416 protein-coding genes, 5 tRNA genes and 3 pseudogenes (2 of these 424 running past the window's edge) are annotated in these 461,373 nt (G+C 65.8%); 156 read left to right on the top strand and 268 right to left on the bottom strand.

From position 1 onward, the window contains the following. The 6 genes from NY08_RS04740 to NY08_RS04765 form a co-directional block, all read right to left on the bottom strand. Window positions 1–8,346, bottom strand: partial view of a non-ribosomal peptide synthetase gene (locus NY08_RS04740; protein ID WP_082073694.1) — the 5' portion only. The gene continues 18,420 nt to the left of window position 1, outside the view; the window shows 8,346 of its 26,766 coding nt (coding positions 1–8,346); the start codon lies at window positions 8,344–8,346; its stop codon lies beyond the left edge, outside the window. Window positions 8,347–9,012: 666 nt separating this feature from the next. Continuing rightward, window positions 9,013–10,605: an apolipoprotein N-acyltransferase gene (lnt, locus tag NY08_RS04745; RefSeq protein ID WP_082073695.1), complete on the bottom strand. Its 1,593-nt coding sequence runs from the start codon at window positions 10,603–10,605 to the stop codon at window positions 9,013–9,015. After that, window positions 10,595–12,148: an amidohydrolase gene (locus tag NY08_RS04750; protein WP_082073970.1), complete on the bottom strand. Its 1,554-nt coding sequence runs from the start codon at window positions 12,146–12,148 to the stop codon at window positions 10,595–10,597. Before NY08_RS04750 ends, lnt begins: the two co-directional genes overlap by 11 nt. Window positions 12,149–12,207: 59 nt before the next feature. Continuing rightward, window positions 12,208–12,744, bottom strand: coding sequence for an FxsA family protein (locus NY08_RS04755; RefSeq protein WP_045195169.1), 537 nt, complete (start codon window positions 12,742–12,744; stop codon window positions 12,208–12,210). Window positions 12,745–12,825: 81 nt separating this feature from the next. Further along, complete coding sequence (locus NY08_RS04760; protein ID WP_045195171.1) at window positions 12,826–13,482, bottom strand: response regulator; 657 nt, start codon at window positions 13,480–13,482, stop codon at window positions 12,826–12,828. 16 nt (window positions 13,483–13,498) lie between these two features. Then, complete coding sequence (locus tag NY08_RS04765; protein ID WP_045195173.1) at window positions 13,499–14,662, bottom strand: sensor histidine kinase; 1,164 nt, start codon at window positions 14,660–14,662, stop codon at window positions 13,499–13,501. Between the two features lie 17 nt (window positions 14,663–14,679). Here NY08_RS04765 and NY08_RS04770 point away from each other — a divergent pair, with 17 nt between their 5' ends. The 3 genes from NY08_RS04770 to NY08_RS04780 are packed head-to-tail and all read left to right on the top strand — an operon-like array spanning window position 14,680 to window position 18,358. Next, entirely contained in the window at window positions 14,680–15,447 is a 768-nt protein-coding gene (locus NY08_RS04770; protein WP_032398089.1) for a TSUP family transporter, read from the top strand. Next, window positions 15,429–16,985, top strand: a complete 1,557-nt coding sequence (locus NY08_RS04775) for a TldD/PmbA family protein (protein ID WP_045195175.1) — start codon at window positions 15,429–15,431, stop codon at window positions 16,983–16,985. The genes NY08_RS04770 and NY08_RS04775 overlap by 19 nt, the downstream gene beginning before the upstream one ends. Continuing rightward, window positions 16,982–18,358 (top strand): metallopeptidase TldD-related protein, encoded by a 1,377-nt coding sequence (locus tag NY08_RS04780; RefSeq protein ID WP_045195177.1) that lies wholly within the window; start codon window positions 16,982–16,984, stop codon window positions 18,356–18,358. Before NY08_RS04775 ends, NY08_RS04780 begins: the two co-directional genes overlap by 4 nt. A gap of 16 nt (window positions 18,359–18,374) precedes the next feature. Here NY08_RS04780 and NY08_RS04785 read toward each other — a convergent pair whose 3' ends face one another. From NY08_RS04785 to cobN, 3 genes are all read right to left on the bottom strand, one after another. Continuing rightward, window positions 18,375–18,800 carry a VOC family protein gene (locus NY08_RS04785; protein WP_032398478.1) on the bottom strand — a complete coding sequence of 142 codons (426 nt, stop codon included), beginning with the start codon at window positions 18,798–18,800 and terminating at the stop codon, window positions 18,375–18,377. 83 nt (window positions 18,801–18,883) lie between these two features. After that, window positions 18,884–19,264 (bottom strand): PPOX class F420-dependent oxidoreductase, encoded by a 381-nt coding sequence (locus NY08_RS04790; RefSeq protein ID WP_045195179.1) that lies wholly within the window; start codon window positions 19,262–19,264, stop codon window positions 18,884–18,886. Between the two features lie 18 nt (window positions 19,265–19,282). After that, window positions 19,283–22,888, bottom strand: a complete 3,606-nt coding sequence (gene cobN / locus NY08_RS04795; RefSeq protein ID WP_045195181.1) for a cobaltochelatase subunit CobN — start codon at window positions 22,886–22,888, stop codon at window positions 19,283–19,285. Between the two features lie 232 nt (window positions 22,889–23,120). Between cobN and cobG the strand changes: the two genes are divergently transcribed. The 3 genes from cobG to cobJ all read left to right on the top strand — a co-directional run bounded on the left by cobG (window position 23,121) and on the right by cobJ (window position 26,436). Then, on the top strand, window positions 23,121–24,251 hold the full coding sequence (gene cobG / locus NY08_RS04800) for a precorrin-3B synthase (protein WP_045199735.1): 1,131 nt from the start codon (window positions 23,121–23,123) through the stop codon (window positions 24,249–24,251). Between the two features lie 68 nt (window positions 24,252–24,319). Next, the gene (locus NY08_RS04805; protein ID WP_045195183.1) at window positions 24,320–24,946 is read left to right on the top strand and encodes a precorrin-8X methylmutase; all 627 of its coding nucleotides are present in this window, start codon (window positions 24,320–24,322) and stop codon (window positions 24,944–24,946) included. Next, complete coding sequence (gene cobJ / locus NY08_RS04810) at window positions 24,943–26,436, top strand: precorrin-3B C(17)-methyltransferase (protein ID WP_045195185.1); 1,494 nt, start codon at window positions 24,943–24,945, stop codon at window positions 26,434–26,436. Before NY08_RS04805 ends, cobJ begins: the two co-directional genes overlap by 4 nt. Here cobJ and NY08_RS04815 read toward each other — a convergent pair. From NY08_RS04815 to NY08_RS04825, 3 genes are read right to left on the bottom strand one after another with little or no spacing between them, the layout of a single operon-like run. Next, on the bottom strand, window positions 26,419–27,183 hold the full coding sequence (locus NY08_RS04815) for a cobalt-precorrin-6A reductase (protein WP_045195186.1): 765 nt from the start codon (window positions 27,181–27,183) through the stop codon (window positions 26,419–26,421). The genes cobJ and NY08_RS04815 overlap by 18 nt on opposite strands. Further along, complete coding sequence (cbiE, locus tag NY08_RS04820) at window positions 27,162–28,436, bottom strand: precorrin-6y C5,15-methyltransferase (decarboxylating) subunit CbiE (RefSeq protein ID WP_235387105.1); 1,275 nt, start codon at window positions 28,434–28,436, stop codon at window positions 27,162–27,164. The genes NY08_RS04815 and cbiE overlap by 22 nt, the downstream gene beginning before the upstream one ends. Next, the gene (locus NY08_RS04825; RefSeq protein WP_045195188.1) at window positions 28,409–29,167 is read right to left on the bottom strand and encodes an SDR family NAD(P)-dependent oxidoreductase; all 759 of its coding nucleotides are present in this window, start codon (window positions 29,165–29,167) and stop codon (window positions 28,409–28,411) included. The genes cbiE and NY08_RS04825 overlap by 28 nt, the downstream gene beginning before the upstream one ends. A gap of 45 nt (window positions 29,168–29,212) precedes the next feature. Between NY08_RS04825 and NY08_RS04830 the strand changes: the two genes are divergently transcribed. Further along, the gene (locus NY08_RS04830) at window positions 29,213–29,626 is read left to right on the top strand and encodes a TIGR03618 family F420-dependent PPOX class oxidoreductase (RefSeq protein ID WP_045195190.1); all 414 of its coding nucleotides are present in this window, start codon (window positions 29,213–29,215) and stop codon (window positions 29,624–29,626) included. A gap of 19 nt (window positions 29,627–29,645) precedes the next feature. Here the strand turns inward: NY08_RS04830 and NY08_RS04835 are convergent, their stop codons facing one another. Then, the gene (locus NY08_RS04835; RefSeq protein ID WP_032398474.1) at window positions 29,646–30,224 is read right to left on the bottom strand and encodes a nucleotidyltransferase family protein; all 579 of its coding nucleotides are present in this window, start codon (window positions 30,222–30,224) and stop codon (window positions 29,646–29,648) included. Beyond that, window positions 30,221–31,363 carry a M24 family metallopeptidase gene (locus tag NY08_RS04840; RefSeq protein WP_045195192.1) on the bottom strand — a complete coding sequence of 381 codons (1,143 nt, stop codon included), beginning with the start codon at window positions 31,361–31,363 and terminating at the stop codon, window positions 30,221–30,223. Before NY08_RS04840 ends, NY08_RS04835 begins: the two co-directional genes overlap by 4 nt. A 27-nt stretch (window positions 31,364–31,390) precedes the next feature. On the opposite strand from NY08_RS04840, the gene NY08_RS04845 reads away from it, so the two are divergent. Beyond that, the gene (locus tag NY08_RS04845) at window positions 31,391–32,368 is read left to right on the top strand and encodes a 5'-3' exonuclease (protein ID WP_045199738.1); all 978 of its coding nucleotides are present in this window, start codon (window positions 31,391–31,393) and stop codon (window positions 32,366–32,368) included. 19 nt (window positions 32,369–32,387) lie between these two features. Here NY08_RS04845 and NY08_RS04850 read toward each other — a convergent pair whose 3' ends face one another. The 7 genes from NY08_RS04850 to pafA all read right to left on the bottom strand — a co-directional run bounded on the left by NY08_RS04850 (window position 32,388) and on the right by pafA (window position 41,032). Beyond that, complete coding sequence (locus tag NY08_RS04850; protein ID WP_045195194.1) at window positions 32,388–33,296, bottom strand: DUF4333 domain-containing protein; 909 nt, start codon at window positions 33,294–33,296, stop codon at window positions 32,388–32,390. Between the two features lie 94 nt (window positions 33,297–33,390). After that, a complete protein-coding gene (locus NY08_RS04855; RefSeq protein WP_045195196.1) occupies window positions 33,391–36,165 on the bottom strand; it encodes a DEAD/DEAH box helicase in 2,775 nt (924 codons plus the stop codon). Between the two features lie 27 nt (window positions 36,166–36,192). Further along, window positions 36,193–37,164, bottom strand: a complete 972-nt coding sequence (gene tatC, locus NY08_RS04860) for a twin-arginine translocase subunit TatC (RefSeq protein ID WP_032398078.1) — start codon at window positions 37,162–37,164, stop codon at window positions 36,193–36,195. 110 nt (window positions 37,165–37,274) lie between these two features. Next, a complete protein-coding gene (tatA, locus tag NY08_RS04865; protein ID WP_045195198.1) occupies window positions 37,275–37,541 on the bottom strand; it encodes a Sec-independent protein translocase subunit TatA in 267 nt (88 codons plus the stop codon). 86 nt (window positions 37,542–37,627) lie between these two features. Beyond that, entirely contained in the window at window positions 37,628–38,623 is a 996-nt protein-coding gene (locus tag NY08_RS04870) for a helix-turn-helix transcriptional regulator (RefSeq protein WP_032398076.1), read from the bottom strand. Then, window positions 38,620–39,612 carry a helix-turn-helix transcriptional regulator gene (locus NY08_RS04875; protein WP_032398075.1) on the bottom strand — a complete coding sequence of 331 codons (993 nt, stop codon included), beginning with the start codon at window positions 39,610–39,612 and terminating at the stop codon, window positions 38,620–38,622. The genes NY08_RS04870 and NY08_RS04875 overlap by 4 nt, the downstream gene beginning before the upstream one ends. 61 nt (window positions 39,613–39,673) lie before the next feature. Further along, on the bottom strand, window positions 39,674–41,032 hold the full coding sequence (gene pafA, locus NY08_RS04880; RefSeq protein ID WP_176459280.1) for a Pup--protein ligase: 1,359 nt from the start codon (window positions 41,030–41,032) through the stop codon (window positions 39,674–39,676). 98 nt (window positions 41,033–41,130) lie between these two features. Between pafA and NY08_RS04885 the strand changes: the two genes are divergently transcribed. After that, on the top strand, window positions 41,131–42,600 hold the full coding sequence (locus tag NY08_RS04885; RefSeq protein WP_045195200.1) for a bifunctional phosphatase PAP2/diacylglycerol kinase family protein: 1,470 nt from the start codon (window positions 41,131–41,133) through the stop codon (window positions 42,598–42,600). 33 nt (window positions 42,601–42,633) lie between these two features. On the opposite strand, the gene prcA is transcribed toward NY08_RS04885, so the two are convergent. From prcA to arc, 5 genes are all read right to left on the bottom strand, one after another. Then, on the bottom strand, window positions 42,634–43,407 hold the full coding sequence (prcA, locus tag NY08_RS04890) for a proteasome subunit alpha (protein WP_032398072.1): 774 nt from the start codon (window positions 43,405–43,407) through the stop codon (window positions 42,634–42,636). Next, window positions 43,404–44,345, bottom strand: coding sequence for a proteasome subunit beta (prcB, locus tag NY08_RS04895; RefSeq protein WP_045195202.1), 942 nt, complete (start codon window positions 44,343–44,345; stop codon window positions 43,404–43,406). Before prcB ends, prcA begins: the two co-directional genes overlap by 4 nt. After that, window positions 44,342–44,536, bottom strand: coding sequence for a ubiquitin-like protein Pup (locus NY08_RS04900; protein WP_008716348.1), 195 nt, complete (start codon window positions 44,534–44,536; stop codon window positions 44,342–44,344). The genes prcB and NY08_RS04900 overlap by 4 nt, the downstream gene beginning before the upstream one ends. Window positions 44,537–44,730: 194 nt before the next feature. Beyond that, a complete protein-coding gene (gene dop, locus NY08_RS04905) occupies window positions 44,731–46,230 on the bottom strand; it encodes a depupylase/deamidase Dop (protein ID WP_032398070.1) in 1,500 nt (499 codons plus the stop codon). An 82-nt stretch (window positions 46,231–46,312) separates the two neighbouring features. Then, window positions 46,313–48,076: a proteasome ATPase gene (gene arc, locus NY08_RS04910; protein ID WP_045199741.1), complete on the bottom strand. Its 1,764-nt coding sequence runs from the start codon at window positions 48,074–48,076 to the stop codon at window positions 46,313–46,315. Between the two features lie 184 nt (window positions 48,077–48,260). Between arc and NY08_RS04915 the strand changes: the two genes are divergently transcribed. Continuing rightward, window positions 48,261–48,746 (top strand): hypothetical protein, encoded by a 486-nt coding sequence (locus tag NY08_RS04915; protein WP_045199743.1) that lies wholly within the window; start codon window positions 48,261–48,263, stop codon window positions 48,744–48,746. 34 nt (window positions 48,747–48,780) lie between these two features. Here the strand turns inward: NY08_RS04915 and NY08_RS04920 are convergent, their stop codons facing one another. After that, a complete protein-coding gene (locus NY08_RS04920; RefSeq protein ID WP_045199744.1) occupies window positions 48,781–49,647 on the bottom strand; it encodes a tRNA (adenine-N1)-methyltransferase in 867 nt (288 codons plus the stop codon). A gap of 358 nt (window positions 49,648–50,005) precedes the next feature. Here NY08_RS04920 and NY08_RS04925 point away from each other — a divergent pair, with 358 nt between their 5' ends. Together NY08_RS04925 and NY08_RS04930 are read left to right on the top strand one after the other, a co-directional pair. Further along, window positions 50,006–50,845: a RecB family exonuclease gene (locus NY08_RS04925; protein WP_032398468.1), complete on the top strand. Its 840-nt coding sequence runs from the start codon at window positions 50,006–50,008 to the stop codon at window positions 50,843–50,845. Continuing rightward, on the top strand, window positions 50,842–51,654 hold the full coding sequence (locus NY08_RS04930; RefSeq protein WP_082073696.1) for a thioesterase family protein: 813 nt from the start codon (window positions 50,842–50,844) through the stop codon (window positions 51,652–51,654). Before NY08_RS04925 ends, NY08_RS04930 begins: the two co-directional genes overlap by 4 nt. A gap of 69 nt (window positions 51,655–51,723) precedes the next feature. Here NY08_RS04930 and hisG read toward each other — a convergent pair whose 3' ends face one another. The 4 genes from hisG to metH are packed head-to-tail and all read right to left on the bottom strand — an operon-like array spanning window position 51,724 to window position 57,178. Beyond that, complete coding sequence (gene hisG, locus NY08_RS04935) at window positions 51,724–52,575, bottom strand: ATP phosphoribosyltransferase (protein ID WP_045195208.1); 852 nt, start codon at window positions 52,573–52,575, stop codon at window positions 51,724–51,726. Window positions 52,576–52,621: 46 nt separating this feature from the next. After that, a complete protein-coding gene (locus NY08_RS04940) occupies window positions 52,622–52,885 on the bottom strand; it encodes a phosphoribosyl-ATP diphosphatase (RefSeq protein WP_032398466.1) in 264 nt (87 codons plus the stop codon). 50 nt (window positions 52,886–52,935) lie between these two features. Further along, window positions 52,936–53,616 carry an HAD family hydrolase gene (locus tag NY08_RS04945; RefSeq protein WP_032398068.1) on the bottom strand — a complete coding sequence of 227 codons (681 nt, stop codon included), beginning with the start codon at window positions 53,614–53,616 and terminating at the stop codon, window positions 52,936–52,938. Continuing rightward, window positions 53,609–57,178, bottom strand: coding sequence for a methionine synthase (gene metH, locus NY08_RS04950; RefSeq protein WP_045195210.1), 3,570 nt, complete (start codon window positions 57,176–57,178; stop codon window positions 53,609–53,611). Before metH ends, NY08_RS04945 begins: the two co-directional genes overlap by 8 nt. A gap of 173 nt (window positions 57,179–57,351) precedes the next feature. Between metH and NY08_RS04955 the strand changes: the two genes are divergently transcribed. The 8 genes from NY08_RS04955 (at window position 57,352) to NY08_RS04990 (ending at window position 69,986) form a co-directional block, all read left to right on the top strand. Next, window positions 57,352–58,254 (top strand): PAC2 family protein, encoded by a 903-nt coding sequence (locus tag NY08_RS04955; RefSeq protein WP_045199747.1) that lies wholly within the window; start codon window positions 57,352–57,354, stop codon window positions 58,252–58,254. A 100-nt stretch (window positions 58,255–58,354) separates the two neighbouring features. After that, on the top strand, window positions 58,355–58,702 hold the full coding sequence (locus NY08_RS04960) for a hypothetical protein (RefSeq protein WP_045195212.1): 348 nt from the start codon (window positions 58,355–58,357) through the stop codon (window positions 58,700–58,702). Beyond that, a complete protein-coding gene (nirB, locus tag NY08_RS04965) occupies window positions 58,702–61,191 on the top strand; it encodes a nitrite reductase large subunit NirB (RefSeq protein ID WP_045195214.1) in 2,490 nt (829 codons plus the stop codon). The genes NY08_RS04960 and nirB overlap by 1 nt, the downstream gene beginning before the upstream one ends. Then, window positions 61,188–61,487: a Rieske (2Fe-2S) protein gene (locus NY08_RS04970; RefSeq protein WP_032398064.1), complete on the top strand. Its 300-nt coding sequence runs from the start codon at window positions 61,188–61,190 to the stop codon at window positions 61,485–61,487. Before nirB ends, NY08_RS04970 begins: the two co-directional genes overlap by 4 nt. 158 nt (window positions 61,488–61,645) lie before the next feature. Then, on the top strand, window positions 61,646–63,121 hold the full coding sequence (locus NY08_RS04975; protein WP_327205213.1) for a TIGR02677 family protein: 1,476 nt from the start codon (window positions 61,646–61,648) through the stop codon (window positions 63,119–63,121). Continuing rightward, a complete protein-coding gene (locus NY08_RS04980) occupies window positions 63,118–64,569 on the top strand; it encodes a TIGR02678 family protein (protein WP_045195218.1) in 1,452 nt (483 codons plus the stop codon). The genes NY08_RS04975 and NY08_RS04980 overlap by 4 nt, the downstream gene beginning before the upstream one ends. 4 nt (window positions 64,570–64,573) lie before the next feature. Next, a complete protein-coding gene (locus tag NY08_RS04985) occupies window positions 64,574–68,758 on the top strand; it encodes a TIGR02680 family protein (RefSeq protein ID WP_045195220.1) in 4,185 nt (1,394 codons plus the stop codon). Beyond that, complete coding sequence (locus tag NY08_RS04990) at window positions 68,748–69,986, top strand: DUF2399 domain-containing protein (protein ID WP_235387106.1); 1,239 nt, start codon at window positions 68,748–68,750, stop codon at window positions 69,984–69,986. The genes NY08_RS04985 and NY08_RS04990 overlap by 11 nt, the downstream gene beginning before the upstream one ends. Window positions 69,987–69,998: 12 nt before the next feature. Here NY08_RS04990 and mshC read toward each other — a convergent pair whose 3' ends face one another. From mshC to NY08_RS05015, 5 genes are all read right to left on the bottom strand, one after another. Next, window positions 69,999–71,240, bottom strand: a complete 1,242-nt coding sequence (gene mshC / locus NY08_RS04995) for a cysteine--1-D-myo-inosityl 2-amino-2-deoxy-alpha-D-glucopyranoside ligase (protein WP_032398059.1) — start codon at window positions 71,238–71,240, stop codon at window positions 69,999–70,001. Window positions 71,241–71,264: 24 nt separating this feature from the next. Next, window positions 71,265–72,038 (bottom strand): SCO1664 family protein, encoded by a 774-nt coding sequence (locus NY08_RS05000; protein ID WP_179272770.1) that lies wholly within the window; start codon window positions 72,036–72,038, stop codon window positions 71,265–71,267. A 35-nt stretch (window positions 72,039–72,073) separates the two neighbouring features. Then, complete coding sequence (locus tag NY08_RS05005; protein ID WP_032398057.1) at window positions 72,074–72,664, bottom strand: DUF3090 domain-containing protein; 591 nt, start codon at window positions 72,662–72,664, stop codon at window positions 72,074–72,076. A 135-nt stretch (window positions 72,665–72,799) separates the two neighbouring features. After that, the gene (locus tag NY08_RS05010) at window positions 72,800–73,507 is read right to left on the bottom strand and encodes a histidine phosphatase family protein (RefSeq protein WP_045195221.1); all 708 of its coding nucleotides are present in this window, start codon (window positions 73,505–73,507) and stop codon (window positions 72,800–72,802) included. A 61-nt stretch (window positions 73,508–73,568) separates the two neighbouring features. Further along, the gene (locus NY08_RS05015; protein WP_371828408.1) at window positions 73,569–74,399 is read right to left on the bottom strand and encodes an undecaprenyl-diphosphate phosphatase; all 831 of its coding nucleotides are present in this window, start codon (window positions 74,397–74,399) and stop codon (window positions 73,569–73,571) included. Between the two features lie 211 nt (window positions 74,400–74,610). Here NY08_RS05015 and NY08_RS05020 point away from each other — a divergent pair, with 211 nt between their 5' ends. From NY08_RS05020 to NY08_RS05035, 4 genes are read left to right on the top strand one after another with little or no spacing between them, the layout of a single operon-like run. Further along, window positions 74,611–75,543 (top strand): aldo/keto reductase, encoded by a 933-nt coding sequence (locus tag NY08_RS05020; protein WP_045195223.1) that lies wholly within the window; start codon window positions 74,611–74,613, stop codon window positions 75,541–75,543. 35 nt (window positions 75,544–75,578) lie between these two features. After that, window positions 75,579–76,586, top strand: coding sequence for an ABC transporter substrate-binding protein (locus NY08_RS05025; protein ID WP_045199751.1), 1,008 nt, complete (start codon window positions 75,579–75,581; stop codon window positions 76,584–76,586). Further along, window positions 76,583–77,650: a FecCD family ABC transporter permease gene (locus NY08_RS05030; protein WP_045195225.1), complete on the top strand. Its 1,068-nt coding sequence runs from the start codon at window positions 76,583–76,585 to the stop codon at window positions 77,648–77,650. Before NY08_RS05025 ends, NY08_RS05030 begins: the two co-directional genes overlap by 4 nt. Continuing rightward, a complete protein-coding gene (locus NY08_RS05035) occupies window positions 77,647–78,489 on the top strand; it encodes a heme ABC transporter ATP-binding protein (RefSeq protein ID WP_045195227.1) in 843 nt (280 codons plus the stop codon). Before NY08_RS05030 ends, NY08_RS05035 begins: the two co-directional genes overlap by 4 nt. Here the strand turns inward: NY08_RS05035 and NY08_RS05040 are convergent. Further along, window positions 78,464–78,829, bottom strand: coding sequence for a hypothetical protein (locus NY08_RS05040; RefSeq protein WP_052683718.1), 366 nt, complete (start codon window positions 78,827–78,829; stop codon window positions 78,464–78,466). The two genes, NY08_RS05035 and NY08_RS05040, sit on opposite strands and share 26 nt — an antisense overlap. A gap of 161 nt (window positions 78,830–78,990) precedes the next feature. Between NY08_RS05040 and NY08_RS05045 the strand changes: the two genes are divergently transcribed. From NY08_RS05045 to NY08_RS05055, 3 genes are all read left to right on the top strand, one after another. Beyond that, window positions 78,991–80,016 (top strand): YncE family protein, encoded by a 1,026-nt coding sequence (locus NY08_RS05045; RefSeq protein ID WP_045195229.1) that lies wholly within the window; start codon window positions 78,991–78,993, stop codon window positions 80,014–80,016. A gap of 93 nt (window positions 80,017–80,109) precedes the next feature. Next, window positions 80,110–80,331, top strand: a complete 222-nt coding sequence (locus NY08_RS05050) for a DUF5703 family protein (protein ID WP_032377864.1) — start codon at window positions 80,110–80,112, stop codon at window positions 80,329–80,331. Between the two features lie 94 nt (window positions 80,332–80,425). After that, the gene (locus NY08_RS05055; RefSeq protein WP_032398462.1) at window positions 80,426–81,496 is read left to right on the top strand and encodes a quinone-dependent dihydroorotate dehydrogenase; all 1,071 of its coding nucleotides are present in this window, start codon (window positions 80,426–80,428) and stop codon (window positions 81,494–81,496) included. Window positions 81,497–81,542: 46 nt separating this feature from the next. Here the strand turns inward: NY08_RS05055 and NY08_RS05060 are convergent, their stop codons facing one another. Then, entirely contained in the window at window positions 81,543–82,070 is a 528-nt protein-coding gene (locus tag NY08_RS05060) for a YbhB/YbcL family Raf kinase inhibitor-like protein (RefSeq protein WP_032398050.1), read from the bottom strand. A 16-nt stretch (window positions 82,071–82,086) separates the two neighbouring features. Then, complete coding sequence (locus NY08_RS05065; protein WP_082073972.1) at window positions 82,087–83,418, bottom strand: M20/M25/M40 family metallo-hydrolase; 1,332 nt, start codon at window positions 83,416–83,418, stop codon at window positions 82,087–82,089. A gap of 203 nt (window positions 83,419–83,621) precedes the next feature. Between NY08_RS05065 and NY08_RS05070 the strand changes: the two genes are divergently transcribed. From NY08_RS05070 to NY08_RS05085, 4 genes are all read left to right on the top strand, one after another. Beyond that, window positions 83,622–83,708 (top strand) — tRNA-Leu (locus tag NY08_RS05070). A gap of 144 nt (window positions 83,709–83,852) precedes the next feature. Beyond that, entirely contained in the window at window positions 83,853–85,313 is a 1,461-nt protein-coding gene (locus NY08_RS05075) for an SDR family NAD(P)-dependent oxidoreductase (RefSeq protein ID WP_032398049.1), read from the top strand. Between the two features lie 105 nt (window positions 85,314–85,418). Continuing rightward, window positions 85,419–86,915 carry a glutamate-cysteine ligase family protein gene (locus NY08_RS05080; RefSeq protein WP_045195231.1) on the top strand — a complete coding sequence of 499 codons (1,497 nt, stop codon included), beginning with the start codon at window positions 85,419–85,421 and terminating at the stop codon, window positions 86,913–86,915. Between the two features lie 44 nt (window positions 86,916–86,959). Continuing rightward, window positions 86,960–88,225, top strand: coding sequence for a saccharopine dehydrogenase family protein (locus NY08_RS05085; RefSeq protein WP_045195233.1), 1,266 nt, complete (start codon window positions 86,960–86,962; stop codon window positions 88,223–88,225). A 10-nt stretch (window positions 88,226–88,235) separates the two neighbouring features. Here NY08_RS05085 and proP read toward each other — a convergent pair whose 3' ends face one another. Beyond that, on the bottom strand, window positions 88,236–89,741 hold the full coding sequence (proP, locus tag NY08_RS05090; protein WP_045195235.1) for a glycine betaine/L-proline transporter ProP: 1,506 nt from the start codon (window positions 89,739–89,741) through the stop codon (window positions 88,236–88,238). A 204-nt stretch (window positions 89,742–89,945) separates the two neighbouring features. On the opposite strand from proP, the gene NY08_RS05095 reads away from it, so the two are divergent. Together NY08_RS05095 and NY08_RS05100 are read left to right on the top strand one after the other, a co-directional pair. Continuing rightward, window positions 89,946–90,416 (top strand): OsmC family protein, encoded by a 471-nt coding sequence (locus tag NY08_RS05095; RefSeq protein WP_045195237.1) that lies wholly within the window; start codon window positions 89,946–89,948, stop codon window positions 90,414–90,416. A gap of 8 nt (window positions 90,417–90,424) precedes the next feature. Beyond that, complete coding sequence (locus NY08_RS05100; protein ID WP_235387212.1) at window positions 90,425–91,489, top strand: nucleoside hydrolase; 1,065 nt, start codon at window positions 90,425–90,427, stop codon at window positions 91,487–91,489. Here NY08_RS05100 and meaB read toward each other — a convergent pair. Genes meaB through mutA form a run of 3 tightly spaced genes read right to left on the bottom strand, consistent with a single transcriptional unit; the run spans window position 91,466 to window position 96,659 of the window. Beyond that, the gene (gene meaB, locus NY08_RS05105) at window positions 91,466–92,500 is read right to left on the bottom strand and encodes a methylmalonyl Co-A mutase-associated GTPase MeaB (protein ID WP_045195240.1); all 1,035 of its coding nucleotides are present in this window, start codon (window positions 92,498–92,500) and stop codon (window positions 91,466–91,468) included. The genes NY08_RS05100 and meaB overlap by 24 nt on opposite strands. 2 nt (window positions 92,501–92,502) lie before the next feature. Beyond that, on the bottom strand, window positions 92,503–94,773 hold the full coding sequence (gene scpA / locus NY08_RS05110; RefSeq protein ID WP_045195242.1) for a methylmalonyl-CoA mutase: 2,271 nt from the start codon (window positions 94,771–94,773) through the stop codon (window positions 92,503–92,505). Next, complete coding sequence (mutA, locus tag NY08_RS05115) at window positions 94,770–96,659, bottom strand: methylmalonyl-CoA mutase small subunit (RefSeq protein ID WP_045195244.1); 1,890 nt, start codon at window positions 96,657–96,659, stop codon at window positions 94,770–94,772. Before mutA ends, scpA begins: the two co-directional genes overlap by 4 nt. Before the next feature lie 170 nt (window positions 96,660–96,829). On the opposite strand from mutA, the gene NY08_RS05120 reads away from it, so the two are divergent. From NY08_RS05120 to NY08_RS05130, 3 genes are read left to right on the top strand one after another with little or no spacing between them, the layout of a single operon-like run. Continuing rightward, entirely contained in the window at window positions 96,830–97,546 is a 717-nt protein-coding gene (locus tag NY08_RS05120; RefSeq protein ID WP_045195246.1) for a TVP38/TMEM64 family protein, read from the top strand. A gap of 31 nt (window positions 97,547–97,577) precedes the next feature. Next, the gene (locus NY08_RS05125; protein ID WP_032398042.1) at window positions 97,578–98,177 is read left to right on the top strand and encodes a hypothetical protein; all 600 of its coding nucleotides are present in this window, start codon (window positions 97,578–97,580) and stop codon (window positions 98,175–98,177) included. Continuing rightward, complete coding sequence (locus NY08_RS05130; RefSeq protein WP_045195249.1) at window positions 98,174–98,683, top strand: hypothetical protein; 510 nt, start codon at window positions 98,174–98,176, stop codon at window positions 98,681–98,683. The genes NY08_RS05125 and NY08_RS05130 overlap by 4 nt, the downstream gene beginning before the upstream one ends. Window positions 98,684–98,696: 13 nt before the next feature. Here the strand turns inward: NY08_RS05130 and NY08_RS05135 are convergent, their stop codons facing one another. The 3 genes from NY08_RS05135 to NY08_RS05145 are packed head-to-tail and all read right to left on the bottom strand — an operon-like array spanning window position 98,697 to window position 101,181. Further along, window positions 98,697–99,881: an SPFH domain-containing protein gene (locus tag NY08_RS05135; RefSeq protein ID WP_032398040.1), complete on the bottom strand. Its 1,185-nt coding sequence runs from the start codon at window positions 99,879–99,881 to the stop codon at window positions 98,697–98,699. A gap of 4 nt (window positions 99,882–99,885) precedes the next feature. Continuing rightward, complete coding sequence (locus tag NY08_RS05140; RefSeq protein WP_032398457.1) at window positions 99,886–100,317, bottom strand: NfeD family protein; 432 nt, start codon at window positions 100,315–100,317, stop codon at window positions 99,886–99,888. Between the two features lie 54 nt (window positions 100,318–100,371). Further along, window positions 100,372–101,181, bottom strand: a complete 810-nt coding sequence (locus NY08_RS05145) for a DUF3097 domain-containing protein (RefSeq protein WP_045199757.1) — start codon at window positions 101,179–101,181, stop codon at window positions 100,372–100,374. 76 nt (window positions 101,182–101,257) lie between these two features. Here NY08_RS05145 and NY08_RS05150 point away from each other — a divergent pair, with 76 nt between their 5' ends. Then, window positions 101,258–102,085: a hypothetical protein gene (locus NY08_RS05150; protein WP_200893169.1), complete on the top strand. Its 828-nt coding sequence runs from the start codon at window positions 101,258–101,260 to the stop codon at window positions 102,083–102,085. Between the two features lie 34 nt (window positions 102,086–102,119). On the opposite strand, the gene NY08_RS05155 is transcribed toward NY08_RS05150, so the two are convergent. The 8 genes from NY08_RS05155 to NY08_RS05190 all read right to left on the bottom strand — a co-directional run bounded on the left by NY08_RS05155 (window position 102,120) and on the right by NY08_RS05190 (window position 110,973). Next, window positions 102,120–103,196: a ferrochelatase gene (locus NY08_RS05155; RefSeq protein ID WP_094648011.1), complete on the bottom strand. Its 1,077-nt coding sequence runs from the start codon at window positions 103,194–103,196 to the stop codon at window positions 102,120–102,122. Between the two features lie 100 nt (window positions 103,197–103,296). After that, a complete protein-coding gene (gene inhA, locus NY08_RS05160; protein ID WP_032398037.1) occupies window positions 103,297–104,121 on the bottom strand; it encodes an NADH-dependent enoyl-ACP reductase InhA in 825 nt (274 codons plus the stop codon). Between the two features lie 73 nt (window positions 104,122–104,194). Continuing rightward, window positions 104,195–104,917 (bottom strand): 3-oxoacyl-ACP reductase FabG1, encoded by a 723-nt coding sequence (gene fabG1 / locus NY08_RS05165; protein WP_032398036.1) that lies wholly within the window; start codon window positions 104,915–104,917, stop codon window positions 104,195–104,197. 66 nt (window positions 104,918–104,983) lie between these two features. Beyond that, window positions 104,984–105,976, bottom strand: coding sequence for a VWA domain-containing protein (locus NY08_RS05170; RefSeq protein ID WP_045195255.1), 993 nt, complete (start codon window positions 105,974–105,976; stop codon window positions 104,984–104,986). Beyond that, on the bottom strand, window positions 105,973–106,962 hold the full coding sequence (locus NY08_RS05175; protein ID WP_032398034.1) for a DUF58 domain-containing protein: 990 nt from the start codon (window positions 106,960–106,962) through the stop codon (window positions 105,973–105,975). Before NY08_RS05175 ends, NY08_RS05170 begins: the two co-directional genes overlap by 4 nt. After that, the gene (locus NY08_RS05180; protein WP_094657285.1) at window positions 106,959–108,206 is read right to left on the bottom strand and encodes an AAA family ATPase; all 1,248 of its coding nucleotides are present in this window, start codon (window positions 108,204–108,206) and stop codon (window positions 106,959–106,961) included. The genes NY08_RS05175 and NY08_RS05180 overlap by 4 nt, the downstream gene beginning before the upstream one ends. Window positions 108,207–108,464: 258 nt before the next feature. Further along, window positions 108,465–109,991, bottom strand: coding sequence for an NlpC/P60 family protein (locus tag NY08_RS05185; protein ID WP_045199758.1), 1,527 nt, complete (start codon window positions 109,989–109,991; stop codon window positions 108,465–108,467). 439 nt (window positions 109,992–110,430) lie between these two features. Continuing rightward, entirely contained in the window at window positions 110,431–110,973 is a 543-nt protein-coding gene (locus NY08_RS05190) for an Rv1476 family membrane protein (RefSeq protein ID WP_032398033.1), read from the bottom strand. A gap of 348 nt (window positions 110,974–111,321) precedes the next feature. On the opposite strand from NY08_RS05190, the gene NY08_RS05195 reads away from it, so the two are divergent. Next, window positions 111,322–114,132: an aconitate hydratase gene (locus NY08_RS05195; protein ID WP_032398032.1), complete on the top strand. Its 2,811-nt coding sequence runs from the start codon at window positions 111,322–111,324 to the stop codon at window positions 114,130–114,132. Between the two features lie 113 nt (window positions 114,133–114,245). Next, the gene (locus NY08_RS05200; RefSeq protein ID WP_045195258.1) at window positions 114,246–114,812 is read left to right on the top strand and encodes a TetR/AcrR family transcriptional regulator; all 567 of its coding nucleotides are present in this window, start codon (window positions 114,246–114,248) and stop codon (window positions 114,810–114,812) included. 6 nt (window positions 114,813–114,818) lie between these two features. Here the strand turns inward: NY08_RS05200 and NY08_RS05205 are convergent, their stop codons facing one another. Beyond that, window positions 114,819–116,450 carry an ABC-F family ATP-binding cassette domain-containing protein gene (locus NY08_RS05205; protein WP_032398030.1) on the bottom strand — a complete coding sequence of 544 codons (1,632 nt, stop codon included), beginning with the start codon at window positions 116,448–116,450 and terminating at the stop codon, window positions 114,819–114,821. 150 nt (window positions 116,451–116,600) lie between these two features. On the opposite strand from NY08_RS05205, the gene NY08_RS05210 reads away from it, so the two are divergent. From NY08_RS05210 to ku, 3 genes are read left to right on the top strand one after another with little or no spacing between them, the layout of a single operon-like run. Next, entirely contained in the window at window positions 116,601–117,389 is a 789-nt protein-coding gene (locus NY08_RS05210; RefSeq protein ID WP_045195260.1) for an SDR family oxidoreductase, read from the top strand. After that, a complete protein-coding gene (locus NY08_RS05215) occupies window positions 117,386–118,531 on the top strand; it encodes a lycopene cyclase family protein (RefSeq protein WP_045195263.1) in 1,146 nt (381 codons plus the stop codon). The genes NY08_RS05210 and NY08_RS05215 overlap by 4 nt, the downstream gene beginning before the upstream one ends. Before the next feature lie 51 nt (window positions 118,532–118,582). Then, the gene (ku, locus tag NY08_RS05220; RefSeq protein ID WP_045195265.1) at window positions 118,583–119,524 is read left to right on the top strand and encodes a non-homologous end joining protein Ku; all 942 of its coding nucleotides are present in this window, start codon (window positions 118,583–118,585) and stop codon (window positions 119,522–119,524) included. A 21-nt stretch (window positions 119,525–119,545) separates the two neighbouring features. Here the strand turns inward: ku and NY08_RS05225 are convergent, their stop codons facing one another. Genes NY08_RS05225 through NY08_RS05255 form a run of 7 tightly spaced genes read right to left on the bottom strand, consistent with a single transcriptional unit; the run spans window position 119,546 to window position 125,938 of the window. Further along, a complete protein-coding gene (locus NY08_RS05225) occupies window positions 119,546–119,926 on the bottom strand; it encodes a metal-sulfur cluster assembly factor (RefSeq protein WP_045195266.1) in 381 nt (126 codons plus the stop codon). Beyond that, window positions 119,923–120,420 carry a Fe-S cluster assembly sulfur transfer protein SufU gene (gene sufU / locus NY08_RS05230; RefSeq protein ID WP_045195268.1) on the bottom strand — a complete coding sequence of 166 codons (498 nt, stop codon included), beginning with the start codon at window positions 120,418–120,420 and terminating at the stop codon, window positions 119,923–119,925. Before sufU ends, NY08_RS05225 begins: the two co-directional genes overlap by 4 nt. After that, on the bottom strand, window positions 120,421–121,713 hold the full coding sequence (locus NY08_RS05235) for a cysteine desulfurase (RefSeq protein ID WP_045195269.1): 1,293 nt from the start codon (window positions 121,711–121,713) through the stop codon (window positions 120,421–120,423). It abuts the gene before it with no gap. Window positions 121,714–121,715: 2 nt separating this feature from the next. Then, entirely contained in the window at window positions 121,716–122,492 is a 777-nt protein-coding gene (gene sufC, locus NY08_RS05240) for a Fe-S cluster assembly ATPase SufC (RefSeq protein ID WP_032398023.1), read from the bottom strand. A gap of 42 nt (window positions 122,493–122,534) precedes the next feature. Further along, window positions 122,535–123,725, bottom strand: a complete 1,191-nt coding sequence (gene sufD, locus NY08_RS05245; RefSeq protein ID WP_144407439.1) for a Fe-S cluster assembly protein SufD — start codon at window positions 123,723–123,725, stop codon at window positions 122,535–122,537. Between the two features lie 24 nt (window positions 123,726–123,749). Continuing rightward, on the bottom strand, window positions 123,750–125,195 hold the full coding sequence (gene sufB, locus NY08_RS05250) for a Fe-S cluster assembly protein SufB (RefSeq protein ID WP_032398021.1): 1,446 nt from the start codon (window positions 125,193–125,195) through the stop codon (window positions 123,750–123,752). Continuing rightward, window positions 125,192–125,938, bottom strand: a complete 747-nt coding sequence (locus tag NY08_RS05255; protein WP_317810418.1) for a helix-turn-helix transcriptional regulator — start codon at window positions 125,936–125,938, stop codon at window positions 125,192–125,194. The genes sufB and NY08_RS05255 overlap by 4 nt, the downstream gene beginning before the upstream one ends. Window positions 125,939–126,274: 336 nt before the next feature. Between NY08_RS05255 and mptB the strand changes: the two genes are divergently transcribed. The 4 genes and pseudogenes from mptB to NY08_RS05275 all read left to right on the top strand — a co-directional run bounded on the left by mptB (window position 126,275) and on the right by NY08_RS05275 (window position 130,723). Further along, on the top strand, window positions 126,275–127,927 hold the full coding sequence (gene mptB / locus NY08_RS05260) for a polyprenol phosphomannose-dependent alpha 1,6 mannosyltransferase MptB (protein ID WP_094638043.1): 1,653 nt from the start codon (window positions 126,275–126,277) through the stop codon (window positions 127,925–127,927). Next, window positions 127,924–128,867: pseudogene (locus NY08_RS05265) on the top strand (ABC transporter ATP-binding protein). The gene mptB and the pseudogene NY08_RS05265 overlap by 4 nt, the downstream one beginning before the upstream one ends. Before the next feature lie 2 nt (window positions 128,868–128,869). Further along, window positions 128,870–129,664, top strand: a complete 795-nt coding sequence (locus NY08_RS05270; protein ID WP_371828407.1) for an ABC transporter permease — start codon at window positions 128,870–128,872, stop codon at window positions 129,662–129,664. 72 nt (window positions 129,665–129,736) lie between these two features. Then, entirely contained in the window at window positions 129,737–130,723 is a 987-nt protein-coding gene (locus tag NY08_RS05275; protein ID WP_045195273.1) for a COX15/CtaA family protein, read from the top strand. A gap of 139 nt (window positions 130,724–130,862) precedes the next feature. Here NY08_RS05275 and NY08_RS05280 read toward each other — a convergent pair whose 3' ends face one another. Next, window positions 130,863–131,234 (bottom strand): hypothetical protein, encoded by a 372-nt coding sequence (locus tag NY08_RS05280; RefSeq protein ID WP_045195275.1) that lies wholly within the window; start codon window positions 131,232–131,234, stop codon window positions 130,863–130,865. A gap of 135 nt (window positions 131,235–131,369) precedes the next feature. Between NY08_RS05280 and NY08_RS05285 the strand changes: the two genes are divergently transcribed. Continuing rightward, the gene (locus NY08_RS05285) at window positions 131,370–132,335 is read left to right on the top strand and encodes a quinone oxidoreductase family protein (protein ID WP_045195276.1); all 966 of its coding nucleotides are present in this window, start codon (window positions 131,370–131,372) and stop codon (window positions 132,333–132,335) included. 23 nt (window positions 132,336–132,358) lie between these two features. Here the strand turns inward: NY08_RS05285 and NY08_RS05290 are convergent, their stop codons facing one another. Then, window positions 132,359–133,366, bottom strand: coding sequence for a heme o synthase (locus NY08_RS05290; RefSeq protein ID WP_045199760.1), 1,008 nt, complete (start codon window positions 133,364–133,366; stop codon window positions 132,359–132,361). A 409-nt stretch (window positions 133,367–133,775) separates the two neighbouring features. Here NY08_RS05290 and tkt point away from each other — a divergent pair, with 409 nt between their 5' ends. Genes tkt through pgl form a run of 5 tightly spaced genes read left to right on the top strand, consistent with a single transcriptional unit; the run spans window position 133,776 to window position 140,210 of the window. After that, window positions 133,776–135,875: a transketolase gene (gene tkt / locus NY08_RS05295; protein WP_045195279.1), complete on the top strand. Its 2,100-nt coding sequence runs from the start codon at window positions 133,776–133,778 to the stop codon at window positions 135,873–135,875. Between the two features lie 3 nt (window positions 135,876–135,878). Further along, the gene (gene tal / locus NY08_RS05300) at window positions 135,879–137,003 is read left to right on the top strand and encodes a transaldolase (protein WP_045195281.1); all 1,125 of its coding nucleotides are present in this window, start codon (window positions 135,879–135,881) and stop codon (window positions 137,001–137,003) included. A 6-nt stretch (window positions 137,004–137,009) separates the two neighbouring features. Continuing rightward, window positions 137,010–138,566, top strand: coding sequence for a glucose-6-phosphate dehydrogenase (zwf, locus tag NY08_RS05305; RefSeq protein WP_032398013.1), 1,557 nt, complete (start codon window positions 137,010–137,012; stop codon window positions 138,564–138,566). After that, a complete protein-coding gene (gene opcA, locus NY08_RS05310; RefSeq protein WP_176459282.1) occupies window positions 138,563–139,471 on the top strand; it encodes a glucose-6-phosphate dehydrogenase assembly protein OpcA in 909 nt (302 codons plus the stop codon). The genes zwf (NY08_RS05305) and opcA overlap by 4 nt, the downstream gene beginning before the upstream one ends. Then, window positions 139,464–140,210 (top strand): 6-phosphogluconolactonase, encoded by a 747-nt coding sequence (gene pgl / locus NY08_RS05315; RefSeq protein ID WP_032398011.1) that lies wholly within the window; start codon window positions 139,464–139,466, stop codon window positions 140,208–140,210. The genes opcA and pgl overlap by 8 nt, the downstream gene beginning before the upstream one ends. 223 nt (window positions 140,211–140,433) lie before the next feature. On the opposite strand, the gene ppc is transcribed toward pgl, so the two are convergent. From ppc to rpe, 15 genes are all read right to left on the bottom strand, one after another. After that, complete coding sequence (gene ppc / locus NY08_RS05320; protein WP_032398010.1) at window positions 140,434–143,265, bottom strand: phosphoenolpyruvate carboxylase; 2,832 nt, start codon at window positions 143,263–143,265, stop codon at window positions 140,434–140,436. A 51-nt stretch (window positions 143,266–143,316) separates the two neighbouring features. Then, a complete protein-coding gene (secG, locus tag NY08_RS05325; protein ID WP_032398009.1) occupies window positions 143,317–143,550 on the bottom strand; it encodes a preprotein translocase subunit SecG in 234 nt (77 codons plus the stop codon). A 112-nt stretch (window positions 143,551–143,662) separates the two neighbouring features. Beyond that, the gene (tpiA, locus tag NY08_RS05330) at window positions 143,663–144,448 is read right to left on the bottom strand and encodes a triose-phosphate isomerase (protein WP_045195282.1); all 786 of its coding nucleotides are present in this window, start codon (window positions 144,446–144,448) and stop codon (window positions 143,663–143,665) included. Between the two features lie 3 nt (window positions 144,449–144,451). Next, on the bottom strand, window positions 144,452–145,663 hold the full coding sequence (locus NY08_RS05335) for a phosphoglycerate kinase (protein ID WP_032398007.1): 1,212 nt from the start codon (window positions 145,661–145,663) through the stop codon (window positions 144,452–144,454). Window positions 145,664–145,668: 5 nt separating this feature from the next. Further along, window positions 145,669–146,688: a type I glyceraldehyde-3-phosphate dehydrogenase gene (gene gap / locus NY08_RS05340; protein ID WP_032398006.1), complete on the bottom strand. Its 1,020-nt coding sequence runs from the start codon at window positions 146,686–146,688 to the stop codon at window positions 145,669–145,671. A gap of 120 nt (window positions 146,689–146,808) precedes the next feature. Beyond that, on the bottom strand, window positions 146,809–147,792 hold the full coding sequence (gene whiA / locus NY08_RS05345) for a DNA-binding protein WhiA (protein ID WP_032398005.1): 984 nt from the start codon (window positions 147,790–147,792) through the stop codon (window positions 146,809–146,811). Beyond that, window positions 147,783–148,808 (bottom strand): gluconeogenesis factor YvcK family protein, encoded by a 1,026-nt coding sequence (locus NY08_RS05350; RefSeq protein ID WP_032398004.1) that lies wholly within the window; start codon window positions 148,806–148,808, stop codon window positions 147,783–147,785. The genes whiA and NY08_RS05350 overlap by 10 nt, the downstream gene beginning before the upstream one ends. Further along, window positions 148,805–149,755 (bottom strand): RNase adapter RapZ, encoded by a 951-nt coding sequence (rapZ, locus tag NY08_RS05355; protein WP_371828397.1) that lies wholly within the window; start codon window positions 149,753–149,755, stop codon window positions 148,805–148,807. Before rapZ ends, NY08_RS05350 begins: the two co-directional genes overlap by 4 nt. Then, the gene (gene uvrC / locus NY08_RS05360; RefSeq protein WP_032398449.1) at window positions 149,755–151,845 is read right to left on the bottom strand and encodes an excinuclease ABC subunit UvrC; all 2,091 of its coding nucleotides are present in this window, start codon (window positions 151,843–151,845) and stop codon (window positions 149,755–149,757) included. The genes rapZ and uvrC overlap by 1 nt, the downstream gene beginning before the upstream one ends. A 71-nt stretch (window positions 151,846–151,916) precedes the next feature. Next, a complete protein-coding gene (locus tag NY08_RS05365) occupies window positions 151,917–152,375 on the bottom strand; it encodes a PH domain-containing protein (protein WP_045199762.1) in 459 nt (152 codons plus the stop codon). A 29-nt stretch (window positions 152,376–152,404) separates the two neighbouring features. Further along, complete coding sequence (gene ribH, locus NY08_RS05370) at window positions 152,405–152,902, bottom strand: 6,7-dimethyl-8-ribityllumazine synthase (protein WP_032398003.1); 498 nt, start codon at window positions 152,900–152,902, stop codon at window positions 152,405–152,407. After that, window positions 152,899–154,152 carry a bifunctional 3,4-dihydroxy-2-butanone-4-phosphate synthase/GTP cyclohydrolase II gene (locus NY08_RS05375; protein ID WP_045199764.1) on the bottom strand — a complete coding sequence of 418 codons (1,254 nt, stop codon included), beginning with the start codon at window positions 154,150–154,152 and terminating at the stop codon, window positions 152,899–152,901. The genes ribH and NY08_RS05375 overlap by 4 nt, the downstream gene beginning before the upstream one ends. Window positions 154,153–154,238: 86 nt before the next feature. Beyond that, window positions 154,239–154,850: a riboflavin synthase gene (locus NY08_RS05380; protein WP_032398002.1), complete on the bottom strand. Its 612-nt coding sequence runs from the start codon at window positions 154,848–154,850 to the stop codon at window positions 154,239–154,241. After that, window positions 154,851–155,882 carry a bifunctional diaminohydroxyphosphoribosylaminopyrimidine deaminase/5-amino-6-(5-phosphoribosylamino)uracil reductase RibD gene (gene ribD, locus NY08_RS05385; RefSeq protein WP_045195284.1) on the bottom strand — a complete coding sequence of 344 codons (1,032 nt, stop codon included), beginning with the start codon at window positions 155,880–155,882 and terminating at the stop codon, window positions 154,851–154,853. Beyond that, window positions 155,882–156,556 (bottom strand): ribulose-phosphate 3-epimerase, encoded by a 675-nt coding sequence (rpe, locus tag NY08_RS05390; protein WP_032398000.1) that lies wholly within the window; start codon window positions 156,554–156,556, stop codon window positions 155,882–155,884. Before rpe ends, ribD begins: the two co-directional genes overlap by 1 nt. A 36-nt stretch (window positions 156,557–156,592) precedes the next feature. On the opposite strand from rpe, the gene NY08_RS05395 reads away from it, so the two are divergent. After that, window positions 156,593–156,982, top strand: coding sequence for an MmcQ/YjbR family DNA-binding protein (locus NY08_RS05395; RefSeq protein ID WP_045195286.1), 390 nt, complete (start codon window positions 156,593–156,595; stop codon window positions 156,980–156,982). A gap of 33 nt (window positions 156,983–157,015) precedes the next feature. Here the strand turns inward: NY08_RS05395 and NY08_RS05400 are convergent, their stop codons facing one another. From NY08_RS05400 to NY08_RS05410, 3 genes are all read right to left on the bottom strand, one after another. Then, the gene (locus tag NY08_RS05400) at window positions 157,016–158,485 is read right to left on the bottom strand and encodes an RsmB/NOP family class I SAM-dependent RNA methyltransferase (RefSeq protein ID WP_032397998.1); all 1,470 of its coding nucleotides are present in this window, start codon (window positions 158,483–158,485) and stop codon (window positions 157,016–157,018) included. Then, window positions 158,482–159,405 (bottom strand): methionyl-tRNA formyltransferase, encoded by a 924-nt coding sequence (gene fmt, locus NY08_RS05405; protein WP_045195288.1) that lies wholly within the window; start codon window positions 159,403–159,405, stop codon window positions 158,482–158,484. The genes NY08_RS05400 and fmt overlap by 4 nt, the downstream gene beginning before the upstream one ends. 86 nt (window positions 159,406–159,491) lie before the next feature. After that, window positions 159,492–160,214 (bottom strand): PadR family transcriptional regulator, encoded by a 723-nt coding sequence (locus NY08_RS05410; RefSeq protein ID WP_442970835.1) that lies wholly within the window; start codon window positions 160,212–160,214, stop codon window positions 159,492–159,494. Between the two features lie 298 nt (window positions 160,215–160,512). Between NY08_RS05410 and NY08_RS05415 the strand changes: the two genes are divergently transcribed. Further along, complete coding sequence (locus NY08_RS05415) at window positions 160,513–162,222, top strand: diguanylate cyclase domain-containing protein (protein WP_235387111.1); 1,710 nt, start codon at window positions 160,513–160,515, stop codon at window positions 162,220–162,222. On the opposite strand, the gene NY08_RS05420 is transcribed toward NY08_RS05415, so the two are convergent. The 17 genes from NY08_RS05420 to NY08_RS05500 all read right to left on the bottom strand — a co-directional run bounded on the left by NY08_RS05420 (window position 162,138) and on the right by NY08_RS05500 (window position 180,471). After that, complete coding sequence (locus NY08_RS05420; RefSeq protein ID WP_045195292.1) at window positions 162,138–162,989, bottom strand: cyclase family protein; 852 nt, start codon at window positions 162,987–162,989, stop codon at window positions 162,138–162,140. The genes NY08_RS05415 and NY08_RS05420 overlap by 85 nt on opposite strands. Window positions 162,990–163,068: 79 nt before the next feature. After that, window positions 163,069–165,036, bottom strand: a complete 1,968-nt coding sequence (locus NY08_RS05425) for a primosomal protein N' (protein WP_200893202.1) — start codon at window positions 165,034–165,036, stop codon at window positions 163,069–163,071. Window positions 165,037–165,183: 147 nt separating this feature from the next. Next, the gene (gene metK, locus NY08_RS05430; protein WP_032397994.1) at window positions 165,184–166,398 is read right to left on the bottom strand and encodes a methionine adenosyltransferase; all 1,215 of its coding nucleotides are present in this window, start codon (window positions 166,396–166,398) and stop codon (window positions 165,184–165,186) included. Between the two features lie 182 nt (window positions 166,399–166,580). Continuing rightward, complete coding sequence (coaBC, locus tag NY08_RS05435; protein WP_144407315.1) at window positions 166,581–167,831, bottom strand: bifunctional phosphopantothenoylcysteine decarboxylase/phosphopantothenate--cysteine ligase CoaBC; 1,251 nt, start codon at window positions 167,829–167,831, stop codon at window positions 166,581–166,583. Between the two features lie 23 nt (window positions 167,832–167,854). Then, window positions 167,855–168,160: a DNA-directed RNA polymerase subunit omega gene (gene rpoZ / locus NY08_RS05440; protein WP_032377808.1), complete on the bottom strand. Its 306-nt coding sequence runs from the start codon at window positions 168,158–168,160 to the stop codon at window positions 167,855–167,857. 72 nt (window positions 168,161–168,232) lie between these two features. Beyond that, a complete protein-coding gene (gene gmk / locus NY08_RS05445) occupies window positions 168,233–168,844 on the bottom strand; it encodes a guanylate kinase (protein ID WP_032397992.1) in 612 nt (203 codons plus the stop codon). Between the two features lie 5 nt (window positions 168,845–168,849). Next, complete coding sequence (gene mihF, locus NY08_RS05450; protein WP_045199768.1) at window positions 168,850–169,170, bottom strand: integration host factor, actinobacterial type; 321 nt, start codon at window positions 169,168–169,170, stop codon at window positions 168,850–168,852. Window positions 169,171–169,380: 210 nt separating this feature from the next. Then, window positions 169,381–170,211 carry an orotidine-5'-phosphate decarboxylase gene (gene pyrF, locus NY08_RS05455; RefSeq protein ID WP_200893170.1) on the bottom strand — a complete coding sequence of 277 codons (831 nt, stop codon included), beginning with the start codon at window positions 170,209–170,211 and terminating at the stop codon, window positions 169,381–169,383. Beyond that, complete coding sequence (gene carB, locus NY08_RS05460; RefSeq protein WP_045195298.1) at window positions 170,208–173,549, bottom strand: carbamoyl-phosphate synthase large subunit; 3,342 nt, start codon at window positions 173,547–173,549, stop codon at window positions 170,208–170,210. The genes pyrF and carB overlap by 4 nt, the downstream gene beginning before the upstream one ends. Beyond that, a complete protein-coding gene (gene carA, locus NY08_RS05465) occupies window positions 173,549–174,679 on the bottom strand; it encodes a glutamine-hydrolyzing carbamoyl-phosphate synthase small subunit (RefSeq protein WP_032397989.1) in 1,131 nt (376 codons plus the stop codon). Before carA ends, carB begins: the two co-directional genes overlap by 1 nt. Then, window positions 174,676–175,182 carry a PH-like domain-containing protein gene (locus NY08_RS05470; protein WP_045195300.1) on the bottom strand — a complete coding sequence of 169 codons (507 nt, stop codon included), beginning with the start codon at window positions 175,180–175,182 and terminating at the stop codon, window positions 174,676–174,678. The genes carA and NY08_RS05470 overlap by 4 nt, the downstream gene beginning before the upstream one ends. A gap of 4 nt (window positions 175,183–175,186) precedes the next feature. Further along, window positions 175,187–176,503 carry a dihydroorotase gene (locus NY08_RS05475; protein ID WP_045195302.1) on the bottom strand — a complete coding sequence of 439 codons (1,317 nt, stop codon included), beginning with the start codon at window positions 176,501–176,503 and terminating at the stop codon, window positions 175,187–175,189. Then, window positions 176,500–177,447 carry an aspartate carbamoyltransferase catalytic subunit gene (locus NY08_RS05480; protein ID WP_045195304.1) on the bottom strand — a complete coding sequence of 316 codons (948 nt, stop codon included), beginning with the start codon at window positions 177,445–177,447 and terminating at the stop codon, window positions 176,500–176,502. Before NY08_RS05480 ends, NY08_RS05475 begins: the two co-directional genes overlap by 4 nt. After that, a complete protein-coding gene (gene pyrR / locus NY08_RS05485) occupies window positions 177,444–178,031 on the bottom strand; it encodes a bifunctional pyr operon transcriptional regulator/uracil phosphoribosyltransferase PyrR (protein WP_032397985.1) in 588 nt (195 codons plus the stop codon). Before pyrR ends, NY08_RS05480 begins: the two co-directional genes overlap by 4 nt. 139 nt (window positions 178,032–178,170) lie before the next feature. Continuing rightward, window positions 178,171–178,725, bottom strand: a complete 555-nt coding sequence (gene nusB / locus NY08_RS05490; protein ID WP_045195309.1) for a transcription antitermination factor NusB — start codon at window positions 178,723–178,725, stop codon at window positions 178,171–178,173. A 1-nt stretch (window position 178,726) separates the two neighbouring features. Continuing rightward, entirely contained in the window at window positions 178,727–179,290 is a 564-nt protein-coding gene (efp, locus tag NY08_RS05495) for an elongation factor P (protein ID WP_027496978.1), read from the bottom strand. A gap of 77 nt (window positions 179,291–179,367) precedes the next feature. Then, a complete protein-coding gene (locus NY08_RS05500; protein ID WP_045199771.1) occupies window positions 179,368–180,471 on the bottom strand; it encodes a M24 family metallopeptidase in 1,104 nt (367 codons plus the stop codon). 106 nt (window positions 180,472–180,577) lie between these two features. Here NY08_RS05500 and NY08_RS05505 point away from each other — a divergent pair, with 106 nt between their 5' ends. Then, window positions 180,578–181,237: a B-4DMT family transporter gene (locus NY08_RS05505; protein ID WP_045195314.1), complete on the top strand. Its 660-nt coding sequence runs from the start codon at window positions 180,578–180,580 to the stop codon at window positions 181,235–181,237. Between the two features lie 90 nt (window positions 181,238–181,327). Here NY08_RS05505 and aroB read toward each other — a convergent pair whose 3' ends face one another. The 13 genes from aroB to NY08_RS05570 form a co-directional block, all read right to left on the bottom strand. Next, entirely contained in the window at window positions 181,328–182,440 is a 1,113-nt protein-coding gene (gene aroB, locus NY08_RS05510) for a 3-dehydroquinate synthase (protein WP_032397983.1), read from the bottom strand. A gap of 14 nt (window positions 182,441–182,454) precedes the next feature. Next, window positions 182,455–183,006: a shikimate kinase gene (locus NY08_RS05515; RefSeq protein WP_032397982.1), complete on the bottom strand. Its 552-nt coding sequence runs from the start codon at window positions 183,004–183,006 to the stop codon at window positions 182,455–182,457. After that, window positions 183,003–184,190, bottom strand: a complete 1,188-nt coding sequence (gene aroC / locus NY08_RS05520) for a chorismate synthase (RefSeq protein ID WP_032397981.1) — start codon at window positions 184,188–184,190, stop codon at window positions 183,003–183,005. Before aroC ends, NY08_RS05515 begins: the two co-directional genes overlap by 4 nt. 12 nt (window positions 184,191–184,202) lie before the next feature. Beyond that, the gene (locus tag NY08_RS05525; RefSeq protein ID WP_045195316.1) at window positions 184,203–184,775 is read right to left on the bottom strand and encodes a prepilin peptidase; all 573 of its coding nucleotides are present in this window, start codon (window positions 184,773–184,775) and stop codon (window positions 184,203–184,205) included. A gap of 121 nt (window positions 184,776–184,896) precedes the next feature. Beyond that, a complete protein-coding gene (locus tag NY08_RS05530) occupies window positions 184,897–185,736 on the bottom strand; it encodes a shikimate dehydrogenase (protein WP_442970800.1) in 840 nt (279 codons plus the stop codon). Further along, window positions 185,711–187,123, bottom strand: a complete 1,413-nt coding sequence (locus NY08_RS05535; protein ID WP_045195320.1) for an endolytic transglycosylase MltG — start codon at window positions 187,121–187,123, stop codon at window positions 185,711–185,713. Before NY08_RS05535 ends, NY08_RS05530 begins: the two co-directional genes overlap by 26 nt. Further along, window positions 187,120–187,650 carry a Holliday junction resolvase RuvX gene (gene ruvX, locus NY08_RS05540; protein WP_373453912.1) on the bottom strand — a complete coding sequence of 177 codons (531 nt, stop codon included), beginning with the start codon at window positions 187,648–187,650 and terminating at the stop codon, window positions 187,120–187,122. Before ruvX ends, NY08_RS05535 begins: the two co-directional genes overlap by 4 nt. A 5-nt stretch (window positions 187,651–187,655) precedes the next feature. Continuing rightward, window positions 187,656–190,325: an alanine--tRNA ligase gene (gene alaS, locus NY08_RS05545; protein ID WP_045195324.1), complete on the bottom strand. Its 2,670-nt coding sequence runs from the start codon at window positions 190,323–190,325 to the stop codon at window positions 187,656–187,658. A gap of 42 nt (window positions 190,326–190,367) precedes the next feature. Beyond that, on the bottom strand, window positions 190,368–191,753 hold the full coding sequence (locus NY08_RS05550) for a replication-associated recombination protein A (protein WP_082073975.1): 1,386 nt from the start codon (window positions 191,751–191,753) through the stop codon (window positions 190,368–190,370). A gap of 73 nt (window positions 191,754–191,826) precedes the next feature. After that, window positions 191,827–192,996 (bottom strand): kinase, encoded by a 1,170-nt coding sequence (locus NY08_RS05555; protein ID WP_045195326.1) that lies wholly within the window; start codon window positions 192,994–192,996, stop codon window positions 191,827–191,829. A 155-nt stretch (window positions 192,997–193,151) separates the two neighbouring features. Continuing rightward, entirely contained in the window at window positions 193,152–194,051 is a 900-nt protein-coding gene (locus tag NY08_RS05560) for a transglutaminase family protein (RefSeq protein WP_045199773.1), read from the bottom strand. After that, entirely contained in the window at window positions 194,051–196,747 is a 2,697-nt protein-coding gene (locus NY08_RS05565) for a circularly permuted type 2 ATP-grasp protein (RefSeq protein WP_082073699.1), read from the bottom strand. The genes NY08_RS05560 and NY08_RS05565 overlap by 1 nt, the downstream gene beginning before the upstream one ends. Window positions 196,748–196,875: 128 nt before the next feature. Then, window positions 196,876–200,265, bottom strand: coding sequence for a transglutaminase family protein (locus tag NY08_RS05570; protein ID WP_045199777.1), 3,390 nt, complete (start codon window positions 200,263–200,265; stop codon window positions 196,876–196,878). A gap of 206 nt (window positions 200,266–200,471) precedes the next feature. On the opposite strand from NY08_RS05570, the gene NY08_RS05575 reads away from it, so the two are divergent. Both NY08_RS05575 and NY08_RS26020 read left to right on the top strand, forming a co-directional pair. Further along, the gene (locus NY08_RS05575) at window positions 200,472–201,074 is read left to right on the top strand and encodes an RDD family protein (protein ID WP_235387115.1); all 603 of its coding nucleotides are present in this window, start codon (window positions 200,472–200,474) and stop codon (window positions 201,072–201,074) included. A gap of 127 nt (window positions 201,075–201,201) precedes the next feature. Then, on the top strand, window positions 201,202–202,287 hold the full coding sequence (locus NY08_RS26020; RefSeq protein WP_045195328.1) for a hypothetical protein: 1,086 nt from the start codon (window positions 201,202–201,204) through the stop codon (window positions 202,285–202,287). Window positions 202,288–202,355: 68 nt separating this feature from the next. Here the strand turns inward: NY08_RS26020 and aspS are convergent, their stop codons facing one another. Then, window positions 202,356–204,140 carry an aspartate--tRNA ligase gene (aspS, locus tag NY08_RS05585; RefSeq protein ID WP_045195330.1) on the bottom strand — a complete coding sequence of 595 codons (1,785 nt, stop codon included), beginning with the start codon at window positions 204,138–204,140 and terminating at the stop codon, window positions 202,356–202,358. 169 nt (window positions 204,141–204,309) lie between these two features. On the opposite strand from aspS, the gene ypfJ reads away from it, so the two are divergent. Continuing rightward, window positions 204,310–205,227: a KPN_02809 family neutral zinc metallopeptidase gene (gene ypfJ, locus NY08_RS05590; RefSeq protein ID WP_045199780.1), complete on the top strand. Its 918-nt coding sequence runs from the start codon at window positions 204,310–204,312 to the stop codon at window positions 205,225–205,227. 9 nt (window positions 205,228–205,236) lie between these two features. Here ypfJ and NY08_RS05595 read toward each other — a convergent pair whose 3' ends face one another. Then, entirely contained in the window at window positions 205,237–206,265 is a 1,029-nt protein-coding gene (locus NY08_RS05595; protein ID WP_045195332.1) for an Rv2578c family radical SAM protein, read from the bottom strand. A gap of 125 nt (window positions 206,266–206,390) precedes the next feature. Here NY08_RS05595 and NY08_RS05600 point away from each other — a divergent pair, with 125 nt between their 5' ends. Further along, window positions 206,391–206,861 (top strand): DUF3237 domain-containing protein, encoded by a 471-nt coding sequence (locus tag NY08_RS05600; RefSeq protein WP_032397972.1) that lies wholly within the window; start codon window positions 206,391–206,393, stop codon window positions 206,859–206,861. Window positions 206,862–206,868: 7 nt separating this feature from the next. Here the strand turns inward: NY08_RS05600 and NY08_RS05605 are convergent, their stop codons facing one another. The 3 genes from NY08_RS05605 to NY08_RS05615 are packed head-to-tail and all read right to left on the bottom strand — an operon-like array spanning window position 206,869 to window position 209,478. After that, window positions 206,869–207,522, bottom strand: coding sequence for a hypothetical protein (locus NY08_RS05605; RefSeq protein WP_045195334.1), 654 nt, complete (start codon window positions 207,520–207,522; stop codon window positions 206,869–206,871). Then, window positions 207,512–208,783 (bottom strand): histidine--tRNA ligase, encoded by a 1,272-nt coding sequence (gene hisS, locus NY08_RS05610; protein ID WP_032397971.1) that lies wholly within the window; start codon window positions 208,781–208,783, stop codon window positions 207,512–207,514. Before hisS ends, NY08_RS05605 begins: the two co-directional genes overlap by 11 nt. A gap of 2 nt (window positions 208,784–208,785) precedes the next feature. Then, a complete protein-coding gene (locus NY08_RS05615) occupies window positions 208,786–209,478 on the bottom strand; it encodes an MBL fold metallo-hydrolase (RefSeq protein ID WP_045195335.1) in 693 nt (230 codons plus the stop codon). Window positions 209,479–209,670: 192 nt separating this feature from the next. On the opposite strand from NY08_RS05615, the gene NY08_RS05620 reads away from it, so the two are divergent. Continuing rightward, on the top strand, window positions 209,671–210,534 hold the full coding sequence (locus tag NY08_RS05620; protein WP_045195337.1) for a peptidylprolyl isomerase: 864 nt from the start codon (window positions 209,671–209,673) through the stop codon (window positions 210,532–210,534). Then, window positions 210,531–211,328 (top strand): peptidylprolyl isomerase, encoded by a 798-nt coding sequence (locus NY08_RS05625; protein ID WP_045195339.1) that lies wholly within the window; start codon window positions 210,531–210,533, stop codon window positions 211,326–211,328. The genes NY08_RS05620 and NY08_RS05625 overlap by 4 nt, the downstream gene beginning before the upstream one ends. A 67-nt stretch (window positions 211,329–211,395) precedes the next feature. Here NY08_RS05625 and NY08_RS05630 read toward each other — a convergent pair whose 3' ends face one another. From NY08_RS05630 to NY08_RS05685, 12 genes are all read right to left on the bottom strand, one after another. Further along, a complete protein-coding gene (locus tag NY08_RS05630; protein WP_200893171.1) occupies window positions 211,396–213,888 on the bottom strand; it encodes a RelA/SpoT family protein in 2,493 nt (830 codons plus the stop codon). Between the two features lie 72 nt (window positions 213,889–213,960). Further along, complete coding sequence (locus NY08_RS05635) at window positions 213,961–214,491, bottom strand: adenine phosphoribosyltransferase (protein WP_373453533.1); 531 nt, start codon at window positions 214,489–214,491, stop codon at window positions 213,961–213,963. 5 nt (window positions 214,492–214,496) lie between these two features. Further along, entirely contained in the window at window positions 214,497–216,200 is a 1,704-nt protein-coding gene (locus NY08_RS05640) for an ABC transporter substrate-binding protein (RefSeq protein WP_045195342.1), read from the bottom strand. A gap of 26 nt (window positions 216,201–216,226) precedes the next feature. Further along, window positions 216,227–217,408: a protein translocase subunit SecF gene (secF, locus tag NY08_RS05645; protein ID WP_045195344.1), complete on the bottom strand. Its 1,182-nt coding sequence runs from the start codon at window positions 217,406–217,408 to the stop codon at window positions 216,227–216,229. A 1-nt stretch (window position 217,409) separates the two neighbouring features. Further along, window positions 217,410–219,185, bottom strand: coding sequence for a protein translocase subunit SecD (secD, locus tag NY08_RS05650; protein WP_179275665.1), 1,776 nt, complete (start codon window positions 219,183–219,185; stop codon window positions 217,410–217,412). A 161-nt stretch (window positions 219,186–219,346) separates the two neighbouring features. Next, entirely contained in the window at window positions 219,347–219,757 is a 411-nt protein-coding gene (yajC, locus tag NY08_RS05655) for a preprotein translocase subunit YajC (protein WP_045195346.1), read from the bottom strand. A 138-nt stretch (window positions 219,758–219,895) separates the two neighbouring features. Continuing rightward, window positions 219,896–220,924, bottom strand: coding sequence for a Holliday junction branch migration DNA helicase RuvB (ruvB, locus tag NY08_RS05660; RefSeq protein ID WP_045199784.1), 1,029 nt, complete (start codon window positions 220,922–220,924; stop codon window positions 219,896–219,898). Between the two features lie 54 nt (window positions 220,925–220,978). After that, window positions 220,979–221,584 (bottom strand): Holliday junction branch migration protein RuvA, encoded by a 606-nt coding sequence (ruvA, locus tag NY08_RS05665; RefSeq protein ID WP_045195348.1) that lies wholly within the window; start codon window positions 221,582–221,584, stop codon window positions 220,979–220,981. Then, window positions 221,581–222,198, bottom strand: coding sequence for a crossover junction endodeoxyribonuclease RuvC (ruvC, locus tag NY08_RS05670; RefSeq protein WP_032397961.1), 618 nt, complete (start codon window positions 222,196–222,198; stop codon window positions 221,581–221,583). Before ruvC ends, ruvA begins: the two co-directional genes overlap by 4 nt. A 107-nt stretch (window positions 222,199–222,305) precedes the next feature. After that, the gene (locus NY08_RS05675; protein WP_032397960.1) at window positions 222,306–223,064 is read right to left on the bottom strand and encodes a YebC/PmpR family DNA-binding transcriptional regulator; all 759 of its coding nucleotides are present in this window, start codon (window positions 223,062–223,064) and stop codon (window positions 222,306–222,308) included. Window positions 223,065–223,152: 88 nt separating this feature from the next. After that, window positions 223,153–223,755 carry a pyridoxal 5'-phosphate synthase glutaminase subunit PdxT gene (gene pdxT / locus NY08_RS05680; RefSeq protein ID WP_045195350.1) on the bottom strand — a complete coding sequence of 201 codons (603 nt, stop codon included), beginning with the start codon at window positions 223,753–223,755 and terminating at the stop codon, window positions 223,153–223,155. Beyond that, entirely contained in the window at window positions 223,752–224,603 is an 852-nt protein-coding gene (locus NY08_RS05685) for an acyl-CoA thioesterase (protein ID WP_045195353.1), read from the bottom strand. Before NY08_RS05685 ends, pdxT begins: the two co-directional genes overlap by 4 nt. Before the next feature lie 41 nt (window positions 224,604–224,644). Here NY08_RS05685 and NY08_RS05690 point away from each other — a divergent pair, with 41 nt between their 5' ends. Then, window positions 224,645–225,295 (top strand): hypothetical protein, encoded by a 651-nt coding sequence (locus NY08_RS05690; protein WP_235387117.1) that lies wholly within the window; start codon window positions 224,645–224,647, stop codon window positions 225,293–225,295. 10 nt (window positions 225,296–225,305) lie between these two features. Here NY08_RS05690 and pdxS read toward each other — a convergent pair whose 3' ends face one another. The 9 genes and pseudogenes from pdxS to NY08_RS05740 all read right to left on the bottom strand — a co-directional run bounded on the left by pdxS (window position 225,306) and on the right by NY08_RS05740 (window position 233,485). Then, window positions 225,306–226,247, bottom strand: coding sequence for a pyridoxal 5'-phosphate synthase lyase subunit PdxS (gene pdxS / locus NY08_RS05695; RefSeq protein ID WP_082073976.1), 942 nt, complete (start codon window positions 226,245–226,247; stop codon window positions 225,306–225,308). 184 nt (window positions 226,248–226,431) lie between these two features. Next, window positions 226,432–227,457: an NUDIX hydrolase gene (locus NY08_RS05700; RefSeq protein ID WP_032397957.1), complete on the bottom strand. Its 1,026-nt coding sequence runs from the start codon at window positions 227,455–227,457 to the stop codon at window positions 226,432–226,434. A 22-nt stretch (window positions 227,458–227,479) separates the two neighbouring features. Further along, a pseudogene (locus NY08_RS25445) lies at window positions 227,480–228,580 on the bottom strand (glycosyltransferase family 4 protein); the annotation flags it as partial. Beyond that, entirely contained in the window at window positions 228,577–229,482 is a 906-nt protein-coding gene (locus NY08_RS05715; protein WP_045195359.1) for a phosphatidylinositol mannoside acyltransferase, read from the bottom strand. The gene NY08_RS05715 and the pseudogene NY08_RS25445, both read right to left, overlap by 4 nt. Further along, window positions 229,479–230,162: a phosphatidylinositol phosphate synthase gene (gene pgsA, locus NY08_RS05720; protein WP_032397954.1), complete on the bottom strand. Its 684-nt coding sequence runs from the start codon at window positions 230,160–230,162 to the stop codon at window positions 229,479–229,481. The genes NY08_RS05715 and pgsA (NY08_RS05720) overlap by 4 nt, the downstream gene beginning before the upstream one ends. Before the next feature lie 25 nt (window positions 230,163–230,187). Then, window positions 230,188–230,730 carry an HIT family protein gene (locus tag NY08_RS05725; RefSeq protein ID WP_045195361.1) on the bottom strand — a complete coding sequence of 181 codons (543 nt, stop codon included), beginning with the start codon at window positions 230,728–230,730 and terminating at the stop codon, window positions 230,188–230,190. A 2-nt stretch (window positions 230,731–230,732) separates the two neighbouring features. Then, the gene (gene thrS, locus NY08_RS05730) at window positions 230,733–232,793 is read right to left on the bottom strand and encodes a threonine--tRNA ligase (protein ID WP_045195363.1); all 2,061 of its coding nucleotides are present in this window, start codon (window positions 232,791–232,793) and stop codon (window positions 230,733–230,735) included. A 102-nt stretch (window positions 232,794–232,895) separates the two neighbouring features. Further along, a complete protein-coding gene (locus NY08_RS05735) occupies window positions 232,896–233,297 on the bottom strand; it encodes a TIGR02611 family protein (RefSeq protein WP_045199790.1) in 402 nt (133 codons plus the stop codon). Window positions 233,298–233,413: 116 nt separating this feature from the next. Beyond that, window positions 233,414–233,485, bottom strand: a tRNA-Val gene (locus tag NY08_RS05740). Window positions 233,486–233,728: 243 nt separating this feature from the next. Between NY08_RS05740 and NY08_RS05745 the strand changes: the two genes are divergently transcribed. From NY08_RS05745 to NY08_RS05775, 7 genes are all read left to right on the top strand, one after another. Then, window positions 233,729–233,800 (top strand) — tRNA-Gly (locus tag NY08_RS05745). Window positions 233,801–233,817: 17 nt separating this feature from the next. Beyond that, window positions 233,818–233,888 (top strand) — tRNA-Cys (locus NY08_RS05750). 37 nt (window positions 233,889–233,925) lie between these two features. After that, window positions 233,926–234,000: transfer RNA gene (locus NY08_RS05755), tRNA-Val, on the top strand. Window positions 234,001–234,126: 126 nt separating this feature from the next. Further along, window positions 234,127–234,411 (top strand): hypothetical protein, encoded by a 285-nt coding sequence (locus tag NY08_RS05760; RefSeq protein WP_235387118.1) that lies wholly within the window; start codon window positions 234,127–234,129, stop codon window positions 234,409–234,411. Next, window positions 234,404–235,111: an alpha/beta hydrolase family protein gene (locus NY08_RS05765; protein WP_032397951.1), complete on the top strand. Its 708-nt coding sequence runs from the start codon at window positions 234,404–234,406 to the stop codon at window positions 235,109–235,111. Before NY08_RS05760 ends, NY08_RS05765 begins: the two co-directional genes overlap by 8 nt. 16 nt (window positions 235,112–235,127) lie before the next feature. Beyond that, complete coding sequence (locus tag NY08_RS26230; protein WP_032397950.1) at window positions 235,128–235,580, top strand: hypothetical protein; 453 nt, start codon at window positions 235,128–235,130, stop codon at window positions 235,578–235,580. Then, entirely contained in the window at window positions 235,577–236,104 is a 528-nt protein-coding gene (locus NY08_RS05775; protein ID WP_045195364.1) for a GNAT family N-acetyltransferase, read from the top strand. The genes NY08_RS26230 and NY08_RS05775 overlap by 4 nt, the downstream gene beginning before the upstream one ends. 7 nt (window positions 236,105–236,111) lie before the next feature. Here NY08_RS05775 and zapE read toward each other — a convergent pair whose 3' ends face one another. Then, the gene (zapE, locus tag NY08_RS05780) at window positions 236,112–237,125 is read right to left on the bottom strand and encodes a cell division protein ZapE (RefSeq protein ID WP_032397948.1); all 1,014 of its coding nucleotides are present in this window, start codon (window positions 237,123–237,125) and stop codon (window positions 236,112–236,114) included. A 34-nt stretch (window positions 237,126–237,159) separates the two neighbouring features. Between zapE and NY08_RS05785 the strand changes: the two genes are divergently transcribed. From NY08_RS05785 to NY08_RS05805, 5 genes are all read left to right on the top strand, one after another. Next, the gene (locus NY08_RS05785) at window positions 237,160–237,948 is read left to right on the top strand and encodes a pyrimidine reductase family protein (protein ID WP_045195366.1); all 789 of its coding nucleotides are present in this window, start codon (window positions 237,160–237,162) and stop codon (window positions 237,946–237,948) included. Window positions 237,949–237,994: 46 nt separating this feature from the next. Next, a complete protein-coding gene (locus NY08_RS05790; RefSeq protein ID WP_045195368.1) occupies window positions 237,995–239,557 on the top strand; it encodes an alpha/beta hydrolase in 1,563 nt (520 codons plus the stop codon). A gap of 62 nt (window positions 239,558–239,619) precedes the next feature. Beyond that, window positions 239,620–240,858 carry a glycosyltransferase family 87 protein gene (locus NY08_RS05795; protein ID WP_032397945.1) on the top strand — a complete coding sequence of 413 codons (1,239 nt, stop codon included), beginning with the start codon at window positions 239,620–239,622 and terminating at the stop codon, window positions 240,856–240,858. A 27-nt stretch (window positions 240,859–240,885) separates the two neighbouring features. Then, complete coding sequence (gene msrB / locus NY08_RS05800; RefSeq protein ID WP_045195370.1) at window positions 240,886–241,314, top strand: peptide-methionine (R)-S-oxide reductase MsrB; 429 nt, start codon at window positions 240,886–240,888, stop codon at window positions 241,312–241,314. 28 nt (window positions 241,315–241,342) lie between these two features. Next, entirely contained in the window at window positions 241,343–241,801 is a 459-nt protein-coding gene (locus NY08_RS05805; protein WP_045195371.1) for a MaoC family dehydratase, read from the top strand. Here NY08_RS05805 and NY08_RS05810 read toward each other — a convergent pair. The 5 genes from NY08_RS05810 to hemE are packed head-to-tail and all read right to left on the bottom strand — an operon-like array spanning window position 241,779 to window position 247,940. Further along, complete coding sequence (locus NY08_RS05810; protein ID WP_158462510.1) at window positions 241,779–244,100, bottom strand: molybdopterin-dependent oxidoreductase; 2,322 nt, start codon at window positions 244,098–244,100, stop codon at window positions 241,779–241,781. The two genes, NY08_RS05805 and NY08_RS05810, sit on opposite strands and share 23 nt — an antisense overlap. A 13-nt stretch (window positions 244,101–244,113) precedes the next feature. Continuing rightward, window positions 244,114–244,818: an HAD family hydrolase gene (locus NY08_RS05815; RefSeq protein WP_032397942.1), complete on the bottom strand. Its 705-nt coding sequence runs from the start codon at window positions 244,816–244,818 to the stop codon at window positions 244,114–244,116. Beyond that, a complete protein-coding gene (gene hemQ / locus NY08_RS05820; protein WP_032397941.1) occupies window positions 244,815–245,510 on the bottom strand; it encodes a hydrogen peroxide-dependent heme synthase in 696 nt (231 codons plus the stop codon). Before hemQ ends, NY08_RS05815 begins: the two co-directional genes overlap by 4 nt. 4 nt (window positions 245,511–245,514) lie before the next feature. Next, on the bottom strand, window positions 245,515–246,870 hold the full coding sequence (locus NY08_RS05825; RefSeq protein ID WP_045195373.1) for a protoporphyrinogen oxidase: 1,356 nt from the start codon (window positions 246,868–246,870) through the stop codon (window positions 245,515–245,517). Next, window positions 246,867–247,940: a uroporphyrinogen decarboxylase gene (gene hemE, locus NY08_RS05830; RefSeq protein WP_045195375.1), complete on the bottom strand. Its 1,074-nt coding sequence runs from the start codon at window positions 247,938–247,940 to the stop codon at window positions 246,867–246,869. Before hemE ends, NY08_RS05825 begins: the two co-directional genes overlap by 4 nt. Window positions 247,941–248,065: 125 nt before the next feature. On the opposite strand from hemE, the gene NY08_RS05835 reads away from it, so the two are divergent. From NY08_RS05835 to NY08_RS05850, 4 genes are all read left to right on the top strand, one after another. Next, a complete protein-coding gene (locus NY08_RS05835; RefSeq protein WP_032397938.1) occupies window positions 248,066–248,665 on the top strand; it encodes a DUF3000 domain-containing protein in 600 nt (199 codons plus the stop codon). A 40-nt stretch (window positions 248,666–248,705) separates the two neighbouring features. Further along, window positions 248,706–249,986 carry an HRDC domain-containing protein gene (locus NY08_RS05840; protein ID WP_045195378.1) on the top strand — a complete coding sequence of 427 codons (1,281 nt, stop codon included), beginning with the start codon at window positions 248,706–248,708 and terminating at the stop codon, window positions 249,984–249,986. Between the two features lie 72 nt (window positions 249,987–250,058). After that, window positions 250,059–251,285, top strand: coding sequence for a thiolase family protein (locus NY08_RS05845; protein WP_045195380.1), 1,227 nt, complete (start codon window positions 250,059–250,061; stop codon window positions 251,283–251,285). After that, entirely contained in the window at window positions 251,282–253,387 is a 2,106-nt protein-coding gene (locus NY08_RS05850) for a 3-hydroxyacyl-CoA dehydrogenase NAD-binding domain-containing protein (protein ID WP_045195382.1), read from the top strand. Before NY08_RS05845 ends, NY08_RS05850 begins: the two co-directional genes overlap by 4 nt. Before the next feature lie 21 nt (window positions 253,388–253,408). Here NY08_RS05850 and NY08_RS05855 read toward each other — a convergent pair whose 3' ends face one another. Beyond that, a complete protein-coding gene (locus NY08_RS05855; protein WP_235387119.1) occupies window positions 253,409–254,344 on the bottom strand; it encodes an SDR family NAD(P)-dependent oxidoreductase in 936 nt (311 codons plus the stop codon). Window positions 254,345–254,436: 92 nt separating this feature from the next. Between NY08_RS05855 and NY08_RS05860 the strand changes: the two genes are divergently transcribed. From NY08_RS05860 to NY08_RS05880, 5 genes are all read left to right on the top strand, one after another. Further along, the gene (locus tag NY08_RS05860) at window positions 254,437–255,291 is read left to right on the top strand and encodes a helix-turn-helix domain-containing protein (RefSeq protein ID WP_052683719.1); all 855 of its coding nucleotides are present in this window, start codon (window positions 254,437–254,439) and stop codon (window positions 255,289–255,291) included. Further along, complete coding sequence (gene sigJ / locus NY08_RS05865) at window positions 255,288–256,298, top strand: RNA polymerase sigma factor SigJ (protein ID WP_082073700.1); 1,011 nt, start codon at window positions 255,288–255,290, stop codon at window positions 256,296–256,298. Before NY08_RS05860 ends, sigJ begins: the two co-directional genes overlap by 4 nt. Further along, on the top strand, window positions 256,295–257,041 hold the full coding sequence (locus NY08_RS05870; RefSeq protein WP_032397934.1) for an SDR family oxidoreductase: 747 nt from the start codon (window positions 256,295–256,297) through the stop codon (window positions 257,039–257,041). Before sigJ ends, NY08_RS05870 begins: the two co-directional genes overlap by 4 nt. 223 nt (window positions 257,042–257,264) lie before the next feature. Next, window positions 257,265–258,662: a sugar porter family MFS transporter gene (locus NY08_RS05875; protein WP_045195386.1), complete on the top strand. Its 1,398-nt coding sequence runs from the start codon at window positions 257,265–257,267 to the stop codon at window positions 258,660–258,662. Between the two features lies 1 nt (window position 258,663). Continuing rightward, window positions 258,664–258,933, top strand: a complete 270-nt coding sequence (locus tag NY08_RS05880) for a YciI family protein (protein WP_032397932.1) — start codon at window positions 258,664–258,666, stop codon at window positions 258,931–258,933. Here the strand turns inward: NY08_RS05880 and NY08_RS05885 are convergent. Continuing rightward, window positions 258,903–260,276 (bottom strand): glycosyltransferase 87 family protein, encoded by a 1,374-nt coding sequence (locus tag NY08_RS05885; RefSeq protein ID WP_144407316.1) that lies wholly within the window; start codon window positions 260,274–260,276, stop codon window positions 258,903–258,905. The two genes, NY08_RS05880 and NY08_RS05885, sit on opposite strands and share 31 nt — an antisense overlap. Before the next feature lie 172 nt (window positions 260,277–260,448). On the opposite strand from NY08_RS05885, the gene NY08_RS05890 reads away from it, so the two are divergent. Then, complete coding sequence (locus NY08_RS05890; RefSeq protein WP_045195388.1) at window positions 260,449–260,631, top strand: hypothetical protein; 183 nt, start codon at window positions 260,449–260,451, stop codon at window positions 260,629–260,631. Here the strand turns inward: NY08_RS05890 and dxs are convergent. Further along, complete coding sequence (gene dxs, locus NY08_RS05895) at window positions 260,618–262,498, bottom strand: 1-deoxy-D-xylulose-5-phosphate synthase (RefSeq protein ID WP_032397931.1); 1,881 nt, start codon at window positions 262,496–262,498, stop codon at window positions 260,618–260,620. The two genes, NY08_RS05890 and dxs, sit on opposite strands and share 14 nt — an antisense overlap. Window positions 262,499–262,677: 179 nt before the next feature. Here dxs and glsA point away from each other — a divergent pair, with 179 nt between their 5' ends. Continuing rightward, the gene (gene glsA, locus NY08_RS05900; RefSeq protein ID WP_045195390.1) at window positions 262,678–264,504 is read left to right on the top strand and encodes a glutaminase A; all 1,827 of its coding nucleotides are present in this window, start codon (window positions 262,678–262,680) and stop codon (window positions 264,502–264,504) included. A gap of 42 nt (window positions 264,505–264,546) precedes the next feature. Here glsA and NY08_RS05905 read toward each other — a convergent pair whose 3' ends face one another. Both NY08_RS05905 and NY08_RS05910 read right to left on the bottom strand, forming a co-directional pair. Continuing rightward, the gene (locus NY08_RS05905; protein ID WP_032397929.1) at window positions 264,547–265,305 is read right to left on the bottom strand and encodes an anti-sigma factor; all 759 of its coding nucleotides are present in this window, start codon (window positions 265,303–265,305) and stop codon (window positions 264,547–264,549) included. After that, entirely contained in the window at window positions 265,302–266,057 is a 756-nt protein-coding gene (locus tag NY08_RS05910; RefSeq protein WP_032397928.1) for a sigma-70 family RNA polymerase sigma factor, read from the bottom strand. The genes NY08_RS05905 and NY08_RS05910 overlap by 4 nt, the downstream gene beginning before the upstream one ends. A 180-nt stretch (window positions 266,058–266,237) precedes the next feature. Between NY08_RS05910 and NY08_RS05915 the strand changes: the two genes are divergently transcribed. Beyond that, window positions 266,238–267,206: a daunorubicin resistance protein DrrA family ABC transporter ATP-binding protein gene (locus NY08_RS05915; RefSeq protein ID WP_045195392.1), complete on the top strand. Its 969-nt coding sequence runs from the start codon at window positions 266,238–266,240 to the stop codon at window positions 267,204–267,206. After that, the gene (locus NY08_RS05920; RefSeq protein ID WP_032397926.1) at window positions 267,203–268,042 is read left to right on the top strand and encodes an ABC transporter permease; all 840 of its coding nucleotides are present in this window, start codon (window positions 267,203–267,205) and stop codon (window positions 268,040–268,042) included. The genes NY08_RS05915 and NY08_RS05920 overlap by 4 nt, the downstream gene beginning before the upstream one ends. 14 nt (window positions 268,043–268,056) lie before the next feature. On the opposite strand, the gene NY08_RS05925 is transcribed toward NY08_RS05920, so the two are convergent. Continuing rightward, window positions 268,057–268,578 carry a CGNR zinc finger domain-containing protein gene (locus NY08_RS05925; RefSeq protein WP_045195393.1) on the bottom strand — a complete coding sequence of 174 codons (522 nt, stop codon included), beginning with the start codon at window positions 268,576–268,578 and terminating at the stop codon, window positions 268,057–268,059. A gap of 25 nt (window positions 268,579–268,603) precedes the next feature. Between NY08_RS05925 and NY08_RS26235 the strand changes: the two genes are divergently transcribed. After that, entirely contained in the window at window positions 268,604–268,765 is a 162-nt protein-coding gene (locus NY08_RS26235; protein ID WP_176459288.1) for a hypothetical protein, read from the top strand. Window positions 268,766–268,781: 16 nt separating this feature from the next. Here the strand turns inward: NY08_RS26235 and NY08_RS05935 are convergent, their stop codons facing one another. Together NY08_RS05935 and NY08_RS05940 are read right to left on the bottom strand one after the other, a co-directional pair. After that, window positions 268,782–270,053 (bottom strand): class I SAM-dependent RNA methyltransferase, encoded by a 1,272-nt coding sequence (locus NY08_RS05935; protein ID WP_045195397.1) that lies wholly within the window; start codon window positions 270,051–270,053, stop codon window positions 268,782–268,784. Beyond that, a complete protein-coding gene (locus NY08_RS05940; protein ID WP_045199809.1) occupies window positions 270,050–272,047 on the bottom strand; it encodes an APC family permease in 1,998 nt (665 codons plus the stop codon). Before NY08_RS05940 ends, NY08_RS05935 begins: the two co-directional genes overlap by 4 nt. 176 nt (window positions 272,048–272,223) lie before the next feature. On the opposite strand from NY08_RS05940, the gene NY08_RS05945 reads away from it, so the two are divergent. Together NY08_RS05945 and NY08_RS05950 are read left to right on the top strand one after the other, a co-directional pair. Continuing rightward, the gene (locus tag NY08_RS05945) at window positions 272,224–272,889 is read left to right on the top strand and encodes a potassium channel family protein (protein ID WP_045199811.1); all 666 of its coding nucleotides are present in this window, start codon (window positions 272,224–272,226) and stop codon (window positions 272,887–272,889) included. 49 nt (window positions 272,890–272,938) lie between these two features. After that, entirely contained in the window at window positions 272,939–273,598 is a 660-nt protein-coding gene (locus NY08_RS05950) for a potassium channel family protein (RefSeq protein ID WP_032397923.1), read from the top strand. On the opposite strand, the gene NY08_RS05955 is transcribed toward NY08_RS05950, so the two are convergent. Both NY08_RS05955 and NY08_RS05960 read right to left on the bottom strand, forming a co-directional pair. Beyond that, the gene (locus NY08_RS05955) at window positions 273,572–274,222 is read right to left on the bottom strand and encodes a DUF3159 domain-containing protein (RefSeq protein WP_032398421.1); all 651 of its coding nucleotides are present in this window, start codon (window positions 274,220–274,222) and stop codon (window positions 273,572–273,574) included. The two genes, NY08_RS05950 and NY08_RS05955, sit on opposite strands and share 27 nt — an antisense overlap. Before the next feature lie 109 nt (window positions 274,223–274,331). Next, the gene (locus tag NY08_RS05960) at window positions 274,332–274,709 is read right to left on the bottom strand and encodes an OB-fold nucleic acid binding domain-containing protein (RefSeq protein WP_032397922.1); all 378 of its coding nucleotides are present in this window, start codon (window positions 274,707–274,709) and stop codon (window positions 274,332–274,334) included. A gap of 121 nt (window positions 274,710–274,830) precedes the next feature. Here NY08_RS05960 and NY08_RS05965 point away from each other — a divergent pair, with 121 nt between their 5' ends. Then, entirely contained in the window at window positions 274,831–275,553 is a 723-nt protein-coding gene (locus NY08_RS05965) for an alpha/beta fold hydrolase (protein ID WP_235387120.1), read from the top strand. Here NY08_RS05965 and NY08_RS05970 read toward each other — a convergent pair. Further along, window positions 275,535–276,377 (bottom strand): DUF3710 domain-containing protein, encoded by an 843-nt coding sequence (locus NY08_RS05970; protein WP_045195399.1) that lies wholly within the window; start codon window positions 276,375–276,377, stop codon window positions 275,535–275,537. The genes NY08_RS05965 and NY08_RS05970 overlap by 19 nt on opposite strands. A gap of 64 nt (window positions 276,378–276,441) precedes the next feature. After that, on the bottom strand, window positions 276,442–276,894 hold the full coding sequence (dut, locus tag NY08_RS05975) for a dUTP diphosphatase (protein ID WP_032398419.1): 453 nt from the start codon (window positions 276,892–276,894) through the stop codon (window positions 276,442–276,444). A gap of 220 nt (window positions 276,895–277,114) precedes the next feature. Here dut and NY08_RS05980 point away from each other — a divergent pair, with 220 nt between their 5' ends. Then, window positions 277,115–277,579: a DUF3093 domain-containing protein gene (locus NY08_RS05980; RefSeq protein ID WP_045199816.1), complete on the top strand. Its 465-nt coding sequence runs from the start codon at window positions 277,115–277,117 to the stop codon at window positions 277,577–277,579. Between the two features lie 72 nt (window positions 277,580–277,651). On the opposite strand, the gene NY08_RS05985 is transcribed toward NY08_RS05980, so the two are convergent. Further along, on the bottom strand, window positions 277,652–277,954 hold the full coding sequence (locus NY08_RS05985) for a DUF4193 domain-containing protein (RefSeq protein ID WP_027496891.1): 303 nt from the start codon (window positions 277,952–277,954) through the stop codon (window positions 277,652–277,654). A 544-nt stretch (window positions 277,955–278,498) separates the two neighbouring features. Between NY08_RS05985 and cei the strand changes: the two genes are divergently transcribed. Further along, a complete protein-coding gene (cei, locus tag NY08_RS05990) occupies window positions 278,499–279,179 on the top strand; it encodes an envelope integrity protein Cei (protein ID WP_045199819.1) in 681 nt (226 codons plus the stop codon). A 15-nt stretch (window positions 279,180–279,194) separates the two neighbouring features. Here cei and NY08_RS05995 read toward each other — a convergent pair whose 3' ends face one another. Next, window positions 279,195–280,082 (bottom strand): inositol monophosphatase family protein, encoded by an 888-nt coding sequence (locus NY08_RS05995; protein ID WP_045199820.1) that lies wholly within the window; start codon window positions 280,080–280,082, stop codon window positions 279,195–279,197. Between the two features lie 187 nt (window positions 280,083–280,269). Between NY08_RS05995 and ppgK the strand changes: the two genes are divergently transcribed. Together ppgK and NY08_RS06005 are read left to right on the top strand one after the other, a co-directional pair. Then, window positions 280,270–281,091 (top strand): polyphosphate--glucose phosphotransferase, encoded by an 822-nt coding sequence (gene ppgK / locus NY08_RS06000; RefSeq protein WP_045195401.1) that lies wholly within the window; start codon window positions 280,270–280,272, stop codon window positions 281,089–281,091. A gap of 159 nt (window positions 281,092–281,250) precedes the next feature. Further along, window positions 281,251–282,582, top strand: a complete 1,332-nt coding sequence (locus tag NY08_RS06005) for an RNA polymerase sigma factor (RefSeq protein WP_032397920.1) — start codon at window positions 281,251–281,253, stop codon at window positions 282,580–282,582. A 69-nt stretch (window positions 282,583–282,651) separates the two neighbouring features. Here NY08_RS06005 and NY08_RS06010 read toward each other — a convergent pair whose 3' ends face one another. Both NY08_RS06010 and NY08_RS06015 read right to left on the bottom strand, forming a co-directional pair. After that, window positions 282,652–283,011, bottom strand: coding sequence for a DUF952 domain-containing protein (locus NY08_RS06010; RefSeq protein WP_032397919.1), 360 nt, complete (start codon window positions 283,009–283,011; stop codon window positions 282,652–282,654). Window positions 283,012–283,039: 28 nt separating this feature from the next. Continuing rightward, window positions 283,040–283,966, bottom strand: coding sequence for an EamA family transporter (locus NY08_RS06015; RefSeq protein WP_045195403.1), 927 nt, complete (start codon window positions 283,964–283,966; stop codon window positions 283,040–283,042). 233 nt (window positions 283,967–284,199) lie between these two features. On the opposite strand from NY08_RS06015, the gene NY08_RS06020 reads away from it, so the two are divergent. Beyond that, window positions 284,200–284,394 (top strand): DUF7455 domain-containing protein, encoded by a 195-nt coding sequence (locus NY08_RS06020; protein WP_027496884.1) that lies wholly within the window; start codon window positions 284,200–284,202, stop codon window positions 284,392–284,394. A gap of 113 nt (window positions 284,395–284,507) precedes the next feature. Here NY08_RS06020 and NY08_RS06025 read toward each other — a convergent pair whose 3' ends face one another. Further along, a complete protein-coding gene (locus NY08_RS06025) occupies window positions 284,508–286,247 on the bottom strand; it encodes a DEAD/DEAH box helicase (RefSeq protein ID WP_032397917.1) in 1,740 nt (579 codons plus the stop codon). A 190-nt stretch (window positions 286,248–286,437) separates the two neighbouring features. Between NY08_RS06025 and NY08_RS06030 the strand changes: the two genes are divergently transcribed. Continuing rightward, window positions 286,438–287,550 carry a YihY/virulence factor BrkB family protein gene (locus tag NY08_RS06030; RefSeq protein ID WP_045195405.1) on the top strand — a complete coding sequence of 371 codons (1,113 nt, stop codon included), beginning with the start codon at window positions 286,438–286,440 and terminating at the stop codon, window positions 287,548–287,550. Here NY08_RS06030 and NY08_RS06035 read toward each other — a convergent pair. Beyond that, entirely contained in the window at window positions 287,523–287,759 is a 237-nt protein-coding gene (locus NY08_RS06035) for a DUF3039 domain-containing protein (RefSeq protein WP_032398413.1), read from the bottom strand. The two genes, NY08_RS06030 and NY08_RS06035, sit on opposite strands and share 28 nt — an antisense overlap. A 93-nt stretch (window positions 287,760–287,852) precedes the next feature. Here NY08_RS06035 and NY08_RS06040 point away from each other — a divergent pair, with 93 nt between their 5' ends. From NY08_RS06040 to NY08_RS06050, 3 genes are all read left to right on the top strand, one after another. Beyond that, the gene (locus tag NY08_RS06040) at window positions 287,853–288,221 is read left to right on the top strand and encodes a DUF3099 domain-containing protein (RefSeq protein ID WP_032397916.1); all 369 of its coding nucleotides are present in this window, start codon (window positions 287,853–287,855) and stop codon (window positions 288,219–288,221) included. 34 nt (window positions 288,222–288,255) lie between these two features. Further along, complete coding sequence (locus NY08_RS06045; RefSeq protein WP_045195406.1) at window positions 288,256–289,749, top strand: N5-glutamine methyltransferase family protein; 1,494 nt, start codon at window positions 288,256–288,258, stop codon at window positions 289,747–289,749. Between the two features lie 178 nt (window positions 289,750–289,927). Next, window positions 289,928–290,899, top strand: a complete 972-nt coding sequence (locus NY08_RS06050) for a sigma-70 family RNA polymerase sigma factor (RefSeq protein WP_032377730.1) — start codon at window positions 289,928–289,930, stop codon at window positions 290,897–290,899. 127 nt (window positions 290,900–291,026) lie between these two features. Here the strand turns inward: NY08_RS06050 and NY08_RS06055 are convergent, their stop codons facing one another. After that, entirely contained in the window at window positions 291,027–293,684 is a 2,658-nt protein-coding gene (locus tag NY08_RS06055; RefSeq protein ID WP_144407442.1) for a bifunctional acetate--CoA ligase family protein/GNAT family N-acetyltransferase, read from the bottom strand. A gap of 64 nt (window positions 293,685–293,748) precedes the next feature. Further along, window positions 293,749–295,017, bottom strand: coding sequence for an acetoin utilization protein AcuC (locus NY08_RS06060; protein WP_045195413.1), 1,269 nt, complete (start codon window positions 295,015–295,017; stop codon window positions 293,749–293,751). Window positions 295,018–295,202: 185 nt separating this feature from the next. Here NY08_RS06060 and NY08_RS06065 point away from each other — a divergent pair, with 185 nt between their 5' ends. Both NY08_RS06065 and galE read left to right on the top strand, forming a co-directional pair. Further along, entirely contained in the window at window positions 295,203–295,889 is a 687-nt protein-coding gene (locus NY08_RS06065) for a metal-dependent transcriptional regulator (protein WP_032397915.1), read from the top strand. A 46-nt stretch (window positions 295,890–295,935) separates the two neighbouring features. Continuing rightward, window positions 295,936–296,916, top strand: coding sequence for a UDP-glucose 4-epimerase GalE (gene galE / locus NY08_RS06070; protein ID WP_045195416.1), 981 nt, complete (start codon window positions 295,936–295,938; stop codon window positions 296,914–296,916). Window positions 296,917–296,956: 40 nt separating this feature from the next. Here the strand turns inward: galE and NY08_RS06075 are convergent, their stop codons facing one another. From NY08_RS06075 to NY08_RS06090, 4 genes are all read right to left on the bottom strand, one after another. Continuing rightward, window positions 296,957–298,072: a DUF4192 domain-containing protein gene (locus NY08_RS06075; RefSeq protein ID WP_045195417.1), complete on the bottom strand. Its 1,116-nt coding sequence runs from the start codon at window positions 298,070–298,072 to the stop codon at window positions 296,957–296,959. Window positions 298,073–298,223: 151 nt separating this feature from the next. Continuing rightward, entirely contained in the window at window positions 298,224–298,934 is a 711-nt protein-coding gene (locus NY08_RS06080) for a DUF5642 family protein (RefSeq protein WP_082073702.1), read from the bottom strand. A 112-nt stretch (window positions 298,935–299,046) separates the two neighbouring features. Beyond that, a complete protein-coding gene (locus NY08_RS06085; RefSeq protein ID WP_045195419.1) occupies window positions 299,047–299,679 on the bottom strand; it encodes an MBL fold metallo-hydrolase in 633 nt (210 codons plus the stop codon). Further along, entirely contained in the window at window positions 299,676–300,761 is a 1,086-nt protein-coding gene (locus NY08_RS06090) for an S-(hydroxymethyl)mycothiol dehydrogenase (protein ID WP_045199824.1), read from the bottom strand. Before NY08_RS06090 ends, NY08_RS06085 begins: the two co-directional genes overlap by 4 nt. Before the next feature lie 163 nt (window positions 300,762–300,924). Here NY08_RS06090 and sthA point away from each other — a divergent pair, with 163 nt between their 5' ends. The 4 genes from sthA to NY08_RS06110 all read left to right on the top strand — a co-directional run bounded on the left by sthA (window position 300,925) and on the right by NY08_RS06110 (window position 307,324). Further along, the gene (gene sthA / locus NY08_RS06095) at window positions 300,925–302,340 is read left to right on the top strand and encodes a Si-specific NAD(P)(+) transhydrogenase (RefSeq protein ID WP_045195421.1); all 1,416 of its coding nucleotides are present in this window, start codon (window positions 300,925–300,927) and stop codon (window positions 302,338–302,340) included. A 183-nt stretch (window positions 302,341–302,523) separates the two neighbouring features. Then, window positions 302,524–303,468: a proteasome assembly chaperone family protein gene (locus tag NY08_RS06100; RefSeq protein ID WP_032397909.1), complete on the top strand. Its 945-nt coding sequence runs from the start codon at window positions 302,524–302,526 to the stop codon at window positions 303,466–303,468. Between the two features lie 228 nt (window positions 303,469–303,696). Next, a complete protein-coding gene (locus NY08_RS06105; protein WP_032398408.1) occupies window positions 303,697–304,737 on the top strand; it encodes an alpha/beta fold hydrolase in 1,041 nt (346 codons plus the stop codon). A gap of 70 nt (window positions 304,738–304,807) precedes the next feature. Beyond that, window positions 304,808–307,324, top strand: coding sequence for a DEAD/DEAH box helicase (locus NY08_RS06110; protein ID WP_045195424.1), 2,517 nt, complete (start codon window positions 304,808–304,810; stop codon window positions 307,322–307,324). Here NY08_RS06110 and NY08_RS06115 read toward each other — a convergent pair. Next, the gene (locus tag NY08_RS06115) at window positions 307,311–308,249 is read right to left on the bottom strand and encodes a hydrogen peroxide-inducible genes activator (RefSeq protein ID WP_045195426.1); all 939 of its coding nucleotides are present in this window, start codon (window positions 308,247–308,249) and stop codon (window positions 307,311–307,313) included. The two genes, NY08_RS06110 and NY08_RS06115, sit on opposite strands and share 14 nt — an antisense overlap. Window positions 308,250–308,404: 155 nt before the next feature. On the opposite strand from NY08_RS06115, the gene NY08_RS06120 reads away from it, so the two are divergent. The 3 genes from NY08_RS06120 (at window position 308,405) to NY08_RS06130 (ending at window position 310,282) form a co-directional block, all read left to right on the top strand. Next, on the top strand, window positions 308,405–308,992 hold the full coding sequence (locus tag NY08_RS06120; RefSeq protein WP_032397906.1) for a peroxiredoxin: 588 nt from the start codon (window positions 308,405–308,407) through the stop codon (window positions 308,990–308,992). A 1-nt stretch (window position 308,993) separates the two neighbouring features. Further along, window positions 308,994–309,533, top strand: coding sequence for a carboxymuconolactone decarboxylase family protein (locus tag NY08_RS06125; RefSeq protein WP_032397905.1), 540 nt, complete (start codon window positions 308,994–308,996; stop codon window positions 309,531–309,533). A 77-nt stretch (window positions 309,534–309,610) separates the two neighbouring features. Continuing rightward, complete coding sequence (locus tag NY08_RS06130; protein WP_045195428.1) at window positions 309,611–310,282, top strand: PhzF family phenazine biosynthesis protein; 672 nt, start codon at window positions 309,611–309,613, stop codon at window positions 310,280–310,282. Here the strand turns inward: NY08_RS06130 and NY08_RS06135 are convergent. Beyond that, entirely contained in the window at window positions 310,272–310,916 is a 645-nt protein-coding gene (locus NY08_RS06135; protein ID WP_032397903.1) for a hypothetical protein, read from the bottom strand. The genes NY08_RS06130 and NY08_RS06135 overlap by 11 nt on opposite strands. Before the next feature lie 38 nt (window positions 310,917–310,954). Between NY08_RS06135 and NY08_RS06140 the strand changes: the two genes are divergently transcribed. Continuing rightward, on the top strand, window positions 310,955–311,185 hold the full coding sequence (locus NY08_RS06140) for a hypothetical protein (RefSeq protein WP_032397902.1): 231 nt from the start codon (window positions 310,955–310,957) through the stop codon (window positions 311,183–311,185). Here NY08_RS06140 and NY08_RS06145 read toward each other — a convergent pair. After that, a complete protein-coding gene (locus NY08_RS06145; RefSeq protein WP_045199825.1) occupies window positions 311,169–312,419 on the bottom strand; it encodes an aminotransferase family protein in 1,251 nt (416 codons plus the stop codon). The two genes, NY08_RS06140 and NY08_RS06145, sit on opposite strands and share 17 nt — an antisense overlap. Before the next feature lie 14 nt (window positions 312,420–312,433). Continuing rightward, the gene (locus tag NY08_RS06150) at window positions 312,434–313,096 is read right to left on the bottom strand and encodes a Pr6Pr family membrane protein (protein ID WP_235387121.1); all 663 of its coding nucleotides are present in this window, start codon (window positions 313,094–313,096) and stop codon (window positions 312,434–312,436) included. Between the two features lie 68 nt (window positions 313,097–313,164). On the opposite strand from NY08_RS06150, the gene hrpA reads away from it, so the two are divergent. Then, window positions 313,165–317,061 (top strand): ATP-dependent RNA helicase HrpA, encoded by a 3,897-nt coding sequence (gene hrpA, locus NY08_RS06155; RefSeq protein ID WP_045195431.1) that lies wholly within the window; start codon window positions 313,165–313,167, stop codon window positions 317,059–317,061. A gap of 12 nt (window positions 317,062–317,073) precedes the next feature. On the opposite strand, the gene nrdR is transcribed toward hrpA, so the two are convergent. Both nrdR and NY08_RS06165 read right to left on the bottom strand, forming a co-directional pair. Further along, on the bottom strand, window positions 317,074–317,538 hold the full coding sequence (nrdR, locus tag NY08_RS06160) for a transcriptional regulator NrdR (protein WP_008716872.1): 465 nt from the start codon (window positions 317,536–317,538) through the stop codon (window positions 317,074–317,076). Window positions 317,539–317,638: 100 nt separating this feature from the next. After that, entirely contained in the window at window positions 317,639–318,049 is a 411-nt protein-coding gene (locus NY08_RS06165) for a hypothetical protein (RefSeq protein ID WP_045195433.1), read from the bottom strand. A 384-nt stretch (window positions 318,050–318,433) separates the two neighbouring features. Between NY08_RS06165 and lexA the strand changes: the two genes are divergently transcribed. After that, entirely contained in the window at window positions 318,434–319,117 is a 684-nt protein-coding gene (lexA, locus tag NY08_RS06170) for a transcriptional repressor LexA (RefSeq protein WP_032398406.1), read from the top strand. 77 nt (window positions 319,118–319,194) lie between these two features. Here lexA and NY08_RS06175 read toward each other — a convergent pair whose 3' ends face one another. The 3 genes from NY08_RS06175 to ptsP all read right to left on the bottom strand — a co-directional run bounded on the left by NY08_RS06175 (window position 319,195) and on the right by ptsP (window position 323,514). Further along, window positions 319,195–320,337, bottom strand: a complete 1,143-nt coding sequence (locus NY08_RS06175; RefSeq protein WP_045195435.1) for an acyl-CoA dehydrogenase family protein — start codon at window positions 320,335–320,337, stop codon at window positions 319,195–319,197. Window positions 320,338–320,489: 152 nt separating this feature from the next. After that, the gene (locus tag NY08_RS06180; RefSeq protein WP_200893172.1) at window positions 320,490–321,761 is read right to left on the bottom strand and encodes a uracil-xanthine permease family protein; all 1,272 of its coding nucleotides are present in this window, start codon (window positions 321,759–321,761) and stop codon (window positions 320,490–320,492) included. Window positions 321,762–321,783: 22 nt separating this feature from the next. Further along, entirely contained in the window at window positions 321,784–323,514 is a 1,731-nt protein-coding gene (gene ptsP / locus NY08_RS06185) for a phosphoenolpyruvate--protein phosphotransferase (RefSeq protein WP_235387122.1), read from the bottom strand. Window positions 323,515–323,684: 170 nt separating this feature from the next. Between ptsP and NY08_RS06190 the strand changes: the two genes are divergently transcribed. From NY08_RS06190 to NY08_RS06205, 4 genes are read left to right on the top strand one after another with little or no spacing between them, the layout of a single operon-like run. Beyond that, a complete protein-coding gene (locus tag NY08_RS06190) occupies window positions 323,685–324,452 on the top strand; it encodes a DeoR/GlpR family DNA-binding transcription regulator (protein ID WP_032397896.1) in 768 nt (255 codons plus the stop codon). Further along, complete coding sequence (locus NY08_RS06195; RefSeq protein ID WP_032397895.1) at window positions 324,449–325,459, top strand: 1-phosphofructokinase family hexose kinase; 1,011 nt, start codon at window positions 324,449–324,451, stop codon at window positions 325,457–325,459. Before NY08_RS06190 ends, NY08_RS06195 begins: the two co-directional genes overlap by 4 nt. Before the next feature lie 9 nt (window positions 325,460–325,468). Then, window positions 325,469–327,514, top strand: a complete 2,046-nt coding sequence (locus NY08_RS06200; RefSeq protein ID WP_045195436.1) for a PTS fructose transporter subunit IIABC — start codon at window positions 325,469–325,471, stop codon at window positions 327,512–327,514. Between the two features lie 43 nt (window positions 327,515–327,557). Further along, window positions 327,558–327,815: an HPr family phosphocarrier protein gene (locus tag NY08_RS06205; RefSeq protein ID WP_032397893.1), complete on the top strand. Its 258-nt coding sequence runs from the start codon at window positions 327,558–327,560 to the stop codon at window positions 327,813–327,815. 21 nt (window positions 327,816–327,836) lie between these two features. Here the strand turns inward: NY08_RS06205 and NY08_RS06210 are convergent, their stop codons facing one another. The 5 genes from NY08_RS06210 to NY08_RS06230 form a co-directional block, all read right to left on the bottom strand. Continuing rightward, the gene (locus NY08_RS06210; protein WP_327205207.1) at window positions 327,837–328,892 is read right to left on the bottom strand and encodes a hypothetical protein; all 1,056 of its coding nucleotides are present in this window, start codon (window positions 328,890–328,892) and stop codon (window positions 327,837–327,839) included. 41 nt (window positions 328,893–328,933) lie between these two features. Continuing rightward, window positions 328,934–330,484: a GTPase HflX gene (hflX, locus tag NY08_RS06215; protein WP_200893173.1), complete on the bottom strand. Its 1,551-nt coding sequence runs from the start codon at window positions 330,482–330,484 to the stop codon at window positions 328,934–328,936. Between the two features lie 78 nt (window positions 330,485–330,562). Beyond that, window positions 330,563–331,432, bottom strand: a complete 870-nt coding sequence (dapF, locus tag NY08_RS06220; RefSeq protein ID WP_045195437.1) for a diaminopimelate epimerase — start codon at window positions 331,430–331,432, stop codon at window positions 330,563–330,565. A 24-nt stretch (window positions 331,433–331,456) separates the two neighbouring features. After that, window positions 331,457–332,386 carry a tRNA (adenosine(37)-N6)-dimethylallyltransferase MiaA gene (gene miaA / locus NY08_RS06225; protein WP_045195439.1) on the bottom strand — a complete coding sequence of 310 codons (930 nt, stop codon included), beginning with the start codon at window positions 332,384–332,386 and terminating at the stop codon, window positions 331,457–331,459. Beyond that, on the bottom strand, window positions 332,379–333,101 hold the full coding sequence (locus tag NY08_RS06230) for a class III extradiol dioxygenase subunit B-like domain-containing protein (protein WP_045199837.1): 723 nt from the start codon (window positions 333,099–333,101) through the stop codon (window positions 332,379–332,381). Before NY08_RS06230 ends, miaA begins: the two co-directional genes overlap by 8 nt. Window positions 333,102–333,253: 152 nt before the next feature. Here NY08_RS06230 and NY08_RS06235 point away from each other — a divergent pair, with 152 nt between their 5' ends. Then, complete coding sequence (locus NY08_RS06235) at window positions 333,254–334,741, top strand: DUF349 domain-containing protein (protein WP_045195440.1); 1,488 nt, start codon at window positions 333,254–333,256, stop codon at window positions 334,739–334,741. Window positions 334,742–334,778: 37 nt separating this feature from the next. Here the strand turns inward: NY08_RS06235 and NY08_RS06240 are convergent, their stop codons facing one another. Both NY08_RS06240 and miaB read right to left on the bottom strand, forming a co-directional pair. Continuing rightward, window positions 334,779–335,366: an Rv2732c family membrane protein gene (locus NY08_RS06240; RefSeq protein WP_032398401.1), complete on the bottom strand. Its 588-nt coding sequence runs from the start codon at window positions 335,364–335,366 to the stop codon at window positions 334,779–334,781. Beyond that, window positions 335,363–336,880: a tRNA (N6-isopentenyl adenosine(37)-C2)-methylthiotransferase MiaB gene (gene miaB, locus NY08_RS06245; protein WP_082073983.1), complete on the bottom strand. Its 1,518-nt coding sequence runs from the start codon at window positions 336,878–336,880 to the stop codon at window positions 335,363–335,365. Before miaB ends, NY08_RS06240 begins: the two co-directional genes overlap by 4 nt. Window positions 336,881–337,162: 282 nt before the next feature. Here miaB and NY08_RS06250 point away from each other — a divergent pair, with 282 nt between their 5' ends. From NY08_RS06250 to NY08_RS06265, 4 genes are all read left to right on the top strand, one after another. Continuing rightward, window positions 337,163–337,891: an amino acid ABC transporter ATP-binding protein gene (locus NY08_RS06250; protein ID WP_170944851.1), complete on the top strand. Its 729-nt coding sequence runs from the start codon at window positions 337,163–337,165 to the stop codon at window positions 337,889–337,891. A 53-nt stretch (window positions 337,892–337,944) separates the two neighbouring features. Continuing rightward, complete coding sequence (locus tag NY08_RS06255) at window positions 337,945–338,778, top strand: glutamate ABC transporter substrate-binding protein (RefSeq protein WP_045195442.1); 834 nt, start codon at window positions 337,945–337,947, stop codon at window positions 338,776–338,778. Window positions 338,779–338,863: 85 nt separating this feature from the next. Beyond that, window positions 338,864–339,541, top strand: a complete 678-nt coding sequence (locus NY08_RS06260; protein ID WP_045195444.1) for an amino acid ABC transporter permease — start codon at window positions 338,864–338,866, stop codon at window positions 339,539–339,541. Further along, the gene (locus NY08_RS06265) at window positions 339,541–340,413 is read left to right on the top strand and encodes an amino acid ABC transporter permease (protein WP_032397888.1); all 873 of its coding nucleotides are present in this window, start codon (window positions 339,541–339,543) and stop codon (window positions 340,411–340,413) included. Before NY08_RS06260 ends, NY08_RS06265 begins: the two co-directional genes overlap by 1 nt. Before the next feature lie 89 nt (window positions 340,414–340,502). Here NY08_RS06265 and NY08_RS06270 read toward each other — a convergent pair whose 3' ends face one another. The 5 genes from NY08_RS06270 to NY08_RS06290 form a co-directional block, all read right to left on the bottom strand. Continuing rightward, window positions 340,503–341,054, bottom strand: coding sequence for a regulatory protein RecX (locus NY08_RS06270; protein ID WP_045195446.1), 552 nt, complete (start codon window positions 341,052–341,054; stop codon window positions 340,503–340,505). Window positions 341,055–341,066: 12 nt separating this feature from the next. Then, complete coding sequence (gene recA / locus NY08_RS06275) at window positions 341,067–342,104, bottom strand: recombinase RecA (protein ID WP_008716921.1); 1,038 nt, start codon at window positions 342,102–342,104, stop codon at window positions 341,067–341,069. 194 nt (window positions 342,105–342,298) lie between these two features. Then, complete coding sequence (locus NY08_RS06280) at window positions 342,299–342,490, bottom strand: DUF3046 domain-containing protein (protein WP_032397886.1); 192 nt, start codon at window positions 342,488–342,490, stop codon at window positions 342,299–342,301. Between the two features lie 10 nt (window positions 342,491–342,500). Beyond that, entirely contained in the window at window positions 342,501–343,673 is a 1,173-nt protein-coding gene (locus NY08_RS06285; protein ID WP_200893174.1) for a glycosyltransferase, read from the bottom strand. A gap of 125 nt (window positions 343,674–343,798) precedes the next feature. Next, a complete protein-coding gene (locus tag NY08_RS06290) occupies window positions 343,799–344,395 on the bottom strand; it encodes a TetR/AcrR family transcriptional regulator (RefSeq protein ID WP_045199841.1) in 597 nt (198 codons plus the stop codon). Window positions 344,396–344,660: 265 nt separating this feature from the next. On the opposite strand from NY08_RS06290, the gene NY08_RS06295 reads away from it, so the two are divergent. Then, a complete protein-coding gene (locus NY08_RS06295; protein WP_045195449.1) occupies window positions 344,661–345,557 on the top strand; it encodes a diacylglycerol kinase in 897 nt (298 codons plus the stop codon). A gap of 18 nt (window positions 345,558–345,575) precedes the next feature. Here NY08_RS06295 and NY08_RS26240 read toward each other — a convergent pair whose 3' ends face one another. From NY08_RS26240 to pgsA (NY08_RS06320), 5 genes are all read right to left on the bottom strand, one after another. Further along, window positions 345,576–345,749, bottom strand: coding sequence for a hypothetical protein (locus tag NY08_RS26240; protein ID WP_032398397.1), 174 nt, complete (start codon window positions 345,747–345,749; stop codon window positions 345,576–345,578). A 98-nt stretch (window positions 345,750–345,847) separates the two neighbouring features. Continuing rightward, window positions 345,848–346,717: a phage shock envelope stress response protein PspM gene (gene pspM, locus NY08_RS06305; RefSeq protein WP_235387125.1), complete on the bottom strand. Its 870-nt coding sequence runs from the start codon at window positions 346,715–346,717 to the stop codon at window positions 345,848–345,850. A gap of 43 nt (window positions 346,718–346,760) precedes the next feature. Next, window positions 346,761–347,570, bottom strand: a complete 810-nt coding sequence (locus NY08_RS06310) for a PspA/IM30 family protein (RefSeq protein ID WP_037189526.1) — start codon at window positions 347,568–347,570, stop codon at window positions 346,761–346,763. A 144-nt stretch (window positions 347,571–347,714) separates the two neighbouring features. Continuing rightward, entirely contained in the window at window positions 347,715–348,056 is a 342-nt protein-coding gene (locus NY08_RS06315) for a helix-turn-helix domain-containing protein (RefSeq protein WP_032397883.1), read from the bottom strand. A gap of 252 nt (window positions 348,057–348,308) precedes the next feature. Next, window positions 348,309–349,001, bottom strand: a complete 693-nt coding sequence (pgsA, locus tag NY08_RS06320; RefSeq protein ID WP_235387126.1) for a CDP-diacylglycerol--glycerol-3-phosphate 3-phosphatidyltransferase — start codon at window positions 348,999–349,001, stop codon at window positions 348,309–348,311. Window positions 349,002–349,141: 140 nt separating this feature from the next. Here pgsA (NY08_RS06320) and NY08_RS06325 point away from each other — a divergent pair, with 140 nt between their 5' ends. Continuing rightward, window positions 349,142–349,729: an amino-acid N-acetyltransferase gene (locus NY08_RS06325; RefSeq protein WP_230597007.1), complete on the top strand. Its 588-nt coding sequence runs from the start codon at window positions 349,142–349,144 to the stop codon at window positions 349,727–349,729. 41 nt (window positions 349,730–349,770) lie between these two features. Further along, window positions 349,771–350,055, top strand: a complete 285-nt coding sequence (locus NY08_RS06330) for a YciI family protein (protein ID WP_045195454.1) — start codon at window positions 349,771–349,773, stop codon at window positions 350,053–350,055. An 86-nt stretch (window positions 350,056–350,141) separates the two neighbouring features. Here the strand turns inward: NY08_RS06330 and NY08_RS06335 are convergent, their stop codons facing one another. Together NY08_RS06335 and NY08_RS06340 are read right to left on the bottom strand one after the other, a co-directional pair. Then, window positions 350,142–352,829 carry a DNA translocase FtsK gene (locus tag NY08_RS06335; RefSeq protein WP_176459295.1) on the bottom strand — a complete coding sequence of 896 codons (2,688 nt, stop codon included), beginning with the start codon at window positions 352,827–352,829 and terminating at the stop codon, window positions 350,142–350,144. A 69-nt stretch (window positions 352,830–352,898) separates the two neighbouring features. Next, complete coding sequence (locus NY08_RS06340) at window positions 352,899–353,522, bottom strand: TIGR03085 family metal-binding protein (RefSeq protein WP_032397881.1); 624 nt, start codon at window positions 353,520–353,522, stop codon at window positions 352,899–352,901. Window positions 353,523–353,601: 79 nt separating this feature from the next. Here NY08_RS06340 and NY08_RS06345 point away from each other — a divergent pair, with 79 nt between their 5' ends. Then, a complete protein-coding gene (locus tag NY08_RS06345) occupies window positions 353,602–354,381 on the top strand; it encodes a sulfite exporter TauE/SafE family protein (protein WP_045195456.1) in 780 nt (259 codons plus the stop codon). A gap of 31 nt (window positions 354,382–354,412) precedes the next feature. Here the strand turns inward: NY08_RS06345 and NY08_RS06350 are convergent, their stop codons facing one another. The 3 genes from NY08_RS06350 to thyX all read right to left on the bottom strand — a co-directional run bounded on the left by NY08_RS06350 (window position 354,413) and on the right by thyX (window position 358,036). Next, window positions 354,413–356,167 carry a ribonuclease J gene (locus tag NY08_RS06350; RefSeq protein ID WP_032397879.1) on the bottom strand — a complete coding sequence of 585 codons (1,755 nt, stop codon included), beginning with the start codon at window positions 356,165–356,167 and terminating at the stop codon, window positions 354,413–354,415. Window positions 356,168–356,274: 107 nt separating this feature from the next. After that, window positions 356,275–357,183 (bottom strand): 4-hydroxy-tetrahydrodipicolinate synthase, encoded by a 909-nt coding sequence (gene dapA / locus NY08_RS06355; RefSeq protein WP_027496818.1) that lies wholly within the window; start codon window positions 357,181–357,183, stop codon window positions 356,275–356,277. Window positions 357,184–357,283: 100 nt separating this feature from the next. Beyond that, window positions 357,284–358,036 carry an FAD-dependent thymidylate synthase gene (thyX, locus tag NY08_RS06360; RefSeq protein WP_045195461.1) on the bottom strand — a complete coding sequence of 251 codons (753 nt, stop codon included), beginning with the start codon at window positions 358,034–358,036 and terminating at the stop codon, window positions 357,284–357,286. 140 nt (window positions 358,037–358,176) lie between these two features. On the opposite strand from thyX, the gene NY08_RS06365 reads away from it, so the two are divergent. Then, the gene (locus NY08_RS06365; protein ID WP_032397877.1) at window positions 358,177–358,656 is read left to right on the top strand and encodes a hypothetical protein; all 480 of its coding nucleotides are present in this window, start codon (window positions 358,177–358,179) and stop codon (window positions 358,654–358,656) included. A gap of 27 nt (window positions 358,657–358,683) precedes the next feature. On the opposite strand, the gene zwf (NY08_RS06370) is transcribed toward NY08_RS06365, so the two are convergent. The 4 genes from zwf (NY08_RS06370) to NY08_RS06380 all read right to left on the bottom strand — a co-directional run bounded on the left by zwf (NY08_RS06370) (window position 358,684) and on the right by NY08_RS06380 (window position 362,923). Further along, window positions 358,684–360,138 (bottom strand): glucose-6-phosphate dehydrogenase, encoded by a 1,455-nt coding sequence (gene zwf / locus NY08_RS06370; RefSeq protein WP_045195463.1) that lies wholly within the window; start codon window positions 360,136–360,138, stop codon window positions 358,684–358,686. Window positions 360,139–360,204: 66 nt separating this feature from the next. Beyond that, the gene (locus tag NY08_RS06375) at window positions 360,205–361,413 is read right to left on the bottom strand and encodes a winged helix-turn-helix domain-containing protein (protein ID WP_045195465.1); all 1,209 of its coding nucleotides are present in this window, start codon (window positions 361,411–361,413) and stop codon (window positions 360,205–360,207) included. Window positions 361,414–361,448: 35 nt separating this feature from the next. After that, window positions 361,449–361,565: an MFS transporter small subunit gene (locus NY08_RS26700; protein WP_441344239.1), complete on the bottom strand. Its 117-nt coding sequence runs from the start codon at window positions 361,563–361,565 to the stop codon at window positions 361,449–361,451. Next, a complete protein-coding gene (locus NY08_RS06380; protein WP_032397875.1) occupies window positions 361,562–362,923 on the bottom strand; it encodes an OFA family MFS transporter in 1,362 nt (453 codons plus the stop codon). Before NY08_RS06380 ends, NY08_RS26700 begins: the two co-directional genes overlap by 4 nt. Before the next feature lie 97 nt (window positions 362,924–363,020). On the opposite strand from NY08_RS06380, the gene NY08_RS06385 reads away from it, so the two are divergent. After that, on the top strand, window positions 363,021–363,503 hold the full coding sequence (locus NY08_RS06385; RefSeq protein WP_235387128.1) for a hypothetical protein: 483 nt from the start codon (window positions 363,021–363,023) through the stop codon (window positions 363,501–363,503). A 117-nt stretch (window positions 363,504–363,620) separates the two neighbouring features. Here NY08_RS06385 and NY08_RS06390 read toward each other — a convergent pair whose 3' ends face one another. Genes NY08_RS06390 through dapB form a run of 3 tightly spaced genes read right to left on the bottom strand, consistent with a single transcriptional unit; the run spans window position 363,621 to window position 365,308 of the window. Then, window positions 363,621–364,073, bottom strand: coding sequence for a flavodoxin family protein (locus tag NY08_RS06390; protein WP_032397874.1), 453 nt, complete (start codon window positions 364,071–364,073; stop codon window positions 363,621–363,623). A 6-nt stretch (window positions 364,074–364,079) separates the two neighbouring features. Beyond that, window positions 364,080–364,499: a hypothetical protein gene (locus NY08_RS06395; RefSeq protein ID WP_045199853.1), complete on the bottom strand. Its 420-nt coding sequence runs from the start codon at window positions 364,497–364,499 to the stop codon at window positions 364,080–364,082. Between the two features lie 50 nt (window positions 364,500–364,549). After that, window positions 364,550–365,308 carry a 4-hydroxy-tetrahydrodipicolinate reductase gene (dapB, locus tag NY08_RS06400; protein ID WP_045195467.1) on the bottom strand — a complete coding sequence of 253 codons (759 nt, stop codon included), beginning with the start codon at window positions 365,306–365,308 and terminating at the stop codon, window positions 364,550–364,552. A 91-nt stretch (window positions 365,309–365,399) separates the two neighbouring features. Between dapB and NY08_RS06405 the strand changes: the two genes are divergently transcribed. Continuing rightward, window positions 365,400–366,188, top strand: coding sequence for an ABC transporter ATP-binding protein (locus NY08_RS06405; RefSeq protein WP_045195468.1), 789 nt, complete (start codon window positions 365,400–365,402; stop codon window positions 366,186–366,188). Between the two features lie 3 nt (window positions 366,189–366,191). On the opposite strand, the gene NY08_RS06410 is transcribed toward NY08_RS06405, so the two are convergent. The 7 genes from NY08_RS06410 to NY08_RS06440 all read right to left on the bottom strand — a co-directional run bounded on the left by NY08_RS06410 (window position 366,192) and on the right by NY08_RS06440 (window position 377,200). Further along, the gene (locus NY08_RS06410) at window positions 366,192–367,298 is read right to left on the bottom strand and encodes an alcohol dehydrogenase catalytic domain-containing protein (RefSeq protein ID WP_032397870.1); all 1,107 of its coding nucleotides are present in this window, start codon (window positions 367,296–367,298) and stop codon (window positions 366,192–366,194) included. A gap of 83 nt (window positions 367,299–367,381) precedes the next feature. Next, complete coding sequence (locus tag NY08_RS06415) at window positions 367,382–370,060, bottom strand: MGH1-like glycoside hydrolase domain-containing protein (RefSeq protein WP_235387130.1); 2,679 nt, start codon at window positions 370,058–370,060, stop codon at window positions 367,382–367,384. A gap of 24 nt (window positions 370,061–370,084) precedes the next feature. Further along, window positions 370,085–372,007: a putative nucleotidyltransferase substrate binding domain-containing protein gene (locus tag NY08_RS06420; RefSeq protein WP_045195470.1), complete on the bottom strand. Its 1,923-nt coding sequence runs from the start codon at window positions 372,005–372,007 to the stop codon at window positions 370,085–370,087. Beyond that, window positions 371,997–373,544, bottom strand: coding sequence for a GMC family oxidoreductase (locus NY08_RS06425; RefSeq protein ID WP_032397868.1), 1,548 nt, complete (start codon window positions 373,542–373,544; stop codon window positions 371,997–371,999). Before NY08_RS06425 ends, NY08_RS06420 begins: the two co-directional genes overlap by 11 nt. Window positions 373,545–373,556: 12 nt before the next feature. Beyond that, window positions 373,557–375,068, bottom strand: a complete 1,512-nt coding sequence (locus tag NY08_RS06430) for an APC family permease (protein ID WP_032397867.1) — start codon at window positions 375,066–375,068, stop codon at window positions 373,557–373,559. Between the two features lie 24 nt (window positions 375,069–375,092). Beyond that, entirely contained in the window at window positions 375,093–376,619 is a 1,527-nt protein-coding gene (locus NY08_RS06435) for an aldehyde dehydrogenase family protein (RefSeq protein WP_045195472.1), read from the bottom strand. Between the two features lie 50 nt (window positions 376,620–376,669). Beyond that, window positions 376,670–377,200, bottom strand: a complete 531-nt coding sequence (locus NY08_RS06440) for a DinB family protein (RefSeq protein ID WP_045199857.1) — start codon at window positions 377,198–377,200, stop codon at window positions 376,670–376,672. A 58-nt stretch (window positions 377,201–377,258) separates the two neighbouring features. Between NY08_RS06440 and NY08_RS06445 the strand changes: the two genes are divergently transcribed. Together NY08_RS06445 and NY08_RS06450 are read left to right on the top strand one after the other, a co-directional pair. Beyond that, window positions 377,259–377,513 (top strand): hypothetical protein, encoded by a 255-nt coding sequence (locus NY08_RS06445; RefSeq protein WP_032398387.1) that lies wholly within the window; start codon window positions 377,259–377,261, stop codon window positions 377,511–377,513. 125 nt (window positions 377,514–377,638) lie between these two features. After that, entirely contained in the window at window positions 377,639–378,559 is a 921-nt protein-coding gene (locus NY08_RS06450; RefSeq protein ID WP_045195475.1) for a YdcF family protein, read from the top strand. Here NY08_RS06450 and NY08_RS06455 read toward each other — a convergent pair. Further along, window positions 378,553–379,146: a TetR/AcrR family transcriptional regulator gene (locus NY08_RS06455; protein ID WP_045195477.1), complete on the bottom strand. Its 594-nt coding sequence runs from the start codon at window positions 379,144–379,146 to the stop codon at window positions 378,553–378,555. The genes NY08_RS06450 and NY08_RS06455 overlap by 7 nt on opposite strands. A gap of 76 nt (window positions 379,147–379,222) precedes the next feature. On the opposite strand from NY08_RS06455, the gene NY08_RS06460 reads away from it, so the two are divergent. After that, the gene (locus NY08_RS06460) at window positions 379,223–379,702 is read left to right on the top strand and encodes a DUF4188 domain-containing protein (protein ID WP_045195478.1); all 480 of its coding nucleotides are present in this window, start codon (window positions 379,223–379,225) and stop codon (window positions 379,700–379,702) included. Between the two features lie 3 nt (window positions 379,703–379,705). Here the strand turns inward: NY08_RS06460 and nuoN are convergent, their stop codons facing one another. The 14 genes from nuoN to NY08_RS06530 all read right to left on the bottom strand — a co-directional run bounded on the left by nuoN (window position 379,706) and on the right by NY08_RS06530 (window position 395,166). Then, window positions 379,706–381,268 (bottom strand): NADH-quinone oxidoreductase subunit NuoN, encoded by a 1,563-nt coding sequence (gene nuoN / locus NY08_RS06465; protein WP_045195480.1) that lies wholly within the window; start codon window positions 381,266–381,268, stop codon window positions 379,706–379,708. Next, entirely contained in the window at window positions 381,265–382,800 is a 1,536-nt protein-coding gene (locus NY08_RS06470; RefSeq protein ID WP_082073705.1) for an NADH-quinone oxidoreductase subunit M, read from the bottom strand. The genes nuoN and NY08_RS06470 overlap by 4 nt, the downstream gene beginning before the upstream one ends. Continuing rightward, on the bottom strand, window positions 382,797–384,668 hold the full coding sequence (gene nuoL, locus NY08_RS06475) for an NADH-quinone oxidoreductase subunit L (RefSeq protein WP_200893175.1): 1,872 nt from the start codon (window positions 384,666–384,668) through the stop codon (window positions 382,797–382,799). The genes NY08_RS06470 and nuoL overlap by 4 nt, the downstream gene beginning before the upstream one ends. A 13-nt stretch (window positions 384,669–384,681) precedes the next feature. Then, window positions 384,682–384,981, bottom strand: coding sequence for an NADH-quinone oxidoreductase subunit NuoK (gene nuoK / locus NY08_RS06480; protein WP_032397862.1), 300 nt, complete (start codon window positions 384,979–384,981; stop codon window positions 384,682–384,684). Next, window positions 384,978–385,739, bottom strand: coding sequence for an NADH-quinone oxidoreductase subunit J (locus tag NY08_RS06485; RefSeq protein ID WP_032397861.1), 762 nt, complete (start codon window positions 385,737–385,739; stop codon window positions 384,978–384,980). Before NY08_RS06485 ends, nuoK begins: the two co-directional genes overlap by 4 nt. Then, a complete protein-coding gene (nuoI, locus tag NY08_RS06490) occupies window positions 385,736–386,293 on the bottom strand; it encodes an NADH-quinone oxidoreductase subunit NuoI (RefSeq protein ID WP_032397860.1) in 558 nt (185 codons plus the stop codon). The genes NY08_RS06485 and nuoI overlap by 4 nt, the downstream gene beginning before the upstream one ends. Then, window positions 386,286–387,566: an NADH-quinone oxidoreductase subunit NuoH gene (nuoH, locus tag NY08_RS06495; RefSeq protein ID WP_045199862.1), complete on the bottom strand. Its 1,281-nt coding sequence runs from the start codon at window positions 387,564–387,566 to the stop codon at window positions 386,286–386,288. Before nuoH ends, nuoI begins: the two co-directional genes overlap by 8 nt. 26 nt (window positions 387,567–387,592) lie before the next feature. Next, a complete protein-coding gene (locus tag NY08_RS06500; RefSeq protein ID WP_045195482.1) occupies window positions 387,593–390,034 on the bottom strand; it encodes an NADH-quinone oxidoreductase subunit G in 2,442 nt (813 codons plus the stop codon). After that, on the bottom strand, window positions 390,031–391,332 hold the full coding sequence (nuoF, locus tag NY08_RS06505) for an NADH-quinone oxidoreductase subunit NuoF (protein ID WP_045195484.1): 1,302 nt from the start codon (window positions 391,330–391,332) through the stop codon (window positions 390,031–390,033). Before nuoF ends, NY08_RS06500 begins: the two co-directional genes overlap by 4 nt. A gap of 1 nt (window position 391,333) precedes the next feature. Then, entirely contained in the window at window positions 391,334–392,227 is an 894-nt protein-coding gene (nuoE, locus tag NY08_RS06510) for an NADH-quinone oxidoreductase subunit NuoE (protein ID WP_045195487.1), read from the bottom strand. Further along, on the bottom strand, window positions 392,224–393,522 hold the full coding sequence (nuoD, locus tag NY08_RS06515; RefSeq protein ID WP_032397857.1) for an NADH dehydrogenase (quinone) subunit D: 1,299 nt from the start codon (window positions 393,520–393,522) through the stop codon (window positions 392,224–392,226). Before nuoD ends, nuoE begins: the two co-directional genes overlap by 4 nt. Then, window positions 393,522–394,184, bottom strand: coding sequence for an NADH-quinone oxidoreductase subunit C (locus NY08_RS06520; protein WP_045195490.1), 663 nt, complete (start codon window positions 394,182–394,184; stop codon window positions 393,522–393,524). The genes nuoD and NY08_RS06520 overlap by 1 nt, the downstream gene beginning before the upstream one ends. Further along, window positions 394,181–394,735, bottom strand: a complete 555-nt coding sequence (locus tag NY08_RS06525) for a NuoB/complex I 20 kDa subunit family protein (RefSeq protein ID WP_032397855.1) — start codon at window positions 394,733–394,735, stop codon at window positions 394,181–394,183. Before NY08_RS06525 ends, NY08_RS06520 begins: the two co-directional genes overlap by 4 nt. A gap of 71 nt (window positions 394,736–394,806) precedes the next feature. Then, entirely contained in the window at window positions 394,807–395,166 is a 360-nt protein-coding gene (locus tag NY08_RS06530) for an NADH-quinone oxidoreductase subunit A (protein ID WP_032397854.1), read from the bottom strand. A gap of 274 nt (window positions 395,167–395,440) precedes the next feature. On the opposite strand from NY08_RS06530, the gene NY08_RS06535 reads away from it, so the two are divergent. Then, window positions 395,441–396,154 (top strand): aquaporin, encoded by a 714-nt coding sequence (locus NY08_RS06535; protein ID WP_052683956.1) that lies wholly within the window; start codon window positions 395,441–395,443, stop codon window positions 396,152–396,154. A 1-nt stretch (window position 396,155) separates the two neighbouring features. Here NY08_RS06535 and NY08_RS06540 read toward each other — a convergent pair whose 3' ends face one another. Both NY08_RS06540 and NY08_RS06545 read right to left on the bottom strand, forming a co-directional pair. Then, window positions 396,156–396,605, bottom strand: a complete 450-nt coding sequence (locus tag NY08_RS06540; RefSeq protein ID WP_045195494.1) for a hypothetical protein — start codon at window positions 396,603–396,605, stop codon at window positions 396,156–396,158. Between the two features lie 79 nt (window positions 396,606–396,684). Beyond that, the gene (locus NY08_RS06545) at window positions 396,685–397,329 is read right to left on the bottom strand and encodes an AMIN-like domain-containing (lipo)protein (protein WP_045195496.1); all 645 of its coding nucleotides are present in this window, start codon (window positions 397,327–397,329) and stop codon (window positions 396,685–396,687) included. Window positions 397,330–397,408: 79 nt separating this feature from the next. On the opposite strand from NY08_RS06545, the gene NY08_RS06550 reads away from it, so the two are divergent. After that, window positions 397,409–397,705, top strand: a complete 297-nt coding sequence (locus NY08_RS06550; RefSeq protein ID WP_230597004.1) for a hypothetical protein — start codon at window positions 397,409–397,411, stop codon at window positions 397,703–397,705. A 10-nt stretch (window positions 397,706–397,715) separates the two neighbouring features. On the opposite strand, the gene NY08_RS06555 is transcribed toward NY08_RS06550, so the two are convergent. Further along, window positions 397,716–398,147 carry a hypothetical protein gene (locus tag NY08_RS06555; RefSeq protein WP_045195498.1) on the bottom strand — a complete coding sequence of 144 codons (432 nt, stop codon included), beginning with the start codon at window positions 398,145–398,147 and terminating at the stop codon, window positions 397,716–397,718. Window positions 398,148–398,205: 58 nt separating this feature from the next. On the opposite strand from NY08_RS06555, the gene NY08_RS06560 reads away from it, so the two are divergent. Continuing rightward, entirely contained in the window at window positions 398,206–398,970 is a 765-nt protein-coding gene (locus NY08_RS06560; protein ID WP_045195500.1) for a 2-phosphosulfolactate phosphatase, read from the top strand. Between the two features lie 96 nt (window positions 398,971–399,066). Next, window positions 399,067–399,810 carry a polyprenol monophosphomannose synthase gene (locus NY08_RS06565; protein ID WP_032398379.1) on the top strand — a complete coding sequence of 248 codons (744 nt, stop codon included), beginning with the start codon at window positions 399,067–399,069 and terminating at the stop codon, window positions 399,808–399,810. Window positions 399,811–399,819: 9 nt separating this feature from the next. Here the strand turns inward: NY08_RS06565 and NY08_RS06570 are convergent, their stop codons facing one another. Beyond that, on the bottom strand, window positions 399,820–400,620 hold the full coding sequence (locus NY08_RS06570) for an SDR family oxidoreductase (RefSeq protein ID WP_045195501.1): 801 nt from the start codon (window positions 400,618–400,620) through the stop codon (window positions 399,820–399,822). Further along, window positions 400,617–401,291: a lysophospholipid acyltransferase family protein gene (locus NY08_RS06575; protein ID WP_045195502.1), complete on the bottom strand. Its 675-nt coding sequence runs from the start codon at window positions 401,289–401,291 to the stop codon at window positions 400,617–400,619. The genes NY08_RS06570 and NY08_RS06575 overlap by 4 nt, the downstream gene beginning before the upstream one ends. A gap of 52 nt (window positions 401,292–401,343) precedes the next feature. Here NY08_RS06575 and NY08_RS06580 point away from each other — a divergent pair, with 52 nt between their 5' ends. Further along, on the top strand, window positions 401,344–401,916 hold the full coding sequence (locus NY08_RS06580; RefSeq protein WP_045195503.1) for a TetR/AcrR family transcriptional regulator: 573 nt from the start codon (window positions 401,344–401,346) through the stop codon (window positions 401,914–401,916). Here NY08_RS06580 and NY08_RS06585 read toward each other — a convergent pair. The 4 genes from NY08_RS06585 to NY08_RS06600 all read right to left on the bottom strand — a co-directional run bounded on the left by NY08_RS06585 (window position 401,897) and on the right by NY08_RS06600 (window position 407,278). Beyond that, entirely contained in the window at window positions 401,897–403,288 is a 1,392-nt protein-coding gene (locus tag NY08_RS06585; RefSeq protein WP_179272755.1) for a M16 family metallopeptidase, read from the bottom strand. The genes NY08_RS06580 and NY08_RS06585 overlap by 20 nt on opposite strands. Further along, complete coding sequence (locus NY08_RS06590) at window positions 403,251–405,512, bottom strand: polyribonucleotide nucleotidyltransferase (protein WP_045195505.1); 2,262 nt, start codon at window positions 405,510–405,512, stop codon at window positions 403,251–403,253. The genes NY08_RS06585 and NY08_RS06590 overlap by 38 nt, the downstream gene beginning before the upstream one ends. Window positions 405,513–405,905: 393 nt before the next feature. Then, a complete protein-coding gene (gene rpsO / locus NY08_RS06595) occupies window positions 405,906–406,175 on the bottom strand; it encodes a 30S ribosomal protein S15 (protein ID WP_032397847.1) in 270 nt (89 codons plus the stop codon). 134 nt (window positions 406,176–406,309) lie between these two features. Further along, window positions 406,310–407,278, bottom strand: a complete 969-nt coding sequence (locus tag NY08_RS06600; RefSeq protein WP_176459297.1) for a bifunctional riboflavin kinase/FAD synthetase — start codon at window positions 407,276–407,278, stop codon at window positions 406,310–406,312. Window positions 407,279–407,381: 103 nt separating this feature from the next. Here NY08_RS06600 and NY08_RS06605 point away from each other — a divergent pair, with 103 nt between their 5' ends. Genes NY08_RS06605 through NY08_RS06620 form a run of 4 tightly spaced genes read left to right on the top strand, consistent with a single transcriptional unit; the run spans window position 407,382 to window position 410,798 of the window. After that, window positions 407,382–408,344: a metal ABC transporter substrate-binding protein gene (locus NY08_RS06605; RefSeq protein ID WP_045195508.1), complete on the top strand. Its 963-nt coding sequence runs from the start codon at window positions 407,382–407,384 to the stop codon at window positions 408,342–408,344. Continuing rightward, entirely contained in the window at window positions 408,341–409,168 is an 828-nt protein-coding gene (locus tag NY08_RS06610; protein WP_045195510.1) for a metal ABC transporter ATP-binding protein, read from the top strand. Before NY08_RS06605 ends, NY08_RS06610 begins: the two co-directional genes overlap by 4 nt. A 3-nt stretch (window positions 409,169–409,171) precedes the next feature. Beyond that, window positions 409,172–410,044 (top strand): metal ABC transporter permease, encoded by an 873-nt coding sequence (locus NY08_RS06615; RefSeq protein WP_045195512.1) that lies wholly within the window; start codon window positions 409,172–409,174, stop codon window positions 410,042–410,044. Between the two features lies 1 nt (window position 410,045). Continuing rightward, window positions 410,046–410,798, top strand: coding sequence for a metal-dependent transcriptional regulator (locus NY08_RS06620; RefSeq protein ID WP_371828393.1), 753 nt, complete (start codon window positions 410,046–410,048; stop codon window positions 410,796–410,798). A gap of 12 nt (window positions 410,799–410,810) precedes the next feature. Here NY08_RS06620 and truB read toward each other — a convergent pair whose 3' ends face one another. The 3 genes from truB to NY08_RS06635 are packed head-to-tail and all read right to left on the bottom strand — an operon-like array spanning window position 410,811 to window position 413,364. Beyond that, a complete protein-coding gene (gene truB, locus NY08_RS06625) occupies window positions 410,811–411,743 on the bottom strand; it encodes a tRNA pseudouridine(55) synthase TruB (RefSeq protein WP_045199866.1) in 933 nt (310 codons plus the stop codon). A gap of 35 nt (window positions 411,744–411,778) precedes the next feature. Continuing rightward, window positions 411,779–412,444, bottom strand: a complete 666-nt coding sequence (gene npt / locus NY08_RS06630) for a 4'-phosphopantetheinyl transferase Npt (RefSeq protein ID WP_045195515.1) — start codon at window positions 412,442–412,444, stop codon at window positions 411,779–411,781. Beyond that, window positions 412,441–413,364, bottom strand: coding sequence for a metallophosphoesterase family protein (locus tag NY08_RS06635; protein WP_045195517.1), 924 nt, complete (start codon window positions 413,362–413,364; stop codon window positions 412,441–412,443). The genes npt and NY08_RS06635 overlap by 4 nt, the downstream gene beginning before the upstream one ends. Before the next feature lie 242 nt (window positions 413,365–413,606). On the opposite strand from NY08_RS06635, the gene NY08_RS06640 reads away from it, so the two are divergent. The 4 genes from NY08_RS06640 to NY08_RS06655 are packed head-to-tail and all read left to right on the top strand — an operon-like array spanning window position 413,607 to window position 416,731. Then, entirely contained in the window at window positions 413,607–414,005 is a 399-nt protein-coding gene (locus NY08_RS06640; RefSeq protein WP_032398374.1) for a TOBE domain-containing protein, read from the top strand. A 10-nt stretch (window positions 414,006–414,015) separates the two neighbouring features. Continuing rightward, the gene (modA, locus tag NY08_RS06645; protein ID WP_373557299.1) at window positions 414,016–414,813 is read left to right on the top strand and encodes a molybdate ABC transporter substrate-binding protein; all 798 of its coding nucleotides are present in this window, start codon (window positions 414,016–414,018) and stop codon (window positions 414,811–414,813) included. Then, window positions 414,810–415,640 carry an ABC transporter permease gene (locus NY08_RS06650; RefSeq protein WP_045195519.1) on the top strand — a complete coding sequence of 277 codons (831 nt, stop codon included), beginning with the start codon at window positions 414,810–414,812 and terminating at the stop codon, window positions 415,638–415,640. The genes modA and NY08_RS06650 overlap by 4 nt, the downstream gene beginning before the upstream one ends. Beyond that, window positions 415,637–416,731, top strand: a complete 1,095-nt coding sequence (locus tag NY08_RS06655; protein WP_144407317.1) for a sulfate/molybdate ABC transporter ATP-binding protein — start codon at window positions 415,637–415,639, stop codon at window positions 416,729–416,731. Before NY08_RS06650 ends, NY08_RS06655 begins: the two co-directional genes overlap by 4 nt. Before the next feature lie 7 nt (window positions 416,732–416,738). Here the strand turns inward: NY08_RS06655 and NY08_RS06660 are convergent, their stop codons facing one another. The 8 genes and pseudogenes from NY08_RS06660 to rimP all read right to left on the bottom strand — a co-directional run bounded on the left by NY08_RS06660 (window position 416,739) and on the right by rimP (window position 425,084). Beyond that, window positions 416,739–418,067, bottom strand: coding sequence for an MATE family efflux transporter (locus NY08_RS06660; protein WP_045195521.1), 1,329 nt, complete (start codon window positions 418,065–418,067; stop codon window positions 416,739–416,741). After that, entirely contained in the window at window positions 418,064–419,062 is a 999-nt protein-coding gene (locus tag NY08_RS06665) for a DHH family phosphoesterase (RefSeq protein WP_045195523.1), read from the bottom strand. Before NY08_RS06665 ends, NY08_RS06660 begins: the two co-directional genes overlap by 4 nt. Window position 419,063: 1 nt before the next feature. Next, a complete protein-coding gene (rbfA, locus tag NY08_RS06670) occupies window positions 419,064–419,528 on the bottom strand; it encodes a 30S ribosome-binding factor RbfA (protein WP_032398371.1) in 465 nt (154 codons plus the stop codon). Window positions 419,529–419,629: 101 nt separating this feature from the next. After that, a complete protein-coding gene (locus NY08_RS06675; protein ID WP_032397837.1) occupies window positions 419,630–419,920 on the bottom strand; it encodes a DUF503 domain-containing protein in 291 nt (96 codons plus the stop codon). Between the two features lie 154 nt (window positions 419,921–420,074). Then, window positions 420,075–422,978, bottom strand: a complete 2,904-nt coding sequence (infB, locus tag NY08_RS06680; protein WP_045195525.1) for a translation initiation factor IF-2 — start codon at window positions 422,976–422,978, stop codon at window positions 420,075–420,077. A 220-nt stretch (window positions 422,979–423,198) separates the two neighbouring features. Next, window positions 423,199–423,411, bottom strand: a pseudogene (locus NY08_RS26705) (YlxR family protein); the annotation flags it as partial. 93 nt (window positions 423,412–423,504) lie between these two features. Beyond that, complete coding sequence (gene nusA / locus NY08_RS06690; RefSeq protein WP_045195527.1) at window positions 423,505–424,512, bottom strand: transcription termination factor NusA; 1,008 nt, start codon at window positions 424,510–424,512, stop codon at window positions 423,505–423,507. Continuing rightward, window positions 424,509–425,084, bottom strand: a complete 576-nt coding sequence (gene rimP, locus NY08_RS06695; RefSeq protein WP_045199871.1) for a ribosome maturation factor RimP — start codon at window positions 425,082–425,084, stop codon at window positions 424,509–424,511. The genes nusA and rimP overlap by 4 nt, the downstream gene beginning before the upstream one ends. Window positions 425,085–425,252: 168 nt before the next feature. Between rimP and NY08_RS06700 the strand changes: the two genes are divergently transcribed. Next, the gene (locus tag NY08_RS06700; protein ID WP_045195529.1) at window positions 425,253–425,756 is read left to right on the top strand and encodes a hypothetical protein; all 504 of its coding nucleotides are present in this window, start codon (window positions 425,253–425,255) and stop codon (window positions 425,754–425,756) included. Continuing rightward, window positions 425,753–426,193, top strand: coding sequence for a ferritin-like domain-containing protein (locus tag NY08_RS06705; RefSeq protein WP_032397833.1), 441 nt, complete (start codon window positions 425,753–425,755; stop codon window positions 426,191–426,193). Before NY08_RS06700 ends, NY08_RS06705 begins: the two co-directional genes overlap by 4 nt. Here NY08_RS06705 and NY08_RS06710 read toward each other — a convergent pair. Continuing rightward, window positions 426,156–427,610, bottom strand: coding sequence for a DHA2 family efflux MFS transporter permease subunit (locus NY08_RS06710; protein WP_045195531.1), 1,455 nt, complete (start codon window positions 427,608–427,610; stop codon window positions 426,156–426,158). The genes NY08_RS06705 and NY08_RS06710 overlap by 38 nt on opposite strands. 83 nt (window positions 427,611–427,693) lie before the next feature. Here NY08_RS06710 and NY08_RS06715 point away from each other — a divergent pair, with 83 nt between their 5' ends. Further along, complete coding sequence (locus NY08_RS06715; protein WP_045195533.1) at window positions 427,694–428,308, top strand: TetR/AcrR family transcriptional regulator; 615 nt, start codon at window positions 427,694–427,696, stop codon at window positions 428,306–428,308. 3 nt (window positions 428,309–428,311) lie between these two features. Here the strand turns inward: NY08_RS06715 and NY08_RS06720 are convergent, their stop codons facing one another. Together NY08_RS06720 and NY08_RS06725 are read right to left on the bottom strand one after the other, a co-directional pair. After that, window positions 428,312–430,036: an acyl-CoA dehydrogenase family protein gene (locus tag NY08_RS06720; protein ID WP_045195535.1), complete on the bottom strand. Its 1,725-nt coding sequence runs from the start codon at window positions 430,034–430,036 to the stop codon at window positions 428,312–428,314. A 75-nt stretch (window positions 430,037–430,111) separates the two neighbouring features. After that, the gene (locus tag NY08_RS06725) at window positions 430,112–431,863 is read right to left on the bottom strand and encodes a proline--tRNA ligase (RefSeq protein WP_032397830.1); all 1,752 of its coding nucleotides are present in this window, start codon (window positions 431,861–431,863) and stop codon (window positions 430,112–430,114) included. Window positions 431,864–431,932: 69 nt separating this feature from the next. Here NY08_RS06725 and yaaA point away from each other — a divergent pair, with 69 nt between their 5' ends. From yaaA to mgtE, 3 genes are read left to right on the top strand one after another with little or no spacing between them, the layout of a single operon-like run. Next, window positions 431,933–432,676 (top strand): peroxide stress protein YaaA, encoded by a 744-nt coding sequence (yaaA, locus tag NY08_RS06730; RefSeq protein WP_045195537.1) that lies wholly within the window; start codon window positions 431,933–431,935, stop codon window positions 432,674–432,676. Beyond that, entirely contained in the window at window positions 432,673–433,953 is a 1,281-nt protein-coding gene (locus NY08_RS06735; RefSeq protein WP_235387131.1) for a DUF2786 domain-containing protein, read from the top strand. Before yaaA ends, NY08_RS06735 begins: the two co-directional genes overlap by 4 nt. Then, window positions 433,926–435,272 (top strand): magnesium transporter, encoded by a 1,347-nt coding sequence (gene mgtE / locus NY08_RS06740; RefSeq protein WP_094638050.1) that lies wholly within the window; start codon window positions 433,926–433,928, stop codon window positions 435,270–435,272. The genes NY08_RS06735 and mgtE overlap by 28 nt, the downstream gene beginning before the upstream one ends. Window positions 435,273–435,285: 13 nt before the next feature. On the opposite strand, the gene NY08_RS06745 is transcribed toward mgtE, so the two are convergent. The 11 genes from NY08_RS06745 to mqo form a co-directional block, all read right to left on the bottom strand. Then, window positions 435,286–436,773: an MFS transporter gene (locus NY08_RS06745; protein WP_045195540.1), complete on the bottom strand. Its 1,488-nt coding sequence runs from the start codon at window positions 436,771–436,773 to the stop codon at window positions 435,286–435,288. A gap of 7 nt (window positions 436,774–436,780) precedes the next feature. Continuing rightward, window positions 436,781–438,016 (bottom strand): uroporphyrinogen-III C-methyltransferase, encoded by a 1,236-nt coding sequence (gene cobA, locus NY08_RS06750; protein WP_032398366.1) that lies wholly within the window; start codon window positions 438,014–438,016, stop codon window positions 436,781–436,783. An 11-nt stretch (window positions 438,017–438,027) separates the two neighbouring features. Beyond that, a complete protein-coding gene (locus NY08_RS06755) occupies window positions 438,028–439,710 on the bottom strand; it encodes an ATP-binding cassette domain-containing protein (RefSeq protein WP_045195543.1) in 1,683 nt (560 codons plus the stop codon). Between the two features lie 53 nt (window positions 439,711–439,763). Further along, window positions 439,764–441,431, bottom strand: coding sequence for a DUF7800 domain-containing protein (locus NY08_RS06760; protein WP_045195545.1), 1,668 nt, complete (start codon window positions 441,429–441,431; stop codon window positions 439,764–439,766). A 57-nt stretch (window positions 441,432–441,488) separates the two neighbouring features. Beyond that, window positions 441,489–442,505: a zinc-binding alcohol dehydrogenase family protein gene (locus NY08_RS06765; protein ID WP_045195547.1), complete on the bottom strand. Its 1,017-nt coding sequence runs from the start codon at window positions 442,503–442,505 to the stop codon at window positions 441,489–441,491. Between the two features lie 2 nt (window positions 442,506–442,507). Beyond that, window positions 442,508–442,894, bottom strand: coding sequence for a cobalamin biosynthesis protein (locus NY08_RS06770; protein WP_045195548.1), 387 nt, complete (start codon window positions 442,892–442,894; stop codon window positions 442,508–442,510). 13 nt (window positions 442,895–442,907) lie between these two features. Next, a complete protein-coding gene (locus tag NY08_RS06775; protein WP_045195549.1) occupies window positions 442,908–444,338 on the bottom strand; it encodes a cobyrinate a,c-diamide synthase in 1,431 nt (476 codons plus the stop codon). After that, on the bottom strand, window positions 444,332–444,952 hold the full coding sequence (gene cobO, locus NY08_RS06780) for a cob(I)yrinic acid a,c-diamide adenosyltransferase (RefSeq protein ID WP_032397822.1): 621 nt from the start codon (window positions 444,950–444,952) through the stop codon (window positions 444,332–444,334). Before cobO ends, NY08_RS06775 begins: the two co-directional genes overlap by 7 nt. A 9-nt stretch (window positions 444,953–444,961) precedes the next feature. Then, window positions 444,962–446,899, bottom strand: a complete 1,938-nt coding sequence (locus tag NY08_RS06785) for a magnesium chelatase subunit D family protein (RefSeq protein WP_045199874.1) — start codon at window positions 446,897–446,899, stop codon at window positions 444,962–444,964. Window positions 446,900–447,141: 242 nt separating this feature from the next. Next, window positions 447,142–447,618 (bottom strand): GNAT family N-acetyltransferase, encoded by a 477-nt coding sequence (locus NY08_RS06790; RefSeq protein WP_027496727.1) that lies wholly within the window; start codon window positions 447,616–447,618, stop codon window positions 447,142–447,144. Window positions 447,619–447,629: 11 nt separating this feature from the next. Next, complete coding sequence (mqo, locus tag NY08_RS06795) at window positions 447,630–449,198, bottom strand: malate dehydrogenase (quinone) (RefSeq protein WP_230597003.1); 1,569 nt, start codon at window positions 449,196–449,198, stop codon at window positions 447,630–447,632. A gap of 144 nt (window positions 449,199–449,342) precedes the next feature. On the opposite strand from mqo, the gene NY08_RS06800 reads away from it, so the two are divergent. Both NY08_RS06800 and mtr read left to right on the top strand, forming a co-directional pair. Then, window positions 449,343–450,383 (top strand): alpha/beta hydrolase, encoded by a 1,041-nt coding sequence (locus NY08_RS06800; RefSeq protein ID WP_045195551.1) that lies wholly within the window; start codon window positions 449,343–449,345, stop codon window positions 450,381–450,383. Beyond that, window positions 450,380–451,765, top strand: coding sequence for a mycothione reductase (mtr, locus tag NY08_RS06805; RefSeq protein ID WP_045195553.1), 1,386 nt, complete (start codon window positions 450,380–450,382; stop codon window positions 451,763–451,765). The genes NY08_RS06800 and mtr overlap by 4 nt, the downstream gene beginning before the upstream one ends. Before the next feature lie 6 nt (window positions 451,766–451,771). Here mtr and NY08_RS06810 read toward each other — a convergent pair whose 3' ends face one another. After that, complete coding sequence (locus NY08_RS06810; protein WP_045199878.1) at window positions 451,772–452,338, bottom strand: alpha/beta fold hydrolase; 567 nt, start codon at window positions 452,336–452,338, stop codon at window positions 451,772–451,774. A gap of 106 nt (window positions 452,339–452,444) precedes the next feature. Between NY08_RS06810 and NY08_RS06815 the strand changes: the two genes are divergently transcribed. Genes NY08_RS06815 through NY08_RS06825 form a run of 3 tightly spaced genes read left to right on the top strand, consistent with a single transcriptional unit; the run spans window position 452,445 to window position 454,419 of the window. Further along, window positions 452,445–452,807: a GntR family transcriptional regulator gene (locus NY08_RS06815; RefSeq protein ID WP_045199880.1), complete on the top strand. Its 363-nt coding sequence runs from the start codon at window positions 452,445–452,447 to the stop codon at window positions 452,805–452,807. Then, window positions 452,804–453,727, top strand: coding sequence for an ABC transporter ATP-binding protein (locus NY08_RS06820; RefSeq protein WP_045195555.1), 924 nt, complete (start codon window positions 452,804–452,806; stop codon window positions 453,725–453,727). The genes NY08_RS06815 and NY08_RS06820 overlap by 4 nt, the downstream gene beginning before the upstream one ends. Then, entirely contained in the window at window positions 453,724–454,419 is a 696-nt protein-coding gene (locus NY08_RS06825) for an ABC transporter permease (RefSeq protein ID WP_045195557.1), read from the top strand. Before NY08_RS06820 ends, NY08_RS06825 begins: the two co-directional genes overlap by 4 nt. Here the strand turns inward: NY08_RS06825 and NY08_RS06830 are convergent. After that, a complete protein-coding gene (locus NY08_RS06830; RefSeq protein WP_045195559.1) occupies window positions 454,403–455,938 on the bottom strand; it encodes a cobyric acid synthase in 1,536 nt (511 codons plus the stop codon). The two genes, NY08_RS06825 and NY08_RS06830, sit on opposite strands and share 17 nt — an antisense overlap. Further along, the gene (gene map, locus NY08_RS06835; RefSeq protein ID WP_045195561.1) at window positions 455,935–456,810 is read right to left on the bottom strand and encodes a type I methionyl aminopeptidase; all 876 of its coding nucleotides are present in this window, start codon (window positions 456,808–456,810) and stop codon (window positions 455,935–455,937) included. Before map ends, NY08_RS06830 begins: the two co-directional genes overlap by 4 nt. Window positions 456,811–456,948: 138 nt before the next feature. Between map and NY08_RS06840 the strand changes: the two genes are divergently transcribed. Further along, entirely contained in the window at window positions 456,949–457,821 is an 873-nt protein-coding gene (locus tag NY08_RS06840; protein ID WP_045195564.1) for a helix-turn-helix transcriptional regulator, read from the top strand. A 19-nt stretch (window positions 457,822–457,840) separates the two neighbouring features. On the opposite strand, the gene NY08_RS06845 is transcribed toward NY08_RS06840, so the two are convergent. From NY08_RS06845 to ispG, 3 genes are all read right to left on the bottom strand, one after another. Then, window positions 457,841–459,655, bottom strand: coding sequence for a penicillin-binding transpeptidase domain-containing protein (locus NY08_RS06845; RefSeq protein WP_200893176.1), 1,815 nt, complete (start codon window positions 459,653–459,655; stop codon window positions 457,841–457,843). An 82-nt stretch (window positions 459,656–459,737) separates the two neighbouring features. Next, on the bottom strand, window positions 459,738–460,574 hold the full coding sequence (locus NY08_RS06850; protein WP_045195567.1) for a GNAT family N-acetyltransferase: 837 nt from the start codon (window positions 460,572–460,574) through the stop codon (window positions 459,738–459,740). Between the two features lie 120 nt (window positions 460,575–460,694). Next, a protein-coding gene (gene ispG, locus NY08_RS06855) for a flavodoxin-dependent (E)-4-hydroxy-3-methylbut-2-enyl-diphosphate synthase (RefSeq protein ID WP_176459303.1) crosses the window boundary here: on the bottom strand, window positions 460,695–461,373 show its 3' portion. The gene runs 485 nt beyond the window's last position; only the last 679 of its 1,164 coding nucleotides appear in the window; its start codon lies beyond the right edge, outside the window; the stop codon is at window positions 460,695–460,697.

The following is a 461,373-nucleotide window of genomic DNA, read 5'->3' on the forward strand; positions in this document are numbered from 1 at the left end:
TGTGGCGTAACGGAATCCGGCTTCGATGCCGACCGGTGCGCCGGACGCGTCGAATTCCTCCGAGATCGTCAACTGCAGATCGAAGTTGGAAATGTCGTTGGGTAGCTCGATGCTCTCGATCGACAGTCCGGGCAACGTCACGGTCGGTCGGTCGGTCTGCTGGAACTCGAGCATCACCTGGAACAACGGCGCATGGGCAGTCGACCTCGCGGGATCGACCGCGTCCACCACCCGCTCGAACGGGACATCCGAATGCGTGAACGCGGCCAGGTCCACGGAGCGAACGTCCGAGAGCAGGTCCTCGAACCGCATCGAGCCGGGAACCTGAGTGCGCAGAACGAGGGTATTGACGAACATGCCGACGAGTTCGTCGAGTGCGGCGTCTCCTCGGCCCGAGATCGGCGTTCCGACCGAGATGTCCTCGGTACCCGAGAGTCGGGCCAGCAGTACGGCAAGAGCCGCGTGCACGATCATGAACGAGCTCGAATTATGTTCGGCGGCAACAGTAGCGAGGCGGGCATGAACCGAGGCGTCGATCTCGAACGTCACGCTGTCGCCGCGCAAAGAAGCCACCGCGGGACGCGGGCGGTCGGTCGGCAGCGTCAGAACCTCGGGGCTGCCCGACAGTGTCTCGACCCAGTAGGCGAGCTGCTTGGCCATCAACGACTCGGGATCGGACTCCGCGCCGAGGAACCGGCGCTGCCACAGCGCGTAATCGGCATACTGCACCGGCAACGGTTCCTGGCTGGGTGCATGCCCTGCGGCGCGGGCACTGTAGGACACCATCAGGTCGCGGGCCAGCGGGGCGCTCGAGAACCCGTCGGAGGAGATGTGGTGCACCACCATCACGAGCACATGCTCGTTCTCGCTGACCCGAACCAGTCGAACTCGCAGCGGAACGTCGGCCACGACGTCGAAGCCCGAGCCGGCGACGTCGGCGATCAACTCCATGACGTGGCGCTCGTCGTTCGCGAGGATCGGAGTCAGATCCGGCAGTGCAGATTCCACGTCGAGGATCGACTGCACCGGAGCGTCGTCGGTCAGCGGGAACATCGTGCGCAGCGACTCGTGTCGACCGAGCACGTCGGCGATGGCCGAGTGCATCGCATCGACATCGAGCGCGCCGCTCAGGCGCATGGCGAACGCGACGTTGTAGGCAGCCGATTCGGTGTCGTACTGATTGATGAACCACATCCGCTGCTGGGCCAGCGACAGGGGCACTGCATCCGGTCGCTCCTGCGGGACCAGCCGAGGGGCGGCTGCAGCGTCGTGCTCACCGAGTTCGATGCCTGCCGACAGCGCTCGCACGGTGGGGGCGTCGAACAGATCCCTGATACCGATATCGGTTCCGAGTGCCGCATTGATTCGCGCGACCAACCGCATCGCGATCAGCGAGTTGCCGCCGATTTCGAAGAAGCTCGACGTGACACTGACCTGGGCCATACCGAGCAGATCGCCGAAGACTCCGGCGACGATCTCCTCGACCGGGTTCTCGGGCCCGAAGAATTCCGATGCAGCGACAGTGAATTCGGGCGCAGGCAATGCCTTCCGGTCGAGCTTGCCGCTGGCGTTGACCGGCAGCGAGTCGAGTACCACCACGTGTGAGGGCACCATGTACCCCGGGAGGCGGCGCGCGGCCTCGGCCGTCAGATGCGCAGGATCGACGGCGTGGCCGGGCGCACCGACCACGTAGGCCACGAGGGTCTCACCGGTGTTCGGGTCCTTGTGCACCAGCGCGATTGCCTGTGCGACCGATTCGGATCGAAGGAGAACCGCTTCGATCTCGGGCAGTTCGATCCGGAGCCCTCGCAGCTTGACCTGAAAGTCCGTGCGGCCGATGTACTCGAGCTCGCCGTCGGCGCGCCAGCGCACCAGATCACCTGTGCGATAGAGCCTCTCGCCCGGCTCGCCGAACGGATCCGCGACGAAGCGATCCGCTGTCAGGTCGCCTCGGCCGACGTACCCGCGAGCGAGTTGCACACCGGCGAGATACAGCTCGCCGGGAGCACCGATCGGAGCCGGTCGCAACGACGCGTCGAGCACGTACAGACGCGTGTTCCACACCGGTGCGCCGATGGGAATCGAGACGGACTCGCGCCCGGTCACGTGGTAGTAGCTGACGTCGACTGCCGCCTCGGTCGGACCGTAGAGGTTGTGCAGTTCCGCGAGTGAGAACTGCGCGAACTGCGACGCGGTGGCAGGTGGAAGCGCCTCGCCGCTGCAGAAGACCAGTCGGAGCGAGACACATTCCGCAGCCCGTGCCCCTGCTGCGAACACCGCGAGCATCGACGGCACGAAGTGCGCCGTGGTGATGTGCTCCTGCGCGATGATGCGGGACAGATACACGGGATCGCGGTGTCCGTCGGGTTCGGCCACGACGAGCTTGGCACCGACCTGTAGGGGCCAGAAGAACTCCCACACCGAGACGTCGAACGTCGCCGGAGTCTTCTGCAGAACGGTGTCCGCAGGCTCGAGGTGATATTCGTGCTGCATCCACAGCAACCGGTTCACGATGGCCGAGTGAGTGACCGCGACACCCTTGGGCCGACCGGTCGAACCGGAGGTGTAGATGACGTATGCGGTGTTCGAGCCGTGCAGTCTTCCCAGTCGGTCCGAGTCGGTGATCGTGGAGTGGTCGCGATCGGAGACGTCGAGCAGATCGACGGCCAGGACCGGAGTTGCGACCGGGATGTTGATCCAGTCGCGACTGGTGGTGAGGATGCACACGGGCTGGGCGCTGGAGAGGACGTAGGACGACCGCTCGACGGGATGGTCCGGGTCGATCGGTACATAGGCACCACCGGCCTTGACGATCGCGTACATGCCGACGAGCAAGTCGATCGACCGGCGAATCGCAAGGCCTACATGGGATTCGGGTGTCACGCCGAGCGAGATGAGATGACGCGCGAGCTGATTCGCGCGTTCGTCCAGTTCGAGATAGGTGATGTGTTCGTCCTCGAACACGAGCGCTGTCGAGTACGGACTGCGCTGTACCTGTCGGTCGAACAGACTGCTGAGCGTCATGTCGGCGCCGCCGGCCGGAATCTGCTGGTGGACCGGAGGTTCGATCAGACGTGCGGTGTCGTTCCACTCGAACAGGACGAGTTCCCGCTCCGCGGCGGACAGAATGTCGATGTCTGCGGTGCGTACGTCCGTCGACGTTCCGATGGTCGACACGATCCGCAGGAAGCGATCGACGAACCGGTCGATGGTTTCGGGATCGAACAGATCCGTGGCGTAGGTGAAGGACGCCGACAGTGCACCGGACGGGTCGACGGGCTCCTGATCCACACGCAGCTGTAGATCGAATTTCGCCGTGTCGGTGCCGATCTCCTCGAACCGAACGGTGAGATCGGGCAGCTCCAACGTGACGGCTGCATTGTTCTGGAACTCGAGCAGAACCTGGAACAGCGGCGAGTGGTCGGTCGACCGCACCGGATCGAGTACGTCGACCAGACGCTCGAACGGGATGTCGGTGTTGTCGAAGGCGGCGAGGTCGGAGCGACGAGTGTCGGCGAGCAGTTCGGTGAAGGTCGCTTGCGGCTCGACCTGTGTTCGCAGAACGAGGGTACCGACGAACATGCCGACCAGGTCGTCCAGGGCCGCGTCGCCTCGACCGGCGATCGGGGTACCGACAGCGATGTCCTGAGTTCCGCTCAGCCGCGCGAGCAGGAGTGCAAGCGCCGAATGAACAACCATGAACAGGGTCGAGTCATGTTCGGCAGCAACCGAACTCAACCGTGCGGCGACGTCGGCCGGAATCGTGAACGGGGTGACGCTGCCGCGCATCGACTGCCGGATGGGACGCGGACGATCGAGCGGCATCGGCAATACGTCCGGCAGATCCGCCAGAGCCGACTGCCAGAATTCGATCTGCCGCGACGCCACCGAGGTGGAATCGCTCTCGTCGCCGAGAACGGCGTGCTGCCACAACGCGAAATCCGCGTACTGGACGGCGAGTGGCTCCCACACCGGAGCCGAACCGGCGGATCGGGCACCGTAGGCGACCATCACGTCTCGGGCCAGCGGTGCCATCGACGCACCGTCCGCCGCAATGTGGTGGACGACGATGGAGAGTACGAAGTCTTCCGAACCGGTCCTGTACAGCACCGCACGGAAGGGAAGATCGACCGTGACGTCGAATCCTGTTGTCGCGGCAGCACGGACGAGCGCATCGACCGAGCCGGCGTCGACGTCGACCACATCGAGGGGCAGGTTCGATCCGGTGACGTCTTCGACCGGTGTGATGACCTGGTTCGGCAGATCGCCCACGGTCGGGAACACGGTGCGGAGCGACTCGTGCCGGGACAGAACGTCGCCGACGGCCGCAGCCATCGCATCGACATCCAGTCGACCGGTCAGTCGCACGGTGAGCGGGATGTTGTACGCGGGCGAGGACACATCGAACTGGTTGATGAACCACATCCGCTGCTGTGCGAGAGACAGTGGGATCGAATCGGGCCGGTCCACGGCGACGAGCGCCGGACGGCGATGCAGCGATGCGCCCTTGGCTTCGGCGCGTTCGGACAGGGTCCTCACGGTCGGCGCCTCGAACAGGTCCAGCACCTTGAGATCGGTTCCGAGAGCCGAATTTACCCGAGCGATCAGACGCGTTGCCACGAGGGAGTTTCCGCCGAGATCGAAGAAGCTGTCGGTCACGCCGACCCGGTCGACCTCGAGAACGTCGCGGAACACGGTCGCCACTGCGGCCTCGTACTCCGTTTCCGCGGCCTCGAATGCACCCTGCGAACCGAGTTCGGGTTCGGGGAGTGCGTTTCGGTCCAGTTTGCCTGCGGGAGTGAGAGGAATGGACTCGAGCATCACGAACGCCGAGGGCACCATATGCGCAGGCAACACCGAACCGGCATGCTCGCGCAACGCATCCGCCTCGACCCCGGCACCGGCCACCGGCAACACATACGACACCAACACCGTTGCCCCAGCAGCACTCTCACGACCGATGGTGACCACGAAATCGACACCCGGCACCGCAGCCAACACCGAATCGATCTCACCCAACTCGATCCGGAAACCACGCACCTTCACCTGGAAATCGCTACGCCCCACATACTCCAACGCACCCGAAGCATTCCACCGCACCACATCACCGGTGCGATACATCCGCGAACCCGCACCACCGAACGGATTGGCCACGAACCGCTCCGCCGTCAAACCCAAACGCGCGTGATACCCACGAGCCAACGCCGGACCCGCCAGATACAACTCACCCACCACACCCACCGGCACCGGATTCAACCGCGAATCCAACACCACCTCCGCGAAACCGATCGTCGGCGAACCGATATCGACCGACTCCCCCACCACCAACGCCGACGAGATCGACGAAAAAATCGTCGCCTCCGTCGGACCGTACGCATTGAACATCCGCCGACCCGGCGCCCACCGCGCCACCAACTCCGGCGCACACACATCACCACCGGTCACCACCACCTCGACCGACTCCAACCCCACCGGATCCACCGACGCCAACGCCGCAGGCGTGACGAACGCATGAGAGACCCGCTCCTGCGCCAACAACGACGCCAACTCCACCCCACCGAACACCAACGGCGGAGCAATCACCATCGTCGCCCCACCCGAGAACGCCAACACGAACTCGAGAATCGAGGCATCGAAACTCGGCGACGCAAACGCCAACACCCGCGACGACGGACCCACACCGAACCGAACCCGCTCCTCGGCAGCCAAGTTCCCCACACCACGATGAGTGACCACCACACCCTTGGGCACACCCGTCGAACCCGACGTATAGATCAGATACGCCGCATCATCGAGCCGCAACACCCCCGAACGCTCGGCATCCAACACCGGAGCAGACGACCGAAACGCCAGATCCGCCACCACATCGGCATCATCGAGCACCACCCACGACACCCCACCCACACCCGACAACACACCCACATCGGCACCCAACGTCACACCCACCACAGCACCCGAATCGACCAACATGTGCTCGATCCGATCCACCGGATACTTCGGATCCACCGGCAAGAACGCACCACCAGCCTTCGCCACCGCCCACACCGCCACCACGGACTCCACCGACCGCGACAACGCCAACGCCACGAACGACCCCGGACCCACCCCACACGACATCAACATCCGCGCCAACCTCGACGACGCCGCATCCAACTCACCATACGAAACAGACCGCGACCCCGACACCACCGCAACACCACCGACACCAGCAACACCCACAGCACCAGCCAACAACTCCGGCAACACCACACCCGCCACAGACCGCGGCCCACGAACCGGAGCCAGGCGAGCGCGTTCGGCGGTGGACAGCAGGTCCACATCGCCGATCCTCAGATCCGGCTCGCCGATCACAGCGTCGAGCACGCGAACGAGGCGGCGGGCGAGCTGAGCCATGCTCGCGGCTTCGAACAGTTCTGTGGCGTAGTCGAAAACGACCGCGACATCGTCGGACTCGTCGACGGTGACTACCAGGTCCATGCCAACCCCGTCACGCGGCAGCGCGGACGGACCGAACCGGAGCGCAACCTGGGCAAGGGGGCTGTACGACTCCGAGCTCGGCAGACCGAGGGCCGTGACGACGTCCTCGAAGGACGTCTCCCCATGCGCCATCGCAGCATCGAAGTCGGTTCCGGACGCATCGACAAAATCGGCGAACGAGTGCCGAACGTCGGGTCGGGACCGCAGCACCACGGTGTTGCCGTCACCCGCAGGCACGGCGATCGACACGTCGTCGGTGTTGGCCAGTCGCGAAAGCAACACGGCGAGAACGGATTCGAGCACCACGAACGGAGTCGTGGAACGTTCGGCGGCCAACCGAGCCACTGCGGACCACGATTCGGATCCGATGGTCACCTCGTGGGATGCGCGAACATGACCGATGCGCGAGGGGCGCGAACGGTCGGTCGGAAGATCGAGGAGATCGGGGGCATCGGCGAGCCGGTCGGTCCAGTAGGCGAGCTGGGCTGCGGCGCGACGTCGACGTTGGCCTTCGCGTGCGCTGTCCGGATGTACGTCGACAACGGCGACATCGGGTCCGGCCGCGATGAAGGATTGCACCATGTCGACGAAACTCGAATGGTGTGCGGTGAGATCGTCGTCGTCGTACCGGTTGGGGTTGGCCCTGAAATCGACGAACGTCCTTGCCGGAGAACCGCTCTGATAGACGTTGACCAGAAGGTCCTCGACAGGACCCGAGGTCACGATGTTGAATTCGCCGACGATCGAGCCGAGTTCGATCTGCTGATGGAACAGCATCATGTTGACCATCGGGCCGGACAGTTGCTTGTCGCTGCCCGAAGCCGCCAGCTCACGCCGGATGTCCTCGATGCTGAAACGCTGGTGCCGCAGGGCCCCCATCAATTCGAGCTGGACCTGCTGAACCAGCTCGCCGACGGTCGCGTCCTGGGGCACATGGATCGGAATGGGTGCGACGTTGACGAGCATCCCACCGGATCGGCGAAGCAGCGCGGTGGTGCGCGCGGACACCGGGATGTTGACCGAGACGTCCTCCCGCCCGGTCATCCGCGAGAGGTAGCAGCCGAAGGCGGCGATGAACACCGCGGCCGCGGTTCCGCCCTTGGTCGCGTCGGACGCTTCGAGCTCGGTGACGACATCGTCGGGTAGAGCGACGCTGCGCAATTTACTGGCGGCGATCGTGCGCCCGGCAGTGTTGGACAGGGTGGCTCCGTCGTGGATGTCCGCGGCGCGAGCGGTCCAGTACTCCTTGTCCGTCTCGAAGCGAGACGACGTCCGGTATTCCTGATCGAGCTCGTAGAGCCGCCGAAGCTCGGCCGCCTTGTTGGGGGCAGGCTCGACGTGTTCGACGGCCGCGGTGTACAGGGCTGCGGTTCGATTGACGAGCGTCATCGCACCGTAACCGTCGAGTGCGACGTGATGAATCTTGCTGTACCAGAGGTTGCGATCGTCCTCGACCTGAATGATCCAGCTCTCGACGAGTGGATCGTGCTCCATGTCGACAGGCTGCACGTAGTTCTCGTCGATCCAGGCCAGCGCAGAGGTCATGGGATCGTCTTCGCCGCGCAGATCCAGGTAGTGCACGGACTGATCGATGGAGTGATCGACCATCTGGACCGGTTCGCCGTCCACCTCGGCCAGTCTCAGGTAGGCGGATTGAAATTCGTGTGCTGCGAGAGCCGACGCGTCCTGGAGAACGGCGATGTCCAGATCGCCACGGAGGTCGACGTATTGCGCGATACAGACCGGGACGTCAGGAGCCAGCTGTTGAGCGAACCACATGCCACGCTGAGCGGACGACAGCGGGAACCCGTTCTCGAAGCCAGGGCCGGTCGGAGGCGTCTGAGACCCACCGGTGATTGCGGCGCGCATTCAGATGCCCTTCGGCGGCACGGTCACGACGACGAAGGCCGACGTCGAGTCGATCGACTCGGAGCCCTCGGGTCGGTTGGGAGTGTCGAGCCGCGGCGGCCTGTGCGCGCGATTGAGCAATTCTGGCTTCCGTTCTGGTCTGCGTTCGTGTCGTTTCACACACGTTCGGTGGTGATATGGCTCTGTATCAATTCGTCACGCATCACCGATCGGATTGAAACAGGGAGAGAACCCGGTTCTACCGGATGGAACAAACCGTGAGTTCTACGAATGAGTGTGTGGTGACTCTCGAATCCATTGTCCTGTACGACACGAACTCCCCTCCCCGCCAGGCGTACGACACGCTCGACACTGTCGGCGTCGGTGCAGCGCTCACATACCAACGCGAGACTGTCGGTCATCCACTGGAAGTCGAGCCCGGAAATCCCGCGTCGAGCATCCCAGCGGCTTACAAAGATACAACATCGGCAAGGTTCTTTTGGACGGTAATCATAAGAACCATCGATCGCCGTCTCCAGCCTGTTACAGAAGTGACCGCGAGTGCCACTCGAACAGATGCTATTCGGTCGATCGAATGACTCCGCGTGCCGGGTCGAACGGCTTTGCCCTACTCGTATCCGACTCGGCGACGCGAAAAACCCACTGTTCACCGACTCGGCGATTGTTTCACGAGGTGGAACGGCGGCGCCCGGACAGAAGCGTTGCGCCGAGTGCTCCGACGGCTGCCAGACACAGCACCAGTTCCGATCCGACGCCGATTCGTGTCGCGACGGTGAGGGACTGTCGCAGTACGACACTGGACACCAGCACGTCAGGGGTGAACAGCGGCGTCTGCTGCAGAACGTGTCCGTCGGGCGACACGATCGCGCTGACGCCGCTCGTCGCCGCCACCACAACTGTTCTCCCGTGCTCGACGGCGCGCACTCTGGACATCGCAAGTTGTTGGTAGGTCATTTCGGTGTCACCGAAGGTCGCGTTGTTGGTGGGTATGGCGATGAACTCTGCGCCCGATCGGACCGATTCCTCGAGGGCGCGATCGAATGCGACTTCGTAGCACGTCGCTATTCCGGCCGCTATTCCCCCGGCGCGCACCACTCCATTTCCGTCGCCGGGGACGAAATAACCCGCTCGGTCGGCATATTCCGAGAACAAGCGGAAGAAACTTCGGAATGGCAAGTATTCGCCGAACGGTTGAATTATCTTCTTGTCGTGCCGCTCACCGGGCCCATCGGTACCGTTCCACGCAATCACCGAATTGGTGTTCGTGCCATCGGCATTGACCAGTACCGTGCCGACGAGAATCGGAGCCCCCACGGCCACCGACGCCTCTGTGATGAGAGTCGCAGCGTCGGCATTTCTCAACGGATCGATATCGGACGCATTCTCGGGCCATATGACGAGATCCGGAGCAGGCTGCCTGCCGGCCTCGACGTCAGCGGCCAACGTCATCGTCTCCCGCACGTGATTGTCCAGCACCGCTCGCCGCTGTGCGTTGAAATCCAGACCCAGCCGCGGAACGCTTCCCTGGACCGCCGCGATCGTCACCGTCCGTTCGTCGCCCTCCGGTGCGTCGTTGCTGTGCAGCGTCGGTAGCAGCATCAGCGCCACGATGGACGCCACCGTCGTTGCGGCGACCGGTCCGAGGTACGAACGCACTCCTCCTCGTCGACCGACCGCGAACAGCAGAGCAGCCGCTCCGGTTCCGGTCAGCGCCACCCCGAAACCGAGCAACGGTGCACCCCCGATGCTCGCCAAGGGAAGCAGCCAGCCCTCGGGTTGTCCGAATGCCAGTCGACCCCACGGAAAGCCACCGAAGGGAACACTCGATCTGAGCCATTCGGTCAGGCTCCAGGCCAATGCCATGGACAACGGCCACCATGCACTCCGTGCCGCCAACACCCCGAGCACTCCGAACAGGCCGACGAAGACCGATTCGGCGAGGGCGAGCGCCAGCCAGGGCATCGGTCCCACGTACACACCGATCCATGGGAGCAGCGGAACGAAGAATCCCAGACCGGCGGCACAGCCGTAGCCGAATCCCGCTTTCAGCGATACCGAACCACGGCCGCCGAAGCCGGTCAGAACGAGGGCCAGTAGCGCGATACCCAGCGGTGCCAGGAACCACAGGGTTCGCGGCGGAAAGCTCACGAATATCAGCGCACCACCGGCAACGGAGAGCGCAGTGGACAGTGCGGCCCGGCGCAGCCGCTCCGCCGATGACACCACCGTCTCGACACCCGAAGCGGACTCAGTTCTCATGGATGACCTGTCCGCGATGCACGGTCATCGAGCACCGTGGAGCCGTGGACGACGGGTCGAGACCGGGCAAGGGAGATACCCCCGCGCGTGGGTCCGTCGACCACCGTTGCACGCTGTCCTTGGGTGCTCGGACGACGAGCTCGTCGACCTCCCACACCGCAAAGGACGCGGGTGCCCCCGGCACCAATGTCCCTGCCAATCCGTCTCGGACTCCGCCCGCGCGCCATGCTCCGCGGGTGGAGGCCGAGAATGCGGCCCGGGGCGAGATGGCACTGCCCGGCGTGCGGTGATCGACCGCCGCCCTGACCGTCGCCCACGGATCGAGTCGGGTGACCGGCGCATCCGACCCGAACGCGAGCGACACCCCCGCCGACGCCAAGCGCGCGAACGGATGCAGCGCCGACGCCCGGTCTGCGCCGAGCCGTGCCGAGTACAACCCTTCCGTGCCGCCCCACAGTGCGTCGAACATCGGTTGCATGCTGGCGATCACGCCCCACGACGCCAATCTGTCGGCCTGTTCGGGTGCGACCATGGCCAGATGTTCGAGCCGGTGCCCGCACGCGGCGACGGCAGGAGTTCCGAGTTCGGCCACCACCTGCTCGAATGCAGTGACGGCAGCCGAAATCGCCGCGTCACCGATGACGTGGAAACCAGCCTGCACTCCTGCCGTCGTGCACGCCGAGATGTGTGCGGTGATCGCATCGACGTTCTCGTACGACACGCCCGATCCGGCATCGTCGGCGTACGGCGACGACAACCATGCGGTCCGCGACCCCAGCGAGCCGTCGACGAAGATGTCGCCGGCCAACCCGTGGGCACCGGTGCTCTCGAGAAGCTGTCGGGCCTGCTCGGCCGTCTCGACCAGCTCGCCCCAGTATCCGCGCACCTCCACTCCGTGTCGGGTGGACATCAGTTCACGGAAGTCGTCGATCCCCGACACGACCGGACCGGCACATTCGTGGACAGCGACGATTCCCTGCGCCGCAGCACTGTCGAGCGCAGCCGTTCGAGCCCGATCCCGGGTATCGGCCGTCATCATCGACCGCGCGGTCAGCCGGGCGAGGTGATGAGCGGCAGCGGTGAGCGGAGACTGCCCCGCGAAGCCGCTGGTCGATTCGATACCGGCGGCGGCAACGCGCAACGGCGTCGAGACGGCGGCCGAATGCGCATCGATGCGAGCGAGATACACCGGGCGCCCGGGCGCCGCCGCATCGAGGTCGGCTGTCGACGGTGCGCGACGTTCGGGCCACTCGGTTTCGTCCCACCCGTGTCCCCAGACGAGAGCGTCCAACGACGACGATGCGTGGTCGGCGAGCACCCGCATACAGTGTTCGAGCGAGATACAGTCGGACAGATCGAGTCCGACCAACGACAGCCCCAGGTCGGTGACGTGCACGTGAGTGTCCACGAACGCCGGTGCCACGAAGGACCCGGCCAGATCGGTGATGCGGACCCCTGGGTGGAGTGCTCGCCCGGTGCGATCCTCACCGATCCAACTGACGATTCCATCGGTCACGGCCATGGCGGTGGCGTCGGAAGCCATCGGACTGTAGATCCGTCCGCCGCAGAACAATTCGGTGGTCACGAACGACCAGTGTGCCCCTACCGGTGTGGCTTCCGGAAATCCCCACCGGCGGGATCGAACCGGTCCGCCTCGATCACCTGTCCCTCGAGGATCAGCGCAGAACCGGATGCATTCGGCGCGCGAGTACTCCTGTCGACGTCATCGTCGAGGATCTCACCGTCGATGACGGTGGGGCGCATGCGCCGAGTCGCGGTCGCAACCTGCGGCAACCAGCGTGCGGCGGCCCACATCACCGCTGGGCGTAGCAGCCACCTGGTCGGCGGGATCATCAACAGCAATCCGATCACCGTGGTCACCAGACCCGGCACGAACATCGCGACCGACCCTGCGGCGAAGAGAGCTCCATCGGCCACGGCTCCGCCGGCCGATCGTTCGCCTCTCGATGCCCTCTGCAGACCGTCCAACACGCGTCTGCCCTGCGATCGCACCAGCAGTGACCCGACCAGCGATCCGCCGATCAGCAACACCACTGTCCAGAGCACACCGAGTGCGCTTCCCAGGGCGACCAGCGCTGCGACCTCGACCACGACATAGAGTACGAACAGAGCGAGCATGACGGTCCTTTCTTCGCTTCATCGGTACAACGCGCGGGGCATCGAAATCGCTCCCGGTGTGACCGGTTTGCCGGGAGATTCTCAGGAACCCGGCCGCACGAGTCCGGTTTCGTACGCCAGCACGACCGCCTGGACTCGATCACGGACACCCAATTTCGTCAGAATTCGGCCGATGTGGGTCTTGATCGTCGCCTCGGACAGATGCAGTGCGGTCGCGATCTCCGCATTGGACAAGCCGGTCGCCAGGTGCACCAGCACCTCGCGCTCACGGCCGGTGAGAGCGTCGAGAACGGAGGCGTCGGTGGTCGACGGAGTCTGTGCGACGAACCTCGAGAGCAAGCGCTTGGTCACCTTCGGTGAGACGACGGCGTCGCCTGCGGCCACGCTGCGAATCGCGGAGACCAGGTCCTCCGGTGGAGTGTCCTTGAGCAGGAATCCACTGGCCCCCGCCCTGAGTGCACCGAGGACGTGTTCATCGAGATCGAAGGTCGTCATCACCAGAACCTTGGCGTCCGAACCGGATTCGGTGATGGTGCGGGTAGCGGTCACGCCGTCGACACCGGGCATCCGGACGTCCATCAGCACCACCGCCGGTGCCAGTCTCGCTACGGCTTCGACGGCACTTGCCCCGTCGGCCGCCTCCCCCACCACCTCGATGTCGTCCTGTGCCTCGAGCACCATGTTCAATCCCATGCGCATGAGTTCCTGGTCGTCCACGACGACAACGGTGATCGACACCGACCCAACCTAGCCCTCACTCGATCGGCAGCGTCGCCCGCACGAGCCAAGTGCCGTGTGGCGTCCGACCCGCATGCAGGGTTCCTCGAAGCACCGCTACTCGCTCACGCATTCCGAGCAGTCCGTGCCCACCGCCGTCCGCGGATGTCGGTGCGCCCGAGCCGGTGCCGTTGTCGGAAATCTCGACGGTGACCGCCTCCTCCTCGCGAACGACCTTGACGACGGCGCGCGGCGCATGGCCGGCGTGCCGGAGAACGTTGGTCAGCGATTCCTGGACCAACCGATGAACTCCGAGGCTGATCGCCGGGCTGATGTCGTCCAGATTTCCGGTCTGTTCGAGTTCGACGTTCAACCCGGCGCGACCCATCATCTCGACGACACGCGCCAGTCCCGCTGTCCCGTACTGGGGCATGTCGTCCGAGTCGGGCGACGTCCGCAGCAACGCGACCGTTCGACGCAACTCCGCGAGCGCCGACCGGCCCGTGGCGGAGATGTTGGCAACGGCCTGCTCTGCACGCTCGGGGTTGCGTCTGATCGCATACGAGGCACCGTCGGCCTGGACCACCATGACACTGACGCTGTGGGCAATGACGTCGTGCAACTCGCGTGCGATGCGCGTGCGCTCGGAGATCACCGCTTCTTCGGCGCGTCTGTCCCTGTCGTACTCGGCCACGACGAGACGGGCCTGCGTCGCTTCGTCGTATGCCCTGCGGGCACCGAGAAACTCCGCCGCAACCCACGACAGCGCGTACATCAGCGCGCTGAACAACAGCGTCGTGAAGACCGGTTGGTCGAACAGGTACAGGCTCGCGGCGGTGTACACAGCGAGCGCGGCGGCATAGATGCCGGCCTGGATTCGACCGACGTACGCAACCAGGGTGTAGAGCATGATCGGCAGGGCCAGAGCGGCCGGGTGACCGTTGTACGCATCGCCCGCCAGGCTGCCTGCTGTGTCGGAGGCGAGCGCGGTGACGAGAGTGAGCGCTGCGATCGAGCGCGGCAGACGGCGCCGCCATGCAACGGGAATCGTCAGCACCACCGAGAACACCAGGAACAACGGTGCGTTGAGACCGTCGACCGAGCTGACGAACACCAGAATGTCGAGGACGAACAGCCCGGCCGCCAGCAGGACGTCGGCCACGAACGGCTGCCCACGGAGCCACAGACTGAATCGACGCATGTGATTGAGTTTGCCGTATGACTGCTGCCGACTGGGGATTGCTGATGGTCGCTGCCACGGCCGCCGGTTGGGTCGACGCCGTGGTGGGCGGAGGTGGTCTCATCCTGCTGCCCGCCATCCTTCTCGTGGCCCCTCAGCTGACGCAGCAGGCGGCGCTGGCGACGAACAAGGCAACTGCCGTGTTCGGTACCGTCGCCGCCGTCGTCACCTTTTCGCGGAAGGTCCCGCTGAACTGGCCGGTGCTGATTCCGGCCGCCGTCCTTGCCGCCGTGGCCTCGGCCGCAGGCGCTGCTGCGGTGTCGTTGATCGATCGCGAGCTGTTCATCCCGATCATCATGGTCGTCCTCGTCGGTGTGGCCGTACTGGTCACCTGCCGTCCGACCATCGGCCGAACGGCGGCACCGTCGCCGCCGACCCATCGCAAGGTTCTGATCGTCATCGGCTGCGCAGCCGCCGGAATCGGCTTCTACGACGGCATTCTCGGGCCCGGCACCGGAACGTTCCTCATCATCGCCTTCGCCACGCTGCTCGGTACCGAGTTCGTGCGCAGCGCCGCGATGGCCAAGGTGATCAACGTCGGGTCCAACGTCGGTGCCCTCGCCTTCTTCGCGGTCACCGGCAGCGTCTACTGGCAACTCGGAGCGGTCATGGCGGTGTGCAACGTGTTCGGTGCCGTCCTCGGGTCGCGTACAGCGGTCGCCCGCGGTGCCGGATTCGTGAGAATCGTCCTGCTCGTCGTGGTGGTGGGGATGGTCGTCCGACTCGGATGGCAACAATTCGGCTAGCGTCTTCAGGCGTGACGAGACAATCGGATCGGTCGGTCGACGCCGACTTCCTGGCTCTGCCCCTGCAGGCCCTCGCGGACGCCGCCCTGAGCACGGCACGGACCGCCGGGGCAACGCACGCCGATGTTCGCGTGCAGCGCTCGACGACTCAGTCGATCTCGCTGCGCGACGGCTCCGTTCAATCCGCCGTCGACGCCGGGGAGATCGGTCTCGCCGTGCGGGTCGTGGTCGACGGGACCTGGGGTTTCGCATCGCACGCCGAACTCGGCACCGACGCAGCCGCAGCCACGGCCCGGAGCGCAGTCGAGGTGGCCACAGCGCTGCGCGCACTCAATCGTGAACGCGTGGAACTCGCTGCCGAGCCGGTGTACTCGAACGCAACGTGGGTGTCGGAGTACGACATCGACCCCTTCGAGGTACCCACCGCCGAGAAGGTGTCACTGCTCGCGGAGTATTCGTCCCGGCTGGCCGCGTCGGATGGCGTCGACCACGTCACCGCCTCGGTTCTGCAGGTCAAGGAGCAGTCGTTCTACGCGGATCTGGCCGGCAGCAGCATCACTCAGCAGCGGGTTCGACTCCATCCTCAGTTCGAGGCCACCACCGTGGATCGATCCGCCGGTGCGTTCGAGACCATGCGTACCCTCGCGCCACCGGTCGGACGAGGCTGGGAGTACCTGGGTGAGAACGGCACCTGGGACTGGGCCGACGAGCTTGCGCGGATACCCGAATGGTTGGCCGAGAAGGTGAAGGCACCGTCGGTCGTGGCAGGACCGACGGATCTCGTCATCGATCCGACCAACCTGTGGCTCACCATTCACGAATCGATCGGGCACGCAACGGAATACGATCGGGCCATCGGCTACGAGGCTGCTTACGCCGGCACCTCGTTCGCGACTCCGGACCAGCTGGGTACGTTGCGCTACGGATCGCCCGTCATGCACGTCACCGCGGACCGAACCGAGGTCAACGGTCTGGCCAGCATCGGCTGGGACGACGACGGAGTGGCATCGCAGAAATGGGATCTGGTGCGCGGCGGGACGTTGGTCGGCTACCAACTCGACCGAGTGTTCGCCCCGAAGCTCGGTCTCGAGCGGTCCAACGGGTGCTCGTACGCCGATTCTGCGCATCACGTGCCGATCCAGCGTATGGCGAACGTGTCGCTGCAGGCCGACCCCGACACCGATCGATCCACAGCCGACGTCATCGGTGAGGTGGAGGACGGCATCTACGTCGTCGGCGACAAATCCTGGTCGATCGACATGCAACGGTACAACTTCCAGTTCACCGGCCAACGCTTCTACCGAATCCGCAACGGCGTGCTCGACGGCCAGGTGCGTGATGTGGCGTACCAGGCGACCACCACCGAATTCTGGGGTTCGATGGAACTGCTCGGTGGACAGTCCACGTGGCGACTCGGCGGCGCATTCAACTGTGGCAAGGCCCAACCCGGGCAGGTTGCCGCCGTCAGCCACGGCTGCCCCGTCGCGTTGTTCCGCGGCGTCAACGTCCTCAACACCCGATCGGAGGCAGGCCGATGATCGCTCCGCAGCTCGTGATCGAACGTGCACTCGCCCGCGCGAGTGTCGACGACACCATCGTGATCGTCACCGACTCCAGTGACGCAACGTTGCGGTGGGCCGGAAACTCCATGACCACCAACGGAATCGCCACCTCGCGGCGTTGGGAGGTCATCTCGATCGTGCGCGGGGCGGACGGCACTCGAGTCGGTACCGTGTCGTCGACGAGTGTTGACCCGGACGACATCGAGGCGGTGGTGCGGGCGAGCGAATCGGCAGCACGATCGGCAGAGACCGCGGAAGACGCGATGCCGCTGCTGCCTTCGGATTCGGTCGGGTCCGCCTCCGGATCGGAGAACTGGGACCGCAGTGCGACGCACACGTCGATCGACGTGTTCGGGTCGCTGGCAACGGAATTGAACGTCGGATTCGACGGCGAGGACACGCTGTACGGATTCGCGCAGCACACCGTCGACAACGTCTGGCTCGGAACCTCGACCGGTGTGCGCCGTACGTTCACCCAACCCACCGGATCGGTGGAGATCAACGGCAAGCGATCCGGGGCGAGCGCTTGGGTGGGCACAGGAACAACCGACTTCCGGGACGTCTCGGTCCGAACGATGTTGGCGGAACTGTCCACCCGACTCGGCTGGGCCCGGAACACCGTCGAACTGCCCGCCGGTCGGTACGAGACTCTGCTGCCCCCGTCGGCGGTGGCCGATCTGATGATCTACCTGATGTGGACCATGGAAGGCCGCGGAGCGCAGGAAGGCCGCACCGCTCTCTCGCGGGCCGGGGGAACGAGAGTCGGTGAGAAACTCACCGACCTGCCGCTGACGCTGTACTCCGACCCACGCGCATCCGGACTCGAGTACGCGCCGTTCGTGATCGCCGGCTCGTCGAGTGATGCGGTATCGGTGTTCGACAACGGCATGGACATCGAGCGGGTCGACTGGGTGCGCGACGGTTCGGTCGCGGCCCTGTCCTACCCGCGTGCCGCCGCGCAGAAGTTCGGCGCACCCGTCGCGGTGCCGGGCAACAATCTCGTCATGACCGGCGGCACCGATACTCGGCTGGACGAGATGGTTGCCGCAACCGAGCGGGGCCTGCTGCTGACCACGCTCTGGTACATCCGAGAGGTCGATCCCACCTCGCTGCTGCTCACCGGGCTGACCAGAGACGGGGTCTACGCCATCGAGGACGGTCGGATCACCGGCGCAGTGAACAACTTTCGCTTCAACGAGAGCCCGCTCGATCTGTTGCGACGCGTCACCGAGGCGGGCGCAACGGAGGCGACACTGCCGCGCGAGTGGAAGGACTGGTTCACTCGCACGGCGATGCCGCCGCTACGCATCCCCGACTTTCACATGTCGTCGGTGAGCGCCGCGCAGTAGGGCTCGGTGGCGCGACCTACTTGTCGGGGCCGGAGAGCTCGAGTGCGATGTTGTCGGGGTCGCGGAACTCCACGATGGACAGTCCGGGCCCGGCGTCCTTGATGCCCTCGTGCGCGATACCCAACTCGTCGAGTGTCTTCACGGCGTCCTCGAGGGCGGCGCGGGTGTCGACGGTGAAACTGAGGTGATCGAGTCCGCAACGGTCCTCGGCGAATGTGTCGTCGCTCGGTGCGACCGGGCGCAGACCGAGCAGGCCACCACCGAATTTGTAGATGACGCCGCCGAAGAGGAACCACAGCGCCTTCTTGGTCTCTTCGTCCGCGTCGGGATCCCAGGCGTACGCGACGTCGAAGCCGAACACCGAGTCGTAGAACGACCGGGACCGTTCGATGTCGCTGACGGTGAGGCGAACATGGTTGTAATCGGTCACTGCGATTGGCACGTGGTGCTCCATTCCGGCAGCAGGGGAAGCTGCCTCACGAAGCATTCGGAACCGCGCATGCGAACGATGGCACCGCTCGCAACTCAGGCGGCGGTGATCGCCAATCCGACGGAACCGCTCTTGCCCCGTCGCAGCACACTTCCCTTGACCGTGAGCCATCCGATGATTCCGTACTTCGACGCGATCGCCGAGCGAGCCTTCTCCGTCTCGGCCGCGTCGAGAATCTCGGCCCGCGCGTCGACCGCGTCGCCCTGAGGGTTACCGCGCATGTCGCACGGTGCCAGCGTGACTGCGGGGTTGCGGCGAATCCGTTTCACCTTCCACGAATCGGCCACCGTCCAGACCAGCAGCCGATTCCCGTCGAGGGCACCCCACAGCGGAGTCGGAACCCCGGTGCCGTCTTTCTTGAACGTCGTCAGCAGTACGTACTTGCCTTTGGCAATGTCTTCGAAGGTGGCAGCCATACTGCTCAGGATACGTCGCTATTCGCCCTCGAGCTCGCCCTCGGTTTCCAGATACACCTTGCGCAACCCGTCGAGAACCTGCTTGTCCGGCTCGGCCCACATCTTCCGTTCGGCCGCTTCGAGCAGCCGCTCCGCGATACCGTGCAGCGCCCACGGATTGGACTGTTGCATGAACTTCTGGTTCTGCTCGTCGAGCACGTACGTCTCGGCCAGCTTCTCGTACATCCAGTCCTGCACCACGTCGGTCGTCGCGTCGTAGCCGAACAGATAGTCCACGGTCGCCGCCATCTCGAACGCGCCCTTGTACCCGTGCCTGCGCATCGCCTCGAGCCACCGCGGGTTCACCACCCGGGCGCGGAACACTCTCGCGGTCTCTTCCGAGAGCGTGCGCGTGCGAACCGATTCCGGCCGCGTGCTGTCACCGATGTACGCCTCGGGCGACTTCCCGGTCAACGCACGCACGGTTGCGACCATGCCTCCGTGGTACTGGAAGTAGTCGTCGGAATCGGCGATGTCGTGCTCACGCGTATCGGTGTTCTTGGCGGCAACGGCAATGCGCTTGTAGGCGGTGCGCATGTCGTCCGAGGCGGGAACGCCGTCGAGACCACGGCCGTACGCGAAGCCGCCCCAGGTGGTGTACACCTGCGCCAGGTCGTCGTCGCTCCGCCAGGTCTTGCTGTCGATCAGCTGCAGCAACCCGGCACCGTACGTCCCCGGCTTCGATCCGAAAATGCGTGTGGTGGAACGCCGTTCGTCACCGTGCTCGGCGAGATCGGCCTGCGCATGCGCTCGAACGTAGTTCTGATCGGCCGGCTCGTCCAACGCGGCGACCATCCGAACCGCATCGTCGAGCAATGCGAGCACATGGGGAAACGCGTCACGGAAGAACCCGCTGATGCGGACCGTCACGTCGATGCGCGGACGGCCGAGCTCGACGAGATCGATCACCTCGAGCCGAGTGACTCGGCGCGACGCCTCGTCCCACACCGGTGACACGCCCAACAGTGCGAAGACTTCGGCGATGTCGTCGCCGGAGGTCCGCATGGCCGACGTGCCCCACACCGACAGCCCGACCGATTTCGGCCACTCGCCGTGGTCCTGGCGGTAGCGAGCGAGCAGGGACTCCGCCATCGCCTGACCGGTCTCCCACGCCAACTTCGACGGCACGGCCTTCGGATCGACGGAGTAGAAGTTGCGGCCGGTGGGCAGAACGTTGATCAGCCCGCGCAGCGGTGAACCGCTGGGCCCTGCCGCGATGAAACCGCCGTCGAGCGCGTGCAGTACCTGGGCGATCTCGCGTGAGGTCCCGCGCAGTCTCGGAACGACCTCGGCTGCGGCGAACTCGAGAATCTGTGCAACCACGCCGCCGTGCTCGCCCGCAACTCGCGCGGCCGCTGCGGGATCCCACTGAGTTGCCTGCATCGCCGCGACCAATCCGTGGGCGACGGCCTCGATACTGTCGACGCGGGTGCGATCCTCGTCTCCGTCCTCGCTCAGACCCAGCGCCTCGCGCAGACCTGGAACCGTCTGCTCCCCGCCCCACATCTGCCGAGCACGCAGCATGGCCAGAACCAACTCGACCTCGGCATCGCCGACGGGTTCCTGGCCGAGAATGTGCAGGCCGTCGCGGATCTGCACATCCTTGATCTCGCACAGCCAGCCGTCGACGTGCAACAGCATGTCGTCGAACACTTCCTCGTCGGGGCGCTCCTCCAGTCCGAGGTCCCTGTGCATCTGCGCCGCGGTCATCAGCGTCCAGATCTGCTGGCGGATGGCAGGCAGCTTGGCCGGATCGAGTGCCGAGATGTTCGCGTGCTCGTCGAGCAATTGCTCGAGCCGGGAGATGTCACCGTAGCTCTCCGCACGCGCCATCGGCGGAATCAGGTGATCGACGAGAGTGGCGTGCGCGCGACGCTTGGCCTGTGTGCCCTCCCCCGGATCGTTGACGAGGAACGGGTAGATCAACGGCAGGTCGCCCAACGCCGCATCGGTTCCGCAGGAGGCGGACATACCGAGTGTCTTACCCGGCAGCCATTCCAGGTTGCCGTGCTTGCCCAGGTGGACCATGGCGTCCGCACCGAAGCCGCCGTCGGCCTCGGTGGCCGAGATCCACCGGTAGGCCGCCAGATAGTGATGGCTCGGCGGCAGGTCCGGGTCGTGATAGATCGCAACCGGCTTCTCGCCGAATCCCCGAGGTGGCTGCACCATGATCACCACGTTGCCGAATTGCATTGCTGCAATGACGATTTCACCGTTCGGATCGGCAGACCGATCGACGTAGAGATCGCCCGGCGCCGGGCCCCAGTGCTCGATCACGCCGTCGCGCAGATCTGCGGGAAGCTGCTCGAACCACCGGCCGTACTGCGCGGCCGAGATGCGAATGGGATTGCCCTCGAGCTGGGCGTCGGTGAGCCAGTTGGGATCCTGGCCGCCGCGGGCGATCAACGCGTGAATGAGTGCGTCACCGTCGCGAGCAGCCAGACCGGGCACCGAATCCGGGCCGTCGAGCGGTCCGAGGTCGTAGCCGGCGGCGCGCATGTCCGACATCAGCGCGATCGCGCTCGCCGGAGTGTCGAGACCGACGGCGTTGCCGATCCGCGCATGTTTGGTGGGATAGGCCGAGAACATCAGCGCGATGCGGCGGTCGGCAGCGGGAATATGCCGCAGCCGGGCGTGCCGCACCGCGATGCCCGCCACCCGAGCAGCACGCTCGTGGTCCGGAACGTACGTGGTCAACCCGTCGTCGTCGATCTCCTTGAACGAGAACGGAACCGTGATGAGCCGGCCGTCGAACTCCGGGACGGCGACCTGCGTGGCCACGTCCAGCGGGGAGAGTCCGTCGTCGTTCTCGGACCACGTCGCGCGAGAACTCGTCAGGCACAGTCCCTGGAGGATCGGGACGTCGAGGGCAGCGAGTTCGGCGACGTCCCAGGCCTCGTCGTCCCCGCCTGCCGACGCTCCGGCCGGTTTGGTGCCTCCCGCGGCGAGAACGGTGACGATCAGGGCATCCGCCGACTTCAGCGTGTCGAGCAGGTCGGCTTCCGCGGTGCGCAGCGACGCGCAGTAGATCGGGAGCGCGGTGGCACCGGCGTTCTCGACCGCGGTGGCGAGAGCGTCGATGTAGGTGGTGTTACCGGCAAGATGTTGGGCGCGGTAGTAGAGGATCGCCACCGTCGGACCCTCGGAGCTCGCGGCGGAGTGGCGCTCGAGGTGACCCCACGTCGGGAGGTGTCGTGGTGCGTCGAAACCGTGCCCGGTCAGCAACACGGTGTCGGAGAGAAAGTTGTACAGCTGACGCAGGTTGTCGGACCCACCTTCGGCCAGATAGTTGTGCGCCTGCGCGGCGACGTTCGCGGGGACCGTCGAGATCTCCATCAGGTCGGCGTCGGGTGCCTGCTCGCCGCCGAGTACGACGACGGGCAGTCCGGTGGCGAGGACGGCGTCGATGCCCGACTCCCAGGATCGACGAGACCCCAGGATGCGCACGATGATCAGCTCTGCCGTCGCAGCCATCGCCGGTATGTCCTCGGCGAGAAGGCGAGAAGGGTTTCCCCAGGTGAAGTCGGCTCCACTGGCACGGGCACTGAGCAGATCGGTGTCCGATGTGGACAGCAGCAAGAACACGGGTAACGCCCTCCTCGGGGGTTTCGCGCCCCTGGAAATCGGTGTGTCGGTCTTCGACTCGTCGGCGAGAGGGTCTGACTCCTGCCCCGTCCCGAGGGACTGGATGGGGCGTCACAGTGGCGCGACCGTACCGGATTCTCGCCGGTTTCCTCTCGGCCTGAGCCGTGGACATCGAATGCTACCGGGGCGAGCATGGAATCGGGCCACCCGCTGCGCTTGTAGCCTGGTGACCATGAGTTCGCCAGAGAGGTCGGTGCCCGACGGCTGCCCCGGAGCGCTGACGACCCATCTGGCCGCGGACGGGCCGCTGGCACGAGTTCGGCTGCCGGGCGGAGTCGTGTCGCCGGGCCAGATGCAGGTGCTGGCGCAGGCCGCTGCGGAGCTGGGTGACGGCACATTGGAACTGACCTCGCGGGGCAACATCCAGGTGCGCGCGGTCTCGGATCCGGACGGCTTTGCGAGCAGGCTGGCCGACGCAGGGTTGCTTCCGTCCTCGACGCACGAGAGGGTCCGCAACATACTCGCCTCTCCACTGTCGGGCCGGGTGGGCGGCCTCACCGATGTGCGTGCGCTGATCGGCGCGCTCGACGAAGGCCTGTGCGCACGAGCCGACCTGGCCGAACTGCCGGGGCGAACGCTCTTCGCGCTCGACGACGGCCGTGGCGACCTGTGCGGACTGGAACCGGACTTCGGTGCCTACGCCCAGCCCGACGGTTCGTTCGCTGTGCTGCTGGCGGGCCGGGACAGCGGCGTTCGCGTGGACCGCGACAAGGTCGTCTCGACGCTGCTGGACTGCGCCGGTGCCTTCGTGGAACTGCGGCAGTCCCAGTGGCGGGTGGCCGAACTGGATGACGGCCCGGCGCACATCATCGACCGTCTCGGGCTCTCGGCCGGCCCCGCCCTGACGTTGCCCGCACCCGTGGAGGTGCCACCGATCGGATGGCTCGACCAGGACGACGGTCTGGTGGCGCTGGCCGCAGGCTTGGCCAACGGTGTTCTCGGGGCGCGGCTCGCAGAGTTCCTCGCCGCCATCGACCGTCCGTTGATCATGACGCCGTGGCGATCGCTGATCGTGTGCGACCTGGACGAGGAACCGGCCGAACAGGTCGTCCGCGTGCTCGCCCCGATGGGACTGATCTTCGACGCAGCATCTCCGTGGATTCGGGTGAGTGCGTGCACCGGATCGCCGGGGTGCGAGAAGTCGCTGGCCGACGTGCGAGCCGACCTCTCCGCGGCAGTCGATGCCCGGATGACGCCGCGCGACGAGCGGCAACACTGGTCCGGGTGCGAACGGCGTTGTGGACGGCCCAAGGGCGAGGTGACCGACGTCATCGCGACGGGAATCGGCTACCGCGTGTCCTGAGTGGGTGCCTTCACCCCAGGTGCGACCGGTTTTCTGCTGAGGGGTCCCTCTCCCCTATCGTGAAACGCATGCACGACTACGTCCGCGACGGCGCGGAGATCTATCGGCAATCGTTCGCGACGATCCGAGCCGAAGCAGATCTGTCTCGGTTCGCACCGGACGTGGCACAGGTCGTCGTACGCATGATTCACGCGGTCGGAGAGATCGATCTGACCGAGACCATCGGCTACACCCCCGCGGTCGTGGCCTCCGCTCGCGCGGCACTGAACTCGGGCGCGCCGATTCTGTGCGACGCCAACATGGTTGCCGCCGGTATCACCCGTCGTCGTCTTCCGTCCGACAACGAGGTGCTGTGCACCCTGTCCGATCCGCGGGTGCCGGAGTTGGCGAAGCGGATGGGCACCACGAGAACTGCTGCGGCGCTGGAGTTGTGGGGCGACAAGCTCGACGGTGCCGTCGTCGCGATCGGCAATGCACCGACTGCGCTCTTCCACCTGATGGAGATGCTCGCGGCCGGAGCGCCGAAGCCGGCGGCCATCGTCGGCGGCCCGGTCGGATTCATCGGTGCGGCCGAGTCGAAGGAGGACCTGATCGCCGCGGACCTCGGCGTCGAGTATCTGGTCGTTCGAGGCAGACGGGGTGGCAGTCCGATCACCGTCGCGGCCGTCAATGCCATCGCGAGCGAGCAGGAATGACCACTACCGGAAAACTGTGGGGTGTCGGCGTCGGTCCCGGCGATCCGGAGTTGTTGACGGTCAAGGCCGCTCGTGTGATCGCCTCGGCCGACGTGGTCGCTTTCCACAGTGCGCAGCACGGTCGCAGCATCTCCCGCGGACTGGCGGCCGGGTACATGCGGGACGGGCAGCTCGAGGAACATCTGGTCTATCCGGTGACCACCGAGACCACGGCGCACCCCGGCGGATATCAGGGTGCGATCGACGAGTTCTACGAATCCGCTGCCGCACGGCTGGCGTCCCATCTGGATGCGGGACGCTCCGTAGTGCTTCTCGCCGAGGGCGATCCGCTGTTCTACAGCTCCTACATGCACATGCACAAACGGTTGGCCGACCGCTTCGAGGTCGAGGTCGTGCCCGGCGTGACGTCGGTCAGTGCGGCCTCGGCCGCGCTGGCAACTCCGCTCGTGGAGCGAGACGAAGTGTTCACCGTGATTCCCGGCACGCTGCCCGCGGACGAACTCACGCGCCGACTGCGCGGCACCGACGCGGCCGTGATCATGAAGCTGGGCCGGACCTACCCCACGGTGCTCGAGGCACTGGAGCGTTCCGGCCGGTTGGGTGAGGCGCGCTACGTCGAACGCGCCAGCACGCCCCAGCAGCGAGTACTCGACGCCACAGACGCCGACAACGTGCCCTACTTCTCGATGATCGTCGTGCCGAGCCCGTCCAACCGAGCCGAAACGCGCACCGGCACCGGAGAAGTGGTCGTCGTCGGCCTCGGTCCAGGCGACGACGCATGGACGACCGACGAGGTGCGCGCCGAACTGGCCGCCGCCACCGATCTCGTGGGCTACGTCACCTACATCGATCGGGTACCTCCGAGACCCGGACAGGTTCGACACGCCAGTGACAACAAGGTCGAATCCGAACGCGCCGCCTTCGCACTCGATCTCGCCAAACAGGGTCGCCGAGTGGCCGTGGTCTCCTCCGGCGATCCGGGGGTGTTCGCGATGGCCACCGCCGTGATCGAAGTGGCAGCCGAGCAGCAGTGGAACTCGGTACCGGTACGGGTGGTGCCCGGAATGACGGCCGCCAACGCCGTCGCCAGTCGAGTGGGCGCACCGCTCGGCCACGACTACGCCGTCGTCTCCCTCTCCGACCGCCTCAAGCCCTGGGACGTCGTCGCAGCACGGCTCTCGGCGGTAGCCGGAGCCGACATGGCGATCGCAATCTACAACCCGGCCTCGAAATCACGAACGTGGCAGGTTGCGGCGATGAAAGACATTCTGCTCGAGCACCGTTCGCCGCAGACCCCCGTGGTCATCGGACGCGCAGTGGGCAGCGCGCAGGAATCCGTTCGCACCGTCACGCTCGGCGAACTCGACCCGGAGTCGATCGACATGCGATGCCTGCTCATCATCGGATCGTCGATGACGACGGTGGTCGAGACGGGAAGCGGACCGAAAGTGTTCACCTCCCGCCGGTACCCGTCAGAGGGTGGAGCGTAGTCGATTCGTCAGCCAGTCCACGGCGGCCGCGATGTCGAACACCGTCGGCGCCGAGCCGGTGCGCGCAGGACGGTCGACCACGATCACCGAAATCGATGCCGCTCGGGCAGCATCGAGCTTGGCCCGCGTCATGTCGCCGCCGCTGTTCTTGGTGATCAACAGGTCGATTCGGTTGTCCGCGAGCATCATCGCCTCGTGGTCGACGTCGAAGGGACCACGGTTCAGGTGCAGCGTCATGTGCGGCGGGACCGGGCCGGTCGGAGGGTCGATCGCTCGGACCAGAAACCACGAGTGATCGACACTCGCGAAATGATGAACACCCTGCCTGCCGGTCGTGAGGAACACCCTGCTTCCGGGGGTGATCGACGACGCCGCGTCGGGCAGTGAGGCGACCGAGGTCCATCGATCACCCTCTCCCGCGGTCCACGGTGGCCGCGTCAGTACCAGCAGCGCGACCGACGCTTCCCGCGTGGCCTGCTCGGCGTGTGCACCGATGGTGGAGGCGAACGGATGTGTCGCGTCCACCACCACGTCGATTGCGTTGTCTCGCAGCCACCCTGCGAGGGCGTCCGGACCACCGAAGCCACCGATTCGCGTCCGTCCGACGGGCAGAATCGGCTCGGCAACCCGTCCGGCCAACGAGGTGATCGTCTCGATCCCCTGCACCGCGCCGAGAGCGACCGCGAGTGCCCGCGACTCCGTCGTACCACCGAGAATCAGGACTCTCACCGTTCGGTCGCAGTCCATTGTTTTGTCGCACACCATTGCGTGACCGGCAGCTGCGGTCTCCACGTCGTGAACGAGCCCAACGGTTCACCGCGATAGATCTGGAACCTGCGGAGCTCTCCGCCGTACTTCGCCGCCGCGGTCAGCAACAGCGAATCCGATTCTGCGGTCACCGAATTGGCGACCAGTCGTCCGCCGGCGCGCACCGCGTTCCAGCACGTCTCGAGCATGTCGGCCCCGGTCAACCCGCCACCGATGAACACCGCATCCGGTACCGAATACGAGTCGGAGACCGCAGCGAAGCTCCCCGGGGCATCGCCGTGCACCACGAGCCCCGGAACTCCCAGGCGCAGTGCATTGGTCTCGATCTGCTCACGGCGTGCCTGCGAGCTCTCGAACGTCACTGCGCGACAGGATCGGTCGGTCCGCATCCATTCGATGGCAATGGTTCCCGAGCCGCCTCCGATGTCCCACAGCAACTCTCCGGGTGCCGGCGCCAACGCGCTGAGAGTGAGTGCTCGAACCTCCCGCTTGGTCATCTGGCCGTCTCCGGTGTACGCAGAGTCGGCGAGGCCGGGAATGCGGGTGTGGCGGGGCGCGTCGGGATCTCGGACACACAGCAGTGCAACGACATTGAGTGGGTCGACGCCCTCGAACGTCGACTCTCGGGCGATTCCGCCGACGACCCGCTCGGCCGGTCCGCCGAGCTGCTCGAGGACGGTCAGTTCACTCGATCCGAAGCCGTTGGCGCACAACACAGCCGCGATCTCGCCCGGCGTACTGCTGCCCCGGCTCAACACCAGTATCCGACGACCGTCGGCCAGCTCGGGCAACACCGTCTCGGCCGGGGTGTTCACCAGGGACACCGTCGAGGTGTCTTGTAGTGCCCAGCCCAGTCGCGCGCATGCCAGTGACACCGAGGACGGTGCCGGGTGGACCCGTACGCGATCGGCACCGAACTCCCGCACCAGCGTGACCCCGATGCCATGGAACATCGGATCCCCGCTGGCCAACACGCAGACGCGAGCACCTGCGCAGGCGTCGAGCATCGGCCGTAAATTCGGCACCAACGGACTGGGCCACGTCCTGGTCTCGGTGCAGTGCTCTCGCACCTCCGCGATCTGGCGGGCCGAGCCGAACACCACATCGGCGTGCTCGATCGCCGTGCGGGAACCGACAGACAGTCCGTCCCAGCCATCCGCACCGATTCCGACGACCACGATCGGGTTGGGCACCGGTGCCACCATCAGCGCGGCATCCTGCGCCAGAGCCATTGCGGCAGTAGACGCATGCCGAAGAACACCGGTCGCAGAGTGCCGGGGATCCACACGGTGGCCCGACGCTTGCCCAGCGCGGTGACCACGCCGTCGGCGACCTGATCCGGTGTACTGGACATGGGCGCGGGTGTCATCCCCTCGGTCATAAAACCGATGACGAATCCCGGACGAACGAGTAGGAGATGGACCCCGCTGCCGTGCAGGGAATCGCTCAGTCCGCCGGCGAACCCGTCGAGACCGGCCTTGGCCGACCCGTACACGTAGTTGGCGCGCCGCACTCGAACTCCCGCCACCGACGAGAACACGACCAGGTCGCCGCTCCCCTGCGCTCGGAGCAACTTCGCCGCATGCGTCAGCACCGAAACCTGCGCCAGGAAGTCGGTGGTGATGACGTCGAGAGCGTGCTGAGCGTCGTTCTCGGCGCGCGCTTGATCCCCGAGGATGCCGAACGCCAACACCACGATCCCGATCGGACCGTATCGCTCGGCAATCCGGCTCACGAGCTCGGCGTGGGTGTCCATCGCGTTCGCGTCGAACTCGACGGTGTGAACGGCGTCCGCGCCTGCCTGCTGCACTCGTCGTTGCTGGGCATCGAGGTCACTGCTGCGCCGAGCTGCCAGTACGACGGTTCGGCCGGAGGCGAGTCGGGTAGCGACCTCCAGTCCGATCTCGCTGCGCCCACCCAACAGCAACAGCGTTCCGGCCGCGGGTTCTGCTCGTCTGCTCACGCCGACCAGTCTTGCCGATGAAATCGCATTCACTACAGTCGGGGCATGGCCGCCATTCCCGCAGACGCGACTGCCCTCGCCGACGACGCATTCGAGTTCCTTGCCGAGCGGCATCTGGCCACTCTGACGACACTGCGACCCGACGGAACCCCGCACGTGGTCGCCGTCGGGTTCACCTACGATGCCGAATCCCGCTGCGCTCGGGTCATCACCAACGACGTATCGCAGAAGGCGATCAACGCCGGCCGTGGCGCCTACGCCGCCGTCACCCAGATCGACGGCGCCCGCTGGCTGACGTTGGAGGGCCCCGCGTCGGTCCGAAACGATCGTGAATCGGTCGTCGATGCGGAGAACCGCTATGCGCAGCGCTACCGCGTACCCAGGGAGAACCCCACCCGAGTCGTCATCGAGATACAGGTCCAGCGGGTACTGGGTAGCCGTTCGCTGCTCGACCGGTAGCGGGCCGTCCCGTCTGCTTTCACCGCCAGGGAAGCACGGTCAGGTTCGGCCATTCGGTCGTCCACCGGGCAGCCTTGGCCTCGTACACGTGCCGCATCGGCAACCGCGGGTTCGGCCGCACGATTCCCGCGAAGAGATCCTCGAATCCGTGCGGTGCGTACACGACGTCCGTACCGCCCTGGTCGGTGGTGATGCCGAAGCAGCACGTCGTGGAGACGAAGTGATCGATCGCATCCTCGGTGCTTCGGTACGGTGCGATCGCAGTGCCGAAATGCTGCTCGTACCACAGGTGTACCCGCGCCTCGTTGCGTACTTCGACGTCCACACCGAGGTCGGCGAACACCGATGCCGCGCGCTCGATCACCTCGTTCTCCGATTCGTAGGACAGATCGGAGTCGTCGAAGTAGAAGAAGTCGTAGTCCCGGATACCCGCACGAAGGTCCCTACCGGCCAGGTGGTTCCAGACCGTCTGGAACAGGCCACCCGCCGTCAGGTACCACCCGGGAAGCTTCAGTTCTGGTGCACGTCGAAGTATCTCGGCGACAGCAGGATTGGATCGAACGATCGAGACGAACTCGGGCTCGCCTCGATTCGTCACGCCGGCAGGACGGCCAGGCCGTGCGGCCGCAGGTTGACCGACTCGCACCCGTCCGCGGTGACGACGACGATGTCCTCGATGCGCGCACCCCACTGTCCGCGGAAGTAGATTCCCGGCTCGATGCTGAACGCCATTCCTTCGGTCAGCGTGATGTCGTTGCCGGCAACGATGTACGGCTCCTCGTGCACCGACAGGCCGATCCCGTGCCCGGTCCGGTGCAGGAACGCCTCGCCCAGACCGGCGTCGACCAGCACGTCGCGGGCTGCCGCATCGATGGACTGCGCCGTGACGCCGGGCACCACCGCATCGACAGCTGCCTGCTGGGCCCGCTCGAGTACCGCGTACTGCTCGGCGATCTCTGCCGAGGGCTCGCCGAGACTGTACGTGCGGGTCGAGTCGGAGTTGTATCCCGGTGCAACGGGTCCCCCGATGTCGATCACCACGATGTCGCCTGCCTCGACGACTCGATCGGAGACCTCGTGGTGCGGGTCGGCACCGTGAGGCCCGGACCCGACGATGATGAATTCCGGTGCTGTGTGGCCTTCTTCGACGATCGCGGCCGCGATGTCCGAGGCGATCTCCGCTTCCGTGCGGCCTACTCGAAGCCACTCGCCCATCCGGGCGTGCACGCGGTCGATGGCGTACCCGGCGCGGCGCAACGCGTCGATCTCGGCCGCATCCTTGACCATTCGAAGTTCGCGAAGCACGTCGGTGGCCAGCACCGGGACCGTGCCGAAGACACCCGCCAACGGCACGAAATGCAGGGCAGGCATGGCGTCGGCGACGGCTGTTCTCGTTCCGCCGGGAACTGCCGCTGCCACCAGTGCGTACGGATCCACACCGTCGACCCAGTCGACGAGCGTCAGAGACAGCTCCTGCGCCGCGGAATCACCCAGTGCGGCGAGCTCGAGCCGCGGAACCACGACCGTCGGGGTGCTGCCGTCTGCCGGAACGACCAGAGCGATGAGACGCTCGAACGAGCTGGCCTTCGATCCGATCAGGTACTGCAGATCGGGACCCGGGGTGATCAACAGGGCATCCAAGCCTGCTTCCGACGTCAGGCGAGCCGCGCGGGCGAGTCTGGACGCGTAGACATCGCTGGAGAAACGTGAGGAACTGACCGAAGAATCGACACTCATACCTTCAGGCTAATGCCGTACGGCAAGATGAGTTCCATGACCGCCCCCGGAAAGTCTCCGTTGCTGCTCCTCGACGGTGCGAGCCTGTGGTTCAGGGCCTACTACGCACTGCCCGAGTCGATTACGGCCCCCGACGGGCGACCCGTCAATGCCGTTCGCGGCTTCCTCGACATGATCTCGGCGTTGATTGCGCGCACCGAACCCAGCCGACTCGCAGTGTGCCTCGATCTCGACTGGCGCCCACAGTTCCGCGTCGACCTCGTGCCGTCCTACAAGGCGCATCGTGTTGCCGACGCTGCCCCGGAGGTCGCCGAGAGCGAAGAAGTTCCGGAGACACTGACACCACAGGTGGACATGATCATGGATGTGCTCGCCGCATTGGGGATCGCGACCGCAGGCGCAGACGGTCTCGAAGCCGACGACGTGCTGGGAACCCTGGCAGCACGCGAGCGTCAGGACCCGGTGGTCGTGGTCAGCGGGGACAGGGATCTACTTCAGGTCGCCGCCGACGAACCGAACGAGGTGCGCGTTCTGTACGTGGGACGCGGTTTGGCCAAGGCCGAATTGTTCGATCCCGCACTGGTTTCCGAGCGCTACGGTGTTCCGCTTCATCGAGCGGGTGCGGCGTACGCGGAGCTCGCCCTGCTGCGCGGCGATGCCTCGGACGGCCTGCCCGGTGTCAAAGGGATCGGTGAGAAGACGGCATCGACGTTGATGCTGAACTACGAATCCGTCGCTGCGTTGCGCGCTGCGGCCCTCGACCCGGCATCGGACATGGCCAAGGGCATCCGGGCGAAGCTGGCAAACGCGAGCGAGTACCTGGACGCCGCGCTCCCCGTCGTCCGAGTTGTCACCGACGCCGATGTCGTTCTGTCGAAGTCCGACGAGATTCCGGCCGAGCCCGCCGATCTCGACGCGCTGAACACACTCGCCGAAACCCTCGGTATCGAGAACGCCGTGGCCCGCCTCGTCGCTGCGATGGCGGCCACGGCCTCGACTGCCTGAACGGCCGACCGACGCGGGATTACTTGGGTAGGGAGACCTCGTAGTTGGCGTCGTCGTCGAGGAAGGTCAACGTCACCGTCTTGAACGCACCGTCGACCGTCAGGGTGCAATCGACACTGGTCTTTGCCTTGACCTCGATGTTCTGGGGGCAGGACACACCGGAGACGTCGGACGCCCCGTAGGACTCGGTGACGACCGTGCGAATGCCCTCCTCGGCCGCCGCGGTATCGAGGGTGGTCGTGCGGCCGAAGGCGAAGAACAACACCACAGCGATCACTGCGACCACGGCGACGACGGCACCCGCGATGATCAGAGGCTTCTTGGACTGTGATCCGGCCTGCCCTGGCCCCTGCTGATTCGGGTACTGCTGATTCGGATACGGCTGGTTGGGATTCCAGGGCTGCTGCGGCGGCTGTCCGTACTGCCCTTGTCCGTACTGCCCACCACCGAATTGCTGTGGTGCGTAGGGGTTCTGGTAGGCCGCATCGCCCGAAGCAGGCACGCCGGCACCGGGATAGGGCGCGCCGTACTGCTGACCGGCCGGATACTGACCGGTGGGGTTCTGGCCCTGGGGGTAGCCGCCCTGCGGATTCGTGCCCTGGGGGTACTGGCCCTGGGGGTAGCCGCCCTGCGCGTTCGGGGCCTGGGGGTATTGACCCTGCGGGTAGCCGGCAGATGGGTACTGGCCCTGGGGATACTGCCCCTGCGGGTACTGGCCCTGTGGGTACTGGCCGCCGGGCTGCTGCGGGCTCTGCCCGTACGGCGTGGCCGGCGGCTGCCCGTACTGACCCCACGCCGACGGCGTCGGTTGATCGGCCGAGGGGCCGCCGGTTTGCGTCTCCGGCGTGTCGTTCGCGGCACCGTCCTGCTGATCGGGCTTGCGCGACCAGCTGTTGTCCGGATCGGTCGGACCGTATGGGCCGCTCATCTCGCCTCCACTGAAAATTCGGATTCGTCGGGGGTACAGTATCCCGCCCGTACGACTCTCCGCTGTACCGACCCGGCAGTCCGATTCGCTCCTGTCATGCGGCATCGACGGCGACCACACCGCGGCGCAGAGCCGCGATCGCCCGCGCCGCAGTGCGCGAGAGTTCCGGCTCCGGGGCCGCGAGCCGAACCTGATCCAACAGGTCGATCACCTGCCGACACCAGCGCACGAAGTCTCCGCCCGACAGTGCTTTGCCGTTGTCGCCCGCAGTGACGAGAGCATCGACCAACGAATGGTTCGACGCCCACTTGTAGATCGCCTTCACGAATCCCATGTCGGGCTCTCTCGTCGGCGGAAGCTTGTGCCGAACTTCGTCGGACCTCAACTCGTGCCATACCCGCACCGTCTCGGTCAGCGCGTGTCGAATCGGACCCGTCGGACCGTGCGGAGTGATATCGCCCTCCGACCTGGACTCGTAGACCACCGCCGAGACCACCGCCGCCAACTCTGCCGGAGAAAGGCCTTGCCACAGGCCGCCGCGCAGGCATTCGGCGACCAGGAGGTCGGACTCCGAATAGATCCGACTCAGACGTGCGCCATCGTCGGTGACCTTCGGATCCTTGCCTGCCGTCACGTACCCGCGGTCGGCGAGCAACGCCAGGATACGGTCGAACGTTCGGGCGAGGGAGTTCGTCGTCGCCGATACCTTCTGGCGCATCGTTTCGGTCTCCCGAGCCAGCCGGTTGTAGCGCTCACCGGTGCGGCCGAGCTCGTCGCGATCGGGGCGCGCGTGCACCGGATGCGATCGAATGGCTCTCCGAAGCGTGGCCAGTTCCTTGTCGTCCGCTGCGGTCGATTTGCGGCGGACTCGGTCCGACGGCTGCGAGATTCCGCGTGTGACCAGGGCGGCCGCGAGATCGCGCCGGGTCTTGGCGGTGCGATGATCGACGAAGCGCGGAAGGCGCATGGTGCCCAAAGACGTTGCAGGCGAGGGGAAGTCCGCTGCCGAAAGCCGCCCGGCCCATTTGTCCTCGGTCAGTACGAGCGGCCGCGGATCGGCCCGGTCGTCATCCGCCTCCAGGACCACCGCGAGACCGCTGCGGCGACCGGTCGGCACCGAGATCACGTCGCCGCGCCGCAAGGCACGGAGTGAATCGACTGCCTTGTCCCGTCGATCGGACCTGTTCTGGCGTTCGAGGGTCTTCTCACGATCCTTGAGCCGCTCACGCAGCCGCGCATACTCGAAATACTCGCCGTCGGGGCCGCCGAGGCGTGCCCCGAGCGCCTCCAACGTCTGCATGTTCTTCTCGATGCCGCGCACCATCCCGACGACGGACCGGTCGGCCTGGAACTGGGCGAAGGACCGTTCGAGCAACAGACGCGAATCGGCCGCACCGAACTGTTCGATCAGGTTGATCGACATGTTGTATGCCGGCGCGAACGAACTGCGCAGCGGGAAAGTGCGGGTCGACGCCAGACCGGCGACCTCGGTCGGCTCCGTGCCGGGCTGCCACAGCACGACGGCATGCCCCTCGACATCGATACCGCGCCGTCCGGCCCGGCCGGTCAGCTGGGTGTACTCCCCCGGCGTCAACTCGGCGTGTGTCTCACCGTTGAACTTGACCAGCTTCTCGAGCACGACGGTTCGAGCAGGCATGTTGATCCCGAGAGCCAACGTCTCGGTGGCGAAGACCGCCCGGACCAGGCCCTTGACGAACAACTCCTCGACGGTATGCCGAAAGACCGGCAACATCCCGGCGTGGTGAGCGGCGAATCCACGCTCGAGCGCGTCGCGCCACTCCCAGAAGCCCAGGACCTCCAGGTCCTCGCGTGGCAGCTCCGAGGTGTGCTTCTCGACGATGTACCGAATCTCCTCGGCCTGCTCGGGCGTGGTCAGCACCAGCCGCGAACGCATGCACTGGGTCAGCGCGCCGTCACAGCCTGCGCGGCTGAAGATGAATGTGATCGCCGGGAGCAGACCTTCTTCGTCGAGTTTGGCGATCACATCGGGTCGGGCCAGTGGGCGGTTGTTCGCTCCGCTGCCGTGACCGCCACCGCGACCTCCGCCGCCTGCCCGACCGCCTCGGCCTCTGCTGTGTGGTGCATGCCAGCGGTCCATCGAGTCGAGGGACTGACGCTGTTTGACGTGTCGTACGAGTTCCCGATCGACGACGATCTTCTGACTGCCGTCGGCCGACTGGGCTCGCGTGTCGAACAGATCGAACAATCGGCGACCCACCATGATGTGCTGCGACAGGGGTACCGGGCGGTTCTCGTCGACCACGACCGAGGTGTCTCCGCGGACCGTGCTCATCCAGGCACCGAACTCCTCGGCGTTGCTCACCGTGGCCGAGAGGCTGACCAGTCGAACGTCGTCGGACAGGTGCAGGATGACCTCTTCCCACACCGCGCCTCGGAAACGGTCGGCGAGGTAGTGCACCTCGTCCATGACGACGTGCGAGAGACCTCGCAATGCGTCCGAGGATGCGTAGAGCATGTTGCGCAGCACTTCGGTCGTCATGATGACGATGGGGGCATCGGGGTTGATCGACGAGTCTCCGGTCAGCAGCCCGACCGTGTCACGCCCGTACCGCGCGGTCAGCTCGGCGAACTTCTGGTTGCTGAGCGCCTTGATCGGGGTGGTGTAGAAGCACTTGCGCCCGGCGGCGAGCGCCAGGTGCACCGCGAATTCGCCGATGACGGTCTTGCCTGCACCGGTGGGGGCGCAGACCAGAACGCCGTGACCGTTCTCGAGTGCCGTACACGCGTCCACCTGGAACCGATCGAGCGGGAAACCGAGTTCGGACGAAAAGCGTTGCAGCTGGGTGGGTCGGGGGCTCGTCCCCGTATCGACGATCGGCTCGGTCATGCGATCGACCCGACGGTTCGGCCGCGGTCAGATCGTGTCGTCGTACTGTGCCTGCACTCGGGTCGCGGTACCGAAGCCGCTGGACGGCGGTGTCGGAGCGACGGCATCCGGTGACTCGATCGAACTTGCGCCGTCGATGCGCGTTGCTTCGTCATCTGACACATCACCCCATTCGTCTCTTCTCTTGCGCAACTTACGCTTGTCGTGAATCCGCGCAATCTGCACTGCCATCTCGAAGAGCACCGTCAACGCCAAGGCCAAGGCCAGCATCGAGAAAGGGTCCTGCCCCGGAGTCGCGATGGCCGCGAAGACGAACAGCCCGAAGATGAGACCTCGACGCCACGCCTTGAGTCGCTCGTAGGTGAGTACGCCGACGAAATTCAGGGCGACCACCAGCAACGGAATCTCGAAGCTGACGCCGAAGATGATGAGGAGGTTGATCAGGAATCCGAAGTACTGGTCACCGCTGAGCGCGGTGATCTGGACGTTGTCACCGATCGAGAGCAGGAAGTGCAGGCCCTTGGCCACCACGAAGTAGGCCAGGACGGCTCCGGTGACGAACAGCGCCGCGGCTCCGGTCACGAACGAGACCGCGTATCGACGTTCGTTCGCGTACAGACCCGGGGTGATGAACGCCCAGATCTGATACAGCCAGATGGGACAGGCCAGCACGACACCGGCGGTGAACGCGACCTTGAATCGCAACAGGAACTGATCGAACGGCCCGGTCGCCAGCAGACGACACTGGTCGTCGTTGCTCAGATTCGCGCGGAGGCTCGGATCGAGCGTGCAGTAGGGACCCCGTAGGAGGTCGCCGAGGCTCTCGACGCCGAAGATGGTGTGCGAGTACCAGAAGAACCCGAAAGCAGTCGTCAGCGCGACGGCGACCAACGACCACAGGAGCCGGGTTCGCAGCTCGTACAGGTGATCGACCAACGACATCGTGCCGTCGGGATTGACTCGGCGCTTGCTACGCCGCGGATCGAACGGAATGCGCATGGTGTTCTACGGTCAGCCTTCTTCGGTCGGACGACGGCGCGGAGCCGTCACCGACAGCAGTGAACCTTCGGTGCCACCTGGCACCGAAGGTGTGCTGAGCGGCCGTGCGCTCAGGCAGACTTCGCGTCGTGCTGGGTCTCGGTGTTCGGCTGCACGACAGGCGTAGGCGAAGGCAGCTGAGCGGGAGCGGTCGGCTGCTGCGCCGTCGCGGTGTCGGCGTCGGACTTGCCGTCGTTCTGCATCTCCTTCACCTCGCTCTTGAAGATGCGCAACGACCGGCCGAGTCCGCGAGCAGCCTCGGGCAGCTTCTTGGAACCGAACAGAATGATGACGACCACCGCAACGATGGCCCAGTGCCAAGGACTGGTGAATCCCATGCGAACCTCCTACAGATCAGATGAATCGAGCGTACCCGACCGCGGGCATCGCCTCCGGCAGCAGCGGGTGTCGGTTTGCCCCGTGTTCACGTGGGGACGGTGCCGTCCGCGCTGGTGGCATCGAGCTCGGCATACGCATCCAGGGCCGAGCGGGCACGATCGCGGACGGAGTTCACCAAGGATTCAGGTGCCAGTACCGTGACGCCGCCGCCGAAGCCCAAGGTCAATCGAGTCATCCACTGCAGCGTCGCGAACCTCATCGTGACCACGATGGAACCGTCGGCATCCGCGGCGACCTGCGTCATCGGGTAGTAGTCCAGAATCCAGGTGAAGGCCGGCGACACCTTCAGCCGGGCCTGCGAAAGCGAGGGATCGTCGTTGAAGATCTCGAAGGCGTCCTCGTCCTGCACCGATTCCGGAGGCGCGGCGGGTTCGTCGAGTTCGGTTGCCGAGTCGATGCGGTCGAATCGGAACAGCCGCACTCCCTCGGCGCTTCGGCACCACGCCTGGACGTAACTGTTGTCGTCGACGACGACCGTCCTGATCGGGTCCACGGTCCGTTCGGTGACGACATCCCGCGATGCGGAGTAGTAGGTCAGCTGCAGGGCATGCCGGTGACGCAGCGCAGAACGAACGGTACTCGAGACCGGTCCCTCCTCGGCACCTGCGCTGTCGTGATCCGACGAGAGCGGCACGTTGGCCGCAGCCGAGCCCGCTGCGGTCTCGATCTTCGCGATAGCGCGCTGAGCGGCGGACGGGTCGACCATGCCGGGCATGGACGTCAGGGATCGAAGCGCAACCAACAGGGCCGTCGCCTCGGTCGACGTCAGGCGCAGCGGTCGATCGATTCCGGCCGAGAACGTGACGTCGATGCTCTCCTCGGAGAACGACAGATCGATGAGATCACCCGGACCGTAACCGGGCAGACCACACATCCAGAGCTGATTGAGATCGGCCATCAACGTCGCGGTCGACACCCCCAGCTCACGCGCGGCCTCCTCGGCACTCAAGCCGGGATTTGCCATGAAGAACGGCACCATGTTGAGCAACCTGGCCAGCCGAACCGACAGTCGCGCGCTCATCGCTGGTTCTCCACGTCGGCCGCTGTCTGCAGGGTCGAGATCACGTCGGCGCGCAATTCCGCGGGTTCGAGAACCACCGCATCCGCGCCGTGACCGGCGATCAACCGCGAGACCCAATCCCAGGACCGCACGGGCACCTCGACGACCGTGCCGCTTCGGGTGCCGAGACTCTGCACGCCCACCACCGTTCCCATTCTGCGCAATTCCAGCGCCCTTCCGTCCTGCAGCCACACTCGGGCCGTGCCCGATACCGAGGACGTGCCCGCCACTCGGCGGACGATCTCCTGCAGATCGACACCGTCGGGCTTGCGGACGCTCTGCGGGGTGCCGAACGACTTGACCTCGTCGCCGATTCGGGACAGGCGAAATGTGCGGGTGTCGTCGCGGTCCACGTCGTGCCCCACCAGATACCAGCGGCCGCGAAACGTCACGACGCCCCACGGCTCGACGGTTCGGGTGGTGAACGGCTCGGTCAACGACGGGCGGTGTTGGAACCGTACCGACTTTCCGTCGTCGATCGCGGCCAGCAGGGCACCCAGGGCGGGTTCGGAGCCTCGGGTACGGGCGGGAACCGCGGTCACCGCTGCGGCGGACTCGTTCTGGTCGACCTGAATTCCGGCGGCGCGGAGTTTGAGCAACGCACTCTGTGCCGCCGAGGTGAGCTCCGGCGATTCCCACAGTTTGACCGCTACTGCGACGGCGGCCGATTCCTCGCTGGTGAGGTCGATGTCGGGAAGTTCGTAGGCATCGCGGTTGATGCGATAGCCCTCGACGCCGCCGAACCTGGTGGCGGTACCGGTTTCCAACGGGACACCGAGGTCACGCAGTTCGTTCTTGTCTCGCTCGAACATTCTGCTGAACGCTTCGTGGCTCGTGGAGTCGTCGTATCCGGCAACGCTCTCGCGGATCCACTCCGCGGTCAGGAACTGACGTGTCGACAGCAGACAGATGACCAGATTCATCAGGCGTTCGACTTTGGTGGTGGCCACGACAGTCGAGCCTAGTTGCTCACCGGTGGACGCAGCGGTAACGACCCGACTGCGTCCGGCACTACATCGACGCGATCAACCGTTCCACTCGCTCGTCGACCGATCGGAACGGGTCTTTGCAGAGCACGGTTCGCTGAGCCTGGTCGTTCAACTTCAGGTGTACCCAGTCGACGGTGAAGTCGCGACCCGCTTCCTGAGCGGCCGTGATGAATTCTCCGCGCAGCTTGGCCCTGGTGGTCTGCGGCGGCAGATCGACGGCCTCGTCGATCTGCTCGTCCTCGGTGACTCGCTTGGCCAGCCCCTTGCGCTGCAACAGATCGAACACTCCGCGGCCGCGCTTGATGTCGTGGTAGGCGAGGTCCAGCTGAGCGATCTTGGGATCGGACAGCTCCATCGAGTAACGGTCCTGATAACGCTGGAACAGTTTGCGTTTGATGACCCAGTCGATCTCGGTGTCCACCTTCGCGAAATCCTGTGTCTCGATGGCGTCGAGCGTTCGTCCCCACAGGTCGACGACCTGCTCCACCTGAGTGTTCGGCTCGCGCGTCTTGAGATGCTCGACGGCTCGCGAGTAGTACTCGCGCTGGATATCGAGGGCGCTGGCCTGTCGTCCCCCGGCGAGTCGAACGGGGCGACGTCCGGTGAGATCGTGACTGACCTCGCGGATTGCGCGAATCGGATTGTCCAGCGCGAAATCTCGGAAGGACACGCCCGCCTCGATCATCTCGAGAACGAGGGCTGCCGTACCGACCTTGAGCATCGTCGAGGTCTCGGCCATGTTGGAGTCGCCCACGATGACGTGCAGTCGGCGGTACTTCTCGGCGTCGGCGTGCGGCTCGTCGCGCGTGTTGATGATCGGCCGCGAACGAGTGGTGGCCGAGGAGACGCCTTCCCAGATGTGCTCGGCGCGCTGCGACAGGCAGAACGTCGCAGCCTTGGGCGTCTGGAGCACCTTGCCCGCGCCACAGATCAACTGACGCGTGACCAGGAACGGCAGCAGAACGTCCGAGATTCGGGAGAACTCGCCGGCACGTTGGACGAGAAAGTTCTCGTGGCAGCCGTAGGAGTTACCCGCCGAGTCGGTGTTGTTCTTGAACAGATAGATATCGCCGCCGATACCCTCTTCGGCCAGGCGCTGCTCGGCGTCTATCAGCAGGTCCTCCAGTACCCGCTCGCCTGCGCGGTCGTGGGTTACCAGCTGCAACAGACTGTCGCACTCGGCGGTGGCGTACTCGGGATGCGAGCCCACGTCGAGGTACAGGCGGGCTCCGTTGCGAAGAAACACATTCGAGCTGCGACCCCACGAAACGACTCGGCGGAACAGATAGCGAGCCACTTCGTCCGGACTCAGCCGTCGATGTCCGTGGAAAGTACATGTGACACCGAACTCTGTCTCGATGCCCATAATTCGTCGCTGCACACTTCGACACTACAACGCAACCCGCGGATCGATGTGTCGGAGCGCCCCGATGTCGTCCGTCCGTGAGGATGCCGTCGCACGTGCCTAGGCTGGGCGTCATGACATCCACGCGCACCCCGATCTCGACGGCCGTCCACGCGTGGGATCTGTCCCTGGTGGCACGAAGCGCCGCCCTGCGTCAGAGCAGAGCGGACGGTGGACTGCGCGCCCTGAGCAACGCCGCCGATCACGGTCGTCTGTGGCTCGGGGCGGCTGCGCTTCTCGTGGCCGCAGGTGGTCCGGCCCGACGCGGCGGCGTCCGGGGTCTGGTGGCGCTGGCCGGTGCGAGCTCCGTGGCGAACGGGCTGCTCAAACCGCTGTTCCCGCGGACTCGTCCCGATTCCGAGTCCGTTCCCGTCCTGCGTCAGGTTCTGGCTCCGCCGGTGTCGTCGTCGTTTCCCTCGGGCCACTCGGCGTCCGCGGCTGCGTTCGTCACGGCGGTGGCGATCGAATCCCCGGTCGCAGGCGTGCTGCTGGCACCCGTTGCGGCCGCGGTGTGTTACTCGAGGGTCCACGTGGGCGTGCATTGGCCGACGGACGTCATCGCCGGCGCCGCTCTCGGCTCGGCCATCGCGTTGTCCACTCGTCGGTGGTGGGCCGTGCGATCGGAGAGGCCTGCCGATCTCGGCTCCCCGGTCCAGGTCGAGCCACTGCCGGGCGGCCGGGGGCTACTGGTACTCGTCAATCCGGGGTCGGGCACCGATTCGGACGCGGTGCCCGACGCGATCCGTCGAGCACTTCCCGATGCCGATCTGTTCGTGCCGAATCCCGATCAGGACTTCAACGAGCAACTGGAGCAGCGCATTCGGAGCACGTCCCCACGTGCCCTCGGTGTCTGCGGGGGTGACGGAACCGTGGTCAGCGTCGCCGCATCCGCGGTGCGCAACGTATTACCGCTCGCAGCATTTCCGGGTGGCACCCTCAACCATTTCGCGCGCGACACCGGATTGACCGTCGTGCAGGACACCGCTGCCGCCGTGGAAGCGGGCACCGCCGAACTGGTCGACATCGCCGAGGTGTCCATCGACGGCCGCAGTGTGTCGTTCGTCAACACCGCAACGTTCGGTGGCTACCCCGACTCGGTTCGGCTACGTCAGAAATTGCAACGTCGAATCGGCAAATGGCCCGCGGCCGCCATCGCGATGACGCGGGTCCTGGCGGCTGCGGAACCACTGAACATCGGGCTCGACGGCACCGAGCAGTCGGTCTGGATGCTCTTCGTCGGCAACGGCAATTATGTACCGGCCGACCAAGTACCCATGTCTCGCAGCAGTATTCACACCGGCACCCTCGATGTCCGGTTTCTTCCGTCCGAGCCGAAAGCGTCCAGAACCAGACTGCTGTGGGCAACGTTGACCGGCACCCTCGGGTCCTCGCCCGCCTACGTCCGCCGAGCGGTGAAGGAGTTGACCGTCGAGGTGGAGGGTGCCCCCGTTGCCCTCGCGGCCGACGGCGAAGTGGTGGGCGACGGACGAAGGTTCGAGTTCACCAGTGACAAGAACGGCCTCGCGCTCTACCGAAAGCGATAGCGCGCGAGGCCGAACGAGTGTCGGGACCATCGGTCAGGACGGTGGTGCACCTTCGGTGTCGGGTGCCGTCTCGACCGCTGCAGTCGGCGCCGGCAACATGTCCTCCAGCGCAGCCCCGGCAATGCGTCTGAACGCTCGTCGCGGCCGCGCCTGGTCCAGCACCGCGACCTCGAGCGCCGACACCTCGAGAACCTTCTTCTCCGGCTCGCCGCCCGCCGCGGGCGGCGCAGTCGGGCCTGCCGTGAGTGCGTCGACGGCCACACGTACCGCGTCTGCCAGGTCCAGCCCGGCGCGGTAGGTGTCCTTCAGTGCGGCCACGATCGGCTCGGTCGTCCCGCCCATGACGACGAAATCCTGCTCGTCGACGATGGATCCGTCGTAGGTGATGCGGTAGAGCTGCGTGGCGATCGGCTCGTCCTGGTGCGACACCTCCGCGACACAGATCTCGACCTCGTACGGCTTGAGCTGCTCGGTGAAGATCGTGCCGAGTGCTTGCGCGTACGTCTTGGCAAGCGAACGGCCGGTCACGTCGCGCCGATCGTAGGTGTAGCCCTTGATATCGGCGTGCTGGATACCGGCCTTGCGCAGGTTCTCGAACTCGTTGTACTTGCCCACGGCCGCGAAGCCGATCCGGTCGTAGAGTTCGCTCACCTTGTGCAACGCGGTCGAACGGTTCTCGGCGACGAAGAGGACCCCGTCCGCATACGTCAGCACGATGACGCTGCGGCCGCGGCCGATTCCCTTGCGCGCCAACTCCGAACGATCGCGCATGATCTGTTCGGCAGATGCGTAGTACGGCATCGTCATGGTGCGCTACCCCCTTCGCTCACTTGCTGGCCGGCCCGAGTGTGGTGCTCGGCACCGCCGGAATGCGCTGCACTCTCCGTCCGCTCCGCGAGAACCGACCGAGCAGCAGCCGAAATCCTCTCGTGTGCAACGTCGTCCGCCCCGACACTGGTGATGGCAACTGCCGTCGGGTAGATCCCGCGGGTGACGTCAGGACCGCCTGTGGCCGAGTCGTCGTCGGCGGCGTCGTACAGCGATTCCACCGCTGCACGAATCGCCTCCTCCTCGGTCATTCCGGGGCGATAGAGCTTCTTGAGCGCGGACTTGGCGAACAACGAGCCCGATCCCACGGCGTGGTAACCCGAACGCTCCTCGTATCGCCCGCCGACCACGTCGTAGGAGACGATGCGTCCGGCTCGATCCGGGTCCGAGATGTCGATGTCGAATCCGACCAGCAACGGGACGGCGGCGAGCCCCTGCATCGCGGCACCGAGGTTGCTTCGCACCATCGACGACAGCTTGTTGGCCTTGCCGTTGAACGTGAGCGGCACGCCTTCGATCTTCTCGTAGTGCTCGAGTTCGACGGCGAAGAGCCGAACCAGCTCGATCGCGATGCCCGCGGTTCCGGCGATACCCGCGGCGGAGTAGTCGTCGGTGACGTAGACCTTCTGCATGTCGCGGTTGGCGATCAGATTGCCCTGCGTGGCCCGCCGGTCACCCGCGATCAGAACGCCGCCTGCGTAGGTCAGTGCAACGATCGTCGTCCCGTGTGGAGCGATCCCGGACTTGTCCGAGCAGCCATTAGCGGTATTGGTCGCCAGATCCGCCGCGATACCGCTCTCGGGCAACAGATGAGGGGCGTGCCGACGAAGATAATCGGAGAACGACGAGCTGCTCGTCCCGAATGGGATCGCCGTTCCGTCGCCTGCCGACCGTGGGTCCGAACGATCCACCGTCACTGGCCGCCCTTCTGAACGTAGGCGCGGACGAAGTCCTCGGCGTTTTCCTCGAGCACGTCGTCGATCTCGTCGAGAAGGTCGTCGGTCTCCTCGGCCAGCTTCTCGCGTCGTTCCTGACCACCGGCTCCGGTGTCGCCGGGAACCTCATCGTCGTCGCCGCCGCCAGAGCGCCGTGTCTGCTCCTGTGCCATAGTCGCCGACCTCCTCCGTGTATCGAGAAAACAGATCTACTGCACTCTCACCGGTCGATCCGAGGTGCACCGTCGTGGATGTGCAAGTGCAACCGAACGTTCCGCCGAAAGTGCACGGACCTTTACCCTACCGACTGACCGACTCCGCCGGTCGACAAGACACCGCCTTTGGTCGGCGTCGGTCCCGGGGTGCGTCAGTTGGTGAGCTGATCGACGAGCTCTGCGGCGCTGTCGACCGACTCGAGCAGCGCACCGACGTGCGATTTGGTGCCCCGGAGCGGCTCGAGAGTCGGGATGCGAACGAGGGAGTCACCGCCGAGATCGAAGATGACCGAGTCCCAGCTCGCCGCAGCGATGTCTGCTCCGAACTTGCGCAGGCATTCGCCGCGGAAGTACGCCCTCGTGTCCTCCGGCGGCGTGCCGACGGCATCGAGCACCTGCTGTTCGGTGACCAGTCGATCCATCGACCCACGAGCGACCAGCCGGTTGTACAGGCCTTTGTCCAGCCGAACATCGGAGTACTGCAGATCGACCAGATGCAGCCGCGGAGCCGACCACCCGAGCCCCTCGCGCTGGCGGAATCCTTCCAGCAGGCGCAGTTTCGCGGGCCAGTCCAGCAGATGGGCGCACTCCATCGGATCCCGCTCGAGAAGGTCGAGGACCATGGCCCACTTGTCGAGCACGTCGAGTGCGCGCGCATCGTCACTGCCCTCGGCAGCGACGAACTTGGCAACGCGCTGGTGGTAGATCCGCTGCAGCGCAAGCCCGGTCAGTTCGCGGCCGTCGGCGAGAGCGACGGCCTTGCGCAGCGTCGGATCGTGGCTGATCTGATGGACTGCGGTCACCGGCCTGGCCAGCTGCAGATCGGACAGGTCGACGCCGGCTTCGATGATGTCGAGCACGAGCGCTGTGGTGCCGACCTTGAGGTAGGTCGACATCTCGGCGAGATTGGCGTCGCCGATGATGCAGTGCAGGCGGCGATACTTGTCCGCGTCCGCGTGCGGTTCGTCGCGCGTGTTGATGATGCCGCGTTTGAGGGTGGTCTCGAGGCCCACCTCCACCTCGATGTAATCCGCCCGCTGCGAGAGCTGGAAGCCTGCCTCGTCGCCGGACTGGCCGATCCCGACGCGTCCGGACCCGGTGATGACCTGCCTCGAAGCGAAGAACGGCGACAGACCCGCGATGACCGCCGAGAACGGCGTCTCGCGCGACATCAGGTAGTTCTCGTGAGTGCCGTACGACGCGCCCTTACCGTCGACGTTGTTCTTGTACAGCTGCAGGCGCGGCGCTCCCGGGACGCTCGACGCATGGCGGGCTGCGGCTTCCATCACGCGCTCGCCTGCCTTGTCCCAGATGACTGCGTCCAGCGGGTCACGTACCTCCGGAGCCGAGTACTCGGGGTGGGCGTGATCGACGTACAGGCGAGCACCGTTGGTGAGAATCATGTTGGCTGCGCCGATCTCGTCGGCGTCGATCACCGGTGCGGGGCCACTGAAGCGTCCGAGGTCGAAGCCGCGTGCGTCACGCAGCGGCGATTCGACCTCGTAGTCCCAGCGCGTGCGCTTGGCCCGGGGAACTCCGGCGGCCGCCGCGTAGGCGAGCACTGCCTGGGTCGACGTCAGGATCGGGTTGGCGGTGGGTTCGGTGGGCGAAGAAATGCCGTACTCGACCTCGATACCGATGATGCGCTGCATGTGTCGAGCCTAGACGTCGACCGAAGAGCGCATTCGGGGCGCGCCCTGTGCGGACGCGCCCCGAAAGTGGTGTTGGACGAAGCTACAGGTACTGGCCGGTGTTGGCCTCGGTGTCGATCGCCCGGCTCGCGCTGGCGTTCTTGCCGGTGACCAGCGTGCGAATGTAGACGATCCGCTCGCCCTTCTTGCCGGAGATTCGAGCCCAGTCGTCCGGGTTCGTGGTGTTCGGCAGGTCTTCGTTCTCGGCGAACTCGTCGACGATGGAGTCGAAGAGATGCTGAATCCGCAGACCGCTGTTTCCGGTTTCGAGTACCGACTTGATGGCGTACTTCTTCGCGCGGTCCACGATGTTCTGGATCATGGCCCCGGAGTTGAAGTCCTTGAAGTACAGAACCTCCTTGTCGCCGTTGGCATACGTCACCTCGAGGAAGCGGTTGTCGTCGCTTTCGGCGTACATGCGCTCGACGACGCGGTCGATCATCCCTCGGATGCAGGCTGCGCGGTCTCCAGCGAACTCCGCGACGTCGTCGGCGTTGACCGGCAGCGAATCGGTCAGGTACTTGGAGAAGATGTCCTGTGCCGATTCGGCGTCGGGCCGCTCGATCTTGATCTTGACGTCCAGGCGACCGGGCCGCAGGATCGCGGGGTCGATCATGTCCTCACGGTTGGAGGCACCGATGACGATGACGTTCTCCAGCCCCTCGACGCCGTCGATCTCGGCGAGCAGCTGCGGAACGACCGTCGTCTCGACGTCGGACGAGACGCCCGAACCGCGGGTTCGGAAGATCGAGTCCATCTCGTCGAAGAACACGATGACCGGGGTGCCCTCGGACGCCTTCTCCCGTGCGCGCTGGAAGATCATGCGGATGTGCCGCTCGGTCTCGCCGACGAACTTGTTGAGCAGTTCGGGGCCCTTGATGTTGAGGAAGAACGACTTCGCTTCCTTGGCGTCCTGCCCGCGGGCCTCGGCGATCTTCTTGGCCAACGAATTGGCAACGGCCTTGGCGATCAACGTCTTTCCACAACCGGGAGGGCCGTAGAGCAGCACACCCTTGGGTGGACGCAGGGAGTACTCGCGGAACAGATCCTTGTGCAGGAACGGGAGTTCGACGGCGTCGCGAATCTGCTCGATCTGTCGCCCGAGACCACCGATGTCCTCGTATCCGACGTCCGGCACCTCTTCGAGGACCAGGTCCTCCACCTCGGCCTTGGGGACACGTTCGAAGGCGTAGCCGGCCTTGGTGTCGACGAGCAAGGAATCGCCGGGGCGAAGTTTGCGGGACGGTTCGTCCGGGTCGATCGGACCCTCGTCGTTGACCATGTCGATCAACGGCTTGGCCAGCCACACGACTCGTTCCTCGTCGGCGTGACCGACGACGAGTGCCCTCGACCCGTCGCCCAGAAGCTCACGCAGAGTGCTGATCTCGCCGACCTGGTCGAAGGTGCAGGCCTCGACGATGGTCAACGCTTCGTTCAGTCGCACCGTCTGTCCCGGTGCGAGTGAATCGGCCTCGATGTTCGGTGAACACGTCAGCCTCATCTTGCGTCCCGAGGTGAACACGTCGACCGTGCCGTCCTCGAACACGCTCAGCAGAACGCCGTAGCCGCTCGGTGGTTGGCCGAGGCGATCCACCTCCTCTCGGAGCGCGATGAGCTGCTGTCTCGCCTCTTTGAGGGTGTCCATCAGTTTCGCGTTGCGCAGAGACAGTGAATCGACGCGACCTTCGAGTTCGCGTACCTGCTCGGGGGACTCCCCCAGTTGACGGCGCAGCGAAGCAGCTTCGGCTCGCACGGCGTCCAGTTCGGCTCTGGCCGCGGCCACATCCGGATTGTCTGTTGAGCTCATGAGCGACTCCTCCCAGTGACGATCTATCAACGCTACCGGCACCGGCCCGAATGTGCGGACCGACACCACGATCGGGACGTGTGAGCACTGCGTCTCGACCGCACCGAGCGTCGGTCGAATTCATGTTAGCCTCACCTGACCAAACAGCGGACCGACCACGGAATCAGGGGCTTCACCAGTGAAGATGCGTAATTTCTCGGTAGCTGTCGCGCTCGCGACGGCGGTGATGTCGGTAGCCGGGTGCAGCTCGGCCGATGAATCCGATCAGACCGATCACAATTCGACGTCGGCCGCCGAGAGCAGCGTTCCGGCAGCCGATGCGCCCGCCGTCGCGCCGCCGACATCCGGTGAACTCGAAGCATCGCTGCTGCAATTGGTGGCCCCGAACGTCGACGCAGCGACGAAGGCGGCGTCGGTCGAGAACGGGCAGGCACGCCTGACCAACCTCGAAACGATGACCGCGGCCCTGGCGAACTACGGCGCGATCACGTTCGAGGTTGCCGAACCGACGGTCGAGGGCGAGACGTCGACCGCCGACGTCGCGATCGCCACCCCACGGGGAACGGCAGCTCCGTCCCCTCAGACCTGGGTGCTGATCGATGGCAACTGGAAGCTCTCGGATGCCAGCACCTGCCGGATTCTCGCTATGGGACAGGCTCCCTGCGCCTAGACCGAGAGGTCGGAATCCTCGCCGACGCCGATCGTCAGCCCTTGCCCGATCGACGCTGCGGCTTCGGCGTGACGGTGCCCTCGGCGAGGCGTCGAACACTCACGAGGAATGCGGTGTGCCCCTGCATCCGATGCTCGGGCCGAACCGCCAGTCCCACGACGTGCCAACCGCGCACCATCGACTCCCACGAACGGGGTTCGGTCCAGCATTCCTGTGCGCGTAGGGCTTCGACGACCTTGGACAGCTGCGTCACCGTTGCGACGTACACCAACAGCACTCCGCCCGGAACGAGAGCTTTCGATACGGCGGGCAGTGCGTCCCAGGGGGCCAGCATGTCCAGAACGACCCGATCCACCTGCTCCCCCGGTCGATCGACACCGAACCGATCCACGTCGGCCACCGTCAGGTGCCAGTTGGACGGCCGCTCGCCGAAGAACGTCTCGACGTTCTTGATCGCGTAGTCGGCATGGTCCTGGCGGATCTCGTAGGAGATGACCGTTCCTTCCGTACCCACCGCACGCAGCAGCGAGCACGTCAGAGCGCCCGATCCGGCACCGGCCTCGAGTACGCGGGCTCCGGGGAACATATCGCCCTCGTGGACGATCTGGGCTGCATCCTTGGGGTAGATGACCTGCGCGCCACGCGGCATCGACAGCACGTAGTCGGTCAACAGCGGCCGAAGCGCGAGGTAGGGGGTGCCGTTGACGGACGTGACGACGCTGCCCTCGTCCGCCCCGAGCAGTTTGTCGTGGGTGATCCCGCCCCGGTGCGTGTGGAATTCCTTGCCCGCCTCGAGCACCACCGTGTAGTGACGGCCCTTGCCGTCGGTGAGCTGGACTCGGTCTCCGACGCGGAACGGACCGCTGCGGGCGGGTCCGGTCGGTACCGGCTCGACGGGCATCCCGTCGTCGATCGTCGTAGCGTCGTCGAGTTCGATCTCGTCGACGGTCGCGGTGACCACCTCGTCTGCACCTGGAGCCGGAACGTCGACGATCGCGTCGACCTCGGAACCGTCGCTTGCCGCGGACGCGGAATCACCGAAGGACACAGCATCACCGGACGGCACAGCGGAACCTGCTTTCGTTGCTCTGTTCGACGCCCGACCTGTTGGTCCGACACCTGGGACGACTCGACGTGCCAGACTACGGCCTTGACCGAAGATGTCGGACCAACGGCATAGTCTCGCAGTCGTGAGTATTTCCGTGTCGACGCCCATCGACTTGCCTCTACTCGACCTCGGCGACAGCGCGCGACCGCCACTGGCGGTGCCGAGCCCCCGCAGCACGCCGGCGTTGTCGCCCTCCCGCGCAGGCGATTTCAAGCAGTGTCCTCTCCTCTACCGCTTTCGCGCGGTCGACCGCATTCCGGAGGTCTCCACCGAAGCTCAGGTCAAGGGAACTGTGGTGCATGCCGCACTGGAGGCTCTCTACGCGCTGCCTGCGCAGGACCGCGTGCCGACGACTGCGCGCGACCTGGTGGATCCGGCGTGGGAGCGAGTGGTTGCCCAGTCGCCCGCCATCGAGTCGTTGGTTCCGGCCGACGAGCGGACGGCCTTTCTCGATCGCGCTCGGGCTCTGGTCGCCGGGTACTACGAACTCGAGGACCCCACTCACTTCGAGCCCGAGTCCTGCGAGCAACGGGTGGAGATCGATCTGGACGACGGCACGCCGCTTCGGGGATTCATCGATCGAATCGACGTCGCACCCAACGGCATGATTCGCGTCGTCGACTACAAAACCGGTCGGGCACCGCGGGAGTTCACCGAGTCCAAGGCGCTGTTCCAGATGAAGTTCTACGCCCTGATGATCATGCGCATGCGCGGCGTCGTTCCGGCGCAACTGAAATTGATGTATCTCGCCGACAAGCAGGAACTGACCTACGCTCCGGACGAAGACGAGCTGCGCAGGTTCGAGCGCATGCTGTCTGCCATCTGGAAAGCGATTCTGGCTGCAGGCGAGACCGGTGACTTCCGCGCCAAGAAGGGCGCACTGTGCAAGTGGTGCGACCACCAGGCCCTGTGCCCCGAGTTCGGCGGCACTCCCCCGCCGTATCCGGGTTGGCCGCAGACGGCCCAGGCTTCTGCGGTGTCCGAGCAGTGACGATTCCGAACGCCTTCTTCGTCCCCGCCGGTCTCGGCAGTGAAGGCCACGAGAGGGTCACCGCCACCGAGCACACCGTCAGCCTGTGGGCACCGACGATGCAGCACGGGGCACCGCCGTCCGCCCTGTTGGTCCGTGCACTCGAGCGCGTCGACGCGCGCGAGGACACTCGGATCAGTCGGGTGGCCGTGGACATCCTCGGACCGGTTCCGGTCGGCGACATCGAGATCCGAGCATGGACGGAGCGTCCCGGTACCAATATCGAGCTCGTCGTGGCGGAACTGTGGGCGGCCGGTGCCTCGGGAACTGCGCGCGCTGTCGCCCGGGGCAGCGCATGGCGTATGCGCACCACGCCGACGGACGACGTGGCTCACTCGGGCGATCCGGTGATGCGACCGGTGAGCGACGGTGTCGACTACACCTTCGGTGGCACCTGGTCGTCGGGTTATCTCGACGCCGTCGAGTTCAAGATCCTCACCGGACTCGGAGCCGACGGACCGGGTGAGATCTGGGCCAGGCCCACACCCGTTCTCGTGCAGGGTGAATCGATGACATCCCTGGAACGACTCTTCTCGATTGCGGACATCGCCAACGGCATCGGTGCGAAACTGCCGATCGACGAATGGACGTTCTTGAACACCGACCTGACCGTGCACGTGTTCCGAGTGCCGCAGGGTGAATGGGTAGGAGTCTCGGCGGAGACCTCCACCGGTCCCGACGGTATCGCCATGTGTGCAGGCACGCTCAGTGACGAACTGGGACCGGTCGGGCGCATCGCGCAGACGGTATTGGTTCGGCGTCGCACCTGACGAGCGACAACGATCGGGGCACCCGCGGCGCGCACGCAACGCGCGACACGACCCGTCGGCTGCCCGGACTCAGAATGCTCGACAGGACCTGATGTCGGAAGCGAGGATCGCCTTGGCACCCAGCTCGGCGAGCTGATCCATGACGTTGTTGTGGACCTTGCGAGAAACCATGGCGCGCACGGCAACCCAGTTGTCGTCGACCATCGGGGCGAGGGTCGGCGATTCGATTCCCGGGGTGATCTTCACGGCCTCGTCGAGGATCGCCTTGGGGCAGTCGTAATCGAGCATCAGGTACTGCTGCGCGAAGACGACGCCCTGGACACGGGCGATGAGTTGCTTTCGTGCGGAGTCGGTGCCCGGAGCGCCTGCTCGTTCGATCAACACACCCTCCGAATCGCAGAGAGAGTCGCCGAAGGCCACGAGGTTGTTCTGACGCAACGAACGTCCCGACTCCACCACGTCGGCGATCGCGTCGGCCACACCGAGCTGGATGGAGATCTCGACCGCACCGTCGAGGCGGATGACCGTAGCCTCGAGTCCTCTGGCGGCCAGATCCTTACGCACCAGATTGGGATAGGACGTGGCGATGCGCAGTCCGCCCAGGTCCTCGGGTGCCCACTGCTTGCCCGCGGGTGCGGCGTAGCGGAAGGTCGATCGGCCGAACCCGAGTGCCAGCCGTTCCTCGACCGCGGCACCGGAATCGAGCGCCAGGTCGCGTCCGGTGATACCCAGATCCAATTGCCCGGATCCGACGTAGATCGCGATGTCCTTGGGGCGGAGAAAGAAGAACTCGACGCCGTTCGCCGGATCGAGAACCGTCAGGTCCTTCGAGTCGCTTCGGCGTCGGTAGCCGGCTTCACTGAGAATCTCGGCGGCGGACTCGGAAAGAGCGCCCTTGTTGGGTACGGCTACGCGCAGCATGGAGTGTCCTTGTTCGACGAGTTCGTGAGCGACAAGCGGATCGAACTCACAGATGTTTGTAGACGTCCTCGAGTTCGAGGCCTCTGCCCACCATCATCACCTGGACCCAGTAGAGAAGCTGCGAAATCTCCTCGGCGAGCGCCTCGTCGCTCTCGTGCTCGGCAGCGATCCACACTTCACCTGCTTCTTCGAGGACCTTCTTGCCCTGGAAATGAACTCCAGCGTCCAACGCTGCGACGGTGCCCGAACCCTCGGGACGGGTCTTCGAGCGATCGGTGAGCTCGGCGAACAGCGAATCGAAAGTCTTCACGACTGGATATTCTTTCACGTCGTCACTCGGGTACACGAATACGGTCGAGATTAGGGCGTTCGGCCCGACCAGGCCCGGCGAACGTCCTCGGCAGTGAGTCCGACGAGACCGTCGCGAATCGTGTATCCGGGTGCCGCCTGCACTGCGATCTCGGAGGGAACCACCAACACCGGACACCCCGCCGTGTGGGCAGAGAGCGATCCGGTGGGCGAATCCTCGACCGCAAGGCACGACGCGGCCTCGAGTCCGAGCAACGCAGCACCGCGCAGGTACGGTGCCGGGTGAGGTTTGCCTGCCTCGACCTCGTCGCCGGTGACGGTGATGTCGAAGTACTCGCGGCCCAGGGTGTCCAGTGCCCGCTCGACCAGACCGCGTTCGGTGTTGGTGACCAGCCCAGTGGACAGGCCCATCTCGCGCACGAGCGCAAGGGCGTCCTTGGCACCTGGTCGCCACGGAATCCCCTCGGCGAACAGGTCTCCGACGCGGGCGGTCAGCCATTCGCGCCCCTCGGCCAGATGATCGTCGGTGACCTCCACCGAGGCGTTGGCCAGCACCTTGCTCAGCGCGTCCCGCATCGAGTTACCGAGGGTGCTCTCGCGTACTTCCGCGCTGAGTTCGGTTCCCAGGGAGCGGGAGTACTCACCGATAGCGACGTCCCAGATCTTCTCCGAGTCGAGCAGTGTGCCGTCCATGTCCCACAGGACACCGTGCAGGTGAGTTGGACTAGACATTGAAGTACTTGGCCTCCGGGTGATGAAGCACGAATGCATCGGTCGACTGTTCGGGGTGCAACTGCAGTTCCTCGGAGAGCTTCACGCCGATCCGCTCGGGTTCGAGAAGCGCGGCGAGCTTGATGCGGTCCTCGAGATCCGGGCAGGCTCCGTAGCCGAACGAGTAACGCGCACCGCGATATTCGAGTTTGAAGAAGCCTTCGGCCTCGGTGGGATCCTCCGAGGCAACGGAATTGCCGTCGGACAGCTTCAGTTCCTCGCGTACCCGGCGATGCCAGTACTCGGCCAAGGCCTCGGTGAGCTGAACTCCGATTCCGTGGACCTCGAGGTAGTCGCGGTACGAGTCGGCAGCGAACAGCTCGTTGGCGAAGTCCGCGATGGGCTGCCCCATCGTCACCAGGTTCATCGGCAGAACATCGACCTGGCCCGATTCCCGTGCAGCCGAACGCGATCGAACGAAGTCCGCGATGCACAGGAACCGGTCGCGGTGCTGACGCGGGAACGTGAATCGGAAGCGTTCGGGCGCGTCGGGTTCGGGTTCGGTGAGCACGACGACGTCGTCGCCCTCCGACACCGCCGGGAAGTATCCGTACACCAACGCCGCATGCGCGAGGATGCCGTCGGTGCTCAGGCGATCCAACCAATAACGCAGGCGCGGTTTGCCTTCCGATTCCACCAGATCCTCGTACGTGGCACCTTCGCCCTTACGTGCACCGCGCAGACCCCACTGCCCCAGGAACAGAGCCCGCTCGTCGAGCAGCCCCGAGTACTCCGACAGCGACACGCCCTTGACGATGCGCGTGCCCCAGAAGGGTGGCACCGGGATATCGATATCGGCAGCGACATCGGATCGCTCGGGCACGACCACCGGTGCCTCGGCGGCCTTGCGCTTCTCCGCGATTCGCTTGGAGCGCTCGTGACGTTCCTTGCGCTCGGCCGCCTTGGCCTTCGATGCGAGTGCCTCGGGGCTGTCCGGAGCCGGACCGCCGCCACGCTTGGTTGTCATGATGGTGTCCATCAACCGAAGACCTTCGAACGCGTCTCGCGCATAGTGCACGTCGCCTTCGTAGACGTCCTGCAGATCGTTCTCGACATAGGACCGCGTCAGCGCGGCTCCGCCGAGGAGCACCGGGAATTGCTCGGCGACACCGCGCGAGTTGAGTTCGATCAGGTTGTCCTTCATGACCACCGTCGACTTCACCAGCAGCCCGGACATGCCGATCACGTCGGCGCGCTTGTCGATCGCGGCTTCCAGAATGGTCGAAATCGGTTGCTTGATACCGAGATTGACCACCTCGTAGCCGTTGTTGCTCAAGATGATGTCGACGAGGTTCTTGCCGATGTCGTGCACGTCGCCCTTGACGGTACCGAGCACGATGCGGCCCTTGCCGTCGTCGTCGGTCGCCTCCATGTGCGGCTCGAGGTACGCCACAGCAGCTTTCATCACCTCGGCGGAGGCGAGCACGAACGGCAGCTGCATCTGCCCGGAGCCGAACAGCTCGCCCACGGTCTTCATCCCCGAGAGCAACGTCTCGTTGATGATCTCGAGCGGCGGCTTCTCGGTCATCGCGGTGTCGAGATCGGCGTCGAGGCCGTTGCGCTCACCGTCGACGATGCGCCGTTCGAGTCGCTCGAACAGCGGCAGTCGGCCGAGTTCCTCGGCGCGGGATTCGCGAGCGGAGGCCGCGGAGACGCCCTCGAAGAGCTGCATGAGCTTCTGCAGCGGGTCGTAGCCTTCGCGGCGGCGGTCGTACACCAGATCCAGAGCGGTCTCGCGTTGCTCGTCGGGAATCTTGTTCATCGGCAAGATCTTCGAGGCATGCACGATGGCGGTGTCGAGACCGGCCTGGGTGCATTCGTGCAGAAAAACCGAGTTCAGCACCTGCCGGGCAGCAGGATTGAGACCGAACGAGATGTTCGACAACCCGAGGGTGGTGTGCACCTTCGGGTACTTCTCCTTGAGCTGGCGGATCGCCTCGATGGTCTCGATGCCGTCGCGTCGAACCTCTTCCTGGCCGGTGGAAATCGGGAAGGTGAGGGTGTCGACGATGATGTCCTCGTGGCGCAGGCCCCAGTTCTCGGTGATGTCGGTGATCAGGCGATCGGCGACACGCACCTTCCACTCGGCAGTACGCGCCTGCCCCTCCTCGTCGATGGTCAGAGCGACGACGGCGGCACCGTGTTCCTTCACCAGACGCATGATCTTCTGGAACCGCGAATCGGGACCGTCGCCGTCCTCGTAGTTGACGGAGTTGACGGCGCTACGTCCACCGAGGTGCTCGAGGCCGGCCTCGAGCACGGCCGGTTCGGTGGAGTCGAGCATGATCGGCAGCGTCGACGCAGTCGCCAATCTGCTGGCCAGTGCCGCCATGTCGGCGGCACCGTCGCGGCCGACGTAGTCCACGTTGAGGTCCAACATGTGCGCACCGTCGCGCGTCTGATCCTTGGCGATGTCGAGGCACTTCTCGTAGTCCTCGGCGAGCATCGCGTCACGAAATGCCTTGGAGCCGTTGGAGTTGGTGCGCTCACCGATCATCAGGATGCTGGCGTCCTGCTCGAACGGCACGGCGGTGTAGAGCGAGGACACGCCCGGCTCGGGTGCAGGCCGACGTTCCAGTTTCGTTGCCCCGTGGACCATGTCGGCAACCTGGCGGATGTGTTCGGGCGTGGTGCCACAGCAACCGCCGACCAGAGCCAACCCGTACTCGTTGACGAAACCGCTCAGAGCCTCGGCCAGTTCGGGGGCGGTCAGGGGGTACTCGGCACCCTTCGCGCCCAGCGTCGGCAGGCCGGCGTTGGGCATGACCGACACCGGAAGTCGTGAATGCTTGGACAGATGCCGCAGATGCTCGCTCATCTCGGCCGGACCGGTCGCACAATTGAGCCCGATCATGTCGATACCGAGGGGTTCGAGTGCGGTCAGTGCGGCACCGATCTCGCTGCCGACGAGCATCGCGCCCGTCGTCTCGACGGTGACGTGGGTGATGATCGGGATGCGGACGCCGAGGCGGTCCATCGCATGCTGACTGCCGATGATCGCGGCTTTGACCTGCAGTAGATCCTGGCAGGTCTCGACCAGGATGGCATCGGCACCGCCGTCGATCATGCCGAGGGCGGCCTCGGTGTACGCGTCGCGCAGTCGGGCGAAGGGAGCGTGTCCGAGGGTGGGGAGCTTGGTGCCCGGGCCCATCGAGCCCAGCACGTAGCGGCCCATTCCATCGCGGCCGGGGCCCATCTCGTCGGCGGTCTCGCGCGCGAGACGGGTGCCCTTCTCCGCGAGTTCACGGATGCGGTCCTCGATGTCGTAGTCGGCGAGGTTCGGCAGGTTGCACCCGAAGGTGTTGGTCTCGACGGCGTCCGCGCCTGCCGCGAAGTACTCGCGGTGGATCTCCCGCAGGACGTCCGGCCGGGTGTCGTTGAGGATTTCGTTGCAGCCTTCGAGACCGATGAAGTCGTCGAGAGTCAGCTCGGCATCCTGGAGCATCGTGCCCATCGCGCCGTCGCCGATGACAACGCGACGTGAAATCGCATCGAGCAGACTGGGCTTGTGTTCAGCGGGCATCACTACAGAGTAGTGGGCACCGAAGTTACGTCGGGTCGTAGGCTGTCGTGGTGAGTCCCCGAAACCTCGATGGCCAGTCCCCGATCGACGACGGTACCGAAAATACGGACATTTCAGGTGCCGGATCGGATGTGCCTCTCGATGCTGCATTGATCGAGGCCGTCCACGACGCTGTGGCCAACGCCACAGAACCCGACGATCTCGATGATCTCGACGACGACATTCCCGAGTTGCGCTCCCCGATCCTGGTGGCTGCCTTCGAGGGGTGGAACGACGCAGGCGATGCGGCCAGCGGTGCGATCGAACATCTGGAGCTGATCTGGGACGCCAGCCCGTTGGCCGAGCTGGACTCCGAGGACTACTACGACTACCAGGTCAACCGCCCGACCGTCCGCCAGGTGGACGGCGTCACTCGCGAGATCGAGTGGCCGTCGACGCGGCTGTCGGTGTGTTCGCCTCCCGGCAGCTCACGCGATGTGGTGCTGCTGCGCGGAATCGAGCCGAACATGCGCTGGCGCAGCTTCTGCGACGACCTGCTCGAATTCGTCGAACAGCTCGGCGTCGAGACCGTGGTGATCCTGGGAGCCCTGCTGGCCGACACCCCACACACCAGGCCCGTTCCGGTGACCGGCACCGCCTACAGCACCGAGTCGGCCGAACAGTTCAACCTCGAACAGACCCGCTACGAGGGACCGACCGGAATCACCGGCGTACTGCAGGACGAATGCGTCAAGGCCGGGGTGCCCGCGGTCTCCTTCTGGGCTGCTGTTCCCCACTACGTCTCTCAGCCGCCCAACCCCAAGGCGACCGTGGCGCTGCTGCAGCGGGTCGAGGACGTGCTCGACATCGAGGTACCTCTCGGCGAACTGCCGACCCAGGCCGAGGAATGGGAAGAGGCGGTGACCGAGATGACGAAGGAAGACGAGGAGATCAGCGAATACGTCCGCAGCCTCGAGGAGCGCGGCGACGCCGAGGTGGACATGTCCGATGCGATCGCCAAGATCGACGGCGACGCCATCGCGGCCGAGTTCGAGAAATACCTGAGGCGACGCGGTCCGGGCAACTTCGGACTCTGACCGACCGCACACGAGGGACCGGGAGCCGGTGAGGTCTTTCTGATCCCGACGTAACGTCACCGCAGCGGTGACGTCACCCCGACCCCGCAACCTCGTGGGTATGGCCAGCACACCGCGATTCCTGCACGGCATCTTCTCCTTCACCGGGAACGGTCTGGACAAGCCCGAGCTGATCGATCCCAGCCTGAGCTTCGTCGTCCCCGAGGGTACGACTGCTCAGCCCCTGTACTTTCGCGGCGGAAACTCGAGCGACGAGCTGGTGGTCGTGACCCTGCTACGCGACGGCAGCCCGATGCGCATGTTCCCGATGGGTGCCAAGAGCGGAGTGAACATTCCGCTGCGCGTGGTCGAGGACGTGGATCCGGACACGGTGCTCGAACTGGTGATTGCCGCCCCTGCCGGAACCAGCGGAGAGGTCGTCGTCGATTTCGGTCTGGTGCTGATCTGATGACCGCAGGCAAGCAGCGACTGTTGGTGGTCGGTAACGGGATGGCCGGCGCCAGGGCCGTCGAAGAAATCATCAAACGCGACGGCAGTTCGCTGTTCGAGATCACCATGATCGGCGACGAGCCGTACGGCAACTACAACCGAATCATGCTCTCGCACGTGCTGTCCGGCGAGGCCACCGTCGACGACGAGGATCTGATCCTCAACCCGATGAGCTGGTACAGCGAGAACGGCGTCACGTTGCACGCCGGGGACCGCGCGGTCACGCTCGACCGGTTCTCCAAGACCGTCGTCTGCGAGAGCGGGCGGTCCGTCGACTACGACGTACTGATCATCGCCACCGGCAGCAACACGTTCTTCCCGAACATGGACGGCCTGCGCGAGTCCGACGGCAGGCTGGCGCGCGGCGTGTTCGGCTTCCGCACCATTGCCGACACCAACGGCATGCTGCAGATGGCGCAGTCGCGTGACGACGTCTCGGCGGTCGTCATCGGCGGCGGACTCCTCGGACTCGAAGCCGCCTACGGCTTGCGCACGCAGGGTCTGGAGGTGAACGTGGTGCACTCCCCCGGTCACCTGATGAACCAACAGCTCGACGAGCGCGGCGGACGGGTGCTGCGCAACAAGATCGAGTCCCTCGGCGTGGGCGTGCACACCTCCAAGCGGACCACGTCGGTGTTGCGATCCGAGGACGGCGTCGTCACGGGCGTCGGGTTCAACGACGGCACCTCGCTCGACGCGGACATGGTCGTGGTCACCGCGGGCATTCGTCCCAGTGTCGATTTCGCTCGCGCCGGAGGTCTGGTGATCGAACGAGGAATCGTCGTCGATGACCAATTGCGTTGCGAGGACGAGGGTTCCATCTATGCCGTGGGTGAATGCTGTCAGCATCGCGGCGAGGTCTACGGTCTCGTCGCGCCGCTGTGGGAGCAGGCCGTCGTGTTGGCCGACGTGCTCACCGGAGCCGATCCCACTGCGGCGTATCACGGTTCGCGGCTGACCACCAAGCTCAAGGTGGCCGGCGTGGACGTCGCCTCGATGGGGATCACCGCGCCCGAACGCGACGACGACGAGTTCGTCCAGTTCTACGAGCCGCGCAGTGGCACCTACAAATCGGTGATCGTCCGGAACAACAAGCTGGTCGGTGCCACCCTGCTCGGCGACATCTCCAAGGCCAACTTCCTGACGCAGGCGTTCGACGAGAAAGTGCCGTTGCCCGACGAGCGCATCAGCATGCTCTTCGACATGGGAACTCCCTCCGCGGCAACGGGAGCCGCCGAACTGGCCGACGACGTGCAGGTGTGCAACTGCAACGGTGTCACCAAGGGTGCCATCGTGGCCTGCGTGTACGCGGGCGCGAAGAACCTGAGCGACGTGACCGCGAAGACCCGTGCGGGCAAAGGGTGCGGATCCTGCAAGGGTCTGGTCCAGGACATCATCGCGTGCGCTGCGGGCGGTGCGGTCGAGGCCGATCCCACCGCCGACTGGTACGTGCCCTGCATCCCCATGACGAAGCCCGAGCTGATCGACGCCGTTCGGGCGCAGGATCTTCGGGCGGTGTCCGCGGTGTTCGCGGCGCTGGCGACCGAGGGAACGGAGGACGCCGCCGCCAAGATGCCGTTGGCATCGTTGCTGCGGACGGTGTGGGGCCCGGACTGGGTCGACGAGCGCGGCGCACTGTTCATCAACGACCGCGTCCACGCCAACATCCAGCGCGACGGCACGTTCTCGGTGGTGCCGCAGATGAAGGGTGGCGTCACCACCCCGGATCAGTTGCGCAGGATCGCCGACGTCGCGGACAAGTACCACGTTCCGCTGGTCAAGGTCACCGGCGGACAGCGGATCGACCTTCTCGGCATCAAGAAGGAGGATCTACCGAAGGTGTGGGGCGATCTGGACATGCCCTCCGGCTTCGCCTACGGCAAGAGCATGCGCACGGTGAAAACCTGCGTCGGCAGCGACTTCTGTCGCTTCGGCCTCGGCGACTCGACAGCCCTGGGCATCGCCCTCGAAGAGCGGTTCCAGGGCCTGGAGACCCCCGCGAAGTTGAAGCTTGCGGTCGCGGGCTGCCCGCGCAACTGCTCGGAGGCACTGTGCAAGGACTTCGGCGTCGTCTCGGTCGGCGAGGACAAATGGGAGATCTACGTCGGTGGCGCGGCAGGCGCACACATCCGCAAGGGTGATCTACTGGCCACCGTGACAGGGGCCGAGGAGGTTCTCACCGTGGCAGGCAGGTTCATCCAGCACTACCGCGAGAACGCTCAGTGGCTCGAGCGAACGTACGCATGGGTCCCGCGTGTCGGCCTGGAAGAACTGCAGGCCGTGCTGATCGACGACCGCGACGGCATCGTCGCCGGACTCGACGAGCGGGTGCAGGCATCGGTGGACGGGTACGTCGACCCCTGGCAGGACCGCGCGGCACCGAAGTCACCGGCCCAGTTCACCCCGTCGCTGCCCCTGCTTCCGCTCCCACAGGTACCGGTCCGATGAGTGTGCCGGTCGGGGCCGTGGAGGACATGACACCCGGCGAGGGACGCGCCTACGTCGTGGACGGCAAGCAGGTTGCCGTGTTCCTGCTCAGCGACGGCTCGGTGCGGGCGATGGACGCCGTGTGCCCCCACAAGGGCGGGCCACTGGCAGACGGTCAGATCGACGGATCCATCGTCGTCTGCCCACTGCATCAGTACACGTTCTCGCTCGACGACGGCACCTGCCCCAGCGGCATCGGCTCCGTGCGCACCTACCCCGCCGCAGTGGTGGACGGAAAAGTGACCGTGGAGCTGTAACCGGCACGGTCGAACGACCGAGACCCTGCGCCCCCTGGTCGTTTCGCAGGCTCCACTCCTACCCCCCTGGTCGTTTCGCAGGCTCCACTCCTACCCCCTACCCTGTTCCAGTGAGCGATTCAGGTGAGGACGCGCGGCGGGGAGTCGCGAACGCGTTCGTGGAGGAAGATCGTCTCGGTCTGTTCTCCTTCGCCGTTGCCGAGAAGCGATCCGAGTACCTGGCCGTTCTTCGGGCATTCGACACCGCACGAGCCAACTACGTCGTCCTGCTGCACTCAGGAGACGTGGCCGACCTCATCGCACGCAGCCCGGGTCGGCACGACGCACTGACCACCCTCGACATCGCACCCCTGCTCGATCAGCTCCACGCCTGGGGTCTGCTCGAACGCAGCTACGACGGCACCCGCGCCGCGACACTCGCCGAGTACCGCAACCGTCACTTCGTCTACCAGTTCGGTCAAGCCGGCTACAAGGCCTACCGCGCGGTCGAGGACGTGCTCGGAGCCCGCCTGGACGACGCCGCGTTGTCGCGGCTGGTGCTGCCCGAGCTGCTGGCCGACATGCACGAGCTGGCCGAGGCGAACCGTCAGGCCGACGGCGATCGCATCTACCGCAAGCTCAGCCGACTCGATTCGACGCTGTCGGAGATGGCGACCCGCGCTGCCCACTTCTATCTCGTCCTCGGTGACCTCGTGCGCACCACCGAGATCACGCCGGAGTCGTTTCTGGTCCACAAGGACGCCCTGCTGACGCACATGCGTGAGTTCAGCTCCGATCTGACCCGCTACGCACCGAAGCTCGCCGAGGCGATCGCACTCGTCGAGAGCACCGGGATCGAGGAACTGGTCGAGCGAGCCGCGATCAGCGACGAACGAGTCTTCCTCACCGTCGCCGAACGCCGCGCCGACTGGACCGATCGCTGGGCGGGCCTGTCGCACTGGTTCGTCTCGGCCGAGTCCGAACTCAGCGAGTCCGAGCGACTCCGCGAGGGCACGATGAGCGCTATTGCCGCCGTGCTGTCGCTGCTGCGCCGCGTCACCGAAACCCGCAGGGGTGGCGTGAGCAGGGAAAGCCAACTGCGGCATCTGGCCGGCTGGTTCGCTGCCACGCCTACCGAGGACAGCGCGCACGCCCTGTTCCATGCCGTGTTCGGTCTCGGCAGGCCCAGACACCTGTCGATGGTGCATCCCGACGCCGACATCATCTCCACGTCCCGATCGTGGTGGGAGGCACCGCCGGTCGAGATTTCGCGCACCCTGGCCGAGACCGGACGCACCCCCACGCCCGGTGTTCCGGGTCGGGTACAGCGCAACGACGGCGGCATCAGACGGCTCAGGGAACAGCAGCTCGAATCGCAGCGATCACGCAGTGCCGCAGCGCAGTCGCTTGCGTCGACCGGAATCCACGACCGAATTCTGAACGAGCAGGAAACCGAGGTGCTCTTGAGCCTGCTCAACGCTGCGTTGACCGCGCGGGTGCGCGTGAGCGGTCGCACCTCCGACTCGTCCGGATCGGACAGCGGCGTGCGCCTGACGCTCAGCGACAGCGACCGTTCGACGATCGTGCGGACCAGCAGAGGCCGATTGCATCTGGACCGCCTCGCGCTCGAGGTCAGCGAGGTGGCACGCCGATGAGAGCTCGTGAGATCTCCACTCTCGCACTGGATTCCTACCAGCGGGCCGCCCGAGTCGCGCTGTCGAACCACCTGGTGACCACGACGTATCCCGACAGGATTGCGCTGCCTCTGCTGCGTCGATGGGCGACCGAACTGCGCGAGGACCTGCTCGAACTGTTCGGATATCGATTCGAGGTCACCGAGACCACGGCACGTCTGTACCCGGTGATCGATCGGCTCGACGACAGCCAGCCCGCGCGAACGTCCACCGACCGAATCTTCGATCGCCGCAGATACGCGTATCTGGCACTGGCACTGGCGGCCCTCGGCCGGGCGGGCAACCAGATCACCCTCTCCGAGCTGGCCGATCATGTTGCGGCAGAAGCAAGTCAAGTAGACGGAGTAGAGCTGACGACCGACCGAGCAAGCGACCGAGACGCGTTCGTCGACGCGATCGGGTGGCTCGCTACACGCGGAGCCATCGCGTTGGCCGACGGTGATGCGACCGGCTGGGCGAACAACCCGTCCGCAGGCGAGGCCCTTTACGACATCGACCGTCCCGTCGTCGTCGCCATGTTCCGGCCGCCGCGCGCCGTGCAGCACCTGCGATCGATTCGTGGTCTACTGGCCGGCTCGGACTCCCCGATCGATCCCGAGGATTCGGACCCGGGACAGACCGACTCCGGGCGTGAGGCAGATCCGAAGGAAACGCTGCGCGCGGTCCGCCGAGCGTTGGTCGAGCAACCGGTCGTCTATCACGACGATCTCGACCGGAACGGCCGAGCCGCCCTGGCCGCGTCACGCACTGTTGCGGACGTCGAGTTGCTGACCGGCCTCGTTGCCGAGCGTCGCGCCGAGGGAGTCGCCCTCATCGACACCTCGGGACGACTGTCGGACCACCGGTTCCCCAGCACCGGAACCATTGCCCAGGTCGCACTGCTGATTGCGGGCGAGATCTCGGACCGAGTGATCGATCCGGATGCACCCGCGCTGGCAACCCACCCCCTACCCGACGGCGACGCCCTGATCGAGCAGCTGGACGGCGCCATACCCGACGGCGGGATCTTCGGCGATCTCGCCGAATTCGGGTTCGGTTCCGATGCAACGGCATTCGAAGATGCGGACGAGAAAAAGCTGTATCCGTTGATCGAGGACAGTTGGCTGACAACGGTCGTCGACGATCTCGTCGAACGCTTCGGCCGCACCTTCGCAGCTCAGTGGCAGACCGATCGGGATGGACTGCGAGTGCGGGCGATCGCGCTGCTGCACCGACTTCGACTGATACACAGCGTTTCTGGCGGCGTACTGGTGCTGCCGGTGATCGCGCGCTACCGCGACGTGATGGTCAGCGTGCGTGATCGAACTCCACAGGACTCACTGTTCGGCACCGAACGAATCACCAGCACCGCAGAAGCACCCAGAACCGCACAGTCCGTCAGTAACGAATCGTCCGAAGTAGAGGCCTGAGTAGATGACCGCACACTCGACACGCTTTCGGCCGACACGAGCAGGGATCGTCAACCTGTGGGACTACCGCGATCAGGAGTTCTCGTTCGCCGACGGTCGCCTGGTACTGCGCGGCCCCAACGGATCCGGCAAGACCAAGGCACTCGAAGTGCTGTTTCCCTTCGTCCTGGACGGCCGCATCGAACCACGCCGACTCAATCCCTTTGCGGGAGAGGAGCGGACGATGAAGTCCAACCTGCTCTACCGGGGGCAGGAAAGCGCGCATTCGTACGTGTGGATGGAGTTCGGCCGCGGATCTCGTGAGGATCCCGAATCGGTGACGGTCGGAATCGGAATGCGGGCGAGCCGCCACAACGACAAGGTGACCCGCTGGTACTTCGTGGCCGACGGCCGAGTGGGCGTGGACTTCTCGTTGTTGGGTTCCGACGACCGGCCGTTGACGAAGAAGCAGCTCGGTGAGCAACTGGGTACCGACGCCTTGACCGATCGCCCGGTGGACTATCGCGCCGCGATCGATGCCCGTATGTTCGGGTTGGGCGCGCAGCGATACGACCAGCTGATCAATCTCATTCTGACGCTTCGCCGCCCGCAATTGGCGAAGAACCTCGATCCCAAGGGACTCTCGCAGGCGTTGACCGACGGACTGCGTCCGTTGGACGAGCAGCTGGTACTCGAGGCTGCTCGCTCCTTCAGCGACATGGAGGAGGTGGGCCGGGCGCTCGAAGGATTGGCGCAGGCCGATCACGCCGCCAGGAACTTCGTTTCGGTGTACTCCAAATACCTTCGGGTACAGACTCGATCGGACATCGAGCAGGTCTCACGCCGGCTGGAGGCGGTGACTCACGCGACCACCGCACACTTCGCCGCTGCCGCCCTGAAGGACCGGCGCCTGCTGGAACGGGCGGCTGCGGAAACCCGATTCGACGAGGCCGAACGCGCACTGGATCAGGCCGTTGCGGACCGCGAGACTCTGCAGCGCTCGAGCGCATACGAGGGCAAGCAGCAACTGGACGACCTGGCCGAATCCGCCGCGAAGCTGGAGATCTCGACCGCCCAGCAGGCCGACCGCGCCCGCAAGGCGCACGCCGAACTGGAACAGCGCACCACCGAGGCGGCGCGTGCCGATGCCGCACTCCGGGACTCCGTCGCCGGGGTTACCCGTGCCGAAGAGGAACTGCAGACCGCCGCCGAGGACGCGGGTATCGCCTGGACACCACTGCCCGGAACAGCCCGCAGCGATCAGATCGGCACCGCTCTGCGCGGCCATGCCGAGGAACGCGACGGCGACGTGCGGGCGGTTCGCGAGGCGCTGGGAACCGTCGAGAAGGCGTCGACCGAGCGCGCCCGTGCGGAGAAGGCCGCATCGAAGGCTCGCGAGATGCTCGAGGCGGCGTCGGCTGCGGTCACCGAGGCCGAGGCGACCGTCGACCTGGAGAAGGCGCAGTTCGCATCGGGACTGCGGGCCTGGTGGTCGAACAATTCGGCGCTGTACTCCTCGGCGGGTATCACCTCCGCAGCGTTCGAGGCCCTCGATGCCGCGTTGGCGGGCATCGGCGACGACGATGCCCCGAGCCTGGAATCGGTGCTGGCCGACCAGACCGCAGACGCGGTCGACACCCTTCGTGCCCGCCAGGCCCAGGCGCACGTGGATGTGTCGACCCGCACGGCCGAGCTGAACTCGCTGCGTGACGAACTGTCTCTGGTGCGGGCCGAACACGACGACGCGCCGCCGCCGTTCGCGGCACGAACCGACTCTCGCGCCGACCTCGCCGGTGCGCCTCTGTGGCAGCTGGTTCGGTTTGCCGACTCGGTCTCCCCCGCCGATGCGGCAGGGATCGAATCCGCACTGCAGGCGGCGAATCTGCTCGACGGCTGGATCCACCCGATCGCGGACTTCCCCGTCGACTCGAGCTCGGAGCAGTATCTGTCGCCGCTGCCGGAGGCCTCGAGGCCGGCCGGAACCACGCTGGCGTCCGTCCTCGAACCCGAGCCCGGCACCGCCGTTTCCGAATCGCGGATCCTGGACGTCCTGAATTCGGTTGCACTGCAGCAGGATCGAGGTGCCGACTCGAGTGGTGCCGTCTCGATGAGCATGGACGGTCGGTACCGGCAGGGGGTGCAGCAGGGCCGACACATCAAGACCGATGCCGAGTACATCGGCGCGACGGCCCGTGCACGACGCCGAGAGCAACGGATCACCGAACTCGGTGCCGCGATCGATACCGCGACAGCCGCACTGGATGCCGCGGCGGCCGACGAGCGAACTGCCCGCGAATCGGTACAGGCGCTGGCCGCGGCCGCCAAGCAACTGCCTCGTGTCTCGGCCATCGTGAAAGCGCAACGCGCCGTCACCGCCGCCGCAGGGGCGCTGCGCACCTCGACGCAGAGTTCGGCAGCAGCGGACCGAGAGTTCGACCAGGCGATCGCAGACCTGTCCGCGAAGGAGAAGCAGCTGCGTACCGTCGCCGTGGCTCACCGCACCCCACACATCGGTCGAGACATCGATGCCCTCGCCGCGGCGATCAGGCATTTCGAGCACCAGGGCTCGGTGGTGATCCGCAAGCGCGGCGATCACACGCGCGAAGCAGAACGCGCCCGCGAAGCAACCAACCGACTCGAAGAAGCGAGTGGCCTGGCCGAGGAGCTCGCCGAGGAAGCCGCGATCGCCGACGAGAACTACCGACAGCAGGTGCAACGCCTCGAGCTCCTCAGCGAGAAGCTCGGTGCCACCGCCGAACAGATCGACACCGATCTCGAGAACGCACGCGAACGCATCGAGAAGTGCCGCGCCGAGCAGCGGGCCGCACGCAAAGCGGACAAGGAAGCAGGCGAAGCGATCGGCAAGGCCGAGGGGGCCTGCAACACAGCACTGGAAAGCCTGCGCGGTGCCGTCACCGAAACCCTGGGTGACGCCGTGCGGCTCGCGCCCTACGCTCGCAAGGACCTTCTCGGCATTCTCGGCGTCCACGAGGCATACACCTGGCCGGCGAGCGACTCGGCGTGGTTGAGCGTGGAGCAGATTCTGTATCGAGTGCAGCAGGCCGAGGGTCCCGACGACGAGGTTCCGGTGCTTCCGCCCGTCGTGCGCGCTCTGCATTCGGCGCTCGACGCAGCGACGGCGTCGGTGAAGGTCAGTGACTCGAGCCGAAAGTCGACCCGGACAGCCCTGACGAGTGCGCTGCAGGAGTTCGACTCGCAACTCGCTGCGTCGGGTCAGGACTATCGACTGCAGTGGGATGCGCCGGACGGTTTGACCGTCGTCCGTGTGCAGGACGAGCAGGGCTACTCGTCGGTCGGAGATTTCGCCGACCGAATCGGTGCGGCGAGAGCCGATCAGGAGTTGTTGCTGACCGAGCAGGAGCGCCGAATTCTCGAAGATGCGTTGCTGACCGGCCTGGCGCAGCAGATTCACGAGCGGACCGCCGATGCGCGCGAGCTGATCGCGCAGATGTCCGCCGAAATGAAGCAGCGCCGCATGTCCTCGGGCAACACGATCGGTGTGCACTGGGTGCTCGCGGACAACCTCGACGACGGTGCCAGGGCGGTGTCCAAACTGCTCGACCGCGACGCCTCGGCGTTGAACCAGGACGATCTGGCCGCGATGCGAGCCCACTTCGCGTCGGAGATCAGGATCGCTCGCGCGGCGCATCCGGAACGGTCCTACCCCGAGATCCTCTCCACGACACTGGACTATCGCCGCTGGCGCGTGTTCGCCTTCACCCTCATCAGCGGCGACGGCAACGAGGATCGTCTCACCGTCGCACGCCACAGTGCGCTCTCGGGCGGTGAGCAGTCGGTGTCGCTGCATCTGCCCCTGTTCGCCGCTGCGCACGTGATGCTCTCGTCCGCCGATCCACATTCACCTCGGCTCCTGGCGCTGGACGAGGCATTCGCCGGAGTAGACGACAACGGCCGCAGCGAATTGCTCGGCCTGAGTGTGCAATTCGATCTCGATCTGTTCATGACCGGATACGACCTGTGGATCACCTACGGTGACGTGCCCGGTTGCGCGCACTACGACCTGGCGCATTCGGCAGCCGAGAACACCGTCAGCGCAGCTCTTCTGGTGTGGGAGAACGGCGAACTGTTCGCCGAGCACGACGGCACCGACCTCGCGGCCGCACTCGGGTCACCGCTGACACGCCGTGTGCCGACCCGAACCGAAGGTGGGCTGGAGTTTGACCGGTAACAGCGAATGGCGAGGCAGCGCCGAACTGGCTGCACTGCTCGATGCGGCACGAAAGAAGTTGGAGTCCAACTGGCTTCGCGTCGGTGGCAACATCACCGTCGACCTGAGCGAGGCCCCGGAACTGTGGCGTCTGTGCAGCGCGATCTCTCGGTCCAATTCCAGTCTGCATTCGCGAGCGCGTAGCGCCAGACTCGACCTCGAGCGGTTCGACGCGTGGCTGAGCCATCCGCTCAACGGTGGCCTCGGACTGATCGACACCCTCTCTCGGCAGGCTCCGTTGCATGACAAGAAGCAGATCGCAGCCGACAAGGCTCGGGTACGTGCCGAGGCACTCGAGCGGGCCAGGGAGGTTCTCGGTGGCGGGACCGATCGCGAGTGGGTCGAGTACTGGATCGCCTCCTTGCTCAATCAGGACGGCACTCTCGGGGGCCGCGTCGCCGTCGATGCGCTCGCGGTGGCGACACAGGTCCTGGCGCTGCTTCCGGTCGACGGGATGTCGCTGACCGAACTCGCGGAACTGGCCTGCGGTGATACGAAGGCGCTCTCGGGCGGCGGTGCCCCGAAGCTCGTCCTCGACGCTCTGTCGTTGCGCGAGAACGTGCCTCGGCCCGTCGATCCGGTGGGCATCAGGGCATTGTGGGAGACCGCGGGCGTGTCGGTCGACTCGGTCTCCAGCCGGGTGCTGGTGCTCGGCTACCGCGTCGACGAGGCCCACACGGTGGCTCGTTGGCTGAACGACGCAGCGGACGTGGGCATCCCCTTCCCCGTCACCGTGGACATGCTCTCGCGCGGCCCGCTCACCAACAGCTCGTCCACAGTGTTCGTCTGCGAGAACGTCGCCGTGCTCGCCGCCGCAGCCCGCACCCTCGGGTCGAACTGCGCGAGCCTGATCTGCACCGACGGTCAACCCTCCGCAGCGGTGCACCGGCTGCTGGCCTCCCGAGCGCCCGGCACCACGATTCGGTGGCGAGCCGACTTCGACTGGGCCGGAGTGCAGATGGTGACCCGAGCCATCTCCCGATACGACGCGGTGCCGTGGCGGATGGACGTCGATTCCTATCGACGCGCACTCGATGCACGCAATTCCGAACCGCTGAAGGGCCATCGAACGGACAGCCCGTGGGATCCGGAACTCGCTGCCGCACTGCGCGACTCGGGCCGAGCAGTCACGGAGGATCGACTGATCCCGGATCTGCTGACGGATCTGCGGCTGGGACGTGCGACCTAGTTCGGGACGAGATCAGCGCAGCGCAACCCCGAGCAGAGCATCGACCGCATCGGCGAAGGCACCGGGCGCGCCCGCATCCGATCCGCCGCGTTCGACTGCGAAACTCGCCCACGCGTCGAGCGCATCGAGAGCCTTGGGGGTGTCCAGATCGTCGGCCAGGTGCTGCCGCAACCGGTTGATCACGTCGTCGGCCGATGCAGCGCTGTCGAGCGCCGCGGCCCGACGCCACAGTGCGAGCCGGGTGTGAGCGCGTTCGAGAACCTCGTCGGACCACGGTCGATCCTGGCGGTAGTGGCCGGCGAGCAGACCGAGTCGGACAGCTGCGGGGTCGACGTTCTCGGCGCGGAGCTTGGAGACGAACACCAGATTGCCGCGGCTCTTGGACATCTTCTCGCCGTCGAGCCCGATCATCCCGGTGTGCACGTAGTGCCGGGCGAAGCGCGGATCACCGGTCGCCGCCTCGGCGTGCGCGGCCGAGAACTCGTGGTGCGGGAAGATCAGATCGCTTCCGCCGCCCTGAATGTCGAAGCCGGTACCGATGCGGTTGAGCGCGATGGCTGCGCATTCGATGTGCCACCCGGGCCGCCCCGGACCCCACGGCGACGGCCACGACGGCTCGCCCGGCCGTACTGCGCGCCAGAGCAACGCATCGAGTGGATCCCGCTTACCGACCCGATCGGGGTCGCCCCCGCGTTCGGCGAAGAACGTATCCATCGTGGCTCGGTCGTAACCGGACTCGTAGCCGAACTGCTCGGTGGCATCGGCACGGAAGTACACATCAGGGTATTGGGCGTCGTCGACGACATACGCCGCACCGGACGCGACCAGCTTCTCCACCAGTTCGACGACCTCGTCGACGGACTCGACAGCACCGATGTAGTCGCGCGGAGGGAGCACCCGGAGCGCTTCCATGTCGGCGCGGAAGAGTTCGATCTCACGAGCTCCCAGATCGCGCCAGTCCTCGCCGTCGCGGTCGGCGCGCTCGAACAGTGGATCGTCGACATCGGTGACGTTCTGCACGTAGTGCACGTCCGTGCCCGCATCCCGCCACAGCCGGTTGATCAGGTCGAACGTCAGGTACGTCGCCGCGTGCCCGAGGTGGGTGGCGTCGTACGGGGTTATTCCACAGACGTACATCCGAGCCGTCGAACCGGGGGTGACGGGACGGACCTGGCGGTCGGCGGTGTCGAACAATCGAAGCGCTGGACCCTGTCCGGGAATTGTCGGGATCTCCGGGCTCGACCAAGAATGCATGCGGTCGAGCCTATCCGAGCCCGATCAGAAGGCGGGCCAGGGTATGGGTCTGCTCGAGCGAGGTTCCGGCATGATCGGGCGGGCGATCAACTCCTGCGCCCGGTCGAGAACCGCGACCGTTTCGGTCAGGGTGATCTTGTCGACCAATCGAGGAGCGGTGACCGTGTCGAACGTCTCGACGAACCGCACCACGTCGGTCATCAACGCATCGTCCACCGCCTGGCCCGCCCAGCCCCACAGCACCGTGCGCAACTTGTTCTCGGCGTGCAGGCAGATGCCGTGATCGACCCCGTACACGTAGCCGTCGAGACCTTCGAGCGCGTGCCCGCCCTTGCGATCGGCGTTGTTGAGGATCACGTCGAGCACCGCCATCCGCTGCAGCCGTGGATCGTCGGCGTGGATGAGCGCGATCTCCTCGCCCTCGCCGTCGTACGCCTGCAGTACCGGAATCCAGCCCGCAGGTACGAGATCGGGACGGCAGATGTCGACCAGGTCGACGCGTCCCTCGGCGTGATCGTCGGGCGTGTCGATCCACTTCTGCACCATGCCGGGACCGAACGGGCCGTCGCGCAGCACCGTCGGCGGGATGACGCCCCAACCGAGGGCCTCGGAGATTTCGTACGACGCCACTTCCCGGCCCGCAAGAGTGCCGTCCGGAAAATCCCACAGCGGGACTTCCCCGCGAACCGGTTTGTACACGCACCGGACGGCCTTCTCGCCCTCGCCCGCCTCGCACACCAGCGTGGCGTTGCTGGCCGACACCACCCGACCGACGACGGTCAGGTCGCCGGTCTCCATGGTTTCGCGGCCCTCGAACGGCGGCAGTTCGACGGTCAAGACTCGTCGACCTCGGTCACCGGGCCGAACGTCGCGCCGCGTCGGTAACCGTTGGTTCTGATGCAGACGTGTCCCTCGGGAGCCAACGGCTGTCCGCACAGCGGGCACGGAGCACGGCCCGCCGCGATGACGCGTTCGGACCGCACCGCGAATTCACGGGCCTGTACCGGGGTGAGGAACACCCGAACGGCATCGGGGCCCTCGTCGGTGTCGTCGAGAACGACCGATTCGTCCACCTCGACCTCGCTGACGGCCAACAGCTCCACCACGACGGCGTTGGCATCGGCGTCCCAGCCGAGCCCCATCGTGCCGACACGGAACTCGGTGTCGATCGGAGTCAGCAGCGGACTCGTGTCGACCGTATCGGCCTCCTCGGCCGGTACCTCTGCCCCGAAACGACGGTGCACCTCTTCGAGGAGAAGCCCCATCCGGTCGGCCAGTACCTGGACCTGCTGCTTCTCCAGCGCAACCGACACCACGCGGGCATCGTGCACCGCTTGCAGGAAGAACGTTCGGTCGCCCGGTTCACCAACGGTCCCGGCAACGAAACGATCAGGGGTGCGAAAAACGTGTATGGCGCGCGGCATTGCACCTCCTAACGACTCGAACAGCTCCGCGAAGCGATTCGCGGAACTTTCATTATCGGCCACGGATCGACCGTGGACGGTATTGCTTGCCCTCCAGCCTGCCACCGATCGGGGTGTCAGCGCCGAATCGGAGCTCTAGGTGCCTGCCCCACCACCGACGACCGCGTCCGAAGAGTCCGCGTTGCCCGCTTCCGGCGTGCTGGGCTCCTCGGCTTTGGGTACGAACACGCTCAGGTCGGACCCGGTGTCGTTGGTCCGCAGCACGAAGGGTCGCGTCGAGGTGTAGCGAACGACACTGATCGATGCCGGATCGGCGACGATGCGCTGGAACGAATCGAGGTGGGCACCCATCGCGTCCGACAGCACGGACTTGATGACGTCCCCGTGCGAGCACGCCACCCACAACACGTCACGGCCGTGATGGGCGGCCAGCCGGGCGTCGTGTTCGCGCACGGCCCGCACGGCCCGTTGCTGCACCGTGGCCAGTCCTTCACCCTCGGGAAACACCGCGGCCGACGGATGCTGCTGCACCACCTTCCACAGCGGCTCGGCCAGCAATTCCTTGATCGTTCGACCGGTCCACTGCCCGTAGTCGACCTCGACCAACCGGTCCTCGACCAGCGGCGTGAGCCCGAGCCTGGCAGCCAACGGCTCGACGGTCTGCTCGCACCGCAGCAGCGGCGAGCGAACGATCTCCGCGACCGGCAGGTCGCCGAGACGGTCGGCGACCGCCTGCGCCTGTTCACGACCACGATCGTCGAGCTCGACTCCCGCGCTCCGACCCGCGAGCGTGCCTGCGGTGTTCGACGTCGAGCGGCCGTGCCGAAGCAAGATGACTGTCATTGCACCGAGCCTAACGACCGGGGTCTTCCCACTCCGCTCCGGAGGCCACTGTGCCGAACGACTAGGTGGCGGACACGACCCCGCCGGCCAACAGACCGAGCACCACGACACCCAGCACGATGCGGTACCCGACGAACCAGTACAGCGAGTGGTTCGCGACGAACTTGAGCAGCCAGGCGATCGAGGCGTAGCCGAGGGCGAAGGCGATGATCGTGGCCACCAGCAGCTGCGGACCCGACGCGGCAAGTCCCGAGCCCACCGGCTCGAAGGCGTCGGGCAGCGAGAAGAGACCGGAGGCCGTGACCGCCGGAATGGCGAGCAGGAACGAGAATCGCACCGCTGCCTCGCGTTCGAGTCCGAGAAACAGGCCGGCGCTGGTCGTCGCTCCGGAACGGGACACACCCGGGATCAGAGCGAGACACTGTGCCAGACCCATGACAATGCCGTCCCGGGTGGTCAACTTCTCGATCGGGCGTTCCTTCCGGCCGACCTTCTCGGCGACCGCGATGACGACGGCGAACGCGATCAACATGAACGCGATGAGGTACAGGTTTCGGGCACCGGTTCGGATCTGGTCCTTGAACAGCAGTCCGAGAACGCCGATGGGAATGGTGGCGATGATCACGTACCACCCCATGCGGTAGTCGAGTCCGCGTTCGTCCTTCTTCGTCAGACCGACGAACCACGCTTTCACGATCCTGACGATGTCTCGCCAGAAGAACAGCAGCACAGCGGCTTCGGTGCCCAGCTGGGTCACCGCGGTGAAGGAGGCACCTGCGTCCTCGTTCCAGAACACACTGGACACGATGCGCAGGTGCCCGGACGAGGAGATCGGCAGGAATTCGGTCAGGCCCTGCACCGCACCGAGGACGATCGCCTGCAGCCACGTCATGTCGATCATGCGGCGTCACCCTCCGAGATCGGTGTCGATGGACTGATCACTGTCGATGCGCGGCCGCCGGCCCGCCCCCTGAGTTCGCGATTCACGGGCACGACCGTACCCGGCGCGGCACGTACGCACCGGGCGGCGCGGCGCACTACTGTGCACTGGCGGCAGTGCAGTTCGACACCGACGATCACACGTAAAAGGACATTCGGCACATATGAAGCAGAGATCGGTCGGCACCAGCGGACTTCGAGTCTCCAGACTCGGCCTCGGCACCCTCGGATGGGGTAGCGGAACCGACGGTGACGACGCCGCGGCGCAGTTGTCGGCGTTCGCCGAGGCCGGCGGCACGCTCGTCGACACGTCTCCGGCGTACGGGGACGGACGTTCGCAGCGAGTGCTGGCCGAGTTGCTCGACGACGTGGTCCCGCGGCACGAATTGGTGATCAGCAGCGCAGCGGGTCTCAGTTCGCGCTACGGCCGCTATCACGTGGACTGCTCGCGGCGCGGACTGCTCGGACAACTCGACGCCACGCTGCGCGAACTGGGAACCGACTACCTCGATCTGTGGCAGGTGGCCACCTGGGACCCGATGACTCCGGTCGACGAGGTCGCCGCCACACTCGACTACGCCGTCACCAGTGGACGGGTCCGCTACACCGGAGCCCGTGGCTACCTCGGGTGGCAACTGGCGACGGCGGCAGGAGCAGCAGGCACCGGACGGATCGTGGCCACACAGGCGGAGTACTCGCTGCTGGCCCGCGGGATCGAGGACGAATTGATTCCCGCCGCAGACCACCACGGCATCGGTGTCCTCGCCGCGATTCCCCTCGCGGGCGGCGTGCTGACAGGCAAGTACCGCAGCGGAATACCGGCGGACTCACGCGGTGCCGACGAGGTGCACGCAGAGTCCGTGCTGACGTACCTGACCGACTCTGCAGTCAGCATCGTCGACGCCGCCGTCACTGCCGCCGACGGGCTGGCGACCTCTCCCCTGGTCGTCGCGCTCGCGTGGGCCCGGGACAGGCCGGGTGTGAGCAGCGCGATCGTGGGGGCTCGCGATCTGGCTCAGTTGATGGGCGCATTGATGGCCGAGGAACTCGAGCTGCCGCCCGCGATCGCGTCGGCCTTGGACGACGTCAGCGCCTGATCGCCTGCGAACATCGGACAGGCTAACCTTCGGTGGTGACCGTCAACCGTCTCGCCGCCGTGCTCCTCGTCGCCGGACTCCTGGTCGGCTGCTCGGCGAACACCCCCGGCGCAGGACCCGCGGACTCGATCGGCCCCCGCACCGCCGTCGTCGACGATCCGAATCCGGAACCGATCGCCGACGATCCGGCCGAGGTACTGCCCGTCACCGTGACCGGATTCGACGGCGTCGCCGTCACGGTCACCGACAACAGCCGCATCGTCGCTGCCGACCAGTACGGCACGCTGGCCGAGACCGTCTTCGCGCTCGGACTCGGTGAGAACCTCGTCGGGCGCGACACCTCTGCCGCATTTCCCGCGGCCGAGAACGTGCCCGATGTCACCCCGACCGGCCATTCTCTGAGTGCCGAGGGGATTCTGGCGCTGTCGCCGACCGTCGTCCTGACCGATACCAGCATCGGTCCACGCGCCGTGCAGGATCAGATCCGAGCCGCCGGCATTCCCGTCGTGTACTTCGATCCCACCCGCACTCTGGCAGGCGTCGCCACCCAGATCGAGGCCGTGGCGGCCGCCCTCGGTGTGCCCGACGCCGGGGCTGCCCTCGCCGAACGAACGAACGCCGAGATTTCGGCAGCGGCGAACGAGACACCCGAGTCCACCGAACCGCCGAAGATCGCGTTTCTGTACATGCGCGGGCCTGCGATCACGATGCTCGCCGGGCCCGGCTCGGGAGCGGATGCACTGATCGAGGCGCTCGGAGCCAGGGACGCCGGTGTCGAATCGGGTCTGACCGAGCAATTCGTGCCGATCACCAGCGAAGCCCTGATCGCCGCAGCACCCGACGTGATTCTGATGATGACCAAGGGCCTGGAATCGATCGGTGGAATCGAGGGTCTGGAGCAGATCCCCGGAATCGCCCAGACCCCCGCAGGCCGAGAACGCCGGGTGGTGGACATGGACGACGGGACCATCCTCAGTTTCGGCCCGAACACCGGAAAGGTGTTGGTCGCACTGTCGAAGGCCGTGTACGACCCGGCGTCATGACGAACCGCACACTCGCCGAACGCCGCGCGGGCCGAGGACGGGTTCTTGCCACCTTCGGAGCCCTGGTTGTGGCGCTGGTCGGCCTGGCGTTGATCTCGGCCGTTGTGGGGCAGGTGCCGACGACTCCGCTGGAAGTGTTGGGCAGCCTCGCGCATCGGGTGGGACTCGAGATCGGCCCGATGCCTGCACATCCCAGCGGCGAGGTGACCCTGTGGCAGGTCCGATTCCCGCGGCTGACGCTGGCAATTCTCGTCGGTGCGTGTCTGGGCTGCGCGGGTGCGCTGCTCCAGGGGGTGTTCGCCAATCCACTGGCCGAGCCGGGTGTGGTCGGGGTCTCCTCGGGCGCTGCTGTCGGGGCCAGCTCGGTCATCGTGCTCGGCGGCAGTTTCGCGGGAGCGTGGAGCGTGGCGTTCGCCGCCTTCGTCGGCGGGCTCGTCACCACGGTCGCCGTGTACTTTCTCGCTCGCAACGCAGGCCGTACCGAAGTGGTGACGCTCATCCTCACCGGCGTTGCAGTCAACGCCTTCGCCGGCGGTGTCATCGCGTTCTTCACCTTCGTCGCCAGTCCCGCCGCCCGCGATCGGATCGTGTTCTGGCAACTGGGGTCGCTCGCGGGCGCAACCTGGCAGTCGGTGGCCGTGGTCGGCCCGCTCGCGCTGCTCGGAATCGGAGCCTCCCTGGCGATCGCCCGCAGGCTCGACCTGCTTGCGCTCGGTGAGAACGTGGCACGCCATCTGGGCGTGAACGTCGAACGACTCAGACAGTTCGCGATCGTCGTCGTCGCCCTGCTCGTTGCGTCCGGGGTGGCTTTCACCGGAATCATCCTGTTCGTGGGTCTGGTGGTTCCGCATGCCATGCGGATGGTGCTCGGCCCCGCGCATCGACTCCTCATTCCGGCCAGCGCCCTCGCCGGGGCGGTCGTGCTGCTTGCTGCAGACCTCGTGACGCGGACTCTCGTCGCGAACGTCGACCTGCCACTCGGCATGGTGACGTCGCTGGCGGGTGCCCCGTTCTTCTTCTGGCTGCTTCGCCGTACCCGGGCTCGCCAGGGCGGTTGGGCATGATGGGACGCACAGCACGCCGCGACATCCCGGTCATCCCTGAACCGGGTTCGAACGCCCTGGTCGCCCGCGGAGTCTCCGCACGACGTGGGGACGCGACGGTGTTGTCCGGGGTCCACCTCGACGTGGTGGCCGGCGAGATACTGGCGCTGGTGGGACCCAACGGCGCAGGCAAATCGACGCTGCTGTCGGTCCTGGCGGGAGACACCGAGCCCAGCGCCGGATCGGTGCTGCTGGGCGACGAACCGCTGTCCCGCATCCGCTCGGTGGACGTGGCGAGGCGACGCGCTGTGCTGCCTCAGCAGCACAGCGTCGGATTCGCGTTCACGGCCGGCCAGATCGTCCGGATGGGCCGAGCCCCCTGGGTCGGTACCTCGGCGGCACGCCACGACGACGACCGCATCGAAGCGGCCATGACCGCGTGCGACGTGACGGCCTTCTCGCATCGACCGTTCGCATCGCTCTCCGGCGGCGAGCAGGCCCGGGTCGCACTGGCCCGCGTCATCGCCCAGGACACGGCGACGATCATGCTGGACGAGCCCACCGCAGCACTCGACCTGGGACATCAGGAGTCGGTGATGGCCGTGGTGCGTTCACTCGCCGCCGCAGGCCGCGCCGTGGTCGTCGTGCTGCACGATCTGGGCCTCGCGGCGGCCTACGCCGATCGCGTCGCGATCCTGGACTCGGGTGAACTGATCGCAACCGGTCCGCCGCGGGAGGTGCTCACCGCCGCAACGCTGGCCCGGGTCTATCGACACCCCGTCGACGTGTTCGATCATCCCGACACCGGCGAACAGCTGGTGGTTCCCCACCGTGTCAGAAACCCTCCAACACGGAATTGACCCGGTTGAAGAAGGACCGCACTGCCGTGGTGTCGCGCTGTGACGCATCGGACAGCTGCTGCGCATGGGCGACCGCATCACGCACCACTCCGACGATGCTGCGCTCGTCCGTCAGATCGACTTCGGTGACCGAATGCTCGGCCACCGCTTCGACCTCGGACCGGTCCGGTACCGGGGATTGCACATCGGCGCGGTATATCTCCACGTACAGGGTGCTCCTGTGCACCCGAAACGCGAACGCCCGGCCGTCGTCGGTGCGCCCGAAGCCGTTCGCATGCGTTCCCGCGTTCACTTCCTCGACGACGAAGTGTGTTTCCTCGGTTCCCACGTCCACTCCCATGTCGTGCACTGACCTCGGACGATCACGCTACCGCGTCCTCCGCCGCGACCGAGCGGCGACCAAATCCGCCGTGGTGGATTTCGCCGAGATCGCCGCACGCTGGTACAGATGTGGCAGCGCCTCCACCGGCAGCATCTTCTCGAGGAAGTAGGTTCGGCCTCATGCGAACACCGTCGACCCGTTCGATTCGGGCGGCAGTCGCGTCCGCGCTCGCCGTCGTCACAGTCCTGTCGGTCGGCGGGTGCTCCAACGACGACGAGAACGCCGACGACATCTCCGTCGAGCCCCTACCGCCGGCGGAGTCCCCCGAACCGACCGTGACCCCCGCCGGTACCGTCGGCGCGTTCGCGCCCGTGGACGCACTCAGTTTCGACCCCGTCACGCGAACCCTGGTCGCGCTGACCGACGCATCGACGACGGTGACCCTCGTCCGCGACGGCACCGCAGCCGAGACCCGCGTGGTCGACCTGGGCTCGACGGCAGCAGAACTCGTCGCCGGACGGGACTCGACAGTGCTCGTCCCGATGGACGGCACCGTCGCGAGGATCGCCGTCGCGGACGGACAGCGCACCGACCTGGCGGTCGACGCCGACGCGCTGTCGGCAGCAGACCTGCCCGACGGCACGACGGCCGTCGGCGACGACACCGGCACGGTGCGCGTGCTCGATCCGAACGGTCAGGTCACCACCACGATCTCCGGCGGCAGCGTGACCTCAGCCGATGCTCTGGCCAGTACACCGAACGGTGTCTCGGTCCTCGATCGACGACAGACGTCGGTGACCGACCTGAATCTGGACGACGGCACCCTCGGAGTGGCCTTGCGCGCAGGCGAAGGTGCCGCGGAGATGACGAGCGACGAGTTCGGCCGCCTTCTGGTCACCGATTCGACCGGTACCGAGCTGCTCGTCTTCACCTCGCACGACCTGCTGATGCGGCAACGGTTTCCGGTCGGGTCGCAGCCGTGGGCGATCGCCTACGATGAGCAGTCCGGTGTCGCATGGGTGACGCTTCCCGCGTCCAACGAGGTGGTCGGGTACACACTCGACACCGGAATTCCGGTCGAGGTCACGAGGTTGGCCACTGTGCGGCAGCCGAATTCGGTTGCCGTCGACGCCGACACGGGCGACTTGTACGTGGGATCGGCAACCGGTGACGGGCTGCAGCGCATCCCCGCTGCGGGTCGCTGAGCTCGAAGCAGGAGTGGAGCCTGCAAGAACGACCGATAAGGACGGAGGAGGCATGTGAACGCACACGAGAGTTCGGCACCTGGCCGCGCGAAGATGCCCGTCGGATGGGAAGTGTCGCCGTCCGACGACTGGGAGTACGTGCCGTTGCGGTTGCCACCGGACGTGACCCGTGTGACGGCCTCGATGCGTCTGGCGATTCAGGCGGAGTTCGGCGGCTGGGAACTGTCGCGGGTTCGCCTCTACACCGACGGCAGCAGGCGTGTGCTGCTCAAACGCAAGAAGACCGCGCATCACATCCCCGAGCCCGGAATCTGAGCGCCTCGCAGTACTGTTCGACCGCACGATCGCTGAATCACAGCACGAGTTCTACCCTGCCAGATCGACCGGAGAGAAGACCGTGGGAGACCGCCTGTACCGCGTCCTGTTGCGCCTGATGTTCCTCGTGCCACCGGAGAGGATTCACCATCTGGCGTTCGGTGTGCTTCGCGCTGTCGCCGCGGTGCCTCCGCTCCGCTTTCTGGCCGAGAAGATGTTCGTGGTCGACGATCCACGACTGCGCTCGACGGTGTTCGGCGTCGACTTCCCGGCTCCGCTCGGTCTCGCGGCCGGTTTCGACAAGAATGCCGACGGAATCGATGCGTGGGGGCCGATCGGATTCGGTTTCGCCGAGATCGGCACCGTGACCGCGCAGAGCCAGCCGGGCAATCCGACTCCGAGACTGTTCCGGTTGCCTCTCGACCGGGCGATCGTCAACCGCATGGGCTTCAACAACCACGGTGCCGAGCACGCGGCCCAGCGCGTCCGTGCCAGGCGCACCGGTATCCCGATCGGCGCCAACATCGGCAAGACCAAGATCGTCGAGCCGGACGGTGCCGCCGCGGACTACACGGCCAGCGCCCGGCTTCTGGGCCCGTTGGCGGACTTCGTCGTCGTCAACGTCAGCTCCCCCAACACCCCTGGACTGCGTGACCTGCAGGCCGTGGAATCGCTGCGACCGATCCTGGTGGCGGTGCAGTCGGTGGTGACGGTCCCGGTACTGGTCAAGATCGCCCCCGACCTGTCCGACGAGGACATCGACGCCGTGGCCGATCTCGCCGTCGAACTCGGTCTCGACGGGATCGTGGCCACCAACACGACGATCTCCCGCGCCGGTCTGCGCACCGACGCAGAACTGGTTGCCGGAATGGGAGCCGGCGGCCTGTCCGGTGCTCCGTTGGCCGACCGCTCGCTCGAGGTACTGCGACGCCTGTACCGCCGAGTGGGTACGCATCTGGCGCTGATCTCCGTCGGCGGAATCGAGACCGAGGCGCAGGCATGGGAACGCATCACCGCGGGCGCGTCGCTGGTGCAGGGCTACACCGGGTTCGTCTACGGCGGCCCGCTGTGGATCGAGAACATTCACCGCGGACTGGCCGCTCGGCTCGAGCAACACGGGTTCGCCACGATCGCCGATGCGGTGGGCTCGGCGAACAAGCCCTGAACCGTCGGGTGTCGGAAAACGGTTCTCCGACACCCGACGAACGAGCTCAGGCCTCGTAGATGCCGGTGAGGACCGCACGACCGATGGCGTGCGAGAACAGATTGAAGCCGAGGTAGGCCGGGGTGGCCGTCTCGTCCACTTCGAGCCGTTCCACGTCCACCGCGTGAACCACGATGAAGTAGCGATGCGGGCCGTGGCCTGCCGGCGGTGCAGCACCGATGTAGCGGAACAGGCCCGCATCGTTCTTGAGCGTCACCGCAGTGCTGGGCACACCGGTCCCGCCGTCATCGCCCGCGCCGGACACCAGCGATGTCGTCTCGACGGGGATGTTCGCCACTGCCCAGTGCCAGAAGCCGGACGCCGTCGGCGCGTCGGGATCGTAGACGGTGACAGCGAAGCTCTTGGTGCCCTCGGGGAATCCGGACCAGGACAGCTGCGGGGAGTTGTCGTGCCCACCGGCTCCCATGATTCCACTGACCTGCTGAGCGGCCAGTGTCTTGCCGTCCTCGACGTCCTCGGACGTCAACTCGAAGGACGGTAGGTCCGGAAGCGAGTCGTATGGGTTGTACGCCACGATGGTTCCTTTCGTATCAGCTGTGCAGCAAGAAGTGTTCGAGTACCTGTGTACCGAACTCCAACGATTCCACGGGTACTCGTTCGTCGACGCCGTGAAACAACGCCGCGAAATCCAATTCCGGCGGCAACTTCAGCGGAGCGAAGCCGAAACAGCGAATACCGATGCGCGCGAATGCTTTTGCGTCGGTTCCACCGGAGAGCATGTACGGAACGGTTCGACCGTTCGGGTCGTGTGCCAACACTGCGTCGTTCATCGCATCGACGAGATCACCGTCGAAGGTGGTCTCGTACGGTTCCAGTTTCGTGATCCACTCGCGTTCGACGTTCGGGCCGATCAACTCGTCGACCTCCTTCTCGAAGGCCGCCTGCCGGCCCGGCAGCACTCGGCAGTCCACCACTGCCGTCGCCGTCTGCGGAATCACGTTGGCCTTATAGCCGGCCGAGAGCATCGTCGGGTTCGCTGTGTCGCGCAGGGTCGCTCCGACGATGCGGGCGATGCTGCCGAGCTTGAGCAGGGTGCCGTCGATGTCCGGTGACGTCGGATCGAAATCGAGCCCGGATTCCTCCGACACCGCCTGCAGAAACTGCGAGACCGACTCGGTGAGCACCAGCGGGAACGTGTGATTGCCCAGTTTCGCCACTGCTTCGGCCAGGTACGTCACGGCGTTGTCGTCGTGCAGAAACGATCCGTGCCCGGCTCGCGCCTTCGCCGTCAGCCGCATCCACGCCAGGCTCTTCTCCGCCGTCTCGACCATGTAGAGCCGCTTCTCGGTGCCGTCCGGGCGGGGGACGGTCAGGGAGAAACCGCCGACCTCGCCGACTGCCTCGGTGACGCCCTCGAACAGGTCCGGTCGGTTGTCGACCAACCAGTGCGATCCGTACTTGCCACCTGCCTCCTCGTCCGCCAGGAACGCGAACAGTATGTCGCGGGGTGGGACGGTTCCGTTGGACTTGAACTGTCGGGCCAGCGCCAGGGCCATGCCGACCATGTCCTTCATGTCCACCGCGCCCCGGCCCCACACGTACCCGTCCTCGACGGCCCCGGAGAACGGATGCACGCTCCAGTCGGCGGGCTCGGCCGGCACGACGTCCAGGTGTCCGTGGAGCAGCAGCGCGCCGCGAGAGGAGTCCGATCCGCGCAGCCAGGCGAACACGTTTCCTCGACCGGGGGCCCCGGACTCGACGTACTCCGTCTCGTAGCCCACTTCCTCGAGTTTGCTCGCCACCCACTCGGCACATTCCTTCTCGCCGACCGTGGTGTCGAGCTCCCCCGTGTTCGAGGTATCGAACCGGATGAGGGAACTGACGAGATCCACGACTTCGTCGAGGGCAACGGTGGCGTCGATATCGGTTGGGTTTCCGGGATTGCTCACATCGTTGGGCACACGTCGTTCCTACCACCAGAATCCGCTCCGGGCACCATGAGAAACGGCCTCGAGGACGAACTGACGTGGGGATTTGGGTTATCGGGAACCCGTCGGATAATCTTACGCAGCACACAGCGGCCGGCTGTGAAAGCAACAAAAGAATATGCGGCAGCGGTCGCACTTGTCCGAGTGGCGGAATGGCAGACGCGCTAGCTTGAGGTGCTAGTGTCCTATTAACGGACGTGGGGGTTCAAGTCCCCCTCGGACACCGTCTGAAAGATGTAGCCAGACAGAAATTTTCACAGATCTGAGTTGAGACAGACGAAACGGACCCTGATTCTTCGGAATCGGGGTCTTTTTCGTTCTGCACTCGCTCCCTTCGGCTCGAAGGGGCCGATGCTAGGAGACCGACGATGAACGCGATCGACCCGACCGATCTCGAGACGTGCCTGCGCGTGCTGAAGCAGGCGGCCGAGCTGGACAAGAACCATCCCGATTCGATCGCTGTCCAGCGCGCCTCCGGTGCCATGTTCAAGGACCTCAAGCGTGCGCGACGCGTCGCGGCACGCAACGCCGTCAACGCGGCCGACCGCGCCGTCGTCGCCGCCACCGCAACAGGATCCCCGGACCGAATCGACGACGAAACAGCAGGCCTCTCCCTGACCTCCCGCGCCGAGGGAGATATCGCAGGCACGCTGATCAAGGCCCGCCCCTGCTACATCTGCAAGCAGCGCTACACCCACGTCGACTCGTTCTATCACCAGCTGTGCCCGGAGTGTGCGACGCTCAACCGCGGCAAGCGCAACGCTCGAACCGACCTGTCCGGACGCCGGGCGTTGCTGACCGGCGGGCGAGCGAAGATCGGTATGTACATCGCTCTTCGACTGCTCCGCGACGGTGCCCACACCACGATCACCACTCGCTTCCCGAACGATGCCGTACGTCGCTTCGCCGCGATGGACGACAGCGATCAGTGGCTGCACCGTCTGCGCGTCGTCGGTATCGATCTTCGCGATCCGGCTCAGGTGGTGGCACTTGCCGACTCCGTCGCCGCCGAGGGGCCTCTGGACATCCTGATCAACAACGCCGCTCAGACCGTCAAACGCTCCCCCGGTTCCTACAGTGCACTGGCCGATGCGGAAGCCGAACCATTGCCCGCCGCCCTGACCGAGGGGGCAGGACCGCAGCGAATCACGTTCGGCAAGACCAGCGATGCGCACCCCGCGTCACTGGCGAGTTCGTTGCCCGCCACGGCGATCGGCGGCCGATCGACTGCTGCCCTGAGCGCGGACGACGTGGCCTCCCTCGCCATGGTCGCCGGCTCGGTCACGGCCGAGAGGATCGAGAGCGGGCTCGCCATCGACGCCGGGGGTCTGGTACCCGATCTCGCCGAGACCAACAGCTGGATCCACACCGTCGAGCAGGTCGACCCGGTGGAACTGCTCGAGGTGCAGCTCTGCAATTCCGTCGCACCCTTCATCCTGGTCTCGCGGCTCCGCACCGCGATGGAGGCCTCCGACGCTCGACGAAAGTACGTCGTCAACGTCTCCGCCATGGAGGGCCAGTTCGGCCGCGCATACAAGGGGCCGGGCCATCCCCACACCAACATGGCCAAGGCCGCGCTGAACATGCTGACGCGCACCAGCGCGAAGGAGATGCTCGACAGCGGAATCCTGATGACCGCCGTCGACACCGGCTGGATCACCGACGAACGGCCGCACCCCACCAAGATGCGGCTCGCCGACGAGGGTTTTCATGCTCCACTCGACCTGGTCGACGGGGCCGCGCGGGTGTACGACCCGATCGTCCAGGGAGAGCTCGGAAACGACCTGTACGGCTCGTTCCTCAAGGATTATCAGCCCTCACCCTGGTGATTTTCGCGTGCGTCCCCCTCGGCGAACGCGTACTGCGATACTCGTAACTCGAAGTCGTTGCGCGTGAGCGAACGGCCCATCTTCACGCACCGATAGGCGGTCACCATGGGCGAGGACGTCGAGCGCCGTAAGTTCACCAGGCAGGATCGGCACGAGTTCCGCCAGAAGGTCCAGGACTGTCTCGATGCCCTGGCGGTCATGTTGGCCGACGAGACCTTCCACGTCGGTGAACCGCAGATCGGCATGGAGATCGAGCTCAATCTCGTCGACGACGACATGGAGCCGTCGATGGCCAACGCCGCCGTGCTCGACGCCATCGCCGACCCCGACTATCAAACCGAGCTCGGACAGTTCAACATCGAGATCAACGTCGACCCTCGGCCACTGCGCGGTGCCTCCATCGCCGAGTTGGAGACGGACCTGCGCAGATCGCTGAATGCGGCGGACGAACGCGCCCGCACCTCCGGTAGCCGTCTGGCCATGATCGGCATGCTCCCGACTCTGGACGAGGAACACTTCGAGCACCGGTGGCTCTCGGCGAATCCACGCTACGACCTGCTCAATCAACAGATCTTCGCCGCGCGCGGTGAAGACATCGAACTGAAGATCGGTGGAGTGCGGCTGCCCGGTGCCGCTGCCGCCGAGGACCTCGACATCGTGACCGACACGATCCTGCCCGAGGCAGCCTGCACGTCGGTTCAGCTCCACCTGCAGGTGGCTCCGGACGAGTTCGCATCGTATTGGAATGCAGCGCAAGCTCTTTCGGGCGTACAGGTGGCGCTCGCCGCCAACTCGCCGTTCTTCGCCGGTCGCGCGCTGTGGCACGAGACTCGTATCCCGTTGTTCGAGCAGGCCACCGACACCAGGCCGCAGGAGCTCAAGAATCAGGGAGTCCGACCACGGGTGTGGTTCGGCGAACGGTGGATCACCTCGATCTTCGATCTGTTCGAGGAGAATTCGCGCTACTTCCCTGCGTTGCTTCCCGTCTGCAGCGAGGAGGACCCCAAAGCTGCGCTGGCCGAGGGCAAGACACCGTCACTGTCCGAACTGCGCATGCACAACGGAACCGTCTACCGGTGGAACCGACCGATCTACGACCGGTCCGGAGACGGCCACCACATTCGGCTCGAGAATCGTGTCCTCCCGGCCGGACCGTCGGTGGTGGACACCCTCGCCGACGCGGCGTTCTACTACGGAACCGTCCGCGCACTGGCCGATGCAGACCGCCCGCTGTGGTCCCAGATGTCGTTCGACGCGGCCGAGGAGAACGTGCACTCCGCCGCCCGCGGCGGGTTCGATTCGATGCTCTACTGGCCCGAGGTGGGCTGGGTGAGTCCGCAGGAACTGGTGCTGCGCCGGCTGCTGCCACTGGCCGACGCCGGACTGGCCGCGTACGGCGTCGACGCGCCGGTCCGCGACCGCTATCTCGGGGTGATCGAAGCGCGGTGCCTGGCCAAGCAGTCCGGCTCGGTGTGGCAGCGCAACGCCGTCGTCGCCCGTGAACGCGCCGGTGAGAAGCGCGATCGCGCCCTCGCCGGAATGCTCGGCGATTACGTCACCCTCATGAACGCCGGAGAACCCGTGCACACCTGGACGAACTGACGGCGCGTCGACTCACGGGGGTGACCCGCGTTAGTGTCGCTGGTATGAACTCGCCAGCATCCGACTCGACCGTCGGCCCCGATCGCACTCACGACATCGTCGTCTACGGCGTCACCGGCTTCGTCGGGAAACTGACGGCGAAATACCTCGCCGAGCATGCACCGGCCGACACCCGGATCGCCCTCGCCGGGCGCTCGACGGCGCGGGTGGAGGCCGCCAGGAACGAACTGGGCTCGAGGGCTCAGCAGTGGTCCGTTCTCGAGGCCGACGCCACCGACGTCGCATCGCTCGAGGCCATGGCCCGATCGACCCGAGTCGTCATCACCACGGTCGGCCCCTACGCCAAGTACGGCCTGGAATTGGCGACGGCGTGCGCCGAGGCCGGGACGGACTACGTCGACCTCACCGGCGAGGTGCTGTTCGCTCGCGAGAGCATCGACACCAATCACGAGATCGCTCAGCGCACCGGGGCCCGCATCGTCCACTCGTGCGGCTTCGATTCCATCCCGTCCGACATCGGCGTACACGCCCTGTACGAGGCCGTGACCGCGGACAACGCCGGGGAGCTGACCGACACGACCCTGGTGGTCACGTCGATGTCCGGTGGGGTCAGCGGTGGCACCATCGACTCGCTGCGTGGGCAGATCGAGGCGATGAAGAAGGACAAGCGGGCCCGACGCATCGCCGCGCGGCCGTACTCGCTCAGCCCCGATCGCGGCCTCGAGCCGCAGCTCGGTCGCCAACTCGACACCGTGCTGATCGACGGCAAGAAGATCGACCCGAGCCTGCGCGGTTGGAAAGCACCGTTCGTGATGGCCTCGTACAACACACGAGTCGTCCGGCGGACCAACGCACTTCGCGACTGGGCATACGGAAAGCAGTTCCGCTACAGCGAGGTGATGAGTGTCGGCTCGTCGTTCGCCAGCCCCGTCCTCGCCGGTGCTCTGTCGGCTGGGCTTTTCGTCGGCGTGTCCGCGATGACCGTGCTTCCGGGCAAGGTGCTCGATCGCATTCTGCCCAAGCCGGGCACCGGCCCCAGTGAAAAAGCGCGCGAGAAGGGACATTTCACGGTCGACCTGTACACCCTCACCACATCGGGGGCTCGCTACCGGGCCCGGGTCAAGGCCTCGGGAGATCCCGGCTACAAGGCCACCGCAGTCATGCTGGCCGAGTCGGCACTCGCACTCGTGCACGGCGGTGACGCCCTGCCGAAGGCCAGCGGAGTCCTCACTCCGGCCACTGCGATCGGCGACGTCCTCGTGGACCGTCTCAATGCTGCCGGTATGGAGATCTGGGCCGAACGGAACTGATCGACTCCCGCTACGACCGCGCGGAGGCCGAGGAGACCTCGGAATAGAGCTCCTTGGCTTCCTCGGTCGAGTCGACCTGTGGCGGTGAGCCTTCCAGAGGTTGGGTGGCGGACTCGCGCAGGAATCCGACGGCGACGAGGCCGACGAGACCGCTCACGACGAGGTAGTACGCAGGGATCATCGGGCTACCGGTCGAGCTGACCAACGCCGAGGTCACCAACGGCGTCGTACCCCCGAAGATCGACACGGACAGGTTGAAGCCGATCGACAGCGCCGCGTAACGAATCCGGGTGGGAAACAGGGCCGGTAGCGTCGATGCGCTCGGCGCCGCGAAACAGACCAGAACGAGGCCGAGGAGCAAGCACGCGATCAGCGGACCCAACCACCCGCTACTGCGCAGGAGCAAGAAGCAGGGCACGGCGAGAACGATCTGCCCGACGGCACCGAAGACGAACACCGGTTTGCGGCCGATTCGGTCGGTGAGCCTGCCGACACCCACGATGACGCTCACCACGACGACCATCGCCGACAGGACGAGCAAGTCCGCACTGAGCTGACTTCGACCGACGACCTCGGTGAAGTACGTGGGTAGATACGACGTCACCATGTAGTTGGTCACGTTGTACAACAACACGATTCCCATGCAGATCAACAGCGCTCGCCAATGATCGGTGAAGATCTTCCCGATCGCCCTCCGGCCGCTCTCCTGCGCCTTGACCTTGTTGTCGTGTTCGTCGAGTTGCTTGCGGAACGCGGGCGTGTCTTCCAGCTTGAGCCGCAGGTACAGCCCGATCAGCCCCATCGGACCCGCGACGAAGAACGGTATGCGCCAACCCCATTCGATCATGGTGGCGTCGCCCAACACCGCGTTGAGGATCGTCACCAGGCCCGAGCCCATCGCGTAGCCGACGAAGGTGCCGAAGTCGAGCCAACTTCCGAGGAACCCGCGCCGCTTGTCGGGTGAATATTCTGCGATGAACGTCGTTGCACCGCCGTATTCACCACCGGTGGAGAAGCCCTGGACCAAGCGGGCGACGAGCAGCAGAATCGGTGCCCAGATGCCGATGGTCGCGTAACTGGGGATGAGGCCGACAGCCAGAGTGCCGATCGCCATCATGATCATGGTGGCGGCCAATACCTTCTGCCGACCGATCCGGTCACCGAGCGGCCCGAAGAACAGGCCGCCGAGCGGACGAACGACGAACGCTGCCGCGAACGTGGCGAACGTCGAGATGAGTTGCACCGCAGGCGTGGCATCGGGATAGAACACCTTGCCCAACGTTGCCGCCAGATAGCCGTACACACCGAAGTCGAACCACTCCATCGTGTTGCCGAGAGCAGCTGCCGAGACGGCGCGCTTGAGCATCGGCTGATCGACCACAGTGATGCTCCCCTCCGAGAGCGCCGGCTTCGTGCGCATCCGTTTCGAGAACGCAACGCGGCGAAGATGCTGGACGTGGCGGCGTCCCCATGTGGCCTGCTCTCGGCCGGGTTCGAGACTGGGCACTGATGTCATTCGTACAACGTTAGCCAGACAAACGATTCGTTTTCAAACGACTGCTGTGCAGATCGACGCACACACTCGGGCGAATGCCCAGGTGAACGCGCGCAACGACGAATGTGCCACACCGCCTTGGTAATCGAGGCATTACGGTCAATGCGGACAACGGTTTCCGCGGCGGATTGTCACCGAACGGGCGGGTACTGGCACGATGGACCAGTGCCGAACCACGATTACGGACTCACGCTGAACTGGACGGGCAACCGCGGTGCCGGGACCACCGGTGCCGCAGCCTACGACCGCGATCACATCGTGTCGGCGCCCGGGAAACCCGACCTCCACGCGAGCTCCGATCCGAGCTTCCGCGGCAATCCCGAACGCTGGAATCCCGAGGAGATGCTCGTCGCCTCGCTGTCCAGTTGCCACATGCTCTGGTACCTCGGACTCGCGGCCGCATCCGGAGTGGTGGTCACCGAATACACCGACTCCCCCACCGGAGTGATGACCGAGCAATCCGATGGTTCGGGTCAGTTCGTCGAGGTCACCCTGGCTCCGGTCGTGACCGTTGTCGACCCGTCGATGGTGCCGCGCGCCGAGAAACTGCACGCGTCCGCGTCGTCGAAGTGCTTCATCGCGCGATCGGTCAACTTCCCGGTGCGGCACACCCCGACGACCGAGGTCGCATCGTGACCGTCCCCATGATCGTCGACGTCGACACCGGAATCGACGATTCTCTCGCCTTGCTGTACCTGCTGGCCAGCGAGGATGCCGAGATCCTCGGTATCGCATCCACCGCGGGCAATGTGCCGGTGAACCAGGTTGCCGCGAACAATCTCGCCTGGCTCGACCTGTGCCGCGCGGGTGATGTCGAGGTCTCGCTCGGCGCACAGGTACCGCTCGTGGCGCCGCTGATGACCACCGAGGACACCCACGGCCCGCAAGGCATCGGGTACGCGGAGCTTCCGGTGTCCACTCGGTCGCTGTCCGACCGGGACGCCACCACGATGTGGGTGGAGCTGGTTCGTTCGCGACCGAGTGAGATCACCGGACTGGTCACCGGTCCGCTGACCAATCTCGCTCTGGCGATCCGTCGGGATCCCGAGCTACCTCGACTGCTGAAGCGACTGGTGTTGATGGGCGGCGCATTTCAGCACCAGGGCAACACGACACCGACCACCGAATGGAACATCGCCGTCGACCCCGAGGCCGCAGCGGAAGTGTTCGCGGCCTTCTCCGGACTACCGCCGGAACGACATCCCATCGTCTGCGCGCTCGACATCACCGAGACCATCGAAATGACCCCCGATCACATCCGACGGCTGGCAGCGCGAGCTCGGAGCCTCCCGCCCGAGGTGATCTTGCCCGACGACGCGCCGGGTGTTCGATCGACGGCGTCGAACCCGATCGTGCGGCACTTCTCCGATGCGGTGCGGTTCTACATGGAATTCCATCGCGATCACGATCAGGGATTCTTGGCGCACATGCACGACCCCTTCGCGGCGGCCGTCGCACTGGATGCCGATATCGCCACCTACCGTCATGCGACCGTCGACGTCGAACTCGTCGGAACCCTCACGCGCGGAACGACGGTCGCGGACTGGCGCGGTATGTGGGGCAAGGCCCCCAATGCGGCGATCGCAATACACACCGATCCCGAGGCATTCTTCGATCGACTCATCGAACGCGTCGGAGCTCTTGCCGACCGGCTCTATCCCGCGCTCCCGGCCGCCGGGGCAGATTCAGGAGTCGAACGCGTCGAGTAGCTCCTGGGCGGCCAGCGCGGCCGTCAGAGAACCGTCGCGTACCCGGGCTTCGACGTCGCCGCGGATGGCCTTGACCGATGGGTTCTGCGCCAGCCGGCGCAGCAGTTGGTCGTTGACCATCGTCCACGTCCAATCGACCTGCTGCTTGCGACGCTTCTCCGCGAATTCGCCTGCGTCACTGAGCACTTGCCGATGGCGCAGCACGGTGTCCCAGTACTCGTCGAGTCCGGTGCCCTCGATGGCGCTCATGGTCAACACCGGGGGCTTCCAGATCGCATCGTGCGGATAGATCAGCCGCAGCGCGCCCGCCAATTCCCGCGCCGCGTTCTTCGCGTCGATCGCGTGCTTGCCGTCGGCCTTGTTGACGGCAACCAGATCGGCGAGTTCGAGAACGCCCTTCTTGATGCCCTGCAACTGATCTCCGGTACGCGCGAGCGTCAGGAACGTGAAGCAGTCGACCATGTTCGCGACCGTCACCTCGGACTGCCCGACGCCCACCGTCTCCACCAGAATGACGTCGAAGCCTGCCGCTTCGAGGAGCACGATCGTCTCCCTCGTCGCACGTGCGACACCACCCAGGGTTCCCGAGGTCGGAGACGGCCGAATGTATGCGTTCTCCTGCACCGCGAGACGCGACATCCGGGTCTTGTCACCCAGGATCGAACCACCGGTACGCGTCGACGACGGATCGACGGCGAGCACCGCGACCCGGTGCCCCTTCTCGATCAAGCGCATCCCCAGCGCGTCGATGAAGGTCGACTTGCCGACCCCCGGCACGCCGGTGATACCGACGCGATGGGAACCACCCGCATCGGGCAGAACCCGAAGAAGCAACTGCTGAGCCAGATCACGATGATCCGAGCGAGTGGACTCGACCAGCGTGATGGCACGCGCCAGCCCGGAACGCTCGTTCGCACGGACCGAATCGGCCACCGCGTCGATATCGATGGTTCGGCCTCTCGGCGACGGTGCACCGGTCGGAGAACCCGTCTTGTCGTTCGGAGAACCCATACTCAGGCGTTGGCCTCGCGTGGTGCGTGCCCCAGCGCAACGGACAGCTTCTCCACCAGCCCGATCGCCGCGTCGGCGATGACGGTGCCCGGAGGGAAGATCGCCGCAGCGCCCGCCGCGTAGAGCTCGTCGAAATCGCCGGGCGGGATGACGCCACCGACGACGATCATGATGTCCTCACGGCCGACTTCGGCCAAGGCCTGTCGCAAGGCGGGCACCAGCGTCAGATGGCCTGCGGCCAGCGACGACACCCCGACGACGTGAACGTCGTTGTCGGCGGCCTGCCGGGCCACCTCCTCGGGGGTCTGGAACAGCGGGCCGACGTCGACGTCGAAGCCGATGTCCGCGAACGCCGTGGCAATGACCTTCTGACCTCGATCGTGCCCGTCCTGCCCCATCTTGCACACCAGGACGCGAGGCCGACGGCCCTCGTCCTCGGCGAACTGCTCGACCAGCGCGGTGGCGCGGGTGATGTTCTCGGATTTGCCTGCCTCGTCGCGGTACACACCACTGATTGTCCGGATTTCGGCCTGATGGCGCCCGTAGACCTTCTCCAGTGCATCGGAGATCTCGCCGACGGTGGCCATCTTGCGTGCCGCGTCGATGGCGAGAGCCAGCAGGTTGTTCTCCATCCCCGGCTGGTCCGAGGCCGCCGCTCTCGTCAGGTTCGCCAGGGCTGCCTCGACCTCGGCGGCGTCCCGTTCGGCCCGCAGCCGCTCGAGCTTCTCGATCTGCTCGCGCCGAACCTTGGAGTTCTCGACCTTGAGCACCTCGATGGTGTCGGGCTCGTCGGGCACGTACTTGTTGACGCCCACCAGGGGCTGACGGCCGGAGTCGATCCGCGCCTGGGTGCGGGCCGCAGCCTCCTCGATGCGCAACTTGGGGATGCCCTCGCCGATGGCCTGAGCCATGCCGCCTGCTTCCTCGACCTCGGCGATGTGTGCCCGAGCCCGATTCGCGAGCTGGTGGGTGAGCCATTCGACGTAATGCGAGCCGCCCCACGGATCGATCGGGCGCACGGTGTTGGACTCCTGCGCGATGAGCAGCTGGGTGTTGCGGGCGATGCGCGCCGAGAAGTCCGTCGGCAGGGCGAGTGCCTCGTCGAGGGCGTTGGTGTGCAGCGACTGGGTGTGGCCCTGGGTGGCCGCCATTGCCTCCACACAGGTGCGGGCAACGTTGTTGAACACGTCCTGTGCCGTCAAGGACCAGCCCGAGGTCTGCGAATGAGTGCGCAGCGAACGGGATTTGGCGCTCTTGGGCTCGAACTGCTGCACGAGCTCGGCCCACAGCAGACGCCCGGCACGCAGCTTGGCGACCTCCATGAAGAAGTTCATTCCGATGGCCCAGAAGAACGACAGTCGCGGTGCGAAGGTATCGATGTCCATGCCTGCATCCAGACCGGCCCGGATGTACTCGACACCGTCCGCGAGGGTGTAGGCGAGTTCGAGATCGGCTGTGGCTCCGGCTTCTTGGATGTGGTAGCCGGAGATGGAGATCGAGTTGTACTTGGGCATCTTCTCGCTGGTGTACGCGAAGATGTCCGAGATGATGCGCATCGACGGTTTCGGCGGATAGATGTAGGTGTTGCGCACCATGAACTCTTTGAGAATGTCGTTCTGGATGGTGCCGGCGAGTTTCTCCGGCCCGACGCCCTGCTCCTCGGCGGCCGCGACGTACAGCGCCAGGATCGGCAGCACAGCGCCGTTCATGGTCATCGAGACCGACACGCTGCCCAGATCGATGCCGTCGAACAGTTGCCGCATGTCGTAGATGGAATCGATGGCGACGCCTGCCATTCCGACGTCACCCTGCACCCGCGGGTGATCGGAGTCGTAGCCGCGGTGGGTGGCCAGGTCGAACGCGACCGACAGACCCTTCTGGCCGGCCGCCAGGTTACGGCGGTAGAACGCGTTGGACTCCGCCGCCGTGGAGAAACCTGCGTACTGGCGGATGGTCCACGGCTGGTTGACGTACATCGTCGGGTACGGCCCGCGGAGAAACGGCGGAGCACCCGGGTAGCTGTGCAGCGGGTAGCCCTCGGCCTCGGCGGCTGCACGGTCTGCCTCGGTGAACACCGGCTTGACGTCGATGCCCTCGGGGGTGGACCACACCACCTGCTCGGGCGTGTAGAAGTTGGCCTTCGCGCCCTGCCGTACATGAGCGTCGACGTCCTGGGCCGACGGCGGCGTCGGCGTCGGCCCGTCGGGGTCGACCAGTGGCACGTCGGCGAAACTGCCGATGGTGTGCGAGATTCGGTTCTCGTCGGTCGTCACTTCGAGGCTCCCAGGGTGTCGAGAAGTTCGGTCAGCACTGCCACGGCGTCGATCTTCGCGGTCAGAAATCCGTCGGGACGCGAGGTGCCCTCGGTGCCGGTGAAGATCTTCTCGGGGCCGGCAAGCAGCACCTGGGTGACGCCTGCGGCCCGCAATGCATCCACGGCAGTGGCGGCCTCGTCGGCGTACCGCTTGTCGGTTCCGCACACCACCGCTATCCGAGCTCCGGACGTCTCTACCGATCCGGCGATTCCGTCGACGGTCAGGGGGCCGGGATCGACGGCCTCGATTCCGCCCGACGCCAGCAGGTTCGACGCGAACGTCGTTCGGACATTGTGTTCGGCGACGCTGCCCAGCGGCACCAGGAGCACCGTCGGGCGCGAATCGTGCTCGGCCAGATAGGCATCCGACCGGTCTCGCAGCGACTCGAATGCCCGGCCGTACCGATACACCGTTGTCGAGCCCTGCGGCGCGGTTCGTTCGGGATCGAGCGGAGCCTCGGCCAGGTTGGGAAATTCGTTGACGCCCGTCAGCGGGGTGACTCGGTGAGCGATGTCGGAATCGCGTTCGGCGCGGGTGTTCTCGATCGCAGTCATCAGCGAACCGTCGTCGACGGCGGCGCGGAAACCTCCGGACGTTTCGATGGTCTGGAAGAACTCCCAGGCCTTCGCCGCGACCGCTGTCGTCAGCTCCTCGATGTACCAGGACCCGGCACCGGGATCCAGGACCCGTCCGAGATGCGCTTCTTCGAGCAGCAGCAGCTGGGTGTTTCGGGCGATACGGGCCGCGAACGTCTTCGACACCCCGGCTGCGCCGCCGGCGAGTGCCGCATCGAACGGGAGCACGGTCACCGAATCGGCACCGCCCACTCCCGCTCCGAACGAGGCCAGCGTGGTCCGCAGCATGTTCACCCACGGATCCCGCTGCGACATCATCGCTTCCGAGGTCACCGCATGCTGAGGAGCGTCACCGGCGTCGGGGGCTCCGCACACCTGCGCGATGCGCGCCCACAGCGTGCGAGCGGCCCGGAACTTGGCGATGGTCTGGAACTGGTCGTCGGTGGCGGAGAACCGGAACTCGATCTGTCGCAGGGCATCGGCGATGCCGATACCGGCATCGGTCATGGACCGGAGGTACTCGAGCCCTGCGGCGATCGCCGCACCGAGCTCCTGTGCGTCGCTGCCACCGAGATTGTGGAACACGGTGCCGTCGACCGTGATCGCACGAATCGTCTCGGCACGACCGATCGACTTGCGAGCCAGCTCGAGCGCCTCGGTCATCTCGATCGACTCGGTTCCGCTCAACCCGGCTGTGAGAGTGGACACGCCCAGCCGGATGTCGACTGCGGCGCGCTCGTCGATATCGGCGGAGTCGAGCACCTCGAACACCGCCGCTGCCGCTGCGGACACGTCCCCGCGCGCATCGATCGTCAGCGGTGCGAGCTCGAGAAACACCCCACGCAGAACCTCCGGCAGAGCGGTCGGGTCGACGCCACCGTTGCCGACCGTCAACCACAGGGCGCTGGTGCCGTTGGAGAGCGAATCGAGAATCTGGGTGTTCGCAGTCGCCGCGTCGTCGGCACCGTCGCCCCGGACCGAGCCGTGGCGGGTGCACACCTTCCAGCCCGCGTTGACGTCGCGGTGGGGGTCGCGTCCCCGCAGGTAGGGGAACTGCCCGGGCAGCGGACCTTCCGGTCGTTCGTCGAAGGCGGTGTACAACGGGGACACGGTGATCCCGTCGTACGTCGTGGAATCGAGTAGGTGTTCGGCATCGGCCGGCAGATCGGACACCTCGACCCGACGCGATTTGGCCAGGACACCTGCCACTGCCTTCTGCCAGGCCGCATGAGCGCTGCGTGCGGCATCTTCGTGCGACGCGATGGACACGTGTGCTGCTCCCTCGGTTCGGCCGGGTAGTCCTTCGCCCGACGTGAAGTGATGCTAACCCCACCGAGTTGCACATTATCGTGAGGATCACCTCACGTTCGATCGTGCAGCGCGGCTCTCGGACTCGGGAGGCGACGAGGTGTCGTCTCACGCCGGTACGCTGGCCTCTCGTGACCCGGCACCTGCGTGACGTTCGACTGATCGCGCTGCTGGCGGTGATTGCCGTCTTCGCTCTGGTAGCGGTGTTCGCACCCCATCCGAGTGTCGAACAGATTCGTGATTGGGGTGCGTCCGTCGGTCCGGCATTCCCGCTCGTGTTCTTCGGTGTGCACGCGATCGTGACCGTGGCGCCTGTCCCGAGAACGCTGTTCACGCTCAGTGCAGGAGTGTTGTTCGGGCCCCTGACCGGTCTGGCGGTCACCATCGGCGCGTCGACCGTCAGTGCGATGCTGGCGCTGCTGTTGGTCCGTGCCATCGGTCGCGACGCCGTGGCAGCGCGGATGTCGCACTCGGCTCTCGATTCGGTGGACGAGAGTCTGCGTCGACGAGGATGGCTGGCCGTCGGCTCCCTGCGCCTGATCGCGCCGGTGCCGTTCTCGTTGGTGAACTACGCGTGTGGGGTGTCGGCGGTTCGGCTCGTCCCGTTCGCCCTGGCGACGGCCGTCGGGATGCTGCCGGGCACGCTCGGAATCGTCGTGATCGGCGGAGCGATCGGAGGCGAGACACATCCGGCGCTGCTGGTGTTGTCTGCGGTCTGTATCGCGATCGGTCTGAGTGGGCTGGTGGTGGATTGGCGGCTCTCGCGAGGTTCGCGATCCGTGCCGGCGCCTGCGGGCGGTCGACAGGCCGGGAACCTTGATTCCGACGAATCAAGCCTTGAAGCTTGACTGGACCACATCAACGATCTAGCCTTGTCCGATGTTCGTGCTGACCGTGGACCAACGCCGCAGTAGACGCGATATCGATCGCGTGCCCGAACTGCTCGAACGCTATCGCGACCACGAACTGATCCGGCCCTTCGAGCGCACCGCAGGAGACGAAGTGCAAGCCGTCTGCGAGGACGCCGCTACCGTCGTCTCGATCGCTCTCGAACTGGTCGCCACCCCGCACTGGAGCGTCGGCATCGGCATCGGTTCCGTCGAACTCCCGCTACCCGAGACGACACGCGCCGGACGCGGACCGGCATTCGAAGCAGCCAGAGACGCCGTGACCCGAGCCAAGAACGCCCCGGCTGCGCTCGCCGTCAGCGGTCCCGACGACGCTGCCGCCGAGGACGCGGAGACGGCATCGACCCTGGTTGCGCTGCTCGTGATCAGACGATCGGACCAGGGGCGAGAAGCGGTGGAACTCATGGCCCGCGGGTTCTCGCAAACCGAGGCGGCCGAACGGTTGAAGATCAGCAAACAAGCCATGTCGCAACGACTCTCGGTAGCCGGCTGGCACGTCGAGAACGCAGGTCGCACCCTGGCGACTCGACTGCTCGACACCGCGAACACGACGGGAAACCACAGGCCATGATCGTTGCCACCCTGGTGCTACTGGCACTGACCGCAATTGCCGCCATCGTCCCCACCGGCACCGGGATTCGCCGATGGCTGCCCACCGTCGCCGCGTCGAGTCTCCTCGTGGCAGCGGCAGTCCTGGCCACGGTGGCCGGACCGGCCTACGGTCTCGGCCATGCCGTCGGAATCGTCCTGAGCGTCGTCGCAGCAGCCCTGGGTGGAACGGCGGCGGTACCCACCGTGTTTCGCATCGCACGACGACGCAGCGACTCGACCGGAGACGATCCGGTCGAGCCGCTGCGTGGTGGCCTGACCATAGGCGTCCTCGAACGCGTGGCCGTCGCCGTGTCGATTCTCGCCGGATGGCCGGAGGGCATCGCGATCGTGCTGGCAGTCAAGGGGCTCGCGCGCTATCCAGAACTGCGCGAATCCCATGCCTCCGAACAATTCATCATCGGCACCTTCGCCAGCGTCCTGTGGGCTCTGGCCGCTGCCGGGGTCGGCACGGCCCTGATCAGCTGATCAGGGCCGTCCCTCAACGCTGTTCCGGCTCCGCCTCCGGCGACGCCGCCAGGGCACCGACGTCGAACCCCTTCGACAGCTCGGGCGCGGACGCCAGCGACGTGTCGACCGGCTTGCGCGCCACCGCTTCTGCAGCCTTGACCGCCTCGGCGACCGCCGGATCGGTCTTGGTCTCGAACCATTCGGCAACCTCGTCCGAATCGTCCTCCGGCTTGGGCTCGTTGCCGGCCGACTCGTTGGGCTCGTACCGGAACACACCGTCTTCGCCGGGCGCACCGAGTGTCTTGGCGAACCCCTTGAGGGCGTCACCGAAATCGCTCGGGATCATCCACACCTTGTTCGCATCGCCCTGAGCCATCTGCGGCAGCGTCTGCATGTACTGGTAGGCGAGCAACTCGGGCGTCGGCTTCCCTGCCTTGATGGCACCGAACACCTTCTCGATCGCCTTGGCCTGACCCTGAGCTTCGAGGTACTTCGCGGCGCGGTCACCCTGCGCCCGCAGGATGCGGGACTGGCGCTCGCCCTCGGCGGTGAGGATGGCTGCCTGCTTGCCGCCCTCGGCCGCGAGAATCCGGCTCTGCTTGTCTCCCTCGGCCGTCTTGATCGCCGATTCGCGATGGCCTTCGGCGGTGAGGATGGTCGCTCGCTTCTCGCGATCGGCCTTCATCTGCTTCTCCATCGACTCCTGGATCGAGGGCGGCGGGTCGATGCTCTTGAGCTCGACTCGGGCCACGCGCAGGCCCCAACGGCCGGTGGCCTCGTCCAGTACGACCCGCAGCTGCCCGTTGATCGAATCACGCGAGGTGAGAGTTTCCTCCAGTGTCATTCCACCGACGACGTTGCGCAGAGTGGTGGTGGTCAACTGCTCGACACCGACGATGTAGTTGTTGATCTCGTACACGGCCGATTGCGGGTTGGTGACCTGGAAGTAGACGACGGTGTCGATGGACACGGTCAGGTTGTCCTTGGTGATCACCGGCTGCGGCGGAAACGACACGACTCGCTCACGCAGGTCGACCTTGGCGCGGATGCGGTCGACGAACGGCACGAGAAACGTGAGCTGACCGGACACGGTGCGCGTGTAGCGGCCGAGCCGCTCGATCACGGCGGCCTCGGCCTGCGGGACGATCGAGATGGACTTGGCCATCAACACCGCGACGAATGCGACGATGACAGCCAGTGCGATGAGTGCTTCCACGTGGCTACGGTCCCTTCCATACGACGGCGGTTGCGCCGTCTATTTCCATCACGGTCACGGTGGTACCCGGGGCATAGACCTCGGTCTCGTCGAGTGGACGAGCGGTCCACACCTCCCCACCGAGCTTGATCTGGCCTTCGTGGGCAGTGACCTGTTCGAGAACGATCGCACTCTTGCCGGTGAGCGCAGCCATCCCCATCGGGGTTTCGGGCGGAGTCGCGAAGCGACGCAACAGTATCGGTCTCAGACCGAGCACCAATGCCAGCGACAGGACGCCGAAGACGATCGCATCGGCCCACACCGGGAAGTCGGTCAGAGCCGATACGCCCGCGGTGCCGAGCGCGCCGCCGGCGATCATCAGAAGAAAGAAGTCGCCCGTCAGTGCCTCGGCACCGGCGAGAACCACTGCCGCTATGAGCCAAATGATCGCTGCCACAGCCTCCATCCAAGCACGAATCGGACAATTGCCGGTGCGTTGCTGGACACAGCCCTACTCGGTGACGAAGTCGACCAATTGCTCGACGGCTCCGATCAACGGTGCTTCGAGATCACGGAAGCTAGACACCGACGAGTACACCCGACGCCACCCCTCCCGCGGATTGCCCCACCCCAACTCTCGACAGATTCCGGTTTTCCAATCCTCACCCCGCGGGATCTTCGGCCAAGCGTCGATGCCGACAGCAGCGGGCTTGACCGCCTCCCAGACGTCGATGAACGGATGACCGGTGACCAGAACGTGTTCGCCCAGCGACCTCGTCAACTTCGACTCCTTGGAACCGGTCACCAAGTGGTCCACCAGAACTCCCACACGGCGGCCCGGGCCGGGACCGAATTCCGCCAACCGCTCCCCCAGATTGTCCAGACCTTCCAGATGCTCGACGACCACGCCCTCCACCCGAAGATCGTGTCCCCACACACTTTCCACCAGGGCCGCGTCGTGCACGCCCTCGACCCAGATGCGACTGGCGCGGGCGGTGCGCGCGCGCAGGCCCTCGACCTTGGTCGAACCGGATGCGGAGCGCGTCGGTGCCGCCGCAGCCGCCGCAGGCTTGGGCCGAACCAGGGTGACCCGACGTCCGTCGATCAGGAACGCCGCCTCGCGCAGGGCGAACAGCCGCGTCGTGCGGGCACCGTCCTCGAGCCGGACGAAATCTCCGTCGTAGGTGCGCTCGAAGCCGACCACGGCACCGCAGTACCCGGTGCCGGCATCTTCGACGACCAATCCGCGCTCGGCCGACACCTCCGGTGCCGGAACCTTGCGCATGCGACTGTGCCCTCTGAGAATGTCTCCGCCGTACATGTCGTTCACGGCGACCAACGCTAGCGACACCGGCGTCCCGAGCACGGTTCGCCACGCCGACCTATGCTCGTGAGTCGTGTGTTCCTCAAGCGCAAGTCTCGCCCTGTGGGCCGGTTCCTGGCTGGCCGGTGCCAGCTCGCCCGACGACGTCATCGACGCCATGTACGAGTGGGCACCGATGCATCTGGTGGGTGCAGGCGATGCGGACGCGGCAGTGAATTTCGGGCTCGAGCATCCCGGCTACGCCGATGGAATCGCGAGCCTGCTGCACGCGATCAGGGCGGCTGCAACAGCATCGACTCCCGAGGCCGGCGACGATCGAGTCAAACTCGTTCTGCCTGCCCCCGGCGCAGTGACCGGACTGCCCGCGAACACGGATTTCTCGCGTGCCGCCCTGAACGCGGGGCAGGCCGTGATCGTCGGGACCTCGGGCAACGCCGGCATCGGTGTGGTGCCCGTCGTGGAGGGACCGGATGTGTTGCGCTGGACCGTGTACTCGATCGTCGTCCCCGAGCACGGTCATCGAGATCAGGGGTTGGGTGAGGCCGAGTACGAAATGCGTGAGGCCGTGCGCGGCGCAGCGGACGCGCTCGCGCAGATGCAGTCGCTACCCAGGCGCACCCTCGACACCGATCCGCGCACCCGTATCGCCGCACTGATCGCCGACGCGGCACGGCATCGCTACCCGGCGGAGATGTCCGACAGAGCGTTCCGCGTCCTCGAATCGGCAGATCGGGTCGCCGCCATTCTGACGGTCGCGGCGGGATCGGCTCCGTCGGAGGCACCGACCGCGTCGGCAGCCGCGGCACGTGAAGAACTCGTTCGACCGCTGTGGGCTGCGGTGCGCACCGCGCGCACCATTGCGGTCGCGACGAGCATCGAAGCGGCGATGCACTCCGCCTGACACCCCGTTGGACGCAGGTGCCGGGCGGACGCGTTCACGACGTGGCTGCGGGCCTGGAGGGCCGGGTGGGCTGCTCACAACAGCCGACGGCGCAGCGACTGCCGTCCAGCGTCGAACCGTAGCCGGGCACACTGCCGAGGCCGCGGCACCGTCCACCGACTCGGTATTCGTCCACGAGCTCGCGAATCATCTGCGGAAAACGCGCATCGGATCCGGGAGTACCTGCACGGGCGAAGGCCATTCCCAATTCACGGGCCTTCTCCTCCGCTTCGGTGTCCAGATCCCACACGACCTCGAGGTGGTCGGACACGAATCCGATCGGACACACGATGACGGCGTCGACGGACTTCTCCGACAGCGCTTCGAGGTGATCACAGATGTCTGGGTCGAGCCACGGCACCTGCGGAGGGCCGGAGCGGGATTGCCACACCAGGTCGTAGTCGTCGACGCCCGACGCGGCTGCGACGAGCCTCGATGCCTCGGCCACCTGACGGCTGTAGAGGTGACCGCCGTCCTGGGGCGGGCCCGCATTGGCGTCGGCGGCCGAGGGGATGGAGTGTGCGGTGAACACCAGACGTGCACCGGCGCGGTGCTGCTCGGGCAGTGAGGCTCGCGCCGATGCGACGGCGTCGCCGAACGCGTCGACCATCAGCGGGTGGTCGTAGTACTGCCGGATCTTGAGCAGATGCGGTGCATCGTCACCGACGGCGGCGCGGGCCCGGGCGATGTCCTCGTGGTACTGCCTGCATCCGGAGTATCCGCCCCACGCGGAGGTCGGGAAAACGAGCGCGTTCCTGATTCCGTCCGACTTCATGGTCGCGACGGTGTCCTCGATCATCGGATGCCAGTTGCGGTTTCCGAAATAGATCGGCAGATCGACTCCGGCGGAATCGAATTCGCTGCGGAGCGCCTCGATGATGTCTCTGTTGAGTCGGTTGATCGGCGAGACTCCGCCGAAGTGCATGTAGTGCTCGACGACGGCGTCGAGCCGCTCGGGCGGCACTCCACGACCGCGAGTGACGTTCTCCAGGAACGGGCGTACGTCGGCGGGCTGTTCCGGCCCGCCGAACGAGAGCACCAACAATGCGTCGAAGTCTCCAGGGGTGGTCATGTTTTCCATTGTGCCCCCGTCGCCGACCGGCCCCTGCGGGGGTCCGATCGGCGAACCAAACCTCTCGGCGGGCGCACGTGCGGGTACGCCCACCGCGGCATCACATGTTCTCGGGCAGGTACGTGTTGTGGCTCGCACCGCCGTCGACGTACACGATGGATCCGGTGGTGCCGGGCAGCCAATCCGAGAGCAACGCGACGATGGACTTGGCGACGACGGTGGGGTCGTTGACATCCCAACCGATCGGGGCAGCACCGTCCCAGTAGACGTTGAGCTGGTTCATCTTTGCCGCGTCGTCCGTGGCCGTACCCGCGATGGCCTTGGCGGCGAGGGTCTTGATGGGGCCGGCAGCGACGAGGTTGGAGCGAATGCGCTTGGCGGCGCCCACTTCCCGGGCCACGTAGCGGTTGACCGATTCGAGAGCAGCCTTGGCCACGCCCATCCAGTTGTAGTACGGCATCGACGTACGAGGATCGAAGTCCATTCCGACGATGGAGCCACCCTCGTTCATGACCGGCAGAACTGCACGCGCGAGCGATGCGTAGCTCCACGCCGAGATCTCGAATGCCTTCGCGGCGTCGGGGCCGGGGCCGTCGAGGAACGGCTTCGCGTCGGGGCCCATCAGGGTGCGGGGCGCGAATGCGATCGAGTGCAGAACCCCGTCGATACCTTCGGGCGCGACCTCGCGAACGCGGTCGGCCAACGCCGCCAGGTGCTCCTCGTTGGTGGCGTCGAGCTCGATCGCCGGCGGCACCTCCTTGGGCAGACGCTGTGCGATGCGGTCGATGAGCCGGAGCCGATCGAACCCGGTGATGATCACCTTGGCACCCTGCTCCTGCGCCATGGCCGCGGCGTGGAACGCGATCGAGGCATCGGTGATGATGCCGGTGACGAGAATGGTCTTGCCTTCGAGCAATCCGCCCATAGTGCTGTGTTCCTTAGCTTTCGAAGATGAAATCGATGACGTCGAACTGAAAAATACTGTGCAAGAACGGCTCTCAGTGACCCATGCCCATGCCGCCGTCGACGGGGATGACGGCACCGGACACGTAGGAGGAGTCGGGGCCGGCCAGGAAGCTCACGACCGCCGCGACGTCCTCGGGCTGCCCCAGACGCTGAAGCGGGATGAATTCCTTGGCCTTGCCGCGTAATTCGTCGGAGAGTTCTGCGGTCATGTCGGTTTCGATGAATCCCGGGGACACCACGTTCGCGGTGATCGAGCGTGATCCGAGCTCACGAGTGATCGACCTCGCCATGCCGATGACACCGGCTTTCGAGGCGGCATAGTTGATCTGCCCCGGTCCGCCTGCCATGGCCACGACCGAACTCAGGAAGATCATCCGGCCCCAACGCGCGCGCAGCATGGCACGGTTGGCGCGCTTGGCGACCCGAAAGGCCCCGGTCAGGTTCGCGTCGATCACGCGCTGGAACTGCTCCTCGGTCATGCGCATCAGCAACGTGTCGTCGGTGATTCCGGCATTGGCCACGAGCACCTCGACCGGACCCTGCTTCTCCTCGACCTCCTTGAAGGCCGCGTCCACCGAGGCGGAGTCGGTGACGTCGCAGACGACTCCCAACAGCCCGTCGGGGGCGCCGGAGCCGCGGTGGGTGACGGCCACCTTGTGTCCGTCGGCTCGGAGCCGCTGGGCAATGGCGAGACCGATACCTCGGTTTCCTCCGGTGACGAGTACCGATCGCGCGATGAAGTCAGGTGTGGACATGCCTAGCAACCTATCTGTTCGTCCTGGAATGACAAAGCGAAACTTACTGGTGAGTAAGAACAAAGATCACGGCAGACGTTGCCGCATCACCAACGCCGAACCGAGGCCGACCGATATGCAGAGAACACCGAGTATCAGCCACGGACGCGACGCGTCGCCGCGGGTGATCTCGAACCCGATCTGTTCTTCGAGGGTGTCGTAGACGTCTCGGAGACCCTCGAGCGACGACGCGGAGAAGAAGCTGCCGCCGGACAGGTTCGCGATCTCTCGCAACGACGGATCGTCGACCGGTACGGGGACGCGTTCGACGCCGTTCTCGTCCTCGATCTCGACCGAGCCGTAGCTGGTGCCGAACGAGATCGTGGAAATGGGCACGTTCTTGTCCTTGGCGGCACGCGCCGCGGTGTACCCGCCGCGCGGGTCGTCGAGGTTCTGCGGGACGGTCTGCTTACCGTCCGAGAGCAGCACGATGCGCGCAGGCGGTGCCGCGTCGCCGCCGCCGAGGATGGCACCGAGAGTGTCGATGGACTGGAGCGAGATGAAGATCGCCTCGCCTGTGGCCGTTCGCTCGCTGAGCTGCAACTTGTCGATGGCGGACTTGGTGGCCTCGCGGTTGGCCGTTGGCGAGACCAGAACCGACGCCGTACCGGCGAACGCGACCAGTCCGAGATTGATGCCGGGTGTCAGACCGTCGGCGAAAGATTTCGCTGCTTCCTGCGCGGCGGCCAACCGAGTCGGCTCGACGTCCGTGGCCTCCATGGACAGTGACACGTCGATCACCAGCATGACCGTTGCCCGGTTCCGGGGCACGCGTTGATCGGCGGTGGGGCCTGCCAACGCGACGGTGAGGAACATCAGGCCGACCAGAACGAGAGCCGTCGGCAGGTGCCGCAGCCGATTGGGCCGATCGGGTGCGACGGACTCGAGCAGCTCCATGTTGGAGAACCGCAGTACGTGCTTCTGCTTGCGCCGCTGGACCCAGACGTAGCCGACCGTCAGTGCGATGACGACGACGAGAAAGCCCAGCCACCACGGCGAGGCGAAATCGGTCAGGCTCATCGCGGCGCCCGCGCGGTGTTGGTGAATCCGGCCCCGATGGTGTGCCTGCGTGCGGTCACGAACCGTACGACGTCGGCGATCCAGTCACCGTCGGTACGGAGCGTCAATCGAGGTGCGCCGCACCGCCGCAGCGCCTTCTCCACGTCGTCGCGGTGTGCCGCGGCTGCGCGCGCGAAATCTGCCCGCAACCGCGGTGTCGTACTGAATTCGCGAGTACGACCGGATTCCGGATCGTGGAGAACGACGTCACCGACGTCGGGCAGTTCGAGATCACGTGGGTCGAGTACCTCGACGGCCAAGACGTCGTGCCGCGCGGAGATGGCCCGGAGCGAGCGCTCCCAGTCGATCGGCCCGAGAAAGTCGCTGATCACCACTGCCATTCCACGGCGTCGTTCGGGGCGTCGCAACGCTTCGATGGCCGCGCGCAGGTCGCCGCGCACACCGTCGGCTGCAGCAGGAGTGGTGGCAATGGCGCGAAGCATCGACTGCGTGTGCACGCGGCCGCCCCGTGCCGGAATGCGGTTGGTGTCCGAACCTGTTGCCACCACCGCGCCGATTCGATTGCCGCCACCGCCGGACAGGTGCGTGATGGCAGCCGAGGCCGCGACCGCGAGGTCGCGCTTCTCGCACCCGGTGGTGCCGAAGTCCAGGCTGGCCGACAGATCGACCACGAGCCAGGTCTCCAGTTCGCGGTCGGCGACGGACTGCCGCACGTGCGGATGCGTCGTACGCGCGGTGACCGACCAGTCCATCTGGCGAACGTCGTCACCCGGCTGGTACTCCCTGGCATCGCCCGGCTCGGACCCCGGACCGGGTATCAATCCGAGATGGTCACCGTGCAACACCCCGTCCAGCCGTCGACGCACGGTCAGTTCCAGGGTCCGCAGCGCTGCGGCCAGCTTCGGATCACGCAGCTCACCCGAGCGGAACGACGGCGGCCGGGAAACGACGGCTCGGCCCGCGGAGGCGGTGTCGGGTCCGCTCACTGCCCCGGCGTACCGATCGATGATCCGTCACCGGACGGCTTCTGCAGAGACGGTGCGGGCTGGCCGTACTGCCCGGCTTGCGGATGGCTCTGGGGCCCTGGCTGCTGGGGACCCGGCTGCTGGGGCGCAGGCGGTTGGCCCTGGCCGGGAAACTGACCGGGTGCCGGGTACTGCCCCTGCGGCGGGTAGGGCCCCTGCGGCTGACGTCCGTCGAAGTGCTGCCCGGCCGGACCCCCTCCGTTGCTCTGCGGCACCGGTACCGCCTGCGGCGACACCTGCGGTAGACCGACGGTCTGCAGCACCCGGGAGATGACCGTCTCGGGGGTCACCTCGTCGGCCAGAGCGTCGTAGGAGAGCACGAGACGGTGCCGGAGCACGTCGGGAATGACTTCGAGAACGTCCTGAGGGACGACGTAGTCGCGACCACGGAGCAGAGCCAGTGCGCGGGAGGCCGCGATGATGCCGAGTGTCGCACGTGGCGATGCACCGTAGGCGATCCAGCTCGCCACGTCGTCCATCCCGAACTGCTCGGGCGTTCGGGTAGCAGCGATGACCCGCACCACGTAGTCGACGAGCGCGTGGTGCACGAACACCGAGCTGGCCAGATTCTGCAGCCGAACCAACTCGGCCGGGTCGAGGATCTGCTTGGGCTCGGGGGCCTTGATGCCCATGCGGTAGACGATCTCGCGTTCCTCTTCGACCGTCGGGTAGTCGACGACGATCTTGAACAGGAACCTGTCTCGCTGAGCTTCGGGAAGGGGGTACACACCCTCGTTCTCGATGGGGTTCTGCGTGGCCATCACCAGGAACGGGTCGGGCATCGGGAACGTCTTGCCGCCGATGGTCACGTGCCGCTCCGCCATGACCTCGAGCAGTGCGGACTGAACCTTGGCCGGTGCACGGTTGATCTCGTCGGCCAGCACGAAGTTGGCCACGACGGGTCCCAGTTCGGTGTCGAACTCCTCACGGCCCTGACGGTAGATCCGGGTGCCGACGAGGTCGGTGGGCACCAGGTCGGGAGTGAACTGAACTCGTGAGAACGAGCCACCCACCACCCGTGCGAAGGTCTCGACGGCGAGGGTCTTGGCGACACCGGGGACGCCCTCGAGCAACACGTGTCCGCGTGCGAGCAACCCCACCAGAATGCGCTCCACCAGTCGGTCCTGACCGACGATCACGCGCTTGACCTCGTACACGGCCTTCTCGAGAAGTTGGACGTCCTCGGCCAGGGCCGGACTGTCCACCCGCTTCGGCTCCGCACTCGGTGGATTCGGAGTCGCAGACTCGACTCGCGTCGACCCCTCGTCGTTCGAAATCCGGCCGTCACGTGATGTCACCAAGAATTCACCGCTTTCAGTCGATCGTCGTCGGGCTCGTTTCGTACCGCCGCAATCAACTATTCCAGGTGATCGGTGTGTGCGCCGAAAGGCACCCCCGACGGGAAGCCGGAGTGGAGCCTGCGGAACGACTCGAGAAGCCGGAGTGGAGCCTGCGGAACGCGGTCAGGACACCATGCGCACGGCGTACGGCGTCATTCCGCTGTAGCGAACGTCGGACACCTTCACCACCGAACCCGATTGCGGGGCTTCGAGCATCTTGCCGTCGCCGAGGTAGAGCGCGACGTGTTGGCTGGCGTTGGGTCCGTAGAAGATCATGTCGCCGCGCTTCATCTCCGAGGACGGCACCTGCTTACCGGCGGTGTATTGGTAGCCGGTGTAGTGCGGTAGCGAGATACCCAGTCCTGCGAAGGCGTAGATCATCAGCCCCGAGCAATCGAAGCCGACCTTGTTGTAGTCGCCGTAGCTGTCGGCGACTCCGCCGTCCCTGATGCCCTTGGTCGGTCCGTTCTCGTCGCCGCCGCCCCAGGAGTACGGCACACCGAGCTGGCTCATTCCGCGGTCGATCGCCAACTCGACAGCTGCGCTGCCGGTGACGGACGGGGTCGTGGAGGTCTTCGGTTTGGTGGGCGTCTTGGGCTTGGTGGGGGTGGTGGGCGTGGTCGTGGTCGAGCTGTCCGAGTCGGTCGACGCGCTCGTATCGTCGTCCACGTCCACGTCCACGTGCGAACGCTGGCCCTCGGCGATGGCGGCCGCGCGTTGCTGCGCCGCCAGGTTGGCCGACACTCGGGCAGCTGCCTGCACGGCAGCTTCCTTCGCTGCGGCCGTGGCGGCGGCGATGGCCGCGTCCTCGGCCGCCTTCTGCGCCTCCCAGTCGCCGTATGCGGCTCGCTGGTCCTGCAGACCGGCGACGTTGCTGCGGGCGGCATCGAGTTCGGTCTGCGCCGAGTCGCGCTCCGATTCGATCGTGGCCTTCCGGTCGGCCTCTGCCTGCAGCGCGGCCTGCGCCTCGGCGATGGCCTGCTCGGCCTCCGCCTTCTTCGCCTCTGCTTCCGAGGCGGCGGCGTCGGCTTGCTGCTTGGACTCACGCGCTGCCGAGTCGCGGTTCGCCTGCTCGGTACGGGCTCGCTGTAGGCCGTCGAGTACTGCGTTCTGACTGTTGGAGAGAATTTTCAGGACCTGGGCGCGGTCCAGGACGTCGTCCGGTCCGCTGGATCCCAGGAACGACGCCATCGAGGCGACGCCCGAGCCCTGGGTGTAGCTCGATTTGGCGAACTCGTCGAACTTGGCCTGGGCCGCCTGGATCTGGGTGCCTGCGTCGGCGAGAGCCTGCTGTGCGGCACCGACGACCGCGGCGGCCACGTCGGCCGCGTCGCGCGCATTCTGCAGATCGACCAGGGCCTTGTTGACGCCTTCGCGCTTCGACGCGACCTCGTCGTCGAGTTGGGCGAGCTGCTGGTTGGCCGAGGCGATCGCGTCGATCAGTTGGCCGACTCGGCCGAGGCTCGAATCGACGGCGCTGCCCGCGGCGGCGATGTCGGTGTCCGAGGGGTTGGGCGGTGGCGGTGGTACCGCGGCGGCAACCCCGGGAAGGGTCGCCGTCAACGCGAGAACGAGGCCTGCGCCTACCAGAACGAATCGGGTACGGACGAGTGCACGGCGGTGAGTTCCGCGGACTTGACGTCGGCTCACAAATGTCTCCCTCGGGTCCGGCATTCACTCGGGTTCGCGTCGAACCGTCGTGCCGTCGGGAAGCTCTCCGTCCTCCACCCCGATCGCAGGTGACGGTGAGCGCTCTCGCCGGGCAGGAAAGAAACACGCAGCGATACGACAGGTGCGAACCACGTCAGTCACACCCGAAGCAGTGGCCTCCCGAGTTCCCCACGGATGACAACCGCCTTCTGCGACACTCCTTCCCCAGCAGTGCCAATGGCACCGTACGACACTTCGCACCCTAAAGAAACTCCAGTCACAAATGACACATTGGTAATTTCACCAGGGACAACGCCGTGAACTCGGGGTTTACCGAAAACAATTTTTCCGACTTTTTCGGACGACCCGACGGTCACCATCGGGACGGGGTCGAACGGGGCGAGCGTCGGTCGGTCGAACGACACTCCGACGCGCGTGTTCAGTCGGCGACGGACTCGCTGTGCGCGCGGTCGTTCGACTCCGAACGCGAGCGATATCTGCGGACCTTGACGACAGCGGTCAGTGCCGCGACCGCGGCGACCACGACGACCAGGCCGCCCGTGAGCAGACCCCACGGTGTCTGATCCTCGACGAGGGTGTCGACGAAGTTGTCGGCCGCCACGACGTGGTTCCCGGTGTACGTGCGGTCCTGGCCTGCTTCGAGGGTCACCCGGCTGATCGAGTCGCTGAACGTACCCACCTGCCCTGGGCTGAGCACGAGAACAGTCCCGCCCTCGCGTGCTCCGACAGCGGTTGCGAGGTCTCGAAGTTGCGAGTCGTGGCGAGGTTCGGTCGGCACGATGACGATGCTCAGATCGATGCCGTGGTCCTCGGCGCGCGCGACGGCCGCGGACAAACCGGCTTCCTCGTCGGCGGGGGCACTGACGCCGGACTCGCGGACCGTGGCGACGATGCTGTCGACGTCCAGACCTGCCGGTATATCGGTGGCAAGTGGGGAAACGGCGTGAATCGGCTCAGGCATCTCTCGTCCAGTCGGTAGGAACCAGTCGGCTCGAACCCTACGTCACCGCCACGTGCGAACCTGGTTGCCCCGCAGGTCCGGCTTCACTACTGAGGTCGCCCTTCATTGCGCAGCCGGGAGCACTGCGTGAGGATCGTCGTGTGGTTCGGTCCCTCCAGACCCACCGAGGACCCGACCGCAGGTTTTCACAGGACAAGCGTACTGTTAGACTTCCATCGAGACACCGACCGTGCGTCCGCCCCGAACTCTCGCTACCGAGATTCGAGGCCGAGGCCCGCAGTCGGCGCCTCGCTTCAACCGTCGACACAGCCCCGTCGGCGGTGTGCCTCATAGACGAGTGGAGCTGAAGTGACCGCAAGTAAAGATTCATTCGGTGCAAAGGGCACCCTCGAAGTCGGAGAGAACTCGTACGAGATCTTCCGACTGTCGGCCTTGCCCGGTGCCGAGAAGTTGCCCTACGCACTGAAGGTCCTCGCGGAGAACCTCCTTCGCACCGAGGACGGTGCAAACATCACCGCCGACCACATTCGTTCGATCGCCTCGTGGGATCCGTCCGCGGAACCGAGCTTCGAGATCCAGTTCACCCCTGCACGCGTCATCATGCAGGACTTCACCGGCGTTCCCTGCATCGTCGACCTCGCCACGATGCGTGAAGCCGTCACCACCCTGGGCGGCGACCCCAACAAGGTCAACCCCCTCTCCCCCGCCGACATGGTCATCGACCACTCGGTCATCCTCGACGTCTTCGGCCGCGCCGATGCTCTCGAGCGCAACGTCGACCTCGAGTACGAGCGCAACGGTGAGCGCTACCAGTTCCTGCGTTGGGGACAGGGCGCGTTCGACGACTTCAAGGTCGTCCCTCCGGGCATGGGCATCGTGCACCAGGTCAACATCGAATACCTCGCACCGACGATCATGACCCGCAAGGGCCAGGCCTACCCCGACACCTGCGTCGGCACCGACTCGCACACCACGATGGTCAACGGCCTCGGTGTGTTGGGCTGGGGCGTCGGCGGTATCGAAGCCGAGGCGGCCATGCTCGGCCAGCCCGTCTCGATGCTGATCCCCCGCGTCGTCGGTTTCAAGCTCTCCGGTGAGATCCAGCCCGGCGTCACCGCGACCGACGTGGTGCTGACCGCGACCGAGATGCTGCGCAAGCACGGCGTCGTCGGCAAGTTCGTCGAGTTCTACGGCGAGGGCGTGGCCGAGGTTCCGCTCGCGAACCGCGCCACCCTGGGCAACATGAGCCCCGAGTTCGGTTCCACCGCAGCCATTTTCCCGATCGACGAAGAGACGATCAACTACCTGCGCCTCACCGGCCGCAGCGACGAGCAGCTCGCTCTCGTCGAGGCGTACGCCAAGGAACAGGGCATGTGGCACGACCCGAAGAACGAGGCCGTGTACTCCGAGTACATCGAACTCGACCTCAACACGGTGGTTCCGTCCATCGCGGGACCGAAGCGCCCGCAGGACCGAATCCTGTTGTCCGAGTCCAAGGTTGCCTTCCGCAAGGACATCCACAACTACGTCGAGGAGAACCACCCGGCGCACGAGGGTGACAGCAAGCTCGACGAGGCACTCGACGAGTCGTTCCCGGCCAGTGATTCCGCTTCGCTGAGCTTCGCCGAAGAGGACTCCGTCGACGTACGTTCTGCCGCATACGGTTCCGAGGGCCGCCCGAGCAAGCCGATTCGGGTCACCACCGACGAGGCCGGCGAATTCGTCCTCGACCACGGTGCCGTCGTCGTCGCAGGCATCACCTCGTGCACCAACACCTCGAACCCGTCGGTCATGCTCGGCGCAGCACTGCTCGCCCGCAATGCCGTCGAGAAGGGGCTGTCCACCAAGCCGTGGGTCAAGACCAACATGGCACCCGGCTCGCAGGTCGTCACCGACTACTACGAGAAGGCCGGCCTGTGGCCGTACCTCGAGAAGCTCGGCTACTACCTCGGCGGTTACGGCTGCACCACGTGCATCGGTAACACCGGTCCGCTGCTGGAGCCGATCTCGAAGGCGATCAACGACAACGACCTCTCGGTCACCGCAGTCCTGTCGGGCAACCGCAACTTCGAAGGCCGCATCTCCCCCGACGTGAAGATGAACTACCTGGCTTCGCCGCCGCTGGTCATCGCCTACGGCCTGGCGGGCACGATGGACTTCGACTTCGAGACCGACGCTCTCGGCGAGGATCACGAGGGCAATCCGGTGTTCCTCAAGGACATCTGGCCGTCCTCGCAGGAGATCGAGGAGACCATCCAGTCCTCGATCAGCCGGGACATGTTCAGCAAGTCCTACGAGACCATCTTCGCCGGTGACAGCCGCTGGCAGAACCTGTCGACCCCCGAGGGCGACACGTTCGAGTGGGATCCCAAGTCGACGTACGTGCGCAAGCCTCCGTACTTCGACGGCATGACGATGGACCCGGCTCCCGTCGAGGACATCAAGGGTGCACGCGTGCTGGCGCTGCTCGGCGATTCGGTCACCACCGACCACATCAGCCCGGCCGGTCCCATCAAGGCGGGTACACCTGCCGCGCAGTACCTGGATTCGCACGGCGTCGAGCGCAAGGACTACAACTCGCTCGGTTCGCGCCGCGGAAACCACGAGGTCATGATTCGCGGAACGTTCGCGAACATCCGCCTGAAGAACCAGCTCCTCGACGACGTCTCGGGTGGCTACACCCGCGACTTCACGCAGGACGGCGGACCGCAGTCCTTCATCTACGACGCGTCGCAGAACTACCAGAAGGCCGGCATCCCGCTGGTCGTGCTGGGCGGCAAGGAGTACGGCAGCGGCTCCTCACGTGACTGGGCCGCCAAGGGCACCTCGCTCCTGGGCGTCAAGGCCGTCATCACCGAGTCGTTCGAGCGCATCCACCGCTCCAACCTCATCGGCATGGGCGTCGTTCCCCTGCAGTTCCCGGCCGGTGAGAGCGCATCGTCGCTCAAGCTGGACGGCACCGAGACCTTCGACATCGTCGGAGTCGCGAAGCTGAACGAGGGCACCACCCCGAAGACGATGACCGTCATCGCCACCAAGGAAGACGGCTCGAAGGTCGAATTCGAGGCAGTGGTTCGCATCGACACCCCGGGTGAAGCGGACTACTACCGCAACGGCGGCATCCTGCAGTACGTGCTGCGCAACATGATCAGAGGCTGAGTGCGCGTCGTCTGACGTACGCCTCGAACGGCGATGGGCCCGGAACCGACAACGTGTTTCCGGGCCCATCGCCGTCTCGGTCGAGGCCCTCATCGAAAGTAGGAAACCCACACGTGCCCAAGGTCAGCGAAGACCACCTGGCTGCCCGTCGAAGCGAGATTCTCGACGGCGCGCGTAAGTGCTTCGGCGAGTTCGGTTACGAGGGCGCGACAGTACGGCGTCTCGAAGAAGCCACCGGCCTGTCGCGCGGAGCCATATTCCACCACTTCAAGGACAAGGACGGGCTCTTCCTCGCGCTGGCTCAGGAAGATGCCCGACGCATGGCCGAGGTCGCGGCCACTCAGGGTCTGGTGCAGGTGATGCGAGACATGCTGGCGCAACCCGAACAATTCGAGTGGCTCGGCACGCGGCTCGAGATCACCCGACGATTGCGCACGGACGTGGACTTCCGGTCCAGCTGGGCCGAGAGGTCGGCCGAGCTGACCGACGCCACACTCGGACGACTCGAGCGTCAGAAGACCGCAGGACGACTGCGCGACGACGTACCCAACGACGTCCTCGCCGACTACCTCGATCTCGTGCTCGACGGCCTGGTGGCTCGCATTGCGTCCGGTCACGGCGGCTCGAACCTCGCCGCGATCCTGGACCTGGTCGAGGAGTCGGTCCGCAGGCAGGACTGAGCACCGTTACGCGAGCTGGATCAGTTCCAGGTACTCCTGCGACCAGTGGTCCTCGGTGCCGTCGGGAAGCAGAATCACTCGTTCGGGTGACAGCGCTTCGGCGGCACCGGGATCGTGGGTCACCAGTACGACGGCGCCCTTGTAGCTGCGGAGCGCGTCGAGCACCTGCTCACGGGAGATCGGGTCGAGGTTGTTGGTCGGTTCGTCGAGCAGGAGAACGTTCGCCGCGGAGGACACCAACCCGGCGAGAGCCAAACGGGTCTTCTCGCCACCGGACAGTGTTCCTGCCGGCTGGTCGAGCTGGGGCCCGGTGAACATGAAGGCTCCGAGCAGCGACCGCAGTTCCTGTTCGCCGGTGTCGGGTGCCGCGTGCCGGATGTTCTCCCAGACCGACGCGTGGTCGTCGAGAGTGTCGTGTTCCTGTGCGAAGTATCCGACGCGCATGCCGTGGCCGGGTTCGATCTCACCGGTATCCGCCTTCTCGGTTCCGGCGAGGATCCGCAGCAGCGTCGTCTTGCCTGCACCGTTGAGCCCGAGGACCACGACACGGCTGCCCCGGTCGATGGCGAGGTCGACGCCGGCGAAGATCTCCAGCGATCCGTACATCTTGGTCAGGTTCTTCGCCATCAGCGGCGTCTTGCCGCACGGTGCCGGCTCGGGGAAACGAATGTGCGCCACCTTGTCGGACACCCGTTCGGCATCGAGGTTGGCGAGCAGCTTGTCGGCGCGCTTCGCCATGTTCTGTGCTGCAACGGCTTTCGTCGCCTTAGCCCCCATCTTGGCGGCCTGCACGCGCAGTGCCCCGGCTTTCTTCTCCGCGTTGGCGCGCTCACGACGGCGACGCTGCTCGTCCGTGGCGCGGGCGTCGAGGTACTTCTTCCAGTTCATGTTGTAGATGTCGGCTTCGCCGCGGACGGCGTCGAGGAACCACACCCTGTTCACCACGTCTCCGAGCAGTTCGACGTCGTGGCTGATCACGATGAGTCCGCCCTCGTGGTTCTGCAGGAATCCGCGCAGCCAGGTGATGGAATCGGCGTCGAGGTGGTTGGTCGGCTCGTCGAGCAGCAAGGTGGTGTTCGATCGTCCACCACTGCCGTCGGACGCGGCGAACAGAATGCGAGCCAGCTCGACGCGTCGACGCTGTCCACCGGACAGGGTCCGTAGCGGTTGGCCGAGGATGCGGTCGGCCAGGCCGAGGCTGTTGCAGATGCGGGCCGCTTCGCTCTCGGCTTCGTAACCGCCGAGGGAGGCGAAACGCTCTTCGAGTTCGCCGTATTTACGGACGGCTTTGTCGAGCAGCGCCTCGTCGGCGACCTCGGCCATCAGCGCTTGCTGCTTTTCCATCTTGTGCAGGAGGGTGTCCAGGCCACGGGCCGAGAGCACGCGATCCTTGGCCAGCACGTCGAGGTCGCCTTCTTTGGGATCCTGCGGCAGGTAACCGAGTTCGCCGGTGCGCACGACCTCGCCCGCGTAGGGCTCGCCTTCGCCCGCCAGGATGCGCAACGTGGTGGTCTTTCCTGCACCGTTGCGACCGACCAACCCGATGCGGTCGCCCGCCTGTACCCGGAGCGCGGGCCCCTCGGTGGACAGAAGGGTCCGCACACCGGCACGAACTTCCAGGTCGGTGGCGGTGATCACGCGTGAGCTCCTAGCGATTGCCGAACAAGATCGTCGCCCGTCGACCGACGGGCGAACCATGCCGCCGAACAGCACAGCAAACCCCCATTTTAGCTCAGCATTCACGTGCCCTCACCCAGGAACGACGGTGACACCGGTAACGTCTGATCGATGACCGACGCCTCCGAAACAGTCAACTCTTCCAGCGCGCCGACCCCCGATCTCGCCGGCCGCACCGCACTCGTCACCGGCGGCAGCCGAGGCATCGGCAAGGCCATCGCCGCGGAACTGCTCGCCCGCGGCGCGAACGTCGCCATCACCGCTCGCAAGCGCGAACCTCTCGTTGCGGCGGCAGCGGAACTCGGCGATTCCGTGCTCGCGATCGACGGTAATGCGGGCGACCCGGAGCACCGACGCAACGCGGTCGCGAGCACCGTGGAGACCTTCGGTTCACTGGACATCCTGGTCAACAACACCGGCATCAACCCCGTCTACGGCTCACTGATGGACGCCGACCTGGCCGGCGTGAGCAAGATCTTCGACACGAACGTCGTGGGTACCCTCGGATTCGTCCAGCAGGCGTTCCATGCCTGGATGGGCGAGCACGGCGGCGCGATCGTCAACGTCGCCAGCGTGGCAGGCATCCGTTCCACCGGCGTGATCGCCGCGTACGGCGCATCCAAAGCGGCTCTGATCCGCCTCACCGAGGAGCTCGCCTGGCAGCTCGGTCCGAAGATTCGCGTCAATGCGGTGGCTCCGGGCGTGGTGAAGACGAAATTCGCCGAGGCTCTCGTCGCCAACGGCGAAGACGCGGCAGCGTCCGGCTATCCGATGAAGCGTCTCGGCAATCCTGAGGACGTAGCGGCCCTGGTGGCCTTCCTGGTGTCGGACGCGTCCTCCTGGATCACGGGCGAGACCGTGCGCGTGGACGGTGGTTTGCTCGCCACCGGCGGAATGTGAACGATTTCTCGGCCGACGTCGCGGTGGTCGGACTCGGTCCCGCGGGGCGGGCCGTCGCCCATCGGTGCGCCGAGGCCGGACTGGATGTGCTCGCACTCGATCCACACCCGTCGCGCACCTGGACACCGACGTATTCCGCCTGGGCCGACGAGTTGCCGTCGTGGTTGCCTCCGACCGCCGTCGCCTCGACTGCGCAGAAGCCGGCGGTATGGACCGACCGTCATCGGATCATCGACCGGACGTACTGCGTGCTGGACACACCTGCCCTGCAAGCGACCCTGTCGCTCGACCGCGTCCGAGTGCTGGCGGGGACGGCCGTCGACGTCACCGGTTCCCGGGTGACGACCGCCGACGGCACCATCGTCGACGCTCGTCACGTCGTCGACGCCCGCGGCACGCTCGATTCTCGGGACCTCGCACAGCAGACGGCGTACGGCATCGTCGTCGACCGGGACCGCGCCGAGCCGATCCTCGAAGGATCCGACGCCTGGTTCATGGACTGGCGCACCGACAACGGAGCTCGGCCCGGTGAGGCCCCGAGTTTTCTCTACGCCGTGGCGCTCGACGAGGATCGGATCCTGCTCGAGGAGACGTGTCTGGTCGGCCGGCCACCGCTGGAACTCGCACTGCTTCGATCGCGGCTGCACCACCGGCTCACCCGTCGGAACCTGGAACCGACCGGCGACGAGGACGTCGAGCGAGTGCGGTTCTCGGTCGAACCGCCGCCTCGGTCGCGGCTGCACACCGGGCGAGGCGGACCGGTGCTCTTCGGTTCCCGCTCCAATCTGATGCATCCCGCCACGGGGTACAGCGTTGCGGCGTCGCTGGCGACGGCGGATCACCTCGTCGAGAGATTCCGAGGCGGTGGACGTTCGCGCCCGATGCGCCCGGTGCACGTCTGGACGGTTCAGAAGCTTCGCAACCTCGGGCTGCGCACGGCACTGGCTCTCGAACCCGAGATGGTCCCCCAGTTCTTCTCCAGCTTCTTCTCGCTCCCGGTCGAACTGCAGCGCTCGTACCTGTCCGGGTACGACGACGCCCTCGGGACGATGACCGCGATGCTGAAGATGTTTCCGACGCTCCCGGGATCGGCCAGGCTCGCGATCGCGCGCACGATAGTGCGCACTCCGGGCCGCGGCTGAGTTTCCCGCCAACGGTCGACACGCGGGCGCCCGGTCGGCGATCATGGACAGATGCGCAGCATTTGGAAGGGCTCGATCGCCTTCGGACTGGTCAACGTTCCGGTGAAGGTCTACTCGGCCACCGAGCAGCACGACATTCGGTTTCATCAAGTGCACGCGAAGGACGGCGGGCGCATCAAGTACGACCGCATCTGTCAGGAATGCGGCAAGTCGGTGCAGTTCGCCGATATCGACAAGGCGTACGACTCCCCCGACGGGGAACGCGTCATTCTCACCGACGACGACTTCGACAAGCTGCCTGCGGCGGAGAAGCACGAAATTCCGGTTCTCGAATTCGTGCCGACCGAGCAGATCGATCCGATCCTCTACGACAAGAGTTACTTCCTCGAGCCGGACTCCGCGTCACCCAAGGCCTACGTGCTGCTTCGGGAGACGCTGGAGGAAACCGAACGCACCGCGCTGGTGCATTTCACTCTGCGACAGAAGACCCGCCTGGCCGCACTACGCGTGCGCGACGATGTGCTGGTGATTCAGACACTGCTGTGGCCGGACGAAGTCAGGGCCGCAGAGTTTCCTTCGCTCGAAGACGCGCCGTCCGCGCGCCCGCAGGAAGTGGAGATGGCGACGTCCCTGGTCGAAAGCATGTCCTCGGAATTCGATCCCACCGAGTACACCGACGACTACCAGATCGAACTGCGCAAGCTGATCGACGAGACGCTCGCCAACGGCGGTGAGAAGGTCATCCACACCGAGACGGAGAAGGACGACGACGGAGAGGATGCCGAGGTCGTCGATCTCGTGGCGGCTTTGCAACGCAGCGTCGAGGCGGCAGGCAAGAACGCGAAGTCGGGGTCCTCCACATCCGCTTCGGCGAAGAAGACACCCGCGAAGAAAGCCCCGGCGAAGAAGGCGGCCGCCAAGAAGACGGCAGCGAAGAAGTCGACCCCCGCCAAGACCGCCGACTCCAAAGCGGACGAAGCCAAGGGTGCGTGAGGGGGCCGACTCGGCCGTACGTCAGACGGTGAAGCCGAGGGCCCTGAGCTGCTCGCGACCGTCGTCGGTGATCTTGTCCGGACCCCACGGCGGCATCCAGACCCAGTTGATCTTGAGGTCGGCGGCCAGACCGCTGCGCACGAGCGCGCCGCGAGCCTGATCCTCGATGACATCGGTCAACGGGCATGCCGCCGACGTCAGCGTCATGTCGACCGTGACGATGTCGTCGGCGTCGATCTTGATGTCGTACACCAGTCCCAGGTCGACGACGTTGATCCCGAGCTCGGGGTCGACGACGTCGCGCATCGCTTCTTCGAGGTCCTCGAGCACCTCGATCTCGTCGGCAGTCAGTTCCACCGGCGTCGTGGTCACGGCTGGAGTCGTCTCTGTTGCTTCGGTCATGATTGCTGTCCTCCGGAAAGTGCCGACTGGGCGGTCTCGCCCGTCGTGACTGTCGAATCTGCGTCCACTATTTGAACAACCGCGTCCTTGAAAGCCATCCATCCCAGCAGGGCGCACTTGACGCGGGCCGGGTATTTGGCCACACCGACGAACGCGATTCCGTCACCGATGACGTCCTCGTCGCCTTCGACGGTACCTCTGCTGCCGACCATGTCGCTGAACGCGTCGACCGTCTTCAACGCATCGGCGACGCTCAGGCCGACGACCTGGTCGGTGAGCACCGATGTCGCCGCCTGGCTGATCGAGCAGCCCTGGCCGTCGTACGAGACGTCGGCGACGGTGCCGTTCTCGATCTGCACGCGCAGGGTCACCTCGTCGCCGCAGGTGGGGTTGACGTGGTGTACCTCGGCACCGAAGGGCTCGCGCAGTCCACGGCCGTGCGGGTGCTTGTAGTGATCGAGGATCACTTCCTGGTACATCTGTTCCATGCGCATCTACCGCTGACCTCCCCCGCCGTTGTCGGTGGTGCCGAAGAACGACTGTGCGCGGCGAATCGCCTGTGTCAGAATCTGCACTTCCTCGACCGTGTTGTAGAGCGCGAACGAGGCGCGCGCTGTCGCAGCCACGCCGAACCGACGATGCAGGGGCCACGCGCAGTGATGTCCGACGCGGATGGCGACCCCCTCGTCGTCCAGGATCTGTCCGAGGTCGTGGGCATGAATGCCATCGACCACGAACGACACCGCCGAACCGCGGTCGACGTTCTCCGTCGGTCCGATCACGCGAACACCGTCGATCTTCGCGAACTCGGCGAGAGTTGCTGCGACCAAGGACTTTTCGTGCGCGGCGATGACATCGATGCCGATGTTCTCCAGGTATTGCACAGCTGCGCCGAGTCCGACGACCTGCGAGGTCATCGGAACGCCGGCTTCGAACCGTTGCGGCGGCGCGGCGAACGTCGTCTTCTCCATGGTGACGGTCTCGATCATCGAACCGCCGGTGATGAACGGAGGCATCGCTTCGAGGAGTGCAGCCTTGCCGTACAACACGCCGACCCCCGATGGACCGAGCATCTTGTGACCGGAGAACGCGGCGTAGTCGACGTCGAGCGCGTGGAAATCGACCTTCATGTGCGGCACCGACTGGCACGCGTCGAGGACGACGAGCGCGCCCACCGCCCTGGCCCGACGCACCAATTCCTCGACCGGAGCCACCGCGCCGGTCACGTTGGACTGATGCGTGAACGCGAGAACCTTGACGGCCGGGGACAATTCGAGCGAGTCGAGGTCGATTCGACCGTCGTCGGTGACGCCGTACCAGCGCAGCGTGGCCCCGGTTCGAGCTGCCAGCTCCTGCCACGGAACGAGGTTGGCGTGGTGTTCGAGTTCGGTGACGACGATCTCGTCGCCGGGACCGAGGTGGCGATCAAATCGCTGATCGGCAAGCACGTACGTCACGAGGTTGAGCGACTCGGTCGCGTTCTTGGTGAACACGATCTCGTCGACGTCGGCACCGACGAACGACGCGATGGCGGCGCGCGCACCCTCGTAGGCATCGGTGGCCTCTTCGGCCAACTGATGCGCCCCGCGGTGTACGGCAGCGTTGCACGTGGTCAGAAATTCACGCTCGGCGTCGAGTACCTGCACGGGCCGCTGAGAGGTGGCACCGGAGTCCAGATACACCAACGGCTTACCGTCTCGCACGGTGCGCGAGAGGATGGGGAAGTCGCGGCGAACCGTGGCGACATCGAACGATGCCGCCACCGCCGCAGCTGCGGGTGCAGCCATACTCATGCTCCGGTGGTCGCGGCCTGCGTGTAGCCGGCGTATCCGTTGGCCTCGAGCTCGTCGGCCAGCTCTGCACCGCCGGACTTCACGATTTCACCGTTGACGAAGACGTGGACGAAGTCGGGCTTGATGTAGCGCAGGATGCGGGTGTAGTGCGTGATCAGCAGCACTCCACCGTCTTCGCGCTCCTTGTACTTGTTGACGCCCTCGGACACCACGCGCAGAGCGTCGACGTCGAGGCCGGAGTCGGTCTCGTCGAGGATGGCGATCTTGGGCTTGAGCAGTCCCAGCTGAAGAATTTCGTGACGCTTCTTCTCGCCGCCGGAGAATCCCTCGTTGACGTTGCGCTCGAGGAAGTTCGCCTCGATCTCGAGCTCGCTCATCGCGGTCTTGGCTTCCTTGACCCAGTGCCGCAGCTTCGGAGCCTCACCGCGCACGGCGGTGGCGGCGGTGCGGAGGAAGTTCGACATCGACACGCCCGGCACCTCGACCGGGTACTGCATCGCCAGGAAGAGGCCGGCGCGCGCACGCTCGTCGACGCTCATCTCGAGCACGTCTTCACCGTCGAGGGTGATGGTGCCCGAGGTCACCGTGTACTTCGGGTGGCCTGCGATGGCGTAGGACAGGGTCGACTTGCCGGAACCGTTGGGACCCATGATCGCGTGCGTCTCACCCGACTTCACGGTGAGGTCGACACCCTTGAGGATGTTGATGGGCTCCGCAGTGGCGTCGGAGTTGGCGACGCTGACGTGCAGATCGCGGATTTCGAGTGTGGACATCAAAAAGTTCCTTTGTGCAGTCGAGAAAGGTTCGGGTGTGACCTACGCGCCGACGACGGCGAGTTCGGTCTCGATGGCAGCGTCCAGGCGCTCGCGCACGGCGGGGACCGGAATCTTGTCGATGACCTCGTGGAAGAAGCCGCGGACGACGAGTCGGCGAGCGACCTCCTCGGAGATGCCACGAGCGCGCAGGTAGAACAGCTGCTCGTCGTCGAAACGGCCGGTGGCACTGGCGTGGCCTGCTCCGACGATCTCCCCGGTCTCGATCTCGAGGTTCGGTACCGAATCGGCGCGCGCGCCGTCGGTGAGAACCAGGTTCCGGTTGAGCTCGTAGGTCTCGGTTCCCTCGGCCTCGGCGCGGATGAGAACGTCGCCGATCCAGACGGTGTGCGCGTCGTGCTTGCCCGGGCCCACTTCGCCCTGCAACGCGCCCTTGTACATGACGTTGGACTTGCAGTGCGGAGCCGAGTGGTCGACGAGCAGACGCTGCTCGAGGTGCTGGCCCGCGTCGGCGAAGTACAGACCCAGCATGTCGGCGTCACCACCGGGCGCGCTGTAGCGCACGGTCGGGCTGATGCGCACCAGGTCGCCGCCGAGACTGACGTTGTAGTGCCGCAGCACGGCGTCGCGTCCCAGCAGCGCATGGTGTGCCGCCACGTGCACGGCGTCGGACTGCCAGTCCTGGATCAGCACGACGTGCAACTGCGAGCTGTCACCGAGAACGAACTCGACGTTCTCGGCGTACGTGCCACTACCTCGCTGGTCGATCACGACGGTGGCACGAGCGAACGTGCCGAGTCGGATCTGGAGGTGACCGTAGGCGACGTGGTCGACACCGGGACCGTCGACGGTGATCTCGATCGGATCGGCCACCTCGACCTCGTTCGGCACGGAGACGATCGTGGCCGCCGTGAACGCTGAGAATGCCTGAGCGGCAACACGATCGGCAGGAACGCCGGCCTTGCCCAGTCGCTCGTCCTCGCGCCCGACGGTCTCCACGGTCACCGATTCCGGGGCGCCGACGGTGACCTGAGCGGCCCCGTCGGCGACGGCGGAACCGTCGTGCAGGCCGCGCAGCCGACGCAGCGGCGTGAAACGCCACAGCTCGTCACGACCCGACGGGATCTCGAACGCATTCACGTCGTAGGACGTGAACTGAGCGCCCTTGTTCACGACGAGCTTCGACTTGTCTTCCTTGGCCGACTCGGGGTTTTCGGATGCCACGGCACCCATCACTCCGGTGAGGGGGTTGTTCACTTATCCGACCGACCCTTCCATCTGCAGCTCGATGAGCCGGTTGAGCTCGAGCGCGTATTCCATCGGCAGTTCGCGAGCGATCGGCTCGACGAAGCCGCGCACGACCATCGCCATCGCCTCGTCCTCGGTCATGCCGCGGCTCATCAGGTAGAACAACTGATCGTCGCTGACCTTCGAGACGGTGGCCTCGTGGCCCATCGAGACGTCGTCCTCGCGGATGTCGACGTACGGGTACGTGTCGGAACGACTGATCGTGTCGACGAGCAACGCGTCGCACTTGACCGTCGAACGCGAACCGTGCGCACCCTTGTTGATCTGGATCAGACCGCGGTACGACGTCCGGCCGCCGCCGCGAGCGACGGACTTGCTGACGATGTTCGACGATGTGTGCGGTGCCAGGTGCAACATCTTCGAGCCGGTGTCCTGGTGCTGGTCCGGGCCTGCGAACGCGACCGAGAGAACCTCGCCCTTGGCGTACTCACCGGTCATCCAGACGGCCGGGTACTTCATGGTGACCTTGGAGCCGATGTTGCCGTCGACCCACTCCATCGTCGCGCCTGCCTCGGCCTTGGCGCGCTTGGTGACGAGGTTGTAGACGTTGTTCGACCAGTTCTGGATGGTCGTGTAGCGGCAACGACCACCCTTCTTGACGATGATCTCCACCACGGCGGAGTGCAGCGAATCCGACTTGTAGATCGGCGCGGTGCAACCCTCGACGTAGTGCACGTAGGCACCCTCGTCGACGATGATCAGCGTTCGCTCGAACTGACCCATGTTCTCGGTGTTGATCCGGAAGTAGGCCTGCAGCGGGATGTCCACGTGGACGCCCGGCGGGATGTAGATGAACGATCCACCGGACCACACCGCGGTGTTCAGTGCGGAGAACTTGTTGTCGCCTGCGGGGATGACGGTTCCGAAGTACTCGCGGAACAGCTCCGGCTGCTCCTTGAGGGCGGTGTCGGTGTCGAGGAACAACACTCCCTGAGCCTCGAGGTCCTCACGGATCGAGTGGTAGACGACCTCGGACTCGTACTGGGCGGCGACGCCGGAGACGAGGCGCTGCTTCTCCGCCTCGGGGATGCCGAGCTTGTCGTACGTGTTCTTGATGTCCTCGGGCAGGTCTTCCCACGTTGCAGCCTGCTTCTCGCTGGACCGCACGAAGTACTTGATGTTGTCGAAATCGATGCCGTCGAGGTCGGAACCCCAGTTCGGCATCGGCTTGCGCTCGAACGTCTTGAGCGCCTTGAGGCGCGCCTCGAGCATCCACTCGGGCTCGCTCTTCTTCTGCGAGATGTCGCGGACGACGGCCTCGGAGAGACCGCGCTTGGCGCTTTCACCGGCTACGTCCGAGTCGGCCCAGCCGTATCCGTAGGTGCCGAGCGAGGCGATGGTCTCGTCCTGGGTCAGCGGCGCGGTGGGTGTCACCTGGTCTGGTGTGACGGTCATGCGGGCTCCTTCCGGAGGCGTGGGCGTTCTCCGACACGGGGCTGCGCGTCGGGAGTCTTCTTGTCGGAACTATCAGTGTTCGAGTACCGCGTCGGTGACAGCGGTACGTGCGTCGTACACGCGCAATTACCGTTGGCGATGGTCGCCAAACGCTGCACGTGCGTGCCGAGGATCTCGGCGAACGCGGTCTGCTCGGCCTCGCACAGCTCCGGAAACTCGGAGGCGACGTGCGACACCGGGCAGTGGTGCTGGCAGATCTGCACACCGTTGCCCACCTGACGGGTGGTGGCCGAGAATCCGGCCGCGCTGAACGCGTCGGCGATTCGGTCGGCGGCGTCCTCCACGGCATGGGCATCGGATCCCGTCGCAGGCTCCACGTCGGCCACGATGGTGTTGACGCGTTGCCGAGCGAATGTCTCGATTGCCGCGTCTCCCCCGATCTTGCGCAGCTGCCGCATGGCGGCACCGGCAAGATCGTCGTAGGTGTGGCCGAGACGGTTGCGCCCGGCTGCGGTGAGCTGGAAATGCTTGGCCGGTCGGCCCCGGCCACGTTGCCGAGCACCTGCGGGGGTGGTGATGCGGGCCTCGCCCGCGTCGATGAGTGCGTCCAGGTGACGTCGGACACCCGCAGCGCTCAACCCCAGCCGAGTACCGATGTCGGAGGCGGTGATGGGGCCCTCTTCCAGCAGTAGAGTGACCACAGCGCTCCGCGTCTGCCCCTCGGGGGCCGACGTGGGTCGCACCGACGAAACGCCTGCGCCGGACGCCGAAGACTCGACACTTCCCGGACGCACGAGCGAGCTCTCGGTTGTTTTCACAACACCAGTGTGACGGAATTGCGGTACCCGGTCCAGCAAGGGTGCCCTATGCAGGGCGCTCGTCCGACGACGTGGCCGATGCCGTGCCTGCGGATGGAGCACGGTGCAGGCCGTGCGCGAGTGCACAGCTACGCTCCCACTGTGCCATCGACCGACAGTGAGCCCAGTTCCGAGAGCTCACCTTCCGCGAGCGGTTCCGAGTCCTCCTCGGCGTCCGGCACATCGAAGTCAACCCCGGGCGCGCTCGTCCAGCGGTTCGTCGTGGTCCCCGCCCGTCGAGTCATCGGTCTGGAACCGACGCCTCCCGGCGGGGCGGTCGCCACCCTGCACGGAGACGAGCAGGAGGCACCGGGGCTGAACCCCTCGGAGACGAACCAACTCAGGAACATCCGTCGTTTCGGTGCCGCGGGTGCGCTGCTGATGGCGATCGGTGCCCTCGGCGCGGGCGCGCAGCCGGTGCTGCAGAACCCGATCGCGGGTGTCCGACTGCTGAGCTTGCCGTCCCGAATGGCGACCACCGCACTGACCGTCACGATGACCGGAACCGTCATCGTGGTGCTCGCGTGGTTGCTGTTGGGAAGATTTGCGTTGGGACGAACGCGATCGGGAACCACTCCGCGTCGACTCACTCGTTCCCAGATGGACCGCACGCTGCTGCTGTGGATCCTGCCGTTGTCCGTGGCACCGCCCATGTTCTCGCGTGACGTCTATTCCTACCTGGCACAGAGCGAGATCACCGCGCGCGGACTCGACCCCTACGAGGTCGGTCCGGTCGACGCGCTCGGGGCCGACAACGTACTGACCCGAACGGTTCCGAACATCTGGCGGGAGACCCCGGCACCCTACGGTCCGCTGTTCCTGTGGATGGGCCGTGGAATCACGTACCTGACCGGCGAGAACATCGTCGCCGGCATTTTCCTCCATCGCCTGCTCGCTCTGGCGGGAGTAGCGCTGATCGTCTGGTCGCTGCCACGTCTGGCTCGGCGCTGCGGGGTCGCGTCGGTCACGGCACTGTGGCTCGGCGCCGCGAACCCGTTGGTGCTGTTCCACCTGGTGGCCGGTATCCACAACGAAGCCCTGATGATCGGGCTCATGCTGGCGGGTACCGAACTGGCACTTCGCGCGATCGAGCACTCCGGAGCGCTACGCGGTACCGACATCGCGTTCCTCGTCGGCGGAGCAGGCCTGATCGCACTGTCGTCCGCGATCAAGATTCCCTCGCTCATCGCGCTCGGCTTCGTGGGAATGGCGCTGTCGAGGCGGTGGGGCGGGACCCTGCGATCCGTGATCCACGCGGCGCTCCTGCTCGGCTCGATCGCCATCGCGGTCCAGGTGGCGGTGAGCCTGGGCAGCGGTCTCGGCTTCGGCTGGATCAACACTCTGGGAACTGCCGGCGTGGTGCGCAGCTGGATGTCGATCCCCACGATCCTCGGTCTCGGCACCGGATTCGTCGGTGTGCTCCTGGGCCTCGGCGACCACACCACCGCTGTGTTGGGTCTCACTCGCCCGATCGCAGCCGTCGTCGCGGGAATCATCGTCGTCCGCATGCTCATCGCCGTCCTGCGTGGCCGCCTGCATCCGGTCGGCGCACTCGGCGTCGCACTCGGAGCCGTCGTCCTGCTGTTCCCGGTGGTGCAACCCTGGTACCTGCTGTGGGCGGTCATCCCGCTGGCGGCGTGGGCCACGACTCCCTCGTTCAGGCGTCCGGCCATCGCCTTCTCGTCGTTGGTGAGCGTGATCCTCATGCCGAACGGCAGTGAGTACCAACCGTTCCAGATCGTGCAGGCCGCCGTCGTGACCATCCTGACGATCGCGGTGCTCTACCTGTTGACCCGAAACCGGATGCCGTGGCCCATCCGCACCGGACCACCGGAACGCGACCGCAGCAGCGACGAATACGCTGAGTCCTCGTGATCTCCGGGACGTCCGACGCGGCGCAACCTGTCGTACAGCTGACCGACGTACGCAAGTCGTACGACGGTGTCAGTGCCGTCGACGGACTGAGCCTGAACATCGGCCCCGGCGAGGTTCTCGCGCTGCTGGGCCCCAACGGTGCCGGAAAGACCACCACCGTCGAGATGTGCGAGGGGTTCGTCGTGCCGGACAGCGGCTCGGTCCGGGTCCTCGGACTGGACCCCGTGGCGCAGTCGGCGCAGCTGAGGCCACGCATCGGCGTCATGCTCCAGGGCGGAGGTGCGTACCCCGGTTCCAAGGCAGGCGAGATGCTCCAACTCGTCGCTTCGTACTCGGCCGACCCCCTCGACCCGGCGTGGCTGCTCGACTGCCTCGGCCTGACCTCTGCCGTCCGCACCCCGTACCGGCGGCTCTCCGGTGGGCAACAGCAGCGGCTGGCTCTGGCCTGCGCCATCGTCGGGCGGCCCGAACTGGTGTTCCTCGACGAACCGACCGCCGGGCTCGACGCCCAGGCCCGGCTGCTGGTGTGGGAATTGATCGACGCCCTGCGCCGCGACGGTGTCGGCGTTCTGCTCACGACACATCTGATGGACGAGGCCGAGCAGCTCGCGGATCGGCTGACGATCATCGACAACGGCCGCGTCGTCGCCTCGGGCACACCCTCCGAGCTGACCAAGCAGGGTGCCGAGGGCCAACTGCGCTTCACCGCACCCCCGGGACTCGAACTGTCCATGCTCGACGCGGCACTCCCCCGGGTTACGTACCGTCGGAACCGGCGCCAGGCTCCTATGTGGTCTCCGGTGTGATCGAGCCGCAGATTCTGGTGATCGTCACGTCCTGGTGCGCACAGCAGGACGTGTTGGCCACCGAATTGCAGGTCGACCAGCGCCGCCTCGAGGACGTGTTCCTCGAACTGACCGGCAGAGAATTGAGGAAGTGACCGTGCGCAGAGAAGCCCGGCTCGCCGACAACCGATTCGAGACAGGCCTGTTCGCGCCTCGCCCGCAGCCCGCCTCGGCTGCGCGGATGCTGCTCGCACAGACCCGCCTCGAACTGAAGTTGTTGCTGCGCAACGGTGAACAGTTGCTGCTGACGATGTTCATCCCGATCACCCTGCTGATCGGATTGACCCTGCTGCCCTTCGGCGAACTCGGTGCCGACCGAGTGGCCCGCGTCGTCCCGGCCGTGATGATGGTGGCCATCATGTCGACGGCGTTCACCGGCCAGGCGATCGCTGTCGGCTTCGATCGCCGCTACGGCGCGCTCAAGAGACTCGGGGCGACACCCCTTCCGCGGTGGGGCATCATCGGCGGCAAATCCGCCGCCGTGGTGATCGTGGTGATTCTGCAATCGATTCTGCTCGGCTCGATCGGCGTCGCTCTCGGATGGCGCCCGAGCGCGACGGGTCTGTTGCTCGGGGCCGTCATCATCGCTCTGGGAACCGTCACCTTCGCGTCGATGGGACTGCTGCTCGGCGGCACCCTGCGCGCCGAGATCGTGTTGGCGCTGGCGAACATCGCCTGGTTCGTGATGCTCGGCATCGGCAGCGCGGTGTTCGTGGACGACCAGATCCCCCAGGGACTGCAGAACGTCGCACGCATCGTGCCGTCCGGCGCGCTCGGTGAGGCACTGAGCAGAGGTGTGTCCTCGTCCTTCGACATCTTCGGTGTGGTCGTACTGCTGGTGTGGGCTGCGGTGTGCGGCACCCTCGCGGTACGCACGTTCAAGTTCACCTGAGCGGGGCTCGCCACCCAACGACGGTCGCTACCCAACGACGCTGTGTAGTTGATCGGCGTTTACCATCGAGGGGTGCTGTACAGAGCGTTCTTGCGCGTCGTCGATATCCTGCCCGTGCCCTCGCTTCGAGTGCAGCGGGTGCTGGCATTCATCGCGATCCTGACGCAGGGTGGCATCGCTGTCACCGGTGCCGTCGTTCGTGTCACCGGTTCCGGACTCGGGTGCCCCACGTGGCCGCAGTGCTTTCCCGGTAGCTTCACTCCCGTCGGGGTGTCCGAGGTCCCCGTTCTGCACCAGGCCGTGGAGTTCGGCAACCGTCTGCTCACGTTCGTGGTCGTTCTCGCGGCCGCCGCGGTCGTCATCGCCGTCACCAGGGCACGGCGGCGTCGGGAAGTGCTGTTCTTCGCGTGGCTGATGCCGCTCGGTACCGTCGTACAGGCCGTGATCGGCGGATTCACGGTGCTGACCGGACTGCTGTGGTGGACGGTAGCCGTTCACCTCGTCGTCTCGATGGCCATGGTGTGGCTGGCCACGTTGCTGTACGCCAAGGTCGGCGAGAGCGATGCGCCGACCGAGTCCACGCCGACGGTGCCGGGTGCTCTGCGAGCGCTGACGGGGCTGTCCGGGATCGCTCTGACGGGCGTGCTGATCGCGGGCACCATGGTGACCGGAGCCGGCCCGCACGCGGGCGACAAGAGCATCGAGGAACCGGTACCGCGTCTCGGTATCGAGATCGTGACGCTGGTGCACGCACACTCTCAGTTCCTGGTCGGCTACCTGGCCCTGCTCGTCGGATTGGCATTCGCGCTGTATGCGGTTCGTGCGCCGAAGGCGGTCACGTTCCGACTCAACGTCCTGATCGGCCTGGTGCTGGCGCAGTCTCTTATCGGACTGGTGCAGTACTTCACCGGGGTTCCGGCCGTGCTCGTCGCCTTCCACGTGGCCGGTGCGGGCGCATGTACCGCCGCCACCGCTGCAGTCTGGGCGGCCTGCCGCACTCGCGGCCCGGTGGCGACCGAGACGGTCGAGACCACCGAGGACGTCGCAGTTCGCTCGTGACGATCGGTCGAGCTTCGAACAGGGTGGAGGGGCAGCCGGCCTCCCCCTCAGATGGCCGACTGCCCCTCCACTGACTTCGACGCATCGGGTACCGAGATGGTTCCCGCCGGATCGAAGGAATTTCCGCAGTTTTCTCCGCTCAGACGATCGCCTGGTTGCGCGCCTTCGGGAACTTCTTCTGACCGGCCACCCACCCGGCCATCTTCTCGTAGTGTCCGGGGGCCGGATTGACCGAACTGACCAGCTCGCGGTCCCATTCGGCCTCGGTCAACTGGTCGAGACCGTCGACGATCGCGCGGGCGATGGCGGTCGTCGCCACCACCTGGTCGCCCAGTACGCCGTCGGCACCGACCATGGTGAGCCGAGTTCCTGCTCGACCGATCGGCTGGATCACCACGTTGGCGGAGTTGCCGTGGTCGGCGAGAAAGCTCTTCACGGCCGCGAGTGTTCCCTTCGGAACCTCGTTCGACTCGTTCTTCTCGATGCCCGCGCTGTCGATTTCGGTAGCCATGCCGACACGATACCGAGGCCGTCCACGTCGCCCGCATCCACCCGTCGAGTCGTTACTGATCGGTAACTTCGGCCGCGTGCGTGTGTTACCCGGATCCGTGTACCCGAGTGTGACGCGCCCGTGTAGAACGGTCTCATGCGTGCCATTCGAATAGACAACACCGGCGGACCCGAGGTCATGAACGTCGTCGACATTCCGATACCGGCGCCGGGACCGGCTCAACTACTGGTCCGGATCGAGGCCGTCGGCATCAACTACATCGACACGTACTTCCGACGCGGTCTGTATCCACGCGCGCTGCCGTACGTTCCCGGCGACGAGGGATCCGGGGTGATCGAACAGGTCGGAACGGACGTCACCGACTTCGCACCGGGACAGCGCGTCGCCTGGGCCGCAGCGCCGGGCAGCTACGCGGAATACGTACTGGTCGACGCCTCGTCGGCCATCGCGGTTCCCGAGGGCGTTCCTGCCGATCAGGCCGCCTCGGCATTGCTGCAGGGTATGACGGCGCACTACCTGATCGAATCCACCTACCCGGCCCAGCAGGGTGACACCGTCCTCGTGCACGCCGGCGCAGGTGGCGTCGGACTGTTGCTGACGCAGATGGCGGTGGCGAAGGGAGTGAACGTCATCACCACGGTCTCCACGGATGCGAAGGCCGAGCGGTCCACGCAGGCCGGTGCCGCCCACGTGTTGCGCTACGAAGAGGACATCGCTGCTCGCGTGCGCGAGATCACCGACGGCGAGGGTGTCCATGCGGTGTACGACGGCGTCGGTGCCGACACTTTCGAGGCAAGTCTGGCGTCGCTACGGATCAGAGGGACGTTGGCCCTGTTCGGAGCGGCGAGCGGTCCGGTCCCGCCCCTGGACCCGCAGAGGTTGAACGGCGCAGGATCGCTGTTCCTCACCAGGCCGACACTCGCCCACCACATACGGGACCGGGCCGAGCTCGAGTGGCGGGCCGGAGATGTGTTCGGGGCGATATCGCGTGGCGCGCTCACGGTCGAGGTCGGCGCTCGATACGCGCTGGAGGACGCCGCGCAGGCCCACATCGATCTGGAGTCACGCCGAACGACGGGATCGATCGTGCTCGTTCCCTGACCGATCCGTCGGGTGACGCTCGCTCAGGAGAGAAGCTGGGCGAGCGTCTGCCAGCCGAGGACCGAGTCGACGGCCAGGCCGCAGAACACCAGTGCCAGGTATTCGTTGGAGAGGATGAACAGCTTCAGTGGCTTGACCGGAGTTCCCGCTCGCACGCCTGCGTACAGGCGGTGTGCGACGACGAGAAACCACACTCCCGACGCCACGGCGACGGCCGCGTAGACGATGCCCGAGCCCGGTGCCAACGCAAGTGTTGCGGCAACGGTGGCCCACGCATACAACACGATGTGCTTGGTGACCTTCGTCTCCGACGCGACCGCAGGCAGCATCGGTACGTTGGCCGCCTGGTAGTCCTCCTTGTAGCGGAGCATGAGCGCCCAGGTGTGCGGCGGCGTCCACAGGAAGATGACCAGGAACATCACCAGCGCTTGCCACCCGATCGTGCCGGTCACAGCGGACCAGCCGATCATCACCGGCATGCAACCGGCCGCGCCACCCCACACCACGTTCTGCGAGGTGCGCCGCTTGAGCACCAGCGTGTAGACGAAAATGTAGAAGCAGATGGTGACGACGGCGAGCACACCGCTGAGCAGATTCGTGGTGGCCCACAGCCAGAAGAACGAGAACACACCGAGTACGAGCCCGAAGATCAGCGCGTGCGAGACGGGCATGGCACCGCGGGCGAGCGGGCGCTTCTCGGTGCGCTTCATCACCTTGTCGATGTCTGCGTCGACCACCATGTTCAGCGTGTTGGCACTGGCCGCGGCCAGCATTCCGCCGAAGAGGGTGGTGAGGATCAGCCACGGATCGACGTTTCCCCGGTCGGCCAGCAACATCGCCGGAATGGTCGTGACGAGAAGGAGTTCGATGACCCGGGGCTTCGTGAGCGCGACATACGCAAGAAAGAGTGCGAATGCTCTACGTGGGGCGGACGTCGCCGGCGCGGCCTGCGTCGGCTCACCTGTCTCGTCTGCTCCGAATCCGGGGCCGCCGGCGAAACCGTGTCCGCCCGGCTGCTGCCCAATTCGCACTGCGTCTCCTCGCACGACTGTCGTTCTCTGGCGCTCGGCCACTTGCTCACGCGCCACCGGCACGCGGGTTGTCTCTCGACGGCGACACTTCGGCGCCTGCGCGCACGCGCAACTCCGCGACCACAACCGCGGGAGCCGACGACCGTGCGCCTACTACGACCGATGGTAGACGGCGGGGTTTGCACCTCCAATTCGCAGGGCACCCAAAGTGAGGAATACGTCGCCTACGAGTAACCCGCGCGCAATCGCCCGGGGGAAGGCACGACAGTAGGGTCGGACAGAACTAGGCTGGTGGAGGACGTCCTTCGGCACCGACCACATGCGTGCTCCACCCAGGCGCATCGCAGTCGCCGCCGAGCGACGATTCCCCGGAGCCACAACTCGAACGAATGTCAGGAGATTTCTGCTCGTGTCGATCACAGACGATATTGACGTCCTCACCACGGCGCACCACCCGAGCGACTGGACGGACCTGGACACCCGAGCGGTCGACACCGTTCGTGTTCTGGCAGCGGACGCAGTGCAGAAGGTCGGCAACGGCCACCCCGGAACCGCGATGAGCCTGGCTCCCCTCGCCTACACCCTCTTCCAGCGCACCATGCGTCACGACCCCACCGACACGCACTGGATCGGCCGCGACCGGTTCGTGCTCTCGTGCGGGCACTCGAGCCTGACTCTCTACCTGCAGCTGTACTTGGGCGGCTTCGGTCTCGAGCTCGCCGACATCGAGGCACTGCGCACCTACAAGTCGAAGACGCCCGGACACCCCGAGTTCCGCCACACCGACGGCGTCGAGATCACCACCGGCCCGCTCGGTCAGGGACTCGCCTCCGCCGTGGGCATGGCCATGGCGGCGCGGCGCGAGCGCGGTCTGTTCGATCCCGAGCCCGCACTCGGTGAGAGCCCGTTCGATCACTACATCTACGTGATCGCCTCCGACGGAGACATCGAAGAAGGCGTGACGTCCGAGGCGTCGTCGTTGGCCGGTACTCAGCAGCTCGGCAACCTGATCCTGTTCTACGACGACAACAAGATCTCCATCGAGCACTCCACCGACATCGCTCTCTCCGAGAACACGGCCGCGCGCTACGAGGCCTACGGCTGGCACGTACAGGTGGTCGAAGGCGGCGAGAACGTCACCGCGATCGAAGAAGCCGTCGAGGCTGCCAAGGCCGTCACCGACAAGCCGTCGATCATCGTGCTGCGTACCATCATCGGCTTCCCGGCCCCCACCATGATGAACACCGGCGCAGTCCACGGTGCCGCTCTGGGCGACGAGGAGATCGCGAAGGTCAAGCAGGCCCTCGATTTCGACCCGGCCAAGACGTTCGAGGTCACCGACGAGGTCATCGGCCACACCCGCAAGCTGCAGGAGCGCGGTCGCAAGGCCCACGCCGAGTGGACCGTCCAGTTCGACGCCTGGGCCGCCCGCGAGCCCGAGCGCAAGAAACTGCTGGACCGCCTCACCCAGGGCACGTTGCCCGAGAACTGGACCGACGTTCTGCCCACCTGGGAGCCCGGCAGCAAGGCCGTCGCCACGCGTGCCGCGTCCGGTGAGGTTCTCAACGCCGTCGGACCTGTTCTCCCGGAACTGTGGGGCGGCTCGGCCGACCTCGCAGGCAGCAACAACACGACGATCAAGGGTGCGAAGTCCTTCGGCCCCACGTCCATCTCCACCGACGACTGGGACGCCGAGCCGTACGGCCGCACCCTGCACTTCGGCATCCGTGAGCACGCGATGGGCGCAATTCTTTCGGGCATCGTGATGCACGGTCCGACCCGTGCATACGGCGGAACGTTCATGCAGTTCAGCGATTACATGCGGCCTGCGGTCCGGCTCGCGTCACTCATGGACATCGACCCCATCTACGTGTGGACCCACGATTCCATCGGCCTCGGTGAGGACGGCCCGACGCACCAGCCGGTCGAGCATCTCGCCGCGCTGCGGGCCATCCCCAACCTCTCGGTGGTACGCCCCGGCGACGCCAACGAAACCGCGTTCGCATGGCAGGCAGTGTTGGCCAAGTCCAGCAGCAGCGGACCCGTCGGCCTCGCGCTGACGCGTCAGGGCATCCCGATTCTCGAGGGCACCAGCTACGAGGGCGTCTCCAAGGGCGGATACATCCTCGTCGAGTCGTCCAAGGCGACCCCCGACGTCGTGCTGATCGGTACCGGTTCCGAGCTGCAGTACGCCGTGGAGGCACAGAAGCAGCTCGAGGCGCAGGGCATCGCCGCCCGCGTCGTCTCGATGCCGTGCGTCGAGTGGTTCGAGAGCCAGGATCAGAACTACCGCGACCAGGTGATCCCGCCCACCGTCAAGGCCCGGGTGTCGATCGAAGCCGGCATCGCGATGCCGTGGTGGAAGATCGTCGGCGGCTTCGGCGAGATCATCTCGCTCGAGCACTACGGCGAATCTGCCGACGCTGCAACACTTTTCCGCGAGTTCGGCTTCACGGCCGAGGCCGTCACGGCAGCTGCACAGCGCTCCATCACCAATGTGAAGGGATAATTCATGACCCAGAACAAGAATCTTGCAGAACTCTCCGCCGCCGGAATCTCGGTATGGCTGGACGACCTGTCCCGTGATCGCATTCGCTCGGGCAACCTCCAGGACCTCATCGACACGAAAAGTGTCGTCGGAGTGACCACCAACCCGTCGATCTTCCAGGCGGCCCTGAGCAAGGGCGAGGCGTACGACGATCAGGTGAACAAGCTCGCCGGTGAAGGTGCCGACGTCGAGACCACCATCCGCACGGTCACCACGGACGACGTTCGCGAGGCCTGCGACATCCTGATGCCTCAGTACGAGGCAAGTGCAGGCGTCGACGGCCGCGTGTCCATCGAGGTCGATCCGCGCGTGGCACACGACGCCGACAAGACGTACGAGCAGGCCGTCGAACTGTGGAAGATCGTCGACCGTCCGAATCTGCTGATCAAGATCCCGGCGACCGAGGACGGGATTCCCGCTATCGCCAAGGTGATCGGCGAGGGCATCAGCGTCAACGTCACGCTCATCTTCTCCGTCGAACGCTACGAGCTGGTGATGAACGCCTACCTCGACGGTCTGGAGAAGGCGCGTGCGGCCGGCCACGACCTCGACAAGATCCACTCGGTCGCGTCGTTCTTCGTCTCCCGCGTCGACAGCGAGATCGATTCCCGTCTCGATGCGATCGGTACCCCCGATGCCGAGGCACTCAAGGGCAAGGCCGCTCTGGCCAACGCTCGTCTGGCGTACGTGGCGTACCAGCAGATCTTCGAGGTGGCCCCTCGGTTCCGCGAGCTCGTCGGCAGCGGCGCACGCCCGCAGCGTCCGTTGTGGGCGTCGACCGGCGTGAAGTCCGACGCCTACCCCGACACCATGTACGTCACCGAGCTCGTCTCACCGAACACGGTGAACACGATGCCGGAGAAGACCATGGACGCGGTTGCCGATCACGGCGAGATCGTCGGCGACACCGTCTCGGGCAAGGGACCGGAATCGCAGGAGATCTTCGACCGCATCTCGGCACTCGGGATCGACATCACCGACGTCTTCCTGACGTTGGAGAACGAAGGCGTCCAGAAGTTCGAGGCGGCCTGGAACGAGTTGCTCGAAGCCACCGGCGAGCAGCTTCGCCAAGCAGGTCAGAAGAGCTGACCGACTGTGCCCACCGCAGAAACCGAACCTCTCCACTCCGCGGACTGGGTCAACCCACTCCGCGACGCGCGGGACAAGCGGCTCCCCCGCATAGCGGGCCCGTGCAGCATGGTCATCTTCGGAGTGACCGGCGATCTCGCGCGTAAGAAGCTCATGCCTGCGGTGTACGACCTGGCGAACCGGGGGCTTCTACCCCCCGGTTTCGCCTTGGTCGGCTTCGCCCGTCGGGAATGGCAGAACCAGGACTTCGCGAAGATCGTGCACGATTCCGTGCGCGATCACGCGCGCACTCCGTTCAGCGAGGAGGTCTGGAACACCCTCGCCGAAGGATTCCGGTTCGTCCAGGGAACGTTCGACGACGACGCGGCGTTCGACGAGTTGTCGCGGACACTGACCGAACTCGACGAGACCCGGGGCACCGGCGGCAATCACGCCTTCTACCTGTCCATTCCGCCCAGCGCCTTTCCCGTCGTTCTGGAGCAGCTGTCTCGGTCCGGTCTGGCGCAGGGCGAGGACGGCAACTGGCGACGTGTGGTGATCGAGAAGCCGTTCGGCCACGACCTGCAGAGCGCGAAAGAGCTCAATGCCGTCGTCAACCGAGTGTTCCCCGAGGACACCGTGTTTCGCATCGATCACTACCTGGGCAAGGAGACGGTGCAGAACATCCTCGCACTGCGCTTCGCGAACCAGTTGTTCGATCCGATCTGGAATGCGCACTACGTCGACCACGTTCAGATCACGATGGCCGAGGACATCGGATTGGGTGGTCGCGCAGGGTATTACGACGGAATCGGTGCCGCCCGCGACGTCATCCAGAACCACCTTCTACAGCTCCTCGCCATCACCGCGATGGAGGAGCCGGTCAGCTTCAACCCCAAGGAGCTGCAGTCGGAGAAGATCAAGGTGCTCTCGGCGACCAAACTCGCCGAGCCACTCGATCGAACCTCGGCGCGCGGTCAGTACACCGCGGGGTGGCAGGGCAGCCAGAAAGTGAAGGGGCTCAAGGAGGAAGAAGGGTTCGACTCCGAGTCGAACACCGAAACCTACGCCGCCATCACCCTCGAGGTGGACACGCGGCGATGGGGTGGGGTGCCCTTCTATCTCCGTACCGGCAAGGCACTCGGGCGCCGAGTCACCGAGATCGCGATGGTGTTCAAACGCGCCCCGCACCTGCCGTTCGACGCCACGATGACCGAGGAACTCGGTCAGAATGCGTTGGTGATCCGAGTCCAGCCCGACGAGGGCGTGACGATGCGGTTCGGCTCCAAGGTGCCGGGTTCGAGCATGCAGGTGCGCGACGTCAGCATGGACTTCAGCTACGGCCAGGCGTTCACCGAATCCTCCCCCGAGGCCTACGAACGACTCATCCTCGACGTGCTGCTGGGCGAGCCGTCGTTGTTCCCGGTCAATGCCGAGGTGGAACTGTCGTGGAAGATCCTCGATCCGATCTTGGAGTTCTGGGCCTCCGGCGGCACCGCGGAACCGTACGAAGCCGGTACCTGGGGGCCCTCCTCGGGTGACGAGATGATGCACCGCACCGGACGCGAATGGAGAAGACCGTGATTGTCGACATCCCCGCCACGACGACGGCCGAGGTCGGCAAGAAGTTGGTGGAGGTGCGCGAAGCAGGCGGTGCGGTGACCATCGGCCGAGTGCTGACTCTGATCGTGGCCAGCCGTGATCCGGCCAAGGCCGAACGAGCGATCGACGCGGCGAACGAGGCGAGCCGTGAGCATCCGTGCCGCGTCATCGTGCTCATCCACGGAGATCGGTCGGCCGAGTCGAGCCTCGACGCGCAGATCCGGGTGGGCGGCGACGCCGGTGCATCGGAGGTCGTCGTGTTGCGCCTGAACGGCGAACTCGCCGACCACGAACACAGTGTCGTCATCCCGTTCCTGCTGCCCGATACTCCGATCGTGGCCTGGTGGCCGGACGAGGCACCGACCGTTCCGGCGAAGGATCCGTTGGGGCGCTTGGCGATTCGACGCATCACCGATGCCACGAACTCCCCCGACACCACCGCGACGATCAAGGGACGGCTCAGCAGCTACACCGAGGGCGACACCGATCTTTCCTGGAGTCGCATCACGTACTGGCGTGGCCTGTTGGCCACCGCGCTCGACCAGGCTCCGTACGAGGCTGTCGTCTCGGCCACGGTGTCGGGACTGGCCGAGGAGCCCGCACTCGACATCCTTGCCGGTTGGCTGGCCGCGAAGCTGGACGTGCCGGTCCACCGCCGTGCGGGTGAGCTGAAAGTCGAGCTGATCCGGGAGAACAGCAGCATCTCGCTGACGCGACCGCAGACCGGTAAGACCGCAACCCTGCGGCGTACCGGTCAGCCCGACGCCGAAGTCGCACTGGCGCGGCGCAACACGCGCGAGTGCCTCGCCGAGGAACTGCGCAGACTCGACACGGACGAGATCTACGAACTCGCCTTGAACGGACTGTCGAAAGTGAGCTATGAGTAAGACATCGGTACTCCAGTACCTGGACGCGCAAGCCCTTGTCGACGCAGCGCGATCGCGCTTCGTCGACGTGATCACCGCCGCGCAGGCCGAGCGAGGATCTGCGTCGGTGGTGCTGACCGGCGGTGGCACAGGAATCGCATTGCTGGAGGCGCTGCGCTCGGACTCCGGCTCGATCGACTGGGGCAGAGTGGACGTCTACTTCGGTGACGAACGCTTCCTGCCCTCGGGCGATCCCGAGCGCAACGAAGTTCAGGCCTCGGAGGCGCTGCTCGATCACGTCGATGTCCATCCGGATCGGGTGTTCCGGATGGCCGCATCCGACGGACCACACGGAAGCGACCCCGAAGTTGCCGCGGCAACGTACGCACAGATCCTGCATTCCGGATCCGAAGGCGAGCCGACGCCTCGGTTCGACGTCCATCTGCTCGGCATGGGCGGCGAAGGCCACATCAATTCACTTTTCCCCCACACCGATGCAGTGCGCGAACAGCACCGCTTCGTCGTGGCGGTCGAGGACTCCCCCAAGCCCCCACCGGTGCGCATCACACTGACGCTGCCTGCGGTCCGCCGCGCGCAGCACGTGTGGTTGCTCGTCTCGGGAGCGAACAAGGCCGATGCCGTCGCTGCTGCGGTGGGCGGGGCCGATCCCGACGACGTCCCGTCGGCCGGAGCACTGGGCACCGAATCCACGGTCTGGTTCCTCGATACCGGCGCAGCGTCCAAGCTGGACACGGTGTGAGAGCCCGGAGTTAGTCCGGTTCGACTGCGTCGGGGTCACGTCCCGGCCACGCATCGTCGTAGTCGCCGACGCACCGAACACGTCCTGATGTCGAGCGATCGATCCGCCTACCGTTCGCACGGTAGGCGGATCCGTCGCGCCAGGCATCGGTGTTGTTGCTGCACTGCCTCATACTTCGTTGGACGCTTCTCGCCGCCGACCGGTTCCGCGCCCCTCGTGCGGGTCAGCCGCTGTTACGCAGTGCCGTCGCGAGACCGTTCATCGTCAGCAGGATTCCTCGCTTGACGCGTTCGTCGTCGTCCCCGTTTCGGTAGCGCCTGAGCATCTCGACCTGCATCTGATTGAGCGGCTCGAGGTACGGGAATCGGTTGTGCACGGAGCGTTCGAGAGACGGATTGTCTTCGAGCAGTCGACTGTGACCGGTGATCTTCAGGTACATCCGCACCGTCGTGGCGTGCTCGGCCTCGATCATGCCGAAGATCCGAGCCCGGAGATCGGCGTCGGGAACCAACTCGGCGTAGCGAGCCGCGATGCCCAGATCGGACTTGGCCATGACCTGCGCGAGGTTGGACAGAACCGTCTGGAAGAACGGCCACTTCCGGTAGAGGTCGGTCAGCACCTCGAGCCTGGAATCGTCGTCGCCGACCCACTCCTCGAACGCCGATCCCGTTCCGTACCACCCGGGCAACATCACGCGGCACTGACTCCACGACATCACCCAGGGAATGGCACGCAGGTCGTACACCGAGTTGGTCGGCTTCCGCGATGCCGGACGGGAGCCGATGTTCAGCTCCCCTACCTCGGCAACGGGAGTCGACGTTCGGAAGTACTCGACGAAACCTGGCTCCTCGTGCACCAGACGGCCGTACGCTGCACGTGCCTTGGCGGCCAGATCGTCCAGAATGTCGTACGCGGCTTCGGCACCGTCCCCGAGGCCCTCGACGTCGAGCAGAGTCGATTCGAGAGTTCCGGCAACCAGGGACTCGAGGTTTCGTCGCGCCAAGGACGGCTCCGCGTACTTCGCTGCAATGATCTCGCCCTGCTCGGTCAGACGCAGGGATCCCTGCACCACACCGGGCGGCTGCGCCAGGATCGCGTCGTAGCTCGGACCGCCGCCGCGGCCGACCGTGCCACCGCGACCGTGGAAGAGCCGCAACCGGATCCCCGTCTTGCGCGATGCCTCGAGTAGATCCAACTCGGCGCGATACAGCGCCCAGTTGGCCGCGAGGTATCCACCGTCCTTGTTCGAGTCGGAGTACCCGAGCATGACTTCCTGGTTCATGCCGCGACCGGCGACCAGCGCGCGGTAGATCGGAACGTCGAGCGTGGCCAGCAGAGTCGCCGCGCCCTGCTGGAGGTCCTCGATGGTCTCGAACAGCGGAACGACACCGACGGTCGAGGTCGGTGCCGAACCGTCGGTGCCGGGGTCGAAGATGCCTGCCTCCTTGAGCAGCAACGCCGCTTCGAGCATGTCGCTGACCGACTGGCACATGCTGATGATGTAGTTCTGGATGGTGTCGGGGCCCAGGTGGTCGATGGCCTCCTTGGCCGCCCTGACGATGCCCAGTTCCTTCGTCGCGAGCTCACTGAGCTGCGCGTTGGGGCCGACTAGCGGCCGCCTGGTCGCGAGTTCCCGCGACAGCACCGACACCCGCTCGTCCTCGCCGAGGGACACGTAGTCGGGGTGAACACCGGCCCAGGCCAGCAGCTCGGCGACCACCTCTTCGTGGGTCTCGGAGTTCTGCCGCATGTCCAACGCCTGCAGATGGAATCCGAACGTCTCGACCGAACGTCGAAGCCGGAGCAGTCGATCGTCGGCGATCAACGCGTCACCGTCCGCACGAAGTGCCCGGTCGATGATGTCGAGGTCGTCGAGGATGTCCTGCGGGCCGTCGTACTTCTGCGCTCCGAGGTCGATGCCGGAGACCGGTACGGCGTCGAGCACCGCCTCGGCGGTGGCGGTGAGCCGAGCCCGGATGCCGACCACCGCGACCCGATACGGTTCGTCCGATCGGCGGTCGTCCGGTTCGGCCGATGCGCCGGCCAGAGCCGCGAGCTCCTCGGTGACATCCACCAGGCGCGCGGACATCGACAGTTCCTTCTCCAGCGCGACCAGCTCGTCCAGGTAGTGCTCGAACGCTACGTAACCCGCCTGATGTGTCGCAGTGTGCACCACGTCGGCGGTGACGTTCGGATTGCCGTCGCGGTCGCCGCCGATCCAGGAACCGGGGCGAAGGATGGGGCGCGGCAGTAGATCGTCCTCGGGCCACCGTGCGCGCAGCGCGGCACGCACATCCGCATTGAGGGCAGGCATGACGTCGAACAGAGACGACTCGAAGTAACGGAGGCCGACCTCGATCTCGTCCTGAATTCGCAACCGCGACAACCGAATCAGAGCTGTCTCCCACAGGGTCAGTACCTGCCTGCGGATCTGCACGTCGATGGCGGCCAGTTCCTTGGCCGCGCTGGCGGCCTTGCCCTCGACCGCCGCAGCGGCGACATCGCGGCGACGCATCAGCTCGGTGATCTTCGATTGCACGTCGAAGATGGTCCGTCGACGTGTCTCGGTGGGGTGCGCTGTGATCACCGGGGCGACCAACGCATCGGTGAGAGCGGCTGCCACCTGCTCGCGCGACGGTGCCGCGGCATCGATCTTGAGCCAGGTGGCGTCGAGGCTGCTGTCCTGCGGCGGATCCTGGCGGTCGAGGTGAATCGCGCGGCGACGTTCGCGGTGCAGGTCCTCGGCGAGATTGGCCAGCAGCGAGAAGTGACTGAACGCGCGAATGAGTGGAACTGCCTGTGCCACTTCCACATCGGTGTAACGTCCGACCGAATCGTCACGCTCGATCTCGGATCTGCGTACCGCGAAGGATTCGACGCGCGCTGCCTCGATCAGGTCGAAGACGTCTTCGCCCTCGTGCTCGCGAATGATCTCGCCCAAGATACCGCCGAGATAGCGGATGTCCTCACGGAGAGGCTCTGTCAACTCTCGACCCTGAGCTGTCGGTGGGACGAAGGCTGGGGAACCGACTGACTCGTAGGAGGATTCGCTCATCCACCCAGTATCGTCGCTCCGTCACCAACTCGCACTCGGAGCCGAATTCGATCAGGTGTACTTGATCTCCAGACCGATACCGAGGATGGCGATGAGCCAGATGATGCCGGTGAAGACCGTGAGGCGATCGAGATTCTTCTCGACGACGGTCGAACCGGAGAGGCTGGACTGCACTCCGCCACCGAACAGGCTGGACAATCCGCCGCCCTTGCCGCGATGCAGCAGGATCAGCAAGATCAGTGCCAGGCTGGTGATGACCAGCAGAATATCCAGAAACAGATCCATGTCCACCTCAAACTCGATTCGATGCCTTCAGCAGCCTACCTGGCCCCGTGAACGGCTTCGGACACCCCGCCGAAGCGAGGTGCCCGAAAACCGTTCGTCGTAGCGTTGCCGATCAGGGCAGGGGTCCTCCTGCAGCGATGGCCGACAACGTGGCGAACTCGTCGGCCTTGAGCGAAGCGCCACCGACCAGTGCGCCGTCGACATCGGGCTGACCGACGATCTCGCCGACGTTCTTCGCGTTGACCGATCCGCCGTAGAGCACGCGTACGCCTGCGGCGACCTCGCCCGAGGAGAGCGACTTCAACTCCTCGCGGATGGCGCCGCACACTTCCTGAGCGTCCGACGCGGACGCGACCCGGCCGGTTCCGATCGCCCACACCGGCTCGTAGGCGATGACGACCTTCGAGATGTCCTCGGCCGACAGTCCGTCGAGTGACCCGCGGAGCTGCGCGACGTTGTAGGCCACGTGCTCGCCCGCCTCGCGGATGTTCAGACCCTCGCCGATGCACACGATCGGAGTCAGTCCGTTCTTCAGCGCCGCCTTCGTCTTGGCGAGCACGACGGCGTCGTCCTCGTTGTGCAACGTGCGTCGTTCGGAGTGACCGACGACGACGAAGGTGCACCCCAGCTTGGCCAGCATCGATCCGCTGATCTCGCCGGTGAACGCACCCTTGTCCTCGGACGAGACGTCCTGCGCACCGTAGGTGAGCAGGACCTTGTCGCCCTCGACCAGAGTCTGGACGCTCCGGATGTCGGTGAACGGCGGGATCACCGTGACATCGACCTTGTCGAAGTACTTCTCGGGCAACGAGAATGCGATCTTCTGCACCAGCGAGATGGCCTCGAGGTGGTTGAGGTTCATCTTCCAGTTGCCCGCGATGAGCGGCTTACGTGCCATGCGTTACGCCTCCAGGACGGATAGGCCGGGGAGCTGCTTGCCTTCGAGGTATTCGAGGGATGCACCGCCGCCGGTGGAGATGTGCGAGAAGCCGTCGTCGGGCAGTCCGAGGGTGCGCACCGCAGCCGCGGAGTCTCCGCCACCGACGACGCTGAACGCGCCCTTTTCGGTGGCTTTGATGATTGCTTCCGCGATGCCCTTGGTGCCGGCCGAGAACTTGTCGAACTCGAACACTCCTGCCGGTCCGTTCCAGAAGACGGTCTTCGCATTCGAGAGCACGACAGCGAAACGACTGACCGAGTCGGGTCCGATGTCCAGGCCCATCCAGCCGTCCGGAATCTCGGACGCCTTGACGGTCTTCGCCTCGGCGTCCGCCGCGAACTTGTCTCCGACGACGATGTCGACGGGCAGGTGGATCACGTCGCCGAAGCGCTCGAGCAGGTCCTTGCAGACCCCGATCTGATCCTCCTGCAGCAACGAGTTGCCGACCGAATATCCCTGCGCGGCAAGGAAGGTGAACGCCATGCCGCCGCCGATCACGAGGGTGTCGACCTTGGGGGCCAACGCCTCGATGACGCCGAGCTTGTCCGAGACCTTGGAGCCGCCGAGCACAACCGCGTACGGACGCGCAGCGTCCTCGGTGAGCTTGGCCAGCACCTCGACCTCGGCAGCGACGAGGGTGCCCGCGTAATGGGGCAGCAGCTGCGCCACGTCGTAGACCGACGCCTGCTTGCGGTGCACGACGCCGAATCCGTCGGAAACGAACGCCGCGTCGTCGCCGGCCAGAGCCACCAGCTCGCGAGCCAGGGCAGCTCGCTCGGACTCGTCCTTGCTGGTCTCGCGCGGATCGAAGCGAATGTTCTCGAGCAGCAGTACGTCGCCGTCCGTCAGACCCTCGGCGCGAGCCTCGGCGTCCTGACCCACGACGTCGCCCGCGAGCTGAACATGGCGTCCGAGCAGCTCGCCGAGTTTCGCGGCGACCGGAGCCAGGCTGTACTTCGCGTCGGGCTTACCGTCGGGACGACCGAGATGCGCGGTGACGATGACCTTGGCACCGGCCTCGACCAGAGCCTCGAGAGTCGGGATCGACGCCTGGATACGGCCGGGATCGGTGATCGTGCCGTCCTCGAGCGGGACATTGAAGTCCGATCGCACGAGGACGGCACGGCCTTCGACACCGGCATCGAGCAGATCCTGCAGTGTCTTGACAGCCATCGGTGTCAGAGGGACTTGCCGACGAGACCGATGAGGTCGGCGAGGCGGTTGGAGTAGCCCCACTCGTTGTCGTACCAGGAGACGATCTTGACCTGGTCGTCGATGACCTTCGTCAGCGGCGCGTCGAAGATCGACGAGTGCGGGTCGGTGACGATGTCCGAGGACACGATGGGATCGGTGTTGTACTTCAGGATGCCCTTCAGCGGTCCCTCGGCAGCTGCCTTCATCGCGGCGTTGATGTCGTCGGCGGAGGCCGACTTCTTCAGCAGCGCGGTGAGGTCGGTGACCGAGCCGGTGGGGATCGGAACCCGGAGCGCGTAGCCGTCGAGCTTGCCCAGCAGCTGCGGGAGCACCAGGCCGATGGCCTTGGCTGCGCCGGTGCCGGTCGGCACGACGTTCAGAGCCGCAGCGCGAGCGCGACGCAGATCGCTGTGCGGGCCGTCCTGCAGGTTCTGATCCTGTGTGTACGCGTGGATCGTGGTCATCAGTCCCGAGACGATGCCGAACTCGTCGTCGAGAACCTTGGCGATGGGGCCGAGGCAGTTGGTGGTGCACGACGCGTTGGAGATGATGTTCTGGCTGCCGTCGTACTTGTCGTCGTTGACGCCCATCACGATGGTGATGTCCTCGCCCTTGGCGGGCGCGGAGATGATGACCTTCTTCGCACCGGCGTCGATGTGACCCTGGGCCTTCGCAGCGTCGGTGAAGATGCCGGTGGACTCGACGACGACGTCGACACCCAGGTCACCCCACGGAAGTGCGGACGGGCCCTCGCGCAGCGACAGTGCCTTGATCTTCTGGCCACCGACGACGATGGTGTCTTCGCCCTCGAGCGAGACATCGTGCGGCAAACGGCCCAGGATCGAGTCGTACTTGAGCAGGTGTGCGAGCGATGCGTTGTCGGTCAGGTCGTTGACAGCAACGATTTCGATGTCGGTGGTACCGAGCGCCTTCTGCGCGTCGACAGCCCTGAAGAAGTTACGCCCGATGCGGCCGAAGCCGTTGACGCCTACCCGGATCGTCACTGTTCGCTCCTAAAAGTTGTGAAAACAGATGTCTGATTGTGCCTGCGTGCGGGGTGCCACACGCGGTTCCCACCCTAGTGTGCGCGCAGGCAGAGCGCGCGCATCACGTGATCGGACCGATCACGCCTCGTCGAGCAGCTCGGCGGTGACCGCGGACTCGGTGTCGGGAATTCCGGTTTCCTTGGCCTTGCGATCGGCCATGGACAGCAGGCGTCGAATTCGGCCGGCCACGGCGTCCTTGGTCATCGGAGGGTCGGCCAACTGGCCCAGTTCCTCGAGTGACGCCTGCCGATGCTGGACTCGGAGCGATCCCGCTGCGGCCAGATGGTCCGGCACGTCGTCGCCGAGGATGTGCAGGGCGCGCTCGACTCTCGCTGCGGCGGCGACGGCGGCCCTGGCCGAGCGGCGCAGGTTGGCGTCGTCGAAGTTGGCGAGCCGGTTCGCAGTGGCTCTGACCTCGCGTCGCATGCGTCGTTCTTCCCAGATCAACCGGGTGTCCTGTGCTCCCATGCGGGTGAGCAGGGCTCCGATGGCCTCGCCGTCGCGGACGACCACTCGATCGGTGCCGCGGACCTCACGGGCCTTCGCGGCCACTCCGAGGCGGCGGGCGGCTCCGACGAGCGCGAGCGCCGCCTCCGGTCCGGGGCAGCTGATCTCCAGGGCCGAGGACCTGCCCGGTTCGGTGAGCGAGCCGTGCGCCAGGAATGCGCCCCGCCATGCTGCCTCGGAATCCCCCACCGTGCCGCCGACGACCTGTGCGGGGAGGCCGCGAACCGGGCGTCCCCGCAGATCCAGCAGGCCGGTCTGGCGGGCCAGCGCTTCGCCGTCCTTGGCCACTCGGACCACGTACCGCGAGGTCTTGCGTAGCCCGCCTGCACCGAGCATGTGCACGTCGGAGGAGTAGCCGTACAGCTCGAAGATCTCCCGCCGCAGCCGTCTCGCAATGGACCCGAGGTCGACCTCGGCTTCGACCACCACCCGGCCCGCCACGATGTGCAGTCCACCGGCGAATCGCAGCAGTGCGGACACCTCGGCCTTGCGGCAACTGACCTGGCTGACGGTCAGCCTGCTCAGCTCGTCCTTGACCTCCGCTGTCATGGCCACGAAGTGATCCCCTCTCTGCGTGCGGCAGTCGGTGCGGTGCCGCCGGTGGGCGACACGATGGAGCCGAGAGCCGCGGCAAGCTTGCCGTAATGATGTGCGTGGGTGCCGTTTTCGGCAACGTCGACGTAGACGACCTCGGCACCGAGCCGGGCCGCAGCCCGCGCCACGTGCTCGCGGTTGCTGCCTTCCGGGACCGAGGCGGAATCGACCAACACGTAGTCGATTCCCAAATCCGGTGCGTGTTGGGAGAGTACGTGGACATGGCGCTCGGCGGAGAATCCGGTGGTCTCACCGAGTTCGGGGGCCAGGTTCAGCACCAGTACCTTCGGCGCGCTCGTACGAGCCAGCGCGGTGAGCTGATCCGGCACCAGTACGTGCGGGATCACGCTGGAGAACCACGATCCCGGTCCGAGCACCACGAGGTCAGCCTTCTCGATCGCAGCGAGTGCATCCGCGGACGCCGGCGGTTCGGGGGGAAGCAGCCGAACGCGGCGAACCTTGCCGGGAGTCGTCGCCACCGCCACCTGTCCGCGAATGACGCGGCTCACGCGCGGATCGTCCTCGAGACCGGAGACGTCGGCCTCGATGTCGAGTGCGATCGGCGACATCGGAAGCACTCGTCCGTCGATTCCGAGCATCCGCACCATCTCGTCCAGTGCGGCGATCGGGTCGCCCAGTACCTCGGTGAGGCCGGCGAGGATGAGGTTGCCCACCGAGTGCCCGGCCAGCGCGCCCGTGCCACCGAAGCGGTGCTGGAGGACGTCGGTCCACAGCTGTGTTCGCTCGTCCGAGCGTGCCAGCGCGGCCAGCGCCATGCGCAGATCCCCGGGCGGAATGACGCCGAGCTCGGCCCGCAGACGTCCCGAGGATCCCCCGTCGTCGGCGACCGTGACGATGGCGGTGACGTCGTGACCGAGCAACCGGGCCGCCGACAGCGTTGCGTACAGGCCGTGACCGCCTCCGAGTGCGACGATCCTGGGGCCCGATACCGGTACTTCGGTGTCGACCTCGCTCATTCGCGACCCAGATCCCGATGCAGCACCCGCACCGACACATCACCCTGATCGGCGAGAATCGCGGCCAGTGCCTCGGTCATCGCAACACTCCGATGTTTCCCTCCGGTGCAGCCCACAGCCACCGTCATGTATCTCTTGCCTTCCCGCACGTATCCCTCGATCGTCAGATTCAGCAGATGCGTGTACGTCTGCAGGTAGTCGCGTGCCCCGTCCTGCCCCAGCACGTAATCCCGGACGTCCGCGTCCTGGCCGGTGTGTTCGCGCAGCTCCGGAACCCAATGGGGATTGGGCAGAAAGCGAACGTCGCAGACCAGGTCGGCGTCCATCGGCAGGCCGTACTTGAAGCCGAACGACTGCACGGTGACCCCGACGCCGGTGGTGTCGGACTCGCCGAACACCGTCTCGATCTTGCGCCGCAATTGATGCACCGACAGGGATGTGGTGTCCACGGTCAGATCCGCGGCCGCCTTGACCTGGGCGAGTCGCAACCGTTCGGCGGTGATGCCCTCGGTCAAGGTTCCGTCCTGACCGTCGTTCTGCAGAGGATGGCTGCGCCGGTTGGACTCGAATCGACGGATCAGCACGGCGTCGGACGCGTCGAGGAAGAGCACTCTGTTGCGCACGCCCTTGGAATCGAGTTCTTTGACCACCCAGCCCAGATCGCCGGTGAACAGGCGACTTCGAACGTCCATCACCAGCGCCAGTCGCTCGATTCTGGGCTTGGACTCGCGGCCGAGATCGACCATCTTGGAGATGAGCTCCGGCGGTAGGTTGTCGGCGACGTACCAGCCGAGATCCTCGAGAATCTTGGCCGCCGTGCGCAATCCTGCTCCGGAAACCCCGGTGACCAACGCCACTTCGATCTCGTCGTGCCGCGACTCCCCCGCGGAGGGCTGTTCGAGATGGTCTTCGGACGGTGGGTGTCTCTGTGTCTGGTGTTCGCTCACTACGAAGCCTGTCCCGCCGATTCCACGCGCGGTGCGATCGCATGTTCCGCCGTGTTCTCGCCCGATGTCGTTGCAGTTGCGCTGCCATCATCGCCTACATCGGCGTCGTCCGTGCCGGAACCCAGTGCGGCCAGCACCGACTTGGCTGTGGTCTCTCCGATCCCGGGCACCTCGACGATCTCCGCGACCGTCGCACGCTTGAGGTTGGCGACGGAACCGAAGTGTGCCACCAGTGCCGTTCGACGCGACTCGCCGAGTCCGCGAACCGAATCCAGAGCCGAGGCCGTCATGCGTCGCGATCGCTTGCTGCGATGGAACGTGATCGCGAACCGGTGCGCTTCGTCGCGAACCCGTTGGAGCAGGTAGAGCGACTCGCTCGTACGCGGAAGGATCACCGGATCCTCCTCCCCCGGAACCCATACCTCCTCCAGCCGCTTCGCCAGACCGACCACGGCCACGTCGGTCACGCCGAGCTCGTCCAGCACGGCCGCGGCAGCGGCCACCTGAGGGGCACCGCCGTCGACGACGAACAGATTGGGTGGATACGCGAATTTGCGCGGTCTGCCGGTCTGTGGATCCAACGCCGCTTCGGGGGCGAGATCGCCTCCGGTCCCCTCGGCCGAACCGTCCGCGGAGTGCCGTAGGAACCGGCGACGGGTCACCTCGGCGATGCTCGCCACGTCGTCGGAGTGCCCGTCGCCTGCCGCTTCCTTGATCGCGTAGTGGCGGTAGTCGCTCTTGCGGGGCAATCCGTCCTCGAAGACGACGAGCGAGGCCACCACATCGGTTCCCTGCACGTGGGAGATATCGATGCACTCGATGCGCAGCGGTGCCGAATCCAGATCGAGTGCCTCCTGAATACCCTGCAGCGCAGCCGATCTCGATGTGAAGTCGCCCGCGCGCTTGAGCTTGTGCTGCTGCAGGGCTTCCTTGGCGTTGCGTTCGACGGTCTCGGCCAACGCCTTCTTGTCGCCGCGCTGGGGAACACGCAGAGTCACGTTCGAGCCCCGAAGTTCACTGAGCCAGGCCTGAACCTCGTCGGCGTTGTCCGGCAGGACCGGAACCAGCACTTCCCTCGGGACGGCGTTGGAACCACCGTCGTCACCGCCCGGTGCCTGTGCGGACAGGGCGGCCTGCTCGCCGTAGAACTGCGTCAGGAACTGCTCGACCAGAGCGGGCAGATCGGCCTCGTCCTGGCGTTCGATCACCTCTCCTGCCTTCTCCACCACCCAGCCGCGTTGCCCGCGCACGCGGCCGCCTCGGACGTGGAAGACCTGAACGGCAGCTTCGAGGGCGTCGGTGGCGAAGGCGACGAGATCGGCGTCGGTGCCGTCGCCGAGCACCACCGCCTGCTTCTCCAATGCCCGACGCAGCGCACCGACGTCGTCTCGCAGACGTGCGGCGGTCTCGAAATCCAGGTCCTCGGATGCAGCCTGCATCTTCTTCTCGAGCTGACGCACGAGCTTGTCCGTCTTTCCGGCCAAGAAGTCACAGAAGTCCTCGACGGTCGCCCGATGCTCCTCGGCGCTGACCCGTCCGACGCACGGTGCCGAGCACTTGTCGATGTAGCCCAGCAGGCAGGGCCGGCCGATCTGATTGTGGCGCTTGAAGACTCCGGTCGAGCACGTGCGCGCGGGAAATACTCGCAGCAACAGATCCAGCGTCTCGCGAATGGCCCACGCGTGCGCGTAGGGGCCGAAATAGCGGACACCCTTGCGCCGGGGTCCGCGGTAGACGAACAACCGAGGAAACTCCTCGTTCATCGTCACCGCGAGCATCGGATAGCTCTTGTCGTCGCGGTAACGGACGTTGAACCGTGGATCGAATTCCTTGATCCAGTTGTACTCGAGTTGGAGGGCCTCGACTTCGGTGGTCACCACGGTCCACTCCACCGATGCCGCGGTGGTGACCATCTGGCGAGTACGCGGATGCAGCGAGGCTATGTCTGCGAAGTAGGAATTGAGTCGACTGCGGAGGCTCTTGGCCTTTCCCACGTAGACGACGCGGCCGTGCGGATCGCGAAATTTGTACACCCCCGGCTCCACCGGGATGGTTCCGGTGGCCGGGCGGTAGGTAGCGGGGTCGGACACGGCATCCACGTTAGCCGTCGGGTCCGACGTTCTCCGCATCCGCAGCTCAGCCGCGGTGCGGAGGTAGGACGTCAGTCCCGATCGACCGGGATGTCCGGAACGGAGGCGGCGGGCGCGTAGGTGCGTTCGAGCGTGCGGAACTTTCGTACGGCTGCGACCGCATGCTCACGATCGTTGGACTGGATGGCCATCACGTTGATGAACTCGTCGTCGGGAATGTCGATCCTGGCCCACATCGCTCCTTCGGGGAAGGACAGACCACGCACCAGATCCCATTCGATCAGACGCTCCGACAACAGGTTCCGCACCGCGACACCTGCAGGCCCGACGCGAATGCGCGGGCGCGTCAGCACGAGCGCCAGGCCTCCCAGAAGAAGTCCGATACCTGCCATCGCCAGTTGGTCCGCGGTTCTGAAGTACACCCCGGTCGGCGAGACCCTCAGCAGGACGGCGACGGTCGAATGCGCCACCACGAGCAACACCGCCGTCGCGATGGCGTAACGAGCCGACTTGCGCGACTTCACCACCATGTCCCACTCGGCGGACGGTGCGCTGCCGGTCACGTGAACTCCTGATTCGTCCAGGGTTGGCGTAGGTGTTTGAGAGTCAGCGCTGTGTCGATCGCGGCCGCCGTGGCCTGCGCGCCCTTGTCCTCGAACGAACCGGGCAACCCTGCGCGATCGAGCGCCTGCTGCTCGTCGTTGGTGGTGAGCACGCCGTTGGTGACCGGAGTGCCCTCGTCGAGCGAGACGCGCGTCAGGCCTGCCGTGACGGCGTCGCACACGTACTCGAAATGCGGTGTGCCACCGCGGATGACGACGCCGAGTGCGACGACGGCGTCGTGGTTGCGGGCCAACGCCTGCGCGACGACGGGCAGTTCGATGGCTCCGGCCACACGGATGACCGTGACGTCCTCGATCCCCGCCGACTCGGCTTTGCGAAGTGCACCGTCGAGCAATGCCTGGGAGATCTTCTGGTGCCACTGGCCGGCGACGATCGCCAGTTTGAGATCACTGGCGCCTGCGAGCTGCAGGGTGGGTTCGCCTTCGCCGCTCATGAGGTCGCCCCGTTCTCGTACTCGTCCAACCCGGTGAGGTCGTGGCCCATCCGGTCGCGTTTGGTGCGCAGGTAGGTGAGGTTCTCGGCGTTGGCGCGCAACGGCATCGGCACTCGTTCGGTGACGTGCAGACCGTAGCCGTCGAGTCCCACTCGCTTGGCGGGGTTGTTGGTCAGCAGCCGCATCGACGAGACGCCGAGGTCGACGAGAATCTGTGCGCCGATTCCGTAGTCGCGGGAGTCGGCCGGGAGGCCCAGTTGCAGGTTGGCGTCGACGGTGTCGGAGCCTGCGTCCTGGAGCTGGTAGGCCTGGAGCTTGTGCAGCAGACCGATTCCGCGACCTTCGTGTCCGCGCATGTACAACACGATGCCGCGTTCTTCGGCGGCGACCATTTCCAGGGCCGCGTCCAACTGTGGTCCGCAGTCGCAGCGCAGTGATCCGAACACGTCGCCGGTGAGGCATTCGGAGTGCACTCGGACGAGCACGTCGTTGCCGTCTCCGTCGGGGCCCGCGATGTCGCCCCGGACGAGCGCGACGTGCTCGACCTCGTCGTAGATGCTCTGGTAGCCGACGGCGCGGAAGGTGCCGTGGCCGGTGGGGATCCGGGCGTCGGCGACGCGGACGACGTGCTTCTCGTGCTTGCGACGCCAGGCGATGAGGTCGGCGATGGAGATGAGGGCGAGGTCGTGCTCGTCGGCGAAGACGCGCAGTTCGTCGGTCTGGGCCATCGCGCCCTCGTCCTTCTGGCTGACGATTTCGCAGATGACGCCTGCAGGCCGCAGGTCTGCCATGCGGGCGAGGTCGACGGCAGCTTCGGTGTGGCCGGGGCGACGCAGCACTCCGCCGTCCTTGGCGCGCAGCGGTACGACGTGGCCCGGACGGGTGAAGTCGTTGGCCCCGGTGTCGGGGTCGGCGAGCAGTCGCATCGTGGCCGCCCGGTCGGAGGCGGAGATTCCGGTGCCGATGCCCTCGCGGGCGTCGACGGTGACGGTGTACGCGGTTCCGTGCTTGTCCTGATTGGTGGCGAACATCGGCGGCAGGCCGAGTCGGTCGCAGTCCTCACCGGAGAGTGGAACGCAGAGATAACCGGAGGTGTAGCGGACCATGAATGCGACCAGTTCCGGGGTGGCCTTCTCGGCGGCGAAGATGAGGTCGCCTTCGTTCTCGCGGTCCTCGTCGTCGACGACCACCACTGCTTTGCCCGCAGCGATGTCCGCAACTGCGCGCTCGATACTGTCGAACCTGGTCACCACGGTGTGCTCCATACGTCTCGGGCCTGGCTCAGCGCCCTGGAAATTCTCCGATGCACCATCGATTGCGTGCATGTCAACAGTACTTACTGTGCGTCGATCGTCTGCAGCCGCTCCACGTACTTGGCGATGACGTCGACTTCGAGGTTGACCGGCGATCCGACCTCGGCCGTGCCGAGAGTGGTCAGGTCGAGGGTGGTGGGGATCAGGGAGATCTCGAACCAGTGCGCTCCGTCGTCGACGCCGAGTCCGGAGACGGTGAGCGAGACGCCGTCGACGGTGATCGAGCCCTTCTCCACGACGTAGCGCGCGACCGAGGTGGGCAGTGCGATGCGCACGACGGTCCAGTTCTCGGACGGCGATCGGCCGATGATCGTTCCGGTGCCGTCCACGTGACCCTGTACGAGGTGCCCGCCGAGACGGCTGCCGAGCGCGGCCGCACGTTCGAGGTTGACGCGGCTGCCCACGTCGAGGGCACCGAGGCTCGAGCGGTTCAGCGTTTCCTGCATCACGTCGGCGGTGAATCCGCCGTCGGGCAGCACCTCGACGACGGTCAGGCAGACCCCGTTCACCGCGATGGAGTCGCCGTGGCCTGCATCGGAGGTCACCACCGGGCCCCGAACGGTGAACCGCGCGGCGTCGGGCAGTTCGTCCTTGGCGACGATCTCGCCGAGCTCTTCGACAATTCCGGTGAACATCTACTTCGCTCCTTCGGGCACGACGCCGATCAGAATGTCGTTGCCGATCATGGTGACTGTCTCCGTGCGGAACCGAATTGCGTCGGCAATTGTTCCGATGCCCGCATTCTCCACCGCTGTGGGCCCGCTGCCCAACACCGCCGGTGCGACGTACGCCACGACGCGGTCCACCAGGCCCGCAGCGAGGAATGCCCCGGCCAACGTCGGGCCGCCTTCGATCTGGATGTCGGTGTGCTCGCTGAGGGCATCGATCACGGCCGCGGGGTCGTGGGTGTCGAGGAACACCGTGGGGGCGTCCGTCCCACGGATTGCTGCGGTCGACGGTATCGGCCGCGATCCGACGACGACGCGCACGGGTTGGTGCGGCGCGAGGGTCCCGTCCGGACGTCGTGCGGTCAGTCGCGGGTCGTCGGCCAGCACGGTGCCGGTTCCGACGACGATGGCGTCGAGCTTGGCTCGCTCGGCGTGGACGTGCGCCCGGGCCTGCGGTCCGGTGATCCACTGACTCGTGCCGTCCGCCGCGGCGCTGCGTCCGTCGAGGGTGGCGGCGTATTTCCACGTCACGTGCGGCCGACCGGTGCGTTGCTTGTGCAACCAGGCGCGCAGTGGCCCCTGACGCACCGCCGTCTCACCGATCCCCTGTTCGACGCGAATGCCCGCCGCGCGCAGGGCTGCCGCGCCGCCCGATGCGAGCGGATTCGGATCGGCGACGGCGTGCACGACCGCCGCGATGCCCGCGTCGATCAGGGCCTGCGAGCACGGTCCGGTGCGGCCGGTGTGGTTGCAGGGTTCGAGGGTCACCACCGCGGTGCCGCCGCGCGCTCGGTCACCGGCCTCGGCCAGCGCGACGATCTCTGCGTGCGGACCGCCGGGCGGACGCGTCGAGCCGATGCCGACGACGACGCCACCGGCATCGAGAATCACCGCACCGACCGCGGGATTGGGACTGCTGATGCCCCGGGCGGACTCGGATGCCTCGACGGCGAGGGCCATGGCGTCCGCGACGGACAGTGCTGCGCCCTGGCCGTTCATTACGACAGGTGGTGTGATGCGCGGGCGGCTCGGTCGCGTAGGTCGCGCACTGCGGCTGCGGGGTCGGCGGTGTTGTAGACGGCCGATCCGGCGACGAAGCAGTCGATTCCGGCCTCCGCGGCCTGCTCGATAGTGTCGGAGTTGATACCACCGTCGATTTCCACGACCAGTCGCAGATCCCCGGAATCGACAAGTGCTCGAACGGCTTTCGCCTTCGCGAGTACCTCCGGCATGAACGACTGCCCGCCGAAGCCCGGCTCGACGCTCATCACCAGCAGCGTGTCGAAGTCGCGCAGGATCTCGAGGTACGGCTCGATGGGTGTTCCCGGCTTGACGGACAGTCCGGCTTTGGCTCCCGCCGCCCGGATGTCGCGCGCAACCGCGGACGGGTCGTCGGTCGCTTCGGCGTGGAAGGTGACGTTGTACGCACCCGCCTCGGCGTACGGCGGTGCCCAGCGGGCCGGGTCCTCGATCATCAGGTGGCAGTCGAGCGGAATGTTCGTCGCCTTCAGCAAGCTCTCCACGACCGGCAGCCCCAGGGTGAGGTTGGGTACGAAGTGCGCGTCCATGACGTCGACGTGCAACCAGTCGGCTCCGGACACCGCCTCGGCTTCGGCGGCGAGCCGGGCGAAATCGGCGGACAGAATGGAGGGGGCGATCATCGGGGAAACCACGATTGACGAGCCTAGCCCAGCCGGTATCGTTCGCCCATGACCACCATGGATTCCGTGACAGCGGTGATCGCCGAGCTGCCCGAGGTCACCGAGAGTGTCCGGTACGGCCGTCCGGCGTGGTCGGTGGGCAAGAACGTGTTCGCGTGGGTCCGCCCGTTCAGCAAAGCCGATCTGAAGCGGTTCGGCAACGAGATCCCGCCCAGCGGACCGATTCTCGCCGTCCGCACCGCCGATCTCAACGAGAAGGACGCGATTCTCGCCGCACACCCGCGGGCGTGTTTCACCATCTCGCATTTCGACGGGTTCGCTGCCGTTCTGGTCGACCTCGACAACACCGAGGACGACGAACTGCGTGAACTGATCATCGACGGGTGGCTGGTCCACGCCCCGACAGACGTGGCCGAGACGTTCCTGGCCGGCAACTGATCACACCGTTTCCCGGTCACGACGGCTCACCGGTCACATCGGCTTACGCAGCGCCGCCATGAACATTGCGTCCGTGCCGTGTCGGTGCGGCCACAATTGCACCGATGTACCGTCGCCGAGTTGCGGCACTCCTGGGACCAGCTCGCGGGTGTCGAGCTGTTCGACGCCGTAGCGGCGGACCGCGTCCGCGACGACGGCGGTGGTTTCGGACAGGTGCGGCGAACACGTCGAATACAGCACCACTCCGCCCGGGCGGACCAGCTCGATCGCCGCGGCCAACAGTTCCTTCTGCAATGTCACCAGTGCCGCCACATCGGAGGGCAGTCGTCGCCACCGGGCCTCGGGCCTGCGGCGCAGAGCACCGAGCCCGGTGCAGGGCGCGTCCACGAGCACGCGATCGTAGCCGCCGTCGAGTCCGGACTGCCTGCCGTCGACGGTGTGCACCGTCACCGGAAGGTCTTTCGTCGTCTTGGACACCAGATCGGCTCGGTGCGGCGTCGGTTCGACGGCGTCGACCGTGGCACCGTCGATCTCGGCGATGGCACCGAGGAGGGCAGCTTTACCACCCGGTCCGGCGCACAGGTCCAGCCACCGGCCACCGTCCTCGCCGACGAGCGGCGCGAGGGTGAGTGCCCGGCCGACGAGTTGACTCCCCTCGTCCTGCACCCCGGCCAATCCGTCCCGGACGGCGTCGAGCTTGCCGGGATCTCCGCCGTCGAGGTGCACTGCGTACGGCGAATAGGGTCCCTCTTCTCCCCCGGTGATCAGCGCCAGTTCCTCGGCGGAGATCTCACCGGGCCGAGCCACCAGGTGGACCGAGGGACGGGCGTCGTCGGCCTCGAGCACCGCGGCGAGTTCACCGGCGTCGGCACCGAGTGCATCGGCGAAGGCCTGCGCGATCCACTTGGGATGGGCGTACTCGAACGCGAGGTGGCCGACGGGATCGGTTGCCGCAGCGGGCGCGAGCTCGTCGACCCACTGGGCAGCCGTCCGCTCGGACACGCGGCGCAGTACCGCGTTGACGAAACCTGCTTTGCCGGTGCCGAATTCGGACCGAGCCAGGTCCACCGACGTGGCGACGGCCGCGTGCGGTGCCACTCGGGTCCGGAGCAGTTGGTAGGAGCCGAGTCGCAGAATGTCGAGCAGCGGCCCGTCGATCTCGGCGGCAGGCCGACCGGCTGCATGGGCGATCACCGCGTCGAGCACACCACGCGCGCGGGACGCGCCGTAGGCGAGTTCGGTGGCCAATGCCGCGTCCCGCGAGTCCAGTTTGCGCTCTCGTAGCAGGCCCGGAAGCACCAGATTGGCGTAAGCATCCCGCTCGCGTACCGCCTTGAGGACGTCCCGGGCAGCCCGGCGGGCCGGGTCGATCGCGTCGACGGCACGCGGTCCCGCGCCTTGCGGGGGCCGGTTTCCCTTCGGCCCGCGGGCTCCGGGCGACTTCTTGACGTGCTTGCGAGCTGGACTGGACTCGCGCTTTCGGGGCCTGTCGGGTTCTGTCATCGTGCTACCGCCGTATCGTCCAGCCGAGCGCCGCGCGCCCAGTCGAGTGCCTTCATGAGCTTCTTGCCCTGCGGCTGAACTTCGCCGAGAACCACTGCCGTCGTGCCTGTTCCGATGTGTACGCCGGACTTTCGCACCGATATCTCGCCCGGGGCCAACGTGTCCTCCGAGGGCTTTGTCGGAGCGATCTTGACGCGGAGTTCACCGATCGTGGTCCATGCGCCCGGTGCGGGGGTGACCGATCTGATGTGCCGGTCGACGAATGCCGCAGACCGAGTCCAGTCGATGCGCGCGGCGTCGACGCTCACCTTGCTCGCGTAGGAGATCCCGTCCTCGGGCTGTGGATGCGCGGATGCCGTTCCGTCCTCGATCGCGTCGAGGGTGGCAGCCAGTAGGTCTGCTCCGCTCGACGCCAGTCGGGTGAGCAGGTCCCCCGTCGTATCGGTTGCGCGCACCCGCTCGGTGACGACGCCGAGTACCGGGCCGGTATCCATTCCTGCGTCGAGCAGGAAGGTGGAGGCGCCGGTGATCTCGTCGCCCGCGGCGATGGCGGCCTGTACCGGCGCGGCACCTCGCCACGCGGGCAGCAGCGAGAAGTGCAGATTGATCCAGCCGAAGCGAGGGATGTCGAGCACCGGCTGCGGCAGCAGTGCCCCGTATGCGACGACCGGACACACGTCGGGCGCGAGTTCGCTGAGCTGCGCGACGAAATCCGGATCCGAGGGCTTCGCGGGTGTGAACACGGAGATTCCGTGCTCGTCGGCCAGCAGGCCGACCGGTGAGCGCATCGTCTTGCGGCCCCTACCGGCTGCGGCGTCGGGCCGGGTCACCACCGCGATCACCTCGTGGCGTTCGGACTCCAACAGTCGCTGCAGCGACGGGACTGCGGGCTCCGGTGTACCGGCAAAGACGACGCGCACTCGAGCAACTCCCTGGATGGACGAAAGGATCTCGGGTGTTCATCCTAGGGAGTCGCGAGCGCCGCGGACGATTCCGCAGGTGCCGATCACGTCGCGTCGGGGGCGTCGACCGTGTCGTCGGGATCTCGATCGGTCGGACCGTCGTCGGCGAGGATCCGATACAGCGACCTGCGTGCTTCGGTGAGGATCTCGGCGGCCTGCTCCACCTGTGCCGGTGTGCCGACTCCGGCGACCTGACCGGCTGCGCCCATCAACTGGCCGATCAGGGCCCGTAGATCGCGAGCGTCGACACCGACGGACTCTGCCACGTCGTCCCATGGGCTGCCCAGATCGCCGCGATGAGCGTCGACGTGCGTTCGCCCCTCGTCGGTCAGCGCAGCCGTCTTGCGGCCGGCCACCTTGTCGATCAGGACCAAGCCCTCGTCTTCGAGTTGGGACAGGGCCGGATAGATGGAACCCGGACTCGGCTTCCAGGTTCCGTTGCTCTTCGCGGCGATCTGCTGGATCAGTTCGTATCCGTGCATCGGACGTTCCTCGAGCAGTAGCAGGATCGCAGCGCGCACGTCCCCGCGTCGTCCGCGTCCTCCCCGACCCCGGCCTCGACCGAAGTCTCCGTTCGGCCCGAAACCGCCGGGACCGAAGCCGGGGCGCATGCCTTCCCGTCCCCGTCCGAACGGGCCGCCCTCACCGTGCCTGTTCCGTTCACCGTGACCTCTCCTTCCACGGCCACGTTCTCGCGGACCGTGATCGTCCGACGGGCCTCGATCGTCGCTCTGCGCGACCCACATCTGAAAGGGCGCGCCTCGCATCCGGCGACGTACTGCGCGGCGTCCGAATTCGTGAGCGAATCCCTCGAATGCGTGATTCATGTCGTTCTCCTTTGTATCGATTGACAAGTCGACGATATATCGTCAATAGAACTTTGACAATACCCAGAGGCAACCTCCACGTTTTCCGGATCCGAGGAACACGTCGGGGATCGCTTCCGCTCGTTAGAATGGCGCGGTCGGTGCGAGCTCACGTCCAACGAACCGTGTACAGCGGCCGGCTCGACAGCGATCGCTCACGAACGAGGGGGGCCGTGTGGCCGGATCGACGAGGCGACGCGTGACCGTCGTTCTCGGCTGCGTCCTGGCCATCGTTCTGCTCGCCGGCTCCAACGTTGTCGGCCAGAGAATCTCGGTACTGATCGACGACGTCGCACAGCTCGCAGGTGGCATCACCGCAACGGTCGTCTGCTGGCGAACGGCGTCGAGACGGACGGGCTCCGAACGGCAGTGGCGCGTTCTGATGGCCGCGGGAATGGCGTGTTGGAGCGCAGGCATGGCCGTGTGGGCCTTCTATCGATCCGCTCTCGACATGCCGCTGCCGAACACATCGGTCGCCGACGTGGGGTTCTTTCTCTTCCCGATCTTCGCCGTGCCCGCGCTGCTCGCCTTCGTCGGCCCGTCGCCCCGGCGGGCGGCCGCAGGTACACGCCATGTCTGGGTGATGTCGTTGCTCGACGGGGCCGTGGTCGTCGGGTCCCTCTTCGTTCTGTCCTGGGCCACCGTCCTCGGGGCGGTCGTGCACTCGTCGGAATCGGAGTCCATCGCGTTCCTCGTGGCGATCATGTATCCCATCACCGACCTCGTTCTCGTGGCCATGATCGTGCTGCTCGCCGTGATCCCGAAGATCGCGTCGCGGTACCGAACGCAACTCACCCTGCTCGGTGCCGGAATCCTCATGATGGCGATGTCCGACAGCATCTACGCGTACCTCGTCGCCACCGGTGCGGACTTCATGCCGGTTCTGACCGACGGCGGATTCATCGCAGGCACTGCACTCATCGCTCTCGCGGCCGCCGCCCCGAGGACCGTCGAGGACGATCCGCCCGGTCCGCCGATACACAGCTCGTCACTGCACGGATCGGCGACAGCTGCGCGGGTGTACACCGAGACCGTCACCGGTGAGAGAACACAACTGTTGTTGCCGTACGGGCTGATGGGCGCGATAGGGATCGTGCTGGCGATACTGCGCGTGCAGACCGGGGACCTGGATTCGACGGTGGTGGTACTCGGGGTGGCGGTGGTGCTGCTCTCGCTCGTGCGCCAGGTGATCACCCTGGTTCAGAACGACAATCTGCTTCGGAGCCTGTCTCTGGCCCAGGCCGAGCTGACGTATCGCGCACACCACGACGGACTCACCGGGCTGCTCAACCGGTCGTCGTTCGACGAACACCTTCGAGCGGCGGTGAACGACGCCAGGGCGGGCCGGGGCCGCGCCGTCCTGCTGCTGATCGACCTCGACGACTTCAAGAGCGTCAACGACAGATTCGGCCACGGCGGCGGCGATCGACTACTCGTCGAACTCGCCCGCCGCCTCGACCGATGCGTGGTCGACGGAGTGGTTGCGCGCTTCGGCGGCGACGAGTTCACCGCCCTGGTGAACGCGGATCTGCGAACCGGCCGTACCACGGCGGTCCGCATCGCCGAGGCCATGCGGACCGCGCACGAGATCGACGGCCATTCGGTGTCGGTCGGCGCGTGCGTGGGTGTGGTGCAGATCGGTCGTCCCGACCGCACCGACGACGGGACGACGACCGTGGCCGCCACCGACACCTCCGACGTCGACGAGGACGAGCTGATGCGCCTCGCCGATCGCGCGATGTACAAGGCCAAGCGCTCGGGCAAGGCCGGCGTCTACGCCTACGACACCGCAGGAACACTCAGCATGGTCCCCAGCGGTTCCGATCAGGGAAGCTTGGGAATCAATCCGAAAATGGTTGCAGGCGAACCGGATCCGGCCCGGTTGATCGGTCCGCCGACCAGAACGTAGGCACCCGTGGTCGGTATCGACTCCAGATTGGTCAGGTTCTCGAGACTGATCCGACGCCGGTCGTAGAGCTTGACCGATACCGGATAGGTTTCGTCGTTGCCCAAGTCGGGTCCGAAGGTGTCGGTTCCGAGGGCACCTCTGTCGGCGAGCCTGCCCGTGTCGATCAACCACTGCGCCGCCTCCCCCGAGAAGCCGGGTTGGTGCGTCACGCCGTCCGCGTCCGCGTTCGCGTAGGCATCGGTACCCCAGCGTGACGCCCATCCGGTCCACAGAATTACGGCCGCGCCGTGCGGAATGGCTCCGTTGACTGCTTCCCAGTTCTGCAGGTCGGCCACGGTCACGGCGTAGTCGGCGTCGGCTGCCGCCCGATCACGAATGTCGATCTTCACCGCGGGCAGAAACAGATCCTCCGGATCGAGCTGGTCGGCGGTCAGCCCACCTTCCTGGAAGTGTGCGGGCGCTCCCCAGTGCGTGCCGGTGTGCTCGCCCTCCTTGACGTACTGGAGGTAGAAACCGTCGTCCGCGACGGTGAACGCCGTCTCGAGCGAGAATTCGGGATCGCCGGGAAAAATCGGGGTGAGCGCCGGATCGTTGACGTGCGACAGAGACACGATCCGTAGCAGTCGATCCAACGGAACGGCCGGTGTGGGCGGCTGCGCCGAGCCGGTACCGGGCAGGGCGTCGGCGGAGGCAGGTGCCACGAGCCGGGCTCCGATCACCACTGCCAAACCTGTTGTCGCACGGCGAAAGAGCTGCCTTCTCTTCATGTCCCCGACCCACCTCTCATCGGCGCCCCGTGCGCCGCCCCGACGCAACCTTAGGCCACGGCTGCCCCGGACGGCAGTGTCAGCCGATTCGAATCGGGTCTATCTGAACCCGCACTCCGCCGCCGAGCTTCTTGGCGCTACGAGATGCCTGAGCGGCGGCCAGCGCCCGCGCCAAGGCCGCCCCGGTGCTGCGCGGCACGCGTATCAACAGCCGCTGCACATCACCGGGAAGCACGTCCTCACCGCCGCCCGCGGGTGCGCGTTGGCCGTCCGGCAGATCGACCGGTCCGAGTATCTCCACTGCCTCGGGCAGATCTGCACCCTCCACCAGCGCCGTGATCGCATCGGTGGTTCCGTCGATCGCCGCGACGTGTACGGCGGGCGGGAACCGTACCTCCACTCGTTCGTCCAACTGAATTCTGGCGTGCCACAGAGGATCCCAGCGAACCAGCGCCTGCACCGTCGGTATCTCGGACTCGGCGACGACGACGACGCGACCTCCCGCAGAGCCGGGCCGGACCAACGCGGCGGCCGTCATCCACCGACGCAGTGTCTCCTCTGCCGCGCGCAGGTCTGCCCGGCCGAGCAGGGCCCAGCCGTCCAGCAGAAGAGCTGCGCCGTACCCACCGTCGACCGTCGGCTCGGCACCGACGGTCGACACGACCAGACCGGCACCGGGTCGGACGGAGTCGAGCACGGCGGCGCCTCCCGAGTTGTGTATCGGTACACCGGGAAATGCCCGTCCGAGTTCCTCGGCGGTGCGGCCCGCTCCGATCACGACCGCCCGCAGGTTGCGTGATCCGCATACGGTGCAACGATGCGCGGTGTCGGCGATTCCACACCACGAGCAGGTCGGACTGCCGGCTCCGTCGCTTCCAGGGGCCGACGGCAGGGCCAACGGCCCGTTGCACCGGCGACACCGAGCCGGGTGCCGACACTTCGCACACGCCAGTGACGGCACGTATCCGCCGCGCGGAACCTGAACCAGCACAGGCGAATCGGCTTTCAGTGCGGCTCGCGCCGCCTCGAACGCGATGGCGGGAAGCCGGGCGACACGGGCTGCCGGGTCCCGCGCGAGCGCATGGTCCGAGTCCGCCAAGGCCACCACATGGGGTTGACGCTCACGGACCAGCTCACGAGGAGCCACCAGATCGTGTGCCCAACCGGAATCGACGAGAGCTTCCGCCTCCGCCGTCCGCGAATGTCCGCCGATCACCACCGCCGCCCCGGATACGTGCGCTCGGAGCAACGCGACTTCTCTGGCGTGCGGATAGGGCGAACGGGGCTCGGCGAAGCTGTCGTCACCGTCGTCCCAGACGGCGATCATGCCCAGAGTGGACACCGGAGCGAACACGGCGCTACGCGTCCCCACCACAACGACCGGGCCCGATCGCAGACCGCGCAACCATTGCCGATACCGCTTCGCCGGACCCAGTCCGGCCGACAACGCCACCACCCGGTCGGCTCCGAGCAGAGCCGTGCAGGCCGTTTCCAGTCGATCGAGATCGCGCTGATCGGGTACCACCACCACGGCGGATCGACCGGCGGCGACGGTCACGGCAGCGGCCTCCGCCAGCCGCACCGGCCACCGCTCACCGGGCAATGCCTGCCACACCGCGCGGGGTACGCGTCCCGATGCCAACGCGTCGAGGAAGTTCGAGCCGTGGGTGTAGGCCGACCATGCCGACCTGTCGACGGCAGGCTCGACCGGGGGCTCGACGACGGGTGTCGGTTCCGCCTCGACTCGGGCGTGGCGAGCCGGGATCGCCAGACGCAGTACGTCCGCTCTGGTCCCGGCGTACCGATCGGCCACCGCCTCGGCCAGTTCCGCGATCTCGGGAGTCAGAACTTGCTCTGCCGACACCACCCGATCGAGCCAGCCGAGCTTGCCGGAGTGCTCGGTCTCGGCCAGTCTGGCCAGCACGAAACCGTCGACCAGTCGGCCCGCGAACCGAATCCGAACTCGCACACCGGGCCGAGCATCGGTGCTCATCTCCTCGGGTACGAGGTAGTCGAACTCTCGGTCGAGATGCGGCAGCGGCAACATCGGGAGAATGCGCGCGATCGGGAGATCCGACGCCGCCACCCGCGCTACGCCCGCCACCGCACCTCCTCCTCGATTCTCACCCCACACTCGATGACGGAGCACCGAGCCGGTGCGAGCAGGGTACGTGCAGAACGGTCGACGCCGAACTCAGAGTCCGGCAGCCTCGCGGAGCTTGCCTGCGCGATCGGTGGACTCCCACGGGAGATCGATGTCGGTGCGGCCGAAGTGTCCGTACGCCGCAGTGGGCGCGTAGATCGGTCGCAGCAGATCCAGATCGCGGATGATGGCACCGGGGCGCAAGTCGAACACCTCGCTGATCGCCGCCTGAATGCGCGCGGGATCGGTCTTCTCGGTGCCGAACGTCTCCACGAACAACCCGACCGGCGCGGCTTTGCCGATGGCGTACGCCACCTGGACCTCGATGCGATCGGCGAGCCCAGCCGCGACCGCGTTCTTCGCGACCCAACGCATCGCGTATGCAGCGCTGCGGTCGACCTTGGACGGGTCCTTGCCGGAGAATGCGCCGCCGCCGTGCCGTGCCATGCCGCCGTAGGTGTCGACGATGATCTTGCGACCGGTCAGCCCGGCGTCACCCATCGGACCACCGAGCACGAACTTTCCGGTGGGATTGACCAACAGACGCACATCGGACGTGTCCAACGTCGGCACGTCCAACTCGGCGAGTACCGACCCCAGTACCTTCTCCCTGATATCGGGGGTGAGCAGGTTGTCGAGATCGATGTCGGCCGCGTGCTGAGTCGAGATCACCACGGTGTCGAGGCGAACGGCGTTGTCACCGTCGTATTCGATCGTCACCTGTGTCTTGCCGTCCGGACGCAGGTAGGGCAGAACTCCACTCTTGCGAACCTCGGTCAGCCGCCGAGAAAGACGGTGCGCCAACGCGATCGGCAACGGCATCAATTCGGGAGTGTCGGTGTTGGCGTAGCCGAACATCAACCCCTGATCCCCCGCGCCCTGACGGTCGATCTCGTCGTCGGACAGTCCTTCGACTCGGGCCTCGTGCGAATGATCGACGCCCTGCGCGATCTCGGGAGACTGCGCGCCGATCGCGACGTTCACACCGCACGAATTCCCGTCGAATCCCTTGGCCGACGAGTCGTACCCGATCTCGAGCACCTTCTCGCGCACGATCTTGGGGATGTCGGCGTACGCGGTGGTGTTGACCTCACCCGCAACGTGGACCTGGCCAGTGGTGACGAGGGTCTCCACGGCCACCCGAGCACGCGGATCCTCCGTCAACAGAGCATCGAGAATCGAATCGCTGATGGCGTCGCAGATCTTGTCGGGATGACCCTCTGTGACGGACTCGCTGGTGAAAAGCCGACTACCGGACTTGCTCACGGACTTCCTCTCGACGCATGTTCCTGTCCGACCCGACGCCGCGCGCCGGTCGGGCACTCCATGAAAATTTGACGTTCCCTCGGTGTTATCGCCCCTGCCGGAGCCAGGCAAACCTCTACGGCCTCACACGTGGTGCTCAGCACGGTAGCCGGTGCGACATCGCTCGTGCACCCTCACCGTCGTCACTGTGTCGACCTCGTTCGGGGACTACGTGCGTCGAGCATCTGCGCCACAGAATCCAGTACGCGGCTCGCGAGAAGCGCTTTGGAGCCCTCGCCGAGCGCATCCTCGGAACCGTCGGAACCGAGCAACCATCCGTCGTTGTGGTCGACCTCGAAGGCCTTACCGTCACCGACAGCGTTGACCACGAGCAGGTCGCAGCCCTTGCGTTCGAGCTTGGCCCGCGCGTACGTCAGTACGTCTCCGTCCGCGTCACCGGTCTCCGCCGCGAATCCGACGATGACAGTGGACGATTCGAGCTCACCGTCGCGGCGAGCCGAGACGAGGCCTGCGAGTATGTCGTCGTTGCGGACCAACGGGATCGACGACGGCTCGTTCGCCCCCTTCTTGATCTTGCTGCCCGCGATGGACTCCGGGCGGAAGTCGGCGACCGCGGCCGCCATCACCACTGCATCGACACCGACGGCGAGTTTACGAACCGCATCCTGCATGTCCGAGGCCGTCTTGACGTGCACCACGTCGACCGCGGCCGGATCGTCGAGGTCGCTGGTGTACCCGGCGACCAACGTCACCTGGGCTCCGCGTTGCGCTGCCACGCGGGCCAGTGCATATCCCTGCTTGCCCGAGCTTCGATTGCCCAGAAAACGGACCGGATCGAGAGGCTCACGAGTGCCGCCGGCAGACACCAGAACATGCCGTCCTTCGAGGTCACGAGGAAGGGCATCCGCTCGCTCGGTCACGAGCATCGACAGTGCGAAGATCTCGTCCGGCTCCGGCAGCCGACCCGACCCGGTGTCACGTCCGGTCAGACGACCCGACGCAGGTTCGATCACGTGTGTACCGCGCGAACGAAGCGTCGCGACGTTGGCGACCGTGGCAGGGTGCTCCCACATCTCCGTGTGCATCGCGGGAGCCAGGACCACCGGGCACCGCGCGGTGAGCAGGGTGGCCGTCAGAAGATCGTCGGCGCGTCCCCCGGCGATGCGCGCCATCAGATCTGCGGTGGCGGGGGCCACGACGACGAGGTCCGCCTCCTGACCCAGGCGCACGTGCGGGACCTCAGGCACGTCCACGAAGACTCCGGTGTGCACCGGTTGGCCGGACAGCGCCTCGAACGTCGCACGCCCGACGAACTCCAGAGCGGACGCGGTCGGGATCACCCGTACCTCGTGCCCACTCTCGGTGAAGCTGCGAATGAGCGAACAACTCTTGTAGGCGGCGATACCTCCGCCGACTCCGACGACAACGCGCAAGTCAGATGTCCTCTGTGAGGTTCTTATTCGCCTTCGGTGTGCTCGAGCAGATCCGCGTGGATCTCGCGGAGAGCGATCGACAGCGGCTTCTCCTGCAGACCCGGCTCGACGAGAGGTCCGACGTATTCGAGGATGCCGTCACCGAGCTGGTTGTAGTAGTCGTTGATCTGACGTGCACGCTTGGCTGCGTAGATCACGAGGGCGTACTTGGACGAGGTGCGGGCGAGCAGCTCGTCGATGGGTGGATTGGTGATGCCGAGCGGCGTGTCGTAGGCCGGCAGAGCGCTGCGTCCGTCGAAGTCGGAAACGGCCGCTGAAATGCTGCTCACTGATGATCTCCTGAAATTGCATCGTTGGTGCTACGAACTAGCTGGTCGGGGCCTCGTGCGCCGTGAAACTGGTCAGCTGTTGCCGACCGACGACCTACCGACCAACAAGGATACCAACTGTTCGCACGAATGGTCGACATCGGTATTGACAACCACGGTGTCGAACTCGTCCTGTGCGGCCAATTCCACCCGTGCGGTCTCCAACCTCCGCTCGGTGGCCGCGCTCTCCTCGGTCGCGCGCCCGACCAGACGGGCGACCAAGTCGTCCCATGTCGGTGGCGCCATGAACACCAACAAGGCCTCGGGCTTGGACACCCGCACGGCACGCGCACCGGCCAGATCGAGCTCGAGCAGCACCGGGCTGCCCGCCTCCAGCGCGGCCTCGACGGGTGCGGCCGGAGTTCCCGACCGCTGCAGACCACCGTGAATGCTCGCCCACTCGAGCAGCTCGTCATCGGCGATCATTCGATCGAACTCGCCGGCGGAGACGAAGTGGTAATCCTGCCCGTCCACCTCGCCCGGCCGCGGCGATCGCGTCGTGACCGACACGCTGAAGACCAGCTCGGGCAGCGCCGCACGCACGAGCCGAACGACACTGGACTTGCCGACGCCGGAGGGGCCGGACAGCACCACCAACCGGCCGCGCTCGTTCTCCGGGACCGATGTCGCCGCAGTGTCACTCACCGTCGTCAGGCCTCGAAATCGAACTTCGTCAACAGCGCCTTGCGCTGCCGATCACCGAGACCGCGCAGTCGACGGGTTGGCGCGATCTCCAATTCCGTCATCAACTCCGCGGCCTTGACCTTGCCCACCTTCGGCAGTGCCTCGAGCAGCGCGGAGACCTTCATCTTTCCGAGGATCTCGTCCGTCTCGGCGTCTTCGAGCACCTGCTTGAGGTCGGTGCCGCCGCGCTTGAGGCGCTCCTTGAGTTCGGCGCGCGCTTTCCTGGCGATCGCAGCCTTCTCGAGGGCAGCAGCGCGCTGCTCGGGGGTCAACTGGGGAAGGGCCACTGTCGGTTCCTCCGTCTTCTCGTTTCTGGGCGATACGACGCACACGATCGCTGTCGGCACGTCGACCATCGGTCTTCCACTGCCACCGGTCGCGGTCATCAGCGCTGCGCACTGGCGATCCGCACTGTTCGTCGGCAGCGTTAGCGACCGTACCGACGACCCGCGTGAACCGCTAACTCGCCCCCGAGCGCCGATGCGCCGCAGCATCGACTATGCGAGACCGGCTTCGATCTCGTCGCGCAATCGTGTCGCCGCGTCGCGCAAGGCCGTCACCGACGGGCCAGCGGCCAGGACACCGCGAGAGGAGTTGGGCAGCAACAGCTCACGCGAATCGCGGAAGATCTCCGCGAGATCGGCAACGGTTGCTCCCTGCGCTCCCAGACCAGGCGCGAGAATCGGACCGGTGTAGTTCGACAGGTCGAGACCGTGATCACGAGTGGCACCGACGACTATCCCCACCGTGTCGGCATCGACGCGATTGCGCGCGGCTGCGGCGTCGACGATCGACTGAGCCACCGACCCACCGTTCGACGTCGCGGCCTGCTGCAGGGCCGAGCCCTCCGCATTCGAGGTGCGGGCCAGCACGAACAGCCCGCGCCGGTGTCGCACCGCTCGAGCGACGGTCTCCCCCAGCGAATCGAAGCCCAGGTACGGCGAGACCGTGACGGCATCGGAGGACAACGGCGAATCGGGTTCGAGCCAGGCCTGCGCGTACGCATCCATCGTGGTGCCGATGTCGCCGCGCTTCGCATCGGCGATCACCAGGGTGCCCGCGTCCCTGAGCACACTGACAGTGCGTTCGAGCACCGCGTACCCGGCCGATCCGTAGGCCTCGAAGAACGCCACCTGAGGCTTGACGATCGCCACCTCACCGACGAACGCTTCGACACACAGCTCGGCGAACACCTCGAGACCGTCCGCCGAGCGTGGTAGGTCCCATGCCTCGAGCAGAGCCGGATGCGGATCGATACCGACACACAGTCGACCGCGCGCCGCGACCGCGGCGCGCAACCGATCCGACCAACTGCGATGATGGCTCACTCCACTCCCAGCCCCTGCTTCAGACCCGCATGCAGATCCTGCAACGAGCGAACACCGATTCCGCCGGCGATACCGGCTTCGATGCCCTGCACGGCTGCCGACGCGCCCTGCACCGTGGTGATGCACGGAATGTTCTGCGCCACCGCGGCGCTACGGATCTCGTACCCGTCGACGCGGGGGCCCGAGTTGCCGTACGGGGTGTTGATCACCATGGCGATGTCACCTGCGAGTATCCGGTCGACGATGGTCCGCTCCCCCTCTGGCACGTCCTCGCCGGACTGCTTGTACACCTGCTCACACTTGATTCCGTTGCGCCGCAACACATCTGCAGTGCCTTCGGTCGCCAGAATCGTGAAGCCCAGATCCGCGAGTCGCTTCACCGGGAAGATCAGTGATCGCTTGTCCTTGTTGGCCACCGACACGAACACCGCGCCGCCCGCAGGCAACGAGCCGTAGGCGGCGGTCTGACTCTTGGCGAACGCGGTACCGAAATCGAAGTCGATTCCCATCACCTCACCGGTGGACTTCATCTCCGGGCTGAGCAGAGTGTCCACTCCGGTTCCGTCCGCACGACGGAACCGGTTGAACGGCAACACCGCTTCCTTCACCGCGATCGGGGCACCGGCCGGGACGGTGCCACCGTCTCCGGTCTCGGGCAGGATGCCTGCGGTCCGCAGCTCGGCGATGGTCTCCCCCAGCATCACTCGGGCGCAGGCCTTCGCGAGCTGTACCGCAGTCGCCTTGGAGACGAACGGAACCGTGCGGCTCGCACGCGGGTTGGCCTCGAGAACGTACAGGATGTCGTCCTTGAGTGCGTACTGCACGTTGAGCAGGCCGCGCACGCCGATGCCCTTCGCGAGAGCCTCGGTGGACCGCCGGACGTTCTCGATGTCGGTCTTGCCGAGTGTGATCGGCGGCAACGCGCACGCCGAGTCGCCGGAGTGGATACCGGCCTCCTCGATGTGCTCCATGATGCCGCCGATGTAGACCTCGGTGCCGTCGCACAGTGCGTCGACGTCGATTTCGACCGCGTCTTCGAGGAACCGGTCGACCAGCACCGGCCGGTCGTCCGAGATCTCCGTCGCGTTGGAGATGTACGTCGCGAGCGAGGCCTCGTCGTACACGATCTCCATGCCGCGTCCGCCGAGAACGTAGGACGGACGCACCAGTACCGGGTAGCCGATTCCTGCGGCGATCTCACGGGCTCCGTCGAACGTCGTCGCGGTGCCGTACTTCGCTGCCGGCAGTCCGGCTGCATCGAGCACCTTGCCGAATTCGCCACGATCCTCGGCGAGGTCGATGGCCTCGGGCGACGTGCCGACGATCGGGACGCCTGCGGTCTTCAGCCGCTTGGCGAGCCCGAGCGGGGTCTGCCCGCCGAGCTGGACGATGACGCCCCGCACCGTGCCCGACGCCGCCTCGGCCCGGTACACCTCGAGGACGTCCTCGAAGGTCAGTGGCTCGAAGTACAGGCGGTCCGCGGTGTCGTAGTCGGTGGAGACGGTTTCGGGGTTGCAGTTGACCATCACCGTCTCGTAACCGGCCTCGGACAGGGTCTGCGCCGCGTGCACACAGCTGTAGTCGAATTCGATGCCCTGGCCGATGCGGTTGGGACCCGACCCGAGGATGAGCACCTTGGGGCGGTCCGGCTGCGGGGCGACCTCGGATTCGGCTTCGGGGTCGAGCTCGTAGGTGCCGTAGTGGTACGGCGTCTTGGCCTCGAACTCGGCGGCGCAGGTGTCGACCGTCTTGTAGACCGGATGCACACCGAGCTCGGTACGGAGCGCCCGCACACCGTCCTCACCGTTGAGTTCGGGGCGCAGAGCCGCGATCTGGCGGTCGGACAGACCGTGATACTTCGCCTGGCGCAGCAGCGCCTCGTCGAATTCGGCCGCCTCGCGAACCTGAACGCCGAGTTCGTGGATCTGCTGGAACTGGTCGAGGAACCACGGGTCGATCTTGGTCGCCTCGAACAGCTGCTCGAGGGTGGCACCCATCGCGAAGGCCTTCTCGATCCCGTACATCCGACCGTCCTGAGGAACGGACAGATCCTCGAGCAACGCCTCCAGGCTCTCTGCCTCGACCTCGGGGCCGGTCCAGTAGCCCGCGCGCTTGGTTTCGAGCGAGCGCATCACCTTGCCGAATGCCTCGGTGAAGTTGCGGCCGATGGACATCGCCTCACCGACGGACTTCATCGTCGTCGTCAGCGTGCCGTCGGCACCGGGGAACTTCTCGAACGCGAACCGCGGAGCCTTGACGACCACGTAGTCCAGGGTCGGCTCGAAGCACGCCGGGGTCTCGCGGGTGATGTCGTTGACGATCTCGTCGAGGGTGTAACCGATGGCCAGCTTGGCGGCCATCTTCGCGATCGGGTAACCGGTTGCCTTGGACGCCAGCGCCGACGAGCGAGACACGCGCGGGTTCATCTCGATGACGACGAGGCGCCCGTCCGCCGGATCCATCGCGAACTGGATGTTGCAGCCGCCGGTGTCGACGCCCACCTCACGCAGGATGTCGATGGAGAGATCGCGCATCTTCTGGTACTCGCGGTCGGTCAGCGTCATGGCCGGGGCGACCGTCACCGAATCGCCGGTGTGCACGCCGACGGGGTCCACGTTCTCGATGGAACACACGATGACCACGTTGTCGCGGCCGTCGCGCATCAGCTCGAGCTCGTATTCCTTCCAGCCGAGGATGGACTCCTCGATGAGGACGTTCGCCGTGGGCGAGGCCGCCAGCCCGCCGCCGGCGATCCGGGTCAGGTCCTCGTCGTTGTAGGCCAACCCCGAACCGAGACCGCCCATGGTGAACGACGGCCGTACGACCACCGGGAAGCCGAGCTCGGCGACGGTCTCGCGGACCTCGTCCATCGTGTAGCAGACGGCCGACTTGGCGGACTCGCCACCGACCTTGGCCACGATGTCCTTGAACTTCTGCCGATCCTCGCCGCGCTGGATGGCGTCGAAGTCGGCACCGATCAGCTCGACGCCGTACTTGGTGAGAATGCCTTGATCGTGCAGCGCAACAGCGGCATTGAGTGCTGTCTGTCCACCCAGGGTGGCGAGCACGGCCTGAATGGGGTGACCCTGCTCGGCTTCGCGGGCGAAGATCTTCTCGATGAACTCCGCCGTGATCGGCTCGACGTAGGTGGCGTCGGCGAACTCGGGGTCGGTCATGATCGTCGCGGGGTTGGAGTTGACGAGGCTGACCCGCAGTCCTTCCTCGCGCAGCACTCGGCAGGCCTGGGTGCCGGAGTAGTCGAACTCGCAGGCCTGACCGATGACGATCGGGCCGGATCCGATGACCAGGACGTGGTTCAGGTCTGTGCGGCGTGGCATTACTTCTTCTCCTGAAGGACGCTGGTGAAACGGTCGAAGAGGTAGGCGGCGTCGTGTGGACCGGCCGCGGCCTCGGGGTGGTACTGCACGGAGAAGGCGCTACCGCCGATCAGCTCGACGCCCTCGACGGTGCCGTCGTTGGCGCAGGTGTGGCTGATCCGGGCTCGGCCGAAGTCGGTGTCGAACTCCTCGCCCGCTTCGCCTTCGAGTGCGAATCCGTGGTTCTGCGCGGTGATCGCGATGCGGCCGGTGGTGTGCTCGATGACCGGGATGTTCATCCCGCGGTGGCCGAACTTCATCTTGTAGGTGCCACGGCCGAGTGCGCGCCCGAAGATCTGGTTTCCGAAGCAGATACCGAACAGCGGCAGCTCACGCTCGAGCACTTGCCTGGTCAGCGCGACGCTGGTGTCGGCCGTGGCCGGGTCGCCCGGTCCGTTCGACAGGAAGACACCGTCGGGGTTCAGTTCCAGAACCTGCTCGATGGTGGTGTTCGACGGCACCACGTGCACGCGGATACCGCGCTCGGCGAACATCCGCGGGGTGTTGGTCTTGATACCGAGATCGACTGCGACGACGGTGAATCGAGCATCCCCGGTCGGCTCGATGGTGTAACCGGCTCCGGTGGTCACTTCACCGGCGAGGTCGGCACCGAGCATCGACGGCTGACCGACCACCTGCGCGAGCATCTCGTCGGAGGTGCCGAGGGCGTCGCCCGAGAACACTCCCGCACGCATGGACCCGCGGGTGCGCAGGTGCCGGACCAGGGCTCGCGTGTCGATTCCGGCGATGCCGACGACGTTCTGCGCCTCGAGCTGGTCCTGCAGCGTTCCGGTGGAGCGCCAACTCGAGGTGCGGCGTGCCGGATCTCGGACGACGTAGCCGGCGACCCAGATCTTGTTGGGATCCTGCGCGCTTGCAGCTTCGCCGTCCTCTTGGTTCCAGCCGGTGTTACCGATCTGCGGCGCGGTCGCGACGACGATCTGTCGGTGATAGCTCGGGTCGGTGAGAGTCTCCTGGTACCCGGTCATTCCGGTGCAGAACACGGCCTCGCCGAGGGTGCGCCCCTGTGCGCCGAATGTGGTGCCGCGGAATGTCCGGCCGTCCTCCAGAACAAGAACTGCGCTGCTCACGCGGTTTCCTCCTTGGTTTCTCCGGTGGAACTCGCTGTCCACACCGGGTAGATCTGCTTGTCGTCGGCCCGGAAGCCGGTGTCTATCTCGGTCCCCGTCGGCAGCTCCCAGCGAATGACCAGGAGCCCGTCCTTGGTCATGACCTTGCCTGCCAACCCGCGTTCGGTGCGGATCGCGCGGATCGATTCCGCCGGGATCCAGATGGGAGATTCACCGTCTCGGTCGAGCAGGATGCCCTTCTCGTGTCGGGACAGTTCACCGGTGGCGCGGTGGCCGATGTCGCCGACGGCGATGCGGTCCTGCCAGCTCGGCGCGATGGTGCTGCCGACGTACAGGCCGGTGCTCGGCTCGACGAGGGTTGCTCCCAGATCGTCCGGCACGGCCGGGAAGTCACCGATTCGCTCTTCCTGGCGCTTCTGCCGTCCTCGCCAACCCCAGAAGATCAGCGCGATCATCAGTGCCCAGAACAGGATGAATCCGATGACGATGAGAACTCTGTCCACGGCTCTACTCTCCCGCTCTGTTCGCCACGACTCCATCGCGGACGGTGATTCGCCCGCGCAGCACCGTCGTGGTCACCTTCGAGGAGAAGCTCATGTCCTCGAACGGCGTGTTGTGTGCGACGCTGGCCAGCTTCTTGCCGGAGACCGTCCAGCTCGCTTTCGGGTCCACCAGCGTGAGGTTGGCGATCTCACCGACCTCGATGGGCCGTCCCTGATCGGCCAATCCGACGATCTGGGCGGGACGCTCGCTCATCACCCGCGCCACGCCGCGCCAATCGAGCAGTCCCGGGGTCACCATCGTGTCGACGACGATGGACAGTGCGGTTTCGAGCCCGAGCATTCCGGGACGAGCGATCGAGAACTCGCAGCACTTGTCCTGCTCGGCATGCGGAGCGTGATCGGTTGCCACACAATCGATCACGCCGTCCGCCAAGCCCTTACGCAGGGCGTCGACGTCGGACTTCTCACGTAGTGGCGGGTTCACCTTGTTGATCGCGTCGTACGTCTCTAGCCGCGAATCGTCGAGCAGCAGGTGATGCGGGGTTACCTCGGCGGTGATCGAAATACCCTGTCCGCGTGCCCACTTCATCAACTCGACGGTGCCTGCAGTGGATGCGTGACAGATGTGCACCCGCGCACCTGCGTCACGAGCCAGCAGGGCGTCGCGAGCGACGATCGATTCCTCGGCCGCACGCGGCCAACCGGCCAGTCCGAGTCGCGCCGCCGTCGGGCCCTCGTGTGCGACGGCACCGACGGTGAGCCGGGGTTCCTCGGCGTGCTGAGCGATGAGCACACCGAGGGAACTCGAGTACTCCAGCGCCCGACGCATGATCAGTGGATCGTCGACGCAGTGGCCGTCGTCGGAGAACATCTTCACCCGGCCGATTCCCGCGGCCATCGTGGCCAGCTCGGCGAGCTGCTTGCCCTTCAATCCGACGGTGATCGCTCCGACGGGGTGGACGTCGACGAGACCGACTTCCTGCCCCCGACGCCATACGTGGTCGGTCACCACCACCGAGTCGGCGACCGGGTCGGTGTTCGCCATCGCGAACACCGCGGTGTAGCCGCCCAGAGCTGCTGCGGCCGAACCGGATTCGATCGTTTCGGTGTCCTCGCGGCCGGGCTCGCGCAGGTGCGTGTGCATGTCGACGAATCCCGGCAGCAGTATCTGGCCGCGGGCGTCGACGACCTCGGCTCCGTCGGCGTCGAGGTCCGAGCCGATCCCCGCGATCTCCTCACCGGCGATCAGGACGTCGGTCTCGGGGCCCTCGCCGTACAGCAGCACGCCGCGGAGCAGAACGGAGGTCGCAGGTGCGGTCACGACGCACCCCCGTCCGAACCGACCAGCAATCGGAACAGCACCGCCATCCGCACGTGAACTCCATTCGTAACCTGTTGCAGGACTGCAGTTTTCGGAGAGTCGGCCACCGAGGACGCGATCTCCATACCGCGCAGCATCGGACCGGGGTGCAGTACGACGGCATGCTCGGGCAGCAGGTCGAGCCTGCGCTGCGAGAGCCCGTACGTGATCGAGTACTCACGAGCGGAGGGAAAGAATCCGCCGTTCATCCGCTCGGCCTGCACTCTGAGCATCAGCACCGCATCCAGTCCCGGAAGTTCGGCGTCGATGTCGTGCGAGACCCGCACCGGCCAGCCGGTCACTCCGACGGGCAACAGGGTCGGTGGTGCGATCAGCACCACCTCGGCACCGAGCGTGGCCAGCAGGATCGCATTCGAGCGCGCCACCCGGCTGTGCAGGATGTCGCCGACGATCGCGATTCGACGGCCGGCGATGTCGCCGAGTCGTTGGCGCACCGTCAAGGCGTCGAGCAGAGCCTGGGTGGGGTGTTCGTGCGTGCCGTCGCCTGCGTTGATCACCGCGGGGCCGCCTGAACCGGCTTGATCGGCGGTCCACTGGGCGATCTGGTGTGCGGCACCGGATGCCGGGTGCCTGACGATCAGTGCATCGGCTCCGGCGGCGCGCAGCGTCATCGCGGTGTCGCGGAGCGACTCCCCCTTCGACACCGACGAGCTGCTGGCGCTGACGTTGATGACGTCGGCGCTCATCCACTTGCCTGCGACCTCGAACGAGACGCGGGTACGTGTCGAGTTCTCGAAGAACACCGTCATGATGGTGCGTCCGCGCAATGTCGGGAGTTTCTTGACTTCGCGGCCGAGGAGCGCCTGCTCGAATCGTTCGGCTTCGTCGAGGAGTTCGGTGGCCGATTCGGCCGTCAGGTCGGCGACCGAGAGCAGATGCTTCATCGAGCGGATCCTCCCTCGGACAGGCTGACCCCGTCGCGGCCGTCGTGTTCGGAGAGCAACACCGACACGTCCTCGGTGCGCGCTGTGGGGACGTTCTTGCCGACGTAGTCCGCCCGAAGCGGAAGCTCGCGGTGGCCGCGGTCGATCAGGACTGCGAGCTGCACGGCGCGGGGGCGGCCGAGGTCACGGAGGGCGTCGAGCGCAGATCGCACGGTTCGGCCGGAGAACAGCACGTCGTCGACAAGCACCACGAGTGCGTCGTCGACACCGCCTGCGGGCACCGACGTACGCTCGAGCGGACGGTGCGGCTTGTTTCGCAGATCGTCGCGGTAGAGGGTGATGTCGAGAGAACCCAGCGGGGGGCGTACTCCGGAGAATGCCTCGATACGTTCGGCGAGACGTTCCGCCAACGTGGTCCCGCGGGTGGGAATGCCGAGGAGCACCACGCGCGGCGAGTCGGCGGCGTCGAGGGCCGTCTTCTCGATGATCTGGTGGGCCATGCGGGAGATGGTGCGCCCCACATCGGCCGAGGACAGCAATTCGCGAACGGCGGGGTTCGCGGACGAGCTTTCGGGCGCAGGCAAACTACGACCTCCTTCTCCGCCTCTCTGGACGGATCGTTAAAGGATGTCTGACAACAACTGCGTAGAGCCTAGCAACGCTCTGCGAACCACGACCAGCAGGCTCGCAGAGCGTTCGGTCACACGGGCGTCGACCGGTCGATCACTGCTCGGCGTCGACCGATGCCTCACCGGACGCGTCGGTCTGCGTACGGCTCGAGACCGCCGCGGCCGCGGCGCGTACCTGCGGCGCGACGAGGACGATCTGACCCAGTACGCCGTTGACGAAGCCGGGCGAATCGTCGGTGGACAACTGCTTGGCCAGCTCGACGGCTTCGTCGACGGCCACGACCGGTGGAACATCGGTGGCGTGGAACAACTCCCACACCGCGACGCGCAGGATGGCCCTGTCCACTGCAGGCAGACGGGTGAGCGTCCAGTCCTTGAGGTGATCGGCGATCACGCCGTCGAGGCGATCGAGATTCTCGGCGACGCCCTCGACCAGGGTCGAGGTGTAGTCGCTGACGGGAGCGATGGTGTCGTCGCCGCGTGCGAGTTCGATTCGCTCGGTGGTGAGGTTCACCGGATCGACGTTGCGCGCCTCCGCCTCGAACAGAAAGTCCACCGCGCGCTTGCGGGCCTTGTGGCGCGCACCCAGCTTCTTCGCACCGGGGGCACCGTTCTGCGAGGCGGAGGAGGTCGACTTCTTCGATGACACGTTAGGAGTTCACACGCCCGAGGTAGTTTCCGTCACGCGAGTCGACCTTGAGCTTGTCGCCGGTGTTGATGAACAGCGGCACCGAGATCTCGGCTCCGGTCTCGAGGGTTGCCGGCTTGGTGCCACCGGTGGAGCGATCACCCTGCAGGCCGGGGTCGGTGTGCTTGACCTCGAGCTCGACGGTGACGGGAAGCTCGACGTACAGCGGAACGCCCTCGTGCATGGCGACCTGCACGCGCAGGTTCTCGAGCAGGAAGCGTGCGCCGTCACCGACGGTTGCCTCACCGATCGAGAGCTGGTCGTAGGTGTCGGCGTCCATGAACACGTAGTCGCTACCGTCGTGGTAGAGGTACGTCATGTCGCGACGGTCGACCGTTGCGGTCTCGACCTTCACACCGGCGTTGAACGTCTTGTCGACGACCTTGCCCGAGAGCACGTTCTTGAGCTTGGTCCGCACGAATGCGGGCCCCTTACCCGGCTTGACGTGCTGGAATTCGATGATCGACCACAGCTGGTTCTCCAAGTTGAGAACCAGTCCGTTCTTGAAATCGCTGGTGGAAGCCACTTGCTTCGCGTCTCCTCAATCGTTTGTGCGCGTGACGCGCCGTCGGTCACGTGCTTGGATTCGCTCCAGCCCGCGCGCTAGACGGACGTGAGTTCCTTGCTTGTCAGGGTGAGCAGTTCCGGACCCCCGTCGCGAACGACGAGTGTGTCCTCGATCCGAACGCCGCCGCGACCGGAGAAGTAGACACCCGGCTCGACGGTGACCGCTGCACCGCTCAGCAGTGTACCGGTGCTCGTCTTCGCGATTCCCGGCGCTTCGTGGATTTCCAGACCGACGCCGTGGCCGAGCCCGTGCAGGAAGTACTCCCCGTACCCCGCATCCTCGATCACCGAGCGCGACGCGGCGTCGACCGAGGCGGTGGTCACCCCTGGAGCCAGAGCGTCTCGACCGGCTGTCTGCGACCGCTGCACCAGCTCGTACAGATCGCGCTGCCACTGCGCGGGAGTCCCGATGACGAAGGTGCGAGTCATGTCCGAGTGGTAGCCGCCGACGAGTGCACCGAAGTCGAGCTTGACGAAGTCTCCGTCGGCCAGCACCGCATCGGTCGGCCGGTGATGCGGGACCGCCGAATTGGCTCCGGCAGCGACGATGGTCTCGAACGACACAGCATCGGCACCGTGATCGAGCATCGACGACTCCAGCTCGCGGGCGACCTCACGCTCGGTCCGGCCTGCACGGATCCCGCCCCCACCGATCAGGTCGGCCAGCGCGTCGTCGGCGGCGCGGCAGGCGTCCCTGAGCAATCCCACCTCGAACTCGTCCTTGACCACTCGCAACGACTCCACGACACCCGGTGCGCGCACCAACTCCACGGCACCGTCGAGCTCCGACCACGCTCGGTGTGCATCCACTGTCACCACGTGGCTCTCGAAGCCCACGCGACCGGTGTTGCCCGCGACCGACGATCGAAGCAGATGCACCGCCGACGCCCGGTCGATCTCGGCGCGCAGATCCGGGACCTGTTCGGCCACCTGAGTGACGTACCGACCGTCGGTGCAGATCACCGTCCGATCCTCGTCGCCGGCCGAATCGGCCGCCGAGACCAGCAACGCGGCATTCGAGCCGGTGAATCCGGTCAGGTATCGGACGTTGAGAAGATCGGTGATCAACATCGAATCGAGTCCGTCGGCGGCCAACAGTTCTCGTAGGGCACCACGACGGGCACCGAAATCGGCAGGCATGGATTCGACATTACCGGGCGTGGCACACGCTCCCTTCGACTCGACCGGGTCATCGAACTTGTGGGCCCCGACACACAAAGTTCGACGTGCGGATATGCTGTGCCGCATGACTGGGTGGGCAGTGCGTGGCATAAGTATGGGATTGGTCAACGTCGTCGTTCGACTGCTGCTGGGGGCAGCAGTGTCGATGTGGCCGCTGAGCGGATCGGCACTGCGCTGGGTGGCCTACGCCCTCGTGCTGCTCGTCATCATCGTGTGGGCCGGCATCGACGGAATCCGTGACCGACGCAAGCATCCCGACCCCGACGACGGCGAGGACCTCACCATGGTCTGGCTCAAGGCCGCCGTGGTCGGTGGGCTCCTCGGAGGTCTCCTGAGCTGGATCGTCGACTTCTTCGTCGACTTCAGCCTGGGTCAGAACGGTCTGGTCTTCGAGTTGACGTCCGGAGCCGCGTTCACCATTCTCACCATCTTCATCGCCGCGAGCGTCGCGGTGTTCGCGGGACGACAGATCGTCAACCGTGAGGCGAAAAAGAAGTTGGCCACCTCGGACGCCGAACGCGCGCACGACCGCCAGCTGGTCAACGCCGGCCAGGAGAATCGGTCGACGCAGTCCGAACCCGCTCGGTCCGAACCTGCTCGGTCCGAACGTCAGTGGGCTTCCGAGCACGGCGAAGCCGACACCGAGGTGTTCTCGGCGGTGGACGCGGACGGAAAGCCGCGGCTGGACAAGCGCGGTCGTCACGGCAGCGCCGACGGTTCCTGACTCCCCCACATCGACCGACGGGCGGTGATCGGCGCTTTCGCGTCGATCACCGCCCGTTCTTCGTCCGTACCCGAGTCGCCTCTCACGAGGTCACAACAGAATGGCCGACCCACCTGCGGCCGGAGCCTCACGACCGACCGCGGAGAATGCGGCGACGAGCAGTGCCGGGTCCGGCCCCTCGAGCCGTCCCGGCTTGGCGAGACCGTCCAGAACCACGAACCGCAACAGCCCGGCCCGGTTCTTCTTGTCCGTCTGCATACCCTTGAGCAGATCCGAGAACGCGTGCTCGTCGTAGGTGACCGGCAAGCCGACCGATTCGAGAATCGAGCGGTGGCGGTCGGCCGTGGCGTCGTCCAGGCGTCCGGCCAGGCGTCCGAGCTCGGCCGCGAACACCAGACCGACCGACACGGCGGCACCGTGGCGCCAACGGTATTGCTCCCGCCGCTCGATCGCGTGGGCGAGCGTGTGCCCGTAGTTGAGAATCTCGCGCAGGTTCGACTCGCGCAGATCCGCCGCCACGACCTTCGCCTTGACCTCGACCGAGCGCCTGATCAGCTCCGGCAGCACGTCGCCGGTCGGATCCAGCGCTGCGGCAGGATCCGCCTCGATGATGTCCAGAATCTTCGGGTCCGCGATGAACCCGGTCTTGATCACCTCGGCCAGGCCCGAGACGATCTCGTTCTTCGGCACGGTCTCGAGCGTCGCCAGATCGATCAACACGGCGGCCGGTTCGTGGAACGAGCCGACGAGGTTCTTGCCCGCATCGGTGTTGATGCCGGTCTTGCCGCCCACGGCCGCGTCGACCATGGCCAGCAGCGTGGTCGGCACGTGGACGATACGAACTCCGCGCATCCAGGTCGCGGCAACGAAGCCGGCCAGGTCCGTTGCCGCGCCGCCGCCCAGACTGACGATGGCGTCGCTGCGGGTGAGACCGATTCGACCGAGAACCTCCCAGCAGAACCCCGCCACTGCCAGATCCTTGCCGTCCTCGGCATCCGGGATCTCGATGCGGTGAGCGTCGATTCCCTTGTCCGCCAACGCAGCTCGCACAGCCTCCGCGGTCTCGGCCAGCGGAGGTTGGTGGAAGATCGCCACGGTGGCCGTTCCGGCGAGCTCGTCGACGAGGTCCGTCAACAGACCTCGGCCGATGATCACCGGGTACGGGTTGGCTGTCTCGACCTGGACGCGCACGGGCTCTGTCATCGAATCACCTTCATCTACTGGGGGTTTCTCTCGTTCGCATCGCGCCCGGGAACAGGGGCGATCGCCGTCAGCTTCGCCACCAACTGGCCCACGACCCGAGCGGGGCTGCGACTGTCGGTGCGCACTCGCACCGTGGCCACCGAACGATAGAGAGGTCGCCGATGACGCATCAGTTGCTGGTACTTCGCACGCGGGTCGGGGCCGGCGAGCAGCGGCCGAACCGTGTTCGCACCGGTTCGCCGAAGCCCCTCGGCCACACTGATCTCCAGGTACACCACGGTGTGCCCGGACAGTAGGGCGCGGGTCGCGGGCGACAGCACGGCACCACCGCCGAGGGAGACGATCCCGTCGTGCGAGGCCAGAGCACCTGCGACTATCCGCTCCTCGATCTGCCGAAACGCCGGTTCGCCGTCGTGCGAGAAGATGTCGGCGATCGTGCGACCGGTGTCTCGCTCGATGGCCACGTCGGTGTCGAACAGGTCCAGGTCCAGCGCCTGTGCCAGCCGTCGACCGATCGTCGACTTACCTGCTCCCGGCGGTCCGACGAGGACCGCGTACGGGGTCATCGTGGAGGTCGGGCGGCGGTGCCCTTCACGTAGTGGTCGACGTTGCTCGTCGTCTCCGCCAGCGAGTCCCCACCGAACTTCTCCAACGCTGCCTGCGCGACCACCAGGGCGACCATGGTCTCCGCGACGACGCCTGCAGCCGGAACAGCGCAGACGTCCGAGCGCTGATGAATGGCCACTGCCTCGTCACCGGTCGTCATGTCGACCGTTGCCAGCGCACGCGGAACCGTCGAGATGGGCTTCATCGCCGCCCGCACTCGTAGTGCCTCACCGTTGGTCATACCGCCCTCGATGCCGCCTGCGCGGTTGGTCGAGCGCAAGACACCGTCGGGCCCGGGCTTGATTTCGTCGTGGGCGACGCTTCCGCGTCGACGTGCGGTCTCGAAGCCGTCCCCGATCTCGACCCCTTTGATGGCCTGGATGCCCATCAGCGCTGCGGCCAGTCGGGCGTCGAGTTTGCGTTCTCCGGAGACAAACGATCCGAGGCCGACGGGCAGGCCGTGCACGACGACCTCGACGACACCGCCGAGAGTGTCGCCGTCCTTCTTCGCGGCTTCGATCTCGGCGATCATCGACTCCTCGGCGGCCTTGTCGAAGGCGCGAACCGGGGAGGCGTCGATCGCGTCGAGGTCGGCACCTGCGGGCGGCGGTCCGACGTAGGGGTCGGACGCACCGATCGAGATCACATGGGACACGACGTCGACGCCGAACGCCTGCTTCAGGAACAGACGGGCGACGGTGCCGATGGCGACCCGGGCGGCGGTCTCACGAGCGCTGGCGCGTTCGAGCACCGGACGAGCGTCGTCGAATCCGTACTTGAGCATTCCGGAGAAGTCGGCATGGCCGGGCCGCGGCCGGGTCAACGGAGAGTTGCGCGCGAGATCCGCGAGCACTGCGTCGTCGACGGGGTCGGCCGACATCACCTGCTCCCATTTGGGCCACTCGGTGTTGCCGACCTCTATCGCAACCGGCCCGCCCATGGTGCGTCCGTGTCGAACACCGCCGGTGAGGGTCACTTTGTCGGCCTCGAACTTCATGCGGGCACCGCGGCCGTAGCCGAGGCGACGGCGCGCGAGTTGAGAGGCAATGTCGTCCGAGGTCACCTCTACTCCCGCGACCATTCCTTCGAGGATGGCGACGAGAGCGGGTCCGTGGGATTCTCCGGCAGTTATCCAGCGCAGCACTCGAACATCTTTTCACGCCAGGGACGCCGCGGATGCCAGCAGGGTGGCCGCGCACATGGACGGGCCGTGCGCGATGCGCGCGCGCCCGTGCCCGAACGCCGCGACGACCGACCCCACCACGGCAGTTACCACCGGTGCCGCCACTGCGGCGATCGCCCATCCTTCTCCGCCGCCCACGCCTGCGATCGAGCCGACCGACCAGGCGAGTTTGACGTCCCCCGCGCCGAACGCGGCGGGCGCGAGAAGGTGAACGACCAGATAAATCGCGAACAGCAGAGCGCCGCCGAGCACTGCGCTCGCCGAGCCGGTGACGACGAGCGCGATCGTCACCACGATCGCTCCGGGGACGGTCAGGATGTTCGGCAACCGGCGCTGCTGCAGGTCGACGGCGCTGAGGGCGGCGAACCACCACATCGTTATGCACAACGAGAACGCGTACTCGGAGCCGCCGAACCGCCACCAGACCCATCCGGTCCCGATCGCAGACAGCAGCGGCAGGAGCCGAGGATTCCATCGGACCAGGCAGCGGCGCATCGTCATCCCCGCGGCGGCGCCGACCACGACCGCGACACACAGACCCGTCATGATCGAAGGGTTGCATCGCGGTGGCGGCCGGCTGTGACGAAAGCCCAGGTGGCAGATTGCCCTGTGGACAACTCACGGCCTGTGGACAACTCGCGGCCCGTCGACTATCGGCGGACGAAGCTCACCGCACGGTGGCCAGCGCGTCCCGCATGATCGCTCGTGGTGCCGGCTTGCCGGTGAATTGCTCCACCTGCCCGTAGGCCTGATTGAGCAGCATCGACAATCCGCTGATGACGGTTCCACCGGCCGCCTCCACGGCAGCTGCCAGGGGCGTCGGCCACGGATCGTAGATAGCGTCGAGTACCAGCGGCGCATGGGCGAGATCCGACGCGATGTCGGCCGCTCCGGCCGCCGGGACGGTGCTCACCAGTACCGCCGAGGCCGCTGCGACAGTGGCGAGACGAGGGTCTGTCATGTTCACGAACTCCGCGCGCATTCCCGCGGCGACGGCGCAGTCCAGTGTGTCCCGGGCGCGCTCGGCCGACCGCGCGACCACGGTGACCGCAGCCGCTCCGAGCCCGGCCAGCGCCACGATCGCCGGCCTCGACGTTCCCCCGGCACCGACCACCGTCACGGTGCTACCGGACAGGTCCTCGACTCCGGCGTCGCGCAGTGCACCCACGATTCCGTCGACGTCCGTGCAGTCGGCGCGCCAGCCCGACGCGGTCCGCACCAGGGTGTTCGCCGAGCCGGCCAGAACTGCCCGCGCGGTGCGTTCGGTCGCGTACTCCAGAGCGGCAACCTTGCCCGGCATGGTGACCGACACGCCGACCCATTCGGGGCCGAAACCGTCGAGCAGGCCGGGCAACTGCTCACCGGTGCAGTCGATGCGCTCGTAGCTCCAGTCGGTGAGGCCGAGCGCGCGGTACGCAGCGCAGTGCAGCACCGGCGACTTCGAGTGTTCGACAGGGCTTCCCAGCACAGCGGCGCGCACGTCAGCGGCCGCTGTCGAGGAAGCCACCCTCGACCTTGGTGATGTTGGCCAGGTGTTCCTCGTAGCTGCGGGTGAACAGGGTTTCGCCCGCCTGGTTGATGGTCACGAAGTACAACCAGTCACCGTCGGCAGGCATCTCGACCGCCTGCACCGCACCGATACTCGGCGAGGAGATCGGGGTTGCCGGCAGCCCCTCGCTGGCATAGGTGTTCCACGGGGTGACGCGGGCGCGGTCGGCGTCCGTGGTGGCCACCTCGGTCGTGTCGAGCGAGTAATTGACCGTCGAGTCGAACTCGAGCTTCTGCGGTACGGCGAGGCGATTGAGAATCACCCGGGCCACTTTGCTGAAGTCCTGGGGCAGGGACTCACGTTCGACGAGCGACGCGGCGACGAGGGTGTCGTACGGAGTCAGCCCGGAGTTGGCGCCCGCGGTGAGAATTCCGGTGTCCTCGTAGCGGGTGGCACTCTCGGACACCAACTGCTCGAGGATGTCGGTCGGTGCCGCGCTGGGATCGAAGTCCCAGGTACCCGCGGCGATCAGGCCCTCGAGCTGGCGATCGCGGTCCGGGACTCCTTCGACGCGATCGGTGGCCCAGTCGGGCACGCCCAGGGCGGCCGGGTCGTCCACAGCTCCGGCCGCGTTGAGGTCGTCGTAGCTCACGCAGGTGGGGGTTCCACTGCCGGTTCGGTCCACGCAGCTGGCCTCGGAGATCAGGGTGTAGATGCCCTTCTTGACCGCACCGGTGTTCACGTCGCGAGCGTCGTGCAACTGGCGGCCCTCGGAGATCACCATGTTGCCCACTCGGGACGCGGGGTCGACCAGTTCGGAGACGGCCTGCGAGGCAGGCACGTTGCTGGCGAGCAGATAGAAGCCGGGTTGAACCGAGGTGATGGCGTTGTTCGACAGCGCTGCTTCGAGGAACGCACCCGAGCTGGCCACGACACCTTTGTCCGCTGCCTGGGTACCGATCTGTTGCGCGGTGTCGTTCGGATGAACCTGAATCACCACGCCGTCCCCCGGTGAGCCCGCGGCGAAGTCAGCGTTCGGTGTCGTGCGATTGCCGAACTTGTTCACCGCGAAATACCCTCCGCCTGCCACTGCCACGATCAACACGAGCCCGAGCACCGCAGCCACCAAGCGGCCGCGACGCTTGCGGCTGGACGCGGCTCGGTCCTTGCGGCTCGCAGCACGGCTGCGTCCGACCTCCTGGGGCACCGCTGGGCGCTCGGCCTCGCGATCGGGCTCGCGATCGCCGTGACGAGAGGCCCGTGGGTGCGGCTCCTTCCGCTGCGGATGGCCGTGCAGGCTGCGGTGGAACTCGCTGCCCTCGTCCACCGAATAGCCGATCGGGTCGGTGTGCGCCTCGTCCGCGCGCGCGTCTCGGCGGTCCCGATCGGGCCCTTGGTAGTTCACTCGTCGACCTCCGTCGATCCTGAATTCGTCGCTGCACGATCCGATACGGCGCGGCGCTCGTCGAGCCACCCCTGCAGTATCGCCACCGCCGCAGCCTGATCGATCACCGATCGTTGGTTCTTGGCTCGCACTCCACTGTCCCGTAAGGCACGCGATGCGCTCACGGTAGTCAGTCGCTCGTCGGCCATCCGAATCGGAACATCACCCAACCGCCGGTACAGGGAACGGCCGAATCTCTCGGCTGCCTCGACGGCGCTGCCGCGTTCTCCGCGCAGCGTCCGCGGAAGCCCGATCACGATCTCGACTGCCTCGTACTCGGCGACGATCTCCGCCACTCGCACCACATCCGGCGCGTCGGGACCCTTGATCTTCGAGCGCGGCACGGTCTCGACCGGCGTGGCCAGCACACCGTCCGGATCGCTCGCGGCGATGCCGATGCGGACGCTGCCGACGTCGATGCCGATACGACGGCCACGTCCGGGATCGTCGGCACCGGGCCGATCGGGGCCACGCCCCTGAGTCACCACGATCGTCAGTGGGTCGTGAGTTCGGTCAGTCGAGCCCGCGCGGCGTCGATACCGGCGTCGATTCCGGCGACGTCCGATCCCGACCCCTGGGCCAACTCGGGCTTGCCTCCGCCTCGGCCACCGATGCTCGGACCGAAGGCCGCCACCAGATCGCCTGCCGCGACGCCTGCATCCTGAGCTGCCTTGTTGGCGGAGACCACGAACGGGACCTTGCCGCTGACGGTGCCGAACAGCACCACCACGGCCGGATCGGTGCCCAGCCGTCCTCGAATGTCGGTCACCAGGGTGCGCAGATCGTTACCGCCGACACCCTCCGGTGCTCGGGCAACCACCGCTCGCACGTCACCGAATCGCTCGGCCTTGCCGACGAACTCACCTGCCGAGGCCAGCACAGCGGCGGCCTTGACGGCGTCGAGTTCCTTCTCCGCGACCCGCAGGCGCTCGACCAAGGTCTCGATGCGCGCCGGGACCTCCTCGGACGGAACCTTCAGCGAGGACGCGATGCCGGCCAGCAGCGCGCGTTCCTTGGCGAGGTAGCGGTAGGAGTCGAGGCCGACGAATGCTTCGACGCGGCGCACTCCGGAGCCGACGGACGATTCACCGAGAATGGTGACCGGTCCGATCTGCGACGAGTGCTGCACGTGCGTACCACCGCACAGTTCCATCGAGAACGGTCCGCCGATCTCGACCACCCGCACCTCGTCGCCGTAGTTCTCGCCGAACAGGGCCATCGCGCCCATCTTCTTGGCGCTTTCGAGGTCGGTGACCAGGGTGTTGACCGCGAAGTCCGAGCCAACCGCGTCGTTGGCGACGTTCTCGATGTCGTCGCGCTGCGCCTCCGAGAGCGCGCCCTGCCACGAGAAATCGAATCGAAGGTAGCCGGGCTTGTTGAGCGATCCGGCCTGCGTCGCGTTCGGACCGAGGACCTGTCGCAGGGCCGCGTGCACCATGTGGGTACCGGAGTGGCCCTGGGTCGCACCCTTGCGCCAGGCGTGATCGACGTCGACGTGGACGGTGTCGCCCTCGGTGATCTGCCCCGACTCGACCACGGACTTGTGAGTCCAGAGCTTCTTGGCGATCTTCTGCACGTCGTCGACCTTGACCGAGAGCCCGGGCGCGGTGATGGTGCCGATGTCGGCGATCTGGCCACCGGACTCGGCGTAGAGAGGGCTGCGGTCGAGAATGATCTCGATCCGCTCTCCCGCAACCGCGGTCGGAACCCGGACGCCGTTGGAGATCAAGGCCAACACCGTTGCGTCGGAACCGAGTTCGTCGAATCCGGTGAACTCGGTCGGCGAACCGTCGACGAAGTCCTTGTAGACCGTCAGGTCGGCGTGTGCGTGCTTACGGGCGCGAGCGTCGTCCTTGGCCCGGTTGCGCTGCTCGGACATCAGCGACCGGAATCCGTCCTCGTCGACCGACAGCCCCGCCTCGGCGGCCATTTCGAGCGTCAGATCGATCGGGAACCCGTAGGTGTCGTGCAGTGCGAACGCTTCTGCGCCGCCGATCTTCTTCGCACCCGACGCCTTGACTGCCTCGGCGGCACCCTCGAACAGCCGTGAACCCGAGGTGAGGGTCTTGAGAAACGCGGTCTCCTCCCCCACAGCGACGGTGAGAATTCGATCGAAGTCGGTGACGAGGTTCGGGTAGGACTCGGCCATCGTGTCGCGCACGACGGTGATGAACTGCGCCATCGTCTCGTCGGGTGCTCCGAGCAGCCGTGCCGATCGCACGATGCGGCGCAGCAACCGGCGCAGCACGTAACCGCGGCCGTCGTTGCCGGGGTTGACGCCGTCCGAGATGAGCAGCGCGGCGGTGCGCGCGTGATCGGCGATGACGCGGAAGCGGACGTCGTCCTCGTGATTCGCGCCGTAGGCGCGTCCCGAGAGCTCCTCGGCCTTGGCGATGACCGGTCGGACGAGGTCGGTCTCGTAGACGTTGTCCACGCCCTGCAGCAGGAATGCGACGCGCTCGACGCCCATGCCGGTGTCGATGTTCTGCTTCGGCAGCGGACCGAGAATCTCGAAATCGTCCTTGCTGATCCCCTTGCCGCGTTCGTTCTGCATGAACACGAGGTTCCAGATCTCGATGTACCGGTCCTCATCGGCCTCGGGACCACCCTCGGCACCGAACTCGGGTCCGCGGTCGTAGTAGATCTCCGAGCACGGGCCACAGGGCCCGGGAATGCCCATGGACCAGTAGTTGTCGGCCATTCCGCGACGTTGAATTCGTTCGTCGGGCAGGCCTGCGATCTCCTTCCAGAGCTCGATGGCCTCGTCGTCGTCGAGATACGCAGTGGCCCAGATCCGCTCGGGGTCGAACCCGTACCCGCCGTCCTCGACACTGTCGGTCAACAGCGACCAGGCATGCCGAATGGCGTCGCGCTTGAAGTAGTCGCCGAACGAGAAGTTGCCTGCCATCTGGAAGAACGTGTTGTGGCGGGTGGTGATACCGACGTTCTCGATGTCGAGGGTGCGCACGCACTTCTGGACGCTCGTCGCCGTCTTGTACGGCGGTGTCTGCTGACCGAGGAAGAACGGGACGAAGGGGACCATGCCCGCATTGACGAACAGCAGATTCGGGTCGTCGAGGATCAACGACGCACTGGGTACTTCGGTGTGTCCCGCCTTCACGAAATGGTCGAGGAAACGCCTGCGGATCTCATGGGTCTGCACTGATACAGGTTAGCGTCCGAGGCCGTGTACCGACTCGAGGGCCTATCGGCCTCGGATGATGCGTCGCAGTTTCCCCACTCTGGTCGCGATTTCTCGCTCGGCGCCGTGTTCGGTGGGCTCGTAGTAGTTCACGCCCACCAGCTCGTCCGGTGGGTACTGCTGCCCCAGCACGCCGCCGGGACTGCTGTGCGGGTACCGGTACCCGACGGCGTTTCCCAATCCTTGCGCTCCCTTGTAGTGGCCGTCGCGTAGATGCGGCGGCACCGATCCCGACTTGCCCGCCGCCACGTCGGCCATCGCCGCACCGAGCGCACCGATCACCGCCCCGGACTTGGGGGCGGTCGCCAGGTGGATCGTGGCCTGCGCCAGAGCCAACCGCGCCTCGGGCATCCCGATCATCTGCACCGCGCTGGCAGCGGCAGTCGCGGTCTGCAAGGCGGTGGGATCGGCCATCCCGATGTCCTCGCTTGCGTGCACCACCAGACGCCGCGCGATGAACCGCGCGTCCTCGCCTGCCGTGATCATCCGAGCCAGATAGTGCAGGGCGGCGTCGACGTCGGACCCTCTGATCGACTTGATGAACGCACTGATGACGTCGTAATGCTGGTCTCCGTCGCGGTCGTATCGCACGGCGGCCTTGTCGACACTGGCTTCGACCGTCGCGAGGTCCAGCGTTCCGTCGGTCGCGGCACCCGCTGCCGCCTCCAGAGCCGTCAGCGCTCGGCGGGCGTCGCCGGCCGCGAGACGCACCAGGTGATCCATGGCGTCCTCGGCGATGGTCACCGCACCGTCCAATCCGCGCGGATCGTTGGCGGCACGAGTGAGCAACAACTCGATGTCCTCGGATCCCAGCGGTTGCAACTGCAGCACCAACGACCGGGACAGCAGCGGAGACACCACCGAGAACGACGGGTTCTCGGTGGTCGCAGCCACCAACAGCACGATCCGATTCTCGACGGCGGCGAGCAATGCATCCTGCTGCGTCTTGGAGAACCGGTGCACCTCGTCGATGAACAGCACGGTCTGCTCACCCGAGAGGAGTCGGCGTCGCGCCAGTTCGATGACGTTGCGCACTTCCTTGACTCCGGCCGACAGGGCCGACAGCGCCTCGAACTTGCGTCCGGTCGCCCCCGAGATCAGCGACGCCAGCGTCGTCTTGCCGGTTCCCGGTGGACCGTAGAGCATCACCGAGGACGCACCGGAGCCCTCGACGAGCCGCCGCAGCGGTGCGCCGGGAGCCAACAGATGAGACTGCCCCACCACCTCGTCGAGGGTCGTCGGCCGCATTCGCACCGCCAGCGGGGCGTCGGGCCTGACATAGGCGGACGTCGGACGGGATTCGGCGATCGTCGCCTCCGGTGCCGCAGGAGTGTCGAAGAGTCCGTCCTCGCCGAACTCGTCGCTCCCCGAGATGTCCCCGCCCGAGATGTCACTTCCGAAACCGCTGCTCACCGGTCGAACGCTACCGATCCGACCGCTGCGAGCGCGAACGACGTCTCTCTCAGCGCTCCCACTTCGTCCGCAGAGCGGTTCCGACCGACGTCGCGTACTCCGCGATGCCTGTTTCGCCGACGCGCGCCGCACTGTCCGCCAGCACCGCCCACCGCGAGATCAGTGCCTGCGACCGCGGAACCGACAGATGGTGCGCCCGCGCGGCTGCGATGCGAGTGTGGTCGTCGGGCAGGAACCAGTAGGTGCTCAGCCACACCCAGATCAGACGCGCGTCGAGGATCTTGCTCGCCAGGGCGGTGTCGTCGGCCAACGCCGGCCAGATGCCCACCACTTCCGCGCGCCAGGCGTCGATCATCGCCTGCTCGCGATCGTGCGAGAGCTCGAAGCTGCACAGGCAACCGGGGAACGACGCCAACGCGTAGGTGATGTCGAGGGTGGCGTCACGGAATCCGCCCCACTCGTAATCGAGGAATCGCACGCCTTCGTCGTTGACGATGATGTTGTCGGGGCACAGGTCGGACGGGCTGAAGGCACGGAAGGCTCCGTGCGCGAACAGCCGTCCGCTGCGAGAGACGCGATCGAGAATCGCATCGGGGGTGGCTCCGACGCCCAAGAGATTGGTCAGCATCCCTGGAACCTCGGCGAGCGCGCCCGGTATCTGGGCGGAGATCCCGTCGGTCGAGTCCGGTTGCCCCACCCGACGCAACAGAGCGGCGAAGTCGTCCTCGCGGCCGACGGTGGCGGCGTGCATGCGGCCGAGTGCCTGGGCCATGGCCATCAGAGAATTGGTCACCGCGGCTTCGTCGGAATTGCGCAGCAGAGTGGTGATGGGACTGGCGTCGCCGAGATCGCTGAGCACCAGCAGCCGCGCATCGAGATCGTAGGCGTGCAGCTCGGGTCCTGGCCTGCTGTCCGTGGCCAGGGCGTTGGCGAACTGGTACGAGGCCGCCTCGCGCAGGAACGCACTCGAGCTGGAGATGTCGGCGAGCTCGGCGGGCTGTTCGGATTCGGCAGGCAGGTCGCGGACCTGCTTGATCACCAGGGTGCGGGGAAGTTGAAACGGGTTCTCGGAGACTCGGACTCGCAACACGATCGCTTGGCCGCTACCCCCCAGGTTCACCGGGTCGATCAACGTCACCGGAGCTCCGGTGCGTTTGGTGAGGAGTCGCTGAGCTGCTGCTACTACCTCTGATACAGGGTCTGCCAGTGTTGCGGTCATCGATGTCCAAGCTACCCGTTCGGTGCGTTCTGCTGTGCTGTGTCGACGACTACGAATGAGACACGATTGTCCGTTTTGCGGCATTTTTCGTTCTACATCCCCAGATTCGACCAGATGGTCGGTTACCCCCGAGCCATCAGATTATGCCGGGTTCGCTACAGCGGTGCAACGTCCACCGACACGGCGATGGTGCTCTCCTCCGCCTCGGTGTAGATCACCCCGCGCAGTGGAGGTACATCGGCGTAGTCGCGTCCCCACGCCACGGTCGCGTACCGCTCGTCCACCAACTGATCGTTGGTGGGATCGAAGGCCAGCCAGCGATCGTTCGGCATCCACACCGCAGCCCACGCATGGGTCGCGTCGACACCGATCATCCGCTCCTTGCCGGGCGGAGGTTCGGTGGCGAGATAACCCGACACGTACCTCGCCGCGAGACCCTGGGACCGCAAGCACGCGATCGCGAGACGAGCGAAGTCCTGACACACTCCCGATCGCGCGGCGAGCACGTCGACCACGGTGGTCGAGACCGTCGTCGAGCCCGAGAGATAGCGAAAATCGGTGAAGATCCGATGCGTCAGATCGACCACGACGTCCGCCAGAGGACGACCCGGCCAGAAGCTGGGTGCGGCGTAGGCGCGTACCTCGTCGGTGATCTCCGGGGTCGGCAGATCCAGAGCGAACTCGACAGCCGACGCGCGAGCCGGATCGGCAGGCACGTTCGCACCGAACAGCGCCATCCGAGCTGACTCCCACGACGCCGTCGCCGGCCACGACGTGGTTTCGTCCGCCGGGCGCGGATACACCTCCACGAGAGAATCCGCCGTCACCACCAGTTTCTCGTGGTCCTGGGTGACGTGGAAGTACACATCCTCGTTGCCGTAGACGTCGACACCGAAGGATTGATCGGTCGGTGCCGGCTCCACCGTGACCGACTTCTCCACGCAGTGCTGCCCGTCCATGTCGCGCGGAGCCAGGAATCCACGGCCGTAGGACGAGGTCACGCGGTCGGAGTACGTGTAGGTGGTGATGTGCTTGATTCGATACCGACGACTCATCACCGCACCCCGTTCGCAGATCGGATGTTCGAGCTGCCCCACAGCGGCTGCGTGCCGCCGGGCAACGACATGTGCGTGGCGAGGACGACGCGAGACAACTCCTCGAGTGAGTCGTGGATTCCGTCCACCAGTTCGAGCAACTCCACCCGGCGACCGTTCGCGTCGACCGACTCCAGATCGCCCGGGTCGACCCGTCGCAATCGCACCCGCATCTGCTCGACGAGCTGCTCGGGCCGTGACGTGCCCGAGGCATCGGGCAACGAACCCAGATCGTCCCGAAGCCGGTCGAGCTGGTAGACCAGCGCTCGCGGGTTGCCTTCGTCGAACAGCAACAGCTGCGCGACGGCCGCCGGACGCGCGCGCCCACTGTTGCGTCTGCGGTAGATCACCGAGGACTCGGCGGCGGACAACACCGAATCGATGACCGCCTGTTCCGTGGACGGAGTGAGAGCGTGACTCAGGGTGGCCGAGAGCAGCGCAGTCAGCTGCAGACCACGCTCGATCCGCTTACCGGCGTCCATCAGGTACCAGCCCGCGTCTCGCACCATCGATTCCGACGCCAGGCCGGACAGTGCGAGCAGACCACGCAGCACACTCGACTGCGACGACGCCAGTTGCGCGCCGTTGTGAACCGGCGACTCGGCCAGCTCCTCCAGCGCGGTGTCGATGCGGTTCAGAACCGCCCAGGTGTCGTTCGAGAGCTGGTCGCGTACCGCGCGCGCCGCTTGCTGCATCCGGTCCACCGATTGCGCCAGCGAACCCATACGGCCCGTCGAAAGCATCAGCGAACGCATTTCCACGGTCGCGTCGCCGTGGTTCTTCTCGTCGAGGAACCCCGGCCAGGTACGCGAGACCTTCGTGACCGCTTCGAGCAGGATCGGCAGACTGTCGCTGCCCTCGAGCCACGGCATCGAGCGGTAGTCCTGATTGCGTTCGCGCGCAGCGATCAGCAAGCGAGTCATGTCCTCGGCACGTTCGCTGTAGCGCCCGAACCAGAACAGGTCACCGAGCACACGCGGAGAGCTGACGACATTGACGTTGGACGCGGCGTACTGCGGCAACTCCTCCACCGTGGCGGGAGGGGTGTGCGGGGCGGAGTCCGCCGGGGTGACCCGTTCCACCGACTTGACCCACACGTCCTTCGACGCCACCGTGATGAGCGGATCGGTGACCGGCGCGGTGAGCACCACCTGCCCCAGGCCGCCGCGCATCGGTGTGTACCCACCCCGTTGCGCAACCGTGAACAGCCGCATCCCCACCTGCGCAGGGGCTACCGCCAACTGCGACCCCGACTCGCCGTCGATCGACGAACCGACCGGAGCCAGCGAGAACTCGGGGACTTCCTGCCCGGTCCACTTCCACGGCTCGGCCACGATTCGATCCCACAGCTCCCTGGCTGCGACGTCGGTGAGATCGTGCCCCACCACCGTGCGACGCGAGGTGGTCGACCGCAGTACCAGCGAACGCAGCCGGCTGCCGATGTGCGAGAGCTGATTCGGGTCACCGCCCCAGTAGGTCCGTACCGAACCGAGAATCAGATCCTCGTCCAGCAGCGCACGGCTCAACGCCGGAAGCAGCGGAAGCAGAGCCGGGTTCTCGAGCACACCGCTACCGAGGGTGTTCACCACGCTAACGGCCCCGCGGCGTAACACCTCGACCAGACCGACGACACCCAGGTGCGAATCCGGACGTAGATCGAGTGGGTCCGCGAACTCGGCGTCGACTCGGCGCAGCACCACATCCACCCGGCGCAACTTGCCGAGCGATCGCATCCACAGACAACCGTCACGGACCACGAGATCGGCATTCTCCACCAGCGGAAAACCGAGAACCGTTGCGAGATAAGCCTGATCGAATGCCGTCTCGGAGTGCGAACCAGGACTGAGCACCACCACGACCGGATTTTCGGCCGACGCGGGCGCAGCATCGCGAAGCGCCAGGCGCACCGCGCGTGCGAACGTCGAGAGCGGCCTCGGATTGCTCGCCTGGAACAACTCGGGCATCGCGCGCGACATCACCCGTCGATCGGCGAGCGCGTACCCCACTCCCGACGGTGCCTGCGTGCGGTCGGCGACGACTCGGAACTCACCGTCCGAACCTCGGGCGACATCGGCGGCATGCATGAACAGCTGATGCGGCCCCGGATTGGTGATCGCGTGCGCAGTGCGCAGATAACCCGGATTACCGAAGACCAACTCCGGCGGAATCAACCCCCGACGAACGGTTTCCTGGGCCCCGTAGATATCGGTGAGCACCGCGTCGAGCAGCATCGACCGCTGAACCAAACCGGCTTCCAGACGATCCCACTCATCGGCCGCGACCACCAACGGAACACTGTCCAACCCCCACCGAACAGCACTGGGCAATGCCTCGCTGCCACCCGACGGCGGAATGGGGTTGTACGTGATGCCGTGGTCGTCGACCAGACGGCTCACCCGCGACTGCAACGTCTGCATGGCACCGGAGCCGGCCTCACGCATACCGTCGACCAACTCCGCCCAATGCGGACGAACGGCGTCGTCGGCGTCGAGCAACTCGTCGAACCGATCGACGCGACCGCTCACGGCCTCGCGCCGACCGCGGTACGCGAGCCACGGCGACCCGGCACCACTCGAAACACCGTCGTTCCTGCCGGCTCCACTCGAGACATCGTCGTTTCTGCCGCCTCCACTCAGGGTGGTATCCACGGGCACCATCGAGCCGTTGTTCCTTCCGTCGGTCGATCACACTCCGCCGCCGGGCGGCTCCGCTTGCTGCGGACCCACCCGATACGCGTCGGACCGAGATCGCTACCGGTCGACTCGTTCTCCTGTGCAGTCGCGTCTCAGGACGTGATGACTCCGGTCCGGCGCAGGTCGAGCATGCCGGGCGCGGACACATCGATCGCTTGGCGAGCGTGCATCTCGAGCAATCTTGCTACGTCCACCTTCCCCGAGGTGAACCCGCCCTCCTCGAAGCGGCCGTTGCGGCGAGCCTCGGCTTCGACCGAGTTGACGGGAGGCCCCTCGTACGAGCGCCCGCCCGGATGCACGACGTGGTACGAGCATCCACCGACTGCGCGTCCGGTCTGCATTTCCACCAGGTCGAAACGCAGTGGACTCTGCACCTCGATCGTCGGGTGCAGAGCGCTCGGCGGCTGCCAGGCGCGGTAGCGCACACCGGCGACCTGAACGTCCTGACGCTCGGTGCGCACCATCGGTACCGGCACCCCGTTGCACGTCACCATGTATCGGCCCGCGTCGGCTCCGGCGACCCGAACCTGGATCCGCTCCACCGAGGAGTCGACGTACCGCGCGGTGCCGGAGGACGTCGACTCCTCGCCGAGGGTGTTCCAGGGCTCGATCGCGCCACGTAGTTCGATCTCGGCATCGCCGACCACGGTGGTGCCGATCCGCGGGAATCGGAATTCGGTGAACGGATCGAGCCAGCTGGTGTCGAAGTCGATACCGTGCTCACGGAGGTCCTCGGCCACGCGGCCGATGTCGCTGATCACGAAGTGCGGAAGCATGTATCGGCCGTGCAGATTGGCACCGTGCCGGATCAGCGGAGCTTCGAGCGGGGTGTCCCAGAATCGCGAGACCATCGATCGCACGAGAAGTGACTGCACCATCGCCATCTGATGGTGCGGCGGCATCTCGAACCCGCGCAGTTCGAGCAATCCGAGTCGGCCGCGGGTGGAGTCGGGGCTGTAGAGCTTGTCGATGCAGAACTCGGCGCGGTGCGTGTTGCCGGTGATGTCGGTGAGCAGGTGCCGCAGTGCTCGGTCGACCACCCAGGGTGAGGCCGATCGATCGGCCCCGGTCAGTCGCTTGATCTCGCTGAATGCGACCTCGAGCTCGTAGAGCGATTCCTCTCGACCCTCGTCGGCGCGAGGTGCCTGCGAGGTGGTGCCGATGAAGCGGCCCGAGAACAGGTACGACAGCGACGGGTGCCGCTGCCAGTGAGTGAGCAGCGACACCAACAGATCCGGTCGACGCAGAACGGGTGAATCGACCGGCGTCACGCCGCCGAGAGTGATGTGGTTGCCGCCGCCGGTTCCGCGGGTGGTGCCGTCGTTGTCGAATCCTTCGGTGCTCAACCGGGACTGGCGAGCCTCGAGGTAGAGACGCTCCATCAGTTCGTTCTGTTCGGCCCACGAGGAGGTCGGTTGCACGTTGACCTCGATCACACCGGGATCCGGTGTGACAGTGAGGGTTTGGATACGCGGATCCGACGGCGGGCCGTAGCCCTCGATCACGACGGGGGTGTCGATGGTCGACGCCGCCTGCTCGACGCGTGAGACGAGGTCGACGAAATCGTCCAGTCGATCCATCGGCGGCATGAACACGTGCAGGATGCCGTCACGGACCTCGGCGACCAGAGCGGTGACGGCGGTGCCGCCGACCCTGGACGTCTCGTCGACCAACTGCGCGTACCGCGACTCGGCCGGGTTCACCGCGCGCGGCGGCTGCTGCGTGAGCTGCGGTGTCGGCAGATCCGGCTTGGGGGCGGTGGGGTCGGCCGGGTTCTCGACCGGTCCCCCGTCCCAGGAGATCGCTCGCAGGGGCAGCCGCAGGCCCGCAGGAGAATCGCCTTCCAACAACACGATTCGGCCACGGCGCAACTTCCAGTCCGAGCTCTCCCAGCCGGACCCGTCCTCGGTACGCGAGATGGGCAGCACGAATGCCGCCGGCTCGTCGGTGCTGGCATCGAGCCGTTCGAGCAGTCGCTTCCTGGCGTCCGCGGAATCGGCTCCAGGTTCGAGGTCGTCGTCGTCGGCGGGCGGGTCACCGTAGGGCTGACGAACCAGGTCCAACAGTTTCACCAACGGGTCCTCGTAGGCGGGACGCGCTTGTGAGGCAGGCAGTCCGAGAGCCTTGACCAACTCGTCGATCAATTCCTGCGACGCCGAGTTGTCCACCGGTTCCGGGCGCAGATCCTCTGCCAACCAGGGATCGGCGATCAGGTCGGAGTCGTGCCACAGGGCTTGACCGTCGGTGCGCCAGAACAATCCCACTTGCCACCGTGGCAGCGGCTCACCCGGGTACCACTTGCCCTGACTGCGTTGCACCAGGCCGTCCGGTGCATAGATGGTGCGAAGCCGTTCGGCGAGCACACTTGCCAGCTTGCGCTTGTGTGGGCCATCGGCCGTGGTGTTCCACTCGGGCGCTTCCTGATTCTCGATCGCGACGAATGTGGGCTCGCCGCCGACGGTCAGTCGAATGTCCTGATCGAGCATCCGATTGTCGATCTTCTCGGCTGTCGCCTTGATCGACTCCCACTGTTCGGCGGTGTAGGGCAACGTCGTTCGCGGATCCTCGTGGACGCGTACGACGGTGTTGGAGAAGTCGAGTTCGGCCTTGCACTTGCTCGTGGCACCGGAGATCGCGGCGGCAGTCGACGGGTGTGGCGTCGCCGACAGTGGAATGTGACCTTCGCCGGCGAACAGGCCGGAGGTCGGATCCATCCCGACCCAGCCCGCACCGGGGAGATAGACCTCGGTCCACGCGTGCAGATCGGTGAAGTCCTCCACCGGCCCGGACGGGCCGTCCAATGACTTGACGTCGGAGGACAACTGAACCAGGTAACCCGAGACGAAGCGCGCGGCCAGACCCATCTGACGCAGGACCGACACCAGCAACCACGCCGAGTCGCGGCACGACCCGACGGCGGACGTCAGGGTCAGATCCGGGGTCTGCACTCCCGGTTCCATCCGCACCGAGTACCCGACGTCCCCCATCACGGCTTGGTTTGCCATCACGAGAAAATCGATGGTGCGCAACGACTCTCCGCGTTCGACGACGGCTGCCTGTAGCTTCTCCACCCAGGCCGAGACCACCGGGCCCGGTCCTGATCCCGCCTTGCCCTCGTCCACCGGGCGCAGGTACGGCTCGAGGTCGGGAAGGTCGTGCTCCTCGTACGCGAACCCGAAGTGCTCGGCCCATTCCTCGACGAAGAAGTCGAGGGGGTTGATCGACGCCATGTCTGCGACGAGTCCGACGGTGATCGACAGGTGGTCGGTTCGCTCGGGGAAGACCACCCGAGCGAGGAAGTTTCCGAACACGTCCTGCTGCCAGTTGACGAAATGCTCCGCCGGTTCGATCTTCAGCGAGTACGCCTCGATGGGAGTACGCGAATGCGGTGCCGGTCGCAGCCGAATCTCGTGCGGAAAGATCTTGACGGTGCGGTCGAATTTGTAGCTGGTGCGGTGTTCGAGTGCAACCTTGATGCCCACGGCGAGCCCCTCGTGATAGTCCCGGTATGGGTAGAACACCCAACCCTAGTAGGACCGGGCCCGGTGCGCTCGGCGAGAAATCGTGTCCGAAATGTGCCGACCGGGCAGGCGCGTAGTCCTTGACACCCCCATCGTGGTGCGGTTCGCTCAGCGAGAATCGAGTACTCGTTCGACGCACGTCACACTTTGCAATCAAAGGGAATCTCGTGAGCGACAATCCATCCGACGGACCGCACTACGGCTCCGATCCGAACCGACCCCAGTACCCCACGAATCCAGCGTCCGGCTACCCGCCACCCGGCAACTACCCGCCCCCGGGCAACTATCCACCGCCGCCGGTCGGCGGCAACGCGGCATTCGGCACGGGTTCCCCCCTGCCCGGCGGCGCGCAGCCCGGCAGCCGCGGATCACGGTTCGCCGCCCGCTTCCTGGACGGGCTCGTTCTCGCGGTCGTCCAGTTCATCCTGTACGTGATTCTCCCGAGCGGGTTCTTCGGAACCGTGCTGCTGAGCCTCGCGTCCGCACTCCTCGGCTTCGCGTACTTCACGCTGCTCGAGTCCTCGCGTGGCCAGACCCTGGGCAAGCAGCTCCTCGGTCTGCGAACCCTCGGCGCATCGGGCGGACTGCCCACCCAGGCCGAAGCGGCCAAGCGCAACGCCTTCCTGCTGCTGAACGTGATACCGCTGCTCGGCACCTTCCTGGTGATCGTGGCGTACATCGTCATTGCGGTGACCATCAACTCGAGCCCGACCAAGCAGGGCAAGCACGACGAGTTCGCCGGCGGAACCCAGGTCGTCGCCATCTCGTAAAACCCCATCCACGCACGAGCGGACCTTCGACACACGGCGGAGGCCCGCTCGTCTGCGTCCGGGTGTTCCACGGCCTCGACGCCCCGAATCACCCCATTCCTCCCGACCACAGACCAGGAGAACGACGTTGAGCGACAATCCGACCGGCGAACCCCGGCCCGGCGAGGGATCCGATCCCGACCGCACCGACACGCCCAACACTCCCCCGCCGAGCACGGAAAACACCCCGCCGACTCCCGGCGGTCAGTACCCACCCCCGGCCGAAAGCTACCCACCGCAGGGTGGCTACCCGCCGCAGGGGAACTACCCACCGCAGGGCAGCTACCCACCGCAGGGCGGCTACCCGCCTCCCGGCAACTACCCACCGCAGGGGAACTACCCACCGCAGGGCGGCTACCCGCCTCCCGGCAACTACCCACCGCAGGGTGGTGCACCCGGCGGCTATCCACCGCCCCCCGGTGCGTACCCGCCGCCGCCCGGCACCTACGGAAACCAGGGCTACGGGCAGACGCCACTGGGTCCGAATCCCGGACGGCTCGACGTCGGGGCAGCGCTGAGTTACGGGTTCGACAAATTCAAGGCCAACGTCGGCCCATGGCTCGGAATCACCGCCATCGTGTGGGCCGTGACGGCTATCGGTCTCGCTGTGGTCTTCGCGTCGACGTTCACCGCAGCGATGGTGGCAGCCGACAGCGGCGACACGACATTCACGGCCACGACATCCGGGGTGGCCGTCGTCCTGACGGCGATCCTCACGTTCGTGTCGTATTTCGTCAACGCCGCTTACGTTCGAGGTGCGCTGGACGAGACCGGTGCCCCGCAGAAGCCGTCGTTCGGTAGGTTCTTCCAGCTCACCAACGTCGGCCAGATCGCCGTTCTCGCGCTGATCTGGACGATCGTGAGTGTGGTGGTCAGTTTCATCCCGTTCCTCGGAACGGTCGTTCTGATCGTGATCGGCTTCCTCGCCAATTTCGCACTGACGTTCCTGATCGATCGCAACCAGACGGCGATCGAATCCATCAGATCGAGTGTCGACCTGACCGTGAAGAACTTCGGTCCCGTGGTGTTGCTCCTGCTGCTGCTGGCCGCGATCAACATCGTCGGTGCGCTGCTGTGCGGTCTCGGTCTGCTGTTCACCATCCCGATCTCGGTGATCGCAACCAACTACGCCTACCGCGTACTGACCGGTGGGCCGCTGTCCCCCGCACGCTGACCTGCTCGACAACAGACGACTGTCCCCGTAGCGCACAGCGCTACGGGGACAGTCGTTTTCGAAACCTCTCAGGCCTCGGCGGGTTCTTCCTTCTTCTCCGGCTTGAAGTCGACGCCCGATTCCTTGCGCTGCTGCGGGGTGATCGGGGCGGGCGCGTCGGTCAACGGGTCGATGCCGCCACCGGACTTGGGGAACGCGATGACCTCGCGGATGGAGTCGACGCCGGCGAGCAGCGCAGTGATGCGGTCCCAGCCGAACGCGATGCCGCCGTGCGGCGGTGCGCCGTAGGAGAAGGCGTCGAGGAGAAAGCCGAACTTCTCCTGGGCTTCTTCCTTGCCGATACCCATGATCGCGAACACCCGTTCCTGAATGTCCTTGCGGTGGATACGAATACTGCCGCCGCCGATCTCGTTGCCGTTGCAGACGATGTCGTAGGCGTAGGCCAGGGCGGATCCGGGATCGGTGTCGAACGTATCCATCGACTCCGGCTTCGGCGACGTGAAGGCGTGGTGCACGGCAGTCCACGCACCGGATCCGACGGCCACGTCACCACTGGCGGTGGCGTCGGACGTGGGCTCGAACAGCGGAGCGTCGACGATCCACACGAATGCCCATGCCTTCGGGTCGATCAGGTCGAGCTTGCGAGCGATCTCGCCGCGCACGGCACCGAGCAATCCACGTGATGCCTTGATCGGGCCCGCGGAGAAGAAGATCGCATCGCCGTTGTTCGCGCCGACGTGCGCGGCGAGGCCGTCACGCTCGGCGTCGGTGAGATTCTTGGCAACCGGGCCACCCAAGGTGCCGTCCTCGCCGACGAGCACGTAGGCGAGGCCTTTGTGGCCACGCTGCTTGGCGAATTCCTGCCACCGGTCCAACTGCTTGCGGGGCTGCGATGCACCACCGGGCATGACGACGGCACCGACGTACGGGGCCTGGAACACTCGGAACGTGGTGTCGGAGAAGAAGTCCGTGCATTCGACCAGTTCGATGTCGAAGCGGAGATCGGGCTTGTCCGAACCGTATCGACGCATCGCCTCGGCGTAGGTGATTCGTGGAATCGGAGCCGTGAAGTGGTGGCCGACGAGCTTCCACAGCGACGCCAGGATCTCCTCCGCCAGGAGGATGACGTCGTCCTGGGTGACGAAGCTCATCTCGACGTCGAGCTGAGTGAACTCCGGTTGACGGTCGGCGCGGAAATCCTCGTCTCGGTAGCACCGGGCGATCTGGTAGTAGCGCTCGATACCGCCGACCATCAGCAACTGCTTGAACAGCTGCGGGCTCTGCGGCAGAGCGTAGAAGCTGCCCGGCTGCAACCTCGCCGGCACCAGGAAGTCGCGGGCGCCCTCGGGAGTGGATCGCGTGAGCGTCGGCGTCTCGACCTCGACGAACTCGTGGTGCGCGAGTACCGAGCGGGCTGCTGCGTTGACGTGCGAGCGCAGGCGAATGGCGTGGCCCGGTCCCTCGCGACGCAGATCGAGGTAGCGGTACTTGAGCCGCGCTTCCTCGCCCGGCTGGTCGTCGAGCTGGAACGGCAGCGGCGCGGCCTCGGACAGGACCTCGATCTCGGATGCCTCGACCTCGATCGCACCGGTGGGGATCTCGTAGTTCGCGTTGCCCTCCGGACGACCCTCGACCTTGCCGGTCACCTTCACCACGTATTCGGCGCGCAGGCGGTGGGCCTGCTCGAGTGCGGTGCCCTCACGGAAGACGACCTGGGACACACCGGACGCGTCGCGCAGATCGATGAAGATGACGCCGCCGTGATCGCGTCGGCGGGCCACCCATCCCGTCAGCGTCACGGTTCGGTCGACGTGCTCGGGGCGTAATGAGCCGGCGAGGTGGGTGCGCAGCACGGGTGTCCTTTCGAGAAAAATCCGCTGATCGTGTTGTTCGATCCTCGATCCTACGGAGCACATCGCCGTAGAAGGAAACGAGATCGCAACGCGGCATGCGAAGCTAAGGCCGACAGTGGCGGTATCGGTTCGCATCACAGATGCGCGCTCGGCGGAGGGGAACTCCAGCATGACGTTCAGAGAAGGCTCGCAAACGACACCAGGCCGAGTCTCCGTCGGTGGCAGCGGAGGGGGTGGCGGACGCGGCAAGTTGGCGATCGGCGGCGGCGCGGGTGGACTGGTCGTCATCGTCCTTGCCCTGCTGTTCGGCGGCGATCCCGGCGCGATCCTGAACCAGATCAGCGGCGGCGACAGTTCCGCCGGCCAGAACGACTCCGGGTCGTCCGGAACGCTCGACTGTGACGTCACAGAGGCGAACAGCAACGTCGACTGCCGGGTGGATTTCACGGTGGCGAGCCTCGATACCGTATGGGAATCGCAGCTGCAATCGCAGACCGGCGTCGCCTACGTCCAGCCGGCCGTGAGATTGTTCTCCGGTTCGACCGGCACCGGCTGCGGCAACGCCACCAGCGCCGTCGGGCCGTTCTACTGCCCGGCCGATTCCACCGCCTACTTCGACACGAGCTTCTTCCAAGTACTCGTCGACCAGTTCGGCTCCAGCGGCGGACCACTCGCACAGGAATACGTGGTGGCGCACGAGATCGGCCACCACATCCAGAATCAGCTGGGCGATATCGGACGCGCGCAGGCCGATCCCCAAGGACCCGAGTCCGGTGGCGTCAAGGTGGAGTTGCAGGCCGACTGCTACGCGGGAATCTGGGCGCACTACGCAGCCGAGACGGTCGACCCGAAAACTGGAGTCCCCTTCCTCGAGCCGCTGACCGCTACCGACATCGACGACGCACTCTCGGCGGCGTCGTCGGTGGGCGACGACCGCATCCAGCAGGCATCCACCGGCCGCGTCAACCCCGAGGGTTGGACGCACGGTTCTTCTGCGCAGCGTCAGGCATGGTTCACCGCGGGCTACGAAACCGGACAGGTGGCGGCCTGCGACACGTTCTCGGCACGCGACCTGGACAACCCCTGATCATCCAGCTCAGAACAGGGTGAGAGCCGGCCCCGAGGTCACCGGTGCTCGGGGTTCGGCAGGCTCGTTGGCGGGCAGCGAGCGGGTCTGCTCGGCGGCGAACCCGTAGGTGTCGAGCAGCGGATCGATTCTCGCTTTGAGCCACTGCTTGTACTCAGGAGTCACATAGGCCCCGTGTCCGTAGAGCTGACGGTACCGACGCACCAACGCGGGGTGTTCCCTCACCAGCCAGCTCATGTACCAGTCCTTGGTGCTCGAACGCAGATGCATCGGCAGCGCCGTCACGGTTGTCGCACCTGCCTCTGCCAGGGCGCCGATGAGGCCGTCCAACTGCTTGGCCCCGTCGGTGAGAAAGGGAATCACCGGTGCCACCAGAACGCCGCAGTCCAGGCCCGCGTCGCGGACCGCACGAACGAGATCCAATCGCGCTCGTGGACTGGGGGTTCCGGGCTCGAGCTGCTTCTGCAGGTCGGCATCGTGAATGGCCAGGCTGATGCTCACCTGCACCTCCACCTGCTGCGCAGCCAGCGTCAACAGGGGCAGATCACGCCGCAGCAGTGTGCCCTTGGTGAGAATGGAGAACGGCGTCCCGGATTCGGCCAATGCTCGAATGATCCCCGGCATCAACCGATATCGCCCTTCCGCGCGCTGATAGGGGTCGGTGTTGGTACCGAGCGCCACCGGCTCCCGTTTCCACGACCGGCGCGCGAGTTCCTTGCGCAGTACCGCAGCAACGTTCGTCTTCACGACGATCTGCGAGTCGAAGTCGTTGCCGGAGTCCAGATCCAGATATTCGTGCGTCGGGCGGGCGAAGCAGTATCGACATGCGTGCGAGCACCCGCGCATCGGATTGACGGTCCACGAGAAGGGCACCTGAGATTCGCTCGGCACTTCGTTCAGAGCGCTCTTGCACAACACTTCGTGGAAGGTGATGCCCTCGAACTCGGGCGTCTGGACGCTGCGGACCAGTCCCGATCGCTCGAGCCCCGGTAGCGCCCCGTCGTCCGCGGCATCGAGAGTCTGGCCGGCCCATCGCATGCACACAGTCGAACATTTGTTCTATGTCGTGTCAAGGGCGGCTCTCCCCCGCGGATCCCCGCTCGGGCGTGGTCACCGGAAGGCGATACCGTAGGCCCCCAACCGATCCTAGGAGTGCACCACAAGTGACCGCCCCGAACACACCGACCCTCGAGCCGATTCTGCGTCTCGGCCTCACCCTCGGACCGGGAATCGACATCGGCTCGGTGCCGGCCGGTGAGCGGGTGGTCACCACCGTGCTCGGCGGCGCAGCTCCAGGCCCCGACATCGAGGGCACCCTCGCCGCCGGATCGACCGTCGTCAGCGTGACGCGGCCCGACGGATGCACCGAGTTCAGCACCGACCTCGTCCTGGAGTTGGCAACCGGCGGTTATCTCTCGCTCGACTACCGCGGAGTTCAGTTCGGGCCGGCCGAGGTCATCGACGCTCTGAACGATCCCGAGCGTGAGGTGGACCCCGCCACGTACTACTTCCGCGGCACCCTGCGCGTGTCGACCGCGGTCCCGAAGTTCACCTATCTCAACCGTGCGCTCGTCGTCACGTCCGGATCTCGGTCGGCCGAAGCCGTCGTGCTCGACGCATTCCTGGTCACCTGATCCCGGCTCAGTCGAGCAGTTGGGCGACCTCCCGGTCGGTCAGAGTCGCCTGCGGAGTTCGTCCCTTGCTACGGACGAGTTCGACGGCGCGGTAGAGCGGCCGTTGGTCGAGCCCGGCGTCGCGTGCCTCGGCGCGCAGCTGATCGACCAGCACCGATGCGATCGCCGCAGCCGGCACCAACTCGGTGGTCCACAGCGAGTCGGCGAGGGTGCGCAACGACAGAATCGGCAGTTCCCGGCCCCCGTCCCTGGTGTAGAGCGCAAGCGGAACCACGACGTGTGTACGCCCGTCGTAGAGCCGTAGCGAGATCTGATCGATTCCGGCCGTCCGAATGGTCAGTTCGGCGGTCACCACCTCCGGCATCTTCAGTCGGCGCGTGCGCAACCCTCGTGCACACAGTTGCGGACCGTCGAGCCATATCCGGCGGCGCAGACCGAGCCAGCCGGACAGTACCGCGGGACCGCCGACGATCACTCCGACGAGAACTGCGACCCACACCGGCGCGAACAGCGCCAGCACGACGGCGACAACGATCCCGATCGCCGCCGACCCGACCATGATCTTGCGCAGGCGCGGTTTCAGGAACTCCACCGAGACCAGGTCCAGTGCTACCGGCCCCGCGTTGGACCGGGAGTCACCGGGCGGGGACTCACCGGGCAAGACGCGCTCCGAGGGCGTCGACCACGTCGGCCATCGGAACGGTGTCCTGCTCACCGTTCGAAAGGTCCTTCACCAGAACCGCTTCGGCAGCGAGTTCCTGATCCCCGAGCACCAACGCGAAACGTGCTCCGGATCGGTCGGCGGCCTTCATGGCACCCTTGATTCCGCGATTCCCGTAAGCCATGTCCACCGCTATTCCTCGTTCGCGTAGCTGAGCCGCGATGTCGACGATCGCCAGCTTCGCACCGGCACCCATCGGAACACCGAATACCTGGCATCGTGCCGTCGCGCCCGCAGTCTTGCCCTCGGCGGCCAGGGCCAGCACCGTGCGGTCGACGCCGAGGCCGAACCCGATTCCGGAGAGCGCCTGCCCGCCGAGCTGTTCCATCAAACCGTCGTAGCGGCCGCCGCCGCCGATGCCCGATTGCGCGCCGAGTCCGTCGTGCACGAATTCGAACGTCGTCTTGGTGTAGTAGTCGAGGCCACGCACCATTCGCGGGTTCACGAGGTACGGGACGTTCATCACGTCCAGGTAGGCCAGCACTTCGTCGAAGTGTTCCTTCGCCGAATCCGAGAGGTGATCGAGCATCAGCGGTGCGTCCGCGGTCATCGCGCGCACCTCGGGCCGCTTGTCGTCGAGCACACGCAGCGGGTTGATCTCGGCACGTCGGCGAGTGTCCTCGTCGAGCGGAAGGGCGAACAGGAACTGCTGCAACAGCTCTCGGTACTGCGGGCGACAGGTGTCGTCGCCGAGCGAGGTGATCTCGAGCCGGAAGCCGGTCAGACCCAGGGCCCGGAAACCGGCGTCGGCCACGGCGATGACCTCGGCATCCAGTGCAGGGTCGTCGACGCCGATCGCTTCGACCCCCACCTGCTGCAGCTGCCGGTAGCGGCCGGCCTGCGGGCGTTCGTAGCGGAAGAACGGCCCGGCGTAGGCCAACTTGACCGGTAGCGCTCCCCGATCCAGTCCGTGCTCGATCACCGCGCGCATGACTCCGGCGGTGCCCTCGGGGCGCAGCGTCACCGATCGGTCTCCGCGATCGGAGAAGGTGTACATCTCCTTGCTCACCACATCGGTCGACTCCCCGACCCCACGGGCGAACAGGCCGGTGTCCTCGAAGATCGGCAGTTCGATGTGGCCGTAGCCGGCGGTGCGGGCTGCGTCGAGCAACCCTTCGCGTACGGCGACGAACTCGGCCGAGTTGGGCGGGAAGTAATCGGGAATGCCCTTGGGCGCGGAAAAGGCGGTCGGCTTGCTCACGCTCACAGCTTTCCTTGCCCGGGGTCGATGAGTCCAACGAGGAACGGGTTGGATGCGCGCTCCTGGCCCATCGAGCTCTGTCCGCCGTGTCCCGGGAGCACCACCGTGTCGTCGCTCAGAGGGAGCAGCCGAGTCGCGATGGAGCGAAGCAGTTGATCGTGATCGCCACCGGGCAGATCGGTGCGCCCGATCGACCCCGCGAAGAGGGTGTCCCCGGTCAGAGCCAACGGAACCGAGCCGTCGGGCCCGTCGGCGTGAGCGAGGAACACCACCGATCCCTGAGTGTGCCCGGGGGTGTGTACCACCGTGAATTCGATTCCGGCGAGTTCGAGCCGTCGACCGTCCGTGAGCTCGATCACCTCGGCCGGTTCGTGGAACTCGAGGTCGCCCAGTACCGCCGCCAACGTCGGGCCGGTTCCCTTGATCGGATCGGCCAGCATGTAGCGGTCCTCGGGTGCGATGTACGCCGGGATGCCGTACTTTGCGCAGATCGGCTCCACCGACCACGTGTGGTCCAGATGACCGTGCGTGAGCAGCACTGCGGTGGGGGTGAGCGAGGACTGCGTCAGGAAGTCGATCAGCGGATCCGCGGCGTCCTGACCGGGATCGACGACGACGCACTCGGACGCGTCGTCCTGGGCCAGGATGTAACAGTTCGTCTGAAACATGCCTGCGGGGAATCCGGTGACGAGCAAGACAAACGCTCCTAAATGGCTGAGGCCGAAGTACCGAACAAGCTTAGTGGGGCCGATCCCGTCGGGTCCCCCCAGCATGCTCTCAGGCAGTGATGGCAAACTCGCGTTGGCCGATTCTCGGCCGATTACCACACGATCGGTCCGTGCAGCGAGCGGGCGAGGTCGTTTTTCGACAAGCGGGAGGAACACGAATTGCCCAGCAACGAGCAACGGCGCGAGGCTGCCAAACGAAAGCTCGAACGCCAACTCGTACGCCGTGCCGAACGAGCCCGGCGTCGTAAGCAATTGACGATCGCCAGTTCCATTCTCGGCGTCGTTGCGGTGGTGGCCGTCGTCTCGGTCGTGTTCGTGGTGACCCGCGGTGACGACGATGCCAGTACCGCCCAGGAATCCTCGACGTCGGCACCCGCCGATTCGATCATCGCAGCCGGACGCACCGAGCCGTTGCCCGAGACGGTGAACTGCTCCTACCCCGCCGCGGCGGGGCCTGCGGCCAAGCCGAACACTCCCCCGCGCACCGACAACGTGCCGACCAGCGACGAGCCGCTGAGCTACAGCATGACCACGACTGCGGGAAACATCGGTCTGACGCTGAACAACCCCGAGTCTCCGTGCACGGTCAACAGTTTCGTCTCGCTCGCCAATCAAGGTTACTTCGACGGCACCACCTGCCATCGACTCACCACGGGCGCGGGTCTGCAGGTTCTCCAGTGCGGCGATCCCACCGGCACCGGCTCCGGCGGGCCGGGCTACCAGTTCGCCGACGAATTCCCCACCGATACGTTCGCCGAAGGCGACCCTGCCGCGCAGACCCCGATCTCCTACCCACGTGGAACGTTGGCCATGGCCAATGCGGGCCCGGGAACCAACGGCAGCCAGTTCTTCCTCGTCTACGGCGATTCCGAACTGCCGCCCGCCTACACCGCGTTCGGCACCATCGACGAGACCGGACTCGCCACCCTCGACGCCATCGCGGCCAAGGGAGTCGAAGGCGGCGCGTCCGACGGAGCCCCCGCCGAACCGGTCGACATCACGTCCATGTTGAGCGACCTGTGAACCGCACCTCGGCTCTGACGATCGCGATCTCGGCCACCGCGCTGGTTCTCGCAGGGTGTTCCGGTTCGGCCGAACCGGCAGCAGCGCCGGCCACCACGCCGTCGTCGACGACCACCACGACAACCGAGGCACCCGCGCCGCGGCCTGCACTCGATCTGTCCCGTTTCGGGGCTCTGCCGCCCGTGCCGCAGCCGACGACCGACACGGTCTCCTGCTCGTATCCGGAGCAGTCTCCGGCCGTCAAGCAGGTCACCGCTCCGGCTACCGACAACGTCGACGTGTACGGAACCGTCGATGTGACGTTGTCCACCACTGCAGGTCCGATCGGCATCACACTGGACCGGACACCAGCACCGTGCACGGTCAACAGTGTCGTGAGCCTCGTCGAACAGGGGTACTTCGACGGCTCACCCTGTCACCGACTGACGACGTCACCGGGCCTCGAGGTACTGCAGTGCGGTGACCCGTCCGGTTCCGGTCGAGGCGGACCGGGATACACCTTCGCCAACGAGTACCCCACCACCGCGTACACGGACGATCCGGCGCAGGCCGAGAACCCGGTGGTCTACCCCCGCGGAACGCTGGCGATGGCCAATGCCGGCCCCGACACCAACGGCAGCCAGTTCTTCCTGGTGTACGCCGATTCGGTGCTGCCGCCGCAATACACGGTGTTCGGCACCATCTCGGACGCCGGTCTGCAAACCCTGGACGCCATCGCAGCGGGCGGGGTGACCGGTGGCTCGGAAGACGGCGCACCGGCGACTCCGGTGATCGTGGAATCGGCAACGGTGTAGCTCCGATCGAACGACGAGAGGGTGAGCAGAGATTCTCTGCTCACCCTCTCGTCGTTCTCCGGACCGCTCAGGCGGCCGACGTCAGCCGGTACACGTCGTACACGCCCTCGACGTTGCGCACGACGTTCAGCACGTGCCCGAGGTGCTTCGGGTCACCCATCTCGAACGTGAACTTGCTGATCGCCACCCGGTCCCCAGACGTGGCAACCGATGCCGAGAGAATGTTGACTCGCTCGTCGGCGAGCGCCTTGGTGACGTCGGAGAGCAGTCGGTGACGGTCCAGTGCCTCGATCTGGATAGCGACCAGGAACACCGAGGACGCCGACGGTGCCCACTGAACCTCGATGAACCGCTCGGACTGCTCTTCCAGCGATCGTGCGTTGGTGCAGTCGGTGCGGTGGACACTCACCGATCCACCACGGGTGACGAATCCGAGGATCTCGTCTCCCGGCACCGGCGTACAGCACTTCGCGAGTTTCGCGACGACGCCCTCGGCACCGGTGACCAGCACGCCCGCGTCGCCGACTTGACGGGGTCGAGTGGGAATGGTCGACGGTGTCGACCGCTCGGCGAGCTCTTCCTCGACGTCGCCGACTCCACCGAGATGGGCGACCAACCGCTGCACCACGTGGCGAGCGGATACGTGATTCTCGCCGACCGCGGTGTAGAGAGCGGAGACGTCGACGTACCGTAGCTCGTGCGCGATCGCCGACATGGACTCGGCATTCATCAAGCGCTGCAGGGGAAGTCCGCCTCGACGGACCTCCTTGGCGATGCCGTCCTTGCCTGCCTCCAGGGCTTCCTCGCGACGCTCCTTGGCGAACCACTGGCGAATCTTGGTCTTGGCTCGCGGTGAGGCGACGAATCCCTGCCAGTCCCGACTCGGGCCTGCGGTGGCAGCTTTCGAGGTGAACACCTCGACCACTTCACCGTTGTCGAGTGTTCGTTCCAGTGCGACGAGTCGACCGTTGACCCGCGCGCCGATGCAGCGATGTCCCACTTCGGTGTGCACGGCGTACGCGAAGTCGACCGGGCACGATCCGGCAGGCAGGGTGACGACGTCGCCCTTGGGGGTGAAGACGAAGATCTCCTTGACCGCGAGGTCGTAGCGCAGCGACTCGAGGAACTCCCCCGGATCGGCGGCTTCTCGCTGCCAGTCGAGCAACTGGCGCATCCACGCCATGTCGTCGACCTCGGCGTTGTCCTGCGAGTGCTTGCCCTTGGTCTCCTTGTACCGCCAGTGTGCCGCGATGCCGAACTCGGCTGTGCGGTGCATGTCGCGCGTGCGAATCTGCACCTCGAGGGGCTTGCCCTCCGGTCCGATCACCGTGGTGTGCAGCGACTGGTAGACGCCGTAACGCGGCTGCGCGATGTAGTCCTTGAAACGGCCCGCCATCGGCTGCCACAGCGAATGCACCACGCCGACAGCGGCGTAACAGTCACGGATCTCGTCGCACAGAATTCGGACGCCCACGAGGTCGTGGATGTCGTCGAAGTCGCGACCCTTGACGATCATCTTCTGGTAGATCGACCAGTAGTGCTTCGGGCGGCCCTCGACGACCGCGCTGATTCTCGACGCGGCGAGCGTCGCGTTGATCTCGGCCCGAACCTTCTCGAGGTAGGTGTCGCGGGACGGTGCCCGATCGGCGACGAGCCGCACGATCTCGTCGTACTTCTTGGGATGAAGAATCGCGAACGCCAGGTCTTCGAGCTCCCACTTGACCGTGGCCATTCCGAGCCGATGGGCAAGCGGCGCAATGACTTCCAACGTCTCCTTGGCCTTGCGCGCCTGCTTCTCAGGGGGCAGGAACCGCATGGTGCGCATGTTGTGCAACCGGTCGGCGACCTTGATGACCAACACCCGCGGATCTCGCGCCATCGCGATGATCATCTTGCGGATCGTTTCGCCCTCGGCTGCGGTTCCGAGCACGACCTTGTCGAGCTTGGTCACCCCGTCCACGAGATGGGACACCTCGTCGCCGAACTCCTCGGTCAGCTTGGCGAGCGAGTATCCGGTGTCCTCGACCGTGTCGTGCAGCAGAGCTGCAACCAGCGTTGTCGTGTCCATCCCCAGCTCGGCCAGAATGTTGGCCACGGCGAGCGGATGCGTGATGTAGGGATCGCCGGACTTACGCATCTGCGAGGCGTGCAGCTCGTCGGCAACGTCGTAGGCCCGCTGCAGCAGCGTCAGGTCTGCCTTGGGATAGAGCTCACGGTGCAGGCTGACGAGTGGCTCGAGCACCGGTTTGACCGCCGCGCTGCGCCCAGCGGTGATGCGGCGCGCCAGGCGTGCGCGGACCCGCCTCGACGCGGAGGTGGGAACGGGTGCCGAATTACGGGTTCCGGACGGAGCCTGCGAATCGGTCGCCGCCGGATCGTGGGGAACCGGGCCGTGGGGAACCGGAGCGTCGACGGACGGGCGGACACCACCGGACGCGGACTCGTCGGTCGTGACGACGTCGACTCCGGTCCGATCGGTAACTCCGGTCCGATCGGCAACTACGGGCCGCTCGGGGACGGCAGGCCCGTCGGGCAAGGGTTGATCGATGTATCGGGTCACTCTCATCACCTCCTGCCACACATTCCGCGCTGTCGTCGAAACGTCAACGCATTGTGACAGAGACTTTAGTCCTCATACTCGAACCAGGCAGCCGAGCGGGTAGCCACTGCACTTGTCGCGCCCGCCCAGAACGGCGATCTCGAGAACGACAGCGGCACCGACGATCACCGCTCCCTGCTCGGTCAACAACCGAGCCGTTGCATCGACGGTACCGCCGGTCGCCAGCACGTCGTCGACCACGAGCACTCGTTTTCCGGCCACATCGATCGCAGTCGGGATCTGCAGTGCGGCGGTTCCGTACTCGAGTTCGTACGACCGTGAATGCACCGGAGGCGGCAGCTTGCCCGCCTTGCGTACCGCCAGCACACCGCACCCGAGTTCGAGGGCAACTCCGGCACCGAGCAGGAACCCCCGTGCATCGATACCCGCCACCAGGTCGACGTCCTCGAAACCCTGCGCCAGCTCCGACACGACACTGCGTAACGCCGGTCCGTCCGCGAACACCGGCGTCAGATCGCCGAAGCGAACGCCCGCGACGGGGAAGTCGTCGACCCACCGCGTCAGCCTGGTCACCGCGGCGGCAGCACCCGCTCGCTCGTCCACGTCGTTCATCGAAGAAGCACCCACCGATCCATGTTCCAACCGGCACCTGCGGCCGTCGGGTTGGGCACCACGTCCTGCATGCCGTCGCTGACGACGGTGGTCCGTGGCTCGTTGTACAGGGGAAGCGACGGCATGTCGTTCCACAGGATGTTCTCACCCTCGGTGGCCAGAGCCAGCACTCGCTCGGGATCGTCGGTCACCGCCAACTGATCGATGATGGAATCGATCCTGCCGTTGCTGTATCCGCCGACGTTCAGGCCGATTCCCGTCCGCAACGAATACCGTGCGGTGACCGCGGCGGCAGAACCCGACGGTCCGGGAAGAGATCCGCTGCTACCGAGCACGGCGTCAACAGCCCCGGCGCGCAGTGCGGACGGTGTGAAGTCCGGTGAGCTCGCGTCCTCGACGGTGATGCCCGCAGCCGCGCAATCGGCAGCCATGCGACTCACCACCTGGGCGCGGCGCGCGTCCGGTCCCCGGTAGCCCACACGAACGGTCAGAGCATTCTCGCCCGCAGCCTCGAGTTCTCGGCTCGCCTGGTCCAGATCCGAGCGCTGGTATCGATCGCCCACCACCGTTGCGACCGACGGATACTCGAGCGTGTCGGGCTGGACGAGACGAGAGTCGACGACGCCCGAGCCCAGGCCTGCCGCCTCCGCCTCGAAACCGGGGTGACCCAGAGTGTCGAACAGGTCCGACCGCGGGATGCACGCGGCCACTGCTCGACGAGCACTCGCATCGGCCAGCACCCCCTGAGTGGCGAACGTCAACTGCTCGACGCCCCGCGACGGTTCCTCGGTCGTCGTGAATCCCTCGGTGGTCCCGAGGTCGACGGCACCGGCACCGTGGTCGATCACGTCCAACGATCCGTCCGCGGACTTCGCGGCCAGGTCGGTGCCCTTGGGCCAGACGACCACCTGCTGGGTCTGGGGTGGGTTTCCCCACCAGGCCTCGTTCGCCACGAGCACGAGACCGTCCTCGGCGGTGTAGGACTCGATGCGGTAGGGGCCGGCCGAGGGCAGTAGCGCGAGGTCGATCGAGCCCGGTGTCAGGGTCCAGCCGGTGTTCCAGAAGTCGGCGATGCGGGTCACCACGTCGTCGTCCTCGGCCAGGATGGGATCGACGACGTTCGGCACGCCCGCTGCGCGAGCCGCGACATGTGCCGGTAGCAGGTCAGTGGCTCCGAACAGGGCACGCCAGTTCTGGTAGCTGCGGCCGGACGCGAAGACGACCGTCGCTTCCTTGGCCCCCGGTACGCAATCGATGCGCTCGATGTCGGAGTACCCGGCCGTCGACGCCGCGTCGAACAGGGGGCGGTCGGTGGCGAACTTTCCACTGTTCGCCGCCCACGCCAACACCAGATCGTCACAGGCCATCGGCGCACCGTCCGAGTACGTCGCCGCGGGGGCGATGGAGTACTGCACGGTCAGGGTGTCGCCGGGAACCACGGACACGGTTCCGATGTCGTTGTCCGACAACGCGTCTCCCTCGGGCCCGAGATAGCTGAAGCCCACCTGCACCCGAGTGAACGCCTGCCGGGCTCCCGACGCCGCGCCGTCGACGGTTCTCGCGTTGTAGGTGTCGACCACGTTGTCGAACGAATAGCCGATCGAGGGCACCTTGTCTTCGGGCGACGAGCACGCAGTGATGGACACCGCACCGACACTCGCTGCCACCAGTGCCGCGCTCCACCGTCGTTTCACGTGCACTCTCCGTCCCTGTCGAGGATGGACATCTACCGTCGCTTCTTGCTTCGCTTTCCGGTGGGCCGGTTGCCCGGCTGCGGAGCCGACGCCTTCGGGGCGGCCACACCGACGGCCACCGGTTCCGGAGCGTGGCCTGCTGCACGAGCTGCCGCTTCGGCACGCTTGGAGTGGACCTTGCGCGTGTGAACTGCGACGGGACCCCACTTCTCCTTGAGCGTCACCAGCAACGGAGTGGCGAAGAAGATCGACGAGTAGGCACCGACGATCATGCCGACCAGCTGTACCAGAGCCAGGTCCTTCAGTGTGCCCACTCCGAGCAGCCATACCGCGATGATCATCAGTGCGATCACCGGGAGGACACCGATCACGGTGGTGTTGATCGAGCGCATCAGGGTCTGGTTGACGGCCAGGTTGGCCTGTTCGGCGTACGTCTTGCGATGCAGGTTGAGGATGCCGCGAGTGTTCTCCTCGACCTTGTCGAACACCACCACCGAGTCGTACAGAGAGAAACCGAGGATCGTCAACAGGCCGATCACGGTTGCAGGCGTCACCTCGAACCCGACGAGCGAGTACACGCCTGCGGTCACCAGGAGGTCGAATGCCAGGGCGGCCAGCGCCGCCAACGCCATGTCTCGCTCGTATCGGACACCTATGTAGATGCTGACGATCACCAGGAAGACCACGAGAGCGATCAGGGCTTTCTGGGTGATCTGGCTACCCCACGTCTCACTGACGTCGGACACACTGATGGCGTTGGGGGTCGCGGTACCGGAGTTGTCCTGCGGCTGGAATGCCTCGAACAACGCCTGGCGAAGGGTGTCCACTTCGGCGGGGTCGAGTGCTTCGGAGCGAATCTGCACCGTTGCTGCGGCACCCGAACCGACGGTCTGCACCGACACCGGCGGCATGCCGAGCGAGTCGTCGTACACGGTTTCGACCTGCTCGGTGGTGATGTTGTCGGCCGCGGGCAGCGCGATCCGCGTTCCGCCCTCGAAATCGATACCGAGGGTGAAGCCGCGGACGACGAAGCTCAGCAGGCACACCAGCACGATGACGCCGGTGAGGATGTAGTAGAACCGACGACGACCGACGATGTCGAAGGCACCGGTACCGGTGTACAGCCTGGACAACCAGCTGTGCTTGGGCTGGGCGGATTGATCGACACCCGAGTCGTCGAGGGGCGATGGGGTCGACGTGGTCGTGTCCGACATGTCATGCCTCCTTCGACGGCGCAGCGCCGGTCTTGACGGCGAGTGCCTTGTTGGCTGCGCGCTTGCGTTCGAGCGCGATCTGCTGGACGGCACCGAGACCGTTGACGGACGGCTTGGACCAGAACGTGGATTTCGACGCCAGGTACACCAGCGGCCACGTCACCAGCACCACGACGATGATGTCCAGGATCGTCGTGAGCCCGAGGGTGAACGCGAAGCCGCGGACCTGACCGACGGCCAACACGTAGAGCACTGCGGCGGCGATGAAGCTGACCGCATTGCCCGACAGGATCGTCTTGCGTGCGCGTGCCCAACCGCGAGGAACCGCCGATCGGAAGCTGCGGCCCTCCCGGATCTCGTCCTTGATGCGCTCGAAGAACACGACGAACGAGTCAGCGGTCATGCCGATACCGATGATCAGGCCGGCGATGCCGGCGAGGTCGAGCGTGAAGCTGATCCATCGACCCAACAGAACGATGATTCCGTAGACGACGAGACCGGCCAGCGCCAACGACAGCGCAGTGAGCAGCCCGAGGGCACGGTAGTAGAGCAGGCAGTAGACCAGCACCAGAGCCAGTCCGATGGCACCGGCCAGCAGTCCGGCTTCCAGAGAGGCCAAGCCCAGCGTTGCCGACACCGTCTCGGCCTCGGAGGACACGAAGGACAGCGGCAGGGAGCCGTACTTGAGGGTGTTGGCGAGCTCGGACGCGGTCTGGTTGTTGAAGTTGCCGGTGATCGAGGTGGCGCTGCCTGCTGGGGTGGCCCCCTGAATGACCGGCGCACTGATCACCTTCGAGTCCAGTACGAACGCGGCCTGCTTCTGGAGATTGGCCGCGGTGAACTGAGCCCAGGTGTTCGAGCCGTCCGTGTCGAACGTCAGGCTGACCTGGAACTGGGCCTGCTGACTGTCGAAGCCGGAGGTCGCGTCGGCTATCTGCTGGCCGTCGATGATCGTCGGACCCAGCAGGTAGACCGCTGTTCCGTCGGTCGAGCACGCCACCAGGGGAAGCGCCGGATCGTCGTTGCCTGCGAGCGGGTCGGCGGCGTTGCAATCGAGGGACTGCATGGCCAGCTGCTGAATCTGCGGATCCTCGCTCTGTCGGAGCGTCTTGGCGTCGGCGATCTCCTGCGCTGCGCGCTCGGCGTCGGACAGGGTCGCGTCGGTGGCGGGATCGTCTGCCGCCGGTGCGTCGGTGGCGGGCGCATCGGTGGTGGGGGCGGGAGCCGGATCGACCGTGGTCGGATCCTGCGCCGGGAACACCCGGTTCTGCGGAGTGGCCGGGTCTGCGGGCGCAGCCGGATCGGCCGAAGCAGCAGGGTCTGCCGGTGCAGCAGGATCGACCGGCGCGGCCGGGTCGACCGGGGCCTGCTGCGAACCTGCTCCCTCGCCTGCCGATGGAGCTACCGAGCTCAGAACCGGTCGAATGAACAGTCGAGCGGTCTGCCCGAGAGTGCGCGCCTGGGAGCTGTCGTCGCCGGGCACCGTGATGACGAGATTGTCGCCGTCGATGACCACCTCGGAGCCCGAGACACCGAGACCGTTGACACGAGTCTCGATGATCTGCTGCGCCTGCTTCAGGCTGTCCTGCGTCGGCGCGTTGCCGTCGGGTGTCCGCGCGGTGAGTGTCACGCGCGTGCCGCCCTGCAGGTCGATTCCCAACTTCGGCGAGGGGTCTTTGTCTCCGGTGAAGAAGACCATGGCGTACACCGCTGCCATCAGCACCGCGAAAACGGCGAGATAGCGGGCGGGTTGCACCGGTCCGCTGGAAGGTGCCACGGTGTGTGTTTCTCCTCTGGGCGATGAAAAGTGTCGGTTCCTGCAGGGCCTGGCGGCCCGATGTGTCGGCGATGAGCGGTGCGATTGTGCACCACATCGGTCACCGCAGAGAAAACCGCTGCCGGATACTGTCTCCGACAGCGGTTTCGATCACATCCTGCTCACTCTTTTTCCAGCCTCTTCGACGTCTGCTCGATGGTCTCGTCCGGCCGACTCACGTCCGTCTTGCTCAGCGACGGTCCAGCGGTGTCGTTCGAGCCGAGGGCCGTGATGTCCGACTCGGTGGTGGCGTCGAGGTCGGTGTCGTCGAACTCGGAGTCGTCGGGCAGAACCTCACGTACCACTGCACGCGACCAGGTGGTGATCACGCCGTCGGCGATCTCCAGATCGATGGTGTCGTCCTCGACCAGGACCACTCGGGCGTACAGGCCTGCGGTGGTGACCACCTCGTCACCGATCTTCAGCGAGTCCTGCATTTCCGTTGTCTTGGCCAACACCTTCTTCTGTCGACGCGCATTGAGAAACAGCGGTACCAGAAGTGCCACGATCAGCAGCGGGAACAGCAAATCCATCGGAAGGTCAGTCCTCGAAGTCGGGTTCGAAATACGTCATTGTCTCGTGCGAGAGCGTCGCCGGTGCGGGCCTCGCAGCTACCCAGTGTGCCATTACCTGGAACCGGTCCGGTCCGTTCGCGTCCTGTTGTGCCCGATTCATTCGAATAATCCCTGCTGGACCTCCGAGGATCGGACCGAAATTCCACCCACCGCGAGATCCGGTGGCGGCGTCAGACCGAGGTGTTGCCACGCAGCAGCGGTCGCGACGCGCCCGCGGGGGGTACGGGCGATCATTCCGGCACGTACCAGGAACGGCTCGCACACTTCCTCGACCGTCGACGGTTCCTCCCCGACGGCGACGGCCAGCGTGGACACACCCACCGGCCCTCCGCCGAAGCTCCGGATGAGCGCGCTCAGTACTGCGCGGTCGAGTCGATCGAGCCCGAGTTTGTCGACGTCGTACACCACCAGGGCGGCCTTCGCGGTGTCCTGAGTGACGGTGCCGTCGCCGCGCACGTCCGCGTAGTCGCGGACTCGGCGCAGCAATCGGTTCGCGATACGGGGGGTGCCACGCGAGCGCCCGGCGATCTCCGCGCATCCGTCCCGATCGATCGGCACACCCAGGATTCCCGCGGACCGCATGAGGATGCGCTCGAGTTCGTTCGGCTCGTAGAAATCCATGTGCGCCACGAATCCGAACCGGTCGCGCAGCGGTCCGGTGAGCGCACCCGACCTGGTGGTGGCACCGACGAGGGTGAACGGTGCGACCTCGAGTGGAATCGACGTCGCTCCCGGCCCCTTGCCGACGATGACGTCGACGCGGAAATCCTCCATTGCCAGATACAGCATCTCCTCGGCCGGGCGAGCGATGCGATGGATCTCGTCGATGAACAGCACGTCGCCTTCGACCAGGTTGCTGAGCATCGCTGCGAGATCGCCTGCCCGCTCGAGCGCCGGACCCGACGTGAGCCGCAGCGAGGTTCCCAACTCGGCGGCGATGATCATCGCCATACTGGTCTTGCCGAGGCCCGGCGGCCCGGACATGAGGATGTGATCGGGGGTTCCGCCGCGCATCTTGGCACCGGACAACACGAGCTGCAGCTGCTCCCGCACCCGGGGTTGACCGATGAAATCGGTGAGGTTCTTAGGACGCAGACTCGTCTCGACATCCAGGTCGTCGGACATCGGGTCCGCACCGACCTGGGATTCGGCGAACCGATCTTCCTCGGTCACCCGGGCCTACCTGGACTTTCCGAGGTATGCCAGCGCCGACCTCAACGCGGTCGACGTGGTGGCCTCGGGCTGCTGAGCGAGCACCGCGTCGGTCGCTTCCTCGGCCTGTTTCACGGGGAATCCGAGACCGATCAGCGCCTCGACGATCTGGTCTCGCATCGAGTTGCCGACTCCGGATCCCGGCACGGCCGCGCTTCCTGCGCGTCCGACCACTGCGTCGACCTTGTCGCGCAGCTCGACGACCATTCTCTCCGCGCCGCGCTTACCGATACCGGGAACCCTGGTCAGTGCTCCGATATCACTGTCGGCCAACGCAGTTCGCAGTGCGTCGGGCTCGTGTACGGCAAGAGTTGCCATGGCGATCCGCGGGCCGACGCCGGTCACGGTGAGGAGCAACTCGAACAGCTCACGCGACTCCTTGTCGGGGAATCCGTACAGCGTCTGTGAATCCTCGCGCACGATCATGGTCGTCAGGAGGGTCGCTTCGCTCCCCCGGTGCAAAGTGGCCAACGTGGCCGGGGTGGCGTTGACGCGGTACCCGACGCCCGCAGCCTCGAGCACGGCGTGATCGAGCGCGATGTCGAACACCGAGCCCCTGATCGACGCGATCATCGGGCACCCGCCTCCTTCTTGGCCATTTTCTCGATCCTGCGTGCCACGACGGCGCGAGCTTTGCGCTCCTCGGCCAGACGAGCGTCGTACTTGCGTTTCTGTTCGGCGGCCATGGCCTCGGCCTTGGCCATGCGGGCGATCATGGGCGCTCGCCAGCAATGACAGATGCCGAGGGCAAGCGCGTCGGCGGCGTCGGCGGGAGTCGGTGCCGTCTGCAGACCGAGAATGCGCATGACCATCGCGGTCACCTGAGCCTTGTCGGCCGAGCCGTTGCCCGTGACCGCGGCCTTGACCTCACTGGGAGTGTGAAAGCAGACGTCGATGCCGCGTCTGGCCGCCGCGAGGGCGATGACGCCACCGGCCTGGGCCGTACCCATGGCCGTACGAACGTTGTGTTGGGCGAAGACTCGCTCGATGGCCACCACCGAAGGCTTGTGGGTATCGAGCCAGTACTCCGCGGCCTCGGAAATCGCCAGCAACCGCTGCGCCAGATCCATGTCCGCGGGCGTTCGCACCACATCGACATCGAGGGCGACCACCGTTCGGCCCACACCACCCTCGATCAGACTGAGCCCACACCTGGTGAGACCGGGGTCGACACCCATCACCCGCACGCCACCACACCTTCCGCTTACGAACTGTTGTTCGATAGCGTAGCGGAGCCCACCGCTGGATCAGGGATACGACACCCGGTCGAACACGTCGTCGGATGCGAGGGGCGTCAGTCCTCGTCGTCGAGCTCGGCCATGACCTCGTCGGAGAGGTCGACGTTGGACCACACGTTCTGGACGTCGTCGCTGTCCTCGAGGGCATCGATGAGCTTGAACACCTTGCGGGCACCGTCCGCATCGACAGGGACGTTGACCGATGCCTGGAAGCTCGCCTCGGCCGAGTCGTAGTCGATTCCGGCCTCCTGCAACGCGGTGCGCACCGCGACCAGGTCGGTCGGCTCGCTGACGACCTCGAACGTATCGCCGTTGTCGTTGACTTCCTCGGCACCGGCTTCGAGGACGGCCATGAGCACGTCGTCCTCGCTCTGCCCGTTCTTCTCCAGGGTGACGACGCCCTTACGGGAGAACAGGTAGGACACCGATCCCGGATCGGCCATGTTCCCACCGTTGCGGGTCATCGCCACGCGTACCTCGCCTGCGGCGCGGTTGCGGTTGTCGGTGAGGCACTCGATCAGAATGGCGACACCGTTGGGGCCGTAGCCCTCGTACATGATGGTCTGCCAGTCGGCACCGCCGGCTTCCTCGCCCGCTCCGCGCTTGCGCGCGCGCTCGATGTTGTCGTTGGGGACCGACGTCTTCTTCGCCTTCTGGATGGCGTCGTACAAGGTCGGATTGCCCGTCGGGTCACCACCACCCGTGCGGGCCGCCACCTCGATATTCTTGATGAGCTTGGCGAAAGACTTGCCGCGTCGGGCGTCGATCACCGCCTTCTTGTGCTTGGTGGTGGCCCATTTTGAGTGGCCGCTCATGCGATAGGGCCCCTTCCTGCTCGAAATCAGTGTTGTCGACTTTACTCGCCCGGTACCGCGCTCGGCACCGACCGACCGCCGAGGGATTCTAGCGGCGTCGCACGATGTCGACGAAGAGTGCGTGAACGCGATCGTCCCCGGTGACCTCGGGATGGAAGCTCGTCGCCATGACGGAGTTCTGGCGAACGGCCACCACGCGTCCGGCAGCCGGGCCGTGCGGCACGGTGGCGAGCACCTCGACATCCTCGCCCACCCGCTCGACCCAGGGCGCGCGAATGAACACCGCCCGCACCGGTCCGCCGTCGACGCCGGTGACATCGAGATCGGTCTCGAAGGAATCGACCTGACGCCCGAAGGCGTTTCGCCGAACGGTGATGTCGAGCGCATCGAGATGCCGGGCGTCGGGCCTGGTGTCGAGGATCTCGGAGGCCAGCAGAATCATGCCCGCGCACGAACCGTAGGCGGGCAGTCCCTCGGCCAACCGAGCACGCAGTGGATCGAGAAGGTCGAACACGCCGAGCAGGTTGCTCATGGTCGTCGATTCCCCGCCGGGGACGATGAGTCCGTCGATCTGCGCGAGCTCGGCGGGCCGACGCACCGTGACACCGCGCGCACCGCTCGATTCGAGCGCAGCCAGGTGTTCGCGAACGTCGCCCTGCAGGGCGAGAACACCGATGGTCGGAGCGCTCACTTGCGGCCGAAGGGATCGACATGGGGCGCATCGGGGTCCCGCTCGTAACGCATCAACCCCTCTTGCACCACCGCGGCGACCAACCGGCCGGACGTGTCGAAGATTCGTCCCTGCGTCAGCGCCCGCCCGAAATCTGCCGACGGAGACGTCTGGTCGTAGAGCAACCATTCGTCGGCCCGGAAGGGCCGCAGGAACCACAGCGCATGATCGAGCGAGGCCGTCTGAGTGACGGCGTCCGGGTGCGGAACCTTGGCCGATCCGAGCAACGTCATGTCGCTCATGTAGGCCAGCGCACACACGTGGAAGACCTGGTCGTCGGGCAAGGTGTCGCGGTAGCGGAACCAGACACGTTGTTGCGCAGCGAAACTGGGATGCTTGACGGTCTGGTCCTCGGGAATGAGACGGATGTCCCACTCGGACCACTCCTTGTAGTAGGAGTGGTCGTACTCGGCGAGGGTGGTGGGATCGGGCAGGGTGTCCGGCCCGACGACCTCGGGCATGACGTCCTGGTGCGAAATGCCGTCGTCGTCGCCGTGGAACGAGGCGGACATCGTGAAGATCGCCTTGCCGTGCTGAATGCCGGTGACGCGGCGGGTGCAGAACGACCGTCCGTCGCGAATCCGGTCCACCATGAACACCGCCGGCTCGTTCGGATTGCCCGGACGCAGGAAGTAGCCGTGCAGCGAGTGCACACGAAACTCGGGGGCCACCGTGCGCACCGCCGCAACGAGCGCCTGGCCCGCCACCTGACCGCCGAACGTACGGGGCAGCCGAGAAGGAAATGTCCGTCCCCGATAGATGTCGTTCTCGATCCGTTCCAATTCGAGAATGTCCTCGATGCTGGCCATGGCTGGTGTCCACCTTTCTGTGACAACGGCTCAGGCTAACAATGATCGGACCAGGCAAGATGGTCGGCGTGGGTCAACCGATGCCGATATTTCCCGATCTTCTCGTCGAGTCGATCGTCGATTCGTGCCGAGACGGTGCCCGATCGATCGTCGTGATCGACGGCGCGGATGCCGCGCGGCCGGTCGAGTTCGCAACGCGCACAGCCGAACACGCCCGCTCTCGGGGCCGTCCGGCTGCCGTCGTCGACCTGCACGACTACGTCCGACCTGCGTCCATTCGATTCGAGTACTCGCGCACCGACGAATTGAGCTATCGCACACTGTGGTTCGACTACGACGCCCTCGTCAGAGAGGTCATCACCCCACTACGCCCCCGTGGCGGAGGTCACTTCCTGCCGCGACTGTGGGATGAGGCCACCGATCGTTCGGCGCGAGCCCGCAGCGCCTCGGCAGCAACGAATCAGATAGTCCTGATCGCGGGACCGATGCTGCTCGGCCGCGGATTGGACGTAGATCTGTCGGTGCATCTACGCCTGTCCGGCAGCGCATTACGCCGCAGAACGAGCGCCGACGATCAGTGGACCTGCGCCCCGCTGCTCGAGTACTACGACGGCCTCGACCACGCGGCCGGGCGGCCGGACTTCCTGGTCCGCTGGGACCATCCCGACCGCCCGGCCCTCGAACGCAACTGATCGAAAACCGTCACCAGCCGCGCTCGGCGAGACGGTGGCCGACGGGGAGGTCGTCGACGTTGATTCCGACCATCGCCTCGCCGAGACCGCGCGAGACCTTGGCGAGCACATCGGGGTCGTCGAAGAACGTGGTGGCCTTGACGATCGCCTCGGCGCGTTCCTTGGGGTTGCCGGACTTGAAGATTCCCGATCCGACGAACACGCCCTCGGCACCGAGCTGCATCATCATCGCTGCGTCTGCGGGAGTGGCGATGCCGCCCGCGGTGAACAGGGTGACGGGCAGCTTGCCGGCCCGGGCGACCTCGACGACGAGGTCGTACGGGGCCTGCAGTTCTTTCGCCGCCACGTACAGCTCGTCCTCGGGAAGCGAGGTGAGGCGACGGATCTCGTCACGGATCTTGCGCATGTGCGTCGTCGCGTTCGAGACGTCGCCGGTTCCGGCCTCGCCCTTGGAGCGAATCATGGCCGCGCCCTCGGTGATTCGGCGCATTGCCTCACCCAGGTTGGTGGCACCACAGACGAAGGGAACGGTGAAGTTCCACTTGTCGATGTGGTTCGCGTAGTCGGCCGGGGTGAGCACCTCGGACTCGTCGATGTAGTCGACGCCGAGGCTCTGCAGGATCTGCGCTTCGACGAAGTGGCCGATGCGGGCCTTCGCCATCACCGGGATGCTGACCGAGGAGATGATGCTGTCGATCATGTCGGGATCGCTCATTCGCGACACCCCGCCCTGCGCGCGAATGTCGGCGGGGACGCGCTCGAGTGCCATGACGGCCACGGCTCCTGCGTCTTCGGCGATCTTGGCCTGATCGGCGGTGACCACGTCCATGATGACGCCGCCCTTGAGCATCTCGGCCATTCCTCGCTTGACGCGTGCGGTGCCGATTCCGTTCTCGGCCGCCCCGCCTTCGGCGGATCCAGCGGGTGTAGTGGATGCGTGTGGGGTACTCAAGCCGACTCCTGTGTTCTGGGCACCGAACCGGTGCTCCGGACTGATACACGCGACCACGCTCAGCCGCGGTAACCGAGGACGATCGCACGCGGCGCGAAGTCGCGCCCAGAACTGTAGGCCTCGACGCGACGGTTTCCCATAACCACTTGACGATTGCTGGACTGCTCGAAAAGGGTCCAGATCGCTAGCGGATAGCGCGCACGTCCGGATCACCGCGTCGAGCGAGAGCCACGTTGACCTCGTCGAGCAGTTCCGCCAGGTCCTGGGGATAGACGTTCTCGCCGACCGCGCTCAGCGCACGGATGTCGGCCTCGGTGCACCACTGATGGCCGGTCACGGTGCGGCGTTCGAAATCGGTGAAACCAGCACTGTGCGGTTCGAACTCCTGCGTCCGGATCGCGAAGAACAATTCTTCCGAGCGGATCAGAGTTCCGTTGAACGGGAACGTCGCAACCCGACGCCACAGCGGACCGCGCAGGTCGGCCGGAGCGATGGTCAGGCCGGTCTCCTCGTGTACCTCCCGCACCGCTGCCTCGCGGAGCGATTCGCCCTTCTCCACTGCCCCACCGATGGTGAACCAGAAGAAGGTGTCGGGAACCGTCGGATCGTGTCCGCGCAGCAGCAGTACGCGACCGCGCTCGTCGAGCAGCACCACCCGCGCGGACGTTCTCGGGGTGGCACGGTTCTCGCTGCCGAACGTCGCGGCAGCAGACCGCTCGGCGATCTCGAAGTACGACGGCAGTGCCGCGGTTCCGCCGAGGTGCAACCAACGGACGGGACGTCTGACGCGCAGGGCAAGGGTGTCGCGAACTGCGTCGTTGTGAAACCGTCGTGCGATCAACACGCGGGCCTCGGCGTCGGCCAGTTCGGCGACCAGTTGCGGGGGCAAGTCGTTCGGTTCGACGACGGCCAGAGCCATGGACACCGCGTTCTCGGCCTCTTCGCGCTGTGATCGGTCGACGCGTTCGGCCCGATCGGCCAACGCAGCGAGTTCTCTGCTCGACGGGGCCGAGTCCCGGGTCGCCGCGGACACCGCGCGCGCGACGACGGCCCGGCGCGCGAGTGCTGCGTCGAGCGCCTGCCAGGCGAGGTCGGTGCGCACGTGTAGGCGGTCGAGTCGGTTCGCCGTTCCGTAGGCCCACAGGCCTACGACGAGGATCAGTACGGCGATCAGCCCGAGTACCAGAATCGTGAGCGCTGAGAAGGTCATCAGTTCGCTGCCCGCACCTTCTGGCCCCGAGGGTGACGGTTTCGTAGACACGCAGGATCTGCTCGGCGACGACGGGCCAGTCGTAGTTGGTGACAGCCACCGAGGCGGCGTCGACCAGACGTGCACGGACAGCATCGTCGCCGAGGATCGAGCAGACGGCGACGGCGAGGGCAGCGGAGTCGTCGATCGGAACGAGGAGTCCGCACGTGCCGTCCCGCAGGACCCGTCGGAAGGCGTCGAGTTCGCTTGCCACCACCGGTGTTCCGGCAGCCATGGCCTCGACCAGGACGATGCCGAAGCTCTCACCGCCGAGGTTCGGTGCGCAGTAGACGTCGGCGCTGCGCATCGCGGATGCCTTGGTCGCATCGTCGACCTGCCCCAGAAACGTCAGGTGCGACGCGAGTGCGCCCGCGTCCTTGCGTAGCTTGTCCTCGTCGCCACGGCCGACGATCAGGATCTCGATGTCGGGGTGGGATTCGACGAGTGTGGGCAGAGCGCCGAGCAGGACTGCCATTCCTTTGCGCGGTTCGTCGAAACGGCCGAGGAAGAGCACCGTGCGACCGGCGCGTGGATAGCCTTCCAGCACAGGGGCATCGGCGAATGCGGGCACGTCGACTCCGTTGGGGATCTCGACGGCGTCGGAGCCGAGGGCCTCGACCTGCCAGCGCCGGGCGAGCTCCGACACGGCGATACGGCCGCTGATCTTCTCGTGGTACGGACGCAGCACTCCTTGAAAGGTACTGAGCACCAGGGACTTCGTCGTCGAGGTGTGGAAGGTCGCCACGATCGGGCCGTCCGCGGCCTTGAGCGCCAGCATCGACAGGCTCGGCGCATTCGGTTCGTGGATGTGCAGCACGTCGAAGTCGTTGTCGGAGATCCACTTCCGGATTCGAGAATATGTGATCGGTCCGAATCGCAGCCGTGCGACGGATCCGTTGTACGGAATGGCGAGAGCCTCGCCCGCCGACACCACGAAGTCCGGTAGCTCGACATCGTCGGACGCCGGAGCCAGGACACTGACGCGATGCCCGCGTTCGATGAACACCTCGGCCAACTGCTGAACGTGTGCTTGCACTCCACCGGGAACGTCGAACGAGTACGGGCACACCATGCCGATCTTCACGCGCCCTCGATTCGGGCGCGTCGATCGGCCGACCAGTCGCTCATCCACAACGGCTGCAGCATGTGCCAGTCCGCCGGATGGGCTCGGATTCCGGCTGCGAAATGATCGGCCAACGTCTGGGTGGCAGGCCCGACCCCGGCCGAGACATCCACTGCGGGCGAGATGTCGAATCCCCAGCCGTCGCCGTCGAAGTAACCGTGCACCGGGAGCAGCGTCGCCCCGGTGTCGATCGCGAGTTTCGCCGCGCCCGCAGGCATCCGGGTCGGTTCACCGAAGAAGGTGACCGGCAGCCCGTGCTTGGCGAGGTCCCGCTCGCCGAGCAGGCAAACGACCTTGTTCTGCCGCAGTCTCTCGGACAGTGCGAGCAGAGGCGGTTGCTCGCCGCCGCTGAGCGGGAATATCTCGAAGCCCAGGCTCTCTCGATAGGCGACGAATCGCTGGTACAGGGATTCGGGCTTCAGCCGTTCGGCAACGGTGGAGAGTCCTCCGTGCGTGCGCACCAGCCACATTCCGGCCATGTCCCAATTGCCACTGTGCGGCAGAGCCAGGACCACTCCCTTACCGGCCGCGAGCGCACCCTCGAGATGTTCCTTGCCGTTCACGCACCGATCGATGACGGCGGCCTGCGCAGCCAGATCCATCGACGGCAACCGAAACGCCTCGCGCCAATATCGAGCGTAGGAGCGCAGGCTGTCCCGAATCAGCTCGTCGGGTACCTCGACGGGAGTGGTTCCCAGGACGCGAGCGAGATTGCGACGCAACTGATCCGGGCCGCCGTTGCGCCTAGACGCGAAGTCTGCGCCGCGATCGAACAGGCGTCGTGCCACCGGCTCGGGCAGAGACCGGACCAGGCGCCAACCGGCCGCGTAGCCGGCGTCGCTCGCTCTGTCGGAGAGATTCACGACGCGGCCACGTCGCCGTCGTCGGGTGCCGGCGCCACCGGAGGCACGATGATGTCACGGGCACCCTCGGATCCACGAACTGCGAGAACGCGCTGGAACACGGTGACGATGCTCAGGGCGGCGAGAATCCACATGGCCGGGTAGATCAGGCTGTCCAGCCACGGAATGTCGAAATGTCTTCCGACACCGGTGAGCCCAGCTCCGACCAGAACGATGACGAGGCGGTCCGGTCGTTCGATCCAACCACCGTCCGCTGACAGGCCGCTGGCCTCGGCGCGGGCTTTGGCGTACGAGATGACCTGCGAGGTGACCAGGCAGATCAGGGTGGCCACCAGCAACAGCTTGTCCTGCTCGGAATAGACGGCCCACCAGGCCAATCCGCCGAAGATCGCACCGTCGGCCACTCGATCGCACGTCGCATCGAGGACGGCACCGTACTTGGTACCACCACCCCGAGCCCGCGCCATGGCACCGTCGAGCATGTCGAACAGGACGAACAGGGTGATGACGATCGAGCCCCACCACAGGTAGCCGGCGGGGTACATCGTGACCGCCGCGGTCACGGTGACGACGGTGCCGATGATCGTCACCGAGTTGGGGGTCAGTCCGGTGCTGTTGAGGGCGCGCCCGAGCGGGGCGGTCACCTTCGAGACCGGCGCACGGCCGAAAATGCTCAGCACGGCGCGTGCTCCTCTCGCCTGTGGTTCATTCGTTCCAGGCCGACGCCAGCAGGGCCCGAGTGTCGCGGAGCAGCTGCGGCATCACTTTTGCGCCGCTGATCACGGTGATGAAGTTCGCGTCGCCGCCCCACCGGGGCACGATGTGCTGATGCAGATGCTCGGCCAAGGACCCGCCCGCGGCAGCTCCGAGGTTGAGCCCGACGTTGAACCCGTGCGGACGTGACACTCGCTTGATGACGCGAATCATCTGCTGCGTGAAGGCCATCAGTTCCGCGCTCTCCGCGGGCGTGAGGTCTTCCAGTGCCGCAACGCGACGGTACGGCACGATCATCGCGTGGCCCGGGTTGTACGGATACAGGTTGAGGACCGCATACACCGATTCGCCTCGTGCGACGACGAGACCGTCCTCGTCGCTCATCTTGGGGATGTCGGAGAACGGCTCGTTCGACTTCGCCGAGCCCTGAGGAGCCTCGGCGATATAGGACATCCGATGCGGCGTCCACAGTCGCTGCAGCCGATCGGGCTCACCGGCCCCGGTGACGACGATCGACTCGTCCTGTTTCGACATGATCAGCTCACTCCTGCGGGTTCGGTCTGCACGAGCTCGGCGGTCGGTGATGCGTTGTTGCGCTGGGAGATCCAGTCGGTGACGACGGTGATGGCCTGCTCCACCGGGACGCCGTTGACCTGAGTGCCGTCCCGGAATCGGAAGCTCACGGCACCGGCTTCGACGTCGCGTTCGCCGGCGAGGAGCATGAAGGGAACCTTCTGCGCCGTCTGGTTGAAGATCTTCTTCTGCATCCGGTCGTCACTGGCGTCGACCTCGGCGCGTACGCCACGCTTCTTCAGCTCGTTCACCACCGCGAACAGGTGGTCCTGGTAGACCTCGGCAACCGGGATGCCCACGACCTGGACCGGTGCGAGCCAGGCCGGGAACGCGCCCGCGTAATGCTCGGTGAGCACTCCGAAGAAGCGCTCGATGGATCCGAACAGCGCGCGGTGAATCATCACCGGGCGTTCCTTGGTTCCGCCCGAGCCGGTGTATTCGAGTTCGAAGCGTTCGGGCAGGTTGAAGTCGAGCTGAATGGTCGACATCTGCCAGGTACGCCCCAGCGCATCCTTGGCCTGTACCGAGATCTTCGGTCCGTAGAACGCCGCACCACCCGGATCGGGCACCAGGTTCAGGCCCGACGCAGCCGCCACCTCGGCGAGGGTGTTGGTCGCTTCTTCCCAGACCTCGTCGCTGCCGACCGACTTCTCCGGGTTGCGAGTGGAAAGTTCGAGGTAGAAGTCGTCGAGGCCGTAGTCCTTGAGCAGCCCGAGAACGAACTCGAGGGTGCTGGTGAGCTCGCCGCGCATCTGCTCGCGGGTGCAGAAGATGTGCGCGTCGTCCTGGGTCATCCCGCGCACCCGGGTCAGACCGTGGATGACGCCGGACTTCTCGTAGCGGTAGACCGAGCCGAACTCGAACAGGCGCAACGGCAGTTCGCGGTACGAACGGCCGCGAGAGCGGAAGATCAGGTTGTGCATCGGGCAGTTCATCGGCTTGAGGTAGTAGTCCTGGCCGGGCTTGCGCACGTCGCCGTTCTCGTCGAGTTCGGCGTCCAGGTGCATCGCCGGGAACATGCCGTCCCGGTACCAGTCGAGGTGACCCGAGACCTCGTAGAGATGGCCCTTGGTGATGTGCGGGGTGTTGACGAACTCGTAGCCCTCTTCGATGTGCCGCTGGCGGGAGTAGTTCTCCAGCTCGTTGCGGATCACACCACCCTTCGGATGGAACACCGGAAGACCGGAGCCCAGTTCGTCGGGAAAGCTGAACAGGTCCAGCTCGGATCCGAGCTTGCGGTGATCGCGACGCTCCGCCTCGGCCAGCAGTTCGAGATGCGCATCGAGCGCTTCGGCAGACTCCCAAGCCGTTCCGTAGATGCGCTGCAGGCCTGCATTGTCCTGATTGCCGCGCCAGTAGGCGGCCGAACTGCGGGTGAGCTTGAACGCGGGCACGTACTTGGTGGTGGGGATGTGGGGTCCGCGGCACAGATCGCCCCAGATGCGCTCGCCGGTCCGGGGATTGAGATTGTCGTAGGCGGTCAGCTCACCCCCGCCGACCTCCATGACCTCGGGATCGTCGATGCCGGACTTGTCGTCGATCAGCTCGAGCTTGTACGGCTCGTTAGCCAACTCCTCACGGGCCTGCTTCACCGACTCGTACACCCGACGCGAGAAACGTTGTCCGGCTTTGACGATCTGCTTCATCTTCTTCTCGAGGGCCGTCAGATCCTCGGGAGTGAACGGCTGCTGCACGTCGAAGTCGTAGTAGAAGCCATCCTTGATGAACGGTCCGATGCCCAGCTTGGCGTCGGGAAAGAGATCCTGAACGGCCTGCGCCAGTACGTGCGCAGCCGAGTGCCTGATGACGCTTCGTCCGTCCTCGGTGTTCGCCGGAACGGGCTCGACCTCGGTGTCGCCCTGCGGTGCCCATGACAGGTCACGGAGCTTGCCGTCGGGATCGCGCACGACGACGATCGCGTCGGGTCCCTTGTTGGGCAGGCCGGTGTCGCGGAGCGCCGTACCTGCCGTGGTTCCGGCCGGCACCATGATGCGGGCGGGCGAAACAGCGGCGACAACGGGCATGCTCACAGCGATGTACTCCTCGATCGGTTCTTCTGGCCAGGAAGGCCTCCGACAGCCTATCGGCATCGGTCCACTCGATTGGCCTCAGCGCGACGCGTGACGTCAGATCGGGCTTTCGAGCCACGTCCAGTCGAGCCCGATCCAGCCTCCGACCAACGCGAACGTTCCCAGCAGCCACAGCGTGGCCAGCACGACCACGGTGGTGAACAGAACGCCGAGGCCCTTGACGAACATCGATTGCTCGGAGAACCCCGCCATGAATGCGTCGTATCTCTTGCGGACGAACCGCAGCGCACTCTTGGCCCACGCGAATTCCGAGGCCAGGATGCCCAGACCCGCGAACACGATCAGCCACCCGGGCCCCGGGTACGGAATGGCGAGTACACCCAACACCAGCACGACCGTTCCGACGACACCGATCGTTATCCGGTACGCGAGATCGAGCGACTTGTTCTCGGCGATGCGCGCCCGGAAGCGCCGATGCTTCACCTTGGCTGTGTCCATCGGACCCTGGTCGTCGACGGCCTGCGGCTTCGTCTCTTCGGTGCTCACCGACCCAGGTTACCGGCCTCGAACGCAAGAAGGCCCACACCGACGAGCGGTGCGGGCCTTCTTTTCTGTGGTCCCGGCTGGGATCGAACCAGCGACCTTCCGCGTGTGAAGCGGACGCTCTCCCACTGAGCCACGGGACCGAACGAGGCAAAACATTAACACGAGGTGCCGCGGCGAACCGAATCGCCTGCCCGATCATCGAATTCGTCGATGGACTACCTCCACTGAACTCGTTCCGCCTCTGCTTTCACATCGTTCACATGGGCCGATCGGTCGAATTCCGCGGCTGACCACGAGATTTGTGAGTTTCACTCCCGTTGGGTTAATGTTTTCCCCGCACCACGGAGACAGCAACTGCCCAGCAGTGAACGGCTCCGGGGTATGCGGATGTGGCGCAGTGGTAGCGCATCACCTTGCCAAGGTGAGGGTCGCGGGTTCGAATCCCGTCATCCGCTCGAGGGTCTCGACCCATGGTGGAGTGGCCGAGTGGTGAGGCAACGGCCTGCAAAGCCGTGCACACGGGTTCGATTCCCGTCTCCACCTCGCTAGTGCGTCGGTCGCAAGGCCGATGCGAGGACACGCGCGATTAGCTCAGCGGGAGAGCGCTTCCCTGACACGGAAGAGGTCACTGGTTCAATCCCAGTATCGCGCACCACAGCAACACAACGAAGGCCCCCTTTCGAGGGGGTCTTTTTTGTGCTTGACGAATCAAATGTGGTGATTCACGCCATAGAAGTGCACAGTGGAGATGACGCACACACTTCGACGGAAGGACACTCACGTGTCGGACGAAGCTCAGAGCGAACCCACAGTCGACGACGCCACCCTCGAGGAAGCGAAGAAGTCCGTCGAGGGCCTCGACGACCGGTATCGACCCGGTGCCCGGCCCACCGTGGCCCTTCCGGGAACCAACGGGACCGTCGCCGGCACCGCGTTCGCGGACATGGTCGACGACAACGGTGAGATGGTGGACGCCGACGACCAGGACTCCGACAGGTCCGATGACGATTCCGCCACGGATCACGCCGACAACCAGGAAAAGGTAACGTCCTCGAACGATGCCTGAACTCGAAGGTCCCGACGCCCCCGCCGACATCGATCTCGGCGGGGGTGTCGCCTTTCTGCACACGCCCGCGATTCCGTCACGGGGCGGCCTGGCTCTCACCCACGGTGCGGGCGGCAACTGCGAGTCGCCGCTGTTGCAGCGCATCGCCGCAGTATGGACGGCAGCCGGGTTCACGGTGCTGAGGTTCGACCTCCCCTTTCGGGTACGCAAACCCAAAGGACCGCCGCACCCGTCCCGCTCGGCCGAGGACCGGCTGGGTATCTCCGTGGCCGTCGAACGCCTCCGCGCCGAGACAGACGGATTCATCGCGTTCGGTGGGCATTCCTACGGTGGCAGGCAAGGGTCGATGATCGCGGCCGAACGACCGGGCCTCGTCGACGGGCTCGTGCTGACGTCCTACCCCTTGCACCCGCCGGGCAAGCCGGAGAAGGTTCGTACCCAACACCTTCCGGAACTGCGAACACCGGCTGTGGTGGTGCACGGCACGAAGGACCCGTTCGGCACCACTGCCGAGCTGAGCGCTGCGCTCGCGCTCGTCCCGGCACCCACACTGCTCGTCGACATCGAGGGCGCAGGCCACGACCTCGCTCCGGTCAGGTACGACGCGGCGACGAAAACCCTTGCCGGTGCCACCTCGTTGTTCGCTGCCCCGACGTCCGATTCGTCCGTTGACGTCCCGCTCTTCGACCCGTCACGCTGAAGTGGTCTACTAAGGCATGCCGACCTGGGGATGGTTCATCGTGGCGTTGGTCCTCGTCGACGCGGCGGTGCTCGCGGCGTGGCTGCTGGCCCGCAAGAAGCCCGGCTCGTCCTCGGACACCTCACGCCACATCATGTTCGTCGGTCTCGACGAGAGCGCCCGCGCGGACATTCATCAGCTTTTGGCCGCCAACAAGAAGCTCCAGGCGATCAAGGTCTTTCGCGAACGAACAGGTGCCGGCCTCCACGACGCGAAGATCGCGATCGAAAGCGTCCAGCGCGGCGAGCCCCTTCCGTCCTCGGCCACCATCGTCGACGCCGCGCAATCCGGTCCGACACCCTGGAACGATCTGATCCCGCGACTGCAGTCCCTCAAATCGGAGGGCAAGACGATCTCGGCCATCAAACTGCTGCGCGACCGAACCGGTATGTCGTTGCGCGATGCCAAGAACGCAGTGGATCTGCTGTGACCGTGCGGGTAGCAACACTCGGCGATGCACATCGCGTCGCCGAGGTGGCCGCGTCGACCTTTCCGCTCGCCTGCCCGCCGGGAACCCGGCCCGACGACATCGAGCAATTCATCTCGAACGTGCTGTCGGCCGAGCACTTCGAGCACTACATCGCCGACCCGAACAGAGCCGTCCTGATCGACGAAACTGTGGACGCTCACGTGGTGGGCTACGCGATGCTCGTGTCGGGGACGCCCACGGACCCGGATATTCGCACCACCCTGTCGCACGAGCCGACTATCGAGATCAGCAAACTCTACGTGGAACCGACCCAGCACGGCAGCGGAGCCGCAGGCCGACTGATGTCGTCGTCTCTGAGCCACGCACGCGAATCCGGTTGTGCGGCAGCATGGTTGGGTGTCAATCAACAGAACGTACGGGCACAGAAGTTCTACACCAAACACGGCTTCCAGATCGTGGGCACCAAGAAATTCGTCGTCGGCGTCCAGACACACGACGACTACGTCATGGAGGTGAGGCTGTGACGACCGCTCAGCCGACTGCGGCGAACCGGGACAACGCGAGCAGCCGCGACGTGGCGCGCAGATACTTCTTGCGGTAGCCGCCGGCCAACATCTCCTCGGTGAAGATCTCGTCGAGCTTGCCGCCCGACGCCGTCACCGGGATACCCGCGTCGTACAGGCGATCGGCGAGGACCACCAGGCGCAGGGCGATGGCCTGATCCGATGCCGGGTGCACGTTCTTCAGGAACACCGCAGGAATGCCGTCGAGCAACTTGCCGTAGCGCGAGGGGTGCAGCGTGCTCAGATGCGCCAGCAGCTCGTCGAAATCGTCCAGGGTTGCGCCCTCGACGGTATCGGCGCGGTCTATCAGCTCGGCCTCGGACGTGGGCTCGGGAGCCGGGGGCAGGTCGCGATGGCGGTAGTCGGGTCCGTCGACCCGGATGGACTCGAAGATCGAGCCGAGTTTCTTGATCTCCCGCATGAAGTCCTCGGCGGCGAAGCGACCCTCACCGAGCTGCCCGGGCAAGGTGTTCGAGGTCGCGACGATGGACACTCCGCGCTGCGAGAGCTCGGAGAGCAACCGAGAGACCAACATCGTGTCGCCGGGATCGTCGAGCTCGAACTCGTCGATACACAGCACGCTGTGGTTGGAGAGTTCTTCGAGGGCCTTGTTGAAGCCCAGAGCACCGACCACGTGCGTCAGCTCGACGAACGTGCCGAACGCCTTGGGCTCGGGAACGCTGTGGTAGATCGAGGCGAGCAAGTGAGTCTTGCCGACACCGAAGCCGCCGTCGAGGTACAGGCCTGCACCGATGGCCGGGGTCTTCTTGCCGAACAGACCTCGCTTGCCCTTGCCGCGGATCTTCTGCACCTTGTTCGCGAACTCCTCGGCCTTCGCGACCGCAGCAGCCTGCGTCGGCTCCTTGGGGTCGGGAATGTACGAGGAGAAACTGACGTCGTCGAACATCGCCGGCGGGACCATCTGCGCGATCAACTGATCGGAGGGGACCACGGGATTTCGGTCGACAAGGCGTGCGGGCATTTGTCGAGCGTAACGACGTGGTCTGATCTCTCTCATGCAGCTTCTCGATAATGGGACCTACTTCACATCGGAGCAGGCAGCCGACTCCGCGCCCGCCGTCGGCTCGATCCTCGACGACGATGCCATCCGTGCCCTGTACTCCTACCCCACACAACTGGACCGACCGTGGATCCGCACGAACTTCGTCGCCAGCATCGACGGATCGGTCACCGCTGAAGGTAAGTCGGCGGGCCTGGGAACCCCCGCGGACGCCCGACTGTTCGGCATTCTGCGTGAACTCTGCGACGCCGTACTGGTCGGTGCCGGAACCGCTCGCGCCGAGAACTACGGCGGCGTCTCGCTGTCCGCCGAAGCGAAGGCACGGCGGGTTGCCGGTGGACTCGAACCGGTTCCGACGATCGTGGTGGTGACCGCCTCCGGTTCCATCGATGCGGATTCTCGATTGGTCACCGACGCCGACGTGCAGCCGGTGGTGCTGACCTCCGCGGCGGCGGACAGCTCGACGGTGGCCGCGCTTCGTTCGGCGGGTGCGACGGTGATCGGGGTGTCCGGCGAATCGGTGTCGACCGGCGACATCGTTGCGACGCTGAGCGACCTCGGATTCCGCCGCATCCTGTGCGAGGGCGGACCGGGACTGTTCGGGCAACTCGTCTCCGACGGGGCGGCGGACGAGTTGTGTCTGACGACCTCGCCGATGTTGGTCGCAGGAGAGGCGGGCCGTATCGCCCACGCAGGCGTCGCGTCCGACACGCCCATGCACCGGGCACACGTTCTGGGCGATGCGGACGGAACGCTGCTCACGCGCTGGGTTCGTCGCCCATGAGCTGCGCGCCGCCCGGCAACGATCGAAAAGTCGATAGCCTCGCACGGTGACGCAGAAACGAACGTTCCTCGCCGCGGTCCTCGTCCTCGCCACGATGTGCGCGGCCTGCGGTGCCGGCCCGTCGCTCCGACCCGACGTCGCGGTGGAACAACGATCCCCCGGTCAACCGGCGGAAACCTCGGCGGACGCGCCACCGGAACCGGTCGCGCTTGCCGTTCCCGCTACCGATCTCGCCTGGACCGACTGCACCACAGCCACACTCGGCACCTTCGGGCTCACCTCCACCACCCCCGGGCTGACACTCGAATGCGCAGAGTACGAAGCCGACGTCGATGCCAGCGGGCAGATGTTCGGCACCTTCGCCGTCGGCGCGCTGCGAGCTCGGCTCGACCGAACACCCACCGATGCGGGACCGCTGGTGTTCACGTCCGGTTCGGATCGGTCCTCGATTGCCACGTTGGCGACGATGGCCGCCGGCCCGCTCGCGACGCTGCTCGAGGCCCATCCGATCGTCGCGGTGGATCGACGCGGCATCGGCCGATCCACCGCCGTCGACTGCATCGACCCGACGACCAAAACGGACGTCGACGCGCTGGGGCAGTTCACCAGATCCGATGCCGACAGCGTCGACCGCGCTGTCGACGCCGGTCGTGACGCCACGATCGAGTGCACCGACACGTTGCAGCCGCAGGAGCTCGCCTTCGGAACCACTTACGCCGCCGACGATCTCGACCGTCTGCGTCAACTCTGGAGCGTGGAACAGATCGGCCTGATCGGCTCGGGCAACGGCGCGCTCACCGCGTTGGCCTACGCAGCGAAGTTTCCGGCCAACATCTCGCGCTTGATCCTGGACTCACCGGCCGGAGTGGGTGCCGACCAGATCACGTTGGCAGAGCAGCGGACACAGGGCAAGGAAGCAGCGTTCGGTGCGTTCGCGCAGCGATGCGTCGCGCTGAACTGCTCCCTCGGCCCCGACCCGACGGCCGCCGTCGCGCAGCTGCTCCGACGCGCCGCCGGTGGCGAATTCTCACCGCTGTCCACCCACGAAATTCTCGACGGCATCACCTTCGCCCTCGCCTCGACAGCAGGCGACGCGTCGTCTCGGGCCACCGGGCTCGCCGCCGCCCTGTCCTCGGCTGCCGGGTCCGACACCACCGCGTTGTCCGCCCTCGCCGAGCGAGGCCGCAACGCCTACGGCACCGACGGGCAATTCGTGTCTCGGTGCACGGACGGGCAGCAGTGGCCATCACCGCAGGGCGTTCGCGACCTGACATCGCAGTGGACCGACCGCTATCCGATCTACGGCACCGATGCTGCACTGACGGCGTTGCTGTGCTCGTCCTGGCCGACGGCTCCGTCCACTCCCCTGCCCACCTCTCTGGACGTTCCGGTATTGGTCCTGTCCAACGCAGGCGACCCGATCGTCGGCAACGGCGGACTGTCCTCGGTCACCGGGTTGGTCGGTGCGACCGGTGCAGGCGTCGCCTCGGCTGCATGGCAGGGCAGCGGGCATCCGAGCCTGGGCGGATCGCAGTGTCTGCAGAGCGCAGCGGTGAACTATGCACGCGACACCGCGCTTCCGACCGACGGCACGGTCTGCCCCGCCTGAGTCGGTACCCGTCGCGGGGTGTCCTTCGCCGGGACGGTCACCGCCTCGGGTACCGTTCCCGGGTGTCACTTAGCTTTCTGGAGCCGCGTTCGGGGCGGACGACCGCCGAGGTAATCAAGTACGCCCTGTGGCCGATCGCCATCATGACCGTCATCCAGCGCGTGGTGATCAAGGCGGTCAACGGTGACATCACCAACGACTTCAACCCGGTGTACAGCGCTGCCCTGGCATTTCTCAACCGTCAGCCGGTGTACACCGCGAACTTCGACTCCGTCGATCCGCACTACCTGTACCAACCGAGCGCGACGATGCTGCTGTCCCCCATCGCCGTCATCGACCCCGAGCGGTCTCGTTGGCTGTTCATCCTCGCCAGCACGATCGCCATTCTCCTGGCGTTGTACATCCTGTTGCGCATCTTCGGGTTCCGGCTCGATTCGGTCGCGGCCCCCGCTCTCCTGCTGGCCGCCTTCGTCAGCGAAACCGTCACCAACACGTTGGTGTTCACCAACTTCAACGGCTTCGTTCTGCTCGGCGAGGTGGCCTTCCTCGGGTTCCTCCTTCAGCGCAAGGACCTGTCGGCGGGCGTCGCCATGGGTTTGACTCTGGCGATCAAGCCGATGCTCGCGCCGCTCCTCCTGCTCCCGCTGATGACGCGTCAATGGAAGGTGTTCATCACCTCGATCGCCATTCCGGTCGTGATGATGGCCATCGCCTGGCCGTTGTCGGTGGATCCGATGAATTTCATCGATCGCACGCTGCCGTACCTGCTGCAGACTCGCGACTACTTCAACAGCGCAGTCGTCGGCAACGGCCGCTACTACGGTGTCCCCGAACTCCTCACCCTCGGAATACGAGCGGTACTGGGAATCATGGTTCTGATCTCGCTGTGGCTGCTCTACCGATACTGCCGCGAGGACCGTCTGTTCTTCTTCGCCACCACATCGGGGTTGATCCTCACCGCGCACTGGCTGCTGGGCTCGCTCGGCCAGATGTACTACTCGATGATGCTGTTCCCGCTGCTGATGACCGTCGTGCTGAAGAATTCGGTGCTGCGGAACTGGCCCGCCTGGCTCGCGATCTACGGGTTCATGAACTACGACCGATGGCTCTCTGGGCGCTGGATCGAAACCGGCCGGGCCTTGGACTACCTGCGCACCACCTTCGGCTGGGCACTGCTGATCGTCGTCATCTTCGGGGTCCTCGTCGCCCGCTGGTTCGCCGCACGCAGCGAAGGGCGGTTGGAGGACGGAATAGAACCCAGCTACCTACTGCCGAGCGCGCCACCAGCGAAAACGGCATAGCCCGACAAAACGTATTAGCGTGTGAGCATGAGTTCAGCTACCGACAACAATTCCGCCCCGGCCGTCCAGCTCACCGATGCACAGTGGCGCGAGAAGCTGACCCCCGAGGAGTATGCGGTGCTGCGGCAGGCAGGCACCGAGCGCCCAGGAGTCGGGGAATACACCGACACCACCACCGAAGGCATCTACGAATGCCGCGCCTGCGGTGCCGAACTGTTCCGCAGCACCGAGAAGTTCGAGTCGCACTGCGGCTGGCCGTCGTTCTTCGACCCGGCCGACACCGACGCCGTCATCCTCAAGGAGGACACCTCGCTCGGAATGCGCCGCGTCGAGGTCATCTGCCGCACCTGCCACAGCCACCTCGGCCACGTCTTCGAAGGGGAGGGCTACCCCACGCCGACCGACCAGCGGTACTGCATCAACTCGATTTCGTTGACACTCAAGCCTGCATCCTGATCGGCGCTGCTTCGTCCATACTGTGAGCATGCGCACTTTCACGTCACCAGAGCAGATCAAAGCGGCCGTCGGCGAAGACCTCGGCACCAGCGATTGGTTGCAGATCACCCAGGAACGGGTGAACACCTTCGCCGACGCCACCGGCGATCATCAGTGGATCCACGTCGACGTCGAGCGGGCGAAGAAGGAAAGCCCGTTCGGCGCACCTATCGCCCACGGATTTCTGAGCCTGTCCCTGGTGTCGATGCTCAACTGGCAGATCTACACCATCGAGAACACCAAGCTCGGAATCAACTACGGCTCCAACAAGGTTCGCTTCATCAACCCGGTGAAGGTCGGAGCCCACGTGCGTCTGCAGACCACCCTCGTCTCGGTCGAAGAGGTATCCGGCGGAGCACTGCAGATGGTGACGGCGGGAACGTTGCAGATCGAGGGCGAGGACAAGCCTGCACTCGTCGCCGAGATCATCTCTCGGGTCGTGTTCTGACCCCCAACCGAACCGGTGGATCGAACGCTGTGATCGGCGGCAACGGCTCGTCGTAGCGTTCGATCTCCACCAACACGTGTTGGCCGGTGCAGCCGCGTGCGAGCGCCGACGATCCCTCGTCTGCGGTGAGCACGTTCACGCTCCCGTGAACGCACATCGAATCGGGATCGGCCGGATCCTCGGGGTCGTACCAGGCCCCGGTGGACAACTGGACGACAGACTCGAGCAGCGCGTCGTCGACGACCACACCGGCCAGGCACGAACCGCGGTCGTTGAACACCCGCACCACGTCGCCGTCCGACACTCCCCTGGCCCCGGCCGCCGACGAGTGCATGCGTATCGGCTCGCGGCCCCGAATTTTCGAGTTCCGGCTCACCGCACCGTGATCGAGCTGACTGTGCAGCCTGGTGCGCGGCTGATTCGCGATCAGGTGCAACGGAAACTGCTCGGCCCGCGGTCCGCCGAGCCACTCGGTCGGCTCGAACCACATCGGATGACCCTGGCAGTCGTCGTAGCCGAAGCCGTCCACCGTCGCCGAGAAGATCTCGATTTTCCCGCTCGGGGTGCGCAACGCGTTGCCCACCGGATCGCGTCGGAAATCCTCGAAGAACGTCAGATCGTCCTCGGTCTTCATCCGAAACGAACCTTCACGCCGGAAGTTTTCGTATTCCGGAGTGTCGACGCCGTCGGCGCGTAGATATCCGCGCCACTGCTCGTACATGTGCTCGAGCCACTGCTGCGAGCTACGCCCCTCGGTGAACTGCTCGACCACACCGAGTTTCGTCGCCAGCTCGGCGAACGTGTCGTAATCGTCGCGGGATTCGGCGAAGCGCTCGGCGGCGGGTGACATGGCGACGAGCAAGGGATCGTTGCGCGTGCAGCTCAGGTCCGATCGCTCCAACGACGTGGTCGACGGGACGACGATGTCGGCGTGCTTGGCCATCGGTGTCCAGTACGGATCGTGTACGACGACCGTGTCGGCTCTGCCGAGCGCGCGACGCAGCCGCCCGAGGTCTTGGTGGTGGTGGAACGGATTGCCGCCGGCCCAGTAGACGATCTTGATGTCGGGATAGGTCAATCGCTTACCGTCGTAATCGAATTGGGAGCCCGGGTTCAGCAGCATGTCCGAGACGGCGGCGACCGGAACGAGGTCGGGAACGGGATTGATCCCCTGCGGCAGAGTCGGCAACGGATACGGCACCGGGGCCAGACCGGGCTCGTTCATCGACCCGTACCCGTGCCCGAATCCTGCTCCCGGAACGCCTATCCCACCGAGCATCGACGCCAAGGTGACGCCCATCCACGGGGCCTGCTCGCCGTGCCGCGTCCGCTGCAGCGACCAGGTGACCGTCACCATCGTGCGTTTCGACGCCATCTCTCGGGCCAGATCAGCGATCACCGCGGACTCGATGCCGCAGATCGTCGACGCCCACCGCGGGGTCTTGGGTGTGCCGTCCGTGCTGCCGAGCAGGTAGCGCTCGAACTCGGGGTATCCCTCGCAGTACTTCTCCAGAAACGCTGTGTCGTGCAGCTTCTCGTCGGCCAGCACGTACGCGAGTGCCAGCATCATCGCCACGTCGGTACCGGGTCGCGGCGCGATCCATCGAGCGTCGCCGCTCATGTCGTTGCGTAGCGGACTCACGGTGACGATCTGCCCACCGCGAGCCCGCATCGCGTCGAGTGAGTCGACCGTCGGATGATCGGACGTACCGCCGTGATTGATGCCGGTGTTCTTCACCGGAACTCCACCGAACGCCACCAACAATTCGGTGTGCTCGGCTATGACGTTCCAGGATGTGGAGCGCGAGAACATCTTCCAGTGCGCGCCGAGAACGTGCGGCATGATGACACCGGTCGCACCGAGTGAGTAGCTGTGAACCGATCGCGTGTAACCGCCGATGCAGTTCAGGAAGCGATGCACCTGGCTCTGCGCGTGATGGAAGCGTCCGGCACTCGCCCACCCGTACGAGCCGCCGTAGATGGCGCTGTTGCCGTATGTGCCGACAACTCTGCGCAATTCGTTGGACAGCAGGTCGGTCAACTCGTCCCACGAGACGTCGACGAACTCATCGCTGCCACGCTTGTCGGTCGGACCCGGGCCGCGCTCGAGCCAGCCTCTGCGTACCGCGGGTGAGGTAACGCGCGATCGATGGGTCACCGACCCGACGAGGTTTCCCAACACCGGGGAAGGGTTGCTGTCGGTCACCTGGGGATGGACCGCAGTGACTTCTCGTCCGTCCGACTCGGCCCGAAACATGCCCCAATGGCCCATGTGCTGGACGCCGGCCGCTCCGGTCATCGAACCACCCTGGTCATCGAATTCCGAACGCGCTCAACGCTGCCAGCAGTGCATCCGGCCGCTGCGCCGTCGGCACCGGATCCACGAGCGCGAAGTTGCATCCGATCTCCCGCGCGGCACCGTCGGCTTCGTCGCTGTCGCCGACCATCAGCGTCCGCGACGGATCGACGCCCAGAGCGGCGACGGCGTGCCGAAAGATCTCTGGCTGCGGTTTGACGTGACCCACCTCGAACGAGAGCACGAATTCGTCGACGTACCGATCGAGACCGCGATCGACGAACGCAGGACGGATGTCGAAGGCGATGTTGCTCAACACTCCGACCCGAACCGACTCGTGCGCAAGCCTTTTCAGCACCGCCTCGGTGTCCGGATACGGCGTCCAGGAATCTGCGTCGATCACGCGTCCGTACACCGACTCGGCCTGCTGCGGGTCGCTGACCCCCGACTGTGCGAGCACGTGCAGGTACGCCTGTCGGTGCAGCGCCGGGTCGAGATCTCGGTTTCGCCAGGCGTGTCTGGTGGCGTCGTCGAACTCCACCGTCTCCCCGACCGGAGCAGTCATGCGCCGCATCAGCTCTGCGGCTCCCGCTCCGTCGACCGGAGTGCCGTCGGCATCGTGGACGCCGTCGAACCACGAGGGCTCCTCCTCGAGCCTGAACAGCGTGCCCGAGAAGTCGAACAGGACGGCCTCGATCGCGGGTGTGCCCGTGGTCGTCACGGCAGAGATTCGACGAGCGCGTCCACCTCGACCCGAGGGCCGGTGAAGAACGGAGTCTCCTCGCGCACGTGACGCCTCGCCTCGGTGGCCCGCAGGTCACGCATCAGGTCGACGATGCGATCGAGCTCGGGAGCCTCGAAGGCCAGAATCCACTCGTAGTCGCCGAGCGCGAACGACGGCACGGTGTTCGCACGAACGTCCTTGTAGTCGCGTGCTGCCTTGCCGTGGTCGGCGAGCATTGTGCGACGCTCGTCGTCGGGCAGCAGGTACCAGTCGATCGAGCGGACGAACGGGTAGACGCAGATGTACGCGCCCGGATCCTCACCGGCGATGAAAGCCGGGACGTGGCTCTTGTTGAATTCGGCCGGACGGTGCAGCGCGGTGTTGCTCCACACCGGTGTGCTCGCCTTGCCCAGCGCGGTGGTGCGACGGAAATCGGAATACGTCGCCTGCAGGTCCTCGATGCGCTCGGCGTGGGTCCACACCATGAAATCGGCGTCGGCGCGCATGCCGGCGATGTCGTAGACCCCGCGCACCGCGACACCCTTGTCCTCACGACCTTCGAAGAACACCTTCGCTTCCTTCGCGGCCGCGGCCCGATCCTCGCCCAGAACGCCGGGCGTGACCTTGTAGACCGAGAACATCAAGTAGCGAAGTGTGGAGTTGAGCGCTGAGTAATCGAGGCGTGCCATGGCCCTATCGTGCCACTTCGATCAGACGAGCGGCAGCGGTGGTGGCGGACGCAATACACGCCGGCACCCCGACGCCGCGCTGCCAGGCCCCGGTGACCTCGAGACCGGGTAGGTCGGCGACCCCGGCCTCGATGGCGGCGACGCGATCGAGGTGACCCGGCGCGTACTGCGGCAGGCCCCCCGGCCAGCGCTGCACGGTCGCGGCGAGCGGCCGCACATCGATTCCGGCCACCGTCCGCAGATCGTTCGAGGCTGTCTCTATCGACTCCGCATCGGATCGGTCCGACGCCGTGGTGTCACCGAATCGGCCGAGCGAGGCCCGCAGCAGTACCGCGTCACGCTCACCCAGGTGTGGCCACTTGCGGCTCGACAGGGTGAATGCCTTGACGTCCAGGCCCGCGTCCGTGGCCACCAGGATTCCCGAATTCTGCGGTAGCTCCGTGGTCTTGGGGAAGGCGAGCGCGACGACGACCGAGGATGCGAGTTCGATCTCCCGCGCGGCCTGCGACGCCGCGGGTGCCACCTCGGCGATGAGCCGACCGAGAATGGGCGCAGGGACCGCCAGCACCACTCCGTCGACGGATCCGAGTCCGTCGACGAACCATCCGCCGGACTCGCGGCGGATCTCGCCGACGCCTGCTCCGACGACCGTCCTGGCATCGGTCGCAGCGACGAGGGCATCGAGCAACACCGCATAGCCGTCGCGCAGCCCGCCGAACACCGGCCCCGGCGACGGGGTGAGCAGTGCTGCCTGCACTGCCTCGGTGAGGTTCGCCGCTCCGCCGTCCAATGCCGCAGCCAACGTGGGCAGTGCCGCGCGGACGCCGATGGAGCTCGCCGAACCGGAGTACACGCCGCCGAGCAGCGGATCGACCGAACGGCTGACCACCTGGGAGCCGAATCTGGTGCCCACGAGTTCGGCCACGCTGACGTCGGATCCCGCGGTCCAGGCGAAGGGCCGGGCGGTTTCGGTCTCGATGAGGTGCAGGTCTTCGGGGTCCACCAGATCCCGAACGGAATCGGCGGACGAGGGGATGCCCATCAGGGTGCCGGGCGGAAGAGGGTGTGTTCGACCGCCGGAGAAGACGAGCGGTCGCACCGGTGCCGGGTACACCAGCTGATCCGACAGACCGAGCTCGGCGAGCAGTGCCGGCACCTCGGGACGTCTACCGATGAAGGCCTCAGCACCGACGTCGAGGGAGTCCGTGCCGACCGAGGTGGTGCGCAGCGTGCCGCCGATGCGAGACGAGGCCTCGACGAGAGTGATCTCGGCATCCGGCCCGCAGGACTGCCGAAGGCGATACGCCGCGACGAGGCCGGAGATTCCGCCGCCGACCACGGCATATCGCCGCACCGTCACAACGAATGCACCAGCGACACCACGCGCGTCAGAATGTCGGGATCGGTATCGGGAAGCACTCCGTGTCCGAGGTTGAACACATGTCCGCGCGCACCGGCCGCGACAGCGCGGTCTCCCTCGGCGGCGATGCGTCGAACCTCGGTCTCGACGGCGTCCCAACCGGCGAACAGCACCGCTGGATCGAGATTGCCCTGCAGGGCTTTGCCGTTGCCGACACGATGCACGGCGTCGTCGAGTGGGATCCGCCAGTCGACGCCGACCACATCGGCACCGGCCTCACCCATCGCCCCGAGCAACTCTCCGGTTCCGACGCCGAAGTGAATCTTCGGCACACCGGCCGAGGACACGGCCTCGAACACTCGCTGCGAGTGCGGCAGGACGTACTCGCGGTAGTCGGCGAGGGACAGCGCACCCGCCCAGGAGTCGAACACCTGCACGGCATCGACGCCTGCGGCCAACTGAGCCTGCAGGAAGGTGATCGTCGTGGTGGCCAATGCGTCGAGCAGGGCGTGCCAGGTCGCCGGATCGGACCGCATGAGCGCTTTGGTCTTCTCGTGATTGCGACTCGGGCCGCCTTCGACCAGATACGACGCGAGGGTGAACGGTGCACCCGCGAAACCGATGAGCGGCGTACCGGCGAGCTCGCGGGTGAGGATCCGCACCGCGTCGGCCACCGGCTCCACCTGATCGACGGTCAGGACCGGCAGAGCCGCGACGTCGGCAGCCGACCGCACCGGCTGCGCCACGACCGGTCCGGTGCCTGCGACGATGTCGAGATCGATACCGGCGGCCTTGAGCGGAACGACAATGTCCGAGAACAGGATTGCCGCGTCCACGTCGTGGCGACGAACGGGTTGAAGAGTGATCTCGGCCACGAGATCGGGCCGGAAGCACGAATCCAACATGCCGATGCCTGCACGAATCTTGCGGTACTCGGGCAGCGACCTACCGGCCTGGCGCATGAACCACACCGGCCGACGCGAGGGAGTTCGACCCGCGATCGCGGCCAGGAACGGTGCGTCCGGGAGTTCCCGGCGGGCTGGGGCTGTGGCGTGCGGTTCGGCGTTCATCGGGTTCCATGCTGCCACGCGTCGGGAAAGCGCCCGCCACCAAGGGCGACACACCCACTTCGGTTGCATCACGGCTCGGCGCGCCTCCGCCTCGGGGCAACGTGACGCGTCTAACGTCCGGTGACGTGACCGAACCCCATTCCACCGCCGAACCTGCGCCGTTCCGCGCCGCCATCGACGCGATGCATCGGGCTCAGGTACACCCGGCGATCGAAATCGGTCCGATCCGGCCGCCGCAGCGTCTCGCCCCCTACAGCTACGCGATCGGTGCCGAGGTCAAGCATCCCGATTCCGAACAGGTCGACGAACAGAGCGACGGCGACGCCTTCGGCCGCCTCATTCTGCTGTACGACCCCGACGGTGCCGAGGCATGGAACGGCACCCTTCGACTGGTCGCATACATCCAGGCGGACGTCGACGAGTCCCTCGCCGACGATCCCCTGCTCCCCGAGGTCGGGTGGAGTTGGCTGGTCGACGCGCTGGAGTCACGGTCGGAGCCGCTCAACGCACTCGGCGGCACGGTCACCTCGACCAGCTCGGTGCGCTACGGCGACATCGCCGGTCCACCCAAGGCCCACCAGCTCGAACTGCGCGCCTCGTGGACGGCCACGTCCGAGGACCTCTCGACGCACGTCGAGGCGTTCTGCGAGGTGCTCGCCTACGCAGCCGGTTTGCCGCCTGCGGGCATCACCACCCTCGGCCAGCGCAGTTCCAGCCGGACATAGTGGGCGGTTCTCGAACCCGCAGGGCCTAGAGTCACATCTCATGTCAGCCGAGAGTTCTCCCGAGACCACGCCGGACGACGAGGCGAACGCGCCTGTCGCCGTTCCGCTACTGGCCCCGGCTGACGGCGTACCCGACGTGGTCGACACGCCGGACGCCGTGCGCGCCGCTGCCGCTCTGCTCGCAGCAGGTCACGGCCCCCTCGCCGTCGACGCCGAACGCGCCTCCGGCTTCCGCTACTCCCAGCGCGCCTACCTGCTGCAGTTCCGTCGCCGCGGCGCAGGAACGGTCCTGCTCGATCCGATCCCGGTCACCGGCGACCTCGCCCCGCTCGCCGAGGTGATCAACCCGCTCGAATGGGTACTGCACTCGGCCGATCAGGACCTACCCGGACTCGCCGAACTCGGCCTGGTGCCTGCCACGCTGTACGACACCGAACTGGCAGGACGCCTCGCCGGATTCGATCGCGTGGGGCTCGGTGCCATCGTCGAACGCACCCTCGGGCTGGCCCTGCAGAAGGGGCACGGGGCCGCAGACTGGTCCACCCGGCCGCTGCCCGACACCTGGCTCAACTACGCAGCGCTCGACGTCGAGGTTCTGCTCGAACTGCGCGACGCGATGGCCGAGGAGCTCGAACAGCAGGGCAAGACGGACTGGGCAGCACAGGAATTCGCCCACATCCTCACGCTCGGGCCACCCAAACCCAAGACCGACAGATGGCGTCGGACATCGGGGATCCATGCGATCAAATCTCCCCGCACCCTCGCTGCCGTTCGCGAATTGTGGACCACGCGAGACGAACTGGCAGCCAAGCGTGATGTGGCACCGAGCCGGGTACTGCCCGACTCGGCGATCGTGGCGGCGGCAACAGCGGACCCGAAATCCTCGCGGGAGCTCGAGCAACTGCCGGTCTTCGGCGGTCCCCGTCAGCGCAGATCGTCCCGATTGTGGGCCTCGGCTCTGACCCGTGCGCGGGCGCTTCCGACGTCCGAATTGCCCTCGATGGCAGCCTCGTTCGACGGGCCACCTCCGGTCAATCGGTGGGCTCGCCGCGATCCCGACGCAGCGGCGCGACTCGCCGACGTACGAGCCGCGATGACCGAGCTCAGCGAATCGGTTGCAGTGCCGGTCGAGAATTTGTTGATGCCGGATCTGCTGCGCCGCCTGGTGTGGGATTGGCAGAATCCGGTCGATTCCGACGTGGACCCGGCCGAGCTGATCGAGGCCCGACTGGCCGACGGCGGGGCCCGACCCTGGCAGCGGACGCTGGTGGTGCCGGTACTGGCGAAGGCACTGGACCCTTCCCAAGTTACCGACGGGTAATACCGGCTACAGTAGTGGACGCGTCCGGGCACCCGGGCGAGTCGTCCGCATCTGTCGGGAGGATCGAAAAGCGTGTCTGTACCCGCGTCCACCAGCTCACAGAGGAATGTCGTCTTCGTCGACGGCATCCGTACCCCGTTCGGCAAGGCAGGCCCCAAGGGCATGTACGCCGACACTCGCGCAGACGACCTCGTCGTCAAGGCAATCCGCGAACTTCTTCGCAAGAACCCCAACCTCCCTCCCGAACGGATCGACGAGGTCGCGATCGCCGCGACCACGCAGACCGGTGACCAGGGCCTGACCATCGGACGTACGTCCGCACTGCTCGCCGGACTCCCCCGCAGCGTCCCCGGCTTCGCCATCGACCGCATGTGCGCAGGCGCGATGACGTCGGTGACCACCACCGGATCGGGCATCGGCTTCGGCCAGTACGACGTCGTCATCGCCGGTGGCGTCGAGCACATGGGCCGCCACCCGATGGGTGAAGGCGTCGACCCCAACCCGCGCTTCCTCGCCGACAAGCTCGTCGATCCCAGCGCACTGGTCATGGGCAACACCGCCGAGAACCTGCACGACCGGTTCCCGAGCATCACCAAGGACCGCACCGACGCGTACGCCGTCGCCAGCCAGAACAAGTACGACGCCGCCAAGAAGGCCGGCTACATCGCCGACACCCTCGTGCCCGTCGCCACCAAGTCGGCCGCAGGCTGGGGCCTGGCCACCGAGGACGAGCCGCCTCGCCCCGGCACCACCATCGAAGACCTCGCCAAGCTCAAGACGCCGTTCCGGCCCGCAGGCCGCGTCACCGCAGGCAACGCCGCTGGACTCAACGACGGCGCAACCGCCGCGATTCTGGCCGGTGAGGACACCGCGCACGAGCTCGGCCTGAACATCGGAATGCGGATGGTCGGCTTCAGCTTCGCCGGCGTCGACCCGGCCGTCATGGGCATCGGACCGGTCCCCGCGACCGAAAAACTGCTCGGCCGAACCGGATTGAGCATCGACGACATCGGCCTGTTCGAGATCAACGAGGCCTTCGCCATCCAGGTTCTCGCCTTCCTCGAGCACTACGGAATCGCCGACGACGACCCCCGCGTCAACCAGTGGGGCGGTGCCATCGCGTGCGGCCACCCCCTCGCCTCCTCGGGCGTTCGCCTGATGACGCAGCTGAGCCGCCAGTTCGCTCAGCAGCCCGACGTGCGCTACGGCCTGACGACCATGTGCATCGGTCTCGGCATGGGCGGCACCGTCATCTGGGAGAACCCCAACCACGCTGACTACTCGGGAGCAGCCAAATGAGTGATATCACCACAGCGTTCACCGACGAGGTAGTCACGAACGCATTCACCAAGATCGTCTCCGTACCGGGGCTCGAGGGCTCCATCGCCCTCGTCACGCTCGACAACGGCTTCGATCACACCAAGCCGTCGACCTTCGGTCCCGGCGGTCTCGCCAAGTTCGACGCCGCACTCGACGAGGCATTCGCAGCGAACCCGGTGGCCATCGCCGTCACCGGCAAGCCGTTCATCTTCGCCGTCGGTGCCGACCTCAACGGTGTGCCGAACATCGAGACCAAGGACGAGGCGCTGCAGATCGGGCAGCTCGGGCACAAGGTGTTCCGTCGCCTGCGCGAGTCGACGATTCCGACGTTCGCCTTCATCAACGGTGCTGCACTCGGCGGCGGCCTCGAAGTGGGACTGCACTCGCACTACCGCACCGTCGCAGAGAACGCCGCTGCCCTCGGCCTGCCCGAGGCCTTCCTCGGCCTGGTCCCGGGATGGGGCGGAACCCAGTTGTTGCCCAACATCATCGGAGCCTCGAACGCCGTCACCGTCGTCATCGAGAACGCTCTCAACCAGAACCGCGTCCTCAAGCCGCAGCAGGCACTCGATCTCGGCATCGCCGACGCCCTCTTCGGCGGAGCCGACTTCCTCGAACAGTCCCTCGCGTGGGCTGCTCAGGTCGTCAAGGGCGAGATCGTTCCCGACCGTCCCGAGATCGACCGCGGACAGGCCTGGGACGACGCCATCGCCCGTGCCAGGGGCATCGTGGCCGGCAAGACCGGTAATTTCGCACCGGGCCCCGTCGCCGCAGTCGATCTGCTCGAGCTCGCCAAGAGCACCGACATCACCGACTCGGCCTCGCTCGACGAGGCCTTCGCGGCCGAGGACGAGGCGCTGTCGACGTTGCTGGTCAAGGACGAGCTCCGCGCCGGGCTGTACGCCTTCGATCTGGTGCAGAAGCGCGCGAAGCGTCCGGCCGGTGCACCCGACAAGTCGTTGGCGCGCAAGATCTCCGGCGTCGGCATCGTCGGTGCCGGACTGATGGCCAGCCAGCTCGCCCTGCTGTTCGTGCGCCAGCTGAAGGTGCCGGTGATCCTCACCGACATCGATCAGGAGCGCATCGACAAGGGTGTCGGGTACGTCCACGGGGAGATCGACAAGCTGCTCGGCAAGAAGCGTCTGTCCCCCGATGCCGCGAATCGGTTGAAGGCGTTGGTGTCCGGCTCCATCGACAAGTCGGCGTTCGCGAACACCGATTTCGTCATCGAGGCCGTGTTCGAGAACCTCGACGTGAAGAAGAAGGTGTTCGCCGAGGTCGAGGAGTTCGTCTCTGCCGAAACGATCCTTGCTACCAACACGTCCTCGCTGTCGATCACCAAGATGGCGGCAGACCTGAAGCACCCCGAGCGCGTCGTGGGCTTCCACTTCTTCAACCCCGTCGCGGTCCTGCCACTGCTCGAGGTCGTCAAGGGTGAGAAGACCGACGACGCCACCCTGGCAACGGCATTCGCGACGGCCAAGACCCTCAAGAAGTCGGCCGTGTTGTCTGCGGATCTCCCCGGATTCGTCTTCAATCGTCTCGTCACACGTGCGTCCAACGAGATCATCAGCGCCATCGACGAGGGCACCCCGTTCGATGTCGCCGACGGCGCAGTGGGCGAACTCGGCATGCCGATGAGTCCGCTGACCCTGCTGGCTCTCGTCGGCCCGGCCGTGGCACTGCACACCGCGGAGACCCTCGCCGAGGCATACCCGGAGAGGTTCAAGGACTCGCCGGGATTCCGCGCTCTCGTCGAGGCGAAGAAACCGGGTGTGTGGACCTACGGACCCGAGGGCCAGGTCGTCGATCCCGAGGTCGCCGCGCTGTGGCCGCAGGGCGATTCGCCCTCGACTGCCGAGCAGGTTCTCGACCGGACCCGCCGGGCATTCGCCGACGAAATCCGCATCATGCTCGACGAGGGAGTCGTAGCAGCAGCCGAGGACATCGATCTCTGCCTGCTGCTCGGCGGCGGCTTCGGCTTCTGGAACGGCGGCATCACCCCGTACCTGGACCGCAGCGGTGCCTCCGAGGCAGCGACCGGTCGGCGCTTCCTCGCGCCGGGTGTCGCCAGCGTCTAGTACGGCCCGCCGAGTTCAAGGTTACGGACGGATTTTCGCGTTTTTTCGTCCGTAACCTCGAACTCGACCGTCGTTCAGGAACGCCCACAGTTCGTCCTCCCGCTGTCGGTCGTACGACTCGTCCGAGGATCGGGTGACCGTTCGACGATCGACATAGTCTCCGGATCGGGTGGCGATCACACCCAGCGCGACGTCGGCCAGTGCACGACCGGCCTGCGCGGCCGTCGAGGCGATCGGCGTCACCGCCAGGACGGGGAGCAGCCACACCATCGCCGATCGCGACACGAACCCGGCATCGCGCGCCAGGCCGGTTCCCGGCACGAAACCCGGATTGAACGACACCACGTCCACTCCCGCGGGGAGTACCCGAGCGAGCGCGTGCACCAGATGAATCGCCGCCAGTTTGTTGGTCGAGTAGGCGGTACGGCCCGCTCGCACCGATTCCGGGTCGGCGAAGGCGCGCACCCTCGCCAGTCGATCCGGAGGCACCCATCGCGGACCGGGAACCATCCCGAGATTGTGCCGGACGTCGCCGAAGTGCGTGTCGCTGACCGTGATCACGACGCGGGCCGGTCGGTCGAGGGCGTCTGCGAAACCGCGAACCACGAGATGGTTGGCCACCACGGTGACGGCGAACGTGGTCTCGTACCCGTCCTCGGTTTCACTGCAGTTCGTCGCGCACTGCACTCCCGCGTTTCCCACGACGACGTCGAGCGGCGGGAGTTCCTTCGCCACGATCCTGCGCGCGATGGAGTCCACAGCGGCTGCGGTCTGCGCCACCGAGCGAAGGTCGGCTCTCACGTGAGTCGCCCGCGAGTGAGACGGTCCGGGACCGCGTCCGATCGTCACCAATCGCGCTGTCGGGTCGAGTCGAAGTATCGACTCCGCTGCTGCCCACCCGATTCCCCGACTCGCTCCCGTCATGACGACGGTGTGTGGTCTCGAGTTCGATGTCATCTCTCGGACCCTGCCATCGGCCCACGGCGGCTGCCAGGGCCTGCGCAACGGAGGGTCTGCCGATACCAGGCAGGACGCGCCATACTGTCACGGTGACGACAGCACGTTCGGAACTGGGCGAGCTCCTGCGCTCGTGGCGAGATCGCCTGGCACCGCACGCCGTCGGCATCGACCCGACCGCGACGCGTCGCACGACCGGGCTGCGACGCGAGGAGGTCGCACTGGCCGCGGGCGTATCGGTGGACTACCTCGTCCGCCTCGAGCAGGGGCGGTCGACTCACCCCTCGGTGCAGGTCGTCGATGCGCTCGCCCGTGCCCTACACCTCGATTCCGCCGAACGAGCCCACCTCCACCGCACTGCCGGACTGCTGCCGCCCGCCGAGCAGTCGGTCCAGACCGCTCTGCCGTTCGAGGTCGTCCGACTCGCCGCGCGGTTGGACGACCATCCCGTCGCCGTGTTCGACGCGACGTGGCAGCTCAGGACGTGGAACTCGATGTGGAGTGCTCTGCACGGTGACCCGGAGTCGGTACCGACGGAACAGCGCAACATGGTTCGGGCGGTGTTCGGCTCCGACGACCGAGCACGCTCGTGGATGCGACCGGTCTCGATGGCCGACGGACTCGAGCGCTTCGCCACCGCGCTGGTCGCCGACCTGCGAATAGCGGTCGGCAGATATCCGGACGACCGCGTACTTCGTCGACTGGTCGACGACATGCGGTGTGAGAATGCGTATTTCGACACGCTCTGGAGTTCAGGGGTTGCCGCTGTGCATGTCGGTGACCGCAAGACGATCGTTCACCCCGAGGTCGGTGAGATCACGCTCGACTGTGACGTTCTGACCGCACCGGGCGCGGACCTGCGACTGGTCGTGTACTCCGCGGAGGCGGGTACCGCGGATGCGGACGCTCTGAGCCGGTTGCGCGCCGCACGCGTCGACGAGCGATGACGTCGTCCGACGATGCAATCGGTGCGCCGACCTCCACGGCCGAGCGTGCACGACTGATCGGCATCGCCTACCGAATGCTGGGTTCGCACAGCGACGCCGAGGATGCGGCGTCCGAGACCGTCGTCCGCTGGTTCCGGCTCAACGACGCCGAACGTGACGCCATCGACGTTCCAGCGGCGTGGCTGACCCGCGTCGTGAGCCGCATCTGCCTCGACCTGCTCGGCTCTGCTCGCGCTCGCCGCGAGAACTACATCGGGCAGTGGCTGCCGGAACCCGTCTGCGGCCGCGACTCCGAGACTCCTGCCGCCGCGGACCCCGCCGACCGAGTTGCGCAGCAGGAATCGGTGACGCTGGCACTCCTCGTGGTGCTCGAATCGCTCGGTCCGGCGCAACGAGTCGCATTCGTACTGCACGACGCGTTCGCCGTTCCGTTCGACGAGATCGCGACCGTTCTCGATCGATCCCCGGCTGCCTGCCGTCAACTCGCCTCTGCTGCACGAACTCACGTCCATTCCCGTCGCCGCTCCGTTGCCGACCCCATCGAGCACGACCGCGTGGTGCGGGCTTTCGCGTCGGCCTCCGCAAGCGGGGACATCGCATCCCTGATATCGGTGCTCGCACCCGACGTCACGTTGGTCAGCGACGGCGGCGGCCATGTATCCGCGGCCCGCAATGCCATCCTCGGATCCGATCGAGTCGCTCGCTTCGTTCGCGGCATCACTGCCAAGTCGATCGATCTCGACTGGTCGATAGAACCCGTCAACGGCCTGTCGGGCATCGTGATGCGGCGCGACGGCGCGGTGTTCGGCGTCATCGGGTTCGACGTCATCGGGTTCGACACCGCCGACTGCATGGTCGCGAGCGTCTGGATCGTGCTCAATCCGGACAAACTCCGGCACTGGGTCGCCACACACGACAGACATTCGCCTCGGCTGCGTCGTCAGAGAGTGGAGGGCCGCGCAGTGCGGTCCGCATCATCACTCGAGAATCAGGTGGAAACGCGATGAAGCTAGCCGTAGCCGGTGGAACCGGAACCGTGGGAGTGCACGTCGTCGAGGTTGCGCGGGAACGCGGACACGAGGTGGTAGTCCTGTCGCGGTCTGCCGGTGTGGATCTCGTCTCCGGATCGGGACTGCCCGACGCCCTGTCCGGCGTCGACGCAGTGATCGACGTCGCCTCGACGCAGACGATCTCGGCGAAGGAATCGACGGCGTTCTTCGCTGCCGTCACCCGTAACCTGCTGACGGCGGAAGGCGCGGCCGGAATCGGGCACCACGTGGCGTTGTCGATCGTGGGGATAGACAAGGCCCCGTACGCGTACTACGCCGGAAAGGTGGAGCAGGAGCGCCTCGTTCGCGCTGGAGCCGTACCGTGGACGATCCTGCGAGCTACTCAGTTCCACGAGTTCGCCGCGCAGATCCGGTCGCAGACCTCGTTCGGTCCACTGACGGTCGTCCCGAGGATGGTCTCGCAACCGATCGCAGCCCGCGAGGTCGCCGAGCGACTGATCGACCTGGCGGAGCGGCCACCGGCAGGCCGAGTCGCCGATCTCGGTGGACCACGTGAAGAGCGCATGGCGAAGATGGTGCGGCGCTACGCACGAGCAATCGGTGCGCGCGGCCCGGTGCTCGAGGTGCCGCTTCCCGGCGCGTACGGCCGCGCGATGCGAGACGGAACGCTGGTCACCACACAGGATTCGGATCACGGTCTACAGACCTTCGATCAGTGGTCGGACGCCCAGGCGCGTTGAGTCGCATCTCGCCGAACTCGAAGTTGTGGACGATATTCCGGCCATTTTCGTCCACAACTTCGAGCTCGACCGGTGGAATATCGGACAATTCGCCGCTTTCGGCGAGCCGTTTTCCACCCGCCGCGAATGTCGTGTCGATTTCGCTCCCATTGCGTCGGTGCGAGGACGATGATGGCGATCGACCACCAAGGACGCTGGTTCACCTCGAAAGCTGGGTCACGTGATGACGCAATCCACCGATCGGCACACTGCCAAAGTCATCGGAGTCACCATTGCCGCCGCTGTCGGCGGCTTCTTGTTCGGGTTCGATTCCTCAGTTGTCAACGGCGCAGTGGACTCCATTCAGGAGAACTTCGCCCTGTCGTCGTTCGTCACCGGCTTCGCCGTCGCCATCGCACTTCTCGGTTGTGCGGTCGGTGCCTGGTTCGCCGGCCGTCTCGCCGACACCTGGGGCCGGAAAAAGGTGATGCTGCTCGGTTCCGCGCTGTTCACCATTTCGTCGCTGGGGTCCGGGTTCGCGTTCAGCGTCCCGGATCTCATGCTCTGGCGTGTACTCGGCGGCCTTGGTATCGGTATCGCCTCGGTGATCGCGCCCGCGTACATCTCGGAGATTGCCCCGGCCCGCTACCGGGGTGGTTTGGCCTCGCTGCAACAGTTGGCGATCACCGTCGGAATCTTCGCCGCGCTGCTGTCGGACGCGGTGCTGCAGAACGCCGCGGGCGGACCGTCGAACGACCTGTGGTTCGGACTCGAAGCCTGGCGGTGGATGTTCTTGGTCGGCGTCGCACCGGCCCTCGTCTACGGCTTTCTCGCCACTCTGATTCCGGAGTCGCCCAGATATCTCGTCGGAAAGCACCTCGACGAAGAAGCGGCCCGCATTCTGGGAGACATCACCGGGGAAGTGGACCCGAACGAGAGGGTCAAGGAAATCCGGTTGACCCTGCGCCGGGAATCCAAGTCCTCGTTCGCCGATATCCGTGGACCGAAGTTCGGTCTGCAACCGATCGTCTGGGTCGGCATCACCATGGCGATTCTGCAGCAGTTCGTGGGAATCAACGCGATCTTCTATTACTCGACAACGTTGTGGAAGTCCGTCGGTTTCAGCGAGAATCAATCGTTCGTCACCTCGGTGATCACCTCGGTCATCAATGTCTCGATGACATTCGTCGCCATCTTGTTCGTCGACCGATTCGGCCGACGAAATCTGCTCATGATCGGCTCGATCGGGATGTTCGTCGGTCTCGTACTGGCGGCCATCTCGTTCACTCAGGCCGTGGGCAGCGGCGACCAACTCGAATTGCCGTCGCCGTGGGGCCCGGTTGCTCTCGTCGGAGCCAACCTGTTCGTGGTCTTCTTCGCCGCGACCTGGGGTCCGATCATGTGGGTGATGCTCGGCGAGATGTTCCCCAACCGAATGCGCGCCGTCGCCCTCGGTATCAGTACCGCCGCGAACTGGATCGCCAACTTCGCCATCACACTGGCATTTCCACCGTTGTCCGACACCATCGGACTCGGATTCATCTACTCGTTCTTCGCGTTCTTCGCGATCCTGTCTTTCTTCTTCGTCAAGTACAAGATCAAGGAGACCAAGGGAATGGAGCTCGAGGACATGGAGATCTGACATGCCGATGTTCGTCGTCCAATACACCTACACCCCCGAAACGTCCTCCGGGCGTGACGATCACCGAACCGATCACCGCGCGTGGCTGCGCGAACTCGAGCGCCGCAAGATCCTCCGATCGTCGAGCCCACTCGCCGATCACAGTGGTGCCACGATGATCGTCGAAGGCACCGACAAGGCAAGTGTGGAGCGAATGTTCGCACACGATCCCTTCGCCCTGGCCCATCTGATCGATCGCGTTCAGATCGAAGAACGTGTGGCCGGGACGTAGCAGGCCATCGAGTCCTTGCGGAGCCTTACGGCCGCCACCGCCAGAACGATCACGTAGACAACGCAATACGCGTTCCGTAGTCCGGCGTCGACGATCGGCGATACGGACTGCATGAACGTGCCGATCACCACAACATCGGCCTGTGTGCGATACCAGGCCACGAACGGTGCAGTGGCGGCGAGCACTCCGAGGACACGCAGCGTGCGGCCGCGCCCGCTCGTTCGTGAACTCGTACACGCGTCGAGTCCGATCACCAGCAGCGGAACGCACCACACCCAATGGTGGCCCCAGGAGAACGGCGAGACCATCGCGGCCGTGAGACCACACACCGTCATGGCCAGCAGTGTTCTACCCGCACGGTGAGCTCGGTACGACACCCACATCCCCGCAGCGAGGACGACCACCGCGGCCGGCAACCACACGATCACCGGCGGGTGCTCGGTTCCCCACGCCCGCGCCACCATTCCCCGAACCGACTGATTCGCGGGAGACGTGGTCGACCCCACTCGGTCCGAGGCGAGGATCGCCGAGGTCCAATAGCGCCACGCGTCGGAGGACACGACCACGAACCCGATCACCACCGTGACCAGACCGGTGCCGGCCGCTGTCCATGCCGCTCGCCACTGCCGCTGCACGATCGACATGACGATGAACAGGCCGGGCGTCAGCTTCAGACCGGCCGCGATTCCGACGCCGACCCCCCGAAGCCGACTGCCCTCGGGCCGGCCGAGATCCCACAGCACCAACACGAGCAACAGCAGGTTGATCTGACCCAACCACAGCGACATGCGCACCGGCTCGAGCCACGAGCAGCCCAGTGCCAGAGCAGCACTCACCACTCTGGTCCGTGTGCAGTTCTCGTATCCGAGTCGTCGCCAACTCAGATGGACGACGACGTAGAGCAATACGACATTGGATATGTTCACCAGCAATCCGGCCGCGGTGTCGGACAGCAACCCCAGCGGAGCGAACAGCACAGCAGCGAACGGCGGATACGTGAACGGCAGTGTGCCGAACAGCGAGAACGAGTACAGCTCTTCGCTACTGAGCACGGTTGCGCCGCCGTGTCGGTAGACGAGCGCGTCGACACCGTTGCCGAACAATCCGTACAAGGAGTCGAACGACAGCAGACGATCGTGTGCGGCGAACGCCACCACACCGATCACCGCCGTCATCGCCACGAACCACCGCGAATGCCGTCGCCCGGTCCCGTCGTTCCGGGAATCCGGTGCCGGTGTTCCATCCACGGATTCCATGGCCGCCCAGTCGGGGTCACCGTTGCGTGGAGTCGGATCGATTTCGCTGTCCGAGACGCCGGTTCTACCGTCGAAGACGAGGGTCATGAGCGAAACATGCCAGTCGTCCCGGTTTCGGCATCTACGACACACCAGTCACACAGGTCACATATTCGCAAAGAAAAACATCGAAGCCCGCAGACGACGCCGACGAACCTGCGGGCCGCAACGGCACGCGACGGTGCATTGCCGAGTTCGATTGCTCGGACTGTCGGCTACGGTGCCGGCATCCTACGGGCCTTCGGTGTGCTGCGTCGTCCGCTGGGCGACGCAACGGTGGGAACCGTCGGTTCTGTTCCTTCTCGTGATGACGGCTCCGAGAGCAGTCGCGGGCGCGGTGGCCGGACGCCGCGCGTTCTACGGCGTCGACGTCCGGCGAGAGACCGTCGTCAGAGGCTCTTGACCCAGTGCGACACGCGCTGCACGACGTCCTCGCAGGTGAGGCCGAGTTCGTGGTGCAGCTGATCGCGCGATGCGTGGTCCAGGAATCGTTGTGGCACACCGAGATCGCGGCACGGGGTATCGACGCCTGCGCCACGCAGAGCCGCAGACAGGGTCGAACCGATGCCACCGTGCAGGCCACTGTCCTCGAGGGTGACCACGAGCCGGTAATCCTCGGCCAGCTTCAACAGCGACTGCGGGATCGGCAGCACCCACCTTGGGTCGACCACCGCAGCGGAGATGCCGTCGTGCTGCAGCTTCTCGGCTGCATCCATGGCCATCTGCCCGAACACTCCGACGGCCACGATCAGCACATCGCCCGTGGCACCGGACGGCTCGGTCAGCACGTCGACGATTCCGTCCAGTCTGCGCGTCGCGGGCACGGTTTCGGTCACTGCGCCCTTCGGGAAGCGCAGGGCAGTGGGTCCGTCGGACGTTGCGATGGCCTCTGCCAGTTCTTCTCGCAGGGTCTCGGCATCTCGCGGTGCCGCCACCTTCATACCGGGGACGATGCCGAGCAGAGACATGTCCCACATGCCGTTGTGGCTGGCGCCGTCGGCCCCGGTGACACCGGCACGGTCCAGCACCACCGTGACCGGCAGTCCGAGCAACGCCACGTCCATCAGCAACTGATCGAACGCGCGATTGAGGAAGGTGGAGTAAATGGCGACCACGGGATGCATTCCGCCCAGCGCGAGCCCGGCCGCCGACGTCATCGCGTGCTGCTCGGCGATCCCGACGTCGAACAACCGGTCGGGGAAGCGAACCCCGAACGCGGCGAGACCGGTGGGCGCGGCCATCGCTGCGGTGATCGCTACGACGTCCTCGTTCTGCTCGCCCTGCTCGATCAGTGCCGCAGAGAACACCGAGGTCCAGTCCGGAGCCGACTTGGACCGCGCCAGCCCCGTCAACGGATCGATGATCCCGGTGGCGTGCATCTGATCTGCGACGTCGTTCTCGGCGTGAACGTAGCCCATACCTTTGCGCGTCACCGCGTGGACGATGACCGGACCGCCGTATGCCTTGGCTCGGCGCAGCGCGGATTCCATCGCGTGCTGGTCGTGACCGTCGACCGGACCGAGGTACTTGATGCCGAGATCGGTGAACATGACCTGCGGGCTGATGGCGTCCTTCACCCCGGCCTTCATACCGTGCAACATGGCGTAGGCAGTGGGACCGACGATCGGAATGCGACGAACGATGCGGCGACCGTTGTCCAGCACCTTCTCGTATCCGGGCTGAAGGCGAAGGGCCGCCAGATGATCGGCCAATCCCCCGATGGTCGGGGCGTACGAGCGACCGTTGTCGTTGACGACGATCACGAGGGATCGATCGCGTCCTGCGGCGATGTTGTTGAGCGCCTCCCAACACATTCCGCCGGTGAGCGCACCGTCACCGACGACAGCGACGACGTGCCGGTCGGTTTCGCCCTTGAGCGCGAAGGCTTTGGCCAGGCCGTCGGCGTAGGAGAGCGAGGCCGACGCGTGCGAGGACTCCACCCAGTCGTGCTCGCTCTCGACCCGTGACGGGTAGCCGGACAGGCCGCCCTGCTTACGGAGCGTGTCGAACAGACCCGTGCGTCCGGTCAGCATCTTGTGCACGTACGCCTGATGACCGGTGTCGAAGATGACCGGATCGTTCGGGGAGTCGAAGATGCGATGAATCGCCAACGTCAGTTCCACGACACCGAGATTGGGACCGAGGTGGCCGCCGGTAGCGGACACCTTCTCGACGAGAAACGCGCGGATCTCGCGAGCCAGTTCGGCCAGCTCCGCACTGCCGAGGTCGCGCAAGTCCTCGGGCGTCTGAATTCGAGCTAGGACACCCAACGAGATCGCTCCCTTCGGCCGGAAAACACAATGGAAATTTCAGTCTACGGAGTGACCGTGCCCTGCTGCTCCGCCCAGCGTCGTGACGCCGACAGTACCGTCGAACGTCGAGGTGCCCTGGGTCAGCCGCCCCTAACCTCGACGGTGCCGAATCGGACATCACACATACAGTGTGGCCCATGAGCAACGTGGTCGATGCCATCCTGCGCCGAGTTCACGAACTGTGCCGTGGCGACACGTCCGGGCAGGTGGCGGACTACATCCCCGAACTCGCTGCCGTCACGCCGGACGGATTCGGTATCGCGCTGACGACCACGGACGGTTACGTCTACGAAGTCGGCGACACCGGACTCCCCTTCACGATCCAATCGATCTCCAAGCCGTTCACGTACGCATTGGCGCTGGCCGACCGGGGCCTGGACGTCGTGGCGAGCAAGATCGACATCGAACCGTCCGGGGAACCCTTCAACGAGATCAGCCTCGATCCCGTCACCGAGCGACCACGCAACCCGATGATCAACGCCGGTGCCATCACGTCGGCGTCGCTCATCGCCGGTCGCAGTGCCGAGGATCGATTCGAGCGCATTCGCGCCTCGTACTCGCGGTATGCGGGGAGGTCTCTGACGTTCAACGACGCCGTCTATCGGTCGGAGGCACGCACCGGCAATCGCAACCGCGCCATCGGGTACATGCTCCGTTCGTTCGACATCATCGACCACGATCCCGATGCTGCCGTCGATCTGTACTTCCGCCAGTGCTCGATCGATGTCACCGCCGCCGACCTCGCCATGATGGCGGCCACCATGGCCAACAACGGCGTCAATCCCCGGACGCGGGAGCGTGCGCTCGCACCGGCCCTCGTCGAACGAGTGCTGTCGGTCATGACGACATGTGGGATGTACGACGGCGCAGGCGACTGGGTCGCGAGGGTCGGCCTGCCGGCCAAAAGTGGAGTCGGGGGCGGGATCCTCGCGGTTCTTCCGGGACAGATGGGCATCGCCGTCTACTCCCCGCGGCTCGACTCGCACGGCAACAGCGTGCGCGGAGTCGCCGCCTGCCGCGAACTCTCGACACGCCTCGAACTGCACTTTCTGCACGTCACTCGTGCGGCGAAATCCTCGATCCGGCGACGCTACGTGGTGACCGAGGCTCCGTCGCGCAAGCGGCGTTCCGACACCGAACAGGCCACTCTGGCCGCCGTGGGCGAACGCGCCCGCGTGTACGAACTGCACGGCGATCTGCTGTTCTCCGGTGCCGAGACCGCCGTTCGTGAGATCGGCGACCTGGACCGAGAACTCGATGCGCTCGTCATCGACGTGCGCGGCGTCGACGAGGTCAGTGCGATCGCCCGCACCATGTTCGAGGACCTTCGTGGGGATCTCGCCGAACACGGCTGCGTGGTGGCTCTGGTCGACCCGAAAGCGATCATGGGGCACACCACCTCGAGCCTCGACCCCTCCGATCCGGCCGGTCGGGTGTACTCGAGCCTCGGTTCGGCCGTTCAATGGGCAGAGAACCTGCTGCTGGATCGTCACTGCGCAGGCGCTCGACAGCCGGCCGTCGTCGCGATCGCAGAGCACCCGCTGCTTGCCGGGCTCTCGGCCGAACAGTTCGAGGCGGTGACGCCCTACCTGGAGAAGCGGCACTACGCGCGTGGCGACGTGATCGTTCGTCACGGTGCCCCGGCGGCAGGCCTTTTCCTGATGCTGCGCGGCGAGGTGACCTCGACGGCCGTCGCCGCCGACGGTGGCAAGCACCGCATCACGACTCTCTCCCCCGGCATGAGCTTCGGCGAGATGCCGTTGCTGATGTCGGTGCCCTTCTTGCTCGACATGGTCGCCGAGACACCGGTCGACCTCGTGGTGGTGTCGGTGGAGCACTTCCAGGCACTCACACGCGACGCACCGGAGGTCAAGCTGGCGCTGCTGGAGAATCTCGCCACCGGCGCCTACGGCCAGATGGCAGCGGTGATCAGAACGCTCGGGCGGTTCGACATCGGCATCTGACCGAATGTCGAACCGCCCGAGGCGACTGTTCTCGTGCTGTGCTCAGGCACCCAACGTGAGCATCGTGAGCACCTCGGTGGGCTGGGCCGACCCGCCTGCGGGTTCCAGCGAGAACGCGAAGTTGGTCGAGGAACCGAGACCGTCGACCACCGTTCCGGACTCCGAGGTCAGCTGATCCTCGGTCACGACGCCGGCCGAGCGAGGTGAGCCGTCCACGAACCACATCTGGTACACGCGACCGGGCGGCGGCTGTGGGACTCCGTCGAGATCGACGACGACCGCGTTCTGGGAAAGCGAGTACGACACGGTGGCCGAGCCGCCACCGGGGAACTCCGCCGACACCTGACGTGAGTCGGGCGCGGCCACGATCTGCTCCGCCTGAGACGGCTGCGCATCGTTGCCCATCGTCTGGCTGACGACCACCACTCCGCCGACGGCGACGACCACCGCGGCCGCAGCCGAGACCATCGAGTACCGCCAGGCCTTCGAGCGCTCCCGCCGATGCCGGTGCAGTGGTGTGACGTTCGGTGGCAACTGGTGGACCGTGGGCTCCTGGTCGCTGACCGCGACCCGATCGAGCACCGAACGACGCAGCCGGTCGGGTGCGGGTGTCGCATCCGCCGCGGCCGCCAGGGCCAGCGTCTCGTGGATCTCGCTCACGAGAATGTCGAACTGGGCTCGCGCGGTGTCGTCGACGCGTAGGCGCTCGGCCTCGATGTCGCGTCGCTCGGCGTCGGTGGTCGCGTGGAGGGCGTAGACCTCCGCGTCGTCGAGTAGTCGCTGCCGTGACGAGTCGCTCATTGCGGGATCACCCCCAGACATGTTTTCAACTTGATCAATCCATCTCGTATGCGCGATTTGATGGTGGGAACCGCGACCCCGAGCCGCTCCGCAACTTCGCGATAGGTGTAACCGCTGTAGTAAGCCATTCGTACCGACTCGCTCTGCGTATCGGTCAGAGTTTCGAGACAGGCCACGACGGCCTCGGACTCGAGCCGCTGCGTCACCGTCTCGAGTACCTCGTCGTGCTCCGGTGTGTGGCTGACTGCGCCGTACGCGGCCTCACGATCGGTACCCGATTGCTCGCTCCGGACACGATCGACCGCGCGACGGTGCGCCAGAGTCATGATCCACGCCAGTGGACTGCCCTGGTTCGGGTCGTAATTGGGTGCCGCGCGCCAGATCTGGAGGAACACCTCCTGCGCTGTCTCCTCGCTGTACCCCGGGTCTCGAAGCACCCGCAGCACCATTCCGTAGACCCGCGACGACGTCGCGTCGTACAGCTCGGCGAACGCCGCCCGGTCGCCTTGGGCAACCGACGCCATCAACCGTCGCAGACGATCGGTTTCGTCGGCACGCAGGTTCTTGAGCTGTGGACTGGGAACAGCGCACACCGCGTCCTGTGCCGCGTAGCTTTCCGAGGCATCGGGCGTCGTCCGGTCACGGCCGGCATTCGACGTTCCCGACGCATCCGACATCGGCGCGCTCATCGGAAGGTCGTCCCAACAGACGGGTTCATGATCGAGTTCATCGATCACGACACTAGTGGTCATATCGCTCTCATATCGAAACCTCCGCGTTTTCCCGCCGCAGTACATATTCGGAACAAACCGACCGGAGGATGGTTCGGGACGAAAATTCGTTTGCGCAGATGTGGACCGCATTTCATCCTTGGTGGAGAATCGGACAATCGCGGGGAATCGGGCGGCGGCCCATCGGAGGAATCGAGAGACATGGCGGCGATCGAGACACACGGTCTGGTCAAACGTTTCGGAACGAACACCGCGGTCGACGGAGTCGACCTCTCCATCCCCTCCGGTGGTGTCTACGGCGTGCTCGGGCCGAACGGGGCAGGGAAGACGACGACCATCCGGATGCTGGCCACGCTGCTTCCGATCGACGGAGGCAGCGCCCGGGTGCTCGGTCACGACGTCGCGAGCGAACCGGAGGCCGTACGGCAGAAGGTCGCTCTGACAGGGCAATTCGCGTCTCTGGACGAGGATCTCACCGGTACGGAGAACCTGGTGCTGCTCGCCCGGTTGCTCGGCTACTCCCGTCCCGCCGCCCGATCACGAGCCGAGCAGCTGCTGACGGCATTCGACATCGCCGATGCCGGACCGCGACAGGTCAAGACGTACTCCGGCGGCATGCGCCGTCGCATCGACATCGCCGCCAGCATCATCGTCACTCCCGAACTGATCTTCCTCGACGAGCCCACCACCGGACTCGACCCTCGCAGCCGAAACCACGTGTGGGAGATCGTCCGCGCCTTGGTCGCAGGCGGGACGACTGTGTTGCTGACCACACAGTATCTGGACGAGGCCGATCAATTGGCCGGGCGTGTCGCAGTCATCGATCGCGGCAAGGTCATCGCCGAGGGAACGACGAGCGAGCTGAAGGCGTCGGTGGGATCGAATTCACTGCACCTGCGAGTTCTCGAGGCGTCCCAGCGGTCGGCCGCCGCAGGGATCCTGCGAGATCTACTCGGCAGCAATGTCACCGAGGACCCGGATCCGTCCACCGTCACCGCACGGTTGAGCAACCCGGCGCAGGCCGCGCCGGTCCTGCCTGCACTCGAGACCGCAGGCATCTCGATCGCGTCGTTCACGCTGGGACAGCCGAGCTTGGACGAGGTGTTTCTCGCTCTCACCGGGCACGACGCCGGTGCCACAGTCGAATCCGACCGGGAGGTTGCATCATGACCACCGAAGCCCAGCAGACGGCGCCACAGGCATCGACGATCATCGATGTACTCGGTGCCGCCGGGCCTCGCCCGCCTCGTCCGTCGTCGTTGTCGACGTCGTTGAGCTTCGGATGGCGAGCGCTGCTCAAGATCAAGCACGTTCCCGAGCAATTGTTCGACGTGACGGCCTTTCCCATCATGTTCACGTTGCTCTTCACGTACCTGTTCGGCGGCGCACTGGCCGGGTCGACCGAGGCGTACATCCAGTTCCTGCTCCCCGGCATTCTCGTGCAGACCGTGGTGATGATCACGATGTACACCGGAGTGACCATGAACAAGGACATCGAGAAGGGCGTCTTCGATCGATTCCGTTCGCTGCCCATCTGGCGGCCGTCGCCGTTGGTCGGTGCCCTGCTCGGCGACGTCGTGCGCTACACGCTGGCTTCGGTGATCGTGCTGATCCTCGGGCTGATCCTCGGTTTCCGGCCGCAGGGTGGTCTTGTCGGTGTGGTGGCGTCGATCGCTCTGCTGTTGCTGTTCTCGTTCTGCCTCTCCTGGATCTGGACCATGATCGCGATGATCGTCCGTACCGAGGCTGCGGTGATGGGGGTGTCGATGTTCATCCTGTTTCCGCTCACGTTCGCGAGCAACATCTTCGTCGACCCCAGCACGATGCCCGGTTGGCTGCGCGCGTTCGTCGACGTCAACCCGGTCAGCTTTCTGGTCACGTCGCTACGTGGACTGATGCAGGGCGATGTCGACACGGGCGGGCTTGGAGTGACGCTGATGCTGTGCGCGGCAATGCTGGCGGTGTTCGGGCCGATCACGATGCGCCTGTACAACCGAAAGTCCTGACGAACGCGCTGCGATCACGAGGCCGCGCGTGCTCGATGCCTGCGTACTGCGTCGCGATTGGAGCACACCGTTCCGCAGTACCGCTGCCTGCCCGTTCTCGAGGTGTCGGCGAAGGCGAGTGTGCAGTCTGCGGCGGCGCAGCGAGCGAGGCGAGACATCCCGCGTCCGGTCAGATGCAACGCGGTGCCGACGCTCACCAGGGCCCTGATGACCCCGCCGAGTTCGATGTTGGGGTCGCGATAGTGCATGTGCCAGCCGTCGTCGGCATGGTTGGTCAACCGTGGGTAGGCCGACGCCTGTGCCAGTAGAGCATTGAGCTCGTCGGCCCGATCGGCTTCGGTGCTCGCGTCCACCACCCGCGCCCAGTCACGCAGGAACTGGAGGGTGTCGACCAGATCGGCATCCGTGGCGATCCAGTCCGGTACGAGGCCGGCGTCCACGCAGCGTTCGCCCAGCTCGGTCGCCGACGTGGGCGGCGAATTGAGCAGGTCGATACCGAGTTTCACGGCATACTCGCCGTAAGGGTTGATGTGCACAAGACCATTACATCACGATGGACGCATGCACACCGAACACACCACACACACCTGGACCACCCACTCCACCCACGACACGAGCGAGGGGCTCGTCGGATACCAGGGCTGCCGGTGCGGTGCTCAGCGCATCGTGTCCGTTCCCATGCACACCTTCGCCCCGGTCGCCGAAGTTGCACACCGGATCTGATCGGTTGCCGCAGCCCTCACCGACGAACGAAACGACCGATGCACTCGACGTGGCTGGTCGACGGAAAGGCGTCGAAAGCGCGCATGTCGTCGAGCTCGTATCCAGCAGCCCGATACAAGCTCACATCCCGTGCGAACGAGGCCGGATCGCATCCGATGTGCACCACCGAACGCGGAGACCGGACGGCGACGGCATCGACGACGTCCCGTCCTGCTCCCGCGCGAGGTGGATCGAGCACCGCTACCGACACCGGATCGGTCAACGCATCGATCGAGCGCTCGACCCGACCCGGCACGAACGTGACCTGCGGCAGATCCCGCAGCGCCGAACGGCCGTCCTCGGCTGCCCGACGAGAGAACTCGACACTGGTGACCCGGCCGCTCGGACCCACACGATCGGCCAGGGCGGCGGCGAACACCCCGACGCCTCCGTACAGATCCCACGCACCGTCACCCGACGTGGCGTCCGCCCATTCCCGCACCACATCGGTGTACACCTGCGGCGCGCCGCGGTGAGCCTGCCAGAACCCGGTGGCGTCGAGGGTCCATGCCCTGCTCGAGACGTATTCGGTCACCCGACCCGATCCGATCACGGCCTTCTCGGGCCGGGAGCGAGACGACGCTGCCCGACGCGCCGACGCTCCACGACGACCCGGCGATCGGCGTCCGGTGGGCGAGAGTTGCGCCGGCGCGATCTCCACCACATGCCGCTCGCCGTGCCCGTCGAGCACCACCTGCAGCTCGGCACCCGGCCGCCACTGCTGATCCGACAGTCCCACGAACGCGGCAGAATCCATTTGGGGACAGGTGAGTTCGGTGACGATCGAGCTACTGCGATAGCGGTGATAGCCGGGCCTACCGCCGGCATCGACGGCGAGTCGCACTCGGGTTCGCCACCCGGTTCCGTCGCCGGACCCCGGTAGTTCCTCCACCTGCACCTCACGCTCGATTCCGGCGACGCGGCGAAGCTGTTCGGCGACGACGAACGACTTCAGTCGCCGCCCGGCATCGGCAGTGGCGTGGGAGTAGTCGCAGCAGCCCGAGCCGCCCGGTCCGGCAATGGGACAGCGCGCGTCCACTCGGTCCGGCGAGGCCGACAGAATCTCGACGGCATCGGCACGACAGAACGACCCGCCTCGATCTTCGGTCACCTTGGCCAGGACCCGTTCACCGGGCAATCCGTGACGCACGAACATCACCCGGCCGTCGTGGCGGGCCACGCAGAATCCTCCGTGCCCCGGCGCGCTCAGTTCGACCTCCAGCAGCAGCCCGAACCAGCTCTCGCTCACTTGCCCGCCGGAGGCTCGTAGCCGCGACGCGACGCACCGGGCGCATTGCCGAGCACCTCACGCTTGGCCTTCTCGGACGACCGCAGCTGCCACGGCACGCTCGTGACCATCACGCCCGGCTGGAACAGCAGGCGAGACTTCAGTCGCAACGCGCTCTGATTGTGCAGAACCTGCTCCCACCAGTGACCGACCACGTACTCGGGAATGAAGACCGTGACGACGTCCCGAGGCGAGTCGCGGCGAACCCGTTTCACGTAGTCCAGGACCGGTTTGGTGACTTCTCGGTAGGGCGACTCGACGACCTTGAGCGGCACCGAGACGTCACTGGCTTCCCACTCCCGAACCAGTGCGCGAGTATCGGCTTCGTCGACGTTGACGGTCACGGCCTCGAGGGTGTCGGGCCTGGTTGCTCGGGCGTACGCCAACGCGCGCAGGGTCGGCATGTGCAGCTTCGAGACCAACACGATCGAGTGTGTGCGGCTGGGCAGAACTCCGTCCCATTCCTCGTTCTCGAGCTCCCGCGCCACGGTGTCGTAATGCTTTCTGATCATGCGCATCAGGACGAAGATCGCCACCATCGCCACGATCGCGATCCACGCGCCGGCGGCGAACTTGGTGATCAACACGATGACCAGCACCGTTCCGGTCATGCCGAGACCGACTCCGTTGACCACCCGTGAGCGGTGCATGCGCCGCCGTTGCTCGGGATCGGTCTCGGTGGCCAACAGCCGCGTCCAGTGCCGAACCATCCCGGTCTGACTGAGGGTGAACGAGACGAACACCCCGACGATGTAGAGCTGAATGAGCTTGGTTACCTCGGCACCGAACGCGACGACGAAGACGATCGCAGCTCCGGACAGAAAAAGGATGCCGTTGCTGAAGGCAAGACGGTCGCCACGAGTGTGCAGCTGCCTCGGCAGGTACCGGTCCTGGGCCAGAACCGAACCGAGAACGGGGAAGCCGTTGAACGCGGTGTTGGCCGCAAGTACCAGGATGAGGGCCGTGACGGTCGTGATGAAGAAGAATCCAGCGGGGAATCCGCTGAACACCGCCTCCGCGAGCTGCGCGATCAACGTCTTCTGCTGGTACCCCTCCGGCGCGCCGACCAGCTGAATATCGGGATCCAGGGCGTACTTGATGCCGATCTTCTGTGCGAGCACGATGATGCCCATCAGCAATGTGATGCCGATGGCTCCGAGCAGCAACAAGGTGGTCGCGGCGTTACGCGACTTCGGCTTCTCGAATGCGGGTACCCCGTTGCTGATGGCCTCCACCCCGGTCAGCGCCGCGCAACCGGAAGAGAAGGCGCGCGCGATGAGGAACGCGAATGCGATGCCGTACAGGTGCGAATCCTCGGCCTTCAGATCGAAGGTTGCCGATTCTGCATGAATGTCGTCGCCGAGAACGTAGACCCGGAACAGGCCGTACGCCAACATCAGGAACATGCCACCCATGAAGGCATACGTCGGGATCGCGAACGCAGCCCCGGACTCGCGGATGCCCCGAAGATTGACGGAGGTGACCAGGACGATGGCCACCACGGCGAACAGCACCTTGTGCTGGGCCACGAACGGAACCGCTGATCCGATGTTCGACGCCGCCGCCGAGATCGACACCGCCACGGTCAACACGTAGTCGACCAACAGTGCGCTGCCGACCGTCAATCCGGCCGCGGGGCCCAGGTTTGTGGTCGCGACCTCGTAGTCGCCGCCGCCGGACGGATAAGCATGCACGTTCTGTCGATAGCTGGCCACAACGACGGCCATCACCACGCAGACGGCGAGACCGATCCACGGGGTGAAGGCGACTGCCGAGATGCCCGCCACCGACAGCACCAGGAAGATCTCTTCCGGTGCATAGGCAACCGACGACATGGCGTCCGAGGCGAACACCGGCAACGCGATCCGCTTGGGAAGCAACGTATGACCGAGCTTGTCACTGCGGAACGGCTTACCGAGCACTAGCCGCTTGGCGGCAGTCGAGACCTTGGACACGCACAGAAGCGTAGGCCGTCCTCCTGCGGACGTCTCAACCACGCGCCCGAAACTGCGTCGGAGCGCACCCTCGGTCGGTACGGTGACCGATCCCCCGATACGTTGGTGCACGCCTGCCGGTCGTGGCAGTGTCGGTCGGCAGTGGTCGACCATCGAGATCGGGACGGAGCTGGGCGTTGTACGTAGTTGTGATGGGATGTGGCCGCGTCGGCGCATCGCTGGCCGGGGCGCTCGAACGCATCGGACACGAGGTCGCGATCATCGACCGCGACGAAACAGCCTTTCTGCGCCTGGACCCCGACTTCGCCGGGCATCGCGTCGTAGGCATGGGTTTCGACCGAGATGTGTTGGTGAGCGCGGGAATCGAGAAGGCCGAGGCCTTCGCGGCCGTGTCGTCCGGCGACAACTCCAACATCATCTCCGCCCGTGTCGCTCGAGAGACGTTCGGCGTCGACAAAGTGGTCGCAAGGATCTACGACGCCAAGCGCGCGGCCGTCTACGAACGCCTCGGCATCCCGACGGTCGCCACCGTCCCCTGGGCCACCGATCGTTTTCTGCACAACCTGTTGCGCGACGACCCCACCACCAAATGGCGCGATCCCTCGGGCAGCGTCGCCGTCGTCCTGCTCGACTTCCACGACGCCTGGATCGGCAAGAAGCTCTCGGTACTCGAGGACGCCACCAACTCGCGGGCCGCGTTCGTCATCCGGTTCGGCAGCGGACTGCTACCGGACAAGCGAACCGTGATCCAGGCCGGCGACGAGGTGTACGTCGCCGCGGTCTCGGGAACCGTCGCCGAAGCCATTGCGCTGGCAGGCAACCCGCCGCCCCCGGACGACTGATGCACGAGCGCACGTTCCCCACCTCCCCCATCGACCCGAACGGGAAGCCATGAAAGTCGCTATCGCCGGAGCCGGCGCAGTCGGCAGATCCATCGCACGCGAGCTGATCCGCAGCGAACACGATGTGATGCTCCTCGAACGCAAACTCGACCACGTCGATCAGGCCGCCATCCCGGAAGCGGAATGGGTGTTGGCCGACGCGTGCGAGTTGAGTCTGCTCGAAGCCGCGCACCTCGAGAATTACGACGTGGTGATCGCTGCCACCGGAGACGACAAAGCCAACCTGGTGCTCAGCCTGCTGGCCAAGACCGAGTTCGGCGTCAACCGCGTGGTGGCCCGGGTCAACGATCCGCGCAACGAATGGCTGTTCGACGCTGCCTGGGGTGTCGATGTCGCCGTGTCCACCCCGCGCATGCTCGCGTCCCTGGTCGAGGAGGCCGTATCGGTGGGCGACCTCGTTCACCTGATGACGTTCCGTAAGGGTCAGGCCAACCTCGTCGAGATCACGCTGCCGGAGAACACTCCCCTGGCGGGCAAGCCGGTCCGCAAGCTCCAATTGCCCAGGGACGCAGCGTTGGTGACGATTCTGCGCGGCGGTCGAGTAATCGTTCCCCAGCACGACGATCCGCTGGAGGGCGGCGACGAACTGCTGTTCGTCGCGGCCAAAGAGGTCGAGAACGAACTACGCGCCGCTGTCGGCCTGATCTGACGGCCGGTCCTGCTTGCGGTCTTCGCTCGACGCTGCGTCGAGCGCACGATCGGCCGCACGCACGGCCCAGAGCGTGACCAACAGCGCCACTCCCGTGAGCGGCCAGCCCATGCCGATGCGGGCAACGGCGAGCCAACCCGTCTGGTCGGAGTCGTAGAGCTGGGACTGAACGATGTATCGGGCACCGAACACCGACGCCCAGGCGATCGTGGCCACGTCGTAGTACCGCACGGCCGACCGGTTGCCACGCCACGACGTTCCGTTGCCGTTGAGGTATCCCCAGATGATGCCGACCAACGGCCAGCGCGCGAGCACCGACAGCACGAACGCCGCGCCGTAGGCGAGCGAGGTGTAGATGCCGAACAGGAAGTAGCCCTTGGCATCTCCCGTCCGGTATGCGATGAATGCGCAGATTCCGACCCCGAAGAATCCCGAAATGGCGGGCTGAATCGGGCTACGACGAACCAGCCGCCACACCAACACCGCAGCGGCGACACCCAGAGCGGACCACAGAGCAGCGGCGAGACCGGCATAGCTGTTCACCGGAACGAAGACGACGACGGGCAAGGTCGAGTAGACGAGCCCGCTCAACCCGCCGAGCTGCTCGAGGACGGTGGGAGCCACCTTCTCGGCGGTCGTCGACGCGTCGGGCGCAGGTTCCGGCGTCGTCGACGGGGGCGGCACGAAATCGTCGCTGTTGGTCACGACAACGAGAGTGCCATACCGGCGACGATCAGCTGTCGTCGCGCAGTTCGTAGTAGGGGTTGTAGACGATCTTGCGTCCGTCGCGCTCGCCGACGCGTCCGCGAACGAGCAGAGTCTTGCCGGGCTCGATTCCAGCGATCTTGCGTCGTCCGATCCACAGCAGCGTCACCGTGTCGGTGCCGTCGAAGAACTCGGCCTCGATGTTGGCGTTGGCCGCCTTCGAACAGGCTTCGACGCTGCGCAGTCGACCCAGCATCGTGACTTCTTCACCTCGCGAGCAATCGCACGCCCGCCGAGCCCCGGAGGCTTCGGAGGTTTCGGCCATCTCCTCGGCATCGAGTTGATCGATGTCCTCTGTCAACTTCCGCGTCAGACGGCGAAAGTATCCTGCGGCAGCGGGTGCCATTCTGTGCTCCAGCGGTGTGGGTCGTCCCCTCGTCGGGGTGGTACTTCGCCACTGTAGACCCGAAGTGTCACGCTGACCAACCGTCGTCACAGCGGTGTCGGCAGGCGTGCACAATCGTGTCGTGCACAGCCGATTCGACACCAGCACCGCGATCGTTCTACCGGGGACGGGGTCCGATGCGCGGTTCGCCGCCGACGCGTTCTCGGCGGCATTCGACAGTGTGGGATTGACCACCGTGGCCGTCGAACCCGACCCGACCGCGGTGGTGGAAAGCTACCTGTCCGCCCTCGACGACGCAGCACATCGCCTCGGACCCGTCGTGGTCGCAGGGATATCCCTCGGGGCGGCCGTCGCGATTCGCTGGGCTGCCGACAACGCATCGAACACCGCGGCTCTCGCACTCGCGCTGCCTGCGTGGACCGGAGACCCGGCCGGCTCCCCCGCGGCCCTGAGTGCGGAGTTCACCGCGCGATCCCTGCGCGAGCAGGGACTCGACGTCGTCACCGCGGCGATGGCAGCGTCGAGCCCGCCGTGGCTCGCGCGCACTCTGCGCCGGTCCTGGGCTGCCCAGTGGCCCGCCCTTCCCGGCGCGCTGGACGAGGCGGCTCGCCACCGCAGCCTCGAACTCGACGAGCTCGCTCGGATAGAGGTACCCGCTGTCGTCGTGGGTGCGGTGGACGATGCAGTCCATCCGATCGAGGTCGCTCGACAGTGGGCTCGGGCACTGCCGAACTGCGAGCTGCGCACGGTGACCCTGGACGGCATAGGAAGCGACCCGGGAAGCCTCGGCCGAGCGGCCGTCGACGGTCTCGACGAGCGATCGGGTCAGCCGCCCAGCTGCTGAATTGCCGATCCCGACGCTCCCCGACGCGGCGCTCGGTCACGCTCGGCAGCGGTCGGCTGCGGAGCCGTTTCCTGTTGCGGCGCTGCAGATTCCGACGTCGGTACCGCAGCCCGAGGCTCCGCGGCCGGTTGCGCCGCGCTCTGCTGAGCTGCCGCCTGCTGCTGTGCGGCTGCCGCGAGCTGCTCGGCCAACACCTGCGGCAACACCACCGGTAGCGGTGTCCGAACGGGGTGCGGTTCGGTACCCCGATCCACCACGGTCTGCCGCAGGATCGTGTGTGCCAGCCGGACGAGCGGTTGGCCCTCGGCCACCGCGCCCGAGGGACCCGCCAGCACGCAGCGAACCATCCAGCGATATCCGTCGACTCCGATGAAGCGCAGGTCTGCGTTGGCCGTGACACCGAGCAGTTCGCGTCCCCACGGACCCGTCTCGACCGTCGTCTCGGCCTTGTCGTTGCGCAGAGACGTCGCCAGATCCGCTGCCACCTCACGCCACTGACCGGGCGATTTCGGTGCCGCGTATGCCGCGATGGTGATGCGCCCGAACTGCGTGACGATGTGCACTGCCTGCGGGCTGCCTGCCTGCGACATCTCGACCTGGAGTTGCCCGCCCTCCGGCAACGGAATCAGTACCGAACCGAGGTCGAGACGCGTCGCCGCGACCGTCTCGCGATCGTCGTCGAGGTCCCCGAGGTCGTGGGGACCGTCGGCGGCCGTGTTCGCGGCCTCGATATCGTCGTCCTCGTCCTCGACGCTGTCGACGAATGGCTCCGCACCGGGCGCGGAGGCACTGCCGGCGTCGTTCTTCTTACGCCGTCCGAACATGTTCAACTCTCTTCTTCTCGGTTGCTTCCACTGTGCCTGCCCGCGGCGAACGTCGTGGCGGAACTCACTGCTCCAGACTCGCATGGCCACCGGTCGAACCGTGACCACCGGCCCCTCGAACGGTGTCGTCCAACTCGTCGACCTCGACGAAAGTCACCAGCTCGACTCGCTGCACGAGCAGTTGAGCAATACGGTCGCCTCGCTCGAGCTCGATCGGAGTGTGCAGGTCGTGATTGATCAGACAGACCTTGATCTCGCCGCGATATCCGGCATCGATGGTGCCCGGGGTGTTGACCACCGACAGACCCGATTTCGCCGCCAACCCCGATCGCGGATGCACCAGTCCGACGGTTCCGACCGGGAGAGCGATCGCGATTCCGGTCCCCACCAGGACGCGTTCGCCCGGAGCGATTGTCACTGCGGCCGTCGTTCGCAGATCGACTCCCGCATCACCCTCGTGCGCCCGTGTCGGCACCGGAAGCTCCGGATCGAGTCGGCGCACCCGGACCTCGGACAACGGATCGGAGGGTCGGCGCGGGGTGCGTGGTCGGTCGACGGACGGTTCGGTGCCGGTCTCGGTGACTTCGTCGCTCACGTCGAACGAGACTACGCTGGCCGGCTTCGGTCTCGGTGTGGCGACTACCCTGGGACTCGTGACTGCAGATCGACAGGCCGAACACGCGTCGGAGTCCGGCGACTCCACCCCCGACACGGGCTCCACCGCACCCGAGAACTCGGTGCTGTACTCCGAGCGACTGTGGGTACCGATCTGGTGGTGGGGAGCGGGCGCGGCCGTCGCTGTGTTGCTGGCTGCGGAGATCCACATGGGTGCGCCCGGCATCCGTGCCTGGCTGCCCTACGTCGTGTTGCTCCCGCTCATCGCGTGGGCGTTGTTCGCCTTCAGCAGGCTGCGCGTCGAGGTGGTCGCCGGTGCGACCGGTGCCGAGTTACGCGTCGGGTCCGCTCATCTGCCCCTCGATGTGGCGTCCAAGGCCGCCGTCGTTCCCGGGACAGCAAAAAGTGCGGCGCTGGGAAGGCAGCTCGATCCGCTGGCCTTCGTGCAGCACCGCACCTGGGTGAAACAGATGGTGATCGTGGTCCTCGACGACCCCGACGATCCGACGCCCTACTGGCTGATCAGCACCAAACGCCCCGAGGAGCTGTTGGCCGTCCTGACCGCGCACGGTGTCGAGGCGCGCTGACCTGCCGGTCGCTCGACGGTCGGAGCCGTCGACACAGACCTGACCGAACCGATCAGGTCTGTGCGGAGAAGGTCACGCCGCGCAGTCGCGGCACATCAGAACACCGTTGGCGTCACTGGCCAGACGGCTGCGGTGATGGACCAGGAAGCAGCTCGAGCAGGTGAACTCGTCGGCCTGCTTGGGAACCACCCGGACCGAGAGCTCCTCACCGGACAGATCTGCACCCGGGAGCTCGAAGGACTCCGCGGTGTCGGATTCGTCCACGTCCACCACGGCGGACTGGGCCTCGTTGCGTCGGGCCTTCAATTCTTCGAGCGAGTCCTCCGACACATCGTCGGATTCTGTTCTTCTCGGTGCGTCGTAGTCGGTTGCCATTGTCCTCGTACCCCTCATCTTCGTGCGTGTGTGTGGTGAAAGCTGCCGATATGGTCGGCTTGTGGCCGTCGGCTGTGAAGAGGGCGCTTGCTCGCTCCCACCGATGTTCGTATCTGTCGAATCGTTCGTCGTCGCGCGGTGCCCGAAACTACACCGGGTAGTTCCCAGAACTCGCCGGTTGAAACCCGATCGAGACCTCGCTCACCTGATCGATTGGTGCACCGGCGTCCGATTCTTGAAGCACCGCGGCCGCCAGACAATAGCCGAAGCCGGTGGCAAAGCAGAAACCGAACCGCCGACGAGTCCATCACCTGGGTGCACGCCGCATCAACACCGGGATGGGCAGCTTCATTCCACCCTTCACAGAACACTTCTCGGTGCCGGTTTCGGCCTCCGAATCGGCCATCGCGCACTGGATCGAAGGAGGGTACGGCCGAGTGTGCCGCCCTCGCGCACCCCGGCCATCTACAGTGGGCACCGCGTCGGTGTGAACCGACTCTGCGAACCGGTCTCGGCGACTGCCGACGGAAAGGCGAAGATCACTGTGGTTTCTCTGATCACCGAAGGCCATTCGGTCGACGGCAAAGGTCGTCCGTTCCGTCGACGCCGTGCGTTTCCGATCATCGCGGTCTTCACGGTGCTCGCTCTCCTCGGAGTGCTGGTGTGGGTCAAGGTGTTCACCACCGCCGAGGCCACCTCGGCGACCGCCGAGTGCAATGCCCCGACCACAGCCGCCGCGACGGACGGTACCCAGCCGGTACCGCTCGGCGAGGAAGTGGACCCGTCGACCCTGCTCGACGTCGAGCCCGCCGCCCTGTCCGCATCGAAGGTCCGTGTCTTCAACGCGAACGGTGAGCGCGGACAGGCCGCTCACGTGGCCGCCCAGCTCAGCGATTACGGGTTCGCCAGCGCACCGGATGTCCAGGTCGGCAACGATCCGGTCTACGTCGACCAGAACATGCAGTGCCAGGGCCAGATTCGGTTCGGCCCGGCCGGCCTGGCGGCAGCGAGCGCGGTGTCGCTGGTCGCCCCATGCGCCGAACTCATCGAAGATGCCCGCACCGACGACTCGGTCGATCTGGCACTCGGTACCTACTTCAGCGAGATCCAGCCCAACGACGACGCCGAGGAAGTGCTGCGCACTCTGGCCGGGGCCGCACCCGGTACTCCGCCTGCCCCACTCGATGCCGATCTGCTCTCGGCAGCACGCGAATCCCGCTGCTGACGCGCCGACGGCCTGTCAGCCGGGAATCGGATCGAGGGCGCCCGCGCTGCGCAGGACGGCCACGAACGCGTCCGCGATCCCCGGGGCCGTTGCCACCGTCACCGCACCCTGCGCACTGCTGCTGTTGGCGGCGGGCACCCTGACGATCGCGCCTGCCTCGGCGGCGATCAGCGCACCCGCCGCCCAATCCCACGGACTGAGTCCGTGTTCGAAGTGAGCGTCCACCACTCCGGACGCGACCATGCAGAGATCGAGCGCAGCCGAACCGATCCGGCGTATGTCTCGCACCTGAGGCAGCAGTTCGGCGATGATCGCGCCCTGCACCGCTCGACGCCCTGATCCGTAGCCGAATCCGGTGGCCAACAACGTCATCGACACGTCGGTCACACCGGAACAGCGCAGCTGCTCCTGCGTACCGTCGGCCCTCTCCACCGTCGCCCCACGCCCGAGGGCGGCCGAGTAGACGAGCCCGCGGGCAACATCGATCACGGCCCCGGCAACACTGACACCGTCGATCTGGACCGCGACCGAGACCGCGTACGCCGGAATTCCGTACATGAAGTTGACGGTTCCGTCGATCGGGTCCAACACCCAGCGCACACCGTCGAGCGAGTCGTCGTCGCTGCCTTCCTCCTCTCCGAGAATCGCATCCTCCGGCCGCAGCCGCGCCAGCATCTCGCGCAGGACGCGCTCGGTCTCGGTGTCCACGACGGTCACCGGATCGGTCGGAGTGCTCTTGGAGTGCACCGCGCCGTCACCCTCGGTCGAATCGCCGCCGAAGACCTCCGGGCGGCGCCGTCCGACATGCTCGGCGGCTCGCGTCGCGACCCGTACGGCGACCTCGCGCAGCGCATCGACCTCGCGCGTGTTCGATCCCTCGGCTGCCACCTGCCCTTCCGGCAATCGTGTACTGGCGGTGTCGGTCTGCGATCGGTCTGGTGTCGGCACGCGTACATCGCAACACACACCGACCTCCGAGCACCACCGCAGCGACCGCCGATGACGTCGGCGTCCCGCGAGCGCCGAAACGCACTATTGTTCGGAGGCGACGGCATCACACGGATTCGATCACGCCAGGAGCGGCATCCTCATGACACAGGCAGGTTCGGACAACACCACCGCTGCGGCAGCGCGCCAGGGATTCGGCGTGGACGTGGGCGGCAGCGGCATCAAGGGCGGAATCGTGGACCTGAGCACCGGAGAGCTCGTCGGCGACCGCCACAAGATCGAGACGCCGCAACCGTCGACCCCCGATGCCGTCGCGCGCACCGTCGCCGAGATCGTCGCGCACTTCGAATGGACCGGCCCGGTGGGCGTGACGTTGCCCGCCGTGGTGACCGGCGGTGTCGCTCGCTCGGCCGCCAACATCGACAAGTCCTGGATCGACACCGACGCCCGCGCGTTGTTCGCGAAGGCCATCGGCACCGACAACGTCACCGTGCTCAACGATGCGGATGCGGCCGGAGTGGCCGAGGACAAGTACGGCGGCGGCAAGGGCAAGGACGGAGTCGTCGTGCTGTTGACGTTCGGCACGGGGATCGGTTCGGCCGTCCTGCACAACGGGGTTCTGCTTCCCAACACCGAATTCGGCCACATGGAGATCGACGGCAAGGAAGCCGAGCATCGTGCGGCGTCGTCGGTGAAGGAGAACCAGGGACTGTCCTACAAGGAGTGGGCCAAGGAGGTCTCGAAGGTTCTCGAGACGTTCGAGGCGCTGTTGTGGCCGGATCTGTTCATCGCAGGCGGCGGCATCAGCCGCAAGAGCGAGAAGTGGATTCCGCACCTGACCAATCGCACGCCCGTGGTTCCGGCAACCCTGCTGAACACTGCCGGAATCGTCGGTGCCGCTCTCGCAGCGGACTCCGCCGTACCGTCCGCCGAGACCGGTACGTCCGCGGGATCGGCACACTGACACGCGGGTTGCCACCTGCATAGGGCAAGGGTCGGTAACAAACTCCTGAGAGGTCGTTACAATGGTGTGTGCCGGTACGCAGCCGGCCGAATCCGAAGACCTCTCCGCCGGAAACAACTCTGGCGTGACGCCGCACGACTTCGTCACGAAAGGGCGTACGTGGCAGCCACCGATATCCGTCAGACCGTAGATTCCGAAACCGAGTCTGCGACACCTGCACCTGCTGTCAAGGCACCCGCTGCGAAGGCACCGGCAAAGAAGGCTCCCGCCAAGCGCGCCGCAGCCAAGAAGGCACCGGCGAAGAAGGCCGCAGCAAAGAAGACAGCAGCCGCACCGGCATCCGGGGACGACGCCGACGAGAGCACTCCCGGCATCGAGGACATCGACATCTCCGAGGGCGACCTCGCCGCTGCCGCCAACGATGTCGTCGAGGTGGTCGCTGCAGGTGACGACACCGAGGAGGACGTCACCGCCGAGCCGACCGCCGAGGACAAGGCATCCGGTGACTTCGTCTGGGACGAAGAAGAGTCCGAGGCACTGCGCCAGGCCCGTAAGGACGCCGAGCTCACCGCGTCCGCCGACTCCGTCCGCGCCTACCTCAAGCAGATCGGCAAGGTCGCGCTCCTCAACGCAGAGGAGGAAGTCGAACTGGCCAAGCGCATCGAGGCCGGCCTGTTCGCGGTCGAGAAGATGCGCGAGTCCGCGGAGAAGGGCGAGAAGCTCCCCGTTGCGCAGCGCCGCGACATGACGTGGATCTGCCGTGACGGTAATCGCGCCAAGAATCACCTCCTCGAGGCAAACCTTCGTCTCGTCGTCTCCCTCGCCAAGCGCTACACCGGCCGTGGCATGGCTTTCCTGGACCTCATTCAGGAAGGCAACCTCGGTCTGATCCGCGCGGTCGAGAAGTTCGACTACACGAAGGGCTACAAGTTCTCGACGTACGCCACGTGGTGGATCCGACAGGCGATCACCCGGGCCATGGCCGACCAGGCCCGCACCATCCGTATTCCGGTGCACATGGTCGAGGTCATCAACAAGCTCGGCCGTATCCAGCGCGAGCTGCTCCAGGATCTGGGCCGCGAACCCACCCCTGAAGAGCTGGCGAAGGAAATGGACATCACGCCGGAGAAGGTGCTGGAGATCCAGCAGTACGCGCGTGAGCCGATCTCGCTCGACCAGACCATCGGTGACGAGGGCGACAGCCAGCTCGGCGACTTCATCGAGGATTCCGAGGCGGTCGTCGCCGTGGACGCCGTGTCGTTCACGCTGCTCCAGGATCAGCTGCAGTCGGTTCTCGAGACGCTGTCCGAGCGCGAGGCGGGCGTGGTTCGACTGCGATTCGGCCTCACCGACGGTCAGCCCCGCACCCTCGACGAGATCGGTCAGGTCTACGGTGTCACGCGCGAGCGGATCCGTCAGATCGAGTCCAAGACGATGTCCAAGCTGCGGCACCCGTCGCGTTCTCAGGTACTGCGCGACTACCTGGACTGATTCGTTCGCTCCACCTCCAACAACGACCGCCGATCACGTGATCGGCGGTCGTTGTTCTGTGCGCGGGCGTCACACCTGCGGCACCCCGAACGTTCCGTCAGGCCCCGGCCGATAGTCGAGCACTGCCGTGACGGCCGCGATCGGAAGCGGTCCGTACAGGTGCGGAAAGCGCATGGACTCCGGATCGGACGGTACCCCCGGTTCCCACCGAACGGGTGCAGTCAGACGAGTCGGATCGACCCGTAGCAGAACCAGATCCGTGCGGCCCGGGAAGAGCCGGTTCGCAGGCAAGTGCACTTGCTCGGGTGTGGACAGATGCACGAAGCCCACGGATTCGTACGAGTCCGGGGTGTAGTCGGCCCGACCACGCATCGCGAGCCACTCCCCTGCCGTACAGATGTGAACGAGGTCGTCCTGCTTGCTGGTCACAAGTCCATTCTGCCGTGTCGTGCGCGGGTCAGGGCGGCGGAATGTCGGCAACGACCCGATCTCTTCGGGTCGGCAGCCCACCGACCACGACTGCCACGATGACGGCCAGGATTCCGAGAGCCTCGTACGTCGTCGGAATCTGAGTCAGCACCACGGCACCGACCACCGTCGCCGTTGCCGGAAGCAGAGCCAGCAACAACGCGAAGCGGGCCCGGCCCACTCGCACCAGGACGTACTGATCGAGAACGTAGGGAACCACACTCGACAACAGCCCGACGCCCAAACCGAGAACCCAGATCCGCCAGTCTCCCAACGCATTCGGGTGCGCGACCGCGAACGGCCCGAACAAGGGAACGGCCAGGAGCACGGACGCGATTGCGAAACCGGCAGCCATGTCGTCGAGTCCCTGGCCTGCGTCGGCAACCGACTTGCCCAGCACGATGTAGGCAGCCCACAGCGCCGCCGAGCCCAGCGCGAACGCGATCCCGACCAACCCCACCTCGCCGCCCTCGAACTGCGCAGAGGCGATGGCTCCGACGCCGGCCACCACCAGCAGCAGCGCGCACACGTCGGCAGGCCTTCTGGACCCGGCAGCGGCGACCGCGATCGGCCCGAGAAACTCGATGGCCACGGCCGCGCCGAGCGGCAACCTGGCGATCGCCTCGTAGAACATCGCGTTCATGCCGATCGTCGCACCGCCGAACGCGGCGGCCGTGATCGCCCGACGCACGGTCCATGCGCCGGCACCGGCCCGACGCCGCCACGGCCGCCGCCAGAGCACCAACACCAGCGCCGCACCGAACCCGCGCAGCCACGCCACCGCGGCCGGATCGACGGTGTCGAACAGGAACACACCGATCGCCGCACCGACGTACATGCACAGCGCACCGATCACGAACAGCGAGGGGATACCCAGCTTCGATGCGCCGGAGAGCGAAGTAGAAGTCGAAGCCACACCGGCGACCCTACTGCCGCGGCACGGGCGGACTCCGATCAGCTGTCAGCGAACACCGTCGACGGCGTTCCTGCTCGTGAACGATGTTTCGTGTTAGTGACAACACAAAGAAACGCGCTCGGGAACAACGCATGACCGCCATACGTCTGACAGAGTGAACGGACCGCGCCATACCGACGCGGCGGACCGGCCCCAGGCGAACGGGACAACCCGCAAGCCAGTACGGAGGAGTCATGCCCGGAACATTGACCAGCCCACAATTGACAGCAGCGGACCGGTGCGACCGGTGCGGTGCAGGGGCTCGCGCGCGTGTCGTGCTCTCGACCGGTGGAGAACTTCTCTTCTGCGGTCACCACGCCACCGAGCACGAAGCCCGTTTGCGTGAAGTGAACGCAACGGTGATGACCGAATCGGACTCCACGGTGTAACCCACCTTTTGTGTCGGGGGAAAACAGGTTCGCCACGATCGACGAACACAACGACGAAGACGGACGGTCACCAGACCGTCCGTCTTTTTCGTGCCCGGACCCGCCGGGGATCTCTACATCTTCCGCAACTGCGCGATTCGCTCACCCAACTGATCCGCCGACGCCATCGCCGTCGGCGGGCCACCACAGATTCGTCGCAGATCGCCGTGAATCACCCCGTGCGGCTTCCCGGTGCGGTGGTGGTACACCGCAACCAAACTGTTCAGTTCACGCCGCAGACCGGCCAACTGGCCCGCACTGGTGGCCCTGTCGTTGACGACGGCAGGTGCCGGAACCGCCGGTCCGGCGGCCGGCTTGTCGATCTGTTCCTGTTGGCGCTGGCGCAGCAGGTCGCGCATCTGCGTCGCGTCGAGCAAACCGGGCAGACCGAGATAATCGGCTTCCTCGTCGCTGCCCGAGAACGTCGCGGTACCGAACGACGAACCGTCGTAGATCACCTGGTCCAGTTCCGCATCCGCGCCCAGCGAGGTGTACGCCTTCTCCTCCTCGCCCAGCTCGTCCTTCTGCTTGTTGGCGTCGGCCAACAACTCGTCGTCGAAGCCGTCCTTCTCGCGGTGCGGCTTGCCGAGGATGTGATCGCGTTGCGCCTCGAGCTGCGACGCGAGGTCCAGCAGCACCGGTACCGACGGCAGGAAGACGCTCGCCGTCTCACCCTTGCGCCGAGACCGCACGAATCGGCCGATGGCCTGCGCGAAGTACAGCGGGGTCGACGCACTCGTCGCGTAGACACCGACGGCCAGACGCGGAACGTCGACGCCCTCGGACACCATGCGGACGGCAACCATCCACCGCTGGTCGCTCTTGCCGAACTCGGCGATGCGGGCGGAGGACGTGGGGTCGTCCGAGAGCACGATCGCAGGCGTCTCCCCCGTGATGACCTCGATCAGTTTCGCGTAGGCCCGCGCCACCGTCTGATCGGTCGCGATGACCAGACCGCCGGCATCGGGCATGCCGCCTGCGCGCAGTTGCGCGAGCCGGGTGTTGGCCGCCAACAGCACCGCAGGCATCCAGTCGCCCTGCGGATCCAGAGCGGTGCGCCATGCCCGCGCGGTCTGTTCGGCATTGAGCGGCTCCCCCAGCCGAGCGGTGTATTCCTCGCCTGCACTGTCCCGCCAGCGTGCCTCACCGGAGTACGCGAGGAACACGACCGGACGGACGACGCCGTCCGCGAGAGCATCGGAGTAGCCGTACGCGTGATCGGCCTTGGACCGCATCAACCCGTCCTGATCGGGTTCGTAGTTGACGAACGGGATGGGACTGTCGTCGCTACGGAACGGCGTACCGGTCAGTGCGAGACGTCGGGTGGCGTCTCCGAACGCTTCGCGAATTCCCTCACCCCAGCTCTTCGCGTCGCCGCCGTGGTGGATCTCGTCGAGAATCACGAGGGTCTTGCGTGATTCGGTGCGCACTCGATGCTTGAACGGGTGCGAGGCGATCTGCGCGTACGTCACGACCACGCCGTGATAGTCGCTGGACGTCTGACCGGTCGAGTTCGAGAAGCGCGAGTCCAAGGCGATTCCGACCCTGGCGGCCGACTCCGCCCACTGGTGCTTGAGGTGTTCGGTGGGCGCAACGACCGTCACCTGGTCGACGGTGCGATGCGCGAGCAGCTCTGCGGCCACCCGGAGGGCGAAGGTCGTCTTGCCTGCGCCGGGCGTCGCGACCGCGAGGAAATCCTTGGGCGAGGCGACGAGATACTTCGTCAACGCCCGTCGCTGCCACGCACGCAGCGGTGCGCCCCCGATCGCGGGAGCGGCAGTCTGCTCGGTGGACGGTGGTGTGGGATCGAACATGTCAGCGCTCACTGGCCGCCGGTTCCTGGCATCGATGTAAATTCCTCGCGCTCTCGGTAGCCCTGCAGTGTCCGCGGAGGAGCCTATCGCTCCGCACCGACCGATCCCACATCGCTGGGGTGAGTCGGATGCGACACGGCGAGTCGGCTGTTAGGCGAAGTCGCCTGTCGTCAGGAATGCTGGAGGAACCATGAGCGAGTCTGCAGGCGGAACTCCACCACCGGAACGGTTGTCGGCGAGAAGGCCGATACACGCCGCGTGGAAAGTGACTCTGCGCACTCTGAGCAAGGCATGGGACGACTCGATCTTCAGCAAGGCCGCAACGGCCGCGTTCTGGCAGACGTTGTCGCTGCCACCGCTGTTGCTCGGCGTGCTGGGCAGCCTGGGACTCGTCGGCGGATGGTTCGGACCCAACACCGTCGAGATCATCGAGTCCAAGATCATCACGTTCAGCAACACGCTCTTCAGCGGTAGCGTCGTGGACCAGATCATCGCTCCGACGGTCAAGGACGTTCTCGCCCAGGGAAGCGGGGAGATCGTGTCCGTCGGCTTCCTGCTCTCGTTGTGGGCCGGGTCCTCTGCGATCTCGACGTTCGTCGACTCCATCGTCGAAGCGCACGGTCAGGCCGACGCACGACATCCCGTCTGGCAGAGGTTCTTCGCGCTGCTTCTCTACGTGGGCTTCCTGGTGATCGCGGTCTTCGTACTTCCGCTCGTCGCACTCGGACCGGTGTACGTGCAGCAGATCCTGCCCGACTCGTGGATCACCGTGGGCAGCGAGGTCATCGACTTCTTCTACTATCCGGCCGTCGGGCTCCTGCTGATCATCGGTTTGACCACGCTGTACAAGGTGGCCCTGCACACCTCGCTGCCCTGGCATCGCCTCCTCGGCGGAGCTCTGCTGGCCGGGGTGTTCTTCATGATCGCGAGCGCGGTACTGCGCCGGTACCTCGGCTGGGTGACCAGCACCGGATACACCTACGGCGCGCTGGCGACGCCCATCGCGTTCCTGCTGTTCACGTTCTTCCTCGGCTTCGCCGTCGTTCTCGGTGCCGAGTTCAACGCAACGATCCAGGAGTTCTGGCCCGCCCGGGCGACACGAATGGACCAGATGCGGGAGTGGATCGCGGCGCAGGCCGCCACCGACGACAAGCCGTCGGGACCGGTGACCGCCGTCGCTCGACGGCTGGCCACGGGGCCGATCAAACTGACCGGCGACCGAGCCCGTTCGGATCGACCGGAACCGACCCAGGACCGGCACCCGGGCGACGGTGCTCAGTCGCCTTTCTTGAGACCCTCGTAGACCTTCTTGCAGTCCGGGCACACCGGTGATCCGGGCTTCGCGGACTTGGTGACGGGAAACACCTCACCGCACAGCGCGACGACGTGTGTACCCATCACCGCGCTCTCGGCGATCTTGTTCTTCTTCACGTAGTGAAAGAACTTCGGCCGGTCGTCATCGGTGGTTTCGTCCGGTGCGATATCGGGACGGTCCTTCGTCTGAGTGCTCATGAACACAGATTAATCCGTGCATCCACAGCACGGGGTAACCGGTTCCACAGCTCGTCGTATGCATTCTGTGAGCAGTAGTGCCACAGTGGAGGTATGACGAGAACCCCAGGGTTCGACGGAAGCGCGTACAGCGACTCGCCGGATGGGCCCGTCCTGATCACCGAGGCGCAGCAATCGGTCGAGGAGCAGCACAAAGCTCGCGTCCGCAAATACATGTTCATCATGTCGTTCCGTATCCCGGCGCTGGTGTTGGCTGCCATCGCGTACGGGATGTGGATGAATCCGTGGATCTCCATGGCGATAGTCGGAGCGTCCATCCCACTGCCGTGGATGGCGGTGCTGATCGCCAACGATCGGCCGCCCCGCACCAAGGACGAGATGAGCCGATACGACTACCGGACCGTGGACAGGCCGCAACTGGAATCGAGCAACCACCGCGTGATCGAACCGGGCGACGACTGACGGCCCCGGCCGTCGCCGGTGCGACACTTGCGTCGTGACTGCACCGAATTCCACGTCCCCGCTCACCGTCGCCTGCTCCGGTCTTCGTGAGGCCTTCGAGCGGGCGGGATACGACGCCGACGGCGTACTGACACTGCTCGGCGAAGACGCCCACGCTGCCCTCGGTCGCAGCGAACCGGTGCCGGTACGCAACGCCAGTCGGGACGGGGGTGCGCTGGGTGTTCTGGTACGCCTGTTCCTTCTCGTCGACGACTGCCCCGAGTCCGACGTCGCCGACGCCATCGCGCCACTGACGGTCGCCGACGCCGTCGCGGCCGGGATTCTCTCCCGATCGGGATCGACGGTGCGGACGCTGCTCGACATTCGGCCTCTCGACGCCGGCCACGGGACTCGATGGATCGTCTCGGATCCCGACGGCAGCATGCGTGCCGCCGAGACCGCTCCCGATCACGTGCTCGGCGTCGGACAGGCTTCCCTGTCTCTGTTGCGCGGAACGCCCACGTCGCCGGCGACCAGTGTTCTCGACGTCGGTACCGGCTGCGGCGTCCAGGCCGTACACGCCTGCGGCTACGCAGAGCAGGTGACCGCGACCGACATCAGTCCGCGATCGATGGACCTCGCTGCGGCGACGATGGCGCTCAACAACCTCGACGTCGAGTTGCTGCACGGTTCCTGGTTCGAGCCCGTCGCCGGGCGTCGGTTCGATCGCATCGTCGCCAACCCGCCCTTCGTCGTCGGCCGCGCCGAAGTGCAGCACTCGTACCGCGATTCCGGCCTCGACCTCGACGGAGCGAGCGCTCTGATGATCGGCCGAGCCCCGGACCACCTGACGCTCGGCGGTACTGCGGCGATCCTGGCGTCCTGGGTGCACGTCCGCGGCGAGGACTGGCGCGCGCGGGTGGCGTCGTGGCTGCCTGCGCACGGCATCGACGCCTGGGTCGTCGAGCGTGACGTCGCCGATCCCGCGCTCTACGTGGGCACGTGGATGCGCGACGGCGGACTCGATCCACGCGATCCCGACGCAGCCGCGGTGGCACAGTCCTGGCTCGATCACTTCGCCGCCGCCGACGTGGAAGGAATCGGTTTCGGGTTCGTGTATCTCCGCAGAACGGACGAGCCCACCGATCTTCTCGCGGAGGAACTCACTCATGGCTTCTCCGACCCGCTCGGCAACGAATCGATCGAGTACTTCGCGCGGCTGGACTGGCTGCGGGAGCACGACATTCTCGACTCGGTGCTCACCGTCGACCCGAACACCGCGCTCGAACGCGTCTACCTTCCCGGCGAGGAGGGCTGGGCCGAAGTGGCGGTGCGGGTCCATCGCGGGAACGGCCCGCAGTGGCAACACGACATCGACGAACTCGGTGCGGCTCTGCTCGCCGGGCTGCGACCCGACGGTCTACCGGTCGGTGAACTGGTGGAGTTGCTCGCTGCTGCGCACGGCGAGGACGCCGAGGAACTGGCAGTGCATGCGGTGACGATGATGCAGGGTCTCGTCCGGCACGGGTTGGTTGTGCCGGCTCGATGAGTCGCCGACATCGACCCGGGAGAGCGCGCGTTCCCGGCGGCTTCACTTCTCAGCAACTTCTCAGGACGAACATGACGTAATCCCTGGTCACGCGGGTATCCACGGGATCGGCGTGGGAACTTATCGGAGTCTCCCAAGCGTTGAGCCTTGTGAGACACCACCGACCAGGAGGCAAGTCATGACCAGCCCCAGCACCACGATTCGTCCGCGGCCAACCGATGCCGATCTGGACGCTCAGAGCCCAGCAGCCGATCTCGTTCGCGTGTACCTCAACGGCATCGGCCGCACCGCATTGCTGACGGCTGCCGAAGAGGTCGATCTGGCCAAGAGGATCGAGGCCGGTCTCTACGCGAAGCAGGTTCTCGAGAACACGAAGCGACTGAGCGCGGTCAAGAAGCGCAACCTCGCCATCATCGTTCGCGACGGAAGTGCTGCGCGTAGCCACCTGCTCGAAGCGAACCTTCGCCTGGTCGTGTCTCTCGCCAAGCGCTACACCGGTCGCGGGATGCCCCTGCTCGACCTGATCCAGGAGGGCAACCTCGGACTCATCCGCGCGATGGAGAAGTTCGACTACGCCAAGGGCTTCAAGTTCTCGACCTACGCGACGTGGTGGATTCGTCAGGCCATCACCCGCGGCATGGCAGATCAGAGCCGCACGATCCGGCTGCCCGTCCACCTGGTCGAGCAGGTCAACAAATTGGCCAGGATCAAGCGTGAGCTGCATCAGCAACTCGGCCGCGAGGCGACGGACGAGGAACTGTCGAGCGAATCGGGCATCGCGGTGGAGAAGATCGCGGATCTGCTCGACCACAGCCGTGACCCGGTCAGCCTGGACATGCCGGTCGGCAGCGACGAGGAAGCGCCTCTCGGCGACTTCATCGAGGATTCCGAGGCGACGTCCGCCGAGAACGCCGTCATCGCCGGCCTGTTGCACAGCGACGTCCGTGTCGTCCTCGGAACTCTCGACGAGCGAGAGCAGCAGGTCATCCGTCTGCGCTACGGCCTGGACGACGGACAGCCCCGCACCCTCGATCAGATCGGCAAGCTCTTCGGGCTCTCTCGCGAGCGCGTCCGTCAGATCGAGCGCGAGGTGATGGTCAAGCTTCGGCAGGGCGACCGCGCCGAGAAGCTGCGGTCCTACGCCAGCTGAGCACAGCCACCGACCGGTGCAGCAGCGGTGACCATCCCCGTTCGCTGCACCTCACGCGGTAGCCGGGCCGACGTTCTCTCCCCCTCGGGACGTCGACTCGGCTGCCGCTTTGTCGTGGCCCGTCCTCTCAGCGCAGGCGACGCGGACCCAGATCGGCCTTGGTGGGCTCGGGCCCGATGCGCACCCGGGCGTCGGTGATCTGCGCGCCGTCGGCGGAGGCCAACACCGGCTCGCAGGAGATCTCGCGAATGTCGGCGATGTCCTCTGCCAGAGCAGAAATACGCTGAACGAGGTCGATCAGGGCATTCTTGTTGACGGGCACCGCATTTCGGTATCCGGACAGCAGCGGAGCCGCTTTGGGCGCGTCGATGAGCTGCGCGGCCTCGTCTTCGGTCAGCGGCAGCACCCGGTACGCGCGGTCACCCAATAAGTCCGAGATCACCCCGGCCAGCCCGAACGAGATGAGTGATCCGAACGACGGGTCGTCCTGCACGCGCACGACGCATCCGATGCCCTTGACCGCCATACGCTGAACGTGCAGCAACGGCTCGCCGGAGTCCGCAGCGAGGTTCCGGTACGCCACGCGCACTGCCGAGGCGTCGGCCATGTCCAAGCGCACTCCCCCGAGATCGGGCCGGTGTCGCCACCGCTCCCCGGTCGCCTTCACCGCCACCGGGTAACCCAGTTCGTTCGCCGCGGCGACCGCTCTGTCCTCGTCGGTCACGATTCTGAAGGCCACGACGTCGAGTCCGTAGCAGGACAACAGTTCTGCGGTCTCGAAGTCCGAGAGCCACCGTCCGTGACTGCCCGACGACCGCCACCCTTCCACCAGTCGCTTCGCGCGATCGGAGTCGATGCTCTTGGGACGGACGAGGTTCGACACCGGTCGCGAACGCCACGACGAGTAGCGCCACGCGGCAGCCAGGGCCGCAACCGCCCGCTCCGGACTCGAGTACGACGGCACCGAACCGCGAACGGGATGACCACCCGGTCCGCGTACCGCCAGGACGTCGGGGATTCCTTCGGTGGCCAGGAAGGTCGAGAGCACGGGCTTGTCGGATCCACGAACGGCATTGCCGAGCGCGGCCGCGAACGGTTCGACCTCGACGGCGACCGGAGGCACGAACACGACGATGACGGCATCGATGTCCGACGCGGCCAAGGCCGAGGACACCGCCGCAGCGAACTCTTCGGGACCCGCCTGCGGACCTACGTCGGTCGGATTGCTCGCATGCAGGCCCTTGGCTCGCGCAGCGTCGACGGCCAGCACACCCAGAGCCGTCGAATTTCCCACCACGGCAACCCGCGGGCCGACAGGAAGAGGCTGATTTCCGAACAGGACGGCGCAGTCGAACAGTTCGGAGATGGTGTCGACCTGGATGACGCCGGCCTGCGCGAACAGTGCGCGCACGATCGAGTCGTCGATGTCGGCACCGATCGCGTGGGCGGGCGGCACGGCACCGCGTCCGCTCTTGACCGCGATGATCGGCTTGGTGCGTGCGACCCGTCGAGCGATCCTGGTGAACTTCCTGGGATTACCGAAGCTCTCGAGGTAAAGCAGGATCACCTCGGTGGCCGGGTCCGAATCCCAGTACTGCAGTAGGTCGTTTCCGGACACATCGGCGCGGTTTCCCGCCGAGACGAACGTCGACAGTCCCAGCCTGCGGTTGGCGGCCTCGTCCAGAATCGCGATGCCGAGGGCTCCGGACTGACAGAAGAACCCGACGTTGCCTGGCGTGGGCAGATGCGGAGCCAGGGTGGCGTTCAGACCGAACTCGGGATCGGTGTTCGCCACACCGAGCGCGTTGGGCCCGATCAAGCGCATTCCGTGCGCCCTCGCGGCGAGCACCAGCCTGCGTTCGCTCTCCTGTCCCGCGGGTCCGGTCTCGCCGAATCCGCCCGAGACCACCAGCAACGCTTTGACGCCCTTGTCGAGGCAGTCGTCGAGTACCGCGTCGATCGCATCGGCGGGTACCGCAGCGATCGCCAGATCGACCGGATCCGGGATGTCGTGCACCGTGGCGTAGGCGCGGACTCCGCGGACCGAACGGTGGTCGGCGTTGACGGGATACACCGGGCCGGTGAAGTTGCCCGCCAGCAGATTTGCGAGAACGGCGTTGCCCACCTTGGAGCTGTCCGTCGACGCTCCGATCACGGCGACCGATCGAGGGCTGAGTACGTTGCGCACACTGCGGGCCTCGGCGGCACGTTCGCGCGAATTGCGCACCGAGAGCAGCGCTTCGCTCGGGTCGATCGCGAACTCGAGTCGCAACACTCCCCCCTCGAAGGACCTGCTGACCTGATAACCCGCTTCGCGGAAGACGGTGACCATGTTCCGGTTCTCGGCGAGCACCTCGGCGACGAACATGTTCACCCCGTTCTCGGCGGCCGCCCCCGCGAGGTGTTCGAGCAGGATCGGCCCCAGCCCGCGGCCCTGATGCGCGTCGGCGACGACGAAGGCCACCTCGGCGGAATTGCCGTCTCCCTCGGGAAGTCGTTCGTACCGGCCGACCGCGATGATGTCGTCACCGAGCACCGCGACGAACGCGACTCTGTCGTGGTGGTCGACGGTGGTGAAGTTGAGCACGTCACGCTGGGGCATCGTGGGGTAAGGACCGAAATACCGCAGGTACCTCGTCCGCTCGGACAGCCGGCCGTGGAACGCGACGATGCGCTCGGAGTCCGACGGGACGATGGGACGCAGGTGCACCACACCGCCGTCGGAGGTCAGGACGTCGGCAACCCAGTGCCGCGGAAACGACGTCTCCGCTCGCTCCCGTGCCAGGTCCTTCTCGCTCGGCTCCGACGCCGCAACGGCAGGCTCCTCGGCCGAGGGGCTGTCGGTCGGATCAGTCACGCGGGTCCTCCGGATCGAGTCCGAGCAGTGGAAACACTGCTCGACGGGTGGCGATGATCGCCGAATCGACGCGTTCGAGCGCCCTGTCGGTGCCGTCCGCGCCTGCGAGAGACCCACCGGGTCCGTCCCAGGCGGGATAGTCGACGTCTCCCCCGTCACCCATGGTCTGCGGTAGGTCGACGCTCGGTGCCATGGTCCGCACCCGCTCGCGCCACGTGTCCGGCAGCGCCGACATCGGGTCGATGTCGCGGCCGAGCGCGGCAGCGATGAGGTACGTCCAGGACCGTGGAACGACGCGCACCAAGCCGTACCCACCACCGCCGACGGCCAACCACCGACCTTCGGAATGCTTGTCCGCCAGATCGCGCATGGCCAGGAACGCAGCGTTCTGGCCGTCGACGGTCAGGGCGAGGTCCGCGAGGGGATCCTCGCGGTGGCTGTCCACACCGCATTGGCTGACGATGATCTGGGGCCGGAACGCCGCGATCGCGCCCGGCACGATCGCGTGGAACGCGCGCAACCACAACCTGTCCGCGGTCCCGGGCAGCAACGGGACATTGATCGAGCTTCCCTCACCGCGCTCGGTTCCCACCTCGGTGGACCATCCGGTGTTCGGCCACAGCGTCGCCGGATGTTGATGCAACGAGACCGTGAGCACTCTCGGGTCACCGAGGAAAGCCGCTTGAACGCCGTCCCCATGGTGAGCGTCGACATCGATGTAGGCGATTCGGTCGAACCCGTTGTCCAGCAACCACGAGATGGCGATGGCGGCGTCGTTGTAGACGCAGAAGCCCGATGCCCAGTCGGCCATCGCGTGGTGCATACCGCCACCGATGCTCACCGCGCGTCGAGCGCGACCCGACGCGATCTCGCGGGCGGCGGCCAGCGAGCCGCCGGCGAGCATGGCGCTCGCCTCGTGCATCTGCGGAAACACCGGATTGTCGTCGGAACCGAGTCCGTGGACGACGTCGTCGGGATCGCGCAGGGCCGGGCCCTGAGACGGTGCCTGTTTGACGGCCTCGATGTACGCGCTGGTGTGAAACCGGAGCAACTCCGAATCCGGTGCTGCGGCGGGCTCGACCAATTCGACACCCTCGAGCAGGCCGATGTCGGTGGCGAGCGCCATCGTCAGATCGAGTCGAGTCGGGTTCATCGGGTGGTCGTCGCTCCACCGGTAGCCGAGGTAGTCCGCGCTCCACACGACGATGTCCTCGGGGCGGTTCGGGATGGACGCGGCGGCGCGTGTCGCCTGATCAGACATAGGGACAAAACTACGTTGTCGGGCGGGATGGTGTTGCCGGGTTCCGTTGTTGTCCCCGGAGTCCCCCTGTGAGAAGCCACGGGAAAAGACGTCCACCGTTGTGGTGCGCCGCGCCCGCTGCGACTGGGTGCAGCGCCTATTTCGGGACGCTGACGGTAGGATCGAGCCCGACGAAGGGGTTGAGTGTGAAGGATCTGGTCGACACCACGGAGATGTACCTCCGGACGATCTACGATTTGGAAGAAGAGGGCGTGATTCCGCTCCGCGCGCGAATCGCCGAGCGGCTCGAACAAAGTGGTCCCACCGTCAGCCAGACCGTTGCTCGGATGGAGCGCGACGGGCTGTTGTCCGTCGCGGGCGATCGGCACCTGGAGCTGACCGAGAAGGGCCGAAGTCTGGCGGTTGCGGTCATGCGCAAGCACCGTTTGGCAGAGCGCCTGCTCGTGGACATCATCGGTCTGCGCTGGGAAGACGTTCACGCCGAGGCGTGCCGCTGGGAGCACGTGATGAGCGAGGAGGTCGAGCGTCGTTTGGTGACCGTACTGAACAACCCGACGACCTCGCCGTACGGCAACCCGATCCCGGGGTTGGCCGAACTCGGGCTCGGCCAGTCGACTCTGGCACCGGAGGCTCTCATCCGCCTCACCGACGTTCCGGTCGGCCAACCGACTGCCGTCGTGGTGCGTCGTCTCGCCGAGCACGTCCAGTCCGACCCCGAGGTGATCGCTCAGCTCCGCGAGGCAGGCGTGGTCCCCGATGCTCGCGTTACAGTCGAGGCCAAGCCCGGATCGATCACGATCACGGTGCCAGGACACAGCGGTGTCGACATATCCGAGGAGATGGCGCACGCCGTCCAGGTGAAGAAGGTCTGACCTCCCACCGACGACGGCGTTCGACGCGTGTGAGGGAGAACGAACAGTGAAGCTTCTGGTCACCGGTGGTGCGGGCTACGTCGGCAGCGTCTGCGCGGCCGTGCTCGTCGAGCGCGGACACGAGGTCGTGGTCGTGGACAACCTGTCCACCGGTAACCGGGACGCCGTGCCCGGTGGTGCCACGTTCGTCGAAGGTGACGTCAAGGACGTCGCCGCGGACGTGTTGATCGGCGGCGGCTTCGACGCCGTCCTGCACTTCGCCGCGCAATCTCTGGTGGGCGAGTCGGTGGTCTCGCCCGACAAGTACTGGAGCGGGAACGTCGTCACCTCGCTGGCGTTGCTCGATGCCATCCGAGCATCCGGCACCGCGAAGCTGGTGTTCTCTTCGACCGCCGCCACGTACGGCGAGCCCGAGAAGACTCCCATCACCGAGGACGCACCCACCCGCCCCACCAATCCCTACGGTGCCACCAAACTCGCGATCGATCACGCGATCACCTCGTACGCCGCGGCCTACGGCCTCGCAGCCACCAGCCTCCGGTACTTCAACGTCGCCGGTGCCTACAACGGTTTCGGCGAGAATCGCGTCGTCGAGACCCACCTGATTCCGCTCGTGCTTCAGGTCGCTCTGGGGCAGCGCGAGAAGATTTCGGTGTTCGGTACCGACTGGCCCACTCCGGACGGTACGGCTGTTCGCGACTACATCCACGTCGCAGACCTGGCCGAGGCACACATTCTCGCCGTCGATGCCGCACAACCGGGTGAGCACACCATCTACAACCTCGGCAGCGGCACCGGATTCTCCGTGCACGAGGTCATCTCGTCCTGCGAGCGCGTCACCGGTCTGCCCATCGCCGTCGAACATGCTCCCCGTCGTGCCGGTGATCCTGCGGTCCTGATCGCCTCGAGTGCGCGTGCGGTCGAGGAGCTGAAATGGACGCCGGAGCTGACCGATCTCGATCGGATCGTGGCCGATGCGTGGACCTTCCTGCAGCAGCTCGGCGATCGGTCGCACGCAGCGCGCTGACCCGCGTTGCCGGCCGATCATCGATGTGCCCGACCGGCCGTCACCGTCGACCGAACGGGTCCCCGGGCAACCGAACTCCGCAGACGCGCGCGCACGCGAAGCCGCTCTCGGCCACTTCGCGAACGAGTTCGGGACCTGCGCCAGCGCTGAGCGATCGGTCCAGCAGTCGCGCCAGTGAGTACGTCTCGTCGGCTTCCAGTGCAGCGTCGATCGCGACGCGGGCCATCGGCCCGTCTCCGCGCACGTACGCGCTGAAGGCCAGAAGTGTTGCGGCGACGGCGCGTGCGCCCTTCGGTAGGACGCGGGACATTCTCGCCCAGAACTCTTCGACGAATCCCGCGTCGTCGCCAAGCGTCAACGCCAACACCGCGTCACGCACCTGGACGTGGCCGATCGCGAGTGCGATCCGAGCGATGTCGGCCGGATCCAATTCGGTGTCGTACGGTCCGCGTGCGATGTACGACAGCACCGAGGTCAAGTCGTCGGTACGAGACCGGGTGCCCTCGCGCCGTTGTCGCGACATCTCGGCCGCCACGGCCCGCACCGTCGCGTCGGGGCCCGGTGCGATGGTCTCGGCGAGCTCGCACCTGGACTTTCGGACGGAGTAGCCGTCGAGCACGCGTGCCACGGTCATCGGAGACGCCGAAGGATCGGATATCAGGCCGTGCCGCTGCGGTCCGCGCAAGGTCCACCACTCGGCGGAATCGGCGATCTCCGACGCCGCGAGGGCCTCGCCGAGCTGCACTCCGAACGATGCGAGTGCGGCGTCGAGTTCGATCACCAGCGCTTCGACGTCGAGCAGATGCGCTGTTCTGACGGCTCGGTCGAGCCTGTCGTCGACGAACACCGCCATGACCGCGGGGATGTTCTCCCTCGCGCAGTAGCCGGCAAGGTAGCCGATGGCGTCGAGCATCTCCTCGGTCGCGCGGGTACGACCGCCTGCGCGCCGATCGGCGTGTTCGCCTGCCAGGACGAGGTCGTGACGCATCGTGGGTCCGACGCCGGCACCGCCGTCCTGGACCGCGATGAGCACCATCGATCGATGCGGGTGGAATCCGAGCATGGCCGGCACGGCTGCCATCAGGTCGCTCACCTGACCGAGTCGAACGCGATGGCGGGAGTCGAAGTTGTCGTGTGAATTCGTCGGTGTGTGCATACCGGAGAATCCTGGCCGGGGTCCTGACGACCGACGAAGTCCCGACCTGAGCTTTCGAACTGCCCTGTGGAGAACCGGTGTGTTGTGGACCGATCGAGTCGCCGGAGCTGTGGACGACCGATTCGTGTCGGTGCGATCTGCTATCGCTTCGTCAGCCCTGGCCGACCTTCTGGACGGCCGCGGTGAACAGCTCGTCGAGGGTCATCGCGTCGGGCGTGCCCGAGCCGAACGACATGAACGTGGCCGACACTCGCACCCCGTCGATCTGGGCCATCAACGTCAGCATCGACTGCGTGACGGCGTCGCCGCCTGCACCCGATGCAACGGTCTGCCGGACGGCCAAGGTGTCGTCCGCGTCGATGGGCGGTGCCGGCGTCAGAGTCGAGGTCACCGTCGAGGTCGCACCGGACTTGGTTGCCGTCACCTCCCCGCACTGTTCGAGCTGCTCCTTGCGCGCCGAGAGCGGTTCGTCCACTGCGGTCAACTCGATCGAGATGGTCGATCGACTGTCGTTGTCGGTTCCGACGATCATGGCCGTTCCCGTCGGGCCGAAGTCCTGGTCGGCAGGCTTGCATCCCGCCGGGCTGACCTCGGCACCGGCCGGTATTCCGCTGAGATCGGGTGCGGCTTGCGAGATCGCCTGCTGGGGCAGAACCAGGGCGTCGTACGGTGCCGGGAAGCTGGACGGGTCGATCAGCAGCGTGCTGAGATCCACACCGGACCGCGCCGACGAGGTGGCACTGCCTGCGCTGGGTTCAGCGGTGCCCGTGACGGTCGAGCTGCACCCCACCAGTACGAGCGCTCCGATCGCCGCCGACGTGGCAGCGCTGGTCAGGCGGGTTCTCCGTGCGGCGGGGCTCACAAGACGTCCTCTTCGAGTAGGTGGGACGCCGCAGCACTCGCTCCGGCGTCCCACCACTGTCTCATTCCGACCACCTCGAACGCGGCAGGCGACCTACCGCAGTGTCGCGATGTCAGCTTCCGCGGGCGATCCACTCCTCGAGGTGCGGTGCCTCGTCGCCGATGCGCGTGCCGTCGCCGTGCCCGGTGTTGACGCGAGTCTCGACGGGAAGCGCGAAGAGTCGATCACGGATGGACCCGATGATGGTCGGGAAATCCGAGTACGACCGGCCGGTGGCACCCGGACCGCCGGAGAAGAGGGTGTCGCCGCTGAACAACTCCCCCGCCTCCGGCAGGTACAGGCACGTCGATCCCGGTGAGTGCCCGGGTGTGTGCAACGCCAGGATGTCGGTTCCGGCAACGGTGATGCGCTGGCCGTCCTCGAGGGTGGAGTGCCCGACGCCCGGGTGCGTCTGCTCCCACAGCATCTCGTCGGCCGGGTGCAGCAGAATCGGCGCGTCGAGGGTGTCCGAGAGCTCGGGTGCCACGGTCACGTGATCGTTGTGACCGTGTGTGCAGACGACGGCCTTGACCGTGCGACCGGCTACCGCGTCGACGATCGGGGCCGCGGTGTGGGCTGCGTCGACGATCACGACCTCGTCGTCGTCGCCGATGAGCCAGATGTTGTTGTCGACGTCCCAGGTGCCACCGTCGAGACTGAACGTGCCCGAGGTGACCACGTTCTGGACACGGAATCGACCACTCACAGGATCACCACCGACCGCAGCACGGTGCCCTTGTGCATCTTGTCGAACGCGGCTTCGACGTCCTCGATGGTGATGCGTTCGGTGACGAACTTCTCGAGCGGCAGACGGCCCTGCTGGTACAGGTCCACCAACTGCGGGAAGTCGCGCTCGGGCAGGCAGTCGCCGTACCAGGACGACTTCAGCGAGCCGCCGCGGGAGAAGAAGTCGATGAGCGGCATCTCGAGAGTCATCTCGGGAGTCGGAACGCCGACGAGCACCACGGTTCCGGCGAGGTCGCGTGCGTAGAACGCTTGCTTCCAGGTCTCCGGACGGCCGACGGCGTCGATCACCACATCGGCACCGAAGCCTCCGGTCAGCTCCTGCACGGCCTCGACGGCGTCGACCACGGAAGAATCGACGGTGTGGGTGGCTCCGAGTTGGAGGGCCCATTCGAGCTTGCCCGGGTCGCGATCGACCGCGATGATCGTCGATGCGCCCGCCAAGCGGGCTCCGGCGATCGCGGCATCGCCGACGCCGCCGCAGCCGATCACGGCCACCGAGTCTCCGCGCGAGACGTTGCCGGTGTTCATCGCTGCCCCGAGCCCGGCCATCACTCCGCAGCCGAGCAGTCCGACGACGGCGGGATCGGCGTCTGCGGCGACCTTGGTGCACTGACCCTCGTGCACCAGGGTCTTCTCGGCGAATGCGCCGATGCCCAGCGCAGGGGTCAGCTCGGTGCCGTCCTCGAGGGTCATCTTCTGTGCTGCGTTGTGGGTGTCGAAGCAGTACCACGGGGTGCCGCGCTTGCAGGCTCGACATTCGCCGCACACGGCGCGCCAGTTCAGGACGACGAAGTCTCCGACCTCGACGTGCTCGACGCGGTCGCCGATGGTCTCGACGATTCCGGCTGCCTCGTGTCCGAGCAGGAACGGGAACTCGTCGTTGATGCCGCCTTCGCGGTAGTGCAGGTCGGTGTGGCACACCCCGCAGGCCGCGATCTTGACCACGACCTCGTTCGGCCCGGGATCGGGGATGGTGATCGTCTCGATGGAGACGGGCTCGCCCTTGCTCTTGGCAACGACAGCGCGGACCTGCTGCGGCATGTGTTCCTCCACTGTGAATCGGGTGTTTCGTGCTGGGCTCAGCCTCGCACAACGCATCAGTACGTGGCGACATCTGCATGGGTTCGGCCTCCGAATCTCGGAGTTCACAAGGTTGTGACCGGGTGGGCACGCAGTCTTTGCGTGCGAGCGGTACCTATGACGAATGTCTGAACCCATGGAGTACGACCTGGTGGTCATCGGCTCCGGCCCAGGTGGCCAGAAGGCGGCCATTGCGGCTGCGAAGCTCGGCAAGCGGGTGGCGATCGTGGAGAAGGGACACATGCTCGGCGGGGTCTGCGTCAATACCGGCACCATTCCGTCCAAGACGCTGCGCGAGGCCGTTCTGTACCTCACGGGCATGAATCAACGTGAGTTGTACGGGGCGAGCTATCGGGTGAAGGCCGACATCACTCCGGCCGATCTGTTGGCGCGAACCCAGCACGTGATCGGTAAGGAGATCGAGGTGGTGCGCTCGCAACTGCTGCGCAACCGGATCGAGCTCATCACCGGCGTCGGAAAGTTCCTCGACGCGCACACCATTGTGATCGAGGACGAGTCGCGAGGTGAACGCATCACGGTCAAGGCAGCCAATGTGGTGATCGCCACCGGCACCGCTCCCGCGCGTCCCGCCGACATCGCGTTCGACGATTACCGCGTCCTCGACTCCGACGGGATTCTCAATCTCGAATTCATTCCGGCGTCCATGGTCGTGGTCGGGGCCGGGGTCATCGGAATCGAGTACGCATCGATGTTCGCTGCTCTGGGAACGAAGGTCACCGTTGTCGAGAAGCGCGATTCGATGCTCGACTTCTGTGATCGCGAGATCATCGAGTCGTTGCAGTTCCACCTCCGCGATCTCGCGGTGACGTTCCGCTTCGGGGAGGCGGTGACCGCAGTCGACGTCGGCCCGAACGGAACGGTGACCACCCTTGCCAGCGGCAAGCGGATCCCGGCGGAGACGGTGATGTACTCGGCAGGCCGTCAGGGTCTGACGACGGCACTCGAACTCGAGAACGCCGGTCTGGAGGCCGACGCGCGCGGTCGCATCTTCGTCGACGAACATTTCCAGACCAAGGTCGATCACATCTACGCAGTCGGTGATGTCATCGGATTTCCGGCGTTGGCCGCGACGTCGATGGATCAGGGCAGGCTGGCGGCGTACCATGCGTTCGGCGAGTTCAGCGCGAAACTGACCGATGTGCAGCCCATCGGCATCTACTCGATTCCCGAGTTCTCGTACGTCGGAGCCACCGAGGTCGACCTGACGAAGGGATCGATTCCGTACGAGGTGGGGGTGTCGAGGTACCGCGAACTCGCTCGCGGTCAGATCGCCGGCGACTCGTACGGCATGCTCAAGCTGCTCGTCTCCACTGAGGACCGGTCGATTCTCGGCGTACACATCTTCGGGTCGGGTGCGACGGATCTGGTGCACATCGGGCAGGCCGTGATGGGGTGCGGCGGCACCATCGACTACCTCGTCGATGCGGTGTTCAACTACCCCACACTGTCGGAGGCGTACAAGGTTGCCGCCCTCGATGTCACGAACAAGATCCGTGCGCTGGCCAACTTCGACCGCTGATGTCGTCCTCGGCACGAGGGCAACCCGGGGCGGGGAATGAACAGCGGTCCACCGGTTGTTCTTTCGGATAGTGAATCGCCACGATCGACGTCGGCGGGTACGGGGCTCGCGCCCAGGATCGGCGTATTCTTACCCGATGCTCGCTTCGAGGTACCTACGAGTCGATCCGAAAGGGGCCCGGCCATGACCGAACAGTCGAAGATGTACGAGCTGGAGTTTCCGGCACCGCAAATCTTCTCCAACGACGGAGTCGGACCCGTCCTCGTGCACGGTCTGGAGGGCTTCTCCGACGCGGGTCACGCAGTGAAGTTGGCGACGACTCATCTGCGCGAGAGCCTGGAGTCGGAACTCGTCGCGTCGTTCGACGTCGACGAGTTGATCGACTACCGGTCCCGTCGTCCGACGATGACGTTCAAGTCCGATCATTTCTCGGACTACGACGCTCCCGAACTGAATCTCTATGCCGTCAAGGACCGCACCGGCACCCCGTTCCTGCTGCTGGCCGGTATGGAACCGGATCTGCGGTGGGAGAAGTTCACCACTGCCGTTCGCCTGCTCGCCGAACAGCTCGGAGTCCGTCGGACCATCGGTCTCGGCTCGATCCCGATGGCCATTCCGCACACTCGGCCGCTCGGTGTGACGGCCCACGCCAGCGACAAGGAGCTGGTCAAGGAAGGCAACAGCTGGGCAGGTGACCTGCAAGTGCCCGGCAGCGCGTCGTCCCTGCTCGAGCTCAGGATGGCGCAGCACGGCCACGAGTCGATGGGCTTTTCGGTGCACGTACCGCACTACCTCGCCCAGACGGACTACCCCGGTGCAGCCGAAACGCTGCTCGAAAACGTCAGCGAAGCCGCCGAGTTGGACCTGCCGCTGGCCGCGCTGGGTGAAGCTGCCGCACGGGTTCGGGAGCAGGTGAACGAGCACATCACCGGAAACGAAGAAGTCCAGTCGGTGGTGCAGGCACTCGAGCGTCAGTACGACACCTACGTGGCCGCGCAGGAACAGCAGTCGACGCTGCTGGCCAGCGACGAGCCACTACCGAGCGGCGACGAGCTCGGGGCCGAGTTCGAGCGCTTCCTCGCCGAGCAGGCCGGTCTCGACGAGGGAGAGGACACCACCGAGCAGTAGCAGTGTGAGCGGTCACAGAAGATGATCGCTCGGGCGCGCACATCGGACAGTTCGGGCGGATCGAAACATACCTGTAACCGCAAATACGCCCGATGTTCTGCCCCGAGCGTCATCTCGTGCAAGAGTCGTACCAACACGTACTCGGGTACGTACGTCCACACACTCGTGCACGGCGTCGCCGTCGTGTGCCGCCTCGCGCGGTGCACCAGGGAATTTCAGGAGGCGCAGATGAGCACCAATCCGCGCAGTCGCAAGCTCCGCCCGGTTCCCGACGAAGAGCCACGGCTGATCTTCCGGACCATTCACGGATACCGGCGGGCGTTCCGCATGGCCGGTGAAGGACCGGTCCTGTTGTTGATCCACGGGATCGGCGACAACTCCGAGACGTGGAACGAGGTGATCCCGCACCTCGCGAAGAACTACACCGTCATCGCTCCGGATCTGCTCGGGCACGGTCGCTCGGACAAGCCCCGTGCCGACTACTCCGTCGCCGCGTACGCCAACGGCATGCGTGACCTGCTCTCGGTGCTGGGCATCGAACACGTGACCGTCGTCGGACACTCACTGGGCGGCGGGGTCGCCATGCAGTTCGCCTACCAGTTCCCGGGCATGGTCGACAGGTTGGCTCTGGTGTCCTCCGGTGGCGTCACCAAGGACGTTCATCCCCTTCTTCGACTGGCATCCATGCCGTTTCTCAGCGAGGCGGTCAAACTGCTCCGCCTGCCCGGTGCCATCCCCGCGGTGAAGTTGGCGGGCAGCCTCCTGAGCACACTGCACAGCTCTCCCCTGCGTCCCGGGTCGCTCCTGCACGACACTCCGGATCTGATCCGAGTGCTGAGCGAGCTTCCGGCCCCGACGACGTACGAGGCGTATCTGCGGACCCTGCGCGCCGTCGTGGACTGGCGCGGCCAGGTGGTCACGATGCTGGACCGGTGTTACCTGACCGAGAATCTGCCGGTGCTGCTCGTCTGGGGTGATCAGGACTCGGTGATTCCGGTCAGTCATGCGCACCTCGCTCACTCGGCCATGCCCGGTTCCACATTGGAGGTGTTCGAGAATTCCGGACATTTTCCGTTCCGAGACGACCCGATGCGCTTCCTGCAGGTCGTGGAGGACTTCATCGATTCCACCCCGTCGTTGACGTTCGACGAAGTGCGGTGGCGCAACCTGCTCATCACCGGTGTCGGCGAGGACATGATCACCGGCAGCGCGAGTACGCGACTGGCAGTGCTCGGAGCCATGGGCTCGGACGAACGCAGCGCCACCTGACGCATCGCCGGACCCCGCCCGGCGCGGTGTCGATGCGGGTCCGGCCGTCGATCCCACATAGCCTGTAGAGGTGCTTCTCACCGAACTGATTCCCGATACCGCCGCCGCTCGGTCCGACGGCGTCGACCCGGACGTCCTGTTCGACACATTCACCACCTGGACTGCCGATCGCGGTCTGACCCTGTATCCCGCGCAGGAGGAAGCTCTCATCGAGCTGGTCTCCGGCTCCAACGTCATCCTCGCGACGCCGACCGGATCGGGTAAGTCGATGGTGGCCATCGGAGCCCACTACGCCGCGATGGCCGCGGGCATACGCAGCTTCTACACCGCGCCGATCAAGGCACTGGTCAGCGAGAAGTTCTTCGCTCTGTGCGAGATCTTCGGTGCTCAGAACGTCGGCATGATGACGGGCGACGCGTCGGTGAACTCCGGAGCCCCGATCATCTGCGCCACCGCCGAGATCGTCGCGAACCTCGCCCTGCGTCAGGGCCGCGGCTCCGACATCGGCCAGGTGATCATGGACGAGTTCCACTACTACTCCGAGCCCGATCGAGGGTGGGCCTGGCAGGTGCCGTTGATCGAACTGCCGCACGCCCAGTTCCTGTTGATGTCCGCGACCCTGGGCGATGTCTCGTTCTTCCGGGACGATCTGACCCGGCGCACCGGACGCACGACCACCGTCGTCTCGGGCTCCGAACGTCCGGTTCCGCTGATGTTCTCGTACGTCACCACTCCGATCAGCGAGACCATCGAAGAACTGGTGGAAACGCATCTCGCGCCGGTGTACGTCGTACATTTCACGCAGGCCGCGGCACTCGAACGAGCCCAGGCGCTGACGAGCGTCAATGTCGCGTCCAAGCAGGAGAAGGCCGAGATCGCCGAGGCCATCGGCGCCTTTCGCTTCACCACAGGTTTCGGGAAGACCCTGTCGAGACTGGTTCGGCACGGCATCGGGGTGCACCACGCCGGCATGCTGCCCAAGTATCGACGGTTGGTCGAGAAGCTGGCGCAGGACGGTCTGCTCAAGGTGATCTGTGGAACGGACACGTTGGGGGTGGGCATCAACGTTCCCATTCGCACGGTGTTGTTCACCGGACTGACCAAGTACGACGGCATCCGCACCCGCAAGCTTCGGGCCCGCGAGTTCCATCAGATCGCGGGACGCGCGGGCCGAGCCGGCTACGACACCCTCGGCACCGTCGTGGTGGAGGCCCCCGAACACGACATCGAGAACGCGCGTCTGGTGGCCAAGGCCGGCGACGATCCGAAGAAGCTCAAGCGTGTGCAGCGCAAGAAGGCACCCGACGGTTTCGTCTCGTGGGGTGAGCCGACATTCGAGCGGATCATCGCCGCCAGCCCGGAGCCGCTCACGTCCCGGTTCTCGGTGAGCAACGCGATGTTGCTCAATGTCATTGCCCGGCCGGGCAATTGCTTTCATGCCATGCGACACCTGCTCGAGGACAATCACGAGACCCGGCCCGCTCAGCGCAAGCACATCTTACGGGCGCTCTCGCTCTACCGTGGTCTGGTCGATGCGGGCATCGTCGAGCAACTCGACGAGCCGGACGCCGACGGTCGACATGCTCGACTGACGGTGGACCTGCAACCGGACTTCGCGCTCAATCAGCCGCTGTCGACGTTCGCGGTCGCGTCCTTCGACCTGCTGGACGCCGAATCACCGACCCATGCCCTCGATGTGGTGTCGATCATCGAGTCGACCCTCGACGATCCGCGTCAGATCCTCATGGCACAGCAGCACGCCGCGCGCGGCGAAGCGGTGTCGCAGATGAAGGCCGACGGCATCGAGTACGACGAGAGAATGGAGCTGCTCGAGGAGGTCACGTGGCCGAAACCTCTTGCAGAGCTGCTCGTTCCGGCATTCGAGATCTACCGCGGCACCCATCCGTGGCTCTCCGAGGTCGGCCTGTCGCCCAAGTCCGTGGTCCGCGACATGGTCGAGCGCGCGATGACGTTCGCAGAATTGATCAGCCACTACGGTCTGATGCGGTCCGAGGGACTCGTCCTGCGGTATCTCGCCGACGCTTATCGCACACTGCGCCAGACGGTTCCGCCGGAGTCTCGAACCGAAGAGGTACAGGACATCACCGAGTGGCTGGGTGAGCTCGTTCGGCAGGTGGATTCGAGCCTGCTCGACGAGTGGGAGAACCTCACCGATCCCGGTGCCGAGCCGGAAGCGCTCGTGGAGGCGTACGGATCCGACGTGCCGCGTCCGATCTCGGCCAACCCGCGAGCCTTCCGAATCCTCGCGCGCAACGCGATCTTCCGCCGCGTGGACCTGGCGGCGCGCCGACAGTGGAACACGCTCGACGACCTCGACGACGGCCCGGACTGGGAGGCCGAACTCGAGCCGTTCTTCGCCGAGTACGGCTCGATCGGAACCGGCCCGTCGGCCCGTGGCCCCGCGTTGTTCACCCTGAACGTCGGTGCGGAGTCCACGACGGTGCGTCAGGTGTTGGAGGACCCCGACGGGGACCACGGCTGGTCGCTCGACGCCGTCGTCGATGTGCCCGAGTCCGATGCGGCAGGCGAGATCGTGTTCGACGAGATCGTGATCACGCCCGGCTGAGGCCATCTGCTTGGCCGGCACGAACCTCGGTGGCGAGAAGACTTGCCAGCGCCCGGTATTCGGCCGAGCGCGCACTCGTGGATCGGTGCACGAGACCGATCGTGCGGCCGGGAGCCGGGTGTGCGAATTCCGCGGTGGACAGGCCCGCACGAGCGACCTCGACCTCGACGGCGCTGCGCGGCAGCAGCGTCAGACCCAGCCCGCCTGCAACGCACTGCACCACCGTGGTCAACGACGCCGCCCGGGTAGCGCTCGCGTCGGGCTCGATGTCGACCGAGCGGCACAGGTCGAGGGTCTGCTCGCGCAGGCAGTGCCCCTCGTCGAGCAGGAGCAGAGGCAGGCCTCGGAGGTCGGCGACGTCCAGATCCCGCCGCCCCGCCAGTGGGTGCTCGGCAGGTAACGCGAGCACGAAATCCTCGGTGTACATGGATATTTCGATCAATCCCGGGTCGGCGAGGGGCAGCGCGAGAACGGCGACGTCGAGGTCACCGGAGCGGAGTGCGTCGAGCAGTCGGGCGGTGTGATCCTCCACTATCCTCGGCACGAGGTCGGGGTACTCGGCGCGTACGGCCGGGAGTACTGCCGGCAGCACGTACGGTGCCACGGTCGGAATGATTCCGAGCCTGATACCACCGGTCAGGTGGCCACCCAATCCTGCTGCGGTAGCGACGAATCCGTCCACCCCGTCCAGTGCCGCGGTGGCCCGAGCGAGCAACTGACCGCCGGCAGGCGTCAACAACACCCGGCGAGTGCTGCGCTCGATCAGCTGCACTCCCAGCCCCTTCTCGAGCGCAGCAAGAGCCTGCGACAGCGAAGGCTGGGTGATACTCAGTTGCGCTGCGGCAGAACCGAAGTGGCGATGACGTGCGATCGCTGCGAACGCCCGCAGATGCGACAGGGTCGGCTGATAGCTTCGATCGGTCACGCCTATCAGTGTAGTGCCACTCATCACGTTTACCTTTGACCACACTTTTGGCACACTCGTACCGGTCGGCCGGGCTCGTACGGCTGCAGTCACGCCACCGACCCCGAACCGCTCACATACGGAACCGACGCGATCATTCGACACGAGGAGACCACATGGCACTGTTGACAATTGGCGACCAGTTCCCTTCATACAACCTGACCGCCGTCATCGGCGGCGACCTGTCCAAGGTGAACGCTCAGCAGCCCGACGATTACTTCACCACCGTCACCAGTGACGATCATGCAGGCAAGTGGCGCATCGTCTTCTTCTGGCCCAAGGACTTCACGTTCGTGTGCCCCACCGAGATCGCCGCGTTCGGCAAGCTGAACGAGGAGTTCGAGGACCGTGACGCACAGGTCCTCGGTGCGTCGGTGGACAACGAGTTCGTCCACTTCCAGTGGCGGGCACAGCACGACGAGCTCAAGACCCTCCCGTTCCCGATGCTGTCGGATCTCAAGCGTGAATTGGCTGCTGCCACGGGCGTTCTCAACGCCGATGGTGTCGCCGACCGCGCCACGTTCATCGTCGACCCCAACAACGAGATCCAGTTCGTCTCGGTCACGGCAGGCTCGGTGGGCCGCAACGTCGACGAGGTCCTTCGAGTCCTCGATGCCCTGCAGTCCGACGAGCTCTGCGCCTGCAACTGGAAGAAGGGTGATCCCACCATCGACGCAGGCGAACTGCTGACGGCGAGCGTCTGACATGACGATCGACAACCTCAAGAACGCCGTCCCCGAGTACGCCAAGGACCTCAAGCTCAATCTCGGTTCCATCGCCCGTTCCACGGTGCTCAGCGAGCAGCAGCTGTGGGGCACGCTGCTGTCGGTGGCGGCAGCGTCGAAGTCCGCGACGACGTTGAAGGAGATCGCCGAGGACGCTGCCGATTCACTGTCGGCCGAGGCGTACAACGCGGCACTCGGTGCCGCGTCGATCATGGGCATGAACAACGTCTTCTACCGAACCAAGGGATACCTCGGCGGCAAGTACGACGATCTGCGCGCCGGCCTGCGCATGAACATCATCGGCAACCCTGGCGTGGACAAGGCCGACTTCGAGCTGTGGTCGCTCGCGGTGTCGGCCGTCAACGGGTGCAACCACTGCCTGGAGGCACACGAGAAGACCCTGCGCGCCGAGGGCGTCGACCGCGAGAAGATCTTCGAGGCCATCCGTGCCGCGTCGATCGTCGCAGGTGTCGCGCAGGCGATCGAAACAGGGCGAATCCTCGACGGTGCCGCCGTCTGAGCGTCGTCTCGCACTGTTCACCGAACGAGGGATCCGCGGCCGCGGGTCCCTCGTTCGGCGTTCGGTACCATCCGGGCATGGCTACCGACGTCTCCGTCGTCCGAGTGTTCACCGATGCCGACGGCAGGTTCGGCAACCCCCTCGGCATCGTGGCCGCGGGCGACGTGGACGAGGCCGACAGGCAGCAGTTCGCCGCCGAGCTCGGCTTCAGCGAGACGGTGTTCGTCGATCGCACCGAGTCCGGTACGGCCTCGGCGACCATTCACACCCCCGCCGTGGAGCTACCCTTCGCCGGACATCCCACGGTCGGACTCTCGTGGTGGCTCCGCGAGCAGGGACATCCCGTCGACGTGCTCACCGTCCCTGCCGGACCGTTGAGCATCCGCTACGACGGCGAGCACACCTGGGTTCGCGCTCGCGCCGACTGGACTCCGCAGTTCACCTTCCATCGGGTTCACGATGCGGCCGAGGTGGCGGCAGCCGATCCGAGTGCGTACGACAGTGGGCACCACTACGTCTGGGCCTGGACCGACGAGGAACACGGCACGCTGCGATCGCGCATGTTCGCACCGATGATGGGTATCGCCGAGGACGAGGCGACCGGTGCTGCCGCCGTCCGGCTGACCGGTGAACTCGGCCGGAGCCTGAACATCGTGCAGGGAGCCGGATCGCGGTTGCGCACCACCATCGGCGACGGCTGGGTGGAACTGGGCGGACGCACCGCGGCGGACGCGTCGATCAGCGTGTGACGGGTACGTCCACTTCGATTTCCTCGCCGAGACGAACTCCGTCGGCCAGTGGCAGTCGGTCGCCGCTCCAGAACTTTCCCGGGTCGAACCAGTTGGCTTTCTTGTTGCCCGTGAGCAGACCCATCGCGTCGTAGGTCATGGCGACCACCTCGGCGCAGTAGGCGGTTTCGAGTGCCGCTCCCTCGCGTCGGTTGCGACGCAGTGCGGGGACTCGGCCCCGGAACCACCGACCGGCGAGCGCCGCAGTGGTCGGGAACGCGGTTCCGTCCATCCGGGCGATCGTGCGCAGCAGGGCGTCCTCCTGCGCAGTCGTCACGGACTCGTCCAATTGCCGCAGCCAACAACGCTGTTCGTACTTCGTGGCCCACTGGGTGACGGCCGCACGCAGATCGTGCAGCTGAACCCCGCGTTGGAAATTTCCGCTCCACATGTCCTGCAACGACTTTCCCAGCTCGGCGTGCCACATCAGCGGAGGCAGGTCGTCGATCACGACGGCCATTCCGACGTGGTTGACGGGACTGTTGGTCAGTGCCTGGATAGCGCGATCGGCATTCGACTGTCCGCGGAAGATCCAGATGTCGCCCGTTCTGGTTGCCTCGACTGCAGTATCGAGGCTGATTCGCGACGGATTCATGGTCCACACCCTAGATCTCGTGACGGTACGGTGGCCGGATGAACGTGTGGAAGGCCCTCGGTCTCGCCGGGATGGTCGGTGTCGCGGCCACCGGGGCGTTGGTGGTCCGATCCGAACGCAAGCGTCGCGCATACGCGCCCGAGGAAGTACGAGATCGGCTGCACCGGCGCTTCGCCGCCGTCCCCGACGAGCCGCAGCCCGCAGCTGCTGCCCCGCGCTCACGCGGACAGCAGCTGCGCAGCAGGCTCCGGTTCAGCCGAGCGCGCTGAGGATACGCGCGGCCAGCTCTTCGATCTCGGCATTCGTCATGACGAATGCCGGCGAGATCTGCATCGCACCCTGACCGGCCGCGCGACTGGACACACCGTGCGCTCGAAGCGTCTTGACGAAGGGCAATGCCTCGGCCGGGTCGGCGAGCTGCACGGCGGCAACCGCACCGATTCCGCTCCGGATCTCCGAGACCCTCTCGTGTGCGGCCAACGGCGCGAGGTGGGTGTGCAACGCCGCCTCGATGCGCTTCGAGTGTGACAGCAGTTCCTCGCGCTCGATGATGTCGAGGTTGGCCATCGCGGCCGCGGCCGCTCCGGCATGGCCACCGTAGGTGTACCCGTGCCGCCACCACACGCCGCCCGCGAAGAACGGCTCGGCGATCGTCGGGGCGATGAACACCGCACCCATCGGTACGTATCCGGACGTGAGCCCCTTGGCGGTGGTCATCAGATCCGGTTCGAGCTCGAATCGAGTGGAGGCGAACCAACTGCCGCCGATACGGCCGAATCCGGTGACGACCTCGTCCGCGACGAACAGTACGTCGTTGTCGCGGCAGATCTGCCGCACCTCGCGCAGGTAGCCCTCCGGTGGGAGGTAGATGCCGCCGGCACCGATCACGGGCTCGCAGAAGAATGCGGCCACGTTCTCGGCACCGACCTCCTCGATCAGTGCCAGCAGCGACTTCGCGTCGTCCCACGCCACCGTTCGGGCGTCGGACATGAGCTCGCCGTAGTGCTCCTTGTTCACCGGAATGCCGGCCAGCGCTGTTCCCGCGACGTGCATCCCGTGGTAGGCCTTCTGCCGGCCGACGATCAGTGTCTTGCTCGGTCGACCCATTTCGACCCAGTAGCGCCGCGCGAGTTTCGCGGCGGTGTCGATGGAGTCCGAGCCACCCGAGGTGAAGAAGATCTTGCTGCCCGGTACCGGGGCGATCGCCGCGAGACGATCGGCGAGTGCCAGTGTGGTCTCGGGTACGAAGTCACCGAAGTTCGAGTAGTGGGCGATCGAGCTCAACTGCGTCGCAACGGCGTCGGCGATCTCCCGACGGCCGTGGCCGACGTTGGTGAACCACAGGCCGGCGGTGGCGTCGAGGTATTCGGTACCCGCGTGGTCGTAGATGTAGGCACCTTCACCGCGGGAGACGACGAACGGGCCGCTGGACGTGACGGCTCCCATGTCGGCGAAACCGTGCCAGAGCGCGGAAGAGTGTGTGGTTCCGGTGGCAGAAGACATGCGGTACACAGTAGTCACGTGGTCCCGGCCGAGCCCGATCCGTACCTCCACCGTCCGGCGATCCGCCCGAGTGCACCGACCGCGAGAGCCATCAACGCGAAGGCGACGGTGAGAACGAGCAGGCCGATGGCGAGCGCGAGGTAGCCCTGGACGCGTGGGTCGAGGAACGGATAGGGATACCAGTCGACAACGGGCCCACGGACGAGGGTGTAGATCCCGTAGAGAAGTGGAAACAGCAGCCATGTCAGGCTGCGCGATTCCGAGATCTGCCGTCGCGGTGGCGTGAGGATCCAGTCGATCAGCAGGACGACGGGCATGATGCGGTGCACCACGTTGTTCGTCCATGGATCCGCCACGCCCACATCGATGTTGGCGAGCAGTACTGCGTAGATGATCCCGGTGATGACCATGTAGAGGGTGACGGCACCCCGAACGAGCTGCCAGTGCGCTGCGCGTGGATCGACGACGCCGCCGACCAGCAGCACCAGCACCGTCAGCACGTTGCTCATGACGGTGAAGTAGCTGAAGTAGTTGGCCAGCGAGAACGTCGTGGAGGCGAGACCGTCCAGGACGATCGAGATCAGTGCCGAGGCGGTGAGCGCCGCGAACAGTACGCGCAAAGTCCTGATCGTTACGGGAGTGCGCGGCTGGACCATCACATCCTGCGAGATGCTCATGTGGCGATCCTGGCACAGTCACGACCTGCATTCGGTGGCACTGCCGAAACCGATATCCTGGGTGAAGTATGTCTACCTCGAACCCGTCCGTTCAGCGTCGCGCTCTCGCCACACGTCTGGCCCAGGTCACCATCCGCGACGAGAACCGGCTGCGGCGGCGATTGGACAAGGCGCGTACCGACGACGCGTTCGCCGCACTCGACCGCGACATCACCCGCGCCGAGACCGTGGTCGCCAACCGCCGGGCTGCGGTGCCCAAGCTCGAATTTCCCGAGTCACTTCCGGTCAGTCTTCGCAAGGACGACATTGCCGCGGCCATCGCCGAGCACCAGGTGGTGATCGTCGCCGGCGAGACCGGCTCCGGCAAGACCACTCAGATCCCCAAGATCTGCCTCGAACTGGGGCGCGGGATCCGGGGCTCGATCGGTCACACACAGCCCCGTCGACTCGCCGCTCGCACCGTCGCCGAACGCATCGCCGAGGAGGTGGGTGAACCACTGGGTGAATCCATCGGCTACAAGGTGAGATTCACCGATCAGTCCTCGGATGCGACCCTCGTCAAGCTGATGACCGACGGCATCCTGCTGGCGGAGATCCAGCGAGACAGGCTGCTCCGCCAGTACGACACCCTGATCATCGACGAGGCCCACGAGCGCAGCCTCAACATCGATTTCATCCTGGGCTACCTCGCGCAGCTCCTCCCCCGCCGACCCGACCTGAAGATCGTCATCACCTCGGCGACGATCGATCCCGAGCGTTTCGCTCGGCACTTCGCGCGCGACGGCGTGCCCGCGCCGATCATCGAGGTCTCCGGCCGCACGTTCCCGGTCGAGATGCGCTACCGGCCACTGACCGTCGACGCCGGGGACACCACGATCGATCTCGACCCCGTCGACGCGACGTGCCAGGCCGTCGACGAGTTGATGGCCGAGGGCGACGGTGACATTCTGGTGTTCCTGTCCGGTGAGCGCGAGATTCGCGACACCGCCGACGCCTTGAACGACCGAAATCTGCGCAACACCGAGATCGTTCCACTCTATGCGAGACTATCTGCGGCCGAACAACATCGAGTGTTCTCCCCGCACTCGGGCAGGCGCGTGGTGCTCTCGACGAACGTTGCGGAAACATCGCTGACGGTCCCCGGAATCCGCTACGTGGTCGACCCGGGTACCGCCCGAATCTCGCGATACTCGTTGCGTACCAAGGTTCAACGCCTTCCCATCGAGCCGATCTCCCAGGCATCGGCGCGGCAGCGGGCCGGCCGCTGCGGCCGCGTCGCCGACGGCATCTGCATCCGGCTGTACTCGGAAGAAGATTTCGAGTCACGTCCGCAGTTCACCGAGCCGGAGATTCTGCGTACCAACCTGGCGTCGGTGATCCTTCAGATGACCGCACTCGGGCTGGGCAAGATCGACGCGTTCCCGTTCGTCGAACCACCCGATCCGCGGAGCATCCGAGACGGAATCGGACTGCTCGAAGAGCTCGGGGCACTGAAGCCTGCCACCAAGGACGGCACCGCGGAGCTCACCCCCATCGGCCGGGAACTCTCGGCGCTTCCGGTCGATCCACGGATGGCGCGAATGCTGGTCGAGGCCAACGGCAACGGATCTCTCCGCGATGCGTTGGTGGTCGTTGCCGCGCTGTCGATCCAGGACGTTCGGGAGCGGCCGGCAGAGCATCAGCAGGCGGCGGACGAGAAGCATGCGCGCTTCGCGGTGGAGAACTCCGACTTCCTCGCGTACGTGAAGCTGTGGACCTATTTGCGCGAACAGCGGAACGAGTTGTCCTCCAACCAGTTCCGCCGTATGTGCCGCACCGAGTTCCTGCACTACCTACGTATTCGCGAGTGGCAGGATTTGCACGGTCAGCTACGTCAGATCACCCGTGGCCTCGGGTGGACGGTTCCCGACGCCGACTCCACCGAGACCGCGCTGCATCAGTCGCTGCTGTCCGGACTGCTCTCGCACATCGGGCTCCGGGAGGGTGACAAGCGTGAGTTCCTCGGCGCGCGTGGGGCTCACTTCGCGATCTTCCCCGGGTCGGGTCTGTTCAAGAAGCCCCCGCGCTGGGTCATGGCCGCCGAATTGGTCGAGACCGGACGCCTGTGGGGCCGGATGGCTGCGCGCATCGAGCCCGAGTGGGCCGAGCGGTTGGCGCCGCACCTGGTCAAGCGGACGTACTCGGAGCCGCACTGGTCCATCAAACGGGAATCGGCGATGGCCTACGAACGGGTGACGCTCTACGGCATTCCGTTGGTGACGCAACGTCCGGTGAACTATCACCGCATCGACGCCGAGGCGTCTCGAGAGCTGTTCATCAGACATGCGCTGGTGGAGGGTGAATGGAAGACCCAGCACGCGTTCTTCCACAAGAACCGGGCGCTGCTCGACGACGTCGGTGAACTAGAACATCGCGCTCGGCGACGAGACATCGTGGTCGACGACGACGCTCTCTTCGACTTCTACGACGCACGTATCGCCCCGGAGGCGGTGTCGGCGCGACACTTCGACACCTGGTGGAAGAAGGCACGCAGACAGGACCCGCACCTACTCGACTTCACCACCGCCACCGTCGTCAACTCCGACGCGGCCTCGGTACTGACCGGCGCGTATCCCGACGCATGGCGACAGGGCGAGATCCAGTTCCCACTGACGTATCAGTTCGAGCCGGGCACCGCGGCCGACGGAGTCACCGCGCGCATTCCGATCGCGCTGCTCGCTCAGGTACAGCCGGTGGGATTCGACTGGCTGGTCCCGGGAATGCGCGGCGAGCTGGTCACCGCATTGATAAAGACGCTGCCGAAGGCACTGCGGCGCAACGTGGTTCCGGCTCCCGACTTCGCGGCCGCGGCGTTGGCGGCCATGAAGCCGCGCGCGGAAACTCTGGTGACGGCGCTGGCCCGTGAGTTGTCCCGGGCTGCCCGGTGCGACATCACGGCGAAGGATTTCGACCCCGCCGCGTTGCCCGAGCATCTGAAGATGACGTTCGCGGCCGTCGACCCGTCCGGAAAGGTGCTGGGCAGCAACAAGGATCTGACTGCTCTTCGGACGAGCCTGTCGGGTGAGGTCGGCCGTCAGGTGGCGAGCGCGGTCGGCGACGCGGAGCGCGCACCCTCTCTGGCCTGGACCTCCGGCACGCTCGGTCGGTTGGAGCCGACGGTGACTCGGCAGGTCGGTGGACAGAAGGTCACCGGCTATCCGGCGCTGGTTCCGGAAGGACCCGGCGTCGCGGTGCGGGTCCTCAGCACCCCCGCCGAGGCGCGGGCGGCAATGCGCTCGGGAACCAGAACTTTGCTTCTGTCGACGGCTCCGAAGGGCACCAAGGCATTGCTGGCCGGCCTACCGACCGCGGAACGTCTTGCACTGGGCCAGAATCCGTACGGTGGAGTCGACGCACTCCTCGAGGAGTGCCGAGTACTTGCGGTCGAAGAGGCCATGGATGCGCACGGAGGACCGGTCCGGGATCCGGATGCCTTCGAGAAACTGAGGGCACTCGTCAACGCCGAGGTTCCGCAGCGCACCGCTGCGATACTGGCGTTGGTTCGCCCGGTGTTGACCGCCGCCCTGGCGCTGTCCGCGCAACTTCAGTCCTCCTCGGGCGAGCCGGCGGACGATGTTCGGGAACAGTTCGACGGCTTGATCTTTCGAGGGTTCGTCACCGAATTCGGCTCTCGCAGACTCGCAGACCTGCCGCGCTACCTCGCCGCGGCGACCAAGCGGTTGACGACGCTGCCGAGCAGTGCAGGCCGGGACGCGGCTGCGATGGACGTGCTCGATCGGGTGTACGCCTCGTACGGGCGACTGTTGGATTCGCTGCCGGAGAGCAGAAAGAACAGTTCCGGGGTTCAGGAACTATTCTGGATGATCGAGGAGTTGCGCGTCGGACTGTTCGCGCAGGGCATTCGCACGGCGTACCCGGTGTCGGAGAAGCGCATCGAGAAGGCGATCTCGGACCAGCGTCGCTGATGGGCGGGCCTGTCAGTCGATGTCTGCGGACTCGCGGTGCTTGCGCAGTTCGTGGATTTCCTTCTCGAAGTCTTCTGCCGAGCTGAACGAGCGGTAGACGGAAGCGAAGCGCAGGTAGGCCACTTCGTCCAGGTCGCGGAGTGGACCGAGGATGGCCAAGCCCACTTCGTTGCTGGGGATCTCCGCGGATCCCGCTGCACGGATGGCGTCCTCGACCTGTTGTGCCAGTAGGTTCAGCGCGTCGTTGTCGACATCTCTGCCCTGGCAGGCGCGACGGACTCCCTTGACGACCTTCTCTCGGCTGAACGGCTCGGTGACACCACTGCGTTTCACGACGGCCAGCACTGCGGCCTCGACGGTGGTGAATCGGCGACCGCACTCCGGGCAGGAGCGACGACGCCGGATTGCTTGCCCCTCGTCCATCTCACGCGAGTCGACCACGCGTGAGTCGGGATGCCTGCAGAACGGGCAATGCATGAGGGATCCTCCGTCGTAGCCGATGCTCCGACGACGAGCACGCACATCGGGGCAGTCTGTCGAGGATACTCAGTCTCCTCGAACCCGACGGTGCCGGTGGTCATCTGCCGGGCGTGTACTCGACGACAGCTCCGTCGTGCACCTCGACCACACCCGCCGGTTGCGCGCCGGCATCGGGGGCGACGGCCCGCAGGTTCGCGATGCCGATCAGCCCGCCCGCCACCACCAGGACCGCCAACACCGTCAGCACGATCGAACGCATCCGAACCGGCTGGCCGGCGAAGTGCGCCGAGGTCGCGTCGAACTCGCGATCGGCCTGCTCGCGATCGGTGACGTCGGTCCACGACGGATCGAGGACCGGGAGGCACGGTGAATTCTGTGTACGGGTTCCCGTGACACCGTGCGTTCCGATGGGACTCTGCAGAACGGGACGCGCCCGGCGGCGGCGCTCGACGGCAGTGGATCGGGCGCGGACACCGGTGGCGGTGGGGCGATCGGTGATGATGGTCATCGGAACCTCGACTTCGCTCGTTGGATCGATTGTTCGATCAGGCGTTCGATGGACGCTTGTTCGAAGTTCTATCACGAGCCTCCGACAAAGTCTGCAGAAAACGCGACACGAGTCGAACAGATGTTTGATTCAACAGCTGATACACGCTAGATTCGTGTCAGAAACCACACGCCACACGAGTCGACACCATCAACTCCAGTCCGCGCAGACCTACCACGCAGACCGGATCCAGGACACCAGCAGGAGGCCGACAGCATGAAGGACGAGACCTCGACGAGGTCGACCACGCTTTCCACGACCACCGGTTCCAAGGCGACCGGAGCCAGGGCCACCGCACCGAAGGCCGCAGCGGGTAAGCCTGCCGCGGAACCGACATCCAAGGCCATGGAAGTCGGCACCGACATCAGCGCGGGTCTGACCGAGCGGCAACGGAAGGTACTCGAGGTCATTCGAGCTTCGGTGACCGAGCGCGGTTACCCGCCGAGCATTCGAGAGATCGGTGACGCGGTCGGCCTGACATCGACCTCCTCCGTCGCTCACCAGCTCCGTACGCTCGAACGCAAGGGTTTCCTCCGGCGCGACGCCAACCGGCCCCGCGCGGTCGACGTCCGCGGTCTCGACGAGGTGCAGGCCGATCAGGCAGCCGCCGCGGTCGACGGATCGCAGGCGTCCGAGGAGCAGGATCGGCTGCCTACCCCGACGTTCGTGCCGGTACTGGGCCGGATCGCTGCAGGCGGTCCGATTCTGGCCGAGGAAGCCGTCGAGGACGTCTTCCCGCTCCCCCGCGAGCTGGTCGGACAGGGTTCGCTGTTCCTGCTCAAGGTGGTCGGTGAATCGATGATCGATGCGGCCATCTGCGACGGTGACTGGGTGGTGGTTCGTCAGCAGTCCGTGGCCGACAACGGCGACATCGTCGCTGCGATGATCGACGGCGAGGCCACCGTCAAGACGTTCAAGCGGTCCAAGGGCGAGGTGTGGCTGCTGCCGCACAACCCGCTGTTCGAGCCGATCCCGGGCAACAACGCCGCGATCCTCGGCAAGGTCGTCACCGTGATGCGCAAGCTGTAGGGATCGTCACCGAGGTGACACGCGAAGGGCCGCAGCACAGGAGTGCTGCGGCCCTTCGCGTGTCTCGGATCAGCGGATCACAGATTCAATCCGCGGCCGATGATCTCCTTCATGATCTCGGTGGTGCCGCCGTAGATGGTCTGTACACGGGAATCCATGTACGCCTTGGCGATCGGGTATTCCTTCATGTAGCCGTAGCCGCCGTGCAGCTGCAGGCACCGGTCGATCAGTTTGACCTGATTCTCGGTGGTCCACCACTTCGCCATGGCGGCTTCTTGCACAGTCAACTTGTCTGCGTTGAGCAGCTCGATGAACTTGTCCACCATGATGCGGGTGGCGGTGGTTTCGGTGGCCAGTTCCGCCAACACGAAGCGCGTGTTCTGGAACTTGCCGATCGACTTTCCGAAGGCCTTGCGGTCGCGGCAGTACTGGATCGTCATGTCCAGTGCCGATTCCATTGCCGCGGCGGCGACGACAGCGATCGAGAGTCGCTCCTGCGGCAAGTTCTGCATCAGGTAGATGAAGCCCATGCCCTCGTCGCCGAGCAGGTTGGCGGCGGGCACACGAACGTCGGTGAAGCTGAGTTCGGCGGTGTCCTGGGCCTTCATGCCGATCTTGTCGAGGTTGCGGCCGCGTTCGAATCCGGGCATGTCACGTTCGACGACCAGCAGACTGAAGCCCTGTGCGCCCTTCTCGGGGTCGGTGCAGGCCACGACGATCACCAGATCGGCGTTGATTCCGTTGGTGATGAACGTCTTCGAGCCGTTGAGCACCCAGTCGTCGCCGTCACGTACCGCCTTGGTCTTGATGCCCTGCAGGTCGCTTCCGGTTCCCGGCTCGGTCATCGCGATCGCGGTGATCAGTTCGCCGGAGCAGAATCCGGGAAGCCAGCGCGCCTTCTGCTCGTCGTTCGCGAGATCGATCAGGTACGGCGCGACGACGTCGTTGTGCAGGGTGAAACCGATACCGCTGTATCCGCCACGGGTGGTTTCCTCGGTGACGATGGCGTTGTAGCGGAAGTCCTTGACTCCGCCGCCGCCGAATTCCTCGGGCGCTGCCGTTCCGAGGAAGCCCTGCTTACCGGCCTCGACCCAGACGTCGCGATCGACGATGTTCTGCTCTTCCCACTTCGCGTGGTTCGGCGCTACGTGCTGATCGAGAAATTTCCGGTACGACTCCCGGAACAGCTCGTGCTCGGGCTCGAAAAGTGTGCGTTCCACGAATGTCTCCTTGTTCGGTGCATACCGGCAGCGACCACGCGAAATCTCTACGAATCTCGATCGCCGGTACGACTGACGTCACAGGGAAACACTACGTCCGCGGCGTCGGGGTGGTCGATGACCAAAACGCGCGCGATCCGTGACCGACCCCGCTAACGACCTCGGGTGCCTGCACTCCTGGCGAGCGCCGAGACGATCGGGTACCCCAGCAGGATGCCCACCGAACCCCAGGCGATACCGCCGAGTTCGACCGATCCGACGGACAGTGTCAGGTCACCGATTCCGGCGACCAGCGCCGCCGCAACGACGATGAGATTGACCGGGTCGGTGAAGTCGACCTTCGCGTCGGTCCAGATGCGTACGCCGAGAAGCCCGATCAGGCCGTACAGCACCAGAGTTGCGCCGCCGATGACTCCGTCGGGGACGGTGAAGATCAGCGCACCGAACTTGGGCGAGAACGCGAGCACCATCGCCGTGATCGATGCGACCCAATACGCCGCGGTCGAGTACACGCGGGTGGCAGCCATGACACCGATGTTCTCCGCGTAGGTGGTGGTTCCCGAACCGCCGCCTGCTCCGGCGAGTGTGGTCGCCAGCCCGTCGGCGATCAATGCGTCACCGGCCACGTCGTCGAGGTTCTTGCCGGTCATCGCGGCGACGGCTTTGACGTGTCCCACGTTCTCGGCGACGAGGACGATCACCACCGGCAGCGCCACGAGGATCACCGACAGCTCGAAGGACGGACCGCGAAACTCGGGCAGACCGATCCAGCTCGCCGCGCTCAGTGCGTCGAGGCGTGGTTGCGCGATGCCCCCGGTGACGGCGGCGAACACCCAACCCACGACGACACCGAGCAGAATTCCGAGTCGCCCGATCAAGCCGGGTCCGAGCGCCGTCGCCAGCAGAATCGCGATCAGGGTGACGGCTGCGATCAGCGGCTGTGCCTCGAACGACGTGGTGGCGGCCGGTGCCAAGTTCAGCCCGATGAGCACGACGACGGCACCGGTCACGACGGGCGGCATGGCCGCGTCGAGTACCCGTTGGCCCGCGAACTTCACCACGAAGCCGACGGCGGCCAGTACGAGGCCGACACACAGGACCGCTCCGAGTTGGGCGGCGGGTCCGTTCGCTTGGGTGGCACCGAGCGGAGCCAGGAAAGCGAAGGACGAACCCAGGTAGCTGGGAACGCGCCCTCCAGTGATGACGAGGAACAGTGCCGTTCCTATGCCCGAGAACAGCAGCGTCGTCGATACCGGAAATCCGGTGATCGTCGGAACCAGCAGTGTCGCACCGAACATCGCGACGACGTGCTGCATTCCGATACCGATGGTGCGTGGCCACGTCAATCGTTCGTCGGGTGAGACCACCGCCCCGGCCTCGACGGTCTTTCCGTTTCCGTGCAGCGTCCAACCCAGAGTTCTCATGATGGAAGGCAACACTATTGGATCAGCCGAGGATCGCGCTCACTGCCTCGCGCGCGGCGGCGGTGCTGTCCGTTTTCAGGGCTGCGGCGGCCGCTTCCTTGCACTGATCGAGCGTGACCGTCGCCAGTTTCGAACCCACGTGCGCGACGGCAGCCGATGCAGCGGACAGAGAGGTGATGCCGAGGCCGACCAACACACAGGCCAGGAGCGGATCGGCAGCGGCCTCGCCGCAGACCCCGACCGGCTTGCCTGCCTTGGCTCCCGCGGCAGCGGTGTGGGCGACCAGTGCCAGTACCGCCGGCTGCCACGGATCGGTCAGGCCGGCGAGCTGAGCGGACATACGGTCGGCGGCCATCGTGTACTGCGCCAGGTCGTTGGTGCCGATCGACAGGAAATCGACGTGCTCGAGGATGTGCTCGGCGAGCAGCGCGGCTGCGGGTACCTCGATCATGACGCCGGGGGTGAGTCCTCGTTCACGGACGTCGGCGGCGAAATCCTTCGCCTCCAACGCGGTTGCGATCATCGGAGCCATCACCCACGGGGAGGAGTCGGTCGCCTTCGCGGCTGCCGCGATGCCGTCGAGCTGGCGGTACAGAATCCCGCGGTCGGCCTCGGCGATGCGGATTCCGCGAATGCCGAGGGCCGGGTTTGCCTCGTCGGGATGCGTGGCGAACCGAAGCGGCTTGTCCGAGCCTGCGTCGAGAGTCCGCACGACGACCTTCTTGCCCGCGAACGCGTCGAGTACCTGGGCGTAGATCTCGGCCTGCTCGTCGACGGTGGGTTCGGAATCACGGTCGAGGAAGCACAATTCGGTACGGAACAGTCCGACGCCGTCCGCTGCACTGGATCGCGCCGCGCGAGCACCGGCACCGTCCTGGACGTTGGCGAGAATGTCGACCGCGTGGCCGTCGGCGGTGGTACCGGGACCGACCCACTGGGACACCCGGTCGAGCTCGTCGCGGGCGGAGACGACGGCGGCGCGGGCCGTCTCGGCATCGGGTTCGAGTTCGATCCGGCCGCTGGTGCCGTCCACCGATGCGTTCGTACCCGCGGCGATGTCGTCGAGGCCTGCCACGGCGACGATGCACGGAATGCCCAACTGACGCGCGATGATCGCGGTGTGGCTGGTCGGACCGCCCAGCGAGGTGGCCAGACCCACGATCAGCGCGGGGTCGAGGCCGGCGGTGTCGGCGGGTGCCAGGTCGTCGGCGAACAGCACGGACGGTTCGTCCGGCACCGGAACACCGGGCTCCGGAACGCCGAGGATCTCGGCGATGACGCGATCACGGATGTCGCGCAGGTCGGTCACGCGCTCTGCCATCAGTCCGCCGAGCTGGGTGAACATCGCGGCGAACTTGTCCGTCGCCGCCGCTGTCGCGGTGACGGCCGAACTGCCCTTGGCGATCGAGGAGCGCGCGGCTCCCAGCCAGCCGCGGTCCGTTGCCATCGCGGCGTTGGCCGACAGGACTTCCGAGGCAGCTCCGGTCGCCAGCTCCGCGCGACCGCGCAGTCGAGCGGCGACGGCGTTCGCTGCGGCGTCGAAGACGTCCTTCTCGGCATCTCGATCCGCCTCGGCCACCTCGCCGGTATCGGCAGGGATGGCGGGACGGGCACCGGGGCGGATCACGCGGCCGTATCCCACGCCGGGCACGACAGGCGTGCCGTGCAGCGTGGTCTGCGCTGCTCCGGTTCCGGCTGCATCGACTGTCGTGTCGCTGTGTCCGGTCGAAGCGGTGCTAACCGATCCCGTCATGTGGTCCTCCTCGGATCCTGCGTGAACAAAGGTCTTCGTACTGTCCGGCGAGCTGTGGTGGGGGCCATCAGTCGCTTGTGTTGTGACCGAGATTACTCCAAACCCTTGACATGTCAACACACACGGGCGTAAAACAACATAAAGCAACATCAACGAGGAAGGAGACGCAGGTGTACGCAGAAGAACGACAGCACTCCATAGCCGAACTCATCAGCACCCAGGGCCGCGTCTCCGTCAACGATCTCTCCGCCACCTACGGCGTCACAACGGAAACCGTGCGCCGCGACCTCGCCACCCTCGATCGAATGGGTGTCGTGCGCCGCGTCCACGGTGGCGCAGTGCCCGCATCGGCCCTGACCACACTCGAACCGGGCGTCTCGGAACGAGAGTTCACCCGGGCCGATCAGAAGGACGCGATCGCGGCCGCCGCCCTGTCCTTCCTCCCTCCCGTCGGAGGCAGCGCCGTGTTCGATGCCGGCACCACAACCGGTCGACTTGCCGGTTTGCTTCCTCACGATCGCGAACTGACGTTGGTGACCAACTCGGTCCCGATCGCCGCGCGCGCCGCAACGATGTCGAATGTCAACCTTCGACTACTCGGCGGGCGGGTACGCGGGACCACCCAGGCGGCAGTCGGCGACGAAGCGCTGAGTGCCCTCGAATGGCTCCGGGTGGACGTCGCGTTCATCGGCACAAATGCCATCAGCGTCGGGCACGGACTGTCCACTCCCGACAGCGACGAGGCAGCCGTCAAGCGTGCCATGGTCGAGGCAGCCAATCATGTCGTGGTGCTGGCGGATTCGTCGAAGATCGGCCGCGAGCATCTGGTCAGCTTCGCCCGAGTGGGCTCCATCGATGTCATCGTCACCGATAGCGACATCTCGATCAATGACCGAAAGAATCTCAGCGACAAAGGAATCGAGGTGGTGATCGCATGATGGTCACACTCACGGCCAACCCGAGCATGGACCGGACGGTCACACTCGACACGCCGCTCGTCCGTGGCGGCGTCCACCGGGCATCGACGTCGGCCATCGACCCAGGAGGCAAGGGCGTCAACGTCGCTCGCGTTCTCGGCGGATCGGGAGTCGGGGCGTTGGCAGTTCTCCCGGCCAACGTCGGAGACCCCCTGCTCGACGCGATGGCCGCGAAGGGAGTGCGGTATTCCGCGGTTCCGACGTCGGGTCCGGCGCGGACCAACATCACGGTGAGCGAAGTCGGTGGCACCACCACCAAGATCAACGAGCCCGGTGCCACGGTGTCGGAGCGGACCCGTGCTGAGCTGCGGGAGCGGATCCTCGCTCTCGCAGTCGATGCCGAATGGGTGGTTCTCTCCGGTTCGCTCCCGCCGGGCCTCCCCGTCGACTGGTATGCCGAGCTCGTCACTGCCCTGCGTGCCACGTCGGCGAAAGTCGCGGTGGACACCTCCGACGAGCCACTGCTCGCTCTCGCCGCTGCCTTCCCGGAGTCGGCACCCGATCTGATCAAACCCAATTCCGAGGAACTCGCCCAACTCACCGGGTACGATTCCGAAGAGCTGGAAAGCGCAGCGGCGCAGGGTGATCCGACGGCTGCCATCGCAGCCAGCACGATCCTTCTCGGCCGAGGCGTCGGCGCGGTACTTGCCACTCTCGGCAGTGCCGGAGCCGTACTGGTCACCGAGGACGGTTCCTGGTACGCCAGCCCGCCCCCGATCACCGCGGTCAGCACGGTCGGCGCAGGCGATTCCTCGCTCGCCGGCTACATCCTCGCCGACGCCGAGAACTGTTCCGACGCAGACAAACTCCGCCGCGCCGTCGCCTACGGAACGGCAGCGACCGCGCTTCCAGGCACCACGCTTCCCCTGCCCGAGCAGACCCACCCGAATTCGGTGACGGTCCGTGCGCTCGACATCCCCACCTCCGTCACTCCGTCCACGCTCTCCCCTTCTTCGAACCGTCTCTAGGAGCCTGCAATGTCCACCCCCACCGAAGATCAGCAGATCATCGCCGAGGATCTGATCCTCCTCGACGCCGATCTCGGCGAGTCCAAGGAAGCCGTCATCGAACGCCTCGCAGGCGTTCTGGCTTCCGCGGGTCGCGCAACCGAAACCGATGCCCTGCGCGACGCCGCTCTGGCCCGCGAGGCGCAGTCGGCAACCGGCCTGCCCGGCGGCATCGCCATCCCGCACTGCCGCTCCGAAGCGGTCACCTCGGCCTCTCTCGGATTCGCCCGTCTGAACCCTAAGGTCGACTTCGGTGCCCCCGACGGCCCCGCGGACCTGGTGTTCCTCATCGCCGCTCCTGCCGGTGCCGGTTCGGCCCACATGAAGCTGCTCTCGAGCCTTGCGCGCGCACTGGTGAAGCCGGAATTCGTCACCTCCCTGCGCAACGCGTCCTCGGCCGCCGAGATCGTCACCCTCGTCGACGGGGTCATCAACCCCGCCGCCAAGCCGCCCGTGACGGCCCCGGCCGCAGCTCCCGTGTCGACTGCCAAGCACAGCGCGGCCGCCACCCCGGCCGAGACCGCTGCCCCGAAGCACATCGTCGCAGTCACCGCCTGCCCCACCGGAATTGCGCACACCTACATGGCTGCCGATTCACTCGTCGCAGCGGGCGAGCGTGCCGGAGTCACCGTTCACGTCGAGACCCAGGGCTCGAGCGGCAGCACGCCGCTGGACCCCTCGATCATCGCCGGAGCCGAAGCAGTCATCTTCGCCACCGATGTGGGCGTCAAGGGTAGGGAGAGGTTCGCCGGTAAGCCCGTCATCTCCTCGGGCGTCAAGCGCGCCATCAACGAGCCCGACGTCATGCTCACCGAAGCCCTTCGCGCTGCACTGAACCCGGACGCAGCCCGCGTCGGCGGTACCGCAGTGGCCGCAGGCTCCACCGAATCCGCGGGCGAACTCGGCTGGGGCACCCGCATCCGCCAGATTCTCTTGACCGGCGTCAGCTACATGATTCCGTTCGTCGCCGCCGGCGGTCTGCTGATCGCCCTCGGCTTTCTGCTCGGCGGATACGAGATCTCCGGAGTTGCCGAGGACATCGTCGTCAACAACTCCATCACCTCCCTGCCCGAAGGCGGAATCGCCGCCTACCTCGGTGCCGTGCTCTTCCAGATCGGCGCACTGTCCTTCAGCTTCCTGGTGCCCGCACTGGCCGGCTACATCTCCTACGCCATCGCCGACAGGCCGGGACTCGCGCCAGGCTTCACCGCCGGTGCCGTGGCCGTTCTCGTCGGCGCAGGCTTCATCGGCGGCCTCGTCGGTGGTCTCATCGCCGGCTTCGTCGCACTGTGGATCAGCAAATGGAAGATCCCCGCGGTACTGCGTGGCCTGATGCCCGTCGTCATCATCCCGCTGTTCGCCACCCTCATCGTCGGCGCGATCATGTTCCTGCTGCTCGGCAAGCCGCTCGCCGCGATCACCAGCGGACTGACCGACTGGCTCAACGGTCTCAGCGGCTCCTCGGTCATCATCCTCGGCATCATTCTCGGCCTGATGATGTGCTTCGACCTCGGCGGACCGGTCAACAAGGCTGCCTACGCATTCGCAACCGCAGGCCTGTCGGTCACCGATACCGCATCACTGCGCATCATGGCAGCTGTCATGGCCGCAGGTATGGTGCCGCCGCTGGCCATGGCACTGGCCTCGACCGTTCGCTCGCGTCTGTTCACCGAAGCCGAGCGTGAGAACGGCAAGGCTGCCTGGTTCCTCGGGGCAGCATTCATCTCCGAGGGTGCGATTCCGTTCGCCGCGGCGGACCCGTTCCGCGTCATCCCCTCGATGATGGCCGGCGGCGCAGTCACCGGTGCCATGATCATGGCCTTCGACGTCACCCTCAGCGCTCCCCACGGCGGAATCTTCGTGTTCTTCGCCATCGGAAACATCCTGTGGTTCATCGTGTCTCTGGCCGTCGGCACCATCGTCTCGGCGTTCCTGGTCGTCTCGGCCAAGCAGTTCGTCAAGGGCAAGAACGCCCCGACCGAGGCCGAGCTCGATCCGGCACTCGCCACCGTCTGACACTCGCTACGATCGCAACAACCCCACTACGAAGGAGCACCACATGCCCAGCACCACAGTCGCCGTCGGATCCTCGATCGGTCTGCACGCTCGACCCGCAGCACTGATCGCCGACGCCGTCGCCGAAGCCGGCGTGGACGTCACCCTCGCAGTGGCCGACTCCGAGCCCGTGGACGCAGGTTCGGCCCTGATGATCATGACGCTCGGTGCCACCAAGGGCACCGAGGTCACCGTCAGCAGCGACGACCAGGCAGCACACGACAAGGTGGTCGCCCTCGTCGAAGCGGACTTGGATGCCTGACCAGACTGTTCGGCCAAGTGCCTAGCGAGAACGCATCGATCGCCGGACGGTGAATCCCACCGCTCCGGCGATCAGCACCACACCGGCAGCGACGGCCGCTCGGAATGTCCATTCCGAGTCCGTCGCTGTCGGCGTCTGTGCCGACTGTTCGGGAACGACGGTCGGCGATACCGGCTCCACAGCAACAGGTTCGGGGGCAGACATCTCGAGATCGACCGCGTCGGGGACCCGCAGGATCGGCGGAAGCGTTGCCTCCGCGGATCCGAATCCGGCCTCGGATGCGATGAGCAAGGAACCGTCGTCGGTGAAGACCAGAGCCTCGCCCTGCGGCTGGTCGGGCAGCGGCACCACGGCGCGAGGCGCTGTCGGATCGACCAATGCCGACGCGATGTCCCCGTCCGGCACGCGGAACAGGTAGGCGTCGGTGTAGGTGCGCACTGCGGCCACGGCACCGTCGGCGCTCACCGCTCCCCCGGTCGCCAGTATCGATCCGACCACGAACGGCGGCCCACCGACCGTGTCGGTTGCCGTGAACGCCAGTTCTCCGACCTTGCGCATCGGCGTCGGGCCAGGGCTGGTCAGATCGGCGACGGATTCGTCGCCGGCAGGTACGTACACCCCGCTCACGCCCCAGAGTGCCTTGGTCACGATCACCGGCCTACCACCGGGCTCGATCAGTATCGTCTCGGCGTCGTGCGCGCCGTCGGGGTAGGTCAGTCGGTACAGTTCTCCCGCGCCCGAGGCCGGGTCCATTCGCGTCAATGCCACTGTCTCGCGGCGCATCCGATTGTCGCCGATGTCCGCCAACCACAGCGAGCCGTCGTACGACGTCAGGTCCTCGACGTCGTACGGGTCGACGGGCACGTCGATCGATCGCGTGACCGCGCAATCGGCACCGAGCACCGCGACCCGATCGTCGGCTCCGCTGTCTCCGATCGCGTAGAGGACGCCGTCGATCGAGGTCAGCCCCGACAACTCCGCGAGTCCAGGATCGGTTGGACCACAATAGGTTTCGGTCTCGATCGGTGCACCCGAGGCGACTCCCCCGATTGCGGCGGCCGAGGCCACGACAGCCACGACAGCACCTCGGGCCACCAGCCGTGGTCCCACCACCGAGGTCAGACGCTGGGCACGATCGCCGTGAATTCGACGAGCGCCGCCGCAAGCGATTGCGGCACACGAGCTTCCACACGCGTGCCCTCTTCCTCGTGGGCCGTCTTCACGATCCGGCCGTCGGTGTGGATTCGCGCGACCAGATCACCACGGGTGTAGGGCACGAGAACATCGACCAACACGTCCGGCTCGGACAGAATCTCGGCCAGATGATCTCGCAGAGCGTCGATTCCCTCGCCGGTCTTGGCCGAGACGAATCGAGCGCCGTCGAGCAGCCCACGCAGCTGAGTCAGTTGAACCGGATCGGCAGCGTCGATCTTGTTGACCACCAACAACTCCGGCGGCATCTTCGCGTCCTGCTCGCGAACCACCTCGGTGATCACCTCACGCACGGCCTTGATCTGATCGATCGGAAGAGGATCCGAACCGTCGACCACGTGCAGCAGCAGATCTGCATCGGTGACCTCCTCGAGCGTCGAGCGGAACGCCTCGACCAACTGAGTCGGAAGATGCCGAACGAAGCCGACCGTATCGGTCAGCACGATCTCGCGACCGTCCTCGAGCGTCGACTTGCGCGTGGTGGGATCGAGGGTGGCGAACAGAGCGTTCTGAACCAACACACCGGATCCGGTCAGCGCATTGAGCAGACTCGACTTGCCTGCGTTGGTGTAGCCCACGATAGCGATCGACGGCACCGTACCGCTCAGGCGCTGTTCGCGTTTGGTGTCGCGGGCCTGCTTCATGCCCTTGATCTCACGGCGCAGCTTGGCCATGCGCTCACGGATGCGTCGACGGTCGGTCTCGATCTTCGTCTCACCCGGTCCGCGCAGACCCACACCACCATTGCTGCCTGCCCGTCCACCGGCCTGCCGCGACATGGATTCGCCCCAGCCGCGAAGCCTGGGCAACATGTATTCCATCTGCGCGAACGCGACCTGCGCCTTGCCTTCTCGTGAGGTCGCGTGCTGGGCGAAGATGTCGAGGATCAGCGCGGTGCGGTCGATGACCTTGACCTTGACGACCTTCTCCAGCGCATTGAGCTGAGCAGGGGTCAGTTCACCGTCGCAGATGACCGTGTCGGCGCCGGTCGCGAGGACGATGTCGCGCACCTCCTTGGCCTTACCGGAACCGATGTACGTCGCGGCATCGGGCTTGTCACGTCGCTGCATCAGCGCTTCGAGCACCTCCGAGCCGGCGGTCTCGGCCAATGCAGCCAGTTCGGTCATGCTGGACTCGGCCTGCGCGGCCGTACCGGTGGTCCAGACTCCGACCAGCACAACGCGTTCGAGCCGCAGCTGCCGGTACTCGACCTCGGTGACGTCGGTGAGCTCGGTGGACAGGCCGGCCACTCGACGCAGCGCGGTGCGGTCTTCGAGCTGCATGTCGCCGGAGGACGGGGAATTCTCGTCGCCCAGCGGAGACCGAGCCAGTCGTCTCGACCACGCGTCGGACTCTTCACGGGTCCAGGCGGATTCGGTTTCGGGAGCGCCGTCGATGTCGTCGCGACCGTCGTCGACCGGCTCGCCTGCAGGGGATGTTTCATGTGAGTTCGTCATACGAGCTCCATGATCCACGAAAAGCCCAGCGTATGCACGCGGGTTTCGGTCACGTGGGTGCCGAGGCCTGCGCGATCGTCAGGGCTGGGCCTTCAGCCACCGGTCGTCGATCTCGCCCCGGGCCAGCAACACCGACGGTCCGCGCAGAGTGGCACCGACGTGATCGATGTTCACACGCACCCGACCGCCGAGCACACCGACGCTCACCTCCCCGGTCTCGAGGCCCTCGTAGGACAGCGCCGCTGCGGCCGCTGCCACGGTTCCGGTGCCACACGATCGCGTCTCCCCGACGCCACGTTCGAACACACGCATCTGGACGGCACCGTCGTCGAGCCTGGTCAGGATCTCGACGTTCGCACCGTGGGGGAAGAACTCGGAATCCAGTGTCGGCGGTTGGGTAAAGTCGAGCGCGCCGAGAGATGCGCGTGTCAACGCACCGTCGACACAGGCCAGGTGAGGATTGCCGACGTCGATTCCGATGCCCTCGTACGTCCCGCCCGCGAGGGTCGCCGAGCTCGAGCCCATCAGCGTGACGTCCCCCATGGCCACGGTGACATCGGCGTCGGTGTCGTCGAACGAGTGAACGGTCACAGCGCGTGCGCCTGCCCGCGAACCCACCACGAACTGGTCACGTTGTTCGAGGTCGTGCACCCGCAGGAAGTGCGCGAACACCCGCACACCGTTGCCGCACATCTCGGCGATGGTGCCGTCACCGTTGCGGTAGTCCATGAACCAGTCCTCGGGCTCGACACCCGGCGGCATTCGGTCGAGTACGCCTGCATCTCGGAGCACACCGGCCCGGGCGACGCGCAGAATCCCGTCGGCACCGAGGCCCTGGCGTCGATCGCACAACACCGACACCGCCGACCTGGTGAGTTCGAGCTCGGCTGCCGGATCCGGCAGCACGACGAAGTCGTTCTGAGTTCCGTGGCCTTTGGCGAATTCCATGGTCGCGAGTCTACGGGCGTACGGCTAGGAGGGGTCGATCGCGGACAGTGCGTCCGAGGTCAGCGTCGGCGAGGTGCCGTCGAGCCACCGGACGCGTTCGTCGCGACGAAACCAGGATCGCTGGCGTCGTACGTAGCGTCGGGTTCCGATGAATGTCCGTTCGCGTGCGTGCTCGACGTCGTAGTCCCCCGCCAGCACGTCGAGAGCCTGCGCGTACCCGATCGCCCGCGACGCGGTGACGCCCTCGCGCAGTCCCAGGGCGAGCAGCCCTTCCACTTCGTCGAGCAATCCCGTCTCGAACATCAGCCGAGTGCGCTCGGCGATCCGCTCGTCCAGTTCGGCCGTGTCGCGGTCGACTCCCAACACCACCGTGCCCCAGCGAGGTGCACCGATCTTCGGGGCCGATGCCGCGAACGGCTGCCCGGTCAGCTCCACCACCTCGAGCGCTCGGACCATCCGCCTGCCGTCGGTGGGCAGGATCGACGCGGCAGCCTCGGGATCGGCGGCCGTCAACACGCGATGGATCTCCTCGACGCCGTCGCGCTCGAGGACGGCTTCCCATTTCGCTCGAACGACGGGGTCGGTGGCCGGAAACGCCCACTCGTCGAGCAACGACTGGACGTACATCATCGATCCGCCGACGATGATCGGCCGCGAACCCCGCGATCGAATGTCCTCGACGTCGGCGACCGCAGCCTCCTGGTAGCGGGCGACGGTAGCGATGTCGGTGACCTCGAGCACATCGAGTTGGTGGTGCGCAATCCCGCGCCGCTGCGCGACGGGCACTTTCGCGGTCCCGATGTCCATCCCCCGGTACTGCTGCATCGCGTCGATGTTGACGATTTCGCCGCCGAGTTCCTCGGCCAGATCGAGAGCCAGATCGGACTTTCCTGTGGCAGTCGGCCCGATGACCGCGACCGGTGTCGTGGCCGAATCGCTCGCCCCGTCAACCACGAGCCCAGGTCCCCACGAAGTATCCGACCCCGAAGGGCGCACCTCGGTAGAGCTCGGCCGTCGTTGTCGCATCGGCTCCAGCGAGTGCCGCCAGCACCTGCCACGCCGCTCTGCCGCCGACACCGAGCGAAGCGCACAGGTCCGGATCCAGATGCGCCAATGCATCGACGTCGGCGCTCGCGAGGGCATCGTCGATACTGCGCTGGACCCCCTCGGCGCGCTCGTCGAACGATCCGGGTGCCTTCGGAGTCAGTGTGTTAGCCCCGTCTGCCAGCAGCAGAACGCCCCAGGTCTCCGCCGAGGCGTCGAACTCTCGGCGCAGCTGCTCGCCGAACTCGGCGCACGACCCGGGGCTCGCATCGGCCGCGATCGTGCGGACCTCGACCGCAGCGTCGGGCGCTGCCACCCCGCGCAGCCATCCGGCGATCAGAACCGCCAGCGGCAGGTCCGGATCTGCCGCAGAGTGCGCTGCGCCGCCGGACAGGCTCACCACCACGTCGACTCCGAAGCCCCGGAACGTGCCGACGGTGGCCGTGCCGTAGGTGGACGACACGCGGTCGACGCCGACCGCTATCCAGCGGTCGACCGTCGACGCCAGATGGGTGGTCGCGTCGACGGCGGCGGTCCGCAGATCGCCTGTCCGGGCCGCCCCCGCGCCCATCAGTTCGGGGACCAGCAACGGTGGAGAGGGCACCAGGGCCGCGGCACGAAACACGAGTACCACGCTAGTCGGTGGCGCGACTTGCCCCGACGAGTCCACCTCGAGTCGTCTGAGCTGTTTCAATGGTCCGATCGGTCGTCACCTAGTTCAATGGTGTCCAGATCGCGATTGAAGGCAGCCGTGACGCGCGGCAGAGATGAGGAACAATGACCGACCCGAACGCCGGCACTCCCACCACCCCCGAGGCTGCATCCTCGGATGCAGCCGCCCAGACCCCCGGTGCGACCGCGCCCGGTGCAGCGAACCAGGGCGGACCCAAGCCCGGCGGTGGACCCAAGCCCGGCAGTGGACCGAAGCCCGGTGGAGGACCCAGGCCCGGCGGCCCGGGTCCCGGCTCTCCTCGTCCCGGCGGTTCGGCCGGTGCCAAGCCCCACCCGACCCCCTCCCACGTCCCGACCGCGATCCCGACGGTCGCGCCTGCGAGCGACCCCAGCAAGTTCGGCAGAGTCGACGACGACGGCACCGCATGGGTGACCACCGCCGACGGTGAGCGGCAGATCGGGTCCTGGCAGGCAGGAGACGCGGCGGAAGGACTCGCCCATTTCGGTCGGCGCTACGACGATCTGGCCACCGAGGTCGCTCTGCTGGAAGCTCGATTGACCTCAGGTACCGGCGATGCCAAGAAGACCAAGGCCGCGGCGTCCGCGTTGTTGGAGAGCCTGCCGACCGCTGCTGTGATCGGCGACCTCGATCTGCTCGCCAGGCGACTCGACGCGGTCGTCGAGCATTCGGACGCCGCAGCAGCGGTGGCCAAACACGAAAGGGAGCTCGAACGCGCCGAGCACACCGCGCGCAAGGAAGCCCTCGCCGTCGAAGCCGAGCAGATCGGTAGCGAATCGACCCAGTGGAAGCATGCGGGCGATCGGCTGCGAGAGATCCTCGACGAGTGGAAGACGATTCGCGGGGTCGACCGCAAGATCGACGATGCCCTGTGGAAGCGGTACTCCAAGGCACGGGAGAACTTCAACCGTCGCCGCGGTGCCCATTTCGCCGATCTCGATCGTGAGCGCGGTGCGGCCAAGACTCGGAAGGAAGAACTGGTCGAGCGGGCCAGAGCCTTGTCGTCGTCCACGGACTGGGGACCCACCGCAGCAGCGTTCCGCGATCTGCTGGTGGAGTGGAAGGCATCCGGCCGTGCCCCACGCGATGCCGACGACGCGCTGTGGAAGAACTTCAAGGCCGCACAGGACGTGTTCTTCGCTGCCCGCAACGCCGCGGCCTCCGAGCGGGACGCCGAGTTCGAGGCCAACGCCGAGGCCAAGGAAGCCCTGCTGGCCAAGACACACATAGATCCGAGCAAGGACCTCGATGCCGCCCGTTCGGCACTGCGCGACCTGCAGGACAAGTGGGATGCCATCGGCAAGGTTCCGCGCGAGAAGATGCAGGAACTCGAGGGCAAGCTGAGGGCGATCGAGAAGTCCGTCCACGACGCGGTGGAGGCCCAGTGGCGTCGTTCGGATCCCGAGGCCGTCGCCCGCGCCGCCCAGTTCCGCGAGCGGGTGGCTCAGTTCGAGGATCAGGCCGCCAAGGCGACCGCAGCAGGCAAGACCAAGGATGCCGAGCGTGCGCTCGCACAGGCGCAGCAGTGGCGCGAGTGGGCCGACGCAGCAGAGAGCGCCGTCGACGAGTTGTGATCGACCGGCACTCCTGACCGGGGGCGGCCGATCGGACCTACGGGGCCGAGTGGCCGTCCCACAGGCGCAGCTTCTGTTCGCCCGACGCGGCGGCGATGCGTCGCTGCTCCTGGGCCGCGAGCTGGGCGTTCGTCTTGTTCCACACGGCCTTGAGCCAATGGAACGTCAACGCGATGACGGCGATCCACGCGATGATCAGTCCGATTCCCGGTCCGGCACCCTGCAGGTTGTCCGGCACGGTCTGCCGCGTCCAGATCGAGAGCATGCCGTACACCGACGACACCGCACATCCCGCGAGGGCGGCCCACGCCAACGCCCAGATACGGGTGACGAGCGCGAGCACCGACATCACCACGCCGAACGTCAGCACCAGCACGACGAAGACGCGTGACGGCAGCGCGATGGACTCGGCAACTGCGGCTTCTCCACCCGTGAGCACGTCGAATCCGCTGGCCGATCCGGTGTGCGGCAACGCGAACGTGACCAACAGGACCAGTACCAGCCCGGCCACGACCATGGCCCGCGCTCCCGGGTCCAGTTCCGTCATCACCGCCCTCTCCGTTCGCCCGAGTTCCTCGGCGGATCGAGAGGGTACGACGCGATCGGGTCCGTCTGTGTCTGTCATGCGGTGCATCCTGTCTCTACCGGTAGCGGCGCCGGTGCGCCGATCGAGGGAAGTCCGAGGCCGACGCCGATCGGTGCCGTCTTGGGCATCACACCGCGTTCGTGGGCGTCTCCTGCTGCCGTACGGCGATGCGTGAGCACGCCGGCGTCGGCGATGAGGTGGTACGGCGCAGCGGCCGTCAGCGTGGTGGTGACGACGTCGCCCGGGCGGATCTCGCTCACGCGATCGGCGTCGACTGCGAAATGCACGAGTCGGCCGTCCCTGGCTCGCCCGCTCATCCGATGCGTCGCGGCGTTCTTGCGACCTTCACCGGTGGCGACGAGCAGTTCGACCTCGGTACCGATCAACTCTCGGTTGGCAGCGAGAACGATCTCTTCCTGCAGAGCGATCAATCGCAGATACCGTTCTTGCACAACCTCTTTGGGGATCTGATCGGGCATCTCGGCGGCAGGCGTTCCCGGCCGCTTCGAGTACTGGAAGGTGTAGGCATTGGCGAACTTCGCCCGCCGAACCACGTCGAGCGTCTGCTCGAAGTCCTCATCGGTCTCACCGGGGAAGCCGACGATGATGTCGGTGGTGATGGCCGCGTGTGGCATGACCGCGCGCACCTTGTCGATGATGCCCAGGAACTTGCTCTGCCGGTAGGACCTGCGCATCGCCTTGAGGATGCGATCCGATCCGGATTGCAGCGGCATGTGCAGGGTGGGACAGATGTTCGGGGTGGACGCCATCGCCTCGATGACGTCGTCGGTGAACTCGGCCGGGTGCGGAGAGGTGAACCGCACTCGCTCGAGACCCTCGATCGAGCCGCATGCGGTCAGCAGCGATGCGAACGCGCCGCGGTCGCGAGGCATGTCCGGATCGGCGAACGAGGCACCGTACGCATTGACGTTCTGGCCGAGCAGCGTCACCTCGAGTACACCCTGATCCACCAAAGCCTGTACCTCGGCGAGGATGTCGCCCGGCCTGCGGTCGATCTCCTTGCCGCGCAGGGCCGGGACGATGCAGAAAGTGCAGGTGTTGTTGCAGCCCACCGAGATCGAGACCCAGCCCGCGTATGTCGATTCGCGTTTCGCCGGCAGGGTCGACGGGAAGGCCTCGAGGGATTCGAGAATCTCGACCTGTGCCCGTTCGTTGTGCCGGGCGCGCTCGAGCAACACCGGCAACGACCCGATGTTGTGGGTTCCGAAGACCACGTCGACCCACGGAGCCTTCTCGACGACGGTGCTGCGGTCCTTCTGCGCCAGGCAACCACCGACCGCGATCTGCATGTTGGGGTTCCGCGTCTTCGCGGGCCGCAACATGCCGAGGTTGCCGTACAGCTTGTTGTCGGCGTTCTCGCGCACCGCGCACGTGTTGAAGACGACCAGATCGGCGTCGGTGCCTGCGTCTGCCGGAACATAGCCCGCTTCCTCGAGCAGCCCGGACAACCGCTCGGAATCGTGGACGTTCATCTGGCAACCGTGCGTACGCACTTCGTAGCTGCGGGGAACCGACGCCGACGGGTCCGTCACCGGGACGGGATCGGTACTCCCGTGATCGGCCACGTCCACGGTCGGAAAAACACTCGTTTGCACCCCTCCAGGGTACGTCCATCGCACCGACCGGCCCGCCGGGGTCGCGGGCTCCACCACAGACTGTGCAGGGCCGATGCGGGGCAACAGTAAAGTTTCCATTACATAATCGAAGATGACGGGCGAAAACACCGGTCGGCGAGGAAACTACGCATAGGGTTTCGACTTATGACGCACGCCACCGACGCGCCGGCATCGACACCCCCGCCGGGCGCGCCCTCGATGATCTCGCTCAAATCCGTCGACAAACATTTCGGTGATCTGCACGTCCTCAAGGACATCAACCTGGAAGTGCCGGCCGGTCAGGTCGTCATCGTCGTCGGCCCCTCCGGCTCGGGCAAGTCGACTCTGTGCCGGACGATCAACCGCTTGGAGCCGATCGATTCCGGTGCCATCGAGGTCGACGGAGATCTACTTCCCGCGGAAGGCAAGGCCCTTGCGGCCCTGCGCGCCGACGTGGGCATGGTGTTCCAGTCGTTCAACCTGTTCGCGCACAAGACGATCCTGCAGAACGTCATGCTCGCGCCCATGAAGGTACGCAAGCAGAAGAAGGACGAGGCCGAGAAGAGCGCCTTGGCTCTGCTCGAACGCGTGGGAATCGCCAACCAGGCCGACAAGTACCCCGCTCAGCTCTCCGGTGGTCAGCAGCAGCGTGTCGCCATCGCGCGATCTCTCGCCATGAACCCCAAGGTGATGTTGTTCGACGAGCCGACCTCGGCCCTCGACCCCGAGATGGTCAACGAGGTACTCGACGTCATGACCTCGCTCGCCAAGGAGGGCATGACGATGCTCGTCGTCACCCACGAGATGGGCTTCGCCCGCAAGGCCGGCGACCGCGTCATCTTCATGGCCGACGGAGCCGTCGTCGAGGACACCGATCCCGAGACCTTCTTCAAGTCGCCCAAGTCCGAGCGTGCCAAGGACTTCCTCGGCAAGATCCTCGGTCACTGACCCGCTTCACTGTTCACCCCGAATACCCGAACCGATCCCTAAGGACATTCACTGTGAGAATCACCCGACCGCTTCGCTTCGGTGTCGCCATCGCCGCTCTGTCCATCGTCGCCACCGCCTGCGGCGGCGGAGAGGAAGCTCGCACCATCTCGAGCAGCGCCGAGTCCGGCAACCTCATCGTCGGCATCAAGTTCGACCAGCCCGGTCTCGGTCTGCGCAATCCCGACGGCACGTTCAGCGGCTTCGACGTCGAGGTGGCCAAGTACGTCGCCGGCAAGCTCGGTGTCGACGAGGCCAACATCGAGTTCAAGGAGTCCCCCTCGGCGCAGCGCGAGACTCTGATCGAGAACGGCGAGGTCGACTACATCGTCGCCACCTACTCCATCACCGACACCCGCAAGGAAAAGGTCGGTTTCGCCGGCCCGTACTTCGTGGCGGGACAGTCGTTGCTCGTTCGTGAGGACAACACCGACATCACCGGTGCCGATTCGCTCAACGACGGCAAGCGACTCTGCTCGGTCACCGGTTCCACCCCGGCCCAGAACATCGCCGACGAGTACCCCGGCGTGCAGCTGCAGCCGTTCGACACGTACTCCGCGTGCGTCGAGGCGCTGCGCAACGGCACCGTCGATGCGGTGACCACCGACGACATCATCCTCGCCGGCTACGCCGCTCAGTCCCCCGGACAGTTCAAGGTGGTCGGTGAGCCGTTCACCACGGAGAACTACGGCATCGGCCTGAACAAGGACGACACCGAAGGACGTAACCAGATCAACGACGCCATCGAGGAGATGGTGTCGAGCGGTGCATGGGAGCAGGCCTTCAACGACACCGTGGGCGCATCGGGCTACCCGCTGCCGACCCCGCCCACCGTCGACCGCTACTGATCGACCCTCTCGTCGTGTTCCGCGAGCGCGTGCGCGCGGAACACGACGGTTGGATCTCGCCGAGCCGTGAGGATCAACAAGCACCGTGAACCTATTGAGCAAGTACGGCGATCAATTGATCGACGCGTTTCTCTCGACCATCTACCTGACGTTGGCATCCCTCGTCGGCGCGCTGGTCATCGGAACGATCATTGCCACGATGCGGGTGTCTCCCATCCCGATCGCGCGTGGCATCGCCGCGACGTACGTCACCATCTTCCGTAACACCCCGTTGACCCTGATCATCCTGTTCACCTCGTTCGGCCTGTACCAGACCATGGGTGTCTCGCTCGCGTCGGAACCGTCCTCGACCTTCCTCGACGACAACAACTTCCGTCTGGCAATCCTCGGTCTGAGTGTCTACACCGCGTCGTTCGTCGCAGAATCTCTGCGATCGGGAATCAACACGGTCCCCGTCGGTCAGGCCGAGGCCGGCCGCTCACTGGGTATGACGTTCACCCAGAACATCTCCATCGTCGTTCTGCCACAGGCGTTCCGCGCCGTGGTCGGACCGCTCGGCAGTGTCGTGATCGCACTGACGAAGAACACGACGATCGCATCGGTCATCGGCGTCGCCGAGGCGTCGTTCCTGATGAAGAACATGATCGAGAACGAGGCCGCGATCTTCGTGGTCGGCGGCATCTTCGCGCTCGGTTTCATGATCCTGACGCTCCCGACCGGGTTGCTGTTCGGCTACATCAGCAAGCGATTGGCGGTGTCATGATGAGTGATGCAGTAGCAGTTCTCTACGACGTTCCGGGCCCGAAAGCGGTGCTGCGCTACCGGATTCTGACCGGGGTCGTTGCCGTCGTCTCGCTGGGCGTCGCGTTCCTCATCTACCGAGCACTCGACTCCAAGGGTCAGTTGACCGCCGAGAAGTGGGATCCGTTCCTCGAATCGACCACGTGGACCACGTATCTGATCCCCGGAATCCAGGGCACGCTGGTTGCAGCGGCGCTCTCGATCGTGTTCGCACTGATCCTCGGTGCCGTCCTCGGTATCGGCCGCCTCTCGGATCATCGCGCGGTACGGATCGTCAGCGGCGCGATCGTCGAGGTGTTCCGCGCAGTACCCGTACTGATTCTGATGATCTTCCTGTACGCGGTCTACGCCGATTACGAGGTCTTCAAGGTCAAGTACCTGGCGTTGGCGGCCGTGGTCACCGGCCTGACGCTGTACAACGGATCGGTCATCGCCGAAATCGTTCGCGCGGGAGTCAATTCACTGCCCAAGGGGCAGCGGGAAGCTGCGTCCGCGCTGGGAATGCGCAAGAGCCAGGTCATGCTTCTGGTTCTGCTCCCCCAGGCCGTCACCGCCATGCTTCCGGCGATCATTTCGCAGATGGTTGTGGCGTTGAAGGACTCGGCGCTCGGTTACGTCATCGGGTACGTCGAAGTGGTCCGTTCCGGTCAGCAGGTAGGCGCGTTCTACAGCAACTACCTCCCCTCGCTGATCATCGTCGCCGTCATCATGATCATCATCAACTCCGCGTTGACGAAGCTGGCCACCGTGGTCGAACGTCGTTTGCGTTCGCGTAAGCGCAAAGCCGGCGCGACCGACGTGGTTCCCGCTCTCGATGGTGGTCAGGCAGCCTGATCACCATCGCCGGCAACGAGTAAGGCCCGCAACACCGATGGTGTTGCGGGCCTTACTGTTTCTCGACGGCTCCTACTCGAGGTGGACGATCACATCGAGTCTGGGCCGTCGAAGCCTTCGGTGTCGGCACCTGCGCGGTCGAGTTGCTCCTTGACCACCGCGAACGCCATGCCCTGCGAGTAGCCACGGCGCGCGAGCATGCCGACCAATTTTCGGACAACCTTGTCACGCTCGGCGCGGGCATCCGGCCCACTCGAGTCCGGCATTTGCAGTGTGCGAAATCGCTTGCGTACCAGCTCGGCTGCGCGCTGACGTTCGTCGTCGGCATCGATCGTATCCAGTGCGTGCAGAGCGAGTTCGTTACTGACTCCCTTGTTGCGGAGCTCCATACTCAGTGCGCGTTTACCCTTGCCCGAGTACTTGTGCCGGGATTGAACCCATTGCTGCGCGAAGGACTCGTCGTCGACAAGCTTTGCCTTTTCGAGCCGATCGAGAACGGCGTTCGCGATCTCGGCAGTGAAGCCCTTCTTCGCAAGATTTGCTTCGAGTTCGTGCCTGCTACGCGCTCGATCGGTCAGCAACCGAAGGCAGACATCTTTCGCCTGCGCCTCGGTGCCGCCACCCTCGTCTCGCTGCTGCACAGCGACAACAGGTTAGAAGTCCACCGGAGCGGCTGCAGGCTCCTCCGCGGTGACGTCCGCGCCGATCTGCAGCTTCTCCATGATCTTCTTCTCGATCTCGTCCCGCACGTCGGGGTTCTCGAGCATGAACTTGCGGGCGTTCTCCTTGCCCTGACCGAGCTGGTCACCCTCGTAGGTGAACCACGAACCCGACTTGCGGATGAAGCCGTGCTCGACGCCCATGTCGATCAACGAGCCCTCGCGGCTGATGCCCTTGCCGTAGATGATGTCGAACTCGGCCTGCTTGAACGGCGGCGCAACCTTGTTCTTGACCACCTTGACCCGGGTGCGGTTACCGATGGCGTCGGTTCCGTCCTTCAGGGTCTCGATGCGGCGGATGTCGAGGCGAACCGAGGCATAGAACTTCAATGCCTTACCACCGGTGGTGGTTTCGGGAGAGCCGAACATGACGCCGATCTTCTCGCGCAGCTGGTTGATGAAGATCACGGTGGTGCCGGAGTTGCTCATCGCGCCGGTGATCTTGCGCAACGCCTGGCTCATCAGGCGGGCTTGCAGACCGACGTGACTGTCGCCCATCTCGCCCTCGATCTCGGCGCGCGGTACCAGTGCCGCCACGGAGTCGATCACGAGGATGTCGAGTGCACCCGAACGGATCAGCATGTCGGCGATCTCGAGAGCCTGTTCACCGGTATCGGGCTGCGACACCAGCAATGCATCGGTGTCGACACCGAGCTTCTTGGCGTAGTCCGGATCCAGAGCGTGCTCGGCGTCGATGAAGGCCGCGATGCCGCCTGCTCGCTGAGCACTGGCCACCGCATGCAGGGCGACGGTGGTCTTACCCGAGGATTCCGGACCGTAGACCTCGATGACACGTCCACGCGGCAACCCTCCGATGCCGAGTGCCACATCGAGCGCGATCGATCCCGTGGGGATGACGGCAATGGGCTGGCGGACCTCGTCACCGAGGCGCATCACCGAACCCTTGCCGAAGTTCTTGTCGATCTGCGCGAGTGCGAGATCGAGCGCTTTGTCGCGATCGTATGCAGCCATCGTGAGCTCCCTGTGTCGTGTCGTTCAGCTGTGTCGTGTCGATCAGCTTTGTCGTCGGTAACGCTAGATCGGGGTACCGACAAGAAGTTTCTCGACACCGACCGGCAACCGTTGACCCAAGCATAGGGGAACACGTGTTCGAGTCAACTACCGCAGCAATCGACACGCCGAAAGGATCGACAGGACCCGGGGAACTACCAGCGTTCTCTCGGTACATCGAACTCGTAGCAGATCGACCGCCACACTTCCCGTGGATCGACGCCGTCCTCGATGGCCTGCGCTCCGGTTCGGCCGATACCGGACAGCACGTGATCGGTCAGCAGCGAATCGCCACGAACGGAGCCGAACTCCTCGGTGAGCAGTTCACGAAATTCGGTCAGACGCACAACGACAACCCTAACGTCCGCGCCGTTGAGTGCTGCGGTCGAGCACCCGATGACAGACGGACACGGGATCCTCGACGGACTGCGCCCCGTCCGCCGCCGTCGCCGCTGCCCGGGCGAAGCGCGGATCGGACAGTACGGTGGCCACCGCGTCGGCGATCGAGGTCGGCGTCGGGGGTCGTACGATGACGGCGCTCCCCTGCCGTGCGGCGCGGTTGGCCAGCTCCCACTGATCGCCACCGCCCGGGACGGTCACCACCGGAACGCCGTGCATGAGCGCCTTGGCCAGCATTCCGTGCCCACCACCGCACACCACCACATCGGCATGACGCAGCAGTTCGTCCTGGCGGCCCAAGCCGGCGTTCGCCCAGTTCGGGAGTACGGCGGGAACTCCGTCGAGAACGGACGCCACCACCCGAACTCCCCTGCCGTCCAACCCTTTCAGCGCCATCTCGAGCATTCCCTCCGCCCCGGTGAAGGCTGTCGACGGCGCGACCATCACCAGCGGTGACGTGCCGTCCGGAGTGTCGAGCAGGTCGTCCGTCGGTTCCCACAGCAGCGGGCCGACCACGTGTGCGTCCTCCGGCCAGTCGGGACGGTGCACCTCGAGCGCAGGAATGGTGGCGACGAGCCGCGCAGCCGGGCCCGGATCCTCGGCAGGCAGCCCGATGCTCGTCCGTGCGCTGGACCGCTGAGCTCGTCCCTGAGCGATCGAGCGTGCCGTCAACGCGCGCATCACGGTATCGCGCAACCTGCCGCGAACCCCGGTACCCGGAGCCAGGCCACTTCCAATGGGAGGCAACCCTTTCGAGGGCGAATACAGTGGATGGGGCGAGAGCTCCACCCAGGTGATCCCGAGCCGCTCCGCGGCCATGCCGCCCCCTGCGGTCAGGATGTCGGACACGACGAGATCGACGTTCTCCCGCTCGAGGTCGGGCAGCAACTCGGTCGAGACGAACGCCGCCCGTGAATGGATACGTTGTCCGGCGTCGAGATCGTCGTCCTCCGGCCGCGGCGCAAGACCACCCAGCGGAAACGCCCGCAGCCCCGCTGCGTGCGCGTCGGGCACCCAGCGGCTACCGGTGAAGAGGATCGGTTCGTCGCCTGCCGCGCGGAAGAGCAGGGACAGCGCGATCGCCGGAAAGGCATGCCCCGGATCGGGCCCGGCCACCACTGCTACTCGCACGAACCCAGCGTGCCACACTCGAGCCGTACCGCTCGACGGGTGCCGGGATCAGGTCGGGAGAGCCGGCCCGAACCCGAGCGGCGAAATGTGCACTCGGTCCCGCATCGCGGTCGACGCAGACTCGTTCACGCACTCTCGGGCCGCAGGTAACTGTCCACTGCGTACGCCATCTGACGCGTCACCTCGGTCCCCGAGACGCGCTCGGACACCATCTCCGCGGACTGCACCGCGGACTGCACCATCAGTAGCACCAGCGTGGCCAGCGTCGTGGGATCCCCTGCGCGAATCGAGCGATCACGTTGTCCGGCAACGACCAGAGAAGACAACGCGTCGATGATCAACGACTGACTGGTTCCGAGACGATGAAGAATGTACGTGGCCAGCACGTCGGAATCGGAACGCAGAATCTTCACGAACAACGGATGGAGTCGAATGCGGTCGGCCACTTCACCCACGGCAGTGACGATCTGATCGCGAGCCGACGCGGTGGCGTCGAAACTCGGAATCAGCGCACCGATCTCACGAGTGAGCAGGCTCGACACAACAGCTCGCGTGTCGGCCCATCGCCGGTACACGGTGGGCCTGCTGACCTTGGCGCGGCGCGCGATTTCGGCCAAGGTGGTGCGCTTGACGCCGTGCTCGAGGATGCAGGACCGGGCCGCGTCGAGAACGGCGTCTTCGACCGACTTCTCGGGAGCTTCTGTTCGGGACGGCGACTGCAGGGGCTCGGACGAGGCAGGACTCGACACCGGCTGCTCGATCACGTGCCACCCTTCGTAGTTCGGACAAAAGGACTGTATTTTCATCAGTAACAGTCTCTTTCGTTACAGTACCTCACGGTTACACGCACCTTCGGTCCCGAAATCACCGGCCACACGCCCGAACAACGTACGCCGGAGGCATACCGCTGCGAATCGCCTCGGTCACCACCACGGGAACCGTCGACCCTGGCAAGCTGATCGATGTGATCGACGAATCGTTGCGACCATGACCCGATCGGTGACGGTGTTGACCAATCCGATGGCCGGCGGTGGTCGCGCGGGCCACGCCGGGCGGTGCGCCGTGGCGCGCTTGCGGGAGCGAGAACTTCACGTCACGACCATCGAAGGCCGCACGCCCGGGGATGCATTGTCATTGCTCGAGAAGGCCGTCGGCAGCGGTACGGACGCCGTGGTCGCCGTCGGCGGCGACGGGCTCGTCAATCTCGTCGTTCAAGTGCTCGCCGGCACCGACGTTCCGATGGGCCTGATCCCGGCAGGCACCGGCAACGACCTGGCCCGAACCCTGGGACTACCTCGCGGCGACGCTGCCCACGCAGCCGATATCGTCGCCGACAACGTCACGCGCGCAATCGATCTCGGACGGATCGGCGACCGGTGGTTCACCACCGTCCTGTCCAGTGGTTTCGACTCGCTGGTCACCGAGAGGGCCAAGCGACTGCGCTGGCCGCGCGGACCTCTCCGGTACAACGCGGCCATGGTGCTACAGCTGGCGTCGCTCACGAAGCTGCCGTACGTCATAGAACTCGACGATGCCGAACTTCGACTCGATGCCACCTTGGTCGCGGTCGGAAACGGCAGGAGTTACGGAGGCGGCATGGCCGTGTGCCCTGCCGCGCGAGTGGACGACGGTCTGCTCGATGTCACCGTCGTTCGCGGGGCGAGTCGGACGCGCCTGCTCGGACTGTCGCCGACTCTGTATCGGGGAACACACATCGACTTACCGGAGGTCGACACGTACACCTCGACGCAGGTCACCTTGCGGTGCGACGGAATCGTCGCCTACGCCGACGGGGAACGTGTCGCGGAACTACCCGTCACGGCACGCTGCATACCGCGGGCCCTTCGGGTGTTCGTCGAGCAGGGCTCTGCTGCTCTCGGGTGACGGAACACCGCATCGGCGTCAGAACTTCAGCGACGAGCGATCGTTGTCGGAGGCGATCGCCTTGTACAGCCACACCAGTCCCATCACGATCGCACCAGCCACCACCAGCCAGAAGAGACCCTTGATGATGCTGCCCAGAAGCGCGAGCGCAATCCAGATCAGAACGATGAATCCCAGAATCTTCCAGAACATGAGTGCTCCTACCGTGTCGCCGCGCACCGTGTCGTATCGCGTACGTCGATCCTGGCATCCGGCCGCGACGAACACATCGGGGTGAACCCTGAATTGTCTCAGCGGTGCCGCGACCGGATCTGATCGATTTCGGTGAGTGCCTCGGCCCATCCCTGCAGTCGATCCGTCGCCGACAACAGCTCACGTCGGTGCGATTCCACGACCGTCGTCGACGCCGGTCCGGCCGGTCCGGTCATCCGCGCGGCCGCGGCGACGAGCTGCTCGTACTGATCGACCCCGGTCGCGAGTTCGTTTGCCGCCGAGGCTATTGCGCCGCGGAGGTGCTCACGGGTCACAGCGCTCGCCGCCCCCGCACGTTCCAGAGCAGCGATGTCGACAGCAACTCCTTCGAGACCACGGGCCGCATCGGAAGTAACCCCGATCATCTCCTCGACGTCGTCGGTACCGATCGTCTCGGACCTCGCGAGGATCCCCAGCAGCTCGAACAGACTCTGCTCGGCACCGGCCAGTCGGGCCATCGACTCGTACGCGGCGGATCCGCGCTGCGGCGACACGCGCTTGGTGGGCAGGCCGACGGGGACCGGTTGGGCGCGAAGACGCCGCAACCGCGTCACCGCGAATGCCGCCGGTACCGCCATGAGGGCAGCACTACCGCCGCCCACGAACAGAGTCCACTCCGGAGCCGACAGCACGGCCATCCCCGCGGTTCCCACCGCTGTCGTCGTGGACGCAGCACCGAACCTGATTCCGCGTCGTCTGGCACGGCGAATCTTCTTCAGATGCTTGACACGGGGGTCTTTCCGACGTCCGGCGGCGTCGAGGATCGAGGTACCGACACTTCGAGCGGACTCCGCCAGAGATCTGACCACTGCACCGGACTCGGAGACGGCGGTGGTGACGGATTCTCGATCGAGCGAAACGGCCGGCCGCTTACGCGACCGGCCGGATTCGTGATCTCTTCTACCCATCTCGGCGCTGCTGTCGGACGACCGAGTTGTTCGTCAGGTCGATCTACGCCTGAGCCGGGGGCTCGGGCGTCGCGTCCGGGGACTTGGCAATCGACGGCTTCGCCGCGGCATTTCCCGACGGCAGCGAGTCGCCTGCCATCGAAGCGCGGATCTGCTCGAGGCGGCTGTGGCCCGCCATCTGCACGGATGCCTGCTGGACCTCCATCATGCGACCGGAGACCGAGTTCTGAGCCAGCTCCGCCGATCCCAGGGCGTCTGCGTAGCGACGTTCGATCTTGTCCCGGACGGCGTCGAGGCTCGGGGTGTTGCCGGGCGCGGACAGGGTGCTGTCCATCGACCGAAGGGATTCGCTGACTTTCTCCTGCATCTTCGCCTGCTCGAGCTGGCTGAGCAGCTTGGTGCGTTCTGCGACCTTCGACTGCAGGGCCATGGCGTTCTGCTCGACGGCCTTCTTGGCCTGAGTGGCCGCCTGCAGCGACTGATCGTGCAGGACCTTGAGGTCCTCGACGCTCTGCTCGGCGGTCACCAGCTGAGCGGCGAAGGCCTCGGCGGCGTTCGTGTACTGCGTGGCCTTCTCGATGTCGCCCGCGGTGGCGGCCTGATCGGCCAGCGTCACCGCTTGCCGAGCGTTGGCATTGAGCTTCTCGACCTCGTCAAGCTGCCGGCTGAGCTTCATCTCGAGCTGGCGCTGATTGCCGATGACGGACGCGGCCTGCTGGGACAGAGCCTGATGCTGGCGCTGTGCGTCCTCGATCGCCTGCTGAATCTGAACTTTGGGGTCGGCCTTCTCGTCGATCTTGGAATTGAAGAGCGCCATCATGTACTTCCAGGCTTTGACGAAAGGATTAGCCATGGGGTGGTCCTGCCTCCATCTGTTGCGCCGCGGTGGCCGCGTACGGGTCGGCTGCTCTCGCAGTGACCGAAATGAACCTGTCCGTGCTGTGAAAGTCGGGTGCGTGATCTGGGTCAGGAGTGGAAACTGATTGCTTTTCCGATCTTAGGCGGCGGCGAGAGCTCTGGCAGCAGGTGCCGGAATCACGACGCGAGTATCGCCGTCGATACGGGTGGCGACCGCTGCCTCGTCGAGCCGCGCTGCGGCGGTGGAGGCGTCGGACAGCGTCACACTGACATCGCTCATGACGTCCGAGAGCGGGACGGCGAGTGCGTCGCAGATCGCGGCGAGGAGTTCGCTCGATGCCTCCTTGCGACCGCGTTCCACCTCGGAAAGGTATCCGAGGCTCACGCGTGCGGTGTTCGAGACTTCACGCAGGGTTCGGCTCTGTGCGACGCGAGTACGCCGCAAACTGTCGCCGAGTGCTTCACGCAATAGCAGCGCCATCTCGCTCCTCCTCGTTGGTGTTCGTGCCGACGACTGTGCCGTCGGGACGACAACGTTCATATCTCGTTCGTCCGGAGCCGTCACGATGTTCAACGTCCCAGCCGGTCCGATTGGTTCCCGACCCTATATGCCCGTTCACTCCAACACGTGCCGAAGCTGCTCCGACACGGCTCCCAAGACTGTATCCCGCCGAATCCTCATCCTGCTCGCCCGCGCGCCACACGGCCGCTGCGGAGGGCACGTCGGAGCGATTCACGTCGAGGACACGCCTCGGCGCAGGCGAACGGCCTGCACCACGTAGTCCAGGCCGGTGTACACGGTGAGCAGTACCGCCAGCGCCATCAAGGCAACGGCGAACGGGTCGACGACACTCGGCAGCGGGCACAGGTACACCCCAATCGCGAACGTCTGCACCAGTGTCTTGACCTTGCCGCCGCGGCCTGCGGGTATGACGCCGTGGCGGATGACGGCGAACCGCACTGCGGTGATGCCGATTTCTCGCACTCCGATGATCACCGTCACCCACCACGACAGGTCGCCCAACATCGACAGCCCGACGAGCGCGGCGCCGATCAACGCCTTGTCGGCGATGGGGTCGGCCATCTTCCCGAAGTCGGTGACGAGACCGTACTTGCGGGCCAGCTGACCGTCGATCCGGTCGGTGATGGCAGCGGCGGCGAAGATCGCGGTCGCGGTCAGCCGCCAGGAGGTGTCGTGGCCGTCGCCGACGAACAGCGCTGCGAGAAAGACCGGAACCAGTGCGATCCGGAGCACCGTGAGCACGTTCGCGATATTGAGCAACGGCACTTCGTCCGGGCCGCCGGCGACAGCGTTGCTGTGGGGCAGCCCCGTCGTGCGCGGAGCATCATCCGATCCGGAGGCGCGGTTGCCGGAAATCTCACCGCTGGACGGAACGCCGTGATCGGGCGCAACCGGCCCGGTCATCGGCACACCCGCGAGCCATCGACGACGTACCGGCTCGTGTGTCCGCTGTTGCGCAGCACCGATCCGCCGAGACGGGGACACAGCTGCAGAAGCGACACACGGAAAGTTTATCGGTTGAGGTACTGACTACTGTTCACCCCATGACTTCTGGGCCGAATCGGGCGAGTCGCGACATCGCAGACCCCGAATCCGACGTGCATTCAGACCTCGCGGACCGTGGCTCCGTGAACGACGGCACCCTCGTCGTGCGTCGAGCCAGGACCTCCGACATCCCCGAGATCAAACGTTTGATCGACATCTACGCAGGACGCATCCTGCTCGAGAAGAACCTCGTCACCCTCTACGAGGCAGTGCAGGAGTTCTGGATCGCCGAACGTGACGGTGAGATCATCGGCTGCGGTGCGTTGCACGTGCTGTGGGCCGATCTGGGCGAAGTTCGCACGGTGGCCGTCGATCCTGCGGCGAAGGGGCACGGCGCAGGCCACCTGATCGTCGCAAAACTGATCGAGGTCGCTCGTGAGCTGGCGCTGCAGAAGGTGTTCGTGCTGACCTTCGAGGTGGATTTCTTCTCCCGACACGGGTTCGCCGAGATCGACGGAACCCCGGTCACGGCGGAGGTCTACGCGGAGATGTGCCGGTCGTACGACACCGGCGTGGCCGAATTCCTGGACCTGAGCTACGTCAAACCGAACACTCTGGGCAACACGCGGATGCTGCTCTCGCTCTGACAGAATTCCGGTATCAGTCCTCGAATCCGGAAGAGAGCTCCATGCCCCTGATCGCCGTCACTTACACCTACTCCCCCGCCACCACGGACGGACGCGACACCCATCGCGCGGCACATCGCGCCTGGCTGGCCGATCTGCTCGACCGGAAGACCCTGGTGTCGAGCGGACCGTACGCCGACGGCAGCGGAGCGCTGCTGCTGGTCGAGGGACCGGATGCCGCCACCGTCGAAACACTGTTCGCCCAGGACCCGTTCGCGGTGGAGAACCTCATCGAGACGGCGACGTTCCACGAGTGGACGCCCGTCATGGGGACCTTCACGTCCTGATCGGCCCGCTCACCCGGTTCGGGTGAATGGACCCTTGCACCGCCCAGACGGCTGCAGTGGTCCATTCACCCGGGACCGGGGAGCGCTCAGAACTCGTCCGACGCGGGCTGCTCGTCCGGGTCGCCGCCCTTGATCGACCACAGCAGACCGTCGAGCTCGTCCGGTTTGACGAGGACCTCGCGGGCCTTCGATCCCTCGCTCGGGCCGACCACCCCGCGGTTCTCCATCAGATCCATCAATCGCCCGGCCTTGGCGAATCCGACTCGCAATTTCCGCTGCAACATCGACGTCGAACCGAACTGACTCGTCACGACCAACTCGACCGCCTGCAACAGCACGTCGAGGTCGTCGCCGATGTCGGGGTCGACATCCTTCTTGTCCGAGACCTTCGCTGCGGTGACGGTGTCGTTGTACTCCGGCTCCGCCTGATTCTTGGCGAAGTCGACGACCGCAGAGATCTCCTCGTCGGTGATGAACGCGCCCTGCAGACGCGTCGGCTTGCCCGCGCCCATCGGCAGGAACAGCGCGTCACCCATACCGATCAGCTTCTCCGCACCCGGCTGATCCAGGATGACGCGAGAGTCGGTCAGGGACGAGGTCGCGAAGGCCAGACGCGACGGGACGTTCGTCTTGATCAGACCGGTGACGACGTCGACCGACGGACGCTGAGTGGCGAGCACCAGGTGAATGCCGGCCGCACGTGCCTTCTGTGTGATCCGCACGATCGCTTCCTCGACGTCGCGGGGAGCGGTCATCATCAGGTCGGCCAACTCGTCGACGATCGCGAGGATGTAGGGGTAGGGCCGATAGACGCGCTCGCTGCCGAGGGGTGCGGTGATCTCGCCGGAACGCACCTTCTTGTTGAAGTCGTCGATGTGGCGGACCTTGTTGATCTGCATGTCCTGGTAGCGCTGCTCCATCTCCTCGACGAGCCAGGCCAGCGCTGCGGCAGCTTTCTTTGGCTGCGTGATGATCGGGGTGATGAGGTGTGGAATGCCCTCGTACGGCGTGAGCTCGACCATCTTCGGGTCGATCAGGATCATCCGAACCTCGTCCGGCGTCGCCCGTGCGAGTAGCGAAACGAGCATCGAGTTCACGAAGCTCGACTTACCGGAACCGGTGGATCCGGCTACCAGCAAGTGCGGCATCTTCGCGAGGTTGGCACTGACGAAATCGCCCTCGATGTCCTTGCCGAGGCCTATCACCAACGGATGGTGATCCTTGCGGGTCGACGGCGCGGTCAGCACGTCCGCCAGACGGACCATCTCCCGGTCCGAGTTGGGTACCTCGATACCGACCGCGGACTTCCCGGGGATCGGCGCGAGCAGGCGAACGTTGTCGGTGGCGACGGCATAGGCGATGTTGCGTGCGAGCGCGGTGATCTTCTCGACCTTGACGCCGGGCCCGAGCTCCACCTCGTAGCGAGTGACCGTGGGCCCGCGGGTGAAACCGGTGACCGCGGCATCGATCTTGAACTGTTCGAGTACCTCGGAGATCGCCTCGATCATGGCGTCGTTGGCCTGGCTGCGGGTCTTGGGCGGATCACCGTCGATCAGCAGCGACAGCGACGGAAGCGTGTAATCGCCGTCGACCACGCGATCGACGACGATCTTGTCGTCCTCGGCTGCCTGCTTCGGTTCGGCCGCTTTGACGATCGGCTTGGGCTTGGGCCGTGGGGGCGCGACCGGCTCGGGGGCAGGTGCGGGGACAGCCGCGTCGGGCACGATGACCTCGGTGGCCGCCTCCGGTGGCGGGGTCTTGCGCGCGCGGGGCGGCTTGGTGACCGGGATGTACTCCTCGGTCGGGTAGTTGTCGTACGGGTCCGCGCTGCCGTGGACCGGGTAGCCGTCGGCGTCGAAGTTGCTGTCGTAGTCGCCGTAGCCCTCGTCCCCGAACTCGGAGCCGAAGTCGGCCGGGTCGTACTCGTCGTATTCGTCACCGCGACTGTCGGTGCCGAACAGTGCTCGCATCCGATCCGGCACGTCGCGCACGGTGGTGCCGGTGAGCAGGAGTACTCCGAACAGACCGGCAAGCAGCAGCAGCGGCACAGCCAGCCACACGGTGAGGCCGTCGGCGATGGGTCCGCCCGCTACGTAGCCGACGAAGCCTGCGCCCTCGGATCGGCCGGCGGCATCGGTCGGTGAACCGGCGGCCATGTGCCACAGTCCGAGGATCGGCAGACCGAGCAGGATCGAGCCCAGGACCAGTCGCGGTCGTACCTCGGGATGCGGTTCGGACCGCATCAGAACAACGGCGATCGCGACACCGAGCACGGGCGCGACGTAGCCGGCTTCGCCGATGACGGCGCGGATGCCCACCTCTATCCATTCACCGACCGGTCCCCCGGCGCTCAACCAGACACTCGCGGCGACGACCACGCTGACGGCGATCAGTCCGAGAGCGATACCGTCCCGGCGGTGGCCGTGCTCGATGTCGGCGGCCTTGCTCACCGTCCGAGTCGTGGCACCGACTCCGCGTGCCGCCATCGACCAGGTGGACGCGATGCCCCGCCCGATCGCATCGAGAGCACCGCGTGACTTCTTCTTCGCCGCAGGCCGCCGAGCCGTCGACGCACCCCTGGCGGGTCCCTTGCCGCGCGAGGATGCGTTCGCACGGGAGGTCGCCGGGTTGCGCGGCGCGGTGGGCTTCTTGGGCGTGGTGACGGTGCGCGCGGTGCGGCCGCCACCGGATTTACGGGCGGTGCCGGACGCGCGCGAGGAGCCGGATCCACTGGACCCGGCCCTGGCGGTGGAGGTGCTGGTCTTTCCTGCCATGCCCCCAGGCTAGTCGCAACAGCCCCGTCGAAACCATCCGCAACACCAGTAACAGCGGAGCCGAATGTGTCAGAAGCTCAGATCGAGTGCCTTCACGACAGCGACATCGTCTGCCGAACCCTCGTACAGAACCTCGATCCGGTCGCGTCCGAATGCGTAGAGCAACAGTTCCGACGGCTCCCCCACCACGGTCACGCCGGGGCCGGACCCGCCCTTGAACGTCGCCCGTCGCCCATCGGGCGTGCGTACGTGAACCGGTACGGGTGACGAGCGATGACCGCCACGACCCACCAAACGGACCTGCGTCCACAGTCGGGTCTCCACGGCGGTGGGCAACACTCGCCGAGTCCAATTCTCCCCTGCCCGGCGCAGATCCTCGTGATGAACGAACATCTCACCGAGGTTGATCAACGGGTCCAGCAGTGCGAACGGTGACCACATGGGCGGCCCGGTCCGAACGTCCTCCACCACGGCGGCGAACGGTTTGTTCGCCACGGATCGCTGAACCCGCGCCGTGTACCCCGCGAGCGGAGACAGAAATATGCCCGGCGAGGCGTCCAAGCGTCGCTCCCGAACGACGAGATGCGCCGCCAGATCGGCCGCTGTCCACTCACCGCACAGCGTCGGCGCATCGGGACCCACGTCGAGAAGGGTCTGGACCAGTTGGGAACGTTCATCCTGGGCAAGGCTCACGTGCTCCAGGCTACGGCCAGACGGAACCAGCGGCATCCTGCCGCGGGATCCCACCCTTTGCCTGGGTAACCTCCCAACAGTGCCGGTATCGGAAATTCTCGTCATCCTGCTCGCCGGGCTCGGAGCCGGAGCCATCAACGCCGTCGTCGGCTCCGGGACGTTGATCACGTTTCCGACGTTGGTCGCATTCGGCTATCCCCCGGTGGTTGCCACCATGTCCAATGCGGTGGGACTGGTCGCGGGAAGTGTCTCGGGTACGTGGGGCTATCGCCGCGAGCTGCGCGGACAGTGGCATCGACTGCGATGGCAGTTGCCTGCCTCGTTCTTCGGAGCACTCGGCGGGGCCTGGCTGCTGCTGCACCTGCCCGAAACGGTGTTCGCCGCAGTGGTTCCGGTGTTGCTCATCGGCGCGCTGATCCTCGTTGTCGCACAACCGAGAATCCAGGCCTGGGCGAAGCGTCGATCGGAGGCCGCGGGCAAGGCCGCGAACCACATCGGTCGCACCAGGATGGCGTTGGTCACCGGAGGCACTCTGCTGGTCGGCATCTACGGCGGCTATTTCACTGCCGCACAGGGAATTCTGCTCATCGGGGTGATGGGGGCACTGCTCCCCGAAACCATGCAGCGGATGAACGCCGCCAAGAATCTGCTGTCACTGGTCGTCAATGTCGTTGCGGCGGTGACGTATACGATCTTTCGATTCGACGACATCAGTTGGCAGGCAGCCGGACTGATCGCGGTCGGCTCTCTGATCGGTGGAGCCGTCGGAGCACGCTACGGCCGCCGGCTCTCGCCGGCGGCCCTGCGTGGTGCCATCGTCGTTCTCGGTCTGATCGGACTCTGGCGACTGCTCGTCTAGCCGATCGCGTCCAGTTCGGCTGCGGGCGTGCCTAGTTCGACTGCGGCTGCGGCTTGACCGCGATGATCGTCGGAACGATCATCGGCTTGCGGCGATACTTGTCAGCCACCCACCGACCGACCACGCGGCGCACGGCCTGCGCGATGCGATGCGTATCGGACACGTTGTCGGAGGCCAACCGCTGCAACTCCGACTCGACGAGTTGACCGGCCTCCTTGAGTGCGGCCGGATCGTCGGAGAATCCGCGACCGGACACCTCGGGTGCGGTCACCGCACGTCCGGTGGCCGAGTCGACGGCAACACTGATCGCGATGAATCCGCCCTCGCCCAGTACCAATCGATCGGAGAGCGTCGAATCGCCGACGTCGCCGACCGAGAGGCCGTCGACGTACACATGCCCCACGGGCACCTGTCCGACGATCTCGGCGAGGCCGTCGACCATGTCGACCACCACGCCGTCCTCGGCCAGCACCACGCGGTCCTCGGGAACACCCGTCGCCTTGGCCAGCGCCGCGTTGGCGCGCAGGTGACGCCACTCGCCGTGTACCGGCATGGCATTGGTGGGCCGCACCGCGTTGTACAGGTACAGCAGCTCGCCCGCCGAGGCATGGCCCGAGACGTGAACCTTCGCATTCTGCTGCGTCACGACGGTCGCACCCCGCTTGGCGAGGCCGTTGACCACTGCGAACACCGAGTTCTCGTTACCCGGAATCAGCGAGGACGCCAGCACCACGAGGTCGTTCGCCTTGACGTTGATCTGGCGGTGCTCGCCGCGAGCCATCCGGGACAGCGCCGACAACGGCTCGCCCTGCGAGCCGGTGGAGATGAGCACCAACCGGTCGTCGGGAAGTGTTGCGGCCGTGTCGACATTGACCTCGAGGCCGTCGGGCACACGCAGGTAACCGAGGTCCTGAGCGATCTGCATGTTGCGGACCATCGACCGCCCGACGAATGCCACTCGGCGGTTGTACCGCTCGGCGACGTCGATGACCTGCTGGATGCGGTGCACGTGACTGGCGAACGACGCGACGATGACGCGCTGCTTCGCCTTGCCAATGACGGTGTCGAGCACTCCGCCGATCTCACGTTCCGGCGTGACGAATCCGGGCACCTCGGCATTGGTGGAGTCGACCAGAAACAGGTCGACGCCCTCGTCGCCGAGCCGTGAGAAGCCGGCCAGGTCGGTCAGGCGACCGTCGAGCGGCAGCTGATCGAGCTTGATGTCACCGGTGTGCAGCACCAGACCGGCGTCGGTTCTGATGGCGATGGCAAGCGCATCGGGAATCGAGTGGTTCACCGCGAAGTACTCGCAGTCGAACGGACCGTGCTGGGTGTGCTGGCCCTCGATGACCTCGACGAGGTTGGGACGCAAGCGATGCTCACGGCACTTGGCCGCGACGAGTGCGAGGGTGAACTTGGATCCGACGACGGGCAGGTCGGGACGCAGACGCAGCAGGAACGGCACTGCTCCGATGTGGTCCTCGTGACCGTGCGTCAGGACCACTGCCTCGACGTCGGCCATGCGATTCTCGATGTGGCGGAAGTCGGGCAGGATCAGGTCGACGCCGGGCTGCTGGTCCTCGGGAAAGAGCACGCCGCAGTCGATGATCAGCATCTTTCCCTGATGCTCGAACACCGTCATGTTGCGACCGATTTCTCCGATGCCGCCGAGTGCGACCACCCGAAGGCCCTTGAACGGGGCCTTCGGCGGTGTGCCGAGGCGCTCCGTCGGATCGAATTCACGACGCTTGTCGGGACGCTGAGTGCGCGCAGAGTTCTGCACCATCGGCTTGCCCTGGCGAGATCCTGCCGGTTGGCCCTGCTTCGGGGCCGGACGCTCGGAGGGAGGTCCGGCGTTTCGGGTTGCGCGTCCGCGCGATCGGTTCGGTCGTGTCATACAAGAACTCCTGCCGCCCGCAGCTCTGCTGCGAGCAATTCGATGTGGTCGATGCTCGGTGGCACCTGGGGAAGTCGTGGTTCGCCGACATCGAGTCCGATGAGGCGAAGTCCGGCCTTCGATGCGCTGACGCCGCCGAGGCGCGCGACCGAACGGATGACCGGGATGAGGCTGACGTTGATCGCCTGTGCGCGTGCGATGTCGCCCATCATGAAAGCGGTGTGCAGCTCACGCAGACGCGCCGGAACGAGGTGGCCGATGACGCTGACGAAGCCGGTGGCACCCACCGAGAGCCAGGGCAGGTTGAGCGGGTCGTCGCCGGAGTAGAACTGCAATCCCGTCGACGCGATCAGTTCGGCACCGGCGTTCAGATCGCCCTTGGCGTCCTTGACCGCGAGGATCCGGGGATGCTCGGCCAGCCGACGCAGTGTCTCGGTCTCGATGGGAACGACCGATCGCGGCGGAATGTCGTAGAGCATCACGGGCAGGTCGGTGGCATTCGCGACCGCGGTGAAGTGCGCGTACAGACCGGCCTGCGGTGGCCGCGAGTAGTACGGGGTGACGACCAGAAGACCGTGCGCGCCTGCGCGAGCGGCATCACGAGCGAGTTCGACGCTGTGCGCGGTGTCGTTGCTGCCTGCCCCGGCGATGATGCGAGCCCGATGGCCGACCGCGGCGATCACCGCACGGAGCAGTTCGAGCTTCTCGTTCTCGGTGGTGGTGGGCGACTCGCCCGTCGTGCCGGCCAGAACCAATCCGTCGTTGCCCTGCTCGACGAGGTGGTGTGCCAGCCGAACGCCTGCATCGATGTCCAACTTACCGTCCGCTGTGAACGGGGTCACCATGGCGGTGAGCACCGTACCGAACACAGGCGCAACGGAAGGAGCGGCGTCACCGTAGGTCATGGCAGCAGATTACCCGGTGCTTTACCCACTCTCGCGCAGCGGGACTCCCCGCCGACACCGCCGGTGCATACCCGGTCTTCGAGGCAACCGAACCTCGTCGTCAGACCTCGGTCACGAACGGGCTGCGGGCGACTTCCGTGCCGTCCGGCAGCGTCGAGATCTCGAAGTCGCCGAACACGTCCGGAGCCACGCCCACGAGCTTACGCAGACATTCCACGGCAACACGTCGAATTTCCACGTCCGCATGTTCGGAGGCTCGCATCGACACGAAATGTCGCCACGCGCGGTAGTTTCCGCTCACCACCACCCTCGTCTCGGTCGCATTCGGCAACACCGACCGGGCCGCCTGACGCGCCTGCTTACCTCGCAGCGCGGCGTTGGTGACCGATTCCAGCTTTCCCTCGAGTGCACCGAGCAGTTCGGTGTAGGCCGCCCGGCTGGCCTCGGTGGCCGCGGCGAACAGCGCCTCGAGTTCGGGATCGCCTTCGACTGCGGGCGGAAGAACCACGTTGGCGTCGTGCTCGGGAACGAATCGCTGCGAGAGCTGCGAGTAGGAGAAGTGCCGGTGCCGAATCAGCTCGTGCGTGCACGATCGTGAGATTCCGGTGATGTAGAAGCTCACGCTCGCGTGTTCGAGAACCGAGAGGTGTCCGACGTCGAGCAGATGCCGCAGGTACGACGCGTTGGTCGCGGTCCGGGGATTGGGCTTGGACCAGCTCTGATAGCAGGCCCGTCCGGCGAACTCGACCAACGCCTGTCCGCCGTCCGCGTCGGTTTCCCAGGGGATGTCGACGGGCGGAACGAACTCGGTTCGGGCGACCAGTTGCACTCTCAACGCAACCGTCCGCGGCACAGCTCTACCTTCGTTTTCTGCTGACACCGCACAACCCTAAACGCGGCACCGATGCCCGGCGAGCGATGGCGTCACTGCGCGGACACGTGACGCCACCAGCACTCCTTGACCGACGTCATTCATGGCGTCACACTGGCGTCATGGAACTGGACAAGTACACCGCGTCACTGCGCACGGATCTACTCGCGGCGGCTGCCCTGGGAGACGAGCACACCCGACAGACAGCGGAGGCTCTCGGAAAGACGGCCGAAGCGTCGGCCAGATTGATGCTGCTCACCGCACTGTCCGACTTCGCGGCCGAGGTCTCGAACGATCTGGACGGACATACGGTCACCGTTCGTCTCGACGGCACGCAGGCGCACGCCGATGTTCGACGCGACAGCCCGGTGCCCGGTCTGCACGACGGCGATCCGGCGGAGCCCGTCACCGAGGACTACCCCACCATGGACGATGTGTCCGGTGAGGTGCGACGGGTCACGCTGCGACTGGTCGAGCAGATCAAGGAACGCGCCGAGGACGCCGCGAACAACAGCGGAGTGTCGCTCAATTCGTGGTTGTCGCAAGCAGTTCAGGGCGCACTGCGCGATCAGATGCGCAAGGAACGCGGCTGGAACAACTGAGCCCAGGAGTTCGAGCGAGCGCCGGCCCTACTTCTTCTCGCGCCACTCCCGCTCGAACGGCAACCGCCACGCGTGTGGGGCGATGAGTTGATGGATTGCGTTGGGACCCCACGACCCTGGTGCGTACAGACGAACCGGGGGCGGATCGGCGAGCAGCGGCTCCGACACCTGCCACAGCCGCTCGATGCCCTCTGCCGTGGTGAACAGCGTGTGGTCGCCGTACATGGCGTCGAGAATGAGCCGTTCGTACGCCTCGAGGACGTCGCCGACCCGCTCGGTTTCCTGGATGGCGAACTGCATGCTGAGTTTGTCCAGACGCATACCGGGTCCTGGACGCTTGCCGTAGAACGACAGTGACACCTTCGAGGCGTCCGCGAGGTCGAAGGTCAGGTGGTCGGGACCTTGCGCACCCACGCCCGAGCCGGCCGGGAACATGCTCTTCGGTGGTTCCCTGAACGCGATCGAGATGATGCGCTGCCCCTCGGCGAGGCGTTTGCCGCTGCGCAGGTAGAAGGGAACTCCGGCCCAGCGCCAATTGTCGATCTCGCACTTGAGGGCCACGAAGGTGTCGGTGTCGGAGTCGGCGGCCACCCCCTCCTCCGAGCGATAGCCCGTGTACTGGCCTCGGACAACGTTTTTCGGGTCGAGCGGCATCATGGACCGGAAGACCTTGTTCTTCTCCTCGCTGATGGCGCGGGGTTCGAGCGCCGTCGGCGGTTCCATCGCCATGAATGCCAAGACCTGGAACAGGTGGGTGACCACCATGTCCTTGTACGCGCCGGTGGATTCGTAGAACCCGGCTCGTCCGTCGAGGGCGAGCTTCTCCGGGATGTCGATCTGGACGTGATCGATGAAGTTGCGATTCCAGATCGGCTCGAACAACCCGTTGGCGAAGCGGAAGGCCAGGATGTTCTGCGCGGGTTCCTTGCCGAGAAAGTGATCGATCCGGAAGACCTGATCCTCGTCGAACGTCTCGTGAACCCGAGCGTTCAGGGCGATCGCGCTCTCGAGGTCTGTGCCGAACGGCTTCTCCATGATGATCCGGGAGCGCTTGACCAGATCTGCCGACGCGAGCGTATCCACCACTGCCAGAGCAGCTCTCGGCGGAACGGACAGATAGTGCAGCCGTTTGGCGCTTCCTCCGAGTTCGATCTCGGCCTCGGCCACGGCCTCCCCCAGCGCCGCCGGTCCTGCCTTCTGCGACACGTACGTCAATCGCGAGGCGAAACGACTCCATTGCTCGTCACCGACTTTGCGACTCGAATAGGCGTTGATCGATTCGCGAGCGAGAGCGCGGAATTCGTCGGTCGACATCTCCTCGAGTGAGGTTCCGACGACGCGGATGTTCGGCGCGAGATCGGAGAGCGCCAGATGCATCATCCCGGACAGGAGTTTTCGCTTGGCCAGGTCTCCCGTCGCCCCGAACAGGACGACGACCTGGGTTGGGAGTTCCGTGGCGGTGTCCGACCGGCGTGAAGTCACGGTTCGAATAGTGGCACCGATTCTGCCCGAGTGCACTTCGGCGGGACCCGACCCAGCCGACGAAGGTCAACGCAATGCGGCGACGAGGTCTCCCCGGTCACCCACCACCACGCGTTCGAGTTCGAGCCAATCCGCCATCTCCCGCAGCACCTCTCGCAGTCGAGGCGCTATGTCGCCCGCGTTGCGGTCGCCTTCGACGAAGGCCGCGACCACGTGCAGCTCGGACCGCGCTCGCACTGCCTTGAGATCGAGTCGGGCCACCAGATGCCCGTCCAGCAGAAAGGGAAACACGTAGTAGCCGTGAACTCGCTTGTGCTGTGGGGTGTATATCTCGATTCGATAGTGGAAGTCGAAGATTCGCTGGACCCGCGGCCGGTAGAAGATCATCGGATCGAACGGGCACAGCAGAGCGGCAGCGGTGGCCGTTCGCGGTGTCCTGGCCTCGCGGTGCAGGAATGCCGGTGCGTTCCAGCCTCGGACGGTCACCTGTTCGAGCACACCGTCCTCGACGAGTTCGGCGATCGCCGCCTTGGCCTGCTTCTGCGAGAGTCGGTAGTAATCCCTCAGATCCGGCTCGGTGGCGACTCCCAGTGCCCGCGAGGACTTCTCGATCAGTGCACGTACCGCGACCGGTTCGTCGACGCGCCTGCGCAGAACGTCGTCCGGGATCACCCGTTCGCTGAGCTCGTACCGGCGCACGAAACCCGTCCGAGCCGGCACGGTCACCACGCCCGCCGCGAACAGCTGTTCGCAGACGACCTTGACGTCACTGCGGTCCCACCACGGCCCCTTGCGACCGGGTGTGTCCACCTCGAGGTGCTTCTCGATCTCACCTGCGCTGGCCGCACCGTTGTCGCCGATCACCGCGAGGACGTCGTCGGCGAGAGTCGGTTCACGGTCGAGAATGTGGGCAGCTCCGCCCCACCGCCCGTGTCGATACAGCTCCATTCGCCACCGCATCAGCGCCCAGTCCTCGACGGGTAGCAGCGCGGCCTCGTGTGCCCAGTACTCCACCAATCGACGCGGCCGACGAGCGGTGTCGGTCCATGCGGCGTCGTCGACGATCGAGCGGTCGTACACGCCGACGCGGCTGAACACCGGTGCATAGTGCGCACGAACCACCACCGACACCGAGTCGATCTGCAGCAACCCGGTGGTGTCGATCGCTGCGTGCACCGCGGCCCTGCTCGCCGGCCGAGTACGCGACCGCCTCGACGCCAGCCCCTGGGCGGCCAGGGCCGTGCGGCGGGCGGCGGCGGCACTCATCTCCTGCATCGGGCCAGCCTGTCACGGCCCACCGACACGTCGACTCAGGTACTGAACAGATTCGCCGCCTTGAGGATCAATTCGTACAGTCCGTAGGCGAACGGCACGCCGACCCACGCCCATGCGACCGCCATCGTGACCTGCCTCTGTACGCCGCTCATGCCTTCACTCCCGTAGTGGCTGCAGAACCCGCGTGATCGGATTCGTGGTACTTGGAGGCGACCGGTTTGATCGCCTCGTTGGCCAGGAAGCCGACCACCAGCAGGCCGATCATCACGTAGAACGCCGGCAGGTATCGGCCGGTGGTCCCCGGCTCACCCGCGTCGGCGATGGCATTGACGATCAGTGGCCCCAACACACCGGCCACCGACCATGCGGTGAGCAGTCGTCCGTGGATCGCGCCGACCTGGTACGTACCGAAGAGGTCCTTGAGATAGGCGGGAACCGTCGCGAAACCCGCACCGTAGAACGAGAGAATCAACAGAGCCGAGACCATGAACAGGATCTTGTTGGTGTTGGTGAACAGCGCGATGTACAGGTACAGCAACGCTCCGACACCGAGATACATCCGGTAGATGTTCTTGCGACCGACCACATCGGAGACCGAGGACCAGACGAACCGCCCGATCATGTTGGTCAGGGAAAGGAACGCGACGAAACCGGCGGCTGCGGCAGCAAGGGATTCGGGCGAGGTCGCGTCGGGAAAGAAGTCCTGATAGATGCCCGATCCGCGTTCGAGGATGCCGATTCCGGCAGTGACGTTGAAGCACAACACGACCCACAGCAGCCAGAACTGCGGAGTCTTCACTGCGTTCGCGGCCGAGACGTTGTGCGTCGAGATCATCGACGACGACGCGGGAGGGGTCCACCCGGCCGGCTTCCATCCCTCGGCCGGCACTCTGATGAGCACGACACCGAGGGCCATGAACACCGCGTATCCGACGCCCAGCGTGAGGAACGTCTTGGCGATGGAACCGTCGGTGAAGCCGCCGAAGTTGACCATCAGCTGGCTGGTGAGCGGAGACGCGATGAGTGCGCCGCCGCCGAAGCCCATGATCGCGATTCCCGTGGCCATACCCGGCCGGTCGGGGAACCATTTCATCAGCGTCGAGACAGGTGAGATGTAGCCGATTCCGAGGCCGATGCCGCCGACGAATCCGTAGCCGAAGATCACCAGCCAGAACTGTCCGAGGGCCATGCCGAGCGCGGACAGCAACAGTCCGGAGACGAAGAAGACCAGGGAGACGGCCATGGCCCACCGTGGACCGTTCTTCTCGACGCGGGTTCCGAAGATCGCCGCGGACAGGCCGAGCATGACGATGGCGAGCTGGAACGGAATGGCGGTGACGGTTCCGCTGAGTCCGAGCGCGTCGGGCTGCGAGATGGCGTTCTTGAACACGCTCCAGGCGTAGGCGGACCCGATCGCGAGGTGAATCGACAGGGCCGCCGGGGGTATCAACCAGCGACTCCACTCGGGTGTGGCGACGATTCTGGACCGGTCGAGAATGGGGAGGGTCATCGAAATCCCTTGGAATAGAAAGTGGTACAAACTTGTACGAGCCCTAGCAGTCAAACACGGGCACCACCCCGGCTGCTCACAATCAGGAATAGTTTCTGTGCCGAAGTCACTATCGGCTCCGGGTATCTTCGAGAAAGTGGATATCGAACGGTGGCGCAGTCGCCTGCCCGTCAAACGGGCCTCCGACGGCGAAGTGATCGGATGGACCGTCGCGCACGAATCGACTACGCGGGACGAGTACGACGAGGGCTATCTCGTCGATGCCGTCAATCCTGTCGGGGTCACCGTGGCTCGGGGCGTTCCGATCGAGCGCGCAATCGAGCACCTGGAGGATCGGGGTCTGGCATCGCTGTCGGCGCCGCACTGGACGAAGGCCCCGCTACCGCTCGAGCCGGAGACGGACCTGTCCGCACCGCATGACGATTGGCCCTGGCGGCGGGTGCTGATGACACAACTCGACGACAACCGGGTGTGGATCAGGCCCGCGTATCCGAGCTGGCCGGAGCGGCTGCTCGAGATTCCGCTGCAGATTCCTGCCGACGAGATTCTGCGTGCCGACTCCCCCGACGATTCCGACTGAATTCGGTGGCGACCCGGGACGGACCTGATGGCGTCGGCGGTCGCGGGTGTCGGACGGACCGTCGTAGTTCTCGGGGCGCGCGAGTCATCGTGGAAGCCCGTCGGGAAACCGCCACCGTCAGTCGGACAGCCCCGCCGCGACGGTTCCGCCCAATTCGTAGCAGCGTTCACGTGCGGGCTTGCCGCTCTCGGCGATGTGGACGGTCCCGAAGACCTTCTCGAGGCCCCAACCCGACGCGATCTTCTCGATGGCCCGTCCGGCACCCACGGTGTCGTCGTTGCCGTGAACCCAAGCGGCGTAGGGCTTTCCGGCAACGGCACCGAGGCACGGGTAGTACACGGTGTCGAAGAAGTGTTTCAGCGCCCCACTCATGTACCCGAAGTTCGCCGGCGTTCCGAAGAGAAATCCGTCGGCACCGAGGACATCCGGAACGGTCGCACCGAGAGCAGGCACACTGCGTACGTCAACGCCGGTGATCTCGGGGTCGTGTGTGCCGTCGAGCACTGCCTCGAGCAGCTCACGTGTGAGCGGGCTCGGGGTGTGATGAACGACCAGCAGGGTGCGCGGCATCGACGGTCAGTTCTGGTTCCGTTCGAGTGCCACGGCGCGCTTCATCGTCTCGCGGGCCCGCCCGCGGTCACCGGCGTAATCGTAGGCACGAGCCAACCGGTACGAGTTGCGCCAGTTGTCCGGATCCTTCTCCCACTCGGTCTTGATCCGTTGGAACAACTCGTCTGCGGCATCACGTTCGATGCGTCCCGACGGTCTGCGCGGAAGGTCCGAGACGTCGAGTTCGAGGCCTTCCTCGTGAATGCGCGATGCCAGCCTCTGATGGTCGAAACCGGCTTTCAACGTGGCCCACACGATCCACAACCCGAGTATCGGCAGCAGCAGGACCCCGATCCCCAGGGAGATGCTCGCCACACCACCGTTCTGGATCAGCGTCACACCGCGCTGACCGAGCAGGAAGAAGTAGAAGCCGAGGATCAGCACCATCACCGTGATGATGGCGAGCACCTTCGTCGTCTTGTTCACCGTCGATCAGCTCACAGATCCAGCAGCGGATCGAGCCCGACGGTCAACCCCGGTCGTCCGGCGATCTCGCGGACTCCCAGAAGGACTCCGGGCGCGAAGGACGTTCGGTCGAGCGAATCGTGCCTGATGCTCAGCGTCTCCCCCTGCGTGCCGAGCAGAACCTCTTGGTGCGCAACGAGTCCCGCGAGCCGGATCGAGTGCACCCGCACGCCGTCCACGTCGGCACCACGTGCGCCGTCGAGTTCGGTGGTCGTCGCATCGGGGCTCTTCGGAGTTCCTGCGGCGGCGCGTGCCTCGGCGATCAGCGCGGCAGTGCGATACGCCGTGCCCGACGGCGCATCGGCCTTGTTGGGGTGGTGCAGTTCGATCACCTCGACGGAGTCGAAGAACCGCGCTGCCTGCTGCGCGAATCGCATCGACAGCACCGCACCGATGGCGAAGTTGGGCGCGATCAGCACACCCGTCTGCGGCGATCCCGCCAGCCATTCGCGAACCTGCTCGAGCCGCCGGTCGTCGAAACCGGTGGTACCGACCACAGCATGGATGCCCTGCTCGATCAGGAACTGCAGGTTGTCCATCACCACGTCGGGATGGGTGAAATCGACAACCACCTGGGCGTTCGCGTCGACGAAATTCGCCAGCGGATCACCCTGGTCGACGGTCGCCACGAGCTCGAGATCGTCGGCCGCCTCGACGGCGGCACAGATTGCCTGACCGACCTTGCCGCGTGACCCCAGTACCCCTACTCGAACAGGTGCCGTTGCACTCACGTCGTACCCACACTCGTTTCGTCGTCTTGTCGGTTCTACCGACCTCAGAGCCTACTTCTCCGCGATCCGCACCGGCAGCTACGGTCGTCCGGTGCCATCCAGCGTCCTGTTCGCCGACCGAGTCGATGTCGTCCGCGGCGGCCGATACCTGCTCAGCGACGCCACGATACGGGTCGAGGACGGCGAGCACTGGGTGTTGCTCGGTGCGAACGGCGCAGGTAAGAGCACTCTGCTCAGCTTGCTCGGTGCCGTGGTGCATCCCACGCACGGTTCCGTGCACGTTCTCGGGCATCGCCTCGGCCGGGTGGACATGCGCGAATTGCGGACGCGCATCGGCCACGTCGATCCCCGTCTGACGGTCGAGGCTCCGCTGACTCTGTTCCAGGTGGTGCTGACCGGCCTGACCAACACTCCCGACCTGATCCCGAGATGGTCGGCCACCGAGGACCAGATCGCCCGTGCCCATCGGTTGATCGGTTCCCTCGGCGTCGCCCATCGCACCGAGGCATCGTGGCACACGCTCTCCCAGGGAGAACGTGGCCGAGCGCTCATCGCGCGCGCCCTGCTCCCCGACCCCGCAGTGCTGTTGCTCGACGAGCCCGCCACCGGACTCGATCTCGCTGCCCGCGAACAACTCCTCGGTGCGCTCGACTCGTTGCGGGCCGAGCACCCGAGCCTGGCGAGCAGTCTGGTGACGCACCACCTCGAAGAGATCCCCGTCTCGACCACCCACGCCCTGCTCATCCGCAACGGAAAGGTGTTGGCGCAGGGAGCCGTCGACGCGGTGCTGACCACCGCAAACATCAGTAAGTGTTTCGACCATCCCATCGAGATCTCGACGCAGCGCGGCCGGTGGGTCGCGACCGCCGCCAACAGCTGATGCTCAGTCGAAGACGATGACCTGACGGATCGCGTTGCCGTCGGCCAATTCGTCCATGCCGCGGTTGATCTCGTCCAACGTGATTCTCGAGGAGATCAGCTTCTCGACGGGAAGCCGTCCCTCACGCCACATCTGGGCATAGGTCGGGATATCGCGCGCCGGGACGGCGGAGCCCAGGTAGCTGCCGATGATCGTGCGCGCCTCGGCCACCAGGCCCAGCGGCGAGATGGACGAGCGGGCGTCGGGCGACGGGAGACCGACGGTGATGGTTTTGCCGCCGGGAGCCGTTGCAGCGACGGCAGTTTCGAAGGCTCGGGCGTTGCCTGCCGCCTCGATCACGATATCGGCCTTGATTCCCTTCTCGGCGAGCTCGGCCGGTGAATAGACCTGCGTTGCGCCCAGATCGGTTGCGGTGGAGAGCTTGTCCGGGACTCCGTCGACTCCGATCACCTCGCCTGCACCCACCGATACGGCTGTCAGAACGGCGGCCATGCCGACTCCGCCGAGACCCACCACCATCACCGATTGACCGGGCGTCGGAGTTCCGGCGTTGAGCACCGCGCCACCGCCGGTCAGTACCGCACAACCGAGAACTGCGGCGATATCGGCCGGGATGTCGTCCTCGACCGGCACCACGGACTTTCGGCTCACCACCGCATGGGTGGCGAATCCGGAGACTCCGAGGTGATGTTTGACCTCTTGCCCGTCACGGTGCAACTTGATGCCGCCGCCGAGCAGGGTCCCGGCATTGTTCGACGCGCTACCGGTGATGCACGGCATCTGACCGTCGGTGGCGCACCCGGCACACTCGCCGCAGCGCGGCAGGAACGTCATGACGACGCGGGTACCGATCGCGATGTCGTCGACGCCCGGTCCGACTTCCTCGACTCGGCCTGCGGCCTCGTGGCCGAGCAGCATCGGGACCGGACGAACTCGATTGCCGTCGACCACCGACAGGTCCGAGTGGCACAGCCCCGCGGCTTCGATTCTGATCAGCAGTTCGCCGTCGCCCGGCGAACCGAGCTCGAGGTCCGAGACGGTGATGGGATGCGAGTCCGCGAAGGGACGAGATCGGCCGATTTCTTCGAGTACTGCGCCGCGAATCTTCATCCCGCCAGACTATGCGGCTCCGCCGCATGTGCGTGGAACTTCGTAGCCCACTACGAAGTTCCACTCACATGGGCCGCAGGCCCTCAGAGCGGCAGACGCGGCCTGAGCAGGTGCGCCACCAGCGCTGTCCACCCGGTTTGGTGGGTTGCCCCGAGTCCCTCGCCGGTGTCTCCGTCGAAGTACTCGTTGAAACTGGGATGCTCGGACCACAACGGGTCGGCACTGGACTCGATGCGATCGCCGTCCGCGGGCCGCTTGCCGTCCACCCGCCGGAACAGTCCGGCGAGACCGTTGTCGATCAGATCGGCGGCGTCGGTGAGGGTGCGGTGGTTGCCCGAGCCGGTGGGGATCTCGATGGTGAACGAGTCGCCGTAGTACCGGCCGTACGCGCGCAGCTTGTCCGCCAGCAGTACGTTCACCGGGAACCACACCGGTCCACGCCAATTCGAGTTACCACCGAACATTCCGGTACGCGACTCCCCCGGCTCGTATTCGATGGACAGGCTTCGTCCGTCGACGTCGAAGTTCACCGGCTCGCGATACGAGGCCGACAGCGATCGAATTCCGAACTGCGACAGGAATTCCTCGGAATCGAACATCCGCGAGAGGATGCGCTTGAGACGCTCGGGCTGGACGAGCGTGAGCAGCATCCGCACCTCGCCGCCCTCACGCCGAGCCAGCAGTGGGCTGACCATCTCCGGCCGTCGACGCTGAACCCAACGCAGACGGGCGGTGAGGTCGGGGCATTCCTCCTCGACCCACGGCGGGATCTCGGTGGCCCCGAGGATGGGCAGCAGGCCGACCATCGATCGCACCCGCATCGGAACCGCATCGCCCTGAGGTTGGACGAGAACGTCGTAGAAGAAGCCGTCTTCCTCGTGCCAGAGCGAAATATGCTGCGAACCGAACGAATTGACGGCTTTCGCGATCGAGAGGAAGTGCGAGAAGAACTTGGTCGCGACGTCGTCCCAGGCGCTGTCGTGCCGCGCGAGCTCGAGTGCGATCTTGAACATCTGCTGGCAGTAGAACGCCATCCAACTGGTCGCGTCGGACTGCTCGAGTCGGAAGCCGGGAGGCAGTGGTGCAGATCGGTTGAACAGTCCGATGTTGTCCATGCCGAGGAATCCGCCCTCGAAGATGTTCGAGCCCTCGGAGTCCTTGCGGTTGACCCACCACGCGAAGTTGAGCAGCAGCTTGGTGAACACCCGCACCAGGAATTCGCGATCCCGGTAGCCGTCGATGCGATAGACGTGCCACGCCGCCCACGCGTGCACGGGTGGGTTGACATCACCGAACTCCCATTCGTACGCAGGCAGTTGGCCGTTGGGGTGCATGGCCCATTCCCGGCACATGAGCACCAACTGTTCCTTGGCGAAATCGGCGTCCACGTGCGCCAACGGAATCGCGTGGAAGGCCAGGTCCCAGGCCGCGAACCACGGGTACTCCCACTCGTCGGGCATCGAGATCACATCGGCCAATGCCAGGTGACGCCAGTGCGCGTTGCGCCCACCCGGGTCCTGCCGCGAGTCCGGTGCCGGAGCTCCGACCTTGTCGCCCTCGATCCACTCCTCGACGTCGTATCGATAGAGCTGCTTGGTCCACAACAGGCCGGCGTACGCGCGCCGTGCCACGTGCCGGTCGACATCGGTGAGATCGGCACCGATCACGGCACCGTAGAACTCGTCCGCCTCGACCTGGCGATCGACGTTGACGGCATCGAATCCGGCCCCGAACGTCTGCTCGTTCGGGCGGTTGGGCGAGAGCCGCAGCCTGACCGATTCCGTTGCACCCGGGGCGATGTCGTCGAAGCGATACCAGAACGCAGCCTTCGTTCCCGTCTGCTCGGGGTTGACCGCATCGAGTTCCCCGTCGACGACTCGGCGGCCGATGCCGTCCTTGGGGTAGGACGAGATGTTCTCCTGCCCCCACAGGGCTTCGGCATTGGTTTCGTTGTCGCAGAACAGAACTGCCGGCGTGCCTTCGGCACTGAGGTAGTACCGACCGAGAAATCCGTGATCGACGGCGATCGCTTCGAGTCCACCTGCCATCAGGTCCGGCGGGCTCAGCTGCGCCAGTGTTCCGCCCCGCTCGTCGCGTCCCCAGGACCAGGTGTTGCGCAACCACAGGTGCGGCAACAGGTCGACCGATGCCGCCTCGGGGCCGTGGTTGGTGATCGAAATGGTGATGCAGATGTCGTCGGGCGAGGCCTTGGCGTACGTGACCTGGACGTCGAAGAATCTGTTCTCGTCGAGGATGCCGGTGTCGGCCAGCTCGTACTCGCGGTCGTCACGTCCGCGTCGAGCGTTCTCTTCTCGCAGGTGGGCGTAGGGGTACTCCGCGTGCGGGTAGCGGTAGAGCCACTGCATCCAACTGTGCGTCGGTGTTCCGTCGACGGCCCAGAAGTACTCCTTGACGTCCTCGCCGTGATTGCCTTCTTCGTTGGCCAGGCCGAACAGACGTTCCTTCAGGATCGGGTCCTTGCGGTTCCACAGTGCGAACGAGAAGTTGAGGAATCCGAAGCGGTCGCAGATTCCGCCGATCCCGTCCTCGCCCCAGCGGTAGGCCCGCTTGTGTGCCTGGTCGAACGGGAACGACGCCCAGGCGTTCCCGTCTTCGGAGTAGTCCTCGCGCACTGTGCCCCACTGCCGTCCCGCCAGATACGGACCCCACTGGCGCCACGGTCCGCTGACTCCGGGCGATTCGGCCAACCGATTGTGTTCGACGGTGGACGGGGTGGGAACGCTCACGGGATTGGTGGTCACGGCACACAGTCTGGTCGTTGGCGGTCATCGATGCACGCCGACGTTGGCCGCGAGGTAGCCGACGCGGCGTTGTACCGCGGCGATCTCGCGGATGCCGTCGGTCAGCAGGCTTCGTTCGAGCGGCGACAGATCGGCCATGATCAGCACGTCGCCGGGGCGGTGGCCCGCTGTGATCTGGTCGATCTGATGCGACAGTCGGAGCCGTTGCAGCAGCGCGAACACCTCGGACAGCGCAGTGACATCACGTTCGGAGAGCATGCCGTTACCCGACGCCGCGGCGAGTCGCGCCGGCGTGGAGGCCGAGGCCATGCCGACCGACAGCCCACCCCAGCGAGCGAGGTTGACGATGGGCGTCAGCGCGTGGGCCTTGAGATCGAACGTCCCGCCGCGCCGAGCCAGGACGTCGCGTAGCGATCGCAGCCGGGCGCGGCCGGCGAGCGCATCACGCAGCTGCAACCGCAGTGCGTCGGGGTGATCGACCAGCAGTCGGCGGTAGGCCTCGGGCACGGTGTGCAGTTCTCTCGGGCCCCACACCACTCTGCCGTCGATCATCAGCGAGGACATGATCAGGCCGGAGTCCTCTGCCGGATTGCCACGTTGGCCGAAGGGGTTGCTGAGCCAGTGCGCCGCGGCGCGTTCCCACTGACCGGCCGAGCGTGCGAATCGAGGTGAGCTCGCGACCGCGCCGTTGGTGTCCGACGGTAGCCCGGCACCGTCGAGGCTCTCGTGCACACGGGCGGCCAAGTCCATCAACGCCTCGTCGCGGGTTCTCTGCACCGCGTTCGCTTTCCCTCGGACCTCGGGGTCGGCGGTGGTGTCCGCCCAGCTCAGCGCACTGTCGACGTCAGAGGAGGGCATGGCTTCTCGACGCGCCACGCTGCCGAGAGTGATCCAGGCGAATCGGTCACGCGGCACGTCCGGACGTGCAGTCCATTCGATCTCGACGGCACGGCGGACGATGCTGTCCACCACGACGGAGAGGATCGCGCTGACCGCCATCGCATCGGTTCCGCCCTGGAACAGATCCACCACCAGTCGGGGCACGAGCCTGCCTGCGTCGGCGAGTTCGGCGGAGGTCGACGCCGACGCCACCGCTCGGCGCACCACGAAACTGCGTCGAGTCGAGGCAGCGTGCAGATCGGAATCCTCGACGACACCGAGAACCTCGCCCCGATCGGACACCACGGGCATGTGCCGCAGCCCCAGTTCGAGCATGTCCATCAGCACGGTGCCGGCCAGCCGGTCCGCCGTGACGGTCTCGGCGGGTGCCGTCATCACCTGCTCTATCGGAGTATCGACTCCGATCCCGGCGGCCACCACACGAATTCGGAGGTCTCGGTCGGTGAATATGCCATGGCGCGAGCCACGCAGCGGAACGAGAACGTACGAGCTGCCCTGATCGGTCATGTGCCGGACGGCGTCTCGAACGGTGGTGCCGACGGGTACGAACACCGCTGGGGCCGAGAGCAATTCACCGACGGTGCGGCCGGCGCTACCCTCGACCGGTCCCCCACGGTATGCAGACGACGAATTGACGGCATCGGCCAAGAACGCCAGACCGGTGGGCGTTGCGAACAACGGCCGAACCAGTGCACCGGGCAACTGCAGGACGACACTCGGTTCGAGTGCCCGCGCTCGGAATTCGACAGTTCCACCGGACAGCAGAGCCGAGAATCCGAAGACTCCACCTTCACCGATGGTGTCGATCGGCACCTCGGTGGGAGAGGTCGCGTCGGGGTGCATGATCACCACGCGCCCGGTATGCACCACCCATACGGTGTCGGTATCGGTCGAGACGTCCATCCGTCGAGGGTCCACAACCCATGCGCCACTGCCGTACTCGCGTTCGACGGCCGCCGCGGCCACCTCGGCCAGCACAGCCGGTGGCGCGCCCTGAAACGGTGGATGCGCGCCGAGGAAATCGGCCAGCTCCTGACTATCCGCCACGGATCAGGTCGGCGCATCTCTCCGCCATGGTCATCACCGTGATGTTGGGATTGACGTACGGCAGCTTCGGCATCGCCGACGCGTCGACCACGCGCAGGTGCGAGACTCCCTTGACTCGTAATTCCGGATCCAGCACGGCCATGGCGTCGTCCACCGAGCCCATCCGCGCCGTGCCCGCCGGGTGATAGACCGTGTTGTGGGTCTTGTGCACGTAGTCGAGCAGGTCGTCGTCGGTGACGGCCTCGGGCCCTGGGGCGAGTTCGCGCTCGATCCATTCCGAGAGTGGACCGTGCGCGGCGATGTCGCGCGCCAGCTTCAGTCCGGCCAGCATCACCGCGTCGTCGTGTCCGTCGGCATCGGTGAAGTAGCGCGGGTCCACTTTGGCACGGTCACGAAAATCTCTGCTGCGCAGACGAACAGTGCCGCGCGAGCGCCCCTGCGTCACGTTCGGAGTCAGGCAGAATCCGTTGTCGGTGGTCGGGTAGCCCCAGCGGAGGGTGTTCATGTCGAACGGCACACTGCCGTAATGCATCATCACGTCCGGGTAGTTCAGCGAGTCGTCGGTCTGCGCGAACACCCCGATCTCCCACCACTGCGAGGACGTGGTGACCATCGGCTTGCTCGCTTCCCAGAACACCAGACCTTCGACGTGGTCGTCGAGGTTCTCACCCACACCGGGAGAATCGACTCGCACCGTGATTCCCATCTCGCGCAGTTGGGCTGCCGGTCCGATTCCCGAGAGCATCAACAACTTCGGCGTGTCGATGGCACCGGCGGTCACGATGACCTCGCGCCGTGCGGAGACGGTGTCGTAGCCCGTCAGGTCGGGGCGCTGGTATCGCACACCCGTCGCGGTCAGCGATTCGTCGATCAGAATCTCGCTGATCCAGCAGTCGGTGCGCACCTCGAGGTTCGGCCGTGAGCCGATGATCGGGTGCAGGTACGCATGCGAGGTCGACATGCGTGAGCCGTCTTCTCCCGCATTGATCTGAAACCAACCGGCACCGTTGAGTACAGGCGTTCCGCGGTTGAATGCGACCGTGGGAAGACCTATCCCGGCGGCCGATTCGAGTACCGCGGCACCGCACGGATCGTTCGGCGGCACGTCGCGGATTCGCACGGGGCCGTCGTGTCCGCGGCCCGTGTCGTTGTTCTCCACGCGCGCGACGTACGGCAGGATGTCCGACGCGCCCCACCCCGTCGCACCGGCCGCCGCCCAATCGTCGAGGGTTTCCGCAGGTGGGTGAAACGCGATGCAGGAGTTGTGCGAGGAGCAGCCACCGAGCACTTTCGCGCGCGCGTGCCGCATGAAGCTGTTGCCGCGTTCCTGCGGCTCGACGGGATAGTCCCAGTCGTAGCCGGAGTCGAGCAGGTGCATCCACTCCACCAGTTCGAGAATCGCCTTGTCGCCGACGTCGGTCGGCCCTGCTTCGACGAGGCAGACACTGACGGAGGGGTCCTCGCTCAGACGTGCCGCGAGGACGCACCCCGCCGTCCCGCCACCTGCGACGACGTAATCGAACTGGGTGTCTGTCACTGCACGCTCCTTCTAGTTGCCCGTGGAGGCATGTGATTTCAGAGTGCCGATGTGCTTGCGTCCCTTGACTGCGTACCACAGCAGGCCAACGCCGAGGATGCCGCCGATGTAGACGAATGCTCCGAACGTGTTGTACCAGGGGGTTCCGTAGACGGCCTCGCGCGGCCACGCGAGGTTGATCGCCATTCCAGCGCCCCACACCACTGCCGCGATGTTGACCGGCAGGCCCCACCTGCCCATCGTGAAGTATCCGCCGGGCTTCAGATCTGCCGGCGGCCACTCACCCTTGACTCGTTTGACCAACAGTGGACCGGTGACCATCAGATAGGCGAGGTAGATCATGATGATCGCGATCGAGGTGAGGACCGTGAAGATCTGCGGCTGACCGATGTTGACGACGAGAATGACGATGGCCAGCACGCCGATGGTCACCGCGGGCACCACCGGGGTCTGGGTCTTCGGATTCACCTTGGCCAGACTCTCGCCGAAGGGCAACGCGTTGTCTCGGGCCATGGCGAACGTGAGCCGGATCGCCGCGGTGTGCACTGCCAGTGAGCAGACGAAGACCGCGATGACGATGCAGATGAGGAAGACGGTGCCCAGCGGGCCCCACATCACCGATTCGACGATGGACTGCAGGCTGCCGTCGGGACTGCCGAGGGAAGGATCGTTCAGGTCCGGTGCGGCCATGACGGCGAACACCAGGATGGCTCCGCCGATGACGAACGAGGCGAGGATGGCGCGAAAGATCGCCTTGGGGGCCGTGCGCCGAGGTTCGACCGTCTCCTCGCCGAGCGAGCTCGCGGTGTCGAATCCGTACATCACGTAACCCGACGCCAGCGACGCGACCAGGAAGGCACCGAGGTAACCGCCGCTCTCGCCGGCTCCGTAGCCGTTGGTCGAGAAGAACACCTCCGGCCCGCGAGTGATGTTGGCCGCGAGCAGGATCGCGATGAGAACGGCAGCGATGAGTTCGATGAACACGCCCGCACTGTTGATCATGGCCATCAGCCGGACTCCGAGCGCATTGATCGTGGTGGTGATCGCGATCAGAATCGCACCGAGCAGCACTGCGTTGGCCGCGAAGTCGGTGGCACCCGAGCCGTCACCGATGATCTGGAACCCACTCCAGATACGTGGCAGGTTCAACTGCAGAGCCAGAGCGACGGCAGACAGTGTCACGATCGATGCCGTGAGCATCAACCAGCCCGCCGACCAACCGACGATCCTGCGGCCCAACAGCTTCGCCCAGTTGTACACCGATCCCGCCACCGGATACTTCGCGGCCAACTCCATGAAGCACAGTGCCACGCAGAGTTGCCCGACGAACACTGCAGGCCACGACCACAGGTACGCCGGCCCGGCGGTGCCGAAACCGAAGTAGAAGAGCTGGAACGTGCCGGTGAGAATGGAGATGTAACTGACTCCCGCGGCGAAGCTGGCGAATTTCCCGAGGCTTCGATCGAGTGACTCCTTGTAACCGAAGTCGTCCATTCCGCTCGAATTGTCGTTCAGCAGTGCCATGCGCCTGGCCTTTCCGATCTTTCGCTATCGGGTACCGAACCACCCCGCCGCGGTGGGTGAGGTGTTGTGCCAAATATGCTTTGCCTCTTGGTATTCGGACATTCCGGACGGTCCGAGCTCGCGTCCGTTGCCGGACTGTTTGAAGCCGCCCCATTCCGCGGCAGCGGTGTAGACACCGAAGTCGTTGAGCCACACCGTGCCATGGCGAAGCCCACGGACCATCCGTTCGCCTCGCGCGGCGTCCGATGTCCGAACTCCCGCGGCGAGACCGTAATTCGTATCGTTACCCAACAGGAGTGCTTCGGCCTCGGTGCCGAAGCGCTCCACAGTGAGTATGGGCCCGAATGTCTCCTCCTGCACGATATTCATGGACCGATTGCAGTGGTCGAAGATCGTCGGCAGAAAATAGCTACCCTTGTCCAGGGCCGGATCGTCCGGCTTCGTTCCGCCGATGACCAGCGTCGCGCCCTCCTCGACGCCGGTCGCCACGAAGGCTTCGATCTTCTCTCGCTGTGCCTGCGACACCAGTGGCCCGGTCTCGCTCGCCGGGTCCATGCCCGGCCCGATGACGATGGTTTTCGCCCGTTCGGCCACCGCAGCGACGAAGCGGTCGGCGACCGATTCCTCGATGATGAGTCGAGTGCCTGCCGAACACACCTGACCCGAGTGCAGAAAAACTCCGGTCAGGACGTTGTCGACCGAGTCGGCGAACGCCTGTTCGTCGGCCACCGCATCGGCGAACACGATGTGTGGATTCTTGCCGCCGAGTTCGACAGCCACCTTGGTGACGTTCTCGGCCGCCGCGGCCAGGATGTGTCTGCCCGTCGCCAGTCCGCCGGTGAACGAGACGAAGTCGACGTCGCGGTTCCTGGTGAGCGCGTCCCCGAGAACCGCGCCGCTGCCCTGCAGCAGGTTGACCACACCGGCCGGTACTCCGGCTTCTTCCACCAGCTTGGTGAACGCGATGGTGGACAGCGGAGTCACCTCACTCGGCTTGAGCACCATGGTGCAGCCGGCTGCCAACGCGGGGGCGATCTTCCACGAGATCTGCAGCAGTGGGTAGTTCCACGGTGCGATCATGACGCAGACACCGATGGGCTCGTGCACCACACGGCTCAGGATTTCGGGTCGGTCGACGTCGATCAGACGATCGGCCTGCACCACAGCGAGATCGGCGTAGAAGCGAAAGACCGACGTCACGTCGTCGATGTCGATCTCGCTCTCGCCGTACGTCTTTCCGGTGTCGAGGGTCTCGATGCGCGCCAACGTCGCTTTGTCGCGTTGGAGCAGATCGGCGATGCGGTTCAGCAGATCGCGGCGCTCGGCCACCGTGACCGAGCGCCACGGTCCGTCGTCGAACGCCGCTCGCGCGGCTGCCACCGCCCGCAGAGCGTCGTCCGGCGTGGCCTCGTCCACCACGGCGACCGTGCTGCCGTCCGCTGGGTTCACGATGTCTCTGGTACCGCCGTCACCGGCCCCCTGCCACTGTCCGTCGATGTACAACGACGGGCGCAGCGAGGTCGGGTCGAGTGCTGCATCGGAATCGGTCACCGAAACACCTTCTTTCGTAGGGGGTCGGGTGGTGTGTCTACGCTATGCCCTCAACGGCCGATGACTCCATCGATCTGTTCGCGGATGATGTCCGCGTGTCCGTTGTGCCGGGCATATTCACCGATCATGTGCACGTAGACCATCCGCAGCGACATCGGCCCACCGCGCGAGTCGACCAGATCGTCCAACGAGTGCCGGGCCGCGATCTCGTCCGAGGCACCGCACTCGGCGGAGAATCGCGCGAAGTCGGATTCGGCCCCGGACTCGGTCGCTCCCAGAAAGTCGGAGTCCTTACCGAACGCCGCGTCGTACATCGGAGCGAACGACATCGACTCCAGTCGCTCTCGGAACCAGATGCGTTCGACCTTCGCCAGATGACGCACGAGTCCGAGCAGGGAGAGCGTCGAGTGCGGAAACGGTCGCCGCGCCAACTGTTCGGCGTCGGCACCGGCGCAGATGTTGAGCAGTGTCGCTCGATGCCACTGCAGCATTCCTTCGAGAATCGGCCGCTCGTCGCCGACGAGCGGACCCGTGACCTGTTCGGGTGTGGGCGCTGTCCATGTCTTCCGCCGTTCGGTCATGCAGAGATTGTCGAACATGCGACGGCGCTGTGCAGCGCCGCGCATTACGGTGGGATTCATGACTATCGAAGATGTGGGCGGCAGACGAACGGTGACGGCGGACGAGCTTCTTCTCCTGGTGGGTGATCACCTGCTCATAGAAGAGGGTGTCGCGACCGGGTTCATCGAAAGCGCAGGCCAGGTCGCCGAGAACGTGGCGGTGACCGTGACCGACGGCGTCGACGGCACCACGACGACCGAGCGCGTTTTTCTTCCCGATGCCGAGGTGACCATCGAACCCGCCGATCGCGGACGCGCCCCGGTCACTTTGTGACGGAAGAAGTCCCTGCTCAGAAGTACATTCATGTAACTCGAACAACTCTGCTCACACCAGTCACACCGGCACCGAATTGAGCTAGGGTGGCGGAAACCCGTCACCGCTCGAAAAGGACGTCAGTAGTGCGACAAGGCCGAGTACGACCGACCGTTCGCGTTGCCGTGGTGTCCTGCGCCGCCGCGCTCGCTGTCGGGTTCGGCTCGATCTCGGCGGTTGCCGCGCCCGAGGCCTCGGCCCCGGCAACCGTCGCCGAAACGGTCCGTTCGGCCGACGCGGAGCGCTACAACGACGCGCAGAATGCATTGGTGAAGGGGCGCTACGACGCCGGTTTCGCGGCACTCGATGCGCTGGCAACCGCTGCCCCGGACGACGCCAACGTGGCAGCTCTGCAGACGTTCTATGCCAACGCGACCGCCGATACCGCTGCTCTGACGGAGCACAGGACCCGCCTGCGCGGCCTGTCTCCAACCCTCGCCGATGCAGTCGATCGCGCCATCGCCATCATCGACGAAGCCGCCACGCAGACAATCGATTTCGCCCCGACCACCGACGGACCGCGTACCGCGATCGTGGTGCTCGGGCTGGGACTGGAGGGTGACGGCAGCATGACAGACGAGTTGGTGGCACGTCTACGCTCGGCCGTCGCCGCGGCGGAGCGCTCCCCCGAGTCCCCCATCGTCGTCACCGGCGGGAATCCGCAGAGCGGTATCACCGAAGCCGAAGCCATGCACCGATGGCTCGTCGACGAAGGCATCGCGGCCGATCGCATTCACACCGAATCGACCGCGAATTCGACGGTGCAGAACGCACAGCGCACCACCGCACTGGCAGCCGAGATCGGCGTCGAGAATCTGGTGCTGTCAACGACTCCGAGCCACCTGCGGCGCGCGATGTCGGACTTCGAGATCGCCGGATCCGACGTGATAGGCGCTGCGACCGTCGATGTCGACGATGTCCCGGACCTGCCCACACTCGCTCCGACGGCGCGGTTGGGTATGACCGTGGATGCGACCAAGATTCTCGGAATACCGCGCACCTACTGACGCGTCCACCCGCGCAGCACGCACTCCGCTCCCGCGTCGAACATCGCCCGACGAGTCTCGTCGTCGGCGGTCGAGGGCATTGCCAATTCGAGCGACACCAATCCGTGCACGATCGCCCAGAACGAGTGGCTGATCAACTCGACCGACGCCCCGGCCATGGTTCCCGCCGCAACGGCGCTCGACACGGCAGCGCGGAGCGGATCCATGGCCGCGTCCGCGCGATGCGCCTCGTCTGCAACATCGATCGAACCGAGCACTCCCCCGAACATCACCGCGTACAGATGCGGATTGGCCAGTGCCCAGGTGCGGTACGCGACGGCGAGCTCCCGTAGGTCCACTTCGGGATCGCCGGTGACCGGAACCCGGCGCTGGGAGTCCCCGAAACTCGCGAACGAGGTGGCGAACAGTGCCACGAGCAACTCGGTACGTCCGCCGAACAGCGAATAGATCGCCGTTGTGGAGGTGCCCTGTGCAGCGGCCAGTTTACGCAGCGACAACGAGTCGACGCCCTGGTGCGCAACGGTTTCCGCCGCGGCCTCCAGTAGCCGGGTCCGCAACTGCTCGTCGTGAATTCTGGGTCTCGCCACTTGCGGAATCTATCACAACGGTGTTTTATAACGGTGTCACACAATGCTTCACCCACCGAACAGACGGGAACACGTCATGCTACCCATCATCGACGGCCGCCGGACGGTCGAATTCGAACGAGACACCGTCACGGTCTTCCTCATCGGAATGCGGATCAACAATCCGGTGTCCGTTCGCTCCTGGTTACCCGTGGTGCGCGCGATGCCGCGGATGCTCGGCCATCTCGAGCAGGATCGCGCTTCCGGGCTGCTCGGTTACCACTCGTGGCTGGGGCGCACCACCATGCTGGTCAGCTATTGGCGCACTGCCGAGGATCTGACGCGATTCGCCTCCGATCCCGACGCACCACATGCGCCCGCCTGGCGTGCCTTCAATCGATCGGTGGCCGCAACCCGCCACGTCGGCGTCTGGCACGAAACCTATACCGCCACAGCACAGAACAGCGAGGCGATCTACGTCAACATGCCTGCGTTCGGCCTTGCGGGAGCCATCGGCGGACTACCGGTCGGTACCGGCTCGCACACGTGGAAGCAGCGAATGAAGTCCGCGAAGTAAGAGCTACAGGAAGTTCGCGGCACGCGCAGCGAGGTCGAGAACGGGCTGCGGAAAGACTCCGAGAGCGACGGTGAGCACCACCGAGGCCCCTATCGAGCACGACACCGAGGCAGTCGGGCGCACGATCGTGGCAGTCGTCTCTCCCGGATCGGTGAAGAACATCAGCACGATCACCCGCACGTAGAAGAACGCCGCAATCGCGCTGCACACCACACCGACCACGACCAGCGCCGCTCCGCCTGCACCGGAGGCAGCACTGAACACCGCGAACTTGCCGATGAACCCACTGGTGAGCGGAATCCCGGCGAACGAGAGCAGAAACAACCCGAACACCGCCGCCACCAGCGGTGACCGACGGCCGATTCCCGCCCACCGATCGAGGTCGCTCACCTCACCGCGTTCGTCGCGCGCCAACCCGATGATCGCGAACCCTCCGAGAGTGCTGAAGGCGTACGCCACCAAGTAGAACATCGTGGCCGACACACCGGCGTCACCCCCATCACCGGAATCACCCAGTGCCGTCACTCCCGTGAGGATGAATCCGGTGTGTGCAACGGACGAGTACGCCAGCATCCGTTTGACATCCGTCTGCGTCACCGCGACAACGGAACCCAGCACCATCGTCGCGATGGCGACCACCCACAGCATCGGTCGCCAACTCGAGTCGAGACCGGGCAGAGCCATTCCGAAGATGCGAAGAATCGCACCGAACGCCGCGACCTTGGTCACCGTGGCCATCAGCGCCGTCACCGGCGTCGGTGCACCCTGGTAGACGTCGGGAATCCACGAATGAAAGGGCACCGCGCCGACCTTGAACAGCAGACCCACTGCGAGCAAGGCGGTTCCGATCAGCGCGAGCGATCTGCCCGGACCGTCCACCGCGATGGCGTCGGCGATGCCGTCCAACCGAACGGTTCCGGCGTATCCGTACAGGAACGCGACTCCGAACAGGAAGAACGCGGACGAGAACGCGCCCAGCAGAAAGTATTTCAGAGCCGCTTCCTGTGAGAGCAGCCGCCGCCGTCGGGCGAGTCCACAGAGCAGATACAGCGGAAGCGACAGCACTTCCAGCGCCACGAACATCGTCAGCAGATCCGTGGATGCCGGGAACAGCAGCATCCCGCCGATCGCGAACATCGCCAGAGGAAATACCTCCGTCTGGGCGACGCCTGCATCGATGGCCTCCTTCTCCGCCACGCTGCCCGGGGTGGTCGATGCCTGCGGAGTGAACGAATCGATCCGGCGCTCGGCACCGGCCCCGGTGACTGCAACGGTGCGCTCCGCCAGCAGTGCGACTGCCGGAATCGACACCAGCACAATGGTTCCCTGCAGGAAAAGGGTAGGGCCGTCGATCGCGACCGCCCCGTTCATCGCCGACGCCTCGGTTCCGGCCAGACCGAGGATCGCCGCCAGCGCTACCACCAGTCCTGCGAGAGCAAGACCCAGATGTATGAGCCGACGGGCCCGCAGCGGCACGAACGCTTCGACGAGAACGCCGAGAACTGCGACCGAGAACACGATCAGCATCGGTGCCAGCAGACCGTACTGCACCTCGGGTGTGGTCATCGCTGACCTCCTGAACCGTCGACGATCGTGGATTGCACAGCCGGAGTGATGACATCGAGCGCCGGTTTCGGGTAGACACCGAGCACGATCAGCAACGCGATCAACGGCACCACCACGGCCAGCTCGCGTCGGACGAGATCGGGCACAGTCCGGTTGTCTTCACGGACCGGCCCGGTCATGACGCGCTGGTAGAGCCACAATATGTAGATCGCCGACAGCACGAGGGCTCCGGCGGCCACGATCGCAGCGACTCCGTATCGACCGAACGTGCCGATCAGCACCAGGAACTCGCTCACGAAGGGGGCGAGGCCGGGTAGAGAGAGCGTGGCAAGTCCCGAGATCAAGAACGTGCCGGCGAGCACCGGTGCCACCTTCTGCACACCGCCGTAGTCGGCTATCGCTCGTGACCCTCGACGCGAGACGAGGAAGCCCGCGATCAAGAAGAGGGCGGCCGTGGAAATTCCGTGGTTGACCATGTACAGCGTGGCACCGGCCTGACTCTGACCGGTCATGGCGAAGATGCCGAGGATGATGAACCCGAAATGCGAAATAGACGTGTACGCAATCAGTCTCATCATGTCGGTCTGACCGATCGCCAGTATCGCGCCGTAGACGATGCCGATGACCGCAAGAGCGATGATCCACGGCGCGAACGTCTGCGACGAGCCAGGAAAGAGTTCGAGACAGAACCGAAGCATCGCGAACGTGCCGACCTTGTCCACCACCGACATCATCAAAACCGCAGTCGCGGGCGTGGATTGAACGGCGGCGTCGGGTAGCCACGAATGGAACGGCCACAACGGTGCCTTGATCGCGAAAGCGAACATGAAGCCGAGGAACAGCGCGTTCAGGACCATCGGGTCCACTCCGAGTCCGCCCGATGCCGCCGCGTCGGCGATCACGCGCAGATCGAATGTGCCGCCGTCGAACGGCCCGTCGGGTCTCGCGGTCACCACGTAGAGGCCGATGACGGCCGCCAGCATGACCAGACCGCCGAAGAGGTTGTACAACAGGAACTTCACCGCGGCGCGCGTACGATGCTTGCCCCCGAAGCCGCCGATGAGGAAGTACATCGGAATCAACATCGCTTCGAAGAAGATGTAGAACGACAACACGTCCAAGGCAAGGAACGAGACGACGACCATCGACTCGACCACCAGGATCAACGCCATGTACGTGTGCGACACCCGACGGGAGCCGTAGCGCGCGACGCGACTGCCGTCGTACCAGCCTGCGACGAGCAGCAACGGCGTGAGAACGGTGGTGAGCAACACCAGCACGAGGCCGATGCCGTCGAGGCCGAGGGTGTACCGCGCACCGAAAGCCGCTATCCACGAATGGTCCTCGACGAACTGGTACCGATCGCCACCGGAGTCGAACGACACTGCCAAGGCGACCGACACGGCCAAGGTCACGGCAGCGAAACCCACTGCGACACTGCGCGCGACGGTCGGACGAGCGGCGGGCACCAGGGCGACGACGAACGCGCCGAGCATCGGGAGCACCCAGAGAACGGTCAACCAGGGAGTCACAGAGCCACCACCATCAGTACCACGAGAACGGCTCCCGCGAACATCGCCAACGCATACGACCGCACGTATCCCGTCTGCAGCCGCCGGGACCGCGTCGATGCACCACCGATCGAGCTACCCACCCCGTCCACGACGGCGTCGATACCGTTGTCGGCGTGCACCAGTGCGCGCGTGAGGGTCTGTCCCGGACGCATGAATGCCGCCTCGTTGAGTGCGTCTCCGTAGAGATCGGCACGTGCGGCTCGGGTCACGGCCGACACGTCCTCGGGTGGCGTCGACGGAACCTCACCGACGATGTACTTGCGGTAGGCGACGGTCGCGCCGACCACAACGACCACCAGGACGGCGACGGTGACGACCCAAGCCGGAATCGCGTGCTCCTCGTGAGCCGATCCCACCACGGGCTCGAGCCATGTCTCGAGGCGACCGCCCACCGCGAGAAAGGCACCCGACGCCACCGAGCCGACGGCCAACACGATCATCGGAGCGGTCATCGTCGCCGACGCCTCGTGCGGATGTGCCTGCGCGGACCAGCGTTTCGGACCGAAGAACGTCAACAGCATCACCCGAGTCATGTAGAAGGCCGTCAGGCCTGCACCGAGCAACGTCACGCAGCCGAGAATCGGGCCTGCCACTCCCCCGGCGGCGAATGCGACCTCGATGATCGGATCCTTGGCGAAGAAGCCGGAGAACGGCGGCAGTCCGATAATGGCGAGATACCCCAAGCCGAACGTGACGAACGTGATCGGCATCGCGACGCGGAGTCCGCCGAACCGTCGCATGTCGGTCTCGTCGTTCATCGCATGCATCACCGATCCCGCGCCCAGGAACAAGCCCGCTTTGAAGAAGCCGTGCGAGATCAACAGCACGATGGCGTAGGTGTACCCGGAGGGGCCGAGCCCGGCCGCGAGCACCATGTACCCGATCTGACTCATCGTCGACGCCGCGAGCGCTTTCTTGATGTCGTCCTTCGCACATCCGATGACGGCACCGAACAGCAAGGTAACCGCCCCGACGGTGACGGTGGCCGCGCGGGCGGCAGGAGATGCCTCGAACACCGGTCCCGAGCGCACGATGAGATACACCCCGGCCGTGACCATCGTGGCCGCGTGAATCAGTGCCGACACCGGTGTCGGACCCTCCATGGCATCACCGAGCCAGGACTGCAACGGCACCTGCGCCGACTTTCCACATGCCGCCAACAGCAGCATCAGCGCCATGGCGGTGGCCACGGATTCGCTCGCCTCGCCGATTCCGGCGAACACGTCGTCGTACTGCACGGAGCCGAAGTTGACGAACATGATCATCAGCGCAACCGCCAGGCCGATGTCGCCGACTCTGTTGACCACGAACGCTTTTCGGGCAGCCGACGCGGCGGACGGCTTGTGCTGCCAGAAGCCGATGAGCAGATACGACGCCAGACCGACACCCTCCCACCCCAGATACAGGCCGAGGAAGTTGTCGGCCAGAACCAGCAGCAGCATGGCTGCCAGAAACAGGTTGAGGTACGCGAAGAAGCGACGCCGCTCGGCGTCGTGACTCATGTAGCCGATGGAGTACACGTGAATGAGCGAACCGACCCCGGTGATCAGCAGGACGAAGCAGATCGACAATTGATCTGCGCGCAAGCCGAACTCGACTTGTAATTCGTCGACCGGAACCCACCGGAACAGGGTCTGGGTGAGGGCGCGGCCCGACTCGGCGCGGCCGAGCATCGAGCCGAACACCACCGCGGCCACGACGAACGAGGACGCTGCCGCCGCCGTCGCGACGAGGTGCCCCCAGCGGTCGGTGCGCCTGCCACCGAGCAGCAGGAACGCTGCACCGAACGCAGGCAGAGCCGGAAGAAGCCACAGCATCGACATCATTTCTGCGCCCCCGTCAATTCTTCATCAGGGAGTTCTCGTCCATCGAAATCGACCGACGGGATCGGAAGATGGCCATGATGATGGCCAGGCCCACCACCACCTCGGCGGCGGCGACCACCATGGTGAAGAACGCGAACAACTGGCCGTCGAGGTTGCCGTGCATGCGGGAGAAGGTGACGAACGCGAGATTGACTGCGTTGAGCATCAATTCGATGCACATGAACACGATGATCGCGTTACGCCTGACGATGACGCCCGCCGCGCCTATCGCGAACAACAGAACGGACAGGTAGAGATAGTTCTCCGGATTCATCGTTCGTCACTCTCGATCCGAGGATCGGCGAACATGGCGTTGACGGAGGATTCGGATTCGGTTCCGTCGGGCAACAAGGCGCGGCGATCGACCCCGTTGTGCCTGGCATACACTCCCGGGCTCGGCAGCGGTGTCACCCTCGAGCCGTCGCGGAAGCGATCCTGCGCCATCTCTCGCTGACCCTTGACCGGCCCCAGAACTTCTCGGTGCGCCAGAATCATCGCTCCGATCGTGGCAGTGATCAGCAGTGCTCCGGTCAACTCGAACGCCCACACGTATTCGACGAAGATCAGCTCTGCCAGGCCCTCGACGTTTCCGGTCGAGTTGGCGGCGTCGAGACCGGCGAAGTCGAGCCGACCCGCACGGGCCGCGTCGCGCAGCAGTACCCCGATGATCAACAGTCCGAAGCCGATTCCGATGACGACGGCAGCGATGCGGTGGCCACGCAGAGTTTCGGTCAGCGACTCCGAGGTGTCGACCCCGACGAGCATCAGAACGAACAGGAACAGCATCATGACCGCGCCGGTGTAGACGACGATCTGCACGACACCGAGGAACAGCGCTCCCTGCGCCATGTAGAAGGTCGCCAGTACCACCATCGTGGCAGCGAGGAACAACGCAGAGTAGACGGCCTTGGTGCTCATCACCACCCCGAGTGCGCCGATGACGGCGACGACACCGAGGGTCCAGAACTGCACGGCCTCACCGGTGGACGTGGCATCGAGGGCGAGCTGCACCGCAGCTTCCGGTGCACTCATCGCACCGAACCACCATCGGGTTCGGCTGCGGGCTCGGCTCCGGACTCGTGGCCGGTGACGGCTCCCCGGTAGTAGTCCTCGGACGTAAGGCCCGGCGCCATCGCGTGCGGCGGTGCGGTCATCTGCGGTTGCAGCGGGGCCAGCAGCGCGTCCTTCTCGTAGATCAGATCGGCTCTGTTGTCACCGGCGAGTTCGTACTCGTTGGTCATCGTCAGAGCCCGTGTGGGACATGCCTCGACACACAGTCCGCACCCGATGCATCGCAGGTAGTTGATCTGATAGACCCCGCCGTAGCGCTCGCCCGGAGAGTACCTTTCGGTCTCGGTGTTGTCGGCTCCTTCGACGTAGATGGCGTCGGCCGGGCAGGCCCACGCGCAGAGCTCGCAGCCGATGCATTTCTCGAGACCGTCGGCGTACCGATTGAGCTGATGCCGCCCGTGGTAGCGAATCTCGGTGGGCTTCTTCTCCTCCGGATACAGCTCCGTCTCGGGCTTCTTGAACATCGTGGCGAAGGTGACCCCGAAACCTGCTATGGGACCGAGAAATTCAGGCATCGGCGTTCTCCTTCGGTGACCTGGCGGCGGATGAGCGCACACCGGCGTGCCGGCTCGGGAAATTCGAGCCCTGCTCGGGAATGGGAGGTATCGGGAATCCGCCTGCCAACGCATCGAACTCGACGACAGATGCAGGAGGCGGCACGTTCCGTTCCCGTGCATGCCTGCGCACCATCAGCAGCAGCGCACCCAGCACGGCCACCGCGAAGATCATCGACACTCCGAACGTGACCAGTGGTACGTCGTAGCGCTCGGCCCCGAGGACCCGAACCGTCGCGATCACCATCACCCAGACGAGGGCAACCGGAATGAGGATCTTCCAGCCGAAGTTCATGAACTGGTCGTAGCGCAGCCTCGGCAGCGTCGAACGCAGCCAGATGAACACGAACAGGAACACCCAGACCTTGAGGGTGAACCACAGCACGGGCCACCACCCCGAGTTGGCACCGCTCCACAGACTCAGCGGAATCGGAGCCCGCCAGCCGCCGAGGAACAGCGTGGTCGCCAGTGCCGACACGGTGACCATGTTGATGTACTCGGCGAGCATGAACATGGCGAAACGAAGAGACGAGTACTCGGTGTGAAACCCGCCCACCAACTCACCCTCGGCCTCGGGCAGATCGAACGGAGCGCGGTTGGTTTCGCCGACCATCGCCGTCACGTACACCAGGAACGACGGCAGCAGCAGAAACACGTACCAGGTGTTCTGTTGCGCAGCAACGATTCCGGACGTCGACATGGTGCCCGCGTACAGGAAGACCGCCGCGAACGACAGGCCCATCGCGACCTCGTAGGAAATCACCTGCGCAGTCGAACGGAGCGCACCGAGCAGCGGGTACGTCGAGCCCGACGCCCACCCTGCCAACACGATCCCGTACACACCCACCGACGTGACCGCGAGGATGTACAGAACCCCGACCGGCAGGTCGGTCATCTGCAGTGGCGTCGTGGTACCGAACACCGACACCTCGGGGCCGAACGGAATCACCGCGAAGGCCACGAACGCAGGCACAACCGAAATGATCGGAGCCAGAACGTAAATCGGCTTGTCGACGCCGGTCGGAGTGATCCCCTCCTTCAGCGCCAGCTTGATCCCGTCCATCAACGACTGCAACAGGCCCCACGGCCCCACCCGGTTGGGACCGACCCGCATCTGCATCCACGCCATGATCTTGCGTTCGGCGTAGATCGCCACCAGCGGCGTGAGCACCAGGAACACGAAGACCGCCAGGGCCTTCCCGACAACCAACCACCACGGATCGTTGCCGAACATCGACAGATCGGTCGGCGCGGCCACGATCACGACTGCTCACCCTCGGGTCGTTCCACAGAACCCCGACCGATGCGAACCACCGCGCCCGATTGCGCGCCGAGCGACCGGTACACCGCCGAACCGGACGAGTTCAGCGGCAGCCAGACCACGGTGTCGGGCAGGTCGGTGATCGTCAGCGGCAACGTGATCGAGCCCCGGTCCGTCGCGACGCTCACCGGGTCACCGGTCTCCGCTCCGATGGCCGACGCCGTCGCCGCCGACAACCGAACAGTGGGCGGGCGACCGGTCGCGGCGAGATTGTCCTCACCGTCCTGCATCCGTCCCGCATCGAGGAGCATCCGCCACGTGGCCAGAATCGCCTCCCCGGGCCCGAGGGTCGGAACGTGCGCGCGGGACGCGATCCGGGCCACCGGGATGCGCGGGCCGTTCCACACACCGAGGCGAGTCAACTGAGCGCGTGCCGCCGCCGCGTCGGGCACGGCCAGTTCGACGCCCATCTGTGCGGCGATCGCATCGAGGACGCGTTGGTCCGGCATCAGTGCACCGGCACCGAGCGCAGTGTCGAACGCGCGCGGTCGTCCTTCCCAGTCGACGAAGGTTCCCGGCTTGTCGACCACCGGCGCCACCGGGAACACCACGTCGGCCCGCTCGGTGACCGCACTGCGGCGTAGCTCCAGGCTCACCACGAACGCCGATCGGTCCAGTGCATCGAGTGCACCCGCAGGGTCCGGTAGATCGTCGAGATCGATTCCGGCAGTGACCAGGACACGACTCGGTCCGGCGTCGGCCAGGATCGCCGCGGTGTCGCGGCCCACCTCCGCCGGCAACCCGGACACACCCCACACCGCGGCAACCTCGGCGCGCGCAGCCGCATCGGCCACAGGACGACCGCCGGGCAGGACGTTCGGCAGCGCCCCGGCGTCGAGGGCACCGCGTTCTCCAGCACGTCGCGGAATCCAGGCCAGGCGCGCCCCGGTGTCGTCCGCCAGTTTCGAAGCCGCCGACAGACCGCCGGGCACGCAGCCGAGCCGCTCGCCTACGAGCACGATCGCACCGGGCTCGCGAAGGAGGTGCGCAATGGATTCGGTCCCACGATCGCCGACGTGCAACGCATCGAGCCACGCCGGCTCGTCACCGGGAATCGACTGCAGCAGAACGCCGTCGAGCTTTCGTAGACCTCGGGTGGAGAACGGCGCGATCGACGCCACCACCACTGCGCTCGTGCGGTGCGCCTTGCGAAGCCTCAGGAACACCAGCGGCGATTCTTCCTCGGGCTCGAAGCCGACCAGCAACACCACCGGGGCCTGCTCGAGGTCGGTGTAGGTGACCCCCAACCCGGTCGCTGCAATTCGGCCGGCCAGGAAGTCGGCTTCTTCGGTGCTGTGGCTGCGATTGCGGAAGTCGACGTCGTTGGTGTGCAGCACTGTTCGAGCAAACTTGGCGTACGCGTAGGCGTCTTCGAGGGTCGACCTTCCGCCGATCAACACCGCCGCCCGGCCGACCGATGCGGCCAGCCCCGACGCCGCGGCGGCCAGCGCAGCCGACCACGACGTCTCGATCAACTCCCCTGATCCGTCCCGGATCATCGGCGCGGTGATGCGATCGGGTTCGGTGGCGTACTTGAACGCCCACCGTCCTTTGTCACAGTTCCATTCCTCGTTGACCTGCGGGTCGTCACCTGCCAGCCGGCGAAGGACCTTGCCGCGCCGATGGTCGGTTCGTTGAGCACAGCCGCCTGCGCAGTGCTCGCACACGCTCGGTGACGAGGTGAGATCGTAGGGACGCGCCCGGAACCGATATTCGGTGTTGGTCAGCGCACCCACCGGACAGATCTGGACGGTGTTGCCCGAGAAGTAGGAGTCGAACGGCTCGTTACCGAAGATCCCGACCTGTTGAATCGCACCGCGCTCGAGCAGGTCGATGGACGGGTCGCCGGCCACTTGTGCCGCGAACCGAGTGCAGCGCGCGCACAGGACGCACCGTTCCCGGTCCAGCAGGACCTCCGCCGACAGCGGAATCGGTTTGGGGTACGTGCGTTTGGTCTCGACGAATCTGGACTCTGCTCGACCCGCCGCCATCGCCTGGTTCTGCAGCGGGCACTCGCCGCCCTTGTCGCACACCGGGCAGTCCAGCGGATGATTGATCAGCAGCAGTTCCATGACGCCTCGCTGCGCCTTCTCCGCCGACTCCGATGTCACCTGAGTGCGCACGACCATGCCCTCGGCCACCGTGGTCGTGCAGGACGCCAACGGCTTGCGCTGCCCCTCGACGTCGACCAGACATTGACGGCACGCCCCCACCGGATCGAGCAGCGGGTGATCGCAGAAGCGCGGGATCTGCACACCCATCAGCTCGGCGGCGCGAATCACCAACGTGCCCTTGGGAACGCTGATCTCGTGGTCGTCGATGGTCAGTGTCACCATCTCCACGTGGGTCACCGCGGAACGACCATGTGCAGCTGCGGTCATGACGTCAGCTCCTCTGCCATCAGAGTCGATCGGTGTGGATCGAAGGGACATCCCTGTTCGGTGACATGTCGGATGTATTCCTCGCGGAAGTACTTCAGCGAGGACACGATGGGGCTCGCAGCTCCGTCTCCCAATGCGCAGAACGACTTTCCGGCGATGCCGTCAGCGATGTCGAGCAGTGTCGTCAGGTCCGCTTCGGTGCCGGTTCCACTGTCGAGGCGGCGCAGTATCTGCACCAGCCAATAGGTTCCTTCTCTGCACGGCGTGCATTTGCCGCAGGATTCGTGTGCGTAGAACTCCGTCCAGCGCAGTACCGCTCGCACCACGCACGTCGTGTCGTCGAAGATCTGCAATGCCTTGGTACCCAACATCGATCCGGCGGCGCCGACGCCTTCGTAGTCGAGTGGCACGTCGAGGTGGTCGCCGGTGAACATCGGTGTCGACGAACCTCCCGGTGTCCAGAATTTCAACTCGTGACCGGGCCGGATGCCGCCCGCATAGTCCAGCAGTTCCCGCAGGGTGATACCCAGCGGAGCCTCGTACTGGCCGGGACGACACACGTGACCGGAGATCGAGTAGAGGGTGAATCCGGGTGACTTCTCGCTGCCCATCGACCGGAACCACTCGATTCCGTTGCGCAGGATCACCGGAACGCTGGCTATCGATTCGACATTGTTGACCACCGTCGGGCGTGCGTACAGGCCTGCGACCGCGGGAAACGGTGGACGCAGCCGGGGTTGTCCGCGCCGACCCTCCAACGAGTCGAGCAGAGCCGTCTCCTCGCCGCAGATGTACGCGCCTGCACCGGCATGGATCACCAGCTCGAGATCGAATCCCGTTCCGAGAACGCCCTTGCCCAGATAGCCGGCCGCGTATGCCTCGGCGACCGCGGCATGCAGTCTGCGCAACACCGGTACCACTTCGCCGCGGACGTACACGAATGCATGCGATGCCCGAATGGCGTACGCCGCGATGATGATTCCTTCGATCAGCGTGTGCGGGCTCGCCATCAGCAGCGGCATGTCCTTGCAGGTGCCCGGCTCCGATTCGTCGGCGTTGACCACCAGGTAGTGAGCTTTCCCGTCACCCTGTGGAATGAAGCTCCACTTCGTTCCGGTTGGGAATCCCGCACCGCCACGGCCGCGCAGACCGGAATCCTTCACCAAGGCGATGAGATCGTCGGGGTCCATGGACAGGGCTTTCTCCAGCCCTCGATATCCGTCGTGACTGCGGTAGGTGTCGAGGGTCCACGAGTTCTTCTCGTCCCAGAATTCGCTCAGCACCGGCGTCAGGGCCATGTCACTTCCCCTTCGTCGACGGATCGGTTTCGGTGGTGTTCGGCTGCGGTGGAACGGTCGCCGACGGAGCCGGAGCGGGCTTCTCGCGCACCGTCTCCGCCACGGCTTCGGCACCGAGATCGGGATGATCGTCCGGGGGGCCGGCGACCGCCCGGGGAGCCGACATCGAGTGCTCTCGGGCGTACCGGAGGCCGGCGAGGGTGGCTTCGCCTGCGCTGCCGGAGGATTCGAGTGCCCCGGGCCGGTCGTCGGCGAACCCGGCGAGAATTCGCTCGGTCTCGCGGAACGTGCACAGCGGCGCGCCGCGAGTCGGGGTCACCTGCTCACCGGAGCGAAGCGCGTCGACCAGTTCCCGCGCCGACGCCGGAGTTCTGTTGTCGAAGAATTCCCAGTTGACCATCATCACCGGCGCGAAGTCGCACGCGGCGTTGCACTCGATGTGCTCGAGGGTGATGGCACCGTCGACCGTGGTTCCGCCGTGATCGATGTCGAGGTGGTCCCGCAGGGCGTCCATGATGGCGTCGCCGCCCATGACGGCACACAGGGTGTTGGTGCACACTCCGACGCGATAGTTGCCGGTGGGCTCGCGGCGATACATCGAGTAGAACGTCGCGACCGCGGTCACCTCTGCTCCGGTGAGATCGAGTACGTCCGAGCAGAATTCGATTCCGGCCGGCGTGAGGTATCCGTCCTCGGATTGCACCAGGTGCAGCAACGGCAGCAACGCGGATCGGGTCTGAGGATAGCGGGCGAGGACGATGTCGGCGTCGGCGCGCAGGCGGGCCAGGACCTCTGCCGGATAGGATTCGCGTGCGTCGGGGCCGACCAGTTGTACGGCTTCCTCGGGGCGGGCTCCGAGTTGGACGAGTACCGGCTCCGAGCGTGGCGTGGTCATCGGTCCACCCCGCCCATCACCGGGTCGATACTGGCCACGGCAGCGATGACGTCGGAGATCATGCCGCCCTCGCACATCGCGGCAACCGCCTGCAGGTTGGTGAACGACGGGTCTCTGAAATGCACTCGGTACGGCCGAGTGCCGCCGTCGCTGACGATGTGCACGCCCAGTTCGCCTCGCGGCGATTCCACGGTGGAGAGCACTTGGCCCGCCGGCACTCGCATTCCCTCGGTGACCAGTTTGAAGTGGTGGATCAACGACTCCATCGAGGTGTCCATGATGGTGCGCACGTGGTCCTGAGAATTGCCGAGACCGTCGGGTCCGGAGACCAGTTCGGCCGGCCAGGCGATCTTCTTGTCGTCGATGACCACCGGTCCGGGTCGCAGCCGATCGAGAGTCTGCTCGACGATCTTGAGCGATTCCTTCATCTCTTCCACGCGAATCAGATAGCGCCCGTAGCAGTCGCATCCGGTGTCGGTGACGACATCGAACTCGTAGTTCTCGTACCCGCAGTAGGGATCGGACCGGCGCAGATCGTAGGGAAGTCCGGTCGAGCGAAGCACCGGACCAGTGACGCCGAGGGCCATGCACCCCGTCAGGTCCAGGTAGCCGACGTTCTCGGTTCTGGCCTTCCAGATCGGGTTGTCGTTGAGCATGAGTTCGAGGTCGCGTAGACGGCCAGGAAGAACCCGCAGTAGCTCGCGGACCTTGGCGATCGCATCGGCGGGCAGATCCTGAGACAAGCCCCCGGGACGGATGTACGCGTGGTTCATCCGAAGTCCGGTGATGGCCTCGAAGACGTCGAGTATCAGTTCGCGTTCCCGGAAGCCGAACAGCATCGCCGTCACGGCACCCAATTCCATTCCGCCCGTAGCCAACGCCACGAGGTGCGAGGAGATCCGATTGAGCTCCATCAGCATCACCCGGACTACCGTCGCGCGCTCGGGAATGTCGTCGGTGATGTCGAGTAGCTTCTCCACCCCGAGGCAGTACGCGGTCTCGTTGAAGAAGGGCGAGAGATAGTCCATCCGAGTGACGAACGTGACGCCCTGGGTCCAGTTACGATATTCGAGGTTCTTCTCGATACCGGTGTGCAGGTAGCCGATTCCGCACCGGGCCTCGGTGACGGTCTCGCCTTCGATCTCGAGTATCAACCGCAGCACACCATGGGTGGACGGGTGTTGCGGACCCATGTTGACCACGATGCGTTCCGTGGTCGACCCGCGGGCCAGTTCGACCACGTCGTCCCAGTCCTGACCCGACACCGCATAGATGGTTTCGTCCGTTGCGCTCATCAGTTGTACGACCTGCGCTCGTTGGGAGGCGCAACCCGAGCGCCCTTGTACTCGATGGGAATTCCGCCCAGGGGATAGTCCTTGCGTTGGGGGTGGCCGACCCAATCGTCGGGCATCTCGATCCGCGTCAGTGCGGGATGACCGTCGAAGACGATGCCGAAGAAGTCGTAGACCTCGCGTTCGTGCCAATCGTTGGTCGGATACACCGCGCAGAGCGAGGGCGTGTGCGGATCTGCATCGGGCACAGCCACTTCGAGTCGCACACGGCGTCCGTGGGTGATGGAGACCAGATGGTAGACCACGCGCAATTCCCGGCCGACATGATCCGGGTAGTGCACGCCCGATGCCCCCGTGCACAATTCGAATCTCAGTTCCCCGTCGTCACGGAGAGCACGGGCGACAGCGGGTACGTGCTCCCGCGAGAGATGCAGCGTCAGTTCGTCGCGGAAGATCACCACACGTTCGACGGCGTCCTCGAACGGTACGGCTGCGTCCCCGGCGTCGAGAACAGCGGCCAAGCGATCGACCAGGGCGTCGAAGTAACTGCCGTAGGGTCGGAGCGCGGTATCGACCGACGCCACCGGCGGCTGCAACCGGCCGTAACCGGACGTGTCGCCGCTCCCCCGGACGCCGAACATCCCGCGGGCTCCGTGCGTCGTCATCGCAGCAGCCCCTTCAAGTCGATGGTCGGGGTGGACGCCAGCGCTGCAGCCTCGGCGGCCGCGCGCACCTGCTCGCGATTGACACCGAGCGGCATTTCCTGAATCTTCTTGTGCAGCTCCAGGATTGCGTTGAGCAGCATCTCGGGTCGGGGTGGGCAACCGGGCAGGTAGATGTCGACGGGGACGATGTGATCGACACCCTGAACCACCGCGTAGTTGTTGAACATTCCGCCCGAGGACGCGCAGACACCCATGGCGAGGACCCATTTCGGCTCCGCCATCTGGTCGTACACCTGCCGCAGTACGGGCCCCATCTTCTGGCTGACACGCCCCGCCACGATCATCAGGTCCGCTTGACGCGGAGACGCACGGAACGCTTCCATGCCGAATCGCGCGAGATCGAACCGACCGGAGGTGGTGGCCATCATCTCGATCGCACAGCACGCGAGACCGAAGGTCGCGGGCCACAACGAACCCTTACGGGCGTAGCCCGCCAACCCCTCGACGGTGGTCAGCAGAAATCCGCTGGGTAGCTTCTCTTCGAGTCCCATCGATCACGCTCTTTCGCATCCGCTTGAGGTGAGAACAGTGCATCGTGCCGCCGCCGATCAGCGTTCGGGCGTCAGTCCCATCCGAGTCCGCCTCGCCGCCACTCGTAGACGTAGGCCACCGACACGTTGACGACGAACAGTGCCATGGCAACCAGTCCGAAAGCGCCCAGGACGTCGAGGTGCACGGCCCACGGATAGAGGAAGACGATCTCGATGTCGAAAATGATGAACAACATGGCGGTCAGGTAGAACTTCACCGGAAATCGTTGGCCCGTAGGCGCATGCATCGTGGGCTCGATGCCGCATTCGTACGCGTCGAACTTCGCTCGGTTGTACCGCGCCGGACCCACCATGGTTCCGACCATCACCGAGAACACCGCGAACACGACCGCAATGGCACCGAGAACGAGGATCGGAACGTAGGCGTTCATCCCGGCATCTGCTCCCTCGATCGACTACCGCGCCGGCGCGGAGTAAATGCGACGGCCGTACCAATGTGACCTGAAACACACGATATGGGTTCGGTGTCGATCTCGCGGGATTTCGAGGACTCCAGTTTCGTAATCCGTTGACACGCATGGGGCACCCGATCTCGACAGTGTGACTCAGATCACTACCGGGCCCCATGCGATCCGGTCGGACGTCAACGACAAACCTCCCGACGATCCCGGCCGAACGAGGCCGCAGCATGAAACAGGAGAAATGATGAAATCGATTTCCGTCTCGGCACTCGCCGCCGAGGGACTGGGAACTGCCCTGCTCGTGATCTTCGGAGTCGGCACCGCCGTCATCGCGGGCGACACTGTCGGCACCCCGGGCATCGCCCTGGCGTTCGGACTCACACTGCTCGCCCTCGTCTACGCGATCGGGCCTGTCTCTGGATGCCACATCAACCCGGCCGTGACGATCGGAGCCCTGATAGCTCGCGCCATCACCCCGGTCAAAGCTGCGTTCTACATCGCTGCGCAGGCCGTCGGTGCAGTGATCGGCGCGCTGATCGTACTGCTCGTGGCGTCCGGCCGCCCCGGATACGACATGTCGTCGGACGGTCTGGGCACCAACGGATTCGGCAGCTCGTCACCCGGAGGATACGGGCTGGCGTCGGTGGCGGTGTTCGAGACGATCGCGACCGGCCTGCTCGTCCTGGTCGTACTGGCCACGACCGCCCCCACCGTTCACCCCGTCGTGGCGGCCGGCATCCCGATCGGCCTCACCCTGACCGTGGTTCACCTGCTGGGCATCGGCATCGACTCGACCTCGGTCAACCCTGCTCGGTCCCTCGGCCCGGCCCTGGTCTCCGGCGGACCGGCCCTGTCACAGCTGTGGGTGTTCGTGGTGTTCCCGTTGCTCGGAGCAGTCATCGCCGGTTCGATCCACCGGTTCGTGCTGACGGTCCCCGCATCGGAGAAGACGGTCTGATCTACCGCGGTCGAGAGACCCGGCCACCGACGCGTGCCGAGCGCTGCCCCAGCAGATCGACCACCGCACGCCCGAGCCGAATCGGATCCAACGGGTGCGGTACTGCAGCCTCGGCGCGCGACCATTCGGCCAACCACGCGTCGTCCGGACGTCCGATGAGCACCAACACCGGTGGGCAATCGACAATCTCGTCCTTCAGCTGCTTCGCCAGACCCAGCCCGCCGACGGGTGAGGACTCGCCGTCGAGAATCGCCAACGCGACACCGCCTGCATCCATGTGCTCGATGACTACGGCAGCCGTGGCGATGTCGACGTATTCGATGTCACCGAGTGCGGGATCCGGTCGAGTTCCCACCGCAGACCGCACCTGGGCACGGGTAGCGGCATTGCTGCTGTACACGAGCACGCGCAGACGACCGGATGAACTCTCTCCCACTGTGGCGTCGGACACACCGCGATGCTACCGCGCTGTCCCCGCGAATCAGCCCGAAACAGCTACGGCCGACATGCATTCGACGCTGCGAGTCCGGTCAGGACTCGACGGTGACGATCACCCCGGCAGGTTCTTCGGTGGTCGTCACCGTGAACTCGGGTCGATCGGCCGCAACACCGACGAAGGCCTGCGAGATTCCGCCGGGATCGGCCAGAAAATCAACCGAGACAACAGCGGAACCCTCACTTCCTCGGACACGTTCGGGCCCGGTATACGGAGTGAACGTGCCGTCGGAGTCCGTCGATGTACCGGACAGATCCACCTGCAACACCGATCTTCCCGGCACTGCCAGCGGTTCACTCGTGGCGTAGCGGACGGCTTCGTCGACATACCGCACCGTATAGGAGACAGGGCCGTTGCCCGCCAACCGGAATTCGACAGTCGACGACCCCTCGAACACCACGTCGGTGACACCGACCGGCGACGCGCTCGGGAACCGCGCGCCATCGAGGCTCGGAGGTAGCTCTGTCACCGCGGGCGGCGGCGCTTCGACGGTCGGCACGGGATCGGTCACGGGATCACCGACCACCAACGATCCCGTGACCGTCACGTAGTTCGTGCCGGCCGAGACCTCGTCGACCGGGCCGCTGCCGTCCTCGCCGGCACAACCCGCGAGAAGACCGAGCGCCAGCGATCCGACGACCCAGAGCGCGAGTGGAGACCTGCGGTGGCCGTCGTACATCGCCGTACCGTACTGAAGAAACCGATCGGTTCGGTAGTGCTGTCCCGACGCAATTCGGTCACGATCGCACCGTCCTGCGATGCTGCTAGCGTCGGAGGGTATGGAGCCCAAGAGCTATTCGTCCGGTGAGCGTGTGTTCGGTCCGCCCAACGGGACTTTCGACGCGGACTGGGCTGCCACTGCACTGCGCTCGAACCGCCCCGAGTTGGACCATCCCACCTCGGTACGCCTGGTGGAACGGGCCTGGGAGCTGCTCCGAACGCAGGGCCTGCGCGGAGAACCGCTGGCAGCTGCACTGGACCTCGAGCCCGGTCTCGCAACTGCGGTGTCCGCCGTCGCGACCGAGACCGCCGAGCTGTATCTGGACCCTCGGTAGTTTCCGAGTCTCAGCGCGCACCGAACTGCTCGACGGCGAAGCCGGCCACGAGCACCGCTGTTCCTCCGATTTCGCCGACGATCAACGACACCATGAACAGATGCGTCCCCGGGACGGGATCGACGAACTGGTTCTCGGTGTCCCGACGAAACCCGTGCACGGTGTAGCTCACGACGGCAGCGACGAAGAACAACAGCACCACCGATGCGGCGATCAGATCCACCGGCACCGACCACGCGCTGAACTTCGCCAGCACAGCGAGTACCAGAGCGGCGAACGAGTACATCAACGCTGCCCGATGGGCGATGTCGACGTACCGGTGGGCAGTGCCGTCCGGAGACGTCGACATCTGGTGGTACTTGACGACACCCAACCCCAGTGCCCACAGCAGCAGCAGACCGGCCACGAGGACGATCACCTTGGTGTCCAGTTCCAACTGCATGTTTCTCCCCCACTAGATCCCGCGCCGAAGGTATCACCGGACTTGCTACCTTTCGGCAATGCCGGCCGACCCCGAACTGTCCCAGAACGCGTACGGACTCCGCTTCGACTGGGGTCTGCGTGGTGCCGATGCCTGTGTCGACGGCGCCGACATCGCCGTCGTCGTGGATGTCCTGTCGTTCACGACCACTCTCACGGTCGCTGTGGACGCGGGCATCGACGTCATCCCCAGTCGGTGGCGCGACGACCGGGCCACCGAGTTGGCCGAGCAGTTCGACGCGGCCCTCGCCGTGGGGCGGTCGGCCGCCTCACCGGGCCGGATCAGCTTGTGCCCGGCCACCGTACGGGCCGCGCCGGCACCGGCTCGGCTGGTGTTGCCGTCACCGAACGGGTCCACCATTGCCCACGATCTCGCGAGCACGGCCCCGCTGTGTGTGGGAGCGTCGCTGAGAAACGCGTCCGCAGTGGCGCAGTGGATACGGGCCGGAAACAGCAGTGCGGTGACAGCGGTCATAGCGGCCGGAGAACGATGGCCGGACGGATCGCTCCGCCCCGCCGTCGAGGACCTGTGGGGGGCCGGTGCAGTCATCGCCGCCCTGCTCGACGCCGGAGCAACCGATGCCTCCCCCGAAGGGAGAACAGCCGCTGCCGCGTGGCGAGCCGTCATGCACGACGTGGGCTCCGAGCTGCGGCAATGCGCCTCGGGTCGCGAATTGGCCGGGATGGGACACCCGGAAGACGTCGACATCGCAGCCGAGGTCGATTCGAGTTCCTGCGTTCCGATTCTGCGCGACGGAGTATTCGTCGACGCGGCTCGGTCGTGAGTCGACGGGCGATCCACACGACCCACGATGCCGACCCGACACGGCCGATCGTGTCCGATATTTGGATCGGACACCCGAATCACGGATCATACGGTGGTGAGTACGGAACGAGTCGCCCCCAAGACCACCGTCGTTGTACCGACGTACAACGAACGTGAGAACCTCCCCAAGCTCGTCGAGCTGCTGGCCGGGTTACAGGTGGAAGGGCTCGGTGTGTTGGTGGTCGACGACAATTCGCCGGACGGCACCGGCGAGGTCGCCGACAAATTGGCCATCGACGGACCCATCGACGTCAGCGTTCTGCACCGCACCGAGAAGAACGGGCTCGGCCGCGCATACGTCGCAGGCATGACGAGAGCGCTCGATGAAGGTGCGGACATCGTCATTCAGATGGACGCCGATCTCTCGCACCCCACCGAGGTGATTCCGGCGATGATCGACAAACTCAACACCAGCGACGCGGCCGTGGTGCTCGGATCGCGATACGTACCGGGCGGAGCGGTCGCTGCCGATTGGCCCTGGCATCGCAAGGCCCTGTCCGCATGGGCGAATTTCTACGTGAACACGATCCTGCGCCTCGGAGTCAAGGATGCGACCGCGGGATTCAAGGCGTGGCACGCGCGCACCCTGCGCACCATCGATGTCGCCTCGGTCGAGAGCAACGGGTACGCGTTCCAGGTGGAGATGAACTACCGAACCGTCAAACACGGCCTCACTCTCGCCGAAGTGCCGATCACGTTCGAGGAGCGCAGCGAGGGCGAATCCAAGATGAGCCTGTCGGTGCAGCTCGAGTCGGCATTGGTGCCCTGGAAGTTGTTGCTGGGCAAGAAGAAACTCTGATCCCACACGTCAAGGCGTGAAGCGTCGGAATCCGCCCTCGGCCCCGATCACCTGACCGGTGATCGAGCCCGAATCGGGCGAGAGCAGCATCGCCACGACGGCCGCGGCTTCGTCCGGAGAGTTCCACCGACCGCGCGGCATGTGGCGTGAAACGAACTCGTCCAGATCCGCACTGGCCCAGCCGGTATCGGTCGGACCCGGATTGATCGTGTTGACGGTGATGCCTCGCTCGATCACCGAATCGGCCAGCGTAGAGGTGATCGACGCAATGGCACCCTTGCTCACTGCGTAGGGAATTTCGGTCGGCATGGGCCCTTCGTCCTGCCCGGAGGTGAACAGTACGACGCGACCACCGTCGGGATGCGCCACGTAGCGCCGCACGAATTCCTGAACCAGGAGCAGAGACGCTCGCACGTTCACCGCCCAGGTCAGGTCGAGCGACTCCGCCGTCATCGAATCCAGATCACCCACCTGCGACCGCGCATGGTTGACTACCAGAGAATCGATCGCACCGAGCCTGAATTCGGCCGCGTCGAACAGGGCTGCCGGTGCCGCGGGATCGACGAAATCGATGTCGAGGTGGCCGAGCCTGTCGTCGGCGATCGACAACTCGGCCAACACCTTCCTCGCTCCCGGTGTGCCTGCTCCCCACGGCTCGGTGACGTCGTAGCCGTCGCACGAGTGCGCGAAGACGCGGGTGGTCTCGTCCTGCAGCAGACGGCGGGTGACAGCGAAGCCGATTCCCTGCCGCCGACCTACGCCGGTGACGAGGACTGTTCTGCCCCGTGCCGGCACGTCCGAGTTTCTCATGCCGCTTCCTTGACCGACGCGGCGTACACATCGACGTATTCTTGCCCCGACAGGTTCGCCAGCGCCGCCATCACCTCATCGGTGACCGCCCGCAGAATGACCTTGCTGTTCTCTCCCCCTGCATATCTCGTGAAATCCAGCGGCTTGCCGACGACCATGCGCACCCTCCCCGGACGCCACATTCTCGAGCCGACCGGATTGACGGCGAGCGTTCCGTGCATCACCAACGGTACGACGGGGGCACCTGTTTCGATCGCGACGCGCGCCAGGCCGGTCTTGCCCTTGTACAGCCGTCCGTCGGGCGATCGAGTTCCCTCCGGGTACACCGCCCATACCTTCCCCTGTCGCAGAATACTTTTCGCCGCCGCGAGCGCCGGTGCCGACGCGTCGGCACCGCGTCGATCGACCGGAACCTGACCCGTCGCGCTGTAGAACCACCGAAGCGCCGCCCCCTTGATTCCCCGGCCCGTGAAGTACTCGCTCTTGGCGATGAAGGTGACGCGGCGACGCACCAGGAGGACGAGGAAGAAGGAGTCGACGACCGTGAGGTGGTTGCCCGCGATGATCACCGGACCCGAGATCGGTAGATTCTGCGTCCCGGACACTCTCGGTCGACCGAGAATGCGCAGAATCGGGCCGATCAACACATATTTGAACAGCAGGTACCACACGTCTGATCCTCTCGGCTGGACAACGTCGACACCGAGAGTAGACAATGTCTACGTGCCGGACAACCTCAGGACTCGACTGGTGAACGCGGGTGTTCGCCTGCTCGAAAGCGAGGGACAGGGCGCGCTGACCATCAGAGCGGTCACCCGCGAAGCGGGCGTATCGCACGGCGCACCGAGACGGTACTTTCCGACGTTGAGCGCACTTGCCGCGGCGGTGGCTCGAGTCGGTCTGGTCGACCTGGGGCTGGCGCTGAACTCGGCGGCCCAACAAGCCGTTTCACCCCGCGAGTCACTGGATGCGATGGCACATACCTACGTGCAGTTCGCTGCGCAGCGCCAGGCGATGTTCGCACTCATCTTCAGGCACGACCTGCTCGAGGGCTCGGGCGAGAACCTGCGGCTGGCGTCGCGGCCGGTGTTCGACGCGTTGATCGACGCGGTCGAAGCCGTTGCGCCGGAGAATCCACAGTTCACAGCCCTGCGACTGTGGACCTCCGTGCACGGAATAGCGGCGCTCCACTCCACCCGTGCGCTGGAGCCGATCACCGACGTTTCGGCGGTGACGGAGTTGACCCGCCGCGCCGTGCGCGACGTGATCGCCGACGCTACCGAACGAGGGACCTGACCGACGCAGGCAGCTGACGAACGTTCTTGTAGGGGCCGACCACCGCGGCACCGAAAGGACGCTCGAGCAACACGGCTGCAACCTCGCGCACCTCGTCGTTGCCGACGCTGTCGATCCGCGCCAACGTGTCGGTGATGTCGCGGTGATTACCGTAGTTCAGTTCACTACGACCGATCCGGTTCATCCGAGAGCCCGAATCTTCGAGTCCCAGAACCAATCCGCCTCTCAACGAACCCTTGGCCCGCGCGCACTCCGCGTCGGTGATGCCCTCGGAGGCGACCTTGGCCAGCACTTCCCTGATCACCGTCGTCACTTCGCCCAAGTTCTCCGGCTGACAACCCGCATAGACGGAGAAGGCACCACTGTCGGCGAACGTGTCCACCGACGAGTACACCGAATACGCCAGACCGCGCTCTTCTCTGATCTCCTGAAAGAGACGAGAACTGAGCCCGCCGCCCACGGCCGAGTTGAGCACGGACAACGCCCAGCGGTGCCCCTCGTGTCGACCGAACGCCCGTACACCCAGGCACAGGTGGGCCTGTTCACTGTCACGAGTGGTCAGGCTCAACGTGGGCGCGCTACGCAATCGCGCTGTACCGGAACGTCTTTCGGCCGGCCTCAGGCCCTTGTCCAGATGACCGGAGAACGCTCGGCGCACGAGCGAGACGATCTGCTTGTGGTCGACGTTGCCCGCAACCGCAACGACCATGCGCTGCGGGGTGTATCGACGAACGTGGAACGAGTGCAGTTGCGCACGCGTCATCGACTCGATGGATTCGACGGAGCCGATGATCGGGCGTCCGATCGGATGATCGCCGAACATGGCTTCCAGGAAGGCATCTCCCAGCAGATCCTCCGGATCGTCGTCGCGCATGGAGATCTCTTCGAGGACCACCTGACGCTCGACGTCCACATCGGCCGATCGGCACCGACCACGCAGCACCACATCGCTGACGAGATCGATGGCGAGCGCCACGTCCTCGTCGAGCACGTGCGCATAGAAGCAAGTGCTCTCCTTCGAGGTGAACGCGTTCAGCTCGCCCCCGACGCCGTCCATCACCTGGGCGATTTCGAGCGCACTACGCGTAGGAGTCGACTTGAACAGCAAGTGTTCGAGGAAATGTGCCGCACCGGCAACACTGGGCTGTTCGTCTCGTGAGCCGACCCCGACCCACACACCGACCGAAGCCGAGCGAACGCCGGGCACGAACTCGGTGACGACCCGAAGACCACCGGGCAGAGTCGTCCGTTGCACACCCGTATCGATGGTGATGCTCTCTGGAACGGCCGAACGGTACGTCCCGAGGGGACGTACCGTTCGACTCGATTGCTTCTTACTCAGCGCTGACCTCGGCGGGTGCCTCGGAAGCATCGGCGGGAGCAGCCGCGTTGTCGTCCTCGACGGGAACGAGGCTGATCTTGCCGCGGTTGTCGATGTCGGCGATCTCGACGCGCAACTTGGATCCGACGCTGACGACGTCCTCGACCTTGTTGATGCGCTTGCCGTTGCCGAGCTTGGAGATGTGCACCAGTCCGTCGCGGCCCGGGAGCAGCGAGACGAATGCACCGAAAGCCGTTGTCTTGACAACGGTTCCGAGGAATCGCTCGCCGACCTTCGGCAGCTGCGGGTTGGCGATGGCGTTGATCATGTCGATCGCGGCCTGTGCGGACGGGCCGTCCGCTGCACCGACGTAGACAGTGCCGTCATCTTCGATGGAGATGTTGGCACCGGTCTGCTCGGTGATGGAGTTGATCATCTTGCCCTTGGGCCCGATGACCTCACCGATCTTGTCGACGGGCACCTTGATCGCGGTGACGCGAGGTGCGTACGGGCTCATCTCGTCCGGGGTGTCGATGGCCTCTGCCATGACCTCGAGGATCGTCGTGCGAGCATCCTTGGCCTGCGACAGCGCGCCGGCGAGCACCTTGGAGGGGATGCCGTCGAGCTTGGTGTCGAGCTGCAGAGCCGTGACGAAGTCCTTGGTTCCGGCGACCTTGAAGTCCATGTCACCGAACGCGTCCTCGGCACCGAGAATGTCGGTGAGTGCGACGTAGCGAGTCTCGCCGTCGACCTCGTCGGACACGAGGCCCATCGCGATACCGGCGACCGGGGCACGCAGCGGCACACCGGCATTGAGGAGCGACAGAGTCGATGCGCAGACCGAGCCCATCGAGGTCGAGCCGTTGGAGCTCAGCGCCTCGGAGACCTGACGGATGGCGTACGGGAACTCCGCCTGGCTGGGCAGCACCGGCAGCAGAGCGCGCTCGGCGAGTGCGCCGTGCCCGATCTCGCGACGCTTCGGCGAACCGACGCGGCCGGTCTCACCGGTGGAGTACGGCGGGAAGTTGTAATGGTGCATGTAGCGCTTGGACGTCTCGGGCCCCAGCGAGTCGACCTGCTGCGCCATCTTGACCATGTCGAGGGTGGTGACGCCCAGGATCTGGGTCTCCCCGCGCTCGAACAGGGCCGATCCGTGGGTACGCGGGATGATCGCGACCTCGGCGGAGAGCGAGCGGATGTCGGTGATGCCGCGGCCGTCGATGCGGAAGTGATCGGTGAGGATGCGCTGGCGAACCGACTTCTTGGTCAGTGCGCGGAACGCCGCACCGATTTCCTTCTCGCGACCGGCGAAGCTGTCTCCGACCGACGTCAGGACCTGAGCCTTGACCTCGTCGAGCTTGTTCTCACGCTCGGCCTTGCCTGCAATGGTCAGCGCCTCGTTCAGCGGGATCTTGGCGGCGTTCTCCACGGCTTCGAAGACGTCGGACTGGTACGCCGGGAAGACCGGGTAGTCGCCGGTGGGCTTGGCTGCCTTGGCGGCGAGCTCCTGCTGCGCGGTGCACAGCGCGGCGATGAAGGGCTTCGATGCCTCGAGGCCCTCGGCGACGACGGTCTCGTTGGGGGCGGTGGCACCACCCTCGATGAGCTCGATCACGTTCTCGGTGGCCTCGGCTTCGACCATCATGATCGCGACGTCTGCGTCGGCACCGGAGCCGGAGACGATGCGGCCGGCGACGACCATGTTGAACACGGCCTTCTCGAGCTGCTCGTTGGTGGGGAACGCAACCCACTGCTTGTCGATCAGTGCGACGCGAACGCCGCCGATCGGGCCGGAGAACGGCAGTCCGGCGATCTGCGTCGAGGCCGATGCCGCGTTGATCGCGACGACGTCGTACAGATCGGCCGGGTTGAGGCTCATGACCGTGATGACGACCTGAATCTCGTTGCGCAGTCCGTCGACGAACGTCGGACGCAGCGGCCGGTCGATCAGGCGGCAGGTGAGGATGGCGTCGGTGGACGGACGTCCCTCGCGGCGGAAGAACGATCCGGGGATGCGGCCCGCGGCGTACATGCGCTCTTCGACGTCGACCGTCAGCGGAAAGAAATCGAATCCCTCACGGGGGTGCTTACCTGCAGTCGTTGCCGACAGCAGCATGGTGTCCTCGTCGAGGTACGCGGCGACTGCGCCTGCGGCCTGCTGTGCGAGGCGGCCGGTCTCGAAGCGGATGGTCCGCTTGCCGAACGTGCCGTTGTCGATGATCGCAGTTGCTTCGTAGACGCCTTCTTCGACGTCCAATGTTGTGGTTTCCGACATGTGTTCTGTTCTCGTCCTCTCGTCTTTGCCGTGCCCGCGTGGACACACCACGAGCCCTCCTGGCTGTGGCGGCATACCTGTGCCGTCCATCTCCGAGCTTGTCTCGGGACGCGGCTACGCGGAGGCGGCCATCGATCGAAGCCCACCGGATCTCGTATCCGAAAGGCCACTACCGAAGACCGTCACCACGGCGTGACAGGCATACACGGCGGTGTGCGGATGCCGTGCATCCGCTTTCTCGTGCTGGTCGAACTGTTTCTTGCGGTACAAACACAGATAGCCAACGAGGAACAGTCTAAGCACTGCCTCGTTGGCTACTGCACTATTGCTGCGAGTCGGGTGCGCACCGGCGCGTCGAACGGCGCATCGGTGACATCCTCGCGTCTCCGAAGACTATCGACGCAGACCCAGACGCTCGATGAGCGAACGGTAGCGGGTGACGTCGACCTTCGCGATGTACTTGAGCAGACGACGACGACGTCCGACCAGCAGCAGCAGGCCGCGGCGGGAGTGGTGGTCGTGCTTGTGCGTCTTGAGGTGCTCGGTCAAGTCGACGATGCGCTTGGTGAGCATTGCAACCTGCGCCTCGGGCGAGCCCGTGTCGGTGGGGTGCAAGCCGTACTCGCCGAGAACGGCCTTCTTCTGTTCGGTGGTCAATGCCACTGGTACTACTCCTGATCAATGACGTCCGCGTGAAAGGAAGCAACGCGCCCCGATCGAACGACCGAGGTCGACACGACGGGATCGAAGCCGGTACAGCCGCCACGGACCGCAGCGTGCACCGAGGGGACAGCCTATCAGGCCGTGCTGGCCGCCAGGATCGAGCGGGCACGCTCGGCGTCGCGGCCCATTTCCTCCACGAGAGCTTCCATCGAGTCGAACTTCTCCATGCCCCGTAGTCGGTCGACGAAGTCGACTGCCACATGTTGCCCGTACAGGTCGGCCTCGCCGTCGAGCACGAATGCCTCGACGGTTCTGGTGCGCCCCGAGAACGTGGGATTGGTGCCCACGGACACCGCCGCAGGGTGCCGCTCCCCCGGAGTGACCGTCCCCATGATCGGGCCGGGCCCGAGCACGGTGAACCACGCCGCGTAGACGCCGTCCGCAGGAATGGCCGAGTACATGGGCGGCGCGACATTGGCTGTGGGATAACCCATCTGACGACCCCGGCCGTCGCCGTGGACGACGACACCCTCCACGCGATGCGGCCGTCCGAGCGCGGCGGCGGCTGCGGCGACGTCTCCGGCATCCACGCACGATCTGATGTACGTGGATGAGAACGTCACGGCATGCTCGGCGAGCAGGTTGACTCCGTCCACCGCGAATCCCGATCGTTCGCCGATCTTCCGGAGCATCGGCACCGTGCCGAGCGCCTTCTTGCCGTAGGTGAAGTTCTCACCGACGACGACCTCGGCAACGTGGAGCCGTTCGATCAGAATCTCGTGCACGTACCGCTCGGGGGTGAGTTTCATCAGCTCGGGCGTGAACGGCATCACACAGAACACGTCGATTCCCAGTTCCTCGGCGAGTTCGGCTCGTCTCGTCAGGGTGGTCAACTGCGCGGGATGACTGCCCGGCCGCACGACCTCCATCGGGTGCGGATCGAATGTCATGAGCACGCTGGGAACGCCGCGCTTCTTCGCGGCGCCCACCGCTCGCTCGATCAGCTGTGCGTGCCCGCGGTGAACGCCGTCGAAGACGCCGATCGTGAGCACGCATCTGCCCCAGTCGGCAGGTACATCGTCGAGACCTCGCCATCTCTGCACACCGCGAAGCCTACGGCCCGACGGCCGCTCGGTCACTCTCGGACAGGCGTGTCGCGTGCGGTAGCTATGGACAAAAAGGTATCCCCACGGTAAATATTTCGGGGTGCCTAACTTATTTCTTCGCCAGCGTGGATTTCACGCCGGACGGATTCTCGCGAGCTGGGCCGTGGTCGGACTACTGGTAGCAGCGTCGACGGGCTGCGCCCGCGCCGTCGGAGAGGACGATCCGACTGTGCTCGACGACGACAGACCCTTGGTTCTGACGACCTTCACCGTCCTCGCCGACATGGCCGCCAATGTGGCCGGCGACCACCTTCGAGTGGAATCGATCACAAAAGCCGGCGCCGAGATCCACGGCTACGAGCCGACACCGGGAGACCTACGCACCGCGGAGCAGGCCGAGTTGATCCTGGACAACGGACTCGGGCTGGAGGCCTGGTTCGAGAAATTCGTCGAGCGCATCCCCGCACCGCATGCCGTGGTGAGTGCGAACGTGGATCCGATCTACATCCGCGACGACGCGTACGCGGGCAAAGCGAACCCCCACGCGTGGATGTCCCCCGTCGTGGCCGAGACGTACGTCGAGAACATCGCCGACGCGTTCGTTGCGCTCGACCCCGCCAACAGCGACGACTACCGCGCGAACGCAGCTGCGTACGTCGAGCAACTCCGCCGGGTCGGTGCCGAGCTGGACGCCGATCTCTCCGGACTGCCCGCTCGTCAACGTGCGCTGGTCACCTGTGAGGGCGCATTCGGGTATCTGGCTCGTGACTTCGATCTGCAGGAGGCGTACCTGTGGCCGGTCAACGCCGAGCAGGAAGGCACACCGAAACAGGTGGTCCGCACCATCGATTTCGTTCGCGACAACGACGTACCCGCCGTGTTCTGCGAGTCGACCGTCTCGGACAAGGCGCAGCTGCAGGTCGCCGAGGACACCGGCGCTCGGTTCGGCGGACAGCTCTACGTCGATTCACTGAGCGATGCGGCCGGCCCCGTCCCCACGTACCTGGACCTACTGCGCTACGACGCACGGTTGATCGCCGACGCACTGGTGGGAGAACGATGAGCGAGCACACTGGGGCCCCGAATCTCAGGGCCCCGCACGAGAACGAGGCAGCGCTGGCGGTGGACACCGTCAATGTCCGATACCGCGACGTCGTGGCGCTCACCGATGCCAGTCTGACGCTCGCACCGGGCCGGGTGTGTGGGTTGGTCGGCATGAACGGATCGGGCAAGTCGACGCTCTTCAAGGCCGTCATGGGAGTGGTGAAGCCGAACTCCGGATCGATCACCGTGTTCGGCGGCGACCCGGCTCGGGCGCGCAAGGCCGGAACGGTGAGCTACGTACCCCAGGCCGAATCCGTCGACTGGACGTTCCCGATCAGCGTGCGCGACGTGGTGATGATGGGCCGATACGGGAAGCAGAATTTTCTTCGCACTCCCCGAGCAGCCGATCGACGGGCGGTCGACGAGGCTCTCGAGCGCGTCGACCTGGCCGAACTCGCGAGCCGACAGATCGGTCAGCTCTCCGGCGGTCAACGCAAGCGTGCGTTCGTCGCCCGCGCCATCGCCCAGGAGGCGTCGTTGCTGTTGCTCGACGAGCCCTTCGCCGGCGTGGACAAGAAGACCGAAGCCACCATCACCCGGCTGCTCCGCGAACTCGCCGCACACGGCGCCTCGGTTCTCGTGTCGACGCACGATCTCCATGCTCTGCCGGATCTGTGCGACGAGGCAATTCTGCTGCAGCAACGGGTGCTGATGCACGGCAGTCCCGCCGAGGTACTGCGTCCGGAGAACCTGGCGCTGGCCTTCGGCATCGACCCGTCGAAGGTCGACCAACTCGGTGCAGGCAATCGAACCCAGGCCACCCCGACCACGGAAGCGAGCTGAACCGTGTATCTCGTCGATTTTCTCGTCGAACCACTCGAATACACCTTCATGCAGCGGGCCCTCCTGGTGACCGTGACCGCCTCGATCGTGTGCGCGGTGCTGAGCTGCTGGCTCGTTCTCATCGGGTGGTCGCTGATGGGCGACGCGGTCTCGCACGCCGTGCTGCCCGGCGTCGCATTGTCGTATCTGCTCGGTGCACCGTTCGCGATCGGCGCTCTTCTGTTCGCGCTCATCGCGGTCGGTGCCATCGGGGTCGTGCGCAACACCACCATCGTCAAGGAGGACGCCGCCATCGGCGTCGTCTTCACCACCTTGTTCGCGCTCGGTGTCGTCCTGATCTCCAAGTTTCCGAGCCAGATCGACCTCAACCACATCCTGTTCGGCAATCTGCTCGGCGTCTCGCAGGCGGACATGATCCAGGTGTTCGTGCTCGGCGGCATCGCGTTGGCCGTCATGATCGTCAAGCGTCGGGACTTCACTCTCTTCGCCTTCGACCGCACCCAGGCCCGCGCCGTCGGGATCAATCCGACGGTTATCTCGGCTGTGATGCTGACCCTGCTGGCTTTGACGACCGTGGTGGCACTTCAGGCCGTCGGCGTGATTCTCGTGGTGGCGATGCTCATCACCCCAGGTGCGTCGGCGTATCTGCTCACGCACAGCTTCGCCCGCATGCTGGTACTGGCACCGCTTGTTTCGGTGGGTTGCGCGCTGGTGGGGATCTACGCCAGCTTCTATCTCGACGTGTCCTCCGGTGGCAGCGTCGTGCTCACTCAGGGGTTGGTCTTCGTGCTTGCTTACCTCTTCAGCCCCTCACAGGGCATCGTCGTCCGCGCCGTGCGCCGACGCGGACAGGTACCGGTGGCTCCGGCCGGGTGAGATGTCTTTTTCCATTGGATTGCCTAAGCTCGGCGACGTGGCGCAACGAAAAGACGATCCCGCACCGGCCGACGAGGGCGTCCAGCTGTCCGCGGTTGCGCAGGATTACCTCAAGGTCATCTGGACGGCCAGTGAGTGGAGCGAGGACTCCGTCAGCACCAAGATGCTCTCCGAGCGCATCGGCGTTTCCGCATCGACGGTGTCCGAGGCGATTCGCAAGCTCGCCGACCAGGGCATGGTCGACCACGCCCGCTACGGAGCCATCTCGTTGACCGAGAAGGGCCGCCTGGCTGCCATCGGCATGGTGCGTCGGCACCGTCTGATCGAGACCTATCTGGTCCGCGAACTGGGGTACGGCTGGGACGAAGTGCACGACGAGGCAGAGATTCTCGAACATGCAGTCTCGGATCTGATGATGGATCGAATCGACGCCAAACTGGGTCACCCCGAACGGGACCCGCACGGCGACCCGATTCCGTCGGTGGACGGTGCGATCGAGACTCCGTCCGCGACTCGCCTGAGCGAGTACCTCGACGGACAATCCGGCCGAGTCGCCAGAATTTCCGATTCCGACCCGGCCATGCTCCGCTACTTCGATTCCGTCGGCATCACGCTGGACCTGCCGATCACGGTGGTCGAACGACGTGACTACGCCGGCACCGTCGCCATCGAGCTCGCCCGCACCGACGCCACCGATTCGATCGACCTCGGCCACCGCGCCGCCGAAGCGATCTGGATGGTTCCGGCGAACTGACGTCGGTTCGCTTCAGTGTCCGCGCAAGGTCGCGGGCCGCACCACCATGACCGAACTCGCGCGCTTGCCCTTCTCCTGAAGCAGAGCGATGGTGTGACCCGTGGGATCGACCGCCGCGTACACCCCGTCGATTCCGACCGGATCCAGCCACCTTCCCTGGCTCAACGACTCCGCCTCACCCGCGTCGATCTGCCGGTGCGGAAAGGCCGTTCGCGCCGCCTGGTCGATGTCCAGGCTCACGGCCGGGTTCTCGGCCAGCTCTTCGAGCGTCCGCGCATGGTCGAGGGTGAAGGGTCCGACGCGAGTGCGACGCAGCACGGTCAGGTGGCCGCCGACGCCGAGTGCAGCGCCGAGATCGCGCGCCAGGGCACGCACATAGGTCCCGGACGTGCAGTCCACCTCGACATCGAGGTCGACGAATGCCGATTCGTTGTCCACGACATCGCGCCTGGCCGTCACGTCGAATCGGCTGACGCTGACCTTGCGGGCGGCGAGGGTGAACTCCTCACCTGCGCGGGACAGTTTGTGGGCGCGTTGCCCGTCGACCTTGATGGCGCTGACGCTCGCAGGCACCTGCTCGATGTCGCCCGTCAGGGCAGCGATCGCGGCCTGGATCTCGGAGTCGGAGACGTGCACGGCCGAGACATCGGCCAGCACGTCGCCCTCGGCGTCGTCGGTCGTCGTGCTCCGGCCGAGCCGGATGGTCGCGGTGTAGGACTTGGTGGTCAGCGAGAGCAATCCCAGCATCTTGGTCGCACGCTCCACGCCGAGCACCAGCACGCCCGTCGCCATGGGGTCCAGAGTCCCCGCGTGGCCGACCTTCCTGGTGCGCAACAGTTTTCGACACGACGCCACCACGTCGTGGCTCGTCACACCCGGCCCCTTGTCGACCACCAAGAGGCCGGCACCGACGAGACCGGACGAAATCTTTTCACGGGCACTCACGAGAGAGCATTGTGCCAGGCCCGCGAATCCGGCCGTCACATCACCGAGATCGCCGTCATCACCAGACCGCCGGCCACCATCCAGCGACCGTCGAACGCCGACAGAGGCGGGCCGGAGACGGTGTCGCCCGGCACCAACAACTCGGAATGGAACGTTCCCGAGAGGTCGTCGCCGGAGCCGGTTCGCTCGAAGGTGATGTGCGCGTCCTCGAAACCGAGCCACCGTCCGGTCAACGGCTCCCAGGCCTTGTAGGTCGCTTCCTTGGCACAGAACAACACTCGGTCCCAGTGGATGTCCTCACGACCGGCCGTCTCCAGCCACTCCCGCTCGGCCGGCAGGCTCACCGCCTCGAGCACGCCGTCGGGCAAGGGGCCGTGCGGCTCGGCGTCGATCCCCACCGACCGCACCTGCATCGAATAGGCCAGGACCGCGCCGCGATAGCCGTCGCAGTGGGTCAAGGATCCGACCACACCCTTCGGCCACTGCGGTGCACCGGACTTGCCGCGCATGATCGGCGCGGGCTCCACACCCAACTTCTCCATCGCCACCCGAGCACAGTGTCGAGCCGAGGTGAACTCACGCTTGCGCTTGTCCACCGCCTTGGCCACCAGCGGAGCTTCGAGCGGATGCGGCGTCAAACCCGGTGGGTCCACGAACAATTCGGCCGAGACGACGCCGTTGGGAAGTATCGATTCGATCACTTGCCTGCCCTCATCTTCTCTACCTCTGCCTCCATCTCGGGCGTCACCGTGAAGTGTCCGCCCCACTTGTTCAACGCACCCGGCGGATACTCGGGGACCGGAAGAATCTGGCGCAGAACGTTCTTCGGCAGGCCGCGGCGCTGCCATTCGCGCGGGTAACCCACCGACACCTCCTCGAAGCGAACGCCGTCGTAGTAGGTCGTCCGCGGGATGTGCAGGTGTCCGTACACCGAGCAGATCGCGTTGTACTGCGTGTGCCAATCCGCCGTCAGAGTGGACCCGCACCACAGCGCGAACTCCGGGTAGAACAGCACCTCGGTGGGCTGCCGGACCATCGGGAAGTGGTTGATCAACACGGTCGGAACGGAGGTGTCCAACGCATCGAGACGCTCCCGGGTGGCGTCGATCCGCGCATGGCACCAGGCATCTCGCGTCGCGTACGGCTGCGAGGACAGCAGGAATTCGTCGGTGGCGACGACGTTCTTCTCTCGCGCGATAGCCAGGCCGTGCTCCTTGTCGCGCGCTCCCTGGGGCAAGAACGTGTAGTCGTAGAGCAGGAACATCGGCACGATCGTCGCCGGGCCGCCTTCACCCTCCCAACGCAGGTACGGATCCTCCGGGGTGACGACGTCGATCTCGCGGCACAGGTTGACCAGGTACTCGTAGCGGGCGGCACCGTGGATCTGGACAGGATCTTTCACCGTCGTCCACAGCTCGTGATTTCCGGGAACCCAGATGACCTTCGCGAAACGGCTACGGAGCAGTTCGAGCGCCCACTTGATGTCGTCGGTCTTCTCCGACACGTCGCCGGCAACGATCAGCCAGTCGTCGGGAGATTCGGGAAAGATGTCCTCGGTCACGGGTCGGTTACCCCGATGTCCGACGTGAATGTCGCTCACTGCCCACAGCTTCGCTGCCACTGAAAATTCCTTCCGATGCGCTCGGCCGCCGGCGTCGAATCGCCAGAACCGTCCGAGTACGTACCAACGTCCAATACTCCATGCAGATTCCGCGCAGTGTCCGGGCGGGGTGACGCGGCGATTCGGTCGACGACCGAACGGTGTTGCTCACCGACACCGAGATCGAGTCGAAAGACCCGCAGATTCGGGTATATGGTGCCTCTCATGACTTGTTTGCGGAAGTTTGCTGGGGTTGCGTCCCGATGACAGTGCCCCCGGTTCGCGTTCGTGACGCCGCAGCGCTCCTCGGTGTCAGTGACGACACCGTGCGCAGATGGATCGACAGCGGAGCGCTGCCCGCGCTCGAGGACGAGACCGGACGCAAGGTCATCGCCGGTCGCGACCTCGCGGACTACGCACGCGAGCATGCCGTTCCTCCGCCCGAGATCTCGTCGGGTGGCAGCTCGGCCCGCAACCGGCTCGTGGGTTTGGTCACCGAGGTCGTCTCGGACGCGGTGATGAGCGAGGTGAGCATGCAGTGCGGGCCGTTCACGATCGTGTCGCTGATGAGCACCCGATCGGTTCGCGAACTGGGGCTCGAGCCCGGCAAGGTCACCGTCGCTGTCGTCAAGGCGACCACCGTCATCGTCGAGACACCGTAGAACGCAGGAGATGTTCGTGAAGACAATGCGCCAGGTATCAGCCCTCGTGGTTGCAGCCACCCTGATGCTCGTCGGATGCAGCTCGCAGTCCGATTCGACAACGCCCGATGCGGCCTCGGACGCCCACGCAGTCGGAGGCGAGATCACGGTCTTCGCCGCAGCATCGCTTCGCGCGACGTTCACCGATCTCGGTACCCGCTTCGAGGCCGAACACCCCGGAACCTCGGTGGAGTTCAGTTTCGCGGGTTCGTCCGATCTGGCCGCACAGCTGATCTCCGGCGCGCCAGCCGACGTCTTCGCCTCCGCGGATACGAAGAACATGACCGCGACGGTCGACGAGAATCTGGTGGCCGGCAGTCCCGTCGACTTCGCGTCCAACACTCTGACCATCGTGACCGCCCCCGGAAACCCGGACCGCATAGCCTCGTTCGCCGATCTGGCGAACCCCGATGTTCTGACCGTGATCTGCGCGCCCCAGGTGCCCTGCGGTGCGGCGACGGCCGCGGTCGAGACCGCAACCGGCACGCTCGTCCCGGCCGTGAGCGAGGAATCCTCGGTCACCGACGTACTGGGCAAGGTCACCTCGGGGCAGGCCGATGCCGGACTGGTCTACGTCACCGACGCCGCCGGAGCAGGCGCAGCCGTGACCACGGTGCCCTTCGAGGAGTCGAGCGAGGCCGTCAACACCTACCCGATCGCGACACTGCGGGGTTCCGGCAACCCCGACACAGCGCGCGCATTCACCGAGTTCGTCACCGGACCCGTCGGCCGAGACGTGCTCGGTCGAGCCGGTTTCGCGGCACCGTGACCGCCAGAGCCGTCGACGGCGGGCAACCATCGGCAGGACGCCGTCCGACCGTCGGGGTACCGCCGTGGATATTCGCACCGGCCGCCGTGGGCGCCCTGCTCGTCGTGTTGCCTTTGGCCGCGATGTTCACCCGAATCGACTGGTCGAATTTTCTCGGTCTCGTCACCTCCGAATCCGCCGTCGCAGCACTGGTTCTGAGCCTGAAGACAGCGACGGCCAGCACCGCAGTGTGCGTGCTTCTGGGCGTTCCGATGGCAATCGTGCTCTCGCGCAGCTCGATTCGAGGGCTGTCGATCCTTCGTTCTCTCGTCGTACTGCCCTTGGTTCTTCCCCCGGTGGTCGGCGGCATCGCGCTGCTCTACACCTTCGGACGCCAAGGCCTGTTGGGCGAGCACCTCGAAGCCTTCGGTATTCGAATAGCGTTCACCACCTCGGCCGTCGTGTTGGCGCAGGTGTTCGTGTCGCTCCCCTTCCTCGTCGTCGGCGTCGAGGGAGCCCTCCGTACGGCCGGCGACCGATACGACGTGGTGGCTGCCACCCTCGGTGCCACCCCCACGACCGTCCTACGGCGGGTCACCGTTCCACTGATTCTTCCCGGACTGATGTCCGGAACAGTCCTCGCCTTCGCCCGCGCACTCGGAGAATTCGGCGCGACGTTGACCTTCGCCGGTTCTCTCGAAGGTGTGACCAGGACGCTACCGCTGGAAATCTACCTGCAGCGCGAGAGCGACCCCGATGCCGCGGTGGCGCTGTCGCTGGTGCTGATTCTGGTCGCGGCACTCGTTGTCGTCACCGCACGCGGCACCCGATCGTCGGGAACGCTGTGAGTTCACTACACCTGAGGGCCACCCTCGGTATCCGCGGCATCGATCTCGAACTCGATGCCCGCGAGGGCGAGACGGTGGCTGTTCTGGGGCCGAACGGGGCGGGCAAATCGACACTGCTGCAACTCGTCTCGGGCGTGGTGGCACCCGACCACGGAATCGTCCGACTGGGCGAGGACGTGTTGACCGACACCGCATCGAACACCGCCGTGCCGATTCATGCGCGAGGCGTTGCGACCCTCGCTCAGGAAGCTCTGCTGTTTCCTCACATGGACGCTCGCACGAACGTGGCCTTCGCACCACGCAGCGCCGGCGCGGACCGCGCCACCGCCCGGACAGTCGCCGATACCTGGCTCGACGCCGTCGGAGCCTCCCACCTGGCCGATCGCCGCCCTGCGCAGTTGTCCGGCGGCCAGGCCCAACGTATCGCCATCGCGCGCGCTCTCGCGGCCGATCCACGCCTGTTGCTGCTCGACGAACCCCTGGCGGCACTGGATGTCGACACGGCACCGGGCATTCGGCGCGTGCTGCGCACAGTGTTGCGCGAGAGCGGTCGCACGGCCTTGATCGTGACCCACGACCTGCTCGACGTCGTTGCACTCGCCGATTCCGTCGCAGTCGTCGACGGCGGGCGCGTCGTCGAGAGAGGCTCGGTCACCGAGGTCCTCACTGCCCCTCGCAGCGAATTCGGTGCCCGCATCGCCGGGGTGAACCTGATCTCGGGACGAGCCGTCGACGCCGACGACTCGACGTCCCTGACCACCGACTGGGGAGTGACGGTGCACGGCTCCGGGCGGCACGCCACCGACACTCCACTGGTAGCGGTGTTCTCCCCCGCCGCTGTGTCGGTACACCCGACAGCACCGGATGCAAGCCCCCGCAACGTGTTCGAGGTGGTGATCGAAGAGATGGAGGTGCAGGGCTCCGGCATTCGTGTTCGGTCACGTCCGCAACCCGACGGTTCCCCCGGCATGGCCGCCGACATCACCCCGGCTGCGGTATCGGATCTCGGGCTCGAGCCCGGCCGCAGCGTGTTCTTCGTCGTCAAGAGCCACGAGGTGGCGTTGCACCCCGCGTTGCCGTCGCAGCCCTGACCGACGGTCAGTGGCGTAGTTGGCGGTCGCTGCCGACGACCAACCACTTACCGGACAGCACCCGTCCCGCGACGGCGAGCATGCGTAGCCCGACGAAGACCCCGAGCCCGGTCCAGATCCCGACCAACCCCCAGTCGAACACCAGAGCCGACCAGATGAACGGTAGAAAGCCCACGACGGCGCACGCCATGGTCGCGTTCCGCAGAAACGCAGCATCGCCACTGCCGAGCAGCACTCCGTCCAGCGCGAACACCACGCCCGCAACCGGAATGATCGCCACGAAGATCCACCAGATCGCATGCATCTCGTCGATGACCGATGCGTCGGTGGTGAACAACTCCGGGACGAACGAGCGTCCGACCGCGAACACGCCTGCGAGGACGACCGCGAACACCGTCGACCATGCGGTCAGCCGCCACGCCAGTGCGCGCGCGTCGTCGGTCCTGCTCGCGCCGAGGGCGGCACCCACCAGGGTCTGAGCGGCGATCGCCAAGGAATCGAGCATCAGCGACACCAGGTTCCACATGTGCAGGACCACCTGATTGGCGGCGACCGACGCCGCACCGAAGCGCGACGCGACCGCGGCGGCAGACAGGAAGCAGGCCTGGAACGCCAGGCTGCGCACGATCAGGTCGCGTCCCAACACCAGCTGCGCGCGCATCACCGACCAGCGCGGGCGCAACTCGGTGCTCGCTCGCACGACTGCGAACACGAACAGCGCACCGGCCAGGCCCTGCCCGATCACGTTGGCCACGGCCGACCCCACCAGCTCCAGACGCGGGAATCCGAGCAACCCATGAACCAGCAATGGGCACAGAACTGCCGACACACCGAAGCCGAACACGACGAAACGCAGTGGGGTCACCGTGTTCTGGACTCCACGCATCCATCCGTTCCCGGCCAGAGACACCAGGATGAACGGCACACCCAGCAGAGCAACCCGCAGCCATGCGAGAGCCTCGGCGGCGATGTCGCCACCTCCGGTGAGTACCGACACCACGGGCTCTGCCGCGAGTTGCATCACCCCGACGATGGCGATACCGATCGCGAAGGCCAACCAGGTTGCCTGCACACCCTCGCCGACAGCGTCACGTTCGCGACCGGCACCGTGCATACGAGCCGCTCGCGCGGTCGTGCCGTAGGACAGAAAGGTCAGCTGGGTGCTGACCTGAGCCAGCACGAGCCCGCCGATCGCCAGACCTGCGAGCGCCAAGGCACCCAGCCTGCCGATCACGGCGGCGTCGAACAACAGGTAGAGAGGTTCGGCGGCGAGGACGCCGAGGGAGGGCAGCGACAGGCCGAGAATCTTTCGAGCGGTGACCGGAGTGGAGCTCACGACGTGGACAAGGCTCCGCGCAGAGCTTCGATCACGTCGGACAATTCGCCGGTCGCGGTGTAGCCGGCTGCATTCCGGTGCCCGCCGCCGCCGAGTTCGCACGCCACTGCCGAGACGTCGACCTCGGTCTTCGAGCGCAGGGAAACCACCCAGATCGAGCCGAAGTCCTGTTGCTTGAGCACGGCGGCCACCTCGGCTTCGGAGGTGGTGCGCACGATGTCGATCACGCTCTCGATCTCCTCGGAGCGCAACCCGGCCGAATCCTCGCTGCGAATCACGGCGTACACCAGCCCGCGTCCGTCGACGGCATCGGGAATCAGCGAGGCCGAACCCAGGACCGAACCGAGCATCGGGAGCCACTCGAACGGATGGGTGTCGAGCAGTTTGCGAGCGATGTGGGCACCGTCGATGCCCGTCGCCAGCAGTCGTTCGGCCAGCAGGTGCGACCCGGGACGAACCCACCGGAACGAACCGGTGTCGGTGACCAGGCCCGCGAACAGCAGGTGCGCCAGATCTGCGTCGATCTCCACACCCCACTGGTCCAACATCCGCGCGATCACAGCGGTGGTCGACTCCGCGGAGGCATCCACCACGTTGACCGTTCCGAATCGGGTGTTGCTGCGGTGATGATCGATCACGAGGCTCGCCGACGCGGAATCGAGCCGATCGCCCAGCGAACCCAGCCGACCCCGACTTCCGGCGTCGACGGTGACCACCAGGTCGACGGTGTCCGTGACCTTGTCGGCGTCGACGAGAAGGTGCCTTCCCGGCAGCTCGTCCATCGACTCGGGCAGAGACGACGGAGCTGCGAACGCCACCTGGACCCTCGCACCGCGACGTTCGAGTACCGAACCGAGCGCGAGCCCACTGCCGATCGTGTCGGCATCGGGCTGAACGTGACACAGCACGGTCACCGAGGATGCACGTTCGAGCATCTCGATCGCCCGGGTCAGATCCTCGTCGGTCTCCGACACCGACCCCGAACCATCGGCCATGTCAGTCGGCTTCGGCGGGCTCGACGTCTGCAGGCTCGCGCGGGGCTTTGTATGGGTCGGGGTCGCCTGCGGGCTTGGCGTTCGCACGGGCGCGGGCCAGTTCCTCGTCGGCCACTCGGGCGCGTTCGAGAAGGTCTTCCATGTGGCGTGCGGTGTCGGGCACCGTGTCGGTCACGAACGTCAACGTCGGCGTGTACCGCACACCCGTTCCTGCCCCGACCTTCGAGCGCAGGACGCCCTTGGCCTTCTCGAGTCCTGCTGCGGCAGCCTGCAGGTCGGGCGGAGTATCGAGGTCTTCACCCATGACGGTGTAGTACACCGTTGCGTCGTGCAGGTCGGCGGTCACCTTGGTATCGGTGATGGTCACGAACGCCAGCCGGGGATCCTTGATCTCGTGATCGATCGCCGTCGCAACGATGGCGGCGATTCGCTTGGACAACTTTCGAGCCCTGGCCTGATCCACCACGACAATCACACTCCTCTTTCATGGCCGGACGTCGATTCTCGCGACGTACCGACGGTTGTGCACTCCACCTCTGCCGGACAGTGCTCGGCACAGGCACCGGATCAATCCTCGGGTCCGAAGATTCTCCGGCGTACCGCCAACAGTTCCAGATCGTTGCGTTCGGCGACATGCCGTTCGCACTCGTCTAGTTTGTCGTGCAGTAGATCTACATCGGTACCGGCTGCAGCGACCCCCAGCAGGGACCGCCGAATACGTTCTCGCTCACCGGTTTCGGCCGCCGACACTCCCAGCCGTTGGAGATCACCGAGGACCGGTTCCACCATCGACCTTTTCTCGGCGAGCGAACGCACGTCCCCCAACAACACGTCCAACTCCAAAGCACCCAGATACACGCTGACGTCCTTCGATCAGCTTCGACGACAAAGCCGGTGGTGGTACAGCTGTCGTACCACCACCGGCTCGAAAGTCGGAGCGCAGTGTCACTCCCCTGGCTTCACCACCGAGCCGACGCGACCGGATGCGGAGCCGAACGGCTCCGCATCGGTTCTAGTCGCGCGGCTTTTCACGGAGTTCGTACGCCTCGATGACATCGCCCACCTTGATGTCGGAGTACGTCACCGTCAAACCACACTCGTATCCCTCACGAACCTCCGTCGCGTCGTCCTTCTCGCGGCGGAGAGAGGAGATCGTGACGGTTTCCGCGACAACTGCACTGTCTCGGATGAGCCGCGCCTTTGCGTTGCGACGGATCGTACCGGAGGTGACGAGGCAACCGGCGATGTTTCCGACCTTGGAGGAACGGAACAGCGCGCGGATCTCGGCCTGCCCGAGGGCGACCTCCTCGTACACCGGCTTGAGCATGCCCTTGAGGGCCTTCTCGATCTCGTCGATGGCCTGGTAGATCACCGAGTAGTACCGGATGTCGACGCCTTCGCGGTTGGCCAGCTCGGTGGCCTTGCCCTCCGCTCGAACGTTGAAGCCGATGATGATCGCGTTGGATGCCGACGCCAGGTTGACGTTGGTCTCCGTGACGCCACCGACACCGCGGTCGATGACGCGCAGCTCCACCTCGTCGTCGATCTCGATACCGAGCAGCGCCTCTTCGAGTGCTTCCACGGTTCCCGAGTTGTCGCCCTTGAGGATCAAGTTCAGCTGCGAGGTCTCCTTCAGAGCTGCATCGAGATCGTCGAGGCTGATGCGCTTGCGGCTCTTGGCTGCCAACGCATTGCGCTTGCGCGCATTTCGACGGTCGGCGATCTGACGGGCGATCCGATCCTCGTCGACGACCAACAGGTTGTCGCCTGCACCGGGCACCGACGTGAAGCCGATGACCTGCACCGGACGGGACGGCATCGCTTCGGTGACGTCCTCGCCGTGCTCGTCGACCATTCGACGAACGCGTCCGTACGCGTCGCCTGCGACGATCGAGTCACCGACACGGAGCGTTCCGCGAGCGATGAGCACGGTCGCGACGGGGCCACGACCACGGTCGAGGTGCGCCTCGATGGCGACACCCTGCGCGTCCATGTCCGGGTTGGCGCGCAGATCGAGCGACGCGTCGGCCGTCAGCAGCACCGCTTCGAGGAGGGCATCGATGTTGGTGCCCTGCTTGGCGGAGATGTCGACGAACATCGTCTCGCCGCCGTATTCCTCGGCGACCAGACCGTATTCGGTGAGCTGCTGCCGGATCTTGTCCGGGTTCGCGCCTTCCTTGTCGATCTTGTTCACCGCGACCACGATCGGCACGTCGGCCGCCTGGGCGTGGTTGATGGCCTCCACCGTCTGCGGCATGACGCCGTCGTCGGCTGCGACCACGAGGATCGCGAGGTCGGTGGCCTTGGCACCACGGGCACGCATGGCCGTGAAGGCCTCGTGACCGGGGGTGTCGATGAACGTCACGAGACGCTCGTTGCCTTCGAGCTCGGTCAGCACCTGGTACGCACCGATGTGCTGCGTGATTCCGCCTGCCTCGCCTTCGCGCACCGTGGTGTTACGAATCGAGTCGAGCAGTCGCGTCTTACCGTGATCGACGTGGCCCATGACGGTGACGACCGGGGGACGCTGTTCCAGGTCTTCCTCGCCGCCGGCATCCTCGCCGTAGGTGAGGTCGAACGAGTCGAGCAGCTCACGATCCTCGTCCTCGGGGCTGACGACCTGAACGACGTAGTTCATCTCGCCGCCGAGAAGCTCCAGCGTCTCGTCGTTGACGGACTGCGTCGCGGTGACCATCTCGCCGAGGTTGAACAGGGCCTGCACGAGTGCGGCCGGGTTCGCGTCGATCTTGTCCGCGAAGTCCGACAGCGATGCGCCGCGGGCGAGACGGATGGTCTCACCGTTGCCGCGGGGCAGCCTGACGCCGCCGACTGCGGGAGCCTGCATGCTCTCGTACTCGGCGCGTTTCGCCCGCTTCGACTTGCGGCCACGACGAACTGCTCCGCCGGGACGACCGAATGCACCTGCTGCTGCGCCGCGCTGACCGGGGCGTCCACCGCCGCCGGGACGACCGCGGAACCCGCCTGCGGGAGCGCCGCCTGCGGGGGCACCACCGGGAGCGCCGGGAGCGCCGCCGCCGCGGTAACCACCGCCACCACCGCCGCCGGGACGTCCGCCCGGAGCGCCACCGGGACGACCGGGACGACCTGCTGCGGGACCGGGACGTGCCGAACGGGTCGGCATGGCACCGGGGTTGGGGCGAGGAGGCATCGAGCCCGGGCTCGGACGAGGTCCGGCCTGGCCCGGTGCGGGACGGGGCCCACCCTGGCCGGGAGCCGGACGAGTGCCACCGGACGGTGTTGCGGGACGGGGTCCACCCTGTCCGGGAGCCGGCCGTCCGCCACCGGGGCGCGGAGCACCGGGTGCGGGACGGGGAGCCGGTCGCTCCACGGGAGCCGAGGAGTACGGGTTGTTACCGACACGCGGAGCCTTGGGGCCGGGCTTGGGGCCGGGACCTGCTGGCTTGGGAGCTGCCGGGGCCGGTGCAGCGTCGCTGGTCGCAGCCGACGCGGCCGGAGCCTGCTCGACCGGAGCGGCGGGCGCTGCGGGCGAAGGGGTCGGCGCTGCCGGGGCCGGAGCCGGTGCGGCTGCCGGAGTTGCGGGTGCAGCGGGAGCTGCCTCCGCCGGAGCTTGCGCTGCGGGTGCTTCCGGCTCTGCCGGACGGGGTGCCGGCTTGGGGCCGGGACGGGGTCCGCCCGGTTTCGCTGCGCCCGGCTTCGCGGTGCTGCCTGCAGCGCGATCGGCCGCTGCGCGACCGTTCGGTGCAGCTGCGGCGGGTGCGGACGCGTCCGCACCGTCGGACGGGAAGGATTCACGAAGTCGACGTGCCACTGGGGCTTCGACTGTGGATGATGCGGACTTGACGAACTCGCCTTGCTCTTTGAGCCGTGCGAGTAGTTCCTTGCTGGTGACACCGAGTTCTTTTGCCAACTCGTGCACGCGGGCCTTGCCTGCCACTGCTCTCCTCACTGAGAGGCCGAGCGAGGCTTGGTGCCCGCACGACCTCGGGTTATCTCCGATGGACGTTCATCGTTGGTGCTTCACGGTGTGCTCATCAGTGCTGTTGCCTGTTCTTGTCGACGGGTGTTGCTCTTGTCGTGTTCTCGGCCTGCAGCTGCTCGTACTCGTCGAGCACGACTGTCACTGCGGACGAGTCCACATTTCCCGATATCCGAAACGCACGACCGAAGACTCGGCGTCGTTCCGCATTGTGCAGGCATTCTCGGCTGTAGTGCAACCACGCACCACGGCCGGACATCGAATGCCGGACGTCGGGGACGAGAGCGAATTCGTGCGAACCAGCTTCTCGAACCACGATCCTCAACAGATCGGCGGCCGGCAGTCGCTCCCTGCACCCGATGCATGTACGAATCGGCCGGCTTGTCACCACCGGATACTCGCGTTCATGCCTCTGGGCCGAGAGGTCGTTACCGAACCATCGACCACTCTACCGCTGTATTGCCCCGAACTCCGCATTCCGGCCCTATGCGCTGGTCGTCTCGGGTGCCGCCGCATCGCTGCGGATGTCGATGCGCCAGCCGGTCAATCGAGCGGCCAGTCGAGCGTTCTGCCCTTCCTTGCCGATGGCCAGAGAAAGCTGGTACTCGGGAACCACGACCCGGGCCGCGCGAGCAACCGCGTCGACGACGGTCACAGAGACAACCTTCGACGGGGACAGTGCATTCCCGACGAACGTGGCCGGATCCTCGTCGAAATCGATGATGTCGATCTTCTCGCCGGCAAGTTCGCTCATCACGTTGCGCACGCGCTGTCCCATCGGTCCGATGCACGCGCCTTTGGCGTTGAGACCGAACACGGTGGAGGCAACGGCGATCTTCGAGCGGTGCCCCGACTCGCGGGCCACTGCGACGATGTCGACCGAACCGTCGGCGATCTCGGGCACCTCGAGGGCGAACAGCTTGCGCACCAGATTCGGATGGGTGCGCGACAACGTGATCTGCGGACCCCGATTACCTCGGGCGACTCCGACGACGTAGCACTTGATGCGTTCGCCGTGCTCGTAGCTTTCACCCGGCACCTGCTCGGCGGGCGGCAGGAGGCCGTCGGCTCCGTTGGCGTCACTGCCGATGCGGACGATGACGGTGCCCTTGGCGTTGGCGCGCGTGTCGCGCTGGATGACGCCGTTGACGATCTCGCCCTCGTGTGTGGCGTACTCACCGAACGACCGCTCGTGCTCGGCGTCGCGCAGGCGCTGAAGGATGACCTGACGCGCCGTGGTCGCCGCGATGCGTCCGAAGCCTTCCGGGGTGTCGTCCCACTCGGAGATCACATTGCCGTCGGCGTCGATTTCCTTGGCCATCACTCGAACGGAACCGGTCTTGCGATCGACGTCGATCCACGCGTTGGACTGGTGCCCCTCGGTGTGCCGGTAGGCCGTCAGCAACGCGGTCTGAATCGTCGAGATCACCATCTCGATCGGAATTCCCTTGTCCGCCTCGATGGCACGCAATGCGGCAATGTCGATATTCACTTGTCCGACCCTTCTTCCGGTGCTTCCACGTCCACGATCTCATCGGTGTTCGCGGGTGACGGCCGACCTCCGACCACACCACCCGCCAGGTCCATCTCTTCGGCACTCGGCCGCGAGAACTCCACCTGTACAACAGCTTTCACTACATCGGACAGTGCAACGGAGCGAGTCGCCAGCACACCCTTCTCCTTGGTCACCACGGTGACCGAATCACCGTCGAGCACGCCGACGCGACCGTCGAACTTGCCGTCGCCGAGCTCGATACGCACCTTCCGTCCGCGGGCCCGACGCCAATGCCGAGCCTGGGTCAGCGGGCGGTCGATTCCGGGGGTGGTGACTTCCAGGGTGTACGGGGCTTCCCCGAAATCGGTCACGGCATCGAAGGCGTCCGAGATCTCGCGGCTCAGTTCCGGGAGCGCGTCGAGGTCGATTCCCTCTTCGCGATCGACCATGATCCGCACTGCGCTGTGTTTTCCTGCGGCGACGACGTTCACGTCTTCGAGGTCGTAACCCCGTTCCCGAACGAGGTCGGCGAGCAGTTCGACAACCCTTTCCTTGGACGGAACAGGCATGTCGCGAACTCCTCGTGTGTAGTTGTGGGCGATCCGGCGTGCGGCAGCCGGACTGCGTTTGGTGAACCAACAGCCTACCGCCCCGCAGGCACTGCTCGTGACCACGATCGGTCGACGCGACGCACGGGCACGGCGCGTGCCGGCGCTGCGGTCTGGCACGATATCGGAGTGCCAACGCCGACCGTCCCCTTCGCGCTCAGTCGCCGCGGGTTGTTCCGACTCGCCGGTGCCGCCGTACTGTCGGCGACCACCGTTTCCACGATGGTGGCCTGCGGCAGAGAAGAGATCTCGGGTCCTGCCCTCGATACCCTGACCGCGCAGTTGCGCGCAGCCCGAGCCGATGCCGCCGATGCGACCGCGGCCGCGGCCGTGATCGCCGACTACGCGGCCGCACTCGGAATCGTTGCGGCGCAGCGGACCGAACACGCCGATGCGCTCGACACCGAGATCGCCCGCGCCACCGGCACCTCGACCGACAGGTCGTCGGTCACGGCCACCACCACACCGGCTCCCACCACGCCGCCGCCCGACCTGGCCGCCGTACGGGAGATGTTGACTGCGTCCGCTCGCAGCGCAGCGGATGCGGCTCGCAACGAAAGTGGTTACCGGGCAGGGCTTCTCGGATCGATCAGCGCCTCGTGCACCGTCTCGGCCCTGGTGGTTCTGGCATGAGCGATCTAGGTCCGGAACAGCAAGGCCTGGTCGATGCCCTGCACGCGGAGTACGCGGCGGTGTTCGCCTACGGCGTCGTCGCGGCGTTCTCCAACCCGACGCGCGCCGAGCTGGTGGCGTCGAACACTGCCGCTCACCGCGCGCGCCGAGACGCGACCATCGATGCGCTCCAGGCGGCGAGCGTCACTGTGCCACTGCCCGATCCGGCGTACGCGTCCCCGTTCCCGGTGACCGACGCGATCTCGGCTGCGCAGTTGGCCGCGCAGGCGGAGATCGACACGAGCATCGCGTGGCGTTCGTCGATCGAACGCAGCCGGTCGGGAGCGACCCGCGACATGGCAGTGCAGGCACTGACCGACGCCGCGGTTCGCCTCGCGACGTGGCAGCAGATTCTGGGCGTCAGTCCGTCGTCGACGGCATTTCCCGGCCAACCGTGATCGCGCCTGCCGGTCCGGCGGAACGTCCCGGCATGAACAGCGCCGCCACGAGTCCGATCGCCACTGCCCCTGCACCGACCAGCAGTGCCGGTGCCAGGGCGTCGGTGTAACCGGTGGGCGTCAGTGATCCACCCGCTCCGATGAACACCGCAGTCAGCACCGCGATGCCGAGCGCGATACCCACCTCCCGCACGGTGGAGTTCGCGCTGCTCGCGGTGGCGTGATCGTCGTCCTTCATATCGCGCAGCACCGCCGTGGCGGACGGAGCGAACGTCAGTCCCATGCCCACTCCGGCCATCAGCAACGCCGGGACCATCGCCGGGTACTCGGTATCGGGTCCCAGAATCAGCGCCATCCACACGAGCGAGACCGACTGCAGCGCCAGGCCGCCGACCAGTAGCCCGCGCAGGCCGACGCGCTCGGCGAGCAGACCGGCGATCGGTGCGACCACCATCGGTGCGGCAGTCCACGGCAGTGTGCGTAGTCCGGCCTGGAACGGCGTGTAGTTCATGACGATCTGCAGGTACTGCGCGAGGAGGAACACCGCACCGAACATGCCGAGCGAGAACATGATTCCGATGATGTTGGCGATGGTGAAGCTGCGCGAACGGAACAGGGCAAGGGGCAGCACCGAGTATCGGGTGCGTGAGGCACGCAGGACGAAGGCCACGAGCAGTACCGCCGAGCCGATGAAGCCGGCGAGCACCGTCGCCGACGCCCACCCGTCGTCGTTGCCGTGCACCACCGCCCAGATCAGGAGGAAGACTCCGCCGCCCGAGAGGACCACGCCGAGCAGATCGAGCGGTCGGCTACGCCCTGCGGTTTCCTTCAGCGCGATGTACGCCAGCGGTATTGCGACGAGTGCCACCGGTACGTTGATCCAGAAGATCGCCTGCCATGAGATCCCGTCGACGACGGCTCCGCCGACCACCGGCCCCAGTGCGACGCCGAGGCCGGAGACTCCTCCCCAGATACCGATTGCCATCGCACGCTTGCCCACCGGCACGACCGCGGCGAGCAGGGCCAGGGACAAGGGCATGATCGCGGCAGCACCGATTCCTTGTACGGCGCGTGCCGCGATGAGCATCGCTGGAGTCGTGGCGAGCGCGCTGGCAACGGAGGCGGCGGTGAAGACGGCGATTCCGCCGAGGAACACCGCGCGTCTGCCCCATCGGTCACCGAGCGTCGCCGCTGTGAGCATGAACGTCGCGAAGCTGAGGGTGTACGCGTTGAGGAACCACTGCAGTTGTCCGACAGAGGCGTTCAGATCCTGCTGGATGACCGGGAGTGCACTGGTCATCACGAGATTGTCGAGCGTTGCCATGAACATCGGCAGGGACGCTGCGACGATGCCGAGCCACACCGGAACGTTCCGAGTGGCCGGTTGCACTGCAGGCGGAGAGGTGGTGGCGGTCATGGTGGACGTCCCGTCTCGGAGCTTGTAAGCATCGAATGATTACTTAATTCAGACCGTAAGTTATCGACTGATAACCTGTCAACATGTCCGACGCCTCGATCGCCAAGCCCAGAGCCACCCGGATGGACGCGGCCGACCGCCGCGAACTCGTCCTCGACGCCGCGACACAGGCGTTCGCACGCGGGGGCTACGCCGGAACGAGTACCGACGCAGTGGCGAAACTGGCCGGCGTATCGCAGCCCTACGTAGTCCGCATGTTCGGAACCAAAGTCGAATTGTTCCGGCTCGTGTTCCAACGCTCCATCGACGGCATCATGACGGCGTTCGACCGAGTTCTGGCTTCGGGCCCCCTCGACCCGGCCGACGACCGGACCTGGGCCGACCTCGGGGGTGCCTACGCCGACCTGGTGGCCGATCGCGACCTGTTGATGGTCATGATGCACGGGTTCGGCGCAGGAGCGGTACCCGAGATCGGCCGGCAGGCCCGAGAAGGAATGGGCGCGATCTACAGCCAGATCCGCAACGGAACGGGCTGTTCGGAAGATCAGGCACGCGCGTTCATCGCGCACGGAATGCTGCTCAACGTCCTGATGTCGATGCAGGCACCGGAGCATCCCGAGGACAGCGCCGGACTGCACGAGATGACGATGTGCGCATTCGGGACGAAGCTCGTTCCGACCGATCCCGGAGCGCTGTGACGATCAGGGACGCATCTCGTACCGACCGTCGTACGAGACGACCTCGTTCCAGACCGTCTCGAAACGGCCTTCGTCGACCACCGGCTTGCGAATCGCATCCAGAGCCCACTGCTGTTGCGCAGCAGTCGACGACGGCTTCCCGTACAGCGCGACGGCGTAACCGGAGAAGTCCCTGATCTGGAAATCGAAGATCTGGTCCATCATCTCGGTCGAGATCTCGTCGGCCTGCTCGAGCAGAAGGTGACCGTAGACGACGAGCGAGAACAGGTGGCCGACCACGAGCAGGAAGTCGAGGTCCTTCTGCTGCGCTTCGTCGGGCGCGCACTCGGCGAGAAACGACCTGAACGCCTGCGCCTGCTCGTAGAACCGTCCGACATTGGGGATACCGGAGTGCTTCCGGTACACCGGATTCCAGTCGTGGAACCGCACCGAACTCGCACCCCTCGCCGGGCCCTGAGCGAAGAAGAAGCTGTCGTCCACCGGCTCGGTCCGAGTGCCGACATCGGGGTAGTCGGTGGGCGAGAACATGTAGGCAGGCATGAACTTGAGCATCAGGGCGACGTTGACGTGCACGGTGCCCTCGAGTTTGGGAAGTGTTCCGATCAACTGGGCTGCCTCACGGAAGTAGGTGTTCTTCTCGTACCCCTTGGCCGCGATGACGTCGTGCAACAGACGGACGACCGTTTCGCCCTCCGAGGTGACCTTGGCCTTGGTCATCGGATTGAACAGGAGGTAGCGCCGATCCTCGGCTCCCGCGCCGCGGAAGTAGTCCAGCGCCCGAGCACTGAACAGCTTCATGGCGATCAGACGCGAGTAGCCGTCGACGAATGCGCTGCGCACGTGCGGGAAGTCGGTGACGCGATTGCCGTACAGAATTCGGTTGTTCGCGTGCGTGATCGCCTCGTAGAACGCGTGCTCGCAGATGCCGATGGAGCCGGTGCAGAGGTTGAACTTGCCGACGTTGACCGTGTTCAGCGCGGCCGAGAACGCATCGGCACCGGTGTGCAGGATGTCCTGCTGCCGGACGGGGTAGTTCTCGAGCGCGAACGTGCTGACGTACATCTGCCCGTGGACGACGCTCTCGCGAAGCCGATAGGCCGGATGCGAGCTGTCGGCCACGAAGAACACGTACGAATCGGGTCCGTCCACGTCGGTGCGTCGGCCGAACACCGAGACCATGCCCGCAACGTTGCCGTTTCCGATGTAGTACTTCTCCCCCGACGCGGTGAACTCGAGCTCGGAGTCCTCGGACGCGGGCGTCAACAGCATGTCGGTGGAGTAGACATCGGCTCCGTGTGCGCGCTCGGAGAGTCCGAACGCCATCACACCGCCACGATCCAGCTCGCGTGCGGCGCGGCGTTTGGCGTCGTCGTTGGCACTCATCCAGATGGGGCCCAGACCCAGCACGGTGACCTGCCAGGTGTACCAGTAGGCCAGTCCGTAGAACCCGAGAACCTCGCTCAGGGCAGCGTTGCGTGCAGCGTCCCACCGCGTGTTCGGCGATCCCTCCGCGTACGCGGCGGGCGTGGAGAAGGTCGCGAACAGCTTCTTCTCGGCGACGAATTCGAGAAAGTCGGCCGGCCAGACGCTGTCCAGATCGTCGGCCAGGAGTCTGCCCTTGCCGCGACTTTCGAACCACTCGATCAGTGCGCGCAGTTGTCGGCGAGATTCCTCGTCCAGTTCGACCGGATCGAACGTTGTCGGATCGAACAGCGCATACTGAGCCACGGTGTGACCTCTCCTAGTCGGTGACCCGAAGCTACCAGCGGGTAAACGACCGCGCAGCAAGATCGCGAGACTGTCCTACGGCGTGCGCCGCACGGCCTCGACGATCCCCTCGACCGCCGAGTCGATGTCGAGTTCGCGACTCTCACCGGTGAAGCGATCACGGATCTCGACCTTGCCGTCGGCCCAACCGCGGCCGAGAACGACCACCAGCGGAACACCGATCAGTTCCGAGTCCTTGAACTTCACTCCGGGCGAGGCCTTGCGATCGTCGAACAGCACCTCGATGCCCTGGGAATCGAGTTGTGTCGCAATGGATTCCGCACCCGCTCGCGCAGCGTCGTCCTTGTTCGCGATCACCAGGTGGACATCGGCAGGTGCAACCTCCGACGGCCACCGCAGACCCTTGTCGTCGTGCATCTGCTCGGCGATCACGGCGACCAGACGCGAGACGCCGACGCCGTAGGAACCCTGAGTCAGGCGAACCGGCTTGCCGGTCTCACCGAGGACGTCGACAGAGAACGCATCGGTGTACTTGTAGCCGAGCTGGAAGATGTGTCCGATCTCGATTCCGCGAGCACTGACGAGCGGTCCACGACCGTCGGGAGACATGTCGCCGTCACGCACCTCGGCTGCTTCGATGGTGCCGTCGGGAACGAAATCGCGACCGGCGACGAGGTTGACCACGTGCTTGCCCTTGACGTCCGCGCCGGTGATCCACGACGTGCCGTCGACCACCCGGGGATCGACGAGGTACCGAACTCCGTTGGCCTGCAACGCACGAGGCCCGATGTACCCCTTGACGAGGAACGGATTGGCCGCGAAGTCCGCGTCGGTGAGCAGAGCGAATTCGGCAGGCTCGAGTGACGCTTCGAGGCGCTTCTCGTCCACCTCGCGGTCACCGGGCAGGCCGATGGCGAGCAGTTCCCACTCCCCTTCGGCACCCCGCACCTTGAGTAGGATGTTCTTGAGTGTGTCCGCGCCGGTGACGGTGCGTCCGAGATCTGCGGAGTTGGCCCACTCCACCAGGGTCGCGATGGTGGGGGTGTCGCCGGTCTCGTGATCGACGGCAGCGGGCTGCCCTTCGATCGGCAGCGGCGCAGGTGCCGGCGTGGTGACGGCCTCGACATTGGCCGCGTATCCCGACTCGATGCAGCGCACGTAGGTGTCCTCACCGATGTCGCTCTCGGCCAGGAATTCCTCGGAGGCGCTGCCTCCCATGGCACCGGACGTCGCGGCGACGATGACGTAGCTGACCCCGAGGCGGGCGAAGATGCGCTGGTACGCCTCACGGTGGGCGGCGTAGGACTTCTTCAGTCCGTCCTCGTCCATGTCGAAGGAGTACGAGTCCTTCATCACGAACTCGCGGCCACGCAGAATGCCGGCGCGGGGACGCTCTTCGTCGCGGTACTTGGTCTGAATCTGGTAGAGCGTGACCGGCAGGTCCTTGTACGAGTTGTACTCGGCCTTGACCGTCAGCGCGAACAGTTCCTCGTGCGTGGGACCGAGCAGCATGTCGTTGCCCTTGCGATCCTGCAACCGGAACAGGGCGTCGCCGTATTCGGTCCACCGATTGGTGGTCTCGTACGGCTCGCGCGGCAGCAGTGCGGGCAGGGATATCTCCTGCGCACCGATGGCGTTCATCTCCTCGCGCACGACACGCTCGACCTGCCGAAGCACCCGCAGACCCAGCGGCAACCAGGAGTAGACGCCCGGCGCGATACGGCGGACGTAACCGGCGCGGACCAACAACTTGTGACTGTCGACCTCGGCGTCGGCCGGGTCGTCGCGAAGGGTACGAAGGAACAACTGCGAAAGACGGGTGATCACAGGTTGTCAGACTAGTCGCTCACGCAGTGCCTGTGAGCAGGCGGCCGTGCAGTGAGTAGCCTCGAGCCCGTGCTGATTCTGCTGCCTCCCTCCGAGACGAAGTCCGACGGCGGTTCCGGAGCACCCCTCGATCTGGACCGCCTGTCGTTGCCCTCGCTGACGCCGCTTCGCCGAAAGCTCGCCGACGCGCTGGTGGAACTGTCCAGCGACGTCGACGCATCGATCACGGCGCTCGGCCTCGGCCCCACTCAGGTCGACGAGATCGAACGCAACGCCCGGTTGTGGACCTCACCCACCACCCCTGCGCTGCAGCGGTACACCGGCGTGCTCTACGACGCCCTCGACGCGGCGTCGTTCACCCGTGCCGGTCGGGCCAGAGCGAACGCGAGGCTGTGGATCGGCTCGGCACTGTTCGGGGCCGTCCGTGCCTCCGATCCGATTCCGTCCTACCGTCTCTCCGGTGGCTCGACCGTTCCGAATTTCGGGACGCTGCGATCACATTGGAAGCCCGAACTCTCCGATGCCATCGACGCCGAGGACGAGGGGATCGTCGTCGACCTGCGATCGGGCACCTATCAACAACTCGGTCCCGTCCCGGGCGCGATCACCGCAACGGTGCTCACCGAGAAGCCCGACGGCAGCCGATCGGTGGTGAGCCACTTCAACAAGCATCACAAGGGTCTGCTGGCACGCGCATTGACCCTGACCACCGCCGAGCCGAAGGACGTGAAAGCTGTTGCGCGCGTTGCGTCCAAGGCCGGCCTTCGGGTCGAAGTGGCGTCGAACACCGAATTGATCGTGCTCACCGAATGAACGACATTCCGGGACTGCTCCGCCTCGGTGCCGACGCATCGGTCGGCAAGACCAGGAGCCAGCGCGTCGCCGACGACGTCGCGGATCGGCTGGTGTCGATGGACGCGACCGAACTCGGCTCTCGGGCGCTGACGAACATGATCGAGGCGATGTACGAAAACGGCTGGCAGCCCATGGATCTGGTGCATGTCGTGCGGCGTCAGCACACGGTGGCCGTCGCCGATCTCGCTGCCGCGGTGCTGCTGCATCAGGCCGACCTCACCGACGCCGATGCACGGGCCCCGCAGGACTGGGTGGATCAGATGTCCACGATCTGTGAGCAGTTCCCCAAGGTTGCGGCGCGGGTGGAGGCCACGCCCGATTTCCTGACCGCGTACCTGGCCTCCTCGGGTAAGTCCGATTACATCGCAGCCAGTGATCAGTGGCTCGACGTGCTCACCCTGCTCGGCCGATGGCAGACGCTGCCCCGGTGGCCTCAACTCGGCCCCAAGCCGTCCCAGTGGCCGCGCACTCGTCCCACGGTGACCGGTGTCGCCGGTACCGACTCACCGAACACCAAGATGCTGAGCAAGATTCGCGGTCTGCTGGCCAAGGCCGACGCCACGGATTTCGAGGAGGAGGCCGAGACACTGACGGCCAAGGCGCAGGAGTTGATGACGCGCTACTCCATCGACACCATGCTGCTCTCTCAGGGCCACATCGACATTCACGGCCGACGGGTACATGTCGACGGCCCCCATGCGCCCGCCAAGGCGCAACTGCTGCACGTCGTCGCAACCGCCAACCGCGTCAAGGCGATCTGGGATCCGGAGTTCGCCGTCGCAACCCTGGTCGGGGCTCCGGTGGACGTGGAACAGATCGAGTTGCTGTTCACCTCTCTGCTGGTTCAGGCAACGCGCGCCCTCGGGCATTCACCGCAGGCGAAGAAGCGCAGGAAAGCCGGATCGGCGGCGTTCGGCAAGGCGTTTCTGTACGCCTATGCCGTCCGCATCGGAGACCGCCTCACCGATGCCGACGCGCTCGCACTCGAAGAGGCCCGTCACGAATCAGGTGATCTGCTACCGATTCTCGCCGCGCAGACCGTCGCCGTCGAAGCCGAGTTCGATCGACTGTTCCCGACGGCGAAGCCGATGCGCGGCCCCGCCTGGACGCCGAGGGCTGGGATTCGGGGCAGGCTGCGGCGGATCGAGCGGACCTCTCGCGCTGAGGTGTTCGAGTCCACCGCTCGTACGCAAGGCAAAATGGTTCCGTGCCCGAAACTCTCGACGACATCATGACCCGTACGTCCGATCTGCTGACCGACCGCGACATGGCCGCCTTGTCCACCCTGATGGCCGAGCTGTCGACCACCGATGCGGTGCGCATGCTTGAGCGGGTCGACTCGTCTCGACGAGCGGTGTTGTTTCGTTTGCTGCCGAAGGACGAAGCGGTCACGGTCTTCGAGCGGTTCGACGCCACCGTTCGCGGCGAGTTGTTCGAGAGTCTTCGCAGTGACGATGTGATCGCTCTGTTCGAGGATCTCGACCCCGACGACCGTGTCGAACTTCTCGACGAACTCCCGTCCAACGTGGCACATCGACTGTTGGTTGGCCTGTCTCCCGACGAGCGCGCGCTCACCGCCCCCATGCTGGGGTACGAGCGCGGGTCGGTCGGTCGCCGCATGAGTCCGGAGTTCGTTCGGCTGCGCAGTGCCGCGACCACTGCCGACGCACTCGATGCCGTGCGACGCACCGGCTCGGACGCCGAGTCGGTGTACCTGTTACCGATCACCGACGATCACCGAACTCTACTGGGGGTGGTGACCCTCGCCGATCTGGCGACTGCGGCACCGACCACTCCCGTCGGCAAGCTGTACTCGGATCATCCGGTGGTCAAGGCCGATTCGTCGGCGGAGGAAGCTGCCCGACTGTGCTTCGAGCACCGCAGTCCTGCAGTGGTCGTGGTCGATTCCGAGCAACGGCTGATCGGCATTCTCACCCTCGAGCAGTCGTCACGAATCCTGGAAGAAGCCGAGGACGAGGACGCTGCCCGCGCCGGCGGCTCGGAGCCGCTGCGCAGGCCGTATCTGTCGACGCCTGTGCTGTCCATCGTTCGCTCCCGCGTGGTGTGGTTGCTGGTGCTGGCGCTGTCGGCGATCCTCACGGTGCAGGTGCTCGAGATCTTCGAGCACGCGCTCGCCGCCGTCGTCACTCTCGCGCTGTTCATTCCGCTGCTGACCGGAACCGGCGGCAACACCGGCTCGCAGGCCGCGACCACCGTCACGCGGGCACTCGCGCTCGGTGACGTGCGACCGCGAGACATAGCCGCGGTGCTGTTTCGCGAGATTCGGGTCGGAGCGACGATGGGTGCGATGCTCGGCACCCTCGGCTTCGTGATCGCAGGACTCGTCTACGACTGGCACCTCGGGCTCGTCATCGGCACGACGCTGTTGTCGATCTGCACACTCGCAGCCACTGTCGGCGGAGCGATGCCGCTGATCGCCAGAAAGATCGGTGTCGACCCGGCGGTCTTCTCGACACCCTTCATCTCCACCTTCTGCGACGCGACGGGATTGATCGTCTACTTCCTCATCGCCAAGGCCGTCCTCGGCGTGTGATCGGCGCTGCTCGTTACCCCTTCTGGGCGTTTTCCTGAGCGGCCTGGGCCTGTGCGACCTGCTGCGGGGTGAAACGAATGAACACCGCAGCGATTCCCGCGACCACGGCGCAGACGGCGCAGCAGAACAGCGCGAACATGTAGCCCGAGCTCAACGCATCGAGCTGGGTGTCGTTCATCAGCGTCGCCGGTCCGGAAATGCCGCCCAACGACAGGGTGCGGGAGGTCACCAGCGCGCCGATCACGGCCAGCGCCAAGGGCCCGCCGAGGGTCTGAGCAACCAGGGCGATGGCGGTCAAGGGGCCGATCTCGGTGGGGCTCACTCCGGCGATGGCGCACAGCGGGAGCGGCACGACCGTCAGGCCGACGCCGAATCCGATGCCGATGACGGGGAAGAACAGTCCGGGGAAGTACGACGAGTCTGCGTTCATGGTCGCAACCGACACCATCAGCCAACCGACCATGATGACGGCACCGCTCAGAATCAGCCACCGTGGGGCGATGCGCGTCACCAGCTGCGAGGCCAGGAATGCGGCGGCACCGAGCCCGAAGGCGAACGGCACGAACGCCAGGCCCGCGTGCAACGGGCTGTATCCCAGGATGTCCTGAACGAACAGTGCCACGTACGCGGCGAGGCAGAACATCACCCCACCGGCGAAGAAGATGGCCACGAACGTCGCCACGCGGTCTCGGCTGCCGAACAGCGAGAACGGAAGCAGTGGGTTGTCGGCGCGTCGCTCGACCATCAGGAACAACCCGAGGAACAGCAGGCCGGCGAGCAGCGAGACGATGACGATCGGGTTGGTCCAGCCCAGTTCGGTGCCCTCGCTCAGAGCCAACACAACGCCGGTGCAGCCGAGCGTCGCCAGAATCGCTCCCGGCACGTCGAGCGGTAGCCTCGCCCCCACCGTCTCCTGCAGCGACACGACTGCGAGCACCACGATGACGACACCGATGGGGACGTTGATCAGGAAGATCCACCGCCACGACACCTCGGTCAACGCACCGCCGATGATCAGCCCGGCGATGGAGCCGACACCGGTCATGGCCGCGTAGATCGCGATGGCCTGATTTCGAACCGGGCCCGGCGCGAACGTGGTCGCCACCAACGCGAACGCCGTGGGCGACGCCACCGCGGCTCCGACGCCTTGGAGCGCACGAGCCGCTACCAGCGTCGCCTCGTTGACCGCGAGCCCGCACAGCAGGGAGGCGACGGTGAACAGTACGACGCCGGCCAGGAACATCTTCTTGCGGCCGAAGGCGTCGCCGAGTCTGCCGCCCAGGAGCATCAGCCCGCCGAAGGCGAGGGCGTACGAGGTGAGCACCCAGTTGCGTCCGGCATCGGAGAGACCCAGATCGGCCTGCAACGGTGCCAGAGCGAGATTGGCGACGGTGCCGTCGAGCACCACCATCAACTGCAGGCCGCTCAGGACGATGATCGCCAACCCGAACGCGCGGGTCGTCACCGGGTACTTGACCTCGGTGCTGGAGGTATCGGGCATCGATGATTCAGGCACGGGCGTTCACGTTACCGGCGTGTACAGAGAAACCGGCAACGGTTCCGATGACCACGATGGCCGGAGGCCTGATCTCCGCGTCGCGAACAGCATCGGCGACGGTGCTCAGAGTGGCGCGCACTTCGCGCTGGGTGCGCATGGTGCCTTCCTGAACGACGATCACCGGGGTGTCGGACGGCCGACCACCGGCGATGAGAACGTCGGCGAACAGACCGATGCGTTCGACGGCCATCAGCAACACGATGGTGCCCTTGAGCTTGGCCAGCGCATTCCAGTCGACGAGCGAATCGGGATGGTCGGGTGCCACGTGGCCGCTGACGACGACGAACTCGTGGGTGACGGCGCGGTGCGTCACCGGTATCCCGGCGGACGAGGGTACCGAGATGGCGCTGGTGATTCCGGGCACCACCGTGACCGGGATTCCCTCGGCGGCGAGCGCTTCGAGTTCTTCGTATCCCCGACCGAACACGTAGGGGTCGCCGCCCTTGAGCCGGACGACGAACTTGCCTGCCTTCGCTCCGTCGATCAGCGCCTGGTTGATGGCCTCCTGCGCCATCGCGCGGCCGTACGGAATCTTCGAGGCGTCGATGACCTCCACGTGCGGACCCAATTCGGCGAGCAGCTCGGGCGGTGCGAGCCGATCGGCCACCACGACGTCGGCGTAGGCGAGCAACCTGCGGCCGCGGACGGTGATGAGGTCCGGATCGCCCGGTCCCCCACCCACCAGTGCCACGCCGGTCAACGGCGCATGCGCCGAATCGGCGACCACACCGGACTGCAGAGCGTCGATCACGGCATTGCGCACCGCGGCCGATCGACGGTGCTCACCGCCGGCGAGGACGCCGAGGGTCAGACCGTCCCATTCGGCCGACGCCGGGGTGACGGCGGTGCCGTCCTTGGCGATATCGGCTCTCACGCAGAAGATCCTGGACGCGGTCGCCTCGGCGACGATCGCGATGTTGGTCTCGGCCTCGTCGGTGCAGGCGACGGCGTACCAGGCGTCGGCGAGGTCGCCCTCTCGATAGTCACGCAATTCCATCGTCACCTGTCCGAAGGTCGCCATCGCCTCGACTGCCGGTGTGGCCTCGCGGGTGATGACGTGCACCACGGCACCACAGGAGATGAGCAGTGGCAATCGACGCTGCGCGACGGTGCCTCCACCGACCACGACGACGCGTCGACCTTCCAGATTGAGGCCGACCAGATAGGGAGAGTCAGTCGCGTTCACGAGAGGAAACGCTACCGCGCGCGCTGCACCCGCTTCTCGTCCCATACGGGCTCGTCGGATTCGTAGGCCTGACCGGTGCTGCCGAACACGAGGAATCGGTCGAAGCTGCGGGCGAACCACCGGTCGTGCGTCACGGCGATGACGGTGCCGTCGAACGCGGCGATCGCGTCTTCGAGTGCATCGGCAGACATGAGGTCGAGGTTGTCGGTCGGCTCGTCCAGCAGCAACAGGGTGGCACCGGACAGTTCGAGCAGCAGAATCTGCACGCGCGCCTGTTGGCCGCCGGAGAGGTTGTCGTAGGACTGCTCGGCGGCTCGGGCCAGACCGTAGCGGTCCAATGCCCGTCCTGCGGCCTCGCGGCCCATACCGTCACGATGTTCGTTGCCCATGTGCAAGATGTCGAGCAGCGTGTTGCCCGCGAGATCCGGACGAGTGTGGGTCTGCGCGAACAGACCGGGCCGGACGCGAGCGCCGAGCACCGCGGTGCCGGTGTGCGGAACCGGATCGAGTGCCAGTTCCTGAACCGGCTCGTGCTCCTTCTCGGGATCGGTGCCACCGTTGGCCAGCAACCTGAGGAAATGCGATTTACCGGAACCGTTGGAGCCCAACACCGCAACGCGGTCGCCGTACCAGATCTCGGTGTCGAAGGGCTTCATCAGTCCGGTCAGTTCCAGCGCCGTACACACCAACGCGCGCTTGGCTGTTCGGCCGCCACGCAGCCGAACGGTGACGTGCTGCTTCAGCGGCACCGCCTCGGGCGGCCCGGCCTCCTCGAACTTGGCCAGCCGAGTCTGCGACGCGTGGTACCGAGCAGCGACACCGTCGTTGAACTTGGCCTTCTCTCGCAGACGCAGCACCAGCGCCCGAAGTTTGACCAGTTCCTCGTCCCACCGCCGTCGTAGTTCGTCGAGCCGAGCATTCCGGTCCTCACGCGCGGCGTGGTAGGTCGCGAACCCGCCGCCGTGCACCCACGAGGTGGCACCGCTGACGCCCGGTTCCAGCGTCACGATCCGGTTCGCGGCGTTGGCGATGAGTTCCCGGTCGTGGCTGATGAACAGGACGGACTTGTCGGAGTCGCGAATGGTCGCTTCGAGCCAGCGCTTGCCCGGCACATCGAGGTAGTTGTCCGGCTCGTCGAGAAGGAGCAGATTGTCCGAGCCGGCGAACAGAGCCTCGAGCACGAGACGCTTCTGCTCGCCGCCACTGAGGGTCGACGCAGCGCGCCACTTCGCGCGGTCGAACGGCATTCCGAGTGCAGCAGTGGTGACCTTGTCCCAGAACGGTTCGAGGTCGTAACCGCCGACGTCACCCCAATCGGAGAGGGCCTGCGCGTATTTCATCTGGGTCTTCTCGTCGTCGACCTCGATCATCGTGTTCTCGGCGGCGTCGAGGGCCGCAGCGGCCGTCTGCACGGCCGGCGACGCAACCGACAGCAGCAGATCACGCACGGTCGAGTCGTCTCGCAGCTGACCGACGAACTGCCGCATCACCCCGAGTGAGCCCGAACTCGACACCGATCCTTCGTCGGGGGTCTCGTCCCCCGCGATGATCCGCGTCAGTGTCGTCTTGCCGGTTCCGTTGGGACCGATCAACGCCGTCTTGGCACCGTCGCCGACGCGAAACCCGACACCGTTGAGCAGCTGTCGTCCGTCGGGCAGGAAGTAGACGATGTCGTTCAGTTCGAGGTGGGCCACAACGAACCAGCCAACCTCATCGGCCCGGCGATGGCCAATCGTTTACTCGTCCGCTAGGCGAGGGCCAGGACCGACGTCTCGGTGAGCACCTGTTTGCCCGCATCGTCGACGTGCGCGTGGTGCACCCGCAACCGAGCCGAGTCGCCGTGCAGGGTCAGCAACATGACACCGTTGTCGAACCAGGGGCCCGCCTCGGCCTCCCACTCGACACCGGACGGGCCCACGTGTGCCGCCCGCGCCAGCTTCGACAGAATGCGGGCAGCGGGACGTTTGATGGCCAGCTTGTTGACGGCGCGAATCGGCAGATCGAGCGGATTGCGGAACGGCGACATTGTCAGCTGATACGTGGCCGGTACCTCGCGCCCGCCGACCCCGAAGTCCGCGTTCGCCACGTACGAGCAGTGCACGTCGCCCGAGAGCCACATGATCGAGGCGGGTGTGTTCTCGCCGCGAGAGAGCTCACGCGTCAACGCCGCCATGTCGTTGAAGGAGTTGGTGAAGGCCGCCCAGTGTTCGAGGTCGAGGCCGATCCGCATCTTCTCGGCCACCTTGGCCGACACCGACCCCCAACTGCCCTGTGCCACGGCCTCGTTCCACTGTTCGAGGTAGTGCAGGGCGGGCAGCATGAGATAGGGCAACGACGACCCGAACAGCAGATGTCGCGGGGTCTTCTCGAGTGCGCGCTCGCGTACCCACGCCCACTCCTTCTCGTCGACCATCTCTCTGTTGTTCGGATCCAGATTCCGTGAGCACCGCGAGTCGATCATGATCAACCGAGTGTCGCCGAAATCTCGGTAGAAGCTCCATCGTCCGGTCTCGGGCCTGCGGTCGACACGTAACGCGAAGTCGGCCAACAGCTTCTCCCGCTCGGTGTCGGTGTCGGCAGACCGAACTGCGGCGTACATCTCGTCCTGCGCCAGCTCCTTGGGCGAGAGGTTGCCCAGGTGCTGGTACACCCAGTAGGACGAGTACGCGCCGACCACACGATCGTTCCACCACGGCCGTGTCACGATGTCCCGACGCCAGGAGGCCGACGAGTTCCAGTCGTCGCGCAGATCGTGGTCGTCGAGGATCATGCACGACGGGATGCTCGCCATCAGAGTCCGTACCGGCTCGAGTCCCCACGATTCCCGGTACAGCCAGGAGTACTCCTCGAAATCGCAGATCTCGTTCTCCGCGTCGGTACCGATGGCGCTCTGCGGTCCCTCGCCCGAGCTTCGGCGCGCCTGGAGTCGTTCGACGATCTCCGGGGACGGGTCGTCGGCGTAGACCTGGTCACCGAGGAGCAGCAGCGCCTGCGGCCATCGACTCGGATCCTGCTCGATCAGCGCGTTGCCCAGCCCGGCCAAGGCGTCGGCCCCGATCTGTTTCAAGGATTCGTCGCTGTAGTTGTCACCGCGCCGACACGACCCGAAGGCCAACGTGACGGGTCCCTCGGCGTCGACGGTGTGGATGGCCGCCGTCCGACCTTCCGGGGGCCACACGCGACGCTCGTCGACGAACACCTCGTAGTTCACCGTTGCGTTGGCCGGCAGTCCTTCGAGCGGTACCAGCGCGTAATGGTGGCCGTGCACTCCCCACGTTCGTTCGGAACCCCGGACGCCGGCGTCGGTGACCACGGAAACCGTCGACGATTCGGCCATCTCGAACCACAGGGTCGCCGTCTCGGTGCCGACGTACCGGACGATCGGGCCGAGCAGGACGATGCTGTCGGAAGTCATTGGATCCACATTGCCTGCGTCGGCCCGCTTTCGCCAGTCGGTGGCGCGGATCGGTCCTCAGGAACGGGCCGCGACCACGACCTTGCCCCGTACGTGTCCGGTCTCGACCAACCGGTGCGCTTCGCGTAGCTGCTCGGCGTCGATCGGAGAGAGGACCGTCGTCGCGGTCGTCCGCACCGAACCCGCATCGACGAGTTCGGCCACCCTGGTCAGTAGCTCGTGCTGACGAATCAGATCCGCAGTCTCGTGCATCGGGCGAGCGAACATGAATTCCCAGTGCCAGGAGATCGCCTTCGTCTTCAGCGGGAGAACGTCGAGTGTCTCGGGATCGTCGATCGCCACTATCTGTCCGAACGGCGTCAACAGGTCCGCATAGATCTCGACCTGGCCGGCGGAATGGGCAGTGAACACGTAGTCGATGCCGTCCGGTGCCACTTTGCGTACTTCGTCGCGAAGGTCGCGGTGGTGATCGACCACCTCGGCTGCTCCGAGAGAACGAACCCACTCCACCGCGTCCTCACCCGCTGCCGTCGCGATCCCGCGCACACCAGGAACCAGGGTCCGAAGTAGTTGCAGCACAACAGATCCCACACCTCCGGTGGCACCGACCATCAGCAAGGTTCCGGTGGTCTCGGCAGTGATGCGGAGCTTGTCGAACAGTCCTTCCCATGCAGTGATCACGGTCAGCGGTAACGCCGCGGCCTGTGCGAAATCGAGGGTCGTCGGTTTCTTCGCCACGATGCGTTCGTCCACCGCATGGAGCTGCGAGTCGGTCCCGGGTCGGCCGATGTCTCCTGCGTAGTAGACCTCGTCCCCCGGCGCGAACATGGTGACCTCGGCGCCGACAGCGCGCACCACACCAGCGGCGTCGAACCCGAGCACCTTCGGCTCGCCCTGCGGATCGTTGCCGGCACGGACCTTGACATCGACCGGGTTCACCGACACGGCTCGCACCTCGACCAGCAGGTCTCGCGGCCGCACGGCGGGCACGTCGACGACGACATCGGTGAGGCTGGCGGGGTCGTCGATCGGAAGCGAGCGGGTGTAGGCAACGGCTGTCATCGTCTCGGTCATACCTACAGGATGGCCCGAACCCCCGGTCCACCGTCAAGGCAGAGCTCGACCACGGCAACGGTGACACCGGCCGAACCGAACCTGGGCACCGTCAACTGCGTCGAACCGCCGGCCAGCAACGCCGCCGCCTCGGCGACGCTGGCACTTCCGACGGCACGGAGCACCCGAACCGATGTCGTCGGCGTGACGACGGTCGACAGTTCCCTCGCCGAGTAGGTCACTCCCCGAACCCCCATGCTCGACGCCACCGCCGCCACCAGTTCTGCTTTCCGGTCGATCGAGGCGATGGCCTCGACACGCCAGTCCGGTTGCAGCACCGTGGCGATCGCGGCCACGACGGCGGCGGAGCCGACGCCGGCTCGGGCACCGATTCCGACGACCACCCGCATCTCGCGACCTCTCTTACACGCGCGCGTAATCGACGGCGGCCGAGACGAATCGGGTGATCGACTCGGAATTGCCTGCGGCGTGGGTGTGCAGATACGACGCGTGGACGCCGCCCTGCACGAAGCCCTCGCGCACTGCAGTTCTGCCGTCGGGGTTCTGCCTGTGCCAGCCCCAGGCGGCCGACACCGCCTCGCGCACGTCCCTGGATCGGTTCGTTCCTGCAGGCTCCACTCCCACGACGAGCTTCGTGCGATGGAACTCGTGGCCGGTGACGCGGGTACCCGCGTCGAACAGTGTCGACGATTCGAGGGCAACCGCGTCGCGGTATCCCAGAGTGAGGGTGTTCCCGAATTCCGCGTCCACATCGACGACCCCGGCCATGGCATGACCGTCCAATCGCCTTGCCAGATACAGCAATCCGGCGCATTCGGCGTGGATCGGCAATCCCTGGGCCGCCGCGGCTCGAATGTCGGCGAGCAACACCTCGTTCGCCGACAGTGCGGCTGCGTGTTCCTCCGGGAATCCGCCGGGTAGTACGACTCCTGCTGTGCCGGTGGGCAATCCGTCACGCAGCGGGTCGAACACGGCCACATCGGCCCCGGCCGCGCGGAGCAGTTCGACGTGTTCGGTGTAGCCGAAGGTGAATGCCGGTCCACCCGCCACCGCTATCACGGGCGATCCCTCGCAGGTGCGTACCTCGTCCTCCGGGGACCACTGCGGCGCGGTCACCGACGATCGAGCCAGTGCGCTCACAGCCTCGATGTCGACGAATCGCGAGACCAGGGCGCTCATCGCGTCCACGGCATCGGTTGCGGCACCACCGTGTTCGACCGCTGTGATCAGCCCCAGGTGCCGTGACGGGACGACCAGTTCGCTCATGCGCGGCAGCGCGCCGAGTACCGGAACACCCACCCGTTCGCACGCTTGACGCAACACGTCCTCGTGCCGCTGACTGCCGACGCGATTGAGAATCACACCCCCGATGCGGACGCTGGCATCGAACGTCGAGAACCCGTGCAGCACAGCGGCGAGCGACTGACTGTGCCCGCGGGCGTCGACCACCAGGATCACCGGCGCACCGAGCATCGCGGCCACCCGTGCGGTCGATCCCTCGGCAGACGCCTCCCCCGGGCCGGTCATGTCGATCTTGCCGTCGAACAGTCCCATGACGCCCTCGACGACCGCGATGTCGCAGCCTCGACTGCCGTGTCGGAACAAGGGGCCGATGCGGTCGGCACCGACCATCACGGCGTCGAGGTTGCGGCCGGGGAGCCCGGCGGCGAGCGAGTGATAACCGGGGTCGATGTAGTCCGGCCCCACCTTGAACGGGGCGACGGTGCGGCCGGCGCTGCGCAGCGCACCCATCAGCCCGGTTGCCACCGTCGTCTTTCCGCTGCCCGACGCGGGGGCCGCAATGACCACGGCGGGGCACGACGGAGTCACCATTCGATGCCTCGCTGTCCTTTGCGGCCGGCATCCATCGGGTGCTTGACCTTTGCCATCTCGGTCACGAGATCCGCGGCCTCGATCAGCTCATGGGGCGCATCCCGTCCGGTGATGACGACGTGTTGGTTGCCCGGTCGATGGGTCAGAACCTCGACCACCTCCGCGACGTCGACCCAACCCCACTTGAGCGGGTAGGTGAACTCGTCCAACACGTAGAAGCGGTGTGACTCCTGCTCGATCCGCCGGGCGATCTCCCGCCAACCCTCTGCTGCCGCCTCGGCGTGGTCGACGTCGCTGCCCTTCTTGCGGGTCCACGACCACCCCTCGCCCATCTTGTGCCATTCGACGGCTCCGCCGACCCCGGTGCTCTCGTGCAGGTCGCCGAGTGTGCGAAACGCCGCTTCCTCGCCGACCTTCCACTTGGCGCTCTTGACGAACTGGAACACTCCGACGTCGAATCCTTGATTCCAGGCCCGCAACGCCATCCCGAATGCGGCCGTCGATTTCCCCTTGCCCGGTCCGGTGTGCACCGCTAGCACGGGCAGATTGCGGCGCTGACGCGTCGTGAGGCCGTCCTGCGGAACGGTTCCAGGAGCCGGTACACCCTGAGGCATCGCGTACTCCTACGCCGCTGCGCGAACGACAGCGGCGACCTGCTCGGCCGACAGGTCCGCGAGGGCCACGTAGCCACCGCCGAGGCACGCCGCGAAATCGGCAGCGAGTCCGAGGCGGACCATTCCCGATTCGCAGTCCACCACGACGGAGGCGATCTTGTCCGACGCGATGCGCCGGGCGGCGATGCGGGCCCGGCCGACCGGATCGGTACCGCCGGTGGCCCGTCCGTCGGTGAGCGCGACCAGCAGAGCGCGGCGCAGCGGATCTCGAACACGCTCTCGCAGAACGAGTTCACGCGCCTGCAGAAATCCCTGCGCCAGTGGCGACCTACCGCCGGTCTTCATCTTCCGCAATCGAGTGACGGCCACGTCCACCGACGACGTCGGTGGCAGTACGGTCTCGGCTTGCGTGCCGCGCACGGTGATCACGGCAACCTTGTCGCGGCGCTGATACGCATCGCGCAGCAGCGACAGCACCGCACCGGTCACCGCGGAGAGCCGATCTCGCGCAGCCATCGATCCCGAGGCGTCGACGACGAAGACGATCAGGTTGCCTTCACGCCCCTCCTTGATCGCGCCCCGCAGGTCCGCGGGCTCGAGCTTCAACCGGCCGGCGGTGCGGCCGCGGACGACCTGCTGCTCGGCCGCGGCGAAGAGGGTGCCCACCAGGTGCAGACCTCTGCCTGGCTCGACAGTGGGCCGTACCGACCGTCCGTGCGAGGACCGCGACCGCGACCGTCGGCCGGGCGCGCCCTCGCCCACTCCTGGAACCTCGAGCAACCGCGCTCTGAACTGTGCTCCCGGCGTGCCCGCCTGCTTCTCGCTGCCGGCACCCGAGGACGGCGGTGGTTGCTTCGACTCGTCGCGTGAATCGGAGGACTCGGAGTCGGAGGACTGGGACTGGGACCCATCGTCGGGGGCCTCGGGCTCGGGCGCTCCCCCGCCGTCGGGATCGGGGTCCGGGTCGGGTTGTTGCTCGGCCTGTTCCGCAGCGTCGCGCATGGCGTCGTCCAACTGCTTGTCGTCGATTCCCGGCTCGTCGAAGGGGTCGCGCCGACGCCGGTGCGGCAGAGCCAGTTCGGCGGCGATTCGCACGTCTTCCTCGGCCACCTCGCTCGCCCCTCGCCAGGCGGCGTGCGCGGACGCGGTACGCGCCAGCACAAGATCGGCACGCATGCCGTCGACGTCGAAGGAGGCACACAGCGCGGCGATGCGACGAAGTTCCTTGTCGCTCAACACCACGTCGTCGAGAATTTTGCGGGCGGCCAGAATCTGCTCGGCCACGGCGATGTCGTCGTTGCGGAATTCTGCGGCGAACGCGTGCGGATCACGCTCGTAGTTCATCCGGCGGCGGACGACGTTCATGCGGACGTCCACGTCCCGCGATGCCGTCACCTCCACTGCCAGACCGAAGCGGTCGAGCAGCTGCGGACGTAGCTCGCCCTCCTCGGGATTCATCGTGCCGACGAGTACGAATTGTGCAGGGTGAGAATGAGATACACCGTCACGCTCGACGTGCACCCGGCCCATCGCGGCCGCGTCCAGCAGCACGTCGACCAGATGATCGTGCAGCAGGTTCACTTCGTCGACGTAGAGAACACCACGGTGCGCGGCCGCGAGGAGACCGGGTTGAAATGCACGTTCGCCGTCGCGCAGAACCTTCTCGAGGTCGATGGACCCCACCACTCGGTCCTCGGTTGCCCCCACTGGAAGTTCGACGAGCTTCGCCGGGCGCGACCCGTCCTCGTCGTCCACGGCGGGCAGTAGGGTCGCGAGCGCGCGCACCACCGTCGATTTCGCGGTGCCCTTTTCTCCTCGAACCAGTACGCCGCCGATACCTGGGTGTACGGCGCACAGAATCAGCGACAACCTCAGCTGATCCTGACCGACGATCGCACTGAACGGATATCCCGGTTCGGGAACACTCCCATTTCGCTGCACAGCCAATTCCCTTCGTGCCCGGAGTTCCGCGCCGGACGTTCGGTCGAGATACACGAAGGCGGGCGGCGATCTGGCTGACAGGGGAATCTTCCGATCGAAGAGTCTCCTGAACACAGTGGCGGGACCGCGCCTGATTGACACAGGACTTCTCCGCGACCGACTTCGAACGGAACACTACCGCCGAACGAACGAATGCCACACACGGTGTCGACCGGGTGTGGCATTCATTCGTCGAGTACTACAGGAGGTCAGGCCTCGCTCCAGGCGGTGCCGCCGCCCCGGCGCATAGGGGTGTGCGGGATGCCGTCCTCGAGAACCTCCTCGCCGTCGGGCAGGAACCCGTGCTTGGCGTACATGTCGACGAGGTAGCTCTGCGCGTTGATCCGGCACGGCGCAGAGCCGACCTCGGCAAGCGCCGCGCGCAGAATTCGCGTGGTGTGGCCCTGTCCCCTGGCGGAGCGTTGCGTGCAGAGCCGGCCGATACGGAACGCCTTCTCGCCGTCGTCGTGCTCCTCGAGCAGGCGAAGGGTGCACACCACTTCGCCGTCCCGTTCGAGCCAGAAGTGTCGTGTCTCGGTCAGTAGGTCACGCCCGTCCAACTCCGGGTAAGCGCATGCCTGCTCGACCACGAACACCTCGACACGCAGCTTCAACAGGTCGTACAACGTGCTGTTGGACAGGTCTAGTGCCCATGATCGTTTGAGAGCTGCTGCTTGCGTATTCATACCTTTTGCTATCACACACCCGAGGGCTGTGCGAGCTCACGAGCATTTTCCAGTTCCAGCGTCTTCGACGTCCAGGCCCAGACCTCGTCGAACAGGGAGCTGTTCTGCGCCAGCTTGACCCCGAGCGAGGGAACCATCTCCTTGAGCTTGGGCTGCCATGCGTCGTACTTGTCGCCGAAGCACCGCTGCAGCACGTCCAGCATGGCCGGAACGGCGGTGGATGCGCCGGGCGATGCACCGAGCAGTCCCGCGATCGTGCCGTCCGCAGCGTTGACCACGGCCGTGCCGAACTCGAGTACGCCGCCGCGACCCTTCTTGCGGATCACCTGCACGCGCTGACCCGCGGTGACGAGCTCCCAGTTCTCGCCGAGCACCGAGGGTGCGAACTCGCGCAGCGTCTCGACACGATCCGCCTGCGACTGAGCCAGCTCACTGACCAGGTACTTGACGAGTCCGAGTTCGGTCACGCCGACTCCGAGCATCGACATCAGGTTGCCGGGCTTGACCGAGCCGGGCAGGTCGGTGATCTTGCCCTGCTTGAGGAACTTGGGCGACCAACCGGCGTACGGGCCGAACAGCAGACCCTGCTGGCCGTTGATCACGCGGGTGTCGAGGTGCGGCACCGACATCGGCGGAGCGCCGACCGACGCCTTGCCGTACACCTTGGCCGAATGCTGCTCGATCAGTGCCGGATCGGTGCATCGCAACCACTCGCCGCTGACCGGGAAGCCGCCGAATCCCTTGATCTCCGCGATCCCGGACTTCTGCAGCAGGTGCAGTGCGCCGCCGCCTGCGCCGACGAACACGAACTTGGCGTTGACGGTCTTCTTCGCCCCGGTGCGCTGGTTGGCGACCTTGACGTCCCAGGTGCCGTCGGACTGCTTGGTGATGTTGCGCACATCGTGCCCGAAGTGCACGGTGCCGCCCGCGGACGACAGATAGTTGAGCAGCTGCTTGGTGAGCGCACCGAAGTCGACGTCGGTGCCTTCCTGGCTCCAGTTCAGCGCCACCGGGTCGGAGAAGTCACGGCCCTTGGCCATCAATGGCAGTCGCGCGGAGAACTCGTCCTTGGAGTCGATGTACTCCATGCCTGCGAACAGTGGGTTGCCCACGAGCGCCTCGTACCGCGCCCGGAGGTACTTCACGTTCTCTTCCCCGTGCACGAAGCTCACGTGCGGAATGGGGTTGATGAAGTTCTTGGCGTCGGAGAGAACACCGGTTTCGATACCGTGTGCCCAGAACTGACGCGACACCTGGAACTGCTCGTTGACGTTGAGCGCCTTCGCGATATCGACGCTGCCGTCCTTGTTCTGCGGCGTGTAGTTCAGCTCGCACAGGGCCGAGTGGCCGGTGCCCGCGTTGTTCCACGCATCGCTGCTCTCGGCTGCGGCCGCGTCGAGCCGCTCGTAGACGTCGATCGACCAGTTCGGCTCGAGCTGACGGAGCAGCGCACCGAGGGTGGCGCTCATGATTCCGGCACCGACCAGAACGACGTCGGTCTTGATCCGCTTACCCTGCTCATCTTTGGACACTGGAGAATCGACTTCCTTGTCTGTCGAGATCTCGGCCGGTGGCGGCATCGACCGAAGAACTCTGTTGTAGAGGGGCTACTCACCCGGTGCGGTCAGGTTACTAGCTGGGCCTACCCCATCGGACACCACGTCAACCCGGTCTCGATTGTGCTCCTCGGACGCCGCTCGCGGCGCCCACTACAGTTGTGATCTGTGACTACCTGGGTGCCCGATGTCCTCGGCGACGGCTACGAACAGACGACCATTCCACTCGGTGACGATCCGGACGGCGAGGGGCAGGTCGAGGCCACTCTCGTGCGGTATCAACCGTTGGGTGCCGCGAACGTCGAGCGCGCGGTGATCTACGTCCACGGATTCACCGACTACTTCTTCCAGCGACACATCGCCGAACACTTCGCCGCGATGGGCTACGCCTTCTACGCGCTGGACCTACGCAAGTGCGGACGGTCGCGCCGTGAGGGTCAGACCGCGCACTTCGTGACCGATCTGGCGATGTACGACGCCGAGCTCGACGAGGCTCTCGCCCTGGTCCGCGCCGAACGCGCCGATGCCCCGGTGCTGCTCATGGCGCACTCGACGGGCGGACTCGTACTGCCGCTCTGGCTCAACCGCCTCAACCGCCGAGAAGGCGGGTCGGCCGGCCTCGGCCTGTCGGGCGTCGTGCTCAACAGCCCCTGGTTCGATCTGCAGGGTCCACCCGCGATACGCAGCGTCGGCACCGCAGCGATCGACGTGATCGGACGGTTCCGAGCCAAGGCGCAGGTGCCGGGCAGCGGCCTGGACACCTACGGACTCTCGCTCGCCGCCTCCGAGAACGGCGAATGGGACTACGACCTCGACTGGAAACCGCTCGCGGGCTTCCCCATCACGTTCGGCTGGATCCGCGCTGTCCGCCACGGTCACGCCGAACTGCATCGCGGCCTCGATATCGGCATTCCGTCGCTCATCCTGCGCTCGAAGGTGACGCACTTCTCACGCCGGTACAGCTCCGCGGTCGACGCCGCAGACGCCGTCCTCGACGTCCGCCAGATCGCCCGCTGGGCCGGCTGCCTGGGCGACCGCACCACCATCGTCCCCATCGAGGGAGCCCGTCACGACGTGTTCCTGTCCACCGAGGAGCCACGTGCGCGGGCCTTCGAGGAAATGGACGAGTGGATCGAGTGGTTGCATCGAAGCGAGGGCACCGACCACGCGTCGGGCAAGGACCACACCGAGAGCGGGCACATCTCATGACCGAGCATTTCGACGTCGCGATCATCGGCTCCGGATCGGGTAACTCCATCGCCGATTCGCGCTTCGAGGACAAGAAGATCGCACTTCTGGAAGAGAACTCGACATTCGGCGGCACCTGCCTCAACGTCGGCTGCATCCCGACGAAGATGTTCGTCTACGCCGCCGAAGTCGCCCGTACGGTGCGTGATTCGTCCAAATACGGTGTCGACGCGCGTGTCGACGCGGTGCGCTGGCCGGACATCGTCGACCGCGTCTTCGGCCGCATCGACCCCATCTCGGAGGGCGGCAAGCGCTACCGCGCCGAAGGCAGCCCCAACGTCACATTGTTCGAGGGCCACGCGAGGTTCGTGGGCCCCCGCACGATCGACACCGGCACCGGCACCGTCATCACGGCAGACCAGGTCGTCATCGCGGCCGGATCCCGGCCGGTGGTGCCGCAGTCCATCGCCGATTCGGGTGTCAGCTATCACACCAACAGCGATGTGATGCGGCTGCCGGAGCTTCCCGAGCATCTGGTGATTCTCGGATCCGGTTACATCGCAGCGGAATTCGCGCACGTGTTCTCCGCGCTCGGCTCGAAGGTGTCGATCGTCGCCCGCAAGGACACCTTGTTGCGCGCACTGGACGCCGACATCTCCGAGCGGTTCACCGAATTGGCCCGCGCCAAATGGGACGTCCATCTCGACTCCGGTGAGACCCGTGCCGTCACCGAGGGCGCCCTGCACGGCGTCGAATTGGCCGACGGCACCAAGGTTCTCGGGGACGCGTTCCTGGTGGCCGTGGGCCGCGAGCCGAACGGCGATCGGCTGGATCTGGACACGGCAGGCATCGACATGGACGACGAGGGCCGCATCGTGGTGGACGAGTTCGGCCGCACCACCGCCGAGGGCGTGTTCGCGCTCGGCGACGTCTCCTCGCCCTACCAGCTCAAGCATGTGGCCAACCAGGAAGCACGAGTGGTCCAGCACAACCTGCTGCACGACGCATGGAACGGTGACACCGCCGCGCTGCGCACCAACGACCACCGTTTCGTTCCCGCGGCGGTGTTCACCGATCCGCAGATCGCCGAGGTGGGCATGACCGAGGAACAAGCCCGTGACGCCGGCCTGGACATCACCGTCAAGGTCCAGAACTACGGCGACGTCGCCTACGGCTGGGCGATGGAAGACAGCGAAGGTCTGTGCAAGATCATCGCCGAGAAGGGCACCGGGAAGATCCTCGGCGCGCACATCATCGGCGCTCAGGCCCCGACCCTGATTCAGCCCATCATTCAGGCGATGAGCTTCGGCCTGTCCGCCCAGGACATGGCGCGCGGTCAGTACTGGATTCACCCCGGCCTGCCCGAGGTGGTCGAGAACGCTCTGCTGGGACTCGACCTGTAGTTCCGGTCACCACGGGCTGGTACGCAGCACGATTTCCGTTGCCAGCGCGGCCGGCTCGTCGGCGACGACATTCGCGACACCGTCGAGTTGAACCACGCGGAAGTCCGAGTAGACGAAGCGGCCGCTCGCGTCGGCGGATGCGCGGCCCAGTGAGGACCCGACGACCAGTGTCGTCGGCAACTCGACCGGGGGGCAGTCCGCGGCGCGCACGGTGCCCTGCTCGTCGGCGATCGCGGGGTGGCAACGGTTCACCGCGATCAGACTGGCGAAGCGCCCGAAGGTTTTGGCAGCCAACGTCCAAGCCGACTCCGCACCCGCGCCGCTGCCGACGAGATGCACCCACGACAGCTTCAGCTCGTCGAGAACAGTCAGGATCGCATCGTCGCTGATGCCGTCGATGCTTTCCAGCGCAACGGTTTTCAGATCCGAATTGTGCAGCCGTTCACTGACGGCGTCGTACACATCCACTGGATCGCCTGCATCGGGAAGCAAGAGAACGGCGTGCCTGCTGTCCGGGCCTGCGACCCGAACCGAACATTGCCCACCCGCAGCACTCACATGCGTGAACTCCATGGAGACGACGGTACTGCCTCTTGCGCCGACCACACATCGGTTCTATGGTTAGTTACATGAGTAATGAACCAGCGAGGCGACCAACCTCGACGCATCGGCGGTGGTTCTGATGGACGAGGGCAGGCCCATCTTTCTGCAGATCGCCGAGATCGTAGAGAACTCCATCATCGACGGCTCACTGGCAGAGGAAGAGCAGGTTCCCTCGACCAACGAACTGGCCGCATTCCATCGAATCAACCCGGCCACCGCAGGTAAGGGACTTGCCAAGCTCGTCGCCGACGGCGTCGTCTACAAGAAACGAGGAATCGGAATGTTCGTCACCACCGGGGCTCGCGACGCTCTTCGATTCCGTCGCCGCGACCTCTTCGCTCGCCAGTACATCGACCCGCTCGTCACCGAGGCGCGCAAGCTCGGCATGACCGTCGACGAACTCAAGACAATGCTCGACAACTGGGAGGCAGCGCGATGAGCATCCATGAATTCGATTCGATCGGCGACGATGGCCGCGTGATCGCGAAGGCCACCCACCTCACGAAGAAGTTCGGATCGTTCACCGCTGTCGACGACGTGAGCTTCGAGATCGAACAGAACAAGATCTACGGCTTTCTCGGCCGCAACGGCGCAGGCAAGACCACCGTCATGCAGATGATGACCGCGCAGATGCGCCAGAGCGCGGGCGAGGTCTCGATATTCGGGCAACATCCGTGGGAGAACCCGATTGCACTGGGTCACGTGTGCTTCGTCAAGGAGAGCCAGAAGTACCCCGACGATCTGAAGGTCAAGCACGCCGTTGCGCATGCCTCGCACATTCTTCCCTACTGGGACAATGACTTCGCCGCCGACTTGCTGCGCGATTTCGACCTGCCCCTCGGCCGCAAGATCAAGAAGCTCTCCCGCGGAATGACCTCGGCGCTCGGCATCGTCATCGGACTCGCGTCACGGGCACCACTTACCTTCTTCGACGAGCCCTACTTGGGACTGGACGCGGTATCGCGACACCTGTTCTACGACAGACTGCTTGCCGATTACGCCGAACGCCCCAGGACCGTCGTTCTGTCCACCCACCTCATCGACGAGGTCAGCGATCTGATCGAACACGTGATTCTCATCGACAAGGGCAAGATCCTGCTCGACGCGGACTCGGACGATCTACGCGAGAGCGCCTTCGAGATCACCGGACCGACGCGCGCCGTCGACTCCTTCGCCTCGGGCCATCGCACTCTGCGTCGCACGGCACTCGGCGCGAGCGCTCGGGCCACGATCGACGGCCGACTGACCGACCGGCAGAAATCGGACGGTGCTGCAGCAGGGCTCACCATCGAACCGGTCCCGATGCAGCAGTTGATCATCGAACGCACCACCGCCGAACCCGAGGAGGCAGTGTCATGAAACGAATACTCAACGTCACTCGAATCCACAACACGTCCTGGGCAACGACATTCGTGTGGCCGATGGCGGTTCTCGCGATCGCCTTCGTGATCACCTTCAGCATATTTCTGGTCATCCCGACCACAGACTCCGAATACAACTTCACCGGTAGCGTCTTCTCGATCTATGGATTCGCCATGGCGTTCTACATCACCGCGATCACTCAGTGCTTTCCCTATGCCCTGGGTCTGAGCGTCACCCGCCGCGAATTCCTCACCGCCACAGCGTTGGTAGGTGTGTGCCAGTCGATTGCATTCGGCACGATCATCTACGTGCTGTCCTTGATCGAAGCAGCCACGGATGGATTCGGCCTGAAACTGCGAATGTTCGGCATCGCTCGGTACGCGACCGACAATCCGTTGGTGCAGTGGGCCGCACTCGTTACCGTCATGCTGCTCCTCGGCGGCATCGGTGCATTCATCGGCGTCGTGTATCGACGGTTCCGCACGAACGGGTTGTTCACCCTCGGACTCGGAGCGCTCGTAGTCTTCGGCGGCGGATCTGTACTCGTGACCTGGCAACGGTGGTGGCCGAACATCGGCACCTTCTTCACCGACACCCCACGTATTCTTCTTCTGGTCGTGATCCCCTTGATCATCACCGCAGTGCTGTCGGTGGCCAGCTGGTTCGGTCTTCTCAAAGCAACTGCGTGACAATCTTTTTCGTCGCAGGATCGACGCCGTGCTCGATGAGGTCGAGCACGGCATCGACGTCGAGGTTGTCTTCCACCAGATCCGCCAGCAGGTCCAACTGCTGCTCACGCAACGCAGCGACCGATGTAGCGGGCGCCACCACGAAGCCGGAACGGCCCGATTTCCCTGCCACCCAGGTGAGGAACGAACGCCGGAAGTCGTCGGACTCGAGCAGGCCGTGCCAGTGGGTTCCCACGACAGTCCCGCGCACACTGCCCTCCGGGGTGCCCGACGCAGTAGCAAGAAGCGCCTCGTCGCCGTTCCGCACAACCCGACCGTGGTGAATTTCGTAGCCCGACGCGCAATTCGAGCCGTACTGTTTCGATCGCCCCGTCACCTGCGCGAGCACTTTGTCGCTCGCGAACTCGACCGAGAGATCGAGCAGACCGAGCCCCTGGACAGAACCGGCTCCGGATTCGACGGTGTCGTCGATCGTCCGACCCAGCATCTGATACCCACCGCAGATCCCCAGAACCGGTAGTCCCGCGGCCCCGCGTGCCGCGATCGCATCGGCAAGACCGCTGCGCCGCAGCCACTCGAGATCCGACACGGTGGACTTGCTGCCCGGAACGACCACCAGATCCACGTCCTCGAGCCGGGACGGTTCGGTGACCCAGTGCACCGACACCCCGGGCTCGCAGGCCAACGCCTCGACATCGGTGGTGTTGGAGATTCTCGGCAGACGCACCGCCGCGACGCGCAACCACTGCGAGCCGTGCGGTGGACGCGGCCGCCCCACCGGAGCATCGGGGACGGTTCCGAGCGAATCCTCGGCGTCCATCCACAAGCCGTCGGCGAACGGGACGACACCGTACGTCGGCCGACCCGTCAACGCGCGCAACTGGTCGAGACCGGGTGCCAGCAGAGCTGGATCGCCCCGGAACTTGTTGATCACGAACCCGGCGACGAGCGCCTGATCCTGCGGAGACAGAACGGCCACGGTGCCGAACAGATGGGCCAGCACTCCCCCACGATCGATATCCCCCACCACGATCACCGGAAGGGACGCAGCCGTCGCCAACCCCATGTTGGCCAAATCCGTGCCGCGCAGATTGATCTCGGCGGGCGAGCCAGCGCCCTCGCAGATCACCACATCGAAGTCCGAACGCAGAGAAGCCAATTCGTCCGCCACCACCGCGCGCAAGGACTGCCGATGCTCGATGTAGTTGCTTGCACTCACCTGCGCCACGGCCCGCCCCCGCACCACCAACTGCGATGTCCGGTCACTCCCCGGTTTCAGCAACACCGGATTGAAACGCACACTCGGCTCCAGGCCACAGGCCGCCGCCTGCATCGCCTGGGCTCGACCGATCTCGCCGCCGTCGAGCGTGACCACCGAATTGTTGGACATGTTCTGCGCCTTGAACGGAGCCACCCGCACACCCCGACGCGCCAACATTCTGCAGAGCCCGGCGACCAGCACACTCTTGCCCGCATCCGAAGTGGTCCCGGCGACGAGCAGCGCACCAGTCGGACTCACGGGAGAGTCAGGATCTCGCTACCCGTCTCGGTCACCACGAGCGTGTGCTCGAACTGCGCGGTCCACTTCTTGTCGTGCGTGACCACCGTCCAGCCGTCGTCCCACATCTCGGCGTTGATCGTGCCCAGGTTGATCATCGGTTCGATCGTGAACGTCATTCCCGGTTCGATGACGGTGTCCACCGACGGCTGGTCGTAGTGCAGCACGACCAGACCGTTGTGGAAGGTGGTACCGATGCCGTGGCCGGTGAAGTCCTCCACCACGCCGTAGCCGAACCGGTGCGCATACGACTCGATGACGCGGCCGATCACGTTCAGCGCGCGACCGGGCTTGACGGCCTTGATGGCCCGCATGGTGGCCTCGTGGGTGCGTTCGACCAGCAGTCGGGCCTCCTCGGAGACGTTGCCCGCCAGGAAGGTTGCGTTGGTGTCGCCGTGGACGCCGTCGATGTACGCGGTGACGTCGATGTTGACGATGTCGCCGTCCTGGATCACCGTCGAATCCGGGATGCCGTGGCAGATGACCTCGTTGAGGGACGTGCAGCAGGACTTCGGAAAACCCTTGTAGCCCAACGTGGACGGGTATGCGCCGTGATCGATCATGTACTGGTGGGCAATGCGGTCCAGCTCGTCGGTGGTGACGCCCGGTGCCACTGCCCGGCCCGCTTCCTGCAGCGCCCTGGCCGCGATCTTGGACGCCACCCGCATCTTCTCGATGACCTCGGGGGTCTGAACCCAGGGCTCGCTGCCCTCGGCCACGGTCGACTTCCACGCGTATTCGGGGCGCTCGATCGACTTGGGCACCGCGAGGACGGGCGAGACGACGCCTGGTACGAGTGGCTGACGGGGCTTGCTCTCGGCGGTCACAGACATGGACCCAAGAGTAGTCGGCTCGTACTCGGCCGCGGACCGCAGCGCAGTGCCCGTACCAGTCGAAACAGCACATGCCGGTGCAGATATGATCTGGATCACGTTCGTCGCTCGTGCAGTCGACACGAGAAAGGAAGCCCCGTGGTCCATTCGAATTTGTTGCGGCCCCGCGACGGTGATGCCCTGCGCGCGGAGCTGCGCCAGGTGGCAGCGACGTCCGAGGTACCCGTCGTGTTCGGCGGCGAGGTCTCCTCGGAGACCCTGTACCTGAGTGAATTCCACGGAACCAGAACCCGAGGCCTGGACGGACTCGCCATCCCACCCAGATCCGGCCTCGGCGGTCGAGTCATGGAACAGCGCAGGCCCGCGGCCGTCAGCGATTACGGCGCATCGATGTCGATCACCCACCACTTCGATCGACCCGTGCTCGGCGAGGGCCTCAAATCGATACTGGCGGTACCGGTGGTCGTGGCCGGAGTCGCGCGAATAGTGATGTACGCGGCGCTGCGCGAACGCGGCCCCCTCGGAGATCGTGTCGGCGACATCATGACCACCGCCGCCAGGCGTCTCGGCCAGGAGATCTCCGTGCGGGACGAGGTCGACCGCAGGATCCGTCTGCTGGCGACCATCCGCTCGCCGCTCGACTCGGATGTCTCGCGGACCGCCGAGCTGCGCAGTGTCCACGAGGAACTGTCCGATCTCGCCCGGTCGGTCGGTGACGCAGCGATCCAGCGCAGACTCGACGCAGTGGCAGCTCGCGTGGCCGCGTCGTTCGGACAGAACACGCCCGACGACCCACGAGCCCAGGAGGTGTCGCAGTCGTTGACGCCACGCGAGATCGACGTCATCTCGCAGGTTGCCCTGGGCTGCACCAACGTCGAGGTCGCTGCGCGCCTGTCGATCGGTGCCGAGACGGTCAAATCGTACCTGCGCAGTGTGATGCGCAAAACCGATTCGCACACCCGATACGAAGCCGTGGTGGCGTGCCGTCGACTCGGCGTTCTGCCTTCCTGATCCGAACGCCGCAGCGTCGTCAGTACCCGGGTGGAAGTTGCTCGAACATCTCTCGGGTCACCGCGACCGCGTTGTCCGAGCTGCCGCCGCGCACCACGAGGGTGGCGAAGGCGATATCGCCGCGGTAACCGACGAACCACGAGTGCGAACCGCCGTCGACCTCTGCTTCGCCGGTCTTTCCGTAGACCTCGCCCTGGTCTGCGATGCGTTCGGCCGTACCGCTGGTGACCACCGACCGCATCATCCCGCGCAATCCGTCGACCATCGCAGGTTCGATCGGCGGATGGTCTCCGGTGATCACGGTGTCGCGTCCGACCAGGAGGTTCGGCACCGGCGTCGAACCGTGAGCCACCGTCGCGGCGGCCAGGGCCATACCGAACGTCGACACGACCACCCTGCCCTGACCGAAGCCGTCCTCGGTGCGCTGAACCAGTTCTTCGGCCGGTGGCACCGAACCGGAGTCGGTCGGCAATCCGACGACGTCGTAATCCGGGCCGACGCCGAATTGAGAGGCCGCGACGGTCAGCGCATCGGGAGTCATCTCACTGGCCAGCTTGGCGAACGAGGTGTTGCACGATCGAGTGAAGGCGGTACTCATCGTCACGTCACCCAGTGAGAACTCGTTGTAGTTGGGCACACTGCGCTCACCGATCACGATGCGCCCCGGACACGGGACGGTGCTGCCCGGAGTCGCGAGTCCGCTCGCGATGGCGGCACCGGCGGTGATGATCTTGAACGTCGATCCGGGTGGGTACAGGCCGGCCGACGCGACCGGCCCGTCCCGATCGGCAGCCGGGTTCTGTGCCACCGCGAGGATGGCACCGGTGGACGGCTGGATGACCACCGTCATCGCCTGCTCGGTGCGCGCATTCACCGCTCGCTGTGCCGCGACCTGGATGTTGCGATCGAGACTGATCGAGAACGACGGCGAGGGCTCCGGCGGGGTGTCGGTGAGGACATCGATGTCGACGCCGTTGCGGTTCGTGGTCACCACGCTCCACCCCGCCTTGCCGTCGACCTCGTCGATGACGGCCTTCTTGACCTGGCCCACCAGGTCCGGCGCGAACGTGGGGTCGGTGGACACCAGATCCGATTCGTCGGACGCGGTGACTCCGGGGATCTCGGTCAGTGCGGCCGAAATCGGCTGGTAGTCACTGTCTCGAAGTAAAACCACCGGGTAGTCGCCGTCGACCGAGGTGGCGGATTCGACGATCGACTGCGCAGTGATGGACGCATCGAAAGGCGTCAGCAGCGTCGACAGCGCCGTTGCCGAGGCGACCACGTTGTTCGCTTCTGCGGCATCGAATTTGATTCGGTGCACCACCCCTGGCACCAGCACGTCGGTCCCGGAGCGTTCGTTGACCCGAGCCCGCGGAGCCGCCGTGGACCGCAAGGACATCGTCTGAGTGTCGCCGAGCTTGGGATGGATGTCCGACGCCGTCCAGCGCACCACCCACTCACCTTCGCTGCGGCCCATGTTCAGCTGACCGTCGTATGTCCACACGCGATCCCTCGGCAGTTGCCACGTGTAGGTGTAGCCGACCGTGGCCGTGTCGCCGTCGACCTGTACCGACGTCGTCTCGGCGTCGAGCGCCTCGGCCTGGAGGTTGGTCCACGCCTCGGTCAGTGCCGTCGCCGCTGCGTCGGGCTTGTCGGTATCGGCAGCCGCGGCGGCGATGTCGTTGGCCTCGAACGCGGCGAGAAATGCCTGGGCGGCCGGCTCCGGGCCGTCGGGTTTGGGGGTACATCCGGTGAGGGCGGCGGCAACGACGGCTGCGACCACCGACACCGCTCCGACTCGATACCGCACTTCGGTTGCACCACGTGATCTCATTGCGCCCCATCGTAATAGGGCGCTGCCTTCGGCCGCGGCAACGAATCGCGGTTCGCCACGACCCGATCGAGCGACGTCGGAGTCAGTCGAGGAGGACCGTCGTGAAGGTCGCCACCTGGGTCAGACCGATCTTCGCGTATGCGCGCCGGGCGACGTAGTTGAAACTGTTGACGTACAGGCTCGCGGTGCGGCCCTGGCGGACCACCGAGTTCACCACCGCTGCGGTACCGGACGCGCCGAGGCCGTGCCCGCGCCGATCGGGATGAACCCACACCCCCTGGATCTGACCCACCGTCGCCGACTGCGATCCGATCTCGGCCTTGAACACCACCCGACCGTCCTCGAATCGGGCCCACGCACGCTGCGCGGCAATGAGACTCGAGATCCGTCGCCGGTATCCACGGCCGCCGTCGTTCTGTCTCGGGTCGACGCCCACTTCCTCGATGAACATCGCGACTGCCGCACTCAGATACACGTCCAGTTCCTCGGGACGAACGAGGCGTACGTGCGGATCGGGCGTGATGGACGATCGAACCGACGTGGCCAGCAACGGCTGCTCACCGCGAACCTCACGGGCCGGGCCCCAGTCGGTCTCGAGCATCTCCCACAACGGCAATGTCAGTTCGGCTCGACCGACCAGTGACGAACACAGCCGCGGGCCGCGGCACGCACGATCGGCGAACGAGCGCAGATCGTCGCCGGATCCGAGCAGAGGAACCAGGTTGGCACCGTAGAAACACAACGACTCGTCGGGTCCACCTCGGCTCCACATCTCACCGTGGAACGACTTCGGATCCAGCCCGGATTCCTGCACCCGAGCGGCAACCATGCAGGTGGCGACCGGGTCGGCGTCGAGCACCCGCAGGACGTGCGCAACATCCCGATTACCGAGAGGCTTCGCACCGAGGAGCTTGAGCACCTACCGACCTCCTGACCACCTACCGCATACACACCGACCGAGCGTGTACCGAATCATTCCAGAGAACCCGTTCCGCCGGTGGCAGAGCGGCAAACCGGACACCGAACCGGTCGAACCCGCTCAGCTGACGGTCACGACCGGTGCGCCACCGTCTGCAGTCTCATCCTTGTCGAATTCCTCGGCGATGCGCATTGCTTCCTCGATCAAGGTCTCGACGATCTGCGCCTCGGGCACGGTCTTGATGACCTTGCCCTTGACGAAGATCTGGCCCTTGCCGTTGCCCGACGCCACGCCGAGGTCGGCATCACGCGCCTCTCCCGGACCGTTGACGACGCAGCCCATGACGGCGACGCGCAGCGGGATCTCCATGCCCTCCAGGCCTGCGGTGACCTCGTCGGCAAGGGTGTACACGTCCACCTGTGCCCGCCCACACGACGGGCAGGAGACGATTTCGAGCTTGCGGGGACGCAGGTTGAGCGACTGCAGGATCTGGTTGCCCACCTTGATCTCCTCGGCGGGTGGTGCCGACAGGGAGACGCGGATGGTGTCGCCGATTCCCCTGGACAGCAGGGCACCGAACGCCACCGAGGATTTGATGGTGCCCTGGAACGCAGGCCCGGCCTCGGTCACGCCGAGATGCAGCGGGTAGTCACACTGTGCAGCGAGCTGCTCGTAGGCAGCGACCATGACGACAGGGTCGTTGTGCTTGACGGAGATCTTGATGTCCCCGAATCCGTGTTCCTCGAACAGGCCCGCCTCCCACAGCGCGGACTCCACGAGCGCCTCCGGCGTCGCCTTG

This window comes from Rhodococcus sp. B7740 (genome assembly GCF_000954115.1).
GTDB lineage: Bacteria > Actinomycetota > Actinomycetes > Mycobacteriales > Mycobacteriaceae > Rhodococcoides.

Excerpts from the sequence above, each read along its gene's own strand:
- lnt (WP_082073695.1), bottom strand. The coding sequence starts at position 10,605 with ATGAGAACTGAGTCCGCTTCGGGTGTCGAGACGGTGGTGTCATCGGCG.
- NY08_RS04750 (WP_082073970.1), bottom strand. The coding sequence starts at position 12,148 with ATGGCTTCCGACGCCACCGCCATGGCCGTGACCGATGGAATCGTCAGT.
- NY08_RS04755 (WP_045195169.1), bottom strand. The coding sequence starts at position 12,744 with ATGCTCGCTCTGTTCGTACTCTATGTCGTGGTCGAGGTCGCAGCGCTG.
- NY08_RS04765 (WP_045195173.1), bottom strand. The coding sequence starts at position 14,662 with ATGCGTCGATTCAGTCTGTGGCTCCGTGGGCAGCCGTTCGTGGCCGAC.
- NY08_RS04770 (WP_032398089.1), top strand. The coding sequence starts at position 14,680 with ATGACTGCTGCCGACTGGGGATTGCTGATGGTCGCTGCCACGGCCGCC.
- NY08_RS04775 (WP_045195175.1), top strand. The coding sequence starts at position 15,429 with ATGGCAACAATTCGGCTAGCGTCTTCAGGCGTGACGAGACAATCGGAT.
- NY08_RS04780 (WP_045195177.1), top strand. The coding sequence starts at position 16,982 with ATGATCGCTCCGCAGCTCGTGATCGAACGTGCACTCGCCCGCGCGAGT.
- NY08_RS04790 (WP_045195179.1), bottom strand. The coding sequence starts at position 19,264 with ATGGCTGCCACCTTCGAAGACATTGCCAAAGGCAAGTACGTACTGCTG.
- cobG (WP_045199735.1), top strand. The coding sequence starts at position 23,121 with ATGAGTTCGCCAGAGAGGTCGGTGCCCGACGGCTGCCCCGGAGCGCTG.
- NY08_RS04805 (WP_045195183.1), top strand. The coding sequence starts at position 24,320 with ATGCACGACTACGTCCGCGACGGCGCGGAGATCTATCGGCAATCGTTC.
- cobJ (WP_045195185.1), top strand. The coding sequence starts at position 24,943 with ATGACCACTACCGGAAAACTGTGGGGTGTCGGCGTCGGTCCCGGCGAT.
- NY08_RS04815 (WP_045195186.1), bottom strand. The coding sequence starts at position 27,183 with ATGGACTGCGACCGAACGGTGAGAGTCCTGATTCTCGGTGGTACGACG.
- cbiE (WP_235387105.1), bottom strand. The coding sequence starts at position 28,436 with ATGGCTCTGGCGCAGGATGCCGCGCTGATGGTGGCACCGGTGCCCAAC.
- NY08_RS04830 (WP_045195190.1), top strand. The coding sequence starts at position 29,213 with ATGGCCGCCATTCCCGCAGACGCGACTGCCCTCGCCGACGACGCATTC.
- NY08_RS04840 (WP_045195192.1), bottom strand. The coding sequence starts at position 31,363 with ATGAGTGTCGATTCTTCGGTCAGTTCCTCACGTTTCTCCAGCGATGTC.
- NY08_RS04845 (WP_045199738.1), top strand. The coding sequence starts at position 31,391 with ATGAGTTCCATGACCGCCCCCGGAAAGTCTCCGTTGCTGCTCCTCGAC.
- NY08_RS04850 (WP_045195194.1), bottom strand. The coding sequence starts at position 33,296 with ATGAGCGGCCCATACGGTCCGACCGATCCGGACAACAGCTGGTCGCGC.
- NY08_RS04855 (WP_045195196.1), bottom strand. The coding sequence starts at position 36,165 with ATGACCGAGCCGATCGTCGATACGGGGACGAGCCCCCGACCCACCCAG.
- tatC (WP_032398078.1), bottom strand. The coding sequence starts at position 37,164 with ATGCGCATTCCGTTCGATCCGCGGCGTAGCAAGCGCCGAGTCAATCCC.
- tatA (WP_045195198.1), bottom strand. The coding sequence starts at position 37,541 with ATGGGATTCACCAGTCCTTGGCACTGGGCCATCGTTGCGGTGGTCGTC.
- NY08_RS04870 (WP_032398076.1), bottom strand. The coding sequence starts at position 38,623 with ATGAGCGCGCGACTGTCGGTTCGGCTGGCCAGGTTGCTCAACATGGTG.
- NY08_RS04885 (WP_045195200.1), top strand. The coding sequence starts at position 41,131 with ATGACATCCACGCGCACCCCGATCTCGACGGCCGTCCACGCGTGGGAT.
- prcA (WP_032398072.1), bottom strand. The coding sequence starts at position 43,407 with ATGACGATGCCGTACTACGCATCTGCCGAACAGATCATGCGCGATCGT.
- NY08_RS04900 (WP_008716348.1), bottom strand. The coding sequence starts at position 44,536 with ATGGCACAGGAGCAGACACGGCGCTCTGGCGGCGGCGACGACGATGAG.
- dop (WP_032398070.1), bottom strand. The coding sequence starts at position 46,230 with ATGCAGCGCATCATCGGTATCGAGGTCGAGTACGGCATTTCTTCGCCC.
- arc (WP_045199741.1), bottom strand. The coding sequence starts at position 48,076 with ATGAGCTCAACAGACAATCCGGATGTGGCCGCGGCCAGAGCCGAACTG.
- NY08_RS04915 (WP_045199743.1), top strand. The coding sequence starts at position 48,261 with ATGCGTAATTTCTCGGTAGCTGTCGCGCTCGCGACGGCGGTGATGTCG.
- NY08_RS04920 (WP_045199744.1), bottom strand. The coding sequence starts at position 49,647 with ATGCCCGTCGAGCCGGTACCGACCGGACCCGCCCGCAGCGGTCCGTTC.
- hisG (WP_045195208.1), bottom strand. The coding sequence starts at position 52,575 with ATGCTGCGCGTAGCCGTACCCAACAAGGGCGCTCTTTCCGAGTCCGCC.
- NY08_RS04945 (WP_032398068.1), bottom strand. The coding sequence starts at position 53,616 with ATGTCTAGTCCAACTCACCTGCACGGTGTCCTGTGGGACATGGACGGC.
- metH (WP_045195210.1), bottom strand. The coding sequence starts at position 57,178 with ATGCCCGCTGAACACAAGCCCAGTCTGCTCGATGCGATTTCACGTCGC.
- NY08_RS04960 (WP_045195212.1), top strand. The coding sequence starts at position 58,355 with ATGGCCAGCACACCGCGATTCCTGCACGGCATCTTCTCCTTCACCGGG.
- nirB (WP_045195214.1), top strand. The coding sequence starts at position 58,702 with ATGACCGCAGGCAAGCAGCGACTGTTGGTGGTCGGTAACGGGATGGCC.
- NY08_RS04970 (WP_032398064.1), top strand. The coding sequence starts at position 61,188 with ATGAGTGTGCCGGTCGGGGCCGTGGAGGACATGACACCCGGCGAGGGA.
- NY08_RS04980 (WP_045195218.1), top strand. The coding sequence starts at position 63,118 with ATGAGAGCTCGTGAGATCTCCACTCTCGCACTGGATTCCTACCAGCGG.
- NY08_RS04985 (WP_045195220.1), top strand. The coding sequence starts at position 64,574 with ATGACCGCACACTCGACACGCTTTCGGCCGACACGAGCAGGGATCGTC.
- mshC (WP_032398059.1), bottom strand. The coding sequence starts at position 71,240 with ATGCATTCTTGGTCGAGCCCGGAGATCCCGACAATTCCCGGACAGGGT.
- NY08_RS05000 (WP_179272770.1), bottom strand. The coding sequence starts at position 72,038 with ATGGAGACCGGCGACCTGACCGTCGTCGGTCGGGTGGTGTCGGCCAGC.
- NY08_RS05005 (WP_032398057.1), bottom strand. The coding sequence starts at position 72,664 with ATGCCGCGCGCCATACACGTTTTTCGCACCCCTGATCGTTTCGTTGCC.
- NY08_RS05010 (WP_045195221.1), bottom strand. The coding sequence starts at position 73,507 with ATGACAGTCATCTTGCTTCGGCACGGCCGCTCGACGTCGAACACCGCA.
- NY08_RS05015 (WP_371828408.1), bottom strand. The coding sequence starts at position 74,399 with ATGACGTGGCTGCAGGCGATCGTCCTCGGTGCGGTGCAGGGCCTGACC.
- NY08_RS05020 (WP_045195223.1), top strand. The coding sequence starts at position 74,611 with ATGAAGCAGAGATCGGTCGGCACCAGCGGACTTCGAGTCTCCAGACTC.
- NY08_RS05030 (WP_045195225.1), top strand. The coding sequence starts at position 76,583 with ATGACGAACCGCACACTCGCCGAACGCCGCGCGGGCCGAGGACGGGTT.
- NY08_RS05035 (WP_045195227.1), top strand. The coding sequence starts at position 77,647 with ATGATGGGACGCACAGCACGCCGCGACATCCCGGTCATCCCTGAACCG.
- NY08_RS05040 (WP_052683718.1), bottom strand. The coding sequence starts at position 78,829 with ATGGGAGTGGACGTGGGAACCGAGGAAACACACTTCGTCGTCGAGGAA.
- NY08_RS05045 (WP_045195229.1), top strand. The coding sequence starts at position 78,991 with ATGCGAACACCGTCGACCCGTTCGATTCGGGCGGCAGTCGCGTCCGCG.
- NY08_RS05050 (WP_032377864.1), top strand. The coding sequence starts at position 80,110 with ATGCCCGTCGGATGGGAAGTGTCGCCGTCCGACGACTGGGAGTACGTG.
- NY08_RS05075 (WP_032398049.1), top strand. The coding sequence starts at position 83,853 with ATGAACGCGATCGACCCGACCGATCTCGAGACGTGCCTGCGCGTGCTG.
- NY08_RS05080 (WP_045195231.1), top strand. The coding sequence starts at position 85,419 with ATGGGCGAGGACGTCGAGCGCCGTAAGTTCACCAGGCAGGATCGGCAC.
- NY08_RS05085 (WP_045195233.1), top strand. The coding sequence starts at position 86,960 with ATGAACTCGCCAGCATCCGACTCGACCGTCGGCCCCGATCGCACTCAC.
- proP (WP_045195235.1), bottom strand. The coding sequence starts at position 89,741 with ATGACATCAGTGCCCAGTCTCGAACCCGGCCGAGAGCAGGCCACATGG.
- NY08_RS05100 (WP_235387212.1), top strand. The coding sequence starts at position 90,425 with ATGATCGTCGACGTCGACACCGGAATCGACGATTCTCTCGCCTTGCTG.
- meaB (WP_045195240.1), bottom strand. The coding sequence starts at position 92,500 with ATGGGTTCTCCGAACGACAAGACGGGTTCTCCGACCGGTGCACCGTCG.
- NY08_RS05125 (WP_032398042.1), top strand. The coding sequence starts at position 97,578 with ATGTTCGTGCTGACCGTGGACCAACGCCGCAGTAGACGCGATATCGAT.
- NY08_RS05130 (WP_045195249.1), top strand. The coding sequence starts at position 98,174 with ATGATCGTTGCCACCCTGGTGCTACTGGCACTGACCGCAATTGCCGCC.
- NY08_RS05145 (WP_045199757.1), bottom strand. The coding sequence starts at position 101,181 with ATGTACGGCGGAGACATTCTCAGAGGGCACAGTCGCATGCGCAAGGTT.
- NY08_RS05155 (WP_094648011.1), bottom strand. The coding sequence starts at position 103,196 with ATGACCACCCCTGGAGACTTCGACGCATTGTTGGTGCTCTCGTTCGGC.
- inhA (WP_032398037.1), bottom strand. The coding sequence starts at position 104,121 with ATGGGCGGATTGCTCGAAGGCAAGACCATTCTCGTCACCGGCATCATC.
- fabG1 (WP_032398036.1), bottom strand. The coding sequence starts at position 104,917 with ATGTCCACACCTGACTTCATCGCGCGATCGGTACTCGTCACCGGAGGA.
- NY08_RS05170 (WP_045195255.1), bottom strand. The coding sequence starts at position 105,976 with ATGAGCCTGACCGATTTCGCCTCGCCGTGGTGGCTGGGCTTTCTCGTC.
- NY08_RS05190 (WP_032398033.1), bottom strand. The coding sequence starts at position 110,973 with ATGCCTGAGCCGATTCACGCCGTTTCCCCACTTGCCACCGATATACCG.
- NY08_RS05210 (WP_045195260.1), top strand. The coding sequence starts at position 116,601 with ATGACCGACGCCTCCGAAACAGTCAACTCTTCCAGCGCGCCGACCCCC.
- ku (WP_045195265.1), top strand. The coding sequence starts at position 118,583 with ATGCGCAGCATTTGGAAGGGCTCGATCGCCTTCGGACTGGTCAACGTT.
- NY08_RS05225 (WP_045195266.1), bottom strand. The coding sequence starts at position 119,926 with ATGACCGAAGCAACAGAGACGACTCCAGCCGTGACCACGACGCCGGTG.
- sufU (WP_045195268.1), bottom strand. The coding sequence starts at position 120,420 with ATGCGCATGGAACAGATGTACCAGGAAGTGATCCTCGATCACTACAAG.
- NY08_RS05235 (WP_045195269.1), bottom strand. The coding sequence starts at position 121,713 with ATGGCTGCACCCGCAGCTGCGGCGGTGGCGGCATCGTTCGATGTCGCC.
- sufC (WP_032398023.1), bottom strand. The coding sequence starts at position 122,492 with ATGTCCACACTCGAAATCCGCGATCTGCACGTCAGCGTCGCCAACTCC.
- sufD (WP_144407439.1), bottom strand. The coding sequence starts at position 123,725 with ATGGGTGCCGTGGCATCCGAAAACCCCGAGTCGGCCAAGGAAGACAAG.
- sufB (WP_032398021.1), bottom strand. The coding sequence starts at position 125,195 with ATGACCGTCACACCAGACCAGGTGACACCCACCGCGCCGCTGACCCAG.
- NY08_RS05280 (WP_045195275.1), bottom strand. The coding sequence starts at position 131,234 with ATGGCTACCGAAATCGACAGCGCGGGCATCGAGAAGAACGAGTCGAAC.
- NY08_RS05285 (WP_045195276.1), top strand. The coding sequence starts at position 131,370 with ATGCGTGCCATTCGAATAGACAACACCGGCGGACCCGAGGTCATGAAC.
- tal (WP_045195281.1), top strand. The coding sequence starts at position 135,879 with ATGACCCAGAACAAGAATCTTGCAGAACTCTCCGCCGCCGGAATCTCG.
- pgl (WP_032398011.1), top strand. The coding sequence starts at position 139,464 with ATGAGTAAGACATCGGTACTCCAGTACCTGGACGCGCAAGCCCTTGTC.
- ppc (WP_032398010.1), bottom strand. The coding sequence starts at position 143,265 with ATGAGCGAATCCTCCTACGAGTCAGTCGGTTCCCCAGCCTTCGTCCCA.
- secG (WP_032398009.1), bottom strand. The coding sequence starts at position 143,550 with ATGGATCTGTTTCTGGATATTCTGCTGGTCATCACCAGCCTGGCACTG.
- tpiA (WP_045195282.1), bottom strand. The coding sequence starts at position 144,448 with ATGGCACGTAAGCCGCTCATCGCGGGCAACTGGAAGATGAACCTCAAC.
- NY08_RS05335 (WP_032398007.1), bottom strand. The coding sequence starts at position 145,663 with ATGGCTGTCAAGACACTGCAGGATCTGCTCGATGCCGGTGTCGAAGGC.
- NY08_RS05350 (WP_032398004.1), bottom strand. The coding sequence starts at position 148,808 with ATGAGCGAGGTCGACACCGAAGTACCGGTATCGGGCCCCAGGATCGTC.
- NY08_RS05365 (WP_045199762.1), bottom strand. The coding sequence starts at position 152,375 with ATGGTGGTGAAGTCGCGCAAGTCGGCTCGTTACGCCATCGCGACGGCG.
- ribH (WP_032398003.1), bottom strand. The coding sequence starts at position 152,902 with ATGAGCGGCGAAGGCGAACCCACCCTGCAGCTCGCAGGCGCCAGTGAT.
- NY08_RS05380 (WP_032398002.1), bottom strand. The coding sequence starts at position 154,850 with ATGTTCACCGGAATTGTCGAAGAGCTCGGCGAGATCGTCGCCAAGGAC.
- ribD (WP_045195284.1), bottom strand. The coding sequence starts at position 155,882 with ATGAACGGCCAGGGCGCAGCACTGTCCGTCGCGGACGCCATGGCCCTC.
- NY08_RS05395 (WP_045195286.1), top strand. The coding sequence starts at position 156,593 with ATGACCACCATGGATTCCGTGACAGCGGTGATCGCCGAGCTGCCCGAG.
- NY08_RS05400 (WP_032397998.1), bottom strand. The coding sequence starts at position 158,485 with ATGACAGAACCCGACAGGCCCCGAAAGCGCGAGTCCAGTCCAGCTCGC.
- NY08_RS05410 (WP_442970835.1), bottom strand. The coding sequence starts at position 160,214 with ATGCGAGGCGCGCCCTTTCAGATGTGGGTCGCGCAGAGCGACGATCGA.
- NY08_RS05420 (WP_045195292.1), bottom strand. The coding sequence starts at position 162,989 with ATGAAGAGAAGGCAGCTCTTTCGCCGTGCGACAACAGGTTTGGCAGTG.
- NY08_RS05425 (WP_200893202.1), bottom strand. The coding sequence starts at position 165,036 with ATGTTGCCGCTGCCGCATCTCGACCGAGAGTTCGACTACCTCGTACCC.
- carB (WP_045195298.1), bottom strand. The coding sequence starts at position 173,549 with ATGCCACGCCGCACAGACCTGAACCACGTCCTGGTCATCGGATCCGGC.
- NY08_RS05480 (WP_045195304.1), bottom strand. The coding sequence starts at position 177,447 with ATGAAGCATCTGCTCTCGGTCGCCGACCTGACGGCCGAATCGGCCACC.
- NY08_RS05500 (WP_045199771.1), bottom strand. The coding sequence starts at position 180,471 with ATGCCTGCCGATTTCGGTGCCCGTCGTGGTGCCCTACGAGAACTGTTG.
- NY08_RS05505 (WP_045195314.1), top strand. The coding sequence starts at position 180,578 with ATGACTGGGTGGGCAGTGCGTGGCATAAGTATGGGATTGGTCAACGTC.
- aroB (WP_032397983.1), bottom strand. The coding sequence starts at position 182,440 with ATGACAGAGCCCGTGCGCGTCCAGGTCGAGACAGCCAACCCGTACCCG.
- NY08_RS05515 (WP_032397982.1), bottom strand. The coding sequence starts at position 183,006 with ATGACCCCGTACGCGGTCCTCGTCGGACCGCCGGGAGCAGGTAAGTCG.
- NY08_RS05525 (WP_045195316.1), bottom strand. The coding sequence starts at position 184,775 with ATGACGGGTCTGTGTGTCGCGGTCGTGGTCGGCGCCGCCGCGGGGATG.
- NY08_RS05555 (WP_045195326.1), bottom strand. The coding sequence starts at position 192,996 with ATGACCGCAACACTGGCAGACCCTGTATCAGAGGTAGTAGCAGCAGCT.
- NY08_RS05560 (WP_045199773.1), bottom strand. The coding sequence starts at position 194,051 with ATGAGTCGTCGGTATCGAATCAAGCACATCACCACCTACACGTACTCC.
- NY08_RS05565 (WP_082073699.1), bottom strand. The coding sequence starts at position 196,747 with ATGGTGCCCGTGGATACCACCCTGAGTGGAGGCGGCAGAAACGACGAT.
- ypfJ (WP_045199780.1), top strand. The coding sequence starts at position 204,310 with ATGACGTTCAGAGAAGGCTCGCAAACGACACCAGGCCGAGTCTCCGTC.
- NY08_RS05595 (WP_045195332.1), bottom strand. The coding sequence starts at position 206,265 with ATGCGATGGGCCGGCCAGACTCTCGATGCCGCGGACGACGGGGCGCTA.
- secF (WP_045195344.1), bottom strand. The coding sequence starts at position 217,408 with ATGTCGGACACGACCACGTCGACCCCATCGCCCCTCGACGACTCGGGT.
- yajC (WP_045195346.1), bottom strand. The coding sequence starts at position 219,757 with ATGGATTTGCTGTTCCCGCTGCTGATCGTGGCACTTCTGGTACCGCTG.
- ruvB (WP_045199784.1), bottom strand. The coding sequence starts at position 220,924 with ATGTCCGACGACCTGGATGTCGAGACGAGTCTGCGTCCTAAGAACCTC.
- ruvA (WP_045195348.1), bottom strand. The coding sequence starts at position 221,584 with ATGATCGCGTCGATCAGGGGCTCGGTGTTCGACATCGCGCTCGATCAC.
- NY08_RS05675 (WP_032397960.1), bottom strand. The coding sequence starts at position 223,064 with ATGAGCGGCCACTCAAAATGGGCCACCACCAAGCACAAGAAGGCGGTG.
- NY08_RS05685 (WP_045195353.1), bottom strand. The coding sequence starts at position 224,603 with ATGGCCAGCATCGAGGACATTCTCGAATTGGAACGGATCGAGAACGAC.
- NY08_RS05690 (WP_235387117.1), top strand. The coding sequence starts at position 224,645 with ATGATCGGACCAGGCAAGATGGTCGGCGTGGGTCAACCGATGCCGATA.
- NY08_RS05700 (WP_032397957.1), bottom strand. The coding sequence starts at position 227,457 with ATGACCTTCTCAGCGCTCACGATTCTGGTACTCGGGCTGATCGCCGTA.
- NY08_RS05725 (WP_045195361.1), bottom strand. The coding sequence starts at position 230,730 with ATGTCGAAACAGGACGAGTCGATCGTCGTCACCGGGGCCGGTGAGCCC.
- thrS (WP_045195363.1), bottom strand. The coding sequence starts at position 232,793 with ATGCCCGTTGTCGCCGCTGTTTCGCCCGCCCGCATCATGGTGCCGGCC.
- NY08_RS05735 (WP_045199790.1), bottom strand. The coding sequence starts at position 233,297 with ATGGACACAGCCAAGGTGAAGCATCGGCGCTTCCGGGCGCGCATCGCC.
- NY08_RS05765 (WP_032397951.1), top strand. The coding sequence starts at position 234,404 with ATGCCTGAACTCGAAGGTCCCGACGCCCCCGCCGACATCGATCTCGGC.
- NY08_RS26230 (WP_032397950.1), top strand. The coding sequence starts at position 235,128 with ATGCCGACCTGGGGATGGTTCATCGTGGCGTTGGTCCTCGTCGACGCG.
- zapE (WP_032397948.1), bottom strand. The coding sequence starts at position 237,125 with ATGCCCGCACGCCTTGTCGACCGAAATCCCGTGGTCCCCTCCGATCAG.
- NY08_RS05785 (WP_045195366.1), top strand. The coding sequence starts at position 237,160 with ATGCAGCTTCTCGATAATGGGACCTACTTCACATCGGAGCAGGCAGCC.
- msrB (WP_045195370.1), top strand. The coding sequence starts at position 240,886 with ATGAGTTCAGCTACCGACAACAATTCCGCCCCGGCCGTCCAGCTCACC.
- NY08_RS05805 (WP_045195371.1), top strand. The coding sequence starts at position 241,343 with ATGCGCACTTTCACGTCACCAGAGCAGATCAAAGCGGCCGTCGGCGAA.
- NY08_RS05810 (WP_158462510.1), bottom strand. The coding sequence starts at position 244,100 with ATGACCGGAGCGGCCGGCGTCCAGCACATGGGCCATTGGGGCATGTTT.
- hemQ (WP_032397941.1), bottom strand. The coding sequence starts at position 245,510 with ATGGCACGCCTCGATTACTCAGCGCTCAACTCCACACTTCGCTACTTG.
- hemE (WP_045195375.1), bottom strand. The coding sequence starts at position 247,940 with ATGAACGCCGAACCGCACGCCACAGCCCCAGCCCGCCGGGAACTCCCG.
- NY08_RS05840 (WP_045195378.1), top strand. The coding sequence starts at position 248,706 with ATGTCAGCCGAGAGTTCTCCCGAGACCACGCCGGACGACGAGGCGAAC.
- NY08_RS05850 (WP_045195382.1), top strand. The coding sequence starts at position 251,282 with ATGAGTGATATCACCACAGCGTTCACCGACGAGGTAGTCACGAACGCA.
- NY08_RS05855 (WP_235387119.1), bottom strand. The coding sequence starts at position 254,344 with ATGACATCGAACTCGAGACCACACACCGTCGTCATGACGGGAGCGAGT.
- sigJ (WP_082073700.1), top strand. The coding sequence starts at position 255,288 with ATGACGTCGTCCGACGATGCAATCGGTGCGCCGACCTCCACGGCCGAG.
- NY08_RS05870 (WP_032397934.1), top strand. The coding sequence starts at position 256,295 with ATGAAGCTAGCCGTAGCCGGTGGAACCGGAACCGTGGGAGTGCACGTC.
- NY08_RS05875 (WP_045195386.1), top strand. The coding sequence starts at position 257,265 with ATGACGCAATCCACCGATCGGCACACTGCCAAAGTCATCGGAGTCACC.
- NY08_RS05880 (WP_032397932.1), top strand. The coding sequence starts at position 258,664 with ATGCCGATGTTCGTCGTCCAATACACCTACACCCCCGAAACGTCCTCC.
- NY08_RS05885 (WP_144407316.1), bottom strand. The coding sequence starts at position 260,276 with ATGACCCTCGTCTTCGACGGTAGAACCGGCGTCTCGGACAGCGAAATC.
- glsA (WP_045195390.1), top strand. The coding sequence starts at position 262,678 with ATGAGCAACGTGGTCGATGCCATCCTGCGCCGAGTTCACGAACTGTGC.
- NY08_RS05905 (WP_032397929.1), bottom strand. The coding sequence starts at position 265,305 with ATGAGCGACTCGTCACGGCAGCGACTACTCGACGACGCGGAGGTCTAC.
- NY08_RS05910 (WP_032397928.1), bottom strand. The coding sequence starts at position 266,057 with ATGACCACTAGTGTCGTGATCGATGAACTCGATCATGAACCCGTCTGT.
- NY08_RS05915 (WP_045195392.1), top strand. The coding sequence starts at position 266,238 with ATGGCGGCGATCGAGACACACGGTCTGGTCAAACGTTTCGGAACGAAC.
- NY08_RS05920 (WP_032397926.1), top strand. The coding sequence starts at position 267,203 with ATGACCACCGAAGCCCAGCAGACGGCGCCACAGGCATCGACGATCATC.
- NY08_RS26235 (WP_176459288.1), top strand. The coding sequence starts at position 268,604 with ATGCACACCGAACACACCACACACACCTGGACCACCCACTCCACCCAC.
- NY08_RS05950 (WP_032397923.1), top strand. The coding sequence starts at position 272,939 with ATGAAAGTCGCTATCGCCGGAGCCGGCGCAGTCGGCAGATCCATCGCA.
- NY08_RS05960 (WP_032397922.1), bottom strand. The coding sequence starts at position 274,709 with ATGGCACCCGCTGCCGCAGGATACTTTCGCCGTCTGACGCGGAAGTTG.
- NY08_RS05970 (WP_045195399.1), bottom strand. The coding sequence starts at position 276,377 with ATGTTCGGACGGCGTAAGAAGAACGACGCCGGCAGTGCCTCCGCGCCC.
- NY08_RS05985 (WP_027496891.1), bottom strand. The coding sequence starts at position 277,954 with ATGGCAACCGACTACGACGCACCGAGAAGAACAGAATCCGACGATGTG.
- ppgK (WP_045195401.1), top strand. The coding sequence starts at position 280,270 with ATGACACAGGCAGGTTCGGACAACACCACCGCTGCGGCAGCGCGCCAG.
- NY08_RS06020 (WP_027496884.1), top strand. The coding sequence starts at position 284,200 with ATGCCCGGAACATTGACCAGCCCACAATTGACAGCAGCGGACCGGTGC.
- NY08_RS06025 (WP_032397917.1), bottom strand. The coding sequence starts at position 286,247 with ATGTTCGATCCCACACCACCGTCCACCGAGCAGACTGCCGCTCCCGCG.
- NY08_RS06030 (WP_045195405.1), top strand. The coding sequence starts at position 286,438 with ATGAGCGAGTCTGCAGGCGGAACTCCACCACCGGAACGGTTGTCGGCG.
- NY08_RS06035 (WP_032398413.1), bottom strand. The coding sequence starts at position 287,759 with ATGAGCACTCAGACGAAGGACCGTCCCGATATCGCACCGGACGAAACC.
- NY08_RS06040 (WP_032397916.1), top strand. The coding sequence starts at position 287,853 with ATGACGAGAACCCCAGGGTTCGACGGAAGCGCGTACAGCGACTCGCCG.
- NY08_RS06050 (WP_032377730.1), top strand. The coding sequence starts at position 289,928 with ATGACCAGCCCCAGCACCACGATTCGTCCGCGGCCAACCGATGCCGAT.
- NY08_RS06060 (WP_045195413.1), bottom strand. The coding sequence starts at position 295,017 with ATGTCTGATCAGGCGACACGCGCCGCCGCGTCCATCCCGAACCGCCCC.
- NY08_RS06075 (WP_045195417.1), bottom strand. The coding sequence starts at position 298,072 with ATGCACACACCGACGAATTCACACGACAACTTCGACTCCCGCCATCGC.
- NY08_RS06090 (WP_045199824.1), bottom strand. The coding sequence starts at position 300,761 with ATGCCGCAGCAGGTCCGCGCTGTCGTTGCCAAGAGCAAGGGCGAGCCC.
- sthA (WP_045195421.1), top strand. The coding sequence starts at position 300,925 with ATGTCTGAACCCATGGAGTACGACCTGGTGGTCATCGGCTCCGGCCCA.
- NY08_RS06100 (WP_032397909.1), top strand. The coding sequence starts at position 302,524 with ATGACCGAACAGTCGAAGATGTACGAGCTGGAGTTTCCGGCACCGCAA.
- NY08_RS06105 (WP_032398408.1), top strand. The coding sequence starts at position 303,697 with ATGAGCACCAATCCGCGCAGTCGCAAGCTCCGCCCGGTTCCCGACGAA.
- NY08_RS06120 (WP_032397906.1), top strand. The coding sequence starts at position 308,405 with ATGGCACTGTTGACAATTGGCGACCAGTTCCCTTCATACAACCTGACC.
- NY08_RS06125 (WP_032397905.1), top strand. The coding sequence starts at position 308,994 with ATGACGATCGACAACCTCAAGAACGCCGTCCCCGAGTACGCCAAGGAC.
- NY08_RS06130 (WP_045195428.1), top strand. The coding sequence starts at position 309,611 with ATGGCTACCGACGTCTCCGTCGTCCGAGTGTTCACCGATGCCGACGGC.
- NY08_RS06135 (WP_032397903.1), bottom strand. The coding sequence starts at position 310,916 with ATGAATCCGTCGCGAATCAGCCTCGATACTGCAGTCGAGGCAACCAGA.
- NY08_RS06140 (WP_032397902.1), top strand. The coding sequence starts at position 310,955 with ATGAACGTGTGGAAGGCCCTCGGTCTCGCCGGGATGGTCGGTGTCGCG.
- NY08_RS06145 (WP_045199825.1), bottom strand. The coding sequence starts at position 312,419 with ATGTCTTCTGCCACCGGAACCACACACTCTTCCGCGCTCTGGCACGGT.
- NY08_RS06150 (WP_235387121.1), bottom strand. The coding sequence starts at position 313,096 with ATGAGCATCTCGCAGGATGTGATGGTCCAGCCGCGCACTCCCGTAACG.
- hrpA (WP_045195431.1), top strand. The coding sequence starts at position 313,165 with ATGTCTACCTCGAACCCGTCCGTTCAGCGTCGCGCTCTCGCCACACGT.
- nrdR (WP_008716872.1), bottom strand. The coding sequence starts at position 317,538 with ATGCATTGCCCGTTCTGCAGGCATCCCGACTCACGCGTGGTCGACTCG.
- NY08_RS06165 (WP_045195433.1), bottom strand. The coding sequence starts at position 318,049 with ATGACCATCATCACCGATCGCCCCACCGCCACCGGTGTCCGCGCCCGA.
- lexA (WP_032398406.1), top strand. The coding sequence starts at position 318,434 with ATGGAAGTCGGCACCGACATCAGCGCGGGTCTGACCGAGCGGCAACGG.
- NY08_RS06180 (WP_200893172.1), bottom strand. The coding sequence starts at position 321,761 with ATGAGAACTCTGGGTTGGACGCTGCACGGAAACGGAAAGACCGTCGAG.
- ptsP (WP_235387122.1), bottom strand. The coding sequence starts at position 323,514 with ATGACGGGATCGGTTAGCACCGCTTCGACCGGACACAGCGACACGACA.
- NY08_RS06195 (WP_032397895.1), top strand. The coding sequence starts at position 324,449 with ATGATGGTCACACTCACGGCCAACCCGAGCATGGACCGGACGGTCACA.
- NY08_RS06200 (WP_045195436.1), top strand. The coding sequence starts at position 325,469 with ATGTCCACCCCCACCGAAGATCAGCAGATCATCGCCGAGGATCTGATC.
- NY08_RS06205 (WP_032397893.1), top strand. The coding sequence starts at position 327,558 with ATGCCCAGCACCACAGTCGCCGTCGGATCCTCGATCGGTCTGCACGCT.
- hflX (WP_200893173.1), bottom strand. The coding sequence starts at position 330,484 with ATGACGAACTCACATGAAACATCCCCTGCAGGCGAGCCGGTCGACGAC.
- dapF (WP_045195437.1), bottom strand. The coding sequence starts at position 331,432 with ATGGAATTCGCCAAAGGCCACGGAACTCAGAACGACTTCGTCGTGCTG.
- NY08_RS06235 (WP_045195440.1), top strand. The coding sequence starts at position 333,254 with ATGACCGACCCGAACGCCGGCACTCCCACCACCCCCGAGGCTGCATCC.
- NY08_RS06240 (WP_032398401.1), bottom strand. The coding sequence starts at position 335,366 with ATGACAGACACAGACGGACCCGATCGCGTCGTACCCTCTCGATCCGCC.
- NY08_RS06250 (WP_170944851.1), top strand. The coding sequence starts at position 337,163 with ATGATCTCGCTCAAATCCGTCGACAAACATTTCGGTGATCTGCACGTC.
- NY08_RS06265 (WP_032397888.1), top strand. The coding sequence starts at position 339,541 with ATGAGTGATGCAGTAGCAGTTCTCTACGACGTTCCGGGCCCGAAAGCG.
- recA (WP_008716921.1), bottom strand. The coding sequence starts at position 342,104 with ATGGCTGCATACGATCGCGACAAAGCGCTCGATCTCGCACTCGCGCAG.
- NY08_RS06295 (WP_045195449.1), top strand. The coding sequence starts at position 344,661 with ATGACCCGATCGGTGACGGTGTTGACCAATCCGATGGCCGGCGGTGGT.
- NY08_RS26240 (WP_032398397.1), bottom strand. The coding sequence starts at position 345,749 with ATGTTCTGGAAGATTCTGGGATTCATCGTTCTGATCTGGATTGCGCTC.
- pspM (WP_235387125.1), bottom strand. The coding sequence starts at position 346,717 with ATGGGTAGAAGAGATCACGAATCCGGCCGGTCGCGTAAGCGGCCGGCC.
- NY08_RS06310 (WP_037189526.1), bottom strand. The coding sequence starts at position 347,570 with ATGGCTAATCCTTTCGTCAAAGCCTGGAAGTACATGATGGCGCTCTTC.
- NY08_RS06315 (WP_032397883.1), bottom strand. The coding sequence starts at position 348,056 with ATGGCGCTGCTATTGCGTGAAGCACTCGGCGACAGTTTGCGGCGTACT.
- pgsA (WP_235387126.1), bottom strand. The coding sequence starts at position 349,001 with ATGACCGGGCCGGTTGCGCCCGATCACGGCGTTCCGTCCAGCGGTGAG.
- NY08_RS06325 (WP_230597007.1), top strand. The coding sequence starts at position 349,142 with ATGACTTCTGGGCCGAATCGGGCGAGTCGCGACATCGCAGACCCCGAA.
- NY08_RS06330 (WP_045195454.1), top strand. The coding sequence starts at position 349,771 with ATGCCCCTGATCGCCGTCACTTACACCTACTCCCCCGCCACCACGGAC.
- NY08_RS06335 (WP_176459295.1), bottom strand. The coding sequence starts at position 352,829 with ATGGCAGGAAAGACCAGCACCTCCACCGCCAGGGCCGGGTCCAGTGGA.
- NY08_RS06350 (WP_032397879.1), bottom strand. The coding sequence starts at position 356,167 with ATGGTGCAGAACTCTGCGCGCACTCAGCGTCCCGACAAGCGTCGTGAA.
- dapA (WP_027496818.1), bottom strand. The coding sequence starts at position 357,183 with ATGACCTACGGTGACGCCGCTCCTTCCGTTGCGCCTGTGTTCGGTACG.
- NY08_RS06365 (WP_032397877.1), top strand. The coding sequence starts at position 358,177 with ATGGAACTGGACAAGTACACCGCGTCACTGCGCACGGATCTACTCGCG.
- NY08_RS06375 (WP_045195465.1), bottom strand. The coding sequence starts at position 361,413 with ATGCAGGAGATGAGTGCCGCCGCCGCCCGCCGCACGGCCCTGGCCGCC.
- NY08_RS26700 (WP_441344239.1), bottom strand. The coding sequence starts at position 361,565 with ATGAGCGGCGTACAGAGGCAGGTCACGATGGCGGTCGCATGGGCGTGG.
- NY08_RS06380 (WP_032397875.1), bottom strand. The coding sequence starts at position 362,923 with ATGACCCTCCCCATTCTCGACCGGTCCAGAATCGTCGCCACACCCGAG.
- NY08_RS06390 (WP_032397874.1), bottom strand. The coding sequence starts at position 364,073 with ATGCCGCGCACCCTGCTGGTCGTTCATCACACCCCGAGCCCGCTCACA.
- NY08_RS06395 (WP_045199853.1), bottom strand. The coding sequence starts at position 364,499 with ATGGTGCTGATCCTCGGCTTCTACTTCTTCCTGCTCGGTCAGCGCGGT.
- NY08_RS06410 (WP_032397870.1), bottom strand. The coding sequence starts at position 367,298 with ATGAAGATTCGCGGCGCAGTACTCGAAGAAATCGGCCGATCTCGTCCC.
- NY08_RS06430 (WP_032397867.1), bottom strand. The coding sequence starts at position 375,068 with ATGGCACTGCTGAACGACAATTCGAGCGGAATGGACGACTTCGGTTAC.
- NY08_RS06440 (WP_045199857.1), bottom strand. The coding sequence starts at position 377,200 with ATGACCGAACGGCGGAAGACATGGACAGCGCCCACACCCGAACAGGTC.
- NY08_RS06445 (WP_032398387.1), top strand. The coding sequence starts at position 377,259 with ATGACTATCGAAGATGTGGGCGGCAGACGAACGGTGACGGCGGACGAG.
- NY08_RS06460 (WP_045195478.1), top strand. The coding sequence starts at position 379,223 with ATGCTACCCATCATCGACGGCCGCCGGACGGTCGAATTCGAACGAGAC.
- nuoN (WP_045195480.1), bottom strand. The coding sequence starts at position 381,268 with ATGACCACACCCGAGGTGCAGTACGGTCTGCTGGCACCGATGCTGATC.
- nuoL (WP_200893175.1), bottom strand. The coding sequence starts at position 384,668 with ATGATGTCGATGCTGTGGCTTCTTCCGGCTCTGCCTGCGTTCGGTGCA.
- nuoK (WP_032397862.1), bottom strand. The coding sequence starts at position 384,981 with ATGAATCCGGAGAACTATCTCTACCTGTCCGTTCTGTTGTTCGCGATA.
- NY08_RS06485 (WP_032397861.1), bottom strand. The coding sequence starts at position 385,739 with ATGAGTGCACCGGAAGCTGCGGTGCAGCTCGCCCTCGATGCCACGTCC.
- nuoI (WP_032397860.1), bottom strand. The coding sequence starts at position 386,293 with ATGCCTGAATTTCTCGGTCCCATAGCAGGTTTCGGGGTCACCTTCGCC.
- nuoH (WP_045199862.1), bottom strand. The coding sequence starts at position 387,566 with ATGTTCGGCAACGATCCGTGGTGGTTGGTTGTCGGGAAGGCCCTGGCG.
- NY08_RS06500 (WP_045195482.1), bottom strand. The coding sequence starts at position 390,034 with ATGACCGCAGCTGCACATGGTCGTTCCGCGGTGACCCACGTGGAGATG.
- nuoF (WP_045195484.1), bottom strand. The coding sequence starts at position 391,332 with ATGGCCCTGACGCCGGTGCTGAGCGAATTCTGGGACGAGAAGAACTCG.
- nuoE (WP_045195487.1), bottom strand. The coding sequence starts at position 392,227 with ATGACCACGCCACGCTCGGAGCCGGTACTCGTCCAACTCGGAGCCCGC.
- nuoD (WP_032397857.1), bottom strand. The coding sequence starts at position 393,522 with ATGAGCGCAACGGACGAAACCATCTATGCGGTGTCGGGTCAGGACTGG.
- NY08_RS06520 (WP_045195490.1), bottom strand. The coding sequence starts at position 394,184 with ATGACGACGCACGGAGCCCGCGGGATGTTCGGCGTCCGGGGGAGCGGC.
- NY08_RS06525 (WP_032397855.1), bottom strand. The coding sequence starts at position 394,735 with ATGGGACTCGAAGAGAAGCTACCCAGCGGATTTCTGCTGACCACCGTC.
- NY08_RS06530 (WP_032397854.1), bottom strand. The coding sequence starts at position 395,166 with ATGAACGCCTACGTTCCGATCCTCGTTCTCGGTGCCATTGCGGTCGTG.
- NY08_RS06535 (WP_052683956.1), top strand. The coding sequence starts at position 395,441 with ATGAAATCGATTTCCGTCTCGGCACTCGCCGCCGAGGGACTGGGAACT.
- NY08_RS06545 (WP_045195496.1), bottom strand. The coding sequence starts at position 397,329 with ATGTACGACGGCCACCGCAGGTCTCCACTCGCGCTCTGGGTCGTCGGA.
- NY08_RS06550 (WP_230597004.1), top strand. The coding sequence starts at position 397,409 with ATGCTGCTAGCGTCGGAGGGTATGGAGCCCAAGAGCTATTCGTCCGGT.
- NY08_RS06555 (WP_045195498.1), bottom strand. The coding sequence starts at position 398,147 with ATGCAGTTGGAACTGGACACCAAGGTGATCGTCCTCGTGGCCGGTCTG.
- NY08_RS06560 (WP_045195500.1), top strand. The coding sequence starts at position 398,206 with ATGCCGGCCGACCCCGAACTGTCCCAGAACGCGTACGGACTCCGCTTC.
- NY08_RS06570 (WP_045195501.1), bottom strand. The coding sequence starts at position 400,620 with ATGAGAAACTCGGACGTGCCGGCACGGGGCAGAACAGTCCTCGTCACC.
- NY08_RS06585 (WP_179272755.1), bottom strand. The coding sequence starts at position 403,288 with ATGCTTCCGAGGCACCCGCCGAGGTCAGCGCTGAGTAAGAAGCAATCG.
- NY08_RS06590 (WP_045195505.1), bottom strand. The coding sequence starts at position 405,512 with ATGTCGGAAACCACAACATTGGACGTCGAAGAAGGCGTCTACGAAGCA.
- NY08_RS06610 (WP_045195510.1), top strand. The coding sequence starts at position 408,341 with ATGAGCGAGCACACTGGGGCCCCGAATCTCAGGGCCCCGCACGAGAAC.
- NY08_RS06620 (WP_371828393.1), top strand. The coding sequence starts at position 410,046 with ATGTCTTTTTCCATTGGATTGCCTAAGCTCGGCGACGTGGCGCAACGA.
- NY08_RS06640 (WP_032398374.1), top strand. The coding sequence starts at position 413,607 with ATGACAGTGCCCCCGGTTCGCGTTCGTGACGCCGCAGCGCTCCTCGGT.
- modA (WP_373557299.1), top strand. The coding sequence starts at position 414,016 with ATGTTCGTGAAGACAATGCGCCAGGTATCAGCCCTCGTGGTTGCAGCC.
- NY08_RS06665 (WP_045195523.1), bottom strand. The coding sequence starts at position 419,062 with ATGGCCGATGGTTCGGGGTCGGTGTCGGAGACCGACGAGGATCTGACC.
- rimP (WP_045199871.1), bottom strand. The coding sequence starts at position 425,084 with ATGCCTGTTCCGTCCAAGGAAAGGGTTGTCGAACTGCTCGCCGACCTC.
- NY08_RS06705 (WP_032397833.1), top strand. The coding sequence starts at position 425,753 with ATGAGCGATCTAGGTCCGGAACAGCAAGGCCTGGTCGATGCCCTGCAC.
- NY08_RS06710 (WP_045195531.1), bottom strand. The coding sequence starts at position 427,610 with ATGACCGCCACCACCTCTCCGCCTGCAGTGCAACCGGCCACTCGGAAC.
- NY08_RS06715 (WP_045195533.1), top strand. The coding sequence starts at position 427,694 with ATGTCCGACGCCTCGATCGCCAAGCCCAGAGCCACCCGGATGGACGCG.
- NY08_RS06735 (WP_235387131.1), top strand. The coding sequence starts at position 432,673 with ATGAACGACATTCCGGGACTGCTCCGCCTCGGTGCCGACGCATCGGTC.
- NY08_RS06745 (WP_045195540.1), bottom strand. The coding sequence starts at position 436,773 with ATGCCCGATACCTCCAGCACCGAGGTCAAGTACCCGGTGACGACCCGC.
- NY08_RS06760 (WP_045195545.1), bottom strand. The coding sequence starts at position 441,431 with ATGACTTCCGACAGCATCGTCCTGCTCGGCCCGATCGTCCGGTACGTC.
- NY08_RS06765 (WP_045195547.1), bottom strand. The coding sequence starts at position 442,505 with ATGACCGAGACGATGACAGCCGTTGCCTACACCCGCTCGCTTCCGATC.
- NY08_RS06770 (WP_045195548.1), bottom strand. The coding sequence starts at position 442,894 with ATGCGGGTGGTCGTCGGAATCGGTGCCCGAGCCGGCGTCGGCTCCGCC.
- NY08_RS06775 (WP_045195549.1), bottom strand. The coding sequence starts at position 444,338 with ATGGTGACTCCGTCGTGCCCCGCCGTGGTCATTGCGGCCCCCGCGTCG.
- cobO (WP_032397822.1), bottom strand. The coding sequence starts at position 444,952 with ATGCCTCAGGGTGTACCGGCTCCTGGAACCGTTCCGCAGGACGGCCTC.
- NY08_RS06790 (WP_027496727.1), bottom strand. The coding sequence starts at position 447,618 with ATGAATACGCAAGCAGCAGCTCTCAAACGATCATGGGCACTAGACCTG.
- mqo (WP_230597003.1), bottom strand. The coding sequence starts at position 449,198 with ATGCCGCCACCGGCCGAGATCTCGACAGACAAGGAAGTCGATTCTCCA.
- mtr (WP_045195553.1), top strand. The coding sequence starts at position 450,380 with ATGACCGAGCATTTCGACGTCGCGATCATCGGCTCCGGATCGGGTAAC.
- NY08_RS06810 (WP_045199878.1), bottom strand. The coding sequence starts at position 452,338 with ATGGAGTTCACGCATGTGAGTGCTGCGGGTGGGCAATGTTCGGTTCGG.
- NY08_RS06820 (WP_045195555.1), top strand. The coding sequence starts at position 452,804 with ATGAGCATCCATGAATTCGATTCGATCGGCGACGATGGCCGCGTGATC.
- NY08_RS06825 (WP_045195557.1), top strand. The coding sequence starts at position 453,724 with ATGAAACGAATACTCAACGTCACTCGAATCCACAACACGTCCTGGGCA.
- map (WP_045195561.1), bottom strand. The coding sequence starts at position 456,810 with ATGTCTGTGACCGCCGAGAGCAAGCCCCGTCAGCCACTCGTACCAGGC.
- NY08_RS06845 (WP_200893176.1), bottom strand. The coding sequence starts at position 459,655 with ATGAGATCACGTGGTGCAACCGAAGTGCGGTATCGAGTCGGAGCGGTG.